Raw genomic sequence first — 461373 nt, 5'->3', positions numbered from 1 at the left:
GACCGGCCGGTCGAAAACGCACAGAACTTGGCGTCGGCGACAACCGTCGCGCGGTTTTCTCGGTGCACGGTGCAGTGACACCAGTGTGGCGCGGGTCATAGATTCGCAGAGCGCGCCGAAGCGACACTGCTCGTCGGCGCTGTTCGACGGAAGTGACTTCATGACAACGCACACCCTGCGCCGCACTCTCTGTGGCCTCGGCATCGCCGCGGGCCTGACCGCGGCCTCGGCCCTGGGCGCCACGCCCGCCGCGGCGGAACCCACGCTCGAGCCGACCATCGCTTCGCTGGCCGCCTACCTCGATTCCACGATGGCCACCGCGGCCGACGGGCGCAAGCCCACCGCGATCGCCGATACCGGCAGCGCCTCGGGCAGTGGTTCCGGCAGTGGCTCGGGCTCGGCCGCGGCCAGCCGCGCCACCGACACCCTCGGCGAGGGCCCGGCGATGACCGCCCCGCTCGCCGCCTTCGCCTACAGCCTCATCCACCCCGACGCCGCCCCGCCCGGGGCCAACCGGTGGGACTGCAAGCCCTCGGCCGCGCACCCCAACCCGGTGGTGCTGCTGCACGGCACCTGGCTCAACGCCTTCGACACCTTCTCCTATCTCTCGCCGCGCCTGGCCGAGGCCGGGTACTGCGTGTTCACCCTGAACTACGGCAAGTCCGGGCTGATCGAAGGCGGCGGTGTGGGCGCGATCCTGCCCGGTCGCAACGGCGTGGGGCCGATGGCCGATTCCTCGCGGCAGGCCGGCGACTTCATCGACCGGGTGCGCGCCGCGACCGGGGCCGAGCAGGTCGACATCATCGGCCACTCGCAGGGCGGCACCATCGCCAACCACTACCTGAAGTTCGGCGGCGGCCAGGGCAAGGTCGGCAAGCTCGTCACCTTCGGCGCCACCCACCACGGCACCTCGCTGATGGGCATAGCCACCCTCGGCCGGATGATCAACAACGCCGGCATCGACATTCTCGGCTTCTACCGGCCGATCGTCGGGATCAGCAATATCGAGCAGGCGGTCGGCTCGCCGTTCTACGACACCCTCAACGCCCACGGTGACACCGTGCCCGGCGTCGCCTACACCGCGGTCGGCTCCCGCTACGACGAGGTGATGAACCCCTACGACTGGACCTTCCTCACCGCCGGTCCCGACGCCACCGTCGACAACATCACCCTGCAGGCGGGCTGCGAACAGGACATCTCCGACCACCTGACCCTGATGTATTCGCCGCGGTCGGCCTCGATCGCCCTGCGCGCGCTCGACCCGGAGCACGCGCCGGAGCTGGTGTGCACGTTCAATCCGTGGTTCCTCGGTGGCGGTGGCTCCTTGTGAGTCCCGATCTGCTCGCGTCACCGTGGCGTGCCGCGCCGCTGCTCCCGCCCGAGGACCCGTTCTACACCGCCCCGCCCGCCGTCGAGTCGCTCGCGCCGGGCGAGGTGGTGCGGGCCCGGCCGGTGGAGGCCGCGCTGTTCGGGCTGGTGCCGCAGCGGATCACGGCCTGGCAGTTGCTGTATCGCACCTGCGATCTGGACGGCCGGCCGGAGGTGTCGGTGACGACGGTGCTGCTGCCCGCCGACGCCGATCCGGCCCGCTCGCGGCCGCTGGTGTCGTTCCAGTGCGCGATCGATGCCGTTGCCCCACAGTGCTTCCCGTCCTACGCGCTGCGACGCGGAGCCAGGACGCTCGGTTCGATCGCGCCGCTGGAACTGCCCATCATCGCGATGGCGTTGCGGCAGGGCTGGGCGGTGTCGGTGCCCGATCACGAGGGGCTCGGCGGGCGGTTCGGTGCCGCCCGCGAGCCCGGGTACCGCGCGCTCGACGGGGCAAGGGCCGCACTGGCTTTCGCGCCACTGGGGCTGGACGCCTCGGCGCCGGTGGCGCTGTGGGGATACTCGGGCGGCGGGCTCGCCACGGCCTGGGCCGCCGAGCTCGCGGCGGAGTACGCGCCGGAACTGCGACTGGTCGGGGCCGTGGCCGGATCGCCGGTGGGTGATCCGGCCGCGGCCTTCGTGCGGCTCAACGGCGGCTGGTTCGCCGGGTTCCCCGCCGCCTTCGTGGCGGGGCTGCGCCAGGCCTACCCCGAACTCGACCAGGTGCTGCGCGATCACCTCGACGATCGGTACCGGGCGCTGCTGGGGGAGGCCGAACAGCGCAGTACCTTCGCGCTGCTGCTGCGTTTCCTGCGTCGCGACGTGAGCCGTCATCTGCGTGGCGGGCTCGACGGATTGCTCGCCGAACCGGCCCTGCGCCGCATCCTCGCCGATATCGAACCCGGCACCCGCGCGCCCGCGGCGCCGCTGCTGGTGGTGCAGGGCGTGCGCGACGAGGTGATCGCGGTGGCCGACATCGACGCCCACGTCGAGCGCTACCGCCGCGCGGGCGCCACCGTCGACTACCTGCGCATCCGCCGTGGCTCGCACCTGCCGCTCGAATTCCTGGTCGTCCCCGCGGTTCTCGACTGGCTCGGCGACCGGTTCGCCGGGCGCCCGGCGCCGGCCGGTACCACCACGGTCACCTCGGTGGTCCGCACCCAGCGGGCCCTGCGGACCCATCTCGCCTTCCTCGGCGTCGCCCTGCGCATGCTCACCGGCGGTCACCTCGCCTCCGCGCCGGACCCCGAATTCGCCTCGACCCCAGCCCCGGAGGTTGTTAAGGTTCTCTAGACCAAAAACAATGGGGGTGGAGATCATGACCGAAGGAACCGTGCTGTGGCGCCCGACCGGGCCCGCCGAGCTGGCGCTGGTGGCCGAATCCGGTTGGCGCGCTTGGCCACCCCGCCTGCCCGACCAGCCGATCTTCTATCCGGTGCTCACCGAGGACTACGCGATCATGATCGCCCGCGACTGGAACGTGCCCGCGTCCGGTGCCGGGTACGTCACCCGCTTCACCGTCGACACCGCCTACCTGGCGAACTACGAGGTCCACCAGGTGGGCGGTCGCGACATCCTCGAATACTGGATACCCGCCGAGGAACTGGACGATTTCAACGCCCACCTCCTCGGCCCCATCGAACTGGTGCGCACCTTCCCGGAATCCGCCGACCCGGCGTAGATCCCGGTGGATCTGTTCACTCCCCGCGCCGTCGCCCGCCTGGCGAACCGTCACAACGTTCTCCTGGCGGGCGCCGGCGGCGGCTTCGACGCCTACGCCGCCCTGCCGCTGGCCGTCGCCCTCCACGCCGCCGGCGTCCGCGTCCACTTCGCGAACCTCTCCTTCACCGACCCGTCGGCACTGGCCGCGCTCGAGCGGGACGGCCTCGTTCCGGTGGTTCCGGACTCCCGGGGCCCGGCGACGTACATCCCCGAGCGAAGTCTCGCGCGGGCGCTCGTCCCGACCGGCATGTCGCCTGTCGTCCACGCACTCCCGCGGGCGGGTGTCGCTCCGCTCCGCGCGCAGTACGCGCTGCTGGCCGAGCGGCTCGCGCTGGACGCGATCGTCCTCGTCGACGGCGGCACCGACATCCTGCTGCGCGGTGACGAGGAACGGCTCGGCACACCCGAGGAGGACCTGGCGAGCCTGGCCGCCGTCGCCGGGCTGGATCACGCCCTCGAGCGGCAGGTCTTCTGCCTGGGCTTCGGGATCGACAGCTTCCACGGCGTCAACCACGTCCACGTCCTGGAGAACATCGCCGACCTGGACGCGGCGGGGGCGTACCTGGGCGCCTTCTCCATCCCCGGCGACGCCCCCGGCGCCCTGCTCTACCGCGACGCGGTCGCCGCGGCGGCGCGGGAGACACGGCGGCCCAGCCTGGTCAACGGGCAGATCGCGGCCGCGCTCGCCGGTGCGCACGGCGATGTGGCCGTGCCGGGGCGCACGCGGGTGGGGGAGTTGTTCGTCAATCCGCTGATGGCCATGTACTTCACCGTCGATCTCGTCGGGCTCGCCCGGCGGCACCGGTGCCTGGAGCGGCTGGAGGGGACGGAAACGGTCGAGGACGTGGCGCGCCGGATAGGGGAGTCGCGGGTGGGGGTCGAGTTGCGGCGGCCCCGGGTGTTTCCGCACTGAATTGCCGCCGGAAATGTGGTGTGCGCAGGGAATTCAGGGTTGTGTGTGACGGAATGTAGCGGTGCCCCTATTTCTCGGGGCATGGGAAATTTGTCCTTATCAGTTGGCGCAATGTGAATCTCAGAGGGCTCTCATATTCGCCTCAGAAACATGGTGTATCACGCGAAAAGGCCTGGTGGTGATAGGTTTTTGCGTCAACTGTTACCGTCGTCACGAAATCGGGAAATTCGTAACCCGGGGCGATCGGGGCTCGATATGCCATTCGTAAGCCAGCCCCGCTGGACCTATCGAGAAACAGAGGAATTCTTATGATCCCCGTTATCATCGACACCGGTAGCGCCGCCCTGAACGGCCTCTTCGACACCCTCGGCGCCGCGCTCCACGGCATCGTCGACACCCTGTGGACCGGTTCCTTCGGCGGCTGATCCAGCCCCCAGGTCGATGTGACGACCAGGTCCGCCCTGACCGCGTGACCTACGAGAAGGCCCCGCACCCGGACGAGGTGTGGGGCCTTCCCGCGTTCAGTGCGAGTGCGTGGCGGTGCCGCGTCCCGGCACGTGTGTCGGACCGTGCGACTCGCCGCAGTGCCCCTCGTCCGGCCGCGCGGCGCCGATATCGAGCACCTTCGGGTTCGCGTGGTCGACCTGCAGGGTGACGTGCCCGATGTGGTGCTCGTGGTCGAGCATGTGCGCGATGTCCTCGCGCACCGCGTGGCAATCGTGCCCCGGCTCCACCAGCACGTGCGCCGACAGCGCGGGCGAGCCGGAGGTGATCTCCCAGATGTGCAGGTCGTGCACCTCGGTGACGCCTTCGCGGGCGGCCATGTCGCGGCCCACCCGCGCCGGGTCGAGATAGTCGGGCGCGGCCTCGAGGAAGATGCGGCTCGACGCGCGGATCAGGCCGATACCCGCCTTGATCATCAGCACCACCACGATCAGGCTGGCCACGATGTCGGCACGCGCCCACCCGGTGAGAATGATGACCAGACCGGCCACCGCCGTGGCGATGAAGGCGAACAGATCGTTGAGGATGTGCTGGTAGGCGCCCTCGACATTGAGACTCGACCGGTCGGCCTTGCTGATCATCCAGGTCGCCAGCACATTCACCACCACGCCGACCAGTGCGGTGATCAGCACGAGCGTGCCGTGCACCTCCGGCGGCTCGAACAGCCTGCGGATCGCCTCGTAACCCAGCCACATCGCCAGCAGCAGCAGCGTCAGCCCGTTGGCCTGGGCCGAGAGGATCTCCACCCGCTTCCAGCCGAAGGTCATCCGCCCCGCCGCCGGGCGCGCCGCCAGCCGGATCGCGAGCAGCGCCAGCACGATGGAGGCCGCGTCGGTGGTCATGTGCGCCGCGTCCGAGAGCAGTGCCAGCGAGTCGGCGATGACGCCGACGATCACTTCACCGATCAGGAACGTGACGATCACCGCCAGTGCCCCCGCCAGCCACCGCCGATCGCTGTCGGCCGACACCCCGTGGTCGTGCCCGTGTCCTGCGCCCATCGCGTTCCCCTTCTGCTGCGGTTCGATCGAGGGCTATCGTATGCACACATCGCTATGTGTGCAATTCCTTCGTTGTCGACGACGGCGCGCACGGGCCATCCAGGCTGGTCACCGGCGGTTACCAGCCTAGGCTCTGGACGGGCGTTGTGGTGAGGTCGCTCAGTCCGGGTCGGGCCAGGTGTCCTCGACGATCACCCGCGCCGCCGCGTACTGCTCGGCGATCAGCGACGGGGGATAGGTCGGCCAGGCCGACACCGCGCCCGTCCGCTTGTCGATCACGTACACCGAACCGCCGACCGGCACCGGCCGATCCGCAGGCGCGTGCGTCGGCACGACCGCGAAAACGGCGAAACCCTCGGGGAATTCGGCGATCCGGCGTTCGGTGCCCGGCGCGTCGGCGGGTAGGTGATCGTCCGCGATGCGGGTGGCCTCGGCCCGGTCGACCGGCGTCTGCGCGCCGGTCGGAAATGCATGGATGTCCACGTAACAACAGCTCCTCGCCGCGATTGTCGTCGCCGCGCCGCCGTCGTGGGTGGGGAATCGGGGAAGCCGCCGAAAAGGGCGAGCCCGGCAGCCCTGCTCCCCCCTCCTGGAGCAGGCCCGGCCGGGCTCGCAGGAAAAGTGTCGCGCGGGGGCCCAGCAGTCTTCTGAAGACCGGCTTAAGAAGCGACGTTGTCATCGGGGGCCGCCGGTGCGATATATCGATATGACCGACACACCCTGCGGCGCGCACTGCGCGCGACTGTGCACCAGAGACGGGCTGGCGGCGATGCTGGCCGCCGACCACGGCCTGCTGCACTGGCGGGCGATGCGCAGCCTCGGCGATCGGGGCCTGGCAGAACACGCGGTGCAGGAGACCCTGCTGCGCGGGTGGCGGGCGTGCGGGGTGTTCGACGACCGCAAAGGCACTGTGCGGGCGTGGCTTTCGACGATCGAGCGGCATGTCCTCATCGATATCGCGCGGGCGCGGGCGGCCCGCCCCGGCGACGTGGGCTGGGACGACATCACCGAGTTGCCTGTCTGCGGCGGACCGGATTTCGCCGAGGGGGTGATCGACGGTCTGCTCGTCGAGCACCTGCTCGCGCTGCTGCCGGAACCCCAGCGGGCGGCGGTGGTCGAGGTGATCCTGCGCGATCGTGGATACCGGGAAGTGGCAGCGGATTTCGGCATTCCGGTGGGCACGGTGAAGACGCGGGTGCACTATGCGCTTCGGTCACTGCGGCAGTTGCCAGACGTTGCCTGAGTAGGTCCGATTTCCGCGCATCTGGGCGTCTGACCAGCGCTTTTTCTGCCTTTTCCGGCGGTTGCATTTCGGTAACGGTGCTTGATCTGCGGTAACGCTCGTTGCAAGAGTGAACCAGTGGGTTTGGTGTTACCAATGGGAAGGGAGGGGTGCTCCGGTCCCGGGGTGCCGACCGAACATATGCAACCAAACATCATCAACGCCGGTCTCTGCTCCGCTGTCTCCGCCGCGGTCGTGGTGTCGCTGTCCGGGCTGATGCCCGTGACCGCCCACGCGGCGCCACCCGGGCAGCCCGCCGACAGACTGGTCGGGAAGACGATCTTCCTCGACCCCGGTCATCAAGGATCGGACCACGCCGAGAATCTCAGCCGCCAGGTCGACGACGGCCGCGGCGGCACCAAGGACTGCCAGACCACCGGCATGACCTCGCTGCACGGCATCCCCGAGCACACCATCAACTGGGAGGTCGCGCAGCTGGTCAAGGCGTCGCTGCAGGCCCTGGGCGCCGAGGTGGTGCTCAGCCGCGACGACGACTCCGGCTGGGGCGGATGTGTCGACGATCGGGCCCGCGCGGCCAACGCGTCGGGCGCCCAGATCGCGGTGAGCATCCACGCCGACAGCGCACCCGCCGACCTGAGCGGCTTCCACCTCATCGTCCCGGAACTGCCGATCCCCGACACCGCCGCCGAGCACGCGCAGTCCGGCGCGGGCCGGGCGGCCTCGGCCGCGATGCGCGACGCCTACCGCGCCGCCGGTTTCGCCTCGGCCACCTACGCCGGTGTCCAGGAGGGACTGCAGACCCGTGCCGATATCGCGGGCCCCGCGCTCACCCATATCCCGCTGGTCTTCGTCGAGATGGGCAACGGCGCCAACGCCGAGGACGCGGCGCTGCTGGAATCGCGCGAAGGACAGCTGAAGCACGCGGTAGCGATCGCCACCGGCGTGGTGGGCTTCCTGATGAACGCACCCGTCGCCGGGACGACTCCGGTCGTGGAACCGGACCAGGCCGCGGGCTCGGCGGAACCGACCGCCCCCGGCGCGACCGCGAACGGCACGGAGTCGACCGACGGTGCCGCTTCTTCGGAGCCCGCCGACTCGGGTGCCGCTCCGACCGAGCCCGGAACCGCTTCCCCTGAGGGCACCGGGCCTGCGGGCGCGCCCACCGACAGCACGGGCCCGGCTGCTCCGCCCGCCGCGGACTCCAACGGCTCTCCGGCCCCCGGCCAGCCCAACAGTGCCCCCGCACAGGGCGCAGACGCGGCACCGTCGGACTCGGCCGGTGCCCCCGCACAGGGCGCCGATGCGGCACCGTCGGACTCGGCCGGTGCCCCCGCGCAGGGGACTGACCCAACATCGCCGGACCCGGCCGCTGCCCCCGCACCGGAACAGGACCCCGCAGCCCCGCTCTCGGCCGACCAGGGCGCGTCGCCGTCTGACCAGGGCGCTCCGTCCGACACTCCTGCCCCCGTTGATTCGGCTCCGGCGGAAGACCCGGCCCCCGCTCCAGCGGACGCACCGGTCCCCGCCCCTCCGGCCGACGACCCGGCCCCTGCTCCGGTGGAGGACCCCGCCCCCGCGGACCCCGCCGCCGAGGCCCCTGCCGCCGCACCGATCAGCCTGTTCGCCGCCGTCCGCCGCCCGGTCGCCGACGACCCGAAGCCGCCCACCGGCTCCAGCGGCCACCTGTCCATCCCCGGCGAGAAGAAACCGGACCCGGCCACCAACGGCCCGTCCCCCATCGCCCCGAAACCCCCGACCGGCTCCACCGGTGGCCTCACCATCCCCGGCGACAACCCGCCCCCACCCGCCGCCCCGGAAGGCACAGCCGACCCGACCCCCGAAAACGGTGTCGACCCGGCCCCCGACACCGACAGCTCCCCGGCACCGGACGCTGCACCGGCAGACGCGGCGGCAGACGCCCCGGCAGACGCCCCGGCACGGCAGGACGCACCGGCAGATGCTCGGGCGGCCGAAGCCGCTCCGTCGGATGGACCGAAGCCCGCGGCCTCTCCGTCGGAGGAGCCGAGCACCGAGGCTGGTCCGGCGGAGGCACCTGGCACGGAGGCTGGTCCGGCGGAGGCACCTGGCACGGAGGCTGGTCCGGCCGATGTACCGGCACCCGATGCCGCCTCGGCAGACGCACCCGAACCGAACGGCACCTCGGCAACAGACTCCGCGTCCACCCCCGGCGCCCTCCCTGCTGCCGCGCGCGGTCAACGATCGGTAGCGACTTCTGCCGCCGCGATGATCCTCGGCTCGCATCCAGGCATGGGCGCCATCCTCACCCAGGTCGACGACGACACCCCCGCTCAGGCCGACGGCACCGATCCCAGCAATGCCGCCACCGCACCCGCCCAGGGCAACGCCGCTACGGCGCCGAGTCAGGGCAATGGCGCCACCGCGCCGGGTCAGGGGCAGGGTGCCACGGCACCCGGTGAGGACGAGGCCGCTACGGCGCCGGGTCATGGACAGACCACCACAGCACCCGCTCAGAGCCAGGTCGACGGCACACCGGCGCAGGACGAGGCTGGCACCGCACCCAATCAAGGCAAGGCCGACGGCATACCGGCGCAGGGCCAGGCTGGCATCGCACCCGGTCAAGGCAAGGTCGATGGCACGCCGGCGCAGGGCGCCGCCGGCACCGCGACTGGAGAGACCGACGCGGTCCCGGATAAGGCTGACGCCGTTCCCGCTCCGGGTACGGCCCCGAATTCGGCGCCCGCTGCCGGGCCCGATTCCACGCCGGCACCCAGCGAAGCCACCGCTCCCACCCGGGAAGCTGTTCCTTCGAACGCTCCTGATTCGGCGCCGAGCACCGGTGCCGCCCGGACGACGACGTCGGTTCCGGCGGCGACGCCGCACGCTGCTCCGGCCCCGCGCGGCGTTCCGGCCCAGGGCCTGGGTCTGGTCCCGGTTCCCGGCGCGGATGCCGTTCCCACACCCGGCGCTGTCCCTCCGGCGGGTCTCGGTTCGGTGCCGGGTGCGGATGCCGTTCCCGCCCCGAGTGCGCCGGCAGGTCTGGTCCCGGTTCCCGGTGCGGACGCGGTTCCCGCCCCGAGTGCGCCGGCGGGTCTCGGTTCGGTGCCGGGCGCGGATGCTGTCCCCACACCGAGTGCGCCCGCAGGTCTGGTCCCGGTTCCCGGTGCGGACGCGGTTCCCACGCCCGGCGCCGGCCGCTCCGCCGTGCCTGACGCCGCCACCACTCCGGGCGCTGCTCCGGCCCAGGGTTTGGTTCCGGCACCCGGCGCGAACGCGGTTCCCACGCCCAGCGCTGTCCCGTCCGCCGTACCCGACACCGCCCGCATTCCCGGCGCTGCTCCGGCCCAGGGTTTGGGTCTGGTCCCGGCACCCGGTGTGGATGCTGTGCCGACGCCCGGTGCTGTTCCTCCGGCTGGTCTCGGGTCTGTTCCGGGGGCGGGCGCGGTTCCCGGCACCGCTCCGTCGGCGGGAGCGAACTCGGCGCCGGTGCCGGGTTCCGCGCCTGGTTCTCCGGTTCCCGGGCTGGGCTCGGTGCCCGCGCCGGGTTCGGTTCCGGCGGATCTGGGTTCTGTTCCGGCAGCGCCGGGGTCCACACCGAGTACCGGTGCCGCGCGGACGACGACCTCCGTCCCGTCCGACCCGCCGAGCCCGGCTCCGGCGACCACGGGCGATCCCACCCCGGCGACCACGGGTGACCCCGCCCCGGCGAACTCCGAGCCGGCAGGGCCGCCGCGCCCTCCGGTTCCGCCGAAGCAGACTTCCCCGGCGACTCCGGTCGGCCCGACCCCGGCACGCGCCCCGATCGGCGAACCGGTGCCCGTCCGCACCGCGCCGCCGGGAGCACCTTCGGCTCCGGCGCCCACCCCGCGCGAGCGTGGTACCACGCCGAAGTCCCAGGCGACACCGGATGAATCACTCCCCGACGTCAGCTCACTGAGCAGTTCGCTGGGCGGCCCGGTGATGACGATCATGAACCTGCTGATGCCCATGGCCCAGTCTCTCGGCATGGACAACAGCGCCGCCACCAGCCAGCTGATCAACCTCGCCTATACCCTCGCGGGCGTGGTGTTCGGCCCGACGAAGTGATCACGGCATACGCGGAAACCCGTACCCCGCGTACCACCGGATACGCCGCCTGATCAGCTCCGCGTTCAGCTCGGCATCCGGACCGGGGATGGTCAGGCTCAGACCCGGCACAGCGGTCGTCACCACGACGGCCGCTGTGTCGTTCGCGTGCAGCGGCCGTCCGTCGGGCAGCTGGAACCAGCGGTAGCCGCGTTGATCAGGGGGATACGGTCGCACCGATACCGCAGCGACATAGCGCAACTCGATGCGCAGCAAGGTCGTGATCTGCGGCGGGTACCCCGATATCTGCCGCCCCAGCCGATCGTGCGCACGCACGACGATCACGTCACCCACCAGTGCGACCTGCACGTTGTATGTCCCGTGCCGTCGGGGGTTCTCCCCGAATCGATGCCGATGCTCATAGGTCTGGATCCGCATCAGGATCTCCTGATCCGACTCCGCCAGATGCGCCGTGCCTGCCGCGTAGATCCGTTTCCGCGCCAGCTGGGAAACCAGCGCGGAGGCGAACGCCGCGAGCAGACCGAGCAGGATCGGCCACACCGGCAGCCACGACCCGTCGCCGACTCGCGCGCCGACCGTGAGCCCCACGACACCCATCGCGCACTGCCCGAGATAGGCGACGGCACCCATCGGCCACCGCCCGGCCGGCCACAGCCGCCCACGAACCCACCGGATCGCCCACCCGTGCGCAGCACCCATGACCAGCAGATTCATCAACGACAACAGCACCGCGATCAGCGCCGAGGGCGTGGTGAACCACGCGACGGTTCCGAGCGCGGCCGACCCCACGGGCAGAAGAACGAAAGCGATACCGAGATCACGCGCGACCAGCGGCCATCGGGCGCGCAAACTCGCCGCGATCGTCGGATCGGCCACGTCGTCCGGAACGGGAAACAGCCGCTCCCACACCGACGAGGCTTCGCCGTACGGCATCCCCATGTCCCCCCTTTTCAGCATTGCGATCGACGTTCGCCGACGCGGTGGCTCATGGTGCCGCATCGAGCCCTATCCCGCCAACGGCCGGAATCGGCGCGAACGCGGCCACGGACGCGCGCGGCCAGGTCGACTACGTGCCGTAGCCGGGTCGGGTGACCAGATCGTCGGTGTCCACCGGCCGAGGGAGTGGGCGCCGCGTAGTGGCACCATGGTCGGCGTGATTCCTGTCGTCATAGTCGCGGGCTTTCTCGGGTCGGGGAAGACGACCCTGCTCAACCATCTGCTGCGCAACAATCGCGGCACCCGCATCGGGGTGGTGGTCAACGACTTCGGGTCGGTGAACATCGACGCGATGCTGGTGGCTGGGCAGGTCGACGCGATGGTGTCGATGGGCAACGGGTGCGTGTGTTGCGCGGTGGACGTCTCCGAGCTCGACGATCTGTTCGGCCGGTTGGCCCAGCCGCGCAGCGCGGTGGATGTGATCGTGGTGGAGGCCAGCGGTCTGGCCGAGCCGCGCAATCTGATCCGGATGGTGATCGCCAACCCGAATCCGCGCATCGGGTACGGCGGGCTGGTCGAGGTGGTCGACGCCGAGCAGTTCGGGCAGACCAGCGCGCAACACCCGGAGCTGGTCTCGCACCTGCGCCTGGCCGATCTGGTGCTGGTGAACAAGGCCGACCGGGTGTCGCCGGAGGCCCTTGCCGAGTTGCGTGGGCAGCTGAGCGAATGGGTCGGCCAGGTGCCGGTCTACGCGACGACGCACGGCCGGGTCGACCCCGGTCTGCTCTTCGACGAGCGCACCCCGGAAGCCCCGAAGGTGGCTCAGCAGCTGAGTTTCGACTCGCTGCTCGACGAGCACGACCACGACGAACCCGGCCACCGTCATCTCCACGACGACTACGTCACAGTGACGTTCACCAGTGAGCACCCGCTGGACCCCCGCGCCCTGGTCACCTTCCTGGAGGACCCACCGCCAGGACTGTTCCGCGCCAAGGGATTCGTATCCTTCGCGGTGCCCGGCGAGCGCCGCAAATTCGAGGTGCACCTGGTCGGCCGACACGTCGTCTTCACCCCGGGCACCTGGGCGCGCGGCGAACGACGGATATCAACCCTGGTGCTGATCGGCACCGGAATCGACACCGAGCAGGCGCTGAAACGCTTGCGCGACACCGCCGTCGACGGACCGGCGCACGCCGACGAACAGGCCATGCTCGGCGTGTGGCGCTACACCCCGAGTGTGGACTAACCGCAGGCGTTGACCCATTCGGAGAGCCCGTCGGCGAACAACTGCCGCTTCCAGATGGGCACTTCGTGTTTGATCCGGTCCACCAGCTCATGGCAGACGGTGAACGCCTCGGCCCGATGCGGCGCCGCGACCGCGACCACCACCGCCAGATCGCCGATGGTGAGCGAGCCGATGCGATGGGTCGCGGCGACCGGAAGATCATGGGCGGCAGCCACTTCGGCACACAGCTGCCGCAGGAAGCGTTCCGCCTGCGGGTGCGCGGAGTACTCCAGCGCGCTGACCGCCTGACCACCGTCGTGATTGCGCACCTTGCCGGTGAACACCACCACCGCACCGAATTCCGGTCCGTCGACGGCCTTTTCGACCTCGATCGGGTCCAGATCGTCCTCGCGGATCGCGGTCAGCCGGACGAGGCCGTGCTCAGTCATGGTCGCCTCCTCCGGCCACCTGCGCCAGCAGATGATCCAACAACGGTTCCAGCACGGCGATGCCGTCTTTCACGCCACCGGGGGAACCCGGCAGGTTCACTACGACGGTACGTCCTGCCAGGCCCGCCACGCCACGACTCAGTGCCGCCAGCGGAAATTTCGCCGTGCCGCGCTGCCGGATGGCATCGGCGACCCCGGGCAGTTCCCGATCGAGCACCGCGCGAGTGGCTTCCGGTGTCGCGTCGGTGGGTGAGGCACCGGTGCCGCCGGTGGTGACGACCAGCGCGGGCCCGCCGGACAGCGCGTCGGCCAGCCCGGTCGCGATCTCCGCATCGGCGTAGACGAGCGGTCCGCGCACCGAGAAACCCTGCGCGGTCAGCCATTCGGTGAGGACGGGACCGGTGGTGTCATCGCGGGTCCCGGCGGCGGTGCGGGTGGACGCCACCACGACGACCGCCTTCGGTGAACCCGCCACGGCGTCAACGTCATTCGGTTCAACGGTCATCGAACCCGGGGTGTTGCCATGGGTGACCTCGGGCGTCGCGACCGCAGCGGGACGACTCTCCGGCCGCACCCAATGCCCGTGCTTGCCACCCTCTTTGGTGACCAGCCGCACCCCGTTCATCACCGCCGCCGGATCCACCGCCTTCACCATGTCGTGCAGCGTCAGCCCCGCCACCGCGACAGCGGTCAGCGCCTCCATCTCCACCCCGGTCGGCCCGGTGGTCTTGGCCGTCGCCTCGACCGTGATGGAGGTCTCGGTGAACCCGAACTCCACCTTCACCGACGACAGCGCCAGCTGATGACACAGCGGGATCAGCTCGGAAGTCTTCTTGGCACCGGCGATTCCGGCCAGCCGCGCGGTGGAGAGCACATCGGCCTTGGGCATCCCGTCGGCCCGCACCAGCGCGATCACCTCGGCCGTGGTCTGCAATTCCCCTGCGGCAACGGCGATCCGGGTGGTGTCGGCCTTCCCGCTCACATCCACCATGCGTGCGCGGCCTTCGCCGTCGACGTGGGACAACTCGCTCATAGCGACAAGATTCGCACAGGGGCGCCCACACCCAGCGAGGTGACCTCGGCCGGGACGTCGACGAGCACATCGGCCCAGGCCATCCCCGCGATCAGATGCGAGCCGGGACCGCCGATCACCTCGACCCCGTCGTCGGTGCGCAGGCCGCGGAGGAACTGGCGGCGCCCGGCGGGGGAGCGCAGCGGGGTGAGCAGGGTGGTCTCGCCGGTCGGCGCCGGGGGCAGGCCGCCCAGTGCCCGGATGGCCGGACGCGCGAACACCGCGTAGGACACCATCGTGCTGACCGGATTGCCGGGGAAGCTGAGCACCGGCACGCCGTCGACCACGGTGTAGCCCTGCGGGCCGCCCGGCTGCACGGCGACCGAGCCGAAGGTGCCGCCCAGCGGCTCGAGCACGTCCTTGACCACCTCGAAATCGCCCTTGGACACCCCGCCGGAGGTGAACACCACGTCGGCGGCCGCGGTGGCGGCGTGCAGGGCGGCGATGAACCGGGCCGGGTCGTCGGTGCTGTGCGCGATATCGACCACGTCGACCTCGTCGGCCCGCAGCGCGGCGGCCAGCGCGATGCCGTTGGAGTTGAAGATCTGTCCCGGCGCGAGCTCGCTGCCCGCCGGGCGTAACTCGTCGCCGGTGGTCAGGCACACCGCGCGCAGCCTGGTCAGCACCGGCACGGTGGGCAGCCCGACGGCGGCCAGCGCGGCGATGTGCCGGGGCGCCAGCACGGTGCCCGCCCGCGCCACCAGCGCGCCCACCCGTACGTCGGTCCCCGCTTCACGCACGAACTCACCGCGCCCGCGGCCGCGTTCCACGACGATCCGCTGCGGCCCGGCCTGCACGTCCTCCACCGGGATCACGCAGTCGGCACCGGGCGGCATGGGCGCCCCCGTCATGACCTTCAGCGCCGATCCGGCGGGCAGCTCCGGACCCGCCCTGCCCGCGGCGATCACCCCGGCGACCGGCAGTTCCACCGGCGTGACGGCCACATCGGCGGCGCGCACCGCGTACCCGTCCATGGCCGAGTTGCGGAACACCGGCAGATCGATCGGCGAGAGCACGTCGGCGGCGAGGACGCGGCCGAGCGCGCCGGGTACCGGGACCTGTTCGTCCTGGCGGTCGGCGAGCGGGGCCAGCAGCGCGGCGACGGTGTCGCGGTACTCGTCGACGCTGCGGGCCGACGCGGTGGCGGGCCGGGGAGTCATGGTCCCAGCCTAATCGCCGCCGGACCGGCGCGTTCTGCGCGCGTGGCTCACCGCGCGGGGTAGCTTGCGGTGAGCTGACGAGTTCGCGACCAATCGGCCCGCCGCACCGATTGTGCTGGGCCTTACGGGTCATACTAGAGAGATGACGTTGGTCGAGATGGGGATTCCCGCTGTGCGAACGGAGCTGCCGTCCCTCGACGGCAGGCCCGACACGCCTTTCCTCGTCGACCGCTTCGGCCGTGTCGCCCGCGATCTGCGCGTGTCCATCACCGAGAAGTGCTCGCTGCGCTGCACCTACTGCATGCCCGAGGAGGGCCTGCCGCCGATTCCGCGCCAGGAACTGCTCACCACCGACGAGATCGTGCGCCTGGTGTCGCTGGCGGTGCGCGAGCTCGGAGTCCGCGAGGTGCGCTTCACCGGCGGGGAGCCGCTGATGCGCCGCGAACTGGAGGACATCGTCGCGGGCTGTCACGCGGCCGTGCCCGACACGCCGCTGGCCATGACCACCAACGGCGTCGGCCTCGAACACCGGGTGCGCGCGCTCGCCGCGGCGGGCCTGTCGCGGGTCAATGTCTCCCTCGACACCGTCGACCGCCTCGATTTCACCCGCCTGACCCGCCGCGACCGCCTCGAATCGGTACTCAACGGCATCCGCGCCGCCCGCGACACCGGGCTGGCCCCGGTGAAGGTGAACGCCGTGCTGATGCGGCAGAACCTCGCGGGCGCGCCCGACCTGCTGGCCTGGTGCATCGCCGAGGGCTGCGAACTGCGGTTCATCGAGGAGATGCCGCTCGACGCCGACCACGAATGGGCCCGCGACCACATGGTCACCGCGGCCGACCTGCTCGACGTGCTCGGCACCCGCTTCACCCTCACCCCCACCGCCCGCGCCGACCCCTCGGCCCCGGCGGAGAAATGGCTGGTCGACGGCGGTCCGGCGACGGTGGGCATCATCGCCACCGTCACCCGCAAGTTCTGCGACAACTGCGACCGAACCCGCCTCACCGCCGACGGCATGCTGCGCTCGTGCCTGTTCAGCGACCAGGAGTTCGACGTGCGCACCGTGCTGCGGGCGGGCGCGAACGACGACGAGGTCGCCGAGCTGTGGCGCGGCGCGATGTGGCAGAAGTGGGCCGGACACGGTATCGACGCCGCCGGCTTCGTCCCCCCGGAACGCACGATGGGAGCCATCGGTGGTTGAGGTCCGCTACTTCGCCGCGATCGCCGACGCGGTCGGCAAGAACACCGAATCACTCGACCTGCCCGTGGGCGCCACCGTCGCCGATCTGCGCGCGACCCTGGCGGCCACCTACGGCACCGAGGTCGACACGCTGGTCCGCGTGTGCGCCTTCCTCATCGGCGACGAACTCACCCGCGACCCGGCGGCCATGCTGGTCGAACGCGTCGACGTGCTGCCGCCGTTCGCGGGCGGCTGAGCGTGGTCCAGAGCCGCGCCACCGACGTCGCGACCTACCTCGCCGAGCTCCCACCCGAGCGTCGCGCGGCCCTGACCCGGCTGCGCGAGCTGTGCCTGGCCGAGCTGCCCGGTTTCACCGAGGTGATGGCCTACGGCATGCCCGCCTACCAGCGCGACGGTGTCGGCGAGATCGCCTTCGCCGCCCAGAAGCAGTACATCTCCTTCTATCTGCTGCGCACCGATGTCCGCGACGCCTTCGCCGACCGGCTCGCCGGACACGACATGGGCAAGGGCTGCCTGCGCTTCCGCAAGGACCCGGACTACGACCTGGTCCGGGAACTGCTGCGCGCCACCGCGTCCGGCGAGGGTGTCAGCTGCTGAGAACGCTCAGCGCCACCAGGTGTCGAGCGGGGTGACCGGCACCGTGCGCTTGTGCCGGGTATTGGTGAAGATCGACTCCAGCCGCTCGGCGACCTCGGGCGTCACGTCCTTGCCCTCGAGGTAGTCGTCGATCTCGCTGTAGCGCAGGCCGAGTGCCTCCTCGTCGGGCAGCGCCGGGCGGTCGTCCTCGAGATCGGCCGTCGGCACCTTCGACCACACGCTCGACGGCGCGCCGAGTTCCTGCAGCAGCGCCGCGCCCTGGCGCTTGGTGAGCCCGGTGAGCGGGGTCAGGTCGACGCCACCGTCACCGAACTTGGTGAAGAAGCCGGTGACCGCCTCGGCGGCATGATCGGTGCCGACGACCAGCAGGTTCTCCTGCCCGGCCAGCGCGTACTGGGCGACCATCCGCTCGCGGGCCTTGATGTTGCCGCGCACGAAGTCGCGCAGCCGCTCGTGATCGAGCGCACCGGCCACCTCGGCGGCCACCGCGTCGGCACCGGGGCGGATGTTCACCACCACGCAGCGATCGGGGTCGACGAAGTTCAGGGCGATCTGCGCGTCGTGCTCGTCGGCCTGCACGCCGTAGGGCAGGCGTACGGCCAGGAAGGTGGCCTCGGTGTCCTCGGCGCGCAGTTCCTCGGCGGCGAGCTGGCACAGCCGACCGGCCAGCGCACTGTCCTGGCCGCCGCTGATGCCGAGGGCGAAGCCCTTGGCCGGGGTGCTGCGCAGATAGTCCTTGAGGAAGTCGACGCGGCGGCGGACCTCCTGCTTGGGCTCGATCTCGGGCAGCACACCCAGTTCGGTGATGATCTGTTCACGCAGTGTCGCCATGCCGTCTCACTCTACTTGTGCGGCAGGCGAAACAACCCGGCGAACGAGCCATTCCCAGTTGTCGCCGATCTGGTCGCGGGTGAAGCCGAGCGCGTCGATCTGGTGGGTGACCAGCGCCGCGGTGAGGGTGGCCAGCAGGGAGTCGGCGATCAGGGGGAGTGACCCGCGCACCCCGGCCGCCTGGAGCAGCAACTGGACGTGCGCCTTGTGCAGTCCGTAGGGACCGCCGCCGAAACGGGCGTCGCCCTGCTCGGCGGCCCGGTGCAGATCGCCTTCGACCTCGATGTCGAGCAGCCGGGTGCGCCCGAAGGCGATCAGCCGGTCGACCGGCTCGGCGGCGGGCCCGAGCGGGGCGGGGCCGAACATGAACGACGCCTGGAACTTCTGCTCGGAGTGGTCGAGCAGGGCCAGCATCAGGCCGGTGCGGTTGCCGAAGCGGCGGAACACGGTGCCCTTGCCCACGCCCGCGCGCTTGGCCAGCGCGTCCATCGTCAGCCCGTCGACACCGTGTTCGCGCACCAGCTGCTGGGCCGCGTCGAGCAGTAGGGCGCGATTGCGGGCGGCGTCGGCGCGCTCGACGGGCTCGGCGCTGCCGGGCAGGAGCTGCCCGATCGGCAGCAAGGGCGGCTCGTCCGACTTCGGTGTGCCGTAGCTCACGCCGCTCACACGTCCTCCGCGGGAAGTAATCGGACCTCGGTCCGGTTATTGTCGGATGAATCTGCGAAACATCCCCACCTACTGAGTACACCAGGAGTTGCCATGAGCGAGACCCGCATCCTCACTCTCGTCGGAAGCCTGCGCGCGGGCTCGATCAACCGCCGCCTGGCCGAGGCCGCCGCGCAGACCGCGCCCGAGGGTGCCGAGGTCTCGATCTACGAGGGCCTGGGTGAGCTGCCCTTCTACAACGAGGACCTCGACGTGCCCGGCCAGGTGCCCGCGCAGGCCGAGGCGCTGCGCGCGGCCGTCGCCGAGGCGGGCGCGATCCTGCTGGTGACCCCCGAATACAACGGCACCCTGCCCGCCGTGCTGAAGAACGCCATCGACTGGGCCTCGCGCCCGTACGGCGCCGGTGCGATCAAGGGCAAGCCGGTCGCCGTGGTGAGCGCGTCGATCTCCCCGAACGCCGCCGCCTGGGCGCACGGCGACACCGTCAAGTCCGTCGGCGTGGCCGGTGGTGTGGTCGTCGAGGCGGCCGTCGCGCAGTTCGGCGGCATCGGCGAGCGCTTCGGCGCGACCCACCCGGCCGAGGACGCCGAGGCGCTGACCCAGCTCGGCGCGATCGTGCACGAACTGGTGGCCGCGGCGGACGCGGTGGTCGTCACCGCGTAAGCTGTCCTGCGGCTCTGACAGGGGCGTCGCATCCGTTCGCGGAGGCGACGCCCCTTCGCCGTCCCCGGGGTTTGCTGAAGACTCGCCGAGATGCGAAATCGTGATCTGGGCCACTGTTTCACCAGCGTGTCGATCGCGCGTCCTGGGACTTACCGCGTGGGAATTACATCTGTGCGACTCGCAACACCTTGTGTTGTTCCAATCTGTCGGCCACTAGGTGTAGTGTCTTCGGTACTGGAAGACGGTGTGAAGCCACCACTGATCGGGCCCAAGGGAAGGGGTTACGAGCAGGGCTTTCTTCGCCAGATCCAGGAGTTTGCGCAGCATCACCGTTCGTGCTTTGCATACGGATCTCAGGCTGTGGATCAGGCATAGGAGAGGGAGAACCCAGATGACCGTCACCGTGTACACCAAGCCCGCGTGCGTCCAGTGCAATGCCACCTACAAGGCGCTCGACAAGGTCGGGGTGGAGTACGACATCATCGACATCTCCGAGAACGCCGAGGCACGCGACTACGTCATGGCGCTCGGCTACCTGCAGGCGCCGGTCGTCGTCGCCGGCGAGGACCACTGGTCGGGCTTCCGTCCCGACCGCATCAAGTCGCTCGCCGTCGCGGCCGCCTAGGACTTCGCCGGAAGGAGGCGCCATGCCCGAGCGGAGCACTCCGGGCGGGCTGGTCTACTTCTCCAGCGCTTCGGAGAACACTCATCGTTTCGTCGAGAAGCTGGGTCTCCCGGCCACTCGGCTACCACTGCACACCGCTGAATCGCTGCGCGTCGACGAACCCTACGTGCTGATCACCCCGACCTACGGGGGTGGTCGGCACGTCATGGGTGGACAACGTCCCGACAAGGACCTCGTACCGCGGCAGGTCGCCAAGTTCCTCAACGACCCGCACAACCGCGCTCTGCTGCGCGGGGTGATCGCGGCCGGAAACACGAACTTCGGCGATACCTATTGCGCTGCGGGCGACATCATCTCGCGCAAATGCGGGGTGCCGTACCTGTATCGCTTCGAACTCATGGGAACCGCTGAGGACGTCGCGCGCGTCCGAGAGGGATTGGGATTGTTTTGGCAACAGCAACCACAGCACCGGCAGGCAAGTCAGCCCGTCTAGAGCAGGCCGCGGTGCGTGCCGACGCGGGCGAGGTCCTGGACTACCACGCCCTCAACGCCATGCTGAACCTGTACGGCCCCGACGGCGAGATCCAGTTCGACAAGGATCGCGAGGCCGCGCACCAGTACTTCCTGCAGCACGTCAACCAGAACACGGTCTTCTTCCACAACCTGGACGAGAAGCTCGACTACCTGGTCGAGGAGAACTACTACGAGGCCGAGGTGCTCGACCAGTACGGTCGCCCCTTCGTCAAGCAGCTGTTCCAGCAGGCCTACGCCAAGAAGTTCCGGTTCCCCACCTTCCTCGGCGCGTTCAAGTACTACACCTCCTACACCCTCAAGACCTTCGACGGTAAGCGCTACCTGGAGCGTTTCGAGGACCGTGTCGTCATGGTCGCGCTGACCCTGGCCGCCGGTGACGAGGTGCTCGCGGGCAAGCTGGTCGACGAGATCATCGACGGCCGCTTCCAGCCCGCCACCCCCACCTTCCTCAACTCCGGCAAGAAGCAGCGCGGCGAGCCCGTGTCCTGCTTCCTGTTGCGCATCGAGGACAACATGGAGTCGATCGGTCGCTCCATCAACTCCGCGCTGCAGCTGTCCAAGCGTGGCGGCGGTGTCGCCCTGCTGCTGAGCAACATCCGTGAGCACGGCGCGCCGATCAAGAAGATCGAGAACCAGAGCTCGGGTGTCATCCCGATCATGAAGCTGCTCGAGGACTCGTTCTCCTACGCCAACCAGCTCGGCGCGCGCCAGGGCGCGGGCGCGGTGTACCTGCACGCGCACCACCCCGACATCTACCGCTTCCTCGACACCAAGCGCGAGAACGCCGACGAGAAGATCCGCATCAAGACGCTGTCACTGGGTGTGGTGATCCCCGACATCACCTTCGAGCTGGCGAAGAAGAACGAGGACATGTACCTGTTCTCGCCGTATGACGTCGAGCGCATCTACGGCAAGCCGTTCGCCGATGTCGACGTCACCGAGAAGTACTACGAGATGGTCGACGACAAGCGCATCCGCAAGTCGAAGATCAAGGCGCGCGAGTTCTTCCAGACCATCGCCGAGCTGCAGTTCGAGTCCGGCTACCCGTACATCATGTACGAGGACACCGTGAACCGGGCCAACCCGATCGCGGGCAAGATCACCCACTCGAACCTGTGCTCGGAGATCCTGCAGGTCTCCACCCCCTCGGAGTTCAACGACGACCTCTCGTACTCCAAGGTCGGCAAGGACATCTCCTGCAACCTGGGCTCGCTCAACATCGCCAAGGCCATGGACTCGCCCGACTTCGGCCAGACCATCGAGACCTCGATCCGCGCCCTGACCGCCGTCTCCGACCAGACCCACATCTACTCGGTGCCCTCGATCGAGCAGGGCAACAACGAGTCCCACGCCATCGGCCTGGGCCAGATGAACCTGCACGGCTACCTCGCCCGTGAGCGCGTCCACTACGGCTCCGAAGAGGGCGTGGACTTCACCAACATCTACTTCTACACCGTGGTCTACCACGCGATCCGGGCCTCGAACCTGATCGCCAAGGAGCGCGGCAGCGCCTTCGGCGGCTTCGCCGAGTCCAAGTACGCCTCCGGCGAGTACTTCGACAAGTACACCGACCAGGTGTGGGAACCCAAGACCGCCAAGGTCGCCCAGCTCTTCGCCGACGCGGGCATCCAGATTCCCACCCAGGACGACTGGCGCGAACTGAAGGCTTCGGTCCAGGAGTTCGGCATCTACAACCAGAACCTCCAGGCCGTCCCCCCGACCGGCTCGATCTCCTACATCAACCACTCCACCAGCTCGATCCACCCGGTGGCATCCAAGATCGAGATCCGCAAGGAAGGCAAGATCGGCCGCGTCTACTACCCGGCCCCGTATCTCACCAACGACAACCTCGAGTACTACGAGGATGCCTACGAGATCGGCTACGAGAAGATCATCGACACCTACGCCGCGGCTACCCAGCACGTGGACCAGGGCTTGTCGCTGACCCTGTTCTTCAAGGACACCGCCACCACCCGCGACATCAACAAGGCCCAGATCTACGCCTGGCGCAAGGGAATCAAGACGCTCTACTATATTCGTCTGCGTCAAATGGCCCTCGAAGGGACGTCCGTGGAGGGCTGCGTCAGCTGCGCATTGTGAATGTCCGGTAACCGACTCGGCACGGGGGGACGATGGAAAAGCCATGTCACGGTGTGATTTACGGCGTTCGTCTCCGTGCCGAGTACGACTACAGGTATATCGGGCTGACAACGAAGTCGGAGAAGGTGCGGCTCCGGCAACATTTCAAGGTTGCTCGTGAAGGTCGGAAGACCCCGTTCTACGACTGGCTGCGAAAGCAGGATCGCGATGACGTGATCGCTGACATCCTCGATTGGGTCTACGGACTGGATGATCTGGGACGCGCGGAGATTGCTTGGATTGCCTATCTGCGCAGAGAAGGCCAGCCACTGCTCAACCTTGCCGATGGTGGACTCGGGCCGACCGGGGTGGTCTGGACGGAGGAGATGCGGGAGGCTGCCCGGATTCGGTCGACCGGCCGTCCGGGTGTGCATCGATTCGGCGAAGCTGCCCCCTTCTTCGGGCACAATCACTCGGCGGCGCAGCGGGCGAAATGGTCTATCGAGCGCAAAGGTACGAACGCGGGCGAAGCAAACCCCAACTACGGGAAGTTCGGCCCGGAACACCCTGCGTTCGGCCGGGTGATGTCCGAGGAATCACGTCGGCGTCTCTCCGCGATGAGAATGGGTGCCGGAAATCCGAACTTCGGAAAGACGGCCAGCGCCGAAACCCGGGCGAAGATGTCTGCCGTTCGGAAAGGTCGACCGATGCCGTCGAGCAAGCGCAACGCGCACACCCGCCACCACACGAACAAGGGCGTGTTCAAAGAGTCTTGTACGTATTGCGTCGAGGACCTGTCACGCCGGAACGATCCAGAGACCGAGAGCTGAATCGGATCGCGGGCCCCGGCGAGCGATCCGCCGGACAGCACCGGAAGCGATATACCGGCTGAGTCAGCCGATGCTGCCGAAGATGTCGAAGCAGGACCAGCCGCCGCGGAACCATTGGGTGACGAGTTGCCACAGGGACGGGCGGGTGCCGTCGGCGCGGCGCAGGCGCAGGCCGAAGGAGCATTTGCCGATGGTGGTGTGGGTGAGGTGCTGGATGATCGTGCGGTGCAGGAAGGACGCGCCGAGCCAGGCGGCGAGGCCGTAGAGGACGGCGGTGGGGCCGGCGGCGAGGTACCAGGCGGTGGCGCCGATGGCGGCGTGCAGGATCGCGTCGATGAGGAAAGCCGCGATCACGCCGGTCTCCGCGCCGCTGGATGTCGTTCCGGTGAGCGGGAATTCACTCTTCGGAGACGCCGGTGCGGCGGGCTCGCGGGGGACGTAGGCCAGTCGTCCGTCGGCGTCGCGCTCGTATCGGCCGTGTCGCGCCGCGGGCCGGATCGGTGCTGCAGTGCTCATGGGGTCAGCGTGGTGCACCGCGCTTAACAGGCACCCGCTGCAGTCCTTGTACCGCAACCTCCGGTCGAATTGTCGTCTCAACGACCAATATTCCGCACCGCCGCGGCCCGGTGCGATCAGCTCACGGTGCTGGTCTGCGCGTCCTCGGTGAAGTCGATCCCCTGGCCGAGCGGGTGCGCTGAATGCGCGAAATCCACCCGGAGCCAGGCATTTCCGTTGTCGGGACAGTGGACGACACCCTGATGGATCTCGACGATCCCGACATCTGGGCCGCGCACATGGCCTTCTTCCGGGACGCCGTCCCGATCCCGTCGACGCGGTCTTCACTTCGGAGGTCTACGGCGCCGAACTGGGTCGGCGCTTCGGCGCCGGGTGCGGCTGCGAATACAGCGAACGCAAACTCGCCGCCCTCGGTCCCGGCGCGCACTGGCAGTCCGTCGAGTTCCGCTGGGGAATCACGGACCCGCTCCCGGAGAAGCGGTAGCGGGTCCGTGTCAGCCGGATCAGCCCGCCGAACCGGTCGACCAGGGGAATCCCGATGCCGATCCGGTGCCGCTACCCGAGGGCAGTTCGGCACCCGCCGAACCCGGCCGGTGGATGTGGACCGTGACCGGCTCGCTGCCGTCGGCCTCCACCGTGACGATGCGCGCCCCGGCCGCCGAGGTCACCCGGCCGCCGCTGATCCGGACCTCGTAGCCGTCCGGATAGGCCAGGTCGGAGACATAGATCTCGGTCGGTGCCGACGCGGCGCGTGGCCGGTAGCGGTAGGCGAAATCGCCGGTGGTGGAGTCGAACACCATCTTGTCGGGGGTGCCCGCGGTGGCCTGCGGGTAGGTGCGGACCAGTTGCTTGCCGAGTTCGCCGCGGAACGGGTCACCGTCGCCGGCGCTGTAATGCCAGTAGTGCCAGCCGACGAACCGCTCGTCCGCGCGGGACACGGTGTTGTGCAGCACCGTCGGGTCGCCGTCGCCGAATTCGGTGACCAGCGTGGGGATGTCGGTGCGGGCGGTGAAGGAATCGATGTTGGCCCAGGTCTTGTCCTGCTGCACCGGGCACACCGCGCGCAGTTCCTCGGGCAGATCGAGGTAGATGGCGAGCTGGCTGGGGATGCAGTAATCATGCGGGGAGAACACGATGTTCGGGCTGGTGATCGGCGGATTCTTGCCCAGATGGCTGGGCATGGTCTCGTTCCAGGTGACGTTCGGTTCCCAGAACACCGGCACCGCCGCGTTCCGCGCCCGCACCGCGTCGGTCAGGTATTGCAGGGCGCGTTGATATTTCGCGTCGAAGTCCGGGCAGCCGTTGGGGAAGCAGGTGAGAAACGGTGTGCCGGGCCATGGTTCGTTGAGCAGTTCGATGCCGAGCACGCTCGCGCGGCCGTTCATGCGCTCGGCCAGCGCGCCGAGCGCGGTGCCGAGATGGTCGAGCACGCCGTGGGTGTTGTTCCACACCTCGTCCCAGCCCGCGTTCATGCTCGGCATGAGGTAGTAGAGCGGGAAGCCCGGATTCGGCTCGCCGTCACCGGGACGTGCTCTGATCGCCCACTCGGGAAAACCGTTGCCGCCCCAGATGTTCGACAGTCCGTCCTGGTGGTTGTCGAGCAGGGTGTAGATGCCGTGCGCGGCGAGCGTGTCCACCACGGTCTCGACCCGATCCAGATATGCGGTGTCGACCACGCCTTCGGTCGGCATCAGGCCGTCGAAGGAGACGCCGAGCCGCACGGTGGTGAACCCGTGCCGCGCCAGGATCGCCGCCGAGGCGTCGGTGAGGGTCAGGCCGTCGCCGGGTTGTAGATATGGCGCGGACTTGTCCACGTTGTTCACTCCGTGCAGCAGCACGGTGCGTCCGTAGCCGTCGATCAGTTCGGCACCTTGGGCGCGTAGGGGAGTCAGCGCGACTCCCGGCTCCGCGGCGACCGGCGTGCTCCCGGTCATCCCCATCCCGGCGACCAGCGCCAGTGCCGCCATCCATCGCACGGCCCGGCCGCGCCTCGCTGTCTCGATCATCCGCGTCCCTCGACTCCGCAGATGGACATGTGTTCATTTGAACGCATGTCCAGTTCTGTTGGCGAGTGAACATAGCCGGAGACCTCGGGTGTGGTCAAGGACACATCGAGGAAAGTCTCTGCCGGAGCGGCGCTCTCAGGGCAGCGAGATCAGTTCGCCGATCGTCCGCAGCAGCGTGGTGAACCAGCGCGCGATCAGCCGCTCCAGCGAGGGCGCACTGCCGTCGGGATGCCGCAGCCGAAGGCCGAACACGGCATTGCCGAGCGTGGCACCGGTGAGAGTCTGGATCACGGTCCGATGGACGAACGACACCGCGATCCAGGCGAGTAGTCCGTACAGAATCGCCGTCCCGGGCCCAAACGGCCGCAGCGTCAGCCACACGCCCACCCCGACCAGGATGTGCAGCGTCCAGTCGACCAGCACGGCGGCGACAACGGCAGGCACTGGCTTGCTGCCGTCGGAACGACTGGCGGACAGGCTCTTCGGGCTGGGTGTCGGCTTGCCCTCGGCATCGACCTCGGGCCCGAGGCGCAGCGTGCCGTCGTCGCGTCGTGGATATCTCTTCGCCAGCGCCGCCGCCTCACGCCGCTCCGCCCCCGGATCGCTCATGCCCCCAGGCTATTCCACCGGCGGCCGACCGGCACCCGCTGCCTGCGTGGCGACGAACGCCGACCAGTTGAGCGGATGCATCGCCGGATCGCCCGTGCGCTGCCATCGCCGCAAGCGGTTCTGCCCCATGATCCGCACCGCGTCGGGAAACGCGTGGGTATCGGTCAGGTCGACGAGTTCGGCGGCGGCACTCCACATTCCGTCCGTATTGGGCAGCGGCCAGACACTGGACACGATCGACCCGACACCCGCCGCCAGCGCCGCGGTCGCCAGCCCGAGCGGTTCCAGTGCCCGGGTGGCGAAGCTGTCGCAGCCGATCATGATCAGCTCGTCGGCGACGGGGAACGCGGTGTGATCCTGGAACCACGCGGCGGCCGAGATCGTCCCGTCGGCCAGGACGAAGGCGGCTCGGCCGGGGGACATGCTGTCGGCGAGCGAGGCGTGACCGGCGAAGACGATCTTCTTCGGGGGACATTCGGTGAGCGCGTCCCTGATGTTCTGCCGACTGGATCGGGTCGGCTGGTGGGCCTTCAGCCGCGATTGTGCCCAGCGGGGGAGGTGGTCGCCGATGAACACCGCGCGGAGGTCGCCGGGGAGGGGGATGTCGCGGGGGTGACGGCCCAGCAGTCGCTCGCCACCCGGGTCCAGGATGAGCGCGCTGCCCTCGGCGTTCTCGCGGCCCGGACGGGCTCGGGTCATCAGCAGTGGTGACGGGCAATAGTTGAGGGCGCAATGGTCCTGGACGCGGCCGTCCGGGAGGGGAAGAAGGCCGAGGGGGAGCTGAGCCGTCAGCCAGGTCGGCTGCACGAAAAGGGTTGTCGGCTCACGTGACTCGGTCAGGAAAGCGCGGATGGTGTCGGGCAGCAGGGCCGCGGACACGCCCTCGGCGAGGACTTGTTCCTCGGCGGGCGAAACCGCCGATGCCGCTTTGATGATGGCGCGGTAGTCGGTGTCGTCGTCTCGGGTGGCCAGGGGCAGGACCTTGCGGTATGCCGTTATCGCCTCGGCGACAGCGGATTTCGGTGTGCACGATGCGTCGTGCACACCGGTACTCGTCACGACGGCGTGATAGAGACTGTCACCGTATTCCCATTGTGACCACCAGATCCAGCGCGCGCGTCCGGCTTCCGTGGCCAGCGTCGGTAGGCAGAAACCGGTGTCGCTGTGTTCACCGTGGCCGAGCGAGACCGAGATCGGCGGGCTCAGTGGGATGTGGTGGTGACGCGCGTCTTCGATGAGGGTCTGCCGCTCGTCGGAGCCACCCAGAAGATCAGCGATCTCATCGGCGACAGCGGAATCGACGGGATGGGGGAGGTGCTCGTCGGGGAGGGGTTCGGGGGTCTCGTGCTGGGCCGGTGTGCTCTGCGATGCTCCTTCGATGATCAGCTCGATTATCGCGGTTCGAGGTTGTTCGCTGGCAAAGCCCGCTTGTAATGCGATGTGCCGCAGGAATTCCACCTGCCCGAGCAGACCCGCGCGCCAGGTGGTCATGGCCTGCCGCGCCCACCAGGTCGCGTAGCCGGACAGGGCCGCGGTCGCGAGCCCGAACGCGTCACTCGGGTGCTTCTCGTGGATATCGTCGAGGAACTTGTTGATGGTCACGATCTTTCCGTCGCTGGTCTGATCGAGAGTCGCCGCTATCACCGCGTCGCGATATTCGTCGAAGCCGATCTCGCCGCAGCGGAACATCGCCTGTCCGAGATCGGCGCGGATCTCTGCCGCCAGCACGTAGTCCTTGCGGCGCAGGCAAAGATCGATCGCCGCGATCAATACCGTGGTCGCCGGGAGATACGCCCCGTCCGCCACCCAGCGCTGGCCGATCGCGGACAGGCAGCGTGCCAGGTCGCCCCACGCCCCCGCACGCCGGAATCCCTCGGTAGCGAGGATCAGATGGAATTGCGCGCTCTCCGGTGCGCTGACCTGGGTCATACGCGCGATCAGCAGATCGACCTCGGCGAGCCAGCGCGTCTTGTTCTCGGCCACGGCCTTGTCACGTAGTGCCCACAGTTCGGTGTCGGGGACATGCAGCTGCAGATGGCTGAGAATATCGATTCTGGCCCACCGGACAGCCAGCTCGCGAAAAGGCGAGGGATCCAGCTCGGCGATCGGGCCCAGACAACCGAGCGCTTGGTGATACAGGCCGATCTTGTGCAGTACGAAATAGCCGCACCACAGCAATTCGACCTTGATCTCCGGGTAGTTGTCGATATCGGGATCGGCGAGCGCCTTCGCGACGATGTCCACGCCTTCGCGCATCGCCGAGTCGGTATCCGCACGTGTCAGGCATTCCGCCTGTAGTGCCTGTGCCGCCAGCCGGTATTGCGCGTGCTGAGAGGCTTTGGCCACCTGGGCGCAGATCCTTGCCTCGGTGCCGAGGACGGAGAAGTCCCGGCCGATAAGCATCAGTGTGTGCATCACGCGGAGGACAAGCCAGTGGTGGCCTAATGACGACAGCAACTGCACCAGCGTGCGCAACTCCCGATAGGCGATGTCGCGATCGACGGCCGCCCCGGCGAAATCGGCGAAATCCCCGGCGATCTCGCCCGCCCGCTGGTAGTCGTGGTGTCGTAGGGCCCGGCGGATCTTCCGTGCGACCCGCACATGCGCACCGCGGCGCATCGGTAGTGGCACCGCGATCGGGCTCCCGTCGCAGTGCGGGGCGCTATAGCCGTACTCGGTGGCAAGCAGCTCGGCCAACACGCCCTGCCGAGGATACGTGCCAGTGAGGCCGGCCAGGTACCAGATGATCGCGGCGCGGGCCGGGGAAACCTCGACCGTGCTGTCGGACAGCAGGTGCGGCTGTCGGTAGTCCAGCACCAGCGCGACGATGTCGAGCAGAGCAGACAGCTGGGCGCACACGTCGATATCGGTGCACCGTCGCGCGGCGTCGACGAGTTGCCGGGCGAGCGCTTCGTCGTCGCGGTGGAAACCGTAGGCCGCTTCGAGCAGCAGGTGCGCGGCCATGTGCGCGTCGTCGTTGTACCGGTACAGATAGAACGCTGTGCCGACAAGCCAGTGCTGTGAGGACTCGGCCCCGAAGGCAGCGCGCAGTGCTGACATCTCGGCGAACCGCGTGGCGGGCGCGGTGGTGAAGGTGAACGGCGCTGGGCGTGCCCACCGCCACGATCCCGCGGATCTGTCGAAAAGCGGTTCGCCCGCGGCGATGGCCTCGGTGAACTTGCGCCCGGACCAGACCACCGACCACCGGCTCAGCCACAACACACCCCGGCGCACCACCGAGGTCATCGCGCCCCCTGTTCTCCCTCACCCTCGGCATCGATGCTCTCGGCCATCCGCCAGATCTCCTGCCCGCTCAACTCCGGAAACGCGATGCTGAGCAGCACAGCGGTGGCGAACCGGTCACGGGAGCCGGGGTCGAGGATCGTCGCGGACATGCGCAGAGCCTCCGACCGTGCCGCCGTGGTCGAGATCCGGTCGGCGAACTTGTCGGCGCGTTCGCTCGCCCCGCGCGACTGCCAGAACAGCAGGCCGCTGGCGGCTCCGGGCAGGAGCCCGGCCGCGACGGTGGCGAGGCCCTGCGGATCGCCGGGGTCGCCGGTGATCAGGCCGTACATGATGACGCCGATGGCGATGGCACCGCAGAGCAGACTCGCGATCGTGGTCATCCGCTGCTGCTGCTGGGCGCTGGCGTGGTTCTGGATGTCGAGGTCGGAGCGTTTGCGGGCGGCGGCCTCGAGCCAGTCGTGCTTCCACTCGGCGGGGCGCTGTTCGCTGTCGGCGCTGAGGACCGGCGCCTCGGTGTTCTCGCCGCCCTCGGCGATCACCTGGGTCAGGTGCTGGACGCGGGTGCGGGAGCGCCGGGCCTCGAGTAGCTGGAGTCCGGCGGCGTAGACGGCGCCCAGGACGGTCGAACCGGCGGCGAGCAGTTCGACGGACAGGATCTCACTCATTCGGGGTCCCTTCCGGACCTGTCACACGCCAGGTCCAGAAGGGAGATCCGCGGGATCGGTGGGGGCGTTACCCCGGGGCGGCGTTTCCGATTCGTACGGCGTGTTCGCCGGAACCGGCTGTCCGCCAGCGCATCCGGTCAGCGCAGGGCGGGGATCACCTCGCGTTCGAACAGTTCGATGCCGGAGGTGTCGTAGGCGGCTTCGGGGAAGTTGACGATGGTGTAGGCCAAGCCGAGATCCTTGACGGCGGTGAGGCGTTCGACGATCTGCTCCGGGGTGCCGGTGGCGGCGCTGGTGGCGAACTGCTCGCGGACGCGGGTTTCCGCGGCTTCGGCGCCGAGGAAGGGGGTGAGACGGTCGACGACGGCGGCGAGGCGGTCGGCGACCTCGGCCTCGGTGGAGCCGACGACGGCGTTGAAGTTGGAGCTGCGGGTGATGGCGGCGAAATCGGTGCCCACCTCGGCGCAGTGCTCGGCCAGGATCTCGGACTTGCGGGCGAACTCGGCCAGGTCGCCGCTGAAGTTGGTGTAGTCGGCGTACTTGGCGGCGATGCGCAGCGTCTTCTTCTCGCCGCCGCCGGCGACCCAGATCGGAATCCCGTTCTCCTGCAACGGTCGTGGGTGCACGATGGCGTCGTCGACCTGGTAGTACCTGCCGTCGAGGGTGGCGCGGCCGGTCTGCCAGGCCTGGCGGAAGATCTGCACGCCCTCGTCGAGCCGGCCGAGACGCTCACCGGCCGACGGGAAGCCGTAACCGTAAGCGCGCCATTCGTGTTCGTACCAGCCGCCGCCGATGCCCATCTCGACGCGGCCGCCGGAGATGAGGTCGACGGTGGCGGCGACCTTGGCGAGGTAGGCGGGGTTGCGGTAGCTCATGGCCGTACACATCTGGCCCAGCCGCACGCGCGAGGTGGTGGCCGCGAAGGCCGACATCAGCGTCCACGCCTCGTGGGTCGCCTCGTCGGTGGGGACCGGGGTGGTGTGGAAGTGATCGTAGACCCAGATCGACTCCCAGTCGGCGCCGCTGTCGAAGCGCTGGGCCAGCTCGCGCATCACCGCCCACTGGTCCGCCGGTTCGATACCGACCAGGTCGAGTCGCCAGCCCTGGGGGACGAAGATGCCGAAGCGCACAGGTTTCTCCTCGGAGTGAGTGACGGGAACCGCTGCCCCCACTGTCCCCACTGTCGCGGCAACGGGCAACGGTTGTGCGCGCGCCGCGCCGAATCCCGGACCGGCGGATATGGGCGGAAAACCGCTTGGCGCCAGGCGCGGGGGAATGCGCAGACACACTCTTCCTCTCGGGTGGCTTCGCCGAGGCGATGCGCACCCCACCCACCATCGATGCCTTGGATGTGCTGGCCGCGCTGGTGCCCCGTTTCGAGGGCCGGGTCTGGGTGATCTCGAAATGCGGTCCCCGCATCGAGCAGCGCACCCGGCAATGGCTCGACCACCACGATTTCGCCGCGCGCACGGGCATACCCCGTGCGCATCTGCGGTTCTGCCGCACGCGCGCAGGGAAGCTGCCGCACTGTATCGAGCTGGGCATCACGCACATGATCGACGACCGGCTCGATGTCCATCGCCACCTGCGTGGACACTTCCCGCACCTGTATCTGTTCGGCGCGCAGGCCGACCCGGCCCCGGACTGGGTGACCCACGCGCCGGACTGGCGGGCGGTGGAACGCGCCCTCGGCGCCGACCTTCCGGGGTGAGCGGGGCCACTGTGGCCAGTGGTACGACAGTGCCAAGGTGAAACGTCGGCGCATCGCATGTAGGCTACGAAGTGAAGGATGTCCGGCCGTGGGTCGGCAGCGACGACGAGGAGGTGGTGTTGCCATGCGCAGCGAACCCCCCAGTCGAAGGCCGCGCGGCGTCGCCCCTTCGTCCTCGTACTGATTCCCGGCTCGTTCGTGCCGGTCGTGCGTGATGGCCGTGGCGGTGGACGCCCGCGGTGTGTGCCACCGTTCCCCGATCCACACTCGTAGCATTCCCGCGGCGCTGTCGCCGGAGTGCGCGCCCACGCGCCAGAGGACTGTCCCATGTCGCAGACCGATCTCGTCGAAGTACGTCATGTAACCGTCGATTCCGTTGTGCCCGAAGCGGTTTCGGACCAGCAGAGCACCGAGGACCACTCGGTGACCGAGGCGCTGGCGATCCTGTCCGAATCGGTGCGCGACATCGTCGAGACCCACCGGGTCGCCGGGGTGATGGACTGGCTCGACAACCGTCCCCCGCACGTCATCGCCGACGCGCTGGCCCGCATGGACGCCATGCAGGCCGGTGTGGTGTTCCGGCTGCTGGACAAGGACCGCGCGATCACCGTGTTCGAGGAACTCGAGCCGGTCGACCAGCAGCAGATCCTGCAGGGCCTGCGCGAGAAGAGCTTCCGTGACCTGGTCGAGGCGATGGACCCCGACGACCGTGCCCGCATGCTGCGCGAGGCGCCGGCCAAGGTCGCCAAGAAGGTGCTGGCCGGGCTGAGCCCGCGCGAGCGCCGGATGACCGCCGCGCTGCTGGGCTACCCCGAGGGTTCGGTCGGGCTCTACATGACCCCCGAGGTCGTCGCCCTGCCCGACAACCTCACCGTGGCGCAGGCGCTGACCTGGGTGCGCGCCAAGGGCGGCAACGCCGAGACCGTGTACACGCTGCCGGTGGTCGACCGCGGCCGCAGGCTCACCGGCATCGTCGAACTGCGCGAACTGGTGCTGCACGCGCCCGACGCCATGGTCTCCGAGCTCGTCGTCACCGAACCCGCCTTCGTGCGCGCGACCGACTCCGCCGAGAAGGCCGCGCGTCTGATGAGCTCCACCAACGACATCAACCTGGTCGTCGTCGACAGCGAGGACCGGGTGGTCGGGCTGCTCACCATCGACGACGCGATGGAGGTGCTCGAGGCCGCCGACAGCGAGGACGTCGCCAAGCAGGCCGGTTCGGCGCCCTGGGAGGGCCACTACATGGCCGCCGGGGTGTTCCAGCTGGCGCGCTACCGGGCGTTGTGGCTGATGCTGCTGCTGTTCGCGGCCACGCTCACCGTCAGCGTCACCGATGTGTTCGCCGCGACGCTCGAGCAGGCGGCCAGCCTGGCGCTGTTCATCCCGCTGCTGATCGGCGCGGGCGGCAACGCGGGCGCGCAGGCGGCCACGGCGTGTGTGCGCGCGCTCGCGGTCGGCGAGGTGCGCGGCTCGGACCTGTTCAAGGTGATCTGGCGGGAATGCCGGGTGGGCCTGGTGCTGGGCGGGATGCTCGCCGCGGCCGGTCTGCTCATCGGCACGCTGTTCGTCGGGCCGAAGATCGCGGTGGTCGTGGCGATCACACTGGTGATCATCTGCGGCTGGGCGGCGACCATCGGTGGCACGATGCCGTTGCTGGCCAAGCGGATCCGCATCGACCCCGCGGTGGTGTCGGCGCCGATGGTGACCACCCTGGTCGACGCGACCGGGCTGATCATCTACTTCACCACCGCCAAGCTGGTGCTGGGGATCTGACTCGGCGCTCGGGGAACTCAGCGCTCGGGGAACAGGGTGAGGGCCCTGGCCATGACGTCCCTGGCGACGTCGTCGGTCTTGGCCACCACCTCGACCACCGGGATCCGTCTGCCGAACGCGGTGGATTCCGGGGGCAGTTCCGGGCCGACGGCGGCGGTGTAGATCGGGATGGAGCTGTCGTAGACCGAGACCGACCGGTGCACGGTGCGGCCGTCGATGTGCTCCTCGGTGCTGTTGGCGGCCAGGTACTCGGGCACGCGGTACTCGTAGCCGACCGTGATCTTCTCGCCGCGGTAGCCGAACAGGCACTGGGTCAGGCGCTGCTCGGGATCGGGCACGGTGTCGGCCAGTTTGGTCCGGACGGTGCACGGGTCGGCGCCGAGCAGCACCGTGGGCACCGTGTCGGGGGAGGTGCCCTGCGGGGGCGACTCGCGCCAGCGGTCGATCATCCCGGGCATGAGCTGGTCGGCCACGGTGCACGGGTTGGTGCCTGGCGGGGTGGACAGGCCGAGATAGAACGACGCGCCCGCCGGGAAGTGGGCCGTCGCGCCACAGGCGCGGGGTTCGCCGGCGTCGCGGTCGGGGACCACGCGCACCTGCACGTCGCCGATCTGGGAGAGCACGCCCTTGGCGGCGGGCGGCAGGCCGGGCAGCAGGGTCGCGTGCCAGGTGAGGGTGGTGCCGTCGCCGGAGGTGTCGCTGCCGATGATCGCCCGGCACGAATCCAGGCCGACGGTGACGCTCTTCACCTCCCCGAGTTCGGCGAGTTCGTCGCGCGGCAACACCGCGCACACATCGACCTGACGCGTCGCCTGCGCCACCTCGTCGCGCTGGGCCGCGTCCTGCGGCACGTGCGACCAGAACTCCGGCGGCTGGGCCGGGATGACAGGAGACGGTGGCGGCGGCAGCGTGCCGTAGTCGGGCGCCTCGCCCGCGTCGTCACCACACGCGGCGCAGACGAGCAACGCGGTAGCGGCCAACACCATCCTGCGATACATCGGCACCCCTGTCCTCGACAGACTCCGGCCCGGACTCGCGCCCGACCACCGAGTCTGCCCGGGTGGGCAACCTGTGCGCAAACGATCGGGTCCGGTCGTTCCCAGAACGTTGTCAGCGTGGATCGGCTCAGTTCAGCGTCGCGAGGGTCTCGCGCATGACCTGTTCGGCGACGGCGGGATCGGCGGTCACGGTGACGACCGGGACGCGGGGGCCGAGCAGCTTGTCGCTGGTTCCGGGGGTGAGGGCCGGGCCGACCGCGGCGGTCAGCGACATGATCGACGAGACGGCCGAGTCGAAGCGGTAGACCTGCCGGGAACCCACGGTGAAGGCCGGGACCTCGTCGAGCAGCGAGTGCTCCTGGCGGTAGTCGAAACTGACGATCGCCTCCTTGCCGTCGACCGTCATCGCGCACTGCACGATCCCCTGGTGGTCCACCGGCACGTGGGTACCGATCAACGGCGCGGCCGCGCACGGGTCGGCACCGCTGAGCACCGTGCGGTCGGAGTCGGGGGAACTGCCCTGCGCGGGGTCCTCACGCCAGGTCACCAGTGCGATCCGCAGCAGCGACTCGGCCGTCGCGCACGCGTCCTGCGGCGCGCGCACGCTCAGCATCAGGGAAGCTCCCGACACGAACAGGGCGTACGCGTCGCAGCTGCTGCGCAGGGTCGGGTCGGTGGCGGGTTCCTCGGCATACAGCGCCCGGACGTCGCCGAGTGCCCGTTCGGTCAGCGGCCGGTCGCCCATGTCGTACTTGCCGGAGAAATCGGCGTTGGTGGTCCAAGTGACGTCGATCCCGCCCGGCCGTCCGTCGACGGCCATGTTCGCCCGGCACTGCTGCGGACTCACATTCTCGACCTCGGTCACCGCCCCGAACTCACCGAGCGACTCCCGTGGCAGCAGCGCACACACATCGATCGCCCGCACCTTGCGCAGCACCTCCAGCCGCTGCTCATCGGAATTCGGTGCGGCCGACCAGAATCCACCGGTCGGCATCGAGTCGGCGGCCCCGGAACTCTGACAGGCAGCGGCCAGAACCGCGCCGGCGGCGAGTAACGCCACCCGTCGCGCCGTCGACCCGCCCCTGGCCGAACCGTCGTTCTTCCCGCCGCTCATCGAGCGGGCCGCAATCGTGATGAGCTGTCGCACAGTGGTTCTCCTGGTCAGGCGGCGGGGAAGAGGGGGAGGACATGCCGCATCACTTCGGTGGCGACATCGGCGTTGTCAGCGAAGACATTCACCACCGGCACTACGGGGCCGCCGAACCCGGAGGATCCCGGAGGCTGGTCCGGACCCACCACGGCGGTGAGGCTGGTGTCGAGAATGTGGACGGTGCGGCCGTCGACGGTCTGCTCGTCCTTGCTCAACAGCGTGCGTTCCCGATGCTCGTAGCTGACGACGACGTCTACGCCGCGATAGCCGAATCCGCAGGACTTGATGGTCGGTGTGCCGAGCGGGATGGCGCCGTCCAGCCGAGCGCGTACCGCGCAGGGGTCGGCGCCGTGCAGGACGGTACGTTTCGTGTCCGGTGACGTGCCCTGTGGCGGCATGCTCATCCATCGGCGCATCGCATTGCCCGCGAGCACCTCGAGGCGTGCGCACGCGTCGGTGCCATCGGGCGTGGTCGTCTGGAGATAGATGGCTGCACCGGCGGGGAACTTCGCGGTGGCATGGCAGGTCCGCGGGGTCCCGCTGTGGTCGGCGTCTTCTGGTAGTACCGAAAGGTCGGCTGCGCCGAGCTCGATCACGGTAGTCCCCGCCCGGGGCGGGGCGTCGGCGAAGACAACCATCGACGCCCACGAGAGTTCGTCCGTGCCGCCGTCGGGTGTCGCGAATTCCACCCGGCACGAATCGGTTTGATCGTTGTCGACGGTGCGCACTGTGCCGAGAGAAGCGAGTTCGGCGCGCGGAATCAGCGCGCAGACGTCGATGAGGCGTGACCTGGTCGCTACATCGGCGCGCTGTTCGTCGGTCTGTGGGACTGTCCGCCAATAGGTGCCTTCGATCGGCGGCAATGGAGTCGCCGTGGTCGGCACCGTGACCGGTACGGAAGCCGTCGCGCAACCGGTCAGCGCCGTGCCGACGAGGAGTGCCGTAAGGAGCTGTTGCACAGTGGTTCTCCTGGTCAGGCGGCGGGGAAGAGTTCGGCGGTGGCGGTGAGGACTTCGCGCAGGACGGCGGGGTCGCGGCCGGTCAGTTTGACGACCGGAACGCGCGGCCCCAGGGACGACGGCGGGCTGTCCGATGCCAGGGGTGCGCCGAGAATCGCCCCGTACCAGTAGTTTTCGGTGATGCTGCGCAGGTCGTAGCCGCGGTGTCCGTTGACTTCCAGCAGCGATTCGCCCTGGGTCAGGATGCCCTGCTGCTCGTAGGAGTACTGCAGGTCGACGGTGGTGCCCCGATACTCGAAGACACACCCGAACAGGAATTGCTTGTCCACCGGTGTGCTGACGCCCAGTCGCGACGTGACCGCACACGGATCGGCACCGGTCAGAGGGGTGACGGGATTGTCCGGGGAGGTGCCGGCGGCGGGCTGGGCGCGGAGCCGGTCGAGCGCGCCGGGCAGTACCCGGTCGACCAGGGCGCACGGTTTGTCCGCCACCGGTGTGGATATCTGCAGGCTGACACCGACCGTGGCCGGATACAGCGCCAGCCCGGTACACGGGTGGGTCAGGACGTCCGGGTCCGGTGGGGTATCTCGCTGGGCGACGACCGAGGCGTCACCGAGGCGGCTCTCGACGCTGTCGGGGAGCGGTTCCAACGGCTCGGCGGAGAGGAAGATCGACCAATTCAGGCTCGTCTTCTTTCCGAAATCCGTCGAATCGAGTTCCGCTGCACAGGAATCGGTGGACCGCGCGGCCACGGACAGGACCGTGCCGTGCTCCTCGAGAACCGACCGCGGAATCAGCGCGCACGGATCGATGGCGCGGGCGGCCGCCAGAATCGCCAGCCGCTGCTCGTCGGTGCTCGGCGCGGTGTCCCACGCGATCGGCGCGACGGTGGCGGGCTCCGGGTCATCGCACCCCGCGATGCCCGTCAGCAAGACCGCCGCGGCGACCACACCGGCCAGTCGACGAAGCATGATGTTCCCCCCTCGGGCTCGTTCGCCCAGCGGAACGGGCGCACGAGCCGCAGTTTGCCGGGTGCCTTCGGAGAATGCAAAGCGCGGCGGTGGGTGGTCGTGTTCACAGTGCGCGCGGGTCCGGTCGACATCGGGGACCGATCACGGCGATGCGATGACGACCCGGCGGCGCGCGTACCGCACAATAGGGGCCGCGTGTGTGGTGCGCGGGTCCGGCCGGTGACGGCGGATTTCGCGGGCCGCAACACAAGCTGTTGTGTTCCGCGAGGTTGTCACCCACTACGAGTAGTGTTCAGGGTGAAGGTCCTCGCACATGACGGCGGTGTGAGGTCACAGGTCTGGCGGAAAGGTGCGGAGGCGGAATGAAGCTCATCGATCGGGTACATGCCATCAACTGGAATCGGGTGCCCGATGAGAAGGACGCCGAGGTCTGGGATCGTCTGACCGGCAACTTCTGGCTGCCGGAGAAGGTGCCGGTGTCCAACGACATCCCCTCCTGGAACACCCTGACCCCCGACGAGAAGCAGCTCACGATGCGGGTCTTCACCGGCCTGACGCTGCTGGACACCATCCAGGGCACCGTGGGCGCGGTCTCGCTCATCCCCGACGCGCTGACCCCGCACGAGGAGGCGGTGTACACCAATATCGCCTTCATGGAGTCGGTGCACGCCAAGAGCTACAGCTCCATCTTCTCCACCCTGTGCTCCACCAAGGAGATCGACGAGGCGTTCCGCTGGTCGGAGGAGAACCGCAACCTGCAGCGCAAGGCCGAGATCGTCCTGTCGTACTACAACGGTGACGACCCGCTCAAGCGGAAGGTGGCCTCCACGCTGCTGGAGAGCTTCCTGTTCTACTCCGGCTTCTACCTGCCGATGCACTGGTCCTCGCGGGCCAAGCTCACCAACACCGCCGACATGATCCGCCTGATCATCCGTGACGAGGCGGTGCACGGCTACTACATCGGCTACAAGTACCAGAAGGGCCTCGAGCTGGTCTCCCAGGCCGAGCGCGACGAGCTCAAGAACTACACCTTCGAGCTGCTCTTCGAGCTCTACGACAACGAGGTCGACTACACCCAGGACCTCTACGACGAGGTCGGCCTCACCGAGGACGTCAAGAAGTTCCTGCGCTACAACGCCAACAAGGCGCTGATGAACCTCGGCTACGAGGGCCTGTTCCCGAAGGACGAGTGCGAGGTGAACCCGGCGATCCTGTCGGCCCTGTCGCCCAATGCCGACGAGAACCACGACTTCTTCTCCGGCTCGGGTTCCAGCTATGTCATCGGCAAGGCGGTCAACACCGAGGACGAGGACTGGGAGTTCTGAGCGCGTAGCACCACGACGAACGCCGTCACATCGCTCCCGGTGTGACGGCGTTTTGTGTCTGGGCAGGGCCCGTGCGGCGGTTTACTGTGAGATAGCGGTTTCCGTGTGGCTGACGGGAGTGGACGATGAACGGTCTGGTCGTAGCGCTGGTCGGCGCGTTGCTGTGCTTCTACGGGATCCGCTCGGTGCACCTCGGGGTGATCGCCGTCGGCTTCGGGCTCGGCTGGATGATCGCCGATCTGTTCAACGCCTCGTTCGCCTGGCTGTTGCTGATCGGGTTGATCGGCGCGGTGTCGTCGTGGGTGGTGACCTCGCTGGTCTTCCGGTTCGCCTCCTACTTCATCGGCGGGCTCACCGGCGCCATGGTCGGCGCGAAGCTGGCGACCGTGCTGCAACCCGGGGACACCCGCAATGTCGCGATGAGCCTGATCGTGATCCTGGCGATCGCCGTCGCCGGTGCGTTCCTGGCCGAGAAGTTCCGGGCGCGGGCGCTGCTGTGGCTCACCTCGATCGGTGGCGCGAGCATGGTGCTCAGCGGCGTCGGCCGGATGAGCGATTCGCTGGAGTTCCTGCGCCACCCGGAGAACGGCTGGCAGCAGATCGGTTCGACCCTGGCCTGGATCGCGCTGTCGGCGGCGGGCTGGATCACCCAGCGGCACCTGTTCGCCGAGAAGCTGGGCATCGAGCACCTGGTCGGCGACGACGAGCGCGAGGACCCCTCGCGCCGCAACGGCGGCTGGCCCAACGGCTGACGGCGGCGACCCCTCGCCGCCGCCGTCTCACCGCAGCGCCGCCAGCCCGCGCCGGTCGATCTTCCCGGTCGGGGTGCGGGGCAGGTCGTCGACGAAGATCACCTCGCGCGGGGCCTTGAACCGGGCCAGATGGGTCTTCACGTAGTCGCGCACCGCCGCGGCGTCGAGATCGGTGGCCACGACGAAGGCCGCCAGCCGCTGCCCGAACTCCTCGTCGGGGATGCCGATCACCGCGGCCTCGGTGACGGCCGGGTGCCGGTGGAGCAGGTCCTCCACCTCGCCGGGGAAGACGTTCTCGCCGCCGGAGACGATCATGTCGTCGTCGCGGCCGTCGATGAACAGCCTTCCGGCGGAGTCGAAATGGCCGAGATCGCCGGTGCTCATCAGGCCCTCGCGCACCTGTTTGGACCCGCCGCCGGAGTAGCCGTGGAAGGCGATGCTGTTGCCGACGTGGACCGTGCCGACCACGCCGGGTTCGCTGATCCGGGTGCCGTCCTCGGCGTAGAGGGCGACGGTGATGCCGATCGGCGCCTTGCCGACCGTGCCCGGCGCGGCGGCCCAGTCCGCGGGAGTCGCGATGGTGGCGGTGCCGGTCTCGGTGCAGCCGTAGAAGTTGTAGAGGACCGGGCCGAACGTCTCGATCGCCCGGGTGCCCAGCGCCGAGGGCAGGGCGGCGCCCGCCGTGAACACGATGCGCAGGGCGGTGGTGTCGGCGGCGGCCAGGGCTTCGGGTCCCAGATCGAGGATGCGGCGCAGCATGGTGGGCACGAGCACGACCATGTCGGCGTGCTGCTCGGCCAGCTGGGCCAGTGCGCGGGCCGCGTCGAATCTGCCGTGCAGGACGACGGTCGACCCGAGATTCAGGGCGAGGATGAACTGGGACAGTGCGGTGCCGTGGAACAGGGGAGCGCACAGCAGGACCGTCTGACCGCGGCGCAATGGCACCCGGTCGACGAATTGCGCACCCGCCAAGGGAGATTCGACGTGACGCGGTGCGCCCTTCGGCGTTCCGGTGGTGCCGCCGGTCAGCAGGACGAAGCCGCCCTGTTCGGCGGGATCGGCGAGTCGTGCTGTGGTGCCGGATCGTTCGGCGGAGGAGGCGTCGCAGTCGAGCACGGTGACCCCGTCGGGAACCTCGGCCGCGTGGATGGAGAGGCTCGGGTCGAGGACGAGCGCGTCCACCTGCTCGCGGACCAGTACCTCACGCAACTGTGCCGCGCCGAAGCCGGTGTTGAGCAGCACCAGCCGGCAGCCGAGTTTGGCCGCGGCGGCCATGGTTTCGACCAGGCGCAGACCGTCGGGAGCCAGCACGCCGAGGGTGTCCCCGGCGCGCAGGCCGTCGGCGTGCCACCGCGCGGCGAGGGCGTCGGTGCGCTGGTCGAGCCGGCGATAGCTGAGCCGGGTGTCGCCGTCGACGAGTGCGATCCGGTGCGGGACCCTTCGTGCCGAAGTGCGGATGCCGCCGGCGATCGGGCCCAGTGTGCGCATCGTGCGTGCGGTGCGCAGGGTCTGTGCCGGGCGACGCAGGTCGATCAGCCCGGCGCGCTGCATGACGGTGAGCTGACGCGCGGCGGTGCGCGCCGCGCGGAGCCGATGTGCCGCGCTCATCGCGAAGTACCCTGGGGCGCAGGGGAGGAGCCGGTCAGCATACCCGCGGCCCCGGGTCCGCTCCGGCGGTCACCGCGAGCAGCCAGGCCACCGTGCCCAGCTCGGGCACGATCTCGGCGCTGATGTGCTCCGACATCGGCACCCGGAACATCCGCAGGTTCACCCCGCGCGCGCAGTAGCCCGCCACGATGTCGTCGATCGCCAGTTCGGCGGGCAGCAGCTGGTCGGTGGTGGAATGCCACATGAGCAGCGGGATGTCCGGGGTGTTCTCCGGGCGGCCGAAACTCGCCGCCGCCAGACCCGGCCGGGCCGCCGCGAGGGCCGCCTCGGGGTCGGTGAGATAGTCGGTGACCGGGCGCAGGAACGCGGTGGCGACGGTGGTGTAGAGGCAGCGTTCGCGCAGGTCGGCGGCGACCTGCTTGCCCTCCGGTGTCAGATACCGCTGGAGTGCGCGGTCGAAGTCCGGGTATTCGCGGGCCAGGCCGAGAATCGCCAGCCAGCCGGTGAAATTGGCCTGCGGCTGCTGCCCGGAGATGGCGAACGGCGCGATCGCCACCTTGTCACCGGGGATGCCGCCCTGCGCGCTGCCCCGGATCTCGAGCTCGGGCGCGTAGTGCTGTCGCTGTTCGGCCGCCGACGCCGAGGAATTGCCACCACCGGAATAGCCCCACAGGCCCACCGGCGACGCCTCCAGCCCGAGCCCGGCCCGCTTGGCCGCGCGGATGCCGTCGAGCACCATCCGGCCCTCGCTCGGCGACATGATGGTGTTGTCCTTGCCGTCGAAATCGGTGACCACCACCGCCGCACCGGCCGCGAGGAACTGGCCGATCAGCGCGACCTCCTTCTGGATGCCCGCGCGCAGCGTGTACGACGGATTGCACTGCTGGCCGAGGCTGTCGATCGCCTCCTGGTACGAGATCAGCGGGCGCGCACCGGGACCCAGCCACGGGATGCCCGGCATGAGCACGGTGGTGGCGGTGGCGATCGGGGTGCCGTGGGTGTCGGTGCTGCGCAGCAGGAGCTGGGTGGTGTGCACCGGGACCGGGATGCCGAGCGCGTAGGTCTGCACGATGCGGCTGCGGATCACGTCACCGGCGGCGTAGGCGGCGAAGTCGTCGGGGTCGGCGTACCAGGGGTCGTGCTGGGGCGTGGGGATCGGGACGACGGCGGGATACACCTGCGCCTCGTCGGGCAGCGGTGGGAGCTGGAAGTCCTCGGCCGCGGCGGGCGCGGCCAGCATCACGACGGTCGCCAGCAGGGGGAGGGTGCGCGCGAACCGGCGCGCTCCGGTGGTGGCCGTGCTGCGCTGCATGGCGTCTCCTTCGGTAGGTGATCCCGATTACAGCACGGTGTCTTGTTGAGAACAAGAGTCCTTGTTCTTTTTGGGTGATCGGTAGGCTGAGCTGCGTGACGTCCACCGACAAGAGCCCCGTCCGCCCCCGGCGCATCCAGGGATTGGACGCCGAGCAGCGGCGCGCACGCCGTCGCGAGCAGATCCTGGCGGCCGCCTTCGAACTGATCGCCGCCGATGGCTATGTCAACACCGCGATCGAGCAGATCTGCCAGACCGCCTTCGTCGGCAACAAGGCGTTCTACGAGCTGTTCGAGAGCAAGGAAGCCTGCTATCTGGCCCTGCTCCAGCAGCAGAGCGAACGCGCTCAGGGCATGGTCGCCGCCGCGCTGGCCGAGGTCACCGGGGATCGCGACGCCGTGGTGGCCGCCGTCATCGGCGCCTTCGCCCACTCCCTCGTCGACGATCCCCGCGTCGCCAAGGTGACCTTCGGCGAAGCCAGCGGCATCTCCGCCAAGGTCGAACAGCAACGTCGCACCAACCGCCGCTGGGCCGCCCAATTCCTCGAATCCCTCTGGCGCACGCAAGGATTCGTTCCCCCCGGCGACATCCCCCACCTCTACCCCATAGCCGTCTCCACCATCGGCGGCCTCTTCGACACCGTCGCCGACTGGCTCCACACCGACGCGGGCGTCGCGGGCGACATCGACACCCTCATCCGAGATCTGACAGTGTTCGCCGACATCGTCAACCGGGGTCTGTCCGCCGCCTACCCGCCGTCCTGAACGACTGGTGTCAAGGCGCCGGTGTCAGCCACCCGGGACCGGCGAGCAGTGCTGCCGCCCGCGCGCGAACGAGAGATATTTGCTCCCCCCCCCCCCTCGAAGATCGAGGGTCTGGTGGAGTGCTGGAGGTGGTGCTTGCGATAGCGCAGGGTAGGGGTGTCGATGACGATGCCAGGGGCGAGAGCTGAGGCGGACATCACGAGGGCGGTGTCCTCCATGCCGCGCAGGGCTGCCCAGCCGCCCGCGGTGAGCAGGAGGTCGCGGCGCCACAGGATGCCGGCGGGGTGGACCGGGAGGCGGTAGGTGTCCGGGGTGGTGATCCAGGCGTCGAGCAGGGCGCCGCGCTCGAGGAGGCCGGGGGTGGGGTCGTGGGGGAAGGGGCGTAGTTCGCCGGAGCCGAGGAGGTCACGGGCGGGGCCGACGGCGAATCCGGCGGTGGGTTCGGAGGCGAGCGCGGCCGACAGGTCGGCGAGCGCGGTCGGCTCCAATTCGTCGTCGGCGTCGAGATTCTGGATCAGCGGGGCGGTGATCCGGCCGAGCGCGACATTGCGGGTGATCCCCGGGCCTTCTCTGGTGCCGTTGAACGCCAGGCGCAGGCGAGGGTCGTCGGTCGCGCCGCAGCCGATGAGCGCGGCGGGGATCTCCGGGGTGCGAGGGCCGTCGACCTGGACGAACCACGACCAGTCGGTGTGGGTCTGCGCGCACAGCGACCGCCACGCGGCGGGTAGGTAGCGGGCGTACCCGGCGTGTACCGCCGTGAGCACCGCGATCTCCACGAACCGACACTCTGCCATGTCGACTCACGCGGAACCCTGTGGTAGGTAGTGACATTGATCATTCGGGTGTGGCGGCAGGCAGGGGACGTTCATGGATCACGCGCTGATCGAGTCGACGTTGAGCGGGCTGGTCGCCGCGAATTCGCGTGTGCTGGAACGCGATTGTGAGCAGATCGCGCTGCAATACCTGGCGCAGCAGGTGGAGCCGCAGTTCGATGTGGACTCGGCGGATTTCGACAGTGATCCGCATCTGATCTGCGCCGATCGGTACTGGAATCATCGGTTCCGGGCCGAGCCGACCCTGCAGACCGCCGTGTTGTGCGCGGGCTGGATGGCCGAGCATGTGGCGGCGGCGGTGCACGAGCCGATCCGGGAGAAGTGGGCGCTGGGGTACGCGTTCATCACGCGCGATTCGGTGGAGTCCGCCGGGGAGATCGCCGACGCCACCGGGGACATCGTCGCCGCCGACGACAGTGGTTGCAACAAGGCGTATTTCGCGACGCTGTATCACGCCGGGAAGTTGCGGGCCGACTTCTATTTCGATGAACTCGCGCAGTTCCTCGACGCCTCACCGTTGGCCATGGCGGCCGGGCCGCATCGGGAATCGGTGCTGTTCACCGCCCTGCGAGCCTTCGCCGCCTTCGGTAGTCGGCGCGCCACCGGGGAATACGCGCGGGAGCTGTTCGATCGGGTGTGGAGCGATACCGACCGGACCTACGCCGCCGTGGATGTCGCGCTGAACGGGCTCGCCTACAGCGTGGAGTTCGACGGCAGGAACGAACTGCTGCGGGATCGCGCGGGGGAGGCGGTCACGGCCTATCCCGGCAGTCACATCCTGCACTTCCGGCTGGCGACCGGGCAGTGGTGGTGTGGTGAGCACGACGCGGCGCTGGTGAGCATCGATACGGCGGTGCGGTTGCTGCCCGCCATCGGTGGCCGGGTGAGTCATGAGCTGCTGCAGGAGCAGTATCGCGCGCGGCGGGAGGCCATCGAGGTGGCGCGGGTCAATGCCCGGCAGGCGGCGGCGGCGCGGGAGAGTGCCGAACGGACCGAGGCCGAGATCGCGAAACTGGCCGAGACCGTGCGGGGTTCGGTGGTGAAGGTGATCGAGGGGGTGTCGATTTTCGCGGCGATCATCGCCTTCGCTGTCGGCTCGCTCAATATCAGCCTGAACGGGTCGCTCTCACTGGGTGATCGGTTGTGGATTCTCGCGGCGTTCGGTGGGGGATTGCTGTTGTTCGCGTTGCTGGTGGTGGGTGGGACGTGGACGATCGTGCATCGGTTGTCGCGGCGGTCGCAGTGAGCGGGGTCAGTGGGGTGTGAAGCCGATGAGCTGCCATTTGTGAGTTTGGGTGGAACAGAAGACGAGGGTGGTGCCCGGGGCGGAGACGAGGCCGGCCGGATCGCAACCTGTGAGCGGTGCCGGGGTCGTCTCGTTGAGTTCTGGGCGTTGCCAGGTCTTCAGTCCGTAGGCGATCGAGATCAGTTCGTCGTCGAGGAGTAGGTGCTGGTAGCTCAGCGGGGACAGGCTGTCGAGAGTCAAGGGCAGGGTGCGTGAGCGGGTGAAGTCGGCGCGGTCCGAGGCGGTGGTTTCGTCGAACCTGGTGCTGGTCAGGACTGTGGTCCGGTCGGCGACGAGAACGTCGACCGGAGTGGTGATCTCGGCCGTGACGAGGTGAGCGGGGCTGACGAAGTGGAGGTGGCGCAGGTCGGTTGTGCGGTAGTTCCAGTCGAGGGAGACGACGTCGTCGACGACGGAAATCGTCGGTGGGCGGTTCGGTTCCGGGGTCGGGAAGGCGCGTTCGGTGGTGATCGCCCCGGTCGCCGCGTCGAGAGTGCGCACGGTGGTCGCTGGGCCGATCGTGTCGCGGCAGACCATCACCTGGTACACGGCGAGTGAGGTGACCGCGATCTGCGACTTGTCCGATCTGCACCGGTCGGGAATCGGTGGGGCGGACCACATGCGGTTGCCTGTGCGAGCGTCGTAGCGGCGGAAGTCGCCGTCCTCGGCGCGCGCGAGCACGGTGTGCTTCTCGTCGCCGCGGAGCGTACTGGGTCCGGATTCGCTATCCGAAGTGAAATCCGAGTCGGTCCAGAGTATTTCGCCGGTGGTGGCGTCGAAGGCGATCCATCCCAGTCGGTTCCAGTAGGTGACCACGGTGTTCTCCGCAGTAATTGAGAACAGGGACTCGATATCGAGGTGGACGCCCCGTTTCGTCGCGGTGGGGCGCTGGTAGTGCCAGCGTGGTGCTCCGGTGGTGCCGTCGTGGGCGGTGATGCCGGTGGGAGTGGCGACCAGGAAACCGTGGCCACCGGCTACCACAGTGGTGTTTCGCGGCAGCATCAGCCGGAATCGTTCCTGGCCCAATTGATTCGGTGACGGAGGGGCGGGGGCGTCGGCGACTGTGCGGTGATCGAAGAACCGGCTGTCGTCACCCGCCCACACGGCGGCACCCGTGGCGGCCACACAGGCGAGGACACCGATCGCGGCCATGATCGCGCCGGTGCGCTTCGGGAGAGCGCCGTAGAGGGGCGGTGAGATCGCCGCGCCGAGGACGAGCAGCGTTCCCACCACCACGAGCGCCCAGGCGGCGACCGACATCGGCAGCTTCGGGAAGGCCGCGTAGTGCTCGAAGGTCGTCTCGACAGTGGACGGGATGTGCAGCCGCCAGACGGCGAGGAATCCGATGACCACGATCACGTGCATCGCCGCGCTCGGCACATTCCCGATTCCCTTGGCCTGCAATGTCCGTGCCCAGCGCAGGGCACTCGCCAGCACGAGCAGGGAGGCGATGCCGAGCCCTACCGCGAGCAGGCCGAGATCGGTGGAGAGATCGGTGACGACGTCTGCCGAGACGTCGACGCGGCTGTCGGCGGCGATGAACAGGCTGTAGAGCCCGAGCAGTACACCGCCGACGAGCAGGATGACGCCGAGGACCGCCGCGGCCGACACCGGTCGCGAATAGTCCGGGCGCCGTGGCAAAGACGTGCTGCTGTCGGTCATCGACCCTCCCCCATGAAGCTGCGGACCCGAGGATAGCGGGCCTCGCGGACTCGGGTCAGGCGAGGACCACCACCGCGCACGCCGCGAGGAAGACGCCCTGGAGGGCGGTGCGGGCGGGGAGCGGCATGGTGGTGATGCCCAGGTCGGCACGGGCGGCTCGGATATTGGCGGGGAACATCACCAGCAGCAGGACGAACAGGCAGGCGGCGGCGAGCTGGGCCGTGGCGGGGATGAGCAGGCCGATCGCGCCTGCCAGTTCGAGGAATCCGGTGAGGGTGACCAGTGCGGGGGCATTGGGCAGGCGGGGCGGGACCATCGCGATCAGGGCGTCCCGGCGAGGCTGCTGGAAGTGGGCGCCCGCGGTGAGGGCGAACATGGCCGCCAGGCCGAGGGCGATGGCGTGTGGCCAGGAATCGAGCCAGGTCAGCGCGGTGATCCAGCCGAGCAGGCGGGCCAGCAGGGTGACGGTGGTGAGGACGACGAAGGGGGCCATGTAGAGCTCCTGAAGCGGGCGAGGCGGTGTCAATCTTGACACTGGAAAGATTGACACCATCGCGGGAACTTGTCAATGGCAAGTTCGTCGGTCAGGATCTAGGGATGGCCAAGGACGGGTATCACCACGGGGATCTGCGGGCGGCGCTGCTCGACTCGGCGGCCGAGCAGATCGCGGCGGAAGGCGTGGAGGCGGTGTCGCTGCGGGCACTGGCCCGGCGGGCGGGGGTCTCACACGCGGCGCCCGCGCACCATTTCGGGGACCGCGCGGGACTGTTCACCGCGCTGGCCATCGAGGGATTCGACCTGCTGGCAACGGAATTGGCGGCGGCGGGGGAGGACATGCGCGAGGTGGCAGTGGCCTACATCCGGTTCGCGCTCGCCCAGCCGGGGCGCTTCGACGTGATGTACCGGCGCGAGGTGCTACGAGCCGACGATCCCGACCTGCTCGCCGCCCGCGAGCGGTCCGGTGCGGCACTGCGGTCGGGGATCGCCGGGATGCGGGCTGGGCAGGCGCCCGACCGCCAGCGCTCCACCCGGCTCGCGGCCTGGTCGCTGGTGCACGGGTTCGCGACGCTGTGGCGGGAGGGGGCCCTCGAAGGGTCGGAGCTGGCGTCCTCGGCCGATCCCGAACAGCTGGCGCGGGCGATGCTGGCGACGGTGCAGTTCGACTGAGCAGCCCGATGACGGGCTATCGGGGCGGACGACCGCCGCTGGGCGGCTCTCCGCCTTGGCCGCCCGGGGGCTGACCGCCCATCCCGCCCGGGGGCTGACCGCCGGGAGAGGACTGGGTGTTCTGGGACTTGTCGGCCACACCGATCGTGAGCGATACCGCCATGCCGGTGGCAGGTGTCCCGCTGACGGTGGCGAGCTCGGCGTCCCACCCGTCACCGAAGACATTGTCCGAGGCCAACGTCACCCCGGACATGTTGCTGGTGCTGGCGGCATAGCCGGAGTCGGCGGCGAAGACGGTCTCGCAGGCGTCCTGGGGGAGGGCGATCTGGGAGGTGAGGCGGGCATTGTCACCGGCGACGGCCGTGGCCAGCGAGTCGTAGACCTCGAAGTGGATGTGCGGCCAGCGGCCGGTGTAGCAGGCGGGGAAGATCGAGGTGAACTCGACGGTGCCGTTGCCGTCGGCGACCTGGACACCGCGCAGGTAGTTCTGCTCGGTGACGCCCTCGCTGTAGAGCGAGTACCGGCCCTCGCGGTCGCAGTGCCAGACGTAGACGGCCATGCCCGCGCCCGCCGCGCTCGTCGTCAGGTCGACGAGGTGCAGCGTGAGAGTCATCGGAACACCCTGTGCGGTCCCGGAATACGCGCCGAAGCTGCCGGTGATATCGGAGCGGACCACACCCGATTCGACGAGCACATTGGGTCCGTTGGAGCCGTCGCCGGGATACGGTCCGGCCGTCTCGCCCGGTGCGGCGGCGGGCAGGGTGGCCGGGGTGGACGTGGCGGTGGTGCTGCCGGAATCGCTCGCGCAGGCCGCCGCCGCGGCCGCAACGCCGGCGAGGCCGAGCGCGCTCAGCATCCGTCTGCGTGACATCACCCGCAGGTCGTGGCCCAATCCGAGGTCGTGCTCGTGCATCGCGTCTCCTCCGCTTCTCCGGTGTCGAGGACGACGGTAGGAGCGGGGTCTGCGCCGAGGCTGGGGACGTGCTGGGAGGTTGCTGGGAGCGCTCAGTCGGTGACGTAGCCGTTGAGGCTGTTGCGCAGGTCGGTGAGGACGGCGCGGGCGGCGGTGAGGCCGGTGGTGTGCCAGATCTTGTCGTCGACGGCGAAGACGCGGCGGTCGGTGGCGGCGCCGAGCTCCTCGAACTCGGTGGAGCGCAACACCTGCTTGCCGTGCTCCTCGCCCTGCTCGCCGTCGAACATCACGTAGACGACATCGCCCTCGGCCTTGGTGGCCAGCTCGTCGGCGGTGATGTCGTAGGACTGGCCGCGCTGGGCGGTGGGGCGCTGCACGCCGACATCGGCGAGGACCTGGGCGGCGAAGGTCTCGCTGCCCTGCACCTGGGTGGTGTCGGCGGTGAAGCGCAGCACCGAGGCCTGCGACTGGCTCGCGTTGAGGGCGGGGCCGAGGTCGTGGGCCTCGGTGAGGTAGTCGCGCAGGGCGGTGGCGGCGGCGTCGCGGCGGCCCATGCCGGCCGCGTAGGCGGTGAAATCGGACTGCCAGCTGCCGCCCTGGCCGATGAGCACGGTGGGGGCGATGGCGCGCAGCGCCTCGTAACCGCCTGCGGCGGGGGCGATGTCACCGAGGATGAGGTCGGGCTTCAGTTCGGCGATGCGCGCGGGATCGGGCTGACCGATCGGGCCGACGCTGGGCACCTCGAGCACGCCGTAGCCCAGATACATCGGCTGCGGGCGGTCGCCCTCGAGGGTGACCGCGCCCGCGACGCGTTCCCACAGGCCCAGCGCGCAGGCGGCGTCGAGTGCGGAACTCGTGAGCACGACGATGCGCTGCGGGTCGGCGGGCACCTGGGAGACACCGGCGGTGTGGGTCACCGCGCGGGTCGTGCCCGGCCCGGCATCGGGGGCGCTGGGCAGCGGGCAGGCGGTGGCGGTGTCGCGGTCGGCGCCGACCACACCGGCTCCGGCGATATTGGTGGTGGTGCGGATGATGGTGCTGGCGTCGTCGGTCTTGTCCGCGCAGCCCGCGGTGAGCGCGACGGCGCACAGCAGCGCGGCGCCGACGGCGATGCCGCGCGAGCGGGCACGACCGGCCCGCTCGGCGGTGCGACGGAATCGGGTGCGTTCTCGGGCGCTCACCGGCATGCGCACGAGGGTACTGCGTGGCTCCCGTGCTGCTCGCCGGGGGCGTCACCGGCGGCTGGCACGGCGGAAACCGATGGCGGCGGGGACGGCGAACAGCAGCACCGCGCCCGCCGACCAGATCAGGCTGAGGACGAGCGGACGGGCGACCGGGCCGTGGTCGGCCAGCCCGCGCATGGCGTCCACGGCCACCGACATCGGCTGATTGCGCACCACCGGCTGGATCCAGGTCGGGAAGGCGACCAGCGGGACGAAACCGGTGCTGAAGAACATCATCAGCGAGGTGAGGATGGTGATGCCCTCGACCAGCGCGGCCTTGGCGGTGTAGACGGCCACCGTGGTGACGATGGTGGCGAAGGCCAGCCCGAAGATCACCGGGACCAGCAGGAACGCCAGTGCCGCCAGCGGGCCGTGGTGGAACCGGAAGCCGAGCAGGAAACCGACCAGGACCACCGCGATCGTGCCCGCGAGGATGCGGCAGCCCTCGGCCAGGATGCGTGAGGCCAGGCCGGAGGCCCGGTGCACCGGCAGCACCCAGAACCGGGCCAGCAGGCCCGCGTCGCGTTCGCGGCCCAGCAGGACCCCGCTGGCGACGGCGCCGGAGAGCGCGCCGACCAGCGCGACCATCGGCACCGAACCGTAGAGGGCGTCCTCGCCGGTGAACCGTTCGATCTGCCCGCCGACCACGATGTCGAGCATGATCAGCAGCAGGCACGGGATGAGCAGTGTCTCGAGCAGGGTGATCGGGTTGCGGGCCCATCGCACCAGCAGCCGCTCGGTCTGGATGAGCGTGTGCCGGACCAGCGCGGCGGGGGAGTTCTCGGTCTGCAGGGTCATCACGCCCTCCGTGCGCTGAGCCGGACGGCGACGGGCGCGCAGATCGCCAGGATGGCGGTCAGCCACAGCAGCGACGGGCCCATCAGCGACCAGCTCACCACTCCGGCATTGCCCGCGGTGTCCCCGGCCAGCGCGCGCAGGGCGATGGCGAACTGGGACACCGGCTGATTGCGCACGAACCACTGGATCCACTCCGGGAACTGATCGGCCGGGGCGAGACCGGTGGAGAGCATGCCGAAGATCAGCGGTGGCAGCACCAGCGCCTGCGAGGTCGCCTCCGGGCTCTTGGACAGCGTGCCGATGACATCGGCGCCCAGGGTCAGCGCGATCCCGATGAGCAGGGACAAGGCCAGGAAGCCGAGGGTGTGCCAGCCGTCGAGCCGGAACCGGAACCCGATGACGTACCCCGAGGCGATGGCGGCGGCCAGCGAGATCACCAGCCGGAACAGATTGGCCGACATCCGCGCCGCGACCGGGACCAGCGGCCGCAGCGGCATGGCGCCGAAGCGGCGATTGAGCCCGGCGACGGCGTCGGTGGCCGAGCGGAAGGCCGCCGAGATGGCGGTGAAGGCGGCGGCCTGGAGGATGACCAGCGGCATCATGTACTGGGCGTAACTGCTGAAACCGTTGCCGGAGAACATCATCACCGTCTTGAGCGGGATGTAGAAGCTCGCGGTGAACGCGGCGGGGGCCAGCACGGAGGACAGCACCTCGCCGGACCTGACGGCGGGCGCGATCAGCCGGGTGGTCAGCACCCACCACTGCTGCACGGTGGCGGGGGCGGCACGGACGTCGGTGTGCCATGTGGCGGTGGTCACGGGACGGCCTGCTCGGTCGTGGCCAGATGGCCGGTGAGCTGGAGGAACACATCGTCGAGGGAGGGGCGGCGCAGGGCGATGTCGACGAGTTCGATGCCGGCGTCGTCGAGGCGGCGCAGGGCTTCGGCGAGGGTCTTGGCGCCCTCGGGGGCGGGGATGGTGAGGCGGTCGGATTCCGGGGTGAGCGCGGCCAGGTTCTCCGGGGGCAGCAGGGTGCCGAGGGCGGCGGCGATGGTGGGCAGGCCGTCGAGATCCAGGGGCACGATCTCGCAGTAGCTGCCGCCGGTGCGATGTTTGAGTTCGTCGGCGGTGCCCTCGGCGATCACTACGCCGTGGTCGATGACGATGATCCGGTCGCTGAGCGCGTCGGCCTCTTCGAGATACTGGGTGGTGAGCAGGGTGGTGATGCCCTCGTTCTTGAAGCCGCGCACCAGGTCCCAGACGCCCTGGCGGCTGCGCGGGTCCAGGCCGGTGGTCGGCTCGTCGAGGAAGACCACATCGGGGCGCACCACCAGGCCACAGGCGATATCGATGCGGCGGCGCATACCACCGGAGTAGGTGCCGACGCGGCGTTCGGCGGCCCGGTCCAGATCGAATTCGGTGAGCAGTTCGCGGGCCCTGGCCTGGGCGGCGGGTTTGCGCAGGCCCATGAGCCTGCCGAACATGACCAGGTTCTCGTAGCCGCTGAGCATGTCGTCGAGGGCGGCGTACTGGCCGGTGAGCATGATGGCGCGGCGCACCGCGGCCGGGTCGGCGACGACATCGTGTCCGGCGACCACCGCACGCCCGCGATCGGGGGTGATCAGGGTGGACAGGATATTGACCGTGGTGGTCTTGCCCGCGCCGTTGGGACCGAGAATGCCGAGCACCTGGCCCGGCTCGGCGGCGAAGTCGACCCCGCGCAGGGCGTGCACGTCACCGAAGGATTTCTCGATGCCCTCCACGAGCACCCCGCCGGTGCGGGCGGGACTGGGGGCGAGAGTGGGTTCGACGCTCATAGCCGGTCTCCTGCTTCCATCTGGTCGTCGAGCAGTGGTGAGATCACCGACAGGGCAAGCGGATTGGTCATCTCGTCGTGGGTCACCGGCACGTCGTGGCTGACGATCTCGCCGGTCACGTAGGGCCGCCAGCCGTCCGGGCCCATCCATTCCTGCGGGTCGACGGCGGCGCGGAAGTAGAGCAGGTCACCGTCGTGGACGGGGCGTTGATAGCCGGTCCTGGTGCCCGCGGAGGCGTTGTAGGAGGCGGCCATCCGTTCGAGGGTGGCGGCGTCGACGAGTTCGACGCCGAGCCGGGCGGTGATGGCGGCGGCGGCCTGCTCGGCGGTGGCGTCGGCGGGGACGTCGTCGATGCCGAAGATCGCGCCGAAGGTGTGGATGAAGGCGCCCGCGGTGAGGCGTTCGATGCTGTCGCCGTCGATATCGGCGGTGTCGGTGTCGAGCAGGGCGACCACGCCGACCTGCTCGCCCGCCGCGGCCAGTTCGACGGCCATCGCCTCGGCGATGAGCCCACCGAACGACCAGCCCAGCAGGTGGTAGGGCCCGTGCGGCTGGACCGCGCGGATCTCCCGGACGTAGCGTCGCGCGAATTCCTCGATCGAGCGGGCCGAGGGTTCGCGGCCGGCGAGGTCCGGGGCCTGGAGGCCGTAGATCGGGCGGCCGGGACGGAGGCTCTCGGCGAATCCCAGGTAGCTCCAGGACATTCCGGAGGAGGAGTGCACGCAGAACAGGGCGGGTTTGTCACCGTCGGGGCGGATGGGGAGCAGCACGTCCAGGCCGAGACCGGTGGGGCCCGCGGGGGTCGCCGTGGTCGTGGCGGCTTCGTCGGCGGCGGCCGTCGCGGCGGCGGGGGTGTCGGCGAACCGGGCGGCGGCGGTCAGGGCCTCGGCCCACAGCTGGGCGAGCTCGGCGACATCCTCGCGGTCGAGGAGCTGTGCGGCATAACCGAAGTCGGCGCGCAGGCGGTCACCGACGACCATGGCGTTGATGTCGATGGCCGCCATGACGGGTACCTCGCCGTGTTCGGCGGCGTCCAGGTCACCGAGGTCGCCGGTGGGCAGCCAGCCCAGGCCCTCGAGTCCGGCGGGGGTCTCGACGGAGGTGTGCCTGCCGAGGTAGTTCACGCAGATCTGGCCTGGTAGTGCTTCCGGAAGATGGTGAGCGGTCTCGGGATTCAGGTAGCGGAGCATGCCGAAGCCGATGCCCTTGTCGGGGACGGACAGGAGGTCGTGTTTGACCGCGCGGATGGCGGTGCCCATGGCGGGGCCGCCGGTGCGGGCGTCGTCGATGTCGATCTCGGCGAGGTCGAGGCGGACGGGGTACAGGTTCGTGAACCAGCCGATGGTGCGGGACAGGTCCGCGCCCGGCACCACTTCCTCCTGCCTGCCGTGGCCTTCCAGACGCAGCAGCGCCGAGGGTTCGTCCACGCCTCGGCGTGCTCGCCAGCGCACGAGAGCGAGGGCGAGAGTGGCGAGCAGGGCATCGGTGACGCCGCCGTGGAACAGGCCGGGCAGGGTGGTGAGCAGGGCGGTGGTGGTGGATTCGTCGACCTCGATGTCGAGGCGGCGCACGGTGTGGCCCTGGTCGATCGCGGGATCGAGGGGGCGACTGCCGAGCAGCGGGTCGGGGCCGCCGGTCACCGTCTGCCAGTAGCCGAGTTCGGCGCAGCGGCGGTCGCTGTGCGCCTGTTCGGTGAGCGCGTGCGACCAGCGGCGCACGGAGGTGCCGGTCTCCGGCAGGACCGGGGTGGTGTCGGCGGCGACCTGGGCCCAGGCGGCGATGAGGTCCTGCACGAGGATGCGCCAGGAGACACTGTCGATCACCAGGTGATGGGCGACGACGATCAGGCGGCCGGGCCGGGTGCGTGACCCGGCGTCGCCGACGGGGTCGAGCCAGACGAACTGGAGGACCACCCCGGTGGCGGGATCGAGGCGGTTCATCGCGGAATCCAATGCGGTCTGGGCGTATTCGCGCAGTTCCACGGGGTCGACCGCGGCGTCGAACTCGGTGCGGTGCACGAGGGTGTCGACGTCGACCGTGCCGGGGTCCGGCACGGTCAGCCGCCAGTCGTCGCCGTCGCGGGACAGGCGTGCGCGCAGCATGTCGTGCCGGTCGATCACGGCGGTGAGGGTGGCGACGAGCCGGGTGCGGTCGATACCGACGGGCAGGTCGAGCACGGCGGTCTGGACGAACCGGTCGAAATCGCCGCCGCGCTCGATCATGTACCGCACGATCGGGGTGAGCGGCAGGTCGCCGACCCCGCCGCCGGGCAGCTCCGCCAGTGCCTCCACGGTCTCGCCCGCGTCGACGACGGCGCCCAGCGCGGCGACGGTGCGGTGCTCGAAGACCTGCAGCGGAGTGCAGTGCACGCCCCGCAGTTTCGCCTGCGTGACCAGCTGGATGGCAAGGATGCTGTCTCCGCCGAGGGCGAAGAAGGAGTCGTCCACGCCCACCTGCTCGCGGCCCAGCAGTTCGGCGTAGATGTCGGCGAGGACCTGTTCGGTCGGGGTTTCCGGGGCGCGGTAGGCGGTGTCGTCGGTGACGAACACCGGGTCGGGCAGGGCCTTGCGATCGAGTTTGCCGACGGCATTGATCGGGATGGCGTCCAGGACGACGAACGCGGCCGGGACCATGTAGCCGGGCAGGGTGTCGGCGGCGACGGCACGCACATGGTCGAGATCGAGTTCGGCACCGGGCAGGCGCACCAGGTAGGCGGCGAGGGCGGTGGCGCCCGTGGGCCCCGGAACGCCGAGGGTGACAGCGAGATCCACACCGTCGATGCCGCCGAGGACCGCGTCGATCTCACCCAGTTCGATGCGCTGGCCGCGCACCTTCACCTGGAAATCGGTGCGGCCCAGGTATTCCAGGGTCAGGTCGGTGCCGGTGTGGGTCCAGCGGACGAGATCGCCGGTGCGGTAGAGGCGGTCGCCGGGTGCGCCGAAGGGGTCGGCGACGAAACGGGCGGCGGTGAGGGCGGGACGGGCGTGATAGCCACGGGCCGCGGCGGTGCCTGCCAGGTAGAGCTCACCGGCGACGCCGACGGGGACCGGGCGCAGGCGGTCGTCCAGGACGAGTGCGCTCGCACCCCGGATCGGTGTGCCGATGGTGACCGGCTCCGCTTCCGACAGCGGCGCGGAACCCGTTGCCCAGATGGTGTATTCGGTCGGGCCGTACAGATTCACCATGGTGCGGCCGTCCGCCCCGCCGCACCAGCGCGCGACGAGGTCGGGGCCGACCGCCTCCCCGGCCACGGCCAGCACCCGCACGCTCGAGACCTCGGCGGGATCGATGGTGGCCAGCGCCGAGGGCGTGATGACCATGTGGGTGACCTGCTCGGCGGCGATGAGTTCCGCGAGCGGGGCGCCGCCGAAGACGTCCGGCGGTGCGATGACGGCGGCGGCACCGCAGCCGTAGGCCATGAGCGCCTCGAAGATCGACGCGTCGAAGCTCGGGGAGGCGACCTGCAGGACGCGGGCGTGCTCGTCGAGGGCGAGGTCGGCACGCTGGGCGGCGATCAGGTCGGCCAGGCCGCGATGGGTGACGGTGACGCCCTTCGGGGTGCCGGTGGAGCCGGAGGTGTAGATCATCCAGGCCGGGTTCTCGACGCGGATCGGGGCCGGGAGTTCGTCCGGGGTGAGTGGGGCGTCGCTGGTGGCGGCGAGGCGTTCGGCCACGGCCGGGTCGTCGAGGACGAGCCAGTGGGTGCTGTCGGGGAGACCGGGCCGGTACTCGGCGAGGGTGATGCCCACGCGCGCACCGGAATCGGTGAGCATGTGTTCGATGCGGTCGGCGGGGTGCTTGGGGTCGACCGGGACGAAAGCGGCGCCGGTCTCGGCAGTCGCCCAAAGGCTGATGTGCAGGGCCTCCGACCGTGGGAGTGACAGGGCAACAACGGTTTCCGCGAGGGCGCCCGCCTCGATCAACAGTCGCGCCAGCTGGTTGGAACGGGCATCGAGTGTGCGGTAGGTGGTGGCGGAAGGTGCTGTCACGCCGGAGGGCTTCGTGGCGGAGGTGGCGGCGTGCGCCTCTGCGGCGGAAAGTGTTGTCGTGCCGAAGGATTCCGTGGCCGAGGGTGTGCCGTCCGTCTCCGCATCTATGCGCCGAGGGGAGTGGGGTGGCGCGGGGTCGAACGTGGGATGCGGCTGATAGGCGATGACGGCGGGGCGGTCCGGGAAGGTGGCGGCCGTACTGGCCAACAGGTGGGCGAGGGTGGTGGTGCCGGTGGTCGCCGGGCCGTGGACCGGGACCAGTTGGGCGCGTTCGGATTCGGTGAGGATGTCGATATCGGCGAGGGGGAGGTCGGCATCGGCCAGGACGGCCGTGAGGACCCGGTGCCAGCGGTCGGCGAAGGCGGTGACGGTGGGGGCGTCGAACAGGTCGGTGGCGTAGGACAGGGTGCCCTCGATACCGGCGGGGCGTCCGGAGTCGTCGAAGCGTTCGCGCAGGTCGGCGGTGAGGTCGAAGGCCGAGGAGCGGCGATCGAAGTCCTCGACCTCGAAGCGCAGGCCGGGCAGTTCGAGGACGGGGGCGAGGAAGTTCTGGAGTGAGAGCGAGACCTGGAACAGGGGATGGTGGGCGGTCGAACGGGTCGGATCCAGGGCTTGGACGAGTTGTTCGAAGGGGATGTCGGCGTGGGCGAAGGCGTCCAGGTCGGTGCCGCGCACGGTGTCGAGGAACCGGCGGAAATCGGTGCCGGGGTCCACGGGGGTGCGCAGCGCGAGGGTGTTGACGAACATGCCGACCAACTCGTCGAGAGCTTGCTCGCCGCGACCGGCTACCGGGGTGCCGATGACGATGTCGCCGGTGCCCGCCAGGCGCGAGAGCAGGACCGCCAGGGTGGCGTGCACGACCATGAAGACGCTGACATTGTGCGCTGCGGCGAATTCGACCAGGGTGCTGTGGGTTCCGCCGTCCAGCGTGAAGCCGACATCGTCGCTGCGCAGGGACTGGACCGCCGGGCGGGGACGGTCACCGGGGAGTTCCAGGGCGTCCGGCGCGCTGGCGAGGGTGTCTCGCCAGTATCGGATCTGCTGTGCCGCCAGGGAATCCGGGTCCGTCGCGGCACCGAGCACCTCGCGGTGCCAGAGGGCGAAGTCGGCGTACTGGACGGTCAGCGGTGCGCGGGTAGGCGCCGACCCCGCGATGCGGGCGGAGTAGGCGGTCACGAGATCGGCGGCCAGCGGCGCCATCGACGCGCCGTCGGCGCTGATGTGGTGCACCACGAGCACGATCACATGCGTCTCGGTGCTCGACTCGGTGCCGGCGGGTTCGGTCACGCGGAACAGGGCGAGGCGGACGGGGGACTCGCGGGTGAGGTCGAAGCCGGTGGCCGTGAGTTCGTTGATCCGTGCGCGGAGGGCGGCGCCGTCCTCGGTGACGAGGACGGGCATCGTGGGTGGGTCGGTGCCGACGATCACCTGGCGCGGGCCCTCGGAGTCGGCGGGGTAGCGGGTGCGCAGGGATTCGTGGCGGTCGATGACATCGGTGAGGGCCTGGCGCAGGGCGGGGACGTCGAGGTCGCCGGTGAGGCGCAGGGCGATGGCGATGTTGTAGGCGGCGGAGTCCGGGTCGAGCTGGTTGAGGACCCACATGCGCTGCTGGGCGGGGGAGAGCGGGATGCGGTCGGGGCGGGGGTGCGCGGCAAGGGCGGGGCGGCCCGGGGTGCCGTCGGGGGCGGGGACGAGGCGGGCGGCGAGCTGGGCCACGGTCGGGGCGTCGAACAGGTCGCGCAGGGCGATCCCGCAGCCGAGAGCCGAATTCACCCGGGCGACGACCTTGGTCGCGCTCAGCGAATTGCCGCCGAGTTCGAAGAAGGACTCGTCGACACTCACGCGTTCGCTGCCCAGCACCTCGGCGAACACCGCCGCCACCGACTCCTCGACCGGTGTACGCGGGGCGAGATAGGAACGTCGCGCCGACGAGAAGTCCGGTACCGGAAGGGCTTTGCGGTCCAGCTTGCCGACCGGGGTCAGCGGGATGTCGTCGAGCACGACGACATAGCCGGGCACCATGTACCCGGGCAGTTCGGCCGCGACCTGCGCGCGCAGGTGTTCGGGGTCGAGGTCGGCGCCGGGCGCGGGCAGCACATACGACACCAGCACCGTCGCCCCGGCCGGTCCCTCGCGGCCGATGGTGACGGCGTACTCGACCTCGGTGTCGCGGGAGAGCACCGCGTCGATCTCGCCCAGCTCGATCCGCAGGCCACGGATCTTGACCTGGAAATCGCTGCGGCCCAAGTACTCCAGAGTGAGCGCGCCGTCCGCGCCGTGCACCCAGCGCACCATGTCGCCGGTGCGGTACATGCGGTCACCGGGCGCGCCGAAAGGGTCGGCGGCGAAGCGGCTCGCGGTCATCTCGACCCGGTGGAAATAGCCGCGCGCCAGCGCCGGGCCCGCCAGGTACAGCTCGCCCTGGATGCCCACCGGGACCGGGCGCAACCAGCTGTCCAGCACGACCACGGCCGCGCCACGGATCGGGCCGCCGATGGTCACCGGCTCGCCCGCGCGCAGCTCGGCGGGACCGGTGGCCCAGATACTGAATTCGGTGGGGCCGTACAGGTTCACCATGCGCCTGCCCGCCGCCCACTTCTCGATGAGCTCGGGTGTGGCCGCCTCACCGGCGACGGCGAGCACACGCAAGGCCGTGAGGTCGGTGGGTTCCATGGTGGCCAGGGCCGACGGGGTGATGACCGCGTGGGTTACCTGTTCGGTGCGCAGCAGGGCTTCCAGTTCGCTGCCGCCGTAGACCTCCGGTGGCGACACCACCAGCCGCCCGCCCGCCGCGTGCGCGGTGAGCATCTCGAACACCGAGGCGTCGAAGCTGGGGGAGGCGACCTGCAGGGCGCTGGCGGAGGGGTCGAGGTCGAGGGTTTCCCGTTGCGCCGTCACCAGATTCGCGATGCCGCGATGGCTGAGGAGTACCGCCTTGGGCTTGCCGGTGGAGCCGGAGGTGTAGATGAGGTAGGCGGTGTGGTCGAGGTCGAGGGGGCCGCCGCGTTCGGCGTCGGTGATCGGGGCGTCGGAGACGAGCATGGCGCGGCGCATGGTGTTGAGGTCGTCGAGCAGCAGCCAGTCGATGGTGCCGGGCAGGGTTTCGCCGGTGGCCGTCACGGTGACGCCGATCGGGGCCCTGGAATCGGAGAGCATGTGCTCGATGCGCTCCACCGGATAGCTGGGGTCCAGCGGGACGAAGGCCGCGCCGGTCTTGGCCAGTGCCCACACCGCGACCACCGATTCCAGCGAGCGGGTCAGCGCCAGGACGACGAACACCTCCGGGCCCACGCCGCGCCCGAGCAGGACCCGGGCGAACCGGTTGGACCAGGCGTCGAGTTCGCCGTAACTCATGCGCAGATCACCCGAGCTCACCGCGACGGCCCCGGGGTCGAGGGCAGCACCGGCGGTGAGGATGTCGGGCAGCGTCCGCATCGGCACGGGCGGCGCGCCGCGGACCGGGGCCAGGGTGGACAGTTCGGTGTCGTCGCAGGTGCGGACCTGCGAGACGGGCAGGTCCGGGTGGTCGGCGAGCTGAGTCAGCAGCCGGACGAATCGGTCGAGCAGGGATTGCGCGGCGGTGTGGTCGAGCTGGTCGGCGAGGTATTTGACGGTGATGCGCAGGGCGTCGCCGTCGGGGGTGTGCAGCGGGATCACCATGAGGTTGAGCGGATACGGTGTCGCGTCGGTGCCTTCGACATCGAGCACCCGCATCCCGGCGATGTCGAGGGCCTGGGAGAGGGCCTCGCGGTCGATCGGGTAGGACTCGAACACTGTGAGGGTGTCGAACAGTTCGGCCAGGCCGACCGCGCGGTGGATGGCGGCCAGGCCGACGTGCTGGTGGTCCATCAGCCGGGCCTGCTCGGTCTGCACCCGGCCCAGCAGATCGGCGACCTTCTCCGCCGGGTCCAGCGTGACCCGCACGGGGACGGTGTTGATGAACAGCCCGACCATCTCCTCCACCCCGGGCAGCTCCGGCGGACGGCCGGACACGGTGCTGCCGAACACCACATCGGTGCGGCCGGTGAGCAGCGACAGCAGCAGCGACCAGCCGACCTGGACCAGGGTGTTCACCGTGGCCCCGGCCGCGCGGGCGGCGGCGTCGAGCGCGGCGACGGTGGCGGCGGTCAGCTCGTGCGAGCGCATCGCGGTCTCGGGGGAGGTGATCGCGGCCAGGCTGGGGACGGCGCGGGTGGGGGTGTCGATGCCCGCCAGTGCCGCGCGCCAGGCGGTGAGTGAGGCGTCGGTGTCCTGGTCGGCGAGCCAGGACAGGAAGCCGCGATAGGAGCGGGCGGGCGGGAGGGCCGACGGGTCGCCCGCGGTGACGTAGAGGGCGAGCAGTTCGCGGACCAGCAGCGGGGTGGACCAACCGTCCAGCACCACATGGTGATTGGTCATCACCAGGCGGAAGGTGTCGGGGCCGGTTCTGATCAGGGTGAAGCGGAGCAGGGGTGGGTGGGTGAGGTCGAAGCGGGTGCGGGCGTCGAGGTCGATGATCCTGGCGAGCTCGTGGTCGCGCTCGGCTGGGTCGGAGACGGGGCTGAGATCGATGTCGTCCCAGCGGATCTCGGCGTGGGCGAGGACGAGCTGGCGGGGGCCGTCGTCGGTTTCCACGAAGGCCGCGCGGAGGTTCTCGTGGCGGTCTACGAGGGCCTGGGCGGCGGTGCGCAGGCGGGTGGCGTCGACGGTGCCCGCGAGGGTGAGCAGGGATTGGACGGTGTAACCGTCGGCGGTGTCGGAGTCGTAGAGCGCGTGGAAGAGCAGGCCGTACTGGAGTGGGGACAGCGGCCAGACATCGGTGAGTCGGGGGTAGGTGTGTTCCCAGCGGTCGATCTGCGGTTGGTCGACGGTGACGAGCGTGAAATCCGACGGGGTGCGGCCGCCCGCGCCCTCGGTGGCGGCATGGGTGACCAGGGCGGTCAGGGCCTGCGACCACAGGTCGGCCAGGTCACGGATGTCGGCCTCGGTGAGGAGTCTGCTCGCGTAGGCCCAGGTGACCTCGAGGCCCGCGTCGGTGCGGACGGCATTGATGTCGACGGTGGCGGCCAAGGGTGCCCGGTCGTCGTTGGTGGCGGCGAAACGTTGTGGCAGCCAAGGGTCTTCGCCGGTGACGGCGCGACCCAGATAGTTGAAGCTCAGCTGGGGAACCGGGGCGTCGGCGAGAGCGGCCGTGGTCTCGCCGTCGAGGTAGCGCAGCAGGCCGTAGCCGATTCCGCGATCGGGAATCGCGCGCAACTGTTCCTTCGTGGTCTTGATCGCCTCGCCCGCGGCCGGGCCGCCGGTGAAGGCGTCGCCGACATCGATGCCGGTCAGGTCGACGGCGACGGGGTACACGCTGGTGAACCAGCCCACCGTGCGGGCCACATCGGCGCCGGGCAGGAGCGATTCGGCGCGGCCGTGGCCTTCCAGGGTGATCAGGGTGGCGGTGCGCTGGCGCCATCGGGCCACGGCGAGAGCGAGGGCGGTCAGCAGGACATCGTCGGCGCCGCAATGGAATTGCTCGGGCACGGTGGTGACGACGGCGTGCGTGGTGTCGGCGGGGATCGTCGACCGGCACTGCGCCATGGTGTCGACCACATCGCGGGCGGGGTCGAAAGGCTCTGTGCCGAAAGGGGAGTCGGGAGTGGCCAGGATGCGCTGCCAGGTCGGCAGCTCGCCCGACCTGGCGATGGCTTCCAGGGGTTGGCTGTGTGCCCAGCGGCGGAACGAGGTGCCGACCGGGTCGAGGGTGCCGCCGTAGGCGGCGGTGGCCAGGTCGGGCAGCAGGATTCGCCAGGAGACGCCGTCGGTGACGAGGTGGTGCAGGACCAGCCAGCACAGGGGAGCGGCGTCGGCGCGCTCGATGAGGACGACGCGTACGACGTTGCCGGTCGAGGGATCGAGCTGGTCGGCGGCGCGTTGCAGCGCCCGTTCGACGACGTCGTCGACGGCATCCGTCGGCATCGCGGAGCCGGATTCCGCGTCGCCGGGCGGCCGGGCACCGGGAGTGCGCTGTGCTCGGCGCTCATCTGTCTCGCCAACATGCCGGCCCGAGCTGCCTCGGCGCAGGTGGTCGGCCCCCGCTGTGGTGGTTGCGGTGCCCGCTGCCGGCGAATCGTCGGTGCGCGATTCTGTCTGTGTCCCGTCGGTGGCAGCGGGCTTCGGCGGCCCGTCGTGATCCGCAGGCACCACGTCGACGAGCACGGCCGGATCGATCGTGCCCTTCTCGGCGATCTCCCAGGTCCAGGCACCGGGTGAGCCACGCAGGGTGGATCGCAGGACATCGTGGTGGTCGAGCAGGACGCGCAGGGCGTCGGTGAGAGTCGCGCGGGTGGTTGCTTCGGGGAGGCCGATCAGGACGGCCTGGGCGTAGCGGTGCCAGGGGGCGTCGTGGTCGAGCATGGCGTGGACGATGGGGGTGAGGGTGATCGGGCCGGTGCCGCCGCCGGGGAGTTCGTCGACGATGTGGACCGGGGTGTCGGTGGCGACGGCGGCCAGGGCTGCCACGGTCTTGCGTTCGAAGACGTCGCGGGCGCTGAAGGTGAGGCCGGCGGCCTTGGCGCGCGAGACCAGCTGGATGGAGACGATGCTGTCGCCGCCGAGTGCGAAGAAGCTGTCGTCGGCGCCGACCGCGTCCACCCCGAGGACCTCGGCGAACAGGGCGGCGAGGAGTTCTTCGCGGGGGGTCGACGGGGGACGGCCGGTGACGGTCTCGGTGCGGAAATCGGGGGCGGGCAGGGCCTTTCGGTCGACCTTGCCGAGCGGGGTGAGCGGCACCCGGTCGAGGACGGTGACCACCGCGGGCACCATGTAGGCCGGAAGCCGTTCGCCGACAGCGGCTTTGATCGCCTCCGGGTGGAGTTCGGTGCCGGGTTCTGCGGTGACATAGGAGGCGAGCGCGGTGGCGCCCGCCGGGGTCTGGACGCCGAGGGTGAGGGCGAAGTCGATGCCGGGCAGCCGTTGCAGCGCGGCGTCGATCTCGCCGAGCTCGATGCGGAAGCCGCGCACCTTCACCTGGAAATCGCCGCGGCCCTGGTATTCCAGGGTGAACCGGCCGGTGTCATCGCTCCAGCGGACGAGATCGCCGGTGCGGTACAGGCGTTCGCCGGGTGCGTACGGATTCGCGACGAACCGGCTCGCGGTGAGCCCACTGCGCCGGTGATAGCCGCGCGCCAGACCGGGGCCGGCGAGATACAGCTCGCCGACGGTGCCCGCGGGGACCGGGCGCAACCAGGGGTCGAGCACCAGACCCGACACGCCGCGGGTCAGTCCGCCGATGGTGACGGGAGCACCGGGCACGAGGGGATCGCTGAGCGTGGTGGTGACCGTGGTCTCGGTGGGGCCGTAGCCGTTGAGCAGGGCGCGACCGGTCCACTTGGCCACCAGCTCCGGTGGGCACGCGTCACCGCCGACGACGATGGTGCGCAGCGCGGGCAGCGTCGCCGGGTCCAGCGACCCGACCACGGCGGGGGTGACATTGAGATGCGTGACGCCGTGCACGCGCAGGACCTGCGCCATGTCCTCGCCCGCGTAGGCCGAGGGCGGGACGATCGCGAGGGCGGCACCGGCGGCGAGGGTCACCAGGATCTCCTCGACGGAGATGTCGAAACTCGGGGAGACCGCGTGGGCGACCACCGAATCGGCGTCTACCCCGAAACCGGCACCCGATCCGGTGGCCAGATTCGCCAAGCCCCGGTGCGAGACCAGTACGCCCTTGGGCAGGCCGGTCGAGCCGGAGGTGTAGATGACGTAGGCGATCTGGTCGAGGTGCAGGGGTGCGGTGCGGTCGGCGTCGGTGATCGGGGCGGGGTCCTGGGTGGCGACGGTCTCGTCGTCGAGGGTCAGCCAGGTGATCCGGTCGGGCAGTGTCGAACGGACCTCCGGGACGGTCAGGCCGGTGATCACACCGCTGTCGTCGAGCATGTGCTCGATGCGGTCGGCGGGATAGTTCGGATCGACCGGCACGAAGGGCGCACCGGTCTTGGCGACCGCGACGGTGGCCAGCACCGATTCCTGGGACCGCGGAATCGACAGCGCGACACCGTGTTCCGGACCGGCACCGGCGGCGATCAGGAGGCGGGCCAGGCGGTTGGTGTACTCGTCGACCGCGCGATAGGTCATGGACTCACCGGTGCCCCAACGCAGCGCCACGGCGTCCGGGTCGAGCGCGGCGCCCGCGGCCAGGATCTCCGGCAGGGTGCGCGCGGTGGTGCCCGCCGGGCCACGCGCGGGCACCGAGACGGCTTGCTCGGTGTCGGAGAGCACCGGGACGGTCGAGAGCGGGGCGTCGGGACCGGCGGCCAGGAAGCGGTGCAGGAACCGCAGGAAGCGCGCGTGGTGGGCGGCCAGGTCGGCGTCGCTGTAGAGATTGCCGTTGCCCTGGAGGTCGATATGGGTGCTCTCGCCACCGACACCGGGATACAGGTTGACGAACAGGTCGTCGATCAGGCCCGAGGTGAGCACGTGCAGGCGCCCGACCACCGGGCCGAGCGCGATCCGGGTGTCGACCATCATCAGGTTCACGGCGGGACCGAACGAGGCCGTCTCGTCCATCGACCAGCCCAGATCGCGGACGATGTCCTCCTGGCGGTACCGCTGCCTGCGCAGCGCGCCGGTGAGCTCGCTCTGCACCGCCAGGATCGCCGCGCCGACCGTGGTGGCGGGCGCGAGGGTGACGCGCAGCGGGACGACATTGGCGAGCATGCCGCCGGACCGGCGCAGCGTGGCCGAGGTGCGGGCCGAGACCGGCAGGCTCAGCACCACCTCGGGCGCGCCCGTCATCGCGGCCAGGTAGGCGCCGAACGCGGCCACCACCGTCGGCGCGACACCGGAGTTCACCGCGGCGGCCACCTCGTCGAGCAGGGTCGCGGTGGCGGCGGGCAGGTCGCCGGAGACGCGGCGCGGATGTCCGTCGACGGCGGCCGCGCGCCCGGCCAGGGTCACCGGATCGGCCAGTTCGGCCAGGTGCGTGCGCCAGTACTCGCTGTCGGCGGCGAACCGGTCGGAGCTGCGATAGGCCAGATCGGCCTCGACGAGCTTCTGTAGCGGCTCGGCCTTGGCCCGCGGCGGCTCCCGGCCCTCGAAGGCGGCGTTGTAGAGCTCGCCGGTGCGCTGGACCAGTGCGAGGGCGCCCATGCCGTCGAGCACGATGTGGTGCATCCGCGAATACCAGAACCAGCGGTCCTCGCCGACGCGCAGCATGGCCAGGCGGACCAGGCGGTCGCGAGTCACGTCCAGCGGGGCGGAGTACTCCGCGCGCATCCAGGCGTGCGCTGCGCGCTCGGGGTCGGGCTCGCCGCGCAGATCCAGTTCGGTGATGTCGGCGTCGAGGGTGGGGTCGACGAGCTGATACGGCTGGCCGTCGACCTCCACCATCCGCAGATAGCCGGTGCCGAACTCGCGCCCGGTGCGCCGGACCGCCGTGGTGAGCAGCCCGAGATCGACGGCGCCGCGCAACTCGACGTACTGGGCGATCGAGATCGGGGTGTCGCCGGCGATGTGCTGGGCGAACCAGATGCCGCGCTGGGCGGCGGACAGGGGGAAAGGACCTTCGGCGGCGCCGGCGTCCGGCGCGAGCGAAGAAGTCTGGGTCATGAGCGGACCTGTGTTCTCATGTCTGGATCACCGTGTGTCCCCGACCGCGTACCGCGCTCCAGATCCATTCTGAACCTGTCGCGCGCGGATCGGAATGGGGTATCAGGAAGCAGCGCGCAGATCGGCACCCGACAGCGGCGCGTCCGAACTCACCAGGTAGTGGCGCAGCGTGCCGCGATCGTCGAGCACCAGCCAGTCCACGGCGTCGGTCAGCGCGGGGCGGTGCTCCCGGATGGTGATCCCGAATCGGGGCGTGGGGGCGTGCTCGGCCACCGGGATCGCACCGATCTTGCGCACGGCCGCCTCGGCGACGATCGCCTCGATCCGCGGCTCGACCACCAGCGCGACCCGCTCGCCCGCCGTCGCGCCCATGGCCAGCAGCAGCCGGGCCAGGCGATTGGCCCAGCGGTCCAGATCGGCGTCGGCGAGGTGGCCGTTCGCGATCGGCGCGCGCTGCGGCAGCTGGACGACGTTGTCGGCGGAAGCGGTGGCCGGTGCGCTCATCGTGTGTCCCCTTCGAGGCTGGTGGGAGGTGTTTTTCGGTACCTCTCCACCCTCGCCGCCGGGCGGGGGATCCGACAGCGACCCCAGCGGTGGGGTGGCCGCTCCCAGGGGGAGCGAATACCACCCCAAGGTGGGTGAACCGCTCAGCGCTTGTTGCCGCCGATGCTGAAATGCGCGCCGGTGGTGTCGGTGAGCCCGGCCAGGCGGCCGTAGGGGGTGTCCATCGGTTCGAAGACGATCGCGCCGCCCAGCGCCACCGCCTGCTCGGCCGTCTTGTCGACGTCGTCGGCGCCGAAATAGATCGTCCACGCGCCCGGCAGGCCCTCGGGCAGGTGTCCGCTGCCGTCCATCACGCCGCCGAGCATGGGGGAGGTGGCGTGCAGGGTGGTGTAGCGGAACTCGTCGGAATCGGCGACGGTGAAGGTGTCGTCCCAGCCGAAGACGTCCCGGTAGAAGGCCAGCGAGGGCTCGTAGGAGCGCGTCATCAGCTCGAACCAGGACGGCACCCCGACATGGTCGGACCAGGTGCCGTCGGCGACCGTGCCCCTGGCCTCGAACCCGCCGAAGGCGGCCGCCTGCCAGACACCCACGCCCACCCCGCCGACATCGGCGAGCACGGCCATCGTGCCGATATCGGCGACCGCCATCGGCGAGACGAACACCTGCCCGCCCGCCTCGCTCGCCTTGGCGACGGTCACCGCGGCGTCCGGGGAGGACAGGTAGACCGTCCACCGGTCGGGGTAGACATCGGCGGGGTCCTCCATCCTGGCCATCGCCCCGGCCACGGCCCGGCCGTCCTTGCTCAGGGTGGTGTAGCCGCCGAACTCCGGGCCGCCGCGCTCGGCGGTCCAGCCGAACAGTTCGCCGTAGAAGGCGATCGAGCGGTCCAGGTCGGCGGTGTAGAGGTCGGCCCAGACGGGATCGCCGGGCTTGGAGGTGATGGTCATGACGGACTCCTCGGTTCGACAGGGTGGTTCGACAGAGGCGGTGGGCGGGTGCGCACCGTCATCGATCATGACGCGCCGAAGGCCGAAAAGTCATCGCCGCCAACCGTTGCACCCGCCGGACCTGCGGAGGAAGATCGAGACGGTCCTCGGCCCGCCGTCTACGGCGCGCCGAATACGACACAGAGTAGGACCCGCGCGGAATGCTGCGGCAGCACGGTTTACGATCACTTCAACGCATGTCTGCTGCTGTCCTCCCGAGGCGGGGCCGACGCTGCGAGTGACGTACAGGCATCTTCAGGAGGATCAGTGACTGCGGTAGAGCCCAGGCCAGTCCCTCAGTTGGAAGCGACTCGACCGTATCCGGCCCGGACCGGGCCGAAGGGCTCGTTCCTCTACAAGGCGGTCACCACCACCGACCCCAAGGTGCTCGGCACCATGTACCTGGTGACGGCGATCAGCTTCTTCCTGGTCGGCGGTCTCATGGCGCTGCTCATGCGCGCCGAGCTGGCGCGCCCGGGTCTGCAGTTCCTCTCGCCCGAGCAGTTCAACCAGCTGTTCACCATGCACGGCACGATCATGCTGCTGTTCTACGCGACGGCGATCGTGTTCGGCTTCGCCAACATCATCCTGCCGCTGCAGATCGGCGCCCCCGACGTCGCCTTCCCGCGCCTGAACGCGTTCAGCTACTGGCTGTACCTGTTCGGCGGCACCATGGCGACCGCGGGCTTCGTGACCCCCGGTGGCGCGGCGGACTTCGGCTGGACGGCGTACGTGCCGCTCACCGACATCCTGCACTCGCCCGGTGTCGGCACCGACCTGTGGATCCTGGGCCTGGCCGTCTCCGGTCTGGGCACCATCCTCGGTGGCGTCAACATGCTCACCACCGTGGTCTGCCTGCGCGCGCCCGGTATGACCATGTTCCGCATGCCGATCTTCACCTGGAACATCGCGGTGACCTCGGTGCTGGTGCTGCTGGCCTTCCCGCTGCTGACCGCGGCGCTGTTCGGTCTGGCCTACGACCGCCACCTGGGCGGCCACATCTACGACCCGGCCACCGGCGGCATCCTGCTCTACCAGCACCTGTTCTGGTTCTTCGGTCACCCCGAGGTGTACATCATCGCGCTGCCGTTCTTCGGCATCGTCTCCGAGATCTTCCCGGTCTTCAGCCGCAAGCCGATCTTCGGTTACACCACGCTGGTCTACGCGACGCTGGGTATCGCAGCGCTGTCGATCGCGGTGTGGGCGCACCACATGTACGCCACCGGCGCGGTGCTGCTGCCGTACTTCTCCTTCATGACCTTCCTCATCGCGGTCCCGACCGGTGTGAAGTTCTTCAACTGGATCGGCACCATGTGGCGCGGTCAGCTGACGTTCGAATCACCGATGCTGTGGTCGATCGGCTTCCTGGTGACCTTCCTCTTCGGTGGTCTGTCGGGCGTCATCCTGGCCTCGCCGCCGCTGGACTTCCACGTCACCGACTCGTACTTCGTCGTCGCGCACTTCCACTACGTGCTCTTCGGCACCATCGTGTTCGCCACCTTCGCGGGTATCTACTTCTGGTTCCCGAAGATCACCGGCCGCATGATGGACGAGCGCCTCGCGAAGTGGCACTTCTGGACCACCTTCGTCGGCTTCCACACCACCTTCCTGGTGCAGCACTGGCTGGGTGCCGAGGGCATGCCGCGTCGCTACGCCGACTACCTGCCCAGCGACGGCTTCACCACGCTGAACACCATCTCCACCATCGGTGCCTTCATCCTGGGCTCGTCGATGCTGCCGTTCGTGTGGAACACGTTCAAGAGCTACCGTTACGGCGAGGTCGTCACCGTGGACGATCCGTGGGGCTACGGCAACTCCCTGGAGTGGGCCACCACCTGCCCGCCGCCGCGCCACAACTTCTACGAGCTGCCGCGCATCCGTTCGGAGCGTCCCGCGTTCGAGCTGCACTACCCGCACATGGTCGAGCGCATGAAGGCCGAAGCGCACGTCGGCTGGGGTTCGGGTAAGCACAACGCGCACGCCGGCGAAGGCGCGCTCGCGAAGAAGTAGGAAACACCGTAAGACCAGGGTGTGCACCTGCTGGGTGACCAGCAGGTGCACACTCTTTTTGTGGGTAATCGAACGGAGCAGATCGACTTGGCCGACACCACAGTTCTCGTGACCGTCACCGGCCCCGACCGGCCCGGCGTCACGTCGGTCCTACTGACGGCGCTGTCCAAGCATCAGGTGAGCTTGCTCGATGTCGAGCAGGTCGTCATCCGGGGGCGGCTGACCCTCGGCGTGCTGGTGTCGTGCCCCAACGACCCCGAGGCGTTGCAGGACGACCTCGAAGAGGCGATGAACACCGTCGGCATGCAGGTCGACGTCTCCGTCGACGCGCAGATCGGCAAGCCGCCGATGTCCACGCACGCCGTCGTCGTGCTGGGCGCCCCGGTCACCGCGCATGCCTTCAGCGCCATCTCGCGCATCCTGGCCGCCCTCGGCGCCAATATCGACACCATCCGCGGCATCGCCGACTACCCGGTGACCGGCATGGAACTCATGGTCACCGCGACCGACACCGGCGCCGACACCGACTCGCGGCTGCGCACCGCGCTGGCCGACGTGGCCGTCGCCGAACAGGTCGACATCGCGGTGGAACGCGCGGGCCTGGCCCGGCGGGCCAAGCGGCTCATCGTCTTCGACGTGGACTCCACGCTCATCCAGGGCGAGGTCATCGAGATGCTGGCCGCGCACGCCGGGGTCGAGGAGCAGGTCCGCGAGGTCACCGAGGCGGCCATGCGTGGTGAGCTCGACTTCGCCGAGTCGCTGCGTCAGCGGGTGGCCACGCTCGAAGGGCTGGACGCCTCGGTGATCGACGAGGTCGCCGACCGGATCGAGCTCACCCCCGGCGCCCGCACCACCATTCGCACGCTGCGCCGCATCGGTTTCCGCTGCGGTGTGGTCTCCGGTGGGTTCCGGCAGGTCATCGAGCCGCTCGCGCACGAGCTGGAACTCGACTTCGTGCAGGCCAACACCCTCGAGATCGTCGACGGCAAGCTCACCGGCCGGGTGGTCGGCGAGATCGTCGACCGGGCGTTCAAGGCCACCGCGCTGCGCAAGTTCGCCGCCGACGCGGGCGTGCCGATGGAGCAGACCGTCGCGGTCGGTGACGGCGCCAACGACATCGACATGCTCAATGCCGCCGGGCTCGGCGTGGCGTTCAACGCCAAGCCCGCGCTGCGCGAGGTGGCCGACACGGCGCTGTCGCATCCGTATCTGGACGCGGTGCTGTTCATCCTCGGCGTCACCCGCGACGAGGTCGAGGCCGCCGACGCCCGTGACGGCGGCGTGCGACGGGTGCCGCTGCTCGGTCGCTGACGCCGAAACGAGACTGCCGGGACGTAGAGTGACGACGAGGTGTTCCGAGTCGTCGTCACTGTTCGTCACTGGGAGGCTGCGGTGGGTAGGACTTTGTTCGTGCTGGTCACCGTGGCGAGCTTGGGCGCGCTGACCGCGGGCTGTGGCGGCGACGATCCGGAACCCACCTCGGTGGTCCTGCCGGAGTACCAGCCCGCCGATCCGGCGCCGCCGGTGCTGATCGACCAGACCGTCAACGGGGGCACGGTGGTGATGCCCGTCGGGCGCCGCCTGCACGTGCGATTACCGCAGTCGCCCGATTCCACCGACCAGTGGGCGGTGGTGAACTTCGAGGCGGGCATCCTCGTGGCCGACGGCGGTCCGGTGGCCGACGGCAATGCCACGATCTGGCGTTACCGGACGGTCCAGCCCGGCGATACCGCCCTCCAATACAGCTACAGCCCGGCCAACAAGGCGCCGGTCCGGCCTGCCCCGGCCTTCTTCCTCGACGTCCAGGTGAAGTGAGCGTCCGTCCGGTTCGATTAGGCTGATCCGACGATGAGCGACGAATCGACCGGCACCGTGGACGCCCCCGACACCTTCGCCGCGCTGCACGCCGAACTCGCCCGGGGGTACGGCGGCGCGGGCGACCCGGCCGACCCGGCCCTGGTGCAGGCCATGCAGATGGTGCTGCACATCCCCAAGACCGACCCGCCCGCGCGCAGCGCCCTGCTGGCCGCCGCGGCCGCGTCGGCGCTGGCCGTGTGCCTGGACCCGCGATCGGGGCCGGACGGGGAATGGGAGTCGCGGTATCTGGCGTGGAAGCGGTCGCGGATCAGGAAGGTCGCGCGGCGGGCCAGAGGCGCGCAGTGGGTGGCCGCGGGGGAGGTCGACGGGGTGACCGTCGAGGTCGACGGCGCACAGGCCCGCGCGTTCGTGCCGGGACCCGTCGGCGAGATCGACCCGCGCGTGCGCAAACTCCAGATCGGCGGCACCGATCTGGCCCACGACGAACCGGGCCCGGCCGACCCCACCCTGCCCGTGCTGTGGGTGAACGCGGCGCTGGAGATGTCGGTCGGCAAGGCCGCCGCGCAGGTGGGGCACGCGAGCATGCTGCTGGCCGGTGCGCTGCCCCTCGACACGGTCGAGGACTGGGCCGCGCGCGAGTTGCGCTGCGCGGTGCGCGACGCCGATCCCGAACGGTGGGCCCGGCTCACCGCCGAGGTGGCGGCGGGCCGCGCGGTCGCGGTGCGCGACGCCGGATTCACCGAAGTGGCACCGGGTTCGATGACGGTGATCGCGGTACCCGCCGCGCGCTGACCCGGCCGACACGCGCGCGACGAGCTCCGCGCACCGTGTGACCCGGTCGCGCGAATCCGACCCGGGCCGGTCGTTCCGCAAAGTGCCCGGGTGGGCCAAGATGGAGCGCGTGTCGCAACCCGATCCCGATCCCGATCTGCTCATCGACTTCTCCGACGTCACCATCCGCCGCGCGGGCCGAACGCTCGTCGGCCCGGTGACCTGGCAGGTCGAGCTCGACGAACGCTGGGTGGTGCTCGGCCCCAACGGGGCGGGCAAGACCTCGCTGCTGAGAATGGCCGCCGCCGAGATCCATCCCACCTCCGGCGCGGCGAACCTGTTGGGCGAGACGCTCGGTCGCGTCGACGTCACCGAACTGCGCCCGCGCATCGGCCTGTCCTCGGCGGCGGTGGCCAGCCGCATTCCCGTCGACGAGAAGGTCAGCGACCTGGTGGTCTCGGCCGGGTACGCGGTGCTGGGCCGCTGGCGCGAGCGCTACGACCGCATCGACACCGAACGCGCCGTCGACATGCTGGAAACCCTGGGCGCCGAACACCTTTCCGACCGCACCTACGGCACCCTGTCCGAGGGCGAGCGCAAGCGCGTGCTCATCGCGCGTGCCCTGATGACCGACCCGGAACTGCTGCTGCTCGACGAACCCGCCGCGGGCCTGGACCTCGGTGGCCGCGAGGAGCTCGTCGAACGCCTGGGCAATCTGGCCGCCGACCCCGACGCGCCCGCCATGGTCCTGGTGACCCACCACGTCGAGGAGATCCCGCCCGGCTTCACCCACGCCCTGCTGCTCAAGGAGGGTGAGGTGGTCAGCCAGGGCCTGCTCGAGGACGTGCTCACCGCCGCCAATCTCAGCGCCGCCTTCAGCCAGTCCATCGCGCTGGACCGGGTCGACGGGCGCTGGTTCGCCCGGCGGGCGCGGCGGGCGGGTCAGCACCGCAGGGCCTGAACCGTCCGGCGGCAACACCGCCGGGCCTGAACCACGCCGCGCCGGCGGGCTGAACCGTCCGCTGAGCGGGAAGCCGGGTCGCGCGCGCCTGAACCGTTACCGTGGCGAACCAAGCGGGCGTTAGGGTGCAGACAGGTCGGTGCATCGGCGCACCGGCCCGAGCACACCCGACATGGCCCCAGGTCGTCGCGGGTGCGCGCAGGTGGAGAGGAACGGTATGAGTGAGTCCGGGGTGCCCGTGCGGGACGCGTCGACGGTGATTCTGGTGCGCGACGGTGACGCGGGCCTGGAAGTCTTCCTTCAGCAGCGGGTCAAGGGCATGGCTTTCGCCGGTGGGATGACCGTGTTCCCCGGCGGCGGGGTCGACCGCACCGACGCCACCGCCGACATCGCCTGGGCCGGTCCCGGCCCCGACTGGTGGGCCCAGCGTTTCGGCACCGACGAACCGGGCGCGCAGGCGCTGGTCGCCGCGGCCGTGCGCGAGACCTTCGAGGAATGCGGCGTGCTGCTGGCGGGCCCGACCGCGCAGACCGTCGTCGACGACCCCACCCACTACCGCGAGGCACGCGGCAGGCTCGAGCGCCGTGAACTCTCGCTGGCCGAGTTCCTGGCCGCCGAGGGACTGGTGCTGCGCGCCGATCTGCTGCGTCCGTGGTCCAACTGGATCACCCCGGTGGCCGAACCGCGCCGCTACGACACCCGCTTCTTCGTCGCCGTGCTGCCGCAGGGCCAGAGCGCCGACGGGGCCACCTCCGAGGCCGCCCGGGTGGCCTGGGCGAGCCCCGGCGACGCGCTGGCGAGCTGGAAGGCGGGCGAGCATGTGCTGCTGCCGCCCACCTGGTCGCAGCTCGACGCCCTGTGCGGATTCGCCGACACCGCCGCCGTGCTGGCCGCCGAACGGCCGATCACCCCGATCATGCCCACCTACACCCCCACCGGTGACGGGCCGCCGCTCACCGACTTCCCCGACAATGCCCGGTATTTCGCGGAGCTGCCGCAGCTGGGTGCACTGGGCGGCCGGTAGGTTGGCCGCATGGCCGAATTCGTCACCCTCGAGCTGCCCGCCGAGCCTTCCGCTCGCGGCGTCGCGCTGCTGCGCATCGATCGTCCGCCGCTGAACCTCGTCGACGCCCAGCTGGCCAGGGAGGTGGCCGCGGCGGCGGCGACGGTGGCCCAGCATCCCGGGGTGGCCGCGCTCATCGTCTCCGGTGACGAGCGGGTCTTCAGCGCGGGTGACGAGATGCGCGAGCTCGCCGAGCTCGACTCCGGTCAGGCCGCCGCCATGGCCGCCGACCTGCAGAGCGCGCTGGGCTGCCTGACCCGGGTCCCGCAGCCGACCGTCGCCGCGATCACCGGCTACTGCCTCGGCGCCGGGCTCGAGCTGGCGCTGGGCGCCGACCACCGGATCATCGGCGACAATGTCAAGCTCGGCCTGCCGCAGATCAAGGCGGGCCTGATCCCGCTGTCGGGCATCCGCAGACTCACCCAGCTGATCGGCGCGAGCCGGGCCAAGGACCTCGTCTACACCGGCCGTTTCGTCGACGCCGAGGAGGCCGCGGCGCTCGGTCTGGTCGACGAGGTCGTCGCCCCCGACGACGTCCTGACCGCCGCCCGCCGCTGGGCAGAACAGTTCGTCACCGCCGCGCCCCGCGCCCTCGCGGCCGCGAAAGCGGTCTTCGAAGCGGGCCCGCACGGCCACTCGACGGCGGTCACCGAATGGTCGGCCCTGTTCGACACCGACGACGCCCGCACCGGCACCCGCGCCTTCGCCGCCGAAGGCCCGAACAGCGCCGTGTTCACCGGACATTGAGTGGAGTCCCGGTCGACCGACCAGGTGGAACGGCCGGAAACAAGACCGCTCACCGCGTGCTGAGGGTCTCCTATTACGCTGTGCTGTTATGACGGTCCACCCCGATGACCCGGCGCCGAACCCGCATGCCACCGAGGCCGAGGTCGAAGCAGCGCTGAAGGACACCAAACTCGCCCAGGTCCTGTATCACGACTGGGAAGCGGAGACCTACGACGACAAGTGGTCGATCTCCTATGACGAGCGCTGTATCGCGTATGCGCGCGGCCGGTTCGACCTGGCCGTGGGCGAGGCCCCGCTGCCCTACGAGCGGGCCCTTGAGCTCGGCTGCGGCACCGGTTTCTTCCTGCTGAACCTCATGCAGGGCGGCGTGGCCAAGTCGGGTTCGGTCACCGACCTCTCGCCCGGCATGGTGAAGGTGGCGCTGCGCAACGCCGAGAACCTCGGTCTCGATGTCGACGGCCGCGTCGCCGACGCCGAGACCATCCCCTACGACGACGACACCTTCGACCTGGTCTGCGGCCACGCCGTGCTGCACCACATCCCCGACGTGGAGCTGGCGCTCAAGGAGTGCCTGCGCGTGCTCAAGCCGGGCGGCCGTTTCGTGTTCGCCGGTGAACCGACCACCGTCGGCAACTTCTACGCCCGCAAGCTCGGCCAGGTGACCTGGAAGGTGACCACCGAGGTCACCAAGCTGCCGTTCCTGTCCGGCTGGCGCCGTCCGCAGACCGAGCTGGACGAGTCCTCGCGCGCCGCCGCGCTCGAGGCCGTCGTCGACCTGCACACCTTCGATCCCAGCGAGCTGGAGAAGAAGGCGAAGTCGGCCGGTGCCGTGGACGTCAAGGCCACCACCGAGGAATTCGCCGCCGCCCTGTGGGGCTGGCCGGTGCGCACCTTCGAGGCCGCCGTCCCCGACGAGAAGCTGACCGTGGGCTACCGCATGGCGCAGTACCGCGCGTGGCTGGGCCTGAGCTGGCTCGACGAGAACGTCCTGCGCAAGGTCGTGCCCCGCGAGTTCTTCTACAACGCGATGATCACCGGCGTGAAGCCGGGCGCCGCGCAGAAGTAGGTGGGCTACCGCTTCGGCCGCGACGACATCGCCTATCTCGGCAGCGCGGCAGGCCGTGCCGCGCTCGCCGAGGTCGACCGGCTGGAGCTGACCCCCGCGACGCACCTGCGCGATATCGAGCAGGTGCGCCGCACCCACGGCGAACACACCGCCGCCCTCGTCGAGACGGTGCGGTTGCGGCGCAAGGCCGTCGCGAAGCTGCCCGGGTCCGGTGACTGGCTGTTCACCGACGACGCCTTGCAGCAGGCCACGCCCGCGCTGGTCGCCCGGCATCGGGCCGGTCGGCTGGCCGGTCGCGCGGTCCACGATGTCACCTGTTCGATCGGTGCCGAGCTGGCTGAGCTGGCGCGCACCTGCCCGGCGGTCATCGGCAGCGATCTCGACGAGGTCCGCCTCGCCATCGCCGCGCACAACCTCGGTATCGCGCCGGTCGTGCTGGCCAGGGCCGACGCCCTGACCCCCACCTCCCACGACACCGTGATCATCGCCGATCCGGCCCGGCGCGCCGACGGCCGCCGCACCTACGATCCGGCCAAACTCCAGCCGCCACTGCCCGATCTGCTGGCCGCCTACGCGGGCCGCGACATCGCCGTGAAATCCGCGCCCGGCCTGGATTTCGATCGGCTCGGCTGGGACGGCGAGATCGAGGTGGTCTCCCTCGACGGCGCGGTGCGCGAGGCGTGCCTGTGGTCGCCCGGTCTCACCGAACCCGGTGTCACCCGCCGTGCCACCGTCCTCGATTCCCACGGCGGCGCGACCACCCTCACCGACACCGACCCCGACGACATCCCCGACCGCGCCCCCGGCGACTGGATCATCGACCCCGACGGCGCGATCGTGCGCGCGGGCCTGGTCCGCCACTACGCCGCGAAACACGGCCTCTGGCAACTGGACCCACAGATCGCCTACCTCACCGGCGACACCGTCCCACCCGGCGTCCGCGGCTTCCACATCGAAGACCGCTTCGACCTCCGCGAGAAAACCCTCCGCCAGGAACTGTCCCGCCGCGACTGCGGCTCCCTGGAAATCCTCGTCCGCGGCATCGACCTGGACCCCGACGCCCTGCGCAAAAAACTCAAACTCCGCGGCTCCCACCCGTACACCCTGGTGATCACCCGCATCGGCCGCACCGGCGTCGCCTTCCTGTGCACGGCGAGTGCCCCTGCGTCGCGCGCCTGACGAGCACGGCGGCCGGACCGCCGCCTCCGGGGTGCGGAGGCGGCGGGTGTGGGTCAGTCGACGGCGGTGGCCTCGAGTTCGATGAGTTGGCCGGGGATGGCCAGGCGGGTGACGCCGAGCATGGTGGTGGCCGGGGCCGCGCCCGCGGTGGCGAGGCGGGCGGCGAGGATGCCGTAGTGCTGGAAGAGCAGGTCCACGTCGGTGGTGTAGACGTTGAGGCGGACCAGGTCGGTGAGGGTCATGCCCGCCTCGGTGAGGACGGCTTCGACGTTGTCCAGGCTCAGGGCCAGCTGGGCGGGCAGGTCGTCGGGGTGTTCGGGCTTGCCCTCGGCGTTCATGGCCGTCTGTCCCGAGCAGTACAGGGTGCGGGTCGCCCCGGTGACGAGCTCGCCCTGGTTGAACCCCAGCTCGAGCGACCAGTCCACAGGGTTGACGGCCGTACGTTGCGCTGCCACATCAGCTCCATTCGATTCGGTGACCGACGTCCCTCGACGTCGTGGGAGCAAGCCTCACAGCGAATCACGACATCTTGTGTCGTGTATTCGGTGCTAGTTTTTCCGGTGTGCGCGCGGACAGATTGGTGGCGCTGGTGCTGCTGCTGCGCCGGCGCGGCAGGCTGACAGCGGCCGAGCTGGCCGCCGAACTGGAGGTGTCGACGCGCACCGTCCTGCGCGATATCGAGGCGCTGTCGACGGCCGGGGTGCCCGTCTACACCGAACGCGGCAGGCACGGCGGCTTCGCCCTGCTGCCGGGTTTCCGCACCGAACTCACCGGCCTCAACCACGACGAGGCCCTGGCCCTGCTGATCGCCGGATCACGCCGGGGCGCCCAGGCTTTCGGGCTCGGCTCGGCGCTGGCCTCGGCCATGCTCAAGGTGGTCGACGCGCTGCCCGAGAGTTATCGCGACACCGCCACCGATGTGGCGCAGCGCCTGCTCATCGAACCCGAAGCGGATCTGCTCGCCCGCAGGCAGGTCGTCGAAGAGGTGCCCGTCTCGATCCTGGCCGAGGTCCGGCGCGCGGTCCTGGCCGGTCACAAGCTGCGCATCCACTACGCGGCCGTCGACCAGCCGCCGCGGTGGCGCACCGTCGACCCGATCGGCCTGGTCGTCGTCCGCGACCAGGGCTACCTGCTGGCCACCCGATCCGGCGAGGACCGCACCTACCGGCTGGCCCGGGTGCACGTCGCCGAGGAACTGGCCGAACCGGCCCAGCGCCCGGCCCGCGTCGACCTGGACCGCGCCTGGCAGGACCGCAGCACCCGTTTCCGCGCGGGTGGCGCGCAGCTCACCGTCGAACTCCTGCTCGCCCCCGCGCGCCGCGAGGAACTCGTCGGCACCGCACTGGCCGTGCTCGCCGAAGAACCCACCCCCGACGGCCTGCTGCGCCTCGAGGTCGCCTTCCAGGACGCCCGGCACGCCGAATGGGCCCTGTGGCAGCTCGGCACCGCCGCCGAAGCCCTGTCCCCACCGGCCCTGCGCACCGCCCTGCGCGACCGCGCCACCGCCTTCGCCACCCACTACGACACTCCGAAAGGCCCCCGATGACCGTCTGGCACACCCCCGCCGATGTCGACGACGACAGCGCCGTCGCCGAGCAACTCACCCTGATGGAAACCTACGCCGACGGCGAGATGACCCGCGCCGACTTCCTCACCGAATGGCGATCCGCCCGCCGCCTCGCCACCACCAACGGCGAACAGGTCGGCGAGGACTTCGCCTGGATCCTCGACGGCGTGGACTCCGAAGTCCGCGACTACCCGACCGACCCCGCCCCACCCGAAGCCGACGACCCCTCCGAAGACCCCCTGCGCGCCGAAGTCGACCAGGCCCGCATCGCCCTGGGCGGGCTCTAACCCTCGATCTTCTTCACCACCCGTTGCACCGTGAGCCAGGTGCGGGTGGTGATGTCCTTGCCGTAGGTCTTGTCCAGGCGGGCCATGAAATCGGGGGTCGCGCCGGTGCTGTTGTCGATGACGGTGAGGAAGGCGCGGGCCTCGGGGTCGTAGCCGATGACGCGGGTGAGCGGGTCGTCGGTGAAGGCGGTGGTGTCGGCGTCACGCATCTCGTGCTTGAAGAAGGTGACGGTGAGGTAGGAGCCGCGTTCGTGGGGCAGGCCCTCGAACGGGTCGCGGTCGAGCAGGGCGCGCAGCACGGCGTGGCTGCGGACGATGGTGCCGCCGGGGATGCCCAGCTCGGTGACCAGGCCCTGCTGGATGCGATCCTCCAGGTCGGCCGGGTCGTCGCCGGTGCGGAAGACGATGTTGCCGCTGCTCAGCACCGAGGCGACCCGGTCGAAACCGAGCCCATCGAACACCCCGCGCAGCTTCTCGTTCTTCATGTTGGGATTGGTGGGCATGATCCCGCGCAGCAGCGCCGCATAGCTCTCCACGCCGCCGACGCTACCCACACCCACCGACAGACTCCACGACCGTGACCGGCCCGGCGGATCAGGCCTCGGCGGCGGCGTTCTTCTTGCGCTCGATGTCGGCCAGGGCGGCCAGGTAGGCGGCGCGTTCCTCGGCGGTGGCGTCCCAGGCGACCTTGCGGTTCTTGACGACCTTGGCGGGCGCGCCGACGGCGATGCTGTAGTCGGGCACGTCCCCGCGCACCACGGCGTGCGCGCCGAGCACGCAGCCGCGACCCACGCGGGTGTCGCGCAGCACGGTCACCTTGGCCGCGATCCAGGTGTCCGGGCCGATGCGGACAGGGCTCTTGACGATGCCCTGGTCCTTGATGGGCAGGGTGATGTCGTCCATCTTGTGGTCGAAGTCGCAGATGTAGCACCAGTCGGCGACCAGGGTGGATTCGCCGATCTCGATGTCGAGGTAGGTGTTGACGACATTGTCCTTGCCGAACACCACCTTGTCGCCGATGCGCAGCGAACCCTCGTGGCAGCGGATGGCGTTGCCGTCGCCGATGTGCACCCAGCGACCGATCTCCATGCGGGCGAAGCCGGGGGTCGCGTGGATCTCCACATTGCGGCCGAGGAAGACCATCCCGCGCAGCACGATGTGGGGGTTGGCCAGGCGGAACTTGGCCAGCCGGTAGTAGCGCACCAGGTACCACGGGGTGTAGGCGCGGTTGGCGAGCACCCAGCGCAACGAGTCCCTGGTCAGGAAGCGGGCCTGCTGCGGATCCCTGCGGCGCGATCCACGCCAGCGCGCGCTCAGTGGCGCACCCCACATGCTCGTCACGAAGTACTCTCCCGTCGTGATCCGCCGGGCCTGCCACCCGGGGATTCGGTCATCGGGTACACAGAGTACTTTCGTCAGCGCACACCAACAGTGCCCTACCCCGATTACCCAGGGAGATCAGCAGGTGCGAACCCGGACTCGCGTCGTTGCCTCGCTCGCTGCCGCCGGAGTGGTGGCGCTGGCCGGGTGCGGAACCGATGTGGACGACATCACCGTCGGCGCCGGAAAGGGCTGGCCCGCCGTGCATCACGACGGCGGCAATACCGGTGCCGCCCCCCTCGACGGCGCGAAGGCGGTGGCGCTGCGCTGGTCACGGCCGGTCGGCGGGCCGATCGCGCAGCCGTTGACCATCGGTCCCGAGGGGCAGATGTTCGTCACCACGAGCACCGCGAACTGCGCGGTCTTCTCCTATCAGATGCGCACCGGCCGCAAGCGCTTCTGCAATCAGCTCGGACCCTCGACGATCCAGGCGCCGACCGTGGTCGACGGGGTGAGCAATGTCTACGTCGGCGACGACGGCGCGGTGAACTCGTTCAACTACCTCGGCCAGCCGCGCTGGCGCACGCCGGTGGCCGGGGTCCCGGTGGCGATCCAGTTCACCGGTGACGGCAAGGTCCTCACGGTGACCCAGTCCGGCCAGGTCGACGTGCTCAGCCGCCAGACCGGCGGCCGCGAGTTGCCCACCCTGCAACTGCTCGGCGAGCCCGATTTCCTGCAGTTCCCCGGCCTGACCAGGCCCGCCTCCGGTGACGGCCTCGACGACTGCGAGACCGGCGGCCCGCGCTGCGCGGTCGCCAACACCACCGCCGTCGATCCGGCCACCGGCCGCTTCTACGTCACCGTCTGGGAGCCCGGCAAGGCCGCCGCCGCCCTGCGCGCGATGCGCTACGCCGACGGCAAGGTGACCCAGGACTGGAGCGCGGAGATGCTCACCGGCGGCAGCGCCACCAGCCCCACCCTCTCCGCCGACGGCGACACCGTCTACCTCGGTGACAACAGCGGCAGGCTCATCGCGGTCGACACCGAGGACGGCAGCACCCGCTGGACCCACACGCTGGGCTGGACCCCGCGCGGCGGCATCGCGCTCGCCGACGGGCTGATCGTCCCCGCGGGCGACGACGGTCACCTGACGGCCCTGCGCGACACCGGCGAGGCCGCCGAACTCGTCTGGGAACGCAAGGATCTCGCCCTGCGCGGCACCCCCGCCCTCACCACCGGCGGTGTCGGCTACACCGTCGCGGCCATCGGCGCGGGCCTCAACCTCATCACCTTCGACACCACCACCGGCGAGACCCTCGACTCCGACCACCTCCCCGACGCCACCGGCACCGTCAACGGCCCGTCGATCGGCCCCGAGGGCGAGGTCGTGGTGGCCACCCGCCTCGGCGAGATCTTCGCCTTCGCCCCGGAGGTCTGAGCTCAGTACGGGTTGGCGGGGGCCGACCAGCGGGCGTCGAGGTCGCCGGCGAGCTGCCGGGGAAAGGAGACGCGCGCCGGGTCGCCGTCGGCGGTGTAGCGCTGTTCGGGGTGGGCGGCCAGCCAGTCCAGCCAGTAGGCCGAGTCGAACGGGACCGCGCCGCGGCCGGAACGGATGCGCGGGATGCCGCCGGGGTCGAGCGGGCCGTACGGGGCGGGGGCGGGGTTGGCGCCGACCAGCATGACGGCGTCGAAGGTGTAGGAGGTGCCGTCCCAGCTGCCCGCGCGCGTCAGGGCGTGGTCGCGGGGGTGGATGCCCAGCGGGAGGGCCATGGTGCGCACGGTGACCGACGGCGCGGCCGCGGTGATCGCGCGCACGTTCCGCACCAGCTGACGCTGCACGCCCTCGGCGTCCAGGCTCGCCAGGTCGGCGTGGTCGGCGGTGTGCGCGCCGATCTCGTGCCCGTGCGCGGTCAGCCAGGGCAGCGCGCGCGGGTCGGCGCCGAAGGGCTCGTTGTTGACGTAGAAGGTGGCGACCGGACGGAAATCCGGGTAGCGCGTGGCGAATTCGGCGAGGATGCCCGCCGCGCTGTCGGGGGCGATGTCGCCGGTGGCGGTGAAGGCGAGCTGGCTGTCGGTGGAGTCGTCGAAGGTGAGTACCACGGGGTGGGTTCCGGCCGGGAGGTCGATCTCGCCGGAGACGTACTGCGCGGCGGTGACCGGACGGTAGTTCTCCCGGTACAGCCGTTCGAGTTCGGCGCGGAACTCGGCGGGGGTCTGGTCGTACTCGCCCGCCGGATTCGCGGTGATCTGGTGATACATCAGCACCGGAACCAGACCCAGTTCATTGGCGGCGACCGCGGCCGGATCGGGCGGTGCGGCGGGCACCGGCGCGGGTGCCGCGGACGGCTCGACGGGCGCCGCCGCGTTTTCCGCGGTGCACGCCGTGAGTGTCACCGCGAGGAGCAGCAGAACTCGGAGTACCGTCGTCGGACCACCCGCCATCGGGGCAATGTTACGGGGCGGCCGAGGTTTTCCTGCGATCTTCGAATATCCGTCGGTGCGCGCCCGGTCTGCGGGATAGTGGCCTGACGGAAGGACCGGAAGGCGGTGTGGGCGTTGGGATTGCGGCTCGGGTCGGTCACGCGACGGCGAGGGGCGACGATCGCCTGCGGCGCCGTGCTCGCGGCGGTCGTGGTGGCACTGGTGGCCGGCTTCGCGCTGAGCAGATCGGCGGGCATGCCCGCCGCGGACGCCCTGGCGCCGATGCTTCAGGTCGCGCCCGCCGAACCCGGTTCCTATCGCGCGCCGGTCGTGTTGCGCGGCACCGCCGCCGACGCGCAGCGGGTGTCGGTCGGTGAGGTGAGCGCCACGCCCGGTCCGGACGGGGCCTTCGAACTCTCGGTGCCGTGGGCGCCCGCGCTCGAGGTCGTCGCGGTGGACGCGGCGGGCAACGAGAGCCGCAGCACGGTGGTCACCGCGACGGCGCTGCCGCGGATGCGGGCGGTGCACGTCACCGCGCACGCCTGGTCGCACGAGGGATTGCGCGAGGCGGTGCTCGACCTGGCCAGGCAGGGCCGCATCGACACCGTGCAGCTCGACATCAAGGACGAGGACGGCGTCGTCGGCTACGACTCGCAGGTGCCGCTGGCCCGCGAATCCGGTGCGGTCGCCGCGATCTACGACGCGCCCTCGGCGCTGAAGCAACTGCACGATCTCGGCCTGCAGGTGGTCGGGCGCATCGTCGCCTTCCGTGATCCGACCGTCGCCGCGTGGGCCTGGCACAACGGCCGACCCGACTGGGTCGTCCAGAACCCTTCCGGGCAGCCGTATTCCAGCCACTACGGCCCGATCGCCTTCACCAATGTGGCCAACGACGAGGTGCGCCGCTACAACATCGATCTCGCGGTGGAAGGCGCCCGCCTCGGTTTCGACGGCATCATGTACGACTACGTGCGCCGCCCCGACGGCAGCCTGTCGAGCATGCACTTCGCCGGTCTCACCGGCACCCCCACCACCGCGGTCGCCGACTTCCTCGCCCAGAGCCGCTACCCGGTGCACAGCGCGGGCGCGCACCTGAGCGCCGCCGTCTACGGCATCGCCGCCACCCGCCCCGACCAGATCGCCCAGGACATCCCGCTCATCGCCCGCAGCGTCGACTACGTGGCCCCCATGATCTATCCGTCGCACTGGAACTCCGGCGAATACGGCGTCGCCGACCCCAACGCCCAGCCCTACGACATCGTTCTGCGCTCGCTGCGCGACTTCCAGACCGCCACCGCGGGCACCGGCGCCGCCGTCATCCCCTGGCTCCAGGACTTCAGCCTCGGCGTCACCTACTCCGACGCCGAGATCGCCGCCCAGATAGCCGCCACCCGCGACGCGGGCATCGACAGCTTCTTCCTCTGGAACGCCGCGACCCGCTACCACGGCGGCGGCATCCACCCAGCCTGAGCCGGCTACTCGGCGGGTTCGGCCGGGGTGATGTCGGTTTGGATCGGGGCGGCGGGGACCCATTCGCGCAGGGGCTGGACGACGGTGCCGTAGAAGGTGTCGGTGGCGGTGGTGACGCTGGTGATGAAGCTGGTGGCGGTGCCGGAGCGGCGGTTGCCCATCGGGAAGGTCTGTTCGAGGGTGAACGAGACGATGGGGGTGGTGCGGCCGGCGGTGAGGGACTTCGGGTCGGCGCGGACCGTGTCGAGGTGTTCGCAGGTCTCGGTGCCGCGTTCGGCGAAGACCGCTTCGATCTGCAGGCGGCCGGGTGCCTCGGTGAGCTGTCTGGTCAGCCAGGAGACGCGGCGGGCGGCGGTGCCCTCGTCGGGGGCGGCGATGGTGGTGCGGCAGCGGATCTTGTTGGTGCGGATGTCGGCGACGACGGTGAGATCGCCGGCGGTGTCCGGGATGCGCAGGACGGCTTCGAAGGAACCGTCGGTGGCCAGGTGCTCGGCCACGGCGGCCGCGCGGGCGGCCGGATCGGTCCGGAATTTGCGGGCGAGCACGTGTTTGACCTCGACGCCGAGTTCCGCGGTCAGCCGCAGGGCGAGGTGCCTGCTCAGCGACACCCAGGTGTCGGCCACCGCGAGCGCCTTCTGGTCGGCGGCCCGCAGGGTGCCCGCGGTGACGGCGTCGCGCACGGTCACCCAGTGCCTGCCCATGTCGACGAATTCCGCGGCGCCCGAACGCGGATGGTCGAGGAACCGCAGGAACTCACCGAGGATCCAGGTCTGCAACGGGTCCTCGATGCCGCCGTGCGAGAGCAGCATCCTGGCCTCGTGGGCCACCTCGGCCCAGGACAGGTGCCGCAGCGCGACTTTGGTGAGTTTGCGGCGGTCGACCTGCACCGGCAGTTCGCCCGGCCCCGCCGGGATGTCGTTGGACAGGCTGACCACCACGTCGTACTTCTTGCGCCGGGCGATGTCGAGGTAGCTCTCGAGCTGGTCCTTCTTGAGCTTGCCGTTGCCGGTCTTCACCTCGAGCAGCCCGGTCCACTGCTTGCTGCCCCGGCTCACCTTCAGCACCGCATCGGGGATGACCTTCGACTCGCCCGCGTCGTACTGGACCTCGATGTATCCCTCGAAAGCCCCTGCCGGAGCGCCCATCCGGGCACAGATGGCGCGGGCGAAGGGTCGCACCGCCTGCATGGTGGAGATCAGCGCGGAGGTGGTGCGCCGTTCCTGTTCCTCGCCCGCGCCGACCCCGATGACCGAGAACAGCCGCGCGGGCTGCCAGCCCTCCGACTCGGCCTGCCGGAACTCGATCGGCTTGGCCCGGCGCACCGGCCGCTTGGCGGTGCGGACACCGGTGGCGCGCGTGGGCTTCTCGACCACCTCGGGCTGCGCGGGTTCGGCCTCCACCGGCGGGTTTTCCTCGGGCGTGGGTTCGTCGTCGATGGCGACGCCGAAGTCCGTCGCGAGCCCGCTGAGCCCGGAATCCCAGCCCTGCCCGACGGCCCGGATCTTCCACGCGCCGTCGCGCCGGTAGACCTCACCGAACACGAACGCCGACTCGGTATCGGCGTCGGCGGTCACGTATTCGGCCAGCGAATGCCCCGCCGGGTCGATGACGTGCAGCGAGAGCTTGCCGAGGTCACCGAAGGTCCCGCTGCCGACGCTGCCCGCCAGCGCGATGGTGTGCACGGTCGCGGGCACCGCCGACAGGTCGACGGAGATCCTGGCCTGCATCCCCTCCTCGGTCGCGCTGGTCCCGAGGAACCGCACCGAACCGTCGGAGGACTCGGGCTGGTTGTAGAACACGAAGTCCGCGTCCGATCCCACCCGCCGGTCCGCGCCGAGCAGCAGGGCAGAGGCGTCGACCTCGATCCCCGGTTCCAGCCAGCCGATCACGATGTCGACGCGGTCGACATCCTCCGGCAGCGCGATGTTCTGGCCCTTGGACAACAGCGGAAACGACACAGCTCACCCTTCGAGGCTCGGCACGACTTCACCCGCAAGGGATGCCGCCGACCCACGCACCGACCCCCTTGCCGCACACCGCGATTCAGCGACGTGCCGAGGGGTGTCGGAGCCCGCTGCCGAAGTGTTACACAGCTCACGTTTGAAACATCGGCGGTGCGAGAGGCTGGTCAGGCGATCCAGGCGAGGGCGTCGGACTCGGCGGCGGTGGGGAAGACGCGGACCTCGGCGGGGAGCAGGAAGCGGAACAGGTGGAGGGCCTCGCCGAGGGCGCGGTGGTCGGTGACCAGGGCGACGCGGCCCCACGCGCTACGGGGGACGCGGACCAGTTTCGCGTCCTGCCACAGGGCCTCGAGGGAGTAGCGGTCGAAGTCCGGGCCGAGGATGTAGACGAGGTTGACCGGCTGTTCGTGTTCCAGGGCCGACTCGATGGCGGGGTCGAGGACGGTGGTGTAGTCCTCGGCGGTGACGGTGCCGACGGCGCGGAAGCCGATGGTCGCGGCGGGGAGGTCGGGGATCGGCTGCAAGGGCATGGCAGGGCTCCTTCGGCGGCGGGGCTGGTCACCGGTGACGGTAGGCCCGGGCCGACGCGGCGGCGTCATGCGTTGCGGGTGAAATCGATCGCGCGCCGCCGACCGGACCGGTCGGCGGGGAGCAGGCGAACTACTTGGGGTCGCGTTCGGGCAGCGGCCGCTCGACGATGTCGGGGCGGCCCAGCGAGGTGCGGACCCGGCGCTTGGCGGCCGAGTAGACCTGGGCGGTCTCGGCGGCGACCACGTCCCACGCGAAATCGGCGGTGAGCCGTTCGCGGGCGGTGAAGGCGCGATCCTGGGCGGTGGCGGGGTCGTCGAGGACGGCGCGGGCGGCGTCGACGATGCCGTCCACGTCGGCGGGCTCGAACGAGGCCCCGGTGACACCGTCGATCACGGCCTCGCCCAGCCCACCGGCGGTGGAGGCGATCAGCGGCACCCCGGCGGCGGCGGCCTCTAGGGCGACGATGCCGAAGGGCTCGTAGCGGCTGGGCAGCACGATCGCGTCGGCGCCGTGCAGCCAGCCGAGCAGTTCCTCGTGGCCCAGACTTCCGACGAAGTTCACCGCACGCGCCACCCGGTGCACCCGGGCGCGCTCACGCAGCCAGTCGAACTGGGTGCCGACACCGGCGATCGTGAGCGTGGTGCCCGGATGGGCGCGGCGGATGCGCGGCAGCGCGGCGATGGCGTCCTGCACACCCTTCTCGTATTCGAGCCTGCCCACATACAGCAGCTTGGGCGGCCCGGAGCGCGGTGCGCGCGGCCGGAAGGTCCACGCGCCCACATCGATGCCGTTGCGGATCACCGTGACCGGCGAGAGTTCCGGCCCGTAGAGCCGTTCCACCTCGTCCTGCATGGAGGTCGAGCAGGTGATGAGCTGGTCGGCCTCGTTGGTGAGCCACCACTCCACCGAGTGCACCTGCTTGTTGACCCGGCCCGACACCCAGCCGCTGTGCCTGCCCGCCTCGGTGGCGTGGATGGTGGCCACCAGCGGCACGTCGTAGAACTCGGCCAGCGCGATCGAGGGGTGCGCCACCAGCCAGTCGTGCGCGTGCACGACATCCGGGGTCCAGCCCTCGCCGACGCCCGGCTTGCCCAAGGCGACCCCGGCGCGCACCATCGCGTGGCCCATGGCCAGTGTCCAGGCCAGCATGTCCTCGCCGAAGTCGAAGCACGGCGGGTCCTCGGCCACCGCCACCACCAGCACGCCGTCGGCGATGTAGGAGTGGGTGGGATGGGTGATCGAGTCGGTGCCCGTGGGCCTGCGCGCGAGCACGACCACCTCGTGCCCGGCCGCGGCGAGCTCCACGGCCAGGTGATGCACATGCCTGCCGAGCCCGCCGACCACGACCGGCGGGTACTCCCACGACACCATCAAAATCTTCATCGGAATCCTTCAGCGGCGGCCGAGGTGACGGCGCTCGGCAACCGCCGCGCGTCCAGACCCGGGAAGAATCCGTCGGCCGCGCTCCATCCTGCCGCGAGTCGGGCCGCTTTGGCGAACTGACCGGCCCCGATCGCCTCGGCGAGTTCACGCACGGCGTGCGCGTGCTGGTGCGCGCGATCGCGCGCGTAGCCCGCGGCGGAGTCCTTGGAGACCATGAACGCCCAGTCGCTGGACACGGTGAGGATGGCCTCGCGCAGCAACTGGTCGGCGACCGGATCGCGCAGCGAATCGGCGCGGCGGGTCTTGTCGAGGGTGTCCAGCGCCAGCCGGACGACCTCGGCGTTGAGCTCCACGAGGTCGGCGACCTGGTCGCCCGCCCACACCCGCCAGTCCTTGCCCGAACCCCACGACGAGTCGTTGAGCTGCACCGCTTCGCCCACGAAGCCGTTGGCGCGGGCGTCGGCGAGGGTGCCCACGGTGACCCCCGCCTCGGGCAGCGCGCGCAGCACCTGCTCGAGCCACTGCGGTCCCTCGTGCCACCAGTGGCCGAACAGTTCGGTGTCGAAGGCGGCCACCACGAGGGCGGGCCGCCCGATCCGCGCGGACTCCTCGATGAGTCGCGCGCGCACGGTCTCGACGAAGTCGGCGACGTCGCGGGTGACCGCTGTCGCGGCGAGTTCGGGATCGTAAGGGGCCTTGTCAGGACCGGCCACCGTTTTGCCGGTGACCCGGGAGGGCTTGAGCCCGGTCGCGTGGTCGTAGTGGTGGAAATCGCGGTACGCGGCCTGGCCCGGGTAGCCCTGTTTGGGCGACCACACCCGGTAGCTCACCTGGAGGTCGCGGCCGAAGGCCACCACGTCGGCCTCACGCACCGGCCTGCCGAGGCTGGTGTCGCCGCGCAGCGAGGGGCCGTCGACCATGAAATGCGTCACACCGGCGGCGTCGTAACCGAGCTCCATGCCGGGCGTGTACCCGCACTCGGGCGCCCAGATCCCGGTCGGAGTGGAGCCCCAGCGCTGCCGCGCGTCGGCCAGGCCCTCGGTGAGCTGGAACTGCCGCAGGCGCGGGTCCAGCAGCGGCTGGAACGGGTGGGCCAGCGGACCGCCGAGCAGTTCGATGGCGTCGGCGTCGATCAGCGAGCGCCACACCGGCGACCCGCCGTGGCGCCAGTCGCGCTCGAATTCCGTCAGCGCTGTCGCCGCGAGCCGATGTTCGTGGCGGCCCAGCGCCGCATTGCCCGACATCGACGCCTCGTCGGCGCGCAACTGCCAGTTGCCCAGCCAGTGGTGCATCCCGGCCAGGCAGTGCGGGTCGTCGAGCTGGGCCGCGAGCACCGGGGTGATGCCCAGGCTCAGCAGGTGCGAACGACCTTCGGCGGCAAGGTTTTTCAGGACCCGGACCAGCGGCAGGTAGGACGCGGCCCAGGACTGGTAGAGCCATTCCTCGCCGACCGGCCAGCGCCCGTGATGGGCCAGCCACGGCAGGTGGGAATGCAGAACGAGGGTGAACTGCCCCGGAACTTCGGTCAACGCCTTGCCTTTTCGGCGATCGCCACCAGGTCCAGGCTGGCGTCGATGTCACCGGCGCGCAGGTCGAAATCGTCGACGGTGACCGCGGCGACGTCGGCGGTGAGCTCGGCGGGCCACGGCTCACCGGCCAGCGCGCGCTCGATCTGGGCGTCGATGAACGAGCCACCGTGCTTGGCGTCGAGCGCCCGCAGGCTCGCGCCGTGGTGCACGCCGAGCATCTGCGAGACCGTGAAACCGGCCTCCACCAGCAGTTCGGTGAGTTCGGCGGCATTGAGCTCGCGGGTGTGGAAGGGGTTGAGCGGGGTGTCGCGGCCGGGGGAGAAGGTGATCCGGTTCGGCGTGCTGATCAGCAGCTGCCCGCCCGGGCGCAGCACCCGCAGGCACTCGCGCAGGAACTGCGCCTGGTCCCAGAGATGCTCGATGACCTGGAAATTCACCACCACGTCGACGGATTCGTCCTCGAGCGGCAGCGCGGCCAGATTGCCCTGGATCATCTCCACGCGCGGGTAGCGCGCGCGCACGTGCGCGACGGCGCTGTCGTCGTAGTCCACTCCGACGACACGCGCGGCCACGCCGGCGATCATGTCGGCGCCGTAGCCCTCGCCCGAGCCCGCTTCGAGCACGGTCAGGCCGGCGCAGCGGTCGATCAGGCGGGCGTAGGCGATCTCGTGCCGACGGAACCAGTAGTTCTCCTCGGCGATGCCGGGCACGGTCCGCTCGCCGGTCAACGGGAGTGGTTCATGTGTGGCGGCCGCGGGTGCGGCAGGGATCACAGCCTCGCTCATGGGTACCGACGTTACTGGTACCGCCGGTTCCCACAGGAGCCAGGGACCTGTTGCGCACGTAGGTTACCCACGAGTAACTTAGTTTGGGGTAGTGTTCCGCCCTGAGCTATTTCTCACCCGGACGTACGGCTCCGCTCGTGCGGCCACCACACACGTGTCCCAGAAGGAGGTCGACGAAGACCGATGCCGAACATCGTCGTACTCATCAAGCAGGTTCCCGACACCTGGTCCGAGCGCAAGCTGACCGATGGTGACTACACCCTCGACCGCGAGGCCGCCGACGCCGTCCTCGACGAGATCAACGAGCGCGCCGTCGAGGAAGCGCTGCTGATCAAGGAGGCGCAGGGCGGCGAGGTCACCGTGCTGTCCGCCGGTCCGGATCGCGCCACCGAGGCCATCCGCAAGGCACTGTCCATGGGCGCCGACAAGGCCATCCACATCAACGACCCGGCGATCCACGGCTCCGACGCCGTGCAGACCGCGTGGGTGCTGGCCGGCGCGCTGGGCCAGGTCGAGGGCGTGGAGCTGGTCATCGCCGGCAACGAGTCCACCGACGGCCGCGCGGGAGCCATCCCGGCGATCATCGCCGAGTACCTGGGCATCCCGCAGCTGACGCACCTGCGCAAGCTCACCGTCGACGGTGACAAGGTCACCGGCGAGCGCGAGACCGACGAGGGTGTCTTCAAGCTCGAGGCCAACCTCCCGGCCATCGTCTCGGTCAACGAGAAGATCAACGAGCCGCGCTTCCCGTCCTTCAAGGGCATCATGGCCGCGAAGAAGAAGGAAGTTCAGGTCTTCACCCTGGCCGACCTGGGCATCGACCCGTCGACCGTGGGTGTGGCCAACGCGGGCACCGCGGTGACCGCCGCCACCCCGAAGCCCGCGCGTACCGCCGGCGAGAAGATCGTGGACGAGGGCGAGGGCGGCAACCAGATCGCCACCTACCTCACCGGCCAGAAGATCATCTGATCCGGTCCCGTCCGAGAACTTCCTAGGAGAAAGAACAATGGCTGAAGTACTCGTGCTCGTCGAGCACGCCGACGGTGCCGTCAAGAAGGTCAGCACCGAACTCATCACCGCCGCCCGCGAGCTGGGCTCCCCGGCCGCCGTGGTCACCGGTGCCCCCGGGACCGCCGAGAAGCTGGCCGCCGCGCTGGCCGCCGCCGGTGCCGAGAAGATCTACGTCGCCGAGTCCGACGACGTCGACGGCTTCCTGGTGACCCCGAAGGTCGACGTGCTGGCCTCGCTGGTCGAGTCCGCCGGTCCGGCCGCCGTGCTCGTCGCCGCCTCCGCCGAGGGCAAGGAGGTGTCGGGCCGCCTCGCCGCGCGCATCGGCTCCGGCCTGCTCGTCGACGTCATCGGCGTCAACGGTGACGGCTCGGCCGTGCACTCCATCTTCGGTGGCGCGTTCACCGTCGACGCCAAGGCCACCGGCGATGTGCCGGTGATCTCGGTCCGTCCGGGTGCCGTCGAGGCCGCTCCGCAGGCCGGTGCCGGCGAGCAGGTCGTCGTCGAGGTGCCCGCGCAGGAAGACGGCGTCGTCAAGGTCGTCTCGCGTGAGCCGATCGTGGGCGGCGACCGTCCGGAGCTCACCGAGGCGGGCATCGTCGTCTCCGGTGGCCGTGGTGTCGGTTCGGCCGACAACTTCGCGATCGTCGAGGCGCTGGCCGACTCGCTCGGTGCCGCCGTCGGCGCCTCGCGTGCCGCGGTCGACTCGGGCTACTACCCGGGCCAGTTCCAGGTGGGTCAGACCGGCAAGACGGTCTCGCCGCAGCTCTACATCGCCCTGGGCATCTCCGGCGCCATCCAGCACCGCGCCGGCATGCAGACCTCGAAGACCATCGTCGCGGTCAACAAGGACGAAGAGGCTCCCATCTTCGAGATCGCCGACTACGGCATCGTGGGCGACCTGTTCAACGTCGCCCCGCAGCTGACCGAGGCCGTCAAGTCCCACAAGGGCTGACACCGTCTCCACGCTGTACGAACGGCCCGGTTCTCCGTCACGGAGACCCGGGCCGTTCGGGTCCGTGCCGGCTTTCTGACGACACCGTCACGGCCTGCCGAGGACCATCCAGTTCTCGGGGCGCGGCAGGGGCGTGAAGCCGATCTTCTCGTAGACGCCGTGGGCGTCGTTCGTGGCGAGCGCGACACGGGTCAGGCCGTAGGGCTCGAGGTGCTCGCGGACGGCCGCGACCATGGCCGTGCCGACGCCTTTGCCACGGACACTCCGGTCGACGTAGACATCGCAGAGCCAGGCGAAGGTGGCCTGGTCGGTGACGACGCGGGCGTAGGCGACCTGAGTGCCCGACACACTGTCGTACACACCGAAGTTGAGTGAGGCCGCGATGGCGCGGTCCTGCCGGTCGCGGGGTCTGCCCTCGGCCCAGTAGGAGTCGGTGGACAACCACCGGTGCACGCGGGCCGGGTCGAGGCGGGCGGGGTCGGTGGAGACTTCGTAACCGTCGGGGAATCCGGGGGCTGCGGTCATGCCGGAAATTCTTCCGGGGCCGGGCCGATGTGTCGAGCTGGGTTCGTCGGGGGGAAGTCGGTTGACGGGGCCGGGTCGGGTCGACAGGGTGGGGGAATGTCGTTGGGGCGGTTCGGGGTGGTGCTGGATTCGGCGGTCGAGGAGAACGTGCGCGCGGTCTTCGGTGCCGAGGGGCAGCGCTGGATCGAGGAGCTGCCCGGGGTGGTGGCCGTCTTGAAGCCCCGGTGGGGTCTGCGGGAGTTCAGTGCGCCGTTTCGCGGCGGGACCCACGCCTACGTCGCCGTGGTGTTGCGAAACGACCGCAGACTGGCGGTGTTGAAGGTGCCGATGGTCGACGAGGAGAACGTCGCCGAGGCCACGGCGCTGCACGCCTACGACGGGGACGGGGCGGTGCGGCTGCTCGAATACGATCCCGGCAGCGGCGCCATGCTGCTCGAACTGGCGGACCCGGGCACGGCATTGCTGACCCAGCCCGGCTTTCCGAGCCTGGAGGGCCGACCCGAGAACGCGGAGAAGGTGGCCCTGGCCTGCTCGCTCTACCGGCGATTGCGCCGGCCGCTGCCCGCCGTGCCGCCGAAGTTTCCGCCGCTGCCGCCGGCCACCGATCTGATCGCGGCACTGCGCCTTCGGCTCGCCGACCCGGATCCCGCTCTGGCGCCGCTGCTCTCGGATCGGCTGCGCGAACAGGTGGCGTACCGGTGTGCCGAACTGGCCACGTTCGACGGCCCGCCGCTCATCGTCAACCGCGACACCCATCTCGGCAATATCGTTGCCGCGAAACGGGAACCGTGGCTGCTCATCGACCCCAAGCCGTGCCTCGGCGAGGCGGCCTTCGACGCCGGGTTCCTGCTCATGATCCAGGTGCAGTCCCGCCCCACCCGCGAACACGCGGACACGGTCGTGACCGCCACCGCCGCGGCCCTGGCCGTCGACCCGGCCAGGGCGCGCGGCTGGGCACTCCTGCGCACCGTCGAGGAGATGACCTGGGCGGCCGAGGACGAGGACGCCGAGATGCTCGCCCTGCACACCTCCGTCGCCTACGCCCTCGCCGACCTGCCCTTCACCTGAACGCTGACTAGGCTGGCCGCCGTGCAGTTGACGTGGGAGGGAACCGGGCGGCGCTCGATGCTGGCCGAGGAGGAGGGCGAACGCCGGGATCGGCTCGCCGATGCGGCGCGGGCCGGGGAATGGGACGCCGTCTTCGGGCTGATCGCGAGCGGGGGCCGGGTGAACCTGTCGCGCCTGGGCGGCTGGTCGCGGTTCGCACCACTGCATCAGGCCGCGTATCAGGGCGCGTCGGAGTCGATCGTCAAGCGGCTGCTGGCTTTCGGCGCGTGGCGGACGCTGCGCACCACCGACGGGGAGACCGCCGCCGAGATCGCCGCCGCGCGGGGCCACGACCATCTCGCGGCGCTGCTCGAGCCGGAACTGCTGCGCGAGGTGTCCGCGAGTACGCTGGCGCAACTCGAATGTCAGTTGCGGGCACTCATTTTCAGCCGCGCGTATGACCTGTGCGTGGAGAGCCGGTTCCGCACGCCGCCGGTGGGACCGGTGCTCGAATACCCGAAAGCCGTGCTGTGGTGCCCGATCCCGGGCATGTACGGCGGGTTCTCGATCACGCTCGACCCGGAGATCACCGACGCGCTGCTGGTCGAGAGCTGGTGCCGGGTCGTGGGCGGTTCGGGGCAGCGGCACCGGGTCAGGGCCGACGGGTTCGAGCTCGTCGAGAAGGGGTTCGTCTGAGCGTCGCCCGGCGGGTAACGTCGGCCAGCGAACCGGGGGACGGAAGGAACTGATGTGCTGGATGTGGGGGCGAGTTTCGCCGGATACCGCCTGGAACGCGTACTCGGCCAAGGCGGTATGGGCACGGTGTACCTCGCCCAGCATCCGCGGCTGCCGCGCAGCGTGGCGCTGAAACTGCTCAATCGCGAGTTCTCCGGTGATCGGGAGCTCCAGCGGCGCTTCGAGCAGGAGGCCGATGTCGTCGCGCAGCTCGACCACCCGGGCATCGTCGGTGTGTTCGACCGGGGCAGCGACGACGGGTACCTGTGGATCGCCATGCAGTTCATCCGCGGCACCGACGCCGCCACCTGGGATTCGCGCGCGCACGAACCGGGCGTCACCGCGGGGCTGATCGGCGAGACCGCCGCGGCGCTGGACTACGCCAATCAGCACGGCATCCTGCACCGCGACGTGAAACCGGGCAACATCCTCATCGCCGACGCCGAACACAGCCTCCGCCAGCGCGCCGTGCTCACCGATTTCGGCATCGCCCGGGTGACCACCGCCGCCACCCAGCTCACCGCCACCGGCACCTTCACCGCCACCATCGCCTACGCCTCGCCCGAACAGCTCTCCGGCGAGGTCGTCGACCACCGCAGCGACCAGTACTCCCTGGCCTGCACCCTGTTCGCCCTCTACGCCGGGCACCCGCCCTACGCCTCGACCAACCCCGGCCAGGCGGTGATGGGCCACCTGTCCCAGCCGGTCCCGCGCCTGAGCGCGAGCAGGCCCGACCTGCCGCCCGCGATCGACGGCGTGATCGCCCGGGCCATGGCCAAGCGCCGCGACGAACGTTTCGGTAGCGCTTCGGAATTCACCGAGGCGATCCGCGACGCGCTGGAAGGCAAGCACAGCGCGGCACCGGTGGTCTCGCGGCCCTGGACCGATCCATCGCAACCGGCACGGGGATCCGGCGAGTACGCACTGCCGGGTACCGGTGGACCGTCGTGGGCCGGTGGGGCACAGCGCGAGTCGGGCGAGCATCGGCAGCCGTGGTCCGGGGCCGTGCGGCAACACGGTTCGGGTGAGCACCAGGCGGCCGACGGGCGCTCCCGCCCCGGCTCCGGGGAGCACGCGCAGCAGCACGGCGCGGTGGCACAGCCGTACGGGTTCGGTGCGCCCGCACAACACGGGTACGCCGGTCAGGCACCACTGTGGCCGCAGCCGGAATACGGTGTGCCGGTCGGTGATCCGCGCAGGGCGATGGCGCACGGCGCTGCGTGGCGGGCACAGCTCGGACCCGAGCCGAGCAAGACCGGGGCGATGCTGGTGGGCGTGTTCACCCTGCTGGTGAGCCTCGGCATCCTGGCCTTCACCATCTACGGTGTCACCGAGACGATGAAGGAGATCGACCGCGGTGACGACACCACCGGCTCCTTCATCGCGATCGCGATCCTGCTCGTGGTCGTCGCCTTCACCGGGGGCGGTGCCGTGCTGCTGTTGTGCGCGCGCACCGCGGGCCGGGTGATGTCGATGATGACGGCGGTGCTCATCGGCATCATCGCGCTGATCGTGGTGGTGGCGACCACGGTGCAGTCGGTGTACGTCGGCACCGTGATCAGCGGCGCGGTCTTCGTGCTCGCGGGAGCGCTGGTCGCCACCGCGGCCTCCTCGTCGACCGGCCGCTGGATCCGCTACCGCAAGGCGCTGCGCACCGGGCGCTGGTGAACCCTCACCGCCGCCGCAGCGCGTCGAGCAGCGTGTTGACGATGGTGTTCTGGCGGGCCTCCTCGCGCAGGACCGCCGAGACGGGGATGCGCAGGCGGTGGTCGGTGAGGTCGAGGGTGAGCAGGCCCTTGGTGGGGCCCTCGTAGAGGATCGTCCAGGATTCGGGGCGGTTGAGCAGTTCCATGGTGGCGGTGTGGTCGGGCGGGATCGGCGGGCCGAAGGTGGGGCCGGTGGGCAGGTCGGCGAAGGCCGAGCGGATCAGGGTGTGCAGCAGCACCTGCTCCTGTTCCGGGGGTAACAGCAGCGGGTAGGGGGCCAGGTCGGCGAGGGTGACGGCGCCGCGTTCGGCCAGCGGATGACTGCTGGAGATGGCGATCACCAGGTCCTCCACCCACAGTTGCTCGACCGCCAGCCCGGGCTGGTCCACGCTGCCGCGGATCAGCGCCAGATCGCAGTCCCCGTCGGCCACGGCGTTGATCCGCTGCCGGAACGGCTTGATCACGTACTCGATCTCGGCGTCGGGATGCGCGGCGCGGGCGGCGGCGATGGCCGAGAGCGAGGGCGCGGCGAAGGACATGTTCGCGGCCAGCCGCACGCGCGGCCCGGTGGTGCGCACGGCGGCGCGGATGGCCGACTCCAGGCTCAGCATCTGCTTGGCCAGCGGCAGCAGCCGCAGCGTGGCATCGGTGGGGACCACCGCGCGGGTCGTGCGCTCGAACAGCTGGGCCCCCAGATCACGTTCCAGTCTCGCGATCTGATGGCTGATCGCGGACTGGGAGATGAAGCAGCGGTTGGCCGCGCGGCTGAAACTGAGCTCCTCGCACACCGCGACGAAGTAGGCCAGTTGACGCAGTTCCACCAGGTAGCTCCCATTCATTAGTTATGCAGATAAGAGTGATCTCCAGTATGCGCCCAGGCAGTGGAAACATCTTCATTCCGCATCGCGTTTACTCATAGGAAAGGACTCATTACCGATCTTGGAGCGTTGTGATCATGGAACACACAGATGTCGTCATCGTCGGCTCGGGCTTCGGCGGGCTGGCCGCGGCGAAGCAGCTGGCCAAGTCACGAATCAACTACGTCCTGATCTCGAGCACGCCCGAGCACCTGTTCCAGCCGCTGCTGTACCAGGTCGCCACCGGGGTCCTCACCGCCGACGAGATCGCCCCGCCGATCAAGAACGTACTGCGCCGCGTGCCCACCGCCGACGTGCGCCTGGGCAAGGTCACCGGGATCGACGCCGACGCCGCCGTGCTCACCTATGAGACCGCCGAGGGCACCCGCCAGATCAGCTACAGCTCGCTCATCGCCGCCACCGGCGCCAGCCAGAGCTACTTCGGCCGCGACGACTTCGCCGAGAAGACCTTCTCGCTCAAGACCATCGACGACGCCCAGCGCCTGCGCGCCCAGATCGCCCGGGTCTTCGCCCAGGCCGAGCACGTCGACGAGGTGACCCGGCGCAAGCTGCTCAGCTTCGTGGTCGTCGGCGCGGGCGCCACCGGTGTCGAGGTCGCGGGCCAGATCAAGGAACTCGCCAAGCGCCACTTCCACCAGCCGGTCTCGGTGACCCTGGTCGAGGGCGCGGGCGAGGTGCTGCCGCCCTTCGGTGGTGGCCTGTCGGAGTACGCCAAGCGCTCGCTGACCGACAGCGGCGTCGAGGTGCTGCTGGGCACCTTCGTCACCGACATCGAAGAAGGCAAGGTGACCGTCCGCGACAAGGAGGGCATCGAGCGCCGCATCGCCGCGGAGACCGTGGTGTGGTCGGCGGGCGTGCAGGTCGGCGGGTTCGCGAAGCTGCTGGCCGAGGCCACCGGCGCCGAGACCGACCGCGCGGGCCGCCTGCTGATCAACCCCGACCTCACCGTCGGCGGCCACGCCGACATCTACGCCATCGGCGACATGACCTCGCTCAACGGCTACCCCGGCCAGTCGCCGGTGGCCATGCAGGAGGGCCGCCACGCCGCCGACATCATCCGCCGCAAGAAGGCGGCGGGCACGCCGTTCGTCTACTGGGACAAGGGCAGCATGGCCGTGATCAGCCGCTTCAGCGCGGTGGTCAAGCTCAACGAGAAGATCAGCTTCCGCGGCACCATCGCGTGGGCCATGTGGCTGGCCGTGCATCTGCTCTACCTGGTGGGCTTCCGCAACCGTTTCGCCGCGGTGGCCTCGTGGCTGGTCGCCTTCATCGGCACCGCGCGTCCGGGCTTCGCCGATCTGCCCCCGGCTTCGGCCCCGTTCCCGGCCCCGAAGGCCGATTCGGTACCGAAGGCCGAGCAGGCGCCGAAGGCCGAGCAGGCGCCCGCGACTCCGCGGGAGCGCGCCGAGGACGACAAGGACGCCCGCGAACGCGTCACCGTCTGACCGAACTCCACGATCGACCCGTCGCCATGCGCGGCGGGTCGTCGTGTGGGCCGGGCAGTTCGACGGCAATCCCGCAGGTCGGCGAACGTTTCGAGACCGTTCGGTGAACGGGCGGTGTGACCGCGGTCTCGTTCACCGAGTCGGCATCGCGGCGACACTTCACGGTCAGCCCGAAGCCGATTCGGGCTGGCTTCATCAGCGGTATGACTATTACGTCAGTACTGTCGGCGCCCGCTCGTCCGACGGGCACAGGGGTGGAGAAGTCTCAGTACTCGCTGGTGGTGGCCTCGGACGCCGAACACCGCGAGGCCGCACAGCGTCTGCGCTATCAGGTGTTCGCCAACGAGCCGGGCTTCGTCATCCCGGACGACGGCACCGGCCGCGACGCGGACCGTTTCGACGAACACTGCGACCACCTGCTGGTGCGTGACGAGTTCACCCAGCAGTTCGTCGGCTGCTACCGCATGCTCCCGCCGGACAAGGTCGCCGCCGCGGGTGGGTACTACACCGCGACCGAATTCGACCTCACCCAGCTCGATCCGGCCGGGCACCGGATCGTCGAGATGGGCCGGGCCTGCGTGGTGCCCGACCACCGCAACGGCTCGGTGCTCACCCTGATGTGGGCGGGCATCCTGCACTACATCCAGCTCACCGGCTACGACTGGGTGATGGGCTGCGTCTCGGTGCCCATGCGCGACACCCCGCAGGACCCGGCCGGGGTCAATGTGCGCGGCGTGCGTGACCTGCTGCTCGGCCGTCACGCCTGCGATCCGGAGCGCCGGGTGCACCCGTACCGGCCGGTCGTCGTCGACGGTGTCGCCCTCGACGATCTCACCCCGCCGAGCAGGCCCAAGCTGCCGCCGCTGTTACGCGGCTACCTGCGCCTGGGCGCCGAGATCTGCGGCGAACCGGCGCACGACCCCGATTTCGCGGTCGCCGACTTCGTCGCCCTGCTCGGCATGGAAACCATCAACACCCGGTACCTGGAGCGGCTGCAGAGCGCGGCCGCCAATTTCGACGGGAAGTAACCGCCATGGTGTTCGACGCGCCGCCCGCCACCGCCTCGCATTCGTGGATGCCGTCGAGCCCCTGCGGGCCCGCCTGCATCGAGCCGATCGACGAGATCGGCACCGCCCGCACCCTGGCCCGGCTGGCCGGGGTGATCGGGCTGGTCCTGAGCTTCCCCGTGCTCACCGCGGCCACGCCGAAGGCCCGCCGCGAACACATGCAGCGCCGCTACGCCCGCACCGCGTTGCGCTGCCTGGGCCTGCGGCTGCGGATCGTCGATCACCGTCACGAACCCGTCGACGGGTTCGCCGCCCCGGACACCGGTGTGCTGGTGGTGGCCGGGCACATCGGCTGGGCGGATGTGCTCGCGCTGGCCGCCGTGCAGCCGGTCGGGTTCGTCGCCAGGGCCGACATGGTCGACTGGCCGGTGCTGGGCACCCTGGCCAAGCTCACCCGGGTGATCCCGATCGAGCGCGCCCGGCTGCGCGAGCTGCCCGGCGTGGTCGACCGGATCGCGCGCAGGCTGGCCGACGGCCAGCGCGTGGCGGTCTTTCCCGAGGGCACCACCTGGTGCGGCCGCGCCTACGGCTCGCTGCGCCCCGCCCTGTTCCAGGCCGCGATCGACACCGCCACCCCCGTCCAGCCCGTGCGGCTGCGCTACCTCGACGGCGACGGGAACCCGTGCACCGTCCCCGCCTTCGTCGGCACCGACACCTTCGGTGACTCGGCCCGGCGCGTGCTGCGCAGCAAGGGCATGACCGTCGAGATCGTGCTGGAACCGCGGCAGTGGCCCGGCACGGACCGCCGCGACCTGGCCCGGCGCTGCGCGGACGCCGTGCGCGGCACCGACCCGTCCCGCCACGGCCTGCTCGACACCGAGTGGATCGCCGCGGGCAGCACCCGCGTGCAGGACCCGTCGGTGGGGGAGCGGGGACCGATTCGCCGAACGGTGATGGCTACTCGCTGGTAATCAGTTATGTTCGTTTTGTACATCCCGGGGATCGCGTCGCGGCCCCGGGATGTGGCGTCGAGGGGGCACCTTTCGCTGAGGATGTGCTGGTCGACGCCGATCGGCGCGGGCGCCCGATAATGTGAAACGCCCGCGTCCGCTCGGCGGTGGGCGGTTCGGGTGAATGCCCTGCGTATGGCGCGTACAACAAACTGGGCAGTCGGCTATACCCAATCGTCGGTACGTTCAAACCTCTGGATTGCCGCTGGACGGAAATTGATGAGATATTTGCCGTACCGTCCCGCGGGATTTCGCCGATACCCCGTGTAGCCGAGAGTCCGGGTGACGTTCCGGACGGACGAGTGCAGGGTGAAGGGAATCGAAGACCGGTGACCGAGCAAGCTTCTGGCGTACGCCGTCCCGTCCCTCGCCACTCCCGCCGCGCGCCGGTGTCCACCCTGCCCCGGCTGCTGCTGGCCGCCGTGGAACGCGCCCCCGACGCCCCCGCCCTCCGCTTCGCCGGGCGCGGACTCACCTACACCGAGCTCGACCAGCGCTCCTCGCAGCTGGCCCGGGTGCTCATCGGCCGCGGCGTCGGCCCCGGTGACCGGGTGGTCCTGGCGCTGACCCGCTCGATCGAGGCCGTCGTCGCGGTGTGGGCGGTCGCCAAGACCGGCGCCGCGTTCGTCCCCGTCGACCCGCGGTACCCGGCCGAGCGCGTCGCGCACATGCTCGCCGACTCCGGCGCCGGATTCGGCGTGGCCACCGCCGCCGACGCCACCCGCCTCGACGCCGGACTGCGCTGGCTCGCCCTGGACTCCGCCGACTGCGCGACCGAGCTGGCCGCCGCCTCGGACGCGCCGGTGCTCGCCGGCGACCGCACCCGCAGGCTCTACCCCGACGACATCGCCTACGTCATCTACACCTCCGGATCCACCGGCGTGCCCAAGGGCGTCGCCGTCACCCACACCGGCCTGGCCGGGCTCTGCGCCGAGCAGATCCGCCGCTTCGGCATCACCGGCGCCGCGCGCACCCTGCACTTCGCCTCGCCCAGCTTCGACGCGAGCATTCTCGAACTGCTGCTGGCGATCGGCGCGAGCTCGACCATGGTCATCGTCGAGCCCGAGATCTACGGCGGCGACGAACTGGCCGAGCTGCTGCGCGCCGAACGGGTCAGCCACGCCTTCATCACCCCGGCGGCGCTGGCGGGCGTCGACGCCGCGGCGCTGCCGGATCTGGCGGCCATCGTGGTCGGCGGCGAGGCCTGCCCGCCGGACCTGATCGCCCGCTGGTCGGCCGGTCGCCGGTTCTACAACCTGTACGGACCCACCGAGACCACCGTGGCGGCCTCGATCAGCGACCCGCTCACCCCCGGTGACCTGATCACCATCGGCGCCCCGATCCCCGGCATGACCGCACTGGTCCTCGACGCCCGGCTGCGCCCGGTCCCGGACCGGGTGCCCGGCGAGCTCTACCTGTCCGGTCCCGGCCTGGCGCGCGGCTACCACGCCCGCGCCGGGCTCACCGCCGCGCGTTTCGTCGCCGACCCGGTCACCGGCGGACGCCTCTACCGCACCGGCGACATGGTGAAATGGGAACGTACCGCCGACGGCTCGACCCAGCTGGCCTTCCTCGGCCGCACCGACGCGCAGGTGAAACTGCGCGGCTTCCGCATCGAACTCGGCGAGGTCGACGCGGTACTCGCCGCCGAGGACACCGTCCGCACGGCGACGACCCTGGTCCGCACCCTGCCCAGCGGCGCCGACGCCCTCGTCGCCTATGTGGTGCCCGTGCCCGGCGCCACCGTCGACACCACCGCGCTGACCCGCCGCGCCGAACAGCGCCTGCCCCAGCACGCCGTACCCGCCGCGATCGTGGTCATCGACCGGCTGCCGCTGACCCCGGTCGGCAAGCTCGACCACCGCGCCCTGCCCGAACCCGAGCTCACCGCACGCGCTGTCGAGGCACCGCGCACCGCCACCGAGACGACGGTCGCCACGATCTTCGCCGAGCTGCTCGGCGCCGGCGAGATCGGCCGCGACGACGACTTCTTCGCCCTCGGCGGCAATTCCCTGCTCGCCACCCAGCTCGCGGGCCGGCTCGGCGCGGCCACCGCGATCCGGGTGCCCGCCCGCACCGTCTTCGAACACGCCACGGTGGCCCGCCTGGCCGCCGCCCTAGACGACCTGACCGGCGCCGCCTCGGCCCGCGTCCCGCTGACCCGCCGCGAGCGCGGCCCCCGCGTGCCGCTCTCGCTCGCCCAGCAGCGCATGTGGTTCCTGGCCCGGCTCGACCCCGGGTCCAGCTCCTACAACATCCCGGCCGCCCTGCGTCTGTCCGGCCCGCTCGACACCGCCGCGCTGACCGCCGCCTTCGGCGATGTGCTCGACCGGCACGAAGTCCTGCGCACCGTGTACCCCGAGATCGACGGCGCCGGGTACCAGCAGGTGCTGCCCACCGCCGAAGCCGGACTCGATCTCGCGGTCCGGTCCGTCGCGCCGGGCGACCTGCGCGCGGAACTGGCCCGGCTGACCGCGGGCGGCTTCGACCTGTGCGCGCGAGTTCCGGTGCGCGCCGCCCTGTTCCAGCTCACCCCCACCGAACACGTGCTGGCGGTGGTCGTGCACCACATCGCCACCGACGGTTTCTCCCTCGGCCCGCTGACCCGTGACCTGGTGAGCGCCTACAGCGCCCGCGCCCGCGGTGGCGCGCCCACCTGGCAGCCGCTGCCGGTCCAGTACGCCGACTACACGCTCTGGCAGCGCGAGCTCCTCGGTGCGGCCGAGGACCCCGGCTCGCTGCTGGCCCAGCAGCTCGACTACTGGCGCGACGAACTCGCCGGTGTCCCGACCCTGCTGGAACTGCCCACGGACCGGCCCCGGCCGCCGGTCGCGGGCAGCCGCGGCGCCGCGCACCACTTCGTGCTCGACGCCGAATTGCACGGCGCGCTGGAGGATCTCGCGCGCGAGCACAACGCCTCGCTGTTCATGGTGGTCCGGGCCGCGCTGGCGGTGCTGCTGGCCCGCATCGCCGGCACCGACGACGTCACCGTCGGCGCCCCGGTCGCCGGACGGGGTGAACCCGAGCTCGACGATCTGGTCGGCATGTTCGTCAACACCGTCGTGCTGCGCACCCGCGTCGACGCCGCCGAATCCTTCGCCGCCCTGCTCGATCGGGTCCGCGAGACCGACCTGGCCGCCTTCGCCCACGCCGACATCCCGTTCGAAAGCCTTGTCGCCGAACTGGATCCGCCGCGCTCGCAGGCCCACCACCCGCTGTATCAGGTGGCGCTGTCGTTCCAGAACTTCGCGGGCGCGCGGCTGGAACTGCCCGATCTGATCGTCTCGGCCGTCGACCTCGGTGACGAGGTGGCGCCGACCGACCTGCAGCTCACCGTCGTCCCGCAGCCCGATGCCGCCGGACTGCGCTGCTCCTGGCGCTATGCCACCGACCTGTTCGACGAGTCGAGCATGGCCACGCTCGGTCTGCGGCTGGCGGGGCTGCTCGCCGCCGCCGTCGCCGCGCCGCAGCGGCCCGTCGGTGACCTGCCGCTGCTGGTCGCGGCCGAGCACACCGAGCCCGCGGGCGAGGTGCGATCGATCCCGGATGTGACCCTGCTCGACGCCTTCCGGGCGCAGGCGCTGCGCGACCCCGCCGCGCCCGCGGTGACCGCGGGCGAACTGACCCTCACCTACGGCGAACTCGCGGACCGGGTCAACCGGCTGGCCCGGCTGCTGGTGGCCACCGGGGTGGGCCCCGGCAGCACGGTCGGCGTGGCGATCCGTCCCTCGACCGACCTGGTCGTCGCCATGTACGCGGTGTTCGCCGCGGGCGGGGCCTATGTGCCGATCGACCCGGACGCCCCCGCCGAACGCCGTGCCGACATCGTGTCCGTCGCGCGCCCGGTGTGCGTGCTGACCACCTCCGGTGACGCCGTCGAGGTCCCGGACGTGCCGCTCGTCGCCGTCGACCTGGTCGTGAGTTCCGGTGCGCTGTCGGCCTTCCCGGCCCGGTGGCTGACCGACGCCGACCGGCTGCGGCCGCTGCGCGCCCTCGACCTGGCGTACGTGATCTTCACCTCGGGGTCGACGGGCAAGCCCAAGGGTGTCGGCGTGCCGCACGCCGCCATCGTCAACCAGGCGGCGTTCATGGCCGGTGAGTACCGGGTCGGGCCGACCGATGTGGTGCTGCAGTCGATTCCGTTCACCTTCGACGCGTCCATGATCGGTTTCGCCACTCCGCTGCGGGCGGGCGCGCACATGATCGTCGCCGCCTCGCGGGGGCTCACCGATCCGGCCTACCTCGCGGAAATCATCGCGCGGCACCGGGTCACCGGCACCACCATCGTGCCGTCGGTCCTGCAGATGCTGCTGTCCGCGGCTCCCGTCGACGCGCTGCATTCCCTGCGCGCGGTCTGGGTCGGTGGCGAGGCGCTGCCGAACGCGACCGTCGACCGGTTCACCGCCGTCACCGCGGGCAGGCTGCACAACCTCTACGGCCCCACCGAGGCCACGGTGTCGATCACCGGCGCCGACGTCACCGAGGTGGGCGAGGGCGTCGTCCCGATCGGTCTGCCGCACTGGAACTCCCGCGCCTACGTCCTCGACGCCCGGCTGCGGCCGGTGCCGCTGGGCACGCCCGGCGAGCTGTATCTGGCGGGCGCCCAGCTGGCGCGCGGCTACCTGGGCAGCCCGGACAAGACCACCGAACGGTTCGTCGCCGACCCCTACGGTCCCGTCGGCGAACGCATGTACCGCACCGGTGACCTGGTGCGCAGGCTCCCGACCGGCGAGATCACCTACCTCGGCCGCACCGACGTGCAGCTCAAACTGCACGGTCTGCGCATCGAGCCGGGCGAGATCGAAGCCGCGCTGCGCACCCACCCGGCGGTGGCGGGCGCGGCGGTCGCGGTGCGTCACGAACAGCTCGTCGGCTATGTCACCCCGGTGGCAGGCCAGGCCGTCGACGTCACCGAGGTGCTCGCGGCCGTGCGGAACCTGCTGCCGCCCTACATGATTCCGCACCGGCTGCTGGTGCTCGACGAGTTCCCGCTCGGCGCCACCGGCAAGCTCGACCGCAAGGCCCTGCCCACCCCGGCCAAGGAGGTCCGCGCCTACACGGCCCCGGCCACCGACGACGAACAGGTCGTCGCCGAGGTCTTCGCCGAGATCCTCGAGCTCGACCGGGTCGGCCGCGACGACGACTTCTTCGTCCTCGGCGGCACCTCGCTCTCGGCCATCCGGGTCCGCGCGGCACTGTCCGAGCGGCTCGGCGTCGACGTCGCGCTGCGCCTGCTGTTCAGCTATCCGCTGGTCAGCGATCTGGCGCTGGCGGTGCGCGACGAGTCGGCGGCCTCGGCCACCGGCCCCGACCCGGCCGCCGACATCGTCCTCGATCCGGCGATCGACCCCACCGGCTGCGCACCGGCCCGCCCCGGCGCCCCGCGCACGATCCTGCTCACCGGTGCCACCGGCTTCCTCGGCAGCTTCCTGCTGCGCGAGCTGCTCACCTACACCGACGCCACCATCCACTGCCTGGTCCGCGCCACCGACGACGCCACCGCCGTGGACCGGGTCGTCGCCACCGCCGCCAAGTACGGCATCGACCTGTCCGGCGCCCGGGAGCGGCTGGTCGGCGTGCCCGGCGATCTCGGCAGGCCCGGCCTCGGGATCGAGCCGTCGCGCTTCGCCGAACTCGCGGACGGGATCGACGCGATCTACCACAACGGCGCGCTGGTCAACCATCTCGAACCGTACGGGCGCATGCGCGCGGCCAATGTCGGTGGCACCACCGAAGTGCTGCGCCTGGCCACCACCACGCGGCTCACGCCCGTGCACTACGTCTCGACGCTGTCGGTGCTGGCCGGAATCCCGCAGGACAGCGGCATTCCCGGCGGCCTGCCCGGCTACGCGATGACCAAGTGGGTGGCCGAACAGCTCGTCTACACCGCGATCGAGCGCGGTGTCCCGATCGCGGTCTACCGGCCGGGTCTGATCACCGGTGATTCCGTCAGCGGCGCCGCGCCCGCCGAGGACGCCTGGTGGACGATGCTGCGCGCCATGCTGGTGCTCGGCGTCGCCGTCGACGTGCGCGCCATCGGTGTCGAGATGGCGCCGGTCGACCATGTCGCCGCGGGCATCGTGGGCCGTTCCCTGGACCCCGCCGCCCTCGGCAACACCTATCGCGCCGCCGGGTCGCAGGTCCCGCTGCAACTGGTCTACGAGGAGATCCGCCGCCGCGACTACCGCTTCGAGTTCGTCGACCCGATCGAATTCGGCCTGACCCTCACCACCGCCGCCGAACACCCCGACGCCGACCCGATCCTGGCCAGGGCCTCGGCCCTGAGCGGCAACTACGCGGCGGTGCTGGCCAAGGCGACCCCGGCCACGGTGCTCACCGCCGTCGAGGCGGGCGCCCCGCAGGAGGTCTTCCGCGGACTGCCGATCGACTTCCCGCCGGTCGACGCCGAGGTCATCCGCCGCTACTTCGACCACTACATCGAGACCGGCTTCTTCCCGGCGCCGGGCGGTCACCTGCAACCGGCGTAGGGGTCAGGGGCCGAAGGCGCGCAGCGTGCGGTCGACCAGCGCGTCGGCGTAGTCGTCGGTGAGCGGGCCCGAGCGCAGCAGCCAGCGCTGGAACAGGGGCGCGTAGAGCAGCTCGAGGACCAGGTCGAGGTCGGCGTCGGGGTCGAGCTGCCCCGCCCGCTGGGCGCTGCGCAGCCGCTGCTTCTTTAGTTCGTCGACCGGGCCCGCCAGTTTCTCGCGGTACTGGGCGGCGAGTTCGGGATCGGTGATGATCTCGGTGTTGAGCGCGCGGATCGGGCGCTCGAAGGCCGGATCGGCGAATTCGGCGACGGTGGCGCGCAGCACGAGTCTCAGGTCGGCCGCCAGGTCGCCGGTGTCGGGCAGCGCCATCTCCTGGCCGTCGGCGGCCTCGCTGAGCGCGAGGAACGCGTCGAAGATCACCGCCCCTTTGGACGGCCACCACCGGTAGATGGTCTGTTTGCCGACCCCGGCCTTCGCCGCGATGGCCTCGATGGTGACCTTGCCGTAGCCGACCTCGGAGACCAGCTCCCTGGTGGCGGCGAGGATGGCCTGGCGCGAGCGTTCGCTGCGCCGTGAAGCCGCCGGACCGCGATCGTTCGTCATTCCGGCAGACTACCACCGGAACGAGACGAGACGGTTCGTTTGATGAACCCGCGGGAGCCGCCCGGCTCCCGCGGGGACAGATCACTTCGCGTAGTCGTAGAACCCGCGACCCGACTTGCGGCCGAGGCGGCCCGCGTCGACCATCCGGCGCAGCAGGGCCGGGGGAGCGTAGTGCGGCTCGGCGAACTCGGCGTAGAGCGACTCGGCGGCGGCCAGCGCGATGTCGAGGCCGACGGTGTCGAGCAGGGTCAGCGGGCCCATCGGGTAGCCGCAGCCGCCCTTCATGGCCGCGTCGATGTCCTCGGCGGTGGCGTAGCCGGACTCGAGCATCCGGATGGCCGAGCACAGGTAGGGGATGAGCAGCGCGTTGACGATGAAGCCGGAGCGGTCACCGGCCTGCACGGTCAGCTTGCCCAGGGTGTTCTTGGCGTAGTCGGTGACGGCCGCGGCCGCCTCCGGCGCGGTCACCAGGGTGGAGATGATCTCCACCAGCGGCATCACCGGCACCGGATTGAAGAAGTGCACGCCGACCACGCGCTCGGGCCGCTCGGTGGCACCGGCCACCTTGATCACCGGGATCGAGGAGGTGTTGGTGGCCAGGATGCCCTCGGGCTTGACGATCTTGTCGAGCTTGCCGAAGATGTCGTACTTCACGGCCTCGATCTCGGGCGCGGCCTCGATCACCAGGTCGCGATCGGCGAACTCCTCGATGTCGAGGGTGACCCGCACGCGCGCGAGCACGGCGTCGGCGTCTTCCTGGGTGATCTTGCCCTTGGTCACGCCCCGGCCGATCGAGGCGGCGATGCGCTGTTCGGCGGCCTCGGCGAACTCCGGCTTGGTCTCGAGCACCAGCACTTCGCTGCCCGCCTTGGCACAGACCTCCGCGATTCCGGCACCCATGGTGCCGCCACCGATCACACCGATCAACTTCACTGCTGTCACTCCCACTATCGAGTAGCCCTGTAGATCACAGAATCATTTCATGGCCCACCGCGTGCGGATCGATCCGGCGGTGGCGACGAAATTCACATCTGCCCGTCACCAGGGGCGGGCCGGTCGATGCCACACGCGCGGGATCGGGTCGCGGGCCGATAACGGTGCTTAGTGCAGGTAACGATCTCGCGGGGCCGGTAACCGTCGCCGATGCCGGGGCGAACTGGCATGAACAGCATTCGATTCCTGGGGAGGACATCATGCAGCACAACCTGTTTCGGCACTCGGCCCGGCGCATCGGGATCGGCGCGGGTGCGGTCTCGATCGTGGCGGCCGGCCTGTTCCCGCTGTCGGCCGCTCCGGCCGCGGCCCAGTACGGCTGGCCCCTGTGCGGGGTGACCAGCGCTCCGCAGACCCTGGCCGCCGGCTCGGCGATCGACGACCGCTACCACAGCGACCCGGCCCTGCGCGATCTGCTCGGCGCCCCCACCGGCCCCGAACGCGAGAGCGAGGAAGGCGGAGTGTTCCTGCGCGACTACGCCGGTCCGCCCGGATGGCCCGCGATCCTGTACTCGCGCGCCGACACCGGCGTCCACGAGGTACACGGCCTGATCAAGGAGACCATGTGGAACGCGGGCGGACACCGCGCCACCGGCGTCCCGATCACCGACGAGTGCCCCACCGCTGAATCCGGCGGCCGCTACAACCATTTCAGCCGCGGCGGCACCACCCCCGAGTCCTCGATCTACTGGCGTCCCGGCGAAGCGGCCCACTGGGTCCACGACTACGGCCAGAACGGCTACGGCATCCACGCCAAATGGGCCGACTCCGGCTGGGAGACCGGCCGTTACGGCTGGCCCACCACCAACACCATGAGCCTGGACAACGGCACCTACACCCACTTCACCGGCGACGACCAGCAGGGCGCTTCGATCTACTGGAGCCCCGACACCGGTCCCCACGGCGTCAACGGCCGCATCCGCGACCGCTGGGCCGCCCTCGGCTGGGAACGCTCCTACCTCGGCTACCCCGTCACCGACGAATACGACACCCCCACCGGCAAACGCTCCGACTTCACCTACGGCTGCATCACCTGGAACCGCACCACCGGCGCGGTGATCGACTCGGCGACCTGCTGATCTCCCGGTTGCCGGGCGCAGGCGCCATCGCCCCGGGTGCTATCGGGGTCGCAGGCCGCGCAGGGCGAGGTCGGCGACGTCGTCGGCGAAGGACGCGTCGTGGGGGCCGGGGGAGATGAGCAGGCGGTAGTAGAGCTGGCCGTAGACGAGTTCGATCACGCGGGACGGGTCGATGTCGGGGGCGATGTGGCCCTGGTCCTGGGCGCGGCGGATCCAGGTGGCGACGCGGGCGCGGGCGGGGTCGATCAGGCGGCGACGTAGTTCGGCGGCGAGGTCCGGGTCGTGCTGGGCCTCGCCGACCAGCCAGGACAGGACCGGCAGCTGATCGCCGACCGCGTGGACCCAGGTGTCGGTGATGAGTTCGCGCAGCGCGGCCGGAAAGTCGGCGTCGGGGGGTGCCTCGAAGCTCTTGGACTGCTGGCCTTCGACCCGCTGGGCCAGGGCGTCCAGGACGACCGCACCCTTGGATGGCCACCAGCGGTAGATGGTGCGTTTGCCGACGCCCGCGCGCTCGGCGATGCCTTCGATGCTGACCTTGGCCAGGCCGCCTTCCGCGGCCATGGCCAGCGCCGCGTCGAGGATCCGGGTGGTCGACTCAACACGAAAGGTACCCCCATGCGCAATGAGCTGTACGACTACAGCCCGATCATCGACCGGCCCGCGATCGCCTGGCCCGGAGGTGCGCGAGTGGCGTTCTATGTCGGCCTCAATGTCGAGCACTTCGTCCTGGGCAAGCCATCGACCAGCATCAATCAGGGGACCGCGGAACTGGTCCCCGATCCGCTGAACCACGGCTGGCGCGACTACGGGCCGCGGGTCGGCATCTGGCGGATGATCGAGGCGTTCGACCGCCACGGTGTGCGCCCGAGCGTGCTGCTCAATTCCGATGTGGCCGAGAACTATCCGCAGATCATCGATGCCGGTGTGGCGCGTGATTGGGCGTGGCTCGCGCACGGCAAGAACAACTCCACCGTGCAGGCCGAGGTCGAGGCGCGGGAGCTCGCCTACCTCACCGAGGTCGTCGACACCATCGAGACGGCCACCGGCCGCCGTCCTCGCGGCTGGATGGGCCCCGCCCTGAGCGAGACCTTCCGGACCCCCGCGCTGCTGGCCGAACTCGGCCTCGACTACGTGCTGGACTGGACCGGCGACGACCAGCCGTTCTGGCTGAACTCGCCCGGCATGATGAGCCTGCCCTACACCGTGGAACTCAACGACCTGGGCTTGTTCACCGCCCACTCCATCACCGGCCCCGATTTCGTCCAGATCGTCAAGGATCAGCTGGACCAGCTCTACGCCGACTCCGAGCACAGCGGCCGCGTCCTGTCCCTGGCCCTGCACCCCTTCGTCACCGGCCAGGCATTCCGCCTCAAATACCTCGACCAGGCGCTGGAATACGTGGTCGACCACCCGGGAGTCTGGAACACCACCAGTGACGAGATCGCCGCCCATTTCGCCGCGACGACCTGCGGGTCCGAGCGGTAGTGCGGTCTCGGCGCGGGAACAGCCCACGCCGACACGGGAATCGGGCCGATCGGTTTCGTTCGGGTGAAGCTGGTCAGGCCGGGTCGTGCTGGGCAGGCCCGTGCCCAGGGCTCCCGAATACGCGGTCCGCCACCCCGGCGTCGGGAACACCACCGGCGTCGGGATCGCCGTCGCGCTGACGCTTGCGCCTGGCCCAGGCGTCATCGAAGAGTTCCCAGCCGTCGCGACGTCCCGCGGTGCGCGTCTGGTCCATCCACCCCGCGTCGACGGCCGCGTCGACGAAGGCCCGGACCACCCCGGGCATATTCAGATTCAGCCACCGATCACCGTCGCGGATCTCCCCGGCCCCCGACCCCCAGCCATCCGGAACACGCCGCTGCCCCTCGGGCCGGAACGCCAACGTCAACCCCGTCGCCGTCCCACGCGCCCGCACCCGCAGCACTTCCTCGCAGCCGTCCGCATGCCGGTGATACGTCGTCCAGAAGTACTGCCGCTCACCCACCGTCAGCACCCGGCGTCGGCGCTCTTTCGTCACCGGCCGATGCTAAGTCCCGTGGCGGCACCCCGCCTACTAGTTAGTCAGTCGTTGACGGACTCGGCGGTGCTCGGCGCACCGCCACTGCCTCGTCGGTACTCGCGGAGGTATTCGGCATGCCATCGTGCCCAGCCCAGGTAGTGCTCGTCGGTGCTCGCGCGATACCGGCGGTAGAGGCCGCGCGCGGTCTGCAAGGATCGGCGGGTGGTACCCGCGGTTCGGTCCCGGCACCGGAACTGCGCACGCCGACAAGGGAATCGGGCCGTTCGGTTTCGTTCGGGGGCCGTCTGCGTGGGATCGTTGCGGCATGACTGAGCAGTACACGTCGGCGGTGCCCGCAAACTCGGAGAACAAGTGGGCGCAGCGTTGGAAGGTCGCCGCGGTTGTGCTGGCATTTCTCTACCTCGGCACCGTGGTCAGGTTGATCGTAAGCGCCGATTGGCACGACCTGGCGGCCACAAAGCTGTTCGGCCTGGTCACCGCCGTTACTGCTGTGGTGTTCGTGGCCGCGTCGCTGACCGCAGGGCAGGCGGCGGACTCGCCGGGTTCGCGGTGGCAGCTCTGGCCGATGCGCGGGAAGGTCGGCGCTGTCCTGGTCGCCGCTCTGGTGGCAGGTGGGGTTGTCCGGTGGATTCTCGCCGGCGATCTCGCCGATCCACTCGCCCGGTTGCTCGCGCAGACCGGAGTGGTCACCGCCATGCTGCTCGCCCTGCTCGGCTGGCTCCCGCTGCGTGTCTCGCGTCGCTGAATCTCGCCCGGTACTGAGACCCGTAGTCGGTCGGACTCTCGATTAATGTACGTTTGTACATGTACAGACGTACATCAGGGAGGCCGAGATGACCACAGCACCCCGACGCCGGGACCCCGAGCGCCGCCGCCGCGAAATCGTGGACGCGGCGGTCGCGATCGTGCTCGAAGAAGGCTCCGGCGCGATCACCCATCGCAAGGTCGCCGCCCGCGCCGAGGTCCCGCTGGGCTCGACCACCCAGTACTTCGCCACCCTCGACGACCTGCGCGCCGCCGCACTGGACCGCCTCGCCCGCGAGGTCGACATCTGGCTCGACGCACTGGAGGCCGCCTTCGAGCGCGACGGCACCACCCCCGCGACCTACGCCGCCCAGCTGCACCTCTACCTCGGCGACACCCACCTCGTGCAGTCCACCTACGCCCTCACCAGCACCTACGACGAGGGTCACGCCATGAACAAGCTCTGGACGACCCGCTTCGTCGAGATGCTGTGCCGCCACCTCTCACCCACCTCGGCGCGGGCGCTGGCCGCCCTCTCCGACGGACTGGCCCTGCACACCGCCGTGCTCGAACAAACCCCCGACCTGGACTTCCTCACCCACGCCGTCACAGCGCTGTGGGAGCTGGAGACGCGATGACCGAGCAAGCGACGCTGTCGCCACCCCTGTCCTTCGCGCGCCGGTGGGCGGCCGCGGCTGTGCTCTCGCTGAGCCTGCTCGTGATCACCGTCGACCTGACCATCCTCAATATCGCCCTGCCCGACCTGGCCGCCGACCTGCGCCCCTCGGCGACCGAACAGCTGTGGATCATCGACGCGTACTCGCTCGTACTCGCGGGCCTGCTGGTCTCGACCAGTTCCCTGGGCGACCGGTTCGGGCGCAAACGCATGCTGCTGCTGGGTTATGCCGTCTTCGGCGTCGCCTCCCTGCTGGTCCTGTGGGCCGACACCGCGCCCCAGGTGATCGCGTTGCGCGCGCTGCTCGGTGTCGGCGGCGCGATGATCATGCCCACCACGCTGACCATGCTGCGCGTGGTCTTCACCGATCCCGCCGAACGCGCCAAGGCGCTCGGGCTCTGGGCCGCGGTCTCCGGCGTCGGCGCCGCGCTCGGCCCGATCGTGGGAGGTGTTCTGCTCGAGGCGTTCTCGTGGCGCGCGGCCCTGCTGGTGAACGTGCCGATCATGGTGATCGTGCTGGTCGCCGGGTTCCTCGTGCTGCCGGAATCGACGGTGCCCAACCCGGGGCGCTGGGACTTCGTCGGCGCGGGACTGTCGATCGCGGGCATGGTGGCGCTGATCTGGTCGATCAAGCGGTTCGCCGAGGACCGGACGCTGCTGTCGGCGCCCGCGCTCGTCGTGCTGGTGATCGCCGTCGCCGCGCTGGGCCTGTTCGTGTGGCGCTCGCTGCACCGTCCCGATCCGCTGCTCGATGTCCGGCTGTTCCGGCGCAGGCAGTTCAGCGCGGGCGTCGTCGCGGCGATCAGTTCGGTGCTGGCCATGGCCGCCGCGCTGCTGCTGATCGCGCAGTGGATGCAGCTGGTCGAGGGGTATCAGCCGATCGAGACCGGCGTCCGGCTGCTGCCGCTGGCGGTCGGGGCCACCCTCGCCTCGATGGCCGCGCCCTGGCTCGCGACGAAACTGGGCGCGCGCCCGGTCCTGGCGGGCGGGATCGCCGTGGCCGGGGTCGGCATGCTGCTCGTCGGCGTGCCCGACGACCTGACCTACGCCTCGATCCTGCCGCCGCTGCTCCTCGTCGGCGCCGGCCTCGGCGCACTCGCGATCGCCACGGCGATGATCATGTCCGGCACCCCGCAGGACAAGGCGGGCAATGCCGCAGCCATCGAGGAAACCTCCTACGACCTGGGCAATGTGCTCGGCGTCGCGATCCTCGGCAGCGTCGCCGCACTGCTCTACACGGCGAACGCGGGCTTCGACCGCATCCCCGGCCTCGACCACGCCATGGCCGACGCCGCGGGTGAATCCCTCGGCGCCGCCATGGCCATCGCCCAGGAATCCCAGCTCCCCGCCCTGGCCCAGCACGCCACCGCCGCGTTCACCCACTCACTACAGACCACCGGCGTCCTCGGCGGAATCCTGCTGTTGCTCGGCGCCGCCGCGGTCTACGCGCTGACACCCCGCGACACAGACATCACGGTCCAGGCGCACTGATCCGGCGTCACGGGCGCTTCGGAGAGCCCGCCTTCCTCGGCTCATTCGAGCGAGGCGGGTGATCCACCGAGCCGTTCGGCGTCGCGCAGTGACCACTGCTTGGTGAGCACCTCGGGCCCGACGCCGTAGAACCGGAACATCAATTCGAACCCGGCGCACTCGCCTGTCTCGATGAAATTCGCTTCGTGCCCCGGCAGGGCCCGCGGCCCGAAGTAGACATCGACCGTGCCGTCGTCGTTGGTCACCAGTCCGGGGGTCTGGGACGAGACCGAGTACTTGGTGTTACCGCGAATGAATCCGTGGGTGTCGGCGTCGTACATCGTGACCGACCAGTACTGCGAGACCGGCACGCCTGCGGGCACCGGCAGGCGATAGGTGAGCGCGGAATCGAACAGCGCACCGTCCGCGTCCCGCAGGTTCACCAGGTAGAACTGGCCGACCCCGAGGTGCTTGAGGCCGATGAAGGCCATGTGGTAGACGACTCCGCGACTGGTGTACGGGTACCTCTGCGGGTGGGCGTCGAAGCCGTCGCGCTGGCCTTCGATGAACTCCTGGGTCGCCGGGAAGAACCACTGGCTGCCCGCGAAGTACGGCTCGAAGGTCTCCTGATAGGTCGCGCGCAGCCATTCGTGTGCTTCACCGATCGCCGCTTCGAGAACGGCGGTGTGTCGCGGGTCCGGGTCGAAGTCCTTGCCCTTCTCGATGCCGATCGCGGCGAGCATTTCGGCGAATGCCCGGTCGCGGGGCAACCACGGCTCGTCCTGGATGACGCGATGCAGCAGCCGGTAGAAACCGATGTCGTAGGGGATCGTGGTGTCGACGATGCGACCGTCGAGGTCGCGCGCGCGAGTGCTGGGCGGATCGGCGGCCTGTGCCAGCGGATACACCCGGATCCGTCGGCACAGTTCCAGTCCACGATCCAGCGCCCGCTGGGTTCCCTCGCTCAGTACCGAGCGCAGCAGGGCATAGCTGCGATAGGTCTCCGAGTACAGGGCGATGTATCCCTCGGGAACCGGGCTGTCCCATCCCGGCGGAAGGATGACGTATTTTCCCCCGCGCCCCTGGTCGACACCGAAATGGCCGACGTCCTCGAGCGGCACCTGCCACAGGTCGCAGATGGTGCCGTTGAGAGCCTGGTTCTCGCTCTCGGCGGGGATCTCCACCACGACGGGACCGTCGTGGGTGTCGAAGAACGCCATGTAATAGATGAGGTCGGGATTCGGGGTGAGCGTCTGGTTGTGCCAGTCCAGCAGACGTGACCAGTACACGAAGGTGTTCGCCGCACCCCCGGTGAGCACCTCGCGCATCAGTTCGAAGTTGACCGCGGGCATCGCCCAGACCGCCACCTCCACCGCCCGCCGATGGATCCCACGGTCGAGCGTGCCCCGCTCCGGTGTCGTCGCCATCGCAGTCTCCTGTTCCGGACCATCCGCCCCCACTCCTGACACGGTATGGCCGGGTAGTGCCCACAGCCTCGCCCGATGCGGGTGAATTCGCGCGGCATCCGGCCGAACGCCACCCGTCTCGACCCCGGACAGATCGGCGGGGGGAGTCTCGAGGGCGCGATCGACTGTTCGGGGCCATCCTCGCCCTGACCGTCGGCCGCCCGACCGGCCGATGGATGACCTGAGCACCCCGGCTCCGGGAATGCGGATAGGTGATACATGTGTTGAGAGAGCTGTGCAAATCGTAGAAAGCAGGGGTGTACCCGGAAGATGACCAGGTCAGCGGTGGTATAGGCTTTGTCGGTCATGAAGTCGGCTTATTCGGGTCCGGTCAGCGGAGCGCCCACAACGGTCTACCTCGATCATGCGGCGACCACTCCGATGCTGTTCGCCGCTGTCGAGGCGATGACGGCTGCGCTGGGCGCGGTCGGGAATGCCTCGTCGTTGCACGGGTCGGGGCGGGCGGCGCGGCGGGCGCTGGAGGAGGCGCGCGAGTCGATCGCGGCGGATCTGGGGGCGCGGCCCTCGGAGGTGATCTTCACTTCCGGCGGGACCGAGAGCGACAATCTGGCCGTCAAGGGGATCTTCTGGGGGCGGCGCGACGTTGATCCGCGACGCACCCGCATCGTCACCAGCGCGGTCGAGCACCATGCCGTGCTCGACGCGGTGGAGTGGCTCGAGCAGCACGAGGGCGCGCAGGTCAGCTGGTTGCCGGTGGACGCCGACGGGGTGGTCGATCCGCAGGTGCTGCGGGCCGAGCTCGCCGCGCACGCCGACGAGGTGGCGCTGGTCAGCGTGATGTGGGCCAACAACGAAGTGGGCACCGTCGAGCCGATCGCCGAATTGGCCGCGGTCGCCGCGGAATTCGGCGTCCCGATGCACAGCGACGCGATCCAGGCGGTGACCCAGCTGCCGGTGGACTTCGCGGCGAGTGGGCTGTCGGCGCTGAGCGTGGCGGGGCACAAGGTGGGCGGCCCGCACGGGATCGGCGTGCTGCTGCTGGGCAGGCAGGTGCCGTGCGTGCCGCTGGTGCACGGTGGCGGCCACGAACGCGATCTGCGCTCGGGTACCTCGGACGTGGCCGCGGCGGTCGGGCTGGCCGCCGCCCTGCGCGAGGCGGTCACCGAGCTGCCCGCGAGTGCCGCCCGGCTGGGGGAGCTGCGCGACCGGCTGATCGCGGGGGTGCGCGCGGCGGTGCCGGAGGCCGTGCTCAACGGTCCTGCCGGCGATTCCCGGCTCCCCGGCAACGCCCATTTCACTTTCCCCGGTTGCGAGGGCGACTCGCTGCTCATGCTGCTCGACGCCGCCGGGATCGAATGTTCGACCGGCTCGGCCTGCAACGCGGGCGTCGCCTCGCCCAGCCACGTGCTGATCGCGATGGGGGTGGAGCCGTGGCAGGCGCGCAGTTCGCTGCGGTTCTCCCTCGGCCACACCTCGACCGGGGCCGATATCGACGCACTGCTGACCGTGCTGCCGCAGGTCATCGACAGGGCCAGGGCCGCTGGCCTGGCCGGCGCTAGAGGAGGTGCCTGATGCGAGTTCTCGCCGCGATGAGTGGTGGTGTCGATTCGGCGGTGGCCGCGGCGCGGGCCGTGGACGCCGGTCACGAGGTGGTCGGCGTGCATCTGGCGCTGTCGGCGAATCCGGGCACACTGCGCACCGGGTCGCGCGGATGCTGTTCCAAGGAGGACGCCGGGGACGCGCGCCGCGCGGCCGACGTGCTCGGAATCCCGTTCTACGTCTGGGATTTCGCGGACCGTTTCAAGGAAGACGTGATCGACGACTTCGTCGCCGCCTACGCCGCGGGGGAGACGCCGAACCCGTGCCTGCGCTGCAACGAGAAGATCAAGTTCTCCGCCCTGGCCGACCGGGCCGCCGCGCTGGGCTTCGACGCCGTGGTCACCGGGCACTACGCCCGGCTCGCCGACGGCGTGCTGCGCCGCGCGGTCGACGCAGACAAGGACCAGTCCTATGTGCTCGCGGTGCTCACCGCCGAGCAACTGGCGCGCGCGATGTTCCCGGTCGGTGACACGCCCAAGCCGCGCATCCGCGAGGAGGCCGCCGAGCGGGGTCTGGCCGTGGCGAACAAGCCCGACAGCCACGACATCTGCTTCATCCCCTCCGGGGACACCCGCGCCTTCCTCGGCGCCAAGATCGGTATCCGGCCGGGCGCGCTGGTCGACGCCGACGGCACGGTGCTCGGTGAGCACGAGGGCGTGCACGGGTTCACCGTGGGCCAGCGCAAGGGCCTGGGACTGACCCACACCGCCGCCGACGGCAAGCCGCGCTATGTCACCGGGATCGATCCCGAGTCGGGCACGGTGAAGGTCGGTTCGGCCGAAGACCTGCAGGTCGACGTCGTCACGGCCGACCGGGCGATCTGGACCTCCGGCCTGCGTCCGGACGGGCCGGTCGAGTGCGTGGTGCAGGTGCGGGCGCACGGCGGCACCGCACCCGCCGTCGTCGAGCCCGTGGGCGAGGGGCTGGTGGCCCGGCTGCGGGAGCCGCTCAGCGGTGTCGCGAAGGGGCAGGCGATCGTGCTGTATCTGCCGGATGCCGAGGGTGGGGACACCGTCGTCGGCAGTGGCACGATCAACGGCACCGATCGCTCCGGAGCCATCGCGGACACGGTCGACGCGTCGGCCTGAACCTTCCTCTGACGGGCGCGGTCGTCGGGTGCCGGGGGCGTGGTCGGTCGGGACGCGCCGGTCGGGTGCGGGCAAGATAGCGAACAGTGGTCGCGAGTGTCGCCTGACCGGCGCACACGGGCCGCACAGTACGGACCCACCGGGACCGTCCGTGGCCGTCCAGTCGAAAGGTGTTGAGCGCGTGGCATTGTGGCGAAGCGAGAACTCGCGGGAGGTCGCCGCACCGGAGCCTGTCGACCTGCTGACCGGCGGCATCGCCACCGGCATCGGCTCCTGGCCCAGCACCGACGCGCGCGAGGCCGCCGCGACGATCATCGGCGAACTGCCCGCGCTGCCGCACCTGGTCGAGCTGCCGGAGCGGGGGATCGGGGCCGACATGATCGGGCGGGTCTCGGCGCTGCTGGTCGACCTGCGCTTCGACTCGACGACCCGGGGCTACCGGCTGGCCGCGCGGCCCGGTGCGGTGTCGCGGCGCGCCAGGGATCTGCTCAATGTCGACCTGGACGCGATCGAAGAGGCTTGGGAGACAGCGGGTCTCGTGGGCACCGGCCGGGTGGTGAAAATCCAGTCCGCCGGTCCGCTCACGCTGGCGGCCGAGGTCGAACTGCCCGGCGGGCACCGCGTGCTCACCGATTCCGGTGCGGTGCGCGATCTGTCGGAATCCCTCGCCGAGGGGCTGGCCCGGCATGCCGCCGAGGTCCGCAGGCGGCTCGGTGCCGAGGTGATCGTGCAGCTGGACGAACCCCGGCTCACCACCGTCCTCGACGGTTCCCTGCGGGGCCCCAGCATCCTCAACACGATTCGCGCCCTGCCCGAACCCGAGGCCCTGCACCTCCTCGACACCGTCATCACCGCCCAGTCGGCGCCGGTCCTGCTGCACACCTGCGCCTCCCGCCCCGCCCTCACCACCCTGGGCCGCACCGCCGCCGCGGGCATCTCCTTCGACGCCTCGACCATCACCACCGCCGACCTCGACCCCCTCGGCGAGATCCTCGACGCGGGCAAGAAACTCGCCCTCGGCCTGGCCCCCACCACCGCTCCGGCCACCCCGCCCACCTGGCGCACCGTCGCCGAACCCGGCGTCCGCCTCGTCGACCGCCTCGGCTTCCCCCGCCGCATCCTGACCGAACAGATCCTGATCACCCCCACCTGCGGCCTGGCCACCGCCACCCTCCCCTGGTCCCGCCAGGCCCTCACCCTCCTCACCGAAGCCGCCCGCGCCCTGACCGAAGACCCGGACTCCATCACCGCCGACTGACCGCCGCCCGCGCTATCCTCTAATAGAGAGCTGTCTAATAGAGGGAGGCCGACGTGCGGATGAACGCGAACGGGCAGGTCACCATTCCCGCCGAGCTACGGGCGAAATTCAACCTGCGGGAGGGTGACGAACTCGATGTGGTCGAGGACGGCGGCGCCTTGCGCATCGTGGTCCGCGGCGGTGCGGACAGTCCCGGCGAACGTCTCGTGCGCCAGATGCGGCGGCATCGATTCGACAATCCCGATGTCGGCGGTCTGACGACCGACCAGATCATGGATCTGTTGCGTGACTGAGTCCGTCACCGCGCTGCGGCGCGCGACCCTGGTCGACACGTGCGTGCTCATCGATATCCTCGACGGCGACCCGACCTGGGAACAGTGGTCGGCCTCGGCCCTGGCGGCGGCGCGGAACGCGGGCCGGGTGGTGATCAATCCGCTCATCTACGCCGAGGTCTCGCTCGGCTACGCGACCAAGGAGGCGTTGGATTCCGCGCTGTCGCCGGAGTTGTTCGATCGCGAGCCGCTGCCCTGGGACGCGGGGTTCCTGGCCGCGAAGGCGTTTCTCGCCTATCGGCGTCGAGGTGGTGACAAGCGGTCGCCGCTGCCGGATTTCTACATCGGCGCCCATGCCGCCGTCAGCGGGTATCAGTTGCTCACGCGGGACGTCGCCAGGTATCGCACGTACTTCCCCCGGCTCGCGGTGATCGGGCCCGAATAGGGCTGCGACGTGCGGGAACGGTCGACGGAAGTGTCGGTGGGCTCGGCTAGTGTTCGACGGGTGAGCGACAGTGGGGTTTCGACGGGTGTGGAGGTCGCCGGGGCGACCGGTGAGCAGCGGGTGCGGTGGCAGGAGCTGGCCGAGCAGGTGCGCGAGCACCAGTTCCGGTACTACGTGCGGGACGCGCCGATCATCAGTGACGGCGAGTTCGATCTGCTGCTGCGCGAGTTGCAGGCGCTCGAGGACGCCCATCCCGATCTGCGCACGCCCGATTCGCCGACCCAGCTGGTCGGTGGCGGGTTCGCCACGGAGTTCACCGCGGTCGACCATCTCGAGCGGATGCTCTCGCTGGACAATGTCTTCGACTACGACGAGCTGCGGGCGTGGGCGAGCCGGGTGGAGGCGGAGGCCGGGGACGATCTGCAGTATCTGTGCGAGGTCAAGATCGACGGTGTCGCGCTGAATCTGGTCTACGAGCACGGCAAGCTGGTGCGCGGGGCGACCCGGGGCGACGGGCGCACCGGCGAGGACGTCACCCTCAATGCCCGCACCATCTCCGACATCCCCGCCGAACTCGCCCCGAGCGAGCAGTTCCCGATCCCCGCTCTGCTCGAGGTGCGCGGCGAGGTCTACCTGCGGCTCGAGGACTTCGCGACCCTCAATGCCCAGATCGTCGCGGAAGGCAAACCGCCGTACGCGAATCCACGCAACACCGCCGCGGGCTCGCTGCGGCAGAAGAACCCGGCGATCACCGCCCAGCGCAGGTTGCGGATGATCTGTCACGGCTTCGGCCGGATCGACGGGTATCGCCCGGAATCCCAGCACGAGGCCTACCAGGCGCTCACCGCCTGGGGCCTGCCGGTCTCGGCGCACACCCGCCTGGTCCAGGGCATCGACGCGGTGATCGAGCGGGTCGCCTACTGGGGCGAACATCGCCACGACATCGAGCACGAGATCGACGGCCAGGTGATCAAGATCGACCAGACCGCGCTGCAACGCCGTCTGGGTTCCACCTCGCGCGCGCCGCGCTGGGCCATCGCCTACAAGTACCCGCCCGAGGAGGCCACCACCACGCTGCTCGACATCGAGGTCAATGTGGGCCGGACGGGCCGCGTCACGCCGTTCGCGGTGATGGAACCGGTGTCGATCGCCGGGTCCACGGTGTCGATGGCGACGCTGCACAATGCCTCGGAGGTGGTCCGCAAGGGCGTGCTCATCGGGGACACGGTCACCATCCGGAAGGCCGGCGATGTGATCCCCGAGGTGCTCGGCCCGGTGGTGGACACCAGGGACGGCACCGAGCGCGCCTTCGTCATGCCCACCCACTGCCCGGACTGCGGCACCGAACTGGCGCCGGAGAAGGAGGGCGATGTCGACATCCGCTGCCCCAACCAGCGGCACTGCCCCGCGCAGTTGCGCGAACGGGTCTTCCACCTGGCCGGGCGCGGCGCCTTCGACATCGAGGCGCTCGGTGACAAGGCCGCCGACGCCCTGCTGCGCTTCGGCGCCATCACCGACGAGGGCGACCTGTTCGACCTCGACGAGCAGCGATTACTGGGCGTCCCGCTGTTCACCAACCAGAAGGGCCTGCTCACCCAGAACGGGCACCGCCTGCTGGAGAACCTGAGCGCGGTGAAGGACCGGCCGCTGTGGCGGGTGCTGGTCGCGCTGTCGATCCGCCATGTCGGACCGACCGCGGCGCGGGCGCTGGCCGCGGAGTTCGGCAGCCTCGAACGCGTCGAATCCGCGACGGTGGAGGAACTCTCGGCCACCGACGGGGTCGGGCCCACCATCGCCGCGGCGGTGGTGGAGTGGTTCACCGTCGACTGGCATCAGGCGATCGTCGGCAAGTGGCGCGCGGCGGGCGTGCGGATGCAAGACGAACGCGACGAGACCATCGAACGCACCCTCGAGGGCCTGTCCATCGTGGTCACCGGCTCGTTGCAGGGGTTCACCCGCGACGGCGCCAAGGAGGCGATCCTGGTGCGCGGCGGCAAGGCGGCAGGATCGGTGTCGAAGAAGACGGCGTTCGTGGTGATCGGCGACGCGCCGGGCTCCAAGGCGGCCAAGGCCGAGGAACTGGGTGTGCCGATCCTCGACGAGGACGGCTTCCGCCGGCTGCTGGACGGCGGACCCGAGGCGGTCGCTCCCGCCGCCGAGCCCACCGAGTAGCGCCCGCTCAGTTCGGGGTGACGGTGACGGTGTTGCCGATCTGCGTCTTCATGTCGAAGGTCGAGCACTGTCCGTTGCTGATCTCGACATGGCGGGTGGGCCGCTTCTTGATATTGGTCTGGATGTCGACGGCCACGTCCGTGCCCGACATCGAGCACACCTTCGACACCGGTGCCTCGGTATAGGACACCGACCCGGCGCCCTGACAGGAGTTCGTCGAGTTGCCGAGGAACACCCGCGCGGTCCCGTTCGGGCACGGGTCGGCCACCGCCGCCGGTGCCGTGACCAGCGCCGCGGGCACCAGCGCACCCGCCGTCACCGCCGCGACGACAACTCCGCGAACCATCACCCGAACTGCCATCTCGCGCACCCATTCTCGTCACCGATCCGGATACCGCAGGCCGGGCGGCCGCGGCTGCCCAGCATGCTAGTGCGTCCGCGCCGGACCCGCGCGCCCATCACGGGACGGGGGACCGGCTAGCGGTTGTCGGCCGGGTGCGGTCCGGTGGCGAACGGGTTCGGTTCGTCGTCGGCGAGGACACCGACGAAGGGCTCGCCCTCACCGGCGAACACGTAGGCGCCGTCGCGAATCCGCTCGATCAGTCCGCGGGTCCAGGTGGCTTCGCTGTCGGCGGAGTCGACCCACATGTTCATGATCTCGCCGATGTGCCCGAGCTGACCGGGACCGTCCTCGGGGGTGTAGTACTCGGTGACCGAATCGCGCCACCGGCCCAGGCCCGCGATGCGCTGCTCGAGCAGGGCGAGCGCTTCCTCGCGGGGGAGGTCGACGATGAACCCGATGGCCGCCGAGAGCATGTCCATCTTCTGGTCGTAGGAGCTCAGCGCCTCGCGCAGCAGGGCGAAGAACTCCGCGGTGCCGCGGTCGTTGATCTCGTATTCGACCCGCGGCGGGCCGCCCGCGGTGCTCGGTGCCACCTCGTGCTCGATGAGCAGTCCCTGCTTGGCCATCTGCTTGAGGGCGTGATAGATCGAGCCGGGTTTGGCATTGGACCACTCGTGCGCGCCCCAGAATTCCAGGTCGTTGCGCACCTGGTAGCCGTGCGCCCGTCCGTGCTGGCGGACCGCGCCAAGGACCAGCAGGCGGATGGCGGACATGGGGTCTCCCTTCTGGTCAAGTTTGACCAATGTAGCAGTATTCAAGTTTGACTAATCGAGCCGATCGCCGTACCTTGGCTGTCTAGTCAAACTTGATCAGCGAGTGTTGGAGGGGTGCAGTGACCGACCACGAGCAGGCGATCGTCGTGCGGGGACTACGCAAGAGATACGGCGACAAACAGGCCATCGACGGCCTCGATCTCACCGTCGAGTCCGGGACCGTGCACGCGATCCTGGGCCCGAACGGCGCGGGCAAGACCACGGCGGTGCGGGTGATGTCGACGCTGCTGCGCCCGGACGAGGGGTTGGTCGAGGTGGCGGGCATCGACGTGCGGCAGCACGCCGAGCGGGTGCGCACCCGGATCGGGCTGCTCGGTCAGCACGCCGCCGTCGACGAGGAACTCAGCGGGCGGCAGAACCTGGAGATGTTCGGGCGCCTCTACCACCTGGGCGCGCGCCGGGCGGGCGTGCGGGCCGACGAGCTGCTGGCCCGCTTCGGGCTGGCCGACACCGGCCGCAAGGCCGTCGCGCACTACAGCGGCGGGATGCGCCGCAGGCTCGACCTCGCGGCCTCGCTCATCTCCGAACCGCGGGTGCTGTTCCTGGACGAGCCGACCACCGGGCTCGATCCCCGCGGCCGCACCGAGGTGTGGAACTCGGTGCGCTCCCTGGTCGACGGCGGCACCACGGTGCTGCTCACCACGCAGTACCTGGAGGAGGCCGACCAGCTGGCCGACCGGATCTCGGTGATCGACCGGGGCCGGGTCGTCGCGGAGGGCACCGCCGACGCACTGAAGTCCAGGACCGGCGGAGACCGCCTCGACGTGGTCCTGCACGACCCCGCCCAGCTGCCCCTCGCCGCCTCGCTGCTGCCCGGTGAGGCGGTGGTGGACGCGGATCGCCGCCTGGTCAGCGTCGCGGTGACCGACCGGATGGCGGCACTGACCGAAGCCGTCCAGGCCTTGGCGGCCCATGGCATCGAACCGGAGGACATCGCCGTGCGGCGGCCCACGCTCGACGAGGTCTTCCTGCACCTGACCGAGGAGAACGCGGCATGAGCACGACCTACCCGAACAATCCCGCGCCGATCTGGGCGGTCGCGGACTCCTGGACGATGACCCGGCGCGAACTGGCGCACTGGGCCCGCCAACCCGTGCAACTCGCCGTCGGCCTGGTCTTCCCGGTGATGCTGCTGCTGATGTTCACCTACCTGATCGGCGGTGGGCGGGGGATCGACGGTGAGTTCACCGACTACCTGGTGCCGGGCATGCTGGCGATGACGATGGCCTTCGGGCTCGAGTCGACCATGCTCGCGGTCACCCAGGACCTGAACAAGGGCGTGATCGACCGGTTCCGCTCGATGCCGATGACCTCGGCGGCGGTGCTGGTGGGGCGCAGCATCGCCGACATGCTGCAATCGGTGGTGGGGCTGGCCGTGATGATCGTGGCCGGGTACGCGGTCGGCTGGCGCTGGGAGGCGGGCACCGGCGCGTTCCTCGGGGCGGTCGGGCTCCTGCTGCTGCTCCGGTTCGCGATGCTGTGGCTGGGCATCTATCTGGCCATGGTCGCGGGCAAGCCGGAGCTGGTGCAGACCGTGCAGATCCTGGTCTGGCCGGTCGCCTTCCTGTCCAATGCCATCGCCTCGCCGGAGTCGATGCCGTCCTGGCTGGGCACGGTGGTGGCGTGGAACCCGTTGTCGGCCACGGCCACCGCGGTGCGTGGCCTGTTCGGCAATCCGGTCGCGGCCGGTGACTCGTGGGCGGCCGAGCACGCGGAACTGCTGGCGGTGGCCTGGCCGGTGGTCCTGGTCGCGGTGTTCTTCCCGCTGGCGGCGCGACGGTTCCGGGACCTGAGCCGCTAGCACGTCCGGCGCCGGGCACCCGCCGTCGCTTAGTCTTGCCGGGAATCTCGGAGAGGCGGACCTTTGCTGCGCAGTTTTCAAGTGACCAATCACGGATCGCTGGCCGAGGCGCAGCAGTTGCGTCTCAGCAAGGGCACGGGCAGTCCGCTGGCCGTGCCGGTGACGGCGGTGCACGGGGTGGCGGCGGCGGGCAAGACCGGGCTGGTGGACGCGCTGGCGCACATGCGCGACGCGGTGCTGCACTCGGTGAGCGGGTGGGACCCGTACGCGGGGCCGGTGCGGCGGCCGCATCTCGGATTCGCCGACCGGCCTTCGGAATTCGTGGCGGGGTTCGTCGCCGAGGGGGTGCCCTACACCTACGGGTTCCGGCTCGACAGCGCCGATGTGATCGCCGAATGGCTGTACACGCATCCACGTTCGCGCAAGCGGATCGTGTTCGAGCGCAGCGGCGACGAGGTGAAGATCGGGCCGATGTTCGAGCCGGCCCGCTACGGTGTCGCGGCGCTGGTACCGCTGGTGCGGCCCAACGCGCTGCTGCTGAGCCTGGCCGGGCAGCTCTACGCCGAGGCGCTGGTGCCCGCCTACCGCTGGTTCGCCACGAACCTGCGGGTGCAGCAGGGCGAGATCGCCACCGAGGCGCTCGCCCACGACCTGGGCAGCCACATCTCCCGTTCGCCCGACAACGCCGCCCGGCTGCTCATGCTGCTGCGCAGTGCCGACCTGGGCATCGAGGACCTGCTCGTCGCCGAACACGACCCCATGTACGCCGACTATCTGCGTGACCTCGACGCCGAGATCGGCGCGCTGGCAGCACAATTCGACCAGGGCGGCGCCGACCCGATCCTGGTCGAACGCGAACTGAGCACCCTGCGCGCGGCCCGCGACGCGCTCTACCGCCGCATGGTCGACCGGCGCGGCGCCGGGCTGAGCCTGGTGCACGAGGGCATCGACGTGCCCTTCGAACTGTCCGACGAGTCCACCGCCACCCGGGCGCTGCTGCGGGTGCTGCCCGCGATGCTCGAAGCCCTCGACACCGGTCAGGTGCTCGCCGTCGACGACCTGGGCGCCGGGCTGCCGGTGGAGGAGACCGACCGGCTGGTGCAGCTGTTCCAGAACCCGGAGACCAACGCGCGCGGCGCGCAACTGCTCTACACCACCGCCGACCGGGCCCTGATCGACCGGGGCAACGGGCGCTCGCAGCGCACCAGGACCGCGGTGTGGCAGCTGCGCCGTGACGCCGGGGTCAGCGAACTGACCCCGCTCTGAGCGCGCCTAGCATGGGGACATGCTCGAAGTGGTGATGGCGGCGGCCATGGTGACGATGCTGGCCGTGACGATCGGCGCCGTGCTCGCCGCCCGCGCGGGCAAGGGTGGTGGCGCGCAGCTCGAGCACGGCTCGCTCTACGTCACCGGAGTGAGCTCGCTGCGCGCCATGACCGGCGAGCACTACGTCACCATCACCGGCACGATCACCGGGCCCTCGGTCACCGGGGCCGTGGTCTACCGGCGCTTCGCCTGGGACGCGGCGCACTGGCCCGCCATCGGTGACCAGCTCGTCGTCGCCTACCCGCCGCGCAACCCGGACAAGTGGATCGCGGATCACCCGGGTCTGCGGCCCTATCTGGGGTCGTGACACCGCCCTCACCGCGGTCCTGATTTCCGGGTGAGGGCGAGCTCACAGGGGCCGGGGTGGGATCATGCGATGATGCACGGTTCGTCAGCCCCCACCCCCGGCTCCGGCCTGGAGATCCGCACCGCACACCCCAGCGAATACGACGCGATCTCCGCCCTCACCGTCGATGTCTACGTCGGCGACGGTTATGTCTCCCCCGAGGACGGCTACGTCACCGAGCTCGGTGACGTCACCCATCGCGCCGACGCGGCGCAGGTCCTGGTCGCCGTCCACGACGAGCAGGTCGCCGGCTCGCTCACCATCGCCGAGCCCGGCACCCCGTACGCCGAGATCGCGCTACCGGGTGAACTCGAATTCCGCATGCTCGCCGTCGCCAAGCGGGCCCGCGGCCTCGGCGCGGGGACCGCGCTGGTGCGCGCGGTGATCGAGCGGGCGCGGGCGGGCGGGTACACCGCCGTCGCGCTGACCACCATGGCGACCATGGTCGACGCGCACCGCATCTACGAGCGGCTGGGCTTCGTCGCTGTGCCGGAACGCAATTGGTCCACCCCGGACGGGCTGCGGCTGCACGTGATGCGCCTGGCGCTGAACTAGCGGCGTCAGTTCAGGACGGTGGCGACGATGCCGGCCAGGTAGCCAAGCCGCGCCACCTCCGACGGACGGAAATCGGGACCGCCGGGGCGGCCGAGCAGCAGCGCCTTGCCGGTGTTGCCCAGCGGGGCCGCGGCCAGTTTCGTGTCCATGTCGCGCCAGATCTGCGGCACCCACTCGGCGTCACCGTCGAGCCACATGGGCTTCTCCAGTGGCATCCACGGCGCCGAACCCGCCTGTGTCTCCGGCGCGCTCGGGCTGCCGACGACGCGGTAGGCCCCCGCCGGGCCGAGACCGATGATGGTGGACCAGCCCACCCGCAGCACCCGCGGGCAGCCGTCGACCAGCACCTGGAAGCGATCGTCGCGGGCACTGGCGACCTGGTCGATCAGCTCGAGCTCACGGTGGGTGTCGAGGACGCCGGAATAGGGGCGGATGGAGTCGACGCTCACATCGTGCACCGATTCGGCCGCGGTGATCAGGGTGTCGGGCAGCGCGCCGGTGGGAACCTCGACCACCAGATCGTCGACCGCGAAACCGGCGCCGCGCTCCACCACGTCCAGGGAGAGGATGTCGGCGCCGACGCCACCGAGCGCGAGCGCGAGGGAACCGAGGCTTCCCGGTCGATCCGGAAGTTGCACGCGGAGCAGGTATGACACGTGCGTTCCTTTCCTTGACGGCCGAGGTGGTTCGAGACGAATACCCGGTGACGCAATACTTACACCCCGGTACGCCGGTTCTCGACTCGAAGTATGACCCCATCCGCGCGACAAGTGCGAACTTTCGTGCGCGGTGGGTGCGTCCGACCGGTCCGACCGTCCTCGATACGCTGTACCCACTACTGCCCTCCAAGCCGAAAGGGGTCCCGCGGTGCCCGCAATCTCCCGTGACGAGGTCGCTCACCTCGCCCGGCTGTCCCGGCTGGCGTTGACCGACGCCGAACTCGACCAGTTCGCCGGTCAGCTGGATTCGATCCTCAGCCACGTGCGGACCATCTCCGAGGTCGCCGCCGACGTCCCCGCCACCGCGTCGCCGAACCCGACGACCAATGTGACCAGGCCCGATGTGGTCGTGCCCGGTCTGACCCCCGAGCAGGCGCTGGACCAGGCGCCCGCCGTCGAGGAACAGCGTTTCCTGGTCCCGCAGATCCTGGGAGAGGGCGAATGAGCGAGCTGACCACGCTGTCGGCGGCCGAGCTGGCGGCGAAGATCCACGCGGGCGAGGTGTCCTCGACCGAGGTCACCCAGGCGCACCTGGATCGCATCGCCGCGGTCGACGGCGAGCTCAACGCGTTCCTGCACGTCGCCGGTGACGAGGCGCTGGCCGCGGCCGCCGTGGTCGACGCCGCGCACGCCGCCGGTGAGACCCCGGCCTCGCCGCTGGCGGGAGTTCCGTTGGCGCTCAAGGACGTTTTCACCACCACCGACATGCCCACCACCTGCGCCTCGAAGATTCTCGAGGGCTGGATGTCGCCCTACGACGCGACGGTCACCTCGCGGCTGCGCGCCGCGGGCATCCCGATCCTGGGCAAGACCAACATGGACGAGTTCGCCATGGGCTCCTCCACCGAGAACTCCGCCTACGGCCCGACCCGCAACCCGTGGGACACCACCCGCATCCCGGGTGGCTCCGGCGGTGGTTCGGCCGCCGCGCTGGCCTCGTTCCAGGCGCCGCTGGCCATCGGCACCGACACCGGCGGCTCGATTCGTCAGCCGGCCGCGGTCACCGCGACGGTCGGCGTGAAGCCCACCTACGGCACCGTCTCGCGCTACGGCCTGGTGGCCTGCGCGTCCTCGCTGGACCAGGGCGGCCCGTGTGGTCGCACGGTGCTCGACACCGCGCTGCTGCACGAGGTGATCGCCGGGCACGACCCGCGCGACTCCACCTCGCGCAAGGTGCCGGTCGCGCCGGTCGTCGAGGCCGCCCGTCAGGGTGCCACCGGTGATCTGAGCGGTGTGCGCGTGGGCGTGGTGCGCGAATTGCATTCCGACAGTTACCAGCCCGGCGTGCTGGCCTCCTTCGACGCCGCGGTCGCGGTGCTGAAGGAACTGGGTGCCGAGGTGATCGAGGTGTCGTGCCCGAACTTCGAGTACGCGCTGTCCTCCTACTACCTGGTGATGCCCTCGGAGGTGTCGTCGAACCTGGCGCGCTTCGACGCCATGCGCTACGGCCTGCGCGCCGGTGACGACGGCAGCCACAGCGCCGATCAGGTGATGTCGCTGACCCGCGAGGCCGGTTTCGGCCCGGAGGTCAAGCGCCGCATCATCATCGGCACCTACGCGCTGTCGGCGGGTTACTACGACGCCTACTACGGTCAGGCGCTCAAGGTGCGCACCATGATCGCGCAGGACTTCGACGCCGCCTACGAGCAGGTCGACGTGCTGGTCTCGCCGACCAGCCCGTTCACCCCGTGGAAGCTGGGCGAGAAGGTGAACGATCCGCTGGCCATGTACCTGTCGGACCTGTGCACGCTGCCCACCAACCTGGCCGGGCACTGCGGCATGTCGGTGCCCTCGGGGCTGTCGGCCGACGACAACCTGCCGGTGGGTCTGCAGATCATGGCGCCCGCGCTGGCCGACGACCGCCTGTACCGGGTGGGCGCGGCCTACGAGGCGGCGCGTGGCGCGCTGCCGGTGCCCGCGGGCATCTGAGCGAAGGACCGAGGCGGGGTGCGCCGGGCCGAAAGGGCCTGGCGCACCCCGTTTCTCAGTCGACCAGGCTGGTGGCGCGGGCGCCGACGCCCGCGGTCATGGCGGTGAAGCCCGCGCGCAGGTGCTTGCCGAGGGCCAGCTCGACGACCGGGCTGAGCCAGCCCGCGAGGCTGAAGCGGGATTCGTAGCGGCAGCGGTCCGGGCCCAGCGGCACCACGGTGTGCGAGCGCAGGCTGTGCAGCGCGCCCAGCGGCACCGGCTTCATGGCGTAGCTGAACTCGCTGCCGGGGGTGTGGGTGCGGATCCACTCGCGCTGCGGACGGCGATTGCCGCCGAGCTGCACCCGCATGTCGATCGGCGTGCCGGGCTCCAGCGTGCTGGCCGCCTCGAAGCAGAAGGTGTTCCATTCGCCGTAGCGATCGAAGTCGGTGAGCACCTCCCACACCTTCGCGGCGGGTACGTCGATCTCGATCGTTTCGTCGATCACCAAGGCCATGCCTGCAAGTTAGGACATGTTCTAGTTTTCGGCAACCGGCGGTCAGGCCGGCCTGCGGCGGCGCTTGCGCAACGCGTCGATGATCACGGCGCTGGCCGCGGTCGCCGCGAACAGGCCCAGCACCGTCCTGGCCAGCGGCCACAGGTTGGGGCGGTCGGCCGGGTCGGTCTCGGCGAAGACGTTCTCCACCACCGGCGCGCGGTACTCCTGCCTGCGCGAGTTCACGTCCACGGCGGTGAAGGCGATATCGGCCATCACCCCGCAGCGGGCCCGGGAGAACTCGTCGTCACGCAGTTCGCAGGAGGAGTGGATGCGCCGGTTCAGCGCCGCGTCCACCGCCCGGCGGGCCCACGGGCCCAGCGGCTCGTCGACCCGCTCGGCGTAGCGCAGCATGTCGTAGCCCAGGTCGTGGGCCTTGCAGGCGGGCTGGAACTCCGCGGGCAGGGTCACCGGCGAGGAGCAGTCGCCGTTCGGGTTCACAAGCAGGCCGTTCTGCACGGCCGGGTCGTAGCCGAACTTGAAGCCGAAATCGCGCGGGATCAGCGCCGGAGCGTCCGGATCGTCGTCGGTCAGGGCCCGCACCACCGCGGCCGCGGCGGCGTTCTCGGGCAGGTCCGGGGTGGTGCCCATGGCACCGGGGGACGACATCACGACCGCGGCGGCCATCGCCACACCCGCGGTGCACAGCGCGACCCCGCTACGACGGCGGTGCTGGGCGGCCGGGGCCGGGGCGGGAACGGAGGCGGTGGAATCGGCGGTACGGGCACGGCGAGCGGCGGGCACCAGGCGAAGCGGGGTGTACATGGCCTCCGACGGTAAGGAGCGGGGTGCGCGGCGGGCATCCCGCTACGGACCGGTTCACGAGGGGCGCGGGCGGGTGACCCGGCGCCGGGGTCACACCAGGGTAGGGGGTCGGAATTCGCTCGTGGGTATGAGGTCCGCTGACCGGACGGTTCGTAGGCTCGCAGTCATGTCCGGACATCTGCGCCCCGCCGCGCGCCGCGTTCCCGCGCGCACCTGGTTCGACCTGGCCACGGTGCTGGTCGCGCTGATCCTCTACAGCATCGCCTGGCCGACGCTGTTCGTCACCCACGAGGTGTCGCCGGTGCTCGCGCCGCTGGTCTCGGCGCTGGCGGTGTTCCCGATCCTGCTGGTGCGGGTCAACCCGGCCCTGGGGTGGGCGATCTCCGCCGGTTCGGCGCTGCTGATCTCGCTGGGGGTCGCACCGAGCGCGGGCAACGATCTGCCGTTCGAGGTGGTGCACGTCATCGTGCTGTTCGTGCTGCTGTTCGCGGTGGCGTTGCGCTCGCCGGTGCCGATCATCGTGGTGGCCTGGCTCGCGCAGTCCATGCTGTTCGCCACCACCATGCCCGGCGCCGACACCGGGCCGGTGTGGGGCTGGGTGATCGGTTTCGGCGCGCTGGCGCTGTTCGGCTATCTGGTACGCACCGTGCTGGCCTCGCGGCGCAGGCTCGAACAGCAGGAGGAGGTCACCGAGCTGGAACGGGCGCGCCGGGCCATTCTCGAGGAGAAGGCGCGCATCGCCCGCGACCTGCACGACGTGGTGGCCCATCACATGTCCATGGTGGTGGTGCAGGCGCAGACCGCGCCGTACCGGATCGCCGATCTGGAACCGGCCGCGCGCGCGGAGTTCGAGTCCATCGGGGCGACCGCGCGCACCGCGCTCAACGAGATCCGCGGCCTGCTCGGCGTGCTGCGCAGCGACGGGCAGCTGCCCGAGCACGCGCCGCAGCCGCGCGCCGCCGACATCCCCGCGCTGTGCGCCTCGGCGCAGCGGGCCGGGCTGCCGGTGGAATGGACCGTCACCGGGGAGCTCGACGCGGTGCCGGAGTCCACCGGGCTGGTCGTCTACCGGGTGGTGCAGGAGTCGATGGCCAATGCCGCCCGGCACGCGCCGGGTGCGCCGGTGCACGTCGCGATCGCCGTGGGTCCGGCGCTGGTCACCGTGGGTGTGCGCAACGGCGCCGCCGACACCGTGCCGCGCCCGGGGCCCGGCGGGGGGCACGGGATCGAGGGCATGCGCACCCGGGTCGGCGCGGTCGGTGGTGAGCTCACCGCCGGCGGGCTGCCCGACGGCGGATTCGAGGTGTCGGCGCGGCTGCCGATCCCGCGGGGGTAGCGGCGAAGTCCCGGGGACGCCCGCCAGGCGCGCGCATTAGGGTGGTCGGGTGGCAATAACCGTTTTGATCGCCGACGACCAGGCGATGGTGCGGCAGGGCTTCGGCGCGCTGCTGAGCGCCCAGCCCGATATCAGCGTCGTCGGAGACGCGCCCGACGGGAAGGTCGCCGTCGCCGAGGCCAAGCGGCTGCGCCCCGATGTGGTCCTGATGGACGTGCGCATGCCGCAGATGAACGGACTCGACGCCGCCCGCGCCATTCTCGCCGCCGGATTCGAGCCGCCGGTGCGGGTGCTCATGCTCACCACCTTCGACATCGACGACTACGTCTACGAGGCACTGAGCCTGGGCGCGAGCGGTTTCCTGCTCAAGGACGCCCCCGCCGAGGAACTCGTGCGCGCGGTGCGGGTGGTCGCCGACGGGGAGGCGCTGCTGGCCCCGACCATCACCCGCAGGCTCATCGCCGATGTCACGCGCAGGCGCAACACCGTGCGCACCCCCGCCGCGCCCGCGCTGGGCGCGCTCACCCCGCGCGAACGCGAGGTGCTGGAACTGGTGGCCAAGGGGCTGTCGAACACCGAGATCGCGGCCGCGCTGTTCGTCGCCGAACAGACCGTGAAAACCCATGTCTCCAAGGTCTTCTCGAAGCTCGATCTGCGCGACCGCGCCCAGGCCGTGGTGCTGGCGTATGAATCCGGCCTGGTCGTCCCCGGCTGAGCGGGCCCGCTCAGCCCGGGCAGACACCGCCGGTCAGGTTCGGCAGGTGCCGCGACAGCAGCAGCGCCAGGCTGTCGAGCAGGGCGGTGGTGTCCTCGAAGGTGCCCGAATCCGCCTGGGCCGCAATGGCGACCGCGAGCCTGCCGCTGCCGACGGGCACCAGGCCGAACTGGCGCACCGTGTAGACGCCGGTGTCGTCGTCGGGGCCCCAGCCGCCCTTGAACTCGGTGTCGTCGAGCAGGCCCAGACCCCACGCCTGATCGGGGGTGATCTCGCCCATCAGCGCGGTGACGATCTCGGTGTGCGGCAGGCACGGCAGCCGCGAGGCGAAACGCACCTGATTGGCCAGCGACCACTCGGTGCCGCCGAACGCGGTCTCGTCGATATCGGTGTGCACCACCTTGCCCGACGGGAGCTGTCCGCCCTCGTCGAGGATCTGCTCGACGGCCGCGCGCGCCTCCGGGGCGTCACCGAGGGATTCCCACAGGCCCTCGGCGGCGTCGTTGTCCGACACCGTGATCGCGGCGCGCACCATCTCGAAGATCGACTGGTTCTGGTCGTGGCGCAGCGCGGCGATGGCCAGCGGGACCTTGATGGTGGACCAGGCGATGCCGGTGGTCCAGTCGCCGAAGATCGTCATCCGGCCACCGCCCACGGGCATCAGGGCCATCCCCACCTGCCCGGGCAGCTGCGCCTGCAACTGGGTGAACTCCGCGGCCAGCGAATCGGGCAGCACGATCGACAGACCGGGGTCCCAGGCGTCACCGCTGTCGACGGTGACCGTCGGCGCGCTCATCGGCGTCGCCGTGCCGGGGACAGAACACGAGACGGACAGCGCGGCCGCAGCCACCACCGCCGTGGACAGCGCCAGCCTGCGACAGGCAGCCGCCGTTGCGGTCGACCTCACCACCGAATCCTCCCCACCACCCACTGCGCGTCGGCGCCCTGCTCCGGCGGTGCAAACTACTCGTCGAGCGCGCCCGGACGATACCGGACGCATGTCAGCCAGTTTCGCCGATTTACGGCGAGAATTCGAATGACCGTGGTCACGCCGCCGCGCGGGTGCCATGCTGGTCCGCCACGGAGGCCGGAAGGGGGTCGCAGTGCACGACATCGGTGAGGTGTTCGCCGGGTTCACCATCGAGCGCATGCTCGGCCAGGGGGGCATGGGAACGGTGTATCTGGCGCGGCATCCGCGCCTGGACCGGTTGACCGCGCTCAAGCTGCTCAACCGGGATCTGTTCGCCGACGAACGGATTCGCGCCCGCTTCGAGCGGGAGGCCGATCTGGCGGCCGGGCTGGACCATCCCGGGATCGTCACGGTGTTCGACCGGGGGACCGAGGGCGAGCAGCTGTGGATCAGCATGCAGTACGTCGACGGGGTGGACGCCGCCACCGTCGACCCGATGACGCTGCCGCCCGAACGGGCCGTGCAGATCATCGAGGGCGTGGCCGACGCGCTGGACTACGCGCACGGGCGGGGCGTACTGCACCGCGACGTGAAACCGGCCAACATCCTGCTGGCCCGCTCCAGCGGCGGCCAGGGGGAGCGGGTGTTCCTCACCGACTTCGGGATCGCGCGGCTGCGCGCCGATTCCACCCACCTCACCCAGCAGGGCATGTTCACCGCCACCCTGGCCTACGCCTCGCCCGAACAGATGACCGGCGCCGAACTCGACCACCGCTCCGACCAGTACTCCCTGGCGTGCAGCCTGTACTGGATGTTCACCGGCATCGCGCCCTTCGACTCACCCGACCCCAACGAGATCATCCGCGGCACCCTCTACCTCCCGCCACCCCCACTCGCCCTGCGCCGCACCGGCCTGCCCCCCGCCCTGGACGCGGTCCTGGCCGCCGCCATGGCCAAACACCCCGCCGCCCGCTTCGACTCCTGCACCGCCTTCGCCACCGCCTGCCGCCAGGCCCTCACCAACACCCCACCGTCCCTCCCACGCCCCGCGGGCCCACCCGCCGGCTACTACCCCCCGGCGGCGCCGTATCCGCCCCAGGGCCAACCGGTCCCACCACCGGGCCAGCCACCGGTCGTGCCGGTCCAGGCGCCGGGCCAAGTCCCGCTCCTTGGTCAGCCGCCGGTCGCGCCGGGCCAAGTCTTGCCCTCGGGTCAGCCGCCGGTCGTGCCGGGCCAAGTCCTGCCCTCGGGTCAGCCGCCCGTCGTGCCGGGCCAAGTCTTGCCCTCGGGTCGGCCGCCCGTCGCGCCCCAGACTCACGTCCCGCCCTCGGGTCAGCCACCCTTCGCGCCGCAGGGGCAGGTTTCGCCCCCGGTTCAGCCGTCGGTGGCGCCTCACGGCCAGGCGCCCATCCCGGCCCAAGGCCAAGTTCCTCCACAGGGGCAAGTCCCGCCCGCCCCCGCCTCCGCGCAGGGTCAGCCGCCGGGCGCGTCGCTGGGCCAGGGCCCGGCTCGGGGTCAGGCCCTGCCTCAGGCCCAGCCTGCCTCGGCCCAGGGGCAGCCGCCGGGCGTGTCGCAGGGTCAGCCGTCCGTTGCGTCGCAGGGCCAGCCCGCGGGTGCGCCTCACGGCCAGGACCCGGCGCAAGGCCAGGCCCTGCCTGAGGCCCAGCCTGCCCCGGCCCAGGGGCAGCCGCCGGATGTGTCGCGGGGTCAGCCGCCCGTGGCGCCGCCGGCCCAGGCCCCCGGCACGCCCCGAGGGCAGGTCGCGCCGCACGGGCAGGTCCCGCCTGACCCGGCTCAGGGGCACCAGTCCCGGGGCGCGCTTCAGCCTCGAGGCCAGGTCCCCGGTCACCCGGCGGCTTCGATGCCGGACGCTCCCGAGGGCGCGGCCGGGCAGGGCGCTGAGGACGTATCCGCCACGGCCGCAACCGATGTCGTGGCGATGCCGGATCTGGCCGCGCAGGAGGCCGCGAACGCGAGTGCGCGCACGGAAGTGGCCGCGCTCGCCCCGACGCCTTCTCTCGGCACCCCGGCCGACGAAAACCCTGGAACGGCCGAGGATTCCGACAACACACCGGCCGGACAGGATTCAGACCCCGCGCACCTGGACAGCGCTCCGGGTGGATGCGGTGATCCGGGAACCGGCTCGGGACAGGCTGACTCGCGGGAGCTCGACGGCCGACCGGGGGGCTCACCGGAGCTCTACGGCCGATCAGGGACTCCGCCGAAGCCGAGCGGTGATGCGTCGCAACTGAGTGCCGTAGCGACGAAGTCGGATGGTGATGCGTCGCAATCTGGTGCCGTAGTCCCGAAGTCGGATGGTGATGCGTCGCCGGGCAACGGACCGGGCGCTCCCGGGATGGCCGGTGGGCGGGGGGCTCCGGAGGGGCCGCCGACCGGGGGGATGCCGATGCTGCCGCCCGGGCACGGGCCGTGGGCGGGTCCGCCTCGGCGGCAGGTGAAGCCGGGGTTGTCGGTGGTGCATCGGCTCGGCTGGCTGACCTTGGCGATGCTGGTGCTCGCCCTGCTGGCGCTGGTGATCGCGCTGGTGGTCGTGGTGCTGCCCGACGACGAGGACGACGCGGCGGCGGCGAGTTCGGGGGGTGGTATGCCGTCGAGTTCGGAGCCGAACGACCGGGAGTTCGATGCGGGGGCGCTGGCCGCGAGCAGGCGGACTTTTCCGACGCTGGTGCCGCAAGGCGCCACGACCGAGGGGCCGGGGTATCGGGGTGCGCGCTGTGCGGCGGTGGGTGACGTCAGCGAGCTGGAGTGGAAAGAGCCCGCGCTGCAATGGAATCCGATCGTGGCGGGCTGGCAGTGCGAGCGCACGGACAACACGTCGGGGGCGGTGAGCTACCTGGTGCTCGAGTACGCGAGCCCGGCGCTGGCACGGTCGGTGGTCGGCGCGCTGCCGGGTGCGGCCAGATATGAAGGCGACAAGGACGGTGTGCCGTTCCAGTTGCGCCGCTGGGTGGTCGGCGATCCGGGCAATTCCCGCGTCCAGACCGCGCACCAGGTGCTGAGCTTCCCCGACGACGAGGATCGCGCGAATTACCTGGTGGCGGTGAGCCGCCGGGGCAGCAGCGGCCGCGACGGCGCCCCGCGCCCCACGGCGCAGGACGAGGTGGTCGCGTGGTGGGAGGAAGTCCCGCTGTAGACGAAACGGCGGCACCGCGCGATGCGGGTGCCGCCGTCTCGGCGAGGCTCAGTCGACGGCGAGCGCCGCGATGATCGGCATCCGGGCCGCGCGCACCGCGGGCGGGATCGAGCCGAGCAGCGCCAGCACCAGCGCGACCACACCGTAGACGACCAGGATCGGACTCGCCTGGTAGACGATGTCGATGGTCATCGCGTGCCCGATCGCGACCGTGGCCAGATACTGCACGGCCGCGCCGATCACCAGCCCGATCACCGCGCCGACGATGCCGATCCCGGCGGCCTCGGCCAGCACCGACCGCAGCAGGAACTTGCGGTTGGTACCCATGGCGCGCAGCACCCCGAGTTCACGCCGCCGCTCCAGCACCGACAGCATCAGCGTGTTGAGCAGCGCCACCGTGGCCACCAGCACGACGATCCACAGGATCATGGTGCTCATCGCCGAGCCCTGCTCCACACTCGACGAGATCGCCGCGAGCATGTCGGCACCCCGGTCGACGTGGATCGCCTCGGGCACCGCCGCGCGCACCGCGGCCTGCACGGCCTGCGGGTCGGCGCCGGGCGCGAACTGCACCGACAGGATGGTCTCGCCGGGCCGCTGATACCACTCGCGCATCTGGTCCAGGCTCATCATCACCACGCCCGACACGGCGGTGAAGTACGGAATCACCTGCAGCACAGGCACGGTCCGCTCACCCGAGGGCGTCGGCATGGTGATCTCGTCGCCCGCGGTGAGCTTCATCGACCGGGCCACATCGCGGGTGATCACCACACCCTCGCCGCGCGCCATCTTGGCGATCACGTCGGGAGTCACCGCGCCGAGCCGGGACTCGTCGGCCCTGGGCTGATAGCCCTGCAGCATCACCCGGCCGCTGCCGATCGTCGCGAACGCCATCTGCGCGGGCTGCACCCGCTCGACACCGGGCACCGCCGCCACCTTGGCGGCGAGGTCGGCGGGCAGCACCGGACCGGTCGGGAACTGCTCGGCCGGGCTGGGGCTCACATACAGGTCGGTGTCGTCGAGATTCTCGAACGACTGCGTCGCCGAATCGACCATATTGCTCGACGCGCCACCGAGCGCGACCACCGCGGCCACGCCGATCATCACCGTCATGGCCGTCGCCCAGACCCGGCGCGGTGCCCGCTCCAGGGTGGTCGCGCCCAGAGCACCCGGCGCGCCGAACCAGCGCGCGATGCCCGCGGCGGCGCGCACGATCGGCCCGGTCGCGGCGAAGCACAGCATCACCGTCGCGGTCAGCGACAGCGAGATCGAGGCGAGCGAGATCCGGCCGAGGTCGAGGGCGGCCAGCACGATGGCCAGCGCGCCCAGACCGAGGCCACCCACCAGCGCCGCCCAGCGCAGCAACCGGCTGTCGGCGGCGGAATCGCCCGCCTCCACCGGGGCGAGCGCCTCGACCGGGGCCACCTTGTAGACCTGCCGCGCCGCGATGCCCGCGGCCGCCACCGTCGCCAGCACACAGGCCGCGATGGCCGCGGGGATGGCGTAGTCGGGGACCAGGAACTCGGTGCGCGCCTCCACCGACTGCACGATGGCCGCGGGCAGCCGGTCGATGGAGAACCGGCCCATGAACACGCCGATGGCCGAACCGATGATGCCGCCGATCAGGCCGAGCAGTGCCGCCTCGACCAGCAGATCACGCACCATCGGCGCGCGCTTGCCACCGATCGCGCGCAGCAGCGACAGCGTCGGCCTGCGTTGCGCCACCGCCATACTCATCGCGTTGTAGATCAGGAACGCCGACACGATCAGCGCCGCCGCCGAGGACATCAGCGTGGAATAGCGCATGATCTGGATCGCCCCGCCCGCCTGCGCGGTCCGCAGACTCGGCTCGGCGACCACGGCGCGGCCGTCCACCGCCTCGGTGAGCGCGGTGCGCAGCTTGCCGATATCGGTCCCGGGCTTCGCGATGATCTGCACCGAGTCGAGCTTGTCGACCTTGTCGGTGAGCAACTGGGCCAGCGGCAGCGGCGCGGCGACCACATGACCGCTGTTGAGCCGGTCGACGGTCCCGGCGGGCAGCACCGCGGCCACCGTCGCCGTGCCCCAGCCGATCGGGATGCTGTCGCCCTCCTGATAGCCCATGGCCGCGCCGACCAGCACGCCCTTCGGGGTGCTGATCAGCTTGGAGGTGTATTCGGCCATCGGACCGGCCAGATCGCTGCCGAGCGCGGCGATGGTCTGGTCGGCGCCGATCAGCATGGCCCGGTCGGCGCCGGTGCCGAGGGTGGCGCGCAGCATCGGCACCGCGGTGGCCACGCCGGGGGTGGCGGCGATGGCGGGCAGCATCGACTGCTCGAAGCCGGCGTCGGTGATGCCGGTGACCTCGAGCGCCGCGTCACCGGCCAGGCCGAGGGTGAGCCGGTCGACCGAACCGGTCACCGAACCGGAGATGCTCAGCACCGCCACCAGCAGGGCCGCCGACACCGCCATCACGGCGGTGGACAGCACGGTGCGGCCGGGATGGCGGAACAGTTCACCGATATTGAACAGCCGCAACCGATCCCACGCCGCGGCGATCACGCGTCCACCCGCGGCGTCACCACGTCGTCGGCGCCGATGCGGCCGTCACGCAGGGTGACCACCCGGTCGCAGTAGGCGACCGCGCCCATGTCGTGGGTCACCATCACCACCGAATTGCCTTGCGCGGTGATCTCTCCCAGCAGGGTGAGGATGGCCTCACCGGTCTTGGAATCCAGATTGCCGGTGGGTTCGTCGGCCAGGATCAGCGGCGGGTCCATGATCAGCGCGCGGGCCACCGCCACCCGCTGCATCTGCCCGCCGGAGAGTTCGGCGGGGCGGTGCTGGGCGCGATCACCCAGGCCGACCAGCTCCAGCAGTTCCAGCGCGCGCGGTTTGGCCTTGCGTAATCCGGTGCCGTCCAACAGCTTCGGCACCGCCACGTTCTCCCACGCCGACAGGGTGGGCAGCAGGTTGAAGAACTGGAAGACGAAACCCACCTGCTCCAACCGGAACGCGGCCTGCTTGTCCTCGTCGAGGCCTCCGATCTCGGTGCCGCGGAAGCGGATCGAGCCCGAATCGGGGCGGTCCAGCGCACCGAGCAGATGCAGCAGCGTGGACTTGCCCGATCCGGACGGGCCGATGATCGAGGTGAACTGCCCCGTTTCGATGCGCAGGCTCACCTCGTCCAGAGCGCGCACCTGCTGGTCACCGACGCGATACTGCTTGACCACCTGGCTCAGTTCGAGCATCGGCGGCTGCTGCGGTGATGGCGTGTCCGGCATGTGTTGTCCCCCAGGGGTATTCGATGGGCGAATGTCAGCGCGCGAGCGCCCGGGCACGGGTAGTGTGCCCGATCACCGGGCGCGCGTCGAGAATTGCCCGCAGCGCGGGCTGCTCGGCGGCCAGTTGCAGATAGGCGTCCATCGGTGTGGCGCCGTCGATCTCGGCCAGTTCCAGCTTGACGTGCAGGTGGTTGTCCCAGCGGTTCCGCAGGGCCAGCAACAGGCCCTCGACCCCACCGAAGAGCCGGTCCAGCTCCGGGAGTCCGTCGAACAGGCCGGGATGGTCGGGGTCGTCGGCGGCCCTGGCGAGCACGGTGTGCACGATCTCGGTGCGACGATGCTGATCGGTCCAGGTCATGAGCTTCACCTTCCGTGAGCGATGCCACTCACGCTACGGAGCGCGGCGCGGGCGGGCGTCGTGCCGCGGACCCGACTTCTTCTCCTACCCAGGTAGGAGATCGGCACCGTTCCCGGGACGATGCCGCCCGCGCATCCCGGGAGCTAGCCTTGCTACATGGAGGTGACCCACACCGTCCCCGCGACCACCGTGGGCCCGGCGAGCAGGCGCTCGGCGCTGTCGGCCCGGGTGCGGGGCCCGGTGCTGCGTTTCCGCGACGCCGCGCGCGAGCGGATGGAGGCGCTGCCGTTCGACTATCCGCCCGCGGTGATCGTCGGCGCGGATCTGGCGCTGCTGGTGATCACCGTCGCCGCCGTCGTCCAGCGGCACTCCTACTTCCCCAACCCGCTGCCGCTGATCGCGATGTTCACCGCGTTCCTGCCGCTGCCGCTGTTCGCGATCTTCGGCGTGAAACCGCACCCGGTGCTGCTCAAACTGAGCGGGATGGCCTCGTGCGCGCTGTTCATGATCCAGCCGGTGCCCGCCGATTTCGCGCCGTTCGTGCTGGTCATCGTCGCCGGTGAGGTGGCCGCCATCGCCCCGCGCGGCCTCACCATCGGCTTCAGCCTGCTCGCCATCGCCCAGCTGGTGGCCTTCGACCTGGCCGGATACCTGCAGTGGGGCGCCTCGGGCGAGCGGCTCGACGGGCTGCCGATGTATGTGCTCGGCATCCTGCTCGGCACCTTCGCCGGGGTGATGCTGCAGTACCAGCGCCGCTTCCTCTATCAGGAACGCGAGAACCAGGCCATCCGCGCGGTGCGCGCCGCCGACGAGGAACGCCGCCGCATCGCCCGCGAGGTGCACGACGTGATCGCGCACTCGCTCTCGATCACCCTGCTGCACCTCACCGCCGCCCGCCGCGCGCTGCAGACCGACGACGACGTCACCGAGGCCGTCGACGCGCTGGTCGACGCCGAACGGCTCGGCCGCCAGGCCATGGCCGACATCCGCCGCACCGTCGGCATGCTCGACACCCAGCCGGCCCGGATCGCGCCCGAACCCAGTGCCGCCGACATCGACGAACTCGTCGGTGACTTCCGCCGCGCCGGGCTCACCGTCGACTTCGTTCGCACCGGCGACCTCGCCGCGGTCGAGGGCGCGGTCGGGCACGCGCTCTACCGGATCGGCCAGGAATCGCTGGCCAATGTCGCCAAGCACGCGCCGGGCGCCGCCGCCACCGTGCGCCTCGACGTCGGCGCCGAGGCCGCGGCCATGGTCGTCACCAACGCGCTGCCGGCCGGACCGCCCGCCCGCCGCGACACCGGGATGGGGCTGCGCGGGATGCGCAAACGCACCGAACTGCTCGGCGGCACCCTCAGCGTCGGCCCCGGCGACGACGGCTGGACCGTGCGGGTGGAGTTCCCGCTCAAGGGCGGCGGCTGTCCCGGCTTCTCGACCGTGCTGCCGGGGCTGCTCCGGACGAAACCCCAGGAGGACATGTGACGGCCGCCGCGCCGATCGACAACCCGGTGACGGTGCTCGTCGTCGACGACCAGGAACTCGTGCGCGGTGGGTTACGTCGCATCCTGCGCCGCCGCGACGGTTTCACCGTCACCGAATGCGCCGACGGGGACGAGGTGGCGGCCGCGGTCGCCGCCGAACGGCCCGACGTGGTGCTGATGGATCTGCGGATGAAGCGGGTCGGCGGGATCGATGCGACCAGGTTGCTGCGGGCCCGTCCGGACGCGCCACCGGTCCTCGTGCTCACCACCTTCGACGACGATCAGCTGCTCTCCGGCGCGCTGCGCGCGGGCGCGGCCGGGTTCCTGCTCAAGGACTCACCCGCCGAGGACCTCATCCGCGCGGTGCGCACCGTCGCCGCCGGCGGCGCGTGGCTCGATCCGTCGGTCACCGGGCGGGTGCTCACCGCCTACCGGACCGTGAAACCCAGCGGCACCCGCACCGATCGCCGGCTCGGCGAACTCACCGCCCGCGAGTACGAAGTGCTCGAACTGATCGGCCGGGGCCGGGTCAACAGCGAGATCGCCCGGGAACTCGGCATCTCCGAAGTCACCGTGAAAAGCCACGTGGGACACATATTCGGCAAGCTCGACCTGCGTGATCGCGCCGCCGCGATCGTGTTCGCGTTTGACCACGGCGTGGTGACACCGGGAGAATCGGCCTTCTGACGAGCAGGTCCGCTGACCTGCCAGACGTGGGAGGCGGACGCTGGTGGGTGCACCCGGGTCACGGGCGGGGAGCAGATTCGGCCCGTACGAACTGCGGTCGATGCTGGGCAAAGGCGGCATGGGCGAGGTCTACGAGGCCTACGACACCGGCAAGGACCGGGTGGTCGCCCTGAAGTTGCTGGCCGAGGAGCTCGCTCAGGACCCGGCCTATCAGGTCCGGTTCCGGCGCGAATCCCAGGCCGCGGCCAAGCTCGCCGAGCCGCACGTCATCCCGATCCACGACTGGGGCGTGATCGACGGGGTGCTGTTCATCGACATGCGCCTGGTCCCCGGCACCGACCTGCGCACCGTGCTGCACCGGGGCGGACCGCTGAGCCCCGACCGCGCCGTGGCCGTGGTGGAACAGATCGCCGCCGCGCTCGACGCCGCGCACGCGGGCGGGCTGGTCCACCGTGACGTGAAGCCCGCCAACATCCTGGTCACCCCCGCCGATTTCGCCTACCTGGCCGACTTCGGCATCGCGCACACCGAGGGCGACAGCGCGGTGACCCAGGTCGGCATGGCCATGGGCTCCTACATCTACATGGCGCCCGAACGCTTCGACGTGGGTCCGGTCTCGCATCGCGCCGACATCTACTCGCTGGCCTGCGTCCTGCACGAATGCCTCACCGGCGGTTCGCCGTTCCCCGCCGCCAGCATGAGCGTGCTCATCCGCGCCCACCTCTCCGAGGCACCCCCGCGCCCGAGCACGCTGATCCACGGCCTGCCGCCCGGCCTCGACGACGTCATCGCCCGCGGCATGGCCAAGGACCCCGCCGACCGCTACGCCACCGCGGGCGACCTCGCCGTCGCCGCCCGCGACGTCCTGAACTCGGCCATCCAGCATGCCCGCCCCGGTGCCTTCGCCCCCGGGCGTGCGCCGGGTTCGACCGGCTCCGGGCCGGTGCCCATGGGCACGCCGTCGGGCGCCGTGCCGTTCGGTTCGCGTGAGCAAGGCCCGGGTGCGCAGTCGGGTGGGGTTCCGCTCGGTTCCCGGGACCGGGGCGCGGGTGCACAGTCGGGTGCGGTTCCGCGCGGTGCGGACGAGCGGGGCCCGGGTGGGGTTCCACTCGGTGCGGGCGGTGCGCGATCCGGGCCCGTCGGCTACGCGGCCGATCCGGGCGCGGCGACGTTCGGCGCGGCGGCTGCCGCCCGGCGCGGGGGTACTACGGGAGGGAATCAGATGTCCGGGGGCGATGCGAGCGGTACGGGTGGTGCGCGGGATCCGCGTGACCGCGGTGCCGAGGGGTCCGGGGCGGGGCGCGGTGGTTCCGAGGCCGCGCGGGCGGTTCCTGGATCGTCGACCGGGCCCGCGCGGACCGGGAAGGGCGCCGGACGCGAGGCGGAAGGCGAGGGTGCCGAGCCGGCGCCGACCCCGACCGGGGAGTTCCGGGTGGTCGGCGCGGTCGCCGCGACCGGCGGTATCGAGACCTCCCGCAGCCAGAGCACGGCGACCGGCGCGCAGCCGACGCTGATCATCCGTCCGCCGGATGCCCGCGCGGGTGGTGCCGACACCACCGGCTTCCGGCGCGTTCCGGCCGAGGGCACGGGCGAGGTCTCCATCCCGGCGGTGATCCAGCCGACCGGCCCCGCCGAGATCCGCCCGGCAGACACCCATTTCACCCCGCTCCCACCCGCCGACGGCGCGGCCACCCCCGAGGCACCCGAACCGCCCCCGGCCTACACTCCGGACCAGGGCCTGCCACGCATGCGCCCGTTCCCCGACGCCCACCTCTTCGACGGCGCGCCCGGTGACACACCGCCCCCCGGCGCACCTCCCTTCCCGCCCCCGAACCCCGGTGGCCCCCACCAGAACCCAGGCCGCCCCGCCGCTCCCACCGAGCGCTACGTCGGCGAACCGTTCCAACCCGGCACCCCCGAGTCACCCGCCGAACCCCGCCTGCCCGGCGCACCCGGCCCGAGAGGCGACCGTTCCCCGGCCGGACCGCCGCCCGGCGCCCAGCGCCCTACCGGTGAGCATCCGCTTCCCGGTCCCGGTGGGCTGCCCGGACGTCCCGGTGGTCCGTCCGCCGCCGGAGCCCCCGCGACGCAACGGTATTCCGGCGAGTACCCGCAGGCAGGTGGCCCCGGTGTGCCGTCGCGCCCTGGTGGTCCCGGTGACGCCGCACCCGCGACTCAGCGATTCCCGGGTGACCGGCCCCCGTTCGGCGGGCCGACGCAGGGCCCTCCGTCGGGTGCGCCCGCGACTCAGCGCTATTCCGGCGAGCACCCACTCCCCGGCCCCGCCGGCCCCCCGCCGCCCTTCGGCGGATCCGCCCCCGACCCGCGATTCGGCGCTCCCACCGAGCATTTCGATCGCGCCCCGTTCGGGTCTGACGAGAGCGGCGAGCGGGGCTTCGGCGATGGCCGGGAGACCCCGTTCGGCCCCGGCGGCGAAGACCGCGCGCCCCACTTCGGGACACCCACACAGAAGTTCCCCGGCGACCCGTCCGCCGACCGCTTCGGCGACTTCCGCGACGAAGCGGGAGACCCGCGCTTCGGCCCGTCGACTCCTGGCGACGACCCACAGCGCTACGCGGCCACCCAGCACTACAGCGGCGCCCCTGATGCGTTCAGTCCGCCGACGGAGCAGTACGACCCGGCGGGCGACGATCCGCAGCGTCACGCCGCGACCCGCCACTTCGGTGGTGGTCCTGATGCGTTCTCGCCGCCGACCGAGCAATACGACCCCGCCCTCGACGGTCAGCGCTTCGACGACGACCCGCAGCGCTCGCAGCCGACCCATCAGTACCGCGGGGGAGCGGCGCCGTTCCCGGCGCATCAGGCTGCGTCGGGGTACGACGATCCGGCGGGCGCGGCCGAGACCCGGCAGTACGCGGGGGAGGCGACGTACTCGCAGTACGACGACCCGCAGCAGGCCTACGGCGACCACGCCTACCGCGAGCCGGGCTACGACCCCGGTTACGGTCCGGACCCGCACTGGCAGGGGGAGGAGCGCGCTCCCCGGCGTTCGCTGCTGCTGCCGGTGCTGGTCGGCGTGTTCGCGGTGATCGTGCTGGCCATCGGTGGCGCGATCGGCTGGCGGCTGATGGCGGCGGGCGACACCGCCGACACCACCACCGCGGCGCCGACCTCGCTCGCCCCTGGCGGTTCCGGCAACCCGGCGGCGACCACCCCGCGCGCGACCACCGCCGCCCCGACCACGTCGGCGGGCCCGGTCACGTTGCCCGCGGGCGCGCAGCCGTGCGAGTCGGGAGCGGGCGGTGGTGCCTTCGGGAAGGCGGCGGTCGGCAACTCCGTCACCAGCTGCCCGTTCGCCGAGGCGGTCCGTCAGGCGTACGCGGCGGGTGGCACCGGGGCCAGGTCGGTGGTGGCGGCCAGTCCCGTCACCGGGCGCACGTACACGATGACCTGCGCGCCCGAGGGCAAGCTGGTCACCTGCACCGGCGGCGAGAACGCGGTCGTCTACGTGTACTGACCCGGCTGCGACCGGGGTCACAGCGGTTTGACGTGCAGTGCAAGGGTCATAGACGATTGTTTCCCGGCCCGGGGCGACCGCCCCGCGACCGAGCTTTCGGAGGAACCCCTTGCGCACCCTGCCGGCCCCGGCGCGCCCTCGGCTCCGCCACGCCGTCACCGATATCGATCACCTGCCCGCCGTCCGGGTCTTCGTCGGCCTGGCCATCCCGGGCCTGCTGCTGATCGTGTTCGGGCGGACCGATCTGCTGATCTACGCGGTGTTCGGTTCCTTCACCGGCATGTACGGGTTCGCCGAATCGCCGCGTCAGCGGCTGCTGCACCAGAGCGAGGCCGCGGTGATGCTCACCGTGGCCGTCGGCGCGGGCATCCTGCTCGCCCGCCTGCACGCCTCACCCGCCGCGCTGGTCGCCGCGGTCACCGTGTTCGCGGCCCTCGCCTCACCCGTCACCGACCGGCTCGGCCTGCGCCCGGAGGGCCCGTTCTTCGGCATCTTCGCCTTCGGTGCCATCGCGATGGTGGCCGGTGTCCAGCCCGATCCGCTGCTCGCGCTGCTGATCTGCGCCGGCACCGCGCTGCTGTGCGTGGTGGTCGGCTGGGTGGAGTCGGTGACCCGGGCCCGCCGGGCGGGCACCGCGCTGATCTACGCGGCGATTCCCCCGCACCGGACCGGTCGTGTCGCCGGTCTGCAAGCCGCCCGCTACGCGCTGGCGATCTCGATCGCGGGCGGCATCGGGCTCATGCTCGGTGTGGGCCACGCCAACTGGGTGATGGCCGGCGCGGCCGTCCCGCTGGCCGCCGCGCGCGCCCGCGACCGGATCCACCGCGGGGTGCACCGCGTCGGCGGCACCGTCATCGGGCTGGTGGTGACCGCCCCGCTGCTGCTGTCCGGGCTCAGCCCGGCCGTGCTCGGCCTGGCGATCATCGCGCTGCTGTACCCGACCGAGCTGTTCATGGCCCGCCACTACGCGCTCGCGCTGGGCTTCTTCACCCCGCTCATCATGGCCATGACCGAACTGGCCAGCCACGCCGATCCGCTCACCCTGCTCGTCGACCGCGGGGTCGACACGCTGCTCGGTGCCGCGGTCGGTGTCGCCGTCGCCGTGCTGCTGCGCGATTCCGTTGTGCCCGGCTTCCGGACACAGCCATGCGAACCGATGCATACTGGCGGCATGGCTGATGACGACCAGTGGTACTACTGCCTGAAGCATCACACGGCCGAGCACGGCAAGACCTGCTGGTTCGGCGACCGGCTCGGCCCGTATCCCGATCAGGCGACCGCGGAACGGGCACTCGAGATCGTGCGGGCGCGCAACAAGGCCGCCGACGAAGAAGACGACTGAGCGGGCCCGGCTCGCCCGATGAGCAGAGTCACCACCCGGCGCAAGACCACCCGCCTGTCCCCGGGCGGGCGGATCGAGCGACCCGACACCCTGGCGGTCGAGGAACCGCTGGAGATCCGGGTCGACGGCCGCTCGCTGACGGTCACCATGCGCACCCCGGGTGACGACATCGACCTGGTGCACGGCTTCCTCTTCGGCGAGGGCATCATCGCCCGAGCCTCCGATCTCGTCACCGCCCGCTACTGCGCGGGCACCGACGACCAGGGCCGCAACACCTACAACGTGCTCGACCTGCGCCTGCGCACCCCGGTCCCGATCCACACCCGCAATTTCCTGACGACCGGGGCGTGCGGGCTCTGCGGCAAGTCCGCGCTCGACGAGGTCCGCACGCACAGCCGCTTCCCGATCCCGCACGACGGCGCGACCGTCGACACCACGGTGCTGGCCGGTCTGCCGCAGCAGTTGCGGGCCGGGCAGAAGCTCTTCGACGTCACCGGTGGTCTGCACGCGGCGGGCCTGTTCACCACCGACGGCACCCTGCTCGCCCTGCGCGAGGACATCGGCAGGCACAACGCCGTCGACAAGGTGATCGGCTGGGCGGTGCGCGAGAACCGGGTACCCGCCCACGATCTGATGCTGGTGGTGAGCAGCCGCGCCTCCTTCGAACTCGCGCAGAAGGCGGTGATGGCCGGAATCCCGATCCTGGCCGCGGTCTCGGCGCCGAGCTCGCTGGCGGTGGATCTGGCCGCCGACGCCGGGCTCACCCTGGTGGGTTTCCTGCGCGGCGAGACGATGAACATCTACACCGGTGAACATCGCCTGACCTGAGGTTTTCACGGTAGCGGTGGGCGATCGGCCATACTGCCCAGTACGGTGTCGCCGACGGCCACCCAGCACCGAAAGCCCGGGGGAGTTCACAAAAGAAGATGCTTCACAACATGACGAAAAACCGACGACGCCGGGTCCGATCGGCGCTGTCCGCGGTGCTCGGTACCGTCGCTCTGCTCGCCGCCGCCTGCGGCACCGAACCGGCGGCGCCCGCCCGCACCACGACCACCGCGACGGCCCCGGTCGTCGACCCGGGCGCGGGAATGGGCTCGGACAGCATCTCCATCGCCGTCCCCGGCAGTCTCGCCGCCGACTTCGCCACCCTGCAACAGGGTTTCCGCGGCACCGCCGGACTGGCCGTCATGCCGGTCGGCGGCGACAAGATGGTCACCTTCGGCAACTGGACCTCGGGTCCGGCCTGGTCGACGATCAAGGTCCCGCTGGCCATCGCGGCACTGCGCAACAGCTCGGCCGCTCTCACCTCGGCGACCGCGGCCATCACCGCCTCCGACAACGCCGCCGCCGAGACCCTGTGGCAGTCGCTGGGTGGCGGGTCCAGCGCCGCCGCGGCCGTGGAGGGCGTGCTGCGCGAAGGCGGCGACGCGAACACCACCGTGCCCACCGTGCGCACCCGCGCGGACGCCTCGATCTTCGGGCAGGCCGAGTGGTCGCTGGCCGACCAGGCCCGCTTCGCCGCGCACCTGAGCTGTGTGCCGCAGAGCGAACGCGTGGTCGGGCTCATGCAGCAGATCATCCCGAGCCATCGCTGGGGTCTCGGCGCGTTCAGCAGCGCCGAGTTCAAGGGTGGCTGGGGGCCCGACACGTCGGGCAAATACCTGGTCCGCCAGTTCGGCATGATCGATTCGCCCTCGGGCCGCATCGCCGTGGCCTTCGCCGCGCAACCGGATTCGGGTGCCTTCAACGAGGGGATGACCATGCTCGACAAGATGGCCACCCTGCTGTCCGGTCACCTGGGCGAACTGGCCGGAGGTCGCTGCCCCTGATCGGTCCCGGTGCGGCAAGATGGTCGCCATGCGCATCGGAGTCTTGACCGGAGGCGGAGACTGTCCAGGGCTGAACGCGGTGATCAGGGCGGTCGTCCGCACCGCGAACGGCCGCTACGGCGACGCGATCGTCGGCTTCGAGGACGGCTGGCGCGGCCTACTCGAGGATCGCAAGATCCGCATCCACAACGACGACCGCACCGACCGGCTGCTCGCCAAGGGCGGCACCATGCTCGGCACCGCGCGCACCAACCCCGAGGTGCTGCGCGAGGGCCTGGGCCGCATCGAGCAGACCCTCGACGACAACGGCATCGACGCGCTCATCCCGATCGGCGGCGAGGGCACACTCACCGCGGCGAGCTGGCTGGCCGACGAGGGCGTCCCGGTGGTCGGCGTCCCCAAGACCATCGACAACGACATCGACTGCACCGATGTCACCTTCGGCCACGACACCGCCCTGTCCATCGCCACCGAGGCCATCGACCGGCTGCACACCACCGCCGAATCGCATCAGCGGGTGATGCTGGTGGAGGTCATGGGCAGGCACGCGGGCTGGATCGCGCTGAACTCCGGCATCGCCGCGGGCGCGCACCTCACGCTGGTGCCCGAGGAACCCTTCGACGTGGCGCAGGTGTGCGCGATGATCAAGTCGCGGTTCCAGCGCGGCGACAAGCACTTCATCTGCGTGGTCGCCGAGGGCGCGCACCCGGCGCCCGATTCCGGTTTCGCGTTGCGCGAGGGCGGGATCGACGAGTTCGGTCACGAGCGGTTCACCGGCGTCGCCCAGCAGCTCGGTGCCGAGATCGAGCGGCGCATCGGCAAGGAGGTCCGCACCACCGTGCTCGGCCACGTGCAGCGCGGCGGCAGCCCCACCCCCTACGACCGCATCCTGGCCACCCGTTTCGGTGTGCACGCCGCCGAGGCGGTGCATGCCGGGCACTTCGGCATGATGGTCGCCCTGCACGGCACCACCATCGGCCTGGTCCCGCTGGCCGAGGCCACCAAGCAGCTCAAACGGGTTCCCGCCGAACGAATGCGGGAAGCGCAGGCGTTCTTCGGCTAGCGTGGCCGTATGCGCTCCGGTCGAGTGATCGTGTCCGTTCTGTCCGTTGTCGTCGCCCTGGTGGCCGGGTGCTCCGGGTCGGGCGACGACGCGCCACCCAGCTCTGTGCAGGGCAGCTGGCACGGTGACATCGAGGTCCCCGACCAGCCCATCCCGATCGGGGTGACCTTCGGCGACGACGGTTCGGCAACCATCGACATCCCGGTCCAGGGTGTGCGCGACGCCGCGCTGAAAGACGTTCGCACCGAACCGGACCGGGTCGAGTTCACCATCCCGGACGTGCCCGGCGACCCGGGCTTCCGTGGGAAACTCGACGGCGACAAGCTCACCGGCAACTGGGTGCAGTCGGGCCAGACGCTGCCGCTGACCCTCGAGCGCGGCGAGATCGAGGGCCCGAAGCGGCCGCAGGAACCGCAGCCACCGTTCCCGTACCGCAGCGAGGACGTCACCTATCGCAGCGGCAATCTCACCATCGCGGGCACCCTCACCGAACCCGAAGGCGACGGCCCGTTTCCGGCCGTGCTGCTGATCACCGGCTCCGGCCCGCAGGACCGTGACGAGAACCTGATGGGCCACCGCCCGTTCCTGCTGCTGGCCGACACCCTCACCCGCGCGGGCTACGCCGTGCTGCGCACCGACGACCGCGGCGTCGGCGGCACCGGCGGTGACCTGGACCAGGCCACCTACGACGATCTCGCGGGCGACGCCGTCGCCGGTCTCGGCTTCCTGCGCGCCCGTCCGGAGATCGACCCGGCGAAGGTCGGCCTGCTCGGCCACAGCGAGGGCGGCTACCTCGCCCCGATGATCGCCCAGCGGCCCGGCGCCGACATCGCTTTCGCGATCCTGATGGCCGGTCCGTCGGTGGTCGGCGCGGATGTGCTCATCGAGCAGAACAAGGTGATCATGGCGAGCGCGGGCGCCTCCCAGGAGGAGATCGACGCCCAGGTCGACTACCTCACCCGCTGGACGACGCTGCTGCGCTCCGGTGACACCGCGGGCGCGGCCGCCTTCGCCCAGGAACACAACGACGCGCTGCCCGAGGCCGAGCGCGCGCCGCAGGAGGCCGTCGACAGCTTCAACACCCCGTACATGGCCTCGTTCATCACCTACGATCCGACCGCCGCGTTGCAGGCGCTGCGGGTACCGGTGCTCGCGTTCTTCGGCGGCACCGACCAGCAGGTGCTGGTCGCCCAGAACGAGGGCCCCATGCGCGACAAGCTCGCCGGCGACCCCGACGCGACCGTGCACACCTTCCCCGGCCTCAACCACCTCATGCAGCCCAGCGAGACCGGCAAACCCAGCGAGTACTCCACCATCGAGACCACCGTCGACCCGGCCGTGCTCACCTATGTCACCGACTGGCTCACCCAGCGCGTCCCGCCCCGGTAGCGCTTCCTAAGATAGGAACCTATGAGCGCACCCACGGTCGAGTTGATGGACTACGCCGATGTCATCTCCCGGTACGAGCCGGTGCTCGGCATGGAGGTCCACGTCGAGTTGTCCACGGCGACCAAGATGTTCTGCGGTTGCCCCACCGAGTTCGGCGCCGAACCCAACACCCAGGTGTGCCCGGTATGCCTCGGCCTGCCCGGTTCGCTGCCGGTGGTCAACGAGCGGGCCGTCGAGTCGGCCATCCGGATCGGCCTGGCGCTGAACTGTTCGATCACCCCGTGGGGCCGGTTCGCGCGCAAGAACTACTTCTACCCGGACCAGCCGAAGAACTACCAGATCAGCCAGTACGACGAGCCGATCGCCACCGAGGGCTACCTCGATGTGGTCCTCGACGACGGCTCGGTCTTCCGGGTGGAGATCGAGCGCGCGCACATGGAGGAGGACACCGGCAAGTCGCTGCACGTGGGCGGCGCGACCGGGCGCATCCACGGCGCCAGCCACTCGCTGCTGGACTTCAACCGCGCCGGGGTGCCGCTGATCGAGATCGTCACCAAGCCGATCACCGGTGCGGGGGAGCGCGCGCCGGAGGTGGCTCGCGCCTATGTCACCGCGCTGCGTGAGGTGCTGCGCTCGCTGAACGTCTCGGACGTGAAGATGGAGCAGGGCTCGCTGCGCTGCGACGCGAACGTGTCGCTGATGCCGGTGGGCGCCAAGGAGTTCGGTACCCGGACCGAGACCAAGAACGTGAACTCGCTCAAGAGCGTCGAGGTCGCGGTGCGCTACGAGATGCGCCGTCAGGCCGCCGTGCTCACCGCGGGCGGCGAGATCGTCCAGGAGACCAGGCACTTCAACGAGGCCGACGGCTCCACCTCCGCGGGCCGCCGCAAGGAGACCGCCGAGGACTACCGCTACTTCCCCGAGCCCGATCTCGAGCCCGTCGCCCCCGACGCCGCCTGGGTCGAGGAGCTGCGCACCACCATCCCCGAGTACCCGTGGCTGGTGCGCGCGCGGATCCAGGGCGAGTGGGGCCTGTCCGACGAGGTCATGCGCGACCTGGTCAACGCGGGCGCGCTCGATCTGATCATCGCCACCGTCGAGGCGGGCGCCCCGGCCAACGAGGCCCGCTCGTGGTGGGTCGCCTACCTGACCGAGAAGGCCAAGGAGCGCGAGGTCGCGCTGGCCGAGCTGCCGATCACGCCCGCGCAGGTCGCCGCGGTGATCGCGCTGGTCGAGGCCAAGACGGTGAACAACAAGGTCGCCAAGCAGGTCGTCGACTTCGTGCTGGCCGGTGAGGGCGAGCCCGCCGCCATCGTCGAGGCCAAGGGCCTGGGCATGGTCAGCGACGACTCCGCCCTGCGGGCCGAGGTGGAGAAGGCCCTGGCGGCCAACCCCGACATCGCCGACAAGATCCGCTCGGGCAAGGTGCAGGCCGCGGGCAAGATCGTCGGTGACGTCATGAAGGCCACCCGCGGCCAGGCCGACGCGGCGAAGGTGCGCGACCTGGTCATCGCCGCCTGCAGCTGAGAGCCTGCGGCGCCCTGGACAAGCGAAGAGCCCCGATTCCTCCTGCGAGGATCGGGGCTCTTCGCTGTTCGGGCGCCTAGTCCGGCCCGCTGCCGCCACCCTGCGGGGGCGGGATGCGCACGACGCGGTCGTCGAATTCGCCCGGCTCGCCGTCGGTCTTGTTGATCGTGGTCACCCAGACGCTGCCGTCGGAGCTCGCGGTGGCGCCGAGCAGTTTGCCGTACTTGTCCTGGGCGATCATGGCCGGTGCGGTGGTGACGGCGAAGGTGGCCGGGTCGGCGGCGACCGCGGCCAGCGCCTTGCCCTCGCTCAGCGCCACCGCGACCCCGTCGCCGGTCGCGGTGCAGCCGCCGACACCCGGCCGGTCCGGCCAGGTCCAGGCGACGCTGAGCGCGCCGTCGGCGCCGAGGTGCTGGAGCCGGTCCTCGGCGGCGGTGCGGTCGGTGACCCACATGCCGTCCTTGCCGTCACGGCACAGGTCACCGGCGGTGCCGATCCCGGAGGCCACCACCTGCGGGGTGTTGACCCCCGAGGACGGCGATTCCAGCCGCAGCACCTTGCCGCCGAGCGAACCGGGATCGGCGGCGGCGCCGGGATTGCCCGCGTCGCCGGTGAGTACCAGCAGCTGGGTGGGCGTGGCCCATTCGAGCGCGCCACGATTTCCGGTGGCGCCCTTGGGGATTCCGGTGAGGATCTCCTTGGTGCCGCCGCTCTCGGAGATACGCACCACCCGGTTGTCGCTGCCGGTGGTGATGTAGGCGTACATCAGCCCGTCTTCGTGATAGGTGGGGGAGAGCACGATATCGGAGATCCCGCCGTCACCCGAGCCGTCGACGGGCACGACGGCGACCTCCTCCGGCGGCGGCTGCGGGGTACTCGCGTCGACCGGGGTGACGCGCAGGATGCGTCCGGTGCGGCGTTCGGCCACCAGCGCGCCGTCGCCCATGGCGATCAGCCCCGACGCCGAGTCCAGGCAGGTGGCGATCACATTGGGATCGGGATCGATACACGGCCCGGTCGGACGCGGCACTTCCGACGGCGAGTCCTGCGGTTTCTTGGGCTCGACCCCCGACCCGCCCAGCGAGGGCTCGGTGGTGAACGGGCTCGAGGCCGATTCGTCGAAGCGAGCGCACCCGGCGACCAGAACGGTGCCGATTGCCAATCCGACTGCCACGCGGCCCGCGATTCCCGAACTCATGCGTCAGACGTTACCGGCAGCGCGGCGGCGCTGACACGCCTGATCGAGGGAAGACCGGCGCACCGCGATTCCACGTCCTAAGGTGGGATGGTGACCGACAAGTCGAACGACACACCCGATGCTGAAGGGTCGGCGCAGGCCGGACAGGCTGCGTCGTCGGCGGGTCGCCCGGTGACCAGCCCCTACGATTCCCCGACCACCCAGATGCGCAAGCCGGACCTGCACAAGGACATTCCCCGCACCGACGAGGACCTCGACCTCGACCCCGGCGAGGACGTCCCCACGGCGGGTTCCGCGCAGACCGGTGGCGACGGTGGCGACTACGGCTACGCCTCGATCCCGCCCGCGACGGCGGCCTCGGCGGGCGCGGTGCGCCTGCAGCGCCGCAACCGCGAACCCCGCCGCGGCACCCTCGACCTCGGCCTGTTCGTGCTGCGGCTGGTGGTCGGCTACACCTTCATCTACCACGGCCTGCAGAAGCTGACCGGCTGGTTCCACGGGCCCGGCCTCGACGGCACCAAGCAGATGATGGAAGGCGGCGGCTGGGACTACCCGTCGCTGTCGACGGCCCTGGTGATCGCCGGTGAGCTCGGCGGCGGCATCCTGCTGGTGATCGGCCTGGCCACCCCGCTGGCCGCGGGCGCGGTCCTGGCGACGATCCTCAACGCCTGGATGTGGAAGCAGGGCATGGTCCCCGGCTTCCAGTACAACGCGGGCACCCCCACCGGCGTCGAACTCGACTCGATCCTGGCCGGTTCCGCCCTGGCGATCATCCTCACCGGCCCCGGCCGCTGGTCCCTGGACCGCACCCGCGGCTGGGCCACCCGCCCCGCCTACGGCTCCGGCGTCGTCGTCCTGCTGGCGGTCGCCGCCGCGATCCTCACCTTCTGGTTCCTGCACGGCGGCAACCCGCTGACCGGCATCGGCCCGTTCGACTGAGACCGGCCCGTCACCCCGGGGGCGGCGGTGCGGGCTCGGCCAGGTGCGCGCTCATGGTTGTGCGCAGCTCGGTGACGAAGTCCTCGAACCGCCGCAGCTCGGCGGGGGAGTAGCGGGCCATCACCGCGTCCACTTTCGTGCCCAGCGGACCGAAGAACTCGTCGGCCAGCGCGTGCACGCGCGCGGTGCTGCGCAGGGTGATCACCCGCCGGTCCTCGTGCTCGCGGCTGCGCACGACATGACCCGCCTGCTCGAGCCGGTTCAGCAGGGCCGTGGTCGCGCTGTTGGACAGCGCGATCCGCTCGCTGAGCCGCGCCGGTGAGAGCGTGGCCCCGCGTTCCTCCGCGTTGAGGATCTCGATCAGCGCCTCCGCGTCGGTCGCGTGCAGGCCCAGCCAGCTCGCGAAGCGGCGGGTGAACTCCCGGTAGTTCGCACCGTAGGCCCGCAGGCCTTCGTCCAGCCGTTCGTGCTGGTCCCTGACATCCGCGCGGCTCATGGGTTCCTTTCGCATCGTTTGACATCCTATTGCCCGCAATCTACTTTGACCATGGAAATATTCCACCATGGAAATAGGAGATGCGATGAGTCAAGAGTCGTCCATCCGCCGATGGCTCGGCTTGATCGCCATCGCCCTCGGCGTCGCGCTGATCGTGGTCGACACCACGATCGTGAACGTGATCATCCCGTCGATCATCGAAGATCTGGCGACGGGTTCGACCGAGGCGCAATGGATTCAGGAGTCCTACGCGATCGTGTTCGCGGCGCTGCTGCTGGTGGTCGGGCGGATCGCCGACATCGTCGGCGCGCGCAGAGTGTTCGTCGCCGGTGTCGTCGTCTTCGGCGCGACCAGCGTCCTGGCCGGGCTCGCGCCCGGTGGCGGGCTGCTCATCGTCGCGCGGTTCCTGCAGGGCGCGGGCGCCGCGATGATCCTGCCGACCTCGCTGGCCCTGCTCAACGCCACCTTCACCGGCAAAGCGCGCGGTCAGGCGTTCGCGGTGTGGGGTTCGACGATCGGTGCCGCCGCCGCGCTGGGCCCGCTGCTCGGCGGCTGGCTGGCCGAACACGTCTCCTGGCGCTGGGCGTTCGGGATCAATGTGCCGCTGGCGGTGCTGATCGTGATCGGTGTGCTGGCGTGCATCGCGCCCTCGCCGAAGGTGCCCGGCCGGCTCGACGTGCTCGGCGCGATCCTGTCGGTGCTCGGTCTCGGGCTGCTCGCCTTCGGCCTGGTCGAAGGCCGTACCTACGGCTGGATCAGCACCGTTCACCCGCTGGGGATCGGCGGGTTCACCTGGCACAGCGGTCCGTCGCCGGTGCTGGTCGCGCTGGTGCTCAGCGTGCTCGCGCTGACCGGATTCGTGGTGCGCCAGGTGCTGTTGCGCCGCGGTCCCGATGCCGACAAGGCCCTGATGGACCTCAGCCTGTTCCGGTTGGCCTCGTTCCGCAACGGCAATATCGCCACGCTGATCATCGGGCTCGGCGAGTTCGGCATCGTCGCGGTCATGCCGCTGTGGCTGCAGTTCACCCTCGGATACAGCGCGGTGCAATCCGGGCTGGCGCTGGTGCCGATCGCCATCGGCAGCTTCATCGCCAGCGGTGCGAGTTTCGGCCTGGCGGGCAAGGCGTCACCGCTGAACATGGTCCGGCTCGGGCTCGCCCTCGAGGTCGTCGGCCTGGCGGCGCTGGCCTTCTTCGCCGCCACCGACAGCGCCTGGTGGGTGATCTCGCTGATCCTGTGCGTGTACGGCATCGGCGTCGGTTTCGCGACGGCCCAGGTGACGAATGTGGTGCTCGCCGAGATCCCGGACAACGACAACGGCCAGGCCTCCGGCATCCAGAGCGCCTTCCGTCAGCTCGGTTCCGCACTCGGCATCGCGGTGCTCACCACGGTCTTCTTCACCACGCTGAGCTCCCAGGTCGACGACGACCTCACCGCCGCCGGCCTGCCCCCGGCCCAGGCCCAGCAGTTCGCGCACGCCGTCACCAGCAGCGCGGGCGCGGCCATCGAAGGCTTCGCCGCTCAGCCGGAGACGGCCCAGGTCGCCGAGGCGGGCCGCACCGCGATGACCGACGGCATTACCCTCGGCGGCTACCTGGCCGCGGGCTTCGTCCTGCTCGGCCTGATCGCCACCGCGCTCATCCCCTCGCGCACCGGCGACGAATCAGCCACGCCGACATCACAACCCGCTCTCGTCTGAGCGACCTGACGCCATTTCAGCGAGTGCGGGGGTGCCTCGGCGATCGTGTGACCGAACATGGTTCGATCACACGATCGCCGGATAGGTTTCGGTAGACGTATCGGCCACCGTGATACCAGCTCGCACGCCGCCGGGACCCGTCCTGGTGGCGTGCGAGCTCGATGCGGTCGAGCGTGTTGTCGCCGGCGGTCGACATCACTCACAGAAGAGCGGGACGGTGCATGGGGACGAATGATGCGGGGCGACAGGCGCGATCGGCGCGCACGATCGCGCTGACCGGTGTGGCTGCCGTCCTGGTGCTGACGATGGCGGTCGTGGTGGGCGTACTGGCCGGGCGTAGCTTCGGCTCGGTCGTGGCGGGCAGCGCGCTGCCCGCCACATTCGATGCCACCGGCCCCGTCCCGGTGGGCGCGACCGCCAATGGCGCGATCCGGGTCGGTGAGCCGGGGGCTCCCGTCACCATCCGGGTCGTGGCGGATCTGCAGTGCCCGGCCTGCGCGCACTTCGAGGAGGTCCATGGCGCGCTGCTGGCCGAAGTGGTGGACAACGGCACCGCGGCGGTCGAGTACAACATCGTCACCTTCCTCGACCGCGCCTCCACCGACGAGTACTCCTCCCGCGCGGGCAACGCCTCCTACTGCGTCGCGGCCTCGGGTCTGGCGAACTACCAGCACTGGCTGAGCGTCATGTTCGAGAACCAGCCCGGCGAGGGCGGCGAAGCCGGCTTCCCCGACAGCGAGCTGATCGCCCTGGCCGAACAAGCCGGCTACCGCGATCCCGCTGTCGCGCAATGCATCACCGCCCGCACCCACGATGCCTACCTGCGCGCCCGGACCGCCGAGATCCTCGAGGGAAGGGCCCAGGCCACCCCGACGGTCTTCATCGACGGCGCCAAGGCCGACAGCAGTACCCTCGCCACCGAGGCGGGCCTGCGCGCCGCGATCGACTCCGCCCGCTGAGCGAACGACGTCACCCACGGCAACAACAGATTTCGCGAGAACATGGGTAACTCACCGGGACGGGCTGACCCGACCACAAGCACACCGCCGGCCGCATCGACAACCGGCGGCGTGCCCGAGTCCGGCCAGAATTCCCGGAGAGGCGGTCAGGGCACCTTGCGGACTGCGCCCTTGTCGGCCGAGGTGGCCAGGGCCGCGTAGGCGCGCAGGGCCGTCGTCACCGGGCGGACGCGGTCGACCGGCTGCCACGGGCGCTCCGAGGCCTCCATCTTCGCGCGGCGCTCGGCGAGCACCTCGTCGGAGACCAGCACCTCGAGCGCGCGGGTCTGCACGTCGACGCGGATGCGGTCACCGTTCTCGATCAGGCCGATCACGCCACCCTGGGCGGCTTCGGGGGAGATGTGGCCGATCGACAGGCCCGAGGTGCCGCCGGAGAAGCGGCCGTCGGTGATCAGCGCGCACACCTTGCCCAGGCCGGCGCCCTTGAGGAACGCGGTGGGGTGCAGCATCTCCTGCATGCCGGGGCCACCCGAGGGGCCCTCGTAGCGGACGACGATCACGTCACCGGCCTGGATCTTCTTGCCCAGGATCATCGAGACCGCCTCCTCCTGCGACTCGACCACCACGGCCGGGCCCTCGAAGGTGAACAGGTCCTCGTCGATGCCCGCGGTCTTGAGGATCGCGCCGTCGGGCGCGATGTTGCCGCGCAGCACACACAGCCCACCCTCGACGGTGTAGGCGTGTTCGACGTCGCGGATGCAGCCGCCCGCGGCGTCGGTGTCCAGCGAGGACCAGCGGTTGGCGGTGGAGAACGGCTCGGTGGTACGCACGCCACCGGGCGCGGCGTGGAACAGCTCGAGCGCTTCCTCGGAAGCCTTGCCGGAGCGGATGTCCCAGGTGTCGAGGTATTCCTCGAAGTTCGCGGAGTGCACCATGGTGACGTCGGTCTCGAGCAGCCCGCCGCGGCGCAGCTCACCCAGGATGGCCGGGATGCCACCGGCGCGGTGCACGTCTTCCATGTGGTAGTCGGAGTTCGGCGAGACCTTCGACAGGCACGGCACCCGGCGCGAGATCTCGTCGATGGTGCTCAGATCGAAGTCGATCTCGCCCTCCTGCGCGGCGGCGAGGGTGTGCAGCACGGTGTTGGTTGACCCGCCCATGGCCACGTCCAGCGCCATCGCGTTGCGGAAAGCCTTGACGTTGGCCACATTGCGCGGCAGCACCGAGGCGTCGTCGTCGCGGTACCAGCGGTTGGCGATGTCGACGATCACGCGACCGGCCCGTTGGAACAGCGCGCGGCGCGCCTCGTGGGTGGCCAGCGTGGAGCCGTTGCCCGGCAGGGCCAGACCCAGCGCCTCGGTGAGGCAGTTCATCGAATTCGCGGTGAACATGCCCGAACACGAGCCGCAGGTGGGGCAGGCCGACCGCTCGACCGCGTCCAGACCTTCCTCGGACACGGCCTGATTCGCGCTGGCCGAGATGGCGTGCACCAGGTCCAGCGGCGCGTGCGCGACGCCGTCGGCGACCACGGCCTTGCCCGCCTCCATCGGCCCGCCGGAGACGAACACGGCCGGGATGTTGAGGCGCATGGCGGCATTGAGCATGCCGGGGGTGATCTTGTCGCAGTTGGAGATACACACGAGCGCGTCGGCGGTGTGGGCGTTGGCCATGTATTCCACCGAGTCGGCGATGATCTCGCGCGAGGGCAGCGAGTAGAGCATGCCGCCGTGGCCCATGGCGATACCGTCGTCGACGGCGATGGTGTGGAACTCGCGCGGGACGCCGCCCGCGGCGCGCACGGCCTCGGCGACGATGTCGCCCACGTTCTTCAGGTGCACGTGACCGGGCACGAACTGGGTGTAGGAGTTCGCGATCGCGACGATCGGCTTGCCGAAATCGGAGTCGGTCATCCCGGTGGCGCGCCAGAGCGAGCGGGCGCCCGCGGCATTGCGGCCGATGGTGGTGGTGCGTGAGCGAAGCGGTGGCATGGGGGAGTCCTCGTGTGTCGCTGGGTGCGTCCGAGCGTGCGCGCAGGGGGCTGACCTGCGTGCCCGCGATGCGAGCGCGCGGTGCGTCCGGCAACCCCGCACGTTACTCCGGGGCGCGCTGGTCGCGTCGCGCCGGTGCTGGGGTGAACGGGTGCCGGAACCGGGCTCGAGGCGGGAGTGTCGCTCCGGAGTGTGTCGCCGCGGTGATGCCGTCGGCGCGGGGTGCCCGGGTGCCGTCAGCTTACCGGTAGAACAGCCGGACCCGCCGCGTGGATTCCCGCGGTGATCGAGCCGACGCTCACTGCTCGGTGCCGGGCTCCTCGGTCTTCGCGTCCGCCTCGGCCTTCGCCTCGGCCCGCTCGGCCTCGATCCGCGCGTTCTCGGCGGCTTCGGCCGCGGCGAACACATCGGGCAGCCTGCCCCCGGACGCCTCGATCAGCTCGCGCAGCCGGTCGTAGCCGACGGCGGGCAGCTTGACCTCGGAGTCGTCGGACAGCCGGGCCCGCACGTACCCGCGCTTGGGGATGCTGACGCCCTTGACCTGACTCCAGTCCAGGTGCTTCTTGCTCACCATCGTGCTCAGATCCAGCCCCGCCTCCGAGACGGTGGTGTGCGTGCGCACCACCCACCAGATCGCGATCAGCGGGAACAGCAGCAGCCACCACAGCCCCGCCGGCCAGCCGACGAACGGGAAGAACACACAGAACGCCAGCACCAGCACGCCGATGTAGGCCAGGCGCGGCACCCCGATCACGTGCAGGCCCGGCGTCGGCACGCTCGTGCGGCGCGGGATCAGCAGCCAGACGATCACCGCGGTCGGCACGATCAGCCCGATCCGCAGCCCCAGCGACCAGTCCTGCACCGTCCCGACGACGACGAAGATCAGGTACGCCAGTACCACCGCGCCGATGGCGGCGAGGCGGCCGGGAGCGGCCGCGCGCAGGCCACCGGGTCGCGAGGGCCGACCCGTATCGGTTCCCTCGTCGGCGGTGTGGGACGATTTAGCCGGTGGCACGGACTGATGCGGTGATGACACCCCTCCATCCTCGCATCTCGGTATTCGGACCCACGCAACCACTCGAGTCCCACAGAATGGGATGCGAAAGGTAGCCTGTTTGACTCTTCGCTCCACGCGCGCCTAACGTCGTGCGTGTGAAACGAAACGAGTTGCTCGTAATCGGCCGGCGCGTCCAGCGTTGAGCCTGACTACCTGAGTCGAATACGTCAGCTCGCGTTGCGACGCGCCACCCTCGAACAGCCCTGCGCTGGTCGGGGGCTTTTTTGTGTTCGGGCGAATTCCGCGCCAGTCCGGAGTCAGAACGACAAAGTTAGGAACGAAGACGGTGAGTGCACCAACCGCACGACCCGGGCCATCGGCCCGCAGGTCAGCGCCTTCGGCGAACCAGCCTGCCGCTGGTAGCCCGGCGACCAACCCCTCCCGCCGCCAGGTCGCGCCCGAGCGCGTCACCGGCGCGCAGTCGGTTGTTCGGTCCCTCGAAGAGCTCGACGTCGACACCGTATTCGGCATTCCCGGCGGCGCGGTCCTTCCCGTCTACGACCCGCTGTTCGACTCCAAGAAGGTCCGCCACGTCCTGGTGCGCCACGAGCAGGGCGCCGGGCACGCGGCGACCGGCTACGCGCAGGCCTCGGGCAAGGTCGGTGTGTGTATGGCCACCTCCGGTCCCGGCGCGACCAACCTGGTGACCCCGCTGGCCGACGCCCAGATGGACTCGGTCCCGATCGTGGCGATCACCGGTCAGGTGCCGTCGAGCCTGGTCGGCACCGACGCGTTCCAGGAAGCCGACATCTCCGGCATCACCATGCCGATCACCAAGCACAACTTCCTGGTCAAGGACCCGATCGACATCCCGCGCATCCTGGCCGAGGCGTTCTACCTCGCCGCCTCGGGCCGCCCGGGTGCCGTCCTGGTCGACATCACCAAGGACGCCCTGCAGGCCCAGACCACGTTCTCGTGGCCGCCGGAGATGCGTCTGCCCGGCTACCGTCCGGTCACCAAGCCGCACGGCAAGCAGGTGCGCGAGGCCGCCAGGATGATCCTGGAGTCCAAGTCGCCGGTGCTCTACGTCGGCGGCGGTGTGATCAAGTCCGACGCCTCGGCCGAGCTGCTGGAGCTGGCCGAGCTGACCGGCATCCCGGTGGTCACCACCCTGATGGCGCGCGGCGCGTTCCCCGACAGCCACACCCTGAACATGGGCATGCCCGGCATGCACGGCACCGTCGGCGCCGTCGCGGCCCTGCAGCGCTCGGACCTGCTGATCACCCTCGGCGCCCGCTTCGACGACCGCGTCACCGGTCAGCTGGACTCCTTCGCGCCCGACGCCAAGGTCATCCACGCCGACATCGACCCGGCCGAGATCGGCAAGAACCGCCACGCCGACGTCCCGATCGTGGGCGACGCGCGGGAGGTCATCGTCGAACTGATCGAGACCCTCAAGGCCGACCCGCAGTCCGGCGACGCCCCGCTGCTGAACCTCACCGAGTGGTGGGCCTACCTCAGCGACATCCGCGACAACTACCCGCTGGGCTGGAGCCAGCCCAGCGACGGGTCGCTCTCGCCGGAGTTCGTCATCGAGGCGCTGGGCCGCCTGGCCGGTCCCGAGGCCGTCTACTGCGCCGGTGTCGGCCAGCACCAGATGTGGGCCGCGCAGTTCATCAAGTACGAGAACCCGCGCACCTGGCTGAACTCCGGTGGCCTCGGCACCATGGGCTACGCCGTTCCGGCGGCCATGGGCGCCAAGATGGGCGCTCCGGAGAAGGAGGTCTGGGCGGTCGACGGTGACGGCTGCTTCCAGATGACCAACCAGGAGCTGGCCACCTGCGCCGTCGAGGGTGTGCCGATCAAGGTCGCGCTGATCAACAACGGCAACCTCGGCATGGTCCGCCAGTGGCAGACCCTGTTCTACGAGGAGCGCTACTCCAACACCGATCTGGGCACGCACACCCTGCGCATCCCCGACTTCGTCAAGCTGGCCGAGGCGCTGGGTTGCGTCGGCATCCGGGTGGAGTCCGAAGACGAGGTCGAGGCCGCGATCCGCCAGGCGCAGTCCATCACCGACCGCCCGGTCGTGATCGACTTCATCGTCGGCAAGGACGCCCAGGTGTGGCCGATGGTCGCCGCGGGCACCAGCAACGACGAGATCATGTTCGCCCGCGGCATCCGTCCGCTGTTCGACGAGGACGAGCAGGTCTCCGAGCCGGCCGTCATCCACGAGGCGATGAACAAGGAGCAGCAATGAGCACGACCCACACCCTGAGCGTTCTCGTCGAGGACAAGCCGGGCGTGCTGGCGCGAGTCGCGAGCCTGTTCTCGCGCCGCGGCTTCAATATCGAGTCCCTCGCCGTCGGTGGCACCGAGATTCCCGATATCTCGCGCATGACCATCGTCGTGACGGTCGACGATCTGCCGCTCGAGCAGGTCACCAAGCAGCTCAACAAGCTGATCAACGTCATCAAGATCGTGGAGCAGGACGCCGACGCCTCGGTGGCCCGCGAACTGATCCTGGTGAAGGTGCGCGCCGACGCCTCGGTCCGCACCCAGGTGATCGAGGCCGTGCAGCTGTTCCGCGCCAAGGTGATCGACGTCTCACCCGACGCGCTGACCATCGAGGCCACGGGCACCCGCTCGAAGCTGGATGCCCTGCTGCGCATGGTGGAGCCGTACGGTATCCGCGAGATCGTGCAGTCCGGTGTCGTGGCCGTGGGCCGCGGACCCAAGTCGATCACCGCAACCCGCTAACTTTCCAACAACCAGAAATAATCCAGAAGGGACTCCACTGTGGCAGTCGAGATGTTCTACGACGACGACGCTGACCTGTCGATCATCCAGGGCCGCAAGGTCGCCGTGATCGGCTACGGCAGCCAGGGTCACGCGCACTCGCTGAGCCTGCGCGACTCCGGTGTCGACGTGCGCGTCGGCCTGGCCGAGGGCTCCAAGTCGCGCCCGAAGGCCGAAGAGGCCGGTCTGACCGTCGGCACCCCCGCCGAGGTCGCCGAGTGGGCCGACGTGATCATGGTGCTGGCCCCCGACACCGCCCAGGCGTCGATCTTCACCAACGACATCGAGCCCAACCTGAAGGACGGCGACGCGCTGTTCTTCGGCCACGGCCTCAACATCCACTTCGGTCTGATCAAGGCTCCGGCCAACGTCACCGTCGCCATGGTCGCCCCGAAGGGCCCCGGCCACCTGGTGCGTCGTCAGTTCGCCGACGGCAAGGGCGTCCCGGCCCTGATCGCGGTCGACCAGGACCCGACCGGCGAGGGCCAGGCGCTGGCGCTGTCCTACGCCAAGGGCATCGGCGGCACCCGCGCGGGCGTCATCAAGACCACCTTCAAGGAAGAGACCGAGACCGACCTGTTCGGTGAGCAGGCCGTCCTCTGTGGTGGTACCGAGGAACTGGTCAAGACCGGTTTCGAGGTCATGGTCGAGGCGGGCTACGCCCCCGAGATGGCCTACTTCGAGGTGCTGCACGAGCTGAAGCTGATCGTCGACCTGATGTACGAGGGCGGCATCGCGCGCATGAACTACTCGGTGTCCGACACCGCGGAGTTCGGCGGCTACCTGTCCGGTCCGCGCGTCATCGACGCCGACACCAAGGAGCGCATGAAGGCGATCCTCAAGGACATCCAGGACGGCACCTTCGTCAAGCGCCTCGTCGCCAACGTCGAGGGTGGCAACAAGGAGCTCGAGGGCCTGCGCAAGGAGAACGCCGAGCACCCCATCGAGGTCACCGGCGCCAAGCTCCGCGGCCTGATGAGCTGGGTCGACCGCCCGATCACCGAAACCGCCTAAGGGTTTCCCCGCTCCACCCGAAGGGCCCGCTCGCCACCCGCGAGCGGGCCTTTCGCCATTTCGGCCCGTAGCCTGCGGAGAGAGCACCCCTGATGGAATCTGTGGAGACAGTGAACGGTGTACGGTATCGGCTCGTCGGTGATGACGACGAGGTGTGTTGGCTCTGGGCTGAGGACGCGACCGGCTTGTTCGAGCCGGTGTCGGCCGAGCAGGGGGAGCGCCGGGTCGAGTTTCTCGGTTGTGTGGTGGAAGGTGCTCTCCTCCGGGGTGTGGAGCGGGTGGGGACTCGTCACGCCGCGGTGGGTAGTGCCGATCTCGACTTCCTCGATCCGGACGGGCGGCGCATCGGGGGCTATTTCGTCAGCGGGATCACCGTCGAGCAGGTCCGGGCGAGTGTGGGCGGCGCGGGTCTGGTCGACGTGACGGTGACGCTGTTCTGTGATGATCTGCTGCCTGCGGCCCGGTGGCCGTGGGAGCTCGTGCGGTCCGGCAGGCTCGATGCGCTCGGGTTGTGGCGGCCGCTGGACCGGGCCGGACGCCACGCGTGGCTCTCGGTGGCACTGCATCGGCACACCTGCGCGGACGATCCGCCCGGCAGACGGTACGTCCTGGACGGGCGCGACATCGTCGACGAGGACAGTTTCTACTGCGCGCTCGGCGAGGCCGTGAACGGACCTGGCGGATACTTCGGGTGGAATCTCGACGCGCTCGCGGACTGCCTGCGTGGCGGATTCGGCGCGACACCTCCGTTCACCCTGGAATGGACCGAATCCAGCAGGGCGAGAAGCGCTCTGGCGGTGCCGCTGCCCTGGGGTGACGGCACGTTCTTCGACGTGGTGCTCGAGATTCTCGACAGCGGGAAGGTCGAGGTGTTGCTGCGGTGACATCCCGGGTCGGCGGCGACTCCCGATCGCAGGTCCTTGCCGTCGCGCCCCGGTAGCGCGAGACTTGCTCGATGACGACCGTGGCGGATTTCGATCGGGATGCTGTCGAGGTGGGGCGGGCGGCGCGGAAGGTGGTGTCGCGGTCGGCGTTGGGGGTGTGGGGGCCGGGGCCGGGGCGGGAGGACCCGGTGGCGATTCTCGAGCGGCAGGCGCGGACGCGGGTGCCCGTGCTGGTGCCGATCCGGTACGCGCGCATGGCGATCTCGCCGTTCACCTTCCTGCGCGGCGCACCGGCGATCCTGGCCGCCGACCTGGCGCAGAGCCCGAACACCGGGCTGACGGTGCAGCTCTGCGGTGACGCGCACCTGTCCAACTTCGGCCTCTACGCCTCCCCGGAACGCAATCTCGTCTTCGACCTCAACGACTTCGACGAAACCCTGCCCGGCCCCTTCGAATGGGATGTCAAACGCCTGGCCGCCAGCGTCGCCGTCGCCGCCCGCGACAACGGCTGCACCGACGAGCAGGCCGCCGAGGCCGCCGAAGGCGCAGGCCGGGGCTACCGCGAGGCGATGGCGACCATGGCGGGCCTGGATTCGCTGAGCATCTGGTACGAACGCGTCGACGCCGACACCGTCACCGCGGCCATCCCGAAGCAGAAGCGCCGCAAGGTCGCCGAGAAGACGGTGAACTCCGCCCGCAAACGCACCAGCCTGCAGGCCCTGGACAAGCTCACCGAGCCCGACGCGCACGGCGTCCCGCGCATCAAGAACCAGCCGCCGCTGCTGGTGCCGATCGAGCTCCTCGACGAGAAGGACATCAAGGCGGTCCTCGGCGACTACCGCCGCAGCCTGCCCGACGAGCGCCGGATTCTGCTGGACCGCCACGTCATGGTCGACATGGCGATGAAGGTGGTCGGCGTCGGCAGCGTGGGCACCCGCTGTTTCATCGTGCTGTTCATGGACAAGGAGTCAGGGACCCCGCTGTTCCTGCAGGTCAAGGAGGCCGAGACCTCGGTGCTGGCGGCCCATCTGTCCGCGAGTCGTTTCCAGCACCAGGGCCACCGGGTGGTCGCGGGGCAGCGGCTCATGCAGGCCGCCAGCGACATCTTCCTGGGCTGGGCGACCGGCCCGGCGGGACGCTATTTCTACTGGCGCCAGCTCAAGGACATGAAGGGTTCGGCCGATATCGGCATCCTCGCCCCGCACGAACTCGCGAACTACGCGAGCCTGTGCGGTGCCGTGCTGGCCCGCGCGCACGCCCGCTCGGGTGACCGCCTGGCCATTCACGCCTACCTCGGCGACAACGACAAATTCGACAAGGCGATGAGCGAGTTCGCCCTCGCCTACGCCGACCAGACCGTCGCCGACCGCGACGCCCTGCTGGCCGCCATCGACGCCGGCCGGATCACCGCCGCCCCGCACGCCTACTAGCCCTGCCACTACACTGGTTACCGATGAGTAAGTTCTTTGCCTCGGTGGACCAGGTGACCGACCGGCTGACCGCGGCCGGCTATCTGCCGTCCCTCGACATCGCGACCGCGGTCTTCCTCGCCGACCGGCTCGGCAAGCCCCTGCTGATCGAGGGGCCCGCCGGTGTGGGCAAGACCGAGCTGGCCAAGGCCATCGCGACCGCGGTGAGTGCCGAGCTGGTCCGCCTGCAGTGCTACGAGGGCATCGACGAGGCCCGCGCCCTCTATGAGTGGAACCACGCCAAGCAGCTGCTGCGCATCACCGCGACCGACGGTGAGGGCTGGGACAGCACCCGCGACCACGTCTTCACCGAGGAGTTCCTGCTCGCCCGCCCCCTGCTGGCCGCCATCCGCAACCCCGATCCCACGGTCCTGCTCATCGACGAACTCGACAAGGCCGACGTGGAACTGGAGGGCCTGCTCCTGGAAGTCCTCGGCGACTTCCAGGTGAGCATCCCGGAACTGGGCACCGTGACCGCGGTCCGCAAACCGTTCGTGATCCTCACCTCCAACGCGCACCGCGACCTGTCCGAAGCGCTGAAACGCCGCTGCCTGTTCCTGCACATCGACTACCCGACCGCCGAGCTCGAGAAGGCGATCGTCCGGCTGAAGGTCCCCGAGCTCGACGCGGACCTCGCCGAACCGGTGGTGACCACGGTCAGCGCGCTGCGTCAGCTCTCGCTGCGCAAGGCGCCCTCGATCGCCGAAACGGTGGACTGGGCGAAAACGCTGGTCGCCCTGGGCACCCGCACGCTGACCGGCAGCGTCGTCCGTTCCACCCTCGGCGTGCTGTTGAAGTACCAGTCCGACCACCGGATGGCGATCGAGAAGCTCGGCTTGGACGACATCGCGCACCCGGGCGTGGCTCCATGAGCGCCACCCTGCGCGACACCACCCCCACCACCGACCGCCTGGTCGGTTTCGTCGGTCTGCTGCGCGAGCACGGCATCCACGCGGGCCCCAGCGAAACCGTCGACGCCGCCGCCGCGATCGTCGCCCTCGGCACCGCCGACCCGCGCGTGCTGCGCTCGGGCCTGGCTGCCTGCCTGCTGCGCCGCGACGGCCAGCGCACCGTCTTCGACCAGCTCTTCGACCTGTATTTCCTCGACGGCAACCGCCCGGTCAGCACACCCGGCGAGGCGACGGCCGACCTGCGCGACCGCCTCATCGCCACCCTGATCCAGGGCTCCGACACCGCCGAACTGGCCCGCGAAGCGCTCAATACCTTCGGCGCCTACGGCGGCGCGGGGGAGTCGGCGGGGCGGGTCACCACCGCCTCCGGCGCGGGCTGGTCGTCGTACATGACGATGAAATCGCTGCGCCCGGGCGAGATCTCCGAACAGGTCGCGCAAACCCTGGGCGGCACAGGGCAATTCGACGCGGCCGTGCACACCATCGAGGCACGCCGCCGCGTGGAGCAGTTCCGCGCACAGGTCCAGGCCGAAGCCCGCCTGCGCTCGGCGCAGTTGCGCGGCACCGACTACATCGCCCGGCGCGGCGTCGAACCCGGCGGTGACAGCACCGATTTCCTCGGCGCCCGCGAACAGGACCTCGCCGAGATGCGCAAGTTGGTTCACCCGCTGGCCCGCAAACTCGCCACCCGGCTCGCGGTGCGCCGCAAGAAGGCCGTGCGCGGGTCCATCGATCTGCGCCGCACCCTGCGCCGGTCGATGGCCACCGGCGGCGTACCGGTCGACCCGGTGTTGCGTGCCCGCAAGCGGGGCCGCCCGGATCTCGTCGTGCTGGCCGATGTCTCGGGCTCGGTCACCGGATTCTCCGAATTCACCCTGCAATTGGTGCAGGCGCTCCAAGACCAGTTCAGCCGTGTCCGCAGCTTTGGATTCGTCGACGTCTGCGCCGAGATCACCCACTACTTCACCCCGGGCGAGCCGCCGCCGCCCGGTTTCGCGCAGAGCATCGTTCGTGAGGCGGGCGTGGTGCGCTTCGGGTCCAGCAACTACGGCGAGGCGCTGCAAGGTTTCACCGACCACTACCTCGACGCCGTCGGCCCGCGCACCTGCGTACTGATCCTCGGCGACGCCCGCACCAATCGCACCGACCCCAATCTCGCTGCGCTGCAAGCGATCACCGAACGGGCCAAGGCGGTCTACTGGCTGAACCCGGAACCGGCCCGCTCGTGGTCGACGGGTGATTCCGCCGCCGACGCCTACACCGAGATCGTCACCATGCACGAATGCCGAAATGTGCGCCAGTTGGCCGAAGTCGTCGGCAGGCTGCTGCCCGCCTGAACTCAGCGGTACTTGGTGGTGCCCGCCGAGCCGCGGGAGTTGCTCACCAGCTTGGCGAAGCAGTCGTCGACGGGTATCGCGTGGGCGTCGCACCAGGCATTGGCCGAATCGGGGTCGGCGAAGGACGCGTCGGCCAGGGTGATCCACCAGCCCTGCAGGTCGAAGGTGCTCCAGTCGTCGCTCCAGACCAGGCGAGCCCCAGGGTACTGCTGCCGGAAACGCTGATTCTGCGCGAGGATCTCACTGTTGGTCCAGCTCACCATCCGCCCGTCGACATCGGCGGCCACCAGACCCGGCTGCTTGGCCGACAGCTGCGGCACCCACCGCTCGGCCAGATTCGCGCTCACCACCGGCCGGTCGGCCGCGGCCTGCGCGAGCAGGGAATCCAGCGCGGCGGACTGCGGGTCGACCGGCACCGCCTGCGGTGACGCCGGCACCGGCGGCGCGTACGGACCGGTCGCGGCGATGGTGTTGCCGATGGTTTGCGGGGCGGCCGATCGGGAGTTGCGCTCGTGCTGCACGATGATGATCCCCGCGGCGATGACGCCCACCGCCAGCGCGGCGACGACCACCAGCGCGCCGAGAACCCAGGGCCAGCGGGAAGGGCGGGGCGCATACGGTCCGTTCGGCGGATACCCCGGGTATCCCGGATATCCCACGATCACCTCCGCTGTCGCGGCGCCGACGATCCTCGTCGGTTGCCCGGTCCCCCGTGCCTGCCAAGGAGTCTAGAACTCCTGGCAGGGCACCTCGGGTTTCGTTGCGCAACCGACACGAGCGCCGGTCACCGCGCGGTGAGGCGCACCACCGCGTACTCGTGCTCGCTCTTGGCCTGATACTTCGCGTAGCGGGGCTGAGCGGTGGTGATCGACTCCCAGGCCGCGGTGCGCTCCTGGCCGTGCAATACCTGCGGCCGCACCGGCCGCGGGGTGCTCGCGGGCAGTTCGATGGTGGCCTCGTCCGGGTTCGCCATCAGGTTGCGCTGCCAGTCCGGGTCGCCGCCCTGACCGCCCGAGGCGACCAGCAGCCAGCCCTCGCCGCCGTCGGAGAACCAGGAGATCGGGGTCTGGCGTGGCTCGCCGCTGCGGCGGCCGACGGTGTGCAGGATCAGCACGTCCATGCCCATGAACTCGCCCTTGCCCTTGCGGATCTTGCGGTTCATCCTGGCGTTCATCTTGTGCTGCATCCAGCGGGAGAAGCCCGAGGTAGCCATCGCGAGTGTCCTTTCGAGTCGGGTGGGGGCTCAGCCCCAGGCGCCGGCGATCTGGCGGGTGGTGGCGTTGAGCCGGTTGAACATGTTGGTCACGCCGATCATCAGCACGATCGAGGCCAGCTGACGCTCGTCGAAGTAGCTGGCAGCACTGTCCCAGATCTCGTCGGTGACGGCGTCGGGACGGTCGGCCAGGCGTGTCGCGGCCTCGGCCAGCGTCAGGGCGGCGCGTTCCTCCTCGCTGAAGTACGGTGCCTCGCGCCAGGCGGCCACCGTGGCCAGGCGCTCGTCGCTGACACCGGCCTTGCGGGCGGTCTTGGCGCCGCCGTCCACGCAGGCGCTGCACCCGTTGATCTGGCTGATCCGCAGGTGGACCAGTTCGAGGATCTCGCCGTCGACGCCGCCGGTCTGCACGGCCGCCAGCACCTGCTGGATCGGGCCCATCGCGTCGGTGAGGACCATGGCGGGGTTCTTCATCCGGGACTGCATGTCGTTCTCCTCGTTCGGTGTGTTTCCCGCTGTGCGGGGTGTGACTCGATAACAGCCCGAGCGCGGCCGCGAAGCGATGGCTGTGGGACACTGTGGGGCAGCGGAAAGCGGCCCTGACCTCGGGGTTGTCCACCGGGAATCCGGTGTTTCCGCACGGGACGACGGATTGGACAACGGTGCAGCAGCAAGCGACGCGGGCCTATCCCCAGGACGAACTGGCCGCGCGATTGCGCCTGCTCCAGGAACTGTCCGGCCGCGGTGTCCGCGCGCTGGCCCGCGACACCGGCCTGAGCTCGTCGTCGCTGTCGCGCTACCTCAGCGGGCAGACCGTGCCGCCGTGGCCCGCCGTGCTGGAACTGTGCCGCCTGGTCAAACGCGATCCGCGCCCGCTGCGCCCGCTCTGGGAGCGCGCCACCAACCCGCTGCCCGCCCCGCCCAAGACCAGCCGCCAGGTCGCCCCGCCCAGCCCACCGGCCGACGCGCCGCCCCCGCCGCGCAACGACCTGCCCCGCGACATCCCCGACTTCACCGGCCGCGACCAGGCACTGGCCGACGTCCTCGCCGCCGTGCGCACCGACCGCGTGGTCGCCATCGACGGTATGGCCGGAGTCGGCAAGACCTCCCTGGCCGTGCACGCCGCCCACCGCCTCACCGCCGACTATCCCGACGCCCAGCTCTATCTCGACCTGCACGGTTTCACCGACGGCCGCCAGCCCCTCGACCCCGACGCCGCCCTGCGTGCCCTGCTGGCCGCGCTCCAGGTGCCCTCGCAGAAGGTGCCGCAGGACGGTGGCGTCGAGCTGCGCGCCGCCTGCTGGCGGTCGGAACTGGCGCGGCTGCGCGCGGTGATCGTGCTCGACAATGTCGCCGACGCCGCGCAGGTCGCGCCGTTGCTGCCGGGCGCGGGGGAGTCGGTCGCCCTCGTCACCAGCCGCAACCGGCTGCTCGACCTCGACGAGGTGCCCCCGGTGAGTCTCGATGTGCTCACCGAGCACGAGAGCGCGGAGCTGCTGGCCCGCGCCAGCGGTGACGCGCGCGGCCCCGACGGCAGGCTCGCCAAGGAGCCCGAACACACCGCCGAGGTACTGCGGTTGTGCGGCAACCTGCCGCTGGCACTGCGCCTGGCCGCGGCCCGCCTGCGGCACCGGCCGGGCTGGTCGGTCGGCATCCTGGTCGAGCGAATGGCCGAGGGGCCCAGCGAATTCGACACCGCCTTCGGCATGTCGGTGCGGCAGCTGCCCCGCGATCAGCGGCGCCTGTTCCGGCTGCTCGGCCTGATCCCCGGCTCCACCTTCACCGACTACGTCGCCGCGGCCGTGGCCGAGGTCCCGCTGCGCACCGCCCGCGCCATGCTCGAGGACCTGCTCGACGCGCACCTGGTCGAGCAGCCCGCCGACGGCCGTTACCGCCTGCACGACCTGGTCCGTCAGCACGCCCGCCGCGCCACCTTCGACACCGATTCCGCCGCCGACCGCGAGCGTGCCCTGCACCGCGTCCTGGACTACTACGTGCACACCGCCGCGGCCGCCGACGCCGCCATGCCCTTCCCGACCCCCACCCCGCCGGTCTCGGCGGGCAGCCCACCGGCCGAACTGCCGGGCTTCCCTGGCCGCGACGCCGCGTTCTTCTGGTTCGTCGCCGAGTACACGAACCTCATGGCCGTGTTCTACTCCGCCGTCGAGGCGGGCGCCGACACCCACGTCTGCGAACTCCCGCGCTTCCTGCGCACCTTCTTCGCCCGCCGCTGCGGCACAACGCATCTCAACGAACTGTTCGAACGCTCACTCGCCGCGGCTCAGCAGCTCGGCGACCCCCGCCGCCTCGCCGAAGCGCACAGCGACCTCGGCTTCGCCCGCTACAACGCGGGCCGGATGACCGAGGCGGCCGCCGCCTACGCCGCCGCGGCCCCGCTGGTCGCCGCCGCGGGCGACCCGCTGCCGCGTGCCGACCTGATCATGCGCTGCGCCCAATTGCGCTGGGACGAAGGCGATGTCGAGGAACCACTGACCCTGTTCCGGCAGGCGCGGGAGCTGTATGCCGGTAGCGGCTGTCCGGTCAGCGCCGCCGACGCCGTCGCGGGGGAGGCCTGGGCGGTCCTGCAACTGGGCGAGCCCGCCGAAGCCGCGCGCCTGGCCCGCGAAGCCCTCGACCTCGCCGGTGACGAGGCGCCCGCGCTCCAGGCCCGGATCACCCTCGGTGTCGCCATCGCCGACACCGACCCCGAAGCCGCGCTCACCCACCTCGACCAGGCACTGGCCGCCGCCCGCGCCGACGGCCACCGGCACAACGAAGCCTGGTGCCTGAATTGCCAGGGCGTGGCCCTGCGCCGGATGGGCCGCTTCGACGAGGCCCTCGCCGCGCACCGCGCCGCCTTCGCCCTGCTCGACGAGATGTTCGAGGAGCACTGGAAGATCCACTTCCTCAACGGTTACGCGGCCACCTGCCTGCTCGCCGGCCTGCCCGACGACGCCCTGCGCCTGTATCGCGAAACCCTCACCCTCGCACCGCGAGTGGGCCACCGCTTCACCGAAGCGGCGGCCCACCAGGGCATCGCGGACGTGCTCGAGCCCACCGACCCGGCCGCGGCCGCCGAGCATCGCGCGGCCGCCGCGGCCCTGCTCGGTCCGGTCAGCCCATCGACTTCGCCCCGTCCAGGGCCTCCCGGATGATGTCGGCGTGGCCGGAGTGCTGGGCGGTCTCGGTCATGATGTGCATCAGCGTGCGCCGCGCGGACCAGCGCGCGCCCGGCTCGAACCACGGTGCCGTGGGCAGCTCGTGCGAGAGATTCAGGTCGGGCAGCTCGCGCACCAGCTGATCGGTCTTCGCCGCCACCGCCTCGTAGGCGTCGAGGATGCCGGCGAGAGTGTCGCCCGGCTGCATCTGGAACTCCTTGCCCCACTCCGCGATCTGCTCCTCGGTCATCGACTCGAAATCCGGTGCGGCGGCGGCACCCTCGACGATGAACGTCGCCCAGTTCTGCTCCACCGCCGTGACGTGCTTGATCAGCCCGCCCAGGCACAGCTCGCTGACGGTGGTGTGCAGGCCGGCCTGCTCGTCGGTGAGGTCGCGGACGGTGAAACGCAGGAAGTACCGGTGCTTGCCGAGGGTCTCCAGGATGTCGGCGCGCTCGGTGTCGATCAGGGTGGCGTTCATTGCTGATTCCTTCCGTTGTCGGTGTGAAATCCAAGGTAGAACCCATTGCGGTCAGTTTCTGTCCGCAATGGCGCGATACTGGAAACATGGCCGACACGAGCGCACGCACCCTCCGACTGCTGTCGCTGTTGCAGACCCACCGCTACTGGCCCGGCGCCGAACTCGCCGACCGCCTCGGCATCTCCGCGCGCACCCTGCGCCGCGACATCGACCGCCTGCGCGAACTCGGCTACCCCGTCGACGCGCGCACCGGGGCCGACGGCGGCTACCAGCTCGCCGCGGGCGCCGCGCTGCCGCCGCTGGTCCTCGACGACGACGAGGCCGTCGCCATCACCGTCTGCCTGCAGGCGGGCTCCCAGGGCGCCGTCGACGGCCTGGCCGAACCCTCGGTGCGCGCGCTGGCCAAACTCGTCACCGTCCTGCCCACCCGGCTGCGCCGCCGCGTGGACGCCCTGCGCGCCATGACCGTCTCCACCGGCTGGACCCTGCCGCTGTCGGACGTCGACCCCACCGTCATCACCGCGCTGGCCATGGCCTGCCGCGCCGAGGAACGCCTCACCTTCACCTACACCGCCGCCGACGGCGAGACCAGCGCCCGCGAGGTCGAACCCCACCGCCTGGTCTCCCTGGGCCGCCGCTGGTACCTGGTCGCCTACGACCTGACCCGCCACGCCTGGCGCACCTTCCGCGTCGACCGCCTCACCGGCTCCCACCCCACCGGCGCCCGCTTCCGCCCCCGCGACCTGCCCGCCCCCGACGCCGCCACCTTCGTCCGCACCGGAATAGGCGCCCGCAGACCCGATTACACCGTCACCGCCGACATCGAAGCCCCCGTCACCCACGTCGAATCCCGCGTAGGCCGCTGGTGCACCACCACCCCCCTCACCCCCACCCGCACCCGCGTCCACATGTCGGTCGACAACCTCGACTGGCCGATCCTGCTCCTGGGCAAGGCCGAAGCCGACTTCCACGTCATCGAACCCCCCGAACTCATCGCCCGCCTCGACGACTGGGGCTCCCGCTTCGTCCGCTCGGCCGATACCGCAGAACCGCTATGACCTGCACCAGCGACCGGTCGACGGCAGCGCCGCGAGGACCAGGGTGGTCAGCGGGAAGACGAGCAACACCGTGGTCGCCACGATCGGCACGGTCCGGACCGGGGTGAGCTCGACCATCACGTACATCCCGATCGCGAACGCCAAAACCGCCCAGCCACAACCGATCACCATGACGGTCTGCCCACGGCGACGGCGTCGCAGCAACTGCGCCACCCCGGTCCCCAGCAGCGCCGCGGTCGTGATCTCGGCGATCAGCCAAGCGATCGTGATGGCGTACGCGCCGGTCGACGGCGGCGTCACCATGTCACCGAACACCGGTATCCGAGACCGCGACTCCAAGTCGCTCAACTGGTTCAACGCGGAATAGACCCGCACCAGCGCGGTCGCGGCACCGAGCGCTCCCAGGATCATCGCCGCGACAGCTGTACCCCCACCCGTCATCGGCTGCTCCACGCGCTGATACATCCCGCCCCCGACCGATCCGTCATCGAACCAACTGACGCGGTCCATGATGCCGGACCCTGTCGCCCGCGGAGCAACCCGCCCGGCGCTCAGTGCCGGTAGCGCTGCATCCGCCGCCGCTCGAAGAACAGTTGATCCACCGCCACCGGCGCCACCAGCGCCGTGATCTCCGCCAGTCGCGTGTCGTAGTTGTGTTCGTGGATGCACCGGTGCAGATGCGCGCGCCGCTCGGGCCCGAGCCCCGACCACACCGCCCCGAATCTCGCCCTCGCCTCGGTCCCGGACACCGCCACCAGGTCGAGAAGCGCGGGCCAGCAGCCGGTTTCGGTGGCGCGGGCGGGCAGGGCCGCTACCGCCGCGTCGGGGAGGGTGGCCAGTGTGTATCCCGCGCGGCGCCGCACCGTGTCGTCCATCCGCGACATCAGCGTGAACAGCCCGCGCCAGCTCCCGGCGTCCTCGCGCTTGTCCAGCGGCGCGATCAGCCCGGCCCCGATATCCGGATCGGCGAACACCGGGTTCCCGACCAGCGACCACAGCCCCAGCGGCGTGAGTTGCCCGGCGATGGTGAGCAGTTCGGGCACCGCGCCCACCATCAGCGCGTTGCGCACCAGCTCACCGACCGCCTGCGGCCGCGCGCTCCCGAACAGGATGTCGCCCACCCGCTGCACCACATCGGGCTCACACCGCGAGAACACCGACAGCGCGGCGTGCTGCAACCCCGGCGCCCCCGACAGCACCGTGTGCGCCATCCGCGGTACCCGCCGCCGCGGCCCGTCCAGCAACTGCCGCACCACCGCGCTGAGAATCTCGACATCGTAGGAATACGCCGCCGAGAAGATCAGCCCCGCGTCGTCACGTACCCCCGCCTCGACCCCGGCGATCAATTCCTTCGTCGCACAGGCCAGAAACGGCCCGGCCGTGACATAGTCACGCCGCCGCAGCAACTCGTTGACGATCGCCACGACCGGTTTCGTCGGCGCGATATCGGCCAGCTGCGCGATCGCCCGCGGATCCAGATACGGCGCGCAATCGGCCGCGTAGCCCGGATCGAGCATCGTCAAGGTCTCGGCCGCCTTCACCGGATGATCCACCCCGACGGCGCCCGCCGCGCGCCCCGTCATCATCGGCGGAACCAGCTTCTGCACCAGCGGAATCGAGATCGACAGCGGAATATAAGGCACCAGCGCCGAGATCCGCCGGAACGTGTCCGTGTGCTGATCGAACAGCACCCCCGAGATCTGCTCCTGCAACTCGTGCAACCGCTGCGCCCCCAGGTGTCGCAGATGCTGTACCCGCTGCGGATGCACGTGCAAGGTCCGGGCCAGCAGTATCAGCTGCGCCCGTGTCGTCAAATCCGTCATCGCCCCCCGAACATGATCTTCTTGGTCACCGCCCGCAACGGTCGCGGCAGCGCCCCCACCATCGAGTCGATCGACTTGTCCAACGCCGCCGCCTCCAACGCGACCGCGGCCCCCATCAACTCGAACAGATCCCGAGCCTGTTCCGCGGGCAACCGCTCCACCGCGGGCACCGCCTCGGGCACGCCACCGTCCCGCACACTCCGAACACTCATGCGACTCCTGGGCAACGCGAACTCACCCCCGAGAATGCCCCCTCCACCCACCCATGACCAGGTCTTCACGAATATCTGTGCACGACAACCAAAACATCGGCACAGATACATGTGAACCAACGTCCCACCGACGAATTTCGAATGGCCGCCGAGGCTTCGATATGAGATGTAACGTCGCGACGCGCGCCGCGATCAACGCGGGAGAGGGTTGCCCTCGACAATCGGCACAGGTGATGCGGGGTGGAGATGACGGCTGACTGGCAGTTCGATGTGCCGACGGCAGGACACAAGTACCTCCCGCCGGATGCCCGGTACATGGAGGCGCTGACCAGCCAGGGCTACGGATTCGAGGCAGCGGTCGCCGACCTGGTCGACAACTCGATCGACGCCGGCGCCCACGATGTCGTCATCCATTTCCTGCGCGACGGCGACGACCTGCTGAGCCTGCTCATCATCGACGACGGCTGCGGCATGGCCGAGGACGATCTCGATGTCGCGATGACCGTCGGCGGCCGCCGCGACTACGCCCCCGAATCCCTCGGCATGTTCGGGACCGGCCTCAAATCGGCCTCCCTGAGCCAGGCCTCCGCGCTGACGGTGGTCAGCCGGACCCGCAAGTCGCGCCCCGCGGGCCGGCGCTGGGCGATGGAGAGCGCCCGCGCGGACTTCCGCTGCGACATCGTCGAACCCCGCTACGCCCAGTCGCTGATCGACCGCTACCACGGCTGCCCGATCACCTGGCAGGGCACCGTGATCCGCTGGGACGGCATCAAGGACTTCCCGCGCAATGTCGGCGCCGCCCAGACCGGACGCTACCTCGACCGCACGATCGCCCGGCTCGGCCTGCACCTGGGCGTGCAACTGCATCGCTTCCTGACCCGCGACGACTTCAACATCACCATCGCCGTCGAGGACATCCGCACCGGCGACATCTACGCCAATTTCGGTGTCGTGGCCTTGAATCCGTTCGGCTACCCCGTCACGGGCCATCCCGGCTATCCCCGCACGTTCGGCGCGGATCTGGCCGGACTGGGCCGTGTCGAGCTGACCGCCCACATCTGGCCCGCCAAATCCTCACTGAGCGAATACAAATCGTTCGGCAGCGTCCTGGACCGTCAGGGTTTCTACTTCTACCGCAACGGTCGCGTCGTCCAGGCCGGTGGCTGGAACAATGTCCGCCAGCCCGAGCAGCACCTCGCCTTGGCGCGTGTCGAGGTGGACCTGCCCGCCGAGATGGGCGACATCTTCCGGCTCACGGTGAAGAAGGAGGGCATCGAGGTCTCCCCGGAATTCGCCGAGGCGGTGGAGAAAGCCGTCGACGCGGACGGCCACACCTTCGCCGAATTCCTCGCCGATGCCCAGCAGATCTATCGCGACGCCCGCCGCCGCGCCGGTGCCACCCGCAAGCCGGTGATTCCCGCCGGTCGCGGTTTCGCCGATGCCCTGCGCGAGACCATCGACGACGAACTGCCCACCCTGCCCGGCGAGGAACCCATCGCCGTCGAATGGCGCAAACTCGCCGACGACCTGTTCTTCGACATCGACCGCGACAACCGGACCATCGCCTTGAACCGGCGCTACCGCACCGCACTCAACGGCGGTCGCCGCGGCACGGTCGACGACGCCCCGATGCTGAAAGCGCTGATGTATTTCCTGCTGCACGAAGTGTTCGGCAAGGAGTTCAACGGACCGCGGACGAAGGACAATCTGCAGCTGTGGCAGTCGGTGCTGCTGTCGGCCGCCCGCGCCGAGCTCGATCAGGCCGACGCGTGAATCCGGGTGAGCTGCGGCTCCGGCTGCATCGGGAGGTGCTCGGTGAGCTGGCGGGCACCCGGCCACGAAACCTGGTGTCCTCCATGCGGTATCAGGTCGAAGACATGCCGGAGGCCGCCCCGTTCGCCACCGAGGAGGACTTCCGCGACGCGCTGCTGTTCGTCTCCGACAATCTGGCACTGGTGGAGATGTGGCGCACCCAGCTCTACCAGTGGGACTTCGATCCGGCACCGACCTGGTCCGACGCCGAGCCACGCACCCCCGAGCGACGCGCGCACATCTGCCTGCGGCTGGGTGTCGACCTGGCGACCGCGAAACTGCTGGAAGCCAACGCGCCCATTCCCGCCCTGCCGAAACCGGTGGTCATCGGCACCCGTTTCGAACCGTGGTATCACACCCGGGCCACCCGGTTCTCCCGCCACGGACGCGAGGGCTACTGGAACAACTACCGTCTGCTGCTCGCCGGAAAGCAGTGGTCTCCGGAGGCTGTCGCCGACCTCGACGCCGCCACCGACGCCGTGGTCGAGCGCCTGGCGGACCCGACCGCGCCCACGGCGTACCAGTCCAAGGGCCTGGTGGTCGGCTACGTCCAGTCGGGCAAGACCGCGAACTTCACCGGCGTCGTCGCCAAAGCGGTCGACGCCGGATATCGCCTGGTCATCGTCTTGTCCGGCACCTTGAACCTGCTCCGCGCGCAGACTCAGCGACGCCTCGACATGGAACTCGTCGGCCGCGAGAACATCCTGCGCGGTGCCGCCGAACACGAATCCGACTACCACGACGATCCGGCGTGGATCGGGCGCCGCTTCCAGTCCTTCGGCGACCTGCCGTCGGTGCAGGGCTGGTTCGACATCCACCGCCTGACCACCCGCGACAACGACTACCGCAGCCTGCAGCAGGGCATCTACGCCCTCGAATTCGAGAAACGCGAACCCGCCCTGCCGCTGTACGACCCGGTCAACCTGCACCGCGCCGCCGCCCGCCTCATGGTCGTCAAGAAGAACAAAACCGTCCTGACCAGGCTCGTCAAGGACCTCAACAAGATCAAGACGCCGCTGGCGGAGATCCCCGTCCTGATCATCGACGACGAGTCCGACGAAGCCTCGGTCAACACCACCCGCCCCAAACCCGACACCGAGCGCACCGCGATCAACCAGTCCATCGCCGACCTGCTCACCATGCTCCCGCGCGCCCAATACCTCGGCTACACCGCCACCCCGTACGCCAACGTCTTCATCGACCCCTCCGACACCACCGACATCTTCCCCAAGGATTTCCTGCTCTCCCTGGAACGCCCCGCCGGCTACATGGGCGCCACCGACTTCCACGACATCGACTCCGCCGCCCCGGAATCCGAACGCACCTACGCGAATTCGAACGAGAAGGCGCACGTGCGCGACGTCGTCGTGGCCGACGAGGACGACACCGAAGCGCTCATCCGGGCCGTCGACATGTTCGTCCTGGCCGCGGCGATGAAGGTCTACCGCGAGGCGCACGGCCTCGGCGACGGCTACTTCACCCACCACACGATGCTCATCCACGAGTCGAGCTTCGTGGCCGACCACCGCGAACTGCTGGGACGCGTCACCGAGGTCTGGTGGAACGCCGACTATTCCGGTCCGACCGGCCACGCACGCCTGCGTGAACTCTTCGACACCGACGTGGCCCTGGTCAGCGCCGCGCGCGCGGACGGTTACGCCGTCCCGCCCGACTTCGACACGCTGCGGCCCTACATCAGCCCCGCCGTCATCCGCATCGGCGGCGATCAGTCCCCGATCATCGTCGTCAACGGCGACAAGGTGCTCGAGACCGGCGAGGCCGACTTCGACAAACGCCCGATCTGGAAGATCCTCATCGGCGGCCAGAAACTGTCCCGTGGCTTCACCGTCGAGGGCCTGACCGTCTCCTATTTCCGCCGCCGCGCGGGCAACATGTCCGCGCTCATGCAGATGGGCCGCTGGTTCGGCTTCCGCCGCGGCTACCGCGATCTGGTGCGACTCTACATCGGCCGCGAGGAAGCGGGCCCCGGCCGCAAGACCTTCGACCTCTACCAGATGTTCGAGGCCATCTGCCAGGACGAGGACGCCTTCCGCCAGGAACTGCGCCAGTACGCCACGATGGTCGACGGTGAACCCCAGGTGACACCCGCCCAGGTCCCGCCCCTGGTCTCCCAGCACCTGCCCCTGCTGCCGCCGACCAGCAAGAACAAGATGTACAACGCGCGCCTGGTCGAGGTGCGTTCACCGGGCCGCTGGCGCGAACCCACCGCCTACCCGACGATCGCGGCCGACCTGCGCCACAATGTCACCGCCTGGCTGCCGATCCTCGACGAACTCTCCACCGCACCAGCCGATTTCGCCTACCACTTCCCCGACGGCACCGCGAGCCACGCGATGACCGCCCACCACGCCATCGTCGGCGCCGACCGGATCCTCGAGGTCCTGGAATCGGTGCGCTGGCGCGCCGAACGCCAGTTCGCCCCCGACCTCGAATACCTGCGCTCGATCACCGCCGACGGCGCCGTCCTCGACTGGGCCGTCCTGTGCCCACAGCCCAACCGCAACGCGGCCGCCCTCCCACTCGGCCACCACACCCTGCCCCGCTGGGACCGTGGCCGCCGCCGCGACCCCTTGTTCGGCGCCATCAGCTACAACTGGCACCGCACGATCGCCCGCCGCATCGCCGACGCCCTCCCCGACTCCGGCGACCCCCACACCGAATCCTTCCGCTCCGCCCGCCGCGGCGCCCTCCTCCTACACCCGGTCGTCGAACCAGTCCACTTGGCCGACATCGCCCCCGACGGCAGCATCGACCCCGGCAAACTCGTCGTCACTTTCGGCTTCGTCGCGCCTTCGACCGCGGTCGGGCGGGATTCGCGCGTGGTGCGGTTCGAGACCACGGATTCGTCCACCGAAAGTGCGATCGTCGAGGCGGACCAGGAAGCCTGAGCGCGGTCGTGTTTCCCGCCGGTTGTGTGTTCCGTTTCCGTACTTGCTGAGAGGGCGATGCCCTGTCGTTCCACGTACTCCGTTCTCACGCAAGGAGACATCGCTGCCGGCGATCGGTCAATAGCGTTGTAGCATGCGCCTTCCTTCGACAGAGCAATCGCCGACTGGTAACGCCCGGCAACGGGGATCGATACGGATTCGCAAGTTGTGGTCGTCCGGAAGGAAGCTGCGCAGGTGGCCAGGAGAAGTAGTAGTGGTGGCGGTGGGGCGATGGCAATTCTTGTCATCCTCGGTGTTGTGGGTGCGTGCTCCCAGATCGTCGACGGGATCGTGGACGATCCGAAACCCCCGTCGAGCCCAGCGGCCGAAGCCGTGTTCGTCGGATCGATCGTGGCTGTGACCGGGTCGGAGCTGACAGTTCAGGTTGGCGCGGACAAAGTGCGAACAAGATGGGCCAGGTTGAATCACGGAGGCATGTGCGGAGTCGAGATCGCACCAGCGCTGGACGCTCGGCTGCATGAGCTTCTGCCGCTTGGTCTATCAGTCACCATTGTTCGGGAACCGGTGCGCTCAGCACCGCCTGGCAAGTCAGACTATGTATACGTGCACCTCGCTGCCCCCGGAGCCGTTGCCAGTGTTCAGCCGTACGGAGTAAGCATCAACGAACAGGTTGTCGCCGAGGGGAATTCGGTAACGAGTCCAGAAATCAATCGAGATGATCTGGCACCACCTTCCGCCCTGCAGGTCGAGGCGGTCCGGGCGGAGGTTCCGGCCGCGTATCTGGCCGCGTTCGATGGGATCATCAATGCAGGCAACCAGGCATGGAGCAATCGCGTCGGTGCAATCGGACTCTGCCGGGACCGCCTCGACCGTGAGCACGCCCGGTTGGTCGAGCTGTGGGGTCCCGACGGTCGGATCGGTACTGACGATGATCCCGACCGGGATTGGACTCCGTCTGTGAACAGCGGCGGTGGAGGTGGGGGAGGTGGCGGGGAGAGTCGGTTCTGTCGGAAGCGTTGGTGGTGTTAGCGGTGTGGCAGCCATCAACTCGGTAGGCTTGCTGCCTACGGCGTTGAGCCTGTTGAACCCAGGAACGGTAGTCGGATCTTCCGGCCACTGATCATGTTCCAGTACAGCGCTTTCCGCTATTGAGCGTGCCGTCGCTCGAAGCGTGGACGGTCACCGCTGGTGCAATCGTCGACGGTGGCGACTGAGATCAGTTCAGCGGAAATGTCGATTCGAGTGGTATCGAACTGACCTTCTGAACGTCGATCCTCACTCCGGAGGTCGACAGAGATCGGGGAGCCGACCCGGTTGCCAAGAACTGGTCGAATCGTTTGGCCAAGCGCTCCGGTGCAGGGTGCAGGGATTTCCGGTCGGGAAGTGTCAACCGAACACCCGCCATGCCCTTGAGGCCGAACTTGAGGATTGGTCCCTCATTGTGGGCAGCGGCCAAGGCGGGACCGATGTGCACTCGGCAGTCAGGCGAGATTCCCATCAGGTTGCGGTCGTAGGCAGTGTGGTGAATCCTGCACAGACTCAGACCGTTCGGGATATCCGCGATTCCGTGTTCTTCCTTGTCGCCGATGATGTGGGCCGCTTCCAACAACTGCGGGCGCCCGAGCCTGCATACCGCGCACCGGTTCTTGTAGGCCAGCAGCACCCGACTACGGAACTGAGGCTGGTGCAGCCGCTGCTCGGTCATTCGCTGGACATAGCGCCGCTCGGTCGCAGTCAGGTGCTGCGGATCGCTGACGTCGCGCACGGATTCGTCGAGCGCCAGCAGAATTCTCCGGTTGGCGGGGTCGTCGGCTACTACGTACACCGGAAAGATCGGGAGATAGCGGATGTCACCACCGACTTTGATCCACCGCAGCAGGATGAGCGGCAGTTGAGTGTCCGCGGATTTGCGCAGTTTGACGTTGTCACCGGCATCGATTGGTCCGTCACGGTAGGCGTACGAGAACAGTGAGTCGCCGACGATGGCATCGTCGTACGGGCTGTCCGGCTTCGACATGATCGACAGGGTCGAACTGAAGATCTGTGGGTTGCGTATGCCACGGTTGCGATCGATCAGCTGGATTCCGACGTTGTTGACTCGGAAGTCCAGCAGGTCGGCACGTGTGACCGATCCGCCGCGTTCCTCCACGAGAGCCTTCAACGCGTCAAATATGTCCAAACGTAGTGCACGTTCTTCCCCTAGATCCACATGCGAAGTGTGCCACGAGGATCCGACATCTTCGGTGCTGCGCAGGGCACAGCTCCGCTCTGATGGCACGCACGGTCCCCCGAGCCCCCTGTTTGTCGGCTCAGAACGTGAGTGATGACCAGGGGATCTCGATGGGGAAGGGGTAGGGGAAGAAGATGTCCGGGGTGTCGGCCGAGGTCCATTCGCCGGGCAGGACATAGTTTGCGGGGCGGAGCGGGCGGACGCCTTGCGGACGTTCAGCGTGGCCGATATCGAGTCCGTAGACCCGGACTGTTCCGATGGCGCCGGTAGTTCGGTGCAGGGCGATTTCCCAGTACCAGGGGATACCGCCGGCGGCGTATCTTGCGCTCTTGGCCTCCATATCGGTCTGTGTGTTCGATGGGGCAGGACCTCTCCGACCAGGGCAGCATCGGAGGCACGGACGTCGGCGAACGGTGGTAGACACCGGTGCACCAGGAAGTCGGGGGTTACGAAGTCCGACTTTCCGGTGTTGCCGAAGAACACGTTGGTCTCGGGGGTTCACTCGCCGGCATCGTTCGCTGCTCGACATGTCGCCTCGTGCGCACCGTTCGATCTGCTCGGTCAGACGTCGCATCGCCATCTGGTGCTCGCCGGGACCTCGGCGCACCCAAACGACTCGCCCCTCCACAGCTCGATCTGCTCGGCGACCTTCCATGCGAGGCTGGTTCGGGTGATAGTGGATCCGCTATCATTGCTGCATGGATGCGGGTGGCGGTACCACGCAGTCGACGGCCGGGCATTTGGTATGCGAGGCGCGGCGGCGGCGGCGCCTGTCACAGCGTGAGCTGGCTAAGCGGGCGGGGGTGGCACAATCCACCGTGGCCACCGTGGAGGGGGGAAGGCGGCAGCCTTCTTTCGCGATGGTTGAGCAGTTGCTTGCGGCGGCCGGGTTCCGGTTGGGGACTCAGCTGGTCAATGCTGTCAGGCCCAGCGTGCTGCTCGAGGAGTATCGGGACGAGTTCGAAGCCGCATTGGCTCGGTATCCGGTTACGAAGGTGTGGCTTTTCGGATCGGTCGCTCGCGGAGCGGACCGGCCTGACTCGGACTTGGACCTGCTGGTCGAGTTGAAACCGGAAGCGTCCATTCTCGATATTCTCGATCTCGACTCCGAACTGAGTGAGCTTCTCGGATGTCCTGTCGATGTCGTCACGACATCAGACCTGGAATCGAACGATCTGCTGCGGCGTGGCGTCGACCGCGGCCAGAAGCGACTGGCTTTTGCCGCATGACCGACGAGCGGGCTGATCAGCGGATTCTATTCGTCGAAGCCACGTTGAACGAGATCGAGGAGTTCGCGGGTCGGGGGCGTGCTGCCTTCGACGCCGACATCGCGGTGGCGCGGGCATGTCAGTACAGCGTGATCCGGCTTGCCGCAGATCTGGACCGACTCGGCGAGGAATGGTTGGCCGATCACCCGGATGTTCCGTGGCGGCTTATCCGAGGCATGCGCAATCGGATCGCGCACAGCTATTGGCTCGTCGATGACGACATCGTCTGGGCCGTTGTCGATGTGCACGCTCGTGAACTGCACCGCCATCTGGCGGCCGAGTTCGACGCGGCTCGTACCAGACTGGCCGAATATTCAGGTGCTGCTGCCAGGGGTGCGGATGGTCCAGAGGCGGGAGAAGCTGAAGCAGACGATCAGTAGGCCGCTGGGGTGAGGTCTGGCGTCATCGTCGCTCCGGAGGTGCGTCGGCGCTCAACCCGCGTTCGTTTTTGACGCGGAGATTGGGATCGCTGGGGTGGTGGAACGGTGCGAGCAGACTGCCGGGGATCAGGCAGTTGCGTGGGTGAGGGTGGGGTTGGCAGTATTCGTACCCATATGACGTGGGAATTCGATGCAGTGGAAGCAAGTCTTGACGGGTTGTCGGTGGGGGATGCGTTGGGGGCGCAGTTCTTTGTGCCGGGGAGTTCGGTAGCGGGGTTGGTGGCGGGGCGGGTGCCGGTGGGGCCGTGGCCTTGGACCGATGACACCGAGATGGCGTGTTCGGTGTTCGGGGAGATTCGGGGGCGCGGGCGGATCGACCGGGAGGTACTGGCGGGCGTGTTCGCCGAGCGGTGTGAGCCCTATCGGGGGTATGGGGCGGGGACTGTCGTGGTGTTGCACGAGATTCGGGATGGGCGGCCTTGGCGGGAGGCGGCGGGGGCCGGGTTCGGTGGGCGTGGGTCCTGGGGGAACGGGGCGGCTATGCGGGTGGCGCCGTTGGGGGCGCATTTCGCGGGGGATCTGGATCGGGCGGCGGGGGAGGCGGCGTTGTCGGCGGAGGTGACGCATCGGCATCCGGAGGCGATCGTGGGGGCGATGGCGGTGGCTGTGGCGGCGGGGTTCGCGGCGTCGGTGCGGGGGAAGGGTTGTGCACCTGGGGAATTGCTGGATGCGGTCGAGCCGTATCTGGTGGACGGGCGGACGGCGGCGGGGATTCGGCGGGCGCGGAAGCTGCTCGGGCGGTCGGTGGCGGAGGCTGCCTATGAGCTCGGGAACGGGGCTCAGGTGAGCGCTCAGGACACGGTGCCGTTCGCCCTGTGGGCGTCGGCGACGTTTCTCGAGGACTATCCGGCCGCGATCACCGCGTGTGTCGAGGCCGGTGGGGACGTGGATACGACCGGCGCGATCGTCGGGGGAATCGTCGCGGCGTACACCGGGTGGGGTGATCGGGGAGCGGTGCGCGGGATTCCGGAGGAATGGCTGGCTGCTCGGGAACCGTTGCCGGCCTGGGCGGCCGTTCGGTAGGCGGCGCCGGTCGGGAATATCGGCTGGATCCGCGGGAGTTCGGGGGGGATGCGGTGGTGGGATGTGGGCTGCCACGAGGTGGCGGAGGCGGATCCGCATTTCGGGCGGTTCCTGGCGAAGCTGGATCAGGCGTTGGGGGTCAGGGGGTTTGGCGGACCTTGATGGCGTCGCGGGAGATGTAGACGTCGTATTCGCCGGGGGTGGCGATGGTGGCGTTGCCGTAGGTGGAGCGGATGAAGGGGGAGGTGAACCAGCGGTTGTCGTTCATGTCTTCGAAGAAGTCGCGGTCGCCGCCGTGCAGGAAGGTGTGGTCCTGGGCGGGGGACTTGCCGTCGAGGCGCTGGCCGTAGAGGCGGCTGAGTTTGTAGCCGGAGTGGAAGCCCAGGGCGTTGACCCAGGGTTCGAGTTCGACGATGTTGGCTTGCAGGGCCCACAGGTCGCCTTCGATGCGGTAGGTGGTGGGGGTGCCGGGGGTGCCGTCCTCGTCGAATTCGGTGAGTTCGAGGTCGAGCTGATGGGGTTGGCCGGCAACGGGTTTCGCGATGACGTGGGCGGCTTTGATCTCGCCGGTCAGCCCGAGATAGGTCTGCAGCAGGGTGGCGATCCAGAGCAGGAGGACGGCGGCCAGGAGCAGGACCGTGCCGGGGAAGGCGTGGCCCAGAACGGGTTTGAGGCCGCGGCGGCGGGTGGCGAGCAGGGCCGCGCGGGCGAGCAGGACGACGGCCAGGGCGAGCAGGACGAGCAGACACACCTGGGCGAACCCGAAGGTCACCGGGAAACTCATGTTCCCGGTATACCGCGAAAGTCCGTGCGGTAAGCAGGATCCGGCAGACCGTGATGCGGTCGCCGTGACCGGTCAGTCGGCGGCCGGGTCCTGGGGTGGGCGCAGGCGGAGGATGAGGGCGATGGACAGGGCGCAGGCGATCGCGATCACGATGCCTGCCGTCGCGGGTGTGGCGCCGCGGTCGACGACGGTGGTGCGATACCAGGACGGTGAGTAGGCGAGGTGGCCGAACTCGGTGTCGCTCAGGGCGACGCCGGCGGAGGGGACGAACAGGATGCCGAGGCCGACCACCACCGACGAGGGGCTCTCCGGCACGGCCGTGCCGACGCAGAAACCGCCGATCCCGCCGAGCGCCAGGCAGCCGAGGGCGGCGACGAGCACCGCCGGTGGATCGAAGACGTCGACGGCGAGCGTGCACACGCCCAGCACGATCACGCAGACCGCCGCGAGCAGGACTCGCGGGGTGCGCATGCCGAGCAGCAGGCCGATGCCGACCGCGCCGAGGGTGGCCAGGTCGACCCAGCCGGAGCGGGGCAGTGTGATCACCAGGCTGCCCACCACGGCGAAGCCGGCGAGCAGTGGGACGAGCAGTCCGTCGCGGGCGGGCAGCACGAAGGCGGCGGCGGTCGCGGCGGCGACGACGGCGACGCCGACGAGGATCAGGTGACGGAGGCTGTCGGCGTGGGAGGCGAGGGCGAGGGAGGAATACAGGATGGTCGGATAGGCGATGAGGGCGGCGAAGACGGGAGCCAGCGGAATGGCGGAATCGGGGGAGAACCGGGGCGGCGGGGCCTCGGTGATCGCGAAGTAGGCCAGGGCCAGGACGCTGGCGGCGATGAACCACAGCGGCAGCGCGCCGGCGAGCAGGCCGTCGAAGCTGTCGGTGCCCTCGTCGACCGGTGTCTGGGTGAGGTCGCCGATGATGGTCGCGCCGACCGCGGCGAACAGGTAGATCGCGCGCATCAGCGGGGTACCCCACACCGCGACCGCCATCGCGCCGAAGGCCATCCCGGCCAGCAGGGCGTCGATGAAGTTCAGGGTGGGTAGCGACAGGCCCTCCAGGTGGCCGTCGTCGTTGATCGGCAGCAACGCCAGGTGGTTGAGCAGGATGCCACACAGCGCGGCCAGCGCGGTCCAGCGCGCGGTGCGCACGCTGCCGACGGCGAAGGTGACCGCGGCGGTGATCACCGCGACGAACGCGCCGCCGGTCATCGCGCGGGGGATGTTGAACACCAGCAGGTCGAGATGCCGCGAGGCGATGAGCGAGGCGAAGCTGATCGGCAGCATGATCGCGAGGACGGCGACCGAGGTGGCGACCAGGACGGTGGCCGCCTCGGCGGCGGTCCGGAGGCGTTGCGCGGCGACGGGCTGCACCCACTCTCCGTTCTCGCGGACGGGCAGGTCCGGGCGGACCTGGCTCAGCTTAGCCAGGGCTGTCGCGGAAAATCGGCAGCGACGTGCGACGATGGACGAATCTCCTATGGCAGGCACGGGATTCGGAAGGTCGGTTGATGCCCAGCGGGGTCGTGAGCTGGTTCGACGGTGGCAAAGGGTTCGGGTTCATCAGGCCCGATGCCGGCGGACCGGAGGTGTTCGTGGAGTACACCGAGGTGGTGGGGGAGGGTTTCCGCACGTTGTGCGACGGGCAGCGGGTGGAATACCGCGTGCAGGAGACCCGCCGCGGTCCCGAAGCGCACCAGGTGCGGATCGTGTGAGGTTCAGTTCTGGCCGCTGGGCCAGAAGCGGGAGGCCCGTTGGCCGTGCACCGGTCGCGCCAGGTTGGGGTCCTCGGCCTCGGTGATGCCGACCTGCATCAGCAGGATCATGGTGACCATGCTGATGCCGATGATCAGCGGGGTGAGCAGCTGGCCCGCCGACGCGCCACCGGCGTGGGCGACATGGGCGCTGGTGTGCGCGCTCATGGAGAACATGCCGGTGTAGTGCATGCCGGTGACGGCCACGCCCATCAGCAGGGCGGCACCGACGGTGGCCATGACGCCGTGGATGTGCAGGGCGAACCACAGCGCCGCGATCGAGGCCACCACCGCGATGGCGAAGGACAGGGCGACCACGAACGGGTCGTAGACGATCTCGGCGTCGGTGCGCATCGCGTACATGCCCGCGTAGTGCATGGCGGCCACGCCTAGACCGGTGATCGTGCCACCGACCGGAAGGGCGGCGCTGTCCCAGCCGCGGCGCACCACGATGGACAGCCCGAGCCACACCACCGCGATGGCGACGGCGGCGCTGAACAAGGTGATCGGCACGTTGTAGCGGATGGTCGCGCCGTCGACGGAAAAGCCGAGCATCGCGATGAAATGCATGACCCAGATTCCGGTGCCGCCGAGTGCCACGGCGGCCGCGGTGAGCCATCCGCCGTGGTTACCGGAGGCGCGCGAGCGAACCATACAACGCAACGCCAGCATCGATCCGAGGACGGACATGAGATAGGCGGGCAGCGGGGTCGCCCAGCCGTAAGTGAAATGGTCTATATCCAGCACGAGAGGCTCCTCGAGAGTTTTCCGAGCGAGGTGTGGTCTCGCCCACGAACTCGGAAAATACGCTGGTAGAAAATTTGCCGTACTCGGTTTCTCGAAAATGTCTAGGGTCGCTGACGGCGACATCACCCGGCGCCATGGAGAACTCGATGGTGAAGCGTGCCAGTCGGTTTGCCCGAAGGGCCGGCGCCATTGCGGCATCCGTTCCGCAACTGTCCCGGCATACGCCCGGCATCCACCGGATTGCGGTCGGACCCACCTGTGTGGTGGCACCGGTGGACACGGTCACCGGGTTGGCTTCCTCACAGTCGGCGACCTGTGGTGTGGCTGAATTCGCCGAACCGTGGCATTGTTGGTTGGCGAGACCGGGACCGGACTATTAGGACCTGGCTCGTCTACAGAAGGTTTAGAAATGGCTCAGGGCATTGTGAAGTGGTTCAACAGCGAGAAGGGCTTCGGCTTCATCGCGCAGGACGGCGGCGGACCCGACGTCTTCGTGCACTACTCGGCTGTTAGCGGCTCGGGCTTCCGCTCCCTCGACGAGGGTCAGCGTGTGGAGTTCGAGATCGGTCAGGGCCAGAAGGGCCCGCAGGCACAGGACGTTCGCGTCATCTAGTTCCTGCGCTGACCAGCGTATGAGTTGAAGCTCCGCACCGGACCGGTGCGGAGTTTCTGCGTTTCCGGGCCCGCTCAGCCCGCCGCGAGAGCCTCCGACCGGAAGAACTCGTCGGTGATCGCCCTGGCCGCGGTGAGATCGCGGGGACCGCGGGTGGCGAAAGTCTCGGCCGCGGTGCGGAACTCGGTGGTGATGAACTCGGCGATCGGCGCCGGAGCCGCACCCGTGCCCATCTCCCTGGTGCGTGATTTCAGTGCCGTCAGCTCGGTGACCGCGTCGGTGAAGCCGGTGGGCAGGTCGCACTCGGCGAGCAGGGTCGGCAGGTGCATGGGCGCCACGGCCGCGCCGGGGTGCTCGCGCAGCCAGCGCAGCGCCATCGCCGGGCGCAGCGAGTAGAACACCTTCTTCAGGCCGCCGTGGCGCTCGAACAGCGTCCACTGGCGCGCGCCCAGGTGCAGATAGTGCCTGGCCACCCGGTCGCGGTCGGCCACCTCGGTGGCGACCTCGCGCAGCCGGGCGCGGAAATCCCCGTCCCCGCGATAGACGATGGGTGACATCAGCCACTCGACGATCACCGCGTTGCCCTGCACGAGCAGGCGCAGCGCCTTGGCCAGATCCCAGCCGTTCACATCGAGCAGGCCGACCAGCGGCGTCTCGATCACATCGCGCGTGCGCCACGGCGACAGGTAGGTGTCCAGGCTCGCCACATAGACGAAGCGGCAGTCGTAATCGGAGTCGGGCGACGGGAAACCCCAAGCGCGGCTGCCGCTTTCGATGGCCAGCCGGATGGTGACGCGGTGGTCGGCGGCCACCCGGTCGAGCTCGGAGTCGACGGCGGCCACCACCGCCGGATCCATCGAATCGGGAACGTGACGCAGGAGCATGGCGTGATCGTAGAGCGGGCCCCGCACCCCGTTCACCAGGTTTTCGGCAGGGGGGTAAGGGCAGCCGAACTTCGCCGGACTATTCTGGTCGGCGGTAACTGCCGACCCCTTTCTTCTTCAGGAGTACCCCACAGTGAGCCAAGCAGGCCGTCCTGTAGTTCTGATCGCCGACAAGCTCGCCCAGTCGACCGTCGACGCGCTCGGTGACGGTGTCGAGGTTCGCTGGGTCGACGGCCCCGACCGCCCGGCCCTGCTCGCCGCGGTGCCCGAGGCCGACGCGCTGCTCGTGCGTTCCGCCACCACCGTCGACGCCGAGGTGCTCGAGGCGGGCAAGAAGCTCCAGATCGTCGCCCGTGCCGGCGTCGGCCTCGACAATGTCGACGTGCCCGCCGCCACCGAGCGTGGCGTGATGGTCGTCAACGCGCCGACCTCCAACATCCACACCGCCGCCGAGCACGCCGTCACCCTGCTGCTCGCCGCCGCGCGCCAGATCCCGGCCGCCGACGCGACCCTGCGTGAGAAGACCTGGAAGCGCAGCAAGTTCAACGGTGTCGAGATCCTCGGCAAGACCGTGGGCGTCATCGGCCTGGGCCGTATCGGCCAGCTGTTCGCGCAGCGTCTGGCGGCCTTCGAGACCAAGATCGTCGCCTACGACCCCTACACCTCGCCCGCGCGCGCCGCCCAGCTGGGCATCGAGCTGCTGAGCCTGGAAGAGGTGCTCGAGCGCGCCGACTTCATCTCGATCCACCTGCCCAAGACCCCCGAGACCAAGGGCATGCTCAACGCCGAGACCCTGGCCAAGACCAAGCCGGGCGTCATCATCGTCAACGCCGCGCGCGGTGGCCTGATCGACGAGCACGCGCTGGCCGACTCGATCAAGTCGGGCCACGTGCGTGCCGCCGGTCTGGACGTGTTCGAGACCGAGCCGTGCACCGACAGCCCGCTGTTCGACCTGCCCGAGGTCGTCGTGACCCCGCACCTGGGCGCCTCCACCGCCGAGGCCCAGGACCGCGCGGGCACCGATGTCGCCAAGTCGGTGCTGCTGGCGCTGGCCGGTGAGTTCGTGCCGGGCGCGGTGAACGTCACCGGTGGCGCGGTCAACGACGTGGTCGCGCCGTGGCTGGACGTCGTGCGCAAGCAGGGCGCGCTGCTGGGTGCCATCGCCAACGAGCTGCCGGTCAGCATCGAGGTGCAGGTGCGCGGCGAGCTGGCCGCCCAGGACGTCGCCGTGCTGGAGCTGTCCGCGCTGCGCGGGGTGTTCTCGGCGCTGGTCGAGGACCAGGTCACCTTCGTCAACGCGCCGTCGCTGGCCAAGGAGCGGGGCATCACCGCCACCGTCACCACCGCCACCGAGAGCCCGAACCACCGCAGCGTCGTCGACCTGCGCGCCGTGTTCGGCGACGGCTCGACCCTGAACGTGGCGGGCACCCTGACCGAGCCCGCCCTGGTCGACAAGATCGTCAACATCAACGGCCGCAACTACGACATGCGCGCCGAGGGCCTGAACCTGGCCGTGCTGAACTACAGCGACAAGCCGGGCGCCCTGGGCAAGATCGGCACCAAGCTGGGCGAGGCCGACGTCGACATCCTGGCCGCGCAGCTGAGCCAGGACATCGACGCCGAAGGCGCCACCGTGGTGCTGCGCGTCAACCGCGAGGTGCCCGCCGAGGTGCAGACCGCGATCGGCGAGGCCGTCGGTGCCTCGAAGGTGGTCCTGGTCGACCTGGCCTGAGTTTCTGGAGCGCTGGAAGCACTGAGGGTACCGACCCGCGAAGGGTCGTGCGAGGCGGGGCGAGACCTGCGGCATCAGCCGTGGTGTCCCGCCCCGCTTGGTATCCCGAGCAGTTCGACGGAGTAGCCGTCACCTATACGGATTCGAACCGTTTCTGATTGGAGTCAGAGCACTATGAAGCTCGCAGTCATCGCCGGTGACGGCATCGGGCCCGAGGTCATCGCCGAGGCACTCAAGGTGCTCGACGTGGTGGTGCCCGGGGTCGAGAAGACCGAGTACGACCTGGGCGCGGCGCGCTACCACCGGACCGGGGAGATCCTGCCCGAGTCGGTGCTGCCCGAGCTCAAGCAGCACGACGCGATCCTGCTCGGCGCGATCGGTGACCCGTCGGTGCCCAGCGGTGTGCTCGAGCGGGGGCTGCTGCTCAAGACCCGCTTCGCGCTGGATCACCACGTGAACCTGCGGCCGTCGAAGCTGCACCAGGGTGTCACCAGCCCGCTGGCCGGCAACCCGGACATCGACTTCGTGGTCGTGCGCGAGGGCACCGAGGGCCCCTACACCGGCACCGGCGGCGCGATCCGCGTCGGTACGCCGCACGAGGTGGCCACCGAGGTCTCCAACAACACCCGCTTCGGCATCGAGCGTGTGGTGCGCTACGCCTTCGCCACCGCGCAGGCCCGGCGCAAGCACCTCACCCTGGTGCACAAGAACAATGTGCTCACCTTCGCCGGGTCGCTGTGGCAGCGCACCGTCGACGAGGTCGGCGCCGAGTTCCCGGACGTGCAGACCGCCTACCAGCACATCGATGCCGCCACCATCCACATGGTGACCGACCCGGGCCGCTTCGACGTGATCGTCACCGACAACCTGTTCGGCGACATCATCACCGACCTGGCCGCCGCCGTCAGCGGTGGCATCGGCCTGGCCGCCTCGGGCAATATCGACGCCTCGGGCACCAACCCGTCGATGTTCGAGCCGGTCCACGGCAGCGCCCCCGACATCGCGGGCCAGTCCAAGGCCGACCCGACCGCCGCCATCCTGTCGGTCTCGCTGCTGCTCAACCACCTCGGCAACACCGAGGGCGCGGCCCGCATCGAATCCGCCGTCGCCAAGGACCTGGCCGCCCGCACCGCCCCCGCCTCCACCGTCGAGGTCGGCGACCGCATCGCCGCCATCGTCTGACGACGCCGAACGACAACAGGCCCGCTCCGGTTCGTCCGGGGCGGGCCTGTTGTTCTTGTCCCACAGCCTTTTTCGCCACTGTGACGAAAAAGGCTGTGGGGCGGTTACTTCGACGGGTCTCGGGGGACGAGGGGGATGGCGGCCGCGGCGGCTACGGCGGCCAGGGCGTAGGTGGTGGGGAAGCTGGTGGCGGTGATGACGGCGCCGAAAACCGGGGGGATGGCGGCGATTACGAGGTTCTGGCCGGTGTTCTGGATGCCGAGGCCGCGGCCGCTCCAGAAGGGGCCTGCGATCTCGGCGACGGCGGTGAAGGCCAGGCCGTTGTCGGAGACGGAGATGACCGAGGCGGCCACCAGCAGCGGGACGGCCGCCCACCACCAGCCGGTCCAGGCGGCCACGCTCAGCGCGGCCATGGCGACGACCGCGGCGACGGCGACCTGACGCAGCGGGGTCAGTCTGCTGCCGACGCGGTCCGACCACGCGCCCGCGCCGATGCGGCCCGCGGCGCCGAGGAACTGGGTGACGGTCATCAGCGCGCCCGCGGCGGGCAGCGACCAGCCCAGATCGCGGTGCAGCCACAGCAGCGCGAAGGTCCACAGGGTGGCCTGCGGGACCACCAGCAGGATCGAGACCGCGTGGATGCGCCACAGCGTCGAGGCGCCCCGGTAGGGGTTGGCGCGGTCGGCGGCCGCGGTCGGCGGGCGCGGCGGGTCGACGATGCCGATCAGGCAGCCGATCGCGGCCAGTCCGGCCATCACGGCGGGGACCAGCAGCGCGGCGGCGATCCCGTGGTGCTCGGCGACCCACGGGATGCTCAGCGCGCCCAGGCCCACGCCCAGCGGCTGGGCGGTCTGGCGGATGCCCATGGCCAGGCCGCGCCGGTCCGGCGGGAACCAGCCGACGATCACCCGGCCGCTCGCGCCGTTGGAGCTGGCCGCGCCGACACCGCCGAGCAGCAGCAGCGCGCCGAAGGCGACGGCGTTGTCCACCAGGGCGGCGCCGATGCCTGCGACGAACATCACCACCGTGCCCGCCACCAGCACGACCCGCTCGCCGATGCGATCCACGACATATCCCCAGGCGATGAGCGTGCACACCAGGCCGAGGGTGGGCAACGCCACCAGCGCGCCGGCCGCGGCCAGCGAATCGCCGCGGGCGGTGAGCGCGGGCAGCAGGAACGGGGTGCCGTGGATGAACATCGAGCTGGCGGTCTGCGCGAAGACGCCGAGCGCGAGCATGAACCACCGTCTGCCGCTACCGATCCGGGTCACCTCGGGTGCCTGGTGCGCCTGCGTCACGATTCCCACCTCGCTCGGATTGCACGATTGCGTCTCAATATTTGAGATTGATGTCTCATGGTGTGAACATCGAAGATCACGCTACACCGCTGACCGTCGATTGTTGCCCCCGGATCAGGTGTCTGACAGATCACACGCGGCGCCCGCGGAGGCTCGGGCGAAATTCGCAGGCGTGCAATGTCTTCGAATCACACCGGTGTGAGTTCACTCGCATCGGCGCGGCGCGGGTATCGACCGGGCGATGTCGCGGTCCGGGCGCGTTCGGGCAGGTGGGCGCGCCTGGATAGACTCCGGGCATGCGCTTAGGTCGAGTTGCCAGTCCCGATGGAGTCGCGTTCGTCAGCATCGACGGCGACGGCGGCGACGCTGTCGCCAAGGAGATCGCCGAACACCCGTTCGGCTCGCCGACGTTCACCGGGCGGAGCTGGCCGCTGGCCGATGTCCGCCTGCTGGCGCCGATCCTGGCCAGCAAGGTGATCTGCATCGGCAAGAACTACGCCGCCCACGCGGCCGAGATGGGCGGCGAGGCGCCGGTCGATCCGGTGATCTTCATCAAACCGAACACCGCGATCGTCGGCCCGAACGCGCCGATCATCCTGCCGCCCAGCTCATCTCAGGTCGACTACGAGGGCGAGCTGGCCGTGGTGATCGGGCGTCCGTGCAAGGACGTGCCCGCCGCCAAGGCCGCCGAGGTGATCCTGGGCTACACCGTCGCCAACGATGTCACCGCCCGTGACCAGCAGCGCCACGACGGGCAGTGGACGCGGGCCAAGGGCTACGACACCTTCTGCCCGCTCGGCCCGTGGATCGAAACCTCGCTGGACCCCGGCGATCTGGAGATCACCACCGAGGTCGACGGCGAGGTCCGCCAGCGCAGCCGCACGTCACTGTTGCTGCACGACATCCCGAAGATCATCGAGTGGATCAGCTCGGTGATGACGCTGCTGCCCGGTGACGTGATCCTCACCGGCACACCGGAAGGCGTCGGCCCGCTGGCGGCCGGGCAGAACGTGTCGGTCACCGTCGAGGGCATCGGCACCCTCACCAATCCTGTTGCCACCAAGCGCTGAGACAGCGGAGAAGAGAGTCATGACTGAAGTACGGGTCCGTTTCTGCCCGTCGCCGACCGGCACGCCGCACGTCGGCCTGGTGCGCACGGCGCTGTTCAACTGGGCGTACGCGCGCCACCACGGCGGTAGCTTCGTGTTCCGCATCGAGGACACCGACGCCGCGCGCGATTCCGAGGATTCCTACCGCGCGCTGCTGGACGCGCTGCGCTGGCTGGGCCTGACCTGGGACGAGGGGCCCGAGGTCGGCGGCCCCTACGAGCCCTACCGGCAGTCGCTGCGCCGCGATCAGCACCTGGACGTGGTGGCCCGGCTGCTCGCGGCGGGCGAGGCCTACGAGGCGTTCTCCACGCCGGAGGAGGTCGAGGCCAGGCATCGCGCCGCCGGTCGCGACCCGAAACTCGGCTACGACAATTTCGACCGGGACCTGACCGACGAGCAGATCGCCGCCTACAAAGCCGAGGGACGCCCCGCGGTGGTGCGGTTGCGGATGCCCGACGAAGATCTCACCTGGAATGATCTCGTCCGCGGGGAAACCACGTTCAAAGCCGGGACGGTGCCCGATTTCGCGCTCACCCGCGGCAACGGCGACCCGCTCTACACACTGGTGAATCCGGTCGACGACGCATTGATGAAGATCACCCATGTGCTGCGCGGTGAGGACCTGCTCTCCTCCACTCCGCGACAGCTCGCGCTGTATGCCGCGCTGCAGCGTATCGGGGTCGCCGACTTCACTCCGGAGTTCGGTCATCTGCCCTTCGTGATGGGCCAGGGCAACAAGAAACTGTCCAAGCGCGATCCGGAATCCAACCTTTTCCTGCACCGCGATCGGGGATTCGTTCCCGAGGGTTTGCTGAATTATCTCGCGCTGCTCGGCTGGAGTATCGCCGAGGACCGCGATGTGTTCTCGATGGCCGAGATGGTGGCGGCGTTCGATATTTCCACGGTGAATTCGAATCCGGCGCGTTTCGACCAGAAGAAGGCCGACGCGATCAATGCCGAGCAGATTCGTCTGCTGGAGCCGGGTGATTTCGGCCACCGGCTGCGCGAGTTCCTGACCGAGCGGGGTCATATCGGCGCGGAGATCGACGAGAAGACCTTCCTGGCCGCCGCCGAACTCGTGCAGACCCGGATCGTGGTGCTCTCCGACGCGTGGGACCTGCTGAAATTCCTGTTCGTCGCGCCCGACGAGTTCGCGATCGACCAGGCGGCGGGCACCAAGAACCTCGGTGCGGACGCCGACCCGGTGCTCGACGCCGCGCTGGCCGCGGTGGAGCCGCTGGGCGAGTGGACCACGGCCGCGCTGGAGGAGGCGCTGAAGAAGGCGCTGATCGATGACCTGGGGCTCAAGCCACGCAAGGCGTTCGCGCCGGTGCGGGTGGCGGTGACGGGCTCGCACATCAGCCCGCCGCTCTACGAGTCGATGGAACTGCTGGGCCGGGAGATCTCGCTGGCGCGGCTACGCGCGGCCCGCGGCTGGGCGCCCGCGGCAGAGTAGGGAGCCCGGGGCGGCGTGGCACTGCCGCGTCCGCCCCGGCCGCCGGAGGGCCGAAAACAGCCAAAAACCGGCCTTTGACCAGGCGATTTGTAGTTTACCCCGTAGTGTTTGGTAATCTTCTCATCGCCGCGGAACACGGCCTCGCAACACCGACAACCACTCGGTGGAACGGAGGTCGGGCGTTTCCATCCTTGGGGTATGGTGTAATTGGCAACACAGCTGATTCTGGTTCAGCCATTCTAGGTTCGAGTCCTGGTACCCCAGCAAGGTTTCACTTCGGTGAGATCGTCCTGGCCCCGTCGTCTAGCGGCCTAGGACGCCGCCCTCTCAAGGCGGTAGCGCGGGTTCAAATCCCGTCGGGGCTACAAAGAAAGATCCCCGGTCGCATGCGACCGGGGGTCTTTCTCGTTCACAGCCGTTTGTGCAGCGCCTCGGCGGCGGCGACCAGATCGGCGGCCCAGCGCGCACCGGGACGCCGGCCCATCCGGTCGATCGGCCCGGAGACCGAGACTGCGGCCACCACCACGCCACCGGTGTCGCGCACCGGGGCCGACACGCTCGCGACGCCCTGCGCGCGTTCTGCGGCGCTCTGTGCCCAGCCCCGCTTCCTGACCTCGGCCAGCGCCCGATCGCCGAACACGGCGTCGGCCAGGACGGTGCGCTGTAGTTCCGGGTCCGCCCAGGCGAGCAGCACCTTGGCCGCCGAGCCGGCGGTGAGCGGCAGGCGGGAGCCGATCGGCACGGTGTCGCGCAGGCCGACGGGCGGCTCCAGGGCGGCCACGCAGACCCGGGCGTTGCCGTCGCGGCAGTAGAGCTGGACACTCTCGCCGGTGATCTCGCGCAGGCGCGGCAGAATGGCACCCGCGGCCTCCACCAGCGGGTCGGCGGCACCGGCCGAGAGCTCGGTGAGCGCGGGCCCTGGCCGCCACAGCCCGTTGCCGTCCCTGGCCAGCAGCCGGTGGGTCTCCAGCCCGACCGCCAGCCGGTGCGCGGTGGCGCGGGGCAGGCCGGTGCGGGTGCACAGGTCGTTGAGACCGCATGGCTCGTCCGCGACGGCGTAGAGCACCGCCACGGCTTTGTCGAGGACACCGATACCGCTATGCTGTCTCATAGAACGATACTAACGTCTCAAATCTTGAGATTCCAAGTATGCCCGTCGAAAGGTGATCAAGCAATGGCCGAGCGCGCCCGCACACTGGCCGAGAAGGTGTGGGACCAGCACGTCGTCGTCCCTGGCGAAGGCGAAGGTTCCTCCCGCGAACCCGACCTGATCTACATCGATCTGCACCTCGTGCACGAGGTGACCAGCCCGCAGGCCTTCGACGGGCTCCGCGCGGCGGGCCGTCCGGTGCGCCGCCCCGATCTCACCATCGCCACCGAGGACCACAACGTCCCCACCACCGACATCGACAAGCCGATCGCCGACCCGATCTCGCGCACCCAGGTGGAGACGCTGCGCCGCAACTGCGCCGAGTTCGGCGTGCGGCTGCACCCGATGGGCGATCGCGAACAGGGCATCGTGCACGTGGTCGGCCCGCAGCTCGGCCTGACTCAGCCCGGCACGACCGTGGTGTGCGGTGACAGCCACACCTCCACCCACGGCGCGTTCGGCGCGCTGGCCATGGGCATCGGCACCAGCGAGGTCGAGCACGTGCTGGCCACCCAGACGCTGTCGCTGCGCCCGTTCAAGACGATGGCCATCACCGTCGACGGCGAACTGGCGCCCGGTGTCACGAGCAAGGACCTGATCCTGGCCGTGATCGCCGAGATCGGCACCGGCGGCGGCCAGGGCTATGTCCTGGAATACCGCGGCGAGGCGATCCGCAAGCTGTCGATGGAGGCGCGGATGACGATCTGCAACATGTCCATCGAGGCGGGCGCGCGCGCAGGCATGATCGCCCCCGACGAGGTGACCTACGAATTCCTGAAGGGCCGCCCGCACGCGCCGCAGGGGGCCGACTGGGACGCCGCGGTGGCCGCCTGGGACGCGCTGCGCACCGACGAGGGCGCCGAATTCGACGCCGAGGTCCATATCGACGCGAACGCGCTGACCCCGTTCGTCACCTGGGGCACCAACCCGGGCCAGGGCCTGCCGCTGGGCGCGAACGTGCCCGACCCGGCCCAGATCGCCGACGAGAGCGAGCGCGACGCCGCCGAGAAGGCCTTGCGCTACATGGACCTGACGCCGGGGATGCCGCTGCGCGAGGTCACCGTGGACACCGTTTTCGTCGGTTCCTGCACCAACGGCCGGATCGAGGACCTGCGCGCGGTCGCCGATGTTTTGAAGGGCCGCCACGTCGCCGAGGGCGTGCGAATGCTGGTCGTACCCGGCTCGATGCGGGTGCGCGCGCAGGCGGAAAAAGAAGGACTCGGCGATATTTTCACCGCCGCGGGCGCGGAATGGCGCCAGGCGGGCTGCTCGATGTGCCTCGGCATGAATCCCGATCAGCTGGAACCGGGCCAACGGTGCGCGTCCACGTCCAACCGCAATTTCGAAGGCAGGCAGGGCAAGGGCGGCCGTACCCACCTGGTCTCGCCGCTGGTCGCGGCCGCCACCGCCGTCCGCGGCACCCTGTCCTCGCCCGCCGATCTGTAGGAGAATCGTTATGGAAGCCTTCACCGTTCACAAAGGCATCGGGGTCCCGCTGCGCCGGTCCAATGTCGACACCGACCAGATCATCCCGGCCGTTTACCTGAAGCGCGTGACTCGCACCGGTTTCGAGGACGGCCTGTTCGCGGGCTGGCGGGCCGATCCGGACTTCATTCTGAACACCGAGCCCTACCGGCACGGCAGCGTGCTGGTGGCCGGGCCCGATTTCGGTACCGGGTCCTCCCGCGAGCACGCGGTGTGGGCGCTGTCGGACTACGGCTTTCGGGTGGTCATCTCCTCGCGTTTCGCCGACATCTTCCGTGGGAATGCGGGGAAGGGCGGTCTGCTCGCCGCGCAGATGTCACAGAACGATGTCGAAATGCTGTGGAAGCTGATCGAGGAACAGCCCGGCCTCGAATTGGTTGTCGACCTGACCGCACGCACCGTGACGGCGGGAACCGTCGTGTTGCCGTTCGATATTGACGACTACACCCGCTGGCGTCTGCTGGAGGGTTTGGACGACATCGGGCTCACGCTGCGGCAAGCCGACGTCATCGGCGAGTTCGAAAAGGGAAGGCCGTCATGGAAACCCGTGACGCTGCCGGAGCCTATTTCGCAGGCGTAATCACCGCCGAACGATTGGTGGCGCTTCCCTGGGGGCGGTAGCTGGACGTGTGCTAAACCACATGAATTTTGGCGTGGCACATAGACTCTTGCTCAAACTGGGTTTACCGTGGTACCTAGTCGGTCCGACGACGGGCCATTAGTCTGCGGAGGATTCAATGAACAAGGCGGAACTGATCGACGTTCTGACCGAAAAGTTGGGTACGGACAGGCGTACGGCTACCGCGGCTGTCGAGAACGTGGTCGATACCATCGTCCGTGCCGTGCACAAAGGTCAGAGCGTCACCATCACCGGTTTCGGTGTGTTCGAACAGCGCAAGCGTGCCCCCAGGGTTGCCCGTAACCCGCGTACCGGTGAAACCGTGAAGGTGAAGGCCACTTCGGTGCCCGCCTTCCGGCCCGGTGCGCAGTTCAAGGCGGTGATCGCGGGTAAGCAGAAGCTGGCCGCGTCCGGCCCCGCCGTCAAGCGTGGCGTGAACGCCCCGGTGGCGGCGAAGAAGGCGGCGGCCAAGAAGACCGCGGCCAAGAAGACGGCAGCCAAGAAGGCCACGCCGTCGAAGGGTCCGGCCAAGACCACCGCCCGCAAGGCAGCCACCAAGGCTCCCGCCGCCAAGAAGACCACGGCGGCCAAGAAGACCACCGCCGCCGCGAAGAAGACCACGGCGGCAAAGAAAGTGACCGCGGCCAAGAAGGCGCCGGCCAAGAAGGTCACCGCGGCCGCCAAGAAGACCACGGCGGCCAAGAAGACCACGGCGGCCAAGAAGACCACCGCCGCCAAGAAGGCCCCTGCCAAGAAGACTGCTGCCAAGAAGACTGCTGCCCGTCGTGCTCGTTGATCCTGCCGCAGCAGGATCGGGTCGGGGAATGTGCACGTAAACGCATCACCCACCACTGGACCGAGAACGGCCCCGCTTTCCGCGGGGCCGTTTCGGCTGTCGGGGGTAGCTCGCGATTCAGGCGGTGACGATTCCCGTCGACAGCGAACGATCCATATGGTCGGCCGCGACCAATCGGTCCGCGGCGAACGACAATGCCCACACGCTGCCCTTGCGATTGCGCGCCGCGGGCAGAGTCAGGCCGCTGCGGTCGGCGAGCCACTGCACCAGATCGGGAATCACCCCGCCCTGACTGCACACCGTGGGCACACCCCGATCCGTTATCAACGACAGAAACCTTTGCCGGGCCGCGCTTTTCGCTGAATCGTAACCTTGCTCGGAAAACATTGGCTCGCAATTGATTTCGACGTTCAGCTGCTCCGCCAACGGGGTCACGGTTTGGATACAGCGCAGCGGATCGGCCGAATGGATCTCGGATGCGCCGAACGCCAACAGGTTCGGGGTGAGGGCCTTGGCCTGCTGCTGGCCGGCCGCCTCCAGGGGGCGCAGCGCGTCGGGTCCGTCCCAGGCGGCGCGCTTGCCCGCCTTGGCGTGGCGCACCAGCAACACCGTCGCGGTGCGCGCGGGCAGCCGCGCGAACATCCGTATCACCTGCCGGTCCATCGGATAGGACAGCTGGTCCATCACCCGGTCCAGCGGGAACCAGCGCAGCTGGTCGACTTCGGCGTTGACGGTGAACTCCCCGGCCGCGGCCTCGGCGGCCCAGTAGTCGACCCGCTTGAGCTGACGGTGTCCCGGGATCGGATAGGTGACGTGGCCCAGATAGCGGCCCAGCGTGCACGGCAGGCCGGTCTCCTCGCCGACCTCGCGCACCGCCGCCACCACCGGGGTCTCACCGGGGTCGAGTTTGCCCTTGGGCAGCGACCAGTCGCCGTATTTGGGCCGGTGGATCACGGCGATCTCCGGCCCGGCATCGCCCGGCCGCCAGAGCACCGCGCCCGCCGCGTGGATATTGGGCCGCACCTGCGGATCTCGCATGGTCACGGCTGGTCGGGCCTGCGCAGCCGCATCAGGAACTGCTGATGGTCGCGGACCTGGTCGGCCGCGGCGTCGCGCGGGCTGGCCTGCCAGGCGCCCTCCGGTCCGAGCACCCAGCAGCGGGTCATCGGGTCGAGCGCGGAATCGAAGACCGCGCTCAGCTGCTCGGTGAGCCTGCGGTCCTTGACCTGGACCATCACCTCGACCCGGCGGTCCAGATTGCGGTGCATCATGTCGGCGCTGCCGATCCAGGTCTCGTCCTGGGCCCGGAACTGCAGGATCCGGGAGTGTTCCAGGAAGCGGCCCAGAATCGAGCGCACCTCGATGTTCTCGCTGAGCCCCGGCACGCCCGGGCGCAGCCCGCAGATACCGCGGACCACGATCCGCACCGGCACACCGGCCTGCGAGGCCCGGTAGAGGGCGTCGATGATCTGCTCGTCGACGATGGCGTTGGCCTTGATCCGGATGCCCGCGGGATTACCCTGCCCGGCCAATGCGATCTCGCGGTCGATGCGCTCGACGATCCCGGCCCGCACACCCAGCGGGGCGACCATCAGATTGCGGTAGTCCTCCTTGCGGGAGTAACCGGTCAGCGAATTGAACAGGTCGGTGAGATCGGCCCCGATTTCCGGTGCCGCGGTGAACAAGCCGACGTCCTCGTAGAGGCGTGCGGTCTTGGGGTTGTAGTTGCCGGTGCCGATGTGGCAGTAGCGGCGGATGGTGGAGCCCTCGCGGCGCACCACCAGGCAGGTCTTGCAGTGGGTCTTGAGGCCGATCAGGCCGTAGACCACGTGCACGCCCGCCTGTTCCAGGGCGCGGGCCCATTTGATGTTGGCCTGCTCGTCGAAGCGCGCCTTGATCTCGACCAGCGCGACGACCTGCTTGCCGGCCTCGGCGGCCTCGATCAGCGCGTTGATGATCGGGGAGTCACCGGAGGTGCGGTAGAGGGTCTGTTTGATCGCCAGCACCTGCGGGTCGGCGGCGGCCTGCTCGATGAAGCGCTGCACGCTGGTGGAGAACGAATCGTAGGGGTGGTGCACGAGTACGTCGCCCTCGCGCAGGGCGGAGAAGACATTGCGCGGGGTCTCGCGCTCGCCGAAGGCGGCCGGGGTGGCCGGAACGTAGGGCGCGTCTTTGAGATCGGGCCGGTCCACGCCGTAGACCTGCCACAGGCAGGACAGGTCGAGCAGGCCGGGCACCTGGATGACGTCGGCGGGGTCGACCTCGAGTTCGCGCAGCAGCAGCTCGAGCATGTGCTCGGTCATGTCGTCGGAGACCTCGAGGCGCACCGGCTTGCCGAAGCGGCGGCGGGCGAGTTCGCGTTCCATCGCCTGCAGCAGGTCCTCGTCGCGGTCCTCGTCGACCTCGAAGTCGGCGTTGCGGGTGATCCGGAACGAATGCGTCTCCACCACGGTCAGACCCGGGAACAGCAGGTCCAGGTGTGCGGCGATGAGGTCTTCCATGGGCAGGAAGGCCGCGATCGCCGAGGGCGCCTCGGTGCGGCGCACGCGCACGAACCGGTCGACATTGTCGGGCACCTTCACGCGGGCGAAATGCTCGCCGCCGGTGCCGGTGTCCTTCACCGTCACCGCGAGGTTGAGGCTCAGGCCCGAGATGTAGGGGAACGGGTGGGCCGGGTCGACGGCCAGCGGGGTGAGCACCGGGAAGACCTGGTCGGTGAAGTGACCCGAAAGGCGCTGACGTTCCTCGTCGTCGAGGTCGGCCCAGCCGATGATGTCGATGCCCTCCTGGGCCAGCGCGGGGTTCACCTCGTCGAGGAAGACGTTCGCGTGGCGCACCGCCAGTTCCTGGGCGCGCGCGGTGATCATCTCCAGCTGCTCGGACGGGGAGCGTCCGTCGGCCGAGCGCACCGACAGCCCGGTCTCGGCCCGGCGTTTGAGGCCCGCGACGCGAACCATGTAGAACTCGTCGAGATTCGAGGCGAAGATCGCCAGGAATTTCGCGCGTTCCAGCAACGGCAGCGAGGCGTCCTCGGCCAGTGCCAGGACCCGGGCGTTGAAGTCCAGCCAGCTCAGTTCCCGGTTCAGGTAGCGATCGCGGGGCAACCGCTGCGTGGCCGCGTCACCGCCCGTGGCCGCGGCAGCGGCAGGTGGCGGGGAAATCGGGGGCTGCTGCTTGATCGTTTCCGTGTCGCTCACGCCATCGATCATCCCCTACGGACCGGGCAGTCCGCAGCATGACACTTGTCCGGTTGATCCGATCCTCATCCGGCGCGGCGATCGGTCAGCACACGGTGCGAACCGGATCACCTTCCCGATCGAGCAGACCGAATTCGCGCAGCACCGCCGCGGTGAATTCGCCGACGCCGAGCGCGCGGACGGCGGCCAGGTCGGCGGGGGTGTCGACATCGCGGCGCAGGCCCGGCCAGTGCCCGGGCAGCGGGTGCGCGCCCTCGGCGCGGTGTGCCCGTGCGGATCCGGCGCCGAAGCGGGGAGCCAGCGCGGCGAGGGTGTCGCGCACGAGTAGTGCGGCGGTGCCGGTACCGGTGTGATCGATCACCACCGAGCGGGCGCCGTCGGGGGCGACGGTGAGCAGCTCGGCCAGCTCGGCCGGGCGCAGCGCGGGCAGGTCGGCCTGCAGGGCGAGCAGATGCGCGGGGCCGTGCCGGTCGCGCACGTCGCGCGCGCCCGCGGCGAGGGCGGCGTTGAGCGGGTCCGCGGCACCGGCGGGCTCGGCGAGCACCTGCGCGCCGAGTTCGCCGGCGCGGGCGGCCACGCGCGGATCGGGGGTGACCACGGTCAGCGACAGCACCTCCGGCACGGCCGTCGCGGCCGTGACCGTATCGGCGAACATGGCCAGGACGAGCTGCCCACGCTGCGTGGCGGTCAGGACCTCGGCCAGGCGGCTCTTGGCCCGGTCGATGTGCTTGACCGCCATCACGGCGTGCACGGTGTGCGGACGCATGAGGTCGATCCTTCCATGGCATATTGGGCTGATGACGAGGGCGGCGGTTATGGGTGCGGGGTCGTGGGGCACCGCGTTCGCGAAGGTGTTGGCAGAGGCGGGGACCGAGGTCACGATCTGGGCCAGACGCGGCGAGGTCGCGCGGGCACTCGACACCGAGCACCGCAATCCGTTCTACCTGCCCGGTGTCGAGCTGCCGCCGGTGCGCGGCACCGACGATCACCGGGTCGCGCTCGACGGCGCGGATCTGGTGGTGCTGGCGGTCCCGTCGCAGTCGCTGCGGGCGAATCTGGAGCTGTGGAAGGGCGATATCGGTTCCGACGCCACGCTGCTCAGTCTCATGAAGGGGGTCGAGACCGGCACGCTGCTGCGGATGAGTCAGGTGATCGCGGAGGTCACCGGCGCCGAGGCGAGCCGGATCGCGGTGTTGTCGGGGCCGAATCTCGCGCACGAGATCGTCGAACGTCAGCCCGCGGCCACCGTGATCGCCTGTACCGACAGCGAGCGCGCCGGGGTGGCGCAGCGGGCCTGTGCCACCGGGTACTTCCGGCCGTACACCAACACCGATGTGATCGGGGCCGAGATCGGTGGCGCGTGCAAGAACGTCATCGCGCTGGCGTGCGGTATCGCCTCGGGGATGGGGTTGGGATACAACTCGGTCTCGAGCCTGATCACCCGTGGGCTCGCCGAGGTGATGCGCCTCGGTGTCGCGCTCGGCGCGCAGCCGGTGACGCTGGCCGGGCTCGCCGGCGTGGGTGACCTGGTGGCGACGTGCACCTCGCCGGGATCACGCAATCGGTCCTTCGGATACGTGCTCGGCTCGGGTGGCTCGATGCAGGCCGCGCAGGAGGCGACCAATGGGCAGGTGGCCGAAGGTGTGAAGTCGTGCACATCGGTGCGGGCGCTCGCGGCCGCGCACCAGGTGGAGATGCCGCTCACCGACGCGGTGCACCGGGTGTGTCACGAGGGACTTTCGGTCAACGAGGCCGTCGACAGCCTGCTCGGAAGAAAGATCAAGCCGGAGTAAGGTCGATGCCGCCACCGCGGCCGTAACCCACTAAGTTGACGGTCATGACGAACCGGATCAGGGTAGCTGTGGTCTTCGGCGGGCGCAGCAGCGAGCACGCCGTCTCGTGTGTATCGGCGAGCAGCGTGCTGCGCAACCTCGATCCCGCGCGCTACGAGGTGGTGCCGATCGGTATCACCGCCGCCGGCAGCTGGGTACTGGCCGAGGGGATCGGTCAGCTCGAACTCAGCCACGACGCGCTGCCCGCGGTCGACGCGGCGGGTACCGCGCTGACGCTGGCAGCCGACCCGGGCCGGGCCGGCGCGCTGGTCGCGCTCGACGATCCGTCGGCCGCGCTCGGCCGCGTGGACGTGGTCTTCCCGATCCTGCACGGCCCGTTCGGTGAGGACGGCACCCTGCAGGGCATGCTCGAACTGGCCGGTGTCCCCTATGTGGGGGCGGGCGTGCTGGCCAGCGCCGCGGGCATGGACAAGGAGTTCACCAAGAAATTGCTGGCCGCCGAAGGGTTACCGGTCGGTACCCAGGTGGTGCTGCGCCCCGGTACCGCGACGCTGACCCAGGCCGAGCGCGATCGCCTCGGCCTGCCCGCGTTCGTGAAGCCCGCGCGCGGCGGCTCTTCCATCGGCATCACCAAGATCACCGACTGGGCTTCGCTCGACGCCGCCGTCGCCACCGCACGCGAACACGACCCGAAGGTGATCGTCGAGGCGGGTATCCTCGGCCGTGAAGTCGAGTGTGGCGTGCTGGAATTCGCCGACGGCCAGGTGCGCGGCAGCGTGGTCTCCGAGATCCGGATGCCCGACGCCGACGCCGCGGCCCCCGAGTTCTACGACTTCGCCACCAAATATCTCGACGACGTCTGCGAGTTCGACGTGCCCGCCAAACTCGACGACGACGTCGCCGAGCAGATCCGCGAGCTGTCGGTGCGCGCCTTCCGCGCCCTGGACTGCCAGGGCCTGGCCCGCGTCGACTTCTTCGTCACCGCCGACGGCCCGGTCATCAACGAGATCAACACCATGCCCGGCTTCACCCCCATCTCGCAGTACCCCCGCATGTGGGAAGCGACCGGCATCGACTACCCCACCCTGGTCTCCACCCTGATCGAAACGGCTCTCGCCCGAGGCACCGGCCTGCGCTGACGACAACCTCGGCCACCCCGGGTTTTCGGCCGCCTCGCATCCGAAGGGCGAGACGTCACGGCGAAGCCGAAGTATCGCCCTTCGGATGCGAGGCCCACAGGGCCGAAAACCCCGCGGCGCCAGCCGCCTATGTCACAGTCACAGTCACAACTCGCCGGGGGTCGGTTCGCGGGCGGGGAGGGTGGCGTTGATGGTGTCGGAGACCGTCTGGATCGGGCCGGTGCCCGAGTTGTCGGGGACCGTGAGCGCGATGTAGGTCTCGCGGTCGACGGCGAACCAGGTGCCGGTCTGGGCGACCTCGTCGCGGACCTGGAACCATTTCACGCCGTCGATGACGGTCAGCGCGGCGGCGCGGTTGAATTCGAGCGGGCGGTCCAGGCCGCAGCGCAGCACGATCGGGTCGCCGCCGTCGGGGAGCTGCCAGGCGCGGGTGGCCTGCGGCGCGGGTTCGACGAGGGTGGATTTGGTGTAGGTCTCGCCGTTGCCGGGGAGTTCGGCGGGCAGGGCGGGCAGCAGCGCGTGGCAGGCGGGACCGTCCTGGGCGGGGGCCGGGACGGGGCCCAGCGCGAGGGGTTCGCGTTCGGTGGGGGCGCGCAGGGCGATGAAGGCGGCGACGAGGACGCCGACGATCAGGACGACCGGCAGGGCCACGGCGGTGGCGATCAGCGCGGGGGAGTAGGGCGTCGTGGTGTCGGACTCGGCTTCGGTGGTGTCGTCGTCCTTCGACAGCGACACCGGCTCGGCGGTCTCCGGCGTGTCCTCGGGTGCCGTCTCGTCGCGTTCGTTCGGGTCCGACGAATCCGCCGCCATAGCCGTGGGGTCCTTTCCGCTCCGTGGTATCGGGTGCACCGTCGGTGGTGCCCGATCGCCTCCGAAAGGGTACCGTCGGGTCGATTTCGTCAGCGCGGCAGCACAGCGGGAAGGGGCCGGTCATCAGCGAGGACAGCCGGGCGCGAACGGTGCGTGAGGTCGGCGAGTTCGGGGTCATCGACCGGATCACCGCGGGCAGGCGTCAGGGTGCGCAGGTGCTGCTGGGCCCCGGTGACGACGCCGCGGTGGTGGCCGCGCCCGACGGGCGGTTCGTGGTGAGTACCGACATGCTCGTCGAGGGCAGGCACTTCCGGCTCGACTGGTCGGCACCCACCGAGATCGGGCGCAAGGCCATCGCGCAGAACGCGGCCGATGTGGTGGCGATGGGTGCGCGCCCGAGCGCCTTCGTGGTCGCGCTCGGCTGCCCCGGTGACACCCCCGTCACGGTGCTCGAGGCCATCACCGACGGGATGTGGACCGAGGCGCAGCGCGCCGGTGGCTCCATCGCGGGCGGCGATCTGGTGCACAGCGATCAGCTGGTGATCTCGGTGACGGCCTTCGGCGATCTGGGCGGGCGGGCCGCGATCACCCGCGCGGGTGCCGGGCCGGGCGACATCGTCGCGGTCGCCGGTGAACTCGGCTGGTCGGGGGCGGGGCTGGCCGTGTTGTCCGGTGACGCGGACATCGCCGATCCGGTCTTCGCGCGCGCCCTGGCCGCGCACCGGGTGCCGCAGCCGCCGTACGCCGCGGTCGTCGACGTCTTCGGCGACACCGGACCCACCGCCCTCACCGATGTCTCCGACGGGCTGCTCGCCGATCTCGGCCATCTCGCGCGCGCCTCGGGTGTCGCGATCGACGTGCACGGCGCCGCGCTGACCGACCCGGAACTGGACGCGGTCGCGGCCCGGCTGGATACCGATGCGGCGCAATGGATTCTGGCCGGTGGCGAGGACCACGCCTTCGCGGGGACCTGGCCCGCGGGCACCGCGCTGCCGCCGGGCTGGCGGCCGATCGGGGTCGTCGTCGCAGGTGATGGCGTCACCGTCGACGGTGCCGCGCCCAGCGGCGGGATCGGCTGGGAATCCTTCCACGGGTCCGGCGCCGCATCTGTCGGCCGGAAACGATAGGTTGTGCGGTCATGGGTGCCAAACCACTGTCGGAGATCATCGATCCGGGCTGGGCCCGGGCCTTGGAACCGGTCGCCGACCGCATCAGCGAAATGGGCGAGTTCCTGCGCACGGAGAACGCCGAGGGCCGCGGGTATCTGCCCGCCGGGGAGAACGTGTTACGCGCGTTCCAGCGTCCGTTCGACGCCGTGCGGGTACTGATCGTCGGCCAGGACCCGTACCCGACGCCGGGGCACGCGATGGGGCTGAGTTTCTCTGTCGCGCCGGATGTCTCGCCGGTCCCGCGCAGCCTGTCCAACATCTTCGCCGAGTACACCAAGGACCTGGGCTTCGACACACCCCGCTGCGGTGACCTGAGCCCGTGGTCGGATCAGGGTGTGCTGCTGCTGAACCGGGTGCTCACCGTCACCCCCGGCACCCCCGCCTCGCATCGTGGCAAGGGCTGGGAGGCCGTCACCGAGCAGGCCATCCGCGCGCTCGTCGCCCGGGACGAACCGCTCGTCGCCGTGCTGTGGGGCCGCGACGCGGGCTCGCTGAAACCGACTCTCGCCGAGGCCGACGTCCCCTACATCGAGTCGGCCCATCCCTCCCCGCTGTCCGCCTCGCGCGGGTTCTTCGGTTCGCGGCCCTTCTCCCGGGTCAACGAACTGCTCGACGAACTCGGCGCCGAACCAGTCGATTGGCGGCTGCCCTGACCCGGGGTGCCGTCCGCACCAGAGAAAAATGATGAAGGAGCACAACCCGATGCACAGCACGACCCTCCGCGCCGCCGTCGCGACCGCCGCCGTCGCCGCCGCCCTCACCGCGGGCGCGGCCTCGGCCTCCGCCGCGGGCCTGGCCCTGCAGCCCTACGACGAGCAGGCCGCGCCGGTGGCCACCACCCAGGTCGGCGAGGAATGGACCTCCACCGGCACCTCCACCATCTCCTCCGGCGTGAACGCCAAGGTGACCTGCCTGCTGCAGAACACCTTCAGCGCCCTCGGCGCTGTGTGCTAGGCGGCTGGCGCCGCAGGGTTTTCGGCCCCTTGGGCCTCACCCCCGAGAAGCGATACTCCGCCTGCGGCGTCACGTCTCGCTCCTCGGGGGCGAGGCGGCCGAAAACCCGTGGTGGTGTCGTTCGGCCGGGGGTCAGCTGAGGCCCAGGTAGTCGGGCTTACGCTTGGCGATGAAGGCGTCGACGCCTTCGCGGCCGATCTTGCCGTTCGCGGCGGCGGCGATGCTGTCGCGTTCGGCGTCGAGCTGCTGGTCCAGGGTCGCCGTGGGCGACTGGGCCAGCAGCTTTTTCATGGCCGCGTACGTGGTGCGCGGGCCGGTGACGAAGCTCCGGGCCACCTTCAGTGCCTCGGCGCGGACCTCGTCGTCGGCGACGAGCCGGCTCAGGATGCCCAGGCGCACGGCCTCCTCGGCGTCGAGCACGGCATCGGTGAGCAGGATCTCGGCGGCGCGGTTCGCCCCGACGATGCGCGGCAGCAGCCAGGACATGCCACCGTCGGGGCTCAGGCCGATGCCCGGGTAGGCGGGACGCAGCTTGGTCGACGGGCCACCGATCGCGATATCGGCGCCGAGTACCAGGCTCATGCCCGCACCGGCGGCCCAGCCGTGCACCGAGGCGACCACGGGCACCGGGACGGCGTCGAGCGCGCGCACGAACTCGTGCAGTTCCCCGGCCAGCGTGTGCAGGAAGGCACCGCGGTCCTCGGCGGCCGCGAAGTGGCGGACATTGCCGCCCGCGCAGAAGTTCGGGCCAGCGCCGGTGAGCAGGATCGCGCCCACGCCGGGATCGAGATCGCGCAGCGCGGCGGTGCCCGCGTTGATCAGGTCGAAGTCCATCGACGTGCCCGCCGCGGCGGTGGCGATGGTCAACTGCAGCACGCCGTCGACGAGTTGGGCGGCCGGAACCGGTTCGGTGGTACTACTCATGGCGTCACCCTAGCGAGGGGCGCGGCGCCACAGTTGTTCGGGCAGCAGGGTGAACGGGTCCACGCGGTGCACGCCGGTGTCGGCGAAGCCGTGCCTGCGATAGAAGGCGTGGGCGCGCGGATAGCCGGCGAAGACCCACAGTGTGCACGGCGAGGCGGGGGCGGCCTCGGTGATGAGGGCGTCGGCGACGCCGGTGCCGTGCCAGGCCGGGCGGACGTAGAGCGCGTCGAGTTCGTGCGGGCTCGCGGCGGCGAAGCCGATCAGTTCGTCACCGGCGAGGGCGACGGGTATGCGGTGGGTGCCCTCGGTCCGGCGGCGCTCCCAGGTGAGGATCGAGCGGTCCAGGTCGAAACCGGCCAGGACGTGCGCCGGGACGAGGGTGTCGTAGGACTCGCGCCAGGTCGCGATGTGGCAGGCGGCCAGCGCGGGAACACGGTCGGCGGTCAGCGGCTCGAGCCGCCAGTCAGGCACGACAGCACCCTACGACGACAAAACCCCGGATCACCCACAAGGGCGCCGGGGTGGTGTCGGCAGAATGTACGGGCTGAGAATCAGCCGCGGACGACCTTGCCCGCCTTCAGGCAGGAGGTGCACACGTTCATCCGGCGGGTGTTGCCAGGGGCAACCTGCGCACGCACGGTCTGGATGTTCGGGTTCCAGCGACGGTTGGTGCGCCGGTGCGAGTGCGAGACCGACTTCCCGAAACCGGGGCCCTTGGCGCAGACGTCGCAAACGGCAGCCATGTCGCGAGCTCCTTCATGTCATAAGCGGTCAGCGCGCACGGATGCCCGCTGTACCGGAAACTGATGTCGTCAAATGCCTTGCCGACTCGCGTCGGCCAGCGCAGACCCGGAAGGGCCGCACGAGGCAACCCTGCAAGGGTAGCGGGCCGGGCCGTGAAGTTCCAAACCGGGTGTCCCGGTCGAGACACCGATCCGGCCGGAGGAGCGGCCCGTCCGCGGCGAGCATACCGCTGTCGGCGGCTGGCGCTAACCTGGCGTGCGATGCTCGGCGCGCGGGCGCCGGAAACGGGGAGAGAGGTGACGGTGTCGCACGTGCGGGAGGCCCTCGACGGCGCTTCGCTACTGACCTGGGCCCGAACCTGCCGCACCGACCTGGAACTACGCCGCGCCGAGATCGACGCCCTCAACGTGTTCCCCATCGCCGACTCCGACACCGGCACCAACCTGCTCGCCACCATGCGCGCGGCCGTGTCCGCCGCCGAGCAGGCCGCCACCGAGTCCGTCGCCTCCGGTCTCGTGCCGGTCGCCCCGGCTGACGCGGGTCGGGTGACACCCGAGCCGATCACGCGGGGTGCCGCTGATCCCGCCGTGGTGCCGTCGGCGTATCGGATCGCGCGGGCACTGGCGCGGGGCGCGACGAGTGGGGCGCGGGGGAACTCCGGGATCATTCTTTCGCAGGTGCTGCGCGGGATCGCCGATGCTGTCGTCGACGGTCCCCTGACCGGGCAGCGGCTGCGGGTGGCATTGCGGCGCGCGGCGATGCTGGTGCGCACCGGGCTCAGCGCACCGGTCGAGGGCACGATCCTCACGGTGCTCGACCGCGCCGCCGTGGCCGCCGACGCCGCCGACGACCCGTCACTGGTGACGGTGGCGCGGGCCGCCGCCGACGGCGCGGCGCGCGCCCTGAACGAGACACCGACCCAACTCGGTGTGCTCCGGGCGGCGGGCGTGGTCGACGCGGGCGCCCGCGGCCTGCTGGTCCTGCTGGACTGCCTGGTCGCGACTGTCTGCGGCCACGCCCCGACCCGAGACACCTATGCCCGGAAACGGGCAGACACCGGCACGGACCGGCTCGCCCCAGAGCTGAGTGTCCAGCCCGCCCCGACAACCGCAGCCGACCGCATCGCCGTACGGCCCGGCAGTGCGGTGCAGCCCCGCGATGCGGAAGATCGCGGTGACGTGGGACGGTCCGGTGAGGACGACTGTGACCATCCGCTCCCGGAGCGTGCGCCGGACCCGCATTTCGAGGTCATGTATCTGATCTCGGGGAGTGACGAGGACGCGGCGCGGGGGCTGCGGGATCGGCTGGCCGTGCTGGGGGACTCGGTGGTGGTGGTCGGGGACGGGGACGGGACCTGGTCGGCGCATGTGCACTGCCGGGACGCGGGGGCGGCGATCGAGGCGGGGCTCGCGATCGGACGGCTCAGCGGTGTGCGGATCGAGAGCTTCGCGGTGACCGCGCCCCACGGCGGGTATCACGAGGAAATACTGACCGTGCCGGGCGCCGGCCGTCCGGTCGTCGCCGCAGGCGGGTACACGCCGGACTCCGAAGTTTCGGGCGGGCAGAGAGTCGACGTCAGGGTCTCGGGCACGTGCACGGGGGACCCCGGCGCCACGGATCGGCCCACCGGGTTCGACGCCACAGCCGCGCCGGACGCCGCAAGTCATTCGCACGCGGCAGCGGGCACCGGCGCGGACTCGCCCGATCGAACGCACCCGGCGCCCGGGCCGCAGGCCGAGACCGGCGAGGCCGATCGCGGGATCCTCGCCGTGGTCTCCGGTGACGACGCGGCCCGGCTGTTCGCCGACGCCGGTGCTGTGGTCCTGCGGGGCGACCGCCAGTTCGACACCAGCGCCCTGCTGCGTGCCATCCGGTCCATGCCGCATCGCGAAGTCCTGGTCCTGCCGAACGGCGCGCTGCCCGCGCAGGAGCTGGTCGCCGTCGGTGTCGCCGCGCGTGACGCCTCGCGCGATGTGCTGCTGCTGCCGAGCGCCTCCATGGTGCAGGGCCTGGCCGCGCTGGCGGTGCACGATCGGGGACGGATCGCGGTCGACGACGCCTTCGCCATGTCCGAGGCCGCCGCGACCACCCGGTGGGGTGCGCTGCGGGCGGCGCGGGTGCGGGCGCTGACCATGGTCGGTACCTGTTCCCCGGGTGACGGGCTCGGCCTGGTCGGCCAGGATGTGGTGGTGATCGACCCGGACGTGGTCGGGGCCGGACGGATTCTGCTGGACCGGATGCTCGGTCTCGGCGGTGAATTGGTGACTCTGCTGATGGGTGCCGACGCGGGCCCCGAGCTGGGACAGGTACTCACCGACCATGTGACGGCCGGGTTCCCCGGTGTCGAGGTGGTGGTGTATTCCGGTGGGCAGCAAGCGGATCTGGTGCAGATTGGGGTCGAGTAGACGATGGCGACACTGAGTGACCGGCTCGATCACGTGCTGGGCGTGAAAGCGGCCGAACGGCTGACCGAGGCTTTCGACATGACCACCGTCGAAGACCTGCTACGCCACTATCCGGTGCGCTACGCCACCCAGGGCCAGCCCCTCACCGAGGAGGAGCCGGAGGAATCCGCCCACATCACCGTGATCGGCCGCATCACCAAAACCGAACTGCGCCCGATGAAGAACCGGCGCGGCTCGCTGCTGAAGGTGCAGCTCGACACCGGCGCGCCCCGGCCGATCGAAGCCACCTTCTTCAACGGTGACAAGGTGCGCTATCTGGTGAAAGAGGGTGTGCGGGCGATGATGTCGGGCACCGTGCACTGGTGGCGGCCCGACCGCTGGAACCTCTCGCACCCGGACTATCTGATCCTGCCCGACAAGGCCGAGGCGGGGGTGGAGGAGCTCACCTCGGTGCGCGGCAGCGGTGCGCTGCGCGGGCTGGCGCAGAGCGCCAAAGGTGCCGGGGGAGTGGACGCCTCGTTCTTCGAACGTGAATTCGTGCCGGTGTATCCGGCGACGGCCAAGGTGCAGAGCTGGGATCTGCTGGCCTGTATCCGCCAGGTGCTCGACCAGCTCGACCCGATCGAGGACCCGCTGCCCGCCGACCTGCGCGAGGAACGCAACCTGCTCGAGGTCACCGACGCGCTGCGCCTGATCCATCTGCCCGAACACAAGCTCGATATCGAAAGGGCCAGGGAGCGGCTGCGTTTCGACGAGGCGCTGGCCCTGCAACTGGTGCTCGCCGAACGCCGTCACGAGGTCGAGGGCCGCACGGCGCCCGCCTGCCCGCCGCGCACCGACGGCATCGCCGCCGCCTTCGACGAGCGCCTGCCGTTCGAGCTCACCGAGGGCCAGCGGCAGGTGATCGACGAGATCGGCGCCGATCTGTCGCGCACCCGCCCGATGCATCGCCTGCTCCAGGGTGAGGTGGGTTCGGGCAAGACCATCGTGGCCCTGCACGCGATGCTCCAGGTGGTCGACTCCGGCCGTCAGTGCGCGCTGCTCGCACCGACGGAAGTGCTTGCCGCCCAGCACTATCGGTCGGTGCGCGCGATGCTCGGCGACCTGGGCACGGCGGGCGAACTCGGCGCGGGTGAGCACGCCACCAAAGTCGTCCTGCTGACCGGGTCCATGTCGGCCTCGGCCCGCAAGGCCGCGCTGCTGGACGCGGTGACCGGTGAGGCGGGTCTGGTGATCGGTACGCACGCCCTCATCCAGGACGCGGTCGAGTTCTTCGACCTGGGCCTGGTGGTGGTCGACGAACAGCACCGCTTCGGCGTGGAGCAGCGAGATGCCCTGCGTGCCAAGGCCAAGAACGGCATCAGCCCCCATCTGCTGGTGATGACGGCCACCCCCATCCCGCGCACCATCGCCATGACCACCCTGGGCGACCTGGAGACCTCCACGCTCACCCAGCTGCCCCGGGGCCGTTCGCCGATCACCTCGAAAGTTGTCGCGCGCAAACTGCATCCGGGCTGGGTGGAGCGCGCGTGGGAACGGATCCTGGAAGAGGTCGGGCAGGGCCGCCAGGCGTATGTGGTGTGCTCACGCATCGGCGAGGACCCCGACGCGCCGCCCGCCAAGGGCAAGAAGGCCGCCAAGCAGGAGGAGAAGGAGGGCCCGACCACCCAGGCCGCCGTGGACATGTACGAGACGCTGAGCGCGGGGCCGCTGGCCGGGGTCCGGGTCGGGCTGCTGCACGGGCGGCTGCCGTCCGACGAGAAAGATCACGTGATGCGCCAGTTCAACGACGGCGCCATCGATGTCCTGGTGTGCACCACGGTGGTCGAGGTGGGTGTCGACGTACCCAATGCCACGGTCATGGTGATCGTCGACGCCGACCGATTCGGCGTGAGCCAGCTGCACCAGTTGCGCGGCCGGATCGGGCGCGGCGAGCATCCCGGCCTGTGCCTGCTGATCACCGACGCCGCGCCCGGCGGCACGGCCATGGCCCGGCTGGAAGCGGTCGCCGCCACCACCGACGGGTTCGAACTGTCGGTGCTGGACCTGCGTCAGCGTCGTGAGGGCGATGTGCTCGGCTCGGCCCAGTCCGGCACGGCCCGGTCGCTGCGGCTGCTGTCGCTGCTCGACGACCTCGAGGTGATCACCGCCGCCCAGGAACTCGCCCGGCAGGTGGTCGCCGAAGACCCCGGCCTGGTGAAGCATCCGGGCCTGGCCGGGATGATGCACGCCGCCGTGGACGGCGAACGCATCGAATACCTGGCCAAGTCCTGAGTCAGCGCGGCAGCCGGGGGTAGGGCAGATCGGTGCTGGTGTGCTCGGCCACCGCGAGCGCGCGGCCGATCTGCGGGAACGCCCGCTGCGGGCAGGACGGACGCTCGCACACCTTGCAGCCCGCGCCGATCGGCACGGCCACCTGGGGGTCGTCGAGCTGGATGCCCTGCGAGTACACCAGCCGGTCGGCGTACTCGATATCGCAGCCCAGCGCGATGACGAAGTTCTTCGACGCACCGCCGAAACCCTGCGGCGCGGGCGGGGTGGTGCGCGCGATCCACAGGTAGCGGCGCCCGTCGGGCATCTCCGCGATCTGGGTGAGGATGCGCCCCGGATGTGCGAACGCCTCGTGGGTGACCCACAGCGGGCAGCTGCCGCCGACCCGGGAGAAATGGAAGGCGGTGGCGGACTGGCGTTTCGAGATATTGCCCGCCCGGTCGGTGCGTACCAGGAAGAACGGCACCCCGCGCTGGCCCTGCCGCTGCAAGGTGCTCAGGCGATGGCAGACCGTCTCGAAACCCACCTCGAAGCGCAGGGCGAGCAGGTCGACGTCGTAGCGCAGTTCCTCGGCCGACCGCAGGAACCGGCCGTAGGGCAGGATCAGCGCGCCGGCGAAGTAGTTGGCCAGCCCGACCCGGGCCAGCGTCCGCGATTCGCCGGTGAGCGCGCGGGATTCGGCGAGCACATTGTCGATCTCGCGGCCGTAGAGCAGCAGGCCCAGGGTCGAGGCGATCTGGAAGGCGCGCTGGCCCGGGCGCAGCCTGCGGGCCAGGGTGAGCGTGCGGGTGTCGGGGTCGTAGTGGCGTTTCGGGATGGTCGGGTCGGCGCCGTCGCCGCGCACCAGCACCGTCACCCCGGCGCGTTCCTCGGCGATGCGGGCCAGCTGGCGGTCCAGCGAGCCGATGCTGAGCCCGGATTCCTCGAACAGCTGCTCGGCGGCGTGATCGAGGGTGGAGATGTGATTGCGGTGGTCGTAGAAGAAGTCGCGCACGTCCTCGTAGGGCATCGGGGTGCCGGGGGCGCCGCTGGGGTTCTCCACCCGCGAGGACAGCAGGTCGAGCTGGTCGGTGGCCGCACGCAGCCGCCGGTGCATGGCGATGACGATGCGCGCCACCTCCGGCAGCCGGGTCGCCAGTTCCTCGACCTCGGTGATCGGCGCGGTGTCGCCACCGCCCGCCGCCTCGACCAGGACCTCGTGCAGATCCGAGACCAGGCGCGCGTCGGAGTCGGCGGCGAAGAACTGGACATCCAGGTCGAAGGTCGAGTTCAGTTTCAGCAGAACAGGAATGGTGAGCGGGCGCTGGTCGCGCTCGAGCTGGTTGAGATAGCTGGGTGACAGATCCAGCGATTTCGCCAGCGCCGCCTGGGTCATCCGCCGTTCTTCGCGCAGCCGTCGTAGCCTGGCCCCCGCGTACATCTTCCGCACGCCGAAGATCCTAACGCTCAGGGTTCGCAACGTTTGCTGAAAGTGGCGATTACCTCGGGAGATGTCCAGTCCAGCAAGGGATTTTATCTGTTACTACTTGTGCGTAACGTGCGAAGAGCCGCAGGGCGGTTCGATCTCCCCCTCATGAAGACCGAAACGCCCCGCGGCCGCGCACGCGGTCCCGGACGGAAAACGCCCGCCCGGGACCGCGATTCACCAGGTGTTTCCCGGCTACCGCAGCTGTTTCCCGGCTACCGCAGCGCCGCGGCGGCGGTCACCAGATTGCGCAGCGACGCCTCGACCTCCACCGGGCCGCGGGTCTTGAGGCCGCAGTCCGGGTTGACCCAGAGACGCTCGGCGGGAACGGCTTTCAGCGCCGCCGCCAGCGACGTGGTGATCTCCTCGACCGAGGGCACGCGCGGGGAGTGGATGTCGTAGACGCCCGGGCCGACGCCGAGCGCGAAGCCCGCCGCGTTCAGGTCGTCGAGGACCTCCATGTGCGAGCGCGCCGCCTCGATCGAGGTGACATCGGCGTCCAGGCCCGCGATGGCCGAGATGACCTCACCGAACTCCGAGTAGCACAGGTGGGTGTGCACCTGGGTGGTGTCGGCGACACCGGCGGTGGCCAGGCGGAACGAGTCCACCGACCACTGCAGGTAGGCGGGCTGGTCGGCCGCGCGCAGCGGCAGCAGCTCGCGCAGGGCGGGCTCGTCGACCTGGATCACCCGGGTGCCCTGGGCCTCCAGGTCCACCGTCTCGTCGCGGATGGCGAGGGCCACCTGGCGGGCCGACTCGCCCAGCGGCTGGTCGTCGCGCACGAACGACCAGGCCAGGATGGTGACCGGACCGGTGAGCATGCCCTTGACCGGCTTGGTGGTCAGCGACTGGGCGTAACCGATCCACGACAGCGTCATCGGCTCGGGACGCGAGACGTCACCGAACAGGATCGGCGGACGCACGCAGCGGGTGCCGTAGGACTGCACCCAGCCGTTCTCGGTGGCGGCGAAGCCGTCGAGCAGCTCGGCGAAGTACTGCACCATGTCGTTGCGCTCGGGCTCGCCGTGCACCAGCACGTCCAGGCCCAGCTTCTCCTGCAGGGTGATCACCTCGGCGATCTCGGCCTGCATCCGGCGCACGTACTCGGCCTCGTCGATCTCGCCCTTGCGCAGCGCGGCGCGGGCCAGGCGGATGGCCGAGGTCTGCGGGTAGGAGCCGATGGTGGTGGTCGGCAGCACCGGCAGGTCGAGGTGCTCGCGCTGCAGGGCGCGGCGCTCGTCGGCGGGCAGGCGGTTCAGGTCGCTCTCGTCGAGCGCGGCCAGGCGGGCCCTGACCTGCTCGACGTGCAGGCGCGGATCGGTGCGCCGCGACTCGGCGGCGTCGCGCGCGGCGGCCAGTTCGGCGGCCACGGCGTCGGTGCCGGTGGTGAGCGCGGTGGCCAGCACGCGCACCTCGGCGACCTTCTCGGCGCCGAAGGCCAGCCACGAGCGCAGCCGCTCGTCGAGCCCGGTCTCGGGGGTCAGCGAGTACGGCACGTGCAGCAGCGAGGACGAGCTGGACACGGCCACCGACCCGGCGCTGCCCAGCAGGGTGCCCAGGGTGCTCAGCGCGGCGTCGAGATCGGTGCGCCAGATGTTGCGGCCGTCGACCACGCCCGCCACCACCAGCTTGTTCGCCAGCGCGGGCAGCGCGGCGAGATCGGCGACCCGGGTGCCCGCGGTGAAGTCGACCGCCACACCCTCGACGGCGGTGCCTGCCAGCGCGCCCAGGGCGGCGTCGGGGTGCCCGAAGTAGGTGGCGACCAGGATCGCCGGGCGCCGGTCCACCGCCGAGAGCTGGGTGTAGGTGTCGCGCACGAGGGCGACCTCGGCGTCGGTGAGGTCGGTGACCAGCACCGGCTCGTCGATCTGCACCCACTGCGCGCCCGCGTCGGCGAGCTGGGTGAGCAGGTCGGCGTAGAGGGCGATCAGCTCCGGCAGCCGGTCCAGGGCCGCGCCGTCGGCGGACTTGGCCAGCTTCAGGAAGGTGATCGGGCCGACCACCACCGGGCGAGGTGCCACGCCGAGCTCGATCGCCTCGGCCAGCTCGGCGAGGAGCTTGCCGGGGTTCAGCGAGAAGACGGTGGCGGCGTCGATCTCGGGGACCAGGTAGTGGTAGTTGGTGTCGAACCACTTGGTCATCTCGAGCGGGGCGACGGTGTCGGTGCCGCGCGCGGCTGCGAAGTAGCGGTCCAGCGGGTCGGCGATCCCGGCGACGCGCGGGGGCAGCGCGCCGAGCAGCACGGCGGTGTCGAGCACCTGGTCGTAGTAGGAGAAGGTGCCCACCGGCACCGAGTCCAGGCCCGCGGCCTGCAGCTCGAGCAGCTGGGCACGGCGCAGTTCCCGGCCGACGGTGTGCAGGTGGTCCGCGTCGGCGCGGCCCGCCCAGTAGGCCTCGGTCGCGCGCTTGAGTTCCCGGTTCGGGCCCACCCGGGGCAGACCGAGAACCGTTGCGGTGAAAGGAGTGTGCGAAACAGTCACGGAAGTTTCTCCAGTGCGGTACGGACGGCCCTCACCATGCGGGCAGACGCCAACCGCCGGACCGTCGACGCCGTGCGGGCACGGTCTGTCTCGGTCTGTGGGTGGTCCGCGCGCCCGATCCACGAGGCGGTGGCCGCCGGATACGGCGTATCCGGCACAGTCGGCAGGTCTTCGGACTCGCGGGCACCGGTCGTGTGTGTCGACCGACCTACTGGCCGTCGCTTCCCGGACACGAAGTCCAGTGCGTGATGACGGCGGTCGTTCCTGCATACCGCTGCGGGACAGTCCCGGATTCCCACCGGGTTCCCTCTTCACCCGGCGCCGGGGAACCGGCGGCGGGCTTCGACACCGGCGCGGGAGGTCGGGGCTCCGACTCTTCCACCGCGCAGGCGAACCAGCTGCACCCACCAGCATAGGGGGTCGCGGGCCGGCTGCTCACCCGGACGTGCCGAACAGGGGCGTGACCTGCGCGTTGCCGCCGCACCACCGACCGCACGGGCCGGGGACTCCCGCGGTGAGATGTGACGGTCCGATTACCGCGACTTCGCAGGTCGGGGGATGTTCGGTGTGAAGACTGTGGCGAAGTCACCTTGCGTGCCGGACCCCGCTCGCGGGCCGGGTACCGTAGTCCAATGTTCTCGAAAGTCTTGGTCGCCAATCGCGGCGAGATCGCTATCCGCGCCTTCCGCGCCGCCTACGAACTAGGCATCGGAACGGTCGCGGTGTTCCCGTATGAGGATCGCAACTCCGTGCACCGTCTCAAGGCGGCCGAGTCGTATCAGATCGGTGAGGAAGGTCACCCCGTGCGGGCCTACCTCTCGATCGAGGCGATCGTCGAGGCGGCCAAGTCGGCCGGCGCCGACGCGATCTACCCGGGATACGGCTTCCTGTCGGAGAATCCCGATCTGGCCGCGGCCTGCGCGCGCGAGGGCATCACCTTCATCGGCCCCTCGGCCGAGGTCCTCGAGATGGCGGGCAACAAGGCCACCGCGATCGAGGCCGCCCGGGCCGCGGGCCTGCCGGTGCTGAAGTCCAGCGAACCCTCGGCCGACATCGAGCAGCTGCTGGCCGCTTCGACGGAGCTCGAGTACCCGATCTTCGTCAAGGCCGTCGCCGGTGGTGGTGGCCGTGGCATGCGCCGGGTCGCCGCGCCCGAGCAGCTGCGCGAGTCGATCGAGGCCGCCTCCCGCGAGGCCGAATCGGCCTTCGGCGACCCGACGGTGTTCCTCGAGCAGGCCGTGGTGAACCCCCGCCACATCGAGGTACAGATCCTGGCCGACCAGCACGGCAATGTGATGCACCTGTTCGAGCGCGACTGTTCGGTGCAGCGCCGCCACCAGAAGGTGATCGAGCTCGCGCCCGCGCCGAACCTGGACCCCGCACTGCGCGAACGCATCTGCGCCGACGCCGTGGCCTTCGCCCGGCAGATCGGCTACAGCTGCGCAGGCACGGTGGAATTCCTGCTCGACGAACGCGGCAACCACGTGTTCATCGAGATGAACCCGCGCATCCAGGTCGAGCACACGGTGACCGAGGAGATCACCGATGTCGACCTGGTGCAGGCCCAGATGCGCATCGCGGCGGGGGAGACCCTGGCCGATCTCGGCCTGAGCCAGGAGACGGTCTCGATTCGCGGCGCGGCCCTGCAGTGCCGGATCACCACCGAGGACTCCGCCAACGGTTTCCGCCCGGACACCGGTCGCATCACCGCCTACCGCACGCCCGGCGGCGCCGGTATCCGCCTCGACGGCGGCGCGAACCTGGGCGCGGAGATCGGCGCCTACTTCGACTCCATGCTGGTCAAGCTCACCTGCCGTGGCCGCGATCTGCCCGCCGCGGCCGCGCGCGCTCGCCGCGCCCTGGCCGAGTTCCGCATCCGTGGCGTGACGACCAATATCCCGTTCCTGCTGGCGGTGCTCGACGATCCCGATTTCCAGGCGGGCCGGGTCACCACCTCGTTCATCGACGAGCGCCCGCAGCTGCTCACCTCGCGCGGGTCGGCCGACCGTGGCACCAAGATCCTGAGCTACCTCGCGGACGTGACCGTCAACAAGCCGCACGGTGAGCGGCCCACCACGGTGTACCCGTACGACAAGCTGCCCGCCATCGATATGACGCTGCCGCCGCCGGACGGGTCACGTCAGCGGCTGCTCACCCTCGGACCCGACGGTTTCGCCCGGGCCCTGCGGGAGCAGAAGGCGCTCGGCGTCACCGACACCACCTTCCGTGACGCCCACCAGTCGCTGCTGGCGACCCGGGTGCGCACCAACGGTCTGCTCGGTGTGGCCGGGCACGTCGCGCGGCTGACTCCCGAACTGCTCTCGATCGAGGCGTGGGGTGGCGCGACTTACGATGTGGCGCTGCGGTTCCTGCACGAAGACCCGTGGGAGCGTTTGGCCGCACTGCGCGAGGCCGTGCCGAACATCTGCTTGCAGATGCTGCTGCGTGGGCGTAACACCGTGGGCTACACGCCGTACCCGGAGCAGGTGACCCGCGCATTTGTGTCCGAGGCGGCGACCACCGGCATCGATATCTTCCGGATCTTCGACGCGCTCAACAATGTCGACCAGATGCGCCCGGCCATCGACGCGGTGCGCGAAACCGGTACGGCCATCGCGGAAGTCGCGTTGAGTTACACCGGTGATCTGCTCGACCCGAACGAGCAGCTCTACACCCTCGACTACTACCTCAAGCTCGCCGAGCAGATCGTGGACGCTGGTGCACATGTGCTGGCGATCAAGGACATGGCCGGGCTCCTGCGGGCACCGTCGGCCGCCAAGCTCGTGACGGCACTGCGTAGCAATTTCGATCTGCCCGTGCATGTGCACACCCATGACACCCCTGGTGGTCAGCTCGCGACCTATCTGGCGGCGTGGCAGGCAGGTGCCGACGCGGTCGACGGTGCGTCGGCGGCCATGGCGGGTACCACGTCGCAGCCTGCGCTGTCGGCGATCGTCGCGGCCGCCGCGCACACCGAGCGCGACACCGGCCTGAATCTGCAGAACGTCTGCGACCTCGAGCCGTATTGGGAGGCGTTGCGGAAGGTGTACGCGCCGTTCGAGTCCGGGCTGCCCGCCCCGACCGGACGTGTGTACACGCACGAGATTCCGGGTGGTCAGCTGTCGAACCTGCGTCAGCAGGCGATCGCTTTGGGGTTGGGTGACCGGTTCGAGGAAGTCGAGGCCAAGTACGCGGCAGCCGACCGGCTGCTGGGTCGTCTGATCAAGGTGACGCCCTCGTCGAAGGTCGTCGGTGATCTGGCTCTGGCGCTGGTGGGTTCCGGTGTCGAGATCGAGGACTTCGCTGCTGATCCGGGCCGCTATGACATTCCGGATTCGGTGATCGGTTTCCTGCGTGGGGAGCTCGGCACTCCGGCTGGTGGCTGGCCGGAACCGTTCCGCAGCAAGGCGCTGGCCGGGCGTAACGAGCCCAAGCCCGAGGTGCCGCTGAGCCCGGCGGATCAGAAGGGACTGGACGGTTCCTCGCTGGAGCGTCGCGACACGCTCAACCGGTTGCTGTTCCCCGGCCCGGCCGCGGAGTTCCGGAGCCACCGGGAGAAGTACGGCGACACCACGGGTCTGTCGGAGAACCAGTTCTTCTACGGTCTGCGCCGGGGCGAGGAGCATCGGGTGCAGTTGGAGAAGGGTGTCACCCTGCTCATCGGCTTGGAGGCGATCTCGGAGCCGGACGAGAAGGGGATGCGGACGGTCATGTGCATCATGAACGGGCAGTTGCGCCCGGTCGCGGTGCGTGACCGTTCGATCGCCTCGGAAGTTCCGGCGGCGGAGAAGGCCGACAAGAACAACCCCGGTCATATCGCGGCGCCGTTCGCCGGTGTGGTCACCCTGGCCGTGGGCGAGGGCGACGAGATCCACGCGGGCGACACCATCGGCACCATCGAGGCGATGAAGATGGAAGCGGCCATCACCGCGCCGCGCGCGGGCGTGGTCGGCCGGATCGCGACCGCGAAGGTGCAGCAGGTAGAGGGCGGCGACCTGCTGGTGGAACTGGCTGCGCGCGAGTCGGAATGACCCGCATCGTCGCGGGAACGGCCGGTGGGCGGCGCCTGAAGGTGCCGCCCGCCGGAACCCGGCCCACCTCCGACCGGGTACGCGAGGCGCTGTTCAGCGCCATCGACGCCCGCCTCGACCTCGACGGCACGCGCGTGCTCGACCTCTACGCGGGGTCGGGCGCGCTCGGCCTGGAGGCGCTCTCGCGCGGCGCCGCACACGCCCTGCTGGTCGAATCCGACCGCAAGGCCGCCGCGGTGGTGCGCGCCAATATCGCCGAGCTCGGCCTGCCCGGCGCCGAACTGCGCCTGGGTACCGTGGGCACCGTCCTGGCCCAGCCCGCACCCGACGGCTACGACGTGGTCTTCGCCGACCCGCCCTACGACGTGAGCACCCCCGAGGTCACCGCCGACCTCGCCGCCCTGGCCGCCAACGGCTGGCTCGCCCCCGAGGCCCTGGTGATCGTGGAACGCTCCATCCGCTCACCCGAAATCACCTGGCCCGCAGGCTATGCGCCGCTGAGGACCCGCAAGTACGGGGAGACCAGAATCGAGCTCGCCGAGTTCGGTGCTAGCGTCTGAGTCATGGCTGCAGCACTGTGCCCCGGCTCCTTCGACCCGGTCACCAACGGTCACCTCGATGTGTTCACCCGCGCGGCCGCGCAGTTCGACGAGGTGGTCGTCACGGTGAATGTGAACCCCAAGAAGCAGGGCATGTTCACCGTCGAGGAACGCATGGAACTGCTGCGCGACGCGGTGCGGCACCTGCCCAATGTGCGGGTCGCCTCCTGGCAGGGCCTGACCGTCGACTTCGCCAGGCAGGAGGGCATCCGCGCGATCGTGAAGGGCATGCGCGACGCGGGCGACTTCGGCTACGAGCTGCAGATGGCGCAGATGAACCACAAGCTCGCCGGCGTCGACACCTTCTTCATCGCCACCAACCCCTCGCTGAGCTTCCTGTCCAGCTCGCTGGTGAAGGAAGTCGCGGCCTACGGCGGCGATGTCAGCGACATGCTTCCGCCGACCGTGCACAAGCGGCTGCTCGAGAAGATCGCCGAGCGCAAGAACGCCTAGAACAGGCCGCGCAGAGCCAGGAAGCGCAGGCCGCCGACGGCGGCGGTGATGCCAAGGACCACCAGGGCCTGCGCGGTGTCGCCCAGGCCGGGCGCCCACACGCCGAGCGCGGCCAGGCCCGCGGTGGTGATACCGAGGCCGAGCAGGGCCAGGCCGCCGCCTTCCCACTGCGCGGTGAACCAGCTGACCCGGTCGGTGGCGTGGAAGGTGAGCTGACGGTGCAGCTCGTTGGCGAGCACGGTGCTCACGATCGAGCCGACGACATTGGCGATCAGCGGCCCCACGCCGACCATGGCGAAGAACAGCAGCACATAGGCGATATTGCTGAACCCGCCGACCAGCGCGAAGCGGATGAGCTGCGGCAGGGCGCGGTCGCCGCGCAGATAGCGCAGGGTCCGGTCCACCCGCGGGCGCACCGGAACCGGTGCGACGACCAGCGGCAGCGGGTTGGCGAAGGGGGTGAACATGCCCGCGACGTGCAGCACCGAAGGTCTCGGTGTTTCCAGGACGGTCATGGTTCGACTCCGATCGCGATGAACAGACGTCGAGAGGAACAACAGCGAAAAGCGTGTGGAACTTCCCGGCGACAGCGTTGTCGTGCCCACCGATGGTAGCCGAAGTGGAGGGCTTCACTCCACTTGATATCCGTGCGATCTAGGACACTGTCGCGACACACCGCGACGACATTCGGCACAGGCGCCCGCGACGGGCAGACTGGGCGGCGGCGGTAGTGGTTTCGCCGTGAGTCCGCAGGAGGGTAGTGAGCATGTATCGCGTATTCGAAGCACTCGACGAACTGGTCGCCATCGTCGAAGAGGCGCGCGGCATCCCGCCGACCCGCAGCTGCATCGTGCCGCGCGGTGACGTCCTCGAACTGCTCGACGATGTCCGCGACGCCCTGCCCGGCGAGCTCGACGACGCCCAGGACGTCCTTGATCACCGCGACAAGATCGTCGGCGACGCCCGCGCCGGGGCCGAGGCCACCGTCACCGCGGCCGACGAGCAGGCCCGCACCACCGTCGAGGCGGCCCGCACCGAGGCCGACCGCATCCTGGCCGACGCCAAGGCGCACGCCGACCGGATGGTCGCCGAGGCTACCGCGCACGCCGACCGGCTGGTCAGCACCGCCCAGGCCGAGGCCGAGCAGGTGATCGCCGACGGCAACGCCGAATACGACGAACTCACCGGCCGCGCCCAGATCGACGCCGACCGGGCCATCGAGTCCGGTAAGGCGTCCTACGAGCGCTCGGTCGCCGACGGCCAGGCCGAGCAGGCCCGCCTGGTGTCGCAGACCGAGGTGGTGCGGGCCGCGCACGTCGAATCGGCCCGGCTCATCGACGACGCCCAGGCCGAGGCCGACCGGGTCCGCGCCGAATGCGACGACTACGTCGACGAGCGGATGGGCGATCTCGACGGCCGACTGGCCGAACTGGAGGAGACGCTCGGCACGACCCGGCGCACCATCACCCGCGGCCGCAGGCACATGCGCGGTGCGCCCGCCGGGGACTACCCGGAATACGCCGCCGAGCACCGGCGCTGAGCGCACCGCGCGTTTTGAGTTCGGCCGGGGTCCTGCCGTACTGTTGAGTGGTTGCCCATCATCCCCTCGACGGTTAGTGAGTCAGTGATGTCCGCCGGTTCCGGTTCATCCGCGCGTCCACGCAAGGCCAACGGCCCTGTGTCCGACGCGGGTTTCGTGCTGGACGTCCGCAGTCTCGGCCGCAGGCCGGGGACCATGCGGGAGTTGCGTCGCACTGTCACCGACCACGAGCGGCTGGGTCTCGACCTGATCGCCATCCCGGCCGAGGCCGCGGTGGAACTCGACCTGCAGTTGCAGGCCGTCTCGGAGGGTGTGCTGGTCACCGGCACGGCGTCCGCGCCGACGGTGGGGGAGTGCTCGCGCTGCCTCGAACCGTTCGACGACCGGGTGGAGATTCGTCTGACGGAGCTGTTCGCGTATCCGGACAGCACCACCGAGCAGACGACCGAGGACGACGAGGTCTACCGCATGGAAGACGACCTCATCGACCTCGAGCCGGTGATCCTCGACGCCATCGGGCTGGAGCTTCCGCTGCAGCCGCTGTGCGCCCCGGACTGCGGGGGCCTGTGCCCCGAGTGCGGTGTGCGGATGGCGATTGCGGGTTCCGATCATGGGCATGAGATACTGGACCCTCGCTGGGCGAAGTTGGCGAGTTTCGCCACCGAGACGCCCGGCACCGGCGACCCCGCCGAGGGTTCCACCACCCCAGACCGATCCGCTCCCGTGGCAAACGATGCCCACGTGGTCAGCGAAAACACAGAGGAGAAGTAGCCGTGGCTGTTCCCAAGCGCCGGATGTCCCGTTCCAACACCCGGTCGCGGCGCAGCCAGTGGAAGGCCGTCGCGCCGACCCTGGTCACCTGCCCGAACCGTGCCTGCGGTGAGAAGACCCTCCCGCACATCGCGTGCCCGTCGTGCGGCACCTACAAGGGCCGCCAGGTCACCGCTGCTGTCTGATTCGTGACAGCGAGCAAAGACACAGTAGGCGCGGCGGATCACGCCAGCCTGCTCACCGCCCTCGGTGTCGACGTACGACCGGAGCTTCTGCGCCTCGCGCTGACGCACCGGTCGTACGCGTACGAGAACGGCGGTCTGCCGACCAACGAGCGCCTCGAGTTCCTCGGCGACTCGGTACTCGGCCTCAGCATCACCGAGCGCCTCTACACCGAGCACCCGGACAAGTCCGAGGGTGAGCTCGCCAAGCTGCGCGCCAGCGTGGTGAACATGCACGCGCTCGCCGAGGTCGCGCGCGGACTCGGCGACGGCGGACTCGGCCAGTACCTGCTGCTCGGCAAGGGCGAAGAGCTCACCGGCGGCCGCGACAAGCCGAGCATCCTCGCCGACGGCATGGAATCGCTGCTGGGCGCCGTGCATCTCGAGCACGGCATCGAAGTGGCCCGTGGCGTCGTGCTGCGCCTGTTCGCCGAACTGCTCGAGCGCGGCCCCCGCATGGGCGCCGGTCTCGACTGGAAGACCAGCCTGCAGGAGCTCACCGCCGAACGCGGTCTGGGCGTGCCCGCCTACGAGATCACCTCCACCGGCCCGGACCACAACAAGGAGTTCACCGCCACCACGGTGATCGCCGGTCGTCCGTACGGTCAGGGTGTCGGCCGCTCCAAGAAGGAAGCCGAGCAGAAGGCCGCCGGGGCCGCTTACCAGGCGCTCACCGACGAACCTGTCGCAGAAGCCTGAGCCGTGCCCGAACTGCCCGAGGTCGAGGTGGTGCGGCGCGGTCTGGCCGAGCACGCCGTCGGGCGTGCCATCGAGAACATCGTCGTCACCCACCCGAGGGCCGTGCGCAGGCATGCCCCGGGTGGGGCCGATCTGGCGGCCCGGCTGACCGGGCTGCGCATCGAGGCCGCGCAGCGCCGTGGCAAATACCTGTGGCTCACCTTCGACGAGCCGGACACCGCCCTGATCGTGCACCTGGGAATGAGCGGGCAGATGCTCGTGCAGCCCGCGGGCGCCCCGCTCGAGAAGCACGCCCACATCCGCGCCGGGCTCGGTGACGGCACCGAACTGCGCTTCGTCGACCAGCGCACCTTCGGCGGCTGGGCGCTCGGCGAGCTCGTCACGGTGGACGGCACCCCGGTACCCGACTCGGTGGCCCACATCGCCCGCGACCCCCTGGACCCCCGGTTCGACCGCGAGGCCGCGGTGGCCGCCATCCGGGCCAAGAACACCGAGATCAAGCGGGTACTGCTGGATCAGACCGTGGTCTCCGGCATCGGCAACATCTACGCCGACGAGGCACTGTGGCGAGCCGGCCTGCACGGCACCCGCCTCGCCTCCGGCCTGACCCGGCCCGCCGTGCGCGCCCTGCTCGACGGCGTCACCGCGGTCATGAGCGAAGCGCTGGCCGTCGGCGGCACCTCCTTCGACGCGCTGTATGTGAATGTGAACGGCGAATCCGGCTATTTCTCCCGCTCACTGGCCGCATACGGGCGGGAGAACGAACCGTGCGATCGGTGTGGCGCGCTGCTGGTGCGCGAGCAATTCATGAACAGATCGTCTTTTTCCTGCCCGACGTGTCAGCGGAAGCCGCGCCGCCGCTGAACCCGGCGCGCTACCGTTTCTGGTGACGGGTCGTGACCGGCCGGGTCCGTGCAGGAGGACGTTATGCGCAAGCTGACCTATTTCGTGGCATCGACGATCGACGGGTTCATCGCCGCCGAGGACGGGACACTGGATTTCTTCCCCGTCGGCGGCGACCACGGGCCCTCGATCATCACCCAGTATCCCGAGACGCTGCCGACCAAGGTGCGCGAGGCGCGCGGCATCGCGGCGGGCAATGTCTACTTCGACACCGTGATCATGGGCCGCAAGACCCACGATTTCGGGGTGCGGACCGGCACGGCCAGTCCGTACGAGCATCTGCGCCAGTACGTGGTGTCCACCACGCTGCCCGAATCGCCCGCGCCCGGCGTGGAGGTGATCGGGTCCGACCCGGTGGGCGCGGTGCGGGCGCTCAAACGCGAAGCGGGGCTGGGTATCTGGCTCTGCGGTGGCGGTGAGCTGGCCCAGACGCTGCTGCCCGAGATCGACCAGGTGTTCCTCAAGCTGTATCCGGTGGTGCTCGGCACCGGCCGCCCGCTCTTCGGCGGCGGCGCGAGACTGCCCGCGCCGGAACGGTTCCGGGTGATCACCAGCCGGGTGTACGCCGACGGCGTCGCTTTCCTCAAGTACGGCCGGATCAGGTAGGGCCATGACGGCGGCGGGCGGTCCCGGTCCGGTCGCGGCGCTGCGCGAGATCGCGTTCTGGCTCGAACGCGGTCGCGCCGAGACGCACCGCGTGAAGGCCTACCGCCGGGCCGCCGACGTGGTGGCCGCCCTGTCCGCCACCGAATTCGCCGCCCGCGCACGCGAGCACAGCTGGCGCGAGCTCACCGGCATCGGTCCCAAGACCGCCGCCGTGATCGAACAGGCCCAGACCGGTGCGGTGCCCGACTATCTCGCCGACCTGCGCGCGTCCGCCGAGCCCATCGCCCCGGCCGGTGCCGCGCTGCGCAAGGCTCTGCGCGGTGACCTGCACACCCATTCCGACTGGTCCGACGGTGGCAGCCCGATCGCGGAGATGATGGCCGTCGCCGCGGCGCTGGGGCACGAGTACTGCGCGCTGACCGATCACTCGCCCCGGCTCACCGTGGCCAACGGGTTGTCCGCCGAGCGGTTGCGCCGTCAGCTCGACGTGGTCGCCGAACTCAACGCGCAGCTGGCGCCGTTTCGCGTGCTCACCGGGATCGAGGTCGACATCCTCGACGACGGCGGCCTCGACCAGGAGCCCGAGCTGCTCGACCGGCTCGACATCGTCGTCGCCAGCGTGCATTCGCGCCTGCGCGACGACAGCGCCACGATGACCCGGCGCATGGTCGACGCCGTCGCCAACCCGCACGTCGACATCCTGGGCCATTGCACGGGGCGCCTGGTGGAGGGTGGCCGTGGCACCCGGCCGGAGTCCAGCTTCGACGCGGAACTGGTCTTCGAGGCGTGCCGCCGCTACGGCACGGCCGTCGAGATCAACAGCAGGCCCGAGCGCCGTGATCCACCGGGACGGTTGATCGAGCTGGCGGTGGAGATGGGGTGCTACTTCAGCATCGATACCGACGCGCACGCGCCGGGGCAGCTCGACTGGCAGGGCTATGGCTGCGAACGCGCGCTCGCGCACGGGGTCGACGCGGCGCGGGTGATCGACACCTGGCCGGTCGAGGAGCTGCTCGCGTGGACGGCGGTACCCAGCGGGTGAAGTCCGGCCGAACAGTTGATGTCGGCGTGTTCGAGCGCGGATCCGGCTGGTAGACATACGGATACGCGTAGCCGGTCGAGGGGTGGGGTGGGCGATGGGGGATTTTCCGGTCGATGTCGTCCTGTCCCTGATCGGTCTGGTGGTCGCGGTCGCGGCGTTCCTGCGCGAGTTCGTCTTCGTCGGCCGCAAGCGCCTCGGGTACCGCGTGCAGATGAACACCCCGGCCAGCCGGATCCTGGAGGACCCGAACGCGGCCGCGCCACCGGCGGGGTCCGGTCCGGCGGCACCGAAATCGGTGGTACTCATCCGGATCGAGAACGACGGCAACGCCACCATCGAGGACGGTGACTACGGCGGCACCGGCAGGCCACGGCTGACCTTCCCGCAGCATCGGGTGAGCGTGGTGGAGGTGACCGAGCGGGTCGACCAGTCCGGGGCACCGGTGCAGCCGCTGAGCCCGGCGCTGCGCGCGATCGCCGCGGGCGCCGACGACGACGGCCACGCCGAGATCGCGCTGCCCGCCGAACGACTCGAACGCGGCGAGCACTACAAGGTGCTCGCCGTGCTGGAAGGCCCCGCGCCCGACCCGCTGGACCGCAACGCGACCAAGGTCATCCAGAAGGTCGGCAGCGTGAAGGGCGGCCGGTTCGTGCTGACCTCGAGCGGGTCGCGGCGTGAGCCCGCGCTGCTGGGGCTGAGCGTGTTCCTCGCCCTGGTGGTGCTGACCCAGCTGCTGGTCGCGGTGCTGCGCGCGGACCCGCCGCCGCGTGACTGCGCCGAGGGCGCGCTGACCGTCGTCGGGTCCACGGCGCTGGCCCCGGCGATCCGCCGGGCCGCGCAGAACTACGAGAAGACCTGCACCGCCGCCCGGTTCAGCTTCGACTTCACCGGCACCGAACCCGGTCTGCGGGCACTGACCAGGGCGGGGGAGACCACCGCCGTGCTCGCGATCGGTGACGGCGGCAAGGGCACCTCGTTCGCCTCGCTGACCGAGCATCCGCTCGTGCGCAGTTCGTTCTCGATGGTGGTGCACCCGGCCGTCGGGCTGCGGGATCTGACCACCGCCCAGATCCGCGACCTGTATCGCGGAGACATCCGCAACTGGAACGAGATCGGCGGGCCGGACCTGCCGGTGGTGCTGATCGACCGCACCGCGGGATCGGGGACCCGCCGCGCGCTCGAGGCCCGGCTGCTCGAGGAGAACCGGAAGGTGTTCCGCTACACCAGTTGCGTGGGGATGGCGGTGGGCGGGACGCAGTGCGAGGTGGACGTCACCGAGGAAGTGGCTACGTTCGTTGCCAAAATCCCTGGCGCGGTGGGCTATCTGGAGACCTCGGCGGTGGGCGCGGACGTGGCGGCGGTGACCATCGACGGGATCGCGCCCACGCGGGAGGCGGTGCGCGACGGCACGTATCCGTTCACCGGCGTGGAATACGCGTACACCCACGGTCCGGTCGCCGGTGATTCGCTGGTGGCCCAGTTCCTGGACTACCTGACCCGCGGTAAGGCCAGGCTCACCATGATCGAGTTCGGCAACATACCGTGCGATACCGAGTCCGAACCGAAATTCTGTACGCCGTAGAGGGCTGTTGACGGCGGAATCTCCTGTCCCGGCGCGACATCGCCGACACGAATTCGCGAGGCGACGCTGGTTTACTCTCCGGTAGCGGGGTACGTTCCATCACGGCCACTCTGTTCAGGCGGGTGCGCATTCCGGCCATCTCTTGTTCAAAGCAAGTGTTGCGAGGTTGTGTCCCTGGAAGGAAGGTCATGAGTGCAGACATGTCGGCAATGTCGCCGGCCGGGTTCTTCGAGAATCCACTGCGTATCGCGATGGTTGTTCCCCCGTATTTCGATGTTCCCCCCAAGGCCTACGGCGGCGTCGAAGCCGTAGTCGCCGATCTGGTCGATTCGCTCTGTGAGCGCGGCCATCACGTCACCCTGTTCGGCGCGGGCGAGCCCGGAACCAAGGCGAACTTCGTGCCGCTGTGGGACCGGATCCAGCCCGAGCGGCTGGGTGATCCGTTCCCCGAGATCGTCCACGCGCTGCGGGTGCGCCGCGCGATCGAGCGCCTGGCCGAGACCGAAGGGGTGGACCTGGTCCACGACCACACCTTCGCCGGTCCGCTCAACGCGCCCGCCTACGCCGATCTGGGCCTGCCCACGGTGGTCACCGTGCACGGCCCGGTCCAGGACGACTGCTACCGGTACTACCGCGAACTGGGCCAGGAGTGCTCGCTGGTGGCGATCAGCGACCGCCAGCGCGCGCTGGCCCCGGACCTGCCGTGGGCGGGCCGGGTACACAACGCGCTGCGCCCCGAGCAGTGGCCGTACCAGACCGAAAAGCAGGACTACGCCCTGTTCCTCGGCCGGTTCAGCGCCGACAAGGGCCCACACCTGGCGCTGGACGCCGCCCACGCGGCGGGCATCCCGCTGATCCTGGCGGGCAAGTGCAGCGAGGCACCGGAGAAGGCCTACTACGAGGAGTTCGTCGCCCCCCGGATGACCGACGCGGATCAGATGTTCGGCCTCGCCGACGCGGCGGCCAAGCGTAAACTCCTGTCCGGAGCTCGGTGTCTGCTGTTCCCCATCCGCTGGGAGGAGCCGTTCGGCATGGTGATGATCGAGGCGATGATCTGCGGCACGCCCGTGGTGGCGTTGCGCGGTGGCGCGGTGAGCGAGGTGGTGGTCGACGGGGTCACCGGGCGGATCTGTGACGATCCGGCCGAATTGCCCGCCGCCATCGCCGAAGTCGCGACCTACGACCCGGCCGCCTGCCGGGCCCACGTGGTCGACCACTTCGGCGCCGACACCCTCGGGCGCGGCTACGAGCAGGTGTACCGCGACCTGCTGGCGCGCACCACGATCGGTGGCGTCGGCGACGGCTACGCGCTGCCCGTTCCGGTCGGGGCGGCCGGCGGGCGCGGATGAGTCAGGACGACGGGTCGCCGAGCCCGCTCAACGCGGGGGAACCCGCGGGGCTCGGCGGCAGCGGGGGCAATGTGACCCTCGTCGAAGGTGGCACGTTCTGCCTGTCCGACCGGCTCGGTGACATCGAGCCGGGCAAGCCCCAGGGCCTGTTCTTCCGGGATGCCCGGGTGATCTCGCGCTGGGAGTTGATGATCGACGGCAAGCGGCCCGAGCCGCTGTCGGTGCTGAGCCCGGAGGCCTTCGCGGCGCGGTTCGTGCTGCGCAGGCCGCCGCAGCAGGGCCGGGCCGACAGCACCCTGCTGGTGGTGCGCGACCGGCTCGTCGCCGACGGCATGCACGAGCTGATCACGCTGGACAACATGAGCCGTGAGGCCACGGCGGTGGTGCTCGAGCTGCATGTCGACGCCGATTTCGTCGATCTGTTCTCGGTGAAGGAAGGCCGGATGGGCAGTCACCGCTCGGAGATGACGACCTCCGACGGGGAACTGCTGCTGCACGACCGCACCGACCTGTCGCGTGGCCTGGCGCTGACCTCCTCCATCGAGCCGATGGTGTTGCCCGGCACCATGATCTGGCGCGTGGTGGTTCCCGCGGGCGGCCGCTGGCAGACCGAGATCACCGCCGCGCCCGCCGGGGCGGCGCAGCGTCCGCAGACCCAGGGCACGCCCAAAGAGCGCTACCGCGACAGCGAACCGGTGCGCAAGATCCAGGCCTGGCGGGCCACCGCCACCGACATCAGCGCCGACTACGGCCTGCTCAACCGGGTGCTGCGGCGCAGCGAGAGCGATCTGGGCGCCTTGCAGATCCACACCGACTCCGGCACCGGCAGGCCCTTCGTCGCGGCGGGCGCGCCCTGGTTCATGACGCTGTTCGGCCGCGATTCGCTGCTGACGGCCTGGATGTCGCTGCCGCTGGAAACCGATCTGGCCCTGGGCACCCTGCAACAGCTGGCCGAACTGCAAGGGCAGACGGTCGATCCGCTGGTGGAGGAGGAGCCCGGCCGGATCATGCACGAGATGCGCCGCGGCCCGGCCGTGGGCCAGGTGCTGGGCGGGCAGATCTACTACGGAACCGTCGACGCCACCCCGCTGTTCGTGATGCTGCTGGCCGAATGTCTGCGCTGGGGCGCGGAACCCGCGTCGATCGCGACGCTGCTGCCCGCCGCCGACGCCGCCATCGGCTGGATCACCGACTTCGGTGACCGCGACGACGACGGCTTCGTCGAATACGTGCGCGCCACCGACCGCGGCCTGATCAACCAGGGCTGGAAGGACAGCTTCGACGGGATCAACGACGCCGCGGGCCACATCGCCCAGGCGCCCATCGCGCTGTGCGAGGTGCAGGGCTATGTCTACGCGGCCTATCTGGCCCGCGCCGAACTGGCCGACGCCTTCGACGACACCGTGCTGGCCACCCGGATGCGTGAGCGGGCCGCGGAACTGCGCACCAAGTTCGCCGAGCAGTTCTGGCTGCCGCACTACGGCTGGTACGCCGTCGCGCTCGACGGGAGCAAACGCCAGATCGACGCGCTCACCAGCAATGCCGCGCACTGCCTGTGGTCGGGCATCGCCACCGACGAGCACGCCGAGATCCTGATCCGCAATCTGGCGACCGCGGACATGGATTCGGGTTTCGGCCTGCGCACACTGGCCTCGAACATGGGCGCCTACAACCCGATGAGCTACCACTGCGGCTCGATCTGGCCGCACGACACGGCCATCGCGGTCGCCGGGCTCATGCGCTACCAGCACGTGCCAGGCGCTGTCGCCCTCGCGACCAAGCTCTCCGCCGGACTGCTCGACGCGGCGGCCGCCTTCGACGGCAGGCTGCCGGAACTGTTCTGCGGTTTCCCGCGGGCCAGATTCCAGGCGCCGGTGCCCTACCCCACCTCGTGTTCGCCGCAGGCGTGGGCCAGCGCGGCGCCGCTGCTGCTGGTGCGCTCGTTCCTCGGGCTCGACCCCGACGTGCCGGGCCGCACCCTGACCGTGCGACCGCAGGTGCCCGCGGCATGGGGCTGCGTACGGCTCTCGGAGTTCCGGCTCGGCGAGGCGACGGTGGATCTCGAGGTCTGCGGGTCGGCGGTGACGGTGACGGGTCTGCCCGAGGGGTGGGCGTTGATCACCGACGAAAACCGTTAGCACACAGCAGGATCGGGGCCGGATCTCTCGCTCGCATCCGGCCCCGACCCGGTCAATTCAGGACCGGGAAACGGTCGTCCAGGGCGAGATCGAGCTCGACGACGTTCGCCGCGATGGCCGTCAGAGATATCGGATGCAATAGGTGGTCGAGCCCCCGTGGAATGACAAGGAGGCATGTCCGCCGCATCCGGACACCGATCGTGTGGTTCGCAGGGCAACGAAGTTTCCGGGCGAGCACGACGCCGGGAGGACAGGACCAGCGGGGTCGGTCAGGCGGTAACAATAGTTGGCGACCATAAAGACGGTGAGGCACAGGCCGTAATCCTCATCGACAATGAAGCCATCTTTCGAATTCGGGCATTCCCAGTCGGGGTTGTCTGGATGCAATATCGCCTTGACCTTGTAGGGGCGGTCTCCGTTCTCGCAGTCGGAACCGGCGCGCGTCAGATTCCCGGTGGCGTTCAACGCAATGCAGTCACCCACCAACGCGCGCGGTCGCGACCGCCCCACCGGTACTGTCGTTGTCACCGCCGTGCTCCGGTCGATGGCCGAGGTCGCCGATGCCGATGTGGTGGGTCGGCGGGTCGTGGTGGTGGCATCCGAGCTGCTGCGCTCCGCCGGTGTCATACTCGGCGACGCCGTTCGAGTGTAGGCGGCCTGCTCGTCCAATGCCTGGGTCGTCCTGTACGCACTGGGTGTCGCGCCATCGACGCCGCTCCTGCCGTTCGCCCATATGCCCATGGCCACGAGAGGCAAGACCAGGAGGACCACAAAGCCCACCTCCCACCTTTGTCCGAGTTTGATCTGCCGATCGCTCAGCCCTGGCAGCATCGGTTCCGTCAATCGGTGGCGTATCGGGGACTTCGCGGGCAGCGTGCTCCGGCGAACTCCGCTGTTTTGAGCGCCTGCCGACCTCATGCCCGAGGTGGGAGGGGACGATGCGGAGTGCTCACCCGCGCTACCTGTCGTGATCGACTGAGCCCGTTCGGTCGGTGACCGGTGGGCATTGTCGGCATCCGGCCACGAAGCGGGAACCCACCTCTTTGTCGCTGTCTCCGCGGGCACCCGCGTCGTACCTGTCGCGGGAGGTTTCGGTGCAGTGGCCGTGGGCGCAGCCGGAGGGGCGGAGGTACCGCCGGATCCGGGCTGATCGGCCACGTCCGTGAGTGATCGTCGTGTCGCCTCGACGAGTTCGGCGCAGCTCACGTATCGATCGTCGGGATCCTTGGCCAGGGCCTTCGCGATGACGGCATCGAGTGCCGCGGGAAGGTCCGGCCGGAGGGCATGTGGTGACGGCGGGTCGGCGCGAAGGTGCGCGCCCATGACCGCGGCCTGGGTATCGAGCGGGTACGGAGTCTGCCCGGTGAGAAGTTCATGAAGAGTGCAGCCCAGGGAATAGACATCCGCCCGGTGATCGACCTCGCTGCCCAGGAACCTCTCGGGCGCCGCATAGGCGAAGGTCACCGCGATCGCCGAGGCCGTCGCTGTCGCGTCGAGCGCGCGCGCGATACCGAAATCGCCTAGCACAGCACGCAACCCACCGCGGGGCGCCGGTTCGATCAGCAGGTTCGCCGGTTTGACATCGCGGTGCAGGATTCCCTGGGAATGGGCGTAGTCCAGTGCCTCGGCAGCATCGGACAGCAGTCGCAGCACCAATTCGGGTGCCAATCCCCGCGGCGAATCAGCGAGCAGCGCCTTGACATCGCCGCCGGGGACAAGGCCCATCGATAGCCACAATTCCGGTTCGCCGGGCTTGCTGCGGTCGTAGATGGTGACAATGTTGGGGTGCCGGAGATCGGCCACCAACTCCGCCTCCCGGTCGAAAGCGCGACGGGCGTCCGCATTACCGGCGAGGACGTCGGCGAGAACCTTCAACGCGACGCGGCGCTTGCTGAGCCGGGGGTGCAGGGCCAGATAGACGATGCCCATGCCGCCGACGCCGAGAATGCCTTCGATGATGTATCCGGCGAAGGTGTCCCCTGGTCGCAGGGCCATTTTCTCGCACCTCTGTGTCGCCGAGGCGGATCTCGTCGCCGTCGTGGAGATTTCGTCGAGCTACCGTCACACCGGCACGGCCGGGTCGTCGTCGAGGGCGCTGCCGAGCCTCTGGAGATCTGCCGGTGCCAGTGTCGCAGATCGTAGCAATGCCTGTATGAGATTGTGGTTCAAGGTATTTCCGACAGGTTCGCCGATTCCGTCCTCGATCCGGATCCCCTCGACCGGATCAGCGGCCATCGACAGCCGCTCCCGCACCACGCCGACGATGTAGGCCACAGTCCTGGGCGACCACAGCCGCTCGTCCGGGCCGCTGTTCAGCTCTTCGGCCACCTGCCGCCACGACAGCGGCTGCGGATAGCGTTCCTGGCGCAGATACCGTTGGGCGAGTGCGGTAAGCACCAATTTTTCGTCCGAGCTCAAGGGATACGCCTTCGGAGGCACTGTGCGGCTGTGCTGTCGTTCGATGGAATTCTCGGTATGGGCGCGGACCACATGAACCTCCAGCAGGTGCGGCCGGTCCTTCCTGGATCCGATGAACATCGGTGTGTACCCGGGTGCGACGGCACGCTGCTGGCCATTCAGCAGCAGCCCTTCGCCGGGGAACTCGATCGGCAGCTGTCCCAGATTGCTCACCCGCCACTGCTGTCCGTCGTACTCGAAGACACCGTGTCTACGGCTGACCCGCTCGTCACCGACCCCGATGGGGACATGGACGTCGTCTCGGGATCGGCCGAAGTACAGCCGGAACTCCCGCGGCGGGACGGCATAACCGCCGTCGGTCCCCAGCGCGAAGATCGTGCCCAGCGGCGCGGGTGGAACGCCACCCGACAAGCTCCGCATCGAGCTCGACAACACCTGCGGCACGAAACCGTCGTCGGCCATCGCATCATCCTTCCGTCGAAACCGCCGCCCGAACGGTATCGGAGCACCCCCGTCACCCCACGCAAATCGGACATCGAAACCACACCGCGGTCCGTCGGGCGCGGTCAGCTCCGGAACGGGAAGCGTTCGTCCGATGCGAGATCGAGCTCGACGACGTTCACCCGTGGCTCGCCGGGGAAACTGAGCGTGCGGCCACCAGGTCGCCGAGCTGGTCGGCGGTGATGCCGCGGGCGCGCGCCACCCGGGCGACCTTCGAGCGCGTGCACACGCAGCGGTGTACCGCCCGCGGCCGAGATGCCGTCGACGATCCGGCTGCGCAAGGGTGCGGCGTGTGGATGTTGTCAATGCGGGGCGGATAACCGTCAAGGCACCGTAAAGATCGAGTTCAGGGCGGCTCGGCGGGACCACAATGGTCCGGCGGCAGGCGAGTTCGCCGGCTGTCCCTGTGCGCACGGAAAGTGAGATCGCGGTGTCTGTAGTGACTGTCGCGGTGATCCTCGGTTTCGTCGGATCACTGCTGCTGCTCCGGGTGCTGAACCGGCTGAACGCTTCGCACTCGCCGATGGTGACCGTTGGTGTGTTGCCGGTGCGTGCGCCGGTTCCGCCGCGCCTACCCGCGATGATGGACCGGTGAAACGCGGACAACTGCGCATCTACCTGGGTGCGGCGCCGGGCGTGGGGAAGACCTACGCCATGCTCGGCGAGGCGCACCGGCGGCTGGAACGCGGCCGCGACGTGGTGGCGGCCGTGGTGGAGACCCACGGCCGCGAGAAGACCGCCGAGCTGCTCGACGGCATCGAGCGGATCGCGCCGAAGATCGTCGGCTACCGGGGCACCGAACTGCCCGAACTCGACGTCGATGCGGTGCTGGCCCGCAGGCCCGCGGTGGTGCTGGTCGACGAACTGGCGCACACCAACGCGCCGAGCAGCGCCAACGAGAAGCGCTGGCAGGATGTCGAACAGCTGCTCGACGCGGGCATCGACGTCATCTCGACGGTGAATGTGCAGCACCTGGAGAGCCTCAACGACGTGGTCGCGCGGATCACCGGCATCGAGCAGCGCGAGACCGTGCCGGACGCGGTGGTGCGCGCCGCCGACCAGGTGGAACTGGTCGACCTCACGCCGGAGGCGTTGCGGCGCAGGCTCTCCCACGGCAATGTCTACGCCGCCGACAAGATCGACGCGGCGCTGCGCAACTACTTCCGCCCCGGCAATCTGACGGCGCTGCGCGAGCTGGCGCTGCTGTGGCTGGCCGACCAGGTCGACGCCGCACTGGCGAAATACCGGGCCGAGCACCGGATCACCGACCTGTGGGAGGCACGCGAACGTGTCGTCGTCGCGGTGACCGGCGGCCGCGAATCGGAGACGGTGGTGCGCCGGGCCGGGCGGATCGCCTCGAAATCCAGTGCGGAGCTGGTCGTGGTGCACGTGGTGCGCGGTGACGGGCTGGCCGGGGTGTCCACCGAACGGATGGCGACGCTGCGTGCCCTCGCCGCCGGGCTCGGCGCCTCGCTGCACACCGTCACCGGCGCCGACGTGCCCACCGCGCTGCTCGATTTCGCCCGCGAGGTCGACGCCACCCAGCTGGTGCTGGGCACCTCCCGGCGTTCGCGCTGGGCGCGGATTCTCGACGAGGGCATCGGCGCCACCGTGGTGCAGCGCTCGGGCCGCATCGATGTGCACATGGTGACCCACGAGGAGGCCGACGGCGGGGTGCGCAGGCATCGGCTGCGCCCGCGCCGACCGGTGTTCGCGTGGTCGGCCGCGGTGCTGGTGCCGGTGCTGGTCAGCCTGCTGTGTGGGCTGCTGCTCGATCGCTGGCTGCAGCTGGGCGGGCTCAGCGCCCTGTTCTTCGTCGGCGTCGTCGCGGTGGCGTTGTTCGGCGGCGTGGTGCCCGCGGGGTTGTCGGCGCTGCTGTCGGGGTTGCTGCTGAACTGGTATTTCACCGCGCCACGCTTCAGCTTCACCATCGCCGAGCCGGACAATTTCGTCACCGTGGTGGTGCTGCTCATCGTCGCGGTGGCGGTGGCGGCGCTGGTGGACGTGGCCGCCGCACGGTCGCGGCAGGCGCGCAAGGCCTCCAGGGAGGCCGAGTTGCTGACGCTGTTCGCCGGGTCGGTCCTGCACGGCGCCGACCTGCCCAGGCTGCTCGAACAGGTCCGCGAGACCTACGGTCAGCGGGCGGTGAGCCTGTGCGGCGGTGGGCGGATCGTCGCCGCGGTGGGCAGCGACCCACCGGCGGATCGGGCCGGGGCGCAGACCGTCATCGAGGCCGGTGACGCGCACAGCTGTCTGCTGCTGGCGGGCCGGTCGATCGACGCGGCCGACCGGCCGGTGCTCAACGCGGTCACCAATCAGGCGGTCGGGCTGGTGCGCCAGGCCGAACTGGCCGAGGAGGCGAGCGCCGCGGCGGCGCTGCTCGAGGCCGACCGGTTGCGCCGGGCGCTGCTCTCGGCGGTCAGCCACGATCTGCGCACCCCGCTGGCCGGGGCCAAGGCCGCCGTGTCGAGCCTGCGCAGCGACGACATCGAGTTCTCGGCCGAGGACACCGGCGAACTGCTCGAGGCCATCGAGGAATCGGTCGATCAGCTCACCACGCTGGTGGGCAATCTGCTCGACTCCTCGCGGCTCACCGTCGGTGCGGTCACGCCACGGACGCAGCGCGTGTATCTGGACGAGGCCGTGCACCGCGCGCTGGTCAGCGTGGGGATGGGGGCGCGCGGGCCGCGCCGGGCGGCCAGGGACCGGGTGCGCGTGGAGGTCGGTGAGGTCTCCGTACCCGCCGACCCGGGACTGCTCGAACGGGTGCTGGCCAATCTGCTCGACAACGCGCTGCGCCACTCCGGCCCCGCGACGCCGGTGCGGGTGACCGCCGAGCAGCACGGCGACCGGGTGTCGATCGCGGTGGTCGACCGGGGGCCCGGCGTGCCCGCGGGCACCGAGGAACAGCTCTTCGAACCGTTCCAGCGCCTCGGCGACCACGACAACACCACCGGCGTCGGCCTCGGCCTGTCGGTGGTGCGCGGATTCGTCGAAGCCATGGGCGGCACGGTCCACGCCGAACCGACCCCGGGCGGCGGTCTGACGATGCTCGTCGACCTACCCTCGGGAGCGCGGGCCGAGGCACCAACCGCCGACCCGCGAGGAAAGTGAGTCCATGGGCAACCCGCCTCCCGAACCATCGAGCCCCCGCGCGACGGACTCCGACCGGATCCCGCGCGCGATCGTGCTCGTCGTCGACGACGAGCCGCAGATCGTGCGCGCGCTGCGGATCAACCTGTCGGTGCGCGGGTACGAGGTGATCACGGCCGGGACCGGCGCCGCCGCGCTGCGCGCCGCCGCCGAGAAACACCCCGACGTGGTCGTGCTCGACCTCGGCCTGCCCGACATGGACGGCATCGAGGTACTGGCCGGGCTGCGCGGCTGGACCTCGGCGCCGGTGCTGGTGCTCTCGGCGCGCACCGACTCCGCCGACAAGGTCGAAGCCCTCGACGCCGGCGCCGACGACTATGTCACCAAGCCCTTCGGCATGGACGAGCTGCTGGCCCGGCTGCGCGCGGCGATCCGGCGCGGCGCCACCGCCGCCGACGACGCCGATCCGGTGGTGGAGACGGCGTCGTTCACCGTCGATCTGGTCGCCAAACGGGTCACCAAGCACGGCACGCCGGTGCACCTGACCCCGACGGAGTGGGGCATGCTCGAGATGCTGGTGCGTCATCGCGGGAAACTGGTGGGCCGCAAGGAACTCCTGCGCGAGGTGTGGGGGCCCGCCTATGTCACCGAAACCCATTATCTGCGGGTCTATCTCGCGCAGTTGCGCCGCAAACTCGAGGACGACCCGGCCAACCCGCGCCACCTGCTCACCGAGGCCGGGATGGGGTATCGCTTCCAGGAGTGACAGTGGGCCGGGTCACCGCGCCGGAATGCCGCGACCGGCGCGGATGTTGCCAGGCGTGCATCGTTGTCGAGGCGAATGGCAGGATCAACGACTATGGCTGAGCAGAACGCACCCGTGACCACCGCACCGACCGAGCTGTGGGTCGAACGCACCGGGACCCGCGCCTACACCGGGCGCAGCTCGCGCGGCGCCGAGGTGCTGATCGCCTCGCAGGGCGTCGAGGGCGCCTTCACCCCCGGCGAGCTGCTGAAGATCGCGCTCGCCGCCTGCACCGGACTGAGCTCGGATCTGCCGCTGTCGCGCCGCCTCGGCGACGACTTCGACGCCACCATCCGGGTCTCCGGTGACGCCGACCGCGAGAACGAGGTGTACCCGCAGCTCGACGAGATCATGGAGCTGGACCTGTCCGAGCTCGACGAGGCCGCCCGCGAGCGGCTGCTGGTCACCGTGCAGCGCGCCGTGGACAAGGTGTGCACCGTGGGCCGCACGATCAAGGCCGGCGCCAAGGTGAGCCTGAACTTCGACATCGACGCATGAGCGAGGCGCCGGTCCGGCTCAGCGCCTGGGTCCACGGACAGGTCCAGGGCGTGGGTTTCCGCTGGTGGACCCGTTCGCGCGCACTGGAACTCGGCCTGGTCGGCTACGCGCGCAACCACCGCGACGGGCGGGTGCACGTGGTCGCCGAAGGCCCCCGAACGGCGGGCGCGAAACTGCTGGAGCTGCTACGGTCCGGCGCAGTGGCGGCCGGACCGCCTGGCCGGGTGGACCTGGTTGTGGAAAGCTGGGAGCCCGCGCGGGGCGACATGACGGGATTCGAGGAGCGCTAGTGGTGACTTCGGGGGCAAGGGGGCGGCAGCGGTGAGCACACAGAACCCTGGTCCGCCCGATCGGCCCGGCGACGGCGAGTCCGGACAGTCACCCTGGTCACCACCCGACCCGGGCGCGGGCTGGCCGCCGATGCCGCAGCAGCCCCCCGAGCCGCCCGCCGGTGAGCAGTCCCGGCCCGGCCGGATGGAACGCCAGGAGGCGGGCACCACCCAGCCGCGTCCGCCGACCGTCGCCGAGGCGCGCGCCAGGGACAAGGCACGCAAGCAGGCCGAACAGGCCCAGCGCGCCGCCGCCGAGGCCGAGGAGGCCAAGCGGCGCACCAGGAAACGCGTGATGATGGGCGGGATCGCCGTGGTCGGCGTCGCCGCGCTGGTCGGCGGTGGATACCTGGCCTACCGGGCGGTCACCGCGCCGGACCAGGTCACCGCGTCGTGCGTGCAGGTCGACGAGAACGGCAACGAGGTCGTCGTCGCCGACGAGTACTGCGGTGACGGCAAGACCAACTTCCGCAGCGACACCAGTCACGGGGGCGGCGGCAGCCTGATCCTGCTGGGCTGGCCGCAGTACCGCTACCACTACGGCGGCACCCCCACCATCGGCAAGCCGCCCACCGGCGGCAGCTCGGTGAAACCGCGCAACGCCGAGATCAAGACCAAGTCCGGCACCACCATTCAGCGCGGTGGCCTGGGTAGCAAGTCCACCGGCGGGAGCGGATCCTGATGCGGCGCACGAGGAGTACGCCCCGGCCGGGCTGGCAGCAGATCATCGAGAGTCAGGGCCTGGTCTACGGCGCGCCGGGCCGCGACGCCAGCGGTCAGCCGCGGCCGTACTGGGACGAATCGGTGCACTACGAGTTCTCGATGGACGAGATCCTCGCGCTGGAAGCCGATGTGGAACTGCTGCAGTCGATGTGCCTGCACGCGGCCGAGCACGTGGTGCTCACCGAGCGGTTCGCCGATTTCGGTCTGCCGGAATGGAGCTGGGGCCCGATCACCGAATCCTGGCGTCGCAGCGACCCGTACGTCTACGGCCGCTTCGATCTGCGCTACGACGCGCGGCGCCCGGCCAAACTGCTCGAGTACAACGCCGACACCCCCACCTCGCTGCTCGAGGCCGCCATCATCCAGTGGCACTGGCTCCAGCAGGTGTATCCCGGTGGCGACCAGTGGAATTCGCTGCACGAGAAGCTGGTGGAGCGCTGGACCGAGTTGCGCGGGGTGCTGCCGGGCAGCGAACTGCACTTCACCTGGTCGGGGGCCGACGCCACCGGCGAGGACAATGTCACCACCGCGTACATGCAGGAGACCGCGGCCGAGGCCGGGTTCGACACCGTCGCGCTGCCGATCGAGGAGGTCGGCTTCGACATCGAGCTGAACCGCTTCGTGGATCTGGCCGAGGCGCCGATCGAGGCGGTCTTCAAGCTGTACCCGTGGGAGTGGATCCTCGACGACGATTTCGGCAAGCGGGTCGTGGCGAGCCTGCCCGCCACCGCCTGGGTCGAGCCGCTGTGGACGACACTGCTGAGCAACAAGGCCATCCTGGCGATCCTGTGGGAGATGTATCCGGGCCATCCCAATCTGCTGCCCGCCTACCTGGACGACCCGCACGAGCTCACCGAGTACATCCGCAAGCCCAAGCTGGGCCGCGAAGGCGCGAACATGACCATCGTCGGTGCCGGGATGGAGACCGCGACCGGCGGTGTCTACGGCCACGAGGGTTTCGTCTACCAGCTGCTCGACCCGCTGCCGGAGTTCGACGGGATGCGCCCGGTGCTGGGCGCCTGGGTCGTCGGCGACACCGCGGCGGGCCTCGGCATCCGCGAGACCGCGGGCCTGATCACCGATGACGGCGCGGCCTTCGTCCCGCACCGCATCGTCGACTGACCACACACCACTTGTTTCGAAAGGACCACGATGACCGCCCTCGCCCTGGAATCGGGTTATTGGAGTGCACTCGGTGAAGGCGTCGGCGCCATCATCCTGTACTGCCTGATCGGCCTGGCCCTGATGCTGATCGGCTTCTTCGCCATCGACCTGACCACCCCGGGCAAGCTGCGCGACCTGGTCGTCGGCGGCAAGCCGAACGCGCTCATCGTCTCCGCCGCGGGCATGATCAGCATGGCGTTCATCGTGGTGTTCGCGGTGCTGGCCACCGGTGGCGTCAACAAGCTGACCGAGGGACTGATCGCGGCCGTGGTGTACGGCCTGGTCGGCATCATCGCGCAGGTGGTCTCGGTGCGCATCATCGAGAAGGTCACCGGCATCGACATCGGCCGCACCCTGCACGCCGACACCTACACCCCCGAGGTCCTGGTGGTCGCCGCCGCGCACTTCGCGCTGGGCCTCGTGGTGGCCTTCGCGATCCTCTGACCTGGCCCGGGTTGACATCGCACAGTGGAGGGTGGACGCTGGACACCAGCAGACCACTGTGAGGGTGACCGAGAGGACGTCGGCATGGATATCAGCCCGGGTACACGCGCGTCCGACGCCGAACGCAACGCGATCGTCGCCCAGCTGGGCACCCACCTCGCCGACGGCCGCCTCGACCTCGCCGAGTACGACCAGCGCGTCGCCAAGGTGTACGAGACGACCACGCGCGACCAGCTCGCCGTCGTCCTGTCCGACCTGCCCCCACTGGCGTCCCAGCCCGACGCCACCGCCCCGGCGCCCCGCCCCGCCAAACGGCTTCCGGTCTGGCAGCGCATCGAGGCGGGCAGCTGGCTCGGCGTCAGCGTCATCGTGCTCGTCATCTGGGGCCTGATCAGCCTGACCGCGGGCGAACTCACCTACTTCTGGCCCATGTGGGTCATCGGCCCGTGGGGCGCGGTCCTGCTCTTCCGCGTCATCACCGGCTGGGAAGCCACCCCCGGCACCCAGACCCACCTGCGCCAGATGCAGAAGCACAGGAACCACCTGGACCCCCACGGCAAACACCTCGGTCCGCGCGATCCGCACTGAGCCGGGCCGAATCGCAGCCTGGTGGGACGGTGGTGTCGCCGTCTTCGGTTAGGCTCACGCGAGCACACGGGTCATCGACCGGCTGACCGGCGCGACCCGACCATCGCCGACCGCGTGTTCTGTCCTGCCCGCGCCCAGGTCCGGCCCGATTCGCGGAGAGGGGCACAGCTTGCACCTGAAGAGCCTGACGTTGAAGGGGTTCAAGTCCTTCGCGTCCGCGACCACCCTGCGCTTCGAACCGGGCATCACCTGTGTCGTCGGGCCAAACGGGTCCGGGAAGTCCAATGTCGTGGACGCGCTCACCTGGGTGATGGGTGAGCAGGGTGCCAAGGCGTTGCGGGGCGGCAAGATGCAGGACGTCATCTTCGCCGGGACCAGCGGGCGGGCCCCGCTCGGGCGCGCCGAGGTGACGCTGACCATCGACAACTCCGACGGCGCGCTGCCGATCGACTACGCCGAGGTGTCGATCACCCGGCGCATGTTCCGCGACGGCGCGGGCGAGTACGAGATCAACGGCAGCAGCTGCCGGTTGATGGACGTGCAGGAACTGCTGTCGGACTCCGGGATCGGGCGCGAGATGCACGTCATCGTGGGGCAGGGGCAGCTCTCGGCGATCCTGGAGTCGCGGCCGGAGGACCGGCGTGCCTTCGTCGAGGAGGCCGCGGGTGTGCTCAAGCACCGCAGGCGCAAGGAGAAGGCGGTCCGCAAGCTCGACGCGATGCAGGCCAATCTCGCCCGGCTCACCGACCTCACCACCGAGCTGCGCCGTCAGCTCAAGCCGCTGAGCAGGCAGGCCGAGGTGGCCAGGCGCGCGCAGACCGTGCAGGCCGACCTGCGGGACGCGCGGCTGCGGCTGGCCGCCGACGATCTGGTCACCCGCCGCGGCGAGCTGGAATCCCAGCTCAGCAAGGAGGCCTACGCCCGCGAGCAGCAGATCACCGTGCAGTCCGAGCTCGACGCCGCCAATGCCGCGCTGGCTCAGCAGGAGTTCCAGCTGTCGAAGCTGAGCCCCAGCGCCGATGCCGCCGCGCAGACCTGGTTCCAGCTCTCCGCGCTGGCCGAGCGGGTCAACGCCACCATCCGCATCGCCGGTGACCGGGCTCGCCACCTCGACACCGAGACCCCGGTCGGCACGGGCCGCGACCCTGAACAGCTCGAGGCCGAAGCCGACCGCATCGAGGCCGAGGAAGCCGAACTGCGCTACGCGGTGGAGATGGCCGCCGAGACCCTGGACGCCGCCCGCGAGGCGCTGGCCGATCGCGAGCAGGCTGCCAAGGCCGCCGAACAGGCGCATCTGGCCGCCGTGCGCGCCATCGCCGACCGGCGCGAGGGCCTGGCCCGGCTGGCCGGGCAGGTCGACACCCTGCGCACCCGGGCCCAGTCGGTCGACGCCGAGATCGCCCGCCTGTCGGTCGCCATCGCCGACGCGCGCCACCGCGGCGAGACCGCCCAGGTCGAATACGACGCCGTGCAGGACGAGCTCGGCGACCTGGACGCGGGGGAGAAGGGCCTCGACGCCCAGCACGAGCACGCGGTCGCCGCCCTGGAGCTGGCCGACGAACGCGTGCGGGAACTGCGCGAACAGGACCGGGAGGCGAGCAAACTGGTCGCCCGGCTCGGTGCCCGCATCGAGGCGCTCGGGATGAACCTGGCCCGCAAGGACGGCGCGGCCTGGTTGCTCGAACACGGGGTCACCGGGCTCGGTGGCCGGTTGTCGGGCGAGCTGCGGGTGCGGGCCGGGTTCGAGGCAGCGGTCGCCGCGCTGCTCGGGCCGCTCGCCGACGCCGTCACCGCCGAGACCGCCACCGCCGCCGACGCGGCCGTGCGCGAACTGCGCTCCGGCGACGGCGGCCGGGTGGCCTTCGTCTTCGCGACCGAGGGCGTGGTGCCCGCCACGCCCGGTGCGCTGCCCGCGGGCGCGACCTGGCTGGCCGAGGTCCTCGACGGCGCCGACCAGGTGCGTCCGGCCCTCGCCGCGCTCACCGCCGGGGTCGCGGTCGTCGACGACCTGGCCGCCGCCACCGCCCTCGTCGCCCAGCGCCCGGAACTGCGGGTGGTCACCCGCGACGGCGACCTGGCCGGTTCGGGCTGGATCGTCGGCGGTTCGGAGCGGATGCCCAGCCAGCTCGAGGTGCAGGCCGAGATCGATGCCGCCACCGCCGAACTGGCCGCCGCGCAGCGCCGCGCCGAGGAACTGGAGGCCGCGCTGGCCGGCGCGCTGGCCGAACAGACCGACCGCAAGGAATCGGCCGACCACGCCCTGATGGCGCTGCACGAATCCGACCAGGCGCTGCTGGCCATCTACGACCGGCTCGCCCGCGTCGGCCAGAGCGCGCGCGCCGCCCAGACCGAGGGGGAGCGGCTGGCCGGGCAGCGCGCCGAGGCCGAGGCCGCAAGGGAGAAGTCCCTGGCCTCCCTCGCCGAGCTCGAGGACCGGCTGCGCCACGCCGAGATCGAACACGACGGCGACGACGACAGCTTCGGTGCCGCGAGCACCGAGACCGCCGGGCGCGCCCGTGAGGAGGCCGCCGCCGCGCTGGCCGAGGCCCGCACCATGGAGGTCGAGGCCCGGCTGACGGTGCGCACCGCCGAGGAGCGCGCGGAATCGGTACGCGGCAAGGCGGATTCGCTGCGCCGGGCCGCCCGCGCCGAACGGGAGGCACGGGCCCGCGCCGAACGCGCCCAGGCCGCGCGCCGCCGCGCCGCCGCCGTGGCGGCCGCGGTCGCCGAGTCCGGCGCGAAGATCGCCCACGAACTCGAGCAGGTGGTCGCCACCGCGGCCGCGCGCCGCGACGAACTGGTGCGCAGGCGCGGGGAGTGCGCCGCCGCGCTCGAACAGGTGAAGGAACGCGCGCGGGTGCTCACCACCCAGCTCGCCCAGCTCACCGACGCGGTGCACCGCGACGAGGTCGCCAAGGCCCAGGCCGCCCTGCGGATCGAACAGCTCGAGACCACCATCGCCGAACAGTTCGGCATCGCCCTGGCCGACCTGGTCGCCGAGTACGGCCCCGACGTTCCGCTGCCGCCTTCGGCGCTCGAGCTGCAGGAGTACGAGGACGCCAAGGAACGCGGCGAACAGGTCAGCGCGCCCCAGCCGATGCCCTACGACCGGGCCACCCAGGAGCGCCGGGCCAAGCGCGCCGAGAAGGACCTCACCACGCTCGGCAAGGTGAACCCGCTGGCCCTCGAGGAGTTCGCCGCGCTCGAGGAGCGCTACAACTTCCTGGCCACCCAGCTCGAGGACGTCAAGAACGCGCGCAAGGACCTGCTCGACGTGGTCGCCGAGGTCGACGCGCGCATCCTGCAGGTGTTCACCGAGGCCTACGCCGATGTGGAACGCGAATTCGTCGGCGTCTTCGCCAAGCTGTTCCCCGGGGGCGAGGGCAGGCTGGTGCTCACCGACCCCTCCGACATGCTCACCACCGGCATCGAGGTCGAGGCGCGGCCGCCGGGCAAGAAGGTCAAGCGGCTCTCGCTGCTGTCCGGCGGCGAGAAGTCGCTGACCGCGGTGGCGCTGCTGGTCGCGATCTTCCGGGCCCGTCCGTCCCCGTTCTACGTGATGGACGAGGTCGAGGCGGCCCTGGACGACACCAACCTGCGCCGCCTGATCGGCCTGTTCGAGCAGCTGCGCGAGAAGAGCCAGCTGATCGTGATCACCCACCAGAAGCCGACCATGGAGATCGCCGACGCGCTCTACGGCGTGAGCATGCGCGGCGACGGCATCACCCAGGTCATCTCGCAGCGGCTCAACCGGGTCGACACGGCCCCGGCGGCGCAGGCGGAATCGGTGGGGGCACCGGCGAGCTAGCCGGCGCCCCCGGGACCGCCGGGTCATCCGTCGGCCGAGTTGCCCGGTTCAGCGCACGGGCACGGCGTCGATCCGGTGCCGGATCGCCTCGGCGCCGCCGCGGGCCAGCCAGTCGGACAGGCCGGTCAGGCCCGGATACAGCGCGCGCACGGCGGGGATGTCGGCGTGCCAGCCGCCGGTCTGCCGGGCCAGCCGCCAGACATTGCCGAGCTGTGGGCCGATCGCGTCGGCCTCGGCCTCGGTGGCCTCCCGGTAGTGGACCGGACGGCCGGTGGCCGCGCCGATGAGGGCCGCCGCCGCCACCGGGGTGATCGCCTCACCCGCCAGGTCCAGCGCGCGGCCGTGCCAGCCGTCCGGGTCGGCGAAGGCCAGTGCGGCGAAGGCGGCGATGTCCTCGACGGCGATCATCTGGAGCGGGCGGTCGGCGGGGAACAGGTGGTAGTGCTCGCCGCCGGGCCGCACGCCGTCGACCGGGCTGCCCCGCAGCAGGTAGTTCTCCATGAAGCGGACCGGGCGCAGCAGGGTGTAGCGCAGGCCGGAGGCGGCGACCGCCTCTTCGATGCGGACCTTGCCCTGCATGCCCCACGCCGCCGGGTCGCCCGCCGAGGCGACGCCGGTGAACACGATCTGCCCGGCACCGGCCGACACGGCGGCCTCGACGACGGCGATGCCGTGGCGGGCCTCGTCGGTGATGTCCCAGCCGTGCGCCGCGTAGGTCGCGACCGGGACCAGGAAGACGGCCCGGGTGCCGGTGACGGCCGCACGCAGGGCCGCGGCGTCCTCGAAGGTGCCGACGGCGAGGTCGGCCCCGGCGGCGGCCAGGGCACGCGCGGCGGCGGAGTCGCGGTCGCGGACCAGGGCGCGGACCGGGTGGCCGTCGGCGAGCAGCCTGCGCGCGGTCGCACCGCCTTGCTGCCCGGTCGCGCCGGTGACCAGGACGGGGAGTTCGGAGGTCATGTCGGAATGGTTCCGTTCGTCGTCGCTAGAATCGGGTCGGTCGACCCGTATTCCGGACGGTACGGGTGGCACTGCCCTCGCGACCAGGGCGATCGGGGAGAGGGCGTAACGAAATGACGGTCCAGGACACCGCCGGACCGGCGGGCCGGGCGGACGCGCGCCGCAATCGCGCGCTCGTGCTCGCGGCTGCCCAGCGCGCGCTCGCGGAGCGGGGTACCGCGGTCTCGCTGGCCGAGGTGGCGCGGCGCGCGGGCGTCGGCGCGGGCACCGTGCACCGGCACTTCCCGACGAAGACCGACCTGGTGGAAGCGGTGATGCAGCAGCGGGTGGACCGCCTGGCCGCGCTCGCCGCCGAACAGCTGGCCGCACCCGATCCCGGGACCGCGTTCTTCACACTGTGCAGGCACGTCGTCCTCACGACACCGGCCAATCGCGACCTGTGCGATCTGGTGCAATCCGACGACGGCTGGCCGCGCGCGCTGCTGCGCGAGGCGGGCGAACGCTTCCATCGCGCGCTGGCCGCGCTGCTCGCCGCCGCCCAGCGCCACGGCGCGGTCCGCCTCGACGTGACGGTCACCGACGTGCTCGACCTGTTCACCGGATGTGTTGCGATCCAACGACAGCGGGCCGGCAGCCCGACCCTCGCCCCGGCCGCCGCGCTCATCCTCGACGCTCTGCGCGCCACACCACCGGATGTCACGGAACCGGGACGAACCGCCCGTGACGAAACAGCGGTTCGTGATGAAACCGACGCTGTGCACTGCCCGGTCTGCGGCGCCACCGTCCACCGATCCGGTACCGGTCGTCCGGCCCGCTACTGTTCCCCGGCCTGCCGCCAGAAAGCCCACCGCCGCCGTCACCCCTGACGACCGGCCGGACCCGAGAGCTACAGCAGATCGCTCACATCGTCGGGGACATCGACCGCGTATTTGCGCAGGATGTCCACCGAGATCACTTCCAGGGCGTTCTCGTGGGTGGCGGCCAGCACGACGGGGGCGGCGACACCGTCTTCGTGGGCGTGCAGCCAGCGCACGGCAACCACACACCAGCGATCACCCGGCTGCAGCCCGGGGAAGTTGTTCTCCGGGCGCGGCGTGCTCAGATCGTTGCCGATCGACGCCTGATGCTCCAGGAATTCCGCCGTCACGACGGTGCACACGGTGTGGCTGCCGAGATCCTCCGGACCGGTGCTGCAGCACCCGTCGCGGTAGAAGCCCGTGAGAGGATCGGCGCCGCACTCTTCCAGCGGCCCCCCAAGCACGTTTCGATCGGTCACGCCGCCGATCCTATGGGGATTGCGCCAGAAGTTCCGCAGGACAACGAATCTGTAGTGTTTGCCCGGCGTGCCGACAGGCCGCGAAAGGCCGCGCCGACCTGCCCCGCCGACGCCGCCGACGTGCCACTACACGCTGCCCGAATAGACTCGGCCGGGTGAGTTCGCAAGCGTGGATCCTGATCGCCGCGATCGCCGCCGTGCTGTTGGTGGCGCTCGTCGCGGGTTTCGTCCTGTACAAGCGGCGCCAGATCTCCTTGGCCCCACCCGAGCCGGACAAGGAGCTGACCGACCGTTCCGGCGGCTATACCGCCGCGGGCGGCTTCAATTTCAGTCAGGGCGGGTCGGCCCCGACCCTGCCGCGCCCCGAACCGGCCGGTGGGCGCACCGACGACGAGGGCCAGCCGCACATCGGCGACGACGCGGCCGTCCCGCGTGACACCCCGCGCCGCGGCATCACCGACGTGCCGCTGCCCGAGACCGATGTGCGCGATGCCGAGACCGTGGTGGTCCCCGACGACCTGAGCAGCCTCGACACCACCCCCACCACCGAAGCCCCGCCGACCGCGCCGACCGACACCGCGCCGTCCGCGACCGACACCGCGCCCGCCGACACCACCCCCACCGACACCGCGCCGACCGACACGGCCCCCACCGGCACCGTCGCCCCGGCCGACACCGCTCCGGCGGAGATCGCCCCCACCGAGACCGCTCCGGCCCAGCCCGTCACCCCCGAACCTCCGGCCGAAACCGACGCCGTCGCCGCCGCGATCGAGGAGATCGACCCCACCTCCGGTCGCCTCGTCCGCCTGCGCGGGCGCCTGTCGCGCTCGCAGAACGCCGTCGGCAAGAGCCTGCTGGGCCTGCTCGGCGGCGGTGACCTCGACGAGGACTCCTGGGAGGAGATCGAGGACACCCTGGTGCTGGCCGATATCGGCACCGCCAGCACAGGCAAGATCGTCGCCCGCCTGCGCGAGGAGATGGCCGCGCGCAGCGTACGCACCCCCGAACAGGCCAGGACCGCCCTGCGCGACGTACTGATCGAGGCCCTGCGCCCGGACCTGGACCGCTCCATCCACGCCCTCCCGCACGCCGAACATCCGGCGATCCTGCTGGTGGTCGGTGTCAACGGCACCGGCAAGACCACCACCACCGGCAAGCTGGCCCGCGTGCTCGTCGCCGACGGCCGCCGGGTGCTGCTCGGCGCCGCCGACACCTTCCGCGCCGCCGCCGCCGACCAGCTGCAGACCTGGGGCGAACGCGTCGGCGCCGAGACCGTGCGCGGTAAAGAGGCCGCCGACCCGGCCGCCGTCGCCTTCGACGCGGTCACCGCGGGTATCGACCGCGGCGTCGACGCCGTCCTGATCGACACCGCGGGCCGCCTGCACACCAAGACCGGCCTGATGGACGAGCTGGGCAAGGTCAAGCGGGTGGTGGAGAAGAAGGCAGCCGTCGACGAGGTGCTGCTGGTCCTGGACTCCACCGTCGGCCAGAACGGGCTGATGCAGGCGCGGGTGTTCGCCGACGTCGTCGACATCACCGGCGTGGTGCTCACCAAGCTCGACGGCACCGCCAAGGGCGGCATCGTCTTCCAGGTCCAGCACGAGCTGGGCGTTCCGGTGAAACTGGTCGGTCTCGGCGAGGGCGCCGACGACCTGGCCCCGTTCGAGCCCGGCGCCTTCGTCGACGCGCTGCTCGGCGGCAATTCCTGACCGCACCGTCGCCACCCGCTGCCCGCCCGGTCCCCGCGACCCGGCGGGCAGCGGCGTGTCCAGGGCGAACAGCGCCGCCGCGGCCTGCTGCGAACACGTGGCGAACCGCACATCGGCGCCCTCCTCACCGTGAGGTGCCCAGGTGTGGCCAACCCCACGAAACCTGGAAGCAACACAACTCGGCTATCCGTTCACGCAGGTGAAACACCACAGCTCACCGGATGAAACACCGGATGAGGACCCTTCTTGGCAGGCCTTCGTCGTACTCGGCGGGGCTCGAGATGAGGAGGACAAAAGGTGGTGAATCCCGTACTCCTGGCGGGCGCCGAGATCGGTGCACCCGACACAGGTGACACGGCCTGGGTTCTGACCAGCGCGGCTCTCGTGCTGCTGATGACACCCGGACTGGCGTTCTTCTACGGCGGCATGGTCCGTAGCAAGAACGTCTTGAACATGATCATGATGAGCATCAGCGCCATGGGCGTGATCGGTGTGCTCTGGGCGCTGTACGGCTACTCGGTGGCCTTCGGCACCGACAAGGCCAGCCTGATCGGTGACCCGGTCGAGTTCTTCGGCCTGCGCACCCTGTTCACCGGCTTCGGCGAGGACTCCGCCGGCGTGCCGCTGACCGGCACGATCCCGGTGCTCGTCTTCGTCGCCTTCCAGGCGATGTTCGCGATCATCACCGTCGCCCTCATCTCGGGTGCGGTCGCCGACCGGATGAAGTTCAGCGCCTGGCTGGTCTTCTCCGCGGTCTGGGCCACGGTCGTCTACTTCCCCGTCGCGCACTGGGTCTGGGGTGGCGGCTGGATCATGGAGAAGGTCAAGGCGATCGACTTCGCCGGTGGCACCGCCGTCCACATCAACTCCGGTGCCGCCGCGCTGGCGCTGGCGCTGGTCCTGGGCAAGCGCAAGGGCTGGCCGAAGTCGCCGTTCCGTCCGCACAACCTCCCGTTCGTCATGCTGGGTGCCGGCCTGCTGTGGTTCGGGTGGTTCGGATTCAACGCCGGTTCGGCGCTGGGTGCCAACGGCACCGCCGCGGCCGCCTTCGTCACCACCCTCGTCGCCACCGCCGCGGCCATGCTCGCCTGGCTGCTGGTGGAGAAGTTCCGTGACGGTCACCCCACCTCGCTGGGCGCGGCCTCGGGCATCGTGGCCGGTCTGGTCGCCATCACCCCGGCCTGTGCCTCGGTCAACGTGCTCGGCGCCCTGGCCATCGGCGCGGTCGCCGGTGCGGCCTGTGCCCTGGCGGTCGGCCTGAAGTTCAAGTTCGGCTACGACGACTCGCTCGACGTGGTCGGTATCCACCTCGTCGGTGGTGTCATCGGTACCGTTCTCATCGGTCTGGTCGGTACCGCCGAGGCTCCGACCGGTGCCGACGGCCTGTTCTACGGCGGCGGCTTCGACGTGCTGTGGCGCCAGGCCGCGGGTGCCTTCGCGGTGCTGGCGTACTCGCTGGTCGTCGCGACGGTGATCGCCCTGGTCCTGAAGGCCACCATCGGCCTGCGTGCGAGCGCCGAGGAAGAATCTGCGGGAATGGACGAGTCCGAGCACGCGGAAACGGCCTACGATTTCGCTGCTGTGAGTGGCACGGCACGGACTGCCGTCAAGGAGGCATGACGTAATGAAACTCATTACCGCTATCGTCAAACCGTTCACCCTGGAGGACGTCAAGACCGGACTCGAGCAGGCGGGCGTGTTCGGCATGACCGTCAGCGAGGTCCAGGGTTACGGCAGGCAGAAGGGCCACACCGAGGTCTACCGCGGTGCGGAGTACTCGGTGGACTTCGTCCCCAAGGTCCGCGTCGAGATCGTCGTCGACGACGCCTCGGTGGAGAAGGTCGTCGAGGTGATCGTGGAGGCCTCGCGCACCGGCAAGATCGGTGACGGCAAGGTCTGGGTCACCCCGGTCGACACGATCATCCGGGTCCGTACCGGCGAACGCGGTACCGACGCGCTGTAATCCGGCGCCGGAGCGACCGGCGGCGCAACGATCGAGCGGCGGCCCCGCTCCCACCGGTACACCGGTCGGGGCGGGGCCGCCCGCATGAATGGCGGTGGGGCAGTGGCAGCACAGAACGGCGGTATTCAGCACAACGGCGCGGCCGACCTGGTCAAGGCCAGGGCGGCGCTGCTCGAGGGAGCGGGCACGCGCAATCCGCGCCTGGATCCGGAGGCGTTGCGGGCGGCGCTGGTCGACCTGTTCGAATTCTGGCTGACCAGCAAGGGCAGCGAGCTGGGCATCACCGCCGACAGCGGCCTGGCCGTGGTCGCGGTGGGCGGGCTGGGCAGGCGTGAGATGCTGCCCTACTCGGATCTGGATCTGGTGCTGCTGCACGACGACGTCGACCCGAAGGTGGTCGCCGAGGTCGCCGACCAGCTCTGGTACCCGCTCTGGGACGCCCACATCAAGCTCGACCACAGCGTGCGCACGGTCCCGCAGGCGCTGCGGGTGGCCGCCGACGACACCATCGCCGCGCTGGGCATGCTCGAGGCCCGTCACATCGTCGGCGACGAGGACCTGAGCAATCTGCTCATCGGCGGGGTGCGCCGGGAATGGCGCACCGGCATCCGCTCCCGCTTCGACGCGCTGATCGCCCAGACCACCGCCCGCTGGCAGCGCAGCGGCGAGATCGCCCACCGCGCCGAACCCGACCTGAAGAACGGCCGCGGCGGCCTGCGCGACATCCAGCTGCTCGACGCGTTGTCGATCGCCCAGCTCACCGACGCCATGCCGGGCCTGGGTCCGGAAGTGCCCGGCGGCGGCCTCGCGCAGGCCCATCGCAGACTGCTCGACGTGCGGACCGAACTGCACCGCGTGGCGGGCCGGGCCCGCGACCAGTTGCGGGCCCAGGACGCCGACGAGATCGGGGCCGCGCTGCGCATCGGCGACCGCTTCGATCTGGCCAGGATGCTCAGCGACGCGGCCCGCACGGTGAGCTACTCGTCGGAGGTCGGGCTGCGCACCGCCGCCAACGCGCTGCCCCGCCGCGGCCTGGCCCGCCTGCGCCGCATGCCGGTGCGCCGACCACTCGATGAGGGGGTGGTCGAGCACGCCGGCGAGGTGGTGCTGGCCAGGGACGCGCGGCCCCAGCGCGATCCCGGCCTGATCCTGCGGGTGGCCGCGGCCTCGGCGCGCACCGGGCTGCCGATGTCGGCGACCACGCTCAACCGCCTGTCCGAGGACGCCCCCGAGCTGCGCGAACCGTGGCCCAAGGACGCGCTCAACGACCTGCTCGTGCTGCTGGGCGCCGGACGCGGCAGCATCGACGCGGTCGAGGCGCTGGACCGGACGGGCCTGTGGGGCAGGCTGTTCCCGGAATGGGGCGCGGTGCGCGATCTGCCCCCGCGCGACGCCCTGCACACCTGGACCGTCGACCGGCACCTGATGGAAACCGTCGCCTACGCCAGCGGATTCAGCACCCGGGTCGCCCGGCCCGACCTGCTCACCCTGGGCGCCCTGCTGCACGACATCGGCAAGGGCCGCACGGGCGACCACAGCGTCGTCGGCGCCGAACTGGCCACCCATATCGGGCGCAGGCTCGGCCTGTGGCCGTCCGACATCCGCACGCTCAGCGCGATCGTGCGCTACCACCTGCTGCTGCCCGACACCGCCACCCGCCGCGATCTCGACGACCCGGCGACGGTGCGGCACGTGGCCGAGGCACTCGACGGCGACGTCGGCCTGCTGGAACTGCTGCACGCCCTCGCCGAAGCCGATTCCCTGGCCACCGGTCCCGGCGTGTGGGGCGATTGGAAGGCCTCGCTGATCGGCGAACTGGTCCGCCGCTGCAAGCTGGTGATGGCGGGCGAGCCACTGCCGCAACCGGAACCGATCGACCCGGACCTGCTCGAGCGGGCGCGCGGCGGGGGAGTGCACGTCACCCTCGTCCCCGGCGACGGCAAGCACACCCACGTCGTCACCGTGATCGCCCCCGACCGCGCCGGGCTGCTCTCCGACGCGGCGGGCGTGCTCGCCCTGCACTCGCTGCGGGTGCTCTCGGCCGCGCTGGGCTCGGCCGGGGACTCGGCGGTCAACACCTTCGTGGTGACCCCGAAATTCGGTGACCCACCCGACGCGGGCCTGCTGCGCCAGGAACTCATCAAGGCCACCAGCGGTGCGCTGAACCTGCCCGAGGTGCTGGCCAAACGCGAGGCCGAGGCCGAGGGCACCGGACCCGGCCGCTACGCGCTCGCCCAGCCGCGCGTGCTCTGGTCGGCGACCAGCACCCCGGGCCAGGTGATCCTGGAACTGCGTGCCGAGGACCGGATCGGCCTGCTCAGCAGACTCGCCGGTGCCTTCGCCGCGGCGGGCGCCGATGTGCGCTGGGCCAAGGCCGTGACGATGGGCTCGGCCGTGGTCGACGCGTTCTGCCTCGAACTCGGCGCCGCCGACACCCCACAGCTACGCGCCGGCATCGAAAAGGCTGTGCTGGAAGTGGTTCCGCACCCCGCGCCGCCCCCGCCCCCGGAAGCCACCGACGACGGCACCTGACACTGTCAGGACACGGTTTACTCACCGATTGCTATCAGGTTGCCCGCAATCCCCGCGCGCTGCCCGATAAGTCGAGATGTGACCTATAGCATTCCTCGGGTCTGGCTGTCACTCGTTCGAGGGGAGAGCAGATCCGTGGCTATCGAAGTCGTTTCCGCATCAATGATGACCAGCGACGCGACCGCGCACATCGCGCGCTGCGTCGGCGGTGACCTGTGGGTGGTTTCGTGGCTCCCGGGACGCACCCTCACCGGTGCCCAGGCGCTGGCCGCGATGACCATCGCCTCGACCACCGCGCACCACGTCGACAGTCCCGATTCCGAATGGAACCGGATCGAGTCGCTCTCGCGCGAACTCGGCCTCACCGGCCGCGAGGCGGTGTACCTGGTGAACATCGAGAATCACGAATTGCGCCGCACCGCGCCACCGCACGTGCGCCACCGGGAATAACACCCATTACCCTGGGAGGGCAATACACGTCCCTTTCAGATCAGGAGCGCGATCGGTGTTCGAATCCCTGTCCGACCGGCTTACCGGTGCACTGCAGGATCTGCGCGGTAAGGGGCGGCTGTCACCGGCCGACATCGACGCCACCGCGCGCGAGATCCGCCTCGCCCTGCTCGAGGCCGACGTGGCGCTGCCCGTGGTGCGCGGCTTCATCGCCAAGATCAAGGAGCGGGCCAAGGGCGCGGAGGTCTCCGCCGCGCTCAACCCGGCGCAGCAGGTCGTCAAGATCGTCAACGAGGAACTCGTCGGCATCCTCGGTGGCGAGACCCGCAGGCTCACGCTGGCCAAGAACCCGCCCACGGTCATCATGCTGGCCGGTCTGCAGGGTGCCGGTAAGACCACCCTCGCGGGCAAGCTCGCCAAATGGCTCAAGGGCCAGGGGCATCAGCCCATCCTGGTCGCGTGTGACCTCCAGCGCCCCGGCGCCGTCACCCAGCTGCAGGTCGTCGGTGAGCGCGCGGGCGTGCCCGTGTTCGCCCCGCACCCCGGCACCTCCGTCGGCGGTGGCGAGAACCCGCTCGGCATCTCCGCGGCCGACCCGGTCGAGGTGGCCCGCGCCGGTGTCGCCGAGGCCAGGGCCAAGCAGTACGACGTGGTCATCGTCGACACCGCGGGCCGCCTCGGTATCGACGCCGAGCTGATGAGCCAGGCCGCGGGCATCCGCGACGCCGTGCAGCCCGACGAGACCCTGTTCGTCCTGGACGCGATGATCGGCCAGGACGCCGTCAGCACCGCCGAGGCGTTCCGCGACGGTGTCGGCTTCACCGGTGTCGTGCTCACCAAGCTCGACGGTGACGCCCGCGGTGGTGCCGCGCTGTCGGTGCGCAATGTCACCGGCTCGCCCATCATGTTCGCCTCCACCGGCGAGAAGCTCGAGGACTTCGACGTCTTCCATCCCGACCGGATGGCCTCGCGCATCCTCGGCATGGGCGACGTGCTCACCCTCATCGAGCAGGCCGAACAGGTCTACGACGCCCAGCAGGCCGAGGAGACCGCCCGCAAGATCGGCAGCGGCGAGCTCACCCTCGAGGACTTCCTCGACCAGATGCTGGCCATCCGCAAGATGGGCCCGATCGGCAACCTGCTCGGCATGCTGCCGGGTGCGGGTCAGATGAAGGACGCGCTGGCCGCCGTCGACGACAAGCAGCTCGACCGCGTGCAGGCCATCATCCGCGGCATGACCCCCGCCGAGCGCGACAACCCCAAGATCATCAACGCCTCCCGCCGCCTGCGCATCGCCAACGGCTCGGGCGTGCAGGTCTCCGAGGTCAACCAGCTCGTCGACCGATTCTTCGAGGCCAAGAAGATGATGGCCATGATGGGCCGTCAGATGGGCCTGCCCGGCGCGCGCCGCGGCAACAACAAGAAGGGCAAGAAGGGCAAGAAGGGTGGCCGCGGCCCGACCCCGCCGAAGATGCGTGGTGGTTTCCCCGGCATGCCCGCCGGGATGCCCGGCCTGCCTCCGGGCATGGACCTGTCGCAGATGCCGCCCGGCCTCGACCAGCTCCCCCCGGGCCTGGAGGGCATCGACCTCTCCCAGCTCAAGTTCCCCAAGAATTAGTGCACGCACCCGCGGCCGGTGATCCGACACGGATCACCGGCCGCGGTGTTCGGCTCAGATCACGCCGGGGATCAGTGCTTTGCGGTTCATCGGGTAGTCGGCGAACTTCTCCTTGTACCAGCGGTGGGTGGCGAAGGCGCGCGGCACCAGGTTGCCCGCGGTGATCAGCAGGATGACCACGCCCGCGAGCGACCAGGTGAGCAGGGCGAAACCGGTCCAGGCGATGAGTTCGCCCAGGTAGGCGGGGCTGCTGACGAACCGGAAGCCGCCGCCGTGCGGGATGCGGTATTCGGTGGCGCCGGGGTTGTCCTTGTCGCGCAGGTTGCGCACGATCGCCTCCGAGCGCACCAGCAGCGCGAAACCGCACAGGTACACGGCCAGGCCCACCAGGAAGCGCGGGTCGGTGAGCCACGCGGTGCTGTACTGGTCCAGGTAGTCGTGGCTGAACATCGCGCCGTTGAGGTAGCCGTGCAGCGCGGTGACGAACACCCCGGCGGCCACGACGCCGATATTGAAACTGCTGGTCTTGCCCGGTACCTGCCGGATCGAGAGCGGGAAGAACCAGCCCCGGTTGCCGTAGTGCACCAGCCAGATCGCGGCCAGCACCAGCGGCGTCGGCGAGAACGGGTCGGGGCCGGTCAGGAAGAACACCGCGAACACCACGGTGGCCGGTAGTTCCATCAGCCACCAGCCCAGCTTCGGATTGAGATTGAAACCCACCTTGCTGGAGGTGAAGCGCCCGTAGGGGCTCTGCGCGAACAGCCCGCCGACCATCACGAAGGCCGCGAAGGCGAAGCCGATGGTGAGCACGGTGTCGTAGGTGGTGTTCCCGGTGTACCACTCCATCGAGATTCTCCGTTTGAACAGGGCGTCGTGGGAGTACACGATCGCCGACACAAAAACTAGAACACGTTCTATCATGGATCGCGCGAGGACACGACGAGGTGAGGACGACGAAACATGCCGCTGGACCGGATTTCCGAGAACCTGCTGGCGACGGTGCACGCCTCCCCGCGGGCCGTCGGAGCCCACGACAAGGCGGCCTGGGTGGCCCTGTTCGCCGAGGGTGCCGAGGTCAACGATCCGGTCGGCTCGCGCCCGCACATCGGGGCCGAGGCCATCTCGCGCTTCTACAACACGTTCATCGGGCCCAACGGGATCGTCTTCCGGGTCGACCGTGACCTGGTCGCGGGGCATTCGGTGGTCCGTGACCTGCACATCGAGACCACCATGTCGACCGGCGCCACCGTCGTCGTGCCCATGCACCTGCGCTACGACCTGGTCGAGACACCCGACGGCTGGCGCATCGCCCGCCTCGCCGCGCACTGGGAACTGGCGCCGATGATCGCCCGCCTGCTCGGTACGGGAACCTCGGGCGTACTCGCCGGGGCCAAGCTCGGGCCGCAACTCGTCGGTGAGCTGGGCCTGGGTGGTGCCGTCGGCATGATGCGTGCGCTGCGCGGTGTCGGCGGGCACGGCAAACGCCTGGTCCGCCGGTTGTTCACCGCCGTGGCCGCCGGGGACACCGCCCGGGTGCACACGCTGCTCGACGCGCGCACCGAGATCCGGTTCCCCGCGGGCACCCCGGTCACGGTGGCGGAATTCGCCGAGCGGGCGCGAGAGCTCCAGTGGTCCAAGATGATCGCCGCCGGGCGCACGGTCAGCGCGAGCGTGCGGGTCGGGGACGCGCACGGCGTGGCCTTCGTCGACTTCGCGCCGGGCTCCTCGCGCATCGCGGCGGTGACCGTCTTCCTCGACGGCTGATCCCGCGACGGGTCGTCGGGTTCCGGCTCTGGTGAGTGGGTGTCGGCGGTTCGCGCGACAGCTCCGTTCGGTCCCGGCCTCGGCGGTTCGTGCGATATCCGGTCCCGGTACGTGGGTGCGTCGGAGGATCCGGGGCGGTAGTTTCGGTGTCGAGGCCGACCCCTGGAGGTTCGTGTGCATCTGCGTGGTGTGGTTCTGCCCGGTGACGAGCAGCGCGATCTCTGGGTCGTCGACGGCACCGTCACCTTCGAGCCGGTGCGCGGCGCCGAAACCCTGTGCGGCGCGGGCTGGATCGTGCCGGGCCTGGTCGACGCGCACTGCCACGTCGGCATCCGCTACGGCGGCGGCGACGAGACCCGCGAGGGTGCCATCGAGCAGGCCGAGACCGAACGCGACGCGGGCGCGCTGCTGCTGCGTGACGCGGGCTCACCCATAGACACCCGCTTCATCGACGAGCACGCCGAACTCCCACGCATCATCCGCGCGGGCCGCCACATCGCCCGCCCCAAGCGCTACATCCGCGAACTGGGCATCGAACTCGACGACGAACGCGACCTGCCCGAGATCGTCGCCGAGCAGGCCCGCTTCGGCGACGGCTGGGTCAAGATCGTCGGCGACTGGATCGACCGCTCCGTCGGCGACCTGCGCCCGCTGTGGAGCGACGACATCCTGAAACAGGCCATCGACGCCGCCCACGCCAACGGCGCCCGCGTCACCGCCCACGTCTTCGGCGAGGACGCCCTGCCCGGCCTGATCGACGCCGGTATCGACTGCCTCGAACACGGCACCGGCCTCACCGACGACACCATCGCCGCCATGGTCGCCCACGGCACCGCCCTGGTCCCCACCCTCATCAATATCGACACCTTCCCCGGCATCGCCGACAGCGCCACCAAATTCCCCGTCTACGCCGCCCACATGCGCGACCTGCACCGCCGCGTCCGCGACACCGTCGGCCGAGCCCACGAGGCGGGCGTCCCCATCTACGCGGGCACCGACGCGGGCGGTTCCATCCGCCACGGCCGCATCGCCGACGAGATCACCGCCCTCACCGGCGCCGGCCTGTCCCCCCACGACGCCCTCGGCGCCGCCTCCTGGACCGCCCGCACCTGGCTCGGCCGCCCCACCATCGAGGAAGGCGCCCCCGCCGACTTCGTCGTCTACACCGAAGACCCCCGCACCGATCCGCAGTCGCTGACCGACCCGCAATGGGTCGTCCTGCGCGGAATGGTCGTCAAAACCCCCAACCCTGTCACCGGCCACCGCTGAGCCCCGGTCGCTGCTCCGCCGAGCCGGTTGTGTCGCGGCGTTCTCCCAGGTCGCGGGAGCGCAAGTCTGTAGAGTGGTCCACACGCTGCAAACATGTGCAAACATGCGATCGAGGTTGAATCGGTAGTTTTGCGGCTGAGTATCAGTCCGGTCCGAGTTGTCCATATGTCGGTACGACCAGGGGAGATCGGCGGAGATGACGATGAGCGCCGAGGTTTCGATGATCCACCCGTTGGGCCCTAAGACTGTGGAAGACTGGCTGGCCGAAGAGCAGCCGGACGATGGATCGCGACTCGAACTCATCTGGGGGTACCTGCACATGACGCCGCCGCCCGGTGGTTCGCATCAGTACGCGTCATTCGAATTGGCCGTGATGTTGCGAGACGCGCTGCGGGCCGCGGAACGGCGCGACCTCCACGTTCTTCCCGCCGTGGGAGTCCGTATCAGCACGCCGCTGCGCACCGGTGTGATTCCCGACATCTCCGTGGTGGCCGGGGCGATCAGCCATGTGAACTTCGCCGCCGAGGACGTTCTGCTCGCCGTCGAGGTCTGGTCGCCCGGCAACTCGAGTGAAGAGCGGGACACCAAGGTCGCGGCCTACGCTTCGGCGAGGATCCAGAACCTCTGGATCGTGGAGTTGCCGATGGGGAAACCGGCTCGATTCTGGGGTTACACGCTGGGAGAGACCGGCTACCGGCAAGAGGTCTTCGCCGACAGCGGGGAAACGGTGAAGGCGCCTGGTCCGGTGCCGGTAGTCGTCGATACTTCGCAGTTGCGCTGAACGAGCGCGGAGGCGATTTCGGGCGGGACGACCCGGTCTGGCACAATGGGCAACCGTCCTTCCTGGACAGTGTCAGCCCGTCTCCGGTCACGTACCGCGCGGCGGTCACGCACTTCATGCGCGAAACCGGACCCGCAGACCATGCGGGTCGCCGAATCGCGTGGTGACCAAACTACTGAAAGAGGCAGATCAGCATGGCTGTTCGCATCAAGCTCACCCGCCTGGGCAAGATCCGCAACCCGCAGTACCGCGTGGTTGTCGCCGACGCCCGCACCCGTCGTGATGGCCGGGCCATCGAGTCCATCGGCAAGTACCACCCGAAGGAAGAGCCTTCGCTGATCGAGATCGACGCCGATCGCGTGGCGTACTGGCTGTCCGTCGGCGCGCAGCCGACCGAGTCGGTGCAGCGTCTGCTGGAGATCACCGGCGACTGGCAGAAGTTCAAGGGCCTGCCGGGCACCGAGGGCACCCTCAAGGTGAAGGCCGCCAAGCCGTCCAAGCTGGACCTGTTCAACGCCGCGCTGGCCGCCGCCGACAACGAGCCCGTCGCCGAGGCCGTCACCCCGAAGAAGAAGGCCGCCAAGAAGGACGAGGAGGCCGCCGAGGCCCCCGCCGCCGAGGCTGCCGAGTAATGACTGCCGTTGTTGCCGATGCCGTCGAACATCTGGTTCGCGGCATCGTCGCCAACCCGGATGACGTCCGCGTCGAGCTGATCACCGGCCGCCGCGGACGCACCGTCGAGGTGCACGTCCACCCCGAGGACCTGGGCAAGGTGATCGGGCGCGGTGGACGTACCGCGACCGCGCTGCGCACCCTCGTCGCCGGTATCGGCGGCCGGGGGATCCGGGTCGACGTGGTCGACACCGACGCCTAGATGGAACTCGTCGTAGGCCGGGTCGCCAAGTCGCACGGTGTGCGCGGCGAACTCGTCGTCGAGGTGCGCACCGATGAGCCGGAGCTCCGCTTCGCTCCCGGTGCCACCCTGCACGGCCGGATGCCGAAATCCGCGGCGACCCGCGAATACACCGTGAAGTCGGCCCGAGAGCACTCGGGCCGGCTTCTGGTCTTCGTCGACGGCGTCGCCGATCGCACCGCCGCCGACGCTCTGCGCGGCCTGCTGTTCGTCGTCGACAGCGATTCGCTGCCCCCGTCCGAGGACGAGGACGCCTTCTACGACCACGAGCTCGAGGGCCTGCGCGTCGAGCTCGCCGACGGTACCGCCGTCGGCACGGTCACCGAGGTGCTGCACTCGGCCGCGGGCGAACTGCTGTCGGTGCGCGCCGCCGACGACGGCCGCGAGATCCTCATTCCCTTCGTCACCGCCATCGTGCCGACCGTCTCGGTCGCCGACGGTCTGGTGGTGATCACCCCGCCCGAGGGCCTGCTCGATCCGGAGTAATTCGTGCAACTCGACGTCGTCACGATCTTCCCGGAGTATCTCGAGCCGCTGCGCACCGCGCTGCTCGGCAAGGCCGTCGACAAGGGCCTGCTCTCGGTGGGTGTGCACGATCTGCGCCGCTGGACCCACGACGTGCACAAGTCCGTCGACGATTCGCCCTACGGCGGCGGGCCGGGCATGGTCATGAAGCCCACCGTCTGGGGCGCCGCGCTCGACGAGGTGTGCCCCGACGACGCGCTGCTGGTCGTCCCCACCCCGGCGGGCAGGCCGTTCACCCAGGCCACCGCACACCGCTGGTCCACCGAGAAACACCTCGTCTTCGCCTGCGGGCGCTACGAGGGCATCGACCAGCGCGTCTTCGACGACGCCGCCCGCCGCGTGCGCGTCGAGGAGGTGAGCATCGGCGACTATGTGCTCATCGGCGGCGAGGCCGCGGTCTTGGTGATGACCGAGGCGGTCGTGCGCCTGATCCCCGGCGTGCTCGGCAATCAGCAGTCGCACCAGGAGGATTCGTTCTCCGACGGCCTGCTGGAAGGCCCCAGCTACACCCGGCCGGTGTCCTGGCGTGGCCTGGACGTGCCGCCGATCCTGCTCTCCGGTGACCACGCGAAGGTGGCCGCCTGGCGCCACGAACAGTCGCTGGAGCGGACCCGCGAACGCAGGCCCGATCTCCTGCCCGAGCAGTAGCCGCGACTCAGGTCGGTACGACCCTGGTCGTGATACAGAACGGGTGCCCGGCGGGGTCGAGTAGTACCCGCCATCGTGGATCGGGTTGCACCGGTGCGGGTTTCGCGCCGATGGCCAGCGCGTGCTGTTCGCACAGATCCAGATCGGCGTCGGCGGCGAGGTCCAGGTGCACGGCCGCGGTGCCCGGCCACACCGGCGGGACATAGTCTTCCACGCGTTGCGCGGCGATCGTCAGACCTGACGGGATCCGGATTCCGACACTGTGTGCGTCGTTCCACAGGACCCGGCCACCGAGCAGCCCGAGGTAGAAGCGGGCGAGGGACTCCGGGTCGTCACAGTCCAGGGAAAGGCCGGCCAATTGAAAAGGCTCCGTCATCGGATCGACGCTACCGGGCCGGAACCGGTCCGAGATTGTTTTGCCCTAAAGACATTTGGGTATCCATCAGGGTCATTCGTTGTGTGATCGTCCAAGGTGGGGCATTCTGATTCCATTCGGAACGGGTCGGCGTGCGCTCGTGGCGGGCGCGTGGCTCGGTCCGATCGGCTTCGCCGGGCGACGCTCGGCCGAACTCTGCAGGACAGATGTTGTGCCGCTGCGGGATTCGACATCGCAAGCGACCGACCGGTCGGCACTCCGCATGACGCTGGGGTCAACCCGCGTCACTCGATCCGTTGCCCGCCGAGCGGAATCAGAGGTTCCGTTCGTGGCGTGTCGAGTGACGCATTCCACACGTCAAGGGGACAGGCGATTCAGGGCAGCAGGCCGTGGCGCCGGGCCAGCGCGACCGCCTCGTGTCGGGTACCCGCGTCGAGCTTGGTCATCGCCTGCCGCAGGTAACTCTTGACCGTCTCCGCGCCCAGCGACAACCGCAGTGCCACTTCCTGATTCGTGCAGCCGAGCGCGACCTGCGCGAGCACATCCAGCTCCCGCCGCGACAGCCGCGGCGCCGCCGCACCGGGTTCGCCGGCCAGTACGCCGGTCAGCCGATCACATACTCCGGACAGCCTGCCGCGCAGCGCGGCATCGCCGACGTCTGCCGCCAAAGCCCGCAGATCGGCGTGGATCTCGCGCAGTTCCTCGGTGGCCGCCGCGCCGGTGGCGGGCGGGGGAGCGGCGAGCTCGAGCATCCGGACCCGGCGGTCGACCTCGTCGCGCACCGCGATCTCGCTCGCCAGCCGCCTGCCCGCCTGGACCAGTACGTCGGCGGTCCGGTCGCCCAGCGGGCCCACGCTGCGGGTGGCCGCGTAGAGCACCGCCCGCGTCCGGTCGGCCACCACGATCGGCACCGCCATCACCGACCGCAGCCCCTCGCCGACCACCGGACCGTCGTAGTGGTGGGTGATCGTGGACGCACCGCGATAGTCCGCGACCGCGGCGGGCCTGCGGTACTCCATCGCCTGGCCGCCGAGCCCGGAGGTCCGCAGCACCGACAGGCCGCGCATGCCGGTGGTCAGGGTGCCGACGAACTCGGTGAGCAGCAGGGTGTCGTCGTGCACCGGGCCGCCGAACACCACGGGGACATCGGCCCGGTGCGCCACCCAGCGGATCTCGGCGCGCAGCGCGTCGTCGTCGCGGGGGCGCAGCAGGGACGTGGCCTTCATCGGGTCACCCCTTTTCGGGGGTAGTGGGGTACGTGAGCTGTGCCACATTCTAGGGGAGACCCTGGCAGCAGGCCCAGGCGTTGGAGGAGAACTGCGATGAGTACCGACCTGGACGCGCGGGTGAGTGCCCTGCTCGACCACTACGACGGACCGGGGGCCTGCGCGGCCGAGTTGCTGTGCGACCGGCATCCGGCCGGGCAGGTGGCCGTCACGGTGGTCGAGTCCGATCTGAGCGCGCGCGAGCTCACCTACGGCGAGCTGCGCGAGGCCTCGCAGCGTTTCGCGGCCGCGCTGGCCGAGCTCGGGGTGGAGCCGGGCGACCGGGTGGCCACGTTGATGGCGAAGTCGGCCGAGCTGGTGGTGGCGCTGCTGGGGATCTGGCGGCGCGGCGCGGTGCACGTGCCGCTGTTCACCGCCTTCGCCCCGCCCGCGGTCGAGTTCCGGCTCGACGCCGCCCGCGCGAAGGTCGTCGTCGCCGATGCCGATCAGGCCGCCAAGCTGGGCGACTCCGACCGGCACACGATCGTCGTGGGCGCCGGGGTTCCCGGCACCCTGGACTGGGACACCCTGCTGGCCACGCACCGCGCCGATGATCCACGGGCGGAGGCGGCGGTGGTCGGCGGTGACGGTCTGCTGGTCCAGCTGTTCACCAGCGGCACCACCGGCACCCCGAAGGGCGTGCCGATCCCCGTCCGCGCGCTGGCCTCCTTCCACGCCTACCAGGAGTTCGCCCTGGACGTGCGCCCCGACGACGTCTACTGGAACGGCGCCGACCCGGGCTGGGCCTACGGCCTCTACTACGCGATCCTGGCGCCGCTGGCCTCGGGCGTGCGCACCCTGCTGCTGCACGCGGGCTTCTCCGCCCCGCTCACCCGGGCGGTGCTGCACCGCTTCGGCGTCACCAATTTCGCCGCCGCGCCCACGGTCTACCGGGCCCTGCGCGCCGACGACGAGCCCTTCGAGCCGGGTTTCGCGCTGCGGCGCGCGTCCTCGGCCGGGGAACCGCTCACCCCGGATGTCGTCACCTGGTCGCAGCGGGCCCTCGGCGTCGCCGTGCGCGACCACTACGGGCAGACCGAGCACGGGATGGTCATCTGCCACGCCTGGCATCCCGCACTCGACGTCCCGGCACCGCCCGGCTCGATGGGCAGGTCGCTGCCGGGCTGGTCGTGCGCGGTCCTGGCCGAGGACGCCGATCGGGAGGCCGCACCCGGCGAGATCGGCCGCGTCGCCATCGACACCGACCACAGCCCCCTCCTATGGTTTCTCGGCTACCTCGACGACCCCGAACGCACCGCGAGCCGCTTCACCGCCGACGGCCGCTGGTACCTCACCGGTGACGTGGGCGCCCGCGACACCGAGGGCTTCTTCCACTTCAGCTCCCGCGACGACGACGTGATCATCATGGCCGGCTACCGGATCGGCCCGTTCGAGATCGAGAGCGTGCTGGTCCTGCACGACGGGGTCGCCGAGGCCGCCGTGGTCGGCAGGCCGGACGAATTGCGCGGCGAGGTCGTCGAGGCGTTCGTGGTGCCGCGTCCCGGCGTCGCGGGTACTCCCGAACTGGCCGCCGAACTCCAGCAGCTGGTCAAGGACGAGTTCGCCGCCCACGCCTATCCGCGCCGGGTGCACTTCGTCGACAGCCTGCCCAAGACCCCCAGCGGCAAAGTGCAGCGATTCCTGCTGCGGAACGAGGAGATCCGGTGACCGAACTGTCCTACGCGTGCGGCGACGCCGACACGCCCCTGCTCGGCGACACCATCGGCGCGAACCTGGATCGCACCGTCGCCGCCCACCCCGGCAACGACGCGCTCGTCGACCGCCCGACCGGCCGCCGCTGGACCTACCGCGAACTCGGTGCCGCCGTCGACGCCGTCGCCACCGGCCTGGCCGCACTCGGCATCGCCCCCGGTGACCGGGTCGGCATCTGGGCGCCGAACTGCGCGGAGTGGTTCCTGGTCCAGTACGCGACCGCCAAGATCGGCGCGATCCTGGTCAACATCAATCCCGCCTATCGCACCAGCGAACTCGAGTACGTCCTCGGACAGGCCGGGGTGCGGCTGCTGATCGCGGCACCGGAGTTCAAGACCTCCGACTACGTGTCGATGATCGTGCAGGTCCGGCCGAACTGCCCGGCCCTGGAACAGGTCCTGATCCTGGGCACACCGCAGTGGCAGGCGGTCGCCGCCACGGCCCCGGACCCCGCCCTGCTCGCCGAGATCGCGGCAGGACTCTCGGCCGACGACCCGATCAACATCCAATACACCTCGGGCACCACGGGATTCCCCAAGGGCGCGACCCTGAGTCACCACAACATCCTCAACAACGGCTACTTCGTCGGCGAACTGTGCGGCTACACCGCCGCCGACCGGGTGTGCGTGCCGGTGCCCTACTACCACTGCTTCGGCATGGTCATGGGCAATCTGGCGGCCACCTCGCACGGCGCGGCGGTGGTGATCCCGGCCCCGTCCTTCGATCCGGCCGCCACGCTGGACGCGGTCGCCGCCGAGCGGTGCACCTCGCTCTACGGCGTGCCGACCATGTTCATCGCCATGCTGGCCGAACTCGACTCCGGTGCCGCGCCGGATCTGTCGAGCCTGCGCACCGGGATCATGGCGGGCTCGCCGTGCCCGGTGGAGGTGATGAAGCGGGTCATCGACCGGATGGGCATGGCCGAGGTCGCCATCTGTTACGGCATGACCGAGACGTCCCCGGTGTCCACCCAGACCCGCCGCGACGACAGCATCGATCGCCGCACCGCCACCGTCGGCCGGGTCGGCCCGCACCTGGAGGTGAAGGTGGTCGACCCGGCCACCGGCCGCACCCTGCCACGCGGCGAGCCGGGCGAGCTGTGCACGCGCGGCTATTCGGTGATGCTGGGTTACTGGGAGCAGCCCGACAAGACCGCCGAGGCGATCGACGCGGCCCGCTGGATGCACACCGGCGACATCGGCGTCATGGACGACGAGGGCTATCTCTCGGTCACCGGCCGGATCAAGGACATGGTGATCCGCGGCGGCGAGAACATCTATCCCCGCGAGATCGAGGAATTCCTCTACACCCACCCCGACATCCTCGACGCCCAGGTCATCGGGGTGCCCGACGCGAAGTACGGCGAGGAGCTCATGGTCTGGCTGCGGCTGCGCGAGGGCGCGGCCGTGCTCGACGCCGCGGCCCTGCGCGACTTCTGCGCGGGCAAGCTCGCGCACTACAAGATCCCGCGCTATGTGCACGTGGTCGAGGAGTTCCCGATGACGGTCACCGGCAAGATCCGCAAGGCCGAGATGCGGGAGCTGGCCAGGCAGCTGCTCGGCTGAATCCGCTTCCCGGACAGCGCCGTCGGGCCCCGGCGCGGTCACCGGTTTGTTATCGTGACCGCGGCCGTGGGGGTGGCGATCACCGCCCGGGAAGTAGATTCCGCTTGGGGGACAAGGTGATTCGTCGGACGATCGTGCTGGCGGCGGCAGTCGCCGCGCTGGTGACGAGCAGCGTCGGCGCGGGTACCGCCGGACCGGGCACGGTGACGGTGCTGCCGAGCCCCACCGGTGACCTGCCGGTGGGCACGACGACGCTGCACCTGGTCGACACCGCGCGGACCGACCCGTTCGACCCCGGCAGCAGCACCAGGGAACTGATGGTGTCGGTCTTCTACCCGGCGACCGGCGCCGACCGTTATCCGCGGGCGCACTACGCCTCGACCGAGCTGCTTCCCATGCTGGAACAGAAGCTGGGCGCCGAGCTGCCGGGCGCGCTGACCCACGCGCACCGTGACGCCCCCGCCCGGACCGGCAGCACCTATCCCGTCGTGCTGTACACCCCGGGCGCCGGTGTCTCCCGAATCCTCGGCACCGGCCTGGCCGAGGACCTCGCCTCGCGCGGCTACGTCGTGGTGACCGTGGACCACACCTACGAGGCCGGTCCGGCCGTCGAATTCCCCGGCGGCCGGATCGTGCGTCCCGCGGTGGCCCCCAACGGCTTCGACCCCGAGATCCGGCAGAAGTACATCGCGACCCGGTTGGCGGACTTCGCCTTCCTGCTCGACACCCTCGGCGGTCTCGCCACCGGAACCGATCCCGACGCCGAGCAGGACCCGTTGCCCGCCGGGCTCGGCGAGGTCCTCGACCTGGAGCGGGTGGGAACCGTCGGCCACTCCTCCGGCGGCTACACCGCGGTGGAGGCCATGCACGAGGACCGGCGCATCGACGCCGCGGTCGACCTGGACGGTCAGCTCGGGGTCGACGAGGACTTCGGGCGCGCGGTGACCGAGGGCATCGACCGGCCCACCCTGGTGCTGACCAGCGCGCAGATCGAGCAGGTCGGTGACGCCAACCCCTCCCTCGACGCGTTCTGGCAGCACGCCACCGGCTGGAAACGGCATCTGTCCATTGCGGATTCGGCGCACTACGACTTCACCGACCTGCCCGCGCTGATCCCGTCCGCCGCCCGGCCGCTGGCCGCCACCTATGTCGGCGCCATCGACCCCGACCGGATGGCCGCGCTGGTGCGCACCTATGTCGCGGCCATGTTCGACAAGTTCCTGCGCGGACGCGCCGACACGGTCCTGGATCGCCCGATCACCGATCCCGAGATCACGACGGTCCGCTGACCTGGGCATCCGCCGGGTGTCGGTCCGGAGCTGTAGTCTCTGCGGTCGTGACGACAGCGCCCGAGACTGAAAGCACGACCACCCTGGCCAGCGTGGGCAGGCGGATCGCGGACGAACTGGGGGTGCGCGAGACCCAGGTCCGCGCCGCCGTCGAACTGCTCGACGGCGGTTCGACGGTTCCGTTCATCGCGCGCTACCGCAAGGAGGTCACCGGCGGCCTCGACGACGCCCAGTTGCGTCAGCTCGACGAACGTCTCGGCTATCTGCGCGAACTCGACGAGCGCCGCGGCGCGATCATCGAATCCATCCGGGGCCAGGGCAAACTCGACCCGGCCCTGCACACCCAGATCATGCTCGCCGAGACCAAAGCCCGCCTCGAAGACATCTACCTGCCCTACAAGCCCAAGCGCCGCACCAAGGCCCAGATCGCCCGCGAGGCAGGCCACGAGCCCGTCGCCGACGCGCTGATCGGCGACCCCACCACCGACCCCGCCGGCTACACCGCCGAACAGCTCGATGGCGCCCGCGCGATCCTGGTGGAGCGCTTCGCCGAAGACGCCGACCTCGTCGGTGAACTGCGCGAACTCATGTGGAACCGCGGTCAGGTCAGCTCGACGGTGCGCGCGGGCAAGGAGGAGGCGGGCGCCAAGTTCGCCGACTACTTCGAGTTCAGCGAGCCGTTCCACAAGCTGCCCTCGCATCGCATCCTGGCGCTGCTGCGCGGCGAGAAGGAAGAGGTGCTCACCCTGCACCTCGAACCCGACACCGAGGAGCCCGCGCCCGGCGAACGCACGATCTACGAGGGCCGCATCGCGGTCGCCTTCGGCATCGCCGACCAGGGCCGCCCGGCCGATTCCTGGCTGCTCGACACGGTGCGCTGGGCCTGGCGTACGAAGCTGCAGGTCAGCCTGGGGATCGACACCAGGATGCGGCTTCGTCAGGCCGCGGAGAAGGACGCGGTCGACGTGTTCGCCGCCAACCTGCGCGATCTGCTGCTGGCCGCCCCCGCGGGCACCCGCACCACCATGGGCCTTGACCCCGGCTACCGCACCGGTGTGAAGGTCGCCGTCGTCGACGCCACCGGCAAGGCCGTCGCGACCGAGGTCATCTATCCGCACAAGCCGCAGGGGCAGACCGAGAAGTCCCTGGCCGTGCTGGCCGCCCTGGTGGCCCGCTTCGGCGTGGAGCTCATCGCCATCGGCAACGGCACCGCCTCGCGCGAGACCGACGCCCTGGCCACCGAACTCATCTCCCGCATCCCCGAGAACAAGCCCACCAAGATCGTGGTCTCGGAGGCGGGCGCCTCGGTGTACTCGGCCTCGGCCTACGCCTCGGCCGAACTGCCCGACATGGACGTCTCGCTGCGCGGCGCGGTCTCCATCGCCCGCCGTCTCCAGGACCCCCTGGCCGAACTGGTCAAGATCGACCCCAAGTCGATCGGCGTCGGCCAGTACCAGCACGACGTGTCCGAGACGCTGCTGGCCCGCTCGCTGGGCGCGGTCGTCGAGGACGCGGTGAACGCGGTCGGTGTCGACGTGAACACCGCCTCGGTGCCGCTGCTCTCCCGGGTGTCGGGCGTGTCCGGGTCGGTCGCGGAGAGCATCGTCGCCCACCGTGATCAGAACGGTCCCTTCCGCAGCCGCACCGCGCTGCTCGAGGTACCCCGCCTCGGCCCCAAGGCCTTCGAACAGTGCGCGGGCTTCCTGCGCATCCGCGGCGGCGAAGACCCCCTCGACACCTCCGCCGTGCACCCCGAGGCCTACCCGGTCGTGCGCCGCATCCTCGAGACCACCGGCCGCCCGATCGCCGAGATCATCGGCAACACCGGCACCCTGCGCGCGCTGAAACCGGCCGAGTTCACCGACGAGAAGTTCGGTGTGCCCACCGTCAGCGACATCATCGCCGAACTGGAGAAGCCCGGCCGCGACCCGCGCCCGGAGTTCAAGACCGCCGAGTTCGCGGCGGGCATCGAGAAGGTGGCCGACCTGAAGCCGGGCATGGTGCTCGAGGGCGTGGTCACCAATGTGGCGGCCTTCGGCGCGTTCGTCGACGTGGGCGTGCACCAGGACGGGCTCGTGCACGTCTCGGCGCTGTCGCACTCCTTCGTCAAGGACCCGCGCGAGGTGGTCAAATCCGGCGACGTGGTCAAGGTGAAGGTCCTCGAGGTCGACGTCGCCCGCCAGCGCATCGGTTTGACACTGCGCCTCGATGACGAGCCCGGCAAGCCCGCGCAGGGGGACAATCGGAATGGCGGCACACCGCGCGGCCAGAACCGTGGCCAGGGCCGTCCCCAGGGCGGCGGTCGCGGCCAGGGCGGTGACCGCGGGCAGGCACAGGGCCGTGGCCAGAGCCAGGGTCGCGGCGGCAACCAGCGCAAGCCCGCGGCGGCGCCGAGCGGCTCGATGGCCGACGCCCTGCGGCGAGCGGGGTTCGGTCAGTAACACGACGACAGGGCGGGCGGCATGCGACGGTGGCTCGAAGACGACGTGATCGCGCACGGCCGCCTGCCCCTGCTCTGCTTCCTGCTGGGTTTCATCCTCGGCTTCGTGGTCATCCGGATCAGCGTGCGGCTGATCCGGGCCCAGGTGCGCTGGTGGCCGGGCAACGTCAAAGCCGGTGACACCCACATCCACCACGTGGTGTTCGGTGTGATCACCGTGCTGCTGTCGGGTATCGGCCTGATCGCGACCGCCGAGGACTCCACCCAGGTCACCTCCAGCGTGCTCGCCGCCCTGTTCGGCATCGGCGCCGCGCTGGTCCTCGACGAGTTCGCGCTGATCTTCTACCTGCGCGACGTCTACTGGTCCGAACAGGGCCGCACCTCGGTCGACGCGGTCTTCGTCGCGGTCGCGGTGACCGGCCTGCTGCTGCTGGGCGTGCAGCCGGACACCTTCCTCGACTACGACGACTTCCGGCAGTCACGCGGCCTGTGGGTGCGCACCGGCCTGGCGATATCGCTGCTGTTCAATCTGCTCCTGGCCGCGGTGGTGATCGCCAAGGGCAAGATCTGGACCGGCCTGTTCGGCATGTTCTTCGCACCGCTGCTGCTGGTCGGCGCCATCCGGCTGAGCAGACCCGGCGCGCCGTGGGCCCGCTGGCGCTACGGCAACCGGCCCAAGACGATGAACCGGGCCGTCGCCAGGGAACGCCGCTACCGCCGCCCGGTCATCCGCGCGAAGATCTTCATCCAGGACCTGATCGCCGGTAAACCCGACATCGAGCACGCGCGCACCGCCGCCGAAGCCGAGCTGAGCCGCAAGGTGGTCCCGGCACCGCCCGCCCCGCCGCCACACCCGCATCTGCCGCGCCGCCGTGCCGACAAGCCCGGTGAGCACGCCGCGAGCGAGTGAGCCACGCCGCCCGATTTCGGCGGCGGCCGCCTGGTCTGGCACAATGAACCGGTTGCCTTGGGCGAGTCATGTCCGAGAGCACTCCTGTACTGAGCACGAACCGGTCGCGCACGTCAGTGCCGCCAGGTTCCTCTGTTCGCGCGAAGAATCCGAAAAGGTGGAAAATGAACACCCTTGATTTCGTCGACGAGAAGTCGCTGCGCAGCGATGTCCCCGACTTCCGTCCGGGCGACACCCTGAACGTGCACGTGAAGGTCATCGAAGGCTCGAAGGAGCGCATCCAGGTCTTCAAGGGCGTCGTGATCCGGCGTCAGGGCGGCGGCATCGGCGAGACCTTCACGGTCCGCAAGGTGTCCTTCGGTGTCGGTGTCGAGCGCACCTTCCCCGTGCACAGCCCCAACATCGACCACATCGATGTCGTGACCCGCGGTGACGTGCGTCGCGCCAAGCTGTACTACCTGCGCGATCTGCGCGGCAAGGCCGCCAAGATCAAGGAAAAGCGCTGATCTTGCGGTAGCTCTTGGGAGCCCGGAAATTTCGAGTAGCCCGGCGCTCCGACTTCGGTCGGGGCGCCGGGCTACTCTGTTCGGCGTGGCAGACGAAAGTGGGTCGGTGTCCGATTCGGGTGACGAAGGCGGACGGCGCAGGAGCAAACGCGGCGACAAGAAGCAACGCCCGTTCTGGCAGGAACTGCCGATACTGATCGTGATCGCGGCGGTGATCGCCGCGCTGATGGTCACCTTCGTCGGGCGGCCCTACGTGATCCCGTCGCAGTCGATGGAGAACACGCTGCTGATCGGCGACCGCATCTACGTGCAGAAGATCAGCTACTACGGCTCCGAGCCCGGACCCGGCGATGTCGTCGTGTTCGTCGGCCCGCCGTCGTGGAACGGGCACTACAAGTCCATCCGCTCCGACAATGCCGTGGTCCGCGGCGTGCAGAACTTCCTGTCCTACTTCGGGCTGGTCCCGCCCGACGAGAACGACCTGGTCAAGCGGGTCATCGCGGTCGGCGGGCAGACGGTGCAGTGTTGCGACCCGCAGGGCAGGGTGATGGTCGACGGCAAACCCCTCGACGAGCCCTACATCAAGAAGGACTATCCCTGGTACACCGACCGCCCCAACGCCGTCTACCCGGCGGGGCGGGTGTTCGGGCCGGTGAAGGTCCCCGAGGGGCACCTGTGGGTGATGGGCGACAACCGCAACGAATCGGCCGATTCGCGCGCCCATGTCAGCGACGATCTACAGGGCACGGTGCCGGTGGACAATGTGCGCGGCAAGACCGTGTTCAAGATCTGGCCGCCGAGCCGGATCGGCCCGGTGCGCACGCAGAACGCGCAGGAAAACTGAGACGACGAGGACAATCGAACTGTGGGGCAGGATCGGACCGGCTGGCCGCCGCGGGTGGTGATGCGCCGCGCGGGCGGCCTGCGCACGCTGGAGGCGGCGCTCATCCGCAGCGGCCTCGGGCCGGTGGCCGGCGTCGACGAAGCGGGGCGCGGGCCGTGTGCGGGACCGCTGGTCATCGCCGCGTGCCTGCTGGCGCCCAAGGCCTACGACAAGCTGTCCGGGCTCGACGACTCCAAGAAACTCACCGAGGCGGCCCGTGAGGAGCTGTTCCCGGTGGTGCAGCGCCTGGCGCTGGCCTGGAGCGTGGTGGTGGTCCCGGCGTGGGAGATCGACTCGATCGGCATCCACGTCGCCAATATCGAGGGCATGCGCCGGGCCGTGGCCGGGCTCGGGCACACCCCGGGCTACATCCTCACCGACGGCTTCAAGGTCCCCGGCCTGCCCGCGCCGTCGCTGCCGGTCATCGGTGGCGACGGCACGGCGGCCTGTATCGCGGCGGCGAGCATCCTGGCCAAGGTCACCAGGGACCGGATGATGGTGGAGCTCGACGGGCAGCTGCCCGGCTACGGTTTCGCCGCCCACAAGGGCTACAACACGCCCGAACACACCGCCGCTCTGCGGCAGCTCGGACCGAGTACCGAACACCGCCGGTCCTGGCGCAATGTGCGCGAGCTCGACGTGCCGGGCGGTAGCCGAGTGGCTACCCGCGCGGCCCATGCGCGATGATGTGAGTCAATGTACGCGGCGCTGCTAGCAGGAGGACGTCCCACCCGATGAGTGCTGAGGATCTCGAGAAGTACGAAACCGAGATGGAGCTGTCGTTGTACCGCGAGTACAAGGACATCGTCGGCCAGTTCTCGTACGTGGTGGAGACCGAACGCCGCTTCTACCTGGCCAATTCCGTCGAGCTACGGCCGCAGAACGCCGACGGCGAGGTCTACTTCGAAGTGCGGATGAGCGATGCCTGGGTTTGGGACATGTACCGCCCCGCCCGCTTCGTCAAGCACGTCCGGGTGATCACGTTCAAGGACGTGAACATCGAGGAACTGGAGAAGCCCGACCTGCGTCTGCCGGAGTAGTCCACAGGCGGAAAGTTCTCCACAGGTTTTCTGTTTCCCCAGGTCGGCCCGGCGGCGCGGCCGCGGTGGCGCGGCATCGTCGGCGGGGTGGGAAGCAAACAGGCGCTCGGCGCATACGGGGAGAAGCTGGCGGCGCAGTATCTGCGTGAGGCCGGCATGGAGATCATCGCGCGCAACTGGCGGTGCCGGTACGGGGAACTGGACCTGATCGTCCAGGACCCGTCGGTGACCGCGTTCGTCGAGGTTAAGACGCGGTCGGGGCTGGGGTTCGGCACTCCGGCCGAGTCGGTCACCTTCAGCAAACAGCAGCGGATCCGGCGGCTGGCCCTGCTGTGGCTGGCCGAGCAGGAAGGCCCGTGGCGGCGGATCCGGTTCGACGTGGTCTCGGTGCTGCTGCCGCGCGGCAGCACACCGGTCATCGACCATCTGACGGCGGCGTTCTGATGGCGCTCGGACGGGCGCTGTCGGTGGCGGTCACCGGGGTCGACGGGCAGATCGTGGAGATCGAGGCCGATATCGGCCAGGGGTTGCCGTCGGTGAATCTGGTCGGCCTGCCCGACACGGCGTTGCAGGAGTCGCGCAACCGCGTGCGCTCGGCGGTCGCCAACACCGGCGAGAAATGGCCGGACGGGCGGGTCATCCTGGCGCTGTCCCCGGCGACGCTGCCGAAAGTGGGCAGCGTCTACGACCTCGCTCTGGCCGTCTCGGTGCTCGACGCGTCCGGGGCGGTCCCGGGGGAGCGGCTGGTCAAGACCGTCCTGCTCGGCGAACTGGCGCTGGACGGCCGGGTGCGGCGTGTGCGTGGGGTGTTGCCCGCGGTGATCGCGGCCCGCAACGCCGGCGTGCCCACCGTGGTGGTGCCCGCGGAGGCGGTGGCCGAGGCCGGTCTGGTCGAAGGGATCGAGGTACTCGGCGCGCGGAGCCTGCGGACGGTGGTCGCCTGGCTGCGTGGTGAAGGGCAACTGCTGGAACCGGACGGCACGGTGCCCGGAGCGCAGGTGCCGTGCGGTGATCTCAGCGATGTGGTCGGTCAGGACGAGGCACGCTGGGCACTCGAGGTGGCCGCCGCGGGTGGACACCACCTGCTGCTCACCGGTCCGCCCGGCATCGGCAAAACCATGTTGGCGCAACGGCTTCCCAGCCTGCTGCCGCCGCTGTCGGAGGCGGAGTCGCTGGAGGTCACCGCGATCCATTCGATGGCGGGCTCGCTCTCGGCCGAACAACCGCTGCTGACGCTGGCCCCGTTCGTCGCCCCGCACCACTCCACGTCGGTGACCGCCATGATCGGTGGTGGTTCCGGCATGGCCAGGCCGGGCGCGGTCAGCCGCGCACACCGTGGCGTGCTGTTCCTCGACGAATGCGCCGAAATCGGCACCAAGGTCCTCGAAGCCCTGCGCACCCCGCTCGAGGAGGGCGAGGTCCGCATCGCCCGCCGCGACGGCGTCGCCCGCTACCCGGCCCGCTTCCAGCTCGTCCTGGCCGCCAACCCGTGCCCCTGCGCCCCCGCCCGCGATGTCGACTGCATCTGCGCTCCGCTGGCACGCCGCCGCTACCTGGGCAAACTATCGGGTCCACTGCTGGACCGCATCGATATCTGGGTCCAGATGCACGGTCAGGCCGGCGCGACCTTCGGCGACCAGAACACCGAGACCAGCGCGACGGTCGCGGCCAGGGTCGCCGCCGCCCGAGCCCGCGCCCTGGACCGCTGGAGCGAGGAAGGCTGGACCACCAATGCCGAAGTCCCCGGCCACATCCTGCGCCAGCGCTTCCGCCTACCCCGCGAATCCATCGCCCCGATCGAAACAGCCCTGCGTCTGGGCCGGATGTCGGCGCGTGGCGCCGACCGCGCCATCCGCGTGGCGTGGACGGTGTGCGACTTGCGCGGGGGCGAGGTGCCGTCGGTCCAGGACGTGTTGTCGTCGTTGAACTTCCGGCAGCGCGGTGCGCAGTGAGGGCGGTGTCGTCGGGACCCGGGTCATCGCCCCGCGTGTGGCCAGGACGAAACGGACTGTGCTGCGCAGGGTCCGGGCTTCCTCGCACGCGGCGCAGTCGCGGCGCTTTGTCTTCGCTACCACCGAGTGTGCCGATCGGATGTGCTTCTGGGACTCGGCTCATGGCGGTGCGGGGTCTGCACAGCAGGCTCTCCTCGGGGTTGCGGGGAGGCTCCGGCCGCAGTACCGCCGTCGTCTGTCACTCGTGGAATGTGTTGTCGGGGTTCGGTCTCTCTCGGTGGGGGTGCCTGGTGGTGGTCGTCTGCGAGGGAACAGGGCGTCGATGGCGGGGTGCGCTGTGAGCGGGGTGGTGCGGAGTGCGGGAGACGTGGAGGAGGCCAGGCTCGCGTGGGTGTATCTGTCACGGGTGGTCCAGGGGCCGTGTGCGCCGCTGTCGGCACTGATCGGCTCGGTGGGGGTGCGGGAGGCGGCGCGCGCGGTGCGGGAGTACGAGCTGCCCGACGCGCTGCGGGGGCCGGTGGCCGCGCGGCGCGAGATCGACATGGCTACAGCGGATCTCGAGACCATGATGCGGCTCGGTGGCCGTGTCATCACTCCGGACGATCCCGAATGGCCCGGTTGGCGCATGCTCGGGCTGAACCAGCTCGATACCGAACGTGATCGCGACGGGGCAGTTCCGCTGGTGCTGTGGGCGAGGGGCCCGCTGTCGCTACAGGCAGCCTCCGAACGTGCTGTCGCCGTGGTCGGTTCGCGATGCAGCACCGGGTACGGGGTGCAGGTGGCCAACGAGATCTCGTCGGACCTGGCGTGCCGGGGCTGGACGATCGTGTCCGGCGCCGCCTTCGGGATCGACGCCGCCGCCCACCGCGCCGCCCTGGCGGTCGGTGGTGCGACCGTCGCGGTCCTCGCCTGCGGTGTCGACCGCCCGTATCCCGCCCAGCACGACCGTCTGATCGCCGCCATCGCCGACACGGGACTGGTCCTGAGCGAATACCCGCCGGGCACCAGCGCCCAGAAGCATCGCTTCTTGGCCCGCAACCGGCTCATCGCCACTCTGGGTGACGGCGTGCTGGTCGTCGAGGCAGGACTGCGCAGCGGGGCCCGCAACACCGTCAAGTGGGCCCGCCGCCTGGGCCGCCCCGCCATGGCCGTACCCGGCCCCGTCGGTTCGGCCGCGTCGGTGGGCTGCCACCGCATGATCCGGGAAGGAGAAGCCCTGCTGGTCACCCGGGCCGAGGACGTCATCGACGAAGCGGGCCCCCTGCGTCTGCCCGTCGGCGATCACGCCGTGGACCCCGCCGCTCACCTGCGCGGTGCCGAGGCCGAGGTCTACGCCGCCATTCCCGCCGTCGGCTCCCGCCTTCCCCGCGACCTCGCCCTCCAATCCGGTCTGGACCTGGCCACCGTCCGTGCCGTCCTCGTCGGCCTCGAACTCGCCGACCTGGTCGGCTGCGACTCCGACGGCTGGTTCCGTACCGCCACCGAACGCAAGACATGAGATCAGCGCGGCCTGATTCGGTGACACGTGGCAACGGATCGGGCGGATACCGTTGTGCACCCTGGGTTCCGAACTCGTTGCAACCGCCGATTTGGTCGAAGCGAATGAAGCTCCGCGCGCGGCGGCTGTTCGGGAGATCGAGGAGGAACTGGCTCTGCGTGTGCCGATCGGCCGTCTGCTGGTGGTCGACTGGGTTCCGCCGGGGCTCGGTCCCGGGGACGGCGTGATGTTCGTCTATGACGGCGGGGTGCTCGATGCTGATCAGGCGGCGGGTATCACCCTCCCCGAAGCGGAATTGCGGAGCTGGGCGTGGTGCGATGAGCGCGCGGTGGCGGAGCGACTGCCGGGAGTGCTCGCTCGCCGGGTGGACGCCGCTGTTCGAGCTCGGCGTGCTGGCGCGGCGGTCTATCTGGAGGACGGATTTCCCTCGGTGTGACCGGGAGTCGGCGGTCGGCGTGGTGGGTTGCGCCGGGGAGGGGGAAGGGTGACGGTGGGGGGATGGATGTGTTGCCCGAGGATCTGGACGCGTTGGTGACGGAGTTCGGGCGGCATCTGCGGTTGGGACGGAATCGGTCGGCACACACGGTCCGGGCCTATGTCGGAGATGTGCGGTCACTGCTAGAGCACCTGTACGCGCGGTCGGTGGATTCGGCGGTGCGCGAGCTGGATCTGGCTTTGCTGCGGTCGTGGCTGGCCGAACTCGCCGCGGGCGGTGCGGCCCGGACGACACTGTCCCGGCGCGCCTCGGCGGCACGGACCTTCACGGCGTGGCTGACCGAAACGGGTCGGCTGGACATCGACCCCGGGCTGCGGTTGCAAGCGCCGAAGGCACATCGGGTGCTGCCCGCAGTGCTGGGGCGTGGACAGGCCGTGGAGGCGATGGAAGCGGCGGAATCCGGGGCAGCGCAACAGGATCCGATGGCTTTGCGGGACCGGCTCATCGTGGAGTTGCTGTACGCCACCGGGATCCGGGTCAGCGAGCTGTGCGGGCTGGACATCGAGGACATCGACCGTGAACGCCGGCTCGTCCGGGTCCTCGGCAAAGGGAACAAAGAGCGATCCGTGCCGTTCGGCACCCCGGCCGACACCGCACTGGACACCTGGCTCCGCGCCGGGCGCCCGTCACTGGCCGACGACCGATCGGGACGCGCGCTACTGCTCGGCCGGCGCGGTCGCCGCCTCGACCAGCGCCAGGCCCGCACCGTCGTCCACGATGTCGTCGCGGCCATCCCCGGCGCCCCCGACCTGGGCCCCCACGGCCTGCGGCACACCGCCGCCACCCACCTGCTCGAGGGCGGCGCCGACCTCCGCGTCGTCCAGGAACTGCTGGGCCACGCCAGCATGGCCACCACCCAGCTCTACACCCACGTCTCCGTCGAACGCCTCAAACAAGTCCACGACCAGGCCCACCCCCGCGCCTGACCCTTCCGCTCCACTGCCTGCGCCCCCGGACCGGGTCGAGGATCGGTGTCGTCGAAACCGAGGGTGACCGCGTCGAATTCGATCGGCGGCGGAGCGGGCAGGCTCACTGTGTCGTCCGGATCCCACCGGACCCCCGGGCTCTCACCGCGGGCACGGGCCTTCTGCCCGACGCTTATAGGTCGGGGGTATGGCAAGCGGGTGAGCGATCGGCCAGGGCATTGCGGAGTTCGCCGACGTGGATCTCGTGACCGGTCGGCGCGGGGGAGTGCGACGGCAGAGGCACGCGGGCACCGCTGGGCCACCTGCGATCGATGGAGGCGTTCCTCGACGCGATGCTGTCCTACGGCTTCGACGACGACGAGGCGGTCGCGACCTGCCGCTCCTTCACGACCTTCCTGCTCGGGCAGCTGCTGCTCGAGGCTGCGGGAGGGCGCGCTGTGCGGTGGCGATCGGGTTCGGCCACGGCCTGGTTGGCGGCGTGGGCCCGCGGAGCCCGGCAAGATGGGGTCCGGAGGTGGTGGTGATGGTGTTGCCCGAGGTCGCGGGCGAATCCGATGACGGTGAGGACGACGTCGACTATCGGTTCACACTGGCGAACGAACGCACCTTTCTGGCCTGGGTGCGGACAGCGCTCGGGCTGCTCGCCGGTGGTGTCGCCGTCCACACGCTCGTCCAGCCGTTGCGACTGGCGGGATTCGGTGGGGTGATCGCGGTGAGCTGCCTGGTCATGGCCTTCGCGGTGGCGCTCGGTGCCTACCGGCACTGGCAGCGGGTCACGGTCGCCATGCGTGCCGGTCGGCCCTTGCCGGGCACGATCCTGGTGCCGGTGCTGTCGGTCGGCGTCGCGCTGGTCGCGGCACTGGCCTGCCTGGCGGTGCTGCTGTCATGACGGCGCCGACCCTGGCACAGGAGCGCACGGCCCTGGCCTGGCGGCGCACCGCGCTCGGTGCGGCCGGATGCGCGCTGCTGTTCGCCCACGAGGCGACCCGCGACGGCTGGCCGACAATTCTCCTCCCGCTGGTCGCCGCCGCCGCGGCTCTTCTCCTCAGCTGGTTCGGCTGGTTGCGCGGCCAAGCCCTGCACCACGGGCACACGGCCCGCGGCCACCGGCTCGTCGCCGTCACGGCCCTCACCGTCGCCACGGTCGCCCTCATCGGCATCCTCGGCGTAGTGATCACCGAACTCACCGACTGATCACCCCGAGCCCCAGCGATCAGCCCGTCACCCCCGCGACATCAGCATCCAGCGGCGGTCATCCGGCTTGCTCACGGACCCGAACGGTCCGTCTTCGTACCGCCCGAAGCCGAAGCCGAAGCCGAAGCCGAAGCCGAAGCCGAAGCCGAAGCCGCCGGTGACTCGCCGTCGGTTCCGCCGGAAACTGACGCGGCTGCTCGCTCTGTTGCGCGATCTGCTCTCGCCGACCGGCGGCGGTGCGGCACGCCCACACCGCGTGGGAAACCCGGTCGACCACCTCGGCGGTGACAACTAGGCTCGGCGACCGTGACGTCCGGATCGATCGATCAGCCCGCGGGTTCGCTGCGTGAGCGGCTCCGTGCGGGACTGAAACCCGCGATGAAGGCGCGTGATCGCGGTGCCGTCTCGGCGCTGCGATCGGTCCTGGCCGCGATCGACAATGCCGAGGCTGTCGATGCCGGTGCGGTGAAAGCCGGTGCGCTGGAGGACAGTGCGGTCGGGTTGGGCGCCGCCGAGGCTCCCCGCCGGGAACTCACCGACGACGACATCGAGCGGATCGTGCGCCGGGAGATCGGCGAAAGACGCGATGCCGCCGTCGAATACGACCGCCTCGGTGCGGCGGACCGGCGTGACCAGCTCACCGCCGAAGCCGACACGCTCGCCGGATTCCTCTGAGCGCCTGCCTCATTCGCCGGTCGGCAGGGTGCGCAGGTACCGGCCGGCGAACCAGCGCTGGATCAGCCGGACGATCGGTCCGCCCAGGCGCACATACCAGGCACCCGGCCGCGAGAAGGCGGTGACCAGGCCGTAGACGGTGTCGTCGGCCGGGTCGTATTCGACGGCGAACAGTTCCTCGCCGATCTCGGGATGCCCGGGCAGCGTGCCGTAGGCGAATCCGCGACGGTCGGGTTCGTCGAGCACGTAGACCACCCGGCACGGCGCCACGATCCCGATCGGCCCGATCCCCAGGAAGACCGTCAGGTCGGTGTCTTGTTCGGCGGTGTATGTCTCGGCCCCCTGGAAGATGCCGACACCCTTTTGCATCCCGAAGTCGAGGATGTGCGCGGCCGCCCGCTCGAACAAGGCACGGCCGTGACCGATCGGGCGGCGATGACTAAACCGGTGATAGCCCGCGGGGAGCGTGGTCCGGGTGGCGCCGACATCGGGGTAGGTGAGCGCTGCTTTCTCTGGCACACCCCGATTCTCGCCCGCCACGGGTCGGCCGGGGCCGAGCGATGGTCACATCACGGCTCGAGCGGCTTCAACCGGATCGGCACCTCGTGCAGCAGACCGAGCGGGTCGACGTACTCGCGCCGGTTGTGTTCCCCGGACTCCCGGCGCGCGCCCCAGTGCAGGCAGGCGGCGACCGGGCACCCCTCGTGCCCGGCCACCACGGTCCCGATCGGGGTGCCCCTGACCACCCGGTCACCTACCGCAACCCGCGCCTGGACGGGCTCGTAGGTGGTGCGAAGCCCACCCGGATGATCGATCGACACGACGGGCTTGTCCGCCACCACACCGGCGAACATCACCACGCCGTCGCCGGCGGCGAAGACGAGTTGTCCTTCCGTCGCCCCCAGATCGACCCCGCGGTGCCCCGGCAGCCAGTTCCGCTCCGGTTTGTCGAAGCGCTTCTCGACGCTCGGCTTCGGCCGCAACGGCCATCCGAAATCCCCCGCCTCCGCCGCCCACCCCGGCCCGGCTTCCGCGACCAGCACGAGAACCAGGCAGACAGCGCTTCCGCCGACGCGCTGGATCAGTCGTCGAACCGGCTCGCGCAGCACTCCGGCCCGCGCGCGGCGACGGCTCACCGATGTGGGCGCAGAGGCTGCACCCGCTGCTGAGCCGCCCACGCCCGCAGGAGATCGCGCAGGACCACGGGCATCTCCTCGGCGGAACCGGTCGATGCGCCCGGCCGCACCACGATGTCGACCTGGACGGGCACCGTCGCGCGATCCGCGGCCCCCTCGGCAGCGCGTCCCGCCGGGTGTCGTCGCGGCCCGGACACCGGCACCGACGGAGCGTCGGCCAGTTCCACTTCCGATACCCGAACCGGTACCGGAACGGGAGTGAGGAAGGAACGCGGGAGCGCGCGAGCAGGCGTCGCGGGTGGAGCCGACCCCGGGTGCGACTGCCCCGAACCAGGGCACTGTGCCCGCCGGACCATCCGGGATCCCCCACGGCGCTCCGGGGGAGGGCCGGGCAACGGTCGCACGGTTCCGCCCCCGCACGACGGCAGCCGGGGTGACTGCGCCTTCGGCGGGACCACTCCGGGCTGCCCGGCAACCGGCGGCCTGACGACCGGAACCACCGGTGGCGGAACGATCGGCTCGACCGGCAATTCCGCGACCGGCGTGACGAGCGGCGGAGCGGAACGGCCCGCCGGAGCAGGTGCGGGGACGGGGTCGGCCTGCGGTACAGGGTCGGTGCGGCCGGCCGATGGCGGAGCGGCTGATGGCTCGTCCGCGGCCGGTTCGGTCGTCGGAGCACCGGACCGATCGACGGGATGCGCGGCAGCCGGTGCGCCGAGGACCCCCAGGGCGCAGAGCAGGGGCAATGCCGTGATGAGGATGCGTGTCAACGTGGTCATGCCCCCACTCTGGGCGCCGGGGGAACCGTTCGGAACAGGCCGCGAGAGAATGTGGACAACTTCGCCGGATGTGGATATCTCGCACTTCACCCAGGGGAATCGCAGGTCGCCGCGAGGGGGCGATTTCGGCCCTGACACAGCTCCGCGTAGACTGAACTCGCGGTTTGTGCTCGGCGGTTTCCATTTCGCCGAGGTGCGAACCGACTTCGCGCGCCACCCGTGCTCGTCCATCCGGTCGTCGCTCGTTCTGCGGACGTCCGAGAGGGCATGTCCGCGCGAGTTCTCCGAGCGGATGAACAGTGAAATCGTCGGCTGGTCCCGGTTGCTCATCGGGTCCGGCGGTTTCGGTGGCGCCAGGGCAGTCGATCGCCGATCGGCTGCGTCAACCGGCAACGAAAGAGAGATACGGGAGCTATGGCTGTCGTAACCATGAAGCAGCTGCTCGACAGCGGCGCGCACTTCGGGCACCAGACCCGGCGGTGGAACCCGAAGATGAAGCGGTTCATCTTCACCGACCGCAACGGCATCTACATCATCGACCTGCAGCAGACGCTGACCTACATCGACAAGGCCTACGAGTTCGTCAAGGAGACCGTCGCCCACGGTGGCACCGTTCTCTTCGTCGGCACCAAGAAGCAGGCCCAGGAGTCGATCGCGGCCGAGGCGACTCGCGTCGGTATGCCCTACGTCAACCAGCGCTGGCTGGGTGGCATGCTCACCAACTTCTCGACCGTCCACAAGCGCCTGCAGCGCCTGAAGGAGCTCGAGGCCATGGAGCAGACCGGTGGCTTCGAGGGTCGCACCAAGAAGGAAATCCTCATGCTCACGCGTGAGATGACCAAGCTGGACCGCACCCTCGGTGGTATCCGCGACATGGCCAAGGTGCCCTCGGCCATCTGGGTCGTCGACACCAACAAGGAGCACATCGCCGTCGGCGAGGCTCGCAAGCTGAACATCCCGGTCATCGCGATCCTGGACACCAACTGCGATCCCGACCTGGTCGACTACCCGATCCCGGGTAACGACGACGCGATCCGTTCCGCCGCTCTGCTCACCAAGGTCGTCGCCTCCGCGGTGGCCGAGGGCGTGCAGGCCCGCGCGGGCCAGGCTTCCGGCGACGCGAAGCCCGAGGCCGGCGCCGGCGAGCCGCTCGCCGAGTGGGAGCAGGAGCTGCTGGCTCAGGCGACCCCGGCCGCCGAGGCCCCTGCCGAGACGCCCGCCGAGGCCGCTGCCGAGGTCAAGGCCGACCCGGCGCAGCACACCCCGGCCGACTTCTGAGCTGATCGGTAGTTCTACGTTCACCTTGCCGGCCCTTCTGAATTCAGAAGCGGTCGGCAAGGTGGTGTAAACCCCCAGACACCCCACACACGAGGAGGCTCGCCCCCGATGGCGAACTACACCGCTGCTGATGTGAAGCGGCTCCGGGAGCTCACCGGCTCCGGCATGATGGACTGCAAGAACGCGCTGGCCGACTCCGACGGCGATTTCGACAAGGCCGTCGAGGTGCTGCGCATCAAGGGCGCCAAGGACGTCGGCAAGCGCGCCGAGCGCGCGACCGCCGAGGGCCTGGTCATCGCCAAGGACGGCGTCCTGGTCGAGATCAACTCCGAGACCGACTTCGTCGCCAAGAACGCCGAGTTCCAGGAGCTGGCCGAGGCTGTCGTCACCGCCGCCGCCGCGGGCAAGCCGGCCGACCTGGACGCCCTGAAGGCGCTGAAGCTGGACAACGGCACCGTCGACGAGGCCGTGCAGGCGCTGGCCGCCAAGATCGGCGAGAAGCTGGAACTGCGTCGCGTCGTGTCCTACGACGGCCAGGTCGCCACCTACCTGCACAAGCGTGCCTCGGACCTGCCGCCCGCCGTCGGCGTGCTGGTCGAGTACACCGGTGAGGGCGACGCCGCGGCCGAGGCCGCCCGCGCCGCCGCCATGCAGGTCGCCGCGCTCAAGGCCCGCTACGTGACCCGCGACGAGGTCCCGGCCGAGCTGGTCGAGAACGAGCGCCGTGTCGCCGAGGCCACCGCCCGCGAAGAGGGCAAGCCCGAGGCCGCGCTGCCGAAGATCACCGAAGGCCGCGTCAACGGCTTCTTCAAGGACGTCGTCCTGCTCGAGCAGGCCTCGGTCACCGACTCGAAGAAGACCGTCAAGGCCCTGCTGGACGAAGCCGGTGTCACCCTGACCCGCTTCGCCCGCTTCGAGGTCGGCCAGGCCTGATCGCCTGAACGAGAGCCCCTCGGGAGCAGCATTCGGCTGCTCCCGAGGGGCTCTTGCCGATTCCCGGCGGTCGCTGCCCCCGGTTTCGGGGGCTCCGCCTCGCGTGAGGGGGTCTTGTGCGCCGAGGGGAACCGGATAAGGCAGGATGGATGCCGCTTCGCCTTGCTGTGCGGCCGATTCGCGTGCCCGCAGTTCGACAGTTCTCGACCTCGCCGAAGGAGACGACCACCCATGACCGACCCGGGTAACGACCGCCCTGGATACCGCCGGGTGCTGCTCAAGCTGGGTGGGGAGATGTTCGGTGGCGGCGGGGTCGGCCTCGATCCCGATGTCGTGCAGACCGTGGCCGAGCAGATCGCCGAGATCGTCGAGACCGGCGTGCAGGTGGCCGTCGTCATCGGTGGCGGCAACTTCTTCCGCGGCGCCGAGCTCGAGGAGCGCGGGATGGAACGCGCCCGCTCGGACTACATGGGCATGCTCGGCACCGTGATGAACAGCCTCGCGCTGCAGGACTTCCTCCAGCAGCAGGGGGTGGACACGCGCGTGCAGACCGCCATCACGATGGGCCAGGTCGCCGAGCCCTACCTCCCGCTGCGTGCCAAGCGGCACCTCGAGAAGGGCCGTGTGGTGATCTTCGGTGCCGGTATGGGCATGCCCTACTTCTCCACCGACACCACCGCCGCCCAGCGCGCCCTCGAGATCGGCGCCGAGGTGGTGCTGATGGCCAAGGCGGTCGACGGCGTGTTCGACGCCGACCCGCGGGTGGACGAGAACGCCAGCATGTTCACCGAGATCACGCACAAGGAAGTGATCGAGAAGGGGCTGAAGGTCGCCGATGCGACGGCGTTCAGCTTGTGCATGGACAACCAGATGCCGATGCTGGTGTTCAATTTGTTGATCAAGGGCAATATTGCCCGCGCGGTCGCCGGTGAGAACATCGGCACCTTGGTTCGGTCCTGATCCCGCAACCGCGGAAGATGACGATGACGCTGTGGAGGAACCGGTCGTGATTGATGAAGCGCTCTTCGACGCCGAGGAGAAGATGGAGAAGGCCGTCTCGGTGGCGAAGGACGACCTAGGCACCATCCGCACCGGCCGCGCCAACCCGGGCATGTTCGCCCGCGTCGTGGTCGACTACTACGGCTCGCCGACGCCGATCACCCAGATGTCGAGCATCACCGTGCCGGAACCGCGCATGGTGGTGATCAAGCCCTACGAGCAGAGCCAGCTCGGCCCGATCGAGAACGCCATCCGCAACTCCGATCTGGGCGTGAACCCCACCAACAACGGCGACATCCTGCGCATCACGGTGCCCCAGCTCACCGAGGAGCGCCGCCGCGAGATGGTCAAGATGGCCAAGGGCAAGGGCGAGGACGCCAAGGTCTCGATTCGCAACGTGCGCCGCAAGGCGATGGACGAACTGGGCCGGATCCAGAAGGATGGCGAAGCGGGTGAGGACGAGGTCGGGCGCGCCGAGAAGGAGCTCGACAAGACCACCGCCAAGTACGTGGGCCAGATCGATGAGCTGGTCAAGCACAAGGAAGCCGAACTGCTCGAGGTCTGAGCGCCAGATCTCGCCAGTCCCGCTCGTGCGGGGGATGAACGGAACGACGAGTTGAGCGACGGGACAATCGTGGCCGAAGACGCCGCCGCCACCGGAGCGGCACCGGAACCGATGCCGGACCAGATCGCCGCGGCACCGCCCGCGGACGCACCCGCGCCCGCGGCGGCGTCCACCTCGCGCGCGGGCCGCAACCTGCCCGCGGCGCTGGCGGTGGGCCTGGGCCTCGGCCTGTCGCTCATCGCTATCCTGCTGTTCGTCCCCAAGGTGTTCATCGGGGTCGTCGGGGTGGCGGTCGGCGTGGCCACCTGGGAGGTCGCCAAGCGGCTGCGTGAGGCCGACGTGCTGGTGCCGCGCATTCCGCTGCTGGTCGGCGGTCAGGCGGTGTTCTGGCTGGGCTGGCCGTGGGGGGCGCGCGGTGTGGTCGGCGCGTTCGCGGCGACAGCGCTGGTCTGCATGGTGTGGCGATTGTTCGACCACGGCCTGAGCCAGGCGCCGAAGAACTTCCTGCGCGACACCTCGATCACCATCTTCACGCTGTCCTGGATTCCGCTGCTGGCGTCGTTCTCGACGCTGCTGCTGCTCGAACCCGACGGCAACCTGCGGGTGCTGACCTTCATGATCCTGGTCGTGTGCTCCGATGTCGGCGGTTATGTCGCCGGTGTGCTGTTCGGCAGGCATCCGATGGTGCCCGCGATCAGCCCGAAGAAGTCCTGGGAGGGCTTCTGCGGTTCGCTGGTGTTCAGCGTCATCGGCGGTCTGCTGACCGTCACCCTGCTGCTCGACGCCAACTCGATGATCGGTGTGGTGCTCGGTGTGGGCCTGGTGCTCGTCGCGACCCTGGGCGATCTGATCGAATCGCAGATCAAGCGCGAGCTCGGCATCAAGGACATGGGCACGTTGCTGCCAGGGCACGGCGGCATCATGGATCGCCTCGACTCGATGCTGCCCTCGGCGTTCGTGTCCTGGCTGGTGCTCAGCGCCCTGCTCTGAGCCCGGTCATGGCTTCTTCTTGGCGGCGTGGCGCAACTGCAGGATGCGCACACCGCCGACCAGGCCCATCACCAGCGCGCCGATGATCACCGACAGCAGCACGGTGATGCCCAGCGGCAGCGAGAAGTCCCAGAAGAACAACTGGACCGGTGCCTGGTCGAGGTTCTGGATGATGAAGATCAGCAGCAGGATGCCGAGGATGGCCGCGGTGAGCAGCCCGATCCAGGTGTAGCCGGTGCGTGACTTGATCAGGGCGTCCGGGGTGGGCCGCCGGGTGGGCGCCGGATCGGCGGGTGTCGGCTTGTGGTGCTTGCCGTCGGCGGGCTCGCCGACCGGCTCCCGAGCGGCCGGAGTGGCGCCCGATTCTGCGTTCGTGGACATGCCTCGATCATGGCCGACTGCTATGGCCGGTGCACGCATCTTCTCGATAACGTCGCCCGGCGTGGCGGGCCGCCGACCGGGGCCGCGGTCGCGTTTGGGACAATGGTGGCATTATGGCCACCTCCCTGCCCCTCGTCTTCGATGCCCCGCGTCGCGGTATGCCGCCGCGCCACCTCGCCGATCTCGACGCGGACGAGCGCAAGACCGCGGTGCAGGAACTGGGCCTGCCGAAATTCCGGGCCGACCAGCTCGCCCGCCAGTACTACGGCCGCCTGCAGGCCGACGCCGCCCAGATGACCGACCTGCCCGCCGACGTGCGCGACAAGGTCGGCGAGACACTCTTCCCGCCGCTGCTGTCGGTGGTGCGGCACCTGGCCTGCGATTCCGGTGACACCCGCAAGACCCTGTGGCGCGCCCACGACGGCACCCTGCTGGAGAGCGTGCTCATGCGCTACCCCGACCGCAACACCCTGTGCATCTCCAGCCAGGCGGGCTGCGGCATGGCCTGCCCGTTCTGCGCGACCGGCCAGGCCGGCCTCAACCGCAACCTCTCGACCGCCGAGATCGTCGACCAGGTGCGCGCCGCGGCCGCCGCACTGCGCGACGGTGAGGTCCACGGCGGCCCCGGCCGCCTGTCCAACATCGTGTTCATGGGCATGGGCGAGCCCCTGGCCAACTACAAGCGCGTGGTGAACGCGGTCCGCCGGATCACCTCGCCCGCGCCCGACGGTTTGGGTATCTCGCAGCGTTCGGTGACGGTGTCGACCGTGGGTCTTGCACCCGCGATCCGCAAGTTGGCCGACGAGGACATGTCGGTGCGCCTTGCGGTGTCGCTGCACACCCCTGATGACGAATTGCGCGACACCCTGGTGCCGGTGAACAACCGCTGGTCCATCGCCGAAGTGCTCGATGCCGCACGCTATTACGCCGACAAGTCCGGTCGTCGGGTGTCGATCGAGTATGCGTTGATCCGGGATGTCAACGATCAGCCGTGGCGGGCGGACATGCTCGGCAAGAAGCTGCACAAGGCGCTGGGCCCGCTGGTGCACGTGAACCTGATTCCGCTCAATCCGACGCCGGGTAGCGAGTGGGACGCCAGCCCGAAGCCGGTCGAGAAGGAGTTCGTGCGTCGGGTGATCGCGCAAGGGGTGTCGTGCACGGTGCGTGACACGCGTGGGCAGGAGATCGCCGCGGCTTGCGGGCAACTCGCTGCCGAAGGGTAGTGCTCCGCACCTGTGCTCAGGCGGTCGCCGGCTGAGGGCGCGTATTCGGCGCTGAACATGTTGCGGCCCAGGCGTTATCGTCGTGGGACCGGATCGAGGTGTGGGTCCGAGATCGTTGACTATGGCGCGCGGAACAGCCTCTGTCACAGTCACTCTCGAACTCGAGGCGGGTAATGCCTCGCTGATGGTCCTCGGCAAGATGCTGGGGCCCACCGGGATTCCTCCGTTCGAGGTCAAACGCCGCTACGACGCGGCGACGGCGGATCGGCGCGGGGAGATCATTCCCGCCGTCATCACCATCGATGCCCGGAAACGCTGGACCATGCGGCTCAAGACGCCGCCCACCGCGTCGCTGATCCGGGCGGCGCTGGGCCGGGCGGGGTCGCCGCAACCCGGGCACGCGCCGGTCGGGGCGCTCACCCGCGAGCAGCTGCGGCGGATCGCGCTGCGCAAGCTGCCCGATCTCAACACCACCGACATCGACGCGGCGATGCGGATCGTGGCGGGGACGGCCCGGTCGATGGGGGTGCGGGTCCAGGACTGATCGGCGCGGGTGACCGTGGAGCGTCTATTTTGGTAGCGGTCGTCGATGCGCCGGCCGCGACCGAACGGCCGGACACACGGGGGAACATTGCTTGCGACGGGGGACATCTTCGCCGGGTACGCGATCGAGCGGCAGCTGGGCCGGGGTGGGATGGGGTCGGTGTATCTGGCGCGGCATCCGCGCCTGCCTCGCCAGACCGCGCTCAAGCTGCTGAACCCGGAGCTGTTCACCGACACCGAGATCCGGGCCAGGTTCGAGCGCGAAGCCGACCTCGCCGCGCAGCTCGAGCACCCGAACATCGTCACCGTCTACGACCGGGGCGTCGACGACGGGCAACTGTGGATCAGCATGCAGTTCGTCGACGGCGTGGACGCCGCGACGCTGCCGCACCCGATGGCCGCCCCGCTCGCGCTGCACATCGTCGAGGGCACCGCGGCCGCGCTCGACCACGCCCACCGTGCCGGCGTGCTGCACCGGGACGTGAAACCCGCCAACATCCTGCTGGCCGACGCCGACGGGCAACGGCGCGTGCTGCTCACCGACTTCGGCATCGCCCGCCTGCGCGACGACGCGCACCACCTCACCCAGACCGGTTCCTTCACCGCCACCCTGGCCTTCGCGGCGCCCGAGCAGCTCACCGGCGCCACACTCGATCACCGCACCGACCAGTATTCGCTGGCCTGCACGCTGTATTCGCTGCTGGCCGGTGTCGCGCCGTTCGAGGCGGACAACCCCGCCCGCGTGATCCAGGGGCACCTCCAGTCGCCGCCGCCCTCGCTGCATGCCCGTCGTCCCGACCTGCCCGTCGCGCTGGACGCGGTGCTGGCCCGCGCACTGGCCAAACGCCCCGCCGACCGTTTCGACTCGTGCGCGGAGTTCGCGGCCGCCGCCCGGCGCGCGCTCAGCGGGACGGGCAGTCAACCGACGGTCCTGGGTGGCGCCCCGGCTCACCCCGGTGCCGGTCTGCCGAACGCGGCAACGCCTGCGGGAGCCTCGGGGCAGGCTTTCCCGGTACCTGGTGGTAGGGCGTATCCGCATGTCCCGGCATCGAATTACGCCGGATACGCACCCGGTCCGTACCCCGGGATGCCCGGCGGGCCGGTCCGGCAGGCACCGCCGGACTCCGGGGCACCGAGCCCCCGGCGACGCGTCCGCAGGCTCATCGCCCTCGCCGTGGCGGCCGTTCTCTTCCTGCCGGTCGGGATCTGGGCCTGGCAGGACGAGAACACCGTGGTGGCCGACCTCCTCGGCCACACTCCCGGTCACCAGGACATGGACGCCCTGCACGACGCCTTCCCCCAGATGGTGCCGAGCGGCTACGACAGCGGCAACGGCTATGACGGCCGCCGCTGTGAGGGCCATCGGGAGACCGACCGCTACAGCGAATACTGGACCAAGCGGTTCGATGGTTTCGCGGCGAAGTGGAGCTGCGAAGACAGGATCCACGACGGTGCCCGGTACGCCTTCTTCACCTATCCGACCGTCGAGCTGGCCGACAGCGTGGTCTCCCGGTTCTTCGCCGAGACCACCGAGAACGGCACGTCGACCACCGGCACGCGCACCGACTTCCTGCGCGGCCGCAAATCCGCGGAACTGGAGCTCTACGCGGGCTCGGCGGTGGTGTCCACCTTCGACGAGCCCGGCCGCGAGCGCTGGGTGCTGCTGTTCTACCTCGACTCCGACGGCCCGCAATACCCGCAGGCGGACCAGATCGAACCAGCTCTGCTCGCCGAGATCGCCGCCTTCCCACTGGGCTGAGGACCCCGGTCCGCCCTTGATAAGGTCCCGTCGGACAACGATATTCGGGGGCGGGATGATTTCGACGGGCACGGTGTTCGCCGGCTACACCATCGACCGGCAGCTGGGTCAGGGCGGCATGGGGTCGGTGTTCCTGGCGCGGCATCCGCGCCTGCCGCGGCAGATCGCGCTCAAGGTGCTGAACCCGGAGATGTTCGCCGACACCGAGATCCGGGCCCGCTTCGAACGGGAAGCCGACCTGGCCGCCCAGCTCGACCACCCCAATATCGTCACCGTGTACGACCGGGGCGTCGACGACGGACGCCTGTGGATCAGCATGCAGTTCGTCGACGGAGTGGACGCCGCCGCGCTCGCGCACCCGGTGCCCGCGGAGACCGCGCTACACGTCATCGAGGGCACCGCCGCCGCGCTCGACCACGCCCACCGGTCCGGCATCCTGCATCGCGACGTGAAACCGGCCAACATCCTGCTGGCGGGCACCGGTGGCACCCGGCGCGTGCTGCTCGCCGATTTCGGCATCGCCCGTCCGCGCGAGGACGCCCACCACCTCACCCGCACCGGCACCTTCACCGCCACCCTGGACTTCGCCGCACCCGAACAGCTCACCGGCGCGGACCTGGACCACCGCACCGACCAGTACTCGCTGGCCTGCACGCTGTACGCGCTGCTCACCGGGCTCGCGCCGTACGAGGCCGACAACCCGGTGCTGGTCATCCAGGGGCATCTGCAGTCTGCCCCGCCGTCGCTGCGTACTCACCGGCCCGACCTACCCGCCGCCTTGGACGCGGTACTGGCACGCGCCCTGGCGAAATCCCCTGCCGAGCGGTACGACTCGTGCGCGGAATTCGCCGCCGCCGCGCGCTCGGCCGTGGAGCAACCCGCCAGCACGTCGAACACACCTGCCCGCCACGCTCCCACACACCGCCGGCACGATCCCGCGCATCCTGCCCAGCACGTCCCGCCTGCCGCAGCGGATCATGTCTGGCAGGTCGCGCCCGGCGCCCGGCAATTCGCCTCCGCGCCCGGTTCCCCGCAGTTGGCCCCGGCACCGTCAGCTCCGCAGGGCCCGTCGGGATTTCCGTCGGAGCGGCCGTATCCCGTGCCGCGACAACCGTATCCGGCCCGGCCCGTGGCAAGGCGACGCCGCTGGCCGATCGTCCTCGGCCTGGTGCTGGCCATTGTCGTCGGCGCGGGCGTGTGGGCCTGGCGCGACGACACGGGTTTCCTCGCCCTGCAACTGGGCCGCTCGCGCGGACACCAGGATCTGAACGCCATGGCCGCGGCGTTCCCCGGCATGTTGCCGCACACCTACGAGGGCACCGACGGCCACTTCGGGACGACCTGCCGGGCCGCGCCGAGCTGGGAGGGCTTCTACGCCGCCGAGGGCGCGCTGTCGGCCTTCGACGGGTGGCAGGCCCGCTGGGAATGCCTCAGCCCCGACGACACCGGCTTCGCCTACCGCTTCTACAGCTACGGCACCGCGAGCGCGGCCGACAAGGCGGTCACCGATTTCGTCGTCGCGGCCGACGAACGGCGGACGACCACCATCGGCAGCCGCCTGGACCGGCAGGTGCTGTTCCGCTCCGGCAACGACGTCGAGACCTCCACCGTGGTCTCCCAGTTCACCGACGCCGGGCGCAGCCGCTTCGTGTTGTTCACGATTCCGAGGTTCACCGGCGACCGGACCGCCGAGCTCGCCGCCTCGGTGGCCGCGGCCCCACTGTGAGTGACCCGGACCCGGGGTGTACACCGTTTGATAGGGTCCAGCGCGTCGGACGACGAGCCAGATTCGGGGGTCAGCGTGGTTTCTGACGGAACGGTATTCGCCGGATACGCCATCGAACGGCAGCTCGGTCGCGGCGGGATGGGTTCGGTCTACCTGGCCCGGCACCCGCGCCTGCCCCGCTGGACGGCGCTGAAGCTGCTGAATCAGGAACTGTTCACCGACAAGGAGATCAGGGCCAGGTTCGAACGGGAAGCCGATCTGGTCGCCCAGCTCGACCACCCCAATATCGTGACCGTGTTCGACCGCGGCGTCGAGGACGACCAGCTGTGGATCAGCATGCAGTACATCGACGGGGTCGACGCCTCCACCCTCGATCCCACCACGCTGCCACCCGATCGCGCGTTGCAGATCATCGGCGAGACCGCCGCCGCCCTCGACTACGCCCATCGCGCCGGGGTCCTGCACCGCGACGTGAAACCGGCCAATATCCTGCTGGCCCGCTCCAACAGCCAGGAACGGGTGTATCTCACCGACTTCGGCATCGCCCGGCTGCGCGACGACTCCGGCCATCTCACCGAGACCGGCTCGTTCACCGCCACCCTGGCGTACGCGGCGCCCGAGCAGCTCACCGGCGTCCCGCTGGACCACCGCGCCGACCAGTACTCGCTGGCCTGCACCCTGTTCACCCTGCTGACCGGCTCGGCGCCGTTCGAATCGGCCAGTCCGGCCGCGGTGATCACCGGCCACCTGCAGTCCCCGCCACCGCCGGTGAGCCCGCGCCGGGCCGGGCTGCCGCCGGTGCTCGACGCGGTGATGGCCCGCGCGCTGGCCAAGCGTCCCGCCGACCGCTTCACCTCCTGCGAGGAGTTCGTCGACGCCGCCCAGCGCGCCTTGCGGTCACCGACGACCGGTGCCCGGCCGATCGCGCGGCCGCCGTCGGGCGCGCACGTCCAGGCCACGCCGTTCGTCGGGATGCAGCCGATGCGCCCGGTCGACGCGAAGGGCACGCCCGCGGGCCCGTTCCCGGTCGCGGCGCCGATCCCGCCGCAGCAGATGCCGCGCCCGATGGCGCCGCAGCCGTGGCAGCGACCCGCGATACCGATGCCGCGACCCGTGCCGCCCGCGCGCAACAACTGGGGGTCGGTGCTGGGCGTCTACCTGCTGGTGCTCGGAGTGGTGGCGGCGATCATGGTGGTCGTCGCGGTATTGCTCAACCAGTGATCGGCGCGCCTGCCGGTTCGGCGGGTGCCATATTCTGGTCAGAATGAGCGACTTCGACGTCACCGCCGCCGACTCCATCGACCTCGCCCGGTTGCGTCGTTTCGTCGCCGTGGCCGAGGAGTTGCACTTCGCGCGCGCCGCCAAAGGGCTGCGGATCTCCCGGCAGGCGCTCAGCGCCACCGTCATCGAGCTGGAACAGGAACTCGGCACCCGGGTGTTCGTGCCCGGTGCCTCGCCCACCACGCTGACCGAGGACGGTGCCGCCCTGCTCGTGCACGCGCGCGCCCTGATCGGTGCCGCCGAGCAGGCCGAACGGGAACAGAAGCCGACCGCACCGGCGAGTCTGCGAGTGGGATTCGTCCCCGGGGTGACGGTGTCGAAGTGGGCGCGGATCTGGGGGGAGCGGCTGCCCGAGCATCCGCTCGAGGTGCTCGGCGTGCCGCAGCGCGAGCAGGAGGCCGCGCTGCGGGAGGGCCGCGTCGACCTGTGCTTCGTCCGGCTGCCGATCGAGCGCACCGAGATCAACGCGATCCCGCTGTGGCAGGAGACCCCGGTCGCGGTGGTGCAGAAGGACGACGAGCTCTCCCTGTTGGACACCGTCACCCCCGCCGACCTGGCGACCGAACGTGTCCAGGACGGCAGCGATCTGGATCAGGCGGCCGACACCCTCGCCCTGGTCGCCGCGGTCGGCGGGGCGACGATCGTGCCGCAGTCCATCGCGCGCCTGCACCACCGGCGCGACCTGGTGTACCGCCCGATCAGCGACACTCCGTTCACCGAGATCGCGCTGGCCTGGCCCGCGGGCGCCGACGGTGAACTGGTCGAGGAGTTCGTCGGCATCGTGCGTGGGCGCTCGGCCAACAGCTCACGCGGCGCGGCGCCGGAGCCGCAGCGCCGGGCCAAGGCGCCCGCCAAGGCCACGAAGAAGCCCGCCGCCAAACAGAACTCGCGTCAGGGCGCCTCGCGTGGCGGCCGCAAACCGGGCGCCCGGCGCGGACGCTGACACGAAAACGCCTGCGGCCGCAACAAGTTGTTGCGGCCGCAGGCGGAATGTTCGGTGCCGAAGGTTACTTCGGGATGCGCTGGGTCAGCGAGTCGACGACCAGGATGGCCGCGATCAGGCCGGCCAGGCCGATGAGGAAGATGTCCTCGACGTGGCCCTGGTGGTTGCCGATGGTCATGCCGAGCAGGGCGACCACGACGACCCAGGCCGCGATGCGCGCGGTCTTGCGCGACTCACCGCTCCAGCCCCAGGCGGCCGAGGGCACCTCGGCGGGGTCGACGGTGGTGGCGACAGGGCGCTCGGTGCTGACTTTTTCGAGGTCCGTGGCGGCCACGATCGCTCCTTAGGCTCGGGTAACGGTAAGGCGAGTGTGCTTATCGTGGCATACGACCGCATGTCGTAGCCAGCAGCCCTGCCACAATGGGCCCGTGTCCCACCCAGCAACGCGTGCCGCGCACGACGACACCAACTCCGCCGACCGGGTGAAGGTGCTGCTCCTGGGCAGTACCGGTTCGATCGGGACGCAGGCACTGGACGTGATCGCCGCCAACCCGGACCGTTTCGAGGTCGTCGGGCTGGCCGCGCGCGGAGGCAATACGGCCCTGCTCGCCGCGCAGATGGCGGCCACCGGCACCCGCAATGCCGCCGTCGCCGAGCCGGGAGCCGCCGAGGAACTCGGGCTGGCGCTGGGCGGTCCGGGCGCGGTGACCGAACTGGTGCGCCGCACCGAGGCCGATGTCGTGCTCAACGCGCTGGTCGGTTCGCTCGGCCTCGAACCCACCCTGGCCACCCTGGAGTCGGGCACCCGGCTCGCGCTGGCCAACAAGGAATCCCTCGTCGCCGGCGGCTCCCTGGTGACCCGCGCGGCCGCCCCCGGCCAGATCGTTCCGGTCGACTCGGAGCATTCCGCGCTGGCCCAGTGCCTGCGCGGCGGCCGGGCCGAGGAGGTCGCCCGGCTGGTGCTCACCGCCTCGGGCGGCCCGTTCCGGGGCTGGACCACCGAGATGCTGGAATCGGTGAACCCCGCCGAGGCCGCACACCATCCCACCTGGTCGATGGGACCGATGAACACGCTCAACTCCGCCTCGCTGGTGAACAAGGGCCTGGAACTGATCGAGACCCATCTGCTCTTCGGCGTCCCCTACGACCGCATCGACGTCACCGTGCACCCGCAGTCGATCGTGCACTCCATGGTCACCTTCACCGACGGCTCCACCCTCGCCCAGGCCAGCCCACCCGATATGCGCCTGCCCATCGCCCTGGCCCTGGGCTGGCCCGACCGCATCCCCGGCGCCGCCACGCCCTGCGATTTCAGCACCGCGTCCACCTGGACCTTCGAACCGGTCGACGACACCGTCTTCCCGGCGGTACGCCTGGCCCGGCAAGCCGGCGAGGCGGGCGGCAGCGTCACCGCCGTCTACAACGCCGCCAACGAAGTAGCCGTGCAGGCTTTCCTGGACGGCGCGATCACCTTCCCCCAGATCGTGGGCACCGTCACACGCGCCGTGGAGGCCGCCGACCGGTGGCACGCCGAACCCGATACCCTGGACGACGTCCTCGCGGCCGACCGCTGGGCACGGGAGTACGCCGCGAAGAGCATCGCGTCCTGACCGAACCCAGCCACCACGGTTTTCGGCCGCCCCGGATCCGAGGGGCGAGACGTCACGGCGAAGCCGGAGTATCGCCCCTCGGATTCGGGGTTACGAGGCCGAAAACCCGCGGCGCCAGCCGCCAAATGACACAGGAGCCAGATGCTATTCGCGCTGGGGTTCGCACTGTTCGCCCTCGGTATCACGATCTCGATCGCGCTGCACGAGTGTGGGCACATGTGGGCCGCGCAGGCCACCGGCATGAAGGTGCGCCGGTACTTCATCGGTTTCGGGCCGAAGGTGTTCTCCTTCCGTCGTGGCGAGACCGAGTACGGGCTCAAGGCCCTGCCGCTGGGCGGTTTCTGCGATATCGCGGGCATGACCGCCCTGGACGAGCTGGAGGCCGAAGAGGTCGAGCGGGCGATGTATCGCCAGTCCACCTGGAAGCGCCTGGTGGTGATGTTCGGCGGTATCGCGATGAACTTCCTGCTCGGGTTCATCCTGCTGGTGGTGCTGGCCGTGGGCTGGGGGCTGCCGCAGCTCGAGCAGCCGCCCGCCACGTCGCTGGGCAGCATGAGCTGTGTCGCCCAGGAGACGCCCGAGAAGACCCTGGCCCCGTGCACCGGTGACGGTCCGGCTCAGCGGGCGGGCCTGCAGCGCGGTGACGTGGTGAAGTCGGTCAACGGTGTCGAGGTCACCACCTGGGCGCAGTTCCAGGCCGAGACCCAGAAGCAGACCGGGCCGTTCACCTACACGATCGAGCGGGACGGGCAGACCCTCACCGTGCCGGTGACGCCGGAGCGGGTGCTGCGTTCGCCCAAGGAGGGTCCGGCGCGTGAGGTCGGCGCGGTCGGTGTCGGTCCCGATTACGCCGAGCCCCAGCAGTACGGCCTGCTGGCCGCGATCCCGGCGACGGTGTCGTTCACCGGTGACTTCTTCGTGGAGACGGTGAAGTCGCTGGCCAAGATGCCGCAGAAGGTGACGGCCCTGTGGGAGGCGGTCACCGGTGGCGAGCGCGATCCGGAGACCCCGGTCAGCGTGTACGGCGCCAGCCGCATCGGTGGCGAGACCGCCGAGCAAGGTCTCTGGGGAGTGTTCATCCTGGTGCTGGCGAGCCTGAACTTCTTCCTGGGCGCGTTCAACCTGCTGCCGCTGCTCCCGCTGGACGGCGGCCACATCGCGGTGGTGCTCTACGAGAAGCTCCGCGACACGGTGCGCGGCTGGCGCGGCAAGGCGCCTGCCGGTCCGGTCGACTACCTCAAGCTGCTCCCCGTGACGTATGTGGCGGTGGTGATCGGTGGTGCGTTCATGCTCCTGACCTTGGCGGCCGACATCGTGAATCCCATCCGCTTGCAGTAGCCGCGGCGAACCTCTGTCGTGGCCCTCACAGGGCACCGTCGGTTCCTGCGCGACTAAGCTCGGGGACAGACGAGCCAGGTCGACACCGCGAACACGCACGAAAGAAGGCAGCGACCGTGACCAGCACCATCGGATTGGGGATGCCCGCCGCTCCCGCTGCTGTGCTCGCTCCCCGGCGCAAGACCCGCCAGCTGAAGGTGGGCTCGGTCGGCGTGGGCAGCGACTCGCCGATCTCGGTGCAGTCGATGACCACCACCAAGACCCACGACATCAACGCGACCCTGCAGCAGATCGCCGCGCTCACCGCGTCGGGCTGCGACATCGTGCGGGTGGCGTGTCCGCGCCAGGAGGACGCCGACGCGCTGGCGACCATCGCCAAGAAGTCGCAGATCCCGGTGATCGCCGACATCCACTTCCAGCCGCGCTACATCTTCGCCGCGATCGACGCGGGCTGCGCCGCGGTGCGGGTGAACCCGGGCAACATCAAGGAGTTCGACGGCCGCGTCGGCGAGGTCGCCAAGGCCGCGGGCGCCGCGGGCATCCCGATCCGTATCGGTGTCAACGCCGGATCGCTGGACAAGCGGATGCTGGAGAAGTACGGCAAGGCCACCCCGGAGGCCCTGGTCGAGTCGGCGCTGTGGGAGGCGAGCCTGTTCGAGGAGCACGGCTTCGGCGACATCAAGATCTCGGTCAAGCACAACGACCCGGTGATCATGGTGGAGGCCTACCGGCAGCTGGCCGCGCAGAGCGACTACCCGCTGCACCTTGGCGTCACCGAGGCGGGCCCGGCCTTCCAGGGCACGATCAAGTCGGCGGTCGCCTTCGGCGCGCTGCTGGGGGAGGGCATCGGCGACACCATCCGGGTCTCGCTCTCGGCGCCGCCCGCCGAGGAGGTCAAGGTCGGCGGGCAGATCCTGCAGTCGCTGAACCTGCGCCCGCGCAAGCTCGAGATCGTGTCGTGCCCGTCGTGCGGTCGCGCGCAGGTCGACGTGTACACCCTGGCCGACGCCGTCTCCGCCGGTCTGGACGGGCTGGAGGTGCCGCTGCGGGTGGCTGTGATGGGGTGCGTGGTGAACGGCCCCGGCGAGGCGCGCGAGGCGGATCTGGGTGTGGCCTCCGGCAACGGCAAGGGGCAGATCTTCGTCAAGGGCGAGGTCGTCAAGACCGTGCCCGAGGCGCAGATCGTGGAGACCCTGATCGAAGAGGCCATGCGGATCGCCGAGGAGATGGGCGAGCAGCCCGGCGGCGCGGCGGCCCCCGTGGTGACCGTCGGCTGATCCGCCACTCACGGTCGGGCCTCGGATTCCGCGGACCCGTACCACTGCGGCCGCTTTCGTGGCAGGCTGGTCCCGTGCGGAGTCTGCTGGAGCCGACGCGACGGTCCAAAACCGCCCCCGCGCGCCCGGTATCCGTCCGGGACCTGGGCGAAGTACTCCGTGTGCTCGATGCCGACCCGGTGGCGTCGTGCATGATCGCCGCTCGCGTCCAGGAGTTCGGTCTCGACGCGCGCTCCGGCTCCGGTGAACTGTGGAGCCGTGGCGGCCCCGCCGACTCGCTGTGCTTCTCCGGGGCGAACCTGGTTCCGCTGCGCGGTGACCAGCAGGCCATCCGCGCCTTCGCCGATCGGGCGGTGCGCTGGCCGCGCGTGTGCTCCTCGGTGGTCGGCAGGCAGGAACTGGCGCTGCCGCTGTGGGAGATGCTGCTGCCCGCCTGGGGGCCTGCCAGGGAACTGCGGGCCGAGCAGCCGCTGCTCGCGCTGGCCCAGCCCGCGGCGGCCAGGGCCGACGGACGGGTGCGCCGGGTGCGGCCCGACGAGATCGACCGCTATCTGGTCGCGGCCATCGCCATGTTCATCGAAGAGGTCGGTGTCGATCCGCGCGCGGGCGACGGCGGCCGGGGCTATCGCAGGCGGATCCAGAGCCTGATCGAATCGGGCCGGGCCTGGGCACGTTTCGAGGACGGCGTGGTGGTCTACAAGGCCGAGATCGGCTCGCTCTCGCGACGCACCGGCCAGATCCAGGGGGTGTGGGTGCATCCGGAGTTCCGCGGCGCCGGAGCGGGTACGGCCGGGACCGCGACGGTCGCCAATGCCGTTGTCGCGACCGGACGTACGGCGAGCCTGTACGTCAACGACTACAACGAGATCGCCCGACGTGCCTACAGCCGTGTGGGTTTCCGGCAGATCGCCACCTTCGCCACCGTGCTGGTCGACTGAACGGCCGTGTACCGCGGTGTCTTCCGGGGTTTGCGCGGTGTTCGCCGCTACCATCGGTGCCGATGAGGACACGGATGCTCACCATGTACGCGGTGGCCGCCCTCGCGGTGGCCGCGACCGCCTGTGTCTCGGGTCAGCAGGGTCCGGTGCCCGCCGCCGACGCCTTCGCCGACGCCTTCGCCGAGCACGATCTCGCCGCGGCCGCCGCGCTCACCACCGCCCCCGAGAAGGCCACGGCGGCACTGACTTCGGCGTGGGACGCGCTGCAGGCCGAGCAACTGCGGATCCGCACCGGCGACGCGCGCGTCAGCGGTGACACCGCCACCGTCGACTACACCTACGAGTGGACCCTGCCCAAGGGCAGGCAGTGGACCTACACCGGCGAACTGCAGATGGGCCGCAGCGGCGGCCGCTGGCTGGTGCGCTGGACCGCCACCGACATCCACCCGCGCCTGGGCGACACCCAGACCCTCGAGCTGCGGACCGCCCCCGCCCCCCGCGCCCGGGTCAACGAATCGGCGGGCAGTGACGTGCTGGTGCCCGGCAAGGTGTCGCGGGTGCGGTTCAGCGTCGCCGACGCCCCCGACCCGACGCAGGTGGCCGGGGCCCTGGCCGGCGCGCTGAGCCGCATCGATCCGGTCGCCTACACCCCGCAGAACATCCTGAGCTCCGCCCGCGCGGCCGAGGGCCCCTACACCGTCATCCTGCTCACCGAGTACGAGGCCGAGACGCTCGGCGGGCAGCTGATCGGGCTGCCCGGTGTCACGGTGACCCAGGAGTGGGACATGGTGCCCACCGACCGCAAGTTCGCGCCCGACCTGCTCACCCAGGTGCGCAAGACGGTGATCGCGGAGGTCGACGGCAAGGCGGGCTGGAGTGTCATCACCCGCAATGCCAACGGCGCCGACCTCGGTGTGCTGCACGAGGTCGCGGCTCAGCCCGCGCCCTCGTTCGCGCTCAGCGTCGACCGGTTCGTGCAGAACTCCGCCCAGCACGCCGTCGACCTGCGGACCGAGCAGACCATGATGGTGGTGCTGCGACCGTCGACGGGCGCGATCCTCGCGGTCGCCCAGAACAAGGCCGCCGATCGCGACGGGCCGGTCGCCACCAGCGGGCAGTACCCGCCGGGCTCGATCTTCAAGACGGTGACCGCCTCGGCCGCCATGGCCAAGGGCATCGCCACCCCCGACACCGTGCTGCCGTGCCCGAGCACCACCATCATCGGCGAGCGCACCATCCCCAACTACAACCTGTTCACCGTCGGGGACGTGCCGATGGCCACCGCCTACGAACGCTCCTGCAACACCACCTTCGCCCGGCTGGCCAGCCGCCTGGACGGCGACGACCTCACCGAGGCGGCGGCCCGGCTCGGTATCGGCCAGGACTACCGGGTGGAGGGTCTGCCGACCATGTCGGGCTCGGTCCCGCGCGCCGACGAGCTGGTGCAGCGCGCCGAGGACGGTATCGGCCAGGGCCGGGTCGTGGTGAGCCCGTTCGGGATGGCGGTGATGGCCGCGACGGTGGCGCACGGCTCGGCGCCGGTGCCCTATCTCATCGCGGGCAGGCCGACCGAGGTCACCGGCGAGCGGCCCGCCATCGCACCCGAGGTGGTGGAGGGGTTGCGCACGATGATGCGCAAGGTGGTCACCGGCGGCACCGCCGAACGGATCAGGGATCAGGGCGAGGTGTACGGCAAGACGGGTGAGGCCGAGGTCGAGGGCGGGTCGCACTCGTGGTTCGTCGGGTATCGCGGCGACATCGCCTTCGCGACACTGCTGGTCAAGGGCGGGAGCTCCGACAACGCGGTCGCGGTCACCCGCGACATGTTCGCCGCGCTGCCGCCGGGTTACTGACCCGGCAGCGCGACGGTGACACCGTCGTCGGTCGCCAGCAGGCCCCGCACCACCGCGAGCGAAGTGCTCTCGTTGTGGGCTGTCGCCGCGTTGTGCAGCACCTGATACCCCGCGACCGGCTGGGGCGCGGCCTCGATGCCGGTGTTGTCGAGCAGGTCGATGGCAGCGGCGCCGCCGAGAATCATGCCTGCGGTGGTCAGAATCAGGGTGGAACGCCTCATGCTCGTCTCCCTCGTTCAGGGTTTCGACGGTGTTCTTGCGGGGGCAGCCATTCGAACCTAGAACGGGGACAACAGCGGCAACAGATGGCTTCGGTAAGCGACACACAATTGTTGCGTTATGTGCGGGCGTGTTCGAACGCAACCGGTACCGGACCGTGATGAAAAGATGAATTATCGGAATCTCGCGTATGAATCCGCAGTTCAGCGGGTATCCATCTGTTCAGACGCGTTGCAGAGTCGCGCTCAGATGATGCTGCAGGGATTCACCGACCGCGGCCATCCGCAGGGTGTAGTCGATGGTGTCACCGGTCACGTGGAAAGAACGGCCGAGCGCGGTCACCGATTTCGCCGATCCGCTCAACCCGATATTCGTCGAGTTCAATTCGAGGCGAATTCCGTCGACCGTTTCGGTGATGGTTCCCTCGCAGATCTCGGTGATTCCGGTGGGATGGGCGAGGATCAGTTCGGCCCGGCCGGGCGCTGGGCAGCGCAGGTAGCCGGTCTCGGCGTGCAGCGGCCTACCGTCGTCGGCGGCCCTCGTCCGCTGCCGGTAGGTGAGGAAGGGTTTGCCGATGTGTCCGAAGGCCACTTCCTCCAGATAGTCGAACGACTCGATCGTCGGATACTCGCCGTGGCCGCGCCCGCGCCAGGTGCCCAGCAGTGGAGCCAGTGCGGTGACGGCGGGATGCGGGGCGACGGAAGCGGAGGGTTCGACCACGGCCGACAGCCTAGACCCGCACGCGCACAGACGGTCACGGCCACGCCGCGACGCCGGTCAGGCTAAGGTCAGCCACGCCTGAACGCCGTCCGGCGGAGGTCGAAAGGATAGAACGTGAACGGACATGTGAGGGGCGCCCGCGGGGTGCGGTCCGGACTGGTACGTGGTGCTGTGTTCGGCGCGGTGCTCCTGGTGGCGACGGCCTGTTCGAGCTCCGAGGCCACCACCGGCGAGGTGACCGCGCTCGAGGGCAACCGCTACGGCCAGACCAATCTGGCCGCCGACAAGGACTCCTATCACGCGCAGTTCACCATTCCCGAGATGGTCGACGCCTGGGGCCTGGCCAACCGGCCCAAGGGCGCGGGCGGGCACTTCTGGGTCGGTGCGGGCGGCAAGTCCTACCAGTTCCTCGGTGACGTGCACAGCTCCTCGGATCCCAAGCTGCAGAAGCTGAGCCAGGACCAGCTCACCTCGGTCGCCGTCCCCGGCGCCGACGCCGACACCACCGACAAGAGCGTCGGCAAGACCACCGGCGTGGTGTTCAACCCCGCCCCGATCACCTCGGATCTGTTCGTGGTGCGCGATCAGTGGGTCGACCTCGACGGCCTGCCGGTCCCGTTGACCGGCTCGGCGCGATTCATCTTCGCCACCGACTCGGGCAAGATCTCGGCCTGGACCGAGCAGGCGCCCGACGGCGCGATCATCCGCCGCAACGGTGGCGCGAACCAGGTCTTCGACGGCTCGGCGCAGGGCATGGCCTTCTTCGGCCTGGCGCTCTCGCCCGCCGGAGACAAGCTGCTGGCCGCCGACTTCGGCGCGGAACCGCAGATCCGCACCTTCGACAAGTTCTGGCAGCCGGTCGCCACCACCGGATTCGCCAACCCCTTCGCCACCGGCGAGCTGATCGACGCCTCCACCCCGGAGAAGGGCAAGAAGGCCGTGCCCGGCGATCCGGCGCCGTTCAACGTCACCACCCTGGGCAGCCGGGTGTTCGTCTCCTACGCGGTGACCAAGCCCGACGCGAAGGACGCGACCGCCTTCGACAAGGGCGAAGAGGACGCGCTCGACGCCGCGGCCGACAAGGCCGCCGACGGCAGGCCGGACAAGGGCAAGGTCGCCGAGTTCGACGCCGCGGGCAAGCTGGTGCGCATCATCGACGACGGCGGCAGGCTCAATGCCCCCTGGGGTGTCGCGATCGCGCCGTCGAACTTCGGTGCGCTGTCGGGCAAGTTGCTGATCGGCAACTTCGGCGGCCTCGGCCGGGTGCTCGCCTATGACGACACCACCGGAACCTTCGTCGACTACCTGCGTGACGGCCAGGCGAAGCCGGTCGAGATCGCCGGGCTGTGGGCGCTGCTGTTCGGCAACGGGGAGAGCCTGGGCGACGCGAACGCCCTGTACTTCACCGCGGGGCCCGAGGACGAGAAGCAGGGCCTGTTCGGCAGTCTGCGCGTGCAGTAGCCCCGGTGCGCGCCCGGCGGCGGAGGCGGACAATCCGAATGTCCGGTATGCCAATTCTTCCGCCGGGCGCCGTCATCGGGGACAGTGGTGGCGGGATGATTGCCGGATGCGCGCGACCGCGTGCTGTCCGCCGCGTTCTGCCGCACGCGATGGCACCCTTACCCGGGGTGTCGTGCCCGAGCCGGAGGTAGGCCAGATGAAGGTTTCCCAGCCCGTGCGGCAGCGCACGGCAGGCCCGACGCTGTTGCCCTGTCGTTCGGCCTTGCTCGCGTCGTTGCGCGGGTTGCCCTACGACGACCACCCGGTCCTGGACGCGGCCGGTGAGCTGGCCGTGCTGCACCAGGTGCGCGAGCGGACTCCCGCCGCCGAGCTGGCCACCATCGATCGCCGGCGTGCGCAGCTGATGCGCGCGATCGACCGCTGGGTGATCCTGGCCGCGCCGGTACCGCTGGCCACCGCCGACGAACACTGCGAGACCCTGGGCGGCCTGGTCGACCGGCTGGCCAGGGCGAGCAGCCTGGCCTTCGTCGAACTGGCCGGTGCCCCCGACTCGGTGTTCTACGACGAATGGGTCCGGCTCGAGGACCTCGCCGACAGCTATCAGCGCCTGGTCGACGACCTCTGGGCCGGCGTGCGCAGCCTGCCCTACTGATCCCCGCAGGAACGGCTCAGCGGTCGGAAATCGACTTCGCGAGGTCGTCGCGCGCCCGCGCGATGAGCGCCGCCGAGTCCCGAGGGCTCAACGCCATGGCCCGCAGCTGATCGAAGATCACGCCGAAGCGGCGGATCTCGGAATGTCCCTCGACCAGGTCGTGCACCGACATGCTCTCCACGTACACCAGTTCGGGGTCGACCGGATTGCGGAAGTCGAGCAGCGTGAACGAACCGGCCATCCCGGGATGCGCGCCCGCGTCGAAGGGCAGTACCTGCAGGATCACGTTCTTGCGCTTGGTCTCGTCGAGCAGCCGGTCGAGCTGGCCGACCATTGTCGCGGGGCCGCCGACGACCCTGCGGATGGCCGCCTCGTCCATCACGACCCACAGCTCGAGCGGGTCCTCCTTCGTCAGGTTGACCGCGCGATCCATCCGCGCCTGCGCCCTGCTCTCCATCACCGCCGCGTCAAGGCGCGGCATGGAGGTGTCGATGACGGCCGCGGCGTAGTCGAAGGTCTGCAGCAGGCCGGGCACCGTCGATGTCTGGTACTGCCTGGCCGACAGCGCCTCCGCCTCGAAATTGATGTAAGTGGCATAGACATCGGACAGCGCGCCCTCGTAGGCGTGTGACATCCCCGGTTTGAGTGCGTCGGAGAGCAGATTCAGTGCCTCGTCGCGGATCTTGTCGGTGACCTGGTACAGGTCGAGCATGGCGCTGAGCGTGCGGCGCTGCGGCCTGGCCTGCGCCATTTCGATGCGGTACAGCGTGGTCACGTTGATGCCGGTGCGTGCGCTGACGTCTTCTTTGCTGAGGCCTGCGCTTTCGCGTAACTCGCGCAGCATGGCGGCGAGCCTGCGTAGCCTGACGGTCAGTGTCGTGCGCTTGCCTGCCATTGGTTCCCCTTCGCCGGTGGCGCGCTTGGTGAATCGCATTATTGCGCCGGGGCGCCCCGATGTCACGCGATCGGCGAAGACAGCGGGCATACCGGGATCGATGGTGGTCAGCGCGTCGCGCGACACGCCGGAACCCGCTGTGGCACTGCGGATGTGACCGCCGGTTCTGTCAGGGAGGCTTTACCGCAGGAGTGACAACGCAATCTTGCGTTTCCGCTTGTGAGCGAGCATGATCCAGTTAGCCTGGTTGCGAGCAATCCGAACAGAAGACCGGGATAACCGAATCGAGAGCCAATCATGTTGGTACACAAATCTTGGGTGTCGGGTGAATTCGGGGCGTTGCGATGAGCACGCCGGTGATGGGGGTACTTCCGACCGCGCCGCAATTGTTGTGCGCATTCCAGGGTCGGCGTTTTCAGGATCGGGAATTGTTGCGTTCGGCGCACGCGCTGGCCGAACTGCACGAGCGGCGGGCACAGGTGCGTGACGCCGCGCTGATCGCGGAAATCGATTGCAGGCGAGGTGAACTCGTCGACGATATCAACGACTGGATCGTCTCGGAGATGCCGCTGCACCGCAACGGTGCCTCGCTGCACACCGAGAGCCTCGGTGCCGTCGTGGACCGGATGGCGCGCAGCTGGGTGGATGCCAACCAGGCCATCGACCTCGACGGGGCGCGCAGCGACAGCACGCACAAGCACTGGTACCACCTGGCCGAACTCGTCGACGGGTACACCGACCTGGTCACCGATGTCACCGGCGGCAGGCGGCGCTTGCCCGAGCAGTGACGCAGGATCAGCCGGGCTCGGGCGTGAGCCGCGCTTCGAAGGCGACCCTGTCGCCGCGATAGAGCGAGCGCACTCGTTCGACGGGTGCGCCGTCGGCGTCGACACTGCGCCGGTGCAGCAGCAACATCGGCAGGGCTGTGGTGCAGTCGAGCAGCCCCGCCTCCCTGGGTGCGGCCAGGACGGTCTCGATGCGTTCGCGCGCACCGGCGAGTTCGATGCCGGTCGCGCGGATCGCTGCGTAGAGCGAGGTCGTCGGGTCGTAACTGTCCCGCAGTCCGGCGAAGCGGTGCAGTGGCAGGTAGGTGCTCTCCAGGCCGATGCGTTCGCCGTCGGCGAGCAGGACCCGTTCCAGGTGCATCACCTCGGTGCCGGGTGCCAGCTCGAGGTCGGCCGCGGTCGCCGCGTCGGCGGGGATGTTCTCCCACGCGACCAGGATGCGGCCGGGGGTGCGGCCGAGGCTGATCGCGCCCTCGGTGTAGGAGCGCAGCGACAGCGGCTGCGCGAGCTTGGGCCGCGACACCACGGTGCCCCGGCCCTGGCGCCGGATCCTGCCCTCCACCAGCAGTTCTCGCAGAGCCTGACGCACGGTTTCGCGCGCGACACCGAAGCGGGTGGCCAGCTCGCGTTCGGCGGGTACCGGGTCGCCCTCGGCGAGATCGGCCAGGATGGCGTCGATCTCGGTGCGGACCAGGAACACCTTGGGGACGCGCGTGGTGTGCGGGGCTGCCATGCCGCCAGCCTACCCGGATTGGTCTATACCAAAAGTTAACCCAGCGTTCCCGCGGCCCACACCTATCGGTCTAGACCATTTGCCACCATCGTCGGCATGCGATTGGTCATCATCGGTGGCGGGATTCTCGGCACCGCGCACGCCTGGGCGGCGATCACCCGCGGCCACACGGTCGTTCAGCTCGAACGCGAGCGGGAAGCGCGCGGGGCGACGGTCCGCAACTTCGGTCTGGTCTGGGTCTCCGGGCGTTCGGCGGACGAACTGGCGCTGACGCTGCGCTCGCGGGAACTGTGGGCCGAGATCGGTGGCCGCGTCGCCGGTGTCGGCTTCCGCCCCGCGGGCTCGATCACCCTCGTCCGGACGCAGGCCGAACTCGCGGTCGCCGAAGCCGCCGCCACGGGACCGACCGCGGCGGCGCGGGGTTTCACGCTGCTCGACCCGGCCCGGGTGCGCGCGCTCAATCCGGCACTGCGCGGTGACTTCCTCGCCGGGCTGCACTGTTCGGCCGACGCCATCGTCGAGTCACGCCAGGCACTGCCCGCCCTGCGTGCCCACATGGCCGCGACCGGCCGCTACACCTTCCACGAGGGCACCGAGGCACGCTCGGTACTCGACACCGCCGCCGGCGCCACGGTTCTCGACGATCACGGCCGCCGTCACGAGGGCGACCTGGTGGTGCACTGCCCCGGCGCCGCCCATTCCGGCCTCACCCGCGAACTCGCCGGTGAGCTCCCGGTGCGGCGCGTCCGCCTGCAGATGATGCAGACCGCTCCGCTCGGCGAACCCCTCACCACCGCGATCGCCGACGGCGACAGCTTCCGCTACTACCCGGGATTCGCCGGGCCGCAGGTGGATTCGCTGACCGCCGAGCAGTCGCAGACCGCCACCGCCGCCGAACACAAGATGCAGCTGCTGTGCGTACAGCGCCTGCACGGCGGCCTGACCATCGGCGACACCCACGAATACACCGAGCCGTTCGCCTTCGACGTCGACGAGGCGCCCTACGAGCACCTCACCGAGGTCACCGAGGCGCTGCTGGGTCGTGCGCTGCCGCCGATCGTGCGGCGCTGGGCCGGTGTCTACAGCCAGAGCGCCGAGCCCGGCGCCCTGGTCACCCGGGTACGTGCCGGTGCCAACGTCTGGGTCGTCACCGGCCCGGGCGGCCGCGGCATGACCCTGGGCCCCGCCCTCGGCGAACAGACCGCCGAGAAGATCGGATTGTGAGGAACACCATGCCGGACAACCGGATTCAGCTGGCCGTACTCGACATGGCGGGCACCACCGTCGCCGACGACGGACTCGTGCTGCGCGCCTTCGAACAGGCCGCGACCGCCGCCGGGATCGAGACCGAAGGGCCCCGCCGGGAGCAGGCCCGCCGCTATGTACTCGACACCATGGGCCAGTCCAAGATCGCGGTGTTCCGCGCGCTGCTCGGCGACGAGGACGCCGCCCTGGCCGCCGACCGCGCCTTCGAAACCGCCTACGACGCGCTGATCACCGACACCGGCATCGCGCCGATCCCCGGTGCGGCCGAGGCGATCACGGCGCTGCGGGACGCGGGCGTGCGCGTCGCCCTGACCACCGGATTCAGCCGCGGTACCCAGGACGCGCTGCTGTCCGCCCTCGGCTGGACCGGCCTCGCCGACCTCACCCTCGCGCCCTCGGACGCGGGCCGCGGCCGCCCCCACCCGGATCTGGTCCTCACCGCCGCGCTGCGCCTCGGCGTCGACGCGGTCGCGCGGATCGCCGTGCTGGGTGACACCACCAGCGATATCGCCACCGGTCTCGCCGCGGGCGCCGGGATCGTGGCGGGCACGCTGACCGGCGCGCACACCGAAGCGCAGCTGCGCGCGGCCGGTGCCACCCACGTCATCGGCTCCGTCGCCGAGTTCCCCGCGCTGATCTCCGCCTGAACTGTCCTCCTGCGATCTCCCCTCGAATCGAAAGTTGTCGTCATCGTGCGTACTTCCCTCACCGCGCGCCGCCGCGTCGCCCTGCTGCTGGCCGGGGTCACCGCGGTCGCGTTCACTGCGGCCTGCGGTGGCACCGGCACCGAATCCGCGGACGGCCGGACCGTCACCGTCTACTCCGCCGACGGCGTCGGCGGCTGGTACAAGAACCGCTTCGCCGAGTTCACCGCGCAGACCGGGATCGCGGTGAACCTGGTGGAGGCCGGGTCCGGCGAGGTGGTGAACCGGGTGGACAAGGAACAGTCCAATCCGCAGGCCGACGTGGTCGTCACCCTGCCGCCGTTCATCCAGAAGGCCGAGCAGGCGGGCCTGTTGCAGCCCAGCGGGATCGACACCGCCGCCGTGCCCGCCGCCGACAAGGACCCCGACGGCCACTACGTCACCCTCGCCAACAACTACCTGTGCTTCATCGCCAACCCCGCCGTCGATTCGCGCGCCCTCACCTGGGACGACCTGCTGAAGCCGGAATACAAGGGCAAGCTGCAGTACTCCACCCCCGGCCAGGCCGGTGACGGGACCGCGGTGCTGGTGCTGCTGCAGCAGTTGCGCGGCAAGCAGGGCGCGCTCGACTACCTGGCGGCCCTGCAGGCCAACAATGTCGGCCCGTCGTCCTCGACCGGCAAGTTGCAGGCCAAGGTCGACAAGGGCGAACTGCTGATCGCCAACGGCGACGTGCAGATGAACCTCACCACCGTCCAGGAGAAAGGCTCGAAGTTCGACGTGTTCTTCCCCGCCGCCGACGGCAAGCGCTCCACCGTGCCGGTGCCGTACGTGATGGGCCTGGCCAAGGGCGCTCCGCACCAGGCCGACGCCACCGAACTCATGCGTTTCCTGCTCGCCCCCGAGGCCCAGAGCAAGCTCGGCCCCGAGGCGTTCGCCGTGTCGCCGCGCACCGATGTGGCCGCGCCCGCCGAGGGTGGTCCGGCCGCCGCGCTGCGCGGGGTCGAGGTGGTCGCGGTCGACTGGGACAAGGTCCTCGCCGAGCTGGACGCCGATCTCGCGGCGTACCAGAAGGCGACCGGTAGCTGAATCCGGCTGTGCTGTCGAGGAGTTGACGATGTCCGACGGTGACCTCCGTACGAAGTCCACGACCGCTGCCGTGGCGGTGTCCGAACCGGCGATCGTGTTCGACCGGGTCGGTGTCCGCTACGGCCGGGGCCGCAAGGCCACGACCGCGCTGGCCGATTTCACCCTGCGCGTCGCCGTCGGCGAGACCGTCGCGCTGCTGGGCCCGAGTGGGTCGGGCAAGTCGACCGCGCTCAAGGCGCTGGCCGGTTTCGTCCGGCCCACCTCGGGCGCGGTGCGGCTGGCCGGGCGCGATGTCACCGATCTCTCGCCCGCACGCCGCGGGATCGGTGTGGTGGTCCAGTCCTACGCGCTGTTCCCGCATCTGAGCGTGCACGGCAATGTCGCCTTCGGGCTGAAATCGCACCGGGTGCCACGCGCGGAGCTCGGCGCGCGGGTCACCGAGGCGCTGGAGATGGTCGGGATGGCAGGCTATGCGAAGCGGTTGCCGCGCGAGTTGTCCGGTGGTCAGCAGCAGCGGGTGGCCATCGCCCGCGCCCTGGCGATCCGGCCACCGGTGCTGCTGCTGGACGAACCGCTGGCCGCGCTCGACGCGCAATTGCGGCACACCATGCTCGGTGAGCTCCAGCAGTTGCGCCGGGCCCTGCCCGACACGGCCATGCTGTATGTCACCCACGATCAGTCCGAGGCGCTGGCCCTGGCCGACCGGATCGCGGTGATGCGCGAGGCCCGTCTCGTCGACATCGACACCGCCGAGAGCCTCTGGCAGCGCCCACCCACCGATTTCACCGCGGGATTCCTGGGCGGCGCGAATCTGGTGTCGTGCACCGTCAACCATGTCTCCGGGACGGCGGCGCTGGTCAGCGCCGGCGGCAACACTCTGCGCGCGCAGGCCCCGGCGCCCGGGGTCGGCCGCGCCGCCTGGGCACCGGAGGACGAAGCGCTGCTGTGTATCCGGCCGCACACGGTCACCCTCGGCAAGCCCGGTGATCACGAGGCCCTGCGCGCCACCGTGCTGAACGCGGTCTGGCGCGGGGCCTCGACCCGGGTCGAACTGGCCGTCGACGGGCTGCCGGAGAACCTCGCCGCCGACGTACCGGGACAATTCACCGGCGAGTCCGGCGCGATCGTCGGTGTGCGGCTACCGGACCCGGCCGGTGTGCTCATTCCGCGTCCGCTCGGCGACGCGAGTGATGCGGCGGGGGCGGGGCGGTGAGCGCGCCCGTTCTCGATCGCTCCGTGCCCGCCGCGAAACCTCCTGTAGCGCCGCGCAAGTGGGTGCCCATCGTGTGGACGCTGCCGCCGGTGCTCGTGGTGCTCGGCATCGCGGGCTATCCGATTCTGCGGGTGCTGACCGAATCGGTGGAGACACCGACCGGCCGAGGGACCGGAGTGTGGACCTCGGTCCTGGGGTCCGCGGTGTTCCGGGAAGCGTTGTGGCGCACCGTGTCCGTCGCCGTCTGCTCGACCCTGGGCTGCCTGGTGTTGGGCACTTTCCTCGCGGTGGTGCTGGCCTTCGTGCCGTTCCCCGGCTCCGGCGTGGTCGGGCGGCTGATCGACACCATCCTCACCTTGCCGTCGTTCCTGATCACCCTCGCCTTCACCTTCCTCTACGGCACGGCGGGTGCGGTGAACGCACTGCTGGCCGAGCTGACCGGCGCGACGCAACCGGTCGTCGACTTCCTCACCACCCCGCTCGGGGTGATCCTGGCCGAGATCACCTACTTCACCCCCTTCGTGGTGCGACCGCTGCTCGCCGCGTTCGCCCAGCTCCCGCGCGAACAGCTCGACGTGGCCGCCAGCCTCGGCGCGTCACCGTGGCGGGTGCTGCGCCGGGTGGTGCTGCCCGAGGCGTGGCCCGCGCTGGCGGCGGGCGGCAGCCTGGTGCTGCTGCTGACGCTCAACGAGTTCGGCATCGTCCTGTTCACCGGCGCCAAGGGCGTGCTCACACTGCCCGCCCTCATCTACACCCGCGGCATCGTCACCTTCGACCTGCCCGGCGCCGCGGTGCTGGCTTCGGTCCAGGTGCTGCTCTCGCTCGGCCTCTATCTCGCCTACCGGTTCGTCTTCGCCCGGTTCACCGCCCGCCCGAAGGGGGACTGATCGTGCTCGTCTGGACTCCACGCGGAAAAGCGCTGGTACTCGGCGTGTTCGGGATGGTCGTCGCGGTGGTGTTCGTCGCCCCGATCGCCACCGTGGTGGCCGCCGCGCTGGCAGGCGGTTGGACCGGCCCGCTGCCGTCGGATCTCGGCGTCGCCCGCCTCGGTGCCGCGCTCAGCGGCGAGCAGGCCGCGAGTCTGTCGGTGAGCCTGCAGACCGCGCTGCTCGCCGGAGCGGTCTCGCTGGTCCTGGGCACCTGGGCCGCGCTGGCCTCCCGGGAAGCACCCCACTGGCTGCGCCGGCTCACCGACGCGGTCTTCCATCTGCCGGTGGCTGTGCCCTCGGTGGCGCTGGGACTCGGCGTCCTCATCGCCTTCAACGAGCGCCCGCTGCTGCTCGGCGGCACCAAATGGATCGTCATCCTGGCCCACAGCGTCCTGGTCCTGGCCTATGCCTTCAGCGCCGTCTCCGCCGCCCTCGATCGTCTCGACCCCGCCTACCGGCAGGCCGCCGAATCGCTCGGCGCGGGCCCGGTCCGGGTGCTGTTCCAGGTCACCCTGCCACTGCTGCTGCCCGCCCTCGGTGCGGCCGCGGGACTCGCCGTCGCCCTGTCCATGGGCGAACTCGGCGCGACCATCATGGTCTACCCCGCGACCTGGAAGACCCTGCCGGTCGGCATCTTCGCCCAGACCGACCGCGGCGAGGTCTTCGACGCCGCCGCCGGAACCACAGTCCTGGTCGTGGTGACACTGATCGTCCTGGTGATCCTGGGGCGGATCCGCGGACGGGCGGCACTGCGCTGAAGCGTCCCACCACTTCCCGGGGCACCGCCGGGCTCGAGCTAGGTTGAGCCCGTGAATGTACGCGTCATCCCAGGTCGGCTCATCGAAACCCTCGCGCCCGAGGCGACCGGCATGGATCGCCGCGCCTTCGGTGAGTTCATCGGCCCCCAGGGCGAGCTCGCCTCCTACGCCCTCGGCTGGACCACCGGCGCCGACCCGCACATCGCCCGCTTCAGCGTGGGCATCGGCGCGGGCAACCCCGGCGGCGCGACCTTCCACGCCGTCGTCTTCAACCACGAGGACTCCTACGCCTACGCCCTCGTCGACGACCCCTTCGAACAGGTCCCCCAGGGCGGCCCCGACCTGACCGCCGCCGAGGCCCGTGCCCACGACGACCTCCCCTTCATCTGGTGGGTCATCGACCGCGTCGTCGAACAGGACCCCCGCGCCTGGTGGATGCGCCACTGGCTCACCGGCACCCGATCCATCCAGACACCCGAGGTCTTCGCCACCACCGAACCCGTCCTGCTCGTCTCCCACGACACCGACGGCATCTGGCAACTCATCGGCACCACCTCCGCCGCCACCGATGGCCACATCGGCCACCTCCACCACACCATCGACGAAGACCCCACCCTCACCGAAGTCCTCGACCTCGAGCCCGGGCAACAAGCCACCCGCTCGGCCCCCGGCCTGCCCTGGCATCGGGAGAGCTCGACCTACTAGTCCTCGTCGCCACGAAAGGCCGACGGGCGGAATCCAGTTCGGCATCGCGTGGCCGACGGCAACGCCTACGGAGCGGTCCTGCTGTGGGACTGGAACGACCTCGGCACCGTCGAGGAACTCCCGGCCGAGCTGCTGCCGGACCGGGTGCAGGGGCACGCGGCGTGGTCGCCCGACGGTCGGCTGCTGGCGCTCACCGGCAGTGAGCAGCTGGTGGTCGTCGATATCGCGCGTGGTGTGCGATATGACGATGACGAGATCATGGTCGGCGATTGGGATATCACGCCGCGGTTCTCGCCCGACGGTCGTTGTCTCGCCGTCGGCAACAGCATGCAGGGATCGACCTGGCTCAGCATGATCGACATCGGGGCGGACGGCGTCCGCACCGAGCGCTACGCGCGGAACATGCCACCGACCGGGCTGAGCGATCTGGTCCCTTCGGTGGTGTTCGGTCCGGACGGAACTCGCGTCGCCGCGTGGACCCGGAAGGACGAAGGGCGCAGTGGGCCCAACGGCTGTCGCGGTCTGCTCGTGGTCAGGGACGCGGCGACCGGCGACCCGGTGTGGGACCTGAGGGTCGATGACGAGGTGGTCGGCGTACCCGGCGACAGCTGGTGGGCACCGCTGTGTTTCACGCCGTGCGGCGCCTGGATCGCGATCGGTCTCGACACCGGTGTGCTCTGGGTGGACGCCGAAACGGGAACGCCCGCCGCCGGACTCACGCCGGTCGGCGCGGTGCACGCGCTGGCCGGTGCGGTCCACGTCGGTGTGGTGGCGGCGACCGATCGTGGTGTCCACCGGGTGTCGCCCCCGGCTCGACAGCGCCGCCACCGGCGACACGGGGCGAGGGGCCGGGTGGTGTCGGTGGGTGGGCCTACGCTGGGCGGATGTCGGTGCTGCCTCTGATATTCACCGCAGGCTGGGCCAGCGGGATCAACGCGTACGCGGTGGTGTTTCTGCTCGGGGTGTTCGGGCGGATCGGGTGGGCGGGGGACGTGCCGCCGGGGTTGCAGCGCACCGATGTGCTGATCGCGGCGGGGGTGTTGTTCGTGATCGAGGCGGTGGCGGACAAGATCCCGTATCTGGATTCGTTCTGGGACGCGGTGCACACCGTGGTGCGGCCCGCGTCGGGGGCGGTGGTGGCGGCACTCATCGCGGGGCAGGACGATTCGCTGCCGACCCTGTTCGCCGCGGCGGTGGGCGGGACGACGGCGCTGGCCAGTCACATCGTCAAGGCGGGAACGCGCATGGCGGTGAACACCTCGCCGGAGCCGGTCACCAATATCGCGTTGAGCACGGCCGAGGACCTCGGGGTGGGTGGGGTGCTCACGCTGGCGGTGTTCTTCCCGGTGCTCGCGGCGGCGATCGCGGCAGTGTCGCTGGCGATCGGATTGTGGGTGGTCTATCAGTGCGCCAGCCGGATCCGGCGGTATCTGCGCAGGCGGCGGGAACGCCGAGAGCGGCGGCCGGGGCCGGTCGACGCGCTCGAATAGGACCACCCCGGGCCTCACCCGGCAGGTGGATGCCCGGCGGGTGGCGCGGTGGTGTGCTCGGGGCATGTTCACCGATCGACCGACGCTGGCCCAGTTCCTGACCGCCGAGGGGCACCCGGCCACGAGTGATCTGCACGCGCTGATCAGCGATGTCGCCGGCGCCTGCCGTGACATCGCCCGCCGCGTCGCGGTCGCCCCGCTGACCGGCGTGCTCGGCGGCGCCGGGGCGGTCAATGTGCAGGGCGAGCAGCAACAGCAGCTCGATGTGGTCGCCAACGAGATCTTCCTGCGCGCCAACGAAGCGGGTGGACGGCTGGCGGGAATGGTGTCGGAGGAACTCGACGAGTTGTTCCCGATCCCGCGCGGCGTGCTGCGTGGGCGCTACCTGCTGGCCTTCGACCCGCTCGACGGCTCGTCGAACATCGCGGTGAATGTCGGGGTGGGCAGCATCTTCTCGATCCTGCCCGCGCCCGTGGCGGGCGCGGCCGCCACCACCGCGGACTTCCTGCGGCCCGGCCTCGACCAGGTCGCCGCCGGCTACGCGCTCTACGGGCCGTCGACGCAACTCGTGCTCACCGTCGGCACCGGCGTCCACGCCTTCACCCTGGACCCCGGCACCGGCGAATTCCGGTTGACCGCCCGCGCTCTGCGGTTGCCCGCGACGACCGCGGAGTACACGATCAACGGGTCCAACCACCGCTTCTGGGAGCCGCCGGTGCGTCGCTACATCGAGGAATGCGTGGCGGGCGTGACCGGGCCGCGCGGACGGGATTTCAATACCCGCTGGGTCGCCTCGCTCGTGGTCGAAGCCCATCGGATTCTCACGCGCGGGGGCGTGTTCCTGTATCCCCGCGACAGCAAGGACCCGGCGAAGGCGGGCCGGCTGCGGCTGCTCTACGAAGCCGCGCCGATCGCGCTGCTGATGGAGCAGGCCGGTGGTGCGGCGGTCACGGGCCGCGAACGCGTCCTCGAGGTCACGCCGACGAGCCTGCATCAGCGGGTGCCGTTCGTGTTCGGTAGCCGTGAGGAGGTCGAGCGGATCGTGCGCTATCACGCCGAACACGACAGCGCCCGGACCTGCGCGGAGCTGTCCGGGCGCTCCCTGGCCGGCGGATGACCGTGGCGTCGGCCCGGGTGCGGTGTCAGCTGCGGGGTACGGGCCGGGCCGTGCCGCGCAGGAGCCGATCGAACCAGGTGACGAGCTCGGGATCGTCGAGCCCGTCCGCCACCAGCTGCGCCGCCGACAGATCGTGGGTGCGGGTGTAACTGTTCTGCGCGGCGACGCAGCGCAAGCCCGCCGACACCGCCGCCCGGACACCGTTCGCGGAATCCTCCACGGCCACGGCCTGTTCCGGCAGCAGTCCGGTTCGTTCCATAACCTCCCGGTAGACGGCGGGATGCGGTTTCAGCTGGGGCACTTCGGTTCCGGTGACGATCGTGTCGAACACCGCGCCGAAGGTGTGCGCCAGCAGGGGTGCGACCCAGGCGCGGGTGCCGGTGGTCGCCACGTGCAGCCGGATTCCGCCGGTGCGCAACCGGTCGATCAGTTCGACGGCACCCGGCCTGGGCTGGATCTGCCCCTCGGACACCATGTCCCGCATGATGACGGTCTTGCGCCGGTGCAGGCGCTGGGCCAGATCCCAGGACTCGGTGGGGGAGCGGCCGGTGTTCTCGAACCAGTGGGCGAGCCGGTGCGCGCCGCCGGTGATCGCCAGTAGGCGCCCGTAGGTCTCGACATCCCAGTGGTCGGGGAGTCCGGCTTCGGTGAAGGCGGTGTTGAACGCGACCCGGTGCCCGTCGCGTTCGCTGTCGACCAGCGTGCCGTCGACATCGAAGACGACCGCCGTCAGCCGCGTCATCGCGCACCGTCCAGGTAGGCGCGGATGCGCGCGAGCACGGCCGTCGCGGTGAGCCCGTGCCGGGCCAGCACCTCGTGACCGGGTCCGCTGTGCCCGAACTCGTCGATGCCGATCGCCAGATCGACCAGCCCCGCCCACCCCGCGGTGCTGCCCGCCTCGACGCTGACACGCACCGCCGCCGGATCGGGGACGTAGCGGCTGCGGTCCGGTGCCGACACCGCCCGCGCCGGATACCCCTGGGCCCGCAGGCTTTCGGCGACCGCCGCCGCCAGGGCGACCTCCGACCCGGTCGCCACGATCTCGACCGCGCGGCGCGGGTTGCCCCGTGCCACCAGATGCGCACCGGCTGGTACCGGTCGGGGGAAGGCGGCAGCCGCGGACTCGGCGGGCGGCAGGTCCGGGGCGTCGGCGGGCACGCGCACGACCGCGGCCGGTTCCAGTTGCGGTAGCGACTGGCGCGACAGGATCAGCGCGGTCGGGCCGTCGGTGCGGGCGAGGGCGAGTTCCCAGGCGAGCGCGGTCTCGGCGTCGTCGGCGGGGCGCAGCACCCACAGCCCGGGGATCAGGCGGAGGGATTCGAGGTGCTCGACGGGCTGGTGGGTCGGGCCGTCCTCGCCGACAGCGACCGAGTCGTGGGTGAGCACATAGATCACCGGCTGCCCCATCAGCGCCGACAACCGCAGGGCGGGCCGCAGATAGTCGGCGAACACCAGGAAGGTCGAGCCGAACACCCGGAACCCGCCGTGCAGGCTGATCCCGTTGAGGACCGCCGCCATCGCGAACTCCCGGATACCGAAAGCGATCGCGCGGGAGGAGAAGTCGTCGCGGGTGAGCACCGAGCCGAAGGCGGTGCCGGTCGAGCCCGCGAGATCGGCCGAACCGCCCACCAGTTCCGGCAGCACGGCCGACACGGCGGTCAGGCACGCCTGGGAGGACTGCCGGGTCGCCCGCGGGGAGGCTCCCACCACCCTGGCCAGCGCCGCGTGCACACCCTCGGGCAGGACGCCCGCCCTGGCTCGCGCGAACTCCGACGCCGAGTCGGGTGCGGTGGAACCGAACTCGGCGAAGCGGCGCGTCCAGTCGGCGTGGTCGTCGGCGCCGAGCGCGGCGAGGACGGCACAGGTGGCCGCCACGGGCTCGGGCACCGTGAACGGCGGATATTCCCATCCCACAGCCGCTTTGGCGCGCGCCAGCTGATCGGCGCCGAGGGGAGATCCGTGCGCGGCCGCGGTGCCCGCCACCTCCGGGGCGCCGTGCCCGATCACCGTGCGCACGGCCAGAAAGCTCGGTCGCGCATCGGCTTTCGCCCGGCTCAGCGCCGCGTCGACGGCGCCGATATCGGTGCCGTCGGACACCACCTCGGTGTGCCAGCCGTAGGCGGCGAAGCGGGCGAGCTGGTCGTCGGCGCAGGCGCGGTCGACCGCGCCGTCGATGGTGATGGCGTTGTCGTCCCACAGCACGATCAACCGGCCCAGCCCGAGCTGCCCGGCCAGCGACGCGGCCTCGTGGCTGACGCCTTCCATCAGGCAGCCGTCCCCGACGATCGCGTAGGTGCGGTGCTCGGTGACGGCAGGGAAACGCGCGTGGGTCATCCGTTCCGCCACCGCCATGCCCACCGCCATCGCGAGCCCTTGCCCGAGCGGACCGGTGGTGCACTCGACACCGGGTGTCACCCCGAACTCCGGATGACCCGGCGTCCGCGAACCCAGCTGCCGGAACCGGCGCAGCTCGGCGGTGGGCAGGTCGTAGCCGAACACGTGCAGCAGCGCGTACAGCAGTGCCGAGCCGTGCCCGGCCGAGAGCACGAACCGGTCCCGGTCGGCCCAGTCCGGGTCGGCAGGGTCGTGGCGCAGGTGCCTGCTCCACAGCGTCCACGCCATCGGCGCCGCCCCCATCGGCATGCCGGGATGACCGGAGCGGGCGGCCTCCACCATGTCGGCGGCGAGGAACCGCAGGGTGTCGACGGCGAGCTGATCGGTGTCGGGCTGCACTGCGGGCGGGTCGAGGGGGCGGGGGACGGAGAACGGCGACATGGGCGCTACCTTCCGGTCGGGTCCGTCCATCGGACCGCACGCGGGCTCCCGCGGGGTCCCCCCGTCGGGTGGCCGTGCGGGTGAGATGTGCGAAATGCCGGTGGCGGCACCGGTTTTCCGCCGTAGTCTGGGGTGATGCCGGAGGTGCCAGCGACCCCGTTGCGGCTTGTGCTCGTCGACGATCACGAGATGGTCCTGCACGGACTCGACGCGATGCTCGGCCACTTCCCCGACCGGGTGCGCATCGTCGGACAGGCCACCACCGAGACCGCCGCGCTGCGCACCGTCGCCGAACAGCGGCCCGACATCGTGCTCTGCGACGTACGCCTGGGCAGAGCCAGCGGCCTGGACCTGTGCAGGCAGCTCACCACGCAGTATCCCGGCACCAAGGTCGTGCTGCTCACCGTCTACGACGACGAGCACTACCTCTACCAGGCCCTGCGGGTGGGCGCGGCGGGCTACATCCTCAAGCGCGTCGACGGCCGCGAACTCGTCGCCCAGCTGGTGCGCGTCAGCGAGGGGGAGACCGTCGTCGACGCCGCGCTGGCGGGGCGGGTGGCGCTGGCGGCGGCCCGGCTCGACGCGGGGCAGTTCTGGTCCGGCGCGCACCTCGGGCTGACCCAGCGCGAATCCGAGGTGCTCGGCCTGCTGGTGTCGGGGCATTCCAACCGGGCGGTGGCGGGCAAGCTCGTCGTCAGCGAGGACACGGTCAAGACCCACGTGCGCGGCCTGTATCGCAAACTGGGGGTCTCCGACCGCAGCGCGGCGATCGCGGTGGCCCTGCGGGAGGGGCTGTTCCGGTGACCGCGGGCGCCGTGCCGACGGCGGCCGAACTCGCCGCCACCTTCGCCGCCGACGGCGCGCTGCTCTACGCCGTCGACGGCCAGGACCTCGCCGTCGTCGACCTCTGGCCGCCCCATCCCTCGGCGGGCACGCTGAGACTCCAGGTCGGCTTCGGGGTGACCGGCCTGGTCGCGCGCACCCGCGCACCGGTGCTGCTCGACGCCGACTCGCCCCGGAACCTGCTGCACCGCAAGCTCCTCGGCCTGGAGCCGGAGCAGACGATCGCCCGCATGTGCCTGCCGCTGCCCGGCCTGGCCGACGAGGTGGTGGGAGTGCTTGCCCTGCACCGCGACCCGGCCGACCCGTTCGGTCCGGCCGATCTCGCACGCGCCGAACCGTGCGCAGGGGTGCTGGGTCTGTGGTTGCACGCGCAGCGGCTCTGGCGCACGGTCAACCGGCACCGCGGCGAGCGCGACCGGCTCGTCGAGCAGGCCGTCTCCGCGCAGGAGGCCGAGCGGCGTCGCATCGCCTTCGACCTGCACGACGGCGTCACCACCGCCCTGGCGTCGATGTCGTTCCACCTCTCTGCCGCCGACCTCACCGTCACCGAACTCGCCGCGCACCTGCCCGGCACCGCGGCCGACGCCCTGCGCCGCGCCCGCGCGGAACTGGCGAGCGCCCGCGAACTGGCCGATGTCGCCTACCACCAGACCCGGGCCGCCATCTCGGGCCTGCACAGCCTGGTCCTCGACGATCTCGGCCTGGTCGCCGCCATCGAAACGCTGGTGCGCACCGCGAGCAAGGACACCGCCACCCCGCCGATCGAGTTCCTGGTCGACCCGGCCGCCGCCGTCGACGACCTCGCCGACCACGCGGCCGCCGCGCTCTACCGGATCGCGCAGGAAGCCCTCGCCAATGCCGTCGAACACGCACAGGCGCGACGGATCGTGCTGTCGCTGCGCCGCGTCGGCGATTCGGTGGTGTTCGGCTGCTCCGACGACGGCATCGGCTTCGACCCGGCCGCCCGCCGGGCCGCCAGGGCACACGGCGACCAGCACTTCGGGCTGAGTTCGATCGCCGAACGCTGCGCCATCATCGAGGCCTCGCTGCGGGTGGAATCGCTGGCGGGCCGGGGGACGACGGTGCTGGTGGAACTGCCGGTCGGCGGGTCAGCGGGTCGACTCGGCGGCGGTGCGGCAGTTGTCGAGCAGGACCAGCTGGGCCGCCCCGACCTCGGCCGGATCCCCCGCCCAGGTGCGCAGCGCGGCACTGACCAGGGCCCGGCCGAAGGAGAAGGTCACCGGCCAGCGCCGATCGGGGCGCGCGTCGAGGGCGGCGAGGTACTCGCAGACCCGGCCGGTCGGATGCCCGCCGGACAGGAACGCGATGCCGGGCACGGCCGCGGGGACGGTGTCGAGTAGCACCGCGCAGGTGCGGGCCGCGACCTCGGCGGCGGGTGCGGGATCGGTGTCCAGGCCCGGGGTGACGAAGTTCGGCTTGAGCACCAGGCCGGCCGGATCGACCCCGGCCTCGGCGAGTTCGGCGAACAGCGCGCCCACCGCGAGCCTGGTCGCGCGTTCGGCGTCGGCGAGCTCGTGGTCACCGGTGCACAGCACCTCCGGCTCCACGATCGGCACGATCCCGTGCTGCTGACACAGGGCGGCGTAGCGGGCCAGCGCGTGGCCGTTGGCCCGTGCGGAGGTGGGGGTCACGGTGTCGACGTCGAAGACCGCGCGCCACTTGGCGAAGGCCGCGCCGCGCTCGGCATAGGAGGCGAGGCGGGCGCCCAGGCCGTCGAGGCCCTCGGTGATCAGGGCACCGCCCTGGTTGGGCAGCGGGGTGGTTCCGGTGTCGACCTTGATGCCGGGCAGGATGCCGAGTTCGCGGGCGGCCACGGGGAATTCGCGCCCGTCGGCGAGCGTCTGGCCGAAGGTCTCGTCGCACAGGATGATTCCGCTGATCCACCGCGCCAGCCCGTCGGCGGTGAGCAGCAGTTCGCGGTAGTCGCGCCGGGCCCGCTCGCTCGCGGGCACCCCCGCCTGCTCGAGCCGGGCGGACATGGTCCCGATCGACTCGTCGGCGGCGAGGATGCCGCGACCGGCGCCGGTCAGCTGGTGGGCGATCTCGGCGAGGGCCGTGGTGGCGGGGAGGGTCGTCATGCTTGTCAGGGTGGCGGGTCGGGGCGGGCGCCGTCCTCACCCGCGCGGGCGATCCCGGGTATGAGATCGCGCGTTGACAGCGGTGCGGATCGTCGACGAGCCTGGGGGCAGGTGCCGACGAGAAGCGAGGCGGTCATGACCACGATCGAGGACCCGCGGGACGACCTGTCGGTCACCCCACCCAAGACCTGGGCGGCCGGCGTGCCGGGGGTCGTACACGCCCTGGACTACTCCCTCGCGCAGACCTCGCCCGCCCGCACCGCGCTGACGCTGCTCAACATCAACCAGACCGAGGGCTTCGACTGCCCCGGCTGTGCCTGGCCCGAGCCGAAACATCGGCACAAGAACGAGTACTGCGAGAACGGCGCCAAACACATCGCCGACGAGGCCACCACCCGCCGCGTGACCCGCGAGTTCTTCGCCACCCACCCCGTCGCCGAACTCGACACCATGTCCGACTACTGGCTCAACCAGCAGGGCAGACTCACCGAGCCGATGGTCAAACGTCCCGGCGCCACCCACTACGAACCCCTCGGCTGGGACGAGGCCCTCGACCTGGTCGCCGCCGAACTGCGCGGCCTCGACTCGCCCGACCGGGCCCTGTTCTACACCTCCGGCCGCGTCGGCAACGAGGCCGCGTTCCTGCTGCAGCTGTTCGCCCGCGCCTACGGCACCAACAACCTGCCCGACTGCTCGAACATGTGCCACGAGTCCAGCGGGTCGGCACTGACCGAGACCCTCGGTGTCGGCAAGGGCAGTGTCTCGCTCGACGACATCTATCAGGCCGACCTGATCTTCGTCGTCGGCCAGAACCCCGGCACCAACCATCCGCGCATGCTCACCGCCCTCGAACAGACCAAACGCAACGGCGGCACGATCGTCGCGGTCAACCCGCTGCCCGAGGCCGGGCTGCTGCGCTTCAAGAACCCACAGGTGCCGCGCGGCGTGATCGGTCGCGGCACCGCCATCGCCGACCAGTTCCTGCAGATCCGCCCCGGCGGCGACCTCGCGCTGTTCCAGATGCTCAACCGGCTGCTGCTCGACGCCGAGGACGCGGCCCCGGGCACCGTGCTCGACCACGCCTTCATCGACGCGCACACCAGCGGTTTCGCCGACTTCGCCGCCCACGCCAGGACGATCGGCTGGGAAGAGACCCTGCGTGCGACCGGTCTGCGCCGCGAGGAGATCGAGGAAGTCCACCGGCGGGTGCTGGGCAGTGAGAAGGTCATCGTGTGCTGGGCGATGGGACTCACCCAGCACAAACACGGTGTACCGACCATCCGCGAGATCGTCGACTTCCTGCTGCTGCGCGGCAATCTCGGCCGTCCCGGCGCGGGGGTCTGCCCGGTGCGCGGGCACAGCAATGTGCAGGGCGACCGCACCATGGGCATCTGGGAGCGGATGCCGCAGTGGTTCCTCGACGCGCTCGGCGCCGAGTTCGGCTTCACCCCGCCCTCGGCCCACGGCCTCGATTCGGTCGGTGCCATCCGCGCCATGCGCGACGGTGCCGCCGAGGTCTTCGTCGGCGTCGCGGGCAATTTCGCGCGCGCCACCCCCGACAGCGCGGTCACCGAGGCGGCACTGCGGCAGTGCTCGCTCACCGTGCAGATCTCCACCAAGCTCAACCGCTCACACACCGTCTGCGGCGAGACCGCGCTGATCCTGCCCACCCTGGGCCGCAGCGATCGCGACATCCAGGCCACGGGGGAGCAGTTCGTCACCGTCGAGGACTCGATGAGCGAAGTGCACGCCTCCCGCGGCCGTCTCGACCCCGCCGCGCCCGGACTGCTGAGCGAGGTCGCGATCATCGCCGGACTGGCCCGGCGCACCCTCGGCCCCGGCGGCACCATCCCGTGGGAGGACTTCGTCGCCGACTACGGCACCATCCGCGACCGCATCGCGCGCGTGGTGCCCGGCTTCGCCGACTTCAACGCCCGCGTCGCGCGACCGGGTGGGCTGCGGCTGACCAACCCGGTCAACGAGGGCGTCTACCGCACCGCCACCGGCAAGGCCCGCTTCACCTGCAACGACTTCACCGAACTGGCCGTGCCGCCGGGCTACCTGCTGCTGCAGTCGCTGCGCTCGCACGACCAGTGGAACACCATCCCGTACGCGAACAACGACCGTTACCGGGGCATCCACCACGCCCGCCGGGTGGTCCTGGTCAACCCCGAGGACCTGGCCGAACGCGGCCTCGCCGAGGGCGCCACGGTCGACATCGTGAGTGTCTGGCACGACGGCACCGAGCGACGCGCCGAAGGCTTCACCGCGGTCGGCTACCCGGCCAGCCGCGGTTCGGCCGCCGCCTACTACCCGGAGACCAACGTGCTGGTGCCCCTGGACAGCGTCGCCGACATCAGCAATACGCCCACCTCCAAGGGCATCGTCGTCCGATTGGAACCCGCCTAGCTAGACTCGGCTCATGTCCGTGCGCACCCGTCAGCCACTCGTTCCCGGCACCCAGTCGCCGATCCGGGACGTCCCGCGTTCCATCGAACGCCCCGAATACGTGTGGAAGAAGACCGCCAACGAGGGCAGCGAACCCTGGGTGCAGACCGCCGAGACCATCGAGAAGATGCGCATCGCGGGCAAGATCGCCGCCCAGGCGCTCGACGAGGCGGGCAAGGCGGTGGCGCCCGGCGTCACCACCGACGAACTGGACCGCATCGCGCACGAGTACATGTGCGACCACGGCGCCTACCCCTCCACCCTCGGCTACAAGGGCTTCCCCAAGTCCTGCTGCACCTCGCTCAACGAGGTCATCTGCCACGGCATCCCCGACTCGACGGTGATCCAGGACGGTGACATCGTCAATATCGACGTCACCGCCTACATCCACGGCGTGCACGGCGACACCAACCGCACCTTCCTGGCCGGCGATGTGGACGAGGAGGTGCGCCTGCTGGTCGAGCGCACCGAGGAGGCCACCAACCGGGCGATCAAGGCGGTCAAGCCGGGCCGGGCGCTCAATGTGATCGGCCGGGTCATCGAGGCCTACGCCAACCGCTTCGGCTACGGCGTGGTCCGCGACTTCACCGGCCACGGTGTCGGCCCCACCTTCCACAGCGGCCTGGTGATCCTGCACTACGACCAGCCGAACATCGAGTCGGTCATCGAACCGGGCATGACCTTCACCATCGAGCCGATGATCAACCTCGGCGGCATCGACTACGACATCTGGGACGACGGCTGGACCGTGGTCACCAAGGACCGCAAGTGGACTGCCCAGTTCGAGCACACCCTGGTCGTCACCGAGACGGGCGCTGAGATCCTGACCCTGCCGTGAGCGGGGCCGCGCTGCGCGGGGCGCTGCTGATCGCCGGGACGACCTCCGACGCGGGGAAAAGCGTTGTGGTGGCCGGGATCTGCCGGATGCTGGCGCGGCGCGGGGTGCGGGTGGCGCCGTTCAAGGCGCAGAACATGTCCAACAACTCCGTCGTCACCCTCGACGGCGGGGAGATCGGGCGGGCGCAGGCTCTCCAGGCGCGAGCGTGTGGGCTCGAGCCGAGCGTGCGGTTCAACCCGGTGCTGCTCAAACCCGGCAGTGACCGCCGTTCACAGCTGGTGGTCCGGGGCAAGGCCGTCGGAACCGTGGGGGCGCGGGACTATTTCACCCGGCGCCAGCAGTTGCGCGAGGTGGTCGCGGACGAACTCGCCTCGCTGCGCGCCGAATTCGATGTGGTGATCTGTGAGGGTGCCGGGTCGCCCGCCGAGATCAACCTGCGGGCCACGGATCTGGCGAACATGGGTCTGGCGCGGGCCGCCGACCTGCCCGTGCTCGTGGTCGGCGATATCGACCGCGGGGGAGTGCTGGCGCACCTGTTCGGTACGGTCGCGGTGCTGGAACCCGAAGACCAGCAACTAATTTCGGGATTCATCGTGAACAAGTTCCGCGGTGACGTCGCCCTGCTGCGACCCGGCCTCGATCAGCTCACCGCCCTCACCGGCCGCCCCACCCTCGGCGTCCTGCCCTTCGCCGAAGACCTCTGGCTCGACGCCGAGGACTCCCTCGGCACCGTCGCGGGCACCCCCGTCGGCCGCCCCGGCTCGCCACACGGCAGCGAATGGCTCACCGTCGCCGCCGTCCGCCTGCCCCGCATCTCCAACTCCACCGACATCGAAGCCCTCGCCTGCGAACCCGGCGTCGCCGTCTGCTGGGCCGACGGCCCCGACCAGCTCGCCACCGCCGACCTGGTCGTCGTGCCGGGCTCCAAGGCCACCGTCTCCGACCTGGAATGGTTGCGCGCCAAGGGGATCGACGCGGCCCTGCGCGCCCGCGCCGCCGCGGGCCGCCCGATCCTGGGCATCTGCGGTGGCTACCAGATGCTGGGCCACCGCATCGTCGACGGCGTCGAGCACTCCGCCTCCGGCACCGGACAGCCGTGGATCGTGGACGGACTCGGCCTGCTCGACCTGGACATCGAATTCGCCGACCCCAAGATCGCCCGCCAGGTCACCGGGCACGCGGGCGAGATCCCCGTCCACGGCTACGAGATCCATCACGGCCGCGTCCGGCGCACCGGCGACCCCGCCTGGCTCACCATCGACGGCGCCCCCGAAGGCAGTGCGCGCGAGACGATCTGGGGCACCCACGTCCACGGCCTGCTCGAATCCGACGAGTTCCGCCGCCACTGGCTCACCGAGGTCGCCGCCCGGGCCGGACGCACCGGCTTCACCGTGTCTCCGGCCACCTCCGTCGCCGACACCCGCGCCGCCCAGCTCGACCTGCTCGCCGACCTGATCGAACAACACCTCGACCTCACCGCCCTGGACCACCTGATCCGCCACGGCGCACCCACGGGCCCACCCGTCATCCGCACCGAGCTGACCAGCACCCGCTGAGCGGAGCGCCGCGGCGATACATCGCACGTCAGCGGGTGGTGTAACCGCCGTTGGCGAAGATCGTCTGCCCGGTGATCCAGCCGCCATCGGTGACCAGGAACTCCACCAGGGGCGCGATGTCCTCGATGCGGGTCAGGCGTCCACCGAGTGCCTGGGACTTGTGGAACTCCACCCGCTCCGGGGTCTCCTGCGGATAGAAGAACGGGGTGTCCATCGGGCCCGGCGCCACATTGTTGACGGTGATGCCGCGCTCGGCGAACTCCTTGGCCGCGGCCCGGGTGAAGTGTTCGACGGGACTCTTGGCGCCGGCGTAGGTGGAGTAGCCGTCGGTGAAAGCCGCCAGCAGCGAGGTGACGATCGTGACGACGCGGCCACCGTCGTTCAAGCGCCTGCCCGCCTCCTGGAGGAAGAAGTAGGCGGCCTTGGCGTTGATGTCGAACATCGCGTCGTATTCGGCCTCGGTGGTGTCGAGGATGGGCTTGCGCAGCACCTTGCCGACGGTGTTCACGGCGATGTCGACGCCGCCGAACTCCGCGACCGCGGTGTCGAACATCCGCACCACCTCGGCGGGCACGGTCAGATCGGCCTGGAACTTCACCGCCCGCGCTCCGGCGGCCTGCGCCGCGGCCACCGTCTTGTCGGCGTCGGCCTCGCTGGCATCGCTGTTGTAGTGGACCAGCACGTCGGCGCCGTCCTCGGCGAGGGTGGCGCTGATCAGCCCACCCAGGTTCTTCGCCCCCGCGGCCACCACGGCGGAACTACCGGTCAAAACCCCTGCCATCGCTGTCTCCTCACGTCGGTGTCGCTTGCTGATGTCCTCAACGCTAGGCAGGTCCAGAACAAAGGGGAAACAGTACTTTCTGACCGATCCACAAATTCTGTTTGTGCCGACGGTAGGCTTCAGGCATGGACGACGATCGCGCGCCGCGCCCGGACCGGCCGCTGGACCTGCATCGACTCCAGCAGTTCCTCGCCGTCGCCGACACTGCCGGATTCACCAGTGCCGCAGCGCGATTGCACCTGACCCAGCAGGCGCTGAGCACCGCGATCCGGCAGTTGGAACGGCAACTGGGCGTGCCGCTGTTCGACCGCTCCGGGCGTCGTCTGCGCCTCACCGCGGCGGGGGAGGTGTTACGCGACGGAGCCCGCGCCCTGCTCGCGGCCGCGGCGAGCCTGGCCGAGCAGACCCACCAGGCGGGCGTCGAGGCGCCGCGCCCGTTCGTCATCGGTCACACCCCGGCCATCACCTCCGAGGAGGTGTACCTGCTGTTGGCGCCGGTGCGGGCGCGACTGCCCACCATCTCGGTCACCGCTCGGCAGATGTTCCCCGACGCGCTGGTCGGGGCGCTCTACGACGGGGAGATCGACCTCGCGCTGCGGCGCGGCGTGGCGATGCCCGCCGACCTGGCCTCGGCGATCATCGCCTACCACCCGGTCCGCGTCGCGGTGGCGAACACGCACCGGCTGGCCGAGCGCGAACGGGTGCGCATCGACGATCTGCGCGCGGAATCGGTGATCGTCTGGGCGCCGCCGGGGCACTCGTTCTACACCGACTTCCTGCTCAGCACCTGCCGCCGTGCCGGGTTCGAGCCGCGCTTCGTGGTCAACCGCGTCCAGGGGACGGCGCCGGTCACCGCCGTGGCCGACAACGACTGCGTCGCGTTCGTGACCGCACCTGTCGGCCCGGCCCTCGGCGGCCTGGTGCGCGTACTCGAGCTGGCCGACCCACCCCTCGCTCCCACCCAGGCGCTGTGGCTGCCGCACACGGTCTCACCGGTGCGCGATCTGATCACCGTGCGGCAGTCCGCCGGCGAAGGGTGATCGGGGCATCGGCAGCGGACCCGCTGTGCCGGCGATCGCCTCGCGGACGGGGACGGCGCGGCTGTGACAGGTCTGTCAATTCGGGCCTCCTGGATTGGGAAACCGCAGGACACGGGCAGAAACAGACCGGCCGGGCGGAGCGGAACGAGCTGCCGTGTTCAGCCCGGCCGTGTACCGTACACCGGCATGAAATCTCGGCAGATCACGGTCGGTGACCAGGCCTGGACAGTGCGGGTCGACGGCCCGTCCTCGCGGCACAACGTGCTGCTGCTCCCCGACGCGGACGACCCTGCCGACGTGTTCGACCAGGTGTGCGCCCGGCTGCACGAATCCGACCTGCAGACCGTCGTCGTGGAGTCGGTCGCCGGGCTCGACCCGGCCGGGGTGCACGCGATCCTCGACGCGCTCGAACTGCCGTATGTCAACGTGGCGGGCCGGGGCGCCGGTGCCGCGCTGGCGTGGAAGGTGTGCGCGGGCCGGTTCGGGCGGTTCATGAGCCTGGTCGTCGCCGACCACGGGCACCCCGCGGTGCCCGCCGCCGACGGTGCCGTGCCCGACCCCGCCTGTCCGCCGCTGGAGCTCCCGGTCACCATGCTGGTGACCAAGAGCCTGCCCCGCGCCACCGCCGACGCCTCGGGCCGCTACGTCTACGGCGAATTCCGGGTGGTCCCGCTCGAGGTCGACAATGTCGCCACCGACGGCGCCCACGAGCTGGCCACCGAGATCGTGCTGCGCACCAGCCTCTGGTAGCGGGCTAGGACTTGCGGTAGGTCGCCAGCCAGTCGAGCCAGCTGTCGGTCTCCTGGAAGGCGTTGGCGCGCACCGCTTCCGAGGACAGGAACACGTCGTGGCGGGCGCCGTCGATCGGCACGATCGTGGTGCGCTCGCCCAGGCAGCCCGCCCAGCGCTGGATCTGCTTGACGTCGAGCACCGCGTCGGCCACGTCGACAGCCGGGCTGTGCGCGCGGGCGAACTTGCTGATCCGTGAGCGCAGGATCAGCGCGGGCACGCCGATCGCCAGTCCCTGGTGCAGCCGGGCCTGCCCGCGCCGGATGGCCCGCAGCCAGCCCAGCCGCACCGGCTCGCCCGCCAGCGGCTTCCAGTCCAGGTCATAGCTCCACTCACCGGCGCGGGTGTGGTGCAGGCTCTCGCCGTAGGCGGTGCTCACGCCCATGCCGGGCAGGGCGGCGAAGCCACGCACCTTGCCGACGGCATTGATGATCGGGGTGCCGACGGTGCGGTAGTAGGCCGGGCCCTGCAGGTCGAACCACGGGCTGTTGAGCACCACCCCGACCACGCCCGCCGCCGCGGAACCGCCCGCGGCCTCGAGCCGGTCCAGCCACAGCGGCGCGACCAGCCCGCCGGTCGAATGCGCGACGATCAGCACGTCACGGCCGGTTTCGGCGCGGGCGATCCGCAGCGCCTCGTTCAGTTCGGCGTCGTAGAGCGACAGGTCGCTGACGAAGTGCGCGCTCTGCCCGGCCCGCCGGGAGCGCCCGCACTTGCGCAGGTCGAGGGCGTAGAAGCGGTGGCCGCGGGCCGCGAAGTGCTCGGCCACGTGCTCCTGGAAGAAGTAGTCGGTGAAGCCGTGCAGGTAGAGCACCGTCGGCTCGGACGCGGGGGCGGCGTTCGCGGGCAGATAGCGCACCAGGGTGGCCACCACCTCGCCCTCGCCGTCGGGATCGGGTCCCAGCGGCAGCGTCCGCTGCTGGTAGTCGGTGCCGAGCACGTCGGATTGCCACTGCTCGTCGGTGCGATCGGCGGTGCCGAGGGTTTCGTTCGTCACACCGCTCAATCTATCGCGCGGTCATCGCGACGTGCAGCGTTGGTTTACGTCACATTCCGGAGGTCGGTTGCAGAACTCCGGACAGCTGAGGTGCACAATTGGCCTTAGGTGAACGACGGGTAACCTACCTCCCGGCGATTCACCGCGAGTCGCATGACCACCCGAAGCGCCCGCGCCCAAGCCGACTCACCCGCCGGTGGGTAGCTGAGAAGGACAAGGAAGTCGAAGTACCCGTGTCGAACGCTGCGAAGACTGAAAAGACCGATGTCGTACTCATCGGCGCAGGCATCATGAGTGCCACGCTGGGCGCGCTGCTGCGGCAGCTGCAGCCCGAGTGGTCGATCTCGGTGTTCGAGCGGCTCGACGCCGCCGCCGCGGAGAGCAGCGATCCGTGGAACAACGCGGGCACCGGTCACTCGGCGCTGTGCGAGCTCAACTACAGCCCGCAGAACGCCGACGGCTCGGTCGACATCGGCAAGGCCGTCGACATCAACGAGCGCTTCCAGGTCTCGCGCCAGTTCTGGGCCTCGGGTGTCGACGCCGGTTTCCTCGGCGACCCGGCCGGCTTCATCAACCCCATCCCGCACGTCAGCTTCGTGCACGGCGCCGCCAACGTCGACTACCTGCGCAAGCGCTACGAGGCGCTGGCCCCGCACCCGCTGTTCCGCGGCATGGAGTACATCGACACCCCCGACGAGTTCGCCGCGCGCCTGCCGCTGATGGCCAAGGGTCGTGACTTCACCGACCCGATCGCGCTGAACTGGACCGACGGCGGCACCGACATCGACTTCGGCGCGCTCACCAAGCAGCTGCTCGCCTACATCGGCTACTCCGGCGGCGAGATCGCCTTCGGCACCGAGGTCCGCGACCTCGACAAGCAGTCCGACGGCTCCTGGAACGTCACCGTGCGCAACCTGCGCACCTACAAGTCGCGCACGATCAACGCGAAGTTCGTCTTCGTCGGTGCCGGTGGTGGCGCGCTGCCGCTGCTGCAGAAGGCGGGCATCAAGGAGGCCAAGGGCTTCGGCGGCTTCCCGATCAGCGGCCAGTTCCTGCGCTCGACCAACCCCGAGCTGATCGCCGCGCACGAGGCCAAGGTCTACGGCAAGGCCGCCGTCGGCGCGCCGCCCATGTCGGTGCCGCACCTGGACACCCGCGTGATCAACGGCCAGAAGGGCCTGCTGTTCGGCCCCTACGCCGGCTGGACCCCCAAGTTCCTCAAGGACGGCTCCAACGCCGACCTGTTCAAGTCGATCAAGCCGAACAACATCGGTTCGCTCGTCGGCGTCGGTCTCACCGAGATGGGCCTGACCAAGTACCTGATCACCGAGCTGCTCAAGTCGCAGAACGGCAAGGTCGGCGTGCTCGAGGAGTTCCTGCCGCGCGCCGAGGGCCGCGACTGGGAGCTGATCACCGCCGGTCAGCGCGTGCAGGTCATCCGCAAGAAGGGCGCGGGCGGCGTGCTCGAGTTCGGCACCGCGGTCATCTCGGCCCAGGACGGCACCATCGCCGGTCTGCTCGGTGCCTCGCCGGGCGCCTCGACCTGTGTCACCGCCATGCTCGATGTGATGCAGCGCTGCTTCCCGAAGGAATACGCGAACTGGACCCCGCAGCTCACGCAGCTGATCCCGTCGCTGGGCCAGAAGCTCTCGGAGAACCAGGCCCTGTTCCAGGAAGTCTGGGACTGGACCAGCAAGTCGCTGAAGCTGGACGGCGATGTCGCGACCGCCCAGCCGGAGGCCGTCCGCTACGCCCAGGTGTGACCCGTGGCGTCGACGGTCGAGCTGCGCGCCTGCCGGGCGGCCGACCTCGACGCCACCACCCTGTACGCACTGCTGCGCCTGCGCGTCGACGTGTTCGTCGTCGAGCAGGGCTGCGCTTATCCCGAGCTGGACGGGCGTGATCTGCTGCCGTCGACCCGGCATCTCTGGCTGGCGGACGACGAGGCGATCGTCGGCACCCTGCGCCTGCTGAAGGAGCATGACGGTTATCGCATCGGCCGGGTCTGCCTGGCCCCGGCCGCGCGCGGGCTCGGCCACACCACCCGGTTGATGCGCGCCGCGCTCGCCGAAACCGGCACGGCGACAGTGCGATTGGCTGCCCAATCGCACCTGGTCGGCATGTACGCCCGCTACGGCTTCACCGTCGACGGCCCGGAATTCCTCGACGACGGCATCCCGCACACCCCTATGCGCCGAGGCTGACACACCGCCGCCGCCGTGAGGCCGGGGAGCGGGGCCGATGCCCGGAGACGAGGCGTGGCGGGGGCGGGCCTAGAGTTGAGGGGTGCCTGGTTTCGCTGATGTCGCCGCTGGTCCGCACGCTGCCGCTCGATCGGTGGGTGAGGCGGGCTTCCCCTTCTCCGCGGTCGTCGGGCAGGAGCGGCTGCAACTGGCGTTGATCTTGTCGGCGGTGCACCCCGGGATCGGCGGCGTGCTGGTGCGCGGCGAGAAGGGCACCGCCAAGTCGACGGTGGTGCGCGCGCTGGCGCAGTTGCTGCCGCCGGTGGTCGACGAGACCGGCGCCCGGCCCGCGCGGCTGGTGGAACTGCCGGTCGGCGCCACCGAGGACCGGGTGGTCGGCTCACTGGACCTCGAGCGGGTGCTGCGCGACGGCGAACAGGCCTTCCGGCCCGGCCTGCTGGCAGCGGCCCACCACGGCGTGCTCTACGTCGACGAGGTGAACCTGCTGCACGACCACCTGGTCGACGTGCTGCTCGACGCGGCCGCCATGGGCCGGGTACACGTGGAGCGCGACGGCGTCTCGCATTCGCATCCCGCGCGGTTCGTCCTGGTCGGCACCATGAATCCCGAAGAGGGCGAGCTGCGGCCGCAGCTGCTGGACCGCTTCGGCCTCACCGTCGACGTGGCCGCCTCCCGCGAGGTCGACACCCGCATGGCCGTGGTGCGCAGGCGCCTGGACTACGAGGCCGACCCGGCCGGATTCGCCGCCCGCTACCTCGACGCCGATCGGGCTGTCGCCGAACGCATTCTGACCGCGCGCGACCACCTGCCCCAGGTGGGCCTGGACAACACCGAACTGCGCCGGATCGCGGCGCTGTGCGCGACCTTCGACGTGGACGGCATGCGCGCCGACCTCGTGGTCGCCCGCACGGCCACCGCGCACGCCGCCTGGCAGGGCCGCGACCGCGTCACCGAGGACGATGTGCGCGTCGCCGCCGAACTGGCGCTGCCGCACCGGCGCAGGCGCGACCCGTTCGACGAGCCGGGGATCAGCGAGGAACAGCTCGACGAGGCCATGCGGGCGGCGGCCGATGAAGTCGAACACGCCGCCACTGCGGAGGGATTCGACGAGGACTCGCTCGACGACGCCCCGCGGGACCCGAACGGCGAGCAGACCCCCGACGGCGGCGCCGAGAGTCGCACCGGAGACGGGTCCCGCCCCGACGGGCAGTCGGGCGGCACGCCCGACGCGGATCAGCGGCCCGAGGAGGCGAACCCGGGCAGCGACGACCCCGACGATCGCGGCCCCGAGTCAGGTCCGGACGGCCCCGACGACCGGGGTCCCGAGGGCGGCCCGGACGGTCCCGACGACGGCCCGCGCGGTGGCGGTCCCGGCGGCTCCCGCCCCGCCGCCGAAGGTGTCTCGGGCACACCGGGTTCCGCGTCCGAGCGCGCCCCGCGCTGGGAGGTCCCCGGCATCGGCGAAGGCGCCCCCGGCCGCCGCTCCCGCGCCCAGACCAGGACCGGCCGCATGGTCCGCCCCAGCACCGACACCTCGACCGGCCTGCACCTGCTCGGCACCGTCTTCGCCGCCGCCCCACGGCAATTCGAGCGCGGCCGGTTCAGCGGCCCGCTCGCGCTCGCCGCCGAGGACCTGCGCGGCGCGTATCGCGAAGGGCGCGAAGGCAACCTGGTCGTGTTCGTGGTCGACGCGTCGGGGTCGATGGCCGCGCGCGACCGGCTCACCGCCGTCACCGGCGCCATCGTCACCCTGCTGCGCGACGCCTACCAGCGCCGCGACAAGGTGGCCGTGATCAGCGTGCGCGGCAGCGAGGCCGAACTCGTGCTGCCGCCCACCTCCTCGGTCGACATCGCCGTGCGGCGCCTGGCCGGGCTGCGCACCGGTGGCAAGACGCCCCTGGCCGCCGGGCTGTTGAAGGCCCGCGAGGTGATCGCCCGCGAACACGTCCGCGACCCGCGCCGCCGCCCGATGCTGGTGCTGCTCACCGACGGCCGCGCCACCGGCGGCGTCGACCCGCTGCCCCGTGCCCGCGCCGCCGCCCGCCTGCTGGCCGGTGAGGGCCACACCGCCATGGTCATCGACTGCGAACGCGGCATGATCCGCCTCGGCCTCGCCGCCGAACTGTCGCGCGACCTGCGCGCCCGCTACCTGCGGCTGGACGAGCTCACCGGCGAGACCGTCGCCGAGGTGGTGCGCGGCACCACCGCCCGCGCGGCCTGAGCGGGTCCCCGACCCGGGGCGGGCGCGACAGCGAGAGCGCCGGTCGCGCCCTGATAGAAAGAGTGGCGGACCGGCCCGGCCGGACGGCCCGCAGCAGTGTGCCGAGAAGAGGAGTTCCCTGTGCCCAAAGGTGTTCCGGAGGTCGTCCCCGAAGACGGGCTGACCACCCGGCAGCGACGCAATCAGCCGGTGCTCGCGGTGCACACGGGCCCCGGCAAGGGCAAGTCCACCGCCGCGTTCGGGATGGCGTTGCGGGCCTGGAACCAGGGCTTCGACATCGCGGTCTTCCAGTTCGTGAAGAGCGCCAAGTGGAAGGTCGGCGAGGAGGCCGCCTTCCGCACCCTCGGCACGCTGCACGAGCAGACCGGTGCGGGCGGCGCGGTCGAATGGCACAAGATGGGTGAGGGCTGGTCCTGGACCCGCAAGCAGGGCAGCGAGGAGGACCACGCCGCCGCCGCGCTGGCGGGCTGGCAGGAGATCTCCCGCCGGATCGCCGCCGAACAGCACCGCTTCTACGTGCTCGACGAATTCACCTACCCGCTCAAGTGGGGCTGGGTCGATGTGGACGAGGTCGTCGAGACCCTCACGCACCGCCCCGGCAACCAGCACGTCGTGATCACCGGCCGCGACGCGCCGCAGGCGCTCATCGAGGCCGCCGACCTGGTCACCGAGATGACCAAGGTCAAGCACCCCATGGACGCGGGCCGCAAGGGCCAGCGCGGCATCGAATGGTGAACGCTGCAGGGCTGCGGGCGGCGGCGCTGTGGTGAGCGCACCCGCCGTGGTGATCGCCGCGCCCGCGTCGGGCAGCGGCAAGACCACCCTCGCCACCGGCCTGATCGGCGCGCTGCGGCGGGCGGGTCATCGGGTGGCGCCGTTCAAGGTCGGGCCCGACTACATCGACCCCGGCTATCACGGGCTGGCCGCGGGCCGTCCCGGCCGCAATCTCGACCCGGTGCTGGTGGGGGAGGACCGCGTGGTCCCGCTGTACCGGCACGGCACGCGGGGCTGCGACATCGCCGTCGTCGAGGGCGTGATGGGGCTGTTCGACGGCCGCATCGACGAGCAGCGCGTCGAGCCCGTGGCGGAGGGGTCGACCGCCCAGGTGGCCGGGCTGCTCGGCGCACCCGTCGTGCTCGTGGTCGACGCGCGGGGGCACTCCCAGAGCCTGGCCGCGCTGCTGCACGGCTTCGCGACCTTCGACGCCTCGGTGCGGCTGGGCGGGGTGATCCTCAACCGGGTCGGCAGCGAACGTCACGAACAGGTCCTGCGCTCCGCCTGCGACCGGGTCGGTCTCCCGGTCCTCGGCGCCCTGCCCCGCATGGCCGAACTCGAGGTGCCCTCCCGTCATCTCGGCCTCATCCCCGCCGTCGAACACGGCAGGGCCGCCGTCGACGCGGTCGACGCCATGACCGAACTCGTCGCCGCCCACGTCGACCTGCCCGCCGTCGTCGCGCTCGCCGGCGGCTCGGTCCACGGGCCCGCCTGGGACCCGGCGACGGAACTGGCCGCCCTGGCCGACGCCGCGCACCCGCCTGCCGCACCGCCACCCGTCGCGGAAGGGCCCGCGAGCGCCGACCCCGCGAAGCCGCTGGCCGTCGTGGCGGGCGCCCCGGCGATCGACGAATTCCTGTCGTCGACCTCGACTTTGGAGGCGCCGGTCTTCCACGAGCCACCCAAGCCCCTGGTCGTCGTCCCCGGCCATCCCGCCGACGATGCCGCCGGGAAGCCGGTGATCGCCATGGCCGGTGGCCCCGCGTTCACCTTCGGCTACGCCGAACACCGCGAGCTGCTGCTGGCCGCGGGCGCCGAGGTGGCCGTCTTCGATCCCCTGCACGACGAACTCCCCTCGGGCACCGCGGGATTGGTCCTGCCCGGCGGTTTCCCCGAGGAACACGCCGGTGCCCTCTCGGCCAACGAGCGGCTGCGCACCCAGATCGCCGACGCCGCCGCCCGCGACCTGCCCATCCACGCCGAATGCGCGGGCCTGCTCTACCTGACCACCTCCCTCGACGGCCACCCCATGGCCGGAGTCCTCGACGCCACCGCCGAATTCGGCCCCCGCCTCACCCTCGGCTACCGCGACGCCGTCGCCCTGCACGACTCGGCCCTGTGGCGGGCGGGCACCCGCGTCCGCGGCCACGAATTCCACCGCACCCGCCTGGTCCGCACCGGCCCCGAACCCGCCGCCTGGGGCTGGCGCGCCCCCGGCTCCATGTCCGAAGGCGCCGTGACACGCCAGGTCCACGCCTCCTACCTGCACACCCACCCCGCCGGAAACCCTGACGCCGTCACCCGATTCGTCGACGCCGCCCGGCGCTTCGGCCGGCAGTGACCGGCCCGCCGCCCAGCGAACGGACGCGCGGGCCGAGCGATTCGACCGACCTGGAAGTGGCGGTCGGCATCGGGCTCCGGCCCGGCACCGGCGCGGCGCACATCCTCCGCGCGATCCGCTCGGTGATCACCGACGCCCGGATCGTCGTCGTGGCGACGCTCGACCGGCGCGCCGAGGACACCGGCCTCCGCGCCGCCGCCGAGACCCTGGCCGTGCCGCTGGTGACCTTCACCCCGGACCGGCTGGCCGGGGTCGAGGTGCGGCACCGATCGGACCGGACTATGCGGGCGATCGGAGCCGCCGGCGTGGCCGAAGCCGCCGCCCTGCTCGCCGGTGGTGAACTCGTCTGCGCGAGAACGGTTGTCGACGGCATCGTCGTCGCCGCGGCGACCGCGCGCGAGGGCCGGAATTAATTCGGTGGGCAGGATCGGCACCGCACAGTACCGTTCTGTTCAGCAGTCGCACGGCGGACCGGATTCGATCGGTTACCGATTCAGACGGGGATGCCGCGGGTTCGAATCCCGCCCGCCATCGCGAGGTGACGGTAGCTCAGTCCGGTAGAGCACCTTCCGGTCGGAACACACACGTCCGCCGTGCCACTGCTGCCCGGTCGCTGAGCAGGACGGACCGGACTCGGTCGGTTATCGGTAAAGACCTTCGGGTCGAGCGGGTTCAACTCTCGCGGCGGAAAGCGATTTCCGTTGTCCGGCCGAACATACACATGTCCGTCCGCTCGGCCACCACATCCATGCCTCGGGCCCCGGGGCCGACACCACGATGCCGGTCGACGTATCGGAGGAACCATGAACATTCTGTCGCGCATCTCTCTTCGTGGCGCACCGCAGACCTCCCGCGCCGATACTCGGCAGGTACTCGGCGACGCGGGCGGTTTCGTCTTCGAGATCACTCCGCAGGCACGGCTGCGCCGGTTCCTCACCCTCGGCACGGAATCCGGAACGTACTACGTCTGTGCCGCCGCCCTCACCGCGGACAACGCCGAATTCGTCCTGGAATACGCCCGCGAGCACACCGCCGAGCTGGTGCGCGAGATCGTCGAGATCTCGACCTCCGGCCGGGCGCCGCGGGCCAACCCGGCACTGTTCGCGCTGGCCGCCGCGGCCTCGGTCGGCGACCTCGAAGGCCGCCGTGCCGCCCTGGCCGCGCTGCCGCTGGTCGCGCGCACCGGCACCCACCTGTTCCTGTTCGCCGGCTACGCCGAGCAGTTCCGCGGCTGGGGTCGTGGGTTGCAGCGCGCGGTCGCCGACTGGTACCTCGACAAGCCGGTCGACGCCCTGGCCTTCCAGGTGGTCAAGTACCGGCAGCGGGAGGGCTGGTCGCACCGCGACCTGCTGCGGCTCGCGCACCCGGCGACCACCGAGGACGAGCGCCGCCGCCTGTTCGACTGGATCTGCGGCCGCACCCCGGCGCTGGACGGGCTCGCGCTCGTCGAGGGTTTCCAGCGCGCCCGGAACGCGCCGGTCGAGCAGGTACCCGAACTGGTTCGCGCTTACCGGCTGAGCTGGGAGATGCTGCCGGACGCCGCGCTGAACTCGGCCGGGGTGTGGGAAGCGTTGCTGGACAACGGTCTTGCGCAGACCGCGCTGCTGCGTCAGCTGCCGCGCCTGACCCGCTTGGGTCTGCTCGACCCGCTCGCGCCGCGCACGGCCGCGATCTGCGCGCAACTGACCGACCCGGACCGGCTGCGCACGGCCCGCGTGCACCCGGTCGCGGTGCTGATCGCCCAGCGCACCTACGCGAGTGGGCGTTCGGCCAGGGGCGCGGGCACCTGGACGCCCTCGGCCCCGGTCGTGGACGCCCTCGACGCCGCGTTCTACGCCGCCTTCGGCACGGTGGAGCCGACCGGCCTGCGGCACCTGCTGGCGCTGGACGTCTCCGGCTCGATGGGCGTGCAGATCTCGGGCCTGCCGCTCAGCGCGCGGGAGGCCTCGGCCGCGCTCGCGCTGGTCACCGCCCGCACCGAGCCGCGACACCAGATCGTCGGGTTCACCTCGGCGGGTAAGAACTGGCGGGGCGCCAAGGGGCTCACCCAGCTGGCGATCTCGCCGCGGCAGCGGCTCGACGACGCGGTGCGCACCGTCTCGGGCCTGCCGTTCGGGGGCACCGACTGCTCGCTGCCCATTCTGCACGCGCTGGACAAGGGCATCGAGGTGGATGTGTTCTCGATCTACACCGACAGCGAGACCTGGGCGGGCACGGTGCACCCGCACCAGGCGCTGGCCCGGTATCGCCGCGAGGTGAACCCGCGGGCCAAGCTGGTGGTGGTCGGGATGACGGCGACGAAGTTCAGCATCGCCGACCCGGACGACGCGGGCATGCTCGACGTCGCCGGATTCGATGCCGCCGTGCCGTCGCTGCTGGCGGACTTCGCCACAGCCGCCTAGGGAAACCCGCTAGGGAAATCGGTGCCGCCGCGACCTCGTTGTCGCGGCGGCGCCTTTCCTCTCACACGAGAAGTACCCGGTCGTCAGGGGGCGACCGAGGTCCAATCGGCGAAACCGGTGGGGTCGTGGCGGCCCATCGAGGCGTGCTCGAACAGGCCCCAGCCTTCGGCGTCGCCGCAGCGGGCGTAGCCGATGTGGTCGATCACGCCGTAGGGGGTGCGGCCGATGATCGCGGGGTCGGTGAGGTCGTAGGAGCTCGACAGCGACCAGTTCTCGCCCATCCAGCGACCGTGGGTCCAGTCCGGGTCGGCACCGTAGCCGCAGCCGACGTGCAGGGCGATGCCCGGGCGCGATTCGATCTCCACCTCGAGCGGCTTGCCGTCGGCGGTGGTGAGATCCAGGCGCACCGACCTGGGGTGGCGGGTGCCGGATTCGTAGGTCCAGTGCATGCGCGGCCAGCCGAGCTGTTCCTTGCGGCCGTCGTTCCAGATCCGCACGGCGTTGTTGAGCGTGCGGGTGCCGTCGGGCTCCTCCTGCACGATCACCACGATGGAGAACTCGGCGAAGCGCAGCGGCGCGTACAGCCACCAGAACCCGCCCATGCCGTCGGCGGGCCGCCCCGCCGGTTCGGGTTCACCCGAGGGGCGGATACCCCAGGAACGGTCCCGGCTGCCGGTCCAGACCGCCGGGTCCACGGTGTAGTCGCGCCCGTCGACGGCGAGAGTGCCCTCCCAGGAACCCAACTGGGCGAAGCGGGAGGCCTCGATGATCGGCCGCGTGCCGGACAGGATCAGGTGCGGCTGCTCCTGCACGGCGGGCTGCGCGCCGGTCCAGGTGAGGTCGAAGCCGAGATCCTCGTGCTCGCAGACCACCCGCAGCTTCCGCAGCGGCTCGATCACCTCGATCCGGTAGCCGCCGACCGCGGTGGTCAGATCGCGCGAGGTGAGCGCGTCGGAGAAGCGCACCGCACGCTGGGTGTCACCCTGGCGGGCGGTGGCGAAGGCGTCGACCACGCCCAGGTTCGGGTACACGCCGAACCCGGTGATGAGCATGGTGTCACCGGCCGGGTCGAAGGCGTTGAAGTAGTAGCGGTCGTAGAAGTTGCGGTCGCTGGTGGCCACCCGCGCCAGCGACAGCGGCGTCTGATGGACCGGGTACTCGTCCAGCGGGACGGGCATGATCGCGCTCATGAGGTGCTCCTTCAGTCCCACTCGTAGGTGCCGTCGAGCAGCGCCTCGAGGCTGAGCCGGTGCATGACGTAGTCGTCGAGCTCGGCGGGCACGGTGTCCTCGCCGAAGTGGATCATGCGGCGCTTGATCCGCGCCATGACGATGGCGTGGCGCAGCGCGGCGTAGACGATGTAGAAGTCCAGGTCGGTGACCGCATGTCCGGTCAGCTCTTCGTATTTCGCGACGACCGCGTCCTTGCGCAGGAAGTCGGGCAGGCCCGGCTGGTCGAAGCGGGTGGCGATGTCCTGGAAGAAGCGGTGGATGAAGATCACCCAGCCCAGGTCCAGTTCGCGCGGGCCCAGGGTGGCCATCTCCCAGTCCAGCACGGCGGCCGGGGTGAAGCCGTCGAACAGGATGTTGCCGGGGCGCGCGTCGCCCCAGTTCAGCACCTCGGGGCCGGTCTCGGCGGGCCAGTGCGCCTCGAGCCAGTCGAAGGCGCGCTCGATCAGCGGGATGCGCACGCCGTCGTCGGTCAGTGCCCAGGCGTACCAGGCGCGCTGGGCCTCAAAGTGCCTGCGCAGCGCCGAGCCCTCGCCGTCGAGCAGCGGGAAGCGTTCGGCGGCGTTGTCGATGGCGTGTACCCGGGCGATGGTCTCGACGGTGGCGTCGGCGATCAGCGCGCGCTCCTCGACCGTGGCGTCGAAGACCCAGCCGAAGAACACGTAGGGGGGATTGTCGGCGGGCACGCGGCCCTCGACCTTCTCCATCACGAAGAACGGGGTGCCGAACACCGACTCGTCGAGTTCGAGCCAGCGCAGCGGCGGCACCGCGACCTCGGCGGCCTCGGCCACACCCGACATCACCTGGTACTGCAACGGCAGGTCATAGGACTGGAACACGGGGAACGAACCGTCCTCGGGCGCCATGCGCGCCACGAAGGACCCGCCGTCGGCCTCGCCGCCGACCGTCCACGCGGCGTCGAAGAGGATGGTGGTACTCGACATCCCGCCGGTCGACGGCTTGCTCAGGTTGCTGACCGCCGGCGGCGCGTCCGCACCGACCCTGCCGGACAGCCACTGCGACAACTGCTCGGCGAGCTGGTCGAGATCGCGCTCGGTGACCGTGAGCGATTGCTGCGCGGTGAGGTCCGGATCGTCGGACATATGTGAGATACCCCTGTCGGCGAGATGAAACGCGTTGCGATATCGGACTACCGCAAGACCGGCCGGAATGTAAGCCGGGCGTCGGTGAGTGGGATTCAGGGTTGACAGGGTGAAGATGGGGGTTTCCCCTGAGGCGCCCCGCGACGCCGCCGATTAGCTTGGGTAACAATCGATCTCGACGGGGAGGTTCCGGTTGACCACGGCGACCGCGCAGCACACGCACGACGACCTGACGGACCCGCCGGCACCGGCGCCCACCTGGCATCCGGTCACGCTGGTCGCGTTCCGTTTCACTGTGGCCTATCTGGGCCTGTTCTGTCTGTGGATGGCGCAGATCACCTTCGTCTTCGCCGGCTGGGCGGCCACCCTGCTGCCGGAGGAAGCCGTGGTGTGGCAGATCCGGGCGCTGGACCCGGTGAGCCACTGGCTCGGTGAGCACGTCTTCGGGGTGGACGCCGAAGTGATGCTGACCGGCAGTGGTGACATGGCCGCGATCTGGATCCAGCTGGGCCTGGTCCTGATCGCCGCGCTGGTGATCACGCTGGTGTGGTCGGTCCTGGACCGGCGCAGGCGCGCCTATCCGCGCCTGGCGAGCTGGGCGCTGACGGGGCTGCGGCTGGCGGTCGGCGGGCAGATGCTGTTCTACGGCTTCGCTAAACTGATCCCGACCCAGATGCCCGAACCCGGCCTGCTCGCGCTGGTCTCCCGCGTCGGTGACCTGAGCCCGATGGCGATGCTGTGGACGCAGGTCGGCTCCTCGCCCGCCTACGAGATCGCGCTCGGCGCCGCCGAGGTGCTCGCCGGGGTGCTGCTGTTCTGGTCGCGCACCGCGACGGCCGGTGCCATGCTCGCGGTGATCAGCATGGCCCAGGTGTTCCTGCTGAACATGACCTTCGACGTGCCGGTGAAGATGCTGTCGGGGCATCTGCTGCTGATGGGCCTGGTGCTGCTAGCCCCGCAGGCGCGCAGGCTGGCGAATGTGCTGGTGCTGGAACGTGCTTCGGAGCCGATGACCCAGCCTCCGCTGTTCACCTCGCCGCGGGCGAACCGCTGGGCCACGGTGGCACAGCTCGCGATGTGCCTGTGGATCGTCGCCGGTCTGGTGCACGTCGGTGTGCAGAGCTGGAACGAATACGGTGGTGGCGCACCGAAACCCGAGCTGTACGGCATCTGGGAGGTCACCGAGTTCACCACCGACGGCCGGACCCTGCCGCCGCTGACCACCGACCCGGTGCGCTGGCAGCGCCTCATCGTGGACACCGCGGGCTCGGCCGTGCAGCACATGGACGGCGGCATCGTGCCGGTGCTCACCGTCGTCGACCCGGCGGCGCACACCCTCACGGTGACCCTGCCCACCGGGCAGCCGTACGCGGTGTACACCTGGGACCGCCCCGCTCCCGATCAGCTGCTGTTGCGCGGCGAACTCGACGGCGCTCCCGGCACGGCCGCGCTGACCCGTTTCGACCACGAGAGCATGCCCCTGCGTGCCACCGGATTCCGCTGGGTGCAGAACGCGCCCTACGTCGGCGGCTGAAGACCCGACGCGGCGCCGGGTCGCTTCGTCACCGGTGATGCGGCGGGTGCGTTCGGTGCCGTGCGCGCCAGGCTCTAGGCTCGGACACTGTGCCGAACACGTCTGACACCGCAGCGACCCAGCCCGCCGGGGACCCGAACTACCTGGTGGGGCTCGATCTGCGCGGGCGCAGAGTGGTCGTGGTCGGCGGCGGGACCGTCGCCCAGCGCAGGCTCGGCCTGCTGGTCGCCTCCGGCGCGGACGTCCACGTGATCAGTCGCGCGGTCACCCCGGCGGTCGAGGGGATGGCCACGGCGGGCCAGCTCACGGTGGAACTGCGCGCGTACGCCGACGGCGATCTGGACGGCGCCTGGTACGCGATGGCGTGCACCGACGAGCCGCAGACCAATGCCGCGGTCGTCGCCGAGGCCACCGCCAAGCGCGTGTTCTGCGTGCGCGCCGACATCGCGCGCGACGGTACCGCCGTCACCCCGGCCACCGCCCGCTACGACGGACTCACCCTCGGCGTGCTCGCCGGTGGCGCGCACCGGCGCTCGGCCGCGGTGCGCAACGGCCTGCTCGAGGCGCTGCAATCGGGTGTGGTGACCGACGATTCGGAGCCGGTGACCCCGGGTGTCGCCCTGGTCGGCGGCGGACCCGGCGATCCCGACCTGATCACCGTGCGCGGCCGCAGGCTGCTGGCCCGCGCCGACCTGGTGGTCGCCGACCGGCTCGCACCGCCGGAACTGCTGGCCGAACTCGGCCCGCACGTCGAGGTCATCGACGCCGCCAAGATCCCCTACGGCCGGTCCATGGCCCAGGAGGCGATCAACCAGGCGCTCATCGACGGCGCGAAGGCGGGCAAGTTCGTCGTGCGGCTCAAGGGCGGCGACCCGTATGTCTTCGGCCGCGGCTACGAGGAACTGGAAGCCTGCGCCGAGGCCGGTATCCCGGTGACGGTCGTCCCCGGCATCACCAGCCCGATCTCGGTGCCCGGTGCGGCGGGCATCCCGGTGACCCATCGCGGGGTCACCCACGAGTTCGTCGTCGTCAGCGGACACGTCGCCCCCGACCACCCGGACTCGCTGGTCGACTGGCCCGCGCTGGCCAAGCTGCGCGGCACCCTGGTGCTGATGATGGCGGTCGAGCGGATCGACAAGTTCGCCGCCGCCCTGCTCGACGGTGGCCGCCCGGCCGAGACCCCCGCCGCGATCATCCAGGAGGGCACCCTGCGCACCCAGCGCGTGGTGCGCGCGGACCTGGGCACGGTGGCCGCGGCGGTCAAGACCGAGGAGATCAGGCCGCCCGCGATCATCGTCATCGGCCCGACGGCGGGCTTCGGCCTCGACTAGCTTCGCGGGCCGCGCACCCTCGCGTTGCCGCGGCGCCAACTACACTGCCTCGCTGTGCTCGATAAACCCGCTGCGACGATGCAGTATCCGGTGACGAAGCGGGCCTTCGGCCTCGCCATCCTCGTACTGAGCGGCCTGCAGCTCATGGTCGTGCTCGACGGCACCGTCGTGATCTTCGCGCTGCCGCGGCTGCAGGAGGAGATGGGGCTGTCCAGTTCGGGCAGCGCGTGGACGGTGACCTCCTACGGCCTGACCTTCGCGGGCCTGATGCTGCTCGGCGGCCGCCTCGGTGACGCGTTCGGCCGCAAACGCATGCTGATCTACGGCGTCGGGCTGTTCACCGCCGCCTCCCTGGCGTGTGGCCTGGCCACCGGCGAGGCCATGCTGTTGATCGCGCGCGCCGTGCAGGGCGCCGGGGCCGCCGTCGCGGCGCCGACCGCGTTCGCCCTCGTCGCGACGACCTTCGCGCCCGGACCCGCGCGCAACCAGGCCATCGCGATCGTCGGCTCGATGGTGGGTATCGGCTCGGTCGGCGGCCTGGTCGTCGGCGGCGCGCTCACCGAGTTCTCCTGGCGCTGGATCTTCCTGATCAATGTGCCGATCGGCGCGCTCATCGTGCTCGGCGCGGTCTACAAGCTCTCGGACACCGCCCACCACCGCACACCCCTGGACATCAAGGGCGCCGTGCTGGGCACGCTGGCCTGCGCCACCATCGTCTTCGGCGCGACCGAGGGCCCGGCCATGGGCTGGGACAGCCCGGTGATCCTCGGCTCGCTGATCGGCGGATTCGCGCTGCTGATCGTCTTCGTGCTGGTCGAGCGCCGCCAGTCCGATCCGCTGCTGCCGTGGTCGCTGTTCGACACCCGCGACCGTGTCGCCACCTTCGTGCTGATCTTCCTCGCGGGCGCGGTGCTGGGCGCGATGACGTTCTTCGTGGCCCAGCTGCTGCAGAACGTGCTCGGCTACAGCCCGTTGCAGGCCGGTGTCGCCTCGATCCCGTTCACCATCGGCATCGGCGCCGGTGGCGCGGTGGCGTCCAAGGCGGCGCTGCTGATCGCGCCGCGCTGGCTGCTGGCCGGTGCGGCCACGGTGCTCGCGGCGGGCCTGCTGTTCGGGTCGACCCTCGACCGCGAGGTGCAGTACCTGACAACGCTGCTGCCGCTGCTGCTGGTGATCGGCTTCGGCGTGGGCGTGGCCATGGTGCTCGCGCCGCTGTGCGTACTGGTGGGGGTACCGCCCGCGAACATCGGCCCGCTCTCCGCGGTCGGCCAGATGTTCATGAACCTGGCGACGCCCATCGCGATCGGTCTGCTCAGCCCGATCGCGGCCTCGCGCACCCTGTCGCTGGGCGGGACCGACGGCAAGGCCGCCGACATGACCCCGGCCCAGATCGAAGCCCTCAACAGCGGCTACACCCTGGTGCTGCTGGTCTGCTCCGGGCTGGCGGTGCTGGCCGCGCTCGTCGCGCTGACCCTGCGCTTCACCCCGCAGCAGCTGGTACAGGCCCAGCACGCCCAGGACGAGGCGCAGCGGGCCTGACCCCGGTTCAGAGCCGTCCGGCGACCTTGTGCGGGCTGATCCGCACGATGACCCGCTCGGCGTCGTGCTCGGCGGCCGGATTGAATTCGCGGTAGGGCTTGCCGGTGTACTTCAGCGACATCTCGTCCGGCAGTGCCCGCTCCGGGTCGGGCGTGGTGGTCGCGGTGCCGCGGATCTCGGCGTAGAGGAACGGGCGGTCCGGCGGGTTCACCATCACGGTGACGCGGGGGTCGCGCGCGAGGTTCTTGGCCTGCTGGCGGGCGACGGTGGTCGAGAACAGCAGGTCCTCGCCCTCGCGTTTGATCCAGACCACGGTGAGGTGCGGATGCCCGTTGGCGCCCACGGTCGCAACGGTGGCGTACACGCGTTCGTCGTCGAGGTAGGCCTTCAGTTCGTCGGAGAGCACTGCGGTATCGGTCACGTCTGTGGAGAACACATGACGAAGCCGCGGCATTCCGCCCGGTACCCGCCGGTCCGGCGACCTGCGGGTCCGGCTCCGCGGCAACGCGTTTCGCGCCGGCCCGTGGGCGCGGTCGCATGGGGACACCGGGAAAAGGGGGTTGCCGCCGCCGGGATCGGCCCCGACACTGGAGCCTATGTCGTTGCCGTCGCTGGATCTGCTGGACCGCTGGACCTCGCTGGCCGGCCCCGACGCCGCGGCTGTCGGGGCCGGGATCATCGCCCGCTACGCCGAGCCGCACCGGCGATATCACACCCGTGCGCACCTGAGCGCCGTGCTCACCGCCGTCGACGAGCTGGCCGCTGCCGCAGCCGATCCCGACGCCGTGCGGTACGCGGCGTTCTTCCACGACGCGATCTACGCCGTCGACCGGGCCGACAACGAGGAACGCAGCGCCGATCTGGGCCGTGATGTCCTCGAATCGCTCGGCGCGGCACCGGAACTGGTGGACGAGGTGGTGCGGCTGGTCGTGCTCACCCGCGGTCACGATCCGGAGGCGGGCGACACCAACGGCGCGGTGCTCTGCGACGCCGACCTGGCCGTGCTCGGCGGTACCCGCGAGGACTACACCGCCTACGCCGTCGCGGTGCGTGCCGAATACGCCCACGTCCCCGACGACCTGTTCCGGGCGGGCCGGGCCGCGGTGCTGCGTAACCTGATCCGCCAGCCCCGCCTGTTCCGTACCGACCCGGCCTTCGACCGTTACGAACAGCAGGCGCGCGCGAATCTCTCGGCCGAGCTCACCGATCTCACCGCCGTCACCGGCTGAGACGCCCGGGTCAATCCTTGCGTCCGGTCAGGGCCAGCGAGGCACCCAGACCGATCATGACCAGCCCGCCCGACCCACCGACCGCGGCGAGTCTGCGCGGCGACCGCGCGAACCACGTCCGCGCCGATCCGGCCGCCAGCGCCCACAGCGTGTCGAGGATCAGGCCGAAGGCGGGGATGCACAGCCCGAGCACGAGCATCTGCTGTGGCACGCCCCCGCGCGCCGGGTCGACGAACTGGGGCAGCAGCGCCGCCAGGAACACGATGGTCTTCGGATTGGCGAACCCGACGACGAACCCGTCCCGCAGCACCGCCACGGTTCCCCGGGTAGTCGGCGGCGTCCCGGCCTGGAACGACTCCCACAGGCTGCCGCGATGCCGGATCGCCTGGACGCCGAGATAGACCAGATAGCCCGCGCCGACGAGCTTGATCACGGTGAAGGCCGTCGCGGAGGCCACCACCAGCGCGCCCAGCCCGAAGGCCACGGCGACGACCTGCGCGTACACCCCGCCCGAGTTGGCGACCACCGTCAGCAGCGCCGAACGGCGCCCGGTGGTGAGCGCCCGGCTGATGGTGAACAGGACACTGGGTCCCGGAGCGAGCACGATCAGGAACGCCAGACCTGCGAAAGACATCAGCTGACCCCAGGACACCATGTCACCCGACGTTATCGGGCTGCCCCCGTGCTGCCAAGGGAATATATGGGGGAACCCGGGGCCGTAGCCAGACCCCGGGTCCCTGGTTGCCATCCGGTGCGCACACCGCGCGTGCGGGAGCGGATCAGTCTGTCACGACGCGTCGTTCCATTGGACCACCTCGCACTGGCTGCAAGGGCCGGAGTCGAACCGGCAGTTCGTCGTCGGGCGTCCTCTCCTCGCCGGGCGGTGATGGATGGCGGATACTCGTACTGGAGCGAGAGTCTGAGATTCGGCACGGCTGCCTCTGCCATTTGGGCTACCCCGGCCTGTGCCGGGGGCGGGACTCGAACCCGCACTGTCACCGTGTGATTCAGGCTGAACTTCAGTCTGAGCGTGTTGCGCTCGCGCGCATTCCCCTGTGCTCAGCAGGGGAGTCTGTGGGGTCAGCCGAACAGGTAGTCGAAGACGACCTCGCCGACCCGGCGGTCGGCGATCTCGGCGCCGTTGGCCTCCTCGCGGGCGAACTGCACCGCGCGGCGCAGCTTGTCGATGCGGGCCGACAGCTCGTTGACCCGGCGGGCGGGCAGCGCGCCGGAGAACTTGACCGTGGTCCAGTAGCCGACCGCGATGTCCTCGTAGTACACCTCCACCTGCGCGGGGTGCTTGTCGGTGGCCTCGGCCTTGACGTGGTTGCGCGGCACCTTCCTGGTCCGGATGGTGCGCACGGCGTCGGTGCGCCAGGTGTCGGAGGAGTCGTCGAACGACCAGCTCTCGGCCGCGTCGAGCACCGGCAGGCGGGCGACGAAGGCGAGCAGGTCGGTGAGCTGCTTGTCCAGGAACAGCAGATACGACACCGGCACCGCGGACAGCAGCGTCGTGCCGTCGACGGTCACGTCCGCCTTGGCCTCGCAGTTGGCCCAGTCCTTGGTGGCGGTCACGTCGAACAGGCGGGTGAGGGTGGCCGCGGTGTCGCGCAGCACCTGCTCGGACTTCACCTGAACGCGGGTGGACTCCGGCGGCAGCTGCTCGCCCTCCTCGTCCTTGGGCTGATACGTCCGCGCCAGCCCGGCCAGCAGCGTGGGCTTGCCCAGCAGCGACTGCTTGTCCGCGAGCTCGCGGGCCGCGCCGGTCTTGACGCCCTTCTCGACCGCGATGATCTGGTTCAACTTCGTCATGTCACACCTCCCCGGTGCAGCGCACGGCCCGACGCCGTTGTGCACGAATGGTTTCCGGGCGGCTCGTGAACTTGTCCCCCTCGGCCGCGTCGGCAACTCTAGCCGATGCGCGGACGGGTCCGCATCCCGATATTCGCGGGCCGCCGGGCCGACACGCGGGGCGTCACCCGGCGATCTCCGCGCGCAGGCGGGCAGACTCTGTCGGAGGTGTGTGCCAGTCTGCACCTCACCCGCGAGACCCATCCCAGGAGGACACATGATCCGCATCGGTGTGACCAGCGTGTTCGTCGACGACCAGGACAGGGCCCTCGGCTTCTACGTCGACGTGCTCGGCTTCCAGGTCAAGGACCGGGTGCCGCTGGGCGAGTTCGACTGGCTGACGCTGGTCTCACCCGCCGATGTCGAGGGCACCCAGCTGCTGCTCGAACCCGACCAGCATCCGGCGGCCAGGGCCTACAAGAGCGCGCTGAGCGCCGACGGCATCCCGGTGATGTCGTTCGCGGTCGACGACGTCGAGAACGAGTACCGCCGCCTGCAGGAGCGCGGGGTGGTCTTCACCCAGGCCCCCACGGTCAGCGGACCCGTCGTCACCGCCGTCTGCGACGACACCTGCGGCAACCTGCTGCAACTGGTCTCACCGGTGCGCGCGGGCGCCTAGCGGGCCGGAGTCATGGCGATGTTCCAGAACTCCGTGTAGCGCCCGCCGCGGGCCAGCAACTGCTCGTGGCCGCCCTGTTCGGCGATGCGGCCGCCGTCGAGGAACACGACGTGGTCGGCCCGCTGCGCGGTGCGCAACCGATGCGCCACCGCCACCACCGTGCGGCCCGCGGCGAGCTGCTCGATGCCGTGCTGGACGGCGGCCTCGTTGACCGGGTCCAGCGCCGAGGTCACCTCGTCGAGCAGCACGATGGGCGCGTTCTTCAGCAGGGCACGGGCGATCGAGACGCGCTGGCGCTCACCGCCGGACAGCAGCGCGCCGCCCTCGCCGACCTGCGCCGACCAGCCGCCGGGCAGCCGCTCGATCACCTCGTCCAGGCGCGCGGCGCTCGCCGCGGCCCGCACCTCGGTCTCGCTCGCGTCGGGACGGCCGAGGCGCACGTTGTCCTCGATGGTGCCGTCGAACAGGTAGACGTCCTGGAAGACCAGTGCGATGCGGGCCATCAGGTCCTCGGTGCCGATCGAGCGCACGTCCACCCCGCCCACGCGGACCGCGCCGGCGTCCACGTCGTGGAAGCGCGCGAGCAGTTGCAGCAGGGTGCTCTTGCCCGCGCCGGAGGGCCCGACGACGGCGACCCGCTGCCCGGCGGGTATCGACAGCGACAACTCGTCGACGACGGTGCGGTCGCCGTGCCGGAAGGTGACGTCCTCGAAGCGCAGATCGTGGCCGGTCGGCCGGATCGGTGTGGCGGGTTCGGGGAGCGGTTCGGTGCGCAGCACCGCGTCCAGCCGGGTCAGCTCACCGCGCGCGGCCCGCAACTTGCCGCCCATGTCCGCCAGCGCGAGCAGCGGGTCGGCGCAGCGGGCGGCCAGCACGAGCACGGCCAGCACCTCCGCGGGGGAGATCGCACCGCCGAGCGCGAGGTAGGTGCCCAGTGCCAGCAGCACGGTGAAGGCCGCCTGCACGGCCAGCGCCAGACCCACCACGCCCGGCAGCGCCGCCACGGTGGAGCGCCGGGCCGCGCGGCCGATGTCACGCAGGGCGTCGTCGAGGACATCGAAGCGCTCGCCGGTGCGCCCGGCCGCCCGCAGGACCGGCTGGGCCCGCAGGTATTCGATGACGCGCGCGGTGGCCTCGTGATCGCGTTCGGCCCGTTCGCGATCGGTGGCCGCGGTCGCCGCGCCCGCCCGCACGAAGATCAGCGCCACCAGCGGCGCGGCGAGCAGCGCGGCCAGGCCCAGGCGCCAGTCGTAGGCGAGCAGTACCAGCACGATCGTGGCCGGGGTGACCGCGGCGCCGATGAACGGTGCCAGAAGGTGCGCGAGCACACCCATCGCGTCCAGCACTCCGCGGCTGGCCGACACCGAGACCTCGCCGATCCGGCTGGTGCTGTACCAGCCCAGCGGCAGCCGGCCCAGGTGCTCGCCCAGCCGGTGATACATCCCGGTCAGCAGCGTGGTGCCGACCCGGAATCCGGCGCGATCGCTGAGGTAGCGCAGCACCGCGTAGACCGCGACCGCGGCGCCGAAGGCGATCAGCCAGGGCCGGACCTCGGCGGGCGTGGGGCCGAACAGGGCGGCGAGGATCGGCACCAGCAGGGCGTAGGACAGGCCCTCGACGACGGCGGTGATCGTCATCAGGGCCACCGTGCGGCGTACGGGTGGGGCGTACTCGGGACCGAGCACGCGCAACAGCATCCGGATCATCGGAGATCGACTCCTCGCGGGTCGTCGGCGGAACCGTCGGCGATCGCCGCGCGGTGGGCTTGCCAGACGGCGGCGAACCGGCCGCCGGCCGTCAGCAGGTCGGCGGGCCGGCCGCGCTCGACGATCACGCCGTCGTCGAGGACGGCCACGGTGTCGGCGTCGGCGATGGTCTCGAGGCGATGCGCGATGACCAGCACGGTCCGCCCGGTCAGCGCGGCCAGCGTCCGGCGCACACCGAGTTCGGTCTGCGGGTCGGCGAAGGAGGTGGCCTCGTCCAGGACCAGCACCGGCCGGTCGGCGAGCAGGGCCCGGGCCAGCGAGATGCGCTGTGCCTCACCGCCGGACAGTCCGGTGCCCGCGCCGAGCACCGTCTCGTAGCCCCGGGGCAGTTCCATGATCCGGTCGTGGATGTTGGCCAGCCGTGCCGCCCGGACCACCTCGTCCCGGCCCGCCCGGGGCGCGGCCAGCGCGATGTTGTCCGCGATCGAGGCCCGGTGACCGTGGGGGGCGCGCGGCAGCGCGGGTTCGGGCAGCGGTGCCACGGCGAGCACCTGCTGGATTCGTGCGACCGCGCGGCGCGCGGCCTGGAGATCGTCGAAGCCGTGGCCCAGCGCCGCCGCCGGGGCGGTCAGGCCGAGTCCGAGCAGCAGGAACGGCAGCAGATCCGCCGGGGCCAGCGAGCCGCCGGTGATCAGGACGGCACCGCCCGCCAGGACCACCAGCAGCACGAACGGCGGCGACAGCGCCACCTGCATGGCGGCCGCGGGTCCGGCCAGGCCGCGCACCATGCGCGCGAAGCTCAGCACGAAGCGGTCCACCGAGGTGCGGAACCGGTGGTGGGCGCGCCCGGTGCCGCCGAAGGCCTTGACCACCGCGATGCCCTCGACGAACTCCACCACCGCGTCGGCGATCCGGCCCATCGAGGTGTCGAATTCGGCCTGTTCGCGCAGCCGCGCGGGGGTCATCATGAGCGGGACGAACGCGATGGCCAGCGCCACCGGGATCAGGGTGATCAGCGTGAGCCGCCAGTCGATACCGAGCAGGTAGATCAGCGAGACCAGCGGCACCACGAACGCCGCGACCAGCTCGCCGGGGGCGTGGGCGATGAACGGGTGCACCGCGGCGACGTCGTCGCCGACCACCTTCGCCAGCTCGCCGGTGCGCCGCCGGGCGAACCAGCCGATCGGCACTGTGCCCAGCCGCTGGGCCAGGCGCCGCCGGAAGGTCAGCTGCACGCGGGTGTCGAGCAGGTGCCCGATCCCCGAGGACGCCGCGGTGCCCAGCAACCGGACCAGCAGCCCGGCCGCGCCCACCGCGACGACCAGCCAGAGGTGTCCGTGGTCGATCGGGCCGGGCGACAACAGGACCCGGCCCAGTTCGACCACCGCGAGCAGCGGGGCCAGCCCGGCGACCGCGCCGAGGACCTGCAACAGCACCACCGCCGTGAACCCGGCCAGGTGTGGTCGCAGCAGCCCGGCCGATGCCGGTGCGGCTGCCGAGATCGGTGTGTCGAGGGTTTCCATCGCTCTCCCTGCGTCGAACGCGACCGTTTTCGTACGCGTACGATAACCGTAGCTCGAGTTCTCCGGATCGGAAAGGGAAGGATGACCGGATGCCCGCACAGCAACCCCGCGCGAAAGGCGGCAGGCCGCCGCGCCTGACGGTGGCGGCGATCATCGCCGCGGCCGACCGCATCCTGGCGGCCGAAGGTCCGGAGAAGTTGTCCATGCGCAGGCTCGCGAGCGAGCTCGACAGCGCGCCGATGGCGCTGTATCACCATGTGCGCGACAAGGATCAGCTACTGCTGCTCGTCCTGGAGAAACACGCCGAGCAGATCTCCCGGCCGGAACTGCCCGCCGACCCGAGCGAGCGCCTCACCGCGGTCGCGCTGCTGCTCTACGAGCTGCTCGCCGAGCGGGCCTGGATCGTCGAGGTGCTCACCACCGGCGACCTGTTCGCCCCGGCCGCACTGTGGTTCGTCGACGAGATGATCGGCGCCGCCGTCGACGCAGGCTGCACGCCGGAGCAGGGCGTGGCCGTCTACCGGGCCATCTGGAGCTACATCGTCGGCAGCCTGATCATCCAGGTGAACAGCGCCCGGCGTCGCGAACGCGCCGCCCCGGTCTACGACGACGCGGCCGTCGCCGAACTGGCGACTGGCAGGTATCCGCACATCGCGGCCGTCGCCGATCGCTGGACCGAACTGGGCACCCGCGACACCCACCGCGCCGGGCTGCCCGCCATCGTCGCCGGGCTGCTGGCCGGCTACACGCCTAGGTGAGGATGAGAAGTTCGGTGGGCGAGGCGATCTCGGTACGCAACCCGGCCTTGTCCGCCACCCGCGCCACCCCGCGGACATCGGTGGGCTCGGCCCGGGTCAGCACCAGGGCGCGGGCCAGCAGCCCCTTGTGGTGCTTGTTGAAGTGGCTCACCACGGTGCGTGAGCCGTCGGGGTGTTCGGTGAGCACATTGGCCGTGACGGCGCCGGGCACCCGGCCGAGCTGCTGATAGGTGCCCGAGCGCAGATCGACGACGAGCTCGCCCGCGGCCTCGGCGTAGAGCGCGTCGGGCAGGACCTCACGCCACACCGCCGACAGCGTCGGCAGGCCGGGCAGTTTGGACCCGCCGGAGAGCCGATAGGCCGGGATCGGATCGCTCGCGCGCACCGCGCCGAACAGCGCCGAGCCGATACCGAGCCGCGCGTACGCCTTGGCCCGCTGCGCCTTGGTGAACGACCGCGCGTCCAGCGCGTCGTAGAGCACGCCGGTGTAGCGCTCCAGCGCGGGCCGGGTGGGGGAGACGCGCAGGGCGGCATTGCGTGCGATCTCCGCGTCGGCGCCCTTGCCAAGACCGAGCACCTTCGCGGCCGCGGCCGGGTCGGCGGCGAGCTGGACGACCTCGGTGATCAGCTTGTCGCGGACCGCGCCGAGCTGCGGCATCGCCAGATCGTCCAGGTCCAGCGGCGCGCCCGATCCGCCGTCGGATTTGGTTTCGGAGGGAGGCAGCAGCACCAGCACGAGGGTCAACGGTAATGCGCTGCCGCGCGCCGCCGGGGCGCGGGTCAGCGCACCGCGTCGAGGAACTTGCGGGTGCGCTCGTTGGTGGGGGAGCCGAAGATCTGCTCGGGCGGGCCCTGTTCGACGATGCGCCCGCCGTCGAACATCAGCACCCGGTCGGAGACCTCCCGGGCGAAGCGCATCTCGTGGGTGACGATGAGCATGGTGATGTCGGTGGTCTCGGCGATGGTGCGCAGCACGTCGAGCACATCGCCGACCAGTTCCGGGTCCAGCGCCGAGGTCACCTCGTCGAGCAGCATGACCTTCGGGTCCATCGCACAGCAGCGCGCGATCGCCACCCGCTGCTGCTGCCCGCCCGAGAGCCGGGTGGGGTGCTCGTGCGCCTTGTCGGCCAGGCCGACCACCTCGAGCAGGTGCTCGGCCCGTGCGCGGGCCTCGGCTTTCGGCGTGCCCAGCACATGGATCGGCGCCTCGGTGATGTTCTCGAGCACCGTCATGTTCGGGAACAGGTTGAACTGCTGGAACACCATGCCGATCTTGGTGCGTGCCACGCGCAGTTGTTTCTCGGTGGCGGGCACCAGCTTTCCGCGCCGCTCGGTGTGGGTGAGTGGGGCGCCGTCGACCCAGATCACGCCGTCGGTGATCTTCTCCAGCGTCATGAGCAGACGCAGGATGGTGGTCTTGCCCGAGCCCGAGGGCCCGATCAACGTCACCTTCTCGCCGCGCCGGACGCTGAAATCGAGGTGGTCGAGCACCGTGAGGCCGCCGAAGCGTTTGACCACCTGATCGAATCGGATCATCTCGTCAGTAGTAGGCAAGTCGCTTCTCCAGTCTTCTGATCAGCACGGAGGTCGGGTAGCTGGCGACCAGGAAGAACACGCCGGCCAGCGTGATCGCCTCCAGGTAGGCGAAGTTGCGGGCACCGAATTGCTGTGCGGCGGTGACCAGTTCGACCACCGAGATGGCGAACAGGAACGGCGTGTCCTTGAACATCGAGACCGCGTTGGTGCCCAGCGCGGGCAGGCTCGCCCGGATCGCCTGCGGCAGCACCACCGCGCGCCAGGTGCGCAGCGGCGGCAGCGACAGCGCCCTGGCCGCCTCCCACTGCCCCGGCGGCACCGCCTCGATCCCGGCCCGGTACACCTCGGCCAGATAACTCGAATAGTGGATGCCCAGCACCACCACCCCGATCTGCAACGCCGAGAACTGCGTGAACAGCGTGTAGGCGAACAGCAGCTGCACCACCAGCGGTGTGAGCCGGACGAACTCGCTCACCGCGTGCACCGGCGCCGCGATCGCGCGCGGCAGCGACCGCCGGATCATCGCGATCACCAGACCCAGCACCGCGGCCAGCGCGAAACCGAGCACGGTGGCCAGCAGGGTGATCCGGAATCCGTCCCACAGCACGGGCAGCGCCTCGCGGGCCCGCTCCCAGCTCCATTGCGCGGTCACGGCGCCGCCTTCGTCTCGTCGGGTGCCAGTCGCAGCACTTCTTTGATCGAGGTCCCGCGGCCGAGCTTGGTCTTGGCCCTGGTCTCGAGCAGATTCATGCCCAGGGTGAGCGCGTAGGCGAGCACGAAATAGATCACCAGCCCGACACCGAAGGAGAACAGCGTCTCGCCGGTGGTCCGGCGCAACTGGCCGATCTCGTAGGTGAGGTCGTGCAGGGTGATGTAGGAGGCCAGCGCGGTGGCCTTGAGCAGGTGCACCAGCAGATTGGTCAGCGAGGGCAGCATCAGCGCCCACGCCTGCGGGAACAGCACCCGCCGCATCCGCTGCCACGGACCGAAATTCAGCGCGACCGCCGCCTCGAACTGGGCGCGCGGCACCGCGTCGAGCGCCCCGCGCACCACCTCGGCGCCATAGGCGCCGTAGTTCAGGCCCAGCGCCAGGATGCCGCAGAACACCGGGTCCAGCTTGAAGCCCAGCAGCGGCAGCACATAGAACAACCAGAAGATCTGCACCAGCAGCGAGGTGCCGCGGAAGAACTCGATCAGCACCCGGGCACCGCCGCGCGCGGCGCGATTGCGCACCCGCGCGGTGGTGCCCAGTGCCAGTGCCAGCACGAACGCGAGCAGCGCGCCGCCGACGGTCAGTTCCAGCGTCACCACGATGCCCTCACCCAGCGCGGGGAGGGCATCGCGCAGCGCGTCGAGAGAGCTCATCAGGGGGTCAGATCTCGCCCTCGCACAGCTTGGCCGTCGTGTACTCCGGCTTCGGCAGCTCGCGTTCGGTGAAGCCGAACTTCCCGACGATCGAGAGGTAGCGGTCCTTGTCGGCGGTGATCTTCGCCAGCTCCGCGTTGTAGGCGGCCAGCAGGTCCGGATCGCTGGTGCGGAACACCGTGCCACCCGCGCCGACCTGCGGTTTGCCGTCGATCACCGCCACGAACGAGGGAGTCACGTCGACGGCGGCGTCCGGATTGTGGTTCTTCAGCCAGTTCAGCGAGATGGCCGTGAGGGCGAACACGTCGGCGCGCCCGGAGGTGACCGCGTCCATGCCGTCCTGCGGGGTGGCGACCTGGGTGGCGCCGATGCCGAGGGCGGCGGCGTAGTCGGACTCGATGGCCCCGGTCATCGCGGCCATCTTCGCGCCGCTGGACTGGATGGACTGCATGTCGGTGAGATTCAGCGGATTGCCGGGTTTCACCATCAGCGCGGTGGTGTACATGAATTCCGGTTCGCTGAACGCGGCCTGCTGGCAGCGTTTGGGCAGGATCGACATGCCCGCGCTCACCGCGTCGAATCGGTTGGCCTGCAGGCCGGGAATGAGCGCGCCGAATTCGGTCTGCACGCCGTCGACGGTCTCGATGCCGAGCGCGCCGAAGATCTCCCGGTGCAGGGCCACGGTGGCGCCGGTGAGCTGACCGCTCTCCTCGAACGAGTACGGTGCCTCACCCGCGAAACCCACCGTGATGCTGCCCTTTTCGCGCAGGCTCTCGAGGAGCTGCCCGGGCTCGGCGACCTCGGTCCTGGTACAGCCGACCAGTGCGGCGCCCACCAGCGCCGCGCCGGCGAGCACGGCCGCGCAGCGCTTCGGCAGAGAATTCGTGACGGTCATATCGGACCTCTCGCAAGTATTTCGAGTGAAATATTCTTGTTCATGAACATAAATGTCCGGTATTCCGGAATTGTGCGGTCGTAATCGTTTTGTTATTCGCTGATTGACATTGGATCGAAATGGGTAATCCAGAGAGATTTCCGGGCCGGAGGTGGTGTCCGGGCGCCTCGGCGGTAATCCGTTGTGAGTGCGCCCGGACCAGCGACTACGCTGTGCACCCGTGATCACCCGCCTCTCCCGCCTGTTCCTGCGCACCCTGCGAGACGATCCCGCCGACGCCGAGGTGCCCAGCCACAAACTGCTCGTCCGTGCCGGCTACGTCCGCCGGGTGGCCCCCGGCGTGTACTCGTGGCTGCCGCTGGGTCTGCGCACCCTGCGCCGCATCGAGGACGTGGTGCGCCTGGAGATGGACGCCACCGGCGCCCAGGAGATCTCCCTGCCCGCGCTGCTGCCGCGCGAGCCCTACGAGACCACCAACCGGTGGACCGAATACGGCGACGCCCTGTTCCGCCTGCAGGACCGCAAGGGCGGCGACTACCTGCTCGGCCCCACCCACGAGGAGCTCTTCGCGCTCACCGTCAAGGGCGAGTACAACTCCTACAAGGATCTGCCGGTCACGCTGTACCAGATCCAGGCCAAGTACCGCGACGAGGAGCGCCCCCGCGCCGGCATCCTGCGCGGCCGCGAGTTCGTGATGAAGGACTCCTACTCCTTCGACCTCGACGACGACGGCCTGGCCACCAGCTACGCCACCCACCGCGCCGCCTACCAGCGCATCTTCGAGCGGCTCGGGGTCGAGTACGTGATCGTGGCCGCCACCTCCGGTGCCATGGGCGGCAGTGCCTCCGAGGAATTCCTCGCGCAGAGCCCCGTCGGCGAGGACACCTACGTCACCTGCCTCGAGTCCGGCTACGCCGCCAATGTGGAGGCCGTGGTCACCCCCGCCCCCGCGGCGCTGCCGATCGAGGGACAGCCCGCCGCGGTCGAATACGACACCCCGAACACCCCCACCATCGCCACCCTGGTCGACTGGGCCAACGAGGCGAAGGTGCTCGACCGCACCGTCACCGCGGCCGACACGCTCAAGAACGTGATGGTCAAGCTGCGCCACCCCGACGGCAAGACCGAGATCCTCGGCATCGGCGTCCCCGGTGACCGCGAGGTCGACGACAAGCGCCTCGAGGCCTCCGTCGAGCCCGCCGAGGTGGAACTGCTCACCGACGCCGACTTCGCCGCCAACCCCTTCCTGGTGAAGGGCTACATCGGCCCGAAGGCGCTGCAGGCCAACGGCGTCCGCTACCTGGTCGACCCCCGCGTGGTCGAGGGCACCGCCTGGATCACCGGCGCCGACACCCACGGCAAGCACGTCGTCGGCCTGGTCGCCGGGCGCGACTTCACCCCCGACGGCACCATCGAGGCCGCCGAGGTCCGTGACGGCGATCCCTCGCCCGACGGCGCGGGCCCGCTGGTGGCCGCCCGTGGCATCGAGATCGGCCACATCTTCCAGCTCGGCCGCAAGTACACCGACGCCTTCGACGTCGACGTGCTCGGCGAGAACGGCAAGCCGGTCCGGCTCACCATGGGCTCCTACGGTGTCGGTGTGTCGCGCCTGGTCGCGGTGATCGCCGAGCAGCAGCACGACGACAAGGGTCTGCGCTGGCCCGCCGAGATCGCCCCGTTCGACGTGCACGTCGTCATCGCCAACAAGGACGCCGCCGCCCGCGAGGGCGCCGAGCAGGTCGTCGCCGGTCTCGACAAGCAGGGCCTCGAGGTCCTCTTCGACGACCGCACCGCCTCGCCCGGCGTGAAGTTCAAGGACGCCGAACTGCTCGGCATGCCGTGGATCCTGGTGATCGGCCGCGGCTGGGCCGACGGCAAGGTCGAGCTGCGCAACCGTTTCACCGGTGAGGCCGAGGAGATCCCGGCCGGCGACGCGGTCGCCGCCGTCGTCGCCAAGATCCGCGGCTGAGTCCGCCCGCGCCGATCGCGTGTCACGCGCACGCGATCGGCCCGGTGAAAGTCCTTGCGGTGCAATCGCGCAGCCGGCAGCCACTGCCGGAGCGGGCTGCTAGCGTCGAGTGGGTGGAGACATTCAGCGATGCGCTGTTGTCGTTGGCGCGGGGGCACCTCGGCGGGGCGATCGAACAGTATTCGGTATTTCAGCAGCACGTCCGGCCCGGGCCGACCCGGGTGGACCACCGCTCCGGCCGGGTCTGGCTCGGCGACCGGGAATTCACCGCCTCCGGCGAGCTCGGCACCTACGCCGAGGACCACACCTTCCGGTGGGCCTGGGCCAAGTCCGCGGTCGGCGGGACACCCGGCGCGGCCGCCTCGGCCCGGCTGCGTGACCTCGGGCTGCGCCACGGCGTGCCGGAATTCGCCTCCGAACTGGTCGACCTGTCCCGGTTCCCCGACCCCATGCTCGCGGCCGACCACCTGGCGATCATCGCCCTCGGTGTGCTCGGCGTGCGGGGGATGACCAAGTTCAACCACGGCGGCCGCGCCTACGCCTTCCTGCTCGTCGACGACGAGTCCGTACCGGTCGCCGAACCGGACCCGGGTCTGGTGGCCGGGATCGTGCGCGCCGCCGCGCAGATGCTGCCCGGCGGCGGGGCCCGCACGGTGGTGGCCGGCTACGCGCGGCGTCATCACGCGGCGCTGCGCGACACCGCCGACGGCATGGAAGTCCAGCTACCGGACGGGTACCGGCTGATCGTGCGGCTCGACGGCGAATACCTCCTCGATGCCGTGGTCGTCGACGCCGGGCGCGGCGATGTCGACGCGGCCCCGCTGCCCCGCGCCGAACGCATCCCGCCGTTCGTCCCGGACGCGCTGCTGAGCGCGCTGGCGGCCCCCGCCGCGATCACCGTCGGCGGCCGCGGTTCGCTGCGCGGACTCGCGCCCACCGCGGCGGTGTCGGCGCTGTGGTGGGAGCCGATGTTCGGCGACGGGGACGTGGTCGCCGTGCCCGACCGGCCCGTGGCCGTCACCGAGATCGGCGGCTACGACACCGAGACCAAGATCTGGACGTGGGCGGGGACCGGCGTCCCGGAGCTGCGTGAGCTGGCCCGCGACCACGGCGCCGCGCACCTGGCCGGCGACCGGGTCGACCTCGGCAGCAGCGCCCATCCCGACGCCGTCGTGACCGCGTTCGTCGCCGCGGCCGCCCACCTGCGCGGCGCACCCGGCTGGGCCGCGCTGCCCGACGGCGCGGGCTGGCGCTACTTCGCGATCACCGACGAGGCCGTGCGTCCCCTGCGGACCGATCCCGGCGTGGCCGCCCTGGTCATCGAGACCGCCGCCGACCTGCTGCACCCCCTCACCGACCCGGACAGCCGCTACGCCACCATGCGCGCCATGGTGACCGGCTACTTCGACCGCCACCGCGTGCCCATCCTGACCTTCGGTGAACCCCAGATGCTGCTCGGGCAGTTCGGGCTCTACGAGCTGCGGGTGGAATTCGACTCCACCGGCGGCATCCTCGGCACCCGCACGGGCATGCTCGGCCAGCTGATGATCTGAGCCGCCGGTCAACCTACGCTTACGTAGGGGAAACCTGCAGGTAGACGGTCCGGTGGCGGATGTTGCGCTGCTAAGTTGGCGGGATGACGAGTTCGCCCGGCCTGCTGTTCAACCCCGCCACCTACGATCCTCAGCACTTCGATGCCGAGACCCGGCGGCTGCTGCGGGCCACCATCGAGTGGTTCGAGTCCAAGGGCAAGGCGCAGTTGCTGGCCGAGGACCGCGACGCGGTCTGGACCCAGGAGTTCCTCGACTTCGTCGCGAAGGAGAAGCTGTTCGCGACCTTCCTGACCCCGGCCGCCTACGCCGACGGCGACCCGAACAAGCGCTGGGACGCCGCCCGCAACGCGGCCCTGGCCGAGATCTTCGGGTTCTACGGCCTGGCCTACTGGTACGCCGAGCAGGTCACCATTCTGGGCCTCGGCCCGATCTGGCAGAGCGACAACGAGATCGCCAAGCGCAAGGCCGCCGCCGACCTCGACGCCGGTCAGGTCATGGCCTTCGCGCTCTCCGAGCGTGAGCACGGCGCCGACATCTACAACACCGACCTGATCCTCACCCCGAGCGAGCCGGGCAGCGCCGACGCCGAGGCCGGAATCCTGTTCCGCGCCAACGGCGAGAAGTACTACATCGGCAACGGCAATGTGGCCTCGATGGTGTCGGTGTTCTCCCGCCGCGCCGACGTCGAGGGCGCCGAGGGCTACATCTGGTTCGCCGCCGACAGCCGTCACGAGCACTACCACCTCATCGACAGCGTCATCCACGGGCAGATGTACGTCAGTCACTTCCGGCTGGAGAACTACCCGGTGACCGCCGCCGACGTGCTGCACGAAGGCCCGGAGGGCTTCTCGGCCGCGCTCAACACCGTCAACGTGGGCAAGTTCAACCTCTGCCACGGCAGCATCGGCATGGTCGAGCACTCGTTCTTCGAGGCCATCACCCACGCCAACAACCGCATCCTCTACGGCAACCCGGTCACCGACTTCGGCCACGTGCGCGGCAATTTCGTCGACGCCTACGCGCGCCTGATCGCGATGAAACTGTTCAGCGACCGCGCCGTGGACTACTTCCGCAGCGCCTCCCTGGAGGACCGCCGCTACCTGCTGTTCAACCCGATGACCAAGTCCAAGGTCACCTCCGAGGGCGAGGTCGCGATGACCCTGCTGCTGGATGTGCTGGCGGCCAAGGGTTTCGAGAAGGCCACCTACTTCGCGCAGGCCTCGCGCTACATCAACCACCTGCCCCGCCTCGAGGGCACGGTGCACGTGAACGTCGGCCAGATCCTGAAGTTCATGCCGAACTACCTGTTCAACCCCAAGGAGTACCCGGCCATCGGCACCGACCTGGCGCCGGGCGATCAGGAGTTCTTCTGGAAGCAGGGTCCGGCGCGCGGCGCGGGCAAGGTGCAGTTCGCCGACTGGACCCCGGCCTACGAGCAGGCCGCGAGCGTCCCCAACGTCGGCCGGTTCTACGAGCAGGCCCAGGCGCTGCGCACCCTGCTGCTCACCGCGGCGCCCGACGCCGCCCAGCAGAAGGACCTCGACTTCATGCTGACCATCGGCCACCTGTTCTCCACGGTGGTCTACGGCCAGCTCATCCTGGAGCAGGCCGAGCTCACCGGCCTGGACCGTGACGTGCTCGACCAGATCTTCGACTTCCAGATCCGCGACTTCAACACCCACGCGACCGCCCTGCTGGGCAAGCCGTCGGTCACCGAGGACCAGCGCGCCTGGGCCGTCGGCGCCCTGCGCAGCCCCGTCGCCGACACCGCCCGCTTCGACCGGGTGTGGCAGCAGGTCGTGTCCTACGACGGCGCCTACGCGATGCGTCCCTGATCGGCCCGGCCGGACCGCTTCGATCCAGGAGCGGTCCGGTCCGGCCGTCGCGGCGGGAACTCAGGCCCGGCCGGGGAAGCTGACCGTCACCGGATTCGCGCCGAGGATCGCCTGCCAGCGCGCCCGGCGCACGGCGGACTCGGTCAGCGCCTCGGTCGCGGTGGCGCGCACGGTGTCGTCGGTGGCCTGTTCGACCACGGTCAACCAGGCCGCGGCGCAATCGGATTCGACCGCGACGGCGAGATTCGCGGCCGGAATCGGGTCGTCCACCGGGAACGGCGGCTGGTAGGCGGCGTCGGGGGCCTCCGGCTCGGTGCCGCCGGTCGCCAGCAGATCGACGGTGGCATCGCGGCGGGCCCGGTGCGCGGCGCTGAACTCGGCGACCAGGCGGGCCCGGTCGGCATTGGCGTAGGCGGCGATCACGCCGTAGGAGTAGACCGCCGCGTACTCGCTGTCGAGAGCGGCCTGCAGGGCCTGACGTTGCTCGGTCATGTCAGCAGTACCCCCGCCTCGGTCGCGCAGGCCGCGCTGATGGATGCCAGCAGCCCGGCGCGATACCCGGACTCGGTGCGGGCCAGCGCGGCGGCGGACTGCTGCGAGCGCAGCAGCTGATCGCGCAGCTGGGCGACGGTGCCGGGCCGCGCGGCGGCGGCCTCGACCTCGGCGGCGGGCACCCTCGCGCCGTCGGCGCCCGGCACCGTGACCGTGCCGGTGCGGTGCACGGGGGTGGTGCCGTCGCCGTACACGCCGATCACCCGGTCGATCTCGGCCCGCAAGGCGTCGGCGTGGGCGGTGCGCTCGGTCGCCACGGTGTTCAGTGCCGCGCTCGACTGCGGGGCGAGCGCGATGGCGGCCGTCGCGGCGGCGGCGTCGGCGCGTGCCAGGACCTCCTGGGCCGCCAGTGGGTCGGGGGCGTGCACGGTGTCGTCCTCGGCGCAGGCCGCGAGCGTGGCGACCACCGGCACGGCGAGCACGCTCGCCCCGGCGAGCCGGAACACGGTGCGGCGGCGCCAGACCGCCGATTCGGTGGTCGGAAGCTGCTGCGCGCGTACGGGATCCGACGGGGCCGGCGAGCCGTGTGGGGGACCGGTGGGCCGCGCGGGGGCCGGGCGGGAGGTCTCGGCGGTCACCGGGTGGTGTTCGTGCCGGTCGGAGCGCATGCCGGACGGTCGCCCGGCGCTCGGCGGGGCGGAATGGCGGAGGGGCACGTGCACCATCGTGCCAGATCCGCGCGGCCGCGCTCGCCGCCCGGCGACACGTCCGGGCACGCCGGGTGGACCGGTGCACAATGGCTGCCCGCCGGTCCTTTACACTCTCGGAGCGCGTTACGCTAGACCTTCGGCGTAGAAATTTCCGATCGCGTCACAACTGAACCAGGAGCCGCCCATATGCCGATGCCCACCGAGGAAAGGGTGAGCCAGCTAGTCGCTGAGCTCGTCGCACGCCGGGGATTCGACCTCGAGGGCGTCGCGATCGCGGCTGCGGGCAAAGACGAGCTCGCTCCGGTTCGGGTGAAGGTGACCGTGGACAGCGACGGGCCCGCCGACCTGGACGCCATCGCCGAACTCAGCCGCGAGATGTCCGAACTGCTCGACGCGGCAGGCGATTTCGGCGAATCGGCCTACCTGCTGGAAGTGACCACCCCCGGCGTGGACCGCCCGCTCACCACCGACCGGCACTGGCGCCGCGCCCAGGGGCGCAAGGTGAAGCTCTCGCTGCGCGAGGGCGCCGAGCCGGTCGAGGGCAGGTCCCGCTTCGAGGCCCGCGCCGGGCAGCTCGCCGACGACGGCACCGTGGCGCTGGTCCTCGGCGGCAAGAACAAACCGCACCGCGTGCACGTGCCGCTCGCCGACATCGCCACCGCGGTCGTCCAGGTCGAGTTCAGCGCACCCGGTGCCACCGAACTCGAACTCGCCGGCGGCATCCCCGCCGGCCGTCCCGTGCCCGGCGACGAGCCCGCCGACCTCGCCGCGCCGGGCACCACCAGTGACTCTCCCACCGAAGGGGTTGCGGAATGAACATTGAAATCGAAGCCTTGCGGGCGATCGTCGCCGACAAGGGCATCTCGATCGAGACCGTGATCTCGGCGATCGAGTCGGCGCTGCTCACCGCCTACCGGCACACCGAAGGGCACCAGCCCAACGCGCGCATCGACATCAACCAGAAGACCGGCGTGGTCCGGGTGATGGCGCGCGAACTCGACGCCGACGGCAACCTGGTCTCCGAATGGGACGACACCCCCGAGGGCTTCGGCCGGATCGCCGCGACCACCGCGCGTCAGGTCGTGCTGCAGCGGCTGCGCGACGCCGAGAACGAGAAGTCCTTCGGTGAGTTCGCCACCCACGAGGGCGACATCGTCGGCGGCGTGGTGCAGCGCGACGCCAGGGCCAACGCCCGCGGCGTGGTCGTGGTCCGCATCGGCAGCGAGGCCAACGGCGTGGAGGGCCTGATCCCGCCCGCCGAGCAGGTGCCGGGCGAGACCTACGAGCACGGCGACCGGATCAAGTGCTACGTCTACGGCGTCTCGCGGGGACCGCGCGGCCCGCAGGTGCAGCTCTCGCGCACCCACCCCAATCTGGTCCGGCGGCTGTTCTCGCTCGAGGTGCCCGAGATCGCCGACGGTTCGGTGGAGATCGTCGCGGTGGCCCGCGAGTCGGGACACCGTTCCAAGATCGCCGTGCGCTCCACGGTGCCCGGCGTGAACGCCAAGGGCGCCTGCATCGGCCCGATGGGCCAGCGCGTGCGCAATGTGATGAGCGAGCTGGCCGGCGAGAAGATCGATATCATCGACTACGCCGAGGACCCGGCGACCTTCGTGGGCAATGCGCTCTCGCCCTCGAAGGTGGTTTCGGTCACTGTCGTGGATCCGGACGCCAGGGCGGCGCGGGTGATCGTGCCCGACTTCCAGTTGTCGCTGGCGATCGGCAAGGAGGGCCAGAACGCCCGTCTGGCTGCCCGTCTGACCGGTTGGCGCATCGATATCCGCAGCGACGCGGCACCGGAGGCGGGCGACTCGGTGCGTCCCGAGGCGCACCGTAGTTGACGAAAGTGCGGGAATCCCGACCCCCGGATGACATGTTGGTAACTTCGGAAGGGGAGGGGTTCGTCGTTATGACCGGGTCACCGGTAGAGTGGGTACAGGACCGGCCCGCGCAATCCGTTCGAACCTGTATCGGATGCCGTCTGCGCGAGCCGTCTGCCGAGCTGTTGCGGATCGTGGCGCAGCATCGGGACACCGGCGGTGAGATCGCCGGAGCCCCGGTTGTTGCGATCGTTCCCGATCCGCGGCGCAGACTTCCCGGACGGGGTGCCTGGCTGCACCCCGTTTCAGCCTGTCTGCGTTCCGCAGAGCGGCGCCGAGCCTTCGGCAGAGCCCTACGAGTGTCCGGAAATCTGGATATCTCAGCCCTGGAGCAGTACCTCGAGAACAGGCACGAGCACTCATGAGCACACCGTGAAGCACCAACGATGAACGTCCATCGGAGATAACCCGAGGTCGTGCGGGCCGCCGTCCCCTTACACGGTGGCGCTGCTCGGCCTCTCAGTGAGGAGAGCAGTGGCAGGCAAGGCCCGCGTGCACGAGTTGGCCAAAGAACTCGGTGTCACGTCCAAAGAACTACTCGCGAAGCTCAAGGAGCAAGGCGAGTTCGTGAAGTCGGCGTCCTCGACGGTGGAAGCACCCGTCGCCCGCCGCCTGCGCGAATCGCTCGCGTCGAAGTCCGCCCCGGCGGGCGACGCGAAGCCCGCGGCGCGTCCCGGACCGTCGCAGGCGGCCCGTCCGGCCGCCAAGCCCACCCCGGGCGGTCCCCGTCCGGGTCCGCGTCCGGCCCCGGCGGCTCCCGCCGCGGCGGCGACCCCCGCTCCGGCCGCACCGGCCCCGGCCGCTCCCGCGGCCGAGGTCAAGCCGGCTCCGGCCAAGCCCGCTCCGGCGGCCGCGCAGTCCGCGCCGGCCAAGCCCGCGGGTGCCCCGGCGCCCGGTCCGCGTCCGGCGCCCGGCGCTCCGCGTCCGGGTCAGCCGCAGGCGCAGCGTCCCGGCGCACCCGCCCCGGGTGCTCCGGCTCCGCGTCCGGCGGGCCCCGGCCCCAAGCCCGGTCCCAAGACCCCCCGGGTCGGCAACAACCCGTTCAGCTCCGCCCCGGATCGTGATCGTCCGGCGCCGCGTCCCGCCCCGCAGGGCGGCCCGCGCCCGACTCCGGGTCAGGGCGGTCCCCGTCCGGCTCCCGGTCAGGGTGGCCCGCGTCCGGCTCCCGGTCAGGGCGGTCCCCGTCCCGGCCAGGGCCAGGGTGGTCCGCGTCCGGCCGCCGCGCAGGGCGGTGCCCCGCGTCCCGGTGGGCCGCGTCCGACCCCGGGTTCGATGCCTCCGCGTCCGAACCCCGGTGCCATGCCCGCGCGTTCCGCGCGTCCGGGTCCGGCGGCCGGTGGTCGTCCGGGTCGTCCGGGCGGTGCGCCCGGTGCCGGTCGTCCCGGTGGCGGCGGTGGCGGTTACCGCGGTGGCGGTGGCGGTGCCCCCGGTGCCGGTCAGGGTGCCGGTGCGCCCGCGGCCGGTGGTTTCCGTGGTCGTCCCGGTGGCGGCGGCGGTCGTCCGGGTGGTCCCGGTGGCCGTGGTGGCGCGGCCGGTGCGTTCGGTCGTCCCGGTGGCGCTCCGCGTCGTGGCCGTAAGTCGAAGCGGGCCAAGCGCGCCGAATACGAGAACATGCAGGCGCCCGCCGTCGGTGGCGTGCGGCTGCCGCGCGGCAACGGCGAGATCATCCGGCTCGCCCGCGGCGCCTCGCTGTCGGACTTCGCCGAGAAGATCGACGCGAACCCCGCCGCCCTCGTGCAGGCGCTGTTCAACCTCGGCGAGATGGTCACCGCGACCCAGTCGGTCAACGACGAGACCCTCGAGCTGCTCGGCAGCGAGATGAACTACGTCGTGCACGTGGTCAGCCCCGAGGACGAGGACCGCGAGCTGCTGGAGTCCTTCGACCTCACCTACGGCGAGGACGCGGGCACCGAGGAAGACCTCGAGCAGCGTCCGCCGGTCGTGACCGTCATGGGTCACGTCGACCACGGTAAGACCCGACTGCTGGACACGATCCGCAAGGCCAACGTCCGCGAGGGCGAGGCCGGTGGCATCACCCAGCACATCGGTGCCTACCAGGTGCTGACCAACCTCAACGACGAAGAGCGCCTGATCACCTTCATCGACACCCCGGGTCACGAGGCGTTCACCGCCATGCGTGCCCGTGGTGCGAAGGCCACCGACATCGCGATCCTCGTGGTCGCGGCCGACGACGGCGTCATGCCGCAGACGGTGGAAGCGATCAACCACGCCCAGGCGGCCGACGTGCCGATCGTGGTGGCGGTCAACAAGATCGACAAGGAAGGCGCGAACCCGGACAAGATCCGGCAGCAGCTGACCGAATACGGCCTGGTGACCGAGGAATACGGTGGCGACACCATGTTCGTCGACATCTCGGCCAAGCAGGGCACCAACATCGACGCGCTGCTCGAAGCGGTGCTGCTGACCGCGGATGCCTCGCTGGACCTGCGGGCCAACCCGGACATGGACGCCCAGGGTGTCGCCATCGAGGCGCACCTCGACCGCGGCCGTGGCCCGGTGGCCACCGTGCTCATCCAGCGCGGCACGCTGCACGTCGGCGACTCGATCGTGGCGGGCGACGCCTACGGTCGCGTCCGTCGCATGGTCGACGAGCACGGCGAGGACGTCCACGCGGCGTCGCCGTCGCGCCCGGTGCAGGTCATCGGTTTCACCTCGGTGCCCGGCGCCGGTGACAACCTGATCGTGGTCGAGGAAGACCGCATCGCCCGGCAGATCGCCGACCGCCGCAACGCGCGCAAGCGCAACGCGCTGGCCGCGCGCAGCCGCAAGCGGATCAGCCTGGAAGATCTGGATGCCGCCCTGAAGGAGACTTCGGAGCTCAACCTGATCCTCAAGGGCGACAACTCCGGTACCGTCGAGGCCCTCGAAGAGGCCCTGCTCGGCATCGAGATCGACGACGAGGTGCGTCTGCGCGTCATCGACCGCGGTGTCGGTGGCGTCACCGAGACCAACGTCAACCTGGCGTCGGCCTCGAACGCGATCATCATCGGCTTCAACGTCCGCGCGGAGGGCAAGGCCACCGAGCTGGCCAACCGCGAGGGCGTCGACATCCGGTACTACTCGGTGATCTACCAGGCCATCGACGAGATCGAGAAGGCCCTCAAGGGCATGCTCAAGCCGATCTACGAAGAGGTCGAGCTGGGCCGGGCGGAGATCCGCGCGATCTTCCGTTCGTCGAAGGTCGGCAACATCGCCGGTTGCATGGTCCTGTCGGGTTCGGTCAAGCGCAACGCCAAGGCGCGCCTGATCCGCGACGGCCGGGTGATCGCCGAGACGATGACCATCTCCTCGCTCAAGCGGGAGAAGGACGACGCCACCGAGGTGCGCGAAGGTTACGAGTGCGGTATGACCGTGACCTACAACGACATCAAGGACGGCGACATCATCGAGGCCTACGAGCTGCGCGAGAAGCCGCGCGACTGATATCGCAGACCGCTGCACACGCCGCATCCGAGCTTCGGGTGCGGCGTGTGGTCATGCGGGCGATTCCATCTACCAGGAGGTGAGCACCGCTGTACATCGGTGCGCTCGAATTCGATCTACTGCTCGGTGACGTGCACTCGCTCAAGGAGAAGCGGTCGGTGATCCGCCCGATTCTCGCCGAGTTGCAGAAGCGTTACGCGGTCAACGCCGCCGAGGCCGGGGATCAGGACCTGCACCGCCGGGCATTGCTCGGGGTGGCCATGGTCAGTGCGGAGACGGGACACCTGAACGAGGTGCTCGACAAGTGTGAGCGGCACGTTGCCGCGCGTCCGGAGATAGAGTTGCTGGCAGTACGCCGCCGGATCTTCGGACCCGAAGACTAGAGGGAGGTAAAGCCATGGTGGATCAAGCCAGGGCACGCCGACTCGCCAAGCGGATTTCCGCGATCGTGGCCACCGCGATCGAATACGAGATCAAGGATCCGCGGCTGCGGTTCGTCACCGTCACCGATGCCAAGGTGACCGGCGATCTGCGCGAGGCGACGGTGTTCTACACGGTGATGGGCGAGACGCTCGACGCCGAACCCGACTACACGGCCGCGGCCGCCGGTCTGGAAGCGGCCAAGGGTGTGCTCCGGTCCAAGGTCGGCGCGGGCACCGGGGTGAAGTTCACCCCGATCCTGTCGTTCACGCTGGACAAGGTGCCCGACGCGGCGCGCGAGATGGAAGAGCTGCTCGCCCGGGCCCGCGCCATCGACGACGAGGTGGCCAAGGTCGCGGCCAACGCCACCCATGCCGGCGAGGCCGACCCGTACAAGTCCGATCGCGACGACGAAGACGCCGAGTAGTCCGATGTCCGACCGGCGTCCGGTGACGGCGGCCCGCGTGCGCACGCGGGGCGACCGGGCATGCCTCGGGGTCCGCGCCGGATGACGGGGGTACTGGACGGAACCCAGCTGGACGCTGCCGTCGCCGCACTGGCGGCGGCGCGTTCGGTGACCGTGCTGTGCCATGTGCACCCCGACGCCGACACCATCGGCAGCGGCCTGGCGCTGGCGCTGGCGCTGGAGCGGCGCGGGACACCGGTGTGCGTGTCGTTCGCCGAGCCCGCCGAACTGCCGCTGTCGCTGCGCACCCTGCCCGGGGTGCGGCATGTGGTGGCGCCCGCGCAGGTGCCCGCCGAGGTCGATCTGCTGATCGTGGTCGACTGTGGCGCGCGCAGCCGTCTGGGCGCGCTCGCCGACCGATTACCGGGTGCGCGCACGACCGTGGTCATCGACCACCACCGCGCCAACGACGGGTTCGGCACCGTCGACCTGATCGATGAATCCGCGGCGTCGACCACCGAACTGGTCACCCGCCTGCTCGACGCCTGGGGCGTCGAGCTCGATACCGAGATCGCGCACTGCCTGTTCGCGGGCCTGGTCACCGATACCGGGTCGTTCCGCTGGGCCAGGCCGGGCAGTCACGCGCTGGCCGAGCGGCTGCTCGCCACCGGTATCGACGGCACCGAGATCACCCGCGTCCTGCTCGACACCCATCCCTTCACCTGGCTGCCCATGCTGGCCAAGGCCCTCGCCTCCGCGGTGGTGGTGCCCGGCGCGGCGGGCGTGGGCCTGGTCTACGCGCTGGTGCGCGCCGCCGACACCCACGAGGTGGGCCCGGAAGAGGTCGAGAGCGTCATCGACGTCATCCGCACCACGGCCGAGGCGGGCATCGCCGCCGTCTTCAAGGAAGCCCGCGGTCAGAACGACCGCTGGACGGTGTCCCTGCGTTCGCGCGACTCGGCGCCCGGGATGTCCGACGGGGTCGATGTCGCCGCGGTCGCCGCCGGGTTCGGCGGGGGTGGGCACCGGTTCGCAGCGGGGTACACGACATACGGCAGTGCCGAGGGAGTCGTGCGCGCGCTGGTCGCCGCGCTCGGCTGATCGAGGGCTCCGTCAGCTGACTTCGACGACCGCGGCCGGGCGTAGGCGGGAGGCCAGCAGGGCGCCCAGGACGGTGGTGGTGGCGCAGAGGCCGAAGGCGAGGGCGGGGTGGTCGACGAACACTCCGGTCAGGCCCGCGACGACGAGGCCGCCGAGGTTGCCGGTCATCCAGATCAGGCCCGCCGCGGTGCCGTCGGCGGTCCCGGTGTGGCGTTCGGTCATGGCGAGCACGATGGGGAGCGCGGGGAGCAGGGTCAGCCCGATCAGGACGAAAGCCAGGAAGCCGGTGGCCAGTCCGGGCGCCACGGCGACGAGCAGGCAGGCCAGGGCACTGGCCGTGAGTCCCACCATGACCGCGGGCAGTTCGATGCCGCGGCGCAGCACCGCGACCGGGATCACCGCGCAGCCGACGACCCCGGCGACCACATTGACCAGCAGCACCACACTGGCCGCATCCGCGCTGACGCCCGCCGGTTCCAGCAGCGCCTGGCCGAAGGTCGCCAGGGCGACGAAGGTGCCGAACGGGAAGAACACGGCCACGCACAGTTTGCGCACATAGCTGTCACCGAGCGTGGCCCGCAGCGCCACCATCGATGTCGACGTGCTCGCCACCGGCCCGTCACCCGCGCGCCGCAGCTCCAGGGTGAGCAGTACGGCGGTCGCGGTGGCGAAGACGGCGCCGATCGCGGCCAGGGTGGTGAGCTGGTCCGCGCGCGGCAGCATCGCGCCGAGCACGAAGGCCGCCGCCATGCCCGCGAAGGTGCTGGCCGTGCCGACGGCGATCCCGGTCGCCCGGTCCTTCTCCGCAAGATAGTGCCCGGCGATCCCGGTGATGGCATTGAGCACCAGCGGCTGGGCCACGGCCACCACCGTCTGGCCGAGCAGCACCACGGCGAATCCGTCGTGCAGCAGACGCAGGTCGGCGCCGATCGCGGTGAGCACCGCCCCGGCGATCAGCGCGGGCCGGAACCACCGGTCGAGCAGGATGCCCGCCGGGATCGCGAGCACCACGTACAGCAGCGGGAACATGTTGGCCAGCCATCCGACGGCCGATTCGGAGACCCCGAAGTGCTCGGCCGCGACGGTCGTCACCGGGGCATAGGTGAGCCACACGAGCTGAGTCGCCGCCCCGACCAGGGCGAAGGCGATGATCACCCGCCACCGTTGCGCAAACGCCATGTCGCTGTCCTGAGTTCTCGGGCGAACCGATGTCCGCGAGGATGTCCCGTAGTTGGGCGGACGACCAGTATTGCCGCTGCGCGCGTTCCGTGCCGATGTTTCGCGCTGTTGTCCCCGCCCGTGTGGGCGCGGGGCGTGTCGGTGGCCTGTGCCAGGATCAGCGAGACAGTGCACAGCGCGCCGGAGGTGACGGCGCCTTCGGTGGGGAGGTCCGGCGTGGGTTCTGCGGCTGTCGATGTGGTGGATCAGGCCGGGCCGCGCCGGATTCTCGGGATCGCCGTGCCCACGCTCGGGGTGCTCGTGGCCGAGCCGCTGTATCTGCTGTTCGACATGGCCGTGGTCGGGCGGCTGGGCGCCCTCGCGCTGGCCGGGCTGGCCGTCGGCGGGGTGATCGTGGGGTCGGTCAGCACCCAGCTGACGTTCCTGTCCTATGGAACCACCGCCCGCGCGGCGCGGCGGCACGGTGCCGGTGACCGCGGGGGAGCGGTGGCCGAAGGCGTGCAGGCCAGCTGGGTGGGAGTGGCGATCGGGTTGCTGATCGTGCTGGTGATCCAGGTGTTCGCCGCACCGCTGTGCGCGGCGATCTCGGGCGGGGGCGACATCGCCGAGGAGGCGCTGACCTGGGTGCGGATCGCGCTGTGCGGCGTGCCGCTGATCCTGCTGTCGATGGCGGGCAACGGCTGGATGCGCGGTGTCCAGGACGTGCGCAGGCCGCTGCTGTACGTGATCGCGGGGCTGGGGCTCTCGGCGGTGCTGTGCCCGATCCTGGTCTACGGCTTGCTCGGCGCGCCCCGGCTGGAGCTGGCGGGCTCGGCAGTGGCCAATCTCGCCGGACAGCTCGTCACCGGCGCGCTGTTCGTCTACGCCCTGTTACGCGAACGGGTCTCGTTACGTCCGCACCCGGCGGTCATGCGCGCCCAGCTCGTCCTCGGCCGCGACCTCATCGTGCGCAGCCTCTCCTTCCAGGCGTGCTTCATCTCGGCCGCCGCGGTAGCCGCCCGCTTCGGCGCCGCCTCGGTCGCCGCGCACCAGGTGGTGCTCCAGCTGTGGAACTTCCTCGCGCTGACCCTGGATTCGCTGGCCATCGCCGCCCAGACGCTCGTCGGCGCGGCCCTGGGCGCGGGGAATGCCCAGGGCGCCAAGGGGATCGCCCGCCGGGTCACCGGCTGGTCGGGGATCTTCGCGCTGGTGCTGGCCGGTGCCTTCGCCGCGGGCTACGGGGTGGTTCCGCTGCTGTTCACCGACGACCCGGCGGTCCTCGACCGGGTCCACGTCATCTGGTGGTTCTTCGTCGCGATGATCCCCGTCGCCGGCGCGGTCTTCGCCCTCGACGGTGTGCTGCTCGGCGCGGGCGACGCGGCCTTCCTGCGCACCGCCACCCTGCTGGCCGCCCTGGGCGGGTTCCTCCCGCTGATCTGGCTCTCGCTGGTGTTCGACCGGGGTGTCGCGGGCATCTGGACCGGTCTGGTGGCCTTCATGCTGCTGCGTCTGGTCGCGGTCGTCGGCCGGGCCCGCTCGGGCCGGTGGGCCCGGGTCGGCGCGGACATCCCCCGCGGGGTCGCGTGAGGCGCTCAGCGTGGATACGGGCTGAGCATGTCGATCCAGCGGATCTCCAGATCGCGGGCCAGGTAGTCCATCCGCGACTCCCAGAACTCGCGCATGTGCGGTAGTGCCAGGTGCCGGTCGAGGTCGTCCTTGCTGCGCCAGACCTCGTAGAAGACGAAGACGGCGGGGTTCTCGCTGTCGACGTGGAAGTGGTATTCCAGGCAGCCCTCCTCGGCCCGGGTCGGTGCGACGAACGACAGCAGCAGCTCCTGGAGGTCGGCACGGCGTTGCGGCTTCGGGTGGGCGAAGCCGACGAGGGCGTAGGTCATGGTGCTCCTTAGGTACGATGGACGACGTACCTAAGGACCGTAGAGGCGAGATAGGTACGACGCAAGTCGTACCTGAGGAGGTGTGGTGGACGAGTCCGCCGATCTGGAGCTGGGCGCCGTGCTCGCCGCCCTCGCCGACCCCCTGCGGCGCCGGGTGATCACCCTGCTCGCCCTTGACCCCGCCGACGGCGACCGCAGCTGTTCGTCCTTCGACCTGCCCGTCACCAAGGCCACCCGTACCCATCACTTCCGGGTGCTGCGCGAAGCCGGGCTCGTCCGGCAGGTCAACCACGGCAATCGCAGCACTGTCGTCCTGCGCCGCGCTGCGCTCGACGCGCGCTTCCCCGGACTGCTCGGGCTGCTCGTCGCCGAAGCGGGCGAATCCGAACAGTGGGAACCCGGCGGTGCGCCGGCGAGCGGATGTGCGACGGTGGAGCGGTGATTCCCAAGTTGATGGCGGTCAGCGACGTCCACGTCGGGCACCAGGGCAACAAGCCGGTCGTCGAGCAGATCCAGCCGGATTCGCCCGAGGACTGGCTGATCGTCGCCGGTGACGTGGGCGAGAAGGCCGACGAGGTCCGCTGGGCCCTGGAGCTGCTGCGCGGCCGCTTCGCCAAGGTGATCTGGGTGCCCGGCAACCACGAACTGTGGACCACACCCAAGGACCCGGTGCAGATGCACGGCGCCGCCCGCTACGAATACCTGGTGGCGATGTGCCGCGACCTCGACGTGGTCACGCCGGAGGACCCGTTCCCGGTGTGGACCGGTTCGGGCGCCGAGCGCTACGGCGGCCGCGTCACCATCGCGCCGATGTTCCTGCTCTACGACTACTCCTGGCTGCCCGAGGGGACCGCCACCAAGGCGCAGGGCCTGGCGGTGGCCCGCGAGCGCAATGTCGTCGCCACCGACGAGTTCCTGCTCACCCCCGACCCGTACCTCACCCGCGACGCCTGGTGCCACGCGCGCGTGCAGTACACCCAGCGCCGCCTCGACGCGCTCGCCCCCGACACCCCGGTGGTGCTGGTCAACCACTTCCCGCTGGTCCGTCAGCCCACCGAGATCCTGTTCTACCCGGAGTTCTCGCTGTGGTGCGGCACCGACCTCACCGCCGACTGGCACACCACCTACAACGTGGTGTGCGCGGTCTACGGCCACCTGCACATCCCGCGCACCACCTACTACGACGGCGTGCGCTTCGAGGAGGTCTCCCTCGGCTACCCGCGCGAATGGAAGCGGCGCGGCATGCCCGAACCGCTGCTGCGCCAGATCCTGCCCGAGCCCGTCTACGCCGAGGGTGAGCTCAACGCCTGGGGCGGCCACTTCACCGTCACCCCGGAGATGGAGGCCGCGGCCGCGGAGATGCGCGCCAAGGCCGATCGCCGTCGCGGAGTGTGAGGGGCGGGATTTGCTTCGCGCGCCGACCACTGATTTGGTGATGACCATGGGTCATTCATCGGGTCTGCTCGGGCAGATCCTGCCGTCCGGGGTGGCGACCGCGGAGCTGCTTGCGTATCCGGAGGAGCTGACGGCACACCCGGCCGAGGAGCATCTCATCGCCAAGTCGGTCGAGAAGCGCCGGCGCGATTTCATCGGTGCCCGGCACTGCGCGCGGCTCGCGCTCGAGCAGCTCGGCGAACCGCCGGTCGCGATCGGCAAGGGGGAGCGCGGCATGCCGCTGTTCCCGCGCGGGGTCGTCGGCAGCCTCACCCACTGCGACGGCTACCGCGCCGCCGCCATGGCGCACACCCTGCGGTTCCGCTCGGTCGGCATCGACGCCGAACCGCACGGCCCCCTGCCCGACGGGGTGCTCGACTCGGTGAGTCTGCCCGCCGAACGCGACTGGCTCACCGGCACCACCGGCGACGGCCTGCACCTGGACCGGCTGCTGTTCTGCGCCAAGGAGGCCACCTACAAGGCCTGGTTCCCGCTGACCCTGCGCTGGCTCGGCTTCGAGGACGCGCACATCAGCTTCGAGATCGACACCCGCACCGCGGATTCCGGTTCCGGCAGCTTCCACACGAAGCTGCTGATCCCCGGCACGACGAACGACGGAGGCACCCCCTTGACCGAGTTCGACGGACGCTGGCTGATCGCCGACGGGCTGATCCTGACCGCGATCGCGCACGGCTGATGGCGGCGCGCACCCCCGCGGTCGACCAGCTCGGCGGACTGGTGATCGTCGACAAGGACGGCGGCTGGACCAGCCACGACGTGGTGGCCCGCAGCCGGAGACTGTTGCGGACCAAGAAGGTCGGCCACGCCGGCACCCTGGACCCGATGGCCACCGGCGTGCTCGTGCTCGGCGTGGAACGGGCCACCAAACTGCTCGGTCAGCTGATCCTCACCACCAAGGCGTACACCGCCACCATCCGCCTCGGCCAGAGCACTGTCACCGACGACGCCGAGGGCGAGATCACCACGACGACCCCCGCCCTGCACCTCACCGACGAGGCCGTCGCCGCCGGGATCGCCGCTCTCACCGGCGACATCCAGCAGGTCCCCGCCACCGTCAGCGCCATCAAGGTCGACGGCGAACGCGCCTACGCCAGGGCCCGCGCGGGCGAGGACGTGCAGCTCGCGGCGCGCCCGGTGACGGTGTCGCGCTTCGACATCCTGGCCCGCCGCGATGTCGCCGAGGGCGAGTTCGTCGACCTGGACGTGGACGTCGAGTGCTCCTCGGGCACCTACATCCGCGCCCTGGCCCGCGACCTGGGCGCCGCGCTCGGCGTCGGCGGTCACCTGACCGCCCTGCGTCGCACCAGAGTCGGCCCGTTCACCCTCGAACACGCCCGCACCCTGGAGCAATTGGCGGCCGCCGCCGAGGCCGAACAGCCCCTGCTCAGCCTCGACATCGACACCGCTGTGCGCACCGCCTTCCCGCACCGCGACATCGACGACACCCAGGCGAACGACCTGCGCAACGGCCGCTGGCTGGAGCCGATCGGCCTCGGGGGCGTGTACGCGGCCATCGACCCCGCCGGCCGTGCCATCGCGCTGATCGAGGAGAGCGGCAAGCGCGCGTCCTCGGTGATGGTCGTCCGTCCCCAGGGCATCGGCGACTGACCCTCCCGCTCCCGGAATTCCCTGCGCGCCGGGCACACCCGCCCCACGCGGTCGATCCGTACAGTGGCGGGAGACGGCCGGCGCGACGGTATTCGCCGGCCGCGGGGAAGGGTAGCCAGATGAGTACAGAGCCGGTCGACACATTCACCCTGTGGGACCAGGACGGGGACGGCCAGGTCTCGGTCGACGACATCGTCGCCGGAATCCGTTCCGCCGGAATCGATGTCGAGCGCGCCGCGATCGAGCGCCTGGTCGCCGCCGCCGACACCGACGGTGACTTCCTGGTCTCGCGCGCCGAATTCGACGCCGCCGTGGTCGAGGGCCGCATCGAGGTCACCGACGCCGAGGCCGCCTTCCGCGTCTTCGACGTCAACGGCGACGGCCGCATCTCGGTGACCGAACTGGAGTCGCTGATCCGCCACGTCGGCGCGGGCCGCATCGACGAACCCGCCGCCGACCTGCTGACCGCCGCCGACCAGGACGGCGACGGCTACCTCTCGCTGCCCGAATTCCGGGTCCTGCTGGACTTCCTGTCCCGCTGAGCGCTCAGGACGTCAGCCAGATGGCCTCGGCGGCCAGGGTGCCCAGTTCGGTGGGTGCCTCGGCGGCGGCGATGCGCACGGCGATGGTGCCGGCGAAGTCGCGGCGTTCCTCGACCTCGATGGTGGTGTCCAGGGCGATGCCGACGGAGTCGAAGTAGCGCAGCATGGCCGGGTCGGAGTCGGAGATGCGGGCCACGCGGCCGGACTCGCCCGCCGCGAAATCGCTGAGGCGCCGGGCCGGGGGCGTGGGGACGTCGCCGTCGGTGGAGGGGATCGGGTCGCCGTGCGGGTCGCGGTCGGGGTGGCCGAGTTTGGCGTCGATGCGCGACATCAGCAGGTCCGAGACCGCGTGCTCGAGCACCTCGGCCTCGTCGTGCACCTCGTCCCAGCCGTAGCCGAGCTCGTTGACCAGGAAGGTCTCGATCAGCCGGTGGCGGCGCACCATGGCGACCGCGGCGAGACGGCCGTGCTCGGTGAGCGTGATCGCGCCGTAGCGGGCGTGCTCGACCAGCCCCTGATCGGCGAGCTTGCGCACCGCCTCGGACACCGTCGAGGCCGACACGCCGATCCGCTCGGCGAGCAGTTTGGTCGACACCTTCTCCTGCGACCACTCCTGCGCGGTCCAGATGACCTTCAGATAGTCCTGTGCCACCGCGGACAGCTCGGGCGCGACCGTCGCGGCGTCGGCGGTATCGGCCGCACCGGGCGGGTTCGACGCACGGCGGGTCGCGACATCTCGTTTACCTGGCACATTCTTGATGTTAGGCATCCCTGCCCGGAATGACACATCGGCGAACCGGCACGGCGCAGCACGACATTCCGCGCGGAGGCGGAATTCTGTTCCGGTGCCGCCTTGCGTAGGCTTCGCTGTGTGCAGAGATGGCGAAGCCTCGACGAGGTGCCCGCGGACTGGGGGCGCTGCGTCCTCACGATCGGCGTGTTCGACGGCGTGCATCGCGGGCACGCGCAGCTGATCAGCCGGGCCGTGGCGGCGGCGGACAAGCGTGGAGTGCCCTCGGTCCTGATGACCTTCGACCCCCACCCGATGGAGGTGGTGCGGGCAGGTTCGCACCCGGCCCAGCTGACCACCCTGACCCGCCGCGCCGAGCTGGCCGAGGAACTCGGCATCGACGTGTTCTGCGTGATGCCGTTCACCCAGGAATTCATGAAACTCACCCCCTCCGGTTACGTGCACGACCTGCTCGTCGAGCGTCTGCACGTGTCCGAGGTGGTCGTCGGCGACAACTTCACCTTTGGCAAGAAGGCCGCGGGCACCGTCGACACCATGCGCGAGCTCGGCGCGCGTTTCGGCTTCGAGGTCGACGGGGTGACCCTGCTCGGCGAGCACGCCGTCACCTTCTCCTCCACCTACATCCGCGCCTGCGTCGACGCCGGGGACATGGCCGCCGCCGCCGAGGCGCTCGGCCGCCCGCACCGCGTGGAGGGCGTGGTCGTGCACGGTGACGGCCGCGGCCGCGGGCTCGGCTTCCCGACCGCCAATGTCGCTCCGCCCATGCACGCCGCCATCCCGGCCGACGGGGTGTACGCGGGCTGGTTCACCGTGCTCGGCCAGGGCCCGTCGATCGGCACCGCCGCGCCCGGCGAGCGCGCGATGGCCGCCATCTCGGTGGGCACCAATCCGACCTTCTCGGGCCGCTCGCGCACGGTGGAGGCATTCGTGCTCGACGGCGAGGCCGACCTCTACGGGCAGCACGTGGCGGTGGACTTCGTCGAGCAGCTGCGCGGGATGCGCAAGTTCGACTCCATCGACGACCTGGTCGAGGCCATGGGCCGCGATGTCGAGGCCGCCCGCAAGGTGCTCACCGCGGACGCCGCCGAGCAGGCCTGACCCGATTCGGGCGGCCGCCGGACGTGGGCGTAGACTGGCTCCTCGGGTTTGCTGCGGTCCGCGGTGGCGCCCATCCCGGGTAACCGGACCTTCGAGCGCGGAACTGAGAAATGAGGAGTCTGCCCGCATGGCGCTGACCACTGAGCAGAAGTCGGCCATCCTGGCCGAGTACGGCCTGCACGAGAAGGACACCGGCTCGCCGGAGGCGCAGATCGCGCTGCTGTCGAAGCGGATCTCGGACCTGACCGAGCACCTGAAGCAGCACAAGCACGATCACCACACCCGGCACGGCCTGCTGGCCCTGATCGGTCGTCGTCGCCGCCTGTCGAAGTACCTGCAGGCCAAGGACATCGAGCGCTACCGTTCGCTCATCGAGCGTCTCGGCCTGCGCCGCTGATCTGCTCCGACACGCCTCCGAGCTGAGGCGGTCGGCGAGTAGCCAATGGGAAGAAGTACACTTCTTCTCGTTGGCTATTCGTGTATTCGGAGACCATGGGGTTTCCGTGTGCACTACAACATGTGACAGCCGTGTGCATCCGTCCGCGTGGCGTCGGTCTTCGGTAGTGGCCTTTCGGCCGGCGATCTCTCAGTTCCGCCGCCGTCGGGCTTCGATCGATGACCGCCTCCGCGTCGCCGCTCCAAGGGGATCCGGCCGGGTGCTGCGCGTGGCAGCCAGGAGGGCTGCCACGGGTCCGTGTCCGGTACGGCTGACGAACAGCTGGTCCGCGCCCATCCGGTGCTGCGTTCCAGCGAGACGAGAGGTCGAGAGAAGAAAAAATGACGCAGACAACTGAACGTACGTCGACCGCGGTCGAGGTCGAGCCCGGTGTTTTCGAGTCGGTCGCGCTGATCGACAACGGCAGCTTCGGTACCCGCACCGTCCGTTTCGAGACCGGCCGTCTGGCCAAGCAGGCCGCGGGCTCCGTGGTCGCCTACCTGGACGACGAGACCATGCTGCTGTCGGCGACCACCGCCGGTAAGCACCCCAAGGACCAGTTCGACTTCTTCCCGCTGACCGTCGACGTCGAAGAGCGCATGTACGCCGCGGGCCGCATCCCGGGCTCGTTCTTCCGTCGCGAGGGCCGCCCCTCCACCGACGCGATCCTGACCTGTCGCCTGATCGACCGTCCGCTGCGCCCGTCGTTCGTCGACGGCCTGCGCAACGAGATCCAGGTCGTGGTCACCGTGCTGAGCCTGGATCCCAAGGATCTCTACGACGTGGTGGCCATCAACGCCGCCTCGGCGTCCACCCAGATCTCCGGCCTGCCGTTCTCCGGCCCGGTCGGCGGCGTGCGCGTCGCCCTGATCGGTGGCCAGTGGGTCGCGTTCCCGACCGTCGAGCAGCTCGAGGACGCCGTCTTCGACATGGTCGTGGCCGGTCGCGTCACCGAGACCGGTGACGTCGCCATCATGATGGTCGAGGCCGAGGCCACCGACAAGGTCATCGCGCTCATCGAGGGCGGCGCCCAGGCGCCGACCGAGGCCGTCGTGGCCGAGGGCCTCGAGGCCGCCAAGCCGTTCATCGCCCGCCTGTGCCGCGCGCAGTCGGACCTGGCCGCGCTGGCCGCCAAGCCGACCGAAGAGTTCCCGCTGTTCCCGCCCTACGGTCCCGACGTGTTCGAGACCGTCGAGGGCACCGCGAAGGTGGAGCTCAACGAGGCGCTGAGCATCGCCGACAAGCAGGCCCGCGAGGCCCGCATCGACGAGATCAAGGCCGAGGTGCTCGGTCGCCTCGGTGACGACTTCGTCGGCCGCGAGAAGGAACTGGGTGCCGCGTTCCGCTCGGTCACCAAGAAGCTGGTGCGCCAGCGCATCCTCACCGACGGTTTCCGCATCGACGGGCGCGGCCTGGCCGACATCCGTCAGCTCTCCGCCGAGGTCGACGTGATCCCGCGCGCCCACGGTTCGGCGCTGTTCGAGCGTGGCGAGACCCAGATCATGGGCGTCACCACCCTGGACATGGTCAAGATGGCCCAGCAGGTCGACTCGCTCGGCCCGGAGACCTCCAAGCGCTACATGCACCACTACAACTTCCCGCCGTTCTCCACCGGTGAGACCGGTCGCGTGGGTTCGCCCAAGCGTCGCGAGATCGGCCACGGCGCCCTGGCCGAGCGCGCCCTGGTGCCGGTGCTGCCCTCGCAGGAGGAGTTCCCCTACGCCATCCGTCAGGTCTCGGAGGCGCTGGGCTCCAACGGCTCCACCTCGATGGGCTCGGTCTGCGCCTCGACGCTGTCGCTGCTCAACGCCGGTGTGCCGCTGAAGGCGCCGGTCGCGGGTATCGCGATGGGTCTGGTGTCGGACACCGTCACCAATGACAAGGGCGAGGACGAGGTCCGCTACGTGGCGCTGACCGACATCCTCGGCGCCGAGGACGCCTTCGGTGACATGGACTTCAAGGTCGCCGGTACCCGCGACTTCGTCACCGCCCTGCAGCTGGACACCAAGCTCGACGGCATCCCCTCGCAGGTGCTCGCCGGTGCGCTCAACCAGGCGCACGACGCCCGCACCACCATCCTGGACGTGATGGCCGAGGCCATCGCCACCCCGGACGAGATGAGCCCCTACGCTCCGCGCGTCACCGCGATCAAGATCCCGGTCGACAAGATCGGCGAGGTCATCGGCCCCAAGGGCAAGATGATCAACCAGATCACCGAGGACACCGGCGCCAACATCTCCATCGAGGACGACGGCACCGTGTTCGTCGGTGCGACCGACGGGCCTTCGGCCCAGGCCGCGATCGACGCGATCAACGCGATCGCCAACCCGCAGCTGCCCAAGGTCGGCGAGCGTTTCCTGGGCACGGTCGTCAAGACCACCGCCTTCGGCGCGTTCGTGTCGCTGCTGCCGGGCCGTGACGGCCTGGTGCACATCTCCAAGCTGGGCAACGGCAAGCGCGTGGCCAAGGTCGAGGACGTGGTGAACGTCGGCGACAAGCTGCGCGTGGAGATCGCCGACATCGACAACCGCGGCAAGATCTCGCTGGTCCCGGTCGAGGACGAGGCCGCCGCCGAGCCGGCCGCCGAGGAAGCCCCCGCCGCCGAGTAAGCGCCGAGGTAGCTCCACAGCAGTACCGAAACCCCCTGCCGTCGTCGACGGTGGGGGGTTTCGTCGTCTCCGGAACAGGCCGGGCGGTCGGTCAGTGGCATGCGTCACGTCTATGCAACGGTGATGCAACGTTGGAACATCTAGTGTTGCCGGACACAGCGCGACCGCGCGCAGGCAGCCGTCGCGCCGCCCCGAGGGGTGGCGCCGTGACCGCTGCCCGCTCGGCGTATGCGGCCGGATTGCTGGCGCGCTCCCGGAACCCGATCGGGAAACCCGGCGACCAAGATTTTGACTGAATCTGGTCCGGTTTATTATCGAACCGAATACGCTTCCTCTCGTCCGCGGGCGCGTGTGTCAGGTGTCGGGGTTGACGATGGAGGTCGGGAGATAACCGAGTCATAGCTGCAAGGGATGCAACCCCTGGATCGTGGGCACGGCGGAGACGGACTGGCCGGTGCCCGGTTGCATGGCAGCGCGCCGGAGCGTGGTGATCGTGTCATAGCCGATCGCACTGAATACCGGATCGCGCGGGCGGATTTCGGGCAGGGTGCCCGAGGTTGGCCGCCCACTGCCCGTCCCGTCACCCGGATGGACCCGGGAGTTCCGAGAGTTTGTGCGGTCGCGCGATGTCACCTGCGGCCGGTAGATGGAAGGCAGTGTGCGATGACCAACCCCACTCCGGCGCGCGCGGAAATCGAGCAGCTGGCAGCGCTGGTGGCGACGGTCGCGGCGATGGAGCCGGCGCGGATCGCGGTCGGGTTCGACGGCACCACGGTGTCCTACGCCGATCTCGACGCCCGGCTCACACTGATGGCCGAGCTCACCGGCGGCGCCCTCGATCCCGAGACACTGGTGCAGGTGGTGCTCGCCGAGCTGTTCCCCGGCGTGGTCGACGCGGCCGAGGGCACCTTCGGGCAACTGCTGGACGCGCTGGCCGCCGACACGATGGCCGCCCTCGGCATCGAATCCACGCACACCGCCGCGCCGACCCTGGTCGACCGGTTCACCGCCCAGCTGGCCCGCACCCCGGAGCGGGTCGCGGTGCAGTTCGGCACCGAGACCCTGACCTACGCCGAGTTCGACGCCAGGGTACGGGTGCTGGCCGCCCGGCTGGTGGCGCTCGGGGTGGGGCCCGAGGCGCTGGTCGGCCTGGCCATGCGGCGCGGTGTCGAGCTGATCGTCGCGGTGCACGCCATCGTGCGCGCGGGCGGCGCCTATGTGCCGCTGGACCCGGATCACCCGGTCGAGCGCCTGCACTACGTGCTGGAGGTGGCCCGCCCGGTCGTGGTGGTGACGCGGGCCTGCGACGAGCCGGACCTCGACGGCGCGCCGGTGCTGCGGACCGACGACATCGACTGGACCGCGCCGGCCGCAGAGGTCGACGGGGGAGCGCGGGCGGGCAATACCGCCTACGTCATCTTCACCTCCGGGTCCACCGGCAGGCCCAAGGGTGTGGCGGTGACCCACGGCGCCATCGTGGCCAACCTCGACTGGCGGCAGCGCTGCTACGGCATGACCGAGGCCGATGTCGTCCTGCAGAAGACGCCCTACACCTTCGACGTGTCGGTGTGGGAACTGTTCTGGCCCTTGCAGATCGGTGCCCGGCTGGTGGTCGCCGCACCCGGCCGCCACGGTGACCCGGCCTACCTGGCCGAGTTGATCGCCGCCGAGCGGGTGAGCATCACGCACTTCGTGCCGTCCATGCTGGCGGCGTTCGCGGGTGAGCTGGCCGAGTCCGGTGACGCGGTGGACCTGTCGTCGCTGCGGCTGGTCTTCGCCTCGGGTGAGGCGCTGCCCGCCGCCACCGCCGCGCGACTGCGCAAGCTCTCCGGTGCCACACTGCACAACCTCTACGGCCCGACCGAGGCGGCCGTCGACGTGACCGCGCACGAGGTCACCGCGGCCGACGAGGTGTCGGTGCCGATCGGTGGCCCGGCCGACGACACCGGGCTGCTGGTGCTCGACGAGAACCTCGACCAGGTGCCCGCCGGGGTGGTGGGCGAGCTGTACCTGTCCGGTATCCAGCTCGCGCGTGGCTACGTGGCGCGGCCGGGGCTGACCGCCGACCGGTTCGTGGCCAATCCGTACCGCGTGCCCGGCGAGCGCATGTACCGCACCGGTGACCTCGTCCGGCAGCTGCCCGGTGGGGTCGAGCTCGAATACCTCGGGCGTACCGACTTCCAGGTGAAGCTGCGCGGGCTGCGGATCGAGCTGGGCGAGATCGAGGCGGTGCTGGCCGCGCATCCGCGCGTCGGCAATGCCGCGGTGGTGCTGCACCGGCACGCGGCCGGGGAGGCGCTGGTCGGCTATGTGGTCAGCGTCGACGGCGAACCGCTGGACGAGGCCGAACTGGCCGCGCACGCCAAGGCGTCGATGCCGGAGTACATGGTGCCCGCGCTGCTGGTGCAGCTGGCGGCCATGCCGATCAATGCCAGCGGCAAGCTGGACCGCAAGGCCCTGCCGGAACCCGACTTCCGCGTGGCGGCCGCCGCATACCGCGCCCCGCGCACCGCGACCGAGCAGGCCGTGGCCGCCTTGTTCGCCGACCTGCTCGACGTGGAGACCGTCGGCCTGGACGACGATTTCTTCCGCCTCGGCGGCAACTCGCTCGTCGCCACCCGCGCCATCGCCCGGTTGCAGGCGAATTCCGGTGTGCGCGTGGATGTGCGCGACTTCTTCGACAACCCGACCGTCGCCGTGCTGGCCGCCCTGATCGACGGCGGCGTCGCCGACGCGCGCCCCGCCCTGGTCGCGGGTCCGCGCCCCGAGGTGCTGCCGCTCTCGCCCGCCCAGCAGCGCATGTGGTTCCTGAACCGGTTCGACCCGGCCACCGGCGCCTACAACATCCCCATCGCGGTCCGCCTCTCCGGCACCCTGGACCTGCCCGCCCTGCGCGCGGCGGTCGGCGACCTCATCGCCCGGCACGAGGTGCTGCGCACGGTGTACCCGGAGGTCGACGGCGTCGGCACCCAGGATGTGCTGACCCCCGCCGAGGCGCTCGAATTGCTCGTGGCCGAAGCAGATTCGACGATGCTCGCTGCTGGCGCTGCTGGCGCTGCTGGCGCTGCTGGCGCTGCTGGCGCTGCTGGCGCTGCTGGTGGCGGGGTGGGGGCCGAGGGGACAGGTCTGCCGGTTGCCGGTGCGGGTGGGGATTCGGGGCTGCTCGTGCCCATCGGTATTGCGGCGCGGGATCTTCCGGAGGCGCTGGCGGCGGTCATTCTCGAGGGCTTCGATGTGACCGTGGCGCCGCCGGTGCGGGCGCGGTTGTTCGAGGTCGACGGGGATCACGTGCTGGTGCTGGTGGTGCACCACATCGCGGCCGACGGCTGGTCGGCCGGGCCGCTGGTGCGCGACACCATGGTCGCGTACTCGGCGCGGACGGCCGGTGCCGCGCCCGAGTGGACGCCGCTGGCCGTGCAGTACGCCGATTACACGCTGTGGCAGCGGGCGGTGCTCGGCGCGGAGGACGACGAGACCGCGCAGGCGGGCCGCGAGATCGCCTTCTGGCGGACCGCGCTGGCCGGGCTCCCGGACGAGGTGGGCCTGCCCTCGGATCGCCCCCGACCCGCCACGGCGTCTATGCGCGGCGCCCGCGTCGGCTTCGAACTCGACGCCGACCTGGTGGCGGCGTTGAACACGATCGCCGCCGACCAGGGCGCGACCCTGTTCATGGTGCTGCACGCGGCGCTGTCGGTACTCGTCGCGCGCCTGTCGGGCAACTCCGATGTGGCGATCGGCAGCCCGGTCGCGGGCCGTGGCGCCGCCGAACTCGACGACGTGGTCGGCATGTTCGTCAATACCGCCGTGCTGCGGGCCCAGATCCGGTCGGAAGAGTCGTTCACCGCACTGCTCGGCCGCGTGCGCGCCGACGACCTGGCCGCCTTCGCGCACACCACCCTGCCGTTCGAGCGGCTCGTCGAGGTGCTCGCACCCCCGCGTTCGGCCGGACGCCACCCCCTGTTCCAGGTGGCACTGTCGCTACAAAACCTGCCGCCCACCTCGTTCGAGCTGCCGGGCCTGCGCGCCGCCGCCGTCGACCTGCCCTACGACATCGAGAAGTTCGACCTCTCGGTGACCCTGCGCGAATCCGCCACCACCGGCCTGACCGGCGAGTTCTCCTACGCCACCGATCTTTTCGACGAGGCGACCGTCGCCCGGATGACCCGCCGCTTCACCGGCCTGCTCGCCGCCGTCGCCCGCGCACCACACACCCCGGTCGCCGACCTGCCCCTGCTGATCGACACCGAACTCACCGAACTCACCACCCGCACCGGCGGCCCGGCGGCCCCCGCCCCGCTGCTGCCGGAGATCCTCGCCCGCGCCGCCGCCGACCCCACCGCGATCGCGCTGCGCGACGGCGCCCGCACCCGCACCTACGGCGACCTCGACACCACCTCCACCGCCCTCGCCGCCCGCCTGACCGCCGCGGGAATCGGCCCCGGCGATCTGGTCGCCGTCAGCATCCCGCGCTCGGCCGACTCGATCACCGCCGTCTGGGCCGTCATCAAGTCCGGCGCGGGCTTCCTGCCCGTCGACCCCACCTACCCGGCCGACCGCATCACCCACATGCTCGCCGATTCCGGTGCGGCAGCTGGCATCACGATCGCCGACATCCACCCGGACCTGCCCGCCACCGTGCCCTGGCTGCTGCTGGGCGACGCGCCGACCACCGCTACGGTGCCGGGCGCGCCGTCGAGTGACGACGGGTCGGCGGTTGCGGTGATCGACGACGGGCCGAGTTCCGATGTGGCAACCGGCCGTGTATCGCCCGCCGACGAGGTGCCCGCGCTCGATGGTAAGGCCCACGCTGACGTGCCGAGTGTCCCGGCACGCCGGGCGCTCGATCCGCGCGATCCCGCCTATGTCATCTACACCTCCGGCACCACCGGTCTGCCCAAGGGCGTGGTGATTCCGCACGCCGCTGTCGCGGCGTATCTGCCCGTGCAGGCGGGGCGCTATGTGGCCTCGGCGGACGCGCGGGTGCTGCATGTGGCCTCGCCCTCGTTCGACATCTCCGTGGCGGAGCTGCTGCTGACCGTCACCGAGGGCGCGACCATGGTGATCGCGCCGGTCGGCGTGTTCGGCGGGGCGGAGCTGGGTGCGTTGCTGCGGGCCGAGCGGGTGACCCATGTGGTGATCACGCCGTCGGCGCTGGCGACGGTGAACCCGGACGGGCTCGACGACCTGCGCGTGGTCGTCGTCGGTGGCGAGGCGTGCCCGCCGGAGCTGGTGGCGCGCTGGACCGGCGCCATCCCGGGCCTGGTGTTCCGCAACGGCTACGGCCCGACCGAGACCACCATCGTCACCAATATCAGCGAACCGCTCGGCGCGGACACCCCGATCACCCTCGGCGCGCCGGTGGAGGGCACGACCGAACTGGTGCTCGACGAGCGACTGCGGCCGGTGCCCGCCGGCGTGGTCGGCGAGCTGTACATCGCCGGACCGCAACTGGCGCGCGGCTACCATCGCAGGCCCGCGCTGACCGCGGGCCGGTTCGTCACCAACCCCTACGGTGCGCCCGGTGAGCGGATGTACCGCACCGGCGACACCGTGCGCTGGGTACACCGCGACGGCGCCTACGACCTGGAATACCTGGGGCGCAACGACTTCCAGGTGAAGGTGCGCGGCTTCCGGATCGAGCTCGGCGAGATCGACGCCGTCCTGGCCCGGCACACCTCGGTGGACTTCGCCGCGACCGTCGGTCACCGCACCGAGGCGGGGGCGACCCTGCTGGTGTCGTATGTGGTGCCCGCCGCCGGGGCGACCGTCGATGCCGCCGGTCTGCTCGCGCACGCCGCCGAGCACCTGCCCGCGCACATGGTGCCCGCCACGATCATGGCGCTGGACGCGGTGCCGCTCACCCCCGTCGGCAAGCTCGACCGGGCCGCGCTGCCCGCGCCGGTGTTCGAGGCCGCGGTCTACCGGGCGCCGCGGACCCCCGCCGAGCAGGTGGTCGCGGCCGCGTTCGCCGAGGTCCTGGGCCTGGACCGGGTCGGCCGCGACGACGACTTCTTCGACCTGGGCGGCAACTCGCTGCTCGCCACTCGCCTGATGGCCCGCATCGGCACCGATCTCGACATCCGCGTCCCGGTGCGTCAGCTCTTCGACACCAGCGCCGTGCGCACCCTCGCCGCGGCCGCCGACGCGCTGCGCGGCACCGGTTCCGGGCCCGCGCTGGTCGCGGGGGCCCGGCCCGATCCGCTGCCGCTCTCACCCGCCCAGCAGCGCATGTGGTTCCTCAACCGCTTCGATCCCGGCTCGGCCACCGACAACATCCCGATGGCCGTGCGGCTCACCGGAACACTCGATGTCGCGGCCTTGCAGCAGGCGATCGTCGACGTCCTGGAGCGCCACGAGGTGCTGCGCACCCGCTACCCGGAGCGCGACGGGCAGGCCGTCGCCGAGATCCTGTCCGCCACCGGTCTGGTGCCCGAGGTCCTCCCGCGGCTCGTGCCCGCCGCGGACGTGGCCGACGCGGTCCGCGCCTTCGCCGCGACCGGTTTCGACCTCACCGTCGACGCGCCGATCCGCGCCGCGCTGATCCGCGTCGTCACCGACGAACCGGAATACGTGCTGGTCATCGTGCTGCATCACATCGCGGCCGACGGCTTCTCGTTCGGGCCGCTGATCCGCGATGTGCTCACCGCCTACGGGGCGCGCGCCGCCGGTGCGGCGCCGCAGTGGGCGCCGCTGGCGGTGCAGTACGCCGACTACGCGATCTGGCAGCACGCGGTACTCGGTGCCGCGAACGACCCGGAATCACTGGCCGCCGCACAGCTCTCGTACTGGCGCGACACCCTCGCCGGTATGCCCGAGCAGCTCGAGCTGCCGACCGACCGCACCCGGCCCGCCGTCGCCTCGCGACGCGGCGCCACCCACGACATCGCCATCGATACCGAGACCCATCGCGCGCTCGCGGAATTCGCGCGCGCGCACGGGATCACGGTGTTCATGGCCGCCCACGCCGTGTTCGCCGCGCTGCTGGCCCGGCTCTCGGCCACCACCGACATCGCCATCGGCACCCCGGTCTCCGGACGCGGAGAGCGGGCCCTCGACGACCTCGTCGGCATGTTCGTCAACACCCTCGTGCTGCGCACCGAGGTCGCCCCGGCCACGCCGTTCACCGAGCTGGTCGCCCAGATCCGCGACACCGATCTGGCCGCCTTCGGCCACGCCGACATCCCCTTCGAACGGCTCGTCGAGGTCCTCGACCCGGTCCGCTCCACCGCGCGCAACCCGCTGTTCCAGGTGATGCTCTCGCTCAACGAGGACACCCCCCGCGCGCTCGCCCTGCCCGGGCTGACTCTCGGTGAGGTGGACCTGTCCACCGGTATCGCCAAGTTCGACATCGAACTGTCGCTCACCGAGCATCGTGACCACAACGGCGCCCCCGCGGGGCTGTCCGGCGCGTTCGTGTACGCCACCGACTTGTTCGACGCGGCCACCGTGGCCGGCTTCGCGGCGCGCCTGCACCGCCTGCTCGCCGCTGTCCTCGCCGATCCCACCCGCCCGATCGGCGATATCGACCTGCTCGACCCGGCCGAACGCACCACCGTGCTGACCACCTGGAACACCACCGCGGCCCTCGAGGCCACCGGCACCCTGGCCGACCTGTTCGCCGACCAGGTCCGCGCCACCCCCGACGCGATCGCGGTGGTCGTCGACCACGGCGACGACCACCCGACCGCCTCCGCCGGCGCCCTCGCGCGGCTGACGGACGCTGCCGCCGAGGTGCCCGAGGCCGCGGTGCTGTCGTATGCGGAATTCGGGGTACGGGTCGCGAGGCTGGCGCGGTACCTGATCGAGCGTGGCGCGGGGCCGGGTGCGCTCGTCGCCGTGGCGATGCGGCGGGGGATCGAGCAGCTGGTGGCGGTGCACGCGGTGCTGGCCGCCGGTGCCGCGTACGTGCCGGTCGATCCGGATCATCCGGCCGAGCGGACCGAGTACGTGCTCGCGCGGACCGCGCCGATCTGCGTGCTGACCGTCACCGGAAGCGGTGTGGCGACTGCGGATTCGGTCGTCACGGTCGACACCCTGGATCTGTCGGAGCTGTCCGGGGAGCCGGTCACCGATGCCGAACGGACGCTGCCGCTGCGGCCCGGACATCTCGCCTACGTGCTGTTCACCTCCGGCTCCACCGGCCGCCCGAAGGGTGTCGCGGTGCCGCACACGGCGGTGGTGAACCAGCTGCGGTGGTTGCAGCGCGAATACCCGCTCGGTGCCGACGACGTGGTGTTGCAGAAGACGCCGTTCACCTTCGACGCCGCGGTGTGGGAACTGCTGTGGCCGTTGCAGGTCGGCGCCCGCCTGGTGCTGGCCACCGCCGACGGGCACCGCGACCCCGCCTATCTGGCGGACGCGACGGTGCGTCACGGCGTGAGCGTGGTGCAGTACGTGCCCTCGGTGCTGGCCGCCGTCCTCACGGAACCGGCCGCTGCCCAGGCCGATTCGCTGCGGCTGGTCTTCGCCGGTGGTGAGGCGCTGACAGCGCAGCTGGCGCACGCGGTGCGGACGAGCACCGGCGCGGAGGTGGTCAATCTCTACGGCCCCACCGAGACCGCCATCCAGGTCACCACCCACCGCGTCGGCGACGACCGGGGCGCGGCGGTGCCGATCGGTATACCGGTCGCCGGAACCCGTGTGTACGTGCTGGATTCGCGGCTGCGGCCGGTTCCGGTGGGGGTGCCCGGCGAACTGTATGTGGCGGGCACCCAGCTCGCCGACGGCTACCACGGCCGCGCCGACCTGACCGCCGAACGCTTCGTCGCCGACCCGTTCGGCACCGGCGCACGCCTCTACCGCACCGGCGACCTCGTCACCTGGCGCACCGGCCCCGACGGCCCGGCCCTGCACTACCTGGGCCGCACCGACTTCCAGGTGAAACTGCGCGGCCTGCGCATCGAACCGGCCGAGATCGAAGCGGCTCTCGGCGCGGTGCCGGGCGTGCGCCGGGTCGCGGTCATGGTCCGCTCGGACGAAGGACGCCCCGACCAACTGGTCGCCTACGTCGTCCGGTCCACCGAACCCGCTGCGCTGGATACTGCCGCCGACACCACGGCCGCGGCGACTTCCGCCACGCTGGATGACGCCGTCGCCACGGACGCGGCGACTTCCGCCACGTTGGATGACGCCGTCACCAGGCACGCGGTGACCCCGGCCGTGCTGGATGCCGCTGTCGCTGCGGTGTTGCCCTCGTACATGGTGCCCGGTGCGTATGTCTTCCTCGACGAGCTGCCCGTGAACAGCTCCGGCAAGCTGGATCGCCGTGCTCTGCCCGCCCCCGAGGTCCGCACCCTGGACTTCCGCGAGCCCGCTACCGCGACCGAGCGGATCGTGGCCGCCACCTTCGCCGGGGTCCTCGACCTCGAGCGGGTCGGGGCCGACGACGACTTCTTCGCCCTCGGTGGCAACTCGCTGCTGGCCACCCAGGTGGCCGCGCGGCTCGGCGCCGCCCTCGACGCCCGGGTTCCGGTGCGTGAGCTGTTCGAGGCGAGCAGTGTCGGTGGGCTCGCGGTGCGGCTGGACGCGCTGCGCGGGACCGGAAGCAGGAGGGGGCCGGTGGCCGGGCAACGGCCGCAGCGCATTCCGCTCTCGCCCGCCCAGCAGCGCATGTGGTTCCTGCACCGCTTCGATCCGGACTCGGCGGCGTACCACATCCCGGTCGCTCTGCGGCTCAGCGGCGAACTCGACGCCGCCGCGCTGCGCGGCGCCCTCGGCGACCTGATCGCCCGGCACGAGACCCTGCGCACCACCTACCCCGAATTCGACGGGCAGGCCACGCAACTCGTCGGCGCGCCGTTCGTGCCCGAGCTGGCCGTCACCGAGGTCGACGCGGCCGCCGTGCCCGCGGCCATCGTGACCGCGCTGGCCGGTGGGTTCGACATCACCACCGAGGTGCCGGTGCGCGCCGTCCTGCTGCGGGTCGCCCCGGCCGAGCACGTGCTGGTGCTGGTGGTGCACCACATCGCCGCCGACGGCTGGTCGATGGGTCCGCTGACCCGCGACCTGGTCACCGCCTACGCCGCCCGCACCGCGGGCCTCACCCCGCAGCTGCCCGCGCCGGCCGTCCACTACGCCGACTACGCGCTGTGGCAGGTGGAGGGCCTGGGCAGTGCCGACGATCCGGACGCGCCGCTGGCCCGCCAGCTCGGCTACTGGACCGACCGCCTCGCCGGACTGCCCGACGTGCTGACCCTGCCCGCCGACCGTCGCAGGCCGCTCATCGCCTCCAACCGGGGCGCCACCCTCACCACCACCCTGGACGCCGACCTGCACCGCGGCATCGAGGACCTGGCCCGCGCCCACCGCGCCACCCCGTTCATGGTGCTGCACGCCGGGCTCGCGGTGCTGCTGGCCCGGCTCTCCGCGGGTGCCGACATCGTCGTCGGCACCCCGGTCGCCGGACGTGGTCATCGCGAACTCGACGACATCGTCGGCATGTTCGTCAACACGCTGGTGCTGCGCGCCGAGGTGCGCTCCGGTGCCCGCTTCAGCGACCTGCTCGACGAGGTCCGCGCCGGTGACCTCGACGCCTTCGACAATGCCGACGTGCCCTTCGAAAGCCTCGTCGACGCGCTCAATCCGGCACGCTCGCAGGGCTATTCACCGCTCTACCAGGTGTCGCTGGCGCTGCAGAACCAGCGCCGCACCGCCTTCGAACTGCCCGGCCTCACCCTGTCGGGGCTGACTCTGCCGGACGCGCCGATCGAGGTGGACCTGGACTTCACCTTCGTCGACCGGTTCGCCGCCGACGGCACCGCCGAGGGACTCGACCTCGAACTGCGCTACGCCACCGACCTGTTCGACGCGGACACCGTCGCCGACCTGGTCGCCATGCTCGAGCGCGTCCTGCGCGCGGCCATCGCCGATCCGGGGACACCGGTCGGTGACCTCGCCCTGCACGACGCCGCCGGTCACGCCGCGCTGCTCGCGGGCCCGCACGGTGACGTGGAACCCCTCGAGCGCGCCCTCGCCGAACTCGGTGTGCGCGCCCCGCTGGCCGCGCATCTGCTCGACGCCGCGACCGCCCGCGATCCACACGCGGTGGCGGCGGTGTTCGAAGGCACCGAGATCGGTTACGGCGCCCTCGCGGCCCGGGCCAACCGGTTCGCGCGCAGGCTGATCGAATGCGGTGTCGGCCCGGAAACCCCGGTGGCCGTGGCGGTTCCGCGCGGTATCGACCTGCTGGTGGTGCTGCACGGCGTGCTCGCGGCCGGTGGCGTGTACGTGCCGATCGACCCCACCCAGCCCGCCGACCGCATCGGGCACGTGCTCGAGACCGCCGCGCCCCGGCTGGTGGTCGCCGCCGCGGCCGCCGACCTCGACCACGTCGACTCCAGTATCCGATCCGCCACCGCCTCGGTGCATTTCGCGGCCGCCTCGCGCTCCGGGTTCCCGGTGCTCACCGTCGCCCAGCTCGAGGACCCCGCCCAGCGGCCCGTGCCCGGCACGCCGGTCAGCGATGCCGAGCGGCTCGCCCCGCTGCACCCGGAGCACCCGGCGTACGTGCTTTTCACCTCCGGCTCGACCGGCACCCCCAAGGGGGTCATGGTGTCGCATCGCGCCCTGGTCAACGAATTGTGCTGGCTGCGCGGCGAATACACGATGACCGCCGCCGACCGGTTCCTGCAGCGCGCCCCGCTGACCTTCGACGTCTCGATCTGGGAACTGCTCGCCCCCGCCCTGCTCGGCGCGCCACTGGTGCTGCTGCGCCCCGGCGGTCACCTCGACCTGGCCTACCAGGCGCGGGTGCTGCGTGACCAGCGCGTCACCATCGCGGAATTCGTGCCCTCGGTGCTGGCCGCCCTGCTCGCCGAAGGTCTCGGCGACGCACTGGGCGGGCTGCGGATGCTGCACGCGGGCGGTGAGGAACTGCCCGCGCCGCTGGCGGCCGCGCTGCTCGCCGCGATTCCCGGCGAACTGCACAACACCTACGGCCCGACCGAGGTGACCATCACCAGCACCTTCCAGCAGATCACCGCGCCGGTCGAGCAGACCGAACTGCCCATCGGCAGGCCCAGCTGGAATGTGCGCGCCTACGTCCTCGACGAGCGGCTGCATCCGGTGGCCGCCGGGGTCGCGGGGGAGCTGTATCTGGCGGGCGCCCAGCTCGCGCGCGGCTATCTGGGCAAGCCGGATCTGACGGCGGACCGGTTCGTCGCCGACCCGTACGGTCCCGACGGCACCCGCATGTACCGGACCGGTGACCTGGTGCGCCGTGACCGCTCGGGGGCCCTGGTCTATCTGGGCCGCAACGACTTCCAGGTGAAGATCCGCGGCCTGCGGATCGAGCTCGGCGAGATCGAGTCCGCGCTCGGCGACGCACCGGGCGTCACCCACGCGACCGTGCTGCCCGCCGTCGACGACGCCGGGCGCCAGTGTCTGGTCGCCTACGTCGCCGGTGACGTGGAGCCCGCCGTGGTGCGCGGACATGTCGCGAGCCGGGTGCCCGCCTACATGGTGCCCGCGCATCTGGTCGTGCTCGACACGGTGCCGCTGAACTCCGCGGGCAAGCTGGACCGCTCCGCCCTGCCCGCCCCCGACCTGTCCGTCACCGCCGCCTATGTCGCGCCGCGACCGGGCGCGCAGACCACCCTCGCCGGGGTGATCGCTGAACTGCTCGGGGTGGACCGCGTCGGCGCCGACGACGACTTCTTCGCCGTCGGCGGCAACTCGCTGCTGGCCATGCGCCTGGTCGCGCGCGCCAACGCGGCGCTGGGCAGCGCGCTGGACGTGCGCGACGTCTTCGACGCGCCCACCGTGGCCGCCCTGGCCGAGCGTGCCGGGGTCCACCGTGAACAGCTCCCCGCGCTGGTCGTGGCCGCACCGCGCCCGGCCCGTATTCCGTTGTCGCTGGCCCAGACCCGCCTGTGGCTGCTCAACCGCATCGAACCCGGCTCGGCCGTCTACACCCTGCCCATCGCCCTGCGCCTGACCGGCGAGCTGGACACCGACGCGCTGTGGGCAGCACTCGGCGATGTGATCGAACGGCACGAATCGCTGCGCACGATCTTCCCGGAGGACGCCGACGGCCCGACCCAGGTCGTCCTCCCGGCCGACCGTGTCCGGCCCGCCGCAGAGGTACGCGAACTCCCCGAGACCGACCTGCCGGACGCTGTACGCGCCGTCGTCGGCGCCGGCTACGACCTCACCACCGAGCCGCCGCTGCGCGCCGCCTTGTTCCGCCGCACCACACCGAGCCCGATGGGCAGCGACGATGCGGTGGCGCGCGACGTCCAGGCCGGGCCGGACGTGGTGATCGCCGAGCCGAACACGGCGGTGGCCGAGCACGACGTGGAATTCGCTGAGCCGAGCTCGCTGGTGGCTGGGCCGAGCCCGGCGGTGTCCGAGTCGAATCCCGCGGGGTTCGTTCGGAATCCGCAGGCGAGGGAGGGGGGTCCGACCGAGGTCGAGCATGTGCTCGTGCTCGCGGTGCATCACATCGCCGCGGACGGGGTGTCGACGACACCGTTGGCACGTGATCTGATCACCGCCTATGCGGCGCGGGTGGCGGGAACGATGCCACAGTGGGCGCCGCTGCCGGTGCAGTACCCGGACTTCACGCTGTGGCAGCGCGAGGTACTCGGCGATCCGGACGATCCGGAGTCGCGGCTGGCGCGGCAGGTGGCGCACTGGCGGGACGAACTGGCCGGGCTCGCGCCGGTGCTGGAGCCGGCGACCGATCGGCCGCGGCCGGTGGTGCGCTCCGGAGCAGGCGGGTCGGTCGGATTCGACGTGCCCGGCAAGGTGGTCGCCGGGATCGAGGCGCTGGCCCGCAGGCACGGGGTGTCCACGTTCATGGTGGTGCACGCGGCGTTCGCGGTGCTGCTCGCCAGGCAGGGCGCGGGCGCCGATATCGCCATCGGCACGCCGGTGGCCGGTCGGGCCGATGCCGCGCTCGACGATCTGGTCGGCATGTTCGTCAATACCCTGGTGCTGCGGACCGAGGTCGACGCGGGCGCCGGGTTCGGCGAGCTGCTCGCCACGGTGCGGGCGGCCGATCTGCGGGCGTTCGCCCACGCCGAGCTGCCGTTCGAACGGCTCGTCGACGAGCTGAATCCGGTGCGGTCGACGGCCTATTCGCCGCTCGTGCAGGTGATGCTCGCCTTCGAGCATCGCGAGGACACCGCGATCGAGCTGCCCGGTCTGCGCATCGCCGAATTCGCCCTGCCCGCCGCGACGACGCAGTTCGATCTGTCGCTGGCCGTCAACGAGATCACCGATGCGGCAGGCGAACCCGGCATGCGGGGCTGGCTGCGCTACGCCACCGATCTGTTCGACGCCGACACCGTCGCTGCCTTCGGCGCGCGCTTCGTGCGGGTGCTCAGCGCCGTCGTCGCCGACGACACCGTCCCGGTCGGCGCCATCGATCTGCTCGATGCCGGTGAGACCGCCCAGCTGGCGGCCTGGAACGACACGGCCGCGCCGCTCGACACCACCGCCACCCTGGTCTCGCTGTTCACCGAGCAGGCCCGGCGCAGCCCCGACGCGGTGGCCCTCGACTTCGAGGGCGCACGGATCACCTACGGCGAGTTCGCCGAACGCGTGACCCGTCTGGCCCGGTGGCTCATCGCCGAGCAGGTCGGGCCGGGTGCCGTCGTCGGTGTCGGTCTGCGGCGCGGGATCGACCTGCTGGTGGCCCTGTACGCGGTGCAGGCCGCGGGCGCGGCGTACCTGCCGCTGGACCCCGACCACCCGGCCGACCGCCTCGCCGATGTGCTCGACACCGCGGCACCGGTCTGTGTCCTGGCCGCGGCGGGCTTCCCCGACACCGGGACCCGCACGGTCGATCCGGCCGATCTGGATCTGAGCGGTTTCGACAGCGCACCCGTCACCGACGCCGAGCGGCTGCGGCCGCTGCGCGGCGCCGACCTGGCCTACGTGCTGTTCACCTCCGGCTCCACCGGCAAGCCCAAGGGTGTCGCGGTCGCGCACACCGCCATCGTCAACCGCCTGGTCTGGATGCAGGACACCTACCGGCTCGACGCCGCGAGCACCGTGTTGCAGAAGACGCCCATCACCTTCGACGTGTCGGTCTGGGAACTGTTCTGGCCCTTGCAGATCGGTGCCACCCTGGTGATCGCCCGCCCCGACGGGCACCGCGACCCCGCCTACCTGGCCGAGGTCGTCACCCGCACCGGCGTCGACGTCGCGCACTTCGTGCCCTCGATGCTGGCCGCCTTCCTCGCCGAACCCCGTGCCGCCGAGTGCGTGTCGCTGCGGCAGGTGTTCGCCTCCGGTGAGGCGCTGCCCGCCGCCGACGCGCAGCGGTTGCGGACGCTGCTGCCCGGGGTGGCCGTGCACAATCTGTACGGGCCCACCGAGGCCGCGGTCGACGTCACCTTCCACGAGGTCACCGATGCCGACACGGTCACCGTCCCGATCGGCGCGCCGGTCGCCAATACGGCCCTGCACGTTCTGGACGGGCGGCTGCGGCCGGTGCCCGTGGGTGTCCCGGGTGAGCTGTACCTGGCCGGTGTCCAGCTGGCGCGCGGCTACCTCGCCCGCCCGGACCTGTCCGCCGACCGCTTCGTCGCCGACCCCTACGGGCAGCCAGGTTCTCGGATGTACCGCACCGGCGACCTCGTGGTGCGCACCCGCACCGGTGAACTGGAATACCTGGGCCGCACCGACTTCCAGGTGAAGCTGCGCGGCCTGCGGATCGAGCTCGGCGAGATCGAAGCCGTCCTCACCGGGGTCGAGGGTGTGGATCGCGCGGTCGTCACCGTCCGCGACGACGGCATCGGCGACCACCTCGTCGCCTACCTGCTCCCCGCGGGCACCCGCCGAGCCCTGCTCGACCTCGACGAGGTGAAAGCCGCTCTGCGGCACGCACTTCCGGCCTACATGGTGCCGGGTGTCTTCGTGGTGCTCGACGAGTTCCCGGTGAACGCGTCCGGCAAGCTGGATCGCCGGGCGTTGCCCGCGCCGGAGCTGGTGGTCCGGGAGTTCCGGGCGCCGTCGACGCCCACTGAACTGCTCGTGGCCGGAGTGGTCGCCGAGGTGCTCGGGGTCGAGACGGTCGGCGCCGACGACGACTTCTTCGATCTGGGTGGCAACTCGCTCGTCGCCACCAGGGTCGCCGCACGGCTCGGCGCGGCGCTGGAGCGGCAGGTGCCGGTGGCGCGGATCTTCGAGACCCCGGTGGTGGCCGAGCTGGCCGCCGCCCTCGATGCCGAGAACGGGACCGCGCGGGTGGCACTGGTGGCGGGGGAGCGGCCCGCCGCGATTCCACTCTCGCCCGCCCAGCAGCGCATGTGGTTCCTCAACCGGTTCGATCCCGACTCGGCCGGCTACAACGTGCCCGTCGCCGTGCGGCTGCGCGGGGCGCTCGACCCGGACGCGCTCGCGGACGCGATCACCGATCTCGTCGAGCGGCACGAGGTCCTGCGCACGTACTACCCGGAAACCCCCGACGGGCCGGTGCAGCGGATCGTCACCGCCGCCGAAGCCGGTGTCGCACTGCGGGTCCGTGACCTCCCGGCCGAGCGGATCGTCGCGGCCGTGACCGAACTCGCCGCCACCACCTTCGACGTCACCGCCGCAGTGCCGTGGCAGGTGGTGCTGTACCGGATCACCGCCGACGAGGCCGTGCTGGCGCTGGTCGTGCACCACATCAGCGCCGACGGGTCCTCGATGCCGCCGCTGGTGCGCGACCTGATGACCGCCTACCTGGCGCGCCGCGACGGCACTGCGCCGCGGTGGACACCGCTGCCTGTGCAGTACGCCGACTACGCGCTGTGGCAGCGCGCGGTGCTCGGCGAGGAGTCCGATCCGGGTTCCGTCGCCGCTCGTCAGCTCGACTTCTGGCGCACCGAACTCGCCGACCTGCCCGAGGAACTCGCGCTGCCCCTGGACCGGCCGCGCCCGGCGGTACGCAGCCTCGCCGGTGGCACCGTGCCGGTGACCCTCGACGCCGCCACCCACGCCCGGCTGAGCGCCCTGGCCAAGGACGCGGGCGCCACGCTGTTCATGGTGGTGCACACCGCCTTCGCCGCCCTGCTCGGCAGGCTCTCCGGCAGTGCCGACATCACCGTCGGCACCCCGGTCGCGGGGCGCGGGGAGGCCGCGCTCGAGGACCTGATCGGCATGTTCGTCAACACGCTGGTCTTCCGCACCCGGCTGACGGCGGGAGAGTCGTTCCGGCAGTTGCTGATCCGGCAGCGGGCCACCGACCTCGCGGCCTACGCCCACGCCGACGTGCCGTTCGAGCGTCTCGTCGAGGTCCTCGACCCGGCCCGCTCGACCGCGCGGCACCCGCTGTTCCAGGTCGGGTTCTCCTTCCAGAACTTCGAGCGTGCCGAACTGGCCCTGCCCGGAATCACGGTGTCGGGCATCGACACCGACACCGAGCTGTCCCAGTTCGACCTGCACCTCATCGTCAGCGACGACTACACCGCCGACGGCGAGGCCGCGGGCGTCACCGGTGTGCTCACCTACGCCCACGACGTGTTCGACACCGCCACCGCCGCGGCCGTCGCCACGCGTCTGGAACGGCTGCTCACCGCCGTGGCCGCCGATCCGCACGCGCCGCTGGACACCGTCGACGTGCTCGAGCCCGCCGAACGGGCCCGCGTCCTCGCCGAGTGGAACGCCACCACCCACGAGATCGACCGCACGGCGACCCTGCTCACCCCGTACCGCGTCCAGGCGCATGCCCGGCCCGAAGCGACCGCCCTCGTCTTCGAGGACGCGACGCTGACCTACGCCGCGTTCGACGCCCGGGTGAACCGGCTGGCCCGCCACCTGATCGCCGAGGGCGTGGGGCCGGAGGTGCTGGTCGCGCTGGCCATGCGCCGGTCCGTCGACCTGGTGGTGGCCATGTACGCGGTGCTCACCGCGGGCGGCGCCTACGTGCCGATCGACCCCGACCACCCGTCCGACCGCATCGCCCAGGTACTCGACACCGCCCGCCCGCACCTCGTCCTCACCACCCGTCGCGACGAGTTCACCGTGCCCGGGTCGCTCGCGCCGAGGCTCCTCACCCTCGACGACCTCGACACCGCGCGCTACGCCGCGCATCCGGTGGCCGACGCCGAACTCCGCGCGCCGCTACGGGATTCCCACCTCGCCTATGTGCTGTTCACGTCCGGTTCCACCGGCAGGCCCAAGGGTGTGGCGATGAGCCACGCGGGGATTCGCAATCAGATCGCGTGGCTGATCGAGCAGTACCGGCTCGGTGACGGCGATGTGTACCTGCAGAAGTCGGCGGCCGGGTTCGACCTGTCGGTGTGGGGGTACTTCGCTCCGCTCGCGGCGGGCGCGACCCTCGTCCTGGCCACGCCGGACGGGCATCGTGACCCGCAGTACCTGGCCGAGCTCGTCGCGGTGCGAGGCGTCACCGTCGCCGACTTCGTGCCGTCCATGCTGGCGATGTTCGCCGCGCAGGCGCAGGCCGGACAGCTGACCAGCCTGCGGCTGCTGCTCGCCATCGGCGAGGCGCTCACCCCGGAGATCGTGGCCGCCGTCGGCGCGAAGACCTCGGCGCCCGTGCACAATCTGTACGGGCCGACCGAGGCGGCGGTATCGGTCACCGCGTGGCCCGCCGCCGGGGCGACCGGCGCGACCGTACCGATCGGGGTGCCCGCCTGGAACACCCGCGTGTACGTCCTCGACGACCGGCTGCGGCCCGTCGCACCCGGCGTCGCGGGGGAGCTGTACCTCGCGGGAGAACAGCTGGCCCGCGGATATCTCGGACGTGCCGACCTCTCGGCGGACCGGTTCGTCGCCGACCCGTTCGGCGCGCCGGGGCAGCGGATGTATCGCACCGGTGACCTGGTGCGCTGGAACCGCGACGGCGTGCTGATCTATCTGGCGCGCATCGACTTCCAGGTGAAATTCCGTGGTCAGCGCATCGAGCTGGGTGAGATCGAGGCGGCGCTGGGTGCGCTGCCCGAGGTCAGCCAGGCCGCGGCGGTCGTCTCCCCGAGCGAGACCGGTGACCGGCTCGTCGGATACGCGGTGCCGGTGCCCGGCGTCGTGCTCGATCCGGTGCTGCTGCGCACCGAGGTCGCGGCGATACTGCCGTCGTACATGGTGCCGTCGGTGATCGTGGTGCTCGAGGCGTTCCCGCTCAACACCTCCGGCAAGCTCGACCGCAAGGCCCTGCCGACGCCGGAGTTCGTGGCGCGACCGTTCCGTGCGCCGGTGACCCCGGTGCAGCGGGTGGTCGCCGAGGTCTTCGGGGAAGTGCTGGGGCGCACCGGGATCGGCCTCGACGACGACTTCTTCGAACTCGGCGGCAACTCCCTCGTCGCCACCCGGGTGGCCGCCCGCCTCGGCGCGGCGCTGTCCACCCGGGTACCCGTGCGGGTGCTGTTCGAGGCGACCACGGTCGCCGGGCTGGCCGCCGCACTGGCCGGACAGGCCGGCACCGGCGCCGGACTCGCCCTGGTCGCGGAGCAACGGCCACACCGGATTCCGCTCTCCGCCGCCCAGCAGCGGATGTGGCTGCTCAACCGGCTCGACCCGGACTCGGCCGCCTACAACATCCCGATCGCGGTGCGGCTCACCGGCGACATCGACGCCCCGGCGCTGGCCGCCGCGGTCACCGATGTGCTCGACCGGCACGAGGTGCTGCGCACCGCCTATCCCGCGATCGACGGCATCGGCCACCAGGCGGTGTGGGAATTCGTGCCCGCGCCGGTGGTGGAGGCCGTGGACCGGATCGCGGTGCCCGCCATAGTGGCCGCCGAGATCGGCCGCGGCTTCGACGTCACCGCCGCGCCGCCGGTGCGGGTGCGGGTGCTGCGCTGCGCGCCCGACGAAGTGGTGCTGGTGGTGGTCGTGCACCACATCAGCGCCGACGGCTTCTCCGCCGGACCGCTGCTGCGCGACATGACCGCCGCCTACCTCGCGCGCCGCGCGGGCGCCGAACCCGGCTGGGCGCCGCTGCCGGTGCAGTACGCCGACTACACGCTGTGGCAGCGCGCGGTGCTGGGCAGCGAGGACGACACCGACTCGCTCGCCGCCCGCCAGATCCGGTTCTGGCGCGACGAACTGGCCGGGCTGCCCGGCCTGCTCGACCTGCCCACCGACCGGCCCCGCCCCGCGGTCGCCTCCCAGCGCGGCGCGAGCGTGGACACCGTGATCGCGCCGCGGCTCTGGCAGCGCGTCGGACAGCTCGCCCGCGGTGCCGAGGCCAGCGAGTTCATGGTGGCGCACGCGGCGCTGGCCGTGCTGCTCGCGCGGTTCAGCGGCAGCGGCGACATCGCCGTGGGCACACCGGTCGCCGGTCGCGGCGACCGCGCGCTCGACGCGCTGGTGGGCATGTTCGTCAACACCCTGGTGCTGCGCACCGCGGTCGACCCCGCCGACTCCTTCCGCACGCTGCTGCACCGCGCCCGCCGGGTCGACCTGGACGCCTTCGAACACGCCGACGTGCCCTTCGAACGGCTCGTCGACGCGCTCGACCCGGTCCGTTCCACCGCGCACACCCCGCTGTTCCAGGTGATGCTCGCCTTCCAGAACCTCGACGCCGCCCCGGCCGAGGTGGTGCTGCCCGAGCTCACCGTGACCGGGCTGGACGCCCCGGCCGCCGTCGCCAAGTTCGACCTGGACCTGGTGCTCACCGACACCGCCGACGGCGGCTGCGCGGTGAGCCTCACCTACGCCACCGACCTGTTCGACGCGGACACCGCCGCCCGCCTCGCCGAGGGGTACGTGCGGGTCCTGGACGCGGTGACCGCGAATCCCGACGGTGTGGTCGGCGAGGTCGACCTGCGCACCGACGCCGACCGCGCGCTCTTCGGCACCTGGTGCGACACCGCGGCCCCGGCCGTGGCGGACGTGCTGCTGCCCGACGGGTTCGCCCGGCAGGCCGCCGCCACCCCCGACGCCGTCGCGGTGGTCGACGGCGACACCTGGCTCACCTACGCCGAATTCGCGACCAGAGTGCACCGGCTGGCCCGGCACCTGCTCGCGCACGGCGTCGGCCCGGACACCGCCGTCGCGGTGGCGGTGCGCCGCTCGGCGGACCTGCTGGTCGGGGTGTACGCGGTGCTCGCCGCGGGCGGGACCTATGTGCCGGTCGATCCCGATCATCCGGCCGAACGGATCGCCCGCATCCTGCGGATCGCCCAGCCCGCCTGTGTGCTCACCACCGGCCGCGACCGGGTCGACCTGCCGGGCGGGCTCGACACCGTCGACCTGGACACCGTGGACCTCGACGCCTACCCGGACGGCCCGATCGTCGACGCCGAACGGGCCCAGCCGCTGCTGCCCGAGCACACCGCGTACGTCATCTTCACCTCCGGTTCCACCGGCCTGCCCAAGGGCGTCGGGGTGCCGCACCGCGCGATCGTCAACCAGCTCGACTGGCTGGCCGGGCGATTCGGCTTCGCCGCCGGTGACACCGTGCTGCACAAGACACCGGTCACCTTCGACGCCTCGATCTGGGAACTGCTGCTGCCCCAGCGCATCGGCGCCTGCACCGTCGTCGCCCGTCCCGGCGGACACGGCGACCCGGCCTACCTGGCCGCGCTGATCGCCGAATACGGCATCGACACCGTGCAGTTCGCCCCGACGCTGCTGGCCGCCTACGCCGCCGAAGTGGAACGCGGTGCGGTCCGGCAGAGTTCGCTGCGGCGGGTGTTCGCCGGTGGCGAGGAACTGCCCGCCGCGCTGGCCCAGCGCGTGCGCGCGCTGACCGGGGCCGACGTGGTGAACCTGTACGGGCCCACCGAAACCGCCGTCCAGGTGAGCGCGCACACGGTCACCGACGCCGACACGGTCACCGTGCCGATCGGCGCGCCGGTGCGCAACACCGGGCTCTACGTGCTGGACGCGCGTCTGCGGCCGGTGCCGACGGGGGTGACCGGCGAGCTGTACGTCGGCGGTGCGCAGCTCGCGCACGGCTACCTCGGCGCGGCCGAACTCACCGCCGAACGGTTCGTGCCCGATCCGTTCGGCGCGCCGGGAGCCCGGATGTACCGCACCGGCGACCTCGTGCGCCTGCGCGCGGACGGAAGTGGCACGGCCGCACTGGAATACGTCGGCCGGTCCGATCTGCAGGTCAAGCTCAACGGTCAGCGTCTCGAGCTCGGTGAGGTGGAAGCCGCGCTGCAGCGGCAGCCGGGTGTCGCCCAGGCCGCGGCGGCCGTGGTCGCGGGGGTGGGTGCCGACCGGCTCGTCGGGTACGTCGTCCTGCGTGAGGGCCACGGCGATGCCGCTGACCTGCGTGCCGCGCTGGCCGCGGAACTGCCCGGCTACCTGGTGCCCGCCGTGGTGCTCGCGCTCGACGCGTTCCCGGTCAACACCTCCGGCAAGCTCGATCGCGCCGCCCTGCCCCGGCCGGAACTGCGCCAGGCCGCCTACCGTGCGCCGGTCACCGCCACCGAACAGCGTGTCGCCGCCGAGTTCGCCCGGGTCCTCGACCTGGACCGGATCGGCATGGACGACAACTTCTTCGACCTCGGCGGCAACTCGCTGACCGCGGTCCAGCTGTCGGCGCGGCTGAGCGAGACACTGGGCGTGGCGGTGCCGGTGGCCTGGTTCTTCGCCGAACCGACACCGTCGGTCATCGCCGCACGCGTGGCCGGACAGCAGGATTCGGCCGACGACGCGTTCGCGGTGCTGTTGCCGCTGCGCACCGGCGGCCGCGGCGCACCCCTGTTCTGCATCCACCCGGTCGGTGGCGTGGCGTGGTCGTTCGCGGGGATCACCCGCCACCTCGACCCCGAGCGTCCGGTCTACGGCCTGCAGTCACCCGCGCTCAGCGCCACCGAACCGCTGCCCGCGACCATCGAGGACTGGGCCGATCGCTATGTGGCCGCCATCCGGTCGGTGCAGCCCGACGGGCCCTACCACCTGCTCGGCTGGTCGCTGGGCGGGCTGCTCGCGCACGCGGTGGCCACCCGGTTGCAGGCCGACGGCGCGACGGTGGCCCGGCTGGCCATGATGGACAGCTGGCTCGGCGACGCGCCCACCGGCACCGCGGCCCCGACGGTCGGCGACCTGCTCGGCGGCACGGCGGGCCAGGACGTGCCCTTCGACGTCGACGGACTGGTCGACGCCGCCGCCGCGCTCGGCGGACCGCTGGCCGGACTGGACCGGGCCCGCGTCACCCGCATCGTCGACGCCGCGGTGGCCTCGACGCAACTGGTCGACGACTACCGGCCACGCCGGTTCGACGGTGACCTGGTGTACTTCGCGGCCACCGTCGACGACCCCACCGGCGCGCGCGGCGCGGCGAGCTGGGCGGAGGCGATCGGCGGCACCGTGCACCGGCACGGCATCGACGCCACGCACTGGGCGATGACGGGCGAGCAGGCGCTCGCCCGGATCGCGGCCGTTCTCGACCGGGCCGAACCCGGCGACGGCACCGGCGATCCGGCCAGGGCCGCTGCACGGGCGGGGGCGATGGGCGCATAGAATCGCGGCACCGGCCGTCGTGCCGGCTGCCCCGCCGCGCCGAGGTATCCCCGCACGTCACCGGCTCCCGTGTCGAGAGGTTGAGAACGCCATGCCAGTACAGCCGTCCGGTGGGATCGGGTGACGAAGCCACAGTTGAGCCAATCACCCACCACCGAAGACCTCGCCACCGACGGGGGAGTGCGCCGCACCGTGCTCCCCGGGGGCCTGCGGGTGGTCACCGAGCACGTGCCCGGCGTGCGCTCGGCCTCGATCGGGGTCTGGGTCGGCGTCGGCTCGCGGGACGAGGGCCCGACGGTGGCGGGCGCCGCGCACTTCCTCGAACACCTGCTGTTCAAGGCGACCCCCACCCGCTCGGCGCTCGACATCGCCCAGTCCATGGACGCGGTCGGCGGCGAACTCAACGCCTTCACGGCCAAGGAACAGACCTGCTACTACGCCCACGTCATCGACGAGGACCTGCCGCTGGCGGTCGAACTCGTCTCCGACGTGGTGCTCAACGGGCTGTGCCGGGCCGTCGACGTCGACGTGGAACGCCAGGTGGTGCTCGAGGAGATCGCCATGCGCGACGACGACCCCGAAGACCTGGTCGCCGACTCCTTCCTCACCGCCATGTTCGGCGACCACCCGATCGGGCGGCCGGTGATCGGCACCGTCGAATCCATCGAGGGCATGCAGGCCGCCCAGCTGCGCGGCTTCCACCAGCGCCGCTACCGTCCCGAACGGATGGTCGTCGCGGTGGCGGGCAATGTCGAGCACGACCGTGTCGTGGAACTCGTACACCGGGCCTTCGAGGCACGCCTGGACACCGCCGCCGAACCGGCCCCGCGCCGCGAGGGCAAGTTCCGCGCGCAGGCCGCGCCCGGGCTGGTGCGGATCAATCGCGACAGCGAGCAGGCGCACCTGGTGTTCGGTGTCCGCGCCTTCGGCAGGCACGAGGGACAGCAGCGCTGGCCGCTGTCGGTGCTCAACACCATCGTCGGCGGCGGGCTGAGTTCCCGCCTGTTCCAGCGCATCCGGGAGGAACGCGGGCTGGCGTACTCGGTGTACTCGAGTGTCGACACCTTCGCCGACACCGGCGCGTTCTCGGTGGCCCTTGGCTGCCAGCCGGAGAACCTGGCCCAGGTGGCGGTGCTGGCGCGCGGCGTGCTCGACGATGTCGCCGCCAACGGTGTCACCGATGCCGAATGCGCCCGGGCCAAGGGCTCGTTGCGCGGCGGTCTGGTGCTCGGGCTCGAGGACTCGGCCTCGCGGATGAACCGCATCGGCCGCAGCGAACTCAGCTACGGCAACCATCGCAGCGTCTCGGCGACCCTCGCGCGCATCGACGCGGTGACCACCGAAGAGGTCAGCGAGATCGCCCGCACCCTGCTGGCGCGGCCCTACGGCGCCTGCGTCGCCGGGCCCTACCAGCGCACCCGCGACCTGCCCGCCTCGGTGCGCAAACTCGTCGAACGCTGACGGTTTCCGCTCCGGGGTAGTCTGCACCCCGAAGGCACAGGGGGAGACACGGGCCGCGCCCGGACGCACAGGGGGAGACAGCCGTGCAGGTGGAGGTGGCGCTCGAACGCGCCGAGGTAGCCAAGCGGATCGGGCGGGTCGAGGAGGCCCAGCGGTTGCTCGGCACCGCCGTGCTCACCGCGCCCGAGGATCCCCGGGTCCTGGCCGGCCTGGCCGAACTCGCCTTCGACGGCGACGACTACGACGAGGCGGTGCGGCTGGCCGGACAGGCCCTCCGCGCCGACCCCGAGTCGGACCCCGCGCACGCCCTGATCGCGATGGCGTTCGCGATGCTCGGCCGCTGGGACCAGGCCGCCGAACACGCGGCGACCGCCATCCGGCTGCAACCCCACGACCCCGCGGCCCTGCTGCTGGTGGCCTGGCTGGCCGCGCACGCCCCGCGCCAGGACCCGGACCGGGCCCGCTGGGCGGTGACCGAAGCGCTCGCGCTGGCACCCGATGACGCCGCCGTGCGCTGTTCGGCCGCCGAGATCTCCGAGCGGCTCGGCGACGCCGAGGCGATGCGAGGGCACATCGCCGCCGGACTCGCGATCGACCCGGCGCATGTCGACCTGCTGCGCATGCAGGCCAAGGCGGAATTCTCCGGCGGCGACCGGCCCGCCGCCGTCGCCACCCTGCGCGGGGTACTCGCGCACGCGCCCACCGACAGCGGCGCCCGGCGGCTGCTCGCCGAAGTGCATTGGCGGGCCCTGCTGCGGTTGGCGGCGTGGGTCTGGGCCTTCGCGGGATGCTACGCCGCCGTGGCGATGTGGGCGCCGGTCCTGGTGCTGCGAGTGCTCTCGCCGCTGATGTTCGCCGCGGTGCCCTACGCCTGGTGGCGGGTGTTCCGCACCCTGCGCGGGCAGCTGCCACCCGGCTATCTGCGGGCCCGGGTGCGCACGCCGCGGGTGGTCATCGCCCTGGTCGCGGTCGCGATATCGGGACTTCTCGTCGATCTGGGGGCGGTCGCCGTGCGTTCCGAGATCGCCGGGTTCGTCCGGCTCGGCGGGCTGGTCCTGGTGCTCGGGGTGTTCGGCGCGGCCTGCGGGCACCTGCTGATCTTCACCGCGTGGCTGCGGTCCCGGGCCGACGATCCCGATCCCGACGACGGCTTCGACTTCGCGACGACCCAGCTGCTGGTGCTGGGCATCGGGGCACTGCCCGTGGTGCTGGTCGCCTGGCTCACCCGCGGCTGGGCGCGGCAACCGGGTGCCTTCGGCGCGCTGGTCGCGGTGCTCGGGATCGTGGCAGGGGCGCTGGTACTCGAAGCCGGGTACGCGGTCTGGCGCGACCGGCGGCAGTACCGCAGGCTCGTGCCGATCGCGGTGATCGTCGTCGTGCTGCTGACCGGGGCGGGCGCCGCCGTCCTGTGGGGTGGCGGCGAGCTCGTCCACGGGGAGGTGCGCGGACGGGAACTGTTCGAGGCGCCTACCCGTCGCACATCCGCGACGCATTCACCCCTGGGCGCGGTTCGCGGCCTCGACGATCGCCGGGAGCAGCCCCGGAACGGCGTCCTCGACCTCGGCGGTGCGTAGCCGCTGGTAGGTCTGGCCGTCGATGATCAGCCGCTCGATCAGCCCGGCCTCGCGCAGGATCTTGAAGTGGTGGGTCGCGGTGGACTTGTTGATCGCCTCGTAGAGGGCCGAACAGCGCACCGCGGTCCCCGCGTTGCTCAGGCGGCGGACCATCTCCAGCCGGACCGGATCGTGCAGCGCGCCGAGCACGGTCGGCAGCCCGGCGACGGGCAGGGTCGGCGCCGGGGGGAGATCTTTCGCCTGGGTCATGATCTACCTCACTGAGGGGTTTGATAACCATCATACTCGGCGTAGGGTCTGCGGTGTTCGATGACGATCAAACTCCGCTGATGGGGGATGCTGTGGCAGCGACAACGATGGCCCCGGTCGAGGCCGGGCAGCGCTGGGCGTACGGGCTGGTGCTCGCGGCGACCGGCGTCGCCCTCGGCGTCTCCGGCGCGCCCGCACCGCTCTACGGCATCTATGAGACGCAATGGCATCTGAGCCCGCTCAGCACGACCACCGTCTTCGCCGTGTACGGCATCTCGGCGCTGGGCGCGGTGCTGGTCTCCGGGCGGATCTCCGATGTGGTGGGCCGCAAACCGGTGATGGTCGGCGCCTTCGTCACGATGATCCTCGGACTGGTCGCGTTCCTGCTGGCCGATTCGATGCCCATGCTGCTGGTGGCCAGGGCGCTGCACGGCGCGGCGGTCGGGGCAACGGTCGTCGCCGGTGCCGCCGCGCTGCTGGACCTGCGGCCCGAACGCGGCGCGCGATCCGGGCAGCTCAGCGGGGTGGCGTTCAATGTCGGCATGGCGGTGGCGGTGCTCGGTACCGCGGTGCTCGCCCAGTACGCGCCCTCGCCGCTGCGCACACCGTATGTGGTGATCGCGGTGATCTGCCTGGCGGTGGCCGCGGGCATGCTGGCCCTGCGCGAACCGCACACCACGCGCGTGCGCACCCGCATCACCATCGCCAAACCCGCGGTGCCGCGCGAGATCCGCGCCGATTTCTGGTTCTCCGCCATCGGGGTGATGGCCGCCTGGTCGGTGCTGGGTGTGCTGCTGTCGCTGTATCCGTCGCTGGCCGCGGCCGAGACCGGCGTGCACAATCTGGTCTTCGGCGGTGCCGTCGTGGCCAGTACCGCCTTCGCCGCCGCGATGGCCCAGCTGTTCGCCACCCGCATCCCGGCCCGGCGCGCCGCCATCGCCGGTGACCTCGGGATGGCCGCCGCGCTGCTGGCCACCATTCCCGCGCTGGGCACCGCGCAGCCGGTCGTCGTGGTGATCGCCGGGCTGGTGCTGGGCGCCACCTTCGGTCTCGGGTTCGGCGGGTCGCTGCGGCATCTGTCCGAAGTCGTTCCGCCGCATCGCCGGGGCGAGACCATGTCGGCCTATTACCTGCTGGCCTACTCTTCGATGGCGCTGCCCACGCTGGCCGCGGGCTGGGCCGCCACCACCTGGGGCCTGGCCACCGTCTTCCCGTGGTTCATCGCCACCGTCGCGGTGGCCTGCGTGCTGGCCGCGCTGCTCGGCATCCGCGGCAATCGCGCGGCGGCACAGCGGATTCCGGCCGGCCCGGGGACCGGCCGGAACGCCTGACTACTCCAGCGGCCAGCCACCGTACGGGACGGTGATCAGCTCCAGGAAGTGGCCGTTGGGGTCGAGGAAGTAGACCCCGCGGCCACCGTCGTTGTGATTGATCTCGTCGACCCCGTGCTGCTGCGGGTCGGCCCAGTGATCCAGTTTGTAGCGCTGGATCTTGGCATAGGCCGCGTCGAACTCGGCCTCGGAGATCAGGAATGCGTAATGCTGTGGCTGGATCTCGGACACGTGGGGCGGCACCTTCGCGAAATCGAAGACGGCGCCGTGATCGAGGGGGAGCGCGATGAACGGGCCCCACTCTTTTCCGATGTCCAACCCGAGGATGTCCGCCCAGAATTCGGCGGTCTCCCTATTGTCCTTGCATCCGACAATGGTGTGATTGAACTGTACTGACAGGGGATTTCCTCCTGGATTCGTGATGGCACCGACCCTGGGCTCGGTACGAGGCGGCCGACAGGAGCACCATCACCGCGATCGAGGTTAGCGGCCGATCTCTGCCCGTGCAACGGCCGATCGGCGGTAGGTTCGCGCCATGAGGATTCGTGGAGCCGTCCTGGAACGCATCGCCGATCCGGCGCCGTTCGCCGAGTCGCGGCCGATCACCGTCTGCGAACTCGACCTGGCCGCACCGGGCCCCGGCGAACTGCTGGTGCGCATCGAGGCGGCGGGTCTGTGTCATTCGGACCTGTCGGTGGTCGACGGCAACCGGGTGCGGCCGGTGCCCATGCTGCTCGGGCACGAGGCGGCCGGCATCGTCGAATCGCTCGGCTCCGGCGTCGACGATGTGGCGCCGGGGCAGCGCGTGGTGATGACGTTCCTGCCCCGCTGCGGCGAGTGCGCGGGCTGCGCGAGCAACGGCCGCACCCCGTGCGGGCCCGGCAGCGTCGCCAACAATGCCGGGGAACTGCTCGGGGGCGGTCGCCGCCTGCGCCGCGACGGCGCGGAAGTCCATCACCACCTGGGGGTTTCGGGTTTCGCCACGCACGCCGTGGTCGACCGCCGCTCGGTGGTCCCCGTCGACGCGGACGTGCCGCCCGAGGTGGCCGCGGTGCTGGGCTGTGCGGTGCTCACCGGCGGCGGCGCCCTGCTCAATGCCGCGAAACCCGGTGCGGGCGACTCGATCATGGTGGTCGGGCTCGGCGGAGTCGGCATGGCGGCGGTGCTGGTGGCGGTCTCCCTCGGCCTCGGTGAGGTGATCGCCGTCGACACCGTGCCCGAGAAGCTGGCGCTGGCCACCGAATTCGGTGCCACCGCGGTCTACCCGCCCGGGGAGCTGGCCGGGGTCACCGCCGACGTGGTGATCGAGGCCGCGGGCAATGTCCGTGCCTTCGAAACCGCCGTCGCCGCCACCGCGCCCGGTGGCGTCACCGTGACGGTCGGCCTGCCCGCCCCGGATGCCACCGCGACGATCTCGCCGCTCACCCTGGTCGCCCAGGGCCGCACCATCATCGGCAGCTACCTGGGCTCGGCCGTCCCCGACCGCGACATCCCCGAATACGTGCGGCGCTGGCGGGCGGGCACGCTGCCGCTGGACCGGCTCGTCTCCGCGCGCATCGGCCTCGATCAGGTCAACGAGGCCATGGACGAACTGGCTGCCGGTGCCGCGCTGCGCCAGGTGATCGTCTTCGGCTGACCTCGCGCCCACGCCCGCGCCGCTGCTCGATAGGCTGACAGCGACGACGACGCGAGACGACGAGGAGATACCGGTGACCATTCGGGTCGGAGTGCTCGGTGCACACGGCAAGGTCGGGCAGGCGATCTGCGCCGCGGTGGACGCCGCGGACGATCTGGAGCTGGTGGCGCGGGTCGACAAAGACGACGCGCTGGAGAAGTTCACCGAGACCGGCACCCAGGTCGTGGTCGACTTCACCAACCCCGACGTGGTGATGGGCAACCTGAAGTTCCTGGTCGAGAACGGCATCCACGCCGTCGTCGGCACCACCGGGTTCGACGAGGGCCGCCTGGCCGAGGTGCGGTCCTGGCTGGCGCAGCGCCCCGAGGTCGGCGTGCTGATCGCCCCGAACTTCGCCATCGGCGCGGTGCTGTCGATGCGCTTCGCCGAGCAGGCGGCGCGCTTCTTCGACTCGGTCGAGGTCATCGAGCTGCACCACCCGAACAAGCTCGATGCCCCCTCCGGCACCGCCTACCGCACCGCCGCGCTCATCGCCGCGGCCAGGGAGCAGGCCGGGGTCGGGATCAGCCCCGACGCCACCACCACCGAACTCGAGGGTGCCCGCGGCGCCGACGTCGACGGGGTGCGGGTGCACTCGGTGCGCCTGGCCGGACTGGTCGCGCACCAGGAGGTGCTCTTCGGTACCCAGGGCGAGACGCTGACCATCCGGCACGACTCCATCGACCGCAACTCCTTCGCTCCCGGCGTGCTGCTCGGCGTACGCGAGATCGGCGGACGACCCGGGCTGACGGTCGGGCTCGACCCGTTCCTGGATCTGTGAACGCCGCGGCGGCGCGACCCGACCGGCAGGTCTACCGGATCGTCACCCTGGTGGCCCTGCTGGTCCTGGCGGTGATCTTCTACTTCGTCCGTCTCGGCGGTCTGGCGGTGGCCTTCATCGCCGACGGCAAACCCGCGGGCATCGCGCTCGGTGTCGCGATGCTGCTGCTGCCGATCGTCGGCGCCTGGATCCTGTGGGCCACGCTGCAGGCGGCCTTCGCCCACCAGCGCCTGGCCAAGCGCATCCACGAGGAGGGCCGCGAGGTGGACACCTCGCAGCTGCCGCGGCGCCCGTCCGGCCGGATCGAACGCCCCGCCGCCGACGCGCTGTTCGCCGAGATCAAGGCCGAATGGGAGGCCGACCCGGACAACTGGCGCTCCTCCTACCGGCTGGCCCGCGCCTACGACTACGCCGGTGACCGCACCCGCGCCCGCGAGACCATGCGCCGCGCGGTCGCCCTGGAGAAGCTGGAACGCGACAGCGGAGAGTAGCGAGCCATGGCCCGGTTGCTGATCATCCACCACACCCCCTCGCCGCACACCCAGGCGATGTTCGAAGCCGTCCTGGCCGGGGCGAGCGACCCGGAGATCGAGGGCGTGGAGGTGGTGCGCCGGGCCGCCCTGGCCGTCACCGCCGTCGACGTCCTCGACGCCGACGGCTACCTGCTGGGCACCCCCGCCAACCTCGGCTACATGAGCGGCGCCCTCAAACACGCCTTCGACACCATCTACTACCCGTGCCTGGACTCCACCCGCGGGCGGCCCTACGGCCTCTACCTGCACGGCAACGAGGGCACCGAGGGTGCCGAGGGCGCCGTCGACCGGATCACCACCGGGCTGGGCTGGAACCGGGGCGCGGCGCCGGTCGTGGTGTCGGGCCCGCCCGCCAAGGCCGATCTGGAACGCTGCTGGGAACTCGGGGCCACCCTGGCCGCGAGCCTGATGGCCTGACCGCGCCCCGAATTCTGGTGGGCTGACAAGCCGGGCGCGGATGCGGTAGAACTCGACACCGACGTGTTGCGGGCTGGCCGCGGTGGGTGTTCGAGGATGGGGAGTGGTCGGTGAGCGAGAATCCGGCGGTCCGGCGGATCGGGTTGGTGGAGGACCACGAGTCGGTGGCGATCGGCCTGGCGGCCATGCTCGGGCCCGAGCCCGACCTGGACCTGGTCGCGACCTCGCAGACCGTGGCCGGACTGCTCGCCGTCGACGCCGACCTGGACCTGGTGGTGCTGGATCTGCGCCTGCCCGACGGTTCCACACCCGAGGACAATGTGAACGCGCTGCGCGAACACGGCATCGAGGTGCTGGTGTTCACCGGCGCCGACAACGCCTTCCTGGTCCGTTCGGCCGCCAAGGCCGGGGTGCTCGGGGTGCTGCGCAAGTCCGAGAGCGTGGCGACCGTGGTCGAGGCGGTGCGCCGGGCGGCCTCGGGCGAGCAGGTGGTCACCACCGACTGGGCCGCGGCCATCGACGGTGACCCGCAACTGTCCGACGTGGGGCTCAGCCCCCGTCAGGAGGAAGTGCTCATGCTCTACGCCTCGGGGGAGAAGGCGTCGCGGGTCGCCCGGCTGACCGGGCTGTCCGAGCAGACCGTCAACGACTACCTCGGCCGGATCCGGCAGAAGTACGCCGACGCGGGCCGCCCGGCACCGACCAAGACCGACCTGTACAAACGCGCCGTCGAAGACGGCTGGTTACCGGTGCCGGAACGGCAGCAGCGCACGTGATCGCCACCGCGGTCCGCGCGGTGGCAGGTCCCGACATCGAGCTGGAACGCGCCGCGACCGAGCAGATCCGCCGCAGGCTGGGCCTGGTGGTCGGCATCGGGGCCACCATGGTGATGGTGCTCGAGCTGCCCGCGGTGCTGGTGCAGCCGGTCAACCGGTCGGTGTGGCCGGAGGTGCACCTGGTGGCCGCCTACGCGCTGTTCGCGCCGCTGGCGATCGTCTCCGCGCGCGGCCCGGCCGGACTGATCCGGCGGGTCGCCGGCGCGGCCGCGATCTGCTATTTCACCGCCACCCTGCTCACGCCGTTCGTCTATTCGGTGGTGCACATCGGCTCGTTCGCGTCCTGGCCCTATCGGGGGCTGGTGCTCGGCGTGATGGCGGCCGGGCTGGCCTGGCCGCTGCGGGTGGCCGCGGGCTACGCCGGGATGCTCGCCGTGGCGACCAGCGTGTCGAACGTGTTCGTGGTGCCGGGCAGTTCGGTGTGGGCGCTGCTGGGTGACGTCACCCGGGCGCTCGGGGTCGCGGCGCTGTTCCTGTGGTGCGTGGTCTACGCGCGCACGGCCGCCGAACGGGTCGACCAGGAGGCGGTCCGGCAGCGCACCAGGGCGGCGACGGTCGCCGCGACCGCCGCGCGCGACCGGGAGAGTGCCCGCTTCGCCGCCCTCATCCACGACGCGGTGCTGTCCACCCTGCTGGAGGCCTCCCGGACCGAGCGGTCCTCGCCGGTGCTGCGCAGCCAGGCCGCCAGGACGCTCGAACAACTCGAGCAGGCGCGCTGCGCGACCGAGACCGTGCACCTCGACGCCGCCGCGGCCGTGGCCTTCCTGCGCGATGCCGTGCGCGACGCGAACCCCGACATCCCGGTCCAGGTCACCACCCGGCGCGGAGCGGACCTGAGCCTGCCGATGGAGGCGGCGCAGGTGCTCGGCGCCGCGCTCACCGAGGCCGTGCGCAACAGCCTGCGCCACGCCGACATGCCCGCGCGCCGGGTGCGCCGCGGCGTCTCGATCACCATCGCCACCGGCGCCGTGCGGGCGGTGCTGTCCGACGACGGCGCGGGCTTCGACCCGGCGCGGGTCCCGGCCGACCGGATGGGCGTCGCGGGCAGCATCCTGGGCCGCATGCAATCACTGCCGGGCGGAACGGCTTTCGTGGAATCGGCGCCCGGCAAGGGCACCGTGGTGACGCTGGTGTGGGGTGCGCATGGTCGAGCGTGACCTGCCCTTCGGCATGCGGGACCTGTTCGGGCTCAGCGACGGGATGGCCTGGCTGTTCGTGGTCATCTTCGAGGCCACCATCGTGCTGTACCTGCGCGTCAACTTCGATTTCGTGCCGCCGCTGATGGCGGGCGTGGCGCTGGTGCTGATGGCGGTGGCCGCGCTGGTGGTGCTGGTCTTCCCGGTGGACCCGCTGCCCTGGCCCGCCACCGCCTTCGTGGCCTGCGCGGGCCCGGTCGCGATGGCGGTGACCGTGCCGTGGATCGAGAACCCGACCGGCTTCTCCCACCAGCTCTGGACCGCCTATCCCACCTCCTACCTGCTGGCCATGCTGGTGTTGCGCGGGCGTATCGGGGCGGCCTGGGTGGGGGTGGCGGCCGCGGCGACGGTGCTGGTGACCCTGGGCGTGTTCACCGACTGGCATCCCGAGACCGTGATCCGCGCGCTGACCCCGGTCGCCACCGTCGGCGCGGTGACGGTGTTCATGGCGATCGTGCGCCCCTCCCAGCGCTCGCTGCGCGAACTGCGCGGCCAGGCCAATCGGCGGGCCGCCACCGAGGCGGCGCTGGGCGCGGCCACCGCCGAACGCGACCGGCAGCTGACCCGCCTCGACCAGGTGGCCCGGCCGATGCTGGCGCGCATCGCCGAGGGCGCCCAGCTCACCGCCGCCGAACGCGAACAGTGCCGGTTGCTCGAGGCGGAACTGCGCGACGGGTTGCGCGCGCCCGAACTGGTGGCCGAGCGGCTCAGCACCGCCGCGCGCGAGGCCCGCGGGCGTGGAGTCGAGGTGACCCTGCTCGACGACGGCGGCTTCCGCGGCGTCCCGGAATGGGTGCGCGGCAAGGTGATCGACGCCGCGGTCGGCGCGCTGGACGCCGCGGCGGCGGGCACCGTCACCGTGCGGGTGCTGCCGGTCGGGCGGCGCTGGGTGGCCACCGTGCTGGCGGCCGATCCGCACGGCGACCGGCGCATCGAGATCGACACCGCGGGCGCGATCCAGGTCCGCGACTGAGCCGCAAATCTGTCGGACCCCTCTGTCAGGCTGAGGGGATGCAGCGGATGAATGCGGCCACGGCCCGGCGGACGGCGCTGGCCGCGCAGGGCTTCGGTAAACGGCGACCGGCCAACCCCAACCGGCGCGCGGTGCTCGACGTGGTCGCCAGAACGCGTCTGCTGCAACTGGATTCGGTGTCGGCGGTGGTCCGCGCGCACTACGCCCCGGTATTCAGCCGGATCGGCCCCTACGACCGGAGCCTGCTCGAACGTGCCGCCTGGAGCGACAGCCCGCGCGCCCGCCGCGGCCTGGTCGAGTACTGGGCGCACGAGGCCGCGCTGATCCCGGTGAGCGACTGGCCGCTCATGCGCTGGCGGATGGCCGAGTACCGGCTGGGCCGCTGGGCGGGCATGCGCAAGGCGGCCGAACGCAATCCGACCCTCGGCAAGGACATCCTCGATGTCGTCACCGAGGTGGGCGCGGCCAGCGCGGGCGAGATCGAGAAACACCTGGAGCTGGACAAGCCGCGTCCCAAGGGCACCTGGTGGAATCTCAGCGACACCAAACTCATCTGCGAGCAGCTCTTCGCGGCCGGGGAACTGTCCACCGGCACGCGGGTGGGCTTCACCCGGCACTACGACCTCACCGAACGCGTCGTCCCCGCCGACGTGCGCGCCAGGGAGGTCCCCGAGGACGAAGCGGTCCGCGAGCTGATCCGCCGGGCGAGCCGCGCCCTGGGCATCGCCACCGAAGCCGACCTGCGCGACTACTACCGCCTCACCAAACGGCAGAGCACCCCGGCGATCGCCGCGCTGGTCGACGCGGGCGAATTGGTCCCCGTCGCCGTCGACGGCTGGGACGCGCCCGCCTACCTGCATCCCGAGGCGAGCACCCCGCGCCGCGTCGCCGGGGCCGCCCTGCTGTGCCCGTTCGATCCGCTGATCTTCTTCCGCCCGCGCACCCAGCGCCTGTTCGATTTCCACTACCGGATCGAGATCTACACCCCCGAACCGAAACGGGTGCACGGCTACTACGTCTTCCCGTTCCTGCTCGACGGGCAGCTCGTCGGCCGGGTCGACCTGCGGGCCGAGCGCGCCTCCGGGCGCCTGCTCGCCCCGGCCGCCTTCGCCGAGCCCGGCCACGCCACGCCCGAGACCGCCCACGCGCTGCGGGGCGCGCTGCGCGAGATGGCCGACTGGCTCGAACTCGACGACGTCGTCATCGGCGAGCGGGGCGATCTGGCGCCGCTGTTGTGAAGACGGGTCACCAGCCCTTCGGGCCCTGCCCCCGCATCTGATCGCGCAGTGCCCCGCTGACCGCGCCCGAGAGCCACGAGTTCAGCGACTGCCCGTTCTGCTGGGCCGCCTCCTCGGCGCGGGCCTTGAGCTGTTCGACCAGCCGCAGGGTGACCCGGCTGATATCGCCGGTCATCTCCTCGAAACTCGGCGCCTCCCCGGAATCCGACGGCGTGTTCTTGCGCACGTCGGCCACCGCGTCGGTGCCGTCGAGCCGCACGTGCACGGTGCGGTCGCCGAGCTCGGTGCTGATCTCGGCGGCCAGTTCCGCCAGCGCCGACAGCAGCACCAGCCGGCTCGAGCTCTCCACCGCCGCGGCCAGTGCGGCGGCGGTGGCCTGCGTTTTCTCGTCTCCGAGGGCGGCCGCGGCGATCAGTTCCTCGCGCAGCCGCGCGGTATGCGCGTTCAAATCCATGACATCAGTGTGGCGTCATGAATGACATCACGCAAGGGTGTTCGTGCTGTCACACGCGGCGGTGCGAAATCGCCGGAAAATCCGCGCCGGTCACCGCGCAGGCCGCTAGGGTGTCGAGGCTCATGCGGCGACCGGGTAGCCTTTCTGACCATGACGAACGGTGAATCGACGCCAACGGAGCTGCACGCGTCCGGCACGGTAGGTGTCGCGATGGTGACCCCCTTCAGCGCCGCGGGCAAGCTCGACGTCGATGCCGGTGTGGGGCTGGCGGCGCGCCTGGTCGATCGCGGCGTCGACCTGCTGATCATCTCGGGGACCACCGGTGAGTCGCCGACCACCACCGAGACCGAGAAGGCCGACCTGCTGCGCGCCGTGGTCGACGCCGTGGGCGACCGCGCCACCGTGGTCGCCGGTGCGGGCACCTACGACACCGCGCATTCGATCGAACTGGCCCGCGCCGCCGAGAACGCCGGTGCGCACGGCCTGCTCGTGGTGACCCCGTACTACTCGCGCCCCACGCAGGAGGGCCTGATCGCGCACTTCACCGCGGTCGCCGACGCCACCTCGCTGCCCATCACGCTCTACGACATTCCACCCCGCTCGATCGTGCCGATCGCCATCGACACCATCCGGCACCTGGCCGAGCACCCCAATATCGTCGCGGTCAAGGACGCCAAGGGTGATCTCGTCTCCGGTGCCGACCTGATCGCCACCACCGGGCTGGCCTTCTACTCCGGTGACGACGGCCTGAACCTGCCGTGGCTCTCGGTCGGCGCGACCGGATTCATCAGCGTCATCGGCCATCTCGTGCCGGAGAAGCTGCGCGCGATCCACTCGGCCTACGCGATCGGTGACGTGACCACGGCCCGCGAGATCAACGCGACACTGCTGCCGCTGTTCGCGGCCATGACCCGCCTGGGAGGTGTGGCGATGTGCAAGGGAGCACTGCGATTGCTCGGCGTCGACGTGGGTGAACCCCGGTTGCCGCAGTTGATGCCCACCGCGGCCCAGCTCGACGAGCTGGCCCTGGACCTGCAGGCCGCGGGGGTGTCGGCATGAGCGAACCCACCGCCCGCAAGCCCCGTCGCCGTTCGGCCTCCCGCGCCGCGGGTGCCCCCGAGCCCACCCCGGTGCGCACCGAGCCCGTCGCTCCCGCCGCCGCGGAGCCCGCCGCGCCCGCCGAATCCGCCGCGCCCGCGGCCGCCCAGCCGGTCGCCGCCCCGCAGGCCCCCGCGCCCGCCGAGCCCGTCGCCGAGATCGCCGCGGCCGCCGATCTGGCCGGTGCGGCCGAGGTCGGCACCGATCTGCTCGGCTCCGCCGAAGAACGCCCCGCGGCCAAGAAGGCCCCGCGTCGCGCCAAGAACAAGCCCGCCGAACAGGCCGCGCCGCAGCAGAACCGCCGCGGTGGCGGTCGCGGCAGGCAGGGCGGTCGCGGCCGTGGGGACGCCCCCGCCGAGCCGCGCGCCAAGGCACCCCAGGACCGTCTCGGCCCGCCGCCGAAGCTGCCCAAGAACGGCCTGCGCCTGTTCGCCCTCGGCGGCATCGGCGAAATCGGCCGTAACATGACGGTTTTCGAGTACGGCGGCAAACTGCTCATCGTCGACTGCGGCGTGCTGTTCCCCGAGGACCAGCAGCCCGGCGTCGACCTGATCCTGCCCGACTTCGGCCCCATCGAGAACCGGATGGCCGACATCGAGGCCATCGTGCTCACCCACGGTCACGAGGACCACATCGGCGCGGTGCCGTTCCTGCTGCGCCTGCGCTCCGACATCCCGGTGATCGGCGCCAAGTTCACCCTCGCCCTGATCGCGGCCAAGGCCCGTGAGCACCGGCTCCAGCCCAAGCTGCGCGAGGTCGCCGAGGGCGAGACCACCGTGCACGGCCCGTTCGAGCTCGAGTACTTCGCGGTCAACCACTCCATCCCCGACGCGCTGGCCGTGGCCATCCGCACCGGCGCGGGCGTGGTGCTGCACACCGGTGACATCAAGCTCGACCAGCTGCCGCTGGACGGCCGCCTCACCGACCTGGCCGGTTTCTCCCGTCTGGGCGACGAGGGCGTCGACCTGTTCCTGGTCGACTCCACCAATGCCGAGGTCCCCGGCTTCGTCACCCCCGAGCGCGAGATCGGCGGCGTGCTCGACAATGTGATCGGCAAGGCGCGCAACCGCGTGATCGTGGCGTCGTTCGCCAGTCACGTGCACCGCATCCAGCAGGTCGTCGACGTGGCGCAGAAGTACAACCGCAAGGTCTGCTTCGTCGGCCGCTCGATGGTGCGCAACATGCAGATCGCCCAGGATCTGGGCTACCTGACCGTGCCCGACAATGTGGTCGTCGACCTGGACCAGGCCGCGAACCTGCCCGGTGACCGCCTGGTGCTCATCTCCACCGGCTCCCAGGGCGAGCCGCTCTCGGCGCTGGCGCGCATGGCCCGCGGTGACCACCGCCAGATCAACATCCGCGCCGACGATCTGATCGTGCTGGCCTCCTCGCTGATCCCCGGCAACGAGAACTCGGTGTTCGCCGTGGTCAACGGCCTGGCCCGGCTCGGTGCCACGGTGATCACCCAGCAGAACGCGAAGGTGCACGTCTCCGGCCACGCCTCCGCGGGTGAGCTGCTCTACCTCTACAACGCGGTGCGCCCGACCAACGCCATGCCGGTGCACGGCGAGTGGCGCCACCTGCGCGCCAACGCCGCGCTGGCGGTCGCGACCGGGGTGCCCGAGGAACGGGTGGTGCTGGCCGAGGACGGCGTGGTGGTCGACCTGGTCGACGGCATCGCCTCCATCGTCGGCCGGGTGCCGGTCGGGCACGTCTACGTCGACGGCCTGTCCGTCGGTGACGTCGGCGAGTCGACGCTGTCGGATCGGCTGGTGCTCGGTGAGGGCGGTTTCCTGTCCATCACCGTCGTCATCGACTCGACCACCGGCAAGGCGGTCAGCACCGAGCTCAACGGGCGCGGCTTCTCCGACGACCCGACCGCGCTGCAGGGTGCCGTCGAACTGGTCGAGGCCGAGCTGCTGCGCCTGGCCGGTGAGGGCATCACCGACACCCATCGCATCGCCCAGGGCGTGCGCCGGGTGGTCGGGCGCTGGGTCGCCGACACCTACCGGCGCCGTCCGATGATCGTGCCGACGGTCATCGGGGTCTAGCCTCCGACACACGAGAACCGCCGGGTGACACTGTCACCCGGCGGTTCTCGTCTGGACCGGATCAGGCCTGGCAGGCCGCGGAGTCCAGCTTCGCCGACTTCACGATGTTGCAGGCGAACACGTGCGAGACCTTCCACGAGTCGTCCTCGGCGACGAACTCGACGAAGGCGTTCTCCACCTTGCTGCCGTCGATGGTCACATCGGCGTCGGCGCGCAGCTTGCCGTTGGCCGGCTCGCCGACGGTGGTGATGGCGACGGTGACATTGTTCTTCTTGGCCGCGTCGACGAACTTGTCGACCAGCATCGGGTCCTGGTCGGCGTCCTCGATGTAGGTCTTCTTCTCGTCCTTGGTCAGCTGACCGGCCAGCGCCTTGTTCAGCCGGGCGTTGAGCTCCTCGGCGGTGGGCTTGGGCAGGTTCGGCGGGGTGGTGGCCGAGGGCTCGGTGCCCTCCTCCTTGCCGGGCGCGGTGTCGCCGGTCTCGAACTGGTCGCCCGCGGCGGTGGTGGTCGCGCCCGCGCCGCTCGCGGTGTCGTCGGAGGAACTGCAGGCGGTGAGGCCGAGGGCGGCGAGGGTGGCCAGCACGGCTACGGCGGTCTTCATGGAACGGTTACGCACGGATATCCCTAAGTCTGTCGGCGCCGGGCGCGGGGCCCGGCTGGTCGTCGTCGGTCAGAGCGAGTGGTTGCTGGTGCAGTTCCAGTGCTTGATCCAGGCATTGCCCGGATTGGCGTTGAGCGCCTCCTGCTTGGCGCCACCGACGGTCGACGCGGCGCCGAATCCCCACCAGCCGCGCGAGATCGAGATCGCGCCACAGCCGTTGCGGTAGGACACCTTCACGGCGCACCCGCCGCCGCCCCCACCCCGGATGCACGCGTCCAGCGCGCCCTGCCGGGCCTCGCCGTAGCTGCCGTAGTCCTGCGCGTAGCCGTAGACGCCCGCGCGTACGTTGGCGGCGATGGCGCCGTAGTAGTTCCCCGACTGTGCCTGGGCCGGGGCGATATGCCCTGCGAACAGCGCCGCGGTGGTCGTCGCCAGGACGGCGGCACTGGTGAGCATTCTCTTCACGTGTTGCTTCCCCTTCGTAAGCACGGGCCGACTCGGCCCGATGGAGCGCAGTCAAGGTACCCAGCCGGTCCCGTCCAGCGCCAGCCACTCGACGCCCGGAATGCCCGAAACATCAGTGATCGGTAAGCATTCCGTAAGCGGCCCGCCGCGAAACGCGGTCCGGATCGGTGTTTCCCCGCGGTGACCGGGGCCCCGCGACCTGCGAAGACCCCGGTCGGGAGGGGTGTGGCCAGTGTTGCGGATGGTCCGGACGGGGCCCGAGCGGCTAGCCTGATGGTCATGGCAGGTAAGTCCCGCAGCACCACGACCTCTCGTGCGCGGGCGGGATCGAGCCGGGGGCAGACGCCGGCGGCGCGATCCCGTTCGGCGACTCCGCGAGCGTCGTCGGCGCCGCGTGGGCGCACCACCCCCGTCCGCAGGCCCGTCAAGAAGGCCTCACCCACCGCGCCGCCCGCGGTGATCGGCCGCGGCATCCGCAACGGCTGGAACATGCTCGCGCGCGGCGTCGGGGCCACCACCCGCACGCTGAGCCGGGCAGGCGATCTCGAACACGGGCACCGGCGCGACGGGATCGGGCTGGCGCTCATCGCGTTGAGCGTGATCATCGCCGCGGCCATGTGGTTGTCGGCGGGCGGGCCGGTCGGCCGGTTCCTCGAAGACGTCGTGCGCGCCATCGCCGGGTCGGCGGCGGTCCTGGCCCCGATCCTGCTGGTCGGTCTCGCGGTGATCCTCATGCGCACCGAACCGCATCCCGAGATCCGCCCGCGCCTGGTGCTCGGCGGACTCCTGGTCATCGCCCCCGCCCTGGGCATCTGGCATCTGGCGGCGGGCTCGCCCACCGACGCCCGCGGCCGGGCCGATGCCGCGGGCATTCTCGGCTACGCCGTCGGCGGACCGCTCGGCCAGGGCCTCACGCCGTGGCTGGCCCTGCCGATCCTGTTGCTGGCCATGGTGTTCGGCGTGCTGCTGCTCACCGGCACCACGGTGCGCGAGGCGCCCGCGCGGCTGCGCGAGTACTTCGGCCTGGGTGAGCACGCCGAGGACCCCTACGATCCGGCCGACTACGACGCCGACGGTTTCCCGGTGCACCGCCCGCGCACCCGTCGCCGCGGCCGCACCCCCGACGACAACTACCCGCCCGACGAGTTCGGCGGCTCCGACGCGGTCACCGAATCGCTGGGCGAACCGCCGCTGCGCGAGGCCAAACAACTCGGCCTCGACGACATGCCCCCGGCGCCGGAACCCGCGCCGAAACCGGCGCGCAAGCGCCCGCCCGCCAAGGTCGTCGACCAGACCCCGCCCGCCCCGGCGGAACCGGAGTTCGTCACCGACCGGGTGGTCGACGGCGACTACACCCTGCCCCCGCTGACGCTGCTGCTCGACGGCGATCCCCCCAAGAAGCGCTCGGCCGCCAACGAATCGATGATCGAGGCGATCACCGAGGTGCTGGTGCAGTTCAAGATCGACGCCGCGGTCACCGGTTTCGTGCGCGGCCCGACGGTCACCCGCTACGAGGTGGAACTGGGTCCGGGCGTCAAGGTCGAGAAGATCACGGCGCTGGCCCGCAACCTGGCCTACGCGGTGGCCACCGAGAACGTGCGCCTGCTCGCGCCGATCCCGGGCAAATCGGCCGTGGGCATCGAGGTGCCCAATTCCGATCGGGAACTGGTGCGCCTGGCCGACGTGCTCAAGTCGCCGCACACCCGCAACGACCACCATCCGCTGGTGATCGGCCTGGGCAAGAACATCGAGGGCGAGTTCGTCTCGGCGAATCTGGCCAAGATGCCGCATCTGCTGGTGGCGGGTTCCACCGGTTCGGGTAAGTCCAGCTTCGTGAACTCGATGCTGGTCTCGCTGCTGCACCGGGCCACCCCCGAGGAGGTCAGGATGATCCTGATCGACCCGAAGATGGTGGAGCTCACCCCCTACGAGGGCATTCCGCACCTGATCACGCCCATCATCACCCAGCCCAAGAAGGCCGCCGCCGCGCTGGCCTGGCTGGTGGAGGAGATGGAACAGCGCTATCAGGACATGCAGGCCAACAAGGTGCGCCACATCGACGACTTCAACAAGAAGGTGAAGTCGGGCCAGATCACCGCCCCGCTGGGCAGCGAACGCGTCTACCGGCCCTATCCCTACATCCTGGCCATCGTCGACGAGCTCGCGGATCTGATGATGACCGCCCCGCGCGATGTCGAGGACGCGATCGTGCGGATCACCCAGAAGGCCCGTGCGGCGGGCATCCACCTGGTGCTGGCCACCCAGCGCCCCTCGGTGGACGTGGTCACCGGCCTGATCAAGACCAATGTGCCCTCGCGGCTGGCCTTCGCGACCTCCTCGCTCACCGACTCGCGCGTCATCCTGGACCAGCCGGGCGCGGAGAAGCTGATCGGCATGGGCGACGGCCTGTTCCTGCCGATGGGCGCGGGCAAGCCGACCCGTCTGCAGGGCGCGTTCATCTCCGACGAGGAGATCCACGCGGTCGTGGAGTTCAGCAAGACCCAGGCCGAGCCGGAGTACCAGGAGGGCGTCACCGCCGCCAAGCAGGGCGAGGCCAAGGACGTCGATCCCGATATCGGCGACGACATGGACGTGCTGCTGCAGGCCGTGGAACTGGTCGTCACCTCGCAGTTCGGTTCCACCTCGATGCTGCAGCGCAAGCTGCGCGTCGGCTTCGCCAAGGCGGGCAGACTGATGGACCTGATGGAGACCCGCGGCGTCGTGGGTCCCAGCGAGGGGTCCAAGGCCCGCGATGTGCTGATCAAGCCCGACGAACTCGACGGGCTGCTGTTCTCGATCCGTGGTGGCGCCGGGGACGAGTAGGTTCGGCGCGCGCTCGATCGACGTGGGGTGCCGGGTTTGCTCTGACCGTGCCGGGAGTGGACGGCGACGAACGAGGAGGGACCGTAGCGGGGGCCTACGTCGTGGGGAGTGCCCGGATCGGGGCGGGAGGGTGCCCGGTCAGCGGGCGTGCGAAAGGCGCTGCGACCGTGCGGGACCCGGGATCAGCCCGGGCATGTCGACACGGCGTTCGTACTGCGCGGTGGATTGCTGCACGGCTGGCTCCTTTCGGGGGTGCCGGTGGTGGTCGACGATGCACCGACGGTAGCAAGGCGGCACGGTGCGGCGAAACGGATTTTCCGCGCGCCGGACGGCCCATGTGCGGGTCGGCGGGGTTGTGTGTGAAATCATGACGGGCAATTGTTCCGCAACGCGACTGAAACGGACATTTCAGGCATGATGGGCGGCATGAACTTCATCGATCGGACCACCACATGCAGGTGACCACGCTCGAGTGGGTGATCACCGGTGTGGTGATCCTCGGCTTGTTCGTCTTCGACTTCTTCGCCCATGTGCGCACCCCGCACGAACCGACCTTCAAGGAATCGGGGCTCTGGTCGGCCGTCTACATCGGCCTGGCCCTGCTGTTCGGCCTGTTCGTCGCCTGGAAGTGGGGCGGCACCTTCGCCGGCGAGTACTACGCCGGTTTCGTCACCGAGAAAGCCCTCTCGGTGGACAACCTGTTCATCTTCCTGATCATCATGAGCACCTTCGCGGTGCCGCGGATCTACCAGCAGAAGGTGCTGCTGATCGGCATCGTGCTGGCACTGGTCATGCGCGGTGTCTTCATCGCCGTCGGCGCGGCCGCGATCAGCGCGTTCAGCTGGGTGTTCTACCTGTTCGGCGCGTTCCTGATCTTCACCGCGGTCAAGCTGCTGCGCGAGAGCGGGCACGAGGTCGAACACGAGGAGCAACGCGACAGCCGCATCGTCGCGCTGGCCAAGCGCATCCTGCCCACCACCGACCAGTACGACGGCGACAAGCTCGTCACCAGGATCGACGGCCGCCGGGTGGTGACACCGCTGCTGCTGGCGCTGCTGGCCATCGGCTTCGCCGACCTGCTGTTCGCGCTGGACTCCATCCCGGCGATCTACGGCCTCACCGAACAGCCGTACCTGGTGTTCACCGCCAACGCCTTCGCCCTGATGGGTCTGCGGCAGCTGTTCTTCCTGATCGGTGGCCTGCTCGATCGCCTGGTCTACCTGTCCTACGGGCTGGCCGCGATCCTGGCCTTCATCGGCATCAAGCTGGTGCTGCACGCGCTGCACGAGAACACGCTGCCGTTCATCAACGGTGGCGAGCACGTCAGCGTCCCGGAGATCTCCACGGCGGTCTCGCTGGGGGTCATCATCGGCATCCTGGTCGTCGCCACCGTGGCGAGCCTGCTGCGCACCCGCCGCACCGCCGCCTGAACGCACACTGCCCGGAACCTGGACCGGGTTCCGGGCAGTGCTGTGTCGGGGATCAGCCGGCGAAGGCGCCCATCACCGGCAGCCACTCGACCACGCGCACGGCCTCGATCAGGCCGAGCTTCGCGAACGGGTCCTCGGTGAGCAGTTCGCTGAGCGAGGGCTCGTCGTCCCCGCGGAAGATCAGCAGCGCGCCCGTCCCGTCCGGGTAGGGGCCGCTGCTCAGCACGGTGCCCGCGTCGACCAGGGCGTCGAGCCAGGCGCGGTGCTCGGGCCGGTTGGTCGCCCGGTCGGCGGCGGTGGCCTCGGTGTAGGTGTAGTGGACAGCGAAGATCGGCACGTCGATCACTTTCTGGCGAGGGAACTGCGGTCAGAGGGTCAGCAGCATGCGGGTGTTGCCGAGCGTGTTCGGCTTCACATAACTCAGGTCGAGGAACTCGGCGACACCGGTGTCGTAGGACCGGCACATCTCGGCGTACACCTCGGCGGTGACGGGGGTGCCGTCGATCTCGACGAAACCGTGGCGGGCGAAGAAGTCCACCTCGAAGGTCAGCACGAACAGCCGCTGCAGTTGCAGGTCCCGCGCGACCGCGACCAGCCGGTCCACCACCGCGCCGCCCACCCCGCGGCCCTTCACGACAGGATCCACCGCCACCGTGCGTACCTCGCCCAGATCGGCCCACAGCACGTGCAACGCGCCACATCCGACGACCTGCCCGTCGAGTTCGGCCACCCAGAACTCCTGCACCGACTCGTACAGGGTGACCAGGTTCTTCTCCAGCAGGATGCGGCCCGCGTACTCGTCGACCAGGCGCTTGATCACGGGGACATCGGAGGTTCGCGCTCGTCGGACGGCCAGACCGGGGACAGGCGCCACAGTGGGCGCGACGGAGTGCGCGTCGCTGGTCGAACCACCCAGTGGTCCCCGTGAGGTCATGGGGTGCACAGTAGTCGGCCCGCTTACCGATAGTCTGAACATGTGCCGCACATCCTGTCGATCCGCTCACCGCATCGCGCCGGGCCCGTCGACCGGGTCGCGCGGCGCCGCGCGCACGAGCAAACCGCGCGCGACTTCTGTGAACGGCGGCGCAGTGCCGGGGGATGCCGAGAGGGCCAGGGCATGAGAGCACAGCGCGCGGAGGAGGCGGTCTGCGTAACCACGGACAGCGCCCGAGCCTGCCGGATGGTCACAGCATGAGCGTGCGACCTGAGGAAATCGATCGGGGATACGGGCACCCTCCGGCGTCCGAGCGCGCCGACAAGCACGTCCCGCTGCTCAACATCGCCAATGTGCTGACCATCGCGCGGATCGTGCTGGTCCCGCTGTTCGTGCTGGCGCTGTTCGCCGGCGGCGGGCACGACACCCGCTGGCGCGTCGCGGCCGCCGCGATCTTCGGCCTGGCCGCGATCACCGATCGCTTCGACGGGCAACTGGCCCGCAAATACGGTCTGGTGACCGATTTCGGCAAGCTCGCCGACCCCATCGCGGACAAGGCGCTGATCGGATCGGCGCTGATCGCGCTGTCGATCCTGGGGGATCTGCCCTGGTGGATCACCCTGGTCATCTGCGGTCGCGAGGTCGGCATCACGCTGCTGCGGCTGGTGGTCGTGCGGCGCGGGGTGATCCCGGCGGGCCGTGGCGGCAAACTCAAGACGCTGGTGCAGTCGGTGGCCATCGCGCTGCTGCTGTTGCCGCTCTCGGGCGCCTACGAGACCGCGGGCATGTGGCTGATGTACCTGGCGGTGGCGCTGACGGTGGTCACCGGACTGGACTATGTCGGTCAGGCGGTCCGGCTGTGGGTGGCCGGGGGCCGGGCGCGCGGTGAGTCCCGCTCGTGAGCGATCCGCTCGTCGGCGGCGCGCCGGTCACCGAACTGGTCGAAGCCCTGATCGCGGCGGGACAGACCGTCGCCACCGCCGAATCGCTGACCGCGGGCCTGCTGGCGGCTACCGTGGCCGGAGTACCGGGTGCCAGCGCGGTGCTGCGCGGTGGGTTGATCGTGTACGCGACCGACCTCAAGAACGGCCTGGCCTGCGTCGACGACACGATCCTTCGCAGCGACGGACCGGTCGCCGCGTCCACGGCCGAACAGCTCGCGGTGGGTGCCCGGCAACGCTGCGGCGCGGACTGGGGTGTCGGGCTGACCGGGGTCGCCGGACCCGATTCCCAGGACGGGCACCCGGTCGGGACGGTATACCTCGGATTGGCCGGTCCACGACACAGCGAAGTGGTCCGGTTGAAACTGCACGGTGACCGATGGACGATCAGAATCGGTGCGGTGCACAGCGCGGTGCGGGAGTTGCTGCGCTGTGTGACGACGAACTAGCCGCGGCCGGGAACCACCGGCCGGTGCTCGACGTTGTGCCAGAAAGAGGTGAACACCGCCACGGCGGTGACACGAGGTGGAGGAGAACGAGATGACGCTGCTGCGGGAGGCAATCGGGGACAGTCTGCGGCGTGCGCGTCTCGCCCAGCATCGAACGCTGCGCGAGGTGTCGACCTCGGCGCGCGTGAGCCTCGGCTATCTGTCGGAAGTGGAGCGCGGCCGCAAGGAAGCCTCCAGTGAACTGCTCGCCGCCATCTGCGAGGCACTGGACGTGCCGCTGTCGCGGGTGCTGTGGGACGTGAGCACCATCATGGCCGGTGCCGACGGCTCGGCCCCGCGCGAGCCCGCGCTGACCGGCCCGGCCGCCGACCACGAGCAGGTCGCGGCCGAACCCGCGCCGCCCGCCGAACCGGCCGCCACCGAGGAGCCCGCCACCGCCAGCGCGGTCGCCGAGCAGGGCCCGCGCATCGGTATCGCCGAGGACACCCGCATCGTCATCCCGGCACCCCGTGCCGAGATGCTGGTACTGGTGAAGGGAATGTGACGCGGCGAACCCACGCCCGGGCGCGCGAGACGCTGCGCACCGCTGGAGAGAACGGATAGATTCTTCTCAGGCGTCGAGCGGGCCGGTCAGTCCGGCCCGGGTGCCGCATGGTGAAGGATGAACACGTATCTGGTGCGTGACGGTCGCGTACCACCAGTCGCACGAGCGACGCACAGATGGAGGCGGGATCAATCGATGGCTAATCCGTTCGTGAAGGCCTGGAAGTACATGATGGCCCTCTTCGATTCCAAGATCGAAGAGCATGCGGATCCGAAGGTCCAGATTCAGCAGGCTATCGAGGAGGCGCAGCGTCAGCACCAGGCGCTGTCGCAGCAGGCGGCGTCGGTGATCGGCAACCAGCGTCAGCTGGAGATGAAGCTGAACCGTCAGCTCGACGAGGTCGAGAAGCTCAACGCCAACGCCCGGCAGGCCGTCACGCTGGCCGACCAGGCGGCCGCCGCGGGCGACACCGAGAAGGCGATCCAGTACACCAACGCCGCCGAGGCGTTCGCCGCGCAGCTGGTCACCGCCGAGCAGTCGGTGGAAGACCTCAAGGTGCTCCACGACCAGTCGCTGCAGGCCGCCGCACAGGCCAAGAAGGCGGTCGAGCAGAACGCGATGATGCTGCAGCAGAAGGTCGCCGAACGCACCAAGCTGCTCAGCCAGCTCGAGCAGGCCAAGATGCAGGAACAGGTCTCGGCCTCGCTGCAGCGGATGGACTCCACCCTGTCCGCGCCGGGCTCCACCCCGAGCCTGGACGCGGTGCGCGACAAGATCGAACGCCGCTACGCCGACGCCCTCGGCGCCGCCGAACTGGCCCAGAACTCGGTGCAGGGCCGGATGATGGAAGTCCAGCAGGCCAGCATCCAGATGGCCGGGCACAGCAAGCTCGAGCAGATCCGCGCCTCGATGCGCGGGGACGCGCTGCCCACCGGCAACAACGCGGCAGCGATCGACCCGGCCCAGCAGAAGCCCGCGCAGGCCCCGCAGATCAACAAGGGCCAGGCGCAGTAACTCTGGAGCGCTGGCGCGCTCGAGGTCGCGGCCCCTGGAGGGCCGCCGGTCAGGCACCGTTGCTTGCTCCTTCGTCGCGTACGCAACGGCGCCTGACCGGCGGCCCGGCCGCGACCGGCCACTGCGTGGCCGCCGCTCCTCGGGGTCGCGGGTGCGGGGCTGGGAGTGCGGGTCATGGCGGGTTGATGGGTGCGGTGTGGTCGGTGACCGACTCGGGCGGTGTCTAGGGTGACGGGCCGTTCGGCGGTCCGGCTGTCGGCCTCGCGATCGGGGTTGGTTGTCGGAGGGTGGTCGTAGGGTTCTCGGGTAGCCGGGTGGTCCTGGTGTTCGACAGGGCGGAAGGAACGGGAGATGAGCGGGAAGACGCGGCGTCAGCGCGCCGAGATCGTCGAGCCGGCGGACGTCGTGCACACGGCGGCCGGTGGTGTGCCCGCCACCCTGCGCGGGGTCGGTGAGCAGGCGCTCGTCGCCGTGCGGCGCTGGGCCGATCCGCGGGAGCGGGAGTTGCGGCGCAGGCGGCGTGCGCGCAGGCGCAGTTTCCAGCTCGGGACCGCGTCGGGGATCACCACGGTCGGGGCGGTGGGGCTGGCCGTGGTGTCGGCACCCGCCTGGGCGGTGGTGGTGATCGGGGGCGGTGCGGTCGCGTTCGTCACCGGGACCGCCCTCAGCGCCCGGCGCTACCTTCAGTTGCGCGACAAGCCGCTGCCGCAGGCGGCCTTCGTGGCACGCAAGTCACCGGGCGTCCGCTCGGCCGCGCGTGCGCCCATCCAGCGGCTCCTGCGGGCCGAACGGGCCCTGCACGGGCTCGGGTCCCAGATCGGCCGCACCCGCCGCCTCCCCGCGGACGAACTGCGCGACCTGCTCGACACGGCCGGCTCCGGCGCCGCCGCCCTGCACGCGCTCGCCGCCGATGTGGTCGCGATGGAACAGGCCGCCGACACCGTCGGGCGCGCCAATCCGGAAACCGTCGCGGCCCTGAAAACCACCGTCGCCGACGTGGTCACCCGGCTGTCGACCGGCGTCGTGGAATACGAACAGCTCGTCGCCGCCGCGGCCCGCATCCTCGCCGTCCCCGAGGACACCGTCGTCGCCTACCAGTTCAACGGCATCGTCGCCGACCTGCGCGAAGCCGCCGACCGCCTCGACGGCTGGGCCCAGGCCCTCACCGAGATGGCCGACCGCGGTCCCGCCACCATTCACCGGGAATCCTCCCGCTAGTCCTGTCACACGGACCGGTCCCCGCGCGGGGACCGGTCCGTGCTGCTGTTCAGGGGCGGGGGATGGCCTGGCGGAGGGCGGCGAGTTCCTCGGCGCGCAGGTCGGTGACGGTGGAGGACCCGGGGGAGTCGAAGAGCCGGACGTGGGTGGCTTCGGGAGTGTAGGCGGGCCAGCCGACCGTGCCGTCGGTGGCGAAACGGACCCAGGCGCTGTGGATCTCGGTGGCCAGGTCCTGCGGCGGATTCGGGCCGGTGAGGGTGTGCGCGGCGGACAGGGCGTCGAAGACGAACGGGATCTCCAGCACGTGACAGGCACCGAGCCCGGAGATCCCGGTGGGCCAGGCGAATTCGTACACGTGGGTCGGCGCGCCCGCGGCATTGGCGTCGGCGAAGTCCAGGGTGCCCGAACGGAAACACCAGTCGGTGAGGATCGCGTTGAAGATCTCCGGCGGGGACGCGTCGGGCCGCTGGGCCGAATACGCCTCGGCCACACCGGGATCGATGCCGTAGCGGGTGAGCACGAACGGCAGGGTGTCGGTGGTGATCCCGGCGGCCAGGCCGGTCGGCACGGTGAAGAACCGGAACTCGTCGGCGGTGGTGCCGGTGATCAGCGGCACCGCGCGCTCGGGATGCGCGGCCAGCACCTCGGTGGCGGGGCCGGGCACGATGTCGTCGTCGCGCACCGGGAACAGGCTCATGATGCCCAGACCCTGCTCGATCACGGTGCTGCCCCAGCGCTGCGGATCGGGGTCCATCATCACCGCCAGCGCCACCGCGTTCTGGGCGGTGCGCAGCTCGTCCGGGCCGAGCGCGCCGAAATCGGCGGCGGTCGGCGCGATTCCGAGCTCCTCGGCCAGCGCGGCCGACACCCGGCGCGCGTCCTCGGGATCGGCCGCGACCGCCCCGTTGGCGCTCTGCACGATCGCGCGGCGGAACAGCCCCGCCGACTGCGGCGCCGCGATCAGCGCGGCCACGCTCATCCCACCCGCGGACTCACCGAAGATCGTCACATTGTCCGGATCGCCACCGAACGCGGCGATGTTGTCGCGCACCCACCGCAGCGCGCAGAGCTGATCGTGCAGACCGCGATTGGGCGGCGCGCCGTCGAGCACGGCGAACCCGGACACCCCGAGCCGGTAGTTGATCGACACCAGCACCACACCGTCGCGCGCGAACGCGGTGCCGTCGTAGATGGCGCGCGCGTTGGACCCGCGCACGAACGCCCCGCCGTGGATCCACACCATGACCGGCAGCCCGCGCGCCGCCGGGTCCGGCGTCCACACGTTGGCGTTCAGGTACTCCTCACCGGGGATGCCGTCGCTGCCGAGCAGTGCGTGGATCGGCGCCGGATACGGCGACTGCGCGCAGGTGGCACCCATCTCGGTCGCCTCGCGAACCCCCTCCCAGGCGGGCGCGGGCTCGGGCAGCCGGAACCGCCGCGGTCCCACCGGCGCCGCCGCGTACGGCACCCCGAGAAACCGGGTGACGCCGTGTTCGGTGCGGCCGCGGATGGCACCACCGGCGACTGTGACGATGGGTTCCATGGACTCCTCCTAGCGCGTGAGCCCCGATTATGGACGCAGGCCCCGGCCCGGGTGCCCGCTTTGGCCGGTCCGGTTCCCCCGGTCTCGGGGTGAACCCTGATCTACACCCGGATATCGGCGCTGACCTGGTGATTTATCGGCACAGGAATGGAAGCATCGAAGTCACGGATCGCCGGACGGCGGTCGCGGAACCGGCAAGGAGTCCCATCATGGTCTGGAAAGTCATCGGCATCGTCGTGGTCGCGGTGATCGCGATCTGGATCGTCGGCGCGCTGATCAAGGCTCTGCTGCCGATCCTGGTGATCGCCGCGATCGGTACCGGCGTCTACCTGCTGTACAAGGCGGTGACGGGCGCCAACGAGCAGAGCCCGCTCAGCAAGCAGTGATCGGTCGGGGCCTGCGCCTAGCATGGGCGAGGTGGAGCAGCTACCCGAGGACTGGCAGCGCGGCCTGGTGATCGTCGCGCACCCCGACGACATCGAATACGGCGCGGCCGCCGCCGTCGCCCGCTGGACCCGGCAGGGCAAGGACATCCGCTACCTGCTGGTCACCCGGGGGGAGGCCGGGATCGCGGGTATGCCGCCCGCCCAGGCGGGCCCGCTGCGCGAGATCGAGGAGATCGCCGGAGCCCGCGAGGTGGGCGTGCACACCGTCGAATTCCTCGACCATCCCGACGGCCGCGTCGAGGAGGGCCTGGCCCTGCGCCGCGATCTGGCCGCCGCGCTGCGCAGGCATCGCCCGGAGATGGTGGTGCTGTTCAACTTCGGCGACACCTGGGCACCGGGTTTCGTCAACAGCGCCGATCACCGCGCCGTCGGCCGCTCGGCCATGGACGCCGTCTCCGACGCGGGCAATGAATGGATCTTCCCCGAGCTGGCCGAGCTCGAGCCGTGGTCGGCGCGCTGGGCCGCGGTGGTGGGCCCGGTGGCGACGCACGCGGTCGATGTCGGCGCCTTCCTGGAGCAGGCGCGGGCCTCGCTGTCGGCGCACCGCCGCTATCTGCAGGTGCTCAGCCCGGTGCCGGTCGAGGAACAGGTGCGCGCCATCGTCGACCGGGCGACCGGCCCCAAGGACGGCTTCCCCGCCGAGCACGCGGTCGCGTTCGAGCTGTTCACCTTCGCCGGCTGAGCATCCACCACCTCGACGGCCTGCCCCGATCGTGTGTGGCAGGCTGTGGCGCATGCGAATTGCCGTGGTGGCCGGGCCCGATCCGGGGCATGCGTTTCCCGCGATCGCGTTGTGTCTGCGATTGCTGGCGGCAGGCGACGAGCCGGTGCTGTTCACCGGACCGCGCTGGCTCGAGCCCGCCCGCGCGGCGGGTATCGGTGTGCGCAGGCTCAAGGGCCTGGCGCCGCGCGCGGTCGACGACGACGCCGACGCGGGCGCGCGCATCCACGAACGCGCCGCCCACATCGCGACCGAGAACCTGCCCGAGCTGGGCGCGATGCTGCCCGACCTCATCGTCTCCGACGTGCTCACCGCCGGCGGTGGGATGGCCGCCGAGCGGCTGCGGCTGCCCTGGGTGGAACTGTCCCCGCACCCGCTGTACCTGCCCTCCAAGGCCCTGCCGCCGATCGGCAGCGGATTGGCGCCGGGGGAGGGCGTGCGCGGCCGGATGCGCGACGGCGTCCTGCGTACGATGACCGCGCGTGCCGTGCGCACCGGGCACCGGCAGCGCGGGGCGGCCAGGGAGAGCATCGGCCTGCCCGCCGAGGAGCCGGGCCCCACCGCCCGGCTGGTCGCCACCCTGCCCGCCCTGGAGGTGGACCGGCCGGACTGGCCCGCCGACACCCATGTCGTCGGCCCGCTGCTGTGGGAGCCGACCGAGGCCGTGCTCCCGCTGCCGCCGGGACAGGCCCCGCTGGTGATGGTGGCGCCCTCCACCGCGCACACCGGCGTGGCCGCGATGGCCGAGACCGTCCTCGACGGCCTGACCGGACTCGATGTGCGGGTGGCGATCTCGACCCTGGACACTCCGCCCGCCGACCTGCCCGCCTGGGCGACCGCGGGCCTGGGCCGTCAGGACGAACTGCTCACCCACGCCGCGGTGGTCGTCGGTGGCGGCGGCCACGGGCTGCTCGCCAAGTCGCTGGCGGCGGGGGTGCCGGTGGTCACCGTGCCCGGTGGGGGTGACCAGTGGGAACTCGCCAATCGCGCGGTCCGCCAGGGCAGTTCGCTGCTGGTGCGCCCGCTGACGCCCGAGGCCGTCGGCGCCGCGGTCCGGCAGGTGCTCGACGACCCGGCCTTCACCGCCGCGGCGCGCCGGGCCGCCGAGAGCGCGACGGAGGTCGAGGACCCGGTCGAGATCTGTCACCGGGCCGCCGGGTGAGGGCCCGCGCGATGCGGCGGCGCTGACGGCGGTCACCGAGCGCGAGTATCTTGGGCAGCGTGCGGTTGACCGAATTCCAGGAACTGATGCACACGCAGTTCGGCACGGCGCGCGCCGACGCCCTGCTCGCCGACCACGTCATCCCGACGTTCGGCAGAACCGGCGCGGCCGCGATCGAGGCGGGCACCGATCCGCGGGACGTGTGGCGGGCGCTGTGCGCCGAATTCGACGTCCCCCGGTCGCGCTGGTGATCCGGCCATGGCCCTGACCGCGCAGAACCCGTCCCGCCCGTACCGGTTCGATGAGCGGTTGCGGATGATCCCGGCCGACCCCGAGGTGCTGGCGGCCCGCGTCGCGGTCGCCGACCCGCACGACTTCGCGGGCCTGCGCAGGCTGGGTATCGCCCTGATGCTGCTCGGCCGCTACGACCAGGCCCTCGACCGGCTCGACCAGGCCCTCGAGCTGGCCGACACCGAGCAGCGGCGGATCACCGTCTGGATCAATCTCGCCGATGTCTACCGCTACCAGGGCGAACCCGCCCGCGCCGAGATCCTCTACCGGCGTGCCCTCGAGCTCAGCCGGGCCCTGGACGACCCCGACCTGGTCTCCTTCGCCGCCCACCACCTGGGCAAGTCGCTCGCCGAACAGCATCGTCCACAAGAGGCCGCGCAGTTGCTCAACGAGGCGATGAAACGGCGGGTGGCCGAGGGCGATTCCGAACTCATCGAATCCACCAGGGCCGCCCTGGACCACCTCGCCGAACTGGCGCTGCCGCTGCCCCCGGCCGTCGCCGAACTCCTCGGCCCGCTCCCGGCCTGGTCCGGCGAGCACGAGGGGCGCGGCGGCAATCTGCTGCGCGCGGGCGGGTACTGGATCAAGCGGGGCCCGCGCGCGGTGGCCGAGTACGAGCGGCTGATCTGGTTGCGCGACAACGGGATCGCGGTCCCCGAAGTGGCGGCCTTCGCCGAGGACGTGCTGGTCCTGGCCGACGCGGGCGCGGAATCGCTCGCCCGAGCCACGGAAGCGCACGAGGTCGGCACGCTGATGGGGACCGTGCTGCGCGCGCTGCACGCGCTGCCGGTCGCGCGCTGCCCCTTCGCGGGCGAACTCGACGTGACCCTCGCCCAGGCGCACCGCGCGGTCGTCGAAGGCTTCGTCGACCCCACCGATTTCGACGACGACCACCGCGGCCTCACCCCCGCCGAGGTCCTCGACCGGCTGCGCGCGCAACGACCGGCCGAGGATGACCTGGTCGTCACGCACGGCGACTTCACTCCCGGCAACGTCCTCGCCGGTGGCCTGCTGCTCGATGCCGGCGCCCTGGGCCGCGCCGACCGCTACCGCGACCTGGCCCTGGCCGACCGCGACCTGTCCGGCGACTTCGGTCCCGAAGCGGTCACCGCCTTCTTCACCGCCTACGGCCTGCCCGATCCGGACCGCGGCAAGCTCGACTACTACCGGCTGCTCGACGAACTGTTCTGAACGGGCCGGTCCTTGGCGTAGTGCCGGGCGGCCTTGGCGCGATTGCCGCAGGTCGCCATGGAGTGCCAGCGGCGGGTGCCGTTCTTGGACGTGTCGTAGAAGAACAGCACGCAGTCGGGGTGCGCGCACTGGCGGATCCGCTGGGGTGCCGCGGCGAGCAGTCGCAGCAGATCGTCGGCGGCGAGCCACCCGGGCAACCACGCCGGGTCGTCCACCTCCGGGATCTCGCGGGGGCCCGCCTCGGTCAGTTCCCGCCGGACCCGCCCGTGGGCCAGGACCCGGTTGAGCGGGGCGTACTCGGCGCGCGTGACGGCGTCGTGCAGGGCGGAGCGGGTGGCGCGCAGCGCGGCGAGGGTCCGCGGGTCGGCGGGGACACGGTCGGCCAGGTCCAGCAGCGTCAGCCAGGTGCGCACCCCGTCGAGATCGGTCAGCAGATCACCGGGTTCCGTGCCCTGCCATCGGGTATTGAGCAGGTCCAGGGCAGGTGGTTCGCCGGAGTGCGGACGGGGATCACGCATGCCCGAGGTTATCAACTCCGCTCTCCTGGCCGTCCGAATGTCTTCGAAGGGTTGACGATGGCAGCGCCGTCGTTCTACGGTCTAACCGTTCAATCGAATATTAATGGTTACATGAAAGGCGCCGGCATGCGGCCACCCCTGCCTCCCTTCGACCTCGACACCGCCCGCGCCAAGGTGCGCGCCGCCGAGGCGGCCTGGAACACCCGCGATCCCGAGCGCGTCGCCGCGGCCTACACCGAGGACTCGGTGTGGCGCAATCGCGACGAGTTCTTCACCGGCCACGCCGCGATCGTGGAGTTCCTCACCCGCAAATGGGCCACCGAGAACGGCTACGCCCTGCGCAAGGATCTGTGGGCCTTCCACGACAACCGCATCGCCGTGCGCTTCCAGTACGAGTGGCACGACGCGACGGGGCAGTGGTGGCGCAGCTACGGCAACGAACAGTGGGAGTTCGCGGCGGACGGGCGGATGGCGCGCCGGGAGGCCAGTATCGACGACGTGCCCATCGCGGAGTCCGAGCGCCGGATCCTCGGGCCCCGCGCCGAGGGGGACGAGACGGTGTTGCCGCAGCGCTGACCCGCGGTGATGACGCCCGGTTTCGCTGCGGGATCGCTGGTGGCGAGGGCTGGTCCGCGTGTTGCCGGGCGCGTCGCTTGACTCGAATGGGTGTTCGACTAATCTGGGCGCCAGAACTTGTCGGTGCCGGCCTCTACTGTGGGCGCCAACCAGAGAGACACTCACCTCGAGAAGGGGATCACACCATGGCACCGCAGGCCTACGATCGCGACAAAGCGCTGGAACTGGCACTCGCGCAGGTCGAGAAGAGCTTCGGCAAGGGCGCCGTCATGCGGCTGGGCGAGGAGGCCCGCCAGCCCATCTCCGTCATCCCGACCGGCTCCATCGCCCTCGACGTCGCCCTCGGCATCGGCGGGTTGCCGCGCGGTCGCGTCGTCGAGATCTACGGCCCGGAATCCTCGGGTAAGACCACCGTCGCCCTGCACGCGGTGGCCAACGCCCAGGCCGCGGGTGGCGTGGCCGCGTTCATCGACGCCGAGCACGCGCTCGATCCCGACTACGCCCGCAAGCTCGGCGTCGACACCGACGCGCTGCTGGTCTCCCAGCCCGACACCGGTGAGCAGGCGCTCGAGATCGCCGACATGCTGGTGCGCTCCGGCGCCATCGACATCATCGTCATCGACTCCGTCGCCGCCCTGGTGCCGCGCGCCGAGATCGAGGGCGAGATGGGCGACAGCCACGTCGGCCTGCAGGCCCGCCTCATGAGCCAGGCGCTGCGCAAGATGACCGGTGCGCTCAACAGCTCGGGCACCACCGCCATCTTCATCAACCAGCTGCGCGAGAAGATCGGCGTGATGTTCGGCTCGCCGGAGACCACCACCGGTGGTAAGGCGCTGAAGTTCTACGCCTCGGTCCGCCTGGACGTGCGCCGCATCGAGACCCTCAAGGACGGCAGCGACGCGGTGGGCAACCGCACCCGCGTGAAGGTCGTCAAGAACAAGGTGAGCCCGCCGTTCAAGCAGGCCGAGTTCGACATCCTCTACGGCCAGGGCATCTCCAAGGAGGGCTCGCTCATCGACATGGGTGTCGAGCACGGCTTCATCCGCAAGTCCGGCTCCTGGTACACCTACGAGGGCGACCAGCTGGGCCAGGGCAAAGAGAACGCCCGCAAGTTCCTGCTGGAGAACACCGACGTGCGCGACGAGATCGAGAAGAAGATCAAGGAGAAGCTGGGCATCGGCGCCGACCTGACCGCCGAGGCCGACGCCCCCGCCGACTTCTGATCGCGTGAGCGCGCCGCACCCCGGTCGCCGTGCCCGCCGCGACTCGGCCGATCCGGTCGAGGACATGCGCAGGCAGCTGGCTCGCCTCGGTATCGAGGTCGAGCCGGAGTCCCTGACACGGGCGGGCGAATCCGGGGACGGCGCCACCGAACTCGCCCGATCGGCTCGTGCCAAACGAGCCGATCCGGGTGCGAGGAGAATTCGGTCGGGTGCGGGCGATCCGCAGCGCGCGCACCCGACCGGATTCGCCGATGGTCACCAATCACGGTATTCCGCTGCGCGGACCGGTGTTGATCATGAAGAGTGGGGGAGCGGGGGAGCAGACTCCCTGCCGACCGTCGTCGGTGGTGACGACGGACGGCAGGCGGATCCGGTGGCGGCCGGATCCGAGCCGGGAGAGCCCGACAGGCGGGCCGGCGTACGCCGGCTCGCCCCGGGCGACCGTCCCGGCGCCACCGTGGACCAGGCCAAAGACGCCTGTTTGAACCTGCTGGCCGTGCGGGCCCGCAGCCGCGCCGAACTGGAGAAGCGGCTCGGTGAGAAGGGTTTCCGGCTCGAGGTGAGCGCCGCCGCGCTCGACCGCCTCGCCGAGGTGGGCCTCATCGACGACACCGCCTTCGCCGAGCAGTGGGTGCACGAACGGCACACCTACTCCGGCCGGGGCAAGAAGGCGTTGCAGCGCGAACTCCGGGACAAGGGTGTCGCACCCGGCGCCGCCGAGAACGCGCTCGCCGCCGTCACCGACGAGGCCGAACGTGACCGCGCCACCGACCTGGTCAGGCGCAAACTCGCCACGCTGTCCCGGGATCTGGATCGCGACAAGGCCGTTCGCCGGCTCGTCGGCATGCTCGCCCGCCGCGGCTACGACCAGTCCACCGCCTTCGCCGTCGTCACGGCCGAACTCGCCGACGCGGGCTTCGAACACGCGCCACCCGCACGACATCGCGGTCCGGCGGCCACCGGCGAGCAGGTACCCGACGGGCTCGGGCGCGCCACGGACTCCACCGACGGCGACGGCGAGGTCGGGGTCGAACCGGCCCGACGATCTCCACGCAGACCAGTCCCCGGTGACGAACAGGACGCCGCGGAACTGGTGCGCCGCAAGATCCGTTCCCTACCCGCCGACCTCGACCGCGCCAAGGCCACCCGCCGCCTGGTCGACATGCTGGCCCGCCGCGGCTACAGCCCGTCGGTCGCCTTCTCGGTGGTGAAAGCCGAACTGGCCGAGGCCGATCGGTGACGACTCGGTAAGCAGGGCCGGTCGGGCGGGTGTGTGCGAACTGCCGCGCCGAGGGGCGGTGCGGCGTAGGATGATTCGTCGCCGATGAAACATGGCTCAGCGCAGGCATTTTCGGAGTGCTGAGCGTCGGCGAGGTGTGGGGACGGAGTGTTTCACCCGGGGTGCGGGTGGGCATTCGGGGGAGCAGGGCCCGGTGTGGCCGTCGAGCGACGGGGAGGTGGACTCTGGACGCGTTGTGGTCGTTCGTGGTGAGCCGGCGGGAACAGTTGCTGCTCGACTCCTATCTGCACGTGTCGGCGGTGGTGCAGTCCCTGGTGGTCGCGACCCTGATCGCGGTGCTGCTCGGAATCCTGGTGTACCGGAGCCCGTTCGGGTCGGCGGCCGCGACCGCCACGGCGGGCGCGATTCTCACCGTGCCCTCGTTCGCGCTGCTCGGGCTGCTCATCCCGTTCCTCGGGCTCGGTGTCGGGCCCACCATCGTGGCGCTGGTGCTGTACGCGCTGCTGCCGATCCTGCGCAATACCGTGCTCGGCCTGTCGAGCGTGGATCCGGCCGTGCTCGACGCCGCCCGCGGGGTCGGGATGGGCCGGTTGCGGCTGCTGACCACGATCGAGCTGCCGCTGGCGTGGCCGTCGATCCTCACCGGGATACGGGTCAGCACCCAGATGATCATGGGCATCCTGGCCCTGGCCGCCTACGCGAAGGGCCCCGGCCTGGGCAATCTGATCATCTCGGGGCTCGGCCGTCTCGGCAGCCCCAACGCGGTGCCGCAGGCGCTCACCGGCACCGTCCTCGTCGTCGTGCTCGCACTGGCGCTCGACGGCGTCCTGGTCCTGCTCGGACGGCTCACCATATCGAGGGGAATTCGTGACTGACACCGACACCCGCACCGGGGACGCGGTCTCCGGCGTCGAGATCGTGCTCGACCGGGTCACCAAACGCTATCCCGACCAGGCCGCGCCCGCGGTCGACGAAGTCAGCATGACGATTCCGGCCGGGCAGATCGTGGTGCTGGTCGGCCCCTCGGGCTGTGGCAAGACCACCACCATGCGGATGATCAACCGGCTGATCGAACCCAGTTCGGGCACCGTCACCATCGGTGGCCGCGACGCCGCCACCATCGACGCCGACGAATTGCGCCGCGGTATCGGGTATTCCATCCAGCAGGCGGGGCTGTTCCCGCATCTCACCGTCGCCAGGAACATCGCCACCGTGCCCGGCCTGCTCGGCTGGGACCGCAAACGCATCGCCGCGCGCACCGACGAGATGCTCAGCCTGGTCGGCCTCGATCCTGGCACCTACCGCGACCGCTATCCCCGCCAGCTCTCCGGCGGCCAGCAGCAGCGCGTCGGCGTCGCCAGGGCTCTGGCCGCCGACCCGCCGGTGCTGCTGATGGACGAACCCTTCGGCGCCGTCGACCCGATCACCCGCGCCCTGCTCCAGGACGAACTGCTGCGCCTGCAGGGCGAACTCGGCAAGACCATCGTCTTCGTCACCCACGATTTCGGCGAAGCCGTGAAACTGGGTGACCGGATCGCGGTGCTCGGCGACCGCTCGCGCATCCTGCAGTACGACACCCCCGCCGCGATCCTGGCCGCCCCCGCCGACGACACCGTCGCCGGTTTCGTCGGCGCGACCCCGGCCATCGACCGCCTCGGCCTGGCCGTGCTCGGCGATCTCGACCTCGACCGCGGCGTCACCGCCACCCCCGGCACCACCCCTGCCGAGCTGGCCACGGCCCTCGGCGCGGCCGACCGTCCCTGGGCCGTCGTCCTCGACGACCGGCACCGGCCCACCCGCAGGGTCACGGCGGGCGAACTCGCCCACGCGGATTCGCTCACCGGCCTCGGCACCCCGATCGGCGTCACCCTGCCCGCCGACGCCACCCTCCAGGACGCGCTGGCGGTGCTGCTCACCGACCGCACGGCCTCCGCGGTCGTCCTCGACACCGCGGGCGCCTACGCGGGCATCGTCACCGTCGACACCCTGATCGCGCACCTGGCGCCGACCGAAACGGCACCGGCATGACGGCGGCGGCACCGCGCGCGATCACCGATGCCCCGGCCGTCGCCACCGCCCCCGCGGCGCAGCGACGGGCCGAGCTGCTGCGCCTGCTCGTGCAGCCGGTGCTGGTGCTGATACTCACCGTCGGGGTGCTGGTGTGGGCGTTCCGGCGCGATCTCACCGTCACCCAGCAGGCCAGCATCAGTGTGCGCAACATCGCCGAGGTCACCTGGCAGCACGTGCTGATCACGGCGGCGGTGGTGCTCATCGTGGTGGCCGTGGCGGTGCCGCTGGGAACGCTGCTCTCGCGCAGCCGGTTCCGTGGGCTCGCGCCGATCTTCGTCGGCATCGCCAATATCGGCGCCTCCGCGCCCGCCATCGGGTTGATCGTGCTGTGCTACCTGGTCACCCGGACCACGGGATTCTGGGTGGGGGTGGCGCCCATCGCGTTCTGCTCGGTGCTGCCGGTGCTGCGCAACACCATCCTGGGCTACCAGCAGGTCGACCCGGCCCTGATCGACGCGGGTCGCGGGCAGGGCATGTCGGGCGCGCAGGTGTTGCGCCGCATCGAGTTCCCGCTGGCCGTGCCCTACATCCTGGCCGGTCTGCGCACCGCGCTGGTGCTCGCGGTCGGCACGGCGACGCTGTCGTTCATGGTGAGCGCGGGCGGGCTGGGCATCCTCATCGACACCGGCTACAAGCTGCGCGACACGGTCACCCTGACGCTGGGCGCGGTGCTGGCCGTGGCGCTCGCGCTGCTGGTGGACTGGCTCGGCGCGCTGGCCGAACAGTATCTGGGACCGAGGGGGTTGCGGTGAACCGATCACTGCGCGGGCTCGCGGTGGCGCTCGGCCTGCTGCTGCTGGCGAGCTGCGGGCTGCAATCGGGCAGTTCGGTGCCGCTGCCGGTCGGGCCGGGCAGTATCGAGCCGGTGCCCGCCCTCGACGGTGTCGCGATCACAGTGGGCTCCAAGGACTTCACCGAGGCCAATATCCTCGGCTACCTCATCGAATTCGCGCTCACCGCCGCGGGCGCGAACGTGCGCGATCTGACCAATATCCAGGGCTCCAACAGCCTGCGCGACGCCCAGTTGCACGGGCAGATCGACATCGCCTACGACTACACCGGCACCGGCTGGATCAACTACCTGGGCAAGGAGAAGCCGATCGTGGCCGACCCGGCGAATCCCGCCTCGGTCGAGGTCCAGCAGTTCGAGGCCACCCGCGACGCCGACCTGGCCGAACACGACATGGTGTGGGCCGCGATGGCCCCGATGAACAACACCTACGCCCTGGTCACCAGCAGGCGGGTCGCCGAGGAGACCGGGGTGCGCACGCTGTCGGACTACGCGCGCCTGCTCGCCCGCGACCCGGCCGCGGCCACCACCTGCGTCGGCACCGAGTTCAATGTGCGCCCCGACGGCTATCCCGGCCTGGCGGCCGCCTACGGCATCGACCCGGCCGCGGCCCGCAGGCAGATCGTCCAGGACGCCCTGGTCTACCAGGCCACCGCCGACGCCGCCCAGTGCCGCTTCGGCTCGGTGGCCGCCACCGACGGCCGCATCCCCGCCCTGGATCTGGTGCTGCTCGACGACGATCGCGGCTTCTTCCCGAAGTACAACGCCGCGCTGGTCATGCGCCGCGATTTCGCGCAGGCCCATCCCGAGGTCGTCGAGATCATGGCGCCGATCTCGGCGCGGCTCACCAACGAGGTGATCACCGAGCTCAACCGGCGCGTCGACATCGACGGCGCCGAACCCGAGGACATCGCCCGCGACTGGCTCGTCGCCGAGGGACTGGTCACCGCAGGCTGACCTGCGCGCCCGCGCCGGGTTGCCGAACTGTTACCCCCAACCCGCCCGAGATGTCCGATACGCGGGGCTCGTCGTCCCCACGGCACCCGGTATCCGGGCCATGATGGACGGCGGTGGTGACACACCGCAACCGACACAGCGAGTGGAGGAGCGTCCATGACCATCGAGTTCCGCAAGGTGACCGTGCTGGGTACCGGCGTACTGGGATCGCAGATCGCGTACCAGAGCGCCTTCCACGGCTTCGACGTCACCGCCTACGACATCGACGACGCGGCCGTCACCGCCGCCCGGAAACGGTTCGACGTGCTGGCGAGCACCTACCAGCAGGAGGTGCCGGGCGCCGACGCGGACAAGACCACCGCGACCGCGCAGGGCATCACCCTCACGACCGACCTCGCCGCGGCCGCCGAGGCCGACCTGATCATCGAGGCCGTGCCGGAGGTGCTCTCGATCAAGCGCGACCTCTACACCCGCCTCGGCGAGCTGGCCCCCGAGCGCACGGTCTTCGCGACCAACTCCTCGACCCTGCTGCCCAGCGACATGGTCGGCTACACCGGCCGCCCCGCCCGGTTCCTGGCACTGCACTTCGCCAACCGGGTCTGGAAGTTCAACACCGCCGAGGTGATGGGCACCGAGCAGACCGACCCGGAGGTGTTCGACTCCGTCGTCGCCTTCGCCGAGCAGATCGGGATGGTGCCGATCGAATTGCACAAGGAGAAGGCGGGTTACGTGCTCAACTCGCTGCTGGTGCCGTTCCTCAACTCCGGCATCGCGCTCGCGGCGGGCGGCTACGCCGAACCCGAAGCGGTGGACAAGACCTGGCGGATCGCCACGGGCGCGCCGATGGGCCCGTTCCAGATCCTCGACATCGTCGGGCTGACCACGCCCTACAACATCCTCAACGACAGCGGCAACGAGCAGACCCAGCAGCTCGCCGACTGGCTGAAGCAGAACTACATCGACAAGGGCAAGCTCGGCATCGCCTCGGGGGAGGGCTTCTACCGCTACGGCTAGGCACGCACCCGTCGAGGTCCGGATCGGACGAAGGAGTGGGATGTACTACAGCAGTGGCAATTACGAAGCGTTCGCCCGCCCCCGCAAGCCCGCGGGCGTCGACGACAAGACCGCCTGGTTCGTCGGGGCGGGCCTGGCCTCGATGTCGGGGGCGGCGTTCCTGATCCGCGACGGGCAGCTGCCCGGCGACAAGATCACCGTGCTGGAACGGCTGCCGCTGCCCGGCGGCGCCCTCGACGGCATCAAGAGACCGAAGAAGGGGTTCGTCATCCGCGGTGGGCGCGAGATGGAGAACCACTTCGAATGTCTGTGGGACCTGTTCCGCTCGGTGCCCTCGATGGAGATCGACGGTGCCAGCGTGCTCGACGAATTCTACTGGCTCAACAAGGACGACCCGAACTTCTCGCTGCAACGCGCCACCGTCGACCGCGGCCGGGACGCGCACACCGACGGCCTGTTCACCCTCACCGACCGCGCGCAGAAGGACATCGTGAAGGTCTTCCTGGCCACCCGGGAGGAGATGGCGAACAAGCGCATCGACGAGGTGTTCGGCGCGGACTTCCTGGCCAGCAACTTCTGGCTGTACTGGCGCACCATGTTCGCCTTCGAGGAATGGCACAGCGCGCTGGAGATGAAGCTCTACCTGCACCGGTTCATCCACCACATCGGTGGGTTGCCGGACTTCTCGGCGCTGAAGTTCACCAAGTACAACCAGTACGAGTCGCTGGTGCTGCCGCTGTACCGGTGGCTGCTCGACCAGGGCGTGAGCTTCCGTTTCGACACCGAGGTCACCGACATCGACTTCGCGATCACACCCGAGCGCAAGCAGGCCACCCGCATCCACTGGACCGCCGACGGGCAGCAGGGCGGGGTCGACCTCACCGAGAACGACCTGGTGTTCACCACCATCGGCTCGCTCACCGAGAACTCCGACGAGGGCGATCAGCACACTCCGGCCAAGCTGGACGAGGGTCCGGCGCCCGCGTGGGATCTGTGGCGGCGCATCGCGGCCAAGGACCCCGCCTTCGGGCATCCCGGCGTCTTCGGTGACCACATTCCGGAGACGAAATGGGAGTCGGCCACCGTCACCACGCTCGACGAGCGAATTCCCCGCTACATCCGCAAGATCTGCAAGCGGGACCCGTTCAGCGGCAAGGTGGTCACCGGTGGCATCGTCACGGTGAAGGACTCGTCGTGGCTGATGAGCTGGACGGTGAACCGGCAGCCGCACTTCAAGCAGCAGCCGCCCGACCAGATCGTGGTGTGGGTGTACGCGCTGTTCGCCGACACACCCGGTGACTACGTGAACAAGTCGATGCAGGAGTGCACCGGCGAGGAGATCACCCGGGAATGGCTCTACCACCTGGGTGTACCCGAGGCCGAGATCGATGAGCTGGCGGCCGGGGCGGCGACGTGTGTGCCGGTGATGATGCCGTACGTGACCGCGTTCTTCATGCCGCGCCAGGACGGTGACCGGCCCCAGGTGGTGCCCGCCGGCGCGGTGAACTTCGCGTTCATCGGACAGTTCGCCGAGACCACCCGCGACTGCATCTTCACCACCGAGTACTCGGTGCGCACTGGCATGGAGGCGGCCTACCAGCTGCTGGGCATCGAACGCGGCGTGCCGGAGGTGTTCGGCTCGACCTACGACATCCGGGCGCTGCTCGCGGCCACCAGCCGGTTGCGTGACGGCGCCGAGATGACCCTGCCCGGCCCGAAATTCGTGCGGACCAAGCTGCTCGGCAAGCTCGACGACACCGAGATCGGCGCGCTGCTGCGCGATTCCGGACTGCTCGGCGAGGACTGAACACAGCACCGCGGGCCCGCTCGGATCGAGCGGGCCCGCGGTGTGGGTGAGCTACTTCTTGGTGATGTCGACGCCGGGCGCGGCGTCGGTGAGGATCGAATCCGCGGCCAGGACGGCCCCGCCCTTCTTGCGGCGCGAGCGCAACCGCTTCTCCAGCCGGGTCGCCAGGAAGGTCAGCGCCAGGTTCAGCGAGATCATGATCACCGCCACCACCATCAGGGCGGGGATGGTGTTCTGCTGCGAGGCACCCACCTGCTGACCCGAGCGCACCAGTTCCACATAGGTGATCTGGTAGCCCAGCGCGGTGTCCTTGAGCACCACCACCATCTGCGAGACCAGCGCGGGCAGCATCGCGGTGACCGCCTGCGGCAGCAGCACCAGCCGCATCAGCTGGCCCTTGCGCAGGCCCAGCGCCACCGCGGCCTCGGTCTGGCCCTTGGGCAGCGCCTTGATGCCCGCCCGCACGATCTCGGCGATCACCGAGGCGTTGTAGATCACCAGCGCGATGACCACCGCGGCCAGCGCCAGATCGTCGGAGCGGAACAGCTTGTACTCGCCGAACAGCGCGAACAGGAAGATCATCAGGATCAGCACCGGGATGGCGCGGGCCAGCTCGACGACCGCGCCCGCGGTCCAGCGCACCCACCGGTGATCCGACAGACGCAGGATGCCGAAGAGCATGCCGAAGAACAGTGCGCCCACGATCGAGATGGCCGCCGCGAGCAGCGTGCCGCGCAGGCCGGGCAGCAGGTAGGTCTCCCAGACCCCGGACTCCAGGAACGGCTTCCACTTCTCCGCGGTGAACTGGCCCTTGTCGGCGAAGGCGTCGAAGAGCCACCAGCCCGCCGCCACCAGCGCGATCACGACGAGCAGCGAATAGAGGTGGTGGCGCAGCCGGGCGCGGGGGCCCGGTGCGTCGAACAGGACCGACGCGCCTGAACTCATCGTGCCACCTCGTATCGCTTGGCCAGCCAGCCGAAGAACAGGCCGGTGGGCAGGGTGAGAATCACGAACCCGAGCGCGAAGATCGCGCCGATGGCCAGGATCGCGGCCTCGTTCTCGTTCATCTCGCTCATCAGCAACGCCGCCTCGCCGACCCCGATGGCCGAGGCGATGGTGGAGTTCTTCGTCAGCGCGATCAGCACGCTGCCCAGCGGCGCGATGACCGCGCGGAAGGCCTGCGGCAGCACGATCAGCCGCAGGTTCTGCGCGAAGCCGAACCCGAGCGAACGCCCGGCCTCGGACTGCCCGAGGGCCACGGTGTTGATGCCCGAGCGCAGCGACTCGCACACGAACGAGGCGGTGTAGACGCTCAGGCCGACCACGGCCCAGCGGAAGTTGTTGTCCACCAGGGACTCACCGGCCAGCTTCCAGCCCAGCGTGTTGTACAGGCCGAGCGAGCAGAACACGATGATCAGGGTCAGGGGGGTGTTGCGGAAGATCGACACATAGGTCGCGCCGACCCAGCGGGCGACCGGGATGGGCGAGACCCGCATGCCCGCGACGATCGTCCCGAGGATCAGCGCGCCGATCGCCGAGAAGAACGTCAGCTTGATGGTCACCCAGAAGGCGTCGAGGATTTCGGAGTGATACCTCGAGATCAGGTCGAACACGGACGCGCGTCCTCCGATCGATAGGGACAGGGCAAAGGGAACCGCGGCACCCGGTGACGCGGACGGACCACGGCACCGGGTGCGCGGGGATCAGTAACGATCGATGGTCGGCGGCGCGGGCACCGCGATGCCGGTACCGGCGAAGTTCTTCTCCTGCGAAGCCTTCCACGAACCGTCGGCGATCATCGCCTCGATCGCGTCGTTGACCTTGGTGCGCAGTTCGGTGTCGCCCTTCTTCAGGCCCACGCCGTACTTCTCGGTGGTGAACGGCTTGTTCACCAGCTTGAAGACACCGGGCGCCTGGGCGGCGTAACCGGCGAGGATGACGTTGTCGGTGGTGACCGCGTCCATCGCCCCGTTGCGCAGCGCGTCGATGCACAGCGAGTAGGTGTCGTAGGTCTGCAGCTGCGCCTGCGGGTACTTGTCCTTGATGTTCTGCGCGGGCGTGGAGCCCTTCACCGAGCAGACCTTCTTGCCGTCGAGCGACTCGGGGCCGGTGATGTCGGTGTTGTCGGCGCGCACCAGCAGGTCCTGGCCTGCGACGTAGTAGGGGCCGCCGAAGTCGACCTTCTCCTTGCGCTTGTCGGTGATCGAGTAGGTGGCGACGATGTAGTCGACCTGGCCGTTCTCGATCAGCGTCTCGCGCTGGCCCGACGGGGCCTCCTTGAAGGTGATGTTCTCCGGCTTCACACCCAGCTTG

General features: G+C 70.5%; 400 protein-coding genes, 2 tRNA genes, 4 pseudogenes and 1 riboswitch (1 of these 407 only partly in view). Of the genes and pseudogenes, 268 read left to right on the top strand and 138 right to left on the bottom strand.

Annotation, left to right across the window (positions count from 1 at the left end; all coding sequences use genetic code 11):
* Nucleotides 1-160 precede the first annotated feature (160 nt).
* The 4 genes from ACFC06_RS10335 to ACFC06_RS10320 are packed head-to-tail and all read left to right on the top strand — an operon-like array spanning nucleotide 161 to nucleotide 4003.
* Nucleotides 161-1330 carry an esterase/lipase family protein gene (locus ACFC06_RS10335; protein ID WP_375929470.1) on the top strand — a complete coding sequence of 390 codons (1170 nt, stop codon included), beginning with the start codon at nucleotides 161-163 and terminating at the stop codon, nucleotides 1328-1330.
* Nucleotides 1327-2661, top strand: a complete 1335-nt coding sequence (locus tag ACFC06_RS10330) for a lipase family protein (protein ID WP_375929469.1) — start codon at nucleotides 1327-1329, stop codon at nucleotides 2659-2661. The genes ACFC06_RS10335 and ACFC06_RS10330 overlap by 4 nt, the downstream gene beginning before the upstream one ends.
* Before the next feature lie 25 nt (nucleotides 2662-2686).
* A complete protein-coding gene (locus tag ACFC06_RS10325; protein WP_375929468.1) occupies nucleotides 2687-3049 on the top strand; it encodes an ADP-ribosylation/crystallin J1 in 363 nt (120 codons plus the stop codon).
* A 6-nt stretch (nucleotides 3050-3055) separates the two neighbouring features.
* The gene (locus ACFC06_RS10320) at nucleotides 3056-4003 is read left to right on the top strand and encodes a DUF1152 domain-containing protein (RefSeq protein WP_375929467.1); all 948 of its coding nucleotides are present in this window, start codon (nucleotides 3056-3058) and stop codon (nucleotides 4001-4003) included.
* 521 nt (nucleotides 4004-4524) lie between these two features.
* Here the strand turns inward: ACFC06_RS10320 and ACFC06_RS10315 are convergent.
* Both ACFC06_RS10315 and ACFC06_RS10310 read right to left on the bottom strand, forming a co-directional pair.
* Nucleotides 4525-5505 carry a cation diffusion facilitator family transporter gene (locus ACFC06_RS10315; protein ID WP_375929466.1) on the bottom strand — a complete coding sequence of 327 codons (981 nt, stop codon included), beginning with the start codon at nucleotides 5503-5505 and terminating at the stop codon, nucleotides 4525-4527.
* 159 nt (nucleotides 5506-5664) lie between these two features.
* Nucleotides 5665-5988, bottom strand: a complete 324-nt coding sequence (locus ACFC06_RS10310) for a hypothetical protein (RefSeq protein ID WP_375929465.1) — start codon at nucleotides 5986-5988, stop codon at nucleotides 5665-5667.
* Nucleotides 5989-6211: 223 nt separating this feature from the next.
* Between ACFC06_RS10310 and ACFC06_RS10305 the strand changes: the two genes are divergently transcribed.
* Nucleotides 6212-6748, top strand: coding sequence for a sigma-70 family RNA polymerase sigma factor (locus ACFC06_RS10305; protein WP_375929464.1), 537 nt, complete (start codon nucleotides 6212-6214; stop codon nucleotides 6746-6748).
* Between the two features lie 180 nt (nucleotides 6749-6928).
* Entirely contained in the window at nucleotides 6929-10813 is a 3885-nt protein-coding gene (locus tag ACFC06_RS10300) for an N-acetylmuramoyl-L-alanine amidase (protein WP_375929463.1), read from the top strand.
* On the opposite strand, the gene ACFC06_RS10295 is transcribed toward ACFC06_RS10300, so the two are convergent.
* The gene (locus ACFC06_RS10295; protein WP_375929462.1) at nucleotides 10814-11812 is read right to left on the bottom strand and encodes a hypothetical protein; all 999 of its coding nucleotides are present in this window, start codon (nucleotides 11810-11812) and stop codon (nucleotides 10814-10816) included.
* Between the two features lie 145 nt (nucleotides 11813-11957).
* On the opposite strand from ACFC06_RS10295, the gene ACFC06_RS10290 reads away from it, so the two are divergent.
* Nucleotides 11958-12995 carry a CobW family GTP-binding protein gene (locus tag ACFC06_RS10290; protein WP_375929461.1) on the top strand — a complete coding sequence of 346 codons (1038 nt, stop codon included), beginning with the start codon at nucleotides 11958-11960 and terminating at the stop codon, nucleotides 12993-12995.
* Here the strand turns inward: ACFC06_RS10290 and ACFC06_RS10285 are convergent.
* The 3 genes from ACFC06_RS10285 to glp are packed head-to-tail and all read right to left on the bottom strand — an operon-like array spanning nucleotide 12992 to nucleotide 15655.
* Complete coding sequence (locus ACFC06_RS10285; protein ID WP_375929460.1) at nucleotides 12992-13423, bottom strand: molybdenum cofactor biosynthesis protein MoaE; 432 nt, start codon at nucleotides 13421-13423, stop codon at nucleotides 12992-12994. The genes ACFC06_RS10290 and ACFC06_RS10285 overlap by 4 nt on opposite strands.
* A complete protein-coding gene (gene moaCB / locus ACFC06_RS10280) occupies nucleotides 13416-14456 on the bottom strand; it encodes a bifunctional molybdenum cofactor biosynthesis protein MoaC/MoaB (protein ID WP_375929459.1) in 1041 nt (346 codons plus the stop codon). The genes ACFC06_RS10285 and moaCB overlap by 8 nt, the downstream gene beginning before the upstream one ends.
* Nucleotides 14453-15655, bottom strand: coding sequence for a gephyrin-like molybdotransferase Glp (gene glp, locus ACFC06_RS10275; protein ID WP_375929458.1), 1203 nt, complete (start codon nucleotides 15653-15655; stop codon nucleotides 14453-14455). The genes moaCB and glp overlap by 4 nt, the downstream gene beginning before the upstream one ends.
* Nucleotides 15656-15797: 142 nt before the next feature.
* Between glp and moaA the strand changes: the two genes are divergently transcribed.
* The 3 genes from moaA to ACFC06_RS10260 are packed head-to-tail and all read left to right on the top strand — an operon-like array spanning nucleotide 15798 to nucleotide 17453.
* On the top strand, nucleotides 15798-16856 hold the full coding sequence (gene moaA, locus ACFC06_RS10270) for a GTP 3',8-cyclase MoaA (protein WP_375929457.1): 1059 nt from the start codon (nucleotides 15798-15800) through the stop codon (nucleotides 16854-16856).
* A complete protein-coding gene (locus ACFC06_RS10265; RefSeq protein ID WP_375929456.1) occupies nucleotides 16849-17091 on the top strand; it encodes a MoaD/ThiS family protein in 243 nt (80 codons plus the stop codon). The genes moaA and ACFC06_RS10265 overlap by 8 nt, the downstream gene beginning before the upstream one ends.
* Before the next feature lie 2 nt (nucleotides 17092-17093).
* Nucleotides 17094-17453: an iron chaperone gene (locus ACFC06_RS10260; protein ID WP_375929455.1), complete on the top strand. Its 360-nt coding sequence runs from the start codon at nucleotides 17094-17096 to the stop codon at nucleotides 17451-17453.
* A 6-nt stretch (nucleotides 17454-17459) separates the two neighbouring features.
* On the opposite strand, the gene nadE is transcribed toward ACFC06_RS10260, so the two are convergent.
* Entirely contained in the window at nucleotides 17460-18284 is an 825-nt protein-coding gene (nadE, locus tag ACFC06_RS10255; RefSeq protein ID WP_375929454.1) for an ammonia-dependent NAD(+) synthetase, read from the bottom strand.
* Between the two features lie 6 nt (nucleotides 18285-18290).
* Nucleotides 18291-18950, bottom strand: coding sequence for a TetR/AcrR family transcriptional regulator (locus ACFC06_RS10250; protein ID WP_375929453.1), 660 nt, complete (start codon nucleotides 18948-18950; stop codon nucleotides 18291-18293).
* A gap of 93 nt (nucleotides 18951-19043) precedes the next feature.
* Here ACFC06_RS10250 and ACFC06_RS10245 point away from each other — a divergent pair, with 93 nt between their 5' ends.
* The 5 genes from ACFC06_RS10245 to ACFC06_RS10225 all read left to right on the top strand — a co-directional run bounded on the left by ACFC06_RS10245 (nucleotide 19044) and on the right by ACFC06_RS10225 (nucleotide 23681).
* Nucleotides 19044-19613, top strand: coding sequence for an NAD(P)H-dependent oxidoreductase (locus ACFC06_RS10245; RefSeq protein ID WP_375929452.1), 570 nt, complete (start codon nucleotides 19044-19046; stop codon nucleotides 19611-19613).
* 391 nt (nucleotides 19614-20004) lie between these two features.
* The gene (gene nrdH, locus ACFC06_RS10240; RefSeq protein WP_375929451.1) at nucleotides 20005-20238 is read left to right on the top strand and encodes a glutaredoxin-like protein NrdH; all 234 of its coding nucleotides are present in this window, start codon (nucleotides 20005-20007) and stop codon (nucleotides 20236-20238) included.
* A gap of 22 nt (nucleotides 20239-20260) precedes the next feature.
* Nucleotides 20261-20731 (top strand): class Ib ribonucleoside-diphosphate reductase assembly flavoprotein NrdI, encoded by a 471-nt coding sequence (nrdI, locus tag ACFC06_RS10235; RefSeq protein ID WP_375929450.1) that lies wholly within the window; start codon nucleotides 20261-20263, stop codon nucleotides 20729-20731.
* Between the two features lie 11 nt (nucleotides 20732-20742).
* Nucleotides 20743-22872, top strand: a complete 2130-nt coding sequence (gene nrdE, locus ACFC06_RS10230) for a class 1b ribonucleoside-diphosphate reductase subunit alpha (protein ID WP_375929449.1) — start codon at nucleotides 20743-20745, stop codon at nucleotides 22870-22872.
* A 32-nt stretch (nucleotides 22873-22904) separates the two neighbouring features.
* Nucleotides 22905-23681: an NUMOD3 domain-containing DNA-binding protein gene (locus ACFC06_RS10225; RefSeq protein WP_375929448.1), complete on the top strand. Its 777-nt coding sequence runs from the start codon at nucleotides 22905-22907 to the stop codon at nucleotides 23679-23681.
* Nucleotides 23682-23744: 63 nt separating this feature from the next.
* On the opposite strand, the gene ACFC06_RS10220 is transcribed toward ACFC06_RS10225, so the two are convergent.
* From ACFC06_RS10220 to ACFC06_RS10190, 7 genes are all read right to left on the bottom strand, one after another.
* Entirely contained in the window at nucleotides 23745-24197 is a 453-nt protein-coding gene (locus tag ACFC06_RS10220) for an RDD family protein (protein WP_375929447.1), read from the bottom strand.
* A 116-nt stretch (nucleotides 24198-24313) separates the two neighbouring features.
* Nucleotides 24314-24475 (bottom strand): hypothetical protein, encoded by a 162-nt coding sequence (locus tag ACFC06_RS10215; protein ID WP_375929446.1) that lies wholly within the window; start codon nucleotides 24473-24475, stop codon nucleotides 24314-24316.
* Between the two features lie 225 nt (nucleotides 24476-24700).
* Complete coding sequence (locus ACFC06_RS10210) at nucleotides 24701-26203, bottom strand: cellulase family glycosylhydrolase (RefSeq protein WP_375929445.1); 1503 nt, start codon at nucleotides 26201-26203, stop codon at nucleotides 24701-24703.
* Nucleotides 26204-26338: 135 nt separating this feature from the next.
* Entirely contained in the window at nucleotides 26339-26812 is a 474-nt protein-coding gene (locus ACFC06_RS10205; protein ID WP_375929444.1) for an RDD family protein, read from the bottom strand.
* 9 nt (nucleotides 26813-26821) lie between these two features.
* The gene (locus ACFC06_RS10200; protein WP_375929443.1) at nucleotides 26822-30058 is read right to left on the bottom strand and encodes a CHAT domain-containing protein; all 3237 of its coding nucleotides are present in this window, start codon (nucleotides 30056-30058) and stop codon (nucleotides 26822-26824) included.
* Nucleotides 30055-30723 (bottom strand): hypothetical protein, encoded by a 669-nt coding sequence (locus ACFC06_RS10195; RefSeq protein WP_375929442.1) that lies wholly within the window; start codon nucleotides 30721-30723, stop codon nucleotides 30055-30057. Before ACFC06_RS10195 ends, ACFC06_RS10200 begins: the two co-directional genes overlap by 4 nt.
* A gap of 137 nt (nucleotides 30724-30860) precedes the next feature.
* A complete protein-coding gene (locus tag ACFC06_RS10190; protein ID WP_375929441.1) occupies nucleotides 30861-31853 on the bottom strand; it encodes an LLM class F420-dependent oxidoreductase in 993 nt (330 codons plus the stop codon).
* Nucleotides 31854-32041: 188 nt separating this feature from the next.
* Here ACFC06_RS10190 and ACFC06_RS10185 point away from each other — a divergent pair, with 188 nt between their 5' ends.
* Nucleotides 32042-32434, top strand: coding sequence for a hypothetical protein (locus ACFC06_RS10185; RefSeq protein WP_375929440.1), 393 nt, complete (start codon nucleotides 32042-32044; stop codon nucleotides 32432-32434).
* Between the two features lie 378 nt (nucleotides 32435-32812).
* Entirely contained in the window at nucleotides 32813-34207 is a 1395-nt protein-coding gene (gene mgtE / locus ACFC06_RS10180; RefSeq protein WP_375929439.1) for a magnesium transporter, read from the top strand.
* 17 nt (nucleotides 34208-34224) lie between these two features.
* On the opposite strand, the gene ACFC06_RS10175 is transcribed toward mgtE, so the two are convergent.
* The 4 genes from ACFC06_RS10175 to ACFC06_RS10160 form a co-directional block, all read right to left on the bottom strand.
* Entirely contained in the window at nucleotides 34225-35193 is a 969-nt protein-coding gene (locus tag ACFC06_RS10175) for a peptidase (protein ID WP_375929438.1), read from the bottom strand.
* A gap of 139 nt (nucleotides 35194-35332) precedes the next feature.
* Nucleotides 35333-36352 (bottom strand): hypothetical protein, encoded by a 1020-nt coding sequence (locus ACFC06_RS10170; RefSeq protein ID WP_375929437.1) that lies wholly within the window; start codon nucleotides 36350-36352, stop codon nucleotides 35333-35335.
* Nucleotides 36353-36366: 14 nt separating this feature from the next.
* Complete coding sequence (locus tag ACFC06_RS10165) at nucleotides 36367-37083, bottom strand: hypothetical protein (RefSeq protein ID WP_375929436.1); 717 nt, start codon at nucleotides 37081-37083, stop codon at nucleotides 36367-36369.
* Nucleotides 37084-37328: 245 nt separating this feature from the next.
* On the bottom strand, nucleotides 37329-38285 hold the full coding sequence (locus tag ACFC06_RS10160) for a hypothetical protein (RefSeq protein ID WP_375929435.1): 957 nt from the start codon (nucleotides 38283-38285) through the stop codon (nucleotides 37329-37331).
* Nucleotides 38286-38647: 362 nt separating this feature from the next.
* On the opposite strand from ACFC06_RS10160, the gene nrdF reads away from it, so the two are divergent.
* Complete coding sequence (nrdF, locus tag ACFC06_RS10155) at nucleotides 38648-39610, top strand: class 1b ribonucleoside-diphosphate reductase subunit beta (protein ID WP_336081199.1); 963 nt, start codon at nucleotides 38648-38650, stop codon at nucleotides 39608-39610.
* 125 nt (nucleotides 39611-39735) lie between these two features.
* Nucleotides 39736-40362 (top strand): DUF4203 domain-containing protein, encoded by a 627-nt coding sequence (locus ACFC06_RS10150; protein WP_375929434.1) that lies wholly within the window; start codon nucleotides 39736-39738, stop codon nucleotides 40360-40362.
* Between the two features lie 27 nt (nucleotides 40363-40389).
* On the opposite strand, the gene ACFC06_RS10145 is transcribed toward ACFC06_RS10150, so the two are convergent.
* Nucleotides 40390-41970 (bottom strand): AMP-binding protein, encoded by a 1581-nt coding sequence (locus tag ACFC06_RS10145; RefSeq protein ID WP_375929433.1) that lies wholly within the window; start codon nucleotides 41968-41970, stop codon nucleotides 40390-40392.
* Between the two features lie 34 nt (nucleotides 41971-42004).
* The gene (locus tag ACFC06_RS10140) at nucleotides 42005-43282 is read right to left on the bottom strand and encodes a lipase family protein (RefSeq protein ID WP_375929432.1); all 1278 of its coding nucleotides are present in this window, start codon (nucleotides 43280-43282) and stop codon (nucleotides 42005-42007) included.
* Nucleotides 43283-43377: 95 nt separating this feature from the next.
* Here ACFC06_RS10140 and ACFC06_RS10135 point away from each other — a divergent pair, with 95 nt between their 5' ends.
* Nucleotides 43378-44046, top strand: coding sequence for a TetR/AcrR family transcriptional regulator (locus ACFC06_RS10135; RefSeq protein WP_375929431.1), 669 nt, complete (start codon nucleotides 43378-43380; stop codon nucleotides 44044-44046).
* Here ACFC06_RS10135 and ACFC06_RS10130 read toward each other — a convergent pair.
* Nucleotides 44031-44840 (bottom strand): glycosyltransferase family A protein, encoded by an 810-nt coding sequence (locus ACFC06_RS10130; protein WP_375929430.1) that lies wholly within the window; start codon nucleotides 44838-44840, stop codon nucleotides 44031-44033. The genes ACFC06_RS10135 and ACFC06_RS10130 overlap by 16 nt on opposite strands.
* Nucleotides 44841-44913: 73 nt before the next feature.
* Here ACFC06_RS10130 and ACFC06_RS10125 point away from each other — a divergent pair, with 73 nt between their 5' ends.
* On the top strand, nucleotides 44914-46125 hold the full coding sequence (locus ACFC06_RS10125) for a hypothetical protein (protein ID WP_375929429.1): 1212 nt from the start codon (nucleotides 44914-44916) through the stop codon (nucleotides 46123-46125).
* Nucleotides 46126-46131: 6 nt separating this feature from the next.
* Here ACFC06_RS10125 and ACFC06_RS10120 read toward each other — a convergent pair whose 3' ends face one another.
* Both ACFC06_RS10120 and ACFC06_RS10115 read right to left on the bottom strand, forming a co-directional pair.
* Nucleotides 46132-47826: a PQQ-binding-like beta-propeller repeat protein gene (locus ACFC06_RS10120; protein ID WP_375929428.1), complete on the bottom strand. Its 1695-nt coding sequence runs from the start codon at nucleotides 47824-47826 to the stop codon at nucleotides 46132-46134.
* A gap of 55 nt (nucleotides 47827-47881) precedes the next feature.
* Entirely contained in the window at nucleotides 47882-48319 is a 438-nt protein-coding gene (locus tag ACFC06_RS10115) for a hypothetical protein (RefSeq protein WP_375929427.1), read from the bottom strand.
* Nucleotides 48320-48423: 104 nt separating this feature from the next.
* On the opposite strand from ACFC06_RS10115, the gene ACFC06_RS10110 reads away from it, so the two are divergent.
* On the top strand, nucleotides 48424-48993 hold the full coding sequence (locus tag ACFC06_RS10110; RefSeq protein ID WP_375929426.1) for a TetR/AcrR family transcriptional regulator: 570 nt from the start codon (nucleotides 48424-48426) through the stop codon (nucleotides 48991-48993).
* Between the two features lie 16 nt (nucleotides 48994-49009).
* Here the strand turns inward: ACFC06_RS10110 and ACFC06_RS10105 are convergent, their stop codons facing one another.
* The 8 genes from ACFC06_RS10105 to ACFC06_RS10070 form a co-directional block, all read right to left on the bottom strand.
* Nucleotides 49010-49906 carry a dioxygenase gene (locus tag ACFC06_RS10105; protein WP_375929425.1) on the bottom strand — a complete coding sequence of 299 codons (897 nt, stop codon included), beginning with the start codon at nucleotides 49904-49906 and terminating at the stop codon, nucleotides 49010-49012.
* A 92-nt stretch (nucleotides 49907-49998) separates the two neighbouring features.
* Complete coding sequence (locus ACFC06_RS10100; RefSeq protein ID WP_375929424.1) at nucleotides 49999-51093, bottom strand: ABC transporter substrate-binding protein; 1095 nt, start codon at nucleotides 51091-51093, stop codon at nucleotides 49999-50001.
* A 45-nt stretch (nucleotides 51094-51138) separates the two neighbouring features.
* Nucleotides 51139-51927, bottom strand: coding sequence for an ABC transporter permease (locus tag ACFC06_RS10095; protein ID WP_375929423.1), 789 nt, complete (start codon nucleotides 51925-51927; stop codon nucleotides 51139-51141).
* Entirely contained in the window at nucleotides 51927-52745 is an 819-nt protein-coding gene (locus ACFC06_RS10090; protein ID WP_375929422.1) for an ABC transporter permease, read from the bottom strand. Before ACFC06_RS10090 ends, ACFC06_RS10095 begins: the two co-directional genes overlap by 1 nt.
* Nucleotides 52742-53743 (bottom strand): ATP-binding cassette domain-containing protein, encoded by a 1002-nt coding sequence (locus ACFC06_RS10085; RefSeq protein WP_375929421.1) that lies wholly within the window; start codon nucleotides 53741-53743, stop codon nucleotides 52742-52744. Before ACFC06_RS10085 ends, ACFC06_RS10090 begins: the two co-directional genes overlap by 4 nt.
* The gene (locus ACFC06_RS10080; protein WP_375929420.1) at nucleotides 53740-67305 is read right to left on the bottom strand and encodes an amino acid adenylation domain-containing protein; all 13566 of its coding nucleotides are present in this window, start codon (nucleotides 67303-67305) and stop codon (nucleotides 53740-53742) included. The genes ACFC06_RS10085 and ACFC06_RS10080 overlap by 4 nt, the downstream gene beginning before the upstream one ends.
* A 102-nt stretch (nucleotides 67306-67407) precedes the next feature.
* Complete coding sequence (locus ACFC06_RS10075; RefSeq protein ID WP_375929419.1) at nucleotides 67408-67809, bottom strand: AMP-binding protein; 402 nt, start codon at nucleotides 67807-67809, stop codon at nucleotides 67408-67410.
* Between the two features lie 143 nt (nucleotides 67810-67952).
* Nucleotides 67953-68756 carry a VOC family protein gene (locus ACFC06_RS10070; RefSeq protein ID WP_375929418.1) on the bottom strand — a complete coding sequence of 268 codons (804 nt, stop codon included), beginning with the start codon at nucleotides 68754-68756 and terminating at the stop codon, nucleotides 67953-67955.
* Between the two features lie 306 nt (nucleotides 68757-69062).
* Between ACFC06_RS10070 and ctaD the strand changes: the two genes are divergently transcribed.
* The 9 genes from ctaD to ACFC06_RS10025 all read left to right on the top strand — a co-directional run bounded on the left by ctaD (nucleotide 69063) and on the right by ACFC06_RS10025 (nucleotide 78410).
* On the top strand, nucleotides 69063-70805 hold the full coding sequence (ctaD, locus tag ACFC06_RS10065) for a cytochrome c oxidase subunit I (RefSeq protein ID WP_375929417.1): 1743 nt from the start codon (nucleotides 69063-69065) through the stop codon (nucleotides 70803-70805).
* A gap of 81 nt (nucleotides 70806-70886) precedes the next feature.
* A complete protein-coding gene (gene serB, locus ACFC06_RS10060; RefSeq protein WP_278263685.1) occupies nucleotides 70887-72116 on the top strand; it encodes a phosphoserine phosphatase SerB in 1230 nt (409 codons plus the stop codon).
* Between the two features lie 81 nt (nucleotides 72117-72197).
* Entirely contained in the window at nucleotides 72198-72620 is a 423-nt protein-coding gene (locus ACFC06_RS10055; protein WP_375929416.1) for a hypothetical protein, read from the top strand.
* A 33-nt stretch (nucleotides 72621-72653) separates the two neighbouring features.
* Complete coding sequence (locus tag ACFC06_RS10050) at nucleotides 72654-73415, top strand: peptidyl-tRNA hydrolase (RefSeq protein ID WP_375929415.1); 762 nt, start codon at nucleotides 72654-72656, stop codon at nucleotides 73413-73415.
* 100 nt (nucleotides 73416-73515) lie between these two features.
* Nucleotides 73516-74355, top strand: coding sequence for an ABC transporter ATP-binding protein (locus tag ACFC06_RS10045; protein WP_375929414.1), 840 nt, complete (start codon nucleotides 73516-73518; stop codon nucleotides 74353-74355).
* Between the two features lie 217 nt (nucleotides 74356-74572).
* The gene (locus ACFC06_RS10040; RefSeq protein ID WP_375929413.1) at nucleotides 74573-75379 is read left to right on the top strand and encodes an NUDIX hydrolase; all 807 of its coding nucleotides are present in this window, start codon (nucleotides 74573-74575) and stop codon (nucleotides 75377-75379) included.
* A gap of 9 nt (nucleotides 75380-75388) precedes the next feature.
* The gene (locus ACFC06_RS10035; RefSeq protein WP_375929412.1) at nucleotides 75389-76165 is read left to right on the top strand and encodes an enoyl-CoA hydratase-related protein; all 777 of its coding nucleotides are present in this window, start codon (nucleotides 75389-75391) and stop codon (nucleotides 76163-76165) included.
* Between the two features lie 88 nt (nucleotides 76166-76253).
* Entirely contained in the window at nucleotides 76254-77231 is a 978-nt protein-coding gene (locus ACFC06_RS10030) for a class I SAM-dependent methyltransferase (RefSeq protein ID WP_375929411.1), read from the top strand.
* Nucleotides 77232-78410 (top strand): class I SAM-dependent methyltransferase, encoded by a 1179-nt coding sequence (locus ACFC06_RS10025; protein WP_375929410.1) that lies wholly within the window; start codon nucleotides 77232-77234, stop codon nucleotides 78408-78410. It begins immediately after the preceding gene.
* Nucleotides 78411-78463: 53 nt separating this feature from the next.
* Here ACFC06_RS10025 and ACFC06_RS10020 read toward each other — a convergent pair whose 3' ends face one another.
* Nucleotides 78464-78865, bottom strand: coding sequence for a RidA family protein (locus ACFC06_RS10020; protein ID WP_375929409.1), 402 nt, complete (start codon nucleotides 78863-78865; stop codon nucleotides 78464-78466).
* A 107-nt stretch (nucleotides 78866-78972) separates the two neighbouring features.
* On the opposite strand from ACFC06_RS10020, the gene ACFC06_RS10015 reads away from it, so the two are divergent.
* Together ACFC06_RS10015 and ACFC06_RS10010 are read left to right on the top strand one after the other, a co-directional pair.
* A complete protein-coding gene (locus tag ACFC06_RS10015; protein WP_375929408.1) occupies nucleotides 78973-79956 on the top strand; it encodes a helix-turn-helix transcriptional regulator in 984 nt (327 codons plus the stop codon).
* On the top strand, nucleotides 79953-80264 hold the full coding sequence (locus tag ACFC06_RS10010; RefSeq protein WP_375929407.1) for a hypothetical protein: 312 nt from the start codon (nucleotides 79953-79955) through the stop codon (nucleotides 80262-80264). Before ACFC06_RS10015 ends, ACFC06_RS10010 begins: the two co-directional genes overlap by 4 nt.
* Here the strand turns inward: ACFC06_RS10010 and ACFC06_RS10005 are convergent.
* Nucleotides 80261-80824: a DUF1697 domain-containing protein gene (locus tag ACFC06_RS10005; RefSeq protein WP_375929406.1), complete on the bottom strand. Its 564-nt coding sequence runs from the start codon at nucleotides 80822-80824 to the stop codon at nucleotides 80261-80263. The two genes, ACFC06_RS10010 and ACFC06_RS10005, sit on opposite strands and share 4 nt — an antisense overlap.
* A 34-nt stretch (nucleotides 80825-80858) precedes the next feature.
* Complete coding sequence (locus ACFC06_RS10000; RefSeq protein ID WP_375929405.1) at nucleotides 80859-81605, bottom strand: acyltransferase; 747 nt, start codon at nucleotides 81603-81605, stop codon at nucleotides 80859-80861.
* A gap of 124 nt (nucleotides 81606-81729) precedes the next feature.
* On the opposite strand from ACFC06_RS10000, the gene ACFC06_RS09995 reads away from it, so the two are divergent.
* Nucleotides 81730-83022, top strand: a complete 1293-nt coding sequence (locus ACFC06_RS09995; protein ID WP_375929404.1) for a PQQ-binding-like beta-propeller repeat protein — start codon at nucleotides 81730-81732, stop codon at nucleotides 83020-83022.
* Nucleotides 83023-83024: 2 nt separating this feature from the next.
* On the opposite strand, the gene ACFC06_RS09990 is transcribed toward ACFC06_RS09995, so the two are convergent.
* Complete coding sequence (locus tag ACFC06_RS09990; protein WP_375929403.1) at nucleotides 83025-84026, bottom strand: polysaccharide deacetylase family protein; 1002 nt, start codon at nucleotides 84024-84026, stop codon at nucleotides 83025-83027.
* Nucleotides 84027-84200: 174 nt separating this feature from the next.
* Between ACFC06_RS09990 and ACFC06_RS09985 the strand changes: the two genes are divergently transcribed.
* The gene (locus ACFC06_RS09985; RefSeq protein WP_375929402.1) at nucleotides 84201-85475 is read left to right on the top strand and encodes a putative glycoside hydrolase; all 1275 of its coding nucleotides are present in this window, start codon (nucleotides 84201-84203) and stop codon (nucleotides 85473-85475) included.
* Between the two features lie 5 nt (nucleotides 85476-85480).
* Here ACFC06_RS09985 and ACFC06_RS09980 read toward each other — a convergent pair whose 3' ends face one another.
* From ACFC06_RS09980 to ACFC06_RS09960, 5 genes are all read right to left on the bottom strand, one after another.
* Nucleotides 85481-87433, bottom strand: a complete 1953-nt coding sequence (locus tag ACFC06_RS09980; protein ID WP_375929401.1) for a TerD family protein — start codon at nucleotides 87431-87433, stop codon at nucleotides 85481-85483.
* A 170-nt stretch (nucleotides 87434-87603) separates the two neighbouring features.
* A complete protein-coding gene (locus ACFC06_RS09975) occupies nucleotides 87604-87966 on the bottom strand; it encodes an STAS/SEC14 domain-containing protein (RefSeq protein ID WP_375929400.1) in 363 nt (120 codons plus the stop codon).
* A 130-nt stretch (nucleotides 87967-88096) separates the two neighbouring features.
* Nucleotides 88097-89350, bottom strand: coding sequence for a glycosyltransferase family 4 protein (locus tag ACFC06_RS09970; protein WP_375929399.1), 1254 nt, complete (start codon nucleotides 89348-89350; stop codon nucleotides 88097-88099).
* Nucleotides 89347-90879 (bottom strand): 1,4-alpha-glucan branching protein domain-containing protein, encoded by a 1533-nt coding sequence (locus ACFC06_RS09965; RefSeq protein ID WP_375929398.1) that lies wholly within the window; start codon nucleotides 90877-90879, stop codon nucleotides 89347-89349. Before ACFC06_RS09965 ends, ACFC06_RS09970 begins: the two co-directional genes overlap by 4 nt.
* Nucleotides 90876-91664, bottom strand: a complete 789-nt coding sequence (locus ACFC06_RS09960; protein ID WP_375929397.1) for a class I SAM-dependent methyltransferase — start codon at nucleotides 91662-91664, stop codon at nucleotides 90876-90878. Before ACFC06_RS09960 ends, ACFC06_RS09965 begins: the two co-directional genes overlap by 4 nt.
* Before the next feature lie 183 nt (nucleotides 91665-91847).
* On the opposite strand from ACFC06_RS09960, the gene ACFC06_RS09955 reads away from it, so the two are divergent.
* Together ACFC06_RS09955 and ACFC06_RS09950 are read left to right on the top strand one after the other, a co-directional pair.
* Nucleotides 91848-92633 carry an electron transfer flavoprotein subunit beta/FixA family protein gene (locus ACFC06_RS09955; RefSeq protein WP_375929396.1) on the top strand — a complete coding sequence of 262 codons (786 nt, stop codon included), beginning with the start codon at nucleotides 91848-91850 and terminating at the stop codon, nucleotides 92631-92633.
* Between the two features lie 37 nt (nucleotides 92634-92670).
* A complete protein-coding gene (locus tag ACFC06_RS09950; RefSeq protein WP_375929395.1) occupies nucleotides 92671-93627 on the top strand; it encodes an electron transfer flavoprotein subunit alpha/FixB family protein in 957 nt (318 codons plus the stop codon).
* An 87-nt stretch (nucleotides 93628-93714) separates the two neighbouring features.
* On the opposite strand, the gene ACFC06_RS09945 is transcribed toward ACFC06_RS09950, so the two are convergent.
* The gene (locus tag ACFC06_RS09945) at nucleotides 93715-94152 is read right to left on the bottom strand and encodes a GNAT family N-acetyltransferase (RefSeq protein ID WP_375929394.1); all 438 of its coding nucleotides are present in this window, start codon (nucleotides 94150-94152) and stop codon (nucleotides 93715-93717) included.
* A gap of 96 nt (nucleotides 94153-94248) precedes the next feature.
* Here ACFC06_RS09945 and ACFC06_RS09940 point away from each other — a divergent pair, with 96 nt between their 5' ends.
* Genes ACFC06_RS09940 through ACFC06_RS09930 form a run of 3 tightly spaced genes read left to right on the top strand, consistent with a single transcriptional unit; the run spans nucleotide 94249 to nucleotide 97602 of the window.
* The gene (locus tag ACFC06_RS09940) at nucleotides 94249-95220 is read left to right on the top strand and encodes an aminoglycoside phosphotransferase family protein (RefSeq protein ID WP_375929393.1); all 972 of its coding nucleotides are present in this window, start codon (nucleotides 94249-94251) and stop codon (nucleotides 95218-95220) included.
* Between the two features lie 21 nt (nucleotides 95221-95241).
* The gene (locus ACFC06_RS09935; RefSeq protein WP_375929392.1) at nucleotides 95242-95895 is read left to right on the top strand and encodes an ankyrin repeat domain-containing protein; all 654 of its coding nucleotides are present in this window, start codon (nucleotides 95242-95244) and stop codon (nucleotides 95893-95895) included.
* Nucleotides 95896-95949: 54 nt separating this feature from the next.
* Nucleotides 95950-97602: a protein kinase gene (locus ACFC06_RS09930; protein WP_375929391.1), complete on the top strand. Its 1653-nt coding sequence runs from the start codon at nucleotides 95950-95952 to the stop codon at nucleotides 97600-97602.
* Between the two features lie 4 nt (nucleotides 97603-97606).
* On the opposite strand, the gene ACFC06_RS09925 is transcribed toward ACFC06_RS09930, so the two are convergent.
* On the bottom strand, nucleotides 97607-98461 hold the full coding sequence (locus tag ACFC06_RS09925) for a LysR family transcriptional regulator (protein ID WP_375929390.1): 855 nt from the start codon (nucleotides 98459-98461) through the stop codon (nucleotides 97607-97609).
* A gap of 134 nt (nucleotides 98462-98595) precedes the next feature.
* On the opposite strand from ACFC06_RS09925, the gene ACFC06_RS09920 reads away from it, so the two are divergent.
* The 4 genes from ACFC06_RS09920 (at nucleotide 98596) to ACFC06_RS09905 (ending at nucleotide 108468) form a co-directional block, all read left to right on the top strand.
* Nucleotides 98596-99963: an NAD(P)/FAD-dependent oxidoreductase gene (locus ACFC06_RS09920; protein WP_375929389.1), complete on the top strand. Its 1368-nt coding sequence runs from the start codon at nucleotides 98596-98598 to the stop codon at nucleotides 99961-99963.
* Between the two features lie 203 nt (nucleotides 99964-100166).
* On the top strand, nucleotides 100167-100991 hold the full coding sequence (locus ACFC06_RS09915) for a GNAT family N-acetyltransferase (RefSeq protein WP_375929388.1): 825 nt from the start codon (nucleotides 100167-100169) through the stop codon (nucleotides 100989-100991).
* A 5-nt stretch (nucleotides 100992-100996) separates the two neighbouring features.
* Entirely contained in the window at nucleotides 100997-101941 is a 945-nt protein-coding gene (locus ACFC06_RS09910) for a lysophospholipid acyltransferase family protein (RefSeq protein ID WP_375929387.1), read from the top strand.
* A gap of 368 nt (nucleotides 101942-102309) precedes the next feature.
* Nucleotides 102310-108468 (top strand): amino acid adenylation domain-containing protein, encoded by a 6159-nt coding sequence (locus tag ACFC06_RS09905; protein WP_375929386.1) that lies wholly within the window; start codon nucleotides 102310-102312, stop codon nucleotides 108466-108468.
* Nucleotides 108469-108471: 3 nt separating this feature from the next.
* On the opposite strand, the gene ACFC06_RS09900 is transcribed toward ACFC06_RS09905, so the two are convergent.
* Nucleotides 108472-109071, bottom strand: a complete 600-nt coding sequence (locus ACFC06_RS09900; protein ID WP_375929385.1) for a TetR/AcrR family transcriptional regulator — start codon at nucleotides 109069-109071, stop codon at nucleotides 108472-108474.
* Nucleotides 109072-109152: 81 nt separating this feature from the next.
* Nucleotides 109153-110004 carry a 3-hydroxybutyryl-CoA dehydrogenase gene (locus ACFC06_RS09895; protein WP_375929384.1) on the bottom strand — a complete coding sequence of 284 codons (852 nt, stop codon included), beginning with the start codon at nucleotides 110002-110004 and terminating at the stop codon, nucleotides 109153-109155.
* A 260-nt stretch (nucleotides 110005-110264) separates the two neighbouring features.
* Between ACFC06_RS09895 and ACFC06_RS09890 the strand changes: the two genes are divergently transcribed.
* Complete coding sequence (locus ACFC06_RS09890) at nucleotides 110265-111143, top strand: LGFP repeat-containing protein (protein ID WP_375929383.1); 879 nt, start codon at nucleotides 110265-110267, stop codon at nucleotides 111141-111143.
* Nucleotides 111144-111182: 39 nt separating this feature from the next.
* Here the strand turns inward: ACFC06_RS09890 and ACFC06_RS09885 are convergent, their stop codons facing one another.
* Complete coding sequence (locus tag ACFC06_RS09885) at nucleotides 111183-111863, bottom strand: TetR/AcrR family transcriptional regulator (protein WP_375929382.1); 681 nt, start codon at nucleotides 111861-111863, stop codon at nucleotides 111183-111185.
* Between ACFC06_RS09885 and ACFC06_RS09880 the strand changes: the two genes are divergently transcribed.
* Nucleotides 111759-112628, top strand: coding sequence for a polysaccharide deacetylase family protein (locus ACFC06_RS09880; RefSeq protein ID WP_375929381.1), 870 nt, complete (start codon nucleotides 111759-111761; stop codon nucleotides 112626-112628). The two genes, ACFC06_RS09885 and ACFC06_RS09880, sit on opposite strands and share 105 nt — an antisense overlap.
* Nucleotides 112629-112701: 73 nt before the next feature.
* On the opposite strand, the gene ACFC06_RS09875 is transcribed toward ACFC06_RS09880, so the two are convergent.
* Nucleotides 112702-113163, bottom strand: a complete 462-nt coding sequence (locus tag ACFC06_RS09875; RefSeq protein WP_375929380.1) for a hypothetical protein — start codon at nucleotides 113161-113163, stop codon at nucleotides 112702-112704.
* 44 nt (nucleotides 113164-113207) lie between these two features.
* Nucleotides 113208-113357, bottom strand: coding sequence for a hypothetical protein (locus ACFC06_RS09870; RefSeq protein ID WP_375929379.1), 150 nt, complete (start codon nucleotides 113355-113357; stop codon nucleotides 113208-113210).
* A 113-nt stretch (nucleotides 113358-113470) separates the two neighbouring features.
* Here ACFC06_RS09870 and ACFC06_RS09865 point away from each other — a divergent pair, with 113 nt between their 5' ends.
* From ACFC06_RS09865 to ACFC06_RS09855, 3 genes are all read left to right on the top strand, one after another.
* The gene (locus ACFC06_RS09865; protein WP_375929378.1) at nucleotides 113471-113911 is read left to right on the top strand and encodes a hypothetical protein; all 441 of its coding nucleotides are present in this window, start codon (nucleotides 113471-113473) and stop codon (nucleotides 113909-113911) included.
* Between the two features lie 88 nt (nucleotides 113912-113999).
* Entirely contained in the window at nucleotides 114000-114548 is a 549-nt protein-coding gene (locus ACFC06_RS09860; RefSeq protein ID WP_375929377.1) for a TetR/AcrR family transcriptional regulator, read from the top strand.
* Nucleotides 114545-116077 carry an MFS transporter gene (locus tag ACFC06_RS09855; RefSeq protein ID WP_375929376.1) on the top strand — a complete coding sequence of 511 codons (1533 nt, stop codon included), beginning with the start codon at nucleotides 114545-114547 and terminating at the stop codon, nucleotides 116075-116077. Before ACFC06_RS09860 ends, ACFC06_RS09855 begins: the two co-directional genes overlap by 4 nt.
* 41 nt (nucleotides 116078-116118) lie before the next feature.
* Here the strand turns inward: ACFC06_RS09855 and ACFC06_RS09850 are convergent, their stop codons facing one another.
* Nucleotides 116119-117483, bottom strand: a complete 1365-nt coding sequence (locus ACFC06_RS09850; protein ID WP_375929375.1) for a DUF1254 domain-containing protein — start codon at nucleotides 117481-117483, stop codon at nucleotides 116119-116121.
* A gap of 345 nt (nucleotides 117484-117828) precedes the next feature.
* On the opposite strand from ACFC06_RS09850, the gene ACFC06_RS09845 reads away from it, so the two are divergent.
* From ACFC06_RS09845 to ligA, 6 genes are all read left to right on the top strand, one after another.
* The gene (locus ACFC06_RS09845) at nucleotides 117829-119055 is read left to right on the top strand and encodes a cysteine desulfurase family protein (RefSeq protein WP_375929374.1); all 1227 of its coding nucleotides are present in this window, start codon (nucleotides 117829-117831) and stop codon (nucleotides 119053-119055) included.
* A complete protein-coding gene (gene mnmA, locus ACFC06_RS09840) occupies nucleotides 119055-120170 on the top strand; it encodes a tRNA 2-thiouridine(34) synthase MnmA (RefSeq protein WP_375929373.1) in 1116 nt (371 codons plus the stop codon). Before ACFC06_RS09845 ends, mnmA begins: the two co-directional genes overlap by 1 nt.
* Nucleotides 120171-120411: 241 nt before the next feature.
* Nucleotides 120412-121428 carry a methionine synthase gene (locus ACFC06_RS09835; RefSeq protein ID WP_375935361.1) on the top strand — a complete coding sequence of 339 codons (1017 nt, stop codon included), beginning with the start codon at nucleotides 120412-120414 and terminating at the stop codon, nucleotides 121426-121428.
* Nucleotides 121429-121487: 59 nt separating this feature from the next.
* A complete protein-coding gene (locus ACFC06_RS09830) occupies nucleotides 121488-121721 on the top strand; it encodes an AbrB/MazE/SpoVT family DNA-binding domain-containing protein (protein ID WP_375935358.1) in 234 nt (77 codons plus the stop codon).
* Nucleotides 121714-122145, top strand: a complete 432-nt coding sequence (locus ACFC06_RS09825; RefSeq protein WP_375929372.1) for a type II toxin-antitoxin system VapC family toxin — start codon at nucleotides 121714-121716, stop codon at nucleotides 122143-122145. Before ACFC06_RS09830 ends, ACFC06_RS09825 begins: the two co-directional genes overlap by 8 nt.
* 60 nt (nucleotides 122146-122205) lie before the next feature.
* The gene (gene ligA / locus ACFC06_RS09820) at nucleotides 122206-124317 is read left to right on the top strand and encodes an NAD-dependent DNA ligase LigA (protein WP_375929371.1); all 2112 of its coding nucleotides are present in this window, start codon (nucleotides 122206-122208) and stop codon (nucleotides 124315-124317) included.
* Nucleotides 124318-124324: 7 nt separating this feature from the next.
* Here the strand turns inward: ligA and ACFC06_RS09815 are convergent, their stop codons facing one another.
* Nucleotides 124325-124678, bottom strand: a complete 354-nt coding sequence (locus ACFC06_RS09815) for a hypothetical protein (protein WP_375929370.1) — start codon at nucleotides 124676-124678, stop codon at nucleotides 124325-124327.
* A 116-nt stretch (nucleotides 124679-124794) separates the two neighbouring features.
* On the bottom strand, nucleotides 124795-125433 hold the full coding sequence (locus ACFC06_RS09810; RefSeq protein WP_375929369.1) for a PadR family transcriptional regulator: 639 nt from the start codon (nucleotides 125431-125433) through the stop codon (nucleotides 124795-124797).
* A 119-nt stretch (nucleotides 125434-125552) separates the two neighbouring features.
* Here ACFC06_RS09810 and ACFC06_RS09805 point away from each other — a divergent pair, with 119 nt between their 5' ends.
* The 5 genes from ACFC06_RS09805 to ACFC06_RS09785 all read left to right on the top strand — a co-directional run bounded on the left by ACFC06_RS09805 (nucleotide 125553) and on the right by ACFC06_RS09785 (nucleotide 129521).
* Entirely contained in the window at nucleotides 125553-126491 is a 939-nt protein-coding gene (locus tag ACFC06_RS09805) for an ATP-binding cassette domain-containing protein (protein ID WP_375929368.1), read from the top strand.
* Nucleotides 126488-127294, top strand: a complete 807-nt coding sequence (locus tag ACFC06_RS09800) for an ABC transporter permease (RefSeq protein ID WP_375929367.1) — start codon at nucleotides 126488-126490, stop codon at nucleotides 127292-127294. The genes ACFC06_RS09805 and ACFC06_RS09800 overlap by 4 nt, the downstream gene beginning before the upstream one ends.
* Nucleotides 127295-127357: 63 nt before the next feature.
* Nucleotides 127358-128560 carry an ATP/GTP-binding protein gene (locus ACFC06_RS09795; protein WP_375929366.1) on the top strand — a complete coding sequence of 401 codons (1203 nt, stop codon included), beginning with the start codon at nucleotides 127358-127360 and terminating at the stop codon, nucleotides 128558-128560.
* Between the two features lie 19 nt (nucleotides 128561-128579).
* Entirely contained in the window at nucleotides 128580-128927 is a 348-nt protein-coding gene (locus ACFC06_RS09790; protein ID WP_375929365.1) for a hypothetical protein, read from the top strand.
* A gap of 72 nt (nucleotides 128928-128999) precedes the next feature.
* Complete coding sequence (locus ACFC06_RS09785; protein ID WP_375929364.1) at nucleotides 129000-129521, top strand: GNAT family N-acetyltransferase; 522 nt, start codon at nucleotides 129000-129002, stop codon at nucleotides 129519-129521.
* Between the two features lie 5 nt (nucleotides 129522-129526).
* On the opposite strand, the gene ACFC06_RS09780 is transcribed toward ACFC06_RS09785, so the two are convergent.
* Nucleotides 129527-130177 (bottom strand): amino acid-binding protein, encoded by a 651-nt coding sequence (locus tag ACFC06_RS09780; RefSeq protein ID WP_375929363.1) that lies wholly within the window; start codon nucleotides 130175-130177, stop codon nucleotides 129527-129529.
* A gap of 211 nt (nucleotides 130178-130388) precedes the next feature.
* Here ACFC06_RS09780 and gatC point away from each other — a divergent pair, with 211 nt between their 5' ends.
* Together gatC and gatA are read left to right on the top strand one after the other, a co-directional pair.
* A complete protein-coding gene (gatC, locus tag ACFC06_RS09775) occupies nucleotides 130389-130685 on the top strand; it encodes an Asp-tRNA(Asn)/Glu-tRNA(Gln) amidotransferase subunit GatC (protein ID WP_067493225.1) in 297 nt (98 codons plus the stop codon).
* Entirely contained in the window at nucleotides 130682-132169 is a 1488-nt protein-coding gene (gene gatA, locus ACFC06_RS09770) for an Asp-tRNA(Asn)/Glu-tRNA(Gln) amidotransferase subunit GatA (RefSeq protein ID WP_375929362.1), read from the top strand. The genes gatC and gatA overlap by 4 nt, the downstream gene beginning before the upstream one ends.
* Nucleotides 132170-132224: 55 nt before the next feature.
* Here the strand turns inward: gatA and ACFC06_RS09765 are convergent, their stop codons facing one another.
* Together ACFC06_RS09765 and ACFC06_RS09760 are read right to left on the bottom strand one after the other, a co-directional pair.
* On the bottom strand, nucleotides 132225-132665 hold the full coding sequence (locus tag ACFC06_RS09765; protein ID WP_375929361.1) for an SRPBCC family protein: 441 nt from the start codon (nucleotides 132663-132665) through the stop codon (nucleotides 132225-132227).
* 42 nt (nucleotides 132666-132707) lie between these two features.
* Nucleotides 132708-133469 carry a hypothetical protein gene (locus ACFC06_RS09760; RefSeq protein WP_375929360.1) on the bottom strand — a complete coding sequence of 254 codons (762 nt, stop codon included), beginning with the start codon at nucleotides 133467-133469 and terminating at the stop codon, nucleotides 132708-132710.
* A 166-nt stretch (nucleotides 133470-133635) separates the two neighbouring features.
* Between ACFC06_RS09760 and ACFC06_RS09755 the strand changes: the two genes are divergently transcribed.
* A complete protein-coding gene (locus ACFC06_RS09755) occupies nucleotides 133636-134805 on the top strand; it encodes a sensor histidine kinase (RefSeq protein WP_375929359.1) in 1170 nt (389 codons plus the stop codon).
* A 49-nt stretch (nucleotides 134806-134854) separates the two neighbouring features.
* Nucleotides 134855-135520 (top strand): response regulator, encoded by a 666-nt coding sequence (locus tag ACFC06_RS09750; RefSeq protein WP_375929358.1) that lies wholly within the window; start codon nucleotides 134855-134857, stop codon nucleotides 135518-135520.
* 10 nt (nucleotides 135521-135530) lie between these two features.
* Here ACFC06_RS09750 and ACFC06_RS09745 read toward each other — a convergent pair whose 3' ends face one another.
* Nucleotides 135531-136427 (bottom strand): hypothetical protein, encoded by an 897-nt coding sequence (locus ACFC06_RS09745; protein ID WP_375929357.1) that lies wholly within the window; start codon nucleotides 136425-136427, stop codon nucleotides 135531-135533.
* Between the two features lie 196 nt (nucleotides 136428-136623).
* On the opposite strand from ACFC06_RS09745, the gene ACFC06_RS09740 reads away from it, so the two are divergent.
* Nucleotides 136624-139584 carry a protein kinase gene (locus ACFC06_RS09740; RefSeq protein ID WP_375929356.1) on the top strand — a complete coding sequence of 987 codons (2961 nt, stop codon included), beginning with the start codon at nucleotides 136624-136626 and terminating at the stop codon, nucleotides 139582-139584.
* 48 nt (nucleotides 139585-139632) lie between these two features.
* Here the strand turns inward: ACFC06_RS09740 and ACFC06_RS09735 are convergent, their stop codons facing one another.
* The 3 genes from ACFC06_RS09735 to ACFC06_RS09725 are packed head-to-tail and all read right to left on the bottom strand — an operon-like array spanning nucleotide 139633 to nucleotide 143205.
* Nucleotides 139633-142125, bottom strand: coding sequence for an FtsX-like permease family protein (locus ACFC06_RS09735; protein ID WP_375929355.1), 2493 nt, complete (start codon nucleotides 142123-142125; stop codon nucleotides 139633-139635).
* The gene (locus tag ACFC06_RS09730) at nucleotides 142122-142847 is read right to left on the bottom strand and encodes an ABC transporter ATP-binding protein (protein WP_375929354.1); all 726 of its coding nucleotides are present in this window, start codon (nucleotides 142845-142847) and stop codon (nucleotides 142122-142124) included. The genes ACFC06_RS09735 and ACFC06_RS09730 overlap by 4 nt, the downstream gene beginning before the upstream one ends.
* 34 nt (nucleotides 142848-142881) lie before the next feature.
* Nucleotides 142882-143205, bottom strand: a complete 324-nt coding sequence (locus ACFC06_RS09725) for a hypothetical protein (protein ID WP_375929353.1) — start codon at nucleotides 143203-143205, stop codon at nucleotides 142882-142884.
* Nucleotides 143206-143361: 156 nt separating this feature from the next.
* Here ACFC06_RS09725 and ACFC06_RS09720 point away from each other — a divergent pair, with 156 nt between their 5' ends.
* The 9 genes from ACFC06_RS09720 to gatB all read left to right on the top strand — a co-directional run bounded on the left by ACFC06_RS09720 (nucleotide 143362) and on the right by gatB (nucleotide 156004).
* Nucleotides 143362-144687, top strand: coding sequence for a sensor histidine kinase (locus ACFC06_RS09720; RefSeq protein ID WP_375929352.1), 1326 nt, complete (start codon nucleotides 143362-143364; stop codon nucleotides 144685-144687).
* A complete protein-coding gene (locus ACFC06_RS09715) occupies nucleotides 144684-145373 on the top strand; it encodes a response regulator (RefSeq protein WP_375929351.1) in 690 nt (229 codons plus the stop codon). Before ACFC06_RS09720 ends, ACFC06_RS09715 begins: the two co-directional genes overlap by 4 nt.
* A 100-nt stretch (nucleotides 145374-145473) precedes the next feature.
* The gene (locus ACFC06_RS09710; protein WP_375929350.1) at nucleotides 145474-148851 is read left to right on the top strand and encodes a protein kinase; all 3378 of its coding nucleotides are present in this window, start codon (nucleotides 145474-145476) and stop codon (nucleotides 148849-148851) included.
* 109 nt (nucleotides 148852-148960) lie between these two features.
* The gene (locus ACFC06_RS09705) at nucleotides 148961-150193 is read left to right on the top strand and encodes an FUSC family protein (RefSeq protein ID WP_375929349.1); all 1233 of its coding nucleotides are present in this window, start codon (nucleotides 148961-148963) and stop codon (nucleotides 150191-150193) included.
* An 18-nt stretch (nucleotides 150194-150211) separates the two neighbouring features.
* Entirely contained in the window at nucleotides 150212-151021 is an 810-nt protein-coding gene (gene fdhD / locus ACFC06_RS09700) for a formate dehydrogenase accessory sulfurtransferase FdhD (protein WP_375929348.1), read from the top strand.
* Between the two features lie 110 nt (nucleotides 151022-151131).
* Complete coding sequence (locus tag ACFC06_RS09695) at nucleotides 151132-152025, top strand: hypothetical protein (protein WP_375929347.1); 894 nt, start codon at nucleotides 151132-151134, stop codon at nucleotides 152023-152025.
* Between the two features lie 28 nt (nucleotides 152026-152053).
* Complete coding sequence (locus ACFC06_RS09690) at nucleotides 152054-153088, top strand: ATP-dependent 6-phosphofructokinase (protein WP_278263752.1); 1035 nt, start codon at nucleotides 152054-152056, stop codon at nucleotides 153086-153088.
* A 9-nt stretch (nucleotides 153089-153097) separates the two neighbouring features.
* Complete coding sequence (locus ACFC06_RS09685; RefSeq protein WP_375929346.1) at nucleotides 153098-154477, top strand: alpha/beta hydrolase family protein; 1380 nt, start codon at nucleotides 153098-153100, stop codon at nucleotides 154475-154477.
* Nucleotides 154478-154498: 21 nt separating this feature from the next.
* A complete protein-coding gene (gene gatB, locus ACFC06_RS09680) occupies nucleotides 154499-156004 on the top strand; it encodes an Asp-tRNA(Asn)/Glu-tRNA(Gln) amidotransferase subunit GatB (RefSeq protein WP_375929345.1) in 1506 nt (501 codons plus the stop codon).
* Nucleotides 156005-156080: 76 nt separating this feature from the next.
* Here the strand turns inward: gatB and ACFC06_RS09675 are convergent, their stop codons facing one another.
* Nucleotides 156081-157202, bottom strand: coding sequence for a PQQ-dependent sugar dehydrogenase (locus tag ACFC06_RS09675; RefSeq protein WP_375929344.1), 1122 nt, complete (start codon nucleotides 157200-157202; stop codon nucleotides 156081-156083).
* Between the two features lie 90 nt (nucleotides 157203-157292).
* Here ACFC06_RS09675 and ACFC06_RS09670 point away from each other — a divergent pair, with 90 nt between their 5' ends.
* Complete coding sequence (locus ACFC06_RS09670) at nucleotides 157293-158141, top strand: DoxX family protein (protein ID WP_375929343.1); 849 nt, start codon at nucleotides 157293-157295, stop codon at nucleotides 158139-158141.
* 10 nt (nucleotides 158142-158151) lie between these two features.
* On the opposite strand, the gene ACFC06_RS09665 is transcribed toward ACFC06_RS09670, so the two are convergent.
* Nucleotides 158152-158652, bottom strand: coding sequence for a MarR family winged helix-turn-helix transcriptional regulator (locus ACFC06_RS09665; RefSeq protein WP_375929342.1), 501 nt, complete (start codon nucleotides 158650-158652; stop codon nucleotides 158152-158154).
* A gap of 70 nt (nucleotides 158653-158722) precedes the next feature.
* On the opposite strand from ACFC06_RS09665, the gene ACFC06_RS09660 reads away from it, so the two are divergent.
* Together ACFC06_RS09660 and ACFC06_RS09655 are read left to right on the top strand one after the other, a co-directional pair.
* Nucleotides 158723-160336: a DHA2 family efflux MFS transporter permease subunit gene (locus ACFC06_RS09660; RefSeq protein WP_375929341.1), complete on the top strand. Its 1614-nt coding sequence runs from the start codon at nucleotides 158723-158725 to the stop codon at nucleotides 160334-160336.
* Nucleotides 160337-160557: 221 nt separating this feature from the next.
* Nucleotides 160558-161295 carry a DsbA family protein gene (locus ACFC06_RS09655; RefSeq protein ID WP_375929340.1) on the top strand — a complete coding sequence of 246 codons (738 nt, stop codon included), beginning with the start codon at nucleotides 160558-160560 and terminating at the stop codon, nucleotides 161293-161295.
* A 146-nt stretch (nucleotides 161296-161441) separates the two neighbouring features.
* On the opposite strand, the gene ilvD is transcribed toward ACFC06_RS09655, so the two are convergent.
* Nucleotides 161442-163283, bottom strand: a complete 1842-nt coding sequence (gene ilvD, locus ACFC06_RS09650; protein WP_375929339.1) for a dihydroxy-acid dehydratase — start codon at nucleotides 163281-163283, stop codon at nucleotides 161442-161444.
* Nucleotides 163284-163581: 298 nt separating this feature from the next.
* Nucleotides 163582-164319 (bottom strand): PH domain-containing protein, encoded by a 738-nt coding sequence (locus ACFC06_RS09645; RefSeq protein WP_375929338.1) that lies wholly within the window; start codon nucleotides 164317-164319, stop codon nucleotides 163582-163584.
* A gap of 307 nt (nucleotides 164320-164626) precedes the next feature.
* Between ACFC06_RS09645 and ACFC06_RS09640 the strand changes: the two genes are divergently transcribed.
* The 7 genes from ACFC06_RS09640 (at nucleotide 164627) to ACFC06_RS09610 (ending at nucleotide 172694) form a co-directional block, all read left to right on the top strand.
* The gene (locus ACFC06_RS09640; protein ID WP_375929337.1) at nucleotides 164627-166540 is read left to right on the top strand and encodes an acetolactate synthase large subunit; all 1914 of its coding nucleotides are present in this window, start codon (nucleotides 164627-164629) and stop codon (nucleotides 166538-166540) included.
* Nucleotides 166537-167040, top strand: coding sequence for an acetolactate synthase small subunit (gene ilvN, locus ACFC06_RS09635; RefSeq protein WP_375929336.1), 504 nt, complete (start codon nucleotides 166537-166539; stop codon nucleotides 167038-167040). The genes ACFC06_RS09640 and ilvN overlap by 4 nt, the downstream gene beginning before the upstream one ends.
* 51 nt (nucleotides 167041-167091) lie before the next feature.
* Nucleotides 167092-168093, top strand: a complete 1002-nt coding sequence (gene ilvC / locus ACFC06_RS09630) for a ketol-acid reductoisomerase (RefSeq protein WP_375935356.1) — start codon at nucleotides 167092-167094, stop codon at nucleotides 168091-168093.
* 278 nt (nucleotides 168094-168371) lie between these two features.
* Nucleotides 168372-168977 carry a barstar family protein gene (locus ACFC06_RS09625; RefSeq protein WP_375929335.1) on the top strand — a complete coding sequence of 202 codons (606 nt, stop codon included), beginning with the start codon at nucleotides 168372-168374 and terminating at the stop codon, nucleotides 168975-168977.
* A gap of 71 nt (nucleotides 168978-169048) precedes the next feature.
* Nucleotides 169049-170407, top strand: coding sequence for a DUF2252 domain-containing protein (locus ACFC06_RS09620; protein ID WP_375929334.1), 1359 nt, complete (start codon nucleotides 169049-169051; stop codon nucleotides 170405-170407).
* Between the two features lie 23 nt (nucleotides 170408-170430).
* The gene (locus ACFC06_RS09615; RefSeq protein ID WP_375929333.1) at nucleotides 170431-171318 is read left to right on the top strand and encodes an AAA family ATPase; all 888 of its coding nucleotides are present in this window, start codon (nucleotides 170431-170433) and stop codon (nucleotides 171316-171318) included.
* On the top strand, nucleotides 171315-172694 hold the full coding sequence (locus tag ACFC06_RS09610) for a VWA domain-containing protein (protein WP_375929332.1): 1380 nt from the start codon (nucleotides 171315-171317) through the stop codon (nucleotides 172692-172694). Before ACFC06_RS09615 ends, ACFC06_RS09610 begins: the two co-directional genes overlap by 4 nt.
* Nucleotides 172695-172696: 2 nt before the next feature.
* Here the strand turns inward: ACFC06_RS09610 and ACFC06_RS09605 are convergent, their stop codons facing one another.
* The 3 genes from ACFC06_RS09605 to ACFC06_RS09595 form a co-directional block, all read right to left on the bottom strand.
* Nucleotides 172697-173353 (bottom strand): hypothetical protein, encoded by a 657-nt coding sequence (locus ACFC06_RS09605; protein ID WP_375929331.1) that lies wholly within the window; start codon nucleotides 173351-173353, stop codon nucleotides 172697-172699.
* A gap of 125 nt (nucleotides 173354-173478) precedes the next feature.
* Entirely contained in the window at nucleotides 173479-173907 is a 429-nt protein-coding gene (locus tag ACFC06_RS09600; RefSeq protein WP_375929330.1) for a nitroreductase family deazaflavin-dependent oxidoreductase, read from the bottom strand.
* Nucleotides 173908-173937: 30 nt separating this feature from the next.
* Complete coding sequence (locus tag ACFC06_RS09595; protein WP_375929329.1) at nucleotides 173938-174393, bottom strand: carboxymuconolactone decarboxylase family protein; 456 nt, start codon at nucleotides 174391-174393, stop codon at nucleotides 173938-173940.
* Nucleotides 174394-174569: 176 nt separating this feature from the next.
* Here ACFC06_RS09595 and ACFC06_RS09590 point away from each other — a divergent pair, with 176 nt between their 5' ends.
* A complete protein-coding gene (locus ACFC06_RS09590) occupies nucleotides 174570-177062 on the top strand; it encodes a tetratricopeptide repeat protein (protein WP_375929328.1) in 2493 nt (830 codons plus the stop codon).
* On the opposite strand, the gene ACFC06_RS09585 is transcribed toward ACFC06_RS09590, so the two are convergent.
* Complete coding sequence (locus ACFC06_RS09585; protein ID WP_375929327.1) at nucleotides 177022-177546, bottom strand: DinB family protein; 525 nt, start codon at nucleotides 177544-177546, stop codon at nucleotides 177022-177024. The two genes, ACFC06_RS09590 and ACFC06_RS09585, sit on opposite strands and share 41 nt — an antisense overlap.
* Before the next feature lie 86 nt (nucleotides 177547-177632).
* On the opposite strand from ACFC06_RS09585, the gene ACFC06_RS09580 reads away from it, so the two are divergent.
* Nucleotides 177633-178604, top strand: coding sequence for a helix-turn-helix transcriptional regulator (locus ACFC06_RS09580; protein WP_375929326.1), 972 nt, complete (start codon nucleotides 177633-177635; stop codon nucleotides 178602-178604).
* On the opposite strand, the gene ACFC06_RS09575 is transcribed toward ACFC06_RS09580, so the two are convergent.
* The 3 genes from ACFC06_RS09575 to ACFC06_RS09565 form a co-directional block, all read right to left on the bottom strand.
* Nucleotides 178599-179045, bottom strand: a complete 447-nt coding sequence (locus ACFC06_RS09575) for a hypothetical protein (protein WP_375929325.1) — start codon at nucleotides 179043-179045, stop codon at nucleotides 178599-178601. The two genes, ACFC06_RS09580 and ACFC06_RS09575, sit on opposite strands and share 6 nt — an antisense overlap.
* Nucleotides 179046-179155: 110 nt before the next feature.
* Complete coding sequence (locus tag ACFC06_RS09570) at nucleotides 179156-180427, bottom strand: hypothetical protein (protein WP_375929324.1); 1272 nt, start codon at nucleotides 180425-180427, stop codon at nucleotides 179156-179158.
* Nucleotides 180424-180639, bottom strand: a complete 216-nt coding sequence (locus ACFC06_RS09565; RefSeq protein WP_375929323.1) for a hypothetical protein — start codon at nucleotides 180637-180639, stop codon at nucleotides 180424-180426. The genes ACFC06_RS09570 and ACFC06_RS09565 overlap by 4 nt, the downstream gene beginning before the upstream one ends.
* Before the next feature lie 246 nt (nucleotides 180640-180885).
* Between ACFC06_RS09565 and ACFC06_RS09560 the strand changes: the two genes are divergently transcribed.
* Nucleotides 180886-182412 (top strand): ATP-binding protein, encoded by a 1527-nt coding sequence (locus tag ACFC06_RS09560; RefSeq protein WP_375935354.1) that lies wholly within the window; start codon nucleotides 180886-180888, stop codon nucleotides 182410-182412.
* The gene (locus tag ACFC06_RS09555; RefSeq protein ID WP_375929322.1) at nucleotides 182409-185360 is read left to right on the top strand and encodes a Z1 domain-containing protein; all 2952 of its coding nucleotides are present in this window, start codon (nucleotides 182409-182411) and stop codon (nucleotides 185358-185360) included. The genes ACFC06_RS09560 and ACFC06_RS09555 overlap by 4 nt, the downstream gene beginning before the upstream one ends.
* A gap of 588 nt (nucleotides 185361-185948) precedes the next feature.
* Here ACFC06_RS09555 and ACFC06_RS09550 read toward each other — a convergent pair.
* The 3 genes from ACFC06_RS09550 to ACFC06_RS09540 form a co-directional block, all read right to left on the bottom strand.
* Nucleotides 185949-186239: a hypothetical protein gene (locus ACFC06_RS09550; protein ID WP_375929321.1), complete on the bottom strand. Its 291-nt coding sequence runs from the start codon at nucleotides 186237-186239 to the stop codon at nucleotides 185949-185951.
* A gap of 337 nt (nucleotides 186240-186576) precedes the next feature.
* Nucleotides 186577-187521, bottom strand: coding sequence for an HNH endonuclease (locus ACFC06_RS09545; RefSeq protein WP_375929320.1), 945 nt, complete (start codon nucleotides 187519-187521; stop codon nucleotides 186577-186579).
* A 148-nt stretch (nucleotides 187522-187669) separates the two neighbouring features.
* Complete coding sequence (locus tag ACFC06_RS09540; protein WP_375929319.1) at nucleotides 187670-187930, bottom strand: hypothetical protein; 261 nt, start codon at nucleotides 187928-187930, stop codon at nucleotides 187670-187672.
* A gap of 358 nt (nucleotides 187931-188288) precedes the next feature.
* Between ACFC06_RS09540 and ACFC06_RS09535 the strand changes: the two genes are divergently transcribed.
* The 3 genes from ACFC06_RS09535 (at nucleotide 188289) to ACFC06_RS09525 (ending at nucleotide 190321) form a co-directional block, all read left to right on the top strand.
* Nucleotides 188289-188819, top strand: coding sequence for a nucleotidyltransferase domain-containing protein (locus ACFC06_RS09535; protein ID WP_375929318.1), 531 nt, complete (start codon nucleotides 188289-188291; stop codon nucleotides 188817-188819).
* Nucleotides 188816-189238 carry a DUF86 domain-containing protein gene (locus tag ACFC06_RS09530; protein ID WP_375929317.1) on the top strand — a complete coding sequence of 141 codons (423 nt, stop codon included), beginning with the start codon at nucleotides 188816-188818 and terminating at the stop codon, nucleotides 189236-189238. Before ACFC06_RS09535 ends, ACFC06_RS09530 begins: the two co-directional genes overlap by 4 nt.
* A gap of 174 nt (nucleotides 189239-189412) precedes the next feature.
* A complete protein-coding gene (locus ACFC06_RS09525; protein WP_375929316.1) occupies nucleotides 189413-190321 on the top strand; it encodes an ADP-ribosylglycohydrolase family protein in 909 nt (302 codons plus the stop codon).
* 139 nt (nucleotides 190322-190460) lie between these two features.
* On the opposite strand, the gene ACFC06_RS09520 is transcribed toward ACFC06_RS09525, so the two are convergent.
* Both ACFC06_RS09520 and ACFC06_RS09515 read right to left on the bottom strand, forming a co-directional pair.
* Entirely contained in the window at nucleotides 190461-191105 is a 645-nt protein-coding gene (locus tag ACFC06_RS09520; RefSeq protein WP_375929315.1) for a hypothetical protein, read from the bottom strand.
* Nucleotides 191106-191177: 72 nt separating this feature from the next.
* Nucleotides 191178-192479, bottom strand: coding sequence for a hypothetical protein (locus tag ACFC06_RS09515; RefSeq protein ID WP_375929314.1), 1302 nt, complete (start codon nucleotides 192477-192479; stop codon nucleotides 191178-191180).
* A 137-nt stretch (nucleotides 192480-192616) separates the two neighbouring features.
* Here ACFC06_RS09515 and ACFC06_RS09510 point away from each other — a divergent pair, with 137 nt between their 5' ends.
* Nucleotides 192617-192820, top strand: a complete 204-nt coding sequence (locus ACFC06_RS09510) for a cold-shock protein (protein WP_375929313.1) — start codon at nucleotides 192617-192619, stop codon at nucleotides 192818-192820.
* Nucleotides 192821-192823: 3 nt separating this feature from the next.
* Here ACFC06_RS09510 and ACFC06_RS09505 read toward each other — a convergent pair whose 3' ends face one another.
* On the bottom strand, nucleotides 192824-193606 hold the full coding sequence (locus ACFC06_RS09505; RefSeq protein WP_375929312.1) for an MHYT domain-containing protein: 783 nt from the start codon (nucleotides 193604-193606) through the stop codon (nucleotides 192824-192826).
* 409 nt (nucleotides 193607-194015) lie between these two features.
* On the opposite strand from ACFC06_RS09505, the gene ACFC06_RS09500 reads away from it, so the two are divergent.
* Nucleotides 194016-194219, top strand: a complete 204-nt coding sequence (locus tag ACFC06_RS09500; RefSeq protein WP_019048280.1) for a cold-shock protein — start codon at nucleotides 194016-194018, stop codon at nucleotides 194217-194219.
* Between the two features lie 74 nt (nucleotides 194220-194293).
* Here ACFC06_RS09500 and ACFC06_RS09495 read toward each other — a convergent pair whose 3' ends face one another.
* Nucleotides 194294-195103 (bottom strand): DNA polymerase beta superfamily protein, encoded by an 810-nt coding sequence (locus ACFC06_RS09495; protein WP_375929311.1) that lies wholly within the window; start codon nucleotides 195101-195103, stop codon nucleotides 194294-194296.
* 133 nt (nucleotides 195104-195236) lie between these two features.
* On the opposite strand from ACFC06_RS09495, the gene serA reads away from it, so the two are divergent.
* Nucleotides 195237-196835, top strand: coding sequence for a phosphoglycerate dehydrogenase (gene serA / locus ACFC06_RS09490; protein WP_375929310.1), 1599 nt, complete (start codon nucleotides 195237-195239; stop codon nucleotides 196833-196835).
* 174 nt (nucleotides 196836-197009) lie between these two features.
* Nucleotides 197010-198017, top strand: a complete 1008-nt coding sequence (locus ACFC06_RS09485) for a 3-isopropylmalate dehydrogenase (RefSeq protein ID WP_375929309.1) — start codon at nucleotides 197010-197012, stop codon at nucleotides 198015-198017.
* A gap of 104 nt (nucleotides 198018-198121) precedes the next feature.
* Here the strand turns inward: ACFC06_RS09485 and ACFC06_RS09480 are convergent, their stop codons facing one another.
* Nucleotides 198122-199255 (bottom strand): MFS transporter, encoded by a 1134-nt coding sequence (locus tag ACFC06_RS09480; protein ID WP_375935351.1) that lies wholly within the window; start codon nucleotides 199253-199255, stop codon nucleotides 198122-198124.
* 356 nt (nucleotides 199256-199611) lie between these two features.
* Here ACFC06_RS09480 and ACFC06_RS09475 point away from each other — a divergent pair, with 356 nt between their 5' ends.
* The 4 genes from ACFC06_RS09475 to ACFC06_RS09460 all read left to right on the top strand — a co-directional run bounded on the left by ACFC06_RS09475 (nucleotide 199612) and on the right by ACFC06_RS09460 (nucleotide 202245).
* Nucleotides 199612-200385, top strand: coding sequence for a fumarylacetoacetate hydrolase family protein (locus tag ACFC06_RS09475; protein ID WP_375929308.1), 774 nt, complete (start codon nucleotides 199612-199614; stop codon nucleotides 200383-200385).
* Nucleotides 200386-200404: 19 nt separating this feature from the next.
* Nucleotides 200405-201880: a glutamate--tRNA ligase gene (gltX, locus tag ACFC06_RS09470; protein WP_375929307.1), complete on the top strand. Its 1476-nt coding sequence runs from the start codon at nucleotides 200405-200407 to the stop codon at nucleotides 201878-201880.
* A 192-nt stretch (nucleotides 201881-202072) separates the two neighbouring features.
* Nucleotides 202073-202144: transfer RNA gene (locus ACFC06_RS09465), tRNA-Gln, on the top strand.
* A 28-nt stretch (nucleotides 202145-202172) separates the two neighbouring features.
* Nucleotides 202173-202245 (top strand) — tRNA-Glu (locus ACFC06_RS09460).
* A 44-nt stretch (nucleotides 202246-202289) separates the two neighbouring features.
* On the opposite strand, the gene ACFC06_RS09455 is transcribed toward ACFC06_RS09460, so the two are convergent.
* Entirely contained in the window at nucleotides 202290-202991 is a 702-nt protein-coding gene (locus ACFC06_RS09455; RefSeq protein ID WP_278263791.1) for an IclR family transcriptional regulator, read from the bottom strand.
* A gap of 63 nt (nucleotides 202992-203054) precedes the next feature.
* Here ACFC06_RS09455 and leuC point away from each other — a divergent pair, with 63 nt between their 5' ends.
* The 3 genes from leuC (at nucleotide 203055) to ACFC06_RS09440 (ending at nucleotide 205930) form a co-directional block, all read left to right on the top strand.
* A complete protein-coding gene (gene leuC / locus ACFC06_RS09450; protein ID WP_375929306.1) occupies nucleotides 203055-204476 on the top strand; it encodes a 3-isopropylmalate dehydratase large subunit in 1422 nt (473 codons plus the stop codon).
* 10 nt (nucleotides 204477-204486) lie between these two features.
* Nucleotides 204487-205095: a 3-isopropylmalate dehydratase small subunit gene (gene leuD, locus ACFC06_RS09445; RefSeq protein ID WP_375929305.1), complete on the top strand. Its 609-nt coding sequence runs from the start codon at nucleotides 204487-204489 to the stop codon at nucleotides 205093-205095.
* 157 nt (nucleotides 205096-205252) lie between these two features.
* Complete coding sequence (locus tag ACFC06_RS09440; RefSeq protein WP_375929304.1) at nucleotides 205253-205930, top strand: HU family DNA-binding protein; 678 nt, start codon at nucleotides 205253-205255, stop codon at nucleotides 205928-205930.
* A 117-nt stretch (nucleotides 205931-206047) separates the two neighbouring features.
* On the opposite strand, the gene ACFC06_RS09435 is transcribed toward ACFC06_RS09440, so the two are convergent.
* From ACFC06_RS09435 to cofC, 3 genes are all read right to left on the bottom strand, one after another.
* Complete coding sequence (locus ACFC06_RS09435; RefSeq protein ID WP_375929303.1) at nucleotides 206048-206968, bottom strand: NUDIX domain-containing protein; 921 nt, start codon at nucleotides 206966-206968, stop codon at nucleotides 206048-206050.
* Nucleotides 206969-206970: 2 nt separating this feature from the next.
* Complete coding sequence (locus ACFC06_RS09430) at nucleotides 206971-209139, bottom strand: RNA degradosome polyphosphate kinase (RefSeq protein ID WP_375929302.1); 2169 nt, start codon at nucleotides 209137-209139, stop codon at nucleotides 206971-206973.
* Nucleotides 209140-209212: 73 nt separating this feature from the next.
* Nucleotides 209213-209893 (bottom strand): 2-phospho-L-lactate guanylyltransferase, encoded by a 681-nt coding sequence (gene cofC, locus ACFC06_RS09425; RefSeq protein ID WP_375929301.1) that lies wholly within the window; start codon nucleotides 209891-209893, stop codon nucleotides 209213-209215.
* A gap of 31 nt (nucleotides 209894-209924) precedes the next feature.
* Between cofC and ACFC06_RS09420 the strand changes: the two genes are divergently transcribed.
* A complete protein-coding gene (locus tag ACFC06_RS09420; RefSeq protein ID WP_375929300.1) occupies nucleotides 209925-210920 on the top strand; it encodes an NAD(P)H-dependent glycerol-3-phosphate dehydrogenase in 996 nt (331 codons plus the stop codon).
* A gap of 44 nt (nucleotides 210921-210964) precedes the next feature.
* Nucleotides 210965-212059 carry a D-alanine--D-alanine ligase family protein gene (locus ACFC06_RS09415; RefSeq protein ID WP_375929299.1) on the top strand — a complete coding sequence of 365 codons (1095 nt, stop codon included), beginning with the start codon at nucleotides 210965-210967 and terminating at the stop codon, nucleotides 212057-212059.
* Between the two features lie 144 nt (nucleotides 212060-212203).
* Here ACFC06_RS09415 and ACFC06_RS09410 read toward each other — a convergent pair whose 3' ends face one another.
* Nucleotides 212204-212869: a DUF3515 domain-containing protein gene (locus tag ACFC06_RS09410; protein WP_375929298.1), complete on the bottom strand. Its 666-nt coding sequence runs from the start codon at nucleotides 212867-212869 to the stop codon at nucleotides 212204-212206.
* A 122-nt stretch (nucleotides 212870-212991) separates the two neighbouring features.
* Between ACFC06_RS09410 and ACFC06_RS09405 the strand changes: the two genes are divergently transcribed.
* From ACFC06_RS09405 to ACFC06_RS09395, 3 genes are read left to right on the top strand one after another with little or no spacing between them, the layout of a single operon-like run.
* Nucleotides 212992-213996: a thiamine-phosphate kinase gene (locus ACFC06_RS09405; RefSeq protein ID WP_375935348.1), complete on the top strand. Its 1005-nt coding sequence runs from the start codon at nucleotides 212992-212994 to the stop codon at nucleotides 213994-213996.
* 11 nt (nucleotides 213997-214007) lie between these two features.
* The gene (locus ACFC06_RS09400; protein WP_336081389.1) at nucleotides 214008-214691 is read left to right on the top strand and encodes a uracil-DNA glycosylase; all 684 of its coding nucleotides are present in this window, start codon (nucleotides 214008-214010) and stop codon (nucleotides 214689-214691) included.
* 49 nt (nucleotides 214692-214740) lie between these two features.
* Entirely contained in the window at nucleotides 214741-214992 is a 252-nt protein-coding gene (locus ACFC06_RS09395) for a hypothetical protein (RefSeq protein ID WP_375929297.1), read from the top strand.
* 132 nt (nucleotides 214993-215124) lie between these two features.
* Here the strand turns inward: ACFC06_RS09395 and ACFC06_RS09390 are convergent, their stop codons facing one another.
* The 3 genes from ACFC06_RS09390 to rpmB form a co-directional block, all read right to left on the bottom strand.
* Nucleotides 215125-215916, bottom strand: a complete 792-nt coding sequence (locus ACFC06_RS09390) for an enoyl-CoA hydratase/isomerase family protein (RefSeq protein ID WP_375929296.1) — start codon at nucleotides 215914-215916, stop codon at nucleotides 215125-215127.
* Nucleotides 215917-215925: 9 nt separating this feature from the next.
* Nucleotides 215926-216387 carry a GNAT family N-acetyltransferase gene (locus tag ACFC06_RS09385; RefSeq protein WP_375929295.1) on the bottom strand — a complete coding sequence of 154 codons (462 nt, stop codon included), beginning with the start codon at nucleotides 216385-216387 and terminating at the stop codon, nucleotides 215926-215928.
* Nucleotides 216388-216467: 80 nt separating this feature from the next.
* The gene (rpmB, locus tag ACFC06_RS09380) at nucleotides 216468-216659 is read right to left on the bottom strand and encodes a 50S ribosomal protein L28 (protein ID WP_011210730.1); all 192 of its coding nucleotides are present in this window, start codon (nucleotides 216657-216659) and stop codon (nucleotides 216468-216470) included.
* A gap of 297 nt (nucleotides 216660-216956) precedes the next feature.
* Between rpmB and ACFC06_RS09375 the strand changes: the two genes are divergently transcribed.
* The gene (locus tag ACFC06_RS09375) at nucleotides 216957-219065 is read left to right on the top strand and encodes a DAK2 domain-containing protein (RefSeq protein WP_375929294.1); all 2109 of its coding nucleotides are present in this window, start codon (nucleotides 216957-216959) and stop codon (nucleotides 219063-219065) included.
* A 3-nt stretch (nucleotides 219066-219068) separates the two neighbouring features.
* The gene (gene recG, locus ACFC06_RS09370; protein ID WP_375929293.1) at nucleotides 219069-221339 is read left to right on the top strand and encodes an ATP-dependent DNA helicase RecG; all 2271 of its coding nucleotides are present in this window, start codon (nucleotides 219069-219071) and stop codon (nucleotides 221337-221339) included.
* A 1-nt stretch (nucleotide 221340) separates the two neighbouring features.
* On the opposite strand, the gene ACFC06_RS09365 is transcribed toward recG, so the two are convergent.
* The gene (locus ACFC06_RS09365; protein WP_375929292.1) at nucleotides 221341-222765 is read right to left on the bottom strand and encodes a short-chain fatty acyl-CoA regulator family protein; all 1425 of its coding nucleotides are present in this window, start codon (nucleotides 222763-222765) and stop codon (nucleotides 221341-221343) included.
* Nucleotides 222766-223016: 251 nt separating this feature from the next.
* Nucleotides 223017-225281, bottom strand: a complete 2265-nt coding sequence (gene metE, locus ACFC06_RS09360; protein WP_375929291.1) for a 5-methyltetrahydropteroyltriglutamate--homocysteine S-methyltransferase — start codon at nucleotides 225279-225281, stop codon at nucleotides 223017-223019.
* A 144-nt stretch (nucleotides 225282-225425) separates the two neighbouring features.
* Nucleotides 225426-225630: riboswitch (cobalamin riboswitch) on the bottom strand.
* A gap of 283 nt (nucleotides 225631-225913) precedes the next feature.
* Here metE and ACFC06_RS09355 point away from each other — a divergent pair.
* Genes ACFC06_RS09355 through coaD form a run of 3 tightly spaced genes read left to right on the top strand, consistent with a single transcriptional unit; the run spans nucleotide 225914 to nucleotide 230364 of the window.
* Nucleotides 225914-229312 (top strand): pyruvate carboxylase, encoded by a 3399-nt coding sequence (locus ACFC06_RS09355; RefSeq protein ID WP_375929290.1) that lies wholly within the window; start codon nucleotides 225914-225916, stop codon nucleotides 229310-229312.
* Nucleotides 229309-229872: a 16S rRNA (guanine(966)-N(2))-methyltransferase RsmD gene (rsmD, locus tag ACFC06_RS09350; RefSeq protein ID WP_375929289.1), complete on the top strand. Its 564-nt coding sequence runs from the start codon at nucleotides 229309-229311 to the stop codon at nucleotides 229870-229872. The genes ACFC06_RS09355 and rsmD overlap by 4 nt, the downstream gene beginning before the upstream one ends.
* Nucleotides 229873-229875: 3 nt before the next feature.
* Nucleotides 229876-230364: a pantetheine-phosphate adenylyltransferase gene (gene coaD, locus ACFC06_RS09345; RefSeq protein ID WP_375929288.1), complete on the top strand. Its 489-nt coding sequence runs from the start codon at nucleotides 229876-229878 to the stop codon at nucleotides 230362-230364.
* Here coaD and ACFC06_RS09340 read toward each other — a convergent pair.
* On the bottom strand, nucleotides 230361-230879 hold the full coding sequence (locus ACFC06_RS09340) for a GtrA family protein (RefSeq protein WP_375929287.1): 519 nt from the start codon (nucleotides 230877-230879) through the stop codon (nucleotides 230361-230363). The two genes, coaD and ACFC06_RS09340, sit on opposite strands and share 4 nt — an antisense overlap.
* Before the next feature lie 251 nt (nucleotides 230880-231130).
* On the opposite strand from ACFC06_RS09340, the gene ACFC06_RS09335 reads away from it, so the two are divergent.
* The 10 genes from ACFC06_RS09335 to ACFC06_RS09290 all read left to right on the top strand — a co-directional run bounded on the left by ACFC06_RS09335 (nucleotide 231131) and on the right by ACFC06_RS09290 (nucleotide 241215).
* A complete protein-coding gene (locus tag ACFC06_RS09335; protein WP_375929286.1) occupies nucleotides 231131-231904 on the top strand; it encodes a DivIVA domain-containing protein in 774 nt (257 codons plus the stop codon).
* Between the two features lie 87 nt (nucleotides 231905-231991).
* The gene (locus tag ACFC06_RS09330; RefSeq protein ID WP_375929285.1) at nucleotides 231992-232675 is read left to right on the top strand and encodes a DUF177 domain-containing protein; all 684 of its coding nucleotides are present in this window, start codon (nucleotides 231992-231994) and stop codon (nucleotides 232673-232675) included.
* A gap of 2 nt (nucleotides 232676-232677) precedes the next feature.
* Nucleotides 232678-232860, top strand: a complete 183-nt coding sequence (rpmF, locus tag ACFC06_RS09325; RefSeq protein ID WP_022565580.1) for a 50S ribosomal protein L32 — start codon at nucleotides 232678-232680, stop codon at nucleotides 232858-232860.
* Between the two features lie 3 nt (nucleotides 232861-232863).
* The gene (rnc, locus tag ACFC06_RS09320; RefSeq protein WP_375929284.1) at nucleotides 232864-233595 is read left to right on the top strand and encodes a ribonuclease III; all 732 of its coding nucleotides are present in this window, start codon (nucleotides 232864-232866) and stop codon (nucleotides 233593-233595) included.
* Nucleotides 233596-233598: 3 nt separating this feature from the next.
* Nucleotides 233599-234459: a bifunctional DNA-formamidopyrimidine glycosylase/DNA-(apurinic or apyrimidinic site) lyase gene (gene mutM / locus ACFC06_RS09315; protein WP_375929283.1), complete on the top strand. Its 861-nt coding sequence runs from the start codon at nucleotides 233599-233601 to the stop codon at nucleotides 234457-234459.
* 63 nt (nucleotides 234460-234522) lie between these two features.
* Nucleotides 234523-235104: a dihydrofolate reductase family protein gene (locus ACFC06_RS09310; RefSeq protein ID WP_375929282.1), complete on the top strand. Its 582-nt coding sequence runs from the start codon at nucleotides 234523-234525 to the stop codon at nucleotides 235102-235104.
* A 4-nt stretch (nucleotides 235105-235108) separates the two neighbouring features.
* Nucleotides 235109-236146 carry a PHP domain-containing protein gene (locus ACFC06_RS09305; RefSeq protein ID WP_375929281.1) on the top strand — a complete coding sequence of 346 codons (1038 nt, stop codon included), beginning with the start codon at nucleotides 235109-235111 and terminating at the stop codon, nucleotides 236144-236146.
* 94 nt (nucleotides 236147-236240) lie between these two features.
* Nucleotides 236241-237728, top strand: coding sequence for a PstS family phosphate ABC transporter substrate-binding protein (locus ACFC06_RS09300; RefSeq protein WP_375929280.1), 1488 nt, complete (start codon nucleotides 236241-236243; stop codon nucleotides 237726-237728).
* A gap of 188 nt (nucleotides 237729-237916) precedes the next feature.
* Nucleotides 237917-239077 carry a glycosyltransferase family 4 protein gene (locus ACFC06_RS09295; RefSeq protein ID WP_375929279.1) on the top strand — a complete coding sequence of 387 codons (1161 nt, stop codon included), beginning with the start codon at nucleotides 237917-237919 and terminating at the stop codon, nucleotides 239075-239077.
* Nucleotides 239074-241215: a glycogen debranching N-terminal domain-containing protein gene (locus ACFC06_RS09290; protein WP_375929278.1), complete on the top strand. Its 2142-nt coding sequence runs from the start codon at nucleotides 239074-239076 to the stop codon at nucleotides 241213-241215. The genes ACFC06_RS09295 and ACFC06_RS09290 overlap by 4 nt, the downstream gene beginning before the upstream one ends.
* Before the next feature lie 120 nt (nucleotides 241216-241335).
* Here ACFC06_RS09290 and ACFC06_RS09285 read toward each other — a convergent pair whose 3' ends face one another.
* Nucleotides 241336-243210 (bottom strand): protein kinase, encoded by a 1875-nt coding sequence (locus ACFC06_RS09285; protein WP_375929277.1) that lies wholly within the window; start codon nucleotides 243208-243210, stop codon nucleotides 241336-241338.
* 66 nt (nucleotides 243211-243276) lie between these two features.
* A complete protein-coding gene (locus ACFC06_RS09280) occupies nucleotides 243277-244095 on the bottom strand; it encodes an FHA domain-containing protein (protein WP_375929276.1) in 819 nt (272 codons plus the stop codon).
* A gap of 469 nt (nucleotides 244096-244564) precedes the next feature.
* On the opposite strand from ACFC06_RS09280, the gene ACFC06_RS09275 reads away from it, so the two are divergent.
* The 10 genes from ACFC06_RS09275 to smc all read left to right on the top strand — a co-directional run bounded on the left by ACFC06_RS09275 (nucleotide 244565) and on the right by smc (nucleotide 255586).
* On the top strand, nucleotides 244565-244729 hold the full coding sequence (locus tag ACFC06_RS09275) for a hypothetical protein (RefSeq protein WP_375929275.1): 165 nt from the start codon (nucleotides 244565-244567) through the stop codon (nucleotides 244727-244729).
* Nucleotides 244726-247248 carry an ATP-binding protein gene (locus ACFC06_RS09270; protein ID WP_375929274.1) on the top strand — a complete coding sequence of 841 codons (2523 nt, stop codon included), beginning with the start codon at nucleotides 244726-244728 and terminating at the stop codon, nucleotides 247246-247248. The genes ACFC06_RS09275 and ACFC06_RS09270 overlap by 4 nt, the downstream gene beginning before the upstream one ends.
* 4 nt (nucleotides 247249-247252) lie before the next feature.
* Nucleotides 247253-247993, top strand: a complete 741-nt coding sequence (locus tag ACFC06_RS09265) for a response regulator (protein WP_375929273.1) — start codon at nucleotides 247253-247255, stop codon at nucleotides 247991-247993.
* A gap of 93 nt (nucleotides 247994-248086) precedes the next feature.
* Nucleotides 248087-248530 carry an OsmC family protein gene (locus ACFC06_RS09260; RefSeq protein WP_375929272.1) on the top strand — a complete coding sequence of 148 codons (444 nt, stop codon included), beginning with the start codon at nucleotides 248087-248089 and terminating at the stop codon, nucleotides 248528-248530.
* Complete coding sequence (locus ACFC06_RS09255) at nucleotides 248527-248820, top strand: acylphosphatase (RefSeq protein WP_375929271.1); 294 nt, start codon at nucleotides 248527-248529, stop codon at nucleotides 248818-248820. The genes ACFC06_RS09260 and ACFC06_RS09255 overlap by 4 nt, the downstream gene beginning before the upstream one ends.
* Nucleotides 248821-249004: 184 nt before the next feature.
* Nucleotides 249005-249541, top strand: a complete 537-nt coding sequence (locus tag ACFC06_RS09250) for a hypothetical protein (protein WP_375935345.1) — start codon at nucleotides 249005-249007, stop codon at nucleotides 249539-249541.
* A complete protein-coding gene (locus ACFC06_RS09245) occupies nucleotides 249541-250704 on the top strand; it encodes a glutathionylspermidine synthase family protein (protein ID WP_375929270.1) in 1164 nt (387 codons plus the stop codon). Before ACFC06_RS09250 ends, ACFC06_RS09245 begins: the two co-directional genes overlap by 1 nt.
* Nucleotides 250705-250734: 30 nt before the next feature.
* Entirely contained in the window at nucleotides 250735-251190 is a 456-nt protein-coding gene (locus ACFC06_RS09240; RefSeq protein ID WP_278263832.1) for a DUF350 domain-containing protein, read from the top strand.
* An 84-nt stretch (nucleotides 251191-251274) separates the two neighbouring features.
* Entirely contained in the window at nucleotides 251275-251778 is a 504-nt protein-coding gene (locus tag ACFC06_RS09235) for a DUF1707 domain-containing protein (RefSeq protein ID WP_375929269.1), read from the top strand.
* 169 nt (nucleotides 251779-251947) lie between these two features.
* Complete coding sequence (smc, locus tag ACFC06_RS09230) at nucleotides 251948-255586, top strand: chromosome segregation protein SMC (protein ID WP_375929268.1); 3639 nt, start codon at nucleotides 251948-251950, stop codon at nucleotides 255584-255586.
* A 48-nt stretch (nucleotides 255587-255634) separates the two neighbouring features.
* Here the strand turns inward: smc and ACFC06_RS09225 are convergent, their stop codons facing one another.
* A complete protein-coding gene (locus ACFC06_RS09225; protein WP_375929267.1) occupies nucleotides 255635-256543 on the bottom strand; it encodes an NmrA family NAD(P)-binding protein in 909 nt (302 codons plus the stop codon).
* 113 nt (nucleotides 256544-256656) lie between these two features.
* On the opposite strand from ACFC06_RS09225, the gene ACFC06_RS09220 reads away from it, so the two are divergent.
* A complete protein-coding gene (locus ACFC06_RS09220; RefSeq protein WP_375929266.1) occupies nucleotides 256657-257409 on the top strand; it encodes a TetR family transcriptional regulator in 753 nt (250 codons plus the stop codon).
* Nucleotides 257410-257429: 20 nt separating this feature from the next.
* Here the strand turns inward: ACFC06_RS09220 and ACFC06_RS09215 are convergent, their stop codons facing one another.
* The gene (locus ACFC06_RS09215; protein ID WP_067448994.1) at nucleotides 257430-257819 is read right to left on the bottom strand and encodes a DUF2237 family protein; all 390 of its coding nucleotides are present in this window, start codon (nucleotides 257817-257819) and stop codon (nucleotides 257430-257432) included.
* 155 nt (nucleotides 257820-257974) lie between these two features.
* Here ACFC06_RS09215 and ftsY point away from each other — a divergent pair, with 155 nt between their 5' ends.
* The 6 genes from ftsY (at nucleotide 257975) to ffh (ending at nucleotide 266091) form a co-directional block, all read left to right on the top strand.
* Complete coding sequence (ftsY, locus tag ACFC06_RS09210) at nucleotides 257975-259528, top strand: signal recognition particle-docking protein FtsY (protein WP_375929265.1); 1554 nt, start codon at nucleotides 257975-257977, stop codon at nucleotides 259526-259528.
* Between the two features lie 315 nt (nucleotides 259529-259843).
* Nucleotides 259844-261148 carry an ammonium transporter gene (locus tag ACFC06_RS09205; protein WP_375935342.1) on the top strand — a complete coding sequence of 435 codons (1305 nt, stop codon included), beginning with the start codon at nucleotides 259844-259846 and terminating at the stop codon, nucleotides 261146-261148.
* 4 nt (nucleotides 261149-261152) lie between these two features.
* Nucleotides 261153-261491: a P-II family nitrogen regulator gene (locus ACFC06_RS09200; protein WP_336081457.1), complete on the top strand. Its 339-nt coding sequence runs from the start codon at nucleotides 261153-261155 to the stop codon at nucleotides 261489-261491.
* Nucleotides 261492-261575: 84 nt separating this feature from the next.
* A complete protein-coding gene (locus tag ACFC06_RS09195; protein ID WP_375929264.1) occupies nucleotides 261576-264023 on the top strand; it encodes a [protein-PII] uridylyltransferase in 2448 nt (815 codons plus the stop codon).
* 165 nt (nucleotides 264024-264188) lie between these two features.
* Complete coding sequence (locus tag ACFC06_RS09190; protein ID WP_375929263.1) at nucleotides 264189-264473, top strand: hypothetical protein; 285 nt, start codon at nucleotides 264189-264191, stop codon at nucleotides 264471-264473.
* Nucleotides 264474-264528: 55 nt separating this feature from the next.
* Entirely contained in the window at nucleotides 264529-266091 is a 1563-nt protein-coding gene (gene ffh / locus ACFC06_RS09185; RefSeq protein ID WP_375929262.1) for a signal recognition particle protein, read from the top strand.
* Between the two features lie 54 nt (nucleotides 266092-266145).
* Here the strand turns inward: ffh and ACFC06_RS09180 are convergent, their stop codons facing one another.
* Entirely contained in the window at nucleotides 266146-266937 is a 792-nt protein-coding gene (locus tag ACFC06_RS09180; protein WP_375929261.1) for a 3-oxo-5-alpha-steroid 4-dehydrogenase, read from the bottom strand.
* A 114-nt stretch (nucleotides 266938-267051) separates the two neighbouring features.
* Between ACFC06_RS09180 and ACFC06_RS09175 the strand changes: the two genes are divergently transcribed.
* The 7 genes from ACFC06_RS09175 to trmD all read left to right on the top strand — a co-directional run bounded on the left by ACFC06_RS09175 (nucleotide 267052) and on the right by trmD (nucleotide 271991).
* Nucleotides 267052-267855 carry a nuclear transport factor 2 family protein gene (locus ACFC06_RS09175; protein WP_375929260.1) on the top strand — a complete coding sequence of 268 codons (804 nt, stop codon included), beginning with the start codon at nucleotides 267052-267054 and terminating at the stop codon, nucleotides 267853-267855.
* Nucleotides 267856-268029: 174 nt separating this feature from the next.
* The gene (locus ACFC06_RS09170; protein ID WP_375929259.1) at nucleotides 268030-269124 is read left to right on the top strand and encodes an amidohydrolase family protein; all 1095 of its coding nucleotides are present in this window, start codon (nucleotides 268030-268032) and stop codon (nucleotides 269122-269124) included.
* Between the two features lie 202 nt (nucleotides 269125-269326).
* Nucleotides 269327-269905 carry a Uma2 family endonuclease gene (locus ACFC06_RS09165; protein ID WP_375929258.1) on the top strand — a complete coding sequence of 193 codons (579 nt, stop codon included), beginning with the start codon at nucleotides 269327-269329 and terminating at the stop codon, nucleotides 269903-269905.
* A gap of 194 nt (nucleotides 269906-270099) precedes the next feature.
* A complete protein-coding gene (gene rpsP / locus ACFC06_RS09160) occupies nucleotides 270100-270537 on the top strand; it encodes a 30S ribosomal protein S16 (RefSeq protein WP_110035883.1) in 438 nt (145 codons plus the stop codon).
* Nucleotides 270537-270779 carry an RNA-binding protein gene (locus tag ACFC06_RS09155; RefSeq protein ID WP_019048210.1) on the top strand — a complete coding sequence of 81 codons (243 nt, stop codon included), beginning with the start codon at nucleotides 270537-270539 and terminating at the stop codon, nucleotides 270777-270779. Before rpsP ends, ACFC06_RS09155 begins: the two co-directional genes overlap by 1 nt.
* Complete coding sequence (gene rimM / locus ACFC06_RS09150; RefSeq protein WP_375929257.1) at nucleotides 270780-271304, top strand: ribosome maturation factor RimM; 525 nt, start codon at nucleotides 270780-270782, stop codon at nucleotides 271302-271304.
* A gap of 3 nt (nucleotides 271305-271307) precedes the next feature.
* Nucleotides 271308-271991 carry a tRNA (guanosine(37)-N1)-methyltransferase TrmD gene (gene trmD / locus ACFC06_RS09145; RefSeq protein WP_375929256.1) on the top strand — a complete coding sequence of 228 codons (684 nt, stop codon included), beginning with the start codon at nucleotides 271308-271310 and terminating at the stop codon, nucleotides 271989-271991.
* Between the two features lie 7 nt (nucleotides 271992-271998).
* On the opposite strand, the gene ACFC06_RS09140 is transcribed toward trmD, so the two are convergent.
* Nucleotides 271999-272367, bottom strand: a complete 369-nt coding sequence (locus tag ACFC06_RS09140) for a VOC family protein (RefSeq protein ID WP_375929255.1) — start codon at nucleotides 272365-272367, stop codon at nucleotides 271999-272001.
* 374 nt (nucleotides 272368-272741) lie between these two features.
* The gene (locus tag ACFC06_RS09135) at nucleotides 272742-273593 is read right to left on the bottom strand and encodes a LuxR C-terminal-related transcriptional regulator (RefSeq protein WP_375929254.1); all 852 of its coding nucleotides are present in this window, start codon (nucleotides 273591-273593) and stop codon (nucleotides 272742-272744) included.
* 96 nt (nucleotides 273594-273689) lie between these two features.
* Here ACFC06_RS09135 and ACFC06_RS09130 point away from each other — a divergent pair, with 96 nt between their 5' ends.
* From ACFC06_RS09130 to ACFC06_RS09045, 18 genes and pseudogenes are all read left to right on the top strand, one after another.
* Nucleotides 273690-275300 carry an AMP-binding protein gene (locus ACFC06_RS09130; RefSeq protein ID WP_375929253.1) on the top strand — a complete coding sequence of 537 codons (1611 nt, stop codon included), beginning with the start codon at nucleotides 273690-273692 and terminating at the stop codon, nucleotides 275298-275300.
* A complete protein-coding gene (locus ACFC06_RS09125) occupies nucleotides 275297-276910 on the top strand; it encodes an AMP-binding protein (protein WP_375929252.1) in 1614 nt (537 codons plus the stop codon). Before ACFC06_RS09130 ends, ACFC06_RS09125 begins: the two co-directional genes overlap by 4 nt.
* Nucleotides 276911-277026: 116 nt before the next feature.
* On the top strand, nucleotides 277027-278199 hold the full coding sequence (locus ACFC06_RS09120) for an alpha/beta hydrolase family protein (RefSeq protein WP_375929251.1): 1173 nt from the start codon (nucleotides 277027-277029) through the stop codon (nucleotides 278197-278199).
* A gap of 47 nt (nucleotides 278200-278246) precedes the next feature.
* On the top strand, nucleotides 278247-280640 hold the full coding sequence (locus ACFC06_RS09115; protein ID WP_375929250.1) for a Tex family protein: 2394 nt from the start codon (nucleotides 278247-278249) through the stop codon (nucleotides 280638-280640).
* Nucleotides 280641-280661: 21 nt separating this feature from the next.
* On the top strand, nucleotides 280662-281549 hold the full coding sequence (locus ACFC06_RS09110; protein ID WP_375929249.1) for a hypothetical protein: 888 nt from the start codon (nucleotides 280662-280664) through the stop codon (nucleotides 281547-281549).
* Nucleotides 281550-281713: 164 nt separating this feature from the next.
* The gene (rplS, locus tag ACFC06_RS09105) at nucleotides 281714-282055 is read left to right on the top strand and encodes a 50S ribosomal protein L19 (protein ID WP_019048201.1); all 342 of its coding nucleotides are present in this window, start codon (nucleotides 281714-281716) and stop codon (nucleotides 282053-282055) included.
* Nucleotides 282056-282131: 76 nt separating this feature from the next.
* The gene (lepB, locus tag ACFC06_RS09100) at nucleotides 282132-282899 is read left to right on the top strand and encodes a signal peptidase I (RefSeq protein ID WP_375935339.1); all 768 of its coding nucleotides are present in this window, start codon (nucleotides 282132-282134) and stop codon (nucleotides 282897-282899) included.
* 21 nt (nucleotides 282900-282920) lie between these two features.
* A complete protein-coding gene (locus tag ACFC06_RS09095; protein ID WP_375929248.1) occupies nucleotides 282921-283625 on the top strand; it encodes a ribonuclease HII in 705 nt (234 codons plus the stop codon).
* 47 nt (nucleotides 283626-283672) lie between these two features.
* A complete protein-coding gene (locus ACFC06_RS09090; RefSeq protein WP_011210678.1) occupies nucleotides 283673-283978 on the top strand; it encodes a DUF2469 domain-containing protein in 306 nt (101 codons plus the stop codon).
* A gap of 87 nt (nucleotides 283979-284065) precedes the next feature.
* Nucleotides 284066-284422: a YraN family protein gene (locus ACFC06_RS09085; RefSeq protein ID WP_375929247.1), complete on the top strand. Its 357-nt coding sequence runs from the start codon at nucleotides 284066-284068 to the stop codon at nucleotides 284420-284422.
* Nucleotides 284422-285930 carry a YifB family Mg chelatase-like AAA ATPase gene (locus ACFC06_RS09080; RefSeq protein WP_375929246.1) on the top strand — a complete coding sequence of 503 codons (1509 nt, stop codon included), beginning with the start codon at nucleotides 284422-284424 and terminating at the stop codon, nucleotides 285928-285930. Before ACFC06_RS09085 ends, ACFC06_RS09080 begins: the two co-directional genes overlap by 1 nt.
* Before the next feature lie 322 nt (nucleotides 285931-286252).
* Entirely contained in the window at nucleotides 286253-287428 is a 1176-nt protein-coding gene (dprA, locus tag ACFC06_RS09075; protein ID WP_375929245.1) for a DNA-processing protein DprA, read from the top strand.
* A gap of 52 nt (nucleotides 287429-287480) precedes the next feature.
* Nucleotides 287481-287864: an NUDIX domain-containing protein gene (locus ACFC06_RS09070; protein WP_375929244.1), complete on the top strand. Its 384-nt coding sequence runs from the start codon at nucleotides 287481-287483 to the stop codon at nucleotides 287862-287864.
* Nucleotides 287865-287926: 62 nt separating this feature from the next.
* Nucleotides 287927-288850: a tyrosine recombinase XerC gene (locus ACFC06_RS09065; RefSeq protein WP_375929243.1), complete on the top strand. Its 924-nt coding sequence runs from the start codon at nucleotides 287927-287929 to the stop codon at nucleotides 288848-288850.
* 284 nt (nucleotides 288851-289134) lie between these two features.
* Nucleotides 289135-289269, top strand: a pseudogene (locus ACFC06_RS09060) (TetR/AcrR family transcriptional regulator); the annotation flags it as partial.
* Nucleotides 289270-289373: 104 nt separating this feature from the next.
* Entirely contained in the window at nucleotides 289374-289739 is a 366-nt protein-coding gene (locus ACFC06_RS09055) for a YidH family protein (protein WP_375929242.1), read from the top strand.
* Nucleotides 289736-290044 carry a DUF202 domain-containing protein gene (locus tag ACFC06_RS09050; protein WP_375929241.1) on the top strand — a complete coding sequence of 103 codons (309 nt, stop codon included), beginning with the start codon at nucleotides 289736-289738 and terminating at the stop codon, nucleotides 290042-290044. Before ACFC06_RS09055 ends, ACFC06_RS09050 begins: the two co-directional genes overlap by 4 nt.
* Nucleotides 290045-290350: 306 nt before the next feature.
* Nucleotides 290351-290719: a GatB/YqeY domain-containing protein gene (locus ACFC06_RS09045; protein ID WP_375929240.1), complete on the top strand. Its 369-nt coding sequence runs from the start codon at nucleotides 290351-290353 to the stop codon at nucleotides 290717-290719.
* Nucleotides 290720-290728: 9 nt separating this feature from the next.
* Here the strand turns inward: ACFC06_RS09045 and ACFC06_RS09040 are convergent, their stop codons facing one another.
* Genes ACFC06_RS09040 through ACFC06_RS09030 form a run of 3 tightly spaced genes read right to left on the bottom strand, consistent with a single transcriptional unit; the run spans nucleotide 290729 to nucleotide 292082 of the window.
* A complete protein-coding gene (locus ACFC06_RS09040; RefSeq protein ID WP_375929239.1) occupies nucleotides 290729-291238 on the bottom strand; it encodes a DUF1990 family protein in 510 nt (169 codons plus the stop codon).
* 50 nt (nucleotides 291239-291288) lie between these two features.
* Nucleotides 291289-291828, bottom strand: a complete 540-nt coding sequence (locus tag ACFC06_RS09035; protein WP_375929238.1) for a M23 family metallopeptidase — start codon at nucleotides 291826-291828, stop codon at nucleotides 291289-291291.
* Between the two features lie 23 nt (nucleotides 291829-291851).
* The gene (locus tag ACFC06_RS09030; protein WP_375929237.1) at nucleotides 291852-292082 is read right to left on the bottom strand and encodes a hypothetical protein; all 231 of its coding nucleotides are present in this window, start codon (nucleotides 292080-292082) and stop codon (nucleotides 291852-291854) included.
* 966 nt (nucleotides 292083-293048) lie between these two features.
* Here ACFC06_RS09030 and rpsB point away from each other — a divergent pair.
* From rpsB to ACFC06_RS09005, 5 genes are all read left to right on the top strand, one after another.
* Nucleotides 293049-293912 (top strand): 30S ribosomal protein S2, encoded by an 864-nt coding sequence (rpsB, locus tag ACFC06_RS09025; RefSeq protein WP_375929236.1) that lies wholly within the window; start codon nucleotides 293049-293051, stop codon nucleotides 293910-293912.
* A 108-nt stretch (nucleotides 293913-294020) separates the two neighbouring features.
* A complete protein-coding gene (tsf, locus tag ACFC06_RS09020; RefSeq protein WP_375929235.1) occupies nucleotides 294021-294845 on the top strand; it encodes a translation elongation factor Ts in 825 nt (274 codons plus the stop codon).
* Nucleotides 294846-295076: 231 nt separating this feature from the next.
* Nucleotides 295077-295805: a UMP kinase gene (pyrH, locus tag ACFC06_RS09015; RefSeq protein WP_375929234.1), complete on the top strand. Its 729-nt coding sequence runs from the start codon at nucleotides 295077-295079 to the stop codon at nucleotides 295803-295805.
* A gap of 46 nt (nucleotides 295806-295851) precedes the next feature.
* Complete coding sequence (frr, locus tag ACFC06_RS09010; RefSeq protein WP_375929233.1) at nucleotides 295852-296409, top strand: ribosome recycling factor; 558 nt, start codon at nucleotides 295852-295854, stop codon at nucleotides 296407-296409.
* A gap of 111 nt (nucleotides 296410-296520) precedes the next feature.
* Nucleotides 296521-297399 carry a phosphatidate cytidylyltransferase gene (locus ACFC06_RS09005; protein ID WP_375935336.1) on the top strand — a complete coding sequence of 293 codons (879 nt, stop codon included), beginning with the start codon at nucleotides 296521-296523 and terminating at the stop codon, nucleotides 297397-297399.
* Between the two features lie 6 nt (nucleotides 297400-297405).
* Here ACFC06_RS09005 and ACFC06_RS09000 read toward each other — a convergent pair whose 3' ends face one another.
* Entirely contained in the window at nucleotides 297406-297780 is a 375-nt protein-coding gene (locus tag ACFC06_RS09000) for a lipopolysaccharide assembly LapA domain-containing protein (RefSeq protein ID WP_375929232.1), read from the bottom strand.
* A gap of 113 nt (nucleotides 297781-297893) precedes the next feature.
* Between ACFC06_RS09000 and rlmN the strand changes: the two genes are divergently transcribed.
* The 6 genes from rlmN to ACFC06_RS08970 all read left to right on the top strand — a co-directional run bounded on the left by rlmN (nucleotide 297894) and on the right by ACFC06_RS08970 (nucleotide 305255).
* Entirely contained in the window at nucleotides 297894-299003 is a 1110-nt protein-coding gene (rlmN, locus tag ACFC06_RS08995; RefSeq protein ID WP_375929231.1) for a 23S rRNA (adenine(2503)-C(2))-methyltransferase RlmN, read from the top strand.
* Nucleotides 299004-299124: 121 nt separating this feature from the next.
* Nucleotides 299125-299547, top strand: coding sequence for an uL11 family ribosomal protein (locus tag ACFC06_RS08990; RefSeq protein WP_375929230.1), 423 nt, complete (start codon nucleotides 299125-299127; stop codon nucleotides 299545-299547).
* Nucleotides 299548-299634: 87 nt separating this feature from the next.
* Entirely contained in the window at nucleotides 299635-301305 is a 1671-nt protein-coding gene (locus tag ACFC06_RS08985) for a serine/threonine-protein kinase (protein ID WP_375929229.1), read from the top strand.
* A gap of 55 nt (nucleotides 301306-301360) precedes the next feature.
* The gene (locus tag ACFC06_RS08980; protein ID WP_375929228.1) at nucleotides 301361-303031 is read left to right on the top strand and encodes a protein kinase; all 1671 of its coding nucleotides are present in this window, start codon (nucleotides 301361-301363) and stop codon (nucleotides 303029-303031) included.
* 75 nt (nucleotides 303032-303106) lie between these two features.
* A complete protein-coding gene (locus ACFC06_RS08975) occupies nucleotides 303107-304252 on the top strand; it encodes a protein kinase (RefSeq protein WP_375929227.1) in 1146 nt (381 codons plus the stop codon).
* A gap of 43 nt (nucleotides 304253-304295) precedes the next feature.
* Complete coding sequence (locus tag ACFC06_RS08970) at nucleotides 304296-305255, top strand: LysR family transcriptional regulator (protein WP_375929226.1); 960 nt, start codon at nucleotides 304296-304298, stop codon at nucleotides 305253-305255.
* 64 nt (nucleotides 305256-305319) lie between these two features.
* Here the strand turns inward: ACFC06_RS08970 and ACFC06_RS08965 are convergent, their stop codons facing one another.
* The gene (locus ACFC06_RS08965) at nucleotides 305320-305589 is read right to left on the bottom strand and encodes a DUF2631 domain-containing protein (RefSeq protein WP_375929225.1); all 270 of its coding nucleotides are present in this window, start codon (nucleotides 305587-305589) and stop codon (nucleotides 305320-305322) included.
* Nucleotides 305590-305683: 94 nt separating this feature from the next.
* On the opposite strand from ACFC06_RS08965, the gene dxr reads away from it, so the two are divergent.
* From dxr to ACFC06_RS08940, 5 genes are all read left to right on the top strand, one after another.
* Nucleotides 305684-306865, top strand: a complete 1182-nt coding sequence (gene dxr, locus ACFC06_RS08960) for a 1-deoxy-D-xylulose-5-phosphate reductoisomerase (protein ID WP_375929224.1) — start codon at nucleotides 305684-305686, stop codon at nucleotides 306863-306865.
* A 141-nt stretch (nucleotides 306866-307006) separates the two neighbouring features.
* Nucleotides 307007-308203 carry an RIP metalloprotease gene (locus tag ACFC06_RS08955; RefSeq protein ID WP_375929223.1) on the top strand — a complete coding sequence of 399 codons (1197 nt, stop codon included), beginning with the start codon at nucleotides 307007-307009 and terminating at the stop codon, nucleotides 308201-308203.
* A gap of 116 nt (nucleotides 308204-308319) precedes the next feature.
* Nucleotides 308320-309480 (top strand): flavodoxin-dependent (E)-4-hydroxy-3-methylbut-2-enyl-diphosphate synthase, encoded by a 1161-nt coding sequence (gene ispG, locus ACFC06_RS08950; RefSeq protein WP_375929222.1) that lies wholly within the window; start codon nucleotides 308320-308322, stop codon nucleotides 309478-309480.
* A 74-nt stretch (nucleotides 309481-309554) separates the two neighbouring features.
* Nucleotides 309555-310418 (top strand): GNAT family N-acetyltransferase, encoded by an 864-nt coding sequence (locus tag ACFC06_RS08945; protein ID WP_375929221.1) that lies wholly within the window; start codon nucleotides 309555-309557, stop codon nucleotides 310416-310418.
* A gap of 62 nt (nucleotides 310419-310480) precedes the next feature.
* Entirely contained in the window at nucleotides 310481-312271 is a 1791-nt protein-coding gene (locus ACFC06_RS08940) for a penicillin-binding transpeptidase domain-containing protein (RefSeq protein ID WP_375929220.1), read from the top strand.
* Here the strand turns inward: ACFC06_RS08940 and ACFC06_RS08935 are convergent.
* Both ACFC06_RS08935 and ACFC06_RS08930 read right to left on the bottom strand, forming a co-directional pair.
* Complete coding sequence (locus ACFC06_RS08935) at nucleotides 312265-312492, bottom strand: hypothetical protein (RefSeq protein ID WP_375929219.1); 228 nt, start codon at nucleotides 312490-312492, stop codon at nucleotides 312265-312267. The genes ACFC06_RS08940 and ACFC06_RS08935 overlap by 7 nt on opposite strands.
* Before the next feature lie 220 nt (nucleotides 312493-312712).
* Nucleotides 312713-313210: a peroxynitrite isomerase gene (locus tag ACFC06_RS08930; protein ID WP_375929218.1), complete on the bottom strand. Its 498-nt coding sequence runs from the start codon at nucleotides 313208-313210 to the stop codon at nucleotides 312713-312715.
* Between the two features lie 156 nt (nucleotides 313211-313366).
* Here ACFC06_RS08930 and ACFC06_RS08925 point away from each other — a divergent pair, with 156 nt between their 5' ends.
* Entirely contained in the window at nucleotides 313367-314671 is a 1305-nt protein-coding gene (locus tag ACFC06_RS08925; RefSeq protein WP_375935333.1) for a TIGR03118 family protein, read from the top strand.
* Nucleotides 314672-314867: 196 nt separating this feature from the next.
* A complete protein-coding gene (locus ACFC06_RS08920; protein WP_375929217.1) occupies nucleotides 314868-315323 on the top strand; it encodes a hypothetical protein in 456 nt (151 codons plus the stop codon).
* Between the two features lie 16 nt (nucleotides 315324-315339).
* Here the strand turns inward: ACFC06_RS08920 and ACFC06_RS08915 are convergent, their stop codons facing one another.
* The gene (locus ACFC06_RS08915) at nucleotides 315340-316344 is read right to left on the bottom strand and encodes a helix-turn-helix transcriptional regulator (RefSeq protein WP_375929216.1); all 1005 of its coding nucleotides are present in this window, start codon (nucleotides 316342-316344) and stop codon (nucleotides 315340-315342) included.
* 302 nt (nucleotides 316345-316646) lie between these two features.
* Here ACFC06_RS08915 and ACFC06_RS08910 point away from each other — a divergent pair, with 302 nt between their 5' ends.
* Nucleotides 316647-317006, top strand: a complete 360-nt coding sequence (locus tag ACFC06_RS08910; protein WP_375929215.1) for a DUF4254 domain-containing protein — start codon at nucleotides 316647-316649, stop codon at nucleotides 317004-317006.
* A gap of 7 nt (nucleotides 317007-317013) precedes the next feature.
* Here the strand turns inward: ACFC06_RS08910 and ACFC06_RS08905 are convergent, their stop codons facing one another.
* A complete protein-coding gene (locus ACFC06_RS08905; protein WP_375929214.1) occupies nucleotides 317014-317736 on the bottom strand; it encodes a GntR family transcriptional regulator in 723 nt (240 codons plus the stop codon).
* Between the two features lie 96 nt (nucleotides 317737-317832).
* Between ACFC06_RS08905 and ACFC06_RS08900 the strand changes: the two genes are divergently transcribed.
* The 10 genes from ACFC06_RS08900 to ACFC06_RS08855 all read left to right on the top strand — a co-directional run bounded on the left by ACFC06_RS08900 (nucleotide 317833) and on the right by ACFC06_RS08855 (nucleotide 326947).
* The gene (locus ACFC06_RS08900; RefSeq protein WP_375929213.1) at nucleotides 317833-318960 is read left to right on the top strand and encodes a TIGR03364 family FAD-dependent oxidoreductase; all 1128 of its coding nucleotides are present in this window, start codon (nucleotides 317833-317835) and stop codon (nucleotides 318958-318960) included.
* An 8-nt stretch (nucleotides 318961-318968) separates the two neighbouring features.
* A complete protein-coding gene (locus ACFC06_RS08895; protein WP_375935330.1) occupies nucleotides 318969-319649 on the top strand; it encodes a phosphonatase-like hydrolase in 681 nt (226 codons plus the stop codon).
* A 45-nt stretch (nucleotides 319650-319694) separates the two neighbouring features.
* Entirely contained in the window at nucleotides 319695-320735 is a 1041-nt protein-coding gene (locus ACFC06_RS08890; RefSeq protein ID WP_375929212.1) for a 2-aminoethylphosphonate ABC transporter substrate-binding protein, read from the top strand.
* 28 nt (nucleotides 320736-320763) lie between these two features.
* Nucleotides 320764-321948 (top strand): ABC transporter ATP-binding protein, encoded by a 1185-nt coding sequence (locus ACFC06_RS08885; protein WP_375929211.1) that lies wholly within the window; start codon nucleotides 320764-320766, stop codon nucleotides 321946-321948.
* Nucleotides 321945-322835 carry a 2-aminoethylphosphonate ABC transporter permease subunit gene (locus tag ACFC06_RS08880; RefSeq protein WP_375929210.1) on the top strand — a complete coding sequence of 297 codons (891 nt, stop codon included), beginning with the start codon at nucleotides 321945-321947 and terminating at the stop codon, nucleotides 322833-322835. Before ACFC06_RS08885 ends, ACFC06_RS08880 begins: the two co-directional genes overlap by 4 nt.
* Before the next feature lie 2 nt (nucleotides 322836-322837).
* Nucleotides 322838-323635, top strand: coding sequence for an ABC transporter permease (locus ACFC06_RS08875; RefSeq protein WP_375929209.1), 798 nt, complete (start codon nucleotides 322838-322840; stop codon nucleotides 323633-323635).
* Nucleotides 323636-323686: 51 nt separating this feature from the next.
* A complete protein-coding gene (locus ACFC06_RS08870; protein WP_375929208.1) occupies nucleotides 323687-324340 on the top strand; it encodes a hypothetical protein in 654 nt (217 codons plus the stop codon).
* Between the two features lie 48 nt (nucleotides 324341-324388).
* Entirely contained in the window at nucleotides 324389-325243 is an 855-nt protein-coding gene (locus tag ACFC06_RS08865; RefSeq protein ID WP_375929207.1) for a TolB family protein, read from the top strand.
* The gene (locus tag ACFC06_RS08860) at nucleotides 325225-325830 is read left to right on the top strand and encodes a DUF4126 domain-containing protein (protein ID WP_375929206.1); all 606 of its coding nucleotides are present in this window, start codon (nucleotides 325225-325227) and stop codon (nucleotides 325828-325830) included. Before ACFC06_RS08865 ends, ACFC06_RS08860 begins: the two co-directional genes overlap by 19 nt.
* Before the next feature lie 64 nt (nucleotides 325831-325894).
* Complete coding sequence (locus ACFC06_RS08855; RefSeq protein ID WP_375929205.1) at nucleotides 325895-326947, top strand: class 1 fructose-bisphosphatase; 1053 nt, start codon at nucleotides 325895-325897, stop codon at nucleotides 326945-326947.
* Between the two features lie 25 nt (nucleotides 326948-326972).
* Here ACFC06_RS08855 and ACFC06_RS08850 read toward each other — a convergent pair whose 3' ends face one another.
* On the bottom strand, nucleotides 326973-327689 hold the full coding sequence (locus ACFC06_RS08850) for an HAD-IA family hydrolase (protein WP_375929204.1): 717 nt from the start codon (nucleotides 327687-327689) through the stop codon (nucleotides 326973-326975).
* Entirely contained in the window at nucleotides 327686-329722 is a 2037-nt protein-coding gene (gene tkt / locus ACFC06_RS08845) for a transketolase (RefSeq protein ID WP_375929203.1), read from the bottom strand. Before tkt ends, ACFC06_RS08850 begins: the two co-directional genes overlap by 4 nt.
* Nucleotides 329723-329857: 135 nt before the next feature.
* Here tkt and ACFC06_RS08840 point away from each other — a divergent pair, with 135 nt between their 5' ends.
* Both ACFC06_RS08840 and ACFC06_RS08835 read left to right on the top strand, forming a co-directional pair.
* Nucleotides 329858-330526, top strand: a complete 669-nt coding sequence (locus tag ACFC06_RS08840; protein ID WP_375929202.1) for a response regulator — start codon at nucleotides 329858-329860, stop codon at nucleotides 330524-330526.
* Nucleotides 330523-331656: pseudogene (locus ACFC06_RS08835) on the top strand (GAF domain-containing sensor histidine kinase); the annotation flags it as partial. The gene ACFC06_RS08840 and the pseudogene ACFC06_RS08835, both read left to right, overlap by 4 nt.
* A gap of 18 nt (nucleotides 331657-331674) precedes the next feature.
* Here ACFC06_RS08835 and ACFC06_RS08830 read toward each other — a convergent pair.
* Nucleotides 331675-332664 carry a class I fructose-bisphosphate aldolase gene (locus ACFC06_RS08830; RefSeq protein WP_375929201.1) on the bottom strand — a complete coding sequence of 330 codons (990 nt, stop codon included), beginning with the start codon at nucleotides 332662-332664 and terminating at the stop codon, nucleotides 331675-331677.
* A gap of 135 nt (nucleotides 332665-332799) precedes the next feature.
* Between ACFC06_RS08830 and ACFC06_RS08825 the strand changes: the two genes are divergently transcribed.
* Genes ACFC06_RS08825 through ACFC06_RS08815 form a run of 3 tightly spaced genes read left to right on the top strand, consistent with a single transcriptional unit; the run spans nucleotide 332800 to nucleotide 337506 of the window.
* On the top strand, nucleotides 332800-335073 hold the full coding sequence (locus ACFC06_RS08825) for an FdhF/YdeP family oxidoreductase (RefSeq protein ID WP_375929200.1): 2274 nt from the start codon (nucleotides 332800-332802) through the stop codon (nucleotides 335071-335073).
* Between the two features lie 13 nt (nucleotides 335074-335086).
* On the top strand, nucleotides 335087-335950 hold the full coding sequence (gene map / locus ACFC06_RS08820; RefSeq protein ID WP_375929199.1) for a type I methionyl aminopeptidase: 864 nt from the start codon (nucleotides 335087-335089) through the stop codon (nucleotides 335948-335950).
* Entirely contained in the window at nucleotides 335947-337506 is a 1560-nt protein-coding gene (locus tag ACFC06_RS08815; RefSeq protein ID WP_375929198.1) for a cobyric acid synthase, read from the top strand. Before map ends, ACFC06_RS08815 begins: the two co-directional genes overlap by 4 nt.
* 28 nt (nucleotides 337507-337534) lie before the next feature.
* Here ACFC06_RS08815 and ACFC06_RS08810 read toward each other — a convergent pair whose 3' ends face one another.
* Nucleotides 337535-338287 carry an SDR family oxidoreductase gene (locus tag ACFC06_RS08810; RefSeq protein WP_375929197.1) on the bottom strand — a complete coding sequence of 251 codons (753 nt, stop codon included), beginning with the start codon at nucleotides 338285-338287 and terminating at the stop codon, nucleotides 337535-337537.
* Between the two features lie 125 nt (nucleotides 338288-338412).
* Here ACFC06_RS08810 and ACFC06_RS08805 point away from each other — a divergent pair, with 125 nt between their 5' ends.
* Together ACFC06_RS08805 and ACFC06_RS08800 are read left to right on the top strand one after the other, a co-directional pair.
* On the top strand, nucleotides 338413-339327 hold the full coding sequence (locus ACFC06_RS08805) for a LysR substrate-binding domain-containing protein (RefSeq protein WP_375929196.1): 915 nt from the start codon (nucleotides 338413-338415) through the stop codon (nucleotides 339325-339327).
* A 186-nt stretch (nucleotides 339328-339513) separates the two neighbouring features.
* Complete coding sequence (locus ACFC06_RS08800; protein WP_375929195.1) at nucleotides 339514-340077, top strand: alpha/beta hydrolase; 564 nt, start codon at nucleotides 339514-339516, stop codon at nucleotides 340075-340077.
* A 4-nt stretch (nucleotides 340078-340081) separates the two neighbouring features.
* On the opposite strand, the gene ACFC06_RS08795 is transcribed toward ACFC06_RS08800, so the two are convergent.
* Nucleotides 340082-341113 carry an alpha/beta hydrolase gene (locus ACFC06_RS08795; RefSeq protein WP_375929194.1) on the bottom strand — a complete coding sequence of 344 codons (1032 nt, stop codon included), beginning with the start codon at nucleotides 341111-341113 and terminating at the stop codon, nucleotides 340082-340084.
* A gap of 233 nt (nucleotides 341114-341346) precedes the next feature.
* On the opposite strand from ACFC06_RS08795, the gene mqo reads away from it, so the two are divergent.
* The 7 genes from mqo (at nucleotide 341347) to ACFC06_RS08760 (ending at nucleotide 350275) form a co-directional block, all read left to right on the top strand.
* On the top strand, nucleotides 341347-342876 hold the full coding sequence (gene mqo / locus ACFC06_RS08790) for a malate dehydrogenase (quinone) (protein ID WP_375929193.1): 1530 nt from the start codon (nucleotides 341347-341349) through the stop codon (nucleotides 342874-342876).
* Between the two features lie 3 nt (nucleotides 342877-342879).
* Nucleotides 342880-343317 (top strand): GNAT family N-acetyltransferase, encoded by a 438-nt coding sequence (locus ACFC06_RS08785; RefSeq protein ID WP_375929192.1) that lies wholly within the window; start codon nucleotides 342880-342882, stop codon nucleotides 343315-343317.
* Between the two features lie 133 nt (nucleotides 343318-343450).
* A complete protein-coding gene (locus ACFC06_RS08780) occupies nucleotides 343451-345538 on the top strand; it encodes a magnesium chelatase subunit D family protein (RefSeq protein WP_375935327.1) in 2088 nt (695 codons plus the stop codon).
* Nucleotides 345539-345658: 120 nt separating this feature from the next.
* On the top strand, nucleotides 345659-346273 hold the full coding sequence (cobO, locus tag ACFC06_RS08775) for a cob(I)yrinic acid a,c-diamide adenosyltransferase (protein ID WP_375929191.1): 615 nt from the start codon (nucleotides 345659-345661) through the stop codon (nucleotides 346271-346273).
* Between the two features lie 31 nt (nucleotides 346274-346304).
* Entirely contained in the window at nucleotides 346305-347873 is a 1569-nt protein-coding gene (locus ACFC06_RS08770) for a cobyrinate a,c-diamide synthase (protein WP_375929190.1), read from the top strand.
* A 56-nt stretch (nucleotides 347874-347929) separates the two neighbouring features.
* Nucleotides 347930-348286, top strand: a complete 357-nt coding sequence (locus tag ACFC06_RS08765) for a cobalamin biosynthesis protein (protein ID WP_375929189.1) — start codon at nucleotides 347930-347932, stop codon at nucleotides 348284-348286.
* A gap of 390 nt (nucleotides 348287-348676) precedes the next feature.
* Nucleotides 348677-350275: a TROVE domain-containing protein gene (locus ACFC06_RS08760; protein ID WP_375929188.1), complete on the top strand. Its 1599-nt coding sequence runs from the start codon at nucleotides 348677-348679 to the stop codon at nucleotides 350273-350275.
* Between the two features lie 83 nt (nucleotides 350276-350358).
* On the opposite strand, the gene ACFC06_RS08755 is transcribed toward ACFC06_RS08760, so the two are convergent.
* Together ACFC06_RS08755 and ACFC06_RS08750 are read right to left on the bottom strand one after the other, a co-directional pair.
* The gene (locus tag ACFC06_RS08755) at nucleotides 350359-351465 is read right to left on the bottom strand and encodes a hypothetical protein (RefSeq protein WP_375929187.1); all 1107 of its coding nucleotides are present in this window, start codon (nucleotides 351463-351465) and stop codon (nucleotides 350359-350361) included.
* 11 nt (nucleotides 351466-351476) lie between these two features.
* Complete coding sequence (locus tag ACFC06_RS08750) at nucleotides 351477-352607, bottom strand: phosphotransferase family protein (protein WP_375929186.1); 1131 nt, start codon at nucleotides 352605-352607, stop codon at nucleotides 351477-351479.
* A gap of 193 nt (nucleotides 352608-352800) precedes the next feature.
* On the opposite strand from ACFC06_RS08750, the gene ACFC06_RS08745 reads away from it, so the two are divergent.
* The 3 genes from ACFC06_RS08745 (at nucleotide 352801) to ACFC06_RS08735 (ending at nucleotide 357011) form a co-directional block, all read left to right on the top strand.
* Nucleotides 352801-354141, top strand: a complete 1341-nt coding sequence (locus tag ACFC06_RS08745; protein ID WP_375929185.1) for a DoxX family protein — start codon at nucleotides 352801-352803, stop codon at nucleotides 354139-354141.
* Nucleotides 354142-354230: 89 nt separating this feature from the next.
* Nucleotides 354231-355472 carry a uroporphyrinogen-III C-methyltransferase gene (gene cobA / locus ACFC06_RS08740; protein ID WP_375929184.1) on the top strand — a complete coding sequence of 414 codons (1242 nt, stop codon included), beginning with the start codon at nucleotides 354231-354233 and terminating at the stop codon, nucleotides 355470-355472.
* A gap of 78 nt (nucleotides 355473-355550) precedes the next feature.
* Nucleotides 355551-357011: an MFS transporter gene (locus ACFC06_RS08735; RefSeq protein WP_375935324.1), complete on the top strand. Its 1461-nt coding sequence runs from the start codon at nucleotides 355551-355553 to the stop codon at nucleotides 357009-357011.
* A gap of 7 nt (nucleotides 357012-357018) precedes the next feature.
* On the opposite strand, the gene ACFC06_RS08730 is transcribed toward ACFC06_RS08735, so the two are convergent.
* Complete coding sequence (locus ACFC06_RS08730) at nucleotides 357019-357432, bottom strand: PPOX class F420-dependent oxidoreductase (RefSeq protein WP_375929183.1); 414 nt, start codon at nucleotides 357430-357432, stop codon at nucleotides 357019-357021.
* Between the two features lie 175 nt (nucleotides 357433-357607).
* On the opposite strand from ACFC06_RS08730, the gene ACFC06_RS08725 reads away from it, so the two are divergent.
* On the top strand, nucleotides 357608-358240 hold the full coding sequence (locus ACFC06_RS08725; RefSeq protein ID WP_375929182.1) for a metal-dependent phosphohydrolase: 633 nt from the start codon (nucleotides 357608-357610) through the stop codon (nucleotides 358238-358240).
* 10 nt (nucleotides 358241-358250) lie between these two features.
* Here the strand turns inward: ACFC06_RS08725 and ACFC06_RS08720 are convergent, their stop codons facing one another.
* Together ACFC06_RS08720 and ACFC06_RS08715 are read right to left on the bottom strand one after the other, a co-directional pair.
* Complete coding sequence (locus ACFC06_RS08720) at nucleotides 358251-358895, bottom strand: LysE family translocator (RefSeq protein ID WP_375929181.1); 645 nt, start codon at nucleotides 358893-358895, stop codon at nucleotides 358251-358253.
* 425 nt (nucleotides 358896-359320) lie between these two features.
* A complete protein-coding gene (locus tag ACFC06_RS08715) occupies nucleotides 359321-360052 on the bottom strand; it encodes a hypothetical protein (RefSeq protein WP_375929180.1) in 732 nt (243 codons plus the stop codon).
* A gap of 259 nt (nucleotides 360053-360311) precedes the next feature.
* Here ACFC06_RS08715 and ACFC06_RS08710 point away from each other — a divergent pair, with 259 nt between their 5' ends.
* Nucleotides 360312-360710 carry a VOC family protein gene (locus ACFC06_RS08710; protein ID WP_375935321.1) on the top strand — a complete coding sequence of 133 codons (399 nt, stop codon included), beginning with the start codon at nucleotides 360312-360314 and terminating at the stop codon, nucleotides 360708-360710.
* Here the strand turns inward: ACFC06_RS08710 and ACFC06_RS08705 are convergent.
* Nucleotides 360707-362416 carry an ABC transporter ATP-binding protein gene (locus tag ACFC06_RS08705; RefSeq protein WP_375929179.1) on the bottom strand — a complete coding sequence of 570 codons (1710 nt, stop codon included), beginning with the start codon at nucleotides 362414-362416 and terminating at the stop codon, nucleotides 360707-360709. The two genes, ACFC06_RS08710 and ACFC06_RS08705, sit on opposite strands and share 4 nt — an antisense overlap.
* Nucleotides 362413-363939 (bottom strand): ABC transporter ATP-binding protein, encoded by a 1527-nt coding sequence (locus tag ACFC06_RS08700; RefSeq protein ID WP_375929178.1) that lies wholly within the window; start codon nucleotides 363937-363939, stop codon nucleotides 362413-362415. Before ACFC06_RS08700 ends, ACFC06_RS08705 begins: the two co-directional genes overlap by 4 nt.
* 89 nt (nucleotides 363940-364028) lie before the next feature.
* Between ACFC06_RS08700 and ACFC06_RS08695 the strand changes: the two genes are divergently transcribed.
* Nucleotides 364029-364697 (top strand): TetR/AcrR family transcriptional regulator, encoded by a 669-nt coding sequence (locus ACFC06_RS08695; RefSeq protein WP_375929177.1) that lies wholly within the window; start codon nucleotides 364029-364031, stop codon nucleotides 364695-364697.
* Here the strand turns inward: ACFC06_RS08695 and yaaA are convergent.
* Genes yaaA through ehuB form a run of 5 tightly spaced genes read right to left on the bottom strand, consistent with a single transcriptional unit; the run spans nucleotide 364690 to nucleotide 368493 of the window.
* Nucleotides 364690-365433, bottom strand: a complete 744-nt coding sequence (yaaA, locus tag ACFC06_RS08690) for a peroxide stress protein YaaA (RefSeq protein WP_375929176.1) — start codon at nucleotides 365431-365433, stop codon at nucleotides 364690-364692. The genes ACFC06_RS08695 and yaaA overlap by 8 nt on opposite strands.
* A gap of 44 nt (nucleotides 365434-365477) precedes the next feature.
* On the bottom strand, nucleotides 365478-366233 hold the full coding sequence (gene ehuA / locus ACFC06_RS08685; RefSeq protein ID WP_375929175.1) for an ectoine/hydroxyectoine ABC transporter ATP-binding protein EhuA: 756 nt from the start codon (nucleotides 366231-366233) through the stop codon (nucleotides 365478-365480).
* Between the two features lie 4 nt (nucleotides 366234-366237).
* Entirely contained in the window at nucleotides 366238-366885 is a 648-nt protein-coding gene (ehuD, locus tag ACFC06_RS08680) for an ectoine/hydroxyectoine ABC transporter permease subunit EhuD (RefSeq protein WP_375929174.1), read from the bottom strand.
* On the bottom strand, nucleotides 366882-367601 hold the full coding sequence (gene ehuC, locus ACFC06_RS08675) for an ectoine/hydroxyectoine ABC transporter permease subunit EhuC (protein ID WP_375935318.1): 720 nt from the start codon (nucleotides 367599-367601) through the stop codon (nucleotides 366882-366884). The genes ehuD and ehuC overlap by 4 nt, the downstream gene beginning before the upstream one ends.
* 4 nt (nucleotides 367602-367605) lie before the next feature.
* Nucleotides 367606-368493 carry an ectoine/hydroxyectoine ABC transporter substrate-binding protein EhuB gene (gene ehuB / locus ACFC06_RS08670; RefSeq protein WP_375929173.1) on the bottom strand — a complete coding sequence of 296 codons (888 nt, stop codon included), beginning with the start codon at nucleotides 368491-368493 and terminating at the stop codon, nucleotides 367606-367608.
* A gap of 220 nt (nucleotides 368494-368713) precedes the next feature.
* Between ehuB and ACFC06_RS08665 the strand changes: the two genes are divergently transcribed.
* The 3 genes from ACFC06_RS08665 to ACFC06_RS08655 all read left to right on the top strand — a co-directional run bounded on the left by ACFC06_RS08665 (nucleotide 368714) and on the right by ACFC06_RS08655 (nucleotide 373850).
* Nucleotides 368714-370462 (top strand): proline--tRNA ligase, encoded by a 1749-nt coding sequence (locus tag ACFC06_RS08665; protein ID WP_375929172.1) that lies wholly within the window; start codon nucleotides 368714-368716, stop codon nucleotides 370460-370462.
* Nucleotides 370463-370575: 113 nt separating this feature from the next.
* Entirely contained in the window at nucleotides 370576-372015 is a 1440-nt protein-coding gene (locus ACFC06_RS08660; protein ID WP_375929171.1) for a DUF6882 domain-containing protein, read from the top strand.
* An 83-nt stretch (nucleotides 372016-372098) separates the two neighbouring features.
* Nucleotides 372099-373850 (top strand): acyl-CoA dehydrogenase family protein, encoded by a 1752-nt coding sequence (locus ACFC06_RS08655; protein WP_375929170.1) that lies wholly within the window; start codon nucleotides 372099-372101, stop codon nucleotides 373848-373850.
* Nucleotides 373851-373910: 60 nt separating this feature from the next.
* On the opposite strand, the gene ACFC06_RS08650 is transcribed toward ACFC06_RS08655, so the two are convergent.
* Nucleotides 373911-374342, bottom strand: a complete 432-nt coding sequence (locus ACFC06_RS08650; protein WP_375929169.1) for a ferritin-like domain-containing protein — start codon at nucleotides 374340-374342, stop codon at nucleotides 373911-373913.
* Nucleotides 374339-375058 carry a hypothetical protein gene (locus ACFC06_RS08645; protein WP_375929168.1) on the bottom strand — a complete coding sequence of 240 codons (720 nt, stop codon included), beginning with the start codon at nucleotides 375056-375058 and terminating at the stop codon, nucleotides 374339-374341. Before ACFC06_RS08645 ends, ACFC06_RS08650 begins: the two co-directional genes overlap by 4 nt.
* A gap of 180 nt (nucleotides 375059-375238) precedes the next feature.
* On the opposite strand from ACFC06_RS08645, the gene rimP reads away from it, so the two are divergent.
* The 7 genes from rimP to ACFC06_RS08610 all read left to right on the top strand — a co-directional run bounded on the left by rimP (nucleotide 375239) and on the right by ACFC06_RS08610 (nucleotide 382303).
* Nucleotides 375239-375868, top strand: coding sequence for a ribosome maturation factor RimP (rimP, locus tag ACFC06_RS08640; RefSeq protein WP_375929167.1), 630 nt, complete (start codon nucleotides 375239-375241; stop codon nucleotides 375866-375868).
* Nucleotides 375865-376893 carry a transcription termination factor NusA gene (nusA, locus tag ACFC06_RS08635; protein WP_375929166.1) on the top strand — a complete coding sequence of 343 codons (1029 nt, stop codon included), beginning with the start codon at nucleotides 375865-375867 and terminating at the stop codon, nucleotides 376891-376893. Before rimP ends, nusA begins: the two co-directional genes overlap by 4 nt.
* A gap of 68 nt (nucleotides 376894-376961) precedes the next feature.
* The gene (locus ACFC06_RS08630) at nucleotides 376962-377297 is read left to right on the top strand and encodes a YlxR family protein (RefSeq protein ID WP_375929165.1); all 336 of its coding nucleotides are present in this window, start codon (nucleotides 376962-376964) and stop codon (nucleotides 377295-377297) included.
* A 109-nt stretch (nucleotides 377298-377406) separates the two neighbouring features.
* The gene (gene infB, locus ACFC06_RS08625; RefSeq protein WP_375929164.1) at nucleotides 377407-380376 is read left to right on the top strand and encodes a translation initiation factor IF-2; all 2970 of its coding nucleotides are present in this window, start codon (nucleotides 377407-377409) and stop codon (nucleotides 380374-380376) included.
* Between the two features lie 89 nt (nucleotides 380377-380465).
* Nucleotides 380466-380759 (top strand): DUF503 domain-containing protein, encoded by a 294-nt coding sequence (locus ACFC06_RS08620; protein WP_375935315.1) that lies wholly within the window; start codon nucleotides 380466-380468, stop codon nucleotides 380757-380759.
* 14 nt (nucleotides 380760-380773) lie between these two features.
* Entirely contained in the window at nucleotides 380774-381223 is a 450-nt protein-coding gene (rbfA, locus tag ACFC06_RS08615; RefSeq protein ID WP_375929163.1) for a 30S ribosome-binding factor RbfA, read from the top strand.
* An 81-nt stretch (nucleotides 381224-381304) separates the two neighbouring features.
* Nucleotides 381305-382303, top strand: coding sequence for a bifunctional oligoribonuclease/PAP phosphatase NrnA (locus ACFC06_RS08610; RefSeq protein ID WP_375929162.1), 999 nt, complete (start codon nucleotides 381305-381307; stop codon nucleotides 382301-382303).
* A 12-nt stretch (nucleotides 382304-382315) separates the two neighbouring features.
* Here the strand turns inward: ACFC06_RS08610 and ACFC06_RS08605 are convergent, their stop codons facing one another.
* On the bottom strand, nucleotides 382316-383482 hold the full coding sequence (locus ACFC06_RS08605; RefSeq protein ID WP_375929161.1) for an MFS transporter: 1167 nt from the start codon (nucleotides 383480-383482) through the stop codon (nucleotides 382316-382318).
* Nucleotides 383483-383698: 216 nt separating this feature from the next.
* Between ACFC06_RS08605 and ACFC06_RS08600 the strand changes: the two genes are divergently transcribed.
* Nucleotides 383699-385048 carry an MATE family efflux transporter gene (locus tag ACFC06_RS08600; protein ID WP_375929160.1) on the top strand — a complete coding sequence of 450 codons (1350 nt, stop codon included), beginning with the start codon at nucleotides 383699-383701 and terminating at the stop codon, nucleotides 385046-385048.
* Between the two features lie 5 nt (nucleotides 385049-385053).
* Here ACFC06_RS08600 and ACFC06_RS08595 read toward each other — a convergent pair whose 3' ends face one another.
* The gene (locus ACFC06_RS08595; protein ID WP_375929159.1) at nucleotides 385054-385356 is read right to left on the bottom strand and encodes a putative quinol monooxygenase; all 303 of its coding nucleotides are present in this window, start codon (nucleotides 385354-385356) and stop codon (nucleotides 385054-385056) included.
* Nucleotides 385357-385441: 85 nt separating this feature from the next.
* Here ACFC06_RS08595 and ACFC06_RS08590 point away from each other — a divergent pair, with 85 nt between their 5' ends.
* From ACFC06_RS08590 to ACFC06_RS08570, 5 genes are all read left to right on the top strand, one after another.
* The gene (locus ACFC06_RS08590; RefSeq protein ID WP_375929158.1) at nucleotides 385442-385798 is read left to right on the top strand and encodes an ArsR/SmtB family transcription factor; all 357 of its coding nucleotides are present in this window, start codon (nucleotides 385442-385444) and stop codon (nucleotides 385796-385798) included.
* On the top strand, nucleotides 385777-386751 hold the full coding sequence (locus ACFC06_RS08585) for a metallophosphoesterase family protein (protein ID WP_375929157.1): 975 nt from the start codon (nucleotides 385777-385779) through the stop codon (nucleotides 386749-386751). The genes ACFC06_RS08590 and ACFC06_RS08585 overlap by 22 nt, the downstream gene beginning before the upstream one ends.
* A gap of 40 nt (nucleotides 386752-386791) precedes the next feature.
* Nucleotides 386792-387487 (top strand): 4'-phosphopantetheinyl transferase Npt, encoded by a 696-nt coding sequence (gene npt, locus ACFC06_RS08580; RefSeq protein WP_375929156.1) that lies wholly within the window; start codon nucleotides 386792-386794, stop codon nucleotides 387485-387487.
* Entirely contained in the window at nucleotides 387487-388419 is a 933-nt protein-coding gene (truB, locus tag ACFC06_RS08575; RefSeq protein ID WP_375929155.1) for a tRNA pseudouridine(55) synthase TruB, read from the top strand. Before npt ends, truB begins: the two co-directional genes overlap by 1 nt.
* Nucleotides 388420-388538: 119 nt before the next feature.
* A complete protein-coding gene (locus tag ACFC06_RS08570; protein ID WP_375929154.1) occupies nucleotides 388539-388961 on the top strand; it encodes an EF-hand domain-containing protein in 423 nt (140 codons plus the stop codon).
* Nucleotides 388962-388965: 4 nt separating this feature from the next.
* Here ACFC06_RS08570 and ACFC06_RS08565 read toward each other — a convergent pair whose 3' ends face one another.
* Complete coding sequence (locus ACFC06_RS08565) at nucleotides 388966-389730, bottom strand: metal-dependent transcriptional regulator (protein ID WP_375929153.1); 765 nt, start codon at nucleotides 389728-389730, stop codon at nucleotides 388966-388968.
* Between the two features lie 102 nt (nucleotides 389731-389832).
* On the opposite strand from ACFC06_RS08565, the gene ACFC06_RS08560 reads away from it, so the two are divergent.
* From ACFC06_RS08560 to ACFC06_RS08535, 6 genes are all read left to right on the top strand, one after another.
* Nucleotides 389833-390810 carry a bifunctional riboflavin kinase/FAD synthetase gene (locus ACFC06_RS08560; protein ID WP_375929152.1) on the top strand — a complete coding sequence of 326 codons (978 nt, stop codon included), beginning with the start codon at nucleotides 389833-389835 and terminating at the stop codon, nucleotides 390808-390810.
* A 127-nt stretch (nucleotides 390811-390937) separates the two neighbouring features.
* The gene (gene rpsO, locus ACFC06_RS08555) at nucleotides 390938-391207 is read left to right on the top strand and encodes a 30S ribosomal protein S15 (protein ID WP_019048089.1); all 270 of its coding nucleotides are present in this window, start codon (nucleotides 390938-390940) and stop codon (nucleotides 391205-391207) included.
* Nucleotides 391208-391587: 380 nt separating this feature from the next.
* Nucleotides 391588-393855 carry a polyribonucleotide nucleotidyltransferase gene (locus ACFC06_RS08550; RefSeq protein ID WP_375929151.1) on the top strand — a complete coding sequence of 756 codons (2268 nt, stop codon included), beginning with the start codon at nucleotides 391588-391590 and terminating at the stop codon, nucleotides 393853-393855.
* A gap of 663 nt (nucleotides 393856-394518) precedes the next feature.
* The gene (locus tag ACFC06_RS08545) at nucleotides 394519-417225 is read left to right on the top strand and encodes a non-ribosomal peptide synthase/polyketide synthase (protein ID WP_375929150.1); all 22707 of its coding nucleotides are present in this window, start codon (nucleotides 394519-394521) and stop codon (nucleotides 417223-417225) included.
* A gap of 135 nt (nucleotides 417226-417360) precedes the next feature.
* Nucleotides 417361-418686, top strand: coding sequence for a M16 family metallopeptidase (locus ACFC06_RS08540; protein WP_375929149.1), 1326 nt, complete (start codon nucleotides 417361-417363; stop codon nucleotides 418684-418686).
* 83 nt (nucleotides 418687-418769) lie between these two features.
* Nucleotides 418770-420260, top strand: a complete 1491-nt coding sequence (locus tag ACFC06_RS08535; RefSeq protein ID WP_375929148.1) for a tetratricopeptide repeat protein — start codon at nucleotides 418770-418772, stop codon at nucleotides 420258-420260.
* Here ACFC06_RS08535 and ACFC06_RS08530 read toward each other — a convergent pair.
* A complete protein-coding gene (locus ACFC06_RS08530; protein WP_375929147.1) occupies nucleotides 420180-420509 on the bottom strand; it encodes an ArsR/SmtB family transcription factor in 330 nt (109 codons plus the stop codon). The two genes, ACFC06_RS08535 and ACFC06_RS08530, sit on opposite strands and share 81 nt — an antisense overlap.
* Before the next feature lie 80 nt (nucleotides 420510-420589).
* On the opposite strand from ACFC06_RS08530, the gene ACFC06_RS08525 reads away from it, so the two are divergent.
* Nucleotides 420590-421840 carry an MFS transporter gene (locus ACFC06_RS08525; RefSeq protein ID WP_375929146.1) on the top strand — a complete coding sequence of 417 codons (1251 nt, stop codon included), beginning with the start codon at nucleotides 420590-420592 and terminating at the stop codon, nucleotides 421838-421840.
* Here the strand turns inward: ACFC06_RS08525 and ACFC06_RS08520 are convergent, their stop codons facing one another.
* Entirely contained in the window at nucleotides 421841-422239 is a 399-nt protein-coding gene (locus ACFC06_RS08520; protein ID WP_375935312.1) for a VOC family protein, read from the bottom strand.
* Nucleotides 422240-422375: 136 nt separating this feature from the next.
* Between ACFC06_RS08520 and ACFC06_RS08515 the strand changes: the two genes are divergently transcribed.
* From ACFC06_RS08515 to ACFC06_RS08480, 8 genes are all read left to right on the top strand, one after another.
* A complete protein-coding gene (locus ACFC06_RS08515) occupies nucleotides 422376-423476 on the top strand; it encodes an alcohol dehydrogenase catalytic domain-containing protein (RefSeq protein ID WP_375929145.1) in 1101 nt (366 codons plus the stop codon).
* 73 nt (nucleotides 423477-423549) lie between these two features.
* A complete protein-coding gene (gene dapB / locus ACFC06_RS08510) occupies nucleotides 423550-424296 on the top strand; it encodes a 4-hydroxy-tetrahydrodipicolinate reductase (protein ID WP_375929144.1) in 747 nt (248 codons plus the stop codon).
* Nucleotides 424293-424787: a hypothetical protein gene (locus ACFC06_RS08505; RefSeq protein ID WP_375929143.1), complete on the top strand. Its 495-nt coding sequence runs from the start codon at nucleotides 424293-424295 to the stop codon at nucleotides 424785-424787. Before dapB ends, ACFC06_RS08505 begins: the two co-directional genes overlap by 4 nt.
* Before the next feature lie 6 nt (nucleotides 424788-424793).
* A complete protein-coding gene (locus ACFC06_RS08500) occupies nucleotides 424794-425246 on the top strand; it encodes a flavodoxin family protein (protein ID WP_375929142.1) in 453 nt (150 codons plus the stop codon).
* Between the two features lie 110 nt (nucleotides 425247-425356).
* Nucleotides 425357-426022, top strand: a complete 666-nt coding sequence (locus ACFC06_RS08495; protein WP_375929141.1) for a response regulator — start codon at nucleotides 425357-425359, stop codon at nucleotides 426020-426022.
* Nucleotides 426019-427239 (top strand): sensor histidine kinase, encoded by a 1221-nt coding sequence (locus ACFC06_RS08490; protein WP_375929140.1) that lies wholly within the window; start codon nucleotides 426019-426021, stop codon nucleotides 427237-427239. The genes ACFC06_RS08495 and ACFC06_RS08490 overlap by 4 nt, the downstream gene beginning before the upstream one ends.
* On the top strand, nucleotides 427226-428251 hold the full coding sequence (locus tag ACFC06_RS08485) for a hypothetical protein (protein WP_375929139.1): 1026 nt from the start codon (nucleotides 427226-427228) through the stop codon (nucleotides 428249-428251). Before ACFC06_RS08490 ends, ACFC06_RS08485 begins: the two co-directional genes overlap by 14 nt.
* 38 nt (nucleotides 428252-428289) lie before the next feature.
* Nucleotides 428290-429489 (top strand): winged helix-turn-helix domain-containing protein, encoded by a 1200-nt coding sequence (locus ACFC06_RS08480; RefSeq protein WP_375929138.1) that lies wholly within the window; start codon nucleotides 428290-428292, stop codon nucleotides 429487-429489.
* A 7-nt stretch (nucleotides 429490-429496) separates the two neighbouring features.
* Here ACFC06_RS08480 and ACFC06_RS08475 read toward each other — a convergent pair whose 3' ends face one another.
* Nucleotides 429497-429943 carry a hypothetical protein gene (locus ACFC06_RS08475; RefSeq protein ID WP_375929137.1) on the bottom strand — a complete coding sequence of 149 codons (447 nt, stop codon included), beginning with the start codon at nucleotides 429941-429943 and terminating at the stop codon, nucleotides 429497-429499.
* Nucleotides 429944-430093: 150 nt separating this feature from the next.
* Between ACFC06_RS08475 and dapA the strand changes: the two genes are divergently transcribed.
* On the top strand, nucleotides 430094-431002 hold the full coding sequence (gene dapA / locus ACFC06_RS08470; protein WP_375929136.1) for a 4-hydroxy-tetrahydrodipicolinate synthase: 909 nt from the start codon (nucleotides 430094-430096) through the stop codon (nucleotides 431000-431002).
* Nucleotides 430999-433092 (top strand): ribonuclease J, encoded by a 2094-nt coding sequence (locus tag ACFC06_RS08465; RefSeq protein WP_375929135.1) that lies wholly within the window; start codon nucleotides 430999-431001, stop codon nucleotides 433090-433092. Before dapA ends, ACFC06_RS08465 begins: the two co-directional genes overlap by 4 nt.
* 61 nt (nucleotides 433093-433153) lie before the next feature.
* Here the strand turns inward: ACFC06_RS08465 and ACFC06_RS08460 are convergent, their stop codons facing one another.
* Together ACFC06_RS08460 and ACFC06_RS08455 are read right to left on the bottom strand one after the other, a co-directional pair.
* Entirely contained in the window at nucleotides 433154-433708 is a 555-nt protein-coding gene (locus ACFC06_RS08460; RefSeq protein WP_375929134.1) for a hypothetical protein, read from the bottom strand.
* Between the two features lie 54 nt (nucleotides 433709-433762).
* Nucleotides 433763-434149: a DUF4189 domain-containing protein gene (locus ACFC06_RS08455; protein ID WP_375929133.1), complete on the bottom strand. Its 387-nt coding sequence runs from the start codon at nucleotides 434147-434149 to the stop codon at nucleotides 433763-433765.
* Nucleotides 434150-434437: 288 nt separating this feature from the next.
* On the opposite strand from ACFC06_RS08455, the gene ACFC06_RS08450 reads away from it, so the two are divergent.
* Nucleotides 434438-436981, top strand: a complete 2544-nt coding sequence (locus ACFC06_RS08450) for a DNA translocase FtsK 4TM domain-containing protein (protein WP_375929132.1) — start codon at nucleotides 434438-434440, stop codon at nucleotides 436979-436981.
* Between the two features lie 452 nt (nucleotides 436982-437433).
* Nucleotides 437434-438411 carry a TerC family protein gene (locus ACFC06_RS08445; RefSeq protein ID WP_375929131.1) on the top strand — a complete coding sequence of 326 codons (978 nt, stop codon included), beginning with the start codon at nucleotides 437434-437436 and terminating at the stop codon, nucleotides 438409-438411.
* A 52-nt stretch (nucleotides 438412-438463) separates the two neighbouring features.
* On the opposite strand, the gene ACFC06_RS08440 is transcribed toward ACFC06_RS08445, so the two are convergent.
* Together ACFC06_RS08440 and ACFC06_RS08435 are read right to left on the bottom strand one after the other, a co-directional pair.
* Complete coding sequence (locus ACFC06_RS08440; RefSeq protein ID WP_375929130.1) at nucleotides 438464-438748, bottom strand: YciI family protein; 285 nt, start codon at nucleotides 438746-438748, stop codon at nucleotides 438464-438466.
* Between the two features lie 30 nt (nucleotides 438749-438778).
* The gene (locus ACFC06_RS08435; RefSeq protein WP_375929129.1) at nucleotides 438779-439345 is read right to left on the bottom strand and encodes an amino-acid N-acetyltransferase; all 567 of its coding nucleotides are present in this window, start codon (nucleotides 439343-439345) and stop codon (nucleotides 438779-438781) included.
* Between the two features lie 257 nt (nucleotides 439346-439602).
* Between ACFC06_RS08435 and pgsA the strand changes: the two genes are divergently transcribed.
* From pgsA to ACFC06_RS08410, 5 genes are all read left to right on the top strand, one after another.
* A complete protein-coding gene (gene pgsA, locus ACFC06_RS08430) occupies nucleotides 439603-440247 on the top strand; it encodes a CDP-diacylglycerol--glycerol-3-phosphate 3-phosphatidyltransferase (RefSeq protein WP_375929128.1) in 645 nt (214 codons plus the stop codon).
* Nucleotides 440244-440735 carry a CinA family protein gene (locus ACFC06_RS08425; RefSeq protein WP_375929127.1) on the top strand — a complete coding sequence of 164 codons (492 nt, stop codon included), beginning with the start codon at nucleotides 440244-440246 and terminating at the stop codon, nucleotides 440733-440735. The genes pgsA and ACFC06_RS08425 overlap by 4 nt, the downstream gene beginning before the upstream one ends.
* Nucleotides 440736-440826: 91 nt before the next feature.
* A complete protein-coding gene (locus ACFC06_RS08420) occupies nucleotides 440827-441279 on the top strand; it encodes a helix-turn-helix domain-containing protein (protein WP_375929126.1) in 453 nt (150 codons plus the stop codon).
* Nucleotides 441280-441474: 195 nt separating this feature from the next.
* Nucleotides 441475-442293 carry a PspA/IM30 family protein gene (locus ACFC06_RS08415; RefSeq protein WP_375929125.1) on the top strand — a complete coding sequence of 273 codons (819 nt, stop codon included), beginning with the start codon at nucleotides 441475-441477 and terminating at the stop codon, nucleotides 442291-442293.
* A gap of 351 nt (nucleotides 442294-442644) precedes the next feature.
* Nucleotides 442645-443511, top strand: coding sequence for a hypothetical protein (locus tag ACFC06_RS08410; protein WP_375929124.1), 867 nt, complete (start codon nucleotides 442645-442647; stop codon nucleotides 443509-443511).
* Nucleotides 443512-443560: 49 nt separating this feature from the next.
* Here the strand turns inward: ACFC06_RS08410 and ACFC06_RS08405 are convergent, their stop codons facing one another.
* Nucleotides 443561-445054, bottom strand: coding sequence for a carboxylesterase/lipase family protein (locus tag ACFC06_RS08405; RefSeq protein ID WP_375929123.1), 1494 nt, complete (start codon nucleotides 445052-445054; stop codon nucleotides 443561-443563).
* Between the two features lie 209 nt (nucleotides 445055-445263).
* On the opposite strand from ACFC06_RS08405, the gene ACFC06_RS08400 reads away from it, so the two are divergent.
* From ACFC06_RS08400 to ACFC06_RS08380, 5 genes are read left to right on the top strand one after another with little or no spacing between them, the layout of a single operon-like run.
* Nucleotides 445264-445440, top strand: coding sequence for a hypothetical protein (locus tag ACFC06_RS08400; protein WP_375929122.1), 177 nt, complete (start codon nucleotides 445264-445266; stop codon nucleotides 445438-445440).
* 31 nt (nucleotides 445441-445471) lie between these two features.
* Entirely contained in the window at nucleotides 445472-446182 is a 711-nt protein-coding gene (locus ACFC06_RS08395) for a PIG-L deacetylase family protein (RefSeq protein ID WP_375929121.1), read from the top strand.
* Nucleotides 446183-446234: 52 nt separating this feature from the next.
* Nucleotides 446235-447383 carry a glycosyltransferase gene (locus tag ACFC06_RS08390; RefSeq protein ID WP_375929120.1) on the top strand — a complete coding sequence of 383 codons (1149 nt, stop codon included), beginning with the start codon at nucleotides 446235-446237 and terminating at the stop codon, nucleotides 447381-447383.
* 59 nt (nucleotides 447384-447442) lie between these two features.
* A complete protein-coding gene (locus ACFC06_RS08385) occupies nucleotides 447443-447634 on the top strand; it encodes a DUF3046 domain-containing protein (protein WP_278263979.1) in 192 nt (63 codons plus the stop codon).
* Nucleotides 447635-447641: 7 nt separating this feature from the next.
* A complete protein-coding gene (locus ACFC06_RS08380) occupies nucleotides 447642-448865 on the top strand; it encodes a tetratricopeptide repeat protein (protein ID WP_375929119.1) in 1224 nt (407 codons plus the stop codon).
* On the opposite strand, the gene ACFC06_RS08375 is transcribed toward ACFC06_RS08380, so the two are convergent.
* Nucleotides 448838-449383: a CGNR zinc finger domain-containing protein gene (locus tag ACFC06_RS08375; protein ID WP_375929118.1), complete on the bottom strand. Its 546-nt coding sequence runs from the start codon at nucleotides 449381-449383 to the stop codon at nucleotides 448838-448840. The genes ACFC06_RS08380 and ACFC06_RS08375 overlap by 28 nt on opposite strands.
* Nucleotides 449384-449509: 126 nt before the next feature.
* On the opposite strand from ACFC06_RS08375, the gene ACFC06_RS08370 reads away from it, so the two are divergent.
* The 10 genes and pseudogenes from ACFC06_RS08370 to ACFC06_RS08325 all read left to right on the top strand — a co-directional run bounded on the left by ACFC06_RS08370 (nucleotide 449510) and on the right by ACFC06_RS08325 (nucleotide 459060).
* The gene (locus ACFC06_RS08370) at nucleotides 449510-449959 is read left to right on the top strand and encodes a nuclear transport factor 2 family protein (protein ID WP_375929117.1); all 450 of its coding nucleotides are present in this window, start codon (nucleotides 449510-449512) and stop codon (nucleotides 449957-449959) included.
* 185 nt (nucleotides 449960-450144) lie between these two features.
* The gene (gene recA / locus ACFC06_RS08365; protein WP_019048052.1) at nucleotides 450145-451182 is read left to right on the top strand and encodes a recombinase RecA; all 1038 of its coding nucleotides are present in this window, start codon (nucleotides 450145-450147) and stop codon (nucleotides 451180-451182) included.
* 457 nt (nucleotides 451183-451639) lie between these two features.
* A pseudogene (locus tag ACFC06_RS08360) lies at nucleotides 451640-452089 on the top strand (regulatory protein RecX); the annotation flags it as partial.
* Nucleotides 452090-452269: 180 nt separating this feature from the next.
* A pseudogene (locus ACFC06_RS08355) lies at nucleotides 452270-452422 on the top strand (recombination regulator RecX); the annotation flags it as partial.
* A 224-nt stretch (nucleotides 452423-452646) separates the two neighbouring features.
* Nucleotides 452647-453297 carry an ABC transporter permease gene (locus tag ACFC06_RS08350; RefSeq protein ID WP_375935310.1) on the top strand — a complete coding sequence of 217 codons (651 nt, stop codon included), beginning with the start codon at nucleotides 452647-452649 and terminating at the stop codon, nucleotides 453295-453297.
* The gene (locus ACFC06_RS08345; protein ID WP_375929116.1) at nucleotides 453290-454450 is read left to right on the top strand and encodes an ABC transporter ATP-binding protein; all 1161 of its coding nucleotides are present in this window, start codon (nucleotides 453290-453292) and stop codon (nucleotides 454448-454450) included. Before ACFC06_RS08350 ends, ACFC06_RS08345 begins: the two co-directional genes overlap by 8 nt.
* The gene (locus tag ACFC06_RS08340; protein WP_375929115.1) at nucleotides 454447-455244 is read left to right on the top strand and encodes an ABC transporter permease; all 798 of its coding nucleotides are present in this window, start codon (nucleotides 454447-454449) and stop codon (nucleotides 455242-455244) included. Before ACFC06_RS08345 ends, ACFC06_RS08340 begins: the two co-directional genes overlap by 4 nt.
* Complete coding sequence (locus tag ACFC06_RS08335) at nucleotides 455241-456239, top strand: glycine betaine ABC transporter substrate-binding protein (RefSeq protein WP_375929114.1); 999 nt, start codon at nucleotides 455241-455243, stop codon at nucleotides 456237-456239. Before ACFC06_RS08340 ends, ACFC06_RS08335 begins: the two co-directional genes overlap by 4 nt.
* Nucleotides 456240-456395: 156 nt before the next feature.
* Nucleotides 456396-457253, top strand: coding sequence for a 3-hydroxyacyl-CoA dehydrogenase (locus ACFC06_RS08330; protein WP_375929113.1), 858 nt, complete (start codon nucleotides 456396-456398; stop codon nucleotides 457251-457253).
* Nucleotides 457254-457293: 40 nt separating this feature from the next.
* The gene (locus tag ACFC06_RS08325; RefSeq protein WP_375929112.1) at nucleotides 457294-459060 is read left to right on the top strand and encodes an oleate hydratase; all 1767 of its coding nucleotides are present in this window, start codon (nucleotides 457294-457296) and stop codon (nucleotides 459058-459060) included.
* A gap of 51 nt (nucleotides 459061-459111) precedes the next feature.
* Here the strand turns inward: ACFC06_RS08325 and ACFC06_RS08320 are convergent, their stop codons facing one another.
* The 3 genes from ACFC06_RS08320 to ACFC06_RS08310 form a co-directional block, all read right to left on the bottom strand.
* Entirely contained in the window at nucleotides 459112-460005 is an 894-nt protein-coding gene (locus ACFC06_RS08320) for an amino acid ABC transporter permease (protein WP_375929111.1), read from the bottom strand.
* Nucleotides 460002-460673, bottom strand: coding sequence for an amino acid ABC transporter permease (locus ACFC06_RS08315; protein WP_375929110.1), 672 nt, complete (start codon nucleotides 460671-460673; stop codon nucleotides 460002-460004). Before ACFC06_RS08315 ends, ACFC06_RS08320 begins: the two co-directional genes overlap by 4 nt.
* A 90-nt stretch (nucleotides 460674-460763) precedes the next feature.
* A protein-coding gene (locus ACFC06_RS08310; protein WP_375929109.1) for a glutamate ABC transporter substrate-binding protein crosses the window boundary here: on the bottom strand, nucleotides 460764-461373 show its 3' portion. The gene runs 227 nt beyond the window's last position; the window shows 610 of its 837 coding nt (coding positions 228-837); its start codon lies off the right edge, out of view; its stop codon occupies nucleotides 460764-460766.

Source organism: Nocardia sp. NPDC056064 (assembly GCF_042266925.1).
Lineage (GTDB): Bacteria > Actinomycetota > Actinomycetes > Mycobacteriales > Mycobacteriaceae > Nocardia.
Note: the sequence above shows the minus strand (reverse complement) of the source record. Positions and strands in the feature narration are given on the sequence as shown.

What these genes read in the sequence shown, in the direction of transcription:
- ACFC06_RS10100 (WP_375929424.1), bottom strand. Translation starts at nt 51,093, where the DNA reads ATGCCGGTGAGCGCCCGAGAACGCACCCGATTCCGTCGCACCGCCGAG.
- ACFC06_RS08500 (WP_375929142.1), top strand. Translation starts at nt 424,794, where the DNA reads ATGGCCCGGTTGCTGATCATCCACCACACCCCCTCGCCGCACACCCAG.
- ACFC06_RS08905 (WP_375929214.1), bottom strand. Translation starts at nt 317,736, where the DNA reads ATGGCAGCCCCGCACACCACGCGCGTCCCCAAGGTGTTCCTGGTCCGC.
- gatB (WP_375929345.1), top strand. Translation starts at nt 154,499, where the DNA reads ATGAGCGCACCCACGGTCGAGTTGATGGACTACGCCGATGTCATCTCC.
- ACFC06_RS10030 (WP_375929411.1), top strand. Translation starts at nt 76,254, where the DNA reads ATGACGGTCCACCCCGATGACCCGGCGCCGAACCCGCATGCCACCGAG.
- ACFC06_RS10140 (WP_375929432.1), bottom strand. Translation starts at nt 43,282, where the DNA reads ATGCAGCGCAGCACGGCCACCACCGGAGCGCGCCGGTTCGCGCGCACC.
- ACFC06_RS08480 (WP_375929138.1), top strand. Translation starts at nt 428,290, where the DNA reads ATGCAGCGGATGAATGCGGCCACGGCCCGGCGGACGGCGCTGGCCGCG.
- ACFC06_RS10040 (WP_375929413.1), top strand. Translation starts at nt 74,573, where the DNA reads ATGAGTGAGTCCGGGGTGCCCGTGCGGGACGCGTCGACGGTGATTCTG.
- ACFC06_RS08720 (WP_375929181.1), bottom strand. Translation starts at nt 358,895, where the DNA reads ATGGTGTCCTGGGGTCAGCTGATGTCTTTCGCAGGTCTGGCGTTCCTG.
- ACFC06_RS09890 (WP_375929383.1), top strand. Translation starts at nt 110,265, where the DNA reads ATGCAGCACAACCTGTTTCGGCACTCGGCCCGGCGCATCGGGATCGGC.
- ACFC06_RS08595 (WP_375929159.1), bottom strand. Translation starts at nt 385,356, where the DNA reads ATGACCTACGCCCTCGTCGGCTTCGCCCACCCGAAGCCGCAACGCCGT.
- ACFC06_RS09420 (WP_375929300.1), top strand. Translation starts at nt 209,925, where the DNA reads ATGACGAGGGCGGCGGTTATGGGTGCGGGGTCGTGGGGCACCGCGTTC.
- ACFC06_RS10225 (WP_375929448.1), top strand. Translation starts at nt 22,905, where the DNA reads ATGGAAAAGCCATGTCACGGTGTGATTTACGGCGTTCGTCTCCGTGCC.
- ACFC06_RS09810 (WP_375929369.1), bottom strand. Translation starts at nt 125,433, where the DNA reads ATGTCCGCCATCCGCCTGCTGGTCCTTGGCGCGGTCCGCCAGCACGGA.
- ACFC06_RS09410 (WP_375929298.1), bottom strand. Translation starts at nt 212,869, where the DNA reads ATGGCGGCGGATTCGTCGGACCCGAACGAACGCGACGAGACGGCACCC.
- rpmB (WP_011210730.1), bottom strand. Translation starts at nt 216,659, where the DNA reads ATGGCTGCCGTTTGCGACGTCTGCGCCAAGGGCCCCGGTTTCGGGAAG.
- ACFC06_RS09415 (WP_375929299.1), top strand. Translation starts at nt 210,965, where the DNA reads ATGACGAACCGGATCAGGGTAGCTGTGGTCTTCGGCGGGCGCAGCAGC.
- ACFC06_RS09950 (WP_375929395.1), top strand. Translation starts at nt 92,671, where the DNA reads ATGGCTGAAGTACTCGTGCTCGTCGAGCACGCCGACGGTGCCGTCAAG.
- ACFC06_RS08830 (WP_375929201.1), bottom strand. Translation starts at nt 332,664, where the DNA reads ATGACGACCCTCCCCGCCACCACGGCCCTCGCCGAGATCGCCCACCAG.
- ACFC06_RS08805 (WP_375929196.1), top strand. Translation starts at nt 338,413, where the DNA reads ATGGACGACGATCGCGCGCCGCGCCCGGACCGGCCGCTGGACCTGCAT.
- ACFC06_RS09340 (WP_375929287.1), bottom strand. Translation starts at nt 230,879, where the DNA reads ATGACCGTCCTGGAAACACCGAGACCTTCGGTGCTGCACGTCGCGGGC.
- ACFC06_RS10075 (WP_375929419.1), bottom strand. Translation starts at nt 67,809, where the DNA reads ATGAGCGCACCGGCCACCGCTTCCGCCGACAACGTCGTCCAGCTGCCG.
- ACFC06_RS09845 (WP_375929374.1), top strand. Translation starts at nt 117,829, where the DNA reads ATGAAGTCGGCTTATTCGGGTCCGGTCAGCGGAGCGCCCACAACGGTC.
- ACFC06_RS10085 (WP_375929421.1), bottom strand. Translation starts at nt 53,743, where the DNA reads ATGAGCGTCGAACCCACTCTCGCCCCCAGTCCCGCCCGCACCGGCGGG.
- ACFC06_RS08605 (WP_375929161.1), bottom strand. Translation starts at nt 383,482, where the DNA reads ATGGCGTTTGCGCAACGGTGGCGGGTGATCATCGCCTTCGCCCTGGTC.
- ACFC06_RS10160 (WP_375929435.1), bottom strand. Translation starts at nt 38,285, where the DNA reads ATGCTTCGTCGACTGGCCGGTGTGGTCGCCGCGGCGGTCTTGCTGACG.
- fdhD (WP_375929348.1), top strand. Translation starts at nt 150,212, where the DNA reads ATGAGCAGAGTCACCACCCGGCGCAAGACCACCCGCCTGTCCCCGGGC.
- ACFC06_RS08400 (WP_375929122.1), top strand. Translation starts at nt 445,264, where the DNA reads ATGGTCTGGAAAGTCATCGGCATCGTCGTGGTCGCGGTGATCGCGATC.
- ACFC06_RS09175 (WP_375929260.1), top strand. Translation starts at nt 267,052, where the DNA reads ATGCCGCTGGACCGGATTTCCGAGAACCTGCTGGCGACGGTGCACGCC.
- ilvN (WP_375929336.1), top strand. Translation starts at nt 166,537, where the DNA reads ATGAGCACGACCCACACCCTGAGCGTTCTCGTCGAGGACAAGCCGGGC.
- ACFC06_RS08340 (WP_375929115.1), top strand. Translation starts at nt 454,447, where the DNA reads ATGACGGCGGCGGCACCGCGCGCGATCACCGATGCCCCGGCCGTCGCC.
- ACFC06_RS09990 (WP_375929403.1), bottom strand. Translation starts at nt 84,026, where the DNA reads ATGGCGGGTGGTCCGACGACGGTACTCCGAGTTCTGCTGCTCCTCGCG.
- rimP (WP_375929167.1), top strand. Translation starts at nt 375,239, where the DNA reads ATGCCGATGCCCACCGAGGAAAGGGTGAGCCAGCTAGTCGCTGAGCTC.
- ACFC06_RS09620 (WP_375929334.1), top strand. Translation starts at nt 169,049, where the DNA reads ATGACGACCGTGGCGGATTTCGATCGGGATGCTGTCGAGGTGGGGCGG.
- ACFC06_RS09955 (WP_375929396.1), top strand. Translation starts at nt 91,848, where the DNA reads ATGCCGAACATCGTCGTACTCATCAAGCAGGTTCCCGACACCTGGTCC.
- rsmD (WP_375929289.1), top strand. Translation starts at nt 229,309, where the DNA reads ATGACCCGCATCGTCGCGGGAACGGCCGGTGGGCGGCGCCTGAAGGTG.
- ACFC06_RS09915 (WP_375929388.1), top strand. Translation starts at nt 100,167, where the DNA reads ATGACTATTACGTCAGTACTGTCGGCGCCCGCTCGTCCGACGGGCACA.
- ACFC06_RS09900 (WP_375929385.1), bottom strand. Translation starts at nt 109,071, where the DNA reads ATGACGAACGATCGCGGTCCGGCGGCTTCACGGCGCAGCGAACGCTCG.
- ACFC06_RS10305 (WP_375929464.1), top strand. Translation starts at nt 6,212, where the DNA reads ATGACCGACACACCCTGCGGCGCGCACTGCGCGCGACTGTGCACCAGA.
- ACFC06_RS08435 (WP_375929129.1), bottom strand. Translation starts at nt 439,345, where the DNA reads ATGACCTCACGGGGACCACTGGGTGGTTCGACCAGCGACGCGCACTCC.
- ACFC06_RS10195 (WP_375929442.1), bottom strand. Translation starts at nt 30,723, where the DNA reads ATGAGTGAGATCCTGTCCGTCGAACTGCTCGCCGCCGGTTCGACCGTC.
- ACFC06_RS08970 (WP_375929226.1), top strand. Translation starts at nt 304,296, where the DNA reads ATGAGCGACTTCGACGTCACCGCCGCCGACTCCATCGACCTCGCCCGG.
- ACFC06_RS09580 (WP_375929326.1), top strand. Translation starts at nt 177,633, where the DNA reads ATGGCCGACACGAGCGCACGCACCCTCCGACTGCTGTCGCTGTTGCAG.
- ACFC06_RS08530 (WP_375929147.1), bottom strand. Translation starts at nt 420,509, where the DNA reads ATGACCCAGGCGAAAGATCTCCCCCCGGCGCCGACCCTGCCCGTCGCC.
- ACFC06_RS08545 (WP_375929150.1), top strand. Translation starts at nt 394,519, where the DNA reads ATGACCAACCCCACTCCGGCGCGCGCGGAAATCGAGCAGCTGGCAGCG.
- ACFC06_RS08715 (WP_375929180.1), bottom strand. Translation starts at nt 360,052, where the DNA reads ATGACGAAGTTGAACCAGATCATCGCGGTCGAGAAGGGCGTCAAGACC.
- ACFC06_RS09050 (WP_375929241.1), top strand. Translation starts at nt 289,736, where the DNA reads ATGACGGCGCCGACCCTGGCACAGGAGCGCACGGCCCTGGCCTGGCGG.
- ACFC06_RS10295 (WP_375929462.1), bottom strand. Translation starts at nt 11,812, where the DNA reads ATGCGGCACCATGAGCCACCGCGTCGGCGAACGTCGATCGCAATGCTG.
- map (WP_375929199.1), top strand. Translation starts at nt 335,087, where the DNA reads ATGTCCGTGCGCACCCGTCAGCCACTCGTTCCCGGCACCCAGTCGCCG.
- ACFC06_RS08380 (WP_375929119.1), top strand. Translation starts at nt 447,642, where the DNA reads ATGGCCCTGACCGCGCAGAACCCGTCCCGCCCGTACCGGTTCGATGAG.
- ACFC06_RS09520 (WP_375929315.1), bottom strand. Translation starts at nt 191,105, where the DNA reads ATGAGTTTCCCGGTGACCTTCGGGTTCGCCCAGGTGTGTCTGCTCGTC.
- ACFC06_RS10130 (WP_375929430.1), bottom strand. Translation starts at nt 44,840, where the DNA reads ATGGCAGAGTGTCGGTTCGTGGAGATCGCGGTGCTCACGGCGGTACAC.
- ACFC06_RS08885 (WP_375929211.1), top strand. Translation starts at nt 320,764, where the DNA reads ATGTCCGACGGTGACCTCCGTACGAAGTCCACGACCGCTGCCGTGGCG.
- ACFC06_RS08980 (WP_375929228.1), top strand. Translation starts at nt 301,361, where the DNA reads ATGATTTCGACGGGCACGGTGTTCGCCGGCTACACCATCGACCGGCAG.
- ACFC06_RS09475 (WP_375929308.1), top strand. Translation starts at nt 199,612, where the DNA reads ATGCGCTTAGGTCGAGTTGCCAGTCCCGATGGAGTCGCGTTCGTCAGC.
- ACFC06_RS10010 (WP_375929407.1), top strand. Translation starts at nt 79,953, where the DNA reads ATGACCGTCTGGCACACCCCCGCCGATGTCGACGACGACAGCGCCGTC.
- ACFC06_RS08650 (WP_375929169.1), bottom strand. Translation starts at nt 374,342, where the DNA reads ATGACCGAGCAACGTCAGGCCCTGCAGGCCGCTCTCGACAGCGAGTAC.
- recA (WP_019048052.1), top strand. Translation starts at nt 450,145, where the DNA reads ATGGCACCGCAGGCCTACGATCGCGACAAAGCGCTGGAACTGGCACTC.
- ACFC06_RS09725 (WP_375929353.1), bottom strand. Translation starts at nt 143,205, where the DNA reads ATGACCTGGACCGATCAGCATCGTCGCACCGAGATCGTGCACACCGTG.
- ACFC06_RS08755 (WP_375929187.1), bottom strand. Translation starts at nt 351,465, where the DNA reads ATGAGCGCGATCATGCCCGTCCCGCTGGACGAGTACCCGGTCCATCAG.
- ACFC06_RS08320 (WP_375929111.1), bottom strand. Translation starts at nt 460,005, where the DNA reads ATGAGTTCAGGCGCGTCGGTCCTGTTCGACGCACCGGGCCCCCGCGCC.
- ACFC06_RS09685 (WP_375929346.1), top strand. Translation starts at nt 153,098, where the DNA reads ATGCGCTCCGGTCGAGTGATCGTGTCCGTTCTGTCCGTTGTCGTCGCC.
- leuC (WP_375929306.1), top strand. Translation starts at nt 203,055, where the DNA reads ATGGCCGAGCGCGCCCGCACACTGGCCGAGAAGGTGTGGGACCAGCAC.
- ACFC06_RS08825 (WP_375929200.1), top strand. Translation starts at nt 332,800, where the DNA reads ATGACCACGATCGAGGACCCGCGGGACGACCTGTCGGTCACCCCACCC.
- rbfA (WP_375929163.1), top strand. Translation starts at nt 380,774, where the DNA reads ATGGTGGATCAAGCCAGGGCACGCCGACTCGCCAAGCGGATTTCCGCG.
- ACFC06_RS08370 (WP_375929117.1), top strand. Translation starts at nt 449,510, where the DNA reads ATGCGGCCACCCCTGCCTCCCTTCGACCTCGACACCGCCCGCGCCAAG.
- ACFC06_RS10205 (WP_375929444.1), bottom strand. Translation starts at nt 26,812, where the DNA reads ATGAGCGATCCGGGGGCGGAGCGGCGTGAGGCGGCGGCGCTGGCGAAG.
- ACFC06_RS09260 (WP_375929272.1), top strand. Translation starts at nt 248,087, where the DNA reads ATGGCTGAGCAGAACGCACCCGTGACCACCGCACCGACCGAGCTGTGG.
- ACFC06_RS09280 (WP_375929276.1), bottom strand. Translation starts at nt 244,095, where the DNA reads ATGGCCGACGACGGTTTCGTGCCGCAGGTGTTGTCGAGCTCGATGCGG.
- ACFC06_RS08760 (WP_375929188.1), top strand. Translation starts at nt 348,677, where the DNA reads ATGAACATTCTGTCGCGCATCTCTCTTCGTGGCGCACCGCAGACCTCC.
- ACFC06_RS09530 (WP_375929317.1), top strand. Translation starts at nt 188,816, where the DNA reads ATGACCGACGAGCGGGCTGATCAGCGGATTCTATTCGTCGAAGCCACG.
- dapA (WP_375929136.1), top strand. Translation starts at nt 430,094, where the DNA reads ATGACGAACGGTGAATCGACGCCAACGGAGCTGCACGCGTCCGGCACG.
- ACFC06_RS08920 (WP_375929217.1), top strand. Translation starts at nt 314,868, where the DNA reads ATGAAGGTTTCCCAGCCCGTGCGGCAGCGCACGGCAGGCCCGACGCTG.
- gatA (WP_375929362.1), top strand. Translation starts at nt 130,682, where the DNA reads ATGAGCGAGCTGACCACGCTGTCGGCGGCCGAGCTGGCGGCGAAGATC.
- ACFC06_RS09910 (WP_375929387.1), top strand. Translation starts at nt 100,997, where the DNA reads ATGGTGTTCGACGCGCCGCCCGCCACCGCCTCGCATTCGTGGATGCCG.
- ACFC06_RS08465 (WP_375929135.1), top strand. Translation starts at nt 430,999, where the DNA reads ATGAGCGAACCCACCGCCCGCAAGCCCCGTCGCCGTTCGGCCTCCCGC.
- ACFC06_RS09865 (WP_375929378.1), top strand. Translation starts at nt 113,471, where the DNA reads ATGACTGAGCAGTACACGTCGGCGGTGCCCGCAAACTCGGAGAACAAG.
- ACFC06_RS10200 (WP_375929443.1), bottom strand. Translation starts at nt 30,058, where the DNA reads ATGACCTCGGTGGTGCGCCGGGGTGTGTTGTGGCTGAGCCGGTGGTCG.
- ACFC06_RS08420 (WP_375929126.1), top strand. Translation starts at nt 440,827, where the DNA reads ATGACGCTGCTGCGGGAGGCAATCGGGGACAGTCTGCGGCGTGCGCGT.
- ACFC06_RS09560 (WP_375935354.1), top strand. Translation starts at nt 180,886, where the DNA reads ATGACGGCTGACTGGCAGTTCGATGTGCCGACGGCAGGACACAAGTAC.
- ACFC06_RS10325 (WP_375929468.1), top strand. Translation starts at nt 2,687, where the DNA reads ATGACCGAAGGAACCGTGCTGTGGCGCCCGACCGGGCCCGCCGAGCTG.
- tsf (WP_375929235.1), top strand. Translation starts at nt 294,021, where the DNA reads ATGGCGAACTACACCGCTGCTGATGTGAAGCGGCTCCGGGAGCTCACC.
- ACFC06_RS09535 (WP_375929318.1), top strand. Translation starts at nt 188,289, where the DNA reads ATGGATGCGGGTGGCGGTACCACGCAGTCGACGGCCGGGCATTTGGTA.
- ACFC06_RS10125 (WP_375929429.1), top strand. Translation starts at nt 44,914, where the DNA reads ATGGATCACGCGCTGATCGAGTCGACGTTGAGCGGGCTGGTCGCCGCG.
- ACFC06_RS09785 (WP_375929364.1), top strand. Translation starts at nt 129,000, where the DNA reads ATGCACGGTTCGTCAGCCCCCACCCCCGGCTCCGGCCTGGAGATCCGC.
- ACFC06_RS10080 (WP_375929420.1), bottom strand. Translation starts at nt 67,305, where the DNA reads ATGACCCAGACTTCTTCGCTCGCGCCGGACGCCGGCGCCGCCGAAGGT.
- nadE (WP_375929454.1), bottom strand. Translation starts at nt 18,284, where the DNA reads ATGGCGACACTGCGTGAACAGATCATCACCGAACTGGGTGTGCTGCCC.
- ACFC06_RS09310 (WP_375929282.1), top strand. Translation starts at nt 234,523, where the DNA reads ATGCGCAAGCTGACCTATTTCGTGGCATCGACGATCGACGGGTTCATC.
- ACFC06_RS09495 (WP_375929311.1), bottom strand. Translation starts at nt 195,103, where the DNA reads ATGCTCCTGCGTCACGTTCCCGATTCGATGGATCCGGCGGTGGTGGCC.
- nrdI (WP_375929450.1), top strand. Translation starts at nt 20,261, where the DNA reads ATGCCCGAGCGGAGCACTCCGGGCGGGCTGGTCTACTTCTCCAGCGCT.
- ACFC06_RS09220 (WP_375929266.1), top strand. Translation starts at nt 256,657, where the DNA reads ATGACGGTCCAGGACACCGCCGGACCGGCGGGCCGGGCGGACGCGCGC.
- ACFC06_RS09395 (WP_375929297.1), top strand. Translation starts at nt 214,741, where the DNA reads ATGCACAGCACGACCCTCCGCGCCGCCGTCGCGACCGCCGCCGTCGCC.
- ACFC06_RS08455 (WP_375929133.1), bottom strand. Translation starts at nt 434,149, where the DNA reads ATGCTCACCAGTGCCGCCGTCCTGGCGACGACCACCGCGGCGCTGTTC.
- ACFC06_RS10285 (WP_375929460.1), bottom strand. Translation starts at nt 13,423, where the DNA reads ATGACTGAGCACGGCCTCGTCCGGCTGACCGCGATCCGCGAGGACGAT.
- ACFC06_RS09975 (WP_375929400.1), bottom strand. Translation starts at nt 87,966, where the DNA reads ATGCCCTTGCAGCCGATCCCCGACCTCCCCGCCGCGACCATCGGCTTC.
- ACFC06_RS08900 (WP_375929213.1), top strand. Translation starts at nt 317,833, where the DNA reads ATGCGATTGGTCATCATCGGTGGCGGGATTCTCGGCACCGCGCACGCC.
- ACFC06_RS09300 (WP_375929280.1), top strand. Translation starts at nt 236,241, where the DNA reads ATGGGGGATTTTCCGGTCGATGTCGTCCTGTCCCTGATCGGTCTGGTG.
- ACFC06_RS09760 (WP_375929360.1), bottom strand. Translation starts at nt 133,469, where the DNA reads ATGTACACCCCGCTTCGCCTGGTGCCCGCCGCTCGCCGTGCCCGTACC.
- ACFC06_RS08330 (WP_375929113.1), top strand. Translation starts at nt 456,396, where the DNA reads ATGACCATCGAGTTCCGCAAGGTGACCGTGCTGGGTACCGGCGTACTG.
- ACFC06_RS09575 (WP_375929325.1), bottom strand. Translation starts at nt 179,045, where the DNA reads ATGACGGGTGGGGGTACAGCTGTCGCGGCGATGATCCTGGGAGCGCTC.
- ACFC06_RS08475 (WP_375929137.1), bottom strand. Translation starts at nt 429,943, where the DNA reads ATGGATTTGAACGCGCATACCGCGCGGCTGCGCGAGGAACTGATCGCC.
- ACFC06_RS09390 (WP_375929296.1), bottom strand. Translation starts at nt 215,916, where the DNA reads ATGAGTAGTACCACCGAACCGGTTCCGGCCGCCCAACTCGTCGACGGC.
- ACFC06_RS09570 (WP_375929324.1), bottom strand. Translation starts at nt 180,427, where the DNA reads ATGACGGATTTGACGACACGGGCGCAGCTGATACTGCTGGCCCGGACC.
- ACFC06_RS09610 (WP_375929332.1), top strand. Translation starts at nt 171,315, where the DNA reads ATGAGCGCCACCCTGCGCGACACCACCCCCACCACCGACCGCCTGGTC.
- ACFC06_RS09110 (WP_375929249.1), top strand. Translation starts at nt 280,662, where the DNA reads ATGCGACGGTGGCTCGAAGACGACGTGATCGCGCACGGCCGCCTGCCC.
- ACFC06_RS09510 (WP_375929313.1), top strand. Translation starts at nt 192,617, where the DNA reads ATGCCCAGCGGGGTCGTGAGCTGGTTCGACGGTGGCAAAGGGTTCGGG.
- glp (WP_375929458.1), bottom strand. Translation starts at nt 15,655, where the DNA reads ATGACTCCCCGGCCCGCCACCGCGTCGGCCCGCAGCGTCGACGAGTAC.
- ACFC06_RS09695 (WP_375929347.1), top strand. Translation starts at nt 151,132, where the DNA reads ATGACGAAAAACCGACGACGCCGGGTCCGATCGGCGCTGTCCGCGGTG.
- ACFC06_RS10045 (WP_375929414.1), top strand. Translation starts at nt 73,516, where the DNA reads ATGGAGCGCGTGTCGCAACCCGATCCCGATCCCGATCTGCTCATCGAC.
- ACFC06_RS09830 (WP_375935358.1), top strand. Translation starts at nt 121,488, where the DNA reads ATGAACGCGAACGGGCAGGTCACCATTCCCGCCGAGCTACGGGCGAAA.
- ACFC06_RS09355 (WP_375929290.1), top strand. Translation starts at nt 225,914, where the DNA reads ATGTTCTCGAAAGTCTTGGTCGCCAATCGCGGCGAGATCGCTATCCGC.
- ACFC06_RS09195 (WP_375929264.1), top strand. Translation starts at nt 261,576, where the DNA reads ATGAATGGCGGTGGGGCAGTGGCAGCACAGAACGGCGGTATTCAGCAC.
- ACFC06_RS08565 (WP_375929153.1), bottom strand. Translation starts at nt 389,730, where the DNA reads ATGCCTAACATCAAGAATGTGCCAGGTAAACGAGATGTCGCGACCCGC.
- moaA (WP_375929457.1), top strand. Translation starts at nt 15,798, where the DNA reads ATGACGTTGGTCGAGATGGGGATTCCCGCTGTGCGAACGGAGCTGCCG.
- pgsA (WP_375929128.1), top strand. Translation starts at nt 439,603, where the DNA reads ATGAGCGTGCGACCTGAGGAAATCGATCGGGGATACGGGCACCCTCCG.
- ACFC06_RS09305 (WP_375929281.1), top strand. Translation starts at nt 235,109, where the DNA reads ATGACGGCGGCGGGCGGTCCCGGTCCGGTCGCGGCGCTGCGCGAGATC.
- ACFC06_RS09295 (WP_375929279.1), top strand. Translation starts at nt 237,917, where the DNA reads ATGAGTGCAGACATGTCGGCAATGTCGCCGGCCGGGTTCTTCGAGAAT.
- ACFC06_RS09330 (WP_375929285.1), top strand. Translation starts at nt 231,992, where the DNA reads ATGTCCGCCGGTTCCGGTTCATCCGCGCGTCCACGCAAGGCCAACGGC.
- ACFC06_RS09765 (WP_375929361.1), bottom strand. Translation starts at nt 132,665, where the DNA reads ATGGCCTTGGTGATCGACGAAACGATCGAGATCGACGTACCCGCCGCG.
- ACFC06_RS08735 (WP_375935324.1), top strand. Translation starts at nt 355,551, where the DNA reads ATGCAGTATCCGGTGACGAAGCGGGCCTTCGGCCTCGCCATCCTCGTA.
- ACFC06_RS10245 (WP_375929452.1), top strand. Translation starts at nt 19,044, where the DNA reads ATGAGCGAGACCCGCATCCTCACTCTCGTCGGAAGCCTGCGCGCGGGC.
- ehuB (WP_375929173.1), bottom strand. Translation starts at nt 368,493, where the DNA reads ATGACCGTCACGAATTCTCTGCCGAAGCGCTGCGCGGCCGTGCTCGCC.
- ACFC06_RS09665 (WP_375929342.1), bottom strand. Translation starts at nt 158,652, where the DNA reads ATGCGAAAGGAACCCATGAGCCGCGCGGATGTCAGGGACCAGCACGAA.
- recG (WP_375929293.1), top strand. Translation starts at nt 219,069, where the DNA reads ATGGCGACACTGAGTGACCGGCTCGATCACGTGCTGGGCGTGAAAGCG.
- ACFC06_RS10070 (WP_375929418.1), bottom strand. Translation starts at nt 68,756, where the DNA reads ATGACCATCACCTCCAAGCCCGGCGATCCCGTCTGGGCCGACCTCTAC.
- ACFC06_RS08415 (WP_375929125.1), top strand. Translation starts at nt 441,475, where the DNA reads ATGGCTAATCCGTTCGTGAAGGCCTGGAAGTACATGATGGCCCTCTTC.
- ACFC06_RS09755 (WP_375929359.1), top strand. Translation starts at nt 133,636, where the DNA reads ATGTCCGGACATCTGCGCCCCGCCGCGCGCCGCGTTCCCGCGCGCACC.
- ACFC06_RS09180 (WP_375929261.1), bottom strand. Translation starts at nt 266,937, where the DNA reads ATGGAGTGGTACACCGGGAACACCACCTACGACACCGTGCTCACCATC.
- ACFC06_RS09485 (WP_375929309.1), top strand. Translation starts at nt 197,010, where the DNA reads ATGAAGCTCGCAGTCATCGCCGGTGACGGCATCGGGCCCGAGGTCATC.
- npt (WP_375929156.1), top strand. Translation starts at nt 386,792, where the DNA reads ATGACCATGGGTCATTCATCGGGTCTGCTCGGGCAGATCCTGCCGTCC.
- ACFC06_RS09850 (WP_375929375.1), bottom strand. Translation starts at nt 117,483, where the DNA reads ATGGCGACGACACCGGAGCGGGGCACGCTCGACCGTGGGATCCATCGG.
- ACFC06_RS08375 (WP_375929118.1), bottom strand. Translation starts at nt 449,383, where the DNA reads ATGCGTGATCCCCGTCCGCACTCCGGCGAACCACCTGCCCTGGACCTG.
- ACFC06_RS09290 (WP_375929278.1), top strand. Translation starts at nt 239,074, where the DNA reads ATGAGTCAGGACGACGGGTCGCCGAGCCCGCTCAACGCGGGGGAACCC.
- ACFC06_RS09855 (WP_375929376.1), top strand. Translation starts at nt 114,545, where the DNA reads ATGACCGAGCAAGCGACGCTGTCGCCACCCCTGTCCTTCGCGCGCCGG.
- ACFC06_RS10110 (WP_375929426.1), top strand. Translation starts at nt 48,424, where the DNA reads ATGGCCAAGGACGGGTATCACCACGGGGATCTGCGGGCGGCGCTGCTC.
- ACFC06_RS08445 (WP_375929131.1), top strand. Translation starts at nt 437,434, where the DNA reads ATGCAGGTGACCACGCTCGAGTGGGTGATCACCGGTGTGGTGATCCTC.
- ACFC06_RS10290 (WP_375929461.1), top strand. Translation starts at nt 11,958, where the DNA reads ATGGTCGGCGTGATTCCTGTCGTCATAGTCGCGGGCTTTCTCGGGTCG.
- ACFC06_RS10145 (WP_375929433.1), bottom strand. Translation starts at nt 41,970, where the DNA reads ATGAGCGCGGCACATCGGCTCCGCGCGGCGCGCACCGCCGCGCGTCAG.
- ACFC06_RS08855 (WP_375929205.1), top strand. Translation starts at nt 325,895, where the DNA reads ATGTTCACCGATCGACCGACGCTGGCCCAGTTCCTGACCGCCGAGGGG.
- ACFC06_RS09480 (WP_375935351.1), bottom strand. Translation starts at nt 199,255, where the DNA reads ATGCTCGCGCTCGGCGTCTTCGCGCAGACCGCCAGCTCGATGTTCATC.
- ACFC06_RS08550 (WP_375929151.1), top strand. Translation starts at nt 391,588, where the DNA reads ATGACGCAGACAACTGAACGTACGTCGACCGCGGTCGAGGTCGAGCCC.
- tkt (WP_375929203.1), bottom strand. Translation starts at nt 329,722, where the DNA reads ATGTCGCCGTTCTCCGTCCCCCGCCCCCTCGACCCGCCCGCAGTGCAG.
- ACFC06_RS09235 (WP_375929269.1), top strand. Translation starts at nt 251,275, where the DNA reads ATGGATATCAGCCCGGGTACACGCGCGTCCGACGCCGAACGCAACGCG.
- ACFC06_RS10175 (WP_375929438.1), bottom strand. Translation starts at nt 35,193, where the DNA reads ATGGTGTTGGCCGCTACCGCGTTGCTCGTCTGCGCCGCGTGTGGTGAC.
- rlmN (WP_375929231.1), top strand. Translation starts at nt 297,894, where the DNA reads ATGGCCACCTCCCTGCCCCTCGTCTTCGATGCCCCGCGTCGCGGTATG.
- ACFC06_RS09065 (WP_375929243.1), top strand. Translation starts at nt 287,927, where the DNA reads ATGGATGTGTTGCCCGAGGATCTGGACGCGTTGGTGACGGAGTTCGGG.
- ACFC06_RS08810 (WP_375929197.1), bottom strand. Translation starts at nt 338,287, where the DNA reads ATGGCAGGGGTTTTGACCGGTAGTTCCGCCGTGGTGGCCGCGGGGGCG.
- ACFC06_RS09675 (WP_375929344.1), bottom strand. Translation starts at nt 157,202, where the DNA reads ATGAGTTCGGGAATCGCGGGCCGCGTGGCAGTCGGATTGGCAATCGGC.
- ACFC06_RS09090 (WP_011210678.1), top strand. Translation starts at nt 283,673, where the DNA reads ATGAGTGCTGAGGATCTCGAGAAGTACGAAACCGAGATGGAGCTGTCG.
- ACFC06_RS09860 (WP_375929377.1), top strand. Translation starts at nt 114,000, where the DNA reads ATGACCACAGCACCCCGACGCCGGGACCCCGAGCGCCGCCGCCGCGAA.
- nrdF (WP_336081199.1), top strand. Translation starts at nt 38,648, where the DNA reads ATGAAGCTCATCGATCGGGTACATGCCATCAACTGGAATCGGGTGCCC.
- ACFC06_RS09250 (WP_375935345.1), top strand. Translation starts at nt 249,005, where the DNA reads ATGGAACGCCAGGAGGCGGGCACCACCCAGCCGCGTCCGCCGACCGTC.
- ACFC06_RS09600 (WP_375929330.1), bottom strand. Translation starts at nt 173,907, where the DNA reads ATGGCTACCTCGGGCTTCTCCCGCTGGATGCAGCACAAGATGAACGCC.
- ACFC06_RS10115 (WP_375929427.1), bottom strand. Translation starts at nt 48,319, where the DNA reads ATGGCCCCCTTCGTCGTCCTCACCACCGTCACCCTGCTGGCCCGCCTG.
- ACFC06_RS08705 (WP_375929179.1), bottom strand. Translation starts at nt 362,416, where the DNA reads ATGATCCGGATGCTGTTGCGCGTGCTCGGTCCCGAGTACGCCCCACCC.
- ACFC06_RS09265 (WP_375929273.1), top strand. Translation starts at nt 247,253, where the DNA reads ATGGGCAACCCGCCTCCCGAACCATCGAGCCCCCGCGCGACGGACTCC.
- ACFC06_RS09815 (WP_375929370.1), bottom strand. Translation starts at nt 124,678, where the DNA reads ATGGCAGTTCGGGTGATGGTTCGCGGAGTTGTCGTCGCGGCGGTGACG.
- ACFC06_RS10300 (WP_375929463.1), top strand. Translation starts at nt 6,929, where the DNA reads ATGCAACCAAACATCATCAACGCCGGTCTCTGCTCCGCTGTCTCCGCC.
- ACFC06_RS08450 (WP_375929132.1), top strand. Translation starts at nt 434,438, where the DNA reads ATGGCAGGTAAGTCCCGCAGCACCACGACCTCTCGTGCGCGGGCGGGA.
- ACFC06_RS09655 (WP_375929340.1), top strand. Translation starts at nt 160,558, where the DNA reads ATGGGGACGAATGATGCGGGGCGACAGGCGCGATCGGCGCGCACGATC.
- ACFC06_RS09430 (WP_375929302.1), bottom strand. Translation starts at nt 209,139, where the DNA reads ATGATCGATGGCGTGAGCGACACGGAAACGATCAAGCAGCAGCCCCCG.
- ACFC06_RS08410 (WP_375929124.1), top strand. Translation starts at nt 442,645, where the DNA reads ATGAGCGGGAAGACGCGGCGTCAGCGCGCCGAGATCGTCGAGCCGGCG.
- ACFC06_RS10105 (WP_375929425.1), bottom strand. Translation starts at nt 49,906, where the DNA reads ATGCACGAGCACGACCTCGGATTGGGCCACGACCTGCGGGTGATGTCA.
- ACFC06_RS10185 (WP_375929440.1), top strand. Translation starts at nt 32,042, where the DNA reads ATGCGCACCCCACCCACCATCGATGCCTTGGATGTGCTGGCCGCGCTG.
- ACFC06_RS09005 (WP_375935336.1), top strand. Translation starts at nt 296,521, where the DNA reads ATGCCGGACCAGATCGCCGCGGCACCGCCCGCGGACGCACCCGCGCCC.
- ACFC06_RS09940 (WP_375929393.1), top strand. Translation starts at nt 94,249, where the DNA reads ATGTCGTTGGGGCGGTTCGGGGTGGTGCTGGATTCGGCGGTCGAGGAG.
- ilvC (WP_375935356.1), top strand. Translation starts at nt 167,092, where the DNA reads ATGTTCTACGACGACGACGCTGACCTGTCGATCATCCAGGGCCGCAAG.
- ACFC06_RS09245 (WP_375929270.1), top strand. Translation starts at nt 249,541, where the DNA reads ATGCGGCGCACGAGGAGTACGCCCCGGCCGGGCTGGCAGCAGATCATC.
- ACFC06_RS08610 (WP_375929162.1), top strand. Translation starts at nt 381,305, where the DNA reads ATGACGGGGGTACTGGACGGAACCCAGCTGGACGCTGCCGTCGCCGCA.
- ACFC06_RS09140 (WP_375929255.1), bottom strand. Translation starts at nt 272,367, where the DNA reads ATGACGGAGCCTTTTCAATTGGCCGGCCTTTCCCTGGACTGTGACGAC.
- ACFC06_RS08840 (WP_375929202.1), top strand. Translation starts at nt 329,858, where the DNA reads ATGCCGGAGGTGCCAGCGACCCCGTTGCGGCTTGTGCTCGTCGACGAT.
- ACFC06_RS09960 (WP_375929397.1), bottom strand. Translation starts at nt 91,664, where the DNA reads ATGAGCGAGGCTGTGATCCCTGCCGCACCCGCGGCCGCCACACATGAA.
- ACFC06_RS09240 (WP_278263832.1), top strand. Translation starts at nt 250,735, where the DNA reads ATGACCGCCCTCGCCCTGGAATCGGGTTATTGGAGTGCACTCGGTGAA.
- ACFC06_RS09595 (WP_375929329.1), bottom strand. Translation starts at nt 174,393, where the DNA reads ATGCAGTCCCGGATGAAGAACCCCGCCATGGTCCTCACCGACGCGATG.
- ACFC06_RS08390 (WP_375929120.1), top strand. Translation starts at nt 446,235, where the DNA reads ATGCGAATTGCCGTGGTGGCCGGGCCCGATCCGGGGCATGCGTTTCCC.
- moaCB (WP_375929459.1), bottom strand. Translation starts at nt 14,456, where the DNA reads ATGAGCGAGTTGTCCCACGTCGACGGCGAAGGCCGCGCACGCATGGTG.
- ACFC06_RS09945 (WP_375929394.1), bottom strand. Translation starts at nt 94,152, where the DNA reads ATGACCGCAGCCCCCGGATTCCCCGACGGTTACGAAGTCTCCACCGAC.
- ACFC06_RS08485 (WP_375929139.1), top strand. Translation starts at nt 427,226, where the DNA reads ATGGTCGAGCGTGACCTGCCCTTCGGCATGCGGGACCTGTTCGGGCTC.
- dprA (WP_375929245.1), top strand. Translation starts at nt 286,253, where the DNA reads ATGGCGGGGTGCGCTGTGAGCGGGGTGGTGCGGAGTGCGGGAGACGTG.
- ACFC06_RS09790 (WP_375929365.1), top strand. Translation starts at nt 128,580, where the DNA reads ATGCTCGAAGTGGTGATGGCGGCGGCCATGGTGACGATGCTGGCCGTG.
- ACFC06_RS09970 (WP_375929399.1), bottom strand. Translation starts at nt 89,350, where the DNA reads ATGAAGATTTTGATGGTGTCGTGGGAGTACCCGCCGGTCGTGGTCGGC.
- ACFC06_RS09080 (WP_375929246.1), top strand. Translation starts at nt 284,422, where the DNA reads ATGGCGCTCGGACGGGCGCTGTCGGTGGCGGTCACCGGGGTCGACGGG.
- ACFC06_RS09690 (WP_278263752.1), top strand. Translation starts at nt 152,054, where the DNA reads ATGCGCATCGGAGTCTTGACCGGAGGCGGAGACTGTCCAGGGCTGAAC.
- ACFC06_RS09525 (WP_375929316.1), top strand. Translation starts at nt 189,413, where the DNA reads ATGACGTGGGAATTCGATGCAGTGGAAGCAAGTCTTGACGGGTTGTCG.
- ACFC06_RS08860 (WP_375929206.1), top strand. Translation starts at nt 325,225, where the DNA reads ATGTCGGTGCTGCCTCTGATATTCACCGCAGGCTGGGCCAGCGGGATC.
- ilvD (WP_375929339.1), bottom strand. Translation starts at nt 163,283, where the DNA reads ATGCCACCGCTTCGCTCACGCACCACCACCATCGGCCGCAATGCCGCG.
- ACFC06_RS10150 (WP_375929434.1), top strand. Translation starts at nt 39,736, where the DNA reads ATGAACGGTCTGGTCGTAGCGCTGGTCGGCGCGTTGCTGTGCTTCTAC.
- mnmA (WP_375929373.1), top strand. Translation starts at nt 119,055, where the DNA reads ATGCGAGTTCTCGCCGCGATGAGTGGTGGTGTCGATTCGGCGGTGGCC.
- ACFC06_RS09585 (WP_375929327.1), bottom strand. Translation starts at nt 177,546, where the DNA reads ATGAACGCCACCCTGATCGACACCGAGCGCGCCGACATCCTGGAGACC.
- ACFC06_RS09000 (WP_375929232.1), bottom strand. Translation starts at nt 297,780, where the DNA reads ATGTCCACGAACGCAGAATCGGGCGCCACTCCGGCCGCTCGGGAGCCG.
- rpsB (WP_375929236.1), top strand. Translation starts at nt 293,049, where the DNA reads ATGGCTGTCGTAACCATGAAGCAGCTGCTCGACAGCGGCGCGCACTTC.
- ACFC06_RS09190 (WP_375929263.1), top strand. Translation starts at nt 264,189, where the DNA reads ATGACCAGCGACGCGACCGCGCACATCGCGCGCTGCGTCGGCGGTGAC.
- ACFC06_RS08895 (WP_375935330.1), top strand. Translation starts at nt 318,969, where the DNA reads ATGCCGGACAACCGGATTCAGCTGGCCGTACTCGACATGGCGGGCACC.
- gltX (WP_375929307.1), top strand. Translation starts at nt 200,405, where the DNA reads ATGACTGAAGTACGGGTCCGTTTCTGCCCGTCGCCGACCGGCACGCCG.
- ACFC06_RS08570 (WP_375929154.1), top strand. Translation starts at nt 388,539, where the DNA reads ATGAGTACAGAGCCGGTCGACACATTCACCCTGTGGGACCAGGACGGG.
- ACFC06_RS09540 (WP_375929319.1), bottom strand. Translation starts at nt 187,930, where the DNA reads ATGGAGGCCAAGAGCGCAAGATACGCCGCCGGCGGTATCCCCTGGTAC.
- ACFC06_RS09435 (WP_375929303.1), bottom strand. Translation starts at nt 206,968, where the DNA reads ATGCGAGATCCGCAGGTGCGGCCCAATATCCACGCGGCGGGCGCGGTG.
- ACFC06_RS09565 (WP_375929323.1), bottom strand. Translation starts at nt 180,639, where the DNA reads ATGAGTGTTCGGAGTGTGCGGGACGGTGGCGTGCCCGAGGCGGTGCCC.
- ACFC06_RS08585 (WP_375929157.1), top strand. Translation starts at nt 385,777, where the DNA reads ATGTGCGACGGTGGAGCGGTGATTCCCAAGTTGATGGCGGTCAGCGAC.
- ACFC06_RS08850 (WP_375929204.1), bottom strand. Translation starts at nt 327,689, where the DNA reads ATGACGCGGCTGACGGCGGTCGTCTTCGATGTCGACGGCACGCTGGTC.
- ACFC06_RS09440 (WP_375929304.1), top strand. Translation starts at nt 205,253, where the DNA reads ATGAACAAGGCGGAACTGATCGACGTTCTGACCGAAAAGTTGGGTACG.
- ACFC06_RS08630 (WP_375929165.1), top strand. Translation starts at nt 376,962, where the DNA reads ATGACCGGGTCACCGGTAGAGTGGGTACAGGACCGGCCCGCGCAATCC.
- ACFC06_RS09730 (WP_375929354.1), bottom strand. Translation starts at nt 142,847, where the DNA reads ATGCCGGACACGCCATCACCGCAGCAGCCGCCGATGCTCGAACTGAGC.
- ACFC06_RS09165 (WP_375929258.1), top strand. Translation starts at nt 269,327, where the DNA reads ATGAGCGCCGAGGTTTCGATGATCCACCCGTTGGGCCCTAAGACTGTG.
- ACFC06_RS09455 (WP_278263791.1), bottom strand. Translation starts at nt 202,991, where the DNA reads ATGAGACAGCATAGCGGTATCGGTGTCCTCGACAAAGCCGTGGCGGTG.
- leuD (WP_375929305.1), top strand. Translation starts at nt 204,487, where the DNA reads ATGGAAGCCTTCACCGTTCACAAAGGCATCGGGGTCCCGCTGCGCCGG.
- ACFC06_RS09710 (WP_375929350.1), top strand. Translation starts at nt 145,474, where the DNA reads ATGCTGGGCAAAGGCGGCATGGGCGAGGTCTACGAGGCCTACGACACC.
- rpsP (WP_110035883.1), top strand. Translation starts at nt 270,100, where the DNA reads ATGGCTGTTCGCATCAAGCTCACCCGCCTGGGCAAGATCCGCAACCCG.
- truB (WP_375929155.1), top strand. Translation starts at nt 387,487, where the DNA reads ATGGCGGCGCGCACCCCCGCGGTCGACCAGCTCGGCGGACTGGTGATC.
- ACFC06_RS09880 (WP_375929381.1), top strand. Translation starts at nt 111,759, where the DNA reads ATGCGCAATGAGCTGTACGACTACAGCCCGATCATCGACCGGCCCGCG.
- ACFC06_RS09255 (WP_375929271.1), top strand. Translation starts at nt 248,527, where the DNA reads ATGAGCGAGGCGCCGGTCCGGCTCAGCGCCTGGGTCCACGGACAGGTC.
- ACFC06_RS10120 (WP_375929428.1), bottom strand. Translation starts at nt 47,826, where the DNA reads ATGACCGACAGCAGCACGTCTTTGCCACGGCGCCCGGACTATTCGCGA.
- ACFC06_RS09335 (WP_375929286.1), top strand. Translation starts at nt 231,131, where the DNA reads ATGTATCGCGTATTCGAAGCACTCGACGAACTGGTCGCCATCGTCGAA.
- ACFC06_RS08935 (WP_375929219.1), bottom strand. Translation starts at nt 312,492, where the DNA reads ATGAGGCGTTCCACCCTGATTCTGACCACCGCAGGCATGATTCTCGGC.
- coaD (WP_375929288.1), top strand. Translation starts at nt 229,876, where the DNA reads ATGGCTGCAGCACTGTGCCCCGGCTCCTTCGACCCGGTCACCAACGGT.
- ACFC06_RS09400 (WP_336081389.1), top strand. Translation starts at nt 214,008, where the DNA reads ATGGGTGCCAAACCACTGTCGGAGATCATCGATCCGGGCTGGGCCCGG.
- ACFC06_RS08725 (WP_375929182.1), top strand. Translation starts at nt 357,608, where the DNA reads ATGTCGTTGCCGTCGCTGGATCTGCTGGACCGCTGGACCTCGCTGGCC.
- pyrH (WP_375929234.1), top strand. Translation starts at nt 295,077, where the DNA reads ATGACCGACCCGGGTAACGACCGCCCTGGATACCGCCGGGTGCTGCTC.
- ACFC06_RS09225 (WP_375929267.1), bottom strand. Translation starts at nt 256,543, where the DNA reads ATGACCTCCGAACTCCCCGTCCTGGTCACCGGCGCGACCGGGCAGCAA.
- ACFC06_RS08940 (WP_375929220.1), top strand. Translation starts at nt 310,481, where the DNA reads ATGAGGACACGGATGCTCACCATGTACGCGGTGGCCGCCCTCGCGGTG.
- ACFC06_RS08515 (WP_375929145.1), top strand. Translation starts at nt 422,376, where the DNA reads ATGAGGATTCGTGGAGCCGTCCTGGAACGCATCGCCGATCCGGCGCCG.
- rimM (WP_375929257.1), top strand. Translation starts at nt 270,780, where the DNA reads ATGGAACTCGTCGTAGGCCGGGTCGCCAAGTCGCACGGTGTGCGCGGC.
- ACFC06_RS09920 (WP_375929389.1), top strand. Translation starts at nt 98,596, where the DNA reads ATGGAACACACAGATGTCGTCATCGTCGGCTCGGGCTTCGGCGGGCTG.
- ACFC06_RS09055 (WP_375929242.1), top strand. Translation starts at nt 289,374, where the DNA reads ATGGTGTTGCCCGAGGTCGCGGGCGAATCCGATGACGGTGAGGACGAC.
- ACFC06_RS09615 (WP_375929333.1), top strand. Translation starts at nt 170,431, where the DNA reads ATGAGTAAGTTCTTTGCCTCGGTGGACCAGGTGACCGACCGGCTGACC.
- ACFC06_RS09285 (WP_375929277.1), bottom strand. Translation starts at nt 243,210, where the DNA reads ATGGCCCTGCGACCAGGGGACACCTTCGCCGGATACATCATCGAAGGC.
- ACFC06_RS10315 (WP_375929466.1), bottom strand. Translation starts at nt 5,505, where the DNA reads ATGGGCGCAGGACACGGGCACGACCACGGGGTGTCGGCCGACAGCGAT.
- ACFC06_RS08700 (WP_375929178.1), bottom strand. Translation starts at nt 363,939, where the DNA reads ATGGAAACCCTCGACACACCGATCTCGGCAGCCGCACCGGCATCGGCC.
- nusA (WP_375929166.1), top strand. Translation starts at nt 375,865, where the DNA reads ATGAACATTGAAATCGAAGCCTTGCGGGCGATCGTCGCCGACAAGGGC.
- ACFC06_RS08695 (WP_375929177.1), top strand. Translation starts at nt 364,029, where the DNA reads ATGCCCGCACAGCAACCCCGCGCGAAAGGCGGCAGGCCGCCGCGCCTG.
- ACFC06_RS08800 (WP_375929195.1), top strand. Translation starts at nt 339,514, where the DNA reads ATGAAATCTCGGCAGATCACGGTCGGTGACCAGGCCTGGACAGTGCGG.
- ACFC06_RS09660 (WP_375929341.1), top strand. Translation starts at nt 158,723, where the DNA reads ATGAGTCAAGAGTCGTCCATCCGCCGATGGCTCGGCTTGATCGCCATC.
- nrdH (WP_375929451.1), top strand. Translation starts at nt 20,005, where the DNA reads ATGACCGTCACCGTGTACACCAAGCCCGCGTGCGTCCAGTGCAATGCC.
- ACFC06_RS09135 (WP_375929254.1), bottom strand. Translation starts at nt 273,593, where the DNA reads ATGAAGGCCACGTCCCTGCTGCGCCCCCGCGACGACGACGCGCTGCGC.
- ACFC06_RS08655 (WP_375929170.1), top strand. Translation starts at nt 372,099, where the DNA reads ATGACGAGTTCGCCCGGCCTGCTGTTCAACCCCGCCACCTACGATCCT.
- ACFC06_RS08405 (WP_375929123.1), bottom strand. Translation starts at nt 445,054, where the DNA reads ATGGAACCCATCGTCACAGTCGCCGGTGGTGCCATCCGCGGCCGCACC.
- ACFC06_RS10220 (WP_375929447.1), bottom strand. Translation starts at nt 24,197, where the DNA reads ATGAGCACTGCAGCACCGATCCGGCCCGCGGCGCGACACGGCCGATAC.
- ACFC06_RS08525 (WP_375929146.1), top strand. Translation starts at nt 420,590, where the DNA reads ATGGGGGATGCTGTGGCAGCGACAACGATGGCCCCGGTCGAGGCCGGG.
- ACFC06_RS10210 (WP_375929445.1), bottom strand. Translation starts at nt 26,203, where the DNA reads ATGATCGAGACAGCGAGGCGCGGCCGGGCCGTGCGATGGATGGCGGCA.
- ACFC06_RS10095 (WP_375929423.1), bottom strand. Translation starts at nt 51,927, where the DNA reads ATGACCCTGCAGACCGAGAACTCCCCCGCCGCGCTGGTCCGGCACACG.
- ACFC06_RS08325 (WP_375929112.1), top strand. Translation starts at nt 457,294, where the DNA reads ATGTACTACAGCAGTGGCAATTACGAAGCGTTCGCCCGCCCCCGCAAG.
- ACFC06_RS09720 (WP_375929352.1), top strand. Translation starts at nt 143,362, where the DNA reads ATGGAGGTGACCCACACCGTCCCCGCGACCACCGTGGGCCCGGCGAGC.
- ACFC06_RS08750 (WP_375929186.1), bottom strand. Translation starts at nt 352,607, where the DNA reads ATGTCCGACGATCCGGACCTCACCGCGCAGCAATCGCTCACGGTCACC.
- ACFC06_RS09130 (WP_375929253.1), top strand. Translation starts at nt 273,690, where the DNA reads ATGAGTACCGACCTGGACGCGCGGGTGAGTGCCCTGCTCGACCACTAC.
- ACFC06_RS09800 (WP_375929367.1), top strand. Translation starts at nt 126,488, where the DNA reads ATGAGCACGACCTACCCGAACAATCCCGCGCCGATCTGGGCGGTCGCG.
- ehuA (WP_375929175.1), bottom strand. Translation starts at nt 366,233, where the DNA reads ATGATCCGATTCGATCAGGTGGTCAAACGCTTCGGCGGCCTCACGGTG.
- cofC (WP_375929301.1), bottom strand. Translation starts at nt 209,893, where the DNA reads ATGCGTCCGCACACCGTGCACGCCGTGATGGCGGTCAAGCACATCGAC.
- ACFC06_RS08955 (WP_375929223.1), top strand. Translation starts at nt 307,007, where the DNA reads ATGCTATTCGCGCTGGGGTTCGCACTGTTCGCCCTCGGTATCACGATC.
- ACFC06_RS10335 (WP_375929470.1), top strand. Translation starts at nt 161, where the DNA reads ATGACAACGCACACCCTGCGCCGCACTCTCTGTGGCCTCGGCATCGCC.
- ACFC06_RS09200 (WP_336081457.1), top strand. Translation starts at nt 261,153, where the DNA reads ATGAAACTCATTACCGCTATCGTCAAACCGTTCACCCTGGAGGACGTC.
- ACFC06_RS10035 (WP_375929412.1), top strand. Translation starts at nt 75,389, where the DNA reads ATGGCCGAATTCGTCACCCTCGAGCTGCCCGCCGAGCCTTCCGCTCGC.
- ACFC06_RS09155 (WP_019048210.1), top strand. Translation starts at nt 270,537, where the DNA reads ATGACTGCCGTTGTTGCCGATGCCGTCGAACATCTGGTTCGCGGCATC.
- ACFC06_RS09500 (WP_019048280.1), top strand. Translation starts at nt 194,016, where the DNA reads ATGGCTCAGGGCATTGTGAAGTGGTTCAACAGCGAGAAGGGCTTCGGC.
- rplS (WP_019048201.1), top strand. Translation starts at nt 281,714, where the DNA reads ATGAACACCCTTGATTTCGTCGACGAGAAGTCGCTGCGCAGCGATGTC.
- ACFC06_RS10050 (WP_375929415.1), top strand. Translation starts at nt 72,654, where the DNA reads ATGAGCGACGAATCGACCGGCACCGTGGACGCCCCCGACACCTTCGCC.
- ACFC06_RS08990 (WP_375929230.1), top strand. Translation starts at nt 299,125, where the DNA reads ATGGCGCGCGGAACAGCCTCTGTCACAGTCACTCTCGAACTCGAGGCG.
- rpsO (WP_019048089.1), top strand. Translation starts at nt 390,938, where the DNA reads ATGGCGCTGACCACTGAGCAGAAGTCGGCCATCCTGGCCGAGTACGGC.